The following is a 461,373-nucleotide window of genomic DNA, read 5'->3' as shown; positions in this document are numbered from 1 at the left end:
CACGAAATGGAGGCTGATACTGGCTCATGGCGTTTCTCGACTCTCGGCTCGATGATTAGGGCGCTCACTTTGCCGCGCCAAAGCGCGCATGACCACTGCATTTCCTTCAAGTCTGCATGAAGGAAATTCATGACGGTATCCACGACGAGACATTGCGCCTTGTCGACGACCGGACATGGCAGCGATCACCCTGAGTGTCGATCAACGGGTACTGCAGATCAATGCACCGTTTCCGGCGCCTCCGGCGCTTCTTCTTCGCTCCCCTCCCACAGACGCGTCCGCGTGATCGCATGATCGATCATCTGGCGCGCCACCTCGAAGCGGCTCTGACGCAATAGATCCAACGCCTCTTCCGAGAAACGAATGCTTACCAATGGATCGCCGTCACTGTCGGAGGGCCGCAGCACGACTTCACCATCGGCCAACTCGACGATTTCCAGAATCGCGGTATCGGACACGCTATATTCTCCCGTTTATCCCAATAAAAAACGACCAAGGCTATCGCCATGGTCGTTTCTTTTCATTGCCGACAGGATACCACCGCAGATGGGCGGCGTCACCACTCCTCGCTGGTCTCGCGCAGTTCTGCGAGCTGCGCCTTGAACGCCGCGATACAGGCGTCGAGCTCATCGGACAAGGCCATTCCCGAGGCGCTGGCAATCATGCTCGAATCACCCGTCTGGCGACGCGCGGCACCCTCGATGTCATGCAACGCCTCGAGACGCGCCAGCAGGCGCGCTAGCCAGCTGCCTTCACGCCGTGCCAGCTCACGCAGTTGCACGACGCCCGCTAGCGCCGGGCCTTGATCGGCCAGCAGCTCACGCCAGTCGTGCCGCGAGAGTTGCGCATGCTCGGTCAGCTCACGCAGCGCTGCATTGAGCGCCAGCTCCAGCGTTGCCAAGGCACCTTCTTCATGCGCCATGCGCCGGGCATCGGTATGCTCGTCGTCGGCCCAGCCGGTATCCAATAACAGCTGAGCATGGTAGAGCAACTGATTGGTACGACCTCTCGGCGTCATTTACGCTTATCCTCGATCCGCCACTTACCGTCTTCGAATTCGGCACGCCAACCGCTGGCCTTGCCGTCACGCTCACTCATCACGTACTGACTCTTGGTCTTGCGCGAGAAACGAATCTGCGCGTCATGCCCATCCGGGTCTTCACTCGGCGCATCCAGCAAGAAGCGATACTTGTCGGGCAATTCATCGCGGTGCGCCTTGAGTTCCTTGACCAAAGGCGGACGCGTTTCACGGTTCTTGGGAAATTGACTGGCCGCCAGGAACAGGCCGCTGGCACCATCGCGCAAGACGTAATGATCCTCGACTTTCTGGCAGGCCAGCTCAGGCATGGGGATCGGGTCCATCTTGGGGGGTGCGACTTCGCCGCTCTTGAGCAGCTTGCGGGTATTCTTGCAGTTCTCGTTGGTACAGCCGAAATACTTGCCGAAACGCCCGGACTTGAGCTGCATCTCGCTGCCGCACTTGTCGCACTCGATGGTCGGGCCATCATACCCCTTGATACGAAACTTGCCTTGCTCGACTTCATATCCGGTGCAATCGGGGCTATTGCCACAAATATGCAGCTTGCGCGTCTCGTCGATCAGGTAGCTGTCCATCGCCGTGCCGCATTCCGGGCAACGACGCTTGGCGCGCAAGGCTTCGGTTTCAGCTTCATCATCGGCATCCGACGCCACCGCTTCATCCCCGGGGATAAGGTCGATGGTCGTCTTGCACCGCTCCTTGGGGGGCAGATTGTAGCCCGAACACCCCAGGAAGACGCCGGTCGATGCCGTGCGAATCTGCATCTTGCGGCCACAAGTGGGACAGTCGATATCCGTCGGCACCGGTTGATTCGGCCGCATGCCTTCTTCGGCCTCGGCATGCTCGAGCTTGGCCTTGAACTCGGCATAGAAAGCGTCCAGCAGCTCACGCCATTCGCGGTTGCCGGTGGCGATCTCGTCGAGATGATCTTCCATGCGGGCAGTGAAGCCATAATCCATCAGGTCGCTGAACGATTCGGCCAGCCGGTCGGTGACGATATCACCCAGCTTCTCGGCATAGAAACGGCGACTCTCGAGCTTGACGTAACCGCGATCCTGAATCGTGGAAATGATCGAGGCATAGGTGGAAGGCCGGCCGATGCCGCGTTTTTCGAGCTCCTTGACCAGGCTCGCCTCGGTATAACGCGCCGTCGGCTTGGTAAAATGCTGCTGGGGGTCGAGGGCCTGCAGGGTCATCGATTGCCCTTTCTCGAGATCCGGCAGCGCCTGGTCTTCCTCTTTCTTGGCTGCCGGCTTCATCACCCGCGTGTAACCATCGAACTTGAGCACCCGACCTCGCGCCTTGAGCTCGAACCCTTCAGCCTCGACGGTAAGCGTCGTCGCCAGGTACTCCGCCGGCACCATCTGGCAGGCCACGAACTGGCGCCAGATCAACTCGTAAAGGCGCTGCGCATCGCGCTCCACCGCGAGATCGTCAGCATCTTGCGTCACCTCGGTAGGACGAATCGCCTCGTGTGCTTCCTGCGCGCCCTCCTTGCTGGCATAACGGTTGGGCGACTCAGGCAAGTACGCCTGACCGAAGCGTTCGTCGATATACGCCCGGGCCCCCTCCACCGCGTCTTGCGACAGATTGGTCGAGTCGGTACGCATATAGGTGATGTACCCCGCCTCGTAGAGACGCTGCGCCAGCGTCATGGTCTTCTTCACCGAGAACCCGAGGCGTCCACTGGCGGCCTGCTGCAGGGTCGAGGTGATGAACGGGGCATTCGGTTTGGAGCGTGTCGGCTTGGTTTCACGCTCGGTGATCGCCAGCGCCGCCTCACGCAGCGGCGCAATGCGCTCTAGCGTTTCCTGTTCAGAAGTGGGGCGAAACGCCTGGCCTTGATGACGCACCACCTCAAAGCGGACCGGCGCCTTATCGCCCTTTGCAGGCACCAGATCGGCATGGACATCCCAGAACTCCTCGGGGACGAAGGCGCGAATCTCTCGTTCGCGTTCGACGATCAAACGCACCGCCACCGATTGCACTCGGCCCGCCGACAGTCCCCGCGCGATCTTGCTCCACAGCAATGGCGACAGCATGAAGCCGACGACGCGGTCCAGGAAACGCCGTGCCTGCTGCGCCTCGACGCGAGAAAGGTCCAGCTCGCCGGGCGTCTTGAACGCCTCCTGAATGGCATTCTTGGTGATCTCGTTGAAAACCACGCGACGATAGCGAGACGCATCACCGCCGATGGTTTCCTGCAAGTGCCAGGCGATCGCTTCCCCTTCACGGTCCAGGTCGGTCGCGAGATAGACGGCGTCGGCCTTTTCTGCATGCTTCTTGAGTTCGGCGACGACCTTCTCCTTGCCCGGCAGAATCTGGTAATCGGCTTCCCAACCGTGCTCGGGGTCGATGCCCATGCGCCGCACGAGCTGACTCCACTGCTTGTGCTTTTTATAGACGGCTTTTTCGTCGGGCGACATCTTGCGTGTCGCCGCTGCCTGGCGGGCCCGTTCCTTGGGATCGGTGGCATTCTTGCCGCTGCCACTCGTCGGCAAGTCACGGATGTGCCCGACACTCGATTTCACCACGAAATCGTTGCCGAGATACTTGTTGATCGTCTTGGCCTTGGCCGGCGACTCCACGATGACCAGTGACTTGCCCATAATGCTCCGCTCGCATGGCCGACGCTCTTTAACAAGGCGTCGGCAGTGATGTCGTGACCGGGGACCGCCCGGCGAAAAATGCGCCTACCCTACCTTAGCGCCTCGTTACGCGCCAGTCCGTCGCCATGCAAGCCGCCGAGCCCGGCACATGACGACTGCGCATTGCTGACTCGGAGAACACTAGACGCGACGCCTGACCGACGGCAAGCAAAAACCGTCGCCCGACCGGCATGCCAACCCGGCAATGAGACTGGCAAGCACTCTCCGCGTCATCCAACCTATGTGCATGTCCATCATGGGAAAAGTGGTACGCTGCCGCAGGACATCGCGCCGGTCGAGATGATCAGGCACAATGTAGTAAAATAACGACATGGCTCGCGCGAGCCGCCATTACTGTCAATGAGGCCAAGGAGAATTCCATGCAGAATGCGTTTCACGGTCCGATTCGCCGCACCAAGATCGTCGCGACCCTGGGCCCGGCCAGCGATCGCGAAGGTGTCCTCGATGACATGATCGCCGCAGGCGTCGACGTGGTACGACTCAATTTCTCCCACGGCTCCGCCGACGATCACCGGCGGCGGCTGAAGGCGGTACGCGATGCAGCCGCTCGTGCCGGCCGCACCGTCGCCGCCCTGGGCGACCTGCAAGGTCCCAAGATCCGTATTGCGCGCTTCAAGGACGAGGCCGTCGTACTCGAGCAAGGCCAGCCTTTCATCATCGACGTTTCCCTGGAACGCGATGCCGGCGACACGACGCAGGTGGGCTGCGATTACAAGGACTTGGCCGATGACGTTGCCCCCGGCGATGTACTGCTGCTCGACGATGGGCGCCTGGAACTCCAGGTCGAACGTGTCGACGCCCCGGCGGTTCATACCACGGTCAAGGTCGGCGGCAAGCTGTCCAACAACAAGGGCATCAACAAGCAAGGCGGCGGCCTTTCCGCCTCGGCATTGACGGACAAGGACCGCGAGGATCTCAAGACCGCCATCGACATCGGCGTCGACTACCTCGCCGTGTCTTTTCCGCGCCACGGCGATGACATGCGCCTGGCCCGCGACTTGCTCGGTGAAGCGGGAAGCGAGATCGGCCTGGTCGCCAAGGTCGAGCGTGCCGAAGCGGTCGCCGATGACGACACCTTGAATGACATCATCCGTGCCAGTGAAGCCGTCATGGTGGCGCGCGGCGACCTCGGCGTGGAAATCGGCGACGCCCAGTTGATCGGCGTGCAGAAGCGCATCATCCAGCATGCCCGTAGCCTTAACAAAGTGGTGATCACCGCGACCCAGATGATGGAGTCGATGATCGAGTCGCCCCTGCCCACGCGCGCCGAGGTATTCGACGTTGCCAATGCCGTGCTCGACGGCACTGACGCCGTCATGCTCTCCGCCGAGACCGCTGCAGGCCATTATCCGGTGGAAACCATCAAGGCCATGGAACGCCTGTGCCTTGGCGCCGAGCGCGAACGTGCCGCCCAGCAGTCGCAGCATCGCATTCATGAAGGCTTTACCCGTGTCGACGAGACCGTAGCACTCTCGGCGATGTATGCCGCCAATCACCTGACCGGCGTATCCGCCATCGTGTGCATGACGGCCACCGGCTACACACCGCTGATCGCCTCGCGCATTCGTTCGGGCTTGCCGATCGTCGCCCTGGCGCACAGTGAAGTCGCCCAGCGTCGCATGGCCTTGTATCGCGGGGTCGTCTCACTGCCCTTCGACACGCAAGACCTGGCGCCTGTCGAGTTCAATCGCCACGCGGTCGACAATCTCATCGCGCTGGGCATCGTCAAACAGGGAGATCACGTCATTCTGACCCGTGGCGATCATATGAATGCGCATGGCGGCACCAATACCATGAAGATCATTCAAGTAGGCGATGACATTGACTGAGCAGCGCCCCCGCCGGCAAGCCACGCGCACCTTGCCGGCACGCAAGCGCATCGCGTTGATCGCTCACGACGGCAAGAAACCGGAACTGCTCGAATGGGCGACACGCTGGCGCGAGACGTTGGCGCGGCATGAACTGGTGGGTACGGGCACCACGGCAAGGCGCGTTTCCGACACTCTGGGACTCGCGGTGCAGGGCCTGATGAGCGGCCCGCTGGGCGGCGACCAGCAGATCGGTACGCTCATCACTGAAAGTCGTCTGGACCTGCTGGTGTTCTTCTGGGACCCCTTCGCTCCCATGCCGCACGACCCCGATGTCAAGGCATTGCTGCGCCTGGCGGCGCTGTGGAACATTCCCGTCGCCACCAACGTGGCCAGCGCAGACTTCATCATCACCTCGCCTGCCATATCACAAGCCGTGACGGTCCATGTGCCTGACGCCGGCGACTGGGTGTCCAATCGCACCTCCCCCTGACGCGCAGCGATGCGTGCCTCGGCATGACAGCATGCATCGATTTCACATGCCAGAGGGACGTTTTCGGGTTACGCTCAATGTTGCAGTGCAGCAACACGTGACCAGGAGCGTTCCTCATGTTTCCCATGCACGCCGCTTGGCTGGAAGCCGCCAGCCCCGTTTTAGACCCCTTCGGCCTGATTCGTGCCACGCAGGACTACTGGCAGGATACCTTCGAACGTAACGTGCTCTACTGGGATGTCATGCGCCGGCGTGGCAACCAGTATCTTGACCACATGGCACAAACCAAACCCAACGTGTTGGGGTTCGAGGCCGAAGTACTCATGGATGGCCGCGACCTGCCGCGCCCGGTCAATTATGAATTGATGCGTATCCTGCCCCCAGCCGACACCATGATCGACCCGCTCAAGCGCCCTTTCGTCATCGTCGATCCACGTGCCGGCCATGGGCCTGGCATCGGTGGCTTCAAGCCCGATAGCGAAATCGGTGTCGCCCTGCGCGCCGGGCATCCGTGTTATTTCATCGGCTTTCTGCCGTTTCCGGTCCCGGGGCAGCACGTCGAAGATGTCGTCGATGCCGAAATCGCCTTCATGCGCGCGGTCGGGGCGCGTCATGCCGAAGCCAATGAAAAGCCCGTGGTGATCGGCAACTGTCAGGCAGGCTGGCAATTGATGATGGCTGCGGCCCTAGAACCAGACGCCTTCGGGCCGATTCTCGTCGCTGGCGCCCCCTTGTCCTACTGGGCCGGCGAGCGCGGCCGCTACCCCATGCGCTACACGGGTGGGCTGCTGGGCGGCAGCTGGTTGACCGCGCTTGCCGGCGATCTGGGTGCAGGCCTGTTCGACGGGGCCTGGCTAGTGCAGAATTTCGAGCGCCTCAACCCAGCCAATACGCTGTGGAGCAAGCAATATCGGCTTTACGCCAATGTCGATGACGAAAGCGAGCGTTACCTGCAATTCGAGCGCTGGTGGGGCGGGCATATCGTGCTCAATGCCGAAGAAATACAGTACATCGTCGACAACCTCTTCATTGGCAATCGCCTGAGCACGGCCCAGTTGATCACCCGCGACGGGCGCCGCATCGACCTGCGCAACGTCCGCTCACCCATCGTGGTGTTCTGCTCGCAAGGCGACAACATCACGCCACCGCCCCAGGCGCTGGGCTGGGTATCCGATCTCTACGACGGCGTGGACGACATCGTCGCCAACGAGCAGACCATCGTCTACTGCGTACACGACTCGACCGGCCATCTGGGCATCTTCGTGTCGGGCAGCATCTCGCGCCGCGAGCATGCCGAATTCACCGCCAACATGGACTATATCGACGTGCTGCCGCCCGGTTTGTACGAAACCGCCATCACGCCACGCGATGCGACCGAGGATGCGACCGATGGTGATTATCTGCTCGAATTTCGCCCGCGCGGCGTCGATGACCTGCAGTCGCTGGTGCAACGTCGCGATGATGACGAGCGTCGCTTCGCCACCGTGGCACGTCTGTCTGAAAGTGGATTGGCGCTGTATCAACAATACACACAGCCGTGGCTACAAGCCGTCATGACGCCGGAAGCGGGGCGCTGGATGCGTCGATTGCATCCGATCCGCCTGGGCTACAAGCTGCTATCCGACCGCAACCCACTGATGTCCACCGTACCGGTGCTGGCCGAACGTATTCGCCGCCAGCGCCAACCGCTTGCACAGAACAACCCTCTGGCGCAGTGGGAGCGCAGCGTGGCTACCCGTATCGAGGAAAACCTCGAGGCTTATGGCGAATGGCGCGACCGCGCTAGCGAAGCACTGTTCATGACCGTCTACGGCCAACCCTGGCTACAGGCGCTTGCCGGCATCGGCCCGGACATGGCACGCGTGCGCCCGCACCCCGGACACGCGCCTGAACACCAACACTTCCTGCGTACGCGCCGCGCCGCCTTGCGAGAACGCATCGCCAGCGGCGGCGCGCGCGAAGCGGTGGTGCGAGCCTTGATCTACATCCTGGGCGGGGCGTCGGCCACCGATGAACGCAATTTTCAGCGCCTCAAGGCCACGCGTGAGGAACTCGGCAAGAGCCTGGACCTTCAGCAATTCAAGATGCTGGTCCGCGAGCAGTTCTTCATTCTCAAGCTCGACGTGCGCGAAGCACTCGAGGCGCTGCCCACACTCATCGCACGCGACGACGCCACACAGGTCGACACCTGCTTGGCGCACATCACCCACATCCTCGACGCCAGCGAACCGCAAAGCGATCGCGTGCAGAAACGCCTGGAGCGCGTGCGCGCTCTGTTCGAGAAAGCCAGGCCCGCCGCACTCGATCACGAGGCGCCGCGGGCGTGAGCGAGGCTTCCGGTCAGGTGATCTCGATCAGCACTTCGCCGGGCGTCACGCGGTCGCCCTTGGCGACGTGGACCGCTTCGACGGTCCCCGAGACCCGTGCCTGGACCTCGGTTTCCATCTTCATCGCCTCGGTGATCAAGACCGCCTGGCCTTCCTCGACACGATCACCCTTGGCGACCAGGACATCGACGATGTTGCCAGGCATGGAGGTCGTGACATGGCCAGGCTGCGAGGCCCGTGCCCGCCCCGGAGTCTCACCGCCGACGAAGGCGTCCTTGGCTTCGAAGACGACCTCCTCCGGCATGCCGTCGAGCGTCAGATAGACCTGACGCTTGCCGCCGCTGTTCCCGCCCACGCCGGTGATCTGCACTTCGTAGGACTCGCCGTGTACATCGATGACGAACTCCGTCGGCACGCCTTCGGTGACCGGTCGGTTGGCGTCTCCCGCGTCGGGCGCGGGTATCGGCTCCGACACCAGCGTGCCATCGCGCCGTCCCTGAAGATAGTCGTGCCCCAACTCGGGGAACATGGCGTAGGTCAGCACGTCTTCCTCACTGTCGGCCAGTTCACCGATATCCTTCGTCAGGCGCTGCATTTCGGGATTCAACCGATCGGCGGGACGGCCTTCTTCCACCGGGGAATTGCCAATGGCCTGACGCCGTACCTTAGCGTCCACCGCCGCCGGCGGATGACCATACCCCCCCTGGAGATAACGCTTCACCTCGTTGGTGATGGTCTTGTAGCGCTCGCCGGTCAGCACGTTCATCACCGCCTGGGTGCCGACGATCTGCGAGGTCGGCGTGACCAGGGGCGGATAGCCGAGATCGGCGCGCACGCGCGGGATCTCGTTGAACACGTCGCGGATCTTGGAGAGCGCGTTCTGTTCCTTGAGCTGATTGGCGAGGTTGGACATCATGCCGCCCGGGACCTGATTGATCTGTACCGAGACGTCCTCGCGGGTGAACTCGCTTTCGAAGGCGGCATACTTCTGGCGCACGCCCCGAAAGTAGTCGCCAATCTCCTTGAGCGCTTCGAGATCCAGGCCAGTATCGTAGTCGGTGCCCTGAAAGGCCGCGACCATGGCTTCCGTCGACGGATGGCTGGTACCGCCGGCAAATGCCGAGATACAGGTATCGATATGCCGGCACCCTGCTTCCACGGCCTTGAGATGACACATCGGCGCCAGCCCGGAGGTGGCGTGGGCATGCAGATGAACCGGCACGTCCACGGCCTCGACCAGCGCCGCCACCAGTTCGCCCGTGGCATACGGCGTCAACAGGCCCGCCATGTCCTTGATGGCGATCGAGTCGGCGCCCATGTCGATCAGGCGCTTGGCCTGGTCCACGTACATCGCCAGGGTGTGCACCGGACTCACGGTGTAGCAGATCGTGCCCTGGGCGTGCTTGCCACTGGCCTTGACCGCGCGCATGGCGGTTTCCAGGTTGCGCAGGTCGTTGAGCGCATCGAAGACGCGGAATACATCGACGCCGTTGTCCGCCGACTGCGCGACGAAGCGCTCGACGACATCATCGGCATAATGGCGGTATCCCAGCAAATTCTGCCCGCGCAGCAGCATCTGCAACGGCGTGTTGGGCATGGCCTCCTTGAAGGCCCGCAGGCGCTCCCACGGGTCTTCCTTGAGAAAGCGCACGCACGCATCGAAAGTCGCTCCACCCCAGACTTCCAGCGAGTGATAGCCGATCGCGTCCAGCTTGGCACAGGCGGGCAGCATGTCCTCGGTGCGCAGACGCGTGGCAATCAGCGATTGGTGGCCGTCGCGCAACACGACGTCGGTGATATTGACCTGGGAAGATGATACGGCATTCATGATGGGTATCTCCTTATAGACCGGCGTGGGCGGCGATGGCGGCGGCAATCGCCAGAGCGACTTCCTCGGGATTGCGCTTGACCGAGTAATTGAGCAACTCGGGATGATTGGGCACGAAACCGGTGTCGAAATGCCCGCTACGAAAATCGGGGTGGCGCAGGATTTCCTGATAATAAGGTGCGGTGGTCTTGACCCCCTGTAGACGCATGTCATTGAGGGCACGAATCCCTCGATCGAGGGTTTCCTCCCAGCTCATGCCCCACACGATCAGTTTCAGGCACATGGAGTCGAAGTACGGCGGAATCGTATAGCCGGTGTAGATCGCGGTATCGGTGCGCACCCCCGGTCCGCCGGGGGCGTAGTACCGCGTGATGCGCCCGAACGACGGCAAGAAATCGTTCTTGGGGTCCTCGGCGTTGATGCGGAACTGGATCGCGTAGCCGTGGTGGCGTATGTCTTCCTGGCGGTAGGCGAGCTTGAGCCCCGCGGCGATGCGCAGTTGCTCGCGCACGATATCCACCCCGGTGATCGCTTCGGAGATGGTGTGCTCGACCTGCACCCGAGTATTCATCTCCATGAAGTAGACCTCATTGCCCTTGACGAGGAACTCCACGGTGCCGGCATTCTCGTAACCCACCGCGCTGGCCGCGCGAACCGCCATTTCACCGACGTAGGCCCGCTGTTCGGGCGTCAGCTGAGGGCTCGGTGCGATCTCGATGAGCTTCTGGTTGCGACGCTGGATCGAACAGTCCCGCTCGAAGAGATGAATCACGTTGCCGACGCTATCGGCGAGGATCTGCACCTCGATGTGATGTGGCTCGACGACGCATTTCTCCATGAACACGTCGGCACTGCCAAATGCCTTGGTCGCCTCGGAGATCACCCGCTCCCAGCCCTGCTCGAGCTGCGCCGGGGTATCGCAACGGCGAATGCCACGGCCCCCGCCCCCTGAAGTCGCCTTGAGCATGACCGGATAGCCGATGGTCTCGGCCAGCGACAAGGCCTCGACACAGGTCTCGAGGTTGCCGTCCGACCCCGGCGTCACGGGGACGCCGGCGTCACGCATCGCCGCACGTGCGGCCGTCTTGTCGCCCATCCGCGCGATCACGCTGGCATCCGGCCCCACGAAGGCGAGACCGGCGTCTTCGCAGATACGTGCGAAATCGGCATTTTCCGAAAGGAAGCCGTAGCCGGGGTGGATCGCGTCACACCCCGTTTCGCGGGCCAGATCGACGATACGTCGCGGATCGAGGTAACCCGCCAACGGATCTTCGCCCACGAAATGCGCCTCATCGGCGCGCTTGACGTGCAGCGCGAAGCGATCGGGTTCGGTGTAGATCGCCACCGAGCGGATGCCCATCTCGGCGCAGGCGCGTACAATGCGTACAGCGATTTCGCCACGATTGGCGATGAGAAGTTTCTTGAACACCGTCTGCCCTCCGGTTTCAGGCGCCCAGCTAACCGTCGGTTAGCTGGGCGTCCGTTTGGGTCGTAGCGTGCTTGTTATCCGTCCTCTCACGCTACCCACCGAAGGACCAATAGAAAAATTGATATTTTTTTGCCACGCTATAAGCAATAGCTTATGACCACGCCGGGGACGTCATGTCACGACCCAATTTGCTCAACCGCCTGACCTTTCGCCAATTGCAGGTCTTCCAGGCCGTGCACCGGCAGCAGTCTTACTCGCGTGCAGCCGAACAACTCGGCCTGACGCAGCCCGCCGTCAGCGCTCAGATTCGCCAACTCGAGCAGGCACTCGAACAGCCTCTCTTCAAGTACGCAGGCAAAACGCTGCACGTCCTCCCCGCCGCCGATGCATTGGCCGCCTCGGTGCAGTCGATCTTCGGCCAGGTGTCGAGCCTGCAGATGGAGCTTTCCGAACTGGCAGGGACCATCCGCGGCGAGCTCAACCTCGCCGCGGTGAGCACCGCACAGTACGTGGTGCCTCACATCCTGGCACGCTTTCGCGCACGCTATCCGGAAGTTCAGGTACGCCTGCGCGTCTGCAACCGCGGGCAGGCTCTGGAGCGTCTCGCCGAACGCCGCGATGACCTGGTGATCATGGGCATGGTGCCCGAGGATGCCAATCTCGCCTTCATGCCGATTCTCGACAATGAAATGATTCCCGTGGTGTGGCCCGGGCATCCACTGCTGACGGCCGAATCCCCTACCCTCGAGGATTTCACGCGCTATTACGTCCTCATGCGTGAGCCCGGCTCGGGAACGCGCACCGCCTTCGAGGACTTCGTCGCCCGCGAGCGGGTGTCGCTACGTCATACCCTCGAGCTCGGCACCAACGAGGCCATCAAACAGGGCGTCATGGCGCACCTCGGGGTCGCCGTGCTGCCCCGCCTGGCGGTACAGCTCGAACTCGCGTCGGGCCTTCTGGCCTCACCGACGCTGCCCGGCTTTCCGCTGCGCAGGTCCTGGTGCACCGTGCACCCCAAGGATCGCTACCCCACGCCCGTGACCGAGCTCTTCCTGCGTTTCGTCAGGGAACTGCTGCCGGAGCTGAACGCCCATTTCAAGGCACCACTGGTCCCCGCACCCGGCCCCAGCTTCGCCTGTACGCCTTGAATCCGTTCTGTCGACTTGACTCCATCCGGCACGGCCCTCATCTAGACAGCAGTGTCATCATGTTTTGCTTTTCATAGGGAGTCAGTCATGCGAGTAGTCGCCACCGCGGGCCAGCCTCAAGCAGCGCCCCTGGACGCTTTCGAACTTCACGAACGCGAGATGCCCACCCCCGGTGAAGGGGACCTCCTCGTGCGCATCGACGCAGTATCCGTCAATCCGGTGGATACCAAGATTCGTCAGGGCGCTTTTCTGCCCAGCGATCAGCACAATGTACTCGGCTGGGACGCCGCGGGCCGGGTGGAGAGCGTCGGCGCCAACGTCGAGCACTTCGCCCCGGGAGATCGCGTGTACTATGCCGGCGAGGTCGAGCGTCCCGGCTGCAACGCCGAATACCAACTCGTCGATGCGCGCCTGGCCGCCAAGGCACCGAGCCAATTGAGCGCCGAGGAAGCGGCCGCCATGCCGCTGACGGCACTCACTGCCTGGGAGGCCCTGTTCGACAAGCTCAGGCTCTCGCAAGGTGACGCTACGCACCGCGACCAGACCCTGCTGATCATTAATGGCGCCGGCGGTGTCGGCTCGATCGCGATTCAACTGGCGCGGCAGCTCACCGGCATCAAGGTCATCGCCACGGCATCGCGCGACACCTCCGCCGAATGGTGCCGACGCTTGGGCGCGCACGAGGTCGTCGATCACCACGATCTCGTGGCGAACATGCAACAGGCCGGTCACGAGCAGGTCGACTACATCTTCAATTGCCACGATATTGGCGATCACTGGAATAACATGGTGACGCTCATCCGCCCGCTGGGGCATATCGTGGCCATCGCCGAGACGCAGAAACCCGTCGATCTCAATGCCCTGCAAGGCAAGGCAGTGACGTTCAGTTGGGAGTTCATGTTCGCACGGCCGTTGCATGGTGCCGATATCGCCCATCAAGGGCAGATCCTGGCGACATTGGCCGCGCATTTCGACGCCGGCCGCCTGCGCAGTACGCTCAGCGATATCGTCGGCCCGCTGACACCGGCCAACCTCGGCGAAGCGCACCGGCGCCTCGAAACCGGACACACCACCGGTAAACTCGTGCTCGGCGCCATGCCTGCCTCATGACCTCCAAACCGGCCCGCCATGTCCGGCGTTCGGCCCACGCCGAGCGTCGGGCCACGCGCCATGACCGGTCGAACTGTCCAGAATGACGCCTTGTGTGGTATCTTTGGCGCATGAATACACGCATCGCCGTGCCGTGCCAGGCAATCCGGAAAACGCCGTTCGGCCCCTTTCCGATGATGCCGTGGTCGCGCCGCCTTGGCGCCGTCGGCCGGCTTGCAGAGAGGCTCACGCTAATGAGTGATACCCCTTCCCAGCGCATCACCAGCGGCAAGAAATATCGCAACGATCAGGGCATCGCCGCCATCAAGGATGGCATGAAGACGCGCGCGCCTGCCGAAGGCGGCGTCGGCGGTCGCAAGCCTCAGTGGCTGCGCGTCCAGATGCCCGGCGGCGACCGCTTCGAGGCCGTCAAGCGCAACGTCAAGGAACACCGGCTCAGCACCGTCTGCGCCGAGTCCCACTGTCCGAACATGGGGGAATGCTGGAGCAACGGCACTGCCACCATCATGCTGATGGGCGCGGTCTGCACGCGTGCCTGCCGTTTCTGTGCCGTCGACACCGGCAACCCGCGCGGCTGGCTGGATCATGAAGAGCCGGCGAACACCGCGGAATCGGTGGAACTGATGGGCCTGCGCTACATCGTGCTGACCTCGGTGGACCGCGACGACCTGCCCGATGGCGGTGCCGGTCACTACGCCGCCTGCATCCGCGCGATCAAGGCACGCACGCCCCAGGTGGCGGTGGAAGCCTTGACGCCGGACTTCGATGGCGTGCCCAGTGCCATCGAGGATGTCGTCGATTCCGGCCTGGAGGTGTTCGCTCAGAACGTCGAGACCGTGGAACGCCTGACCAGCCGTGTTCGCGACCCGCGGGCCGGCTACCGCAAGACGCTCGATGTCCTGGCGCACGCCAAGCGCCATCGCCCCGAGGTGATTACCAAGACCAGCATCATGCTAGGGCTCGGTGAAACCGAGGAAGAGATCCTGCAGACCTTCGACGACCTGCGCGAGATCGGCGTCGATATCGTCACTCTGGGGCAATACCTGCAGCCGACTCGCAACCACCTGCCGGTGGAGCGCTGGGTGACGCCCGACGAATTCGAGCACTATCGCCAGCAGGGCTTGGCCAAAGGCTTCATGGAAGTGCCGTCGGGGCCGTTGGTGCGCTCAAGCTATCGCGCCGACCGGGTGTTCGAAAAGAACAACCTGGGCCTGGCCGACCCCGCCGAGGTGCCAGGGCAATCCCCCGACCCCAACCGCATTGCCGCCGTCAACGTCGGCTGAGCATCACGCTTTCCACGTATCGGTTCTCCAAGACAAACGGCCCGTGTGGACTCAGTCCACGGCGGGCCGTTTTCATTAAGGCGCGTCGTTCGAGGTGGAAGGACGCTGAATGGCGACGCGATCAGGCGTCGACGGTCGTGACCGGCACGAGCGTTCGTCCCAATGCTTGAGCTAACCGCTCGGCCAGCTCGACGGCGACCGTGTCGCTATCCGGGCAGTCGTCGATCAGATCGGCAAGCCGCGTCATGGCCATGCCGGCATAGCCACAGGGGTTGATACGCTGGAAGGGTGACAGGTCACCATCGACGTTGAGCGCAACACCATGAAAGCTGGCACCACGCCGAATGCGCAACCCCAGCGAGGCAATCTTGGCCTCGCCGACATAGACACCCGGCGCATCGGGGCGCGCATGTGCTTCCACGCCGTAATCGGCCAGCAATGCGATCACCGTGTTCTCGAGCGCTGACACCAGCTCACGCACGCCCAGTGCGGCACGACGCACGTCGATCAATGGATAAAGCACGACCTGCCCGGGTCCATGATACGTCACCTGCCCCCCACGATCGGTGGCGATGACTGGAATATCGCCGGGCATGAGCAGATGCTCGGGCTTGCCGGCCTGCCCCTGGGTAAACACCGGCTCGTGCTCGACCAGCCAGAATTGATCGGGGGTCGTGGCATCACGCTCGTCGGTAAGCCTGCGCATGGCCTGCCATACCGGTTCATAGGCACGACGCCCCAGGCGATGCAACGCCACTGGCGAGCGCTCGTCGCTCATCGCCACCTACAGCACCATATGCACACGGCCCGTCGCCTTCAGCGAATGGAACAGTGCATTGAGCTGATCTTGTCCGGTGGCGTGAATCACCACACGCACGGATTGAAAGCGACCATTGCGACTATCGACCATGCGCACGCTGCGACGGTCGAAGCCAGGCGCGTGTTGCTCGACGATATCGACCACCGTGACCTTGAAGTCCGGGGCCGCGTCGCCGACGATCTTGATAGGATACTGGCAGGGGAACTCGATCTTGGGCGCGTCCTGCGTCCCATCCTGCACGGTAGGCGAAACTTGTTTCATGCGGACGCCTCACGATAGGTTCGGAATGACATTTCCGAGTATTTTACTCAACCTTGACGTAGCGACCAAGGGCAAAGCCGCCGAACCGCTTCACCCTTGGCGAGTTCCATTCCTGATCAGTCGAAGAACCCATACACGAATTGCAGTACGCTATCCCAGAGGCGCTTGAAAAAGCCACCTTCGGGAACGGGTTCCAGGGCGACCAGGGGCCGCTCGTCGAGCACCTTTCCATTGAGCTTGATCTTCAACGTGCCAAGCTGCTCTCCTTGCTCGACCGGTGCGTTGATGGTTTTACGAATATCCAGCTGAGCATTGAGGTCATCGATACGACCACGCGGCACCGTGATGAAGACATCACTGGCCACCCCCAGGCGTAGCGTATCCTGCTCGCCCCCCCAGACACGTGGCTTGTTGAGTACTGCGCCGCTCTTATAGAGCTGTTGCGTCTCGAAGAAACGAAAGCCATAACTGAGCAGCTTCTGGGTTTCTTGTGCGCGCGCTTCGTCAGAGTCAGTCCCCATGACCACCGCAATCAAGCGTGTACCATCTTCTTTTGCTGACGCCACCAGGCAATAGCCGGCGGCATCGGTATGCCCGGTTTTCAAGCCATCGACGTTGGGGTCGCGCCATAACAACCGGTTACGGTTGGGTTGGCGGATATCGTTCCACGTAAAGTACTTCTGTGAGTACATTTCATAGTGGTCAGGGTAATCCTTGATGATGTGCTGGGCGATGACCGCCAGATCATGTGCCGACGAATAGTGGTCGTCATGTGGCAAGCCGGTAGGATTCATGAAATGCGTATGCTTGAGGTTCATGCGCGCGGCTTGCTGATTCATCAGGTCGGCGAATGCATCAGTACTGCCCGCGACATATTCCGCCAAGGCAACGCTGGCATCATTGCCCGACTGCACCACGACACCCTTGAGGAGATTGTTGATACTGACCTGGCTACCCGGCTTGAGGAACATCCGCGAGCCTCCGGTACGCCAGGCATGCTCACTGATCGTCACCTTGTCGTCGCCACTGATATTGCCGGCATCGATTTCACGCTCGACGATATAGGCGGTCATCATCTTGGTCAGACTGGCCGGCGGCAACTCCTTGTCGGCATTATGCTCGACCAGGATCTTCCCACTGTTGGCGTCCATCAACACCCAAGCGGTTGCCGATAATTCAGGCGGCGAAGGCACCATCGAGGACGGCACCGGCGAAGGTTGCGGTCGAGACTCGGCTTGCACCGTGGGAAGAAGGCCGCCAACACATAGCGTGACCAGCAAGACGACATAGAACAATAATGATCGGGCACACACTCTCATGACAACGTTTCTCGCTAAGCGGGGGTTACTCGGTGGCGGAAACGACAAACGACTGATCAAATCCCGCCGCTTGCAATTCCGCTTTGATGGAATCAAGTTGCGAAGCATCACGCACAGGACCCACCTGGACGCGATACAATGACGCCTTCCTGCGTATGCGTACCGGACGCGATACGCTTGCTTGCAAGCGCTTTTCCAGCGCCTTGGCCCGGGCCACGGAACTCAGTGCCGCGACCTGGACATACTGCATGCTCCCCTGGCGCTCGGTGACACGACCTTGTCGAGGCGCTTCGGCGGCCGGGGCCTTCTCTTCTGCCCTCTGCGCCGTGCCTGAAACCGGTGCCCCAGAGGACGCCCTGGCCATTCCCCCTTTGGCAGGCGAGGGCTCAGTGCGCTTATGCTGCTCGGCCCACTGCCTGGGGTCAATAGCTTCAACGCGCACTCTCCCCGTACCGGCATCGAGAAGCTTGAGGCGTGCCGCCGCGGCATAGGAGAGATCGATCAAGCGATCGCCATGAAACGGACCTCGATCGTTGATTCTGACGATGACGTCACGCCCATTGTCGAGGTTTGTGACGCGCGCGTACGTCGGCAAGGGCAGCGTTCGATGAGCCGCTGTCATCTTGTACATGTCGTAAGGCTCACCACTGGCGGTGTCATAGCCCTGGAACTTGGTGCCGTACCATGAGGCCTTGCCCTCCGCCTGGTAGTCGCTCGCCTCGCGCAACACGTGGTAAGTCTTGCCCCATACCTCATAGGTAGGACCATTGCCGCTCTCGGCAAGTGGTTCGACCTTGGGGACCGCGTCCGGCACCTGGGAAACATCCGGCGGTGTATCCGGATACGCATCGCGTTGCTGCGCATAGCGGCCACCACGATCGCTCGCACACCCCGCCATCAACAGCATCAAGACACACGCCAGTGCACCACCGACTCTCATCCGTCCACCTCGTCAAGCGCTGCCTGAATGCGCGACGCCAGCTCGGTGACGGCCATCGCATACAGATAGCTATGGTTGTAGCGCGTGATGACGTAGAAGTTGCGATGGCCGAGGGCATACCGGTAGCGACCGTCGGTACGCGCCAGCGCCAAGGGAATCACGCGTCCTTGCACTGCGCCCACCCGCGGCACGATGCCGACTTGAGCAAGCCGCGAGGCATCGGCATACGGTGGGCGAGTGGCGTTGAAGTCAATGCTGCCGGGGGGTGTCTCCGGTCCCTCGGCCGGCGTCACCACGGGCGCTCCACGCCGCCAGCCGTGTTCGGCGAAGTAATTGCCCACGCTGCCGATCGCATCCACGGGATCGTCCCAGAGATCGCGGCGACCATCGCCGTCGAAATCGACGGCGTAAGCCTGGTAGCTCGTGGGAATGAACTGGGGGTAGCCCATGGCACCTGCATAGGACCCCTCAGGCTTGCGTGCCGGAATCCCCTGCTCGAACGTGATTTCGAGAAAGGCCGCCAACTCACCACTGAAGAAATCGCCGCGCGAAGGATGGTAAAACGCCAGGGTGGCCAGGGAATCGAGCACGCGATGATCGCCCTTGTACTGGCCATAGAAGGTTTCGACCCCGATGATCGCGGCAATATAGGCCGGCGGCACCCCGAATTCTTGCTCGGCCCGGCTAAACGCCTCGCGGTGTGCCTCGATGAACGCCACCCCCTGCCGGATACGCTTGGGTTGCACGAAGATGTCGCGGTATTCATGCCAGCTCAAGCGATGCTCCGCCGCGCCCTGCATGGCATCCAGCACCTCCTGTCGAAAACGTGCCTGCTCGAGCGCCTGCCGGACATCGTCGCGCGCCAGACCTTGGCGGGTCACATCGTCGAGCCATTTCCCGATCTCGGCATGCGTGGCCGGATCGAAGTTCGGCGTGGCTTGTGCCACACCGGCGCCCCATCCCAGCAGTATCGACGCCAGCAGCAAGCCGAACCTTCGCTGGCCACCTGTCATGTTCCACTTCATCAGGTACTGGCTCCTTGATCCTGGTGTGTCATCGCTTTCCTTGCGTGCCTAGCGCGGCAACAACCGCCGATGGCTATGAACGGACATGAGGATACCGAAACCCAGTAGCAGGGTCACGGCGGACGTGCCTCCGAAACTGACCAGGGGCAGCGGCACTCCCACGATGGGCAGAATGCCGCTGATCATGCCGATGTTGACGAAGACATAAAGGAAAAACGTCAGCACGATGCTGCCACCGACCAGACGCCCGTAGGTGTCCTGCGCGGTGTTGGCGAGGAACAGCCCGCGCCCCACGATGAGAACGTAAAGGGTCAGGAAGACCAGCATGCCCAACAGGCCCCATTCTTCCCCCAACACAGCGCCAATGAAGTCGGTATGGCGCTCGGGAAGAAATTCCAGTTGCGATTGCGTTCCTAACCCCCATCCCTTGCCGAAGATGCCACCGCTTCCGATGGCGGTCTTGGCCTGGATGATGTTCCAGCCTGCCCCCAGCGGGTCGCTTTCGGGGTTGAGGAACGTCAGTACGCGCTGGCGTTGGTATTCATGCATGTTGAACCACAACACCGGCAACGCCGACGCCACCAACACGGCCAGCAATCCGATCACACGCCATGACAACCCGGCTAGGAAGATGACGAACAACGCGGAACACGCCACCAGCAGCGATGTCCCCAGGTCGGGCTGGCGCATGATCAACATCACCGGCACACCGATAATCAGACCGCACACCAGTAGATCGCGCGTAGTGGGTGGCAACACGCGTTTATGGAGATACACCGCCACCATCATCGGGACCGCCAGCTTCATCAACTCGGATGGCTGAAAACGGATGAGCCCCGGGATTTCCAGCCAGCGCTGCGCTCCCATGCCCATATCCCCCATGACTTCCACGGCCACGAGCATGACTACTCCCGCCAGATAGCCAAGAGGCGTCCAACGGCACAAAGTGCTGGGTGAAAACTGGGCAATGACAAACATCGAAGTCAGGGCGACACCAAAGCGCGCAACTTGTCCCATCACCACCGATGCACTCATGCCGCTTGCGCTGTAAAGCACGACCAATCCCGCTCCCATCAAGGACAGCAGCAGCAACAGCAACCAAGGGTCGAGATGAAGACGCGTCCATATAGAGCGTTTTCGCCCCATGTCATAGGACGATCTGGTAATGATGCGGCGCCATTCAAGTCCCTTCAACTTCGACGCCCTCCTCGATCAGTTTCTCGCCTTGATGCGTATTCTCTTCATCAGACAGCAGCCACTCGTCTGCCAGAGCACGCGCCAGCCCAGCGGCGTGCGAGCTTCCGCCCCCTGCGTTCTCGACGATCACGGCAATGGCGATCTGCGGATCATCGATCGGCGCAAACGCTATGAACAAGGCGTGATCACGTAGGCGTTCCCGGAGTTCATCGGCGTTGTATTCCTCGTTTTTGTCCAACGAGAAGACTTGTGCCGTACCCGATTTACCCGCCATTTTATATTTCAACCCTACCCCGATATGACGCGCGGTACCTTCTTCCCCACTGACCACTTTGCGCATGCCACTGAAGACGATATCCCACCAACGTTCCTTGTCGAGTTCGATGTCCGGCTTGGTGCCAGGGAACGGCGGCTCGACTTCCTTCTCGCCGACGCGCTTGGCCAGGTGAGGACGTACCCAGTGCCCGCGGTTGGCTAACGTCGCGACGGCCGTTGCAAGCTGCAAAGGGGTCACCATCCAGTAACCTTGCCCGATACCCGCCGACAGCGTCTCGCCGGGATACCAGACCTGGCCGTATTTCTTGCGCTTCCACTCGCGTGACGGCACCACGCCAGGTAAGGCGCCTTGCACGTCCAGGGAGGTCACTTCACCAAAGCCAAATTTATGCATGAATTCAGAGAATGCATCGATCCCCAAACGATGCGCCATGGTATAGAAATAGGTGTTATTGGAAACGGCCAGCGCTCGCTCCATATCAACCCGGCCATGCCCCCAAGGCAACCAGTTGCGGTAATGGCGCGTCCCATTGGGCAGCTTGTAATACCCGGGGTCATAGATGACTTCCTTGGGCGTTATCACGCCGTTCTGGAGTGCCGCCAAGGCTTCGAAGGGCTTGATGGTGGAACCGATCGGATACTGGCCGCGCACGGCACGATTGAACAAGGGCAAGTCGGGGTTCTGGCGTAGTGCGCGGTAATCTTCATATGAAATCCCCGTGACGAACTTGTTGGCATTGAAGCCCGGCGCAGACACCATTGCCAGAATATCGCCGGTCTGGGGCTGGATGGCGACGATGGAGCCGCGGTGATCCCCCAGCAACTTGTAAGCCAGTTTTTGCAAGCGCGTATCGATGGTCAGCGTCACATCCTTGCCTGGCTCTGGGGGGATACGTTCGAGCTCACGGAGTACGCGCCCATGAACGTTGGCCTCTACCTTGCGCAGGCCGGCCTGTCCGTGCAGCGCTTTTTCGTATTCTTTTTCGATGCCGGTCTTGCCGATGTAGTGCGTACCCGCATAATTGCCGCTATCCAGCGACGCGAGTTCTTGCTCGTTGATCCGCCCTACATACCCCAGCACATGCGACATGATCTTGGGGTTGGGGTAGTGACGCAGCCACTGCGCCTCGACCTCGATCCCCGGAAGCCGGTAGCGATTGACCGCCAAGCGTGCGATCTGGCGCTCGCTGAGGTCGCTCATCAGCAATGCCGGCTGATAAGGCCTCTGGCGCTGACGCGAGCGTTTGCGAAACGTTTCGACCTGCGCTTCGTCCAATCCCAGAATATTCACCAATCGCTCGAGTGTGGCGTCGATATCCTCGGCTCGCTCACGCACGATGGTCAGGTTGAAGGTCGGACGATTCTGGGCCAGGGGCTTTCCCTGGCGGTCATAGATGAGCCCCCGTGTCGGCGGTAACGGCTCGACACGCACGCGATTGTTCTCGGAACGCGTGGCGAAAACATCATGCTCGATGACCTGAAGATAAAACAGACGCGCGCCCAGACCACCGGCCATCAATAAGACGAGCAGGGCCGCCACGAGAGAACGGGTCCGGAACACACGGACTTCTCGGGCGGTATCCTTGATTGGGTCGCGTCGTTTACGCATGAGTCCCCGATAACAGGCAGGCAGGTGGCAAGTTGCCGCAGAGCAGGGATCGCCCCCCTGCGTTCATCGGTGGTAGGGATGGCCTGCCAACAAGGTCCAGGCACGATAAAACTGCTCGGCCAGCAGGATGCGCACCAGTGGATGCGGCAACGTCAACGCCGACAGCGACCATCGCTGCTCGGCCCGCGCCAGCAAGCGTGGATCGAGCCCGTCCGGCCCACCCACCAGACACGCTACATCGTGTCCCTCTTGGCGCCATTGCTCGGCGTTGGCGGCCAATCGTTCGGTACTCCAACTTCGACCCTCGACATCCAATGCAATGACACGCTCCCGATCGCGCAGCTTGGCCAGCATGGCATCGCCTTCACCCTGAATCGCGCGGTCCACATCGGCGTTCTTGCCCCGCTTGCCGGGCGTTATTTCGATGATGTCCACGCTGAAGTCACGCGGCAATCGCTTGAGATATTCATCGACGCCCTGCGTGACCCAGTCGGGCATGCGAGTCCCCACGGCAAGAACGCGTAACCTCATCCACGCACCTCGCCAAGCGCCCCCTCAGCGGATACCCCGTCGCTGGGCAGATCCGACCACAAGCGCTCGAGATCGTATAGCTGACGGGTTTCAGGCAACATGACGTGGACCACGAGATCGCCCAGATCGACCAGAACCCAATCACTGCCCTGGTGCCCTTCGATACCCAGGGGACGACACCCCGCTTCCTTGACTTTTTCCACCACGCTCTCGGCCAAGGCGCCGATGTGTCGATTCGATGTACCACTCGCGACGATCATGGTGTCGGTGACGCTGGTCAGCGAGGCCACGTCGAGTTCGGCAACATCACGTGCCTTGAGTTCCTCGAGCGTGTCGATTACCAGCGTTTTGAGTGCTTCAGTCTGCATAGCTCCTCGTTCATGTGTTACCCCCTCAGGGCAAGGGCCGCATTCTACCGCGCTGACGCCAAACCGCCAGGGGCAAGATTAAAAAGGCCTTGGGCGGCACTGCCATTCGCCAGGCTCATGTCATTGAAAGATATCGCGGTCATTGATAAAGACGACGTGCCAAGAGATAGCGCTCCACGGCTTCGGGCAGCAGGTAGCGTACGCTTGCGCCGCGCTGCAATCGCTCCCGAATCGCCGTGGCCGAAATCGCCATGCGCGTCGGCAGGCTCAAATGCAGCAAGCCTCCCGCAGGCGACTGCATGAGTGCATCGACACTCGCCACGTCACGCCCGGCGATCAGCGTTTCGAGCGCCATCGGAAGCGGCTGTCGATGATCGGGGCGATCGACGACGACGACATGCGCCAACTCGAACAACCGCTGAGGCTCGTGCCAGTCGGCCAAGTGCAGATAGGCGTCGTAGCCCAACGCCATGACCAGGCGCGCGTGCGGGCCCAGCTCTTCTCTCAGCGACGCCAGGGTCGCAGTGGAATAGGAGGGGCCCTCGCGGCGGATCTCACGGTCATCCACGTAAAGCCCCGGCGTATCGGCGATGCCCAGCGCCAGCATGATCGCGCGTTGTTCGGCATCGACGCCAGGCGTGGCGCGATGCGGCGGCATCCGTGCCGGGACCATGTGAACGCGATCGAGCACCAAGGCGTCGCGCAGCTCGATGGCGCTGCGCAGGTGGCCGATATGCACGGGATCGAACGTCCCGCCCAGCATTGCGACGCGCGGCGGTTGTTCAGCTGCGCACATGGCCATCGCCATATACGATGTACTTCTCGCTGGTGAGGCCTTCCAGACCGACGGGGCCGCGTGCGTGCAGCTTGTCGGTGGAGATGCCGATCTCCGCCCCCAGCCCATATTCGAAGCCGTCGGCAAAACGCGTCGACGCATTGACCATGACCGAACTGGAGTCGACCTCGGTCAGAAAGCGCCGCGCGTCGGTGAGGTTCTCGGTGACGATGGCATCGGTGTGGTGCGAACCATGAGTATTGATATGCGTGATCGCCTCTTCCAGGGTATCGACCACGCGGATGGCCACGATCGGCGCCAGATACTCGCTTTGCCAATCTTGCTCGGTAACGGCAATGGCGTCCGTCACCCAGGCCCGCGTCCGTTCGCACGCGCGCATTTCGACGCCCTTGCGGCGATAGATATCGGCCAGCTCGGGTAATACGCGGGGGGCCGCCTCGGCATGCACCAGCAATGTTTCCATGGCGTTGCAGGGCGAGTAGCGCTGAGTCTTGGCGTTGTCGGCAATGGCCACGGCCTTGGCCGGATCGGCGGCCTGGTCGACATACACATGGCAGATCCCATCGAGGTGCTTGATCACCGGCACGCGCGCGTCTCTCGAGATACGCTCGATCAACCCCTTCCCGCCGCGCGGCACGATGACGTCGACGAACTCAGGCATGGCAATCAGTGCGCCGACTGCCGCCCGGTCGGTCGTCGCCACGACTTGCACGCAGGCCTCGTCGAGTTCTGCCGCCCTGAGCCCCTGCCGGATACAGGCGGCTATGGCCCGATTGGAATGAATGGCCTCTGAACCGCCGCGCAAGATCGTGGCATTACCCGACTTCAAGCATAGACTGGCGGCGTCCACGGTCACGTTGGGACGCGATTCATAGACGATGCCGACCACCCCCAGCGCAACGCGCATCTTGCCCACTTGCAACCCGGAAGGCAGGTAGCGCATATCACGGATTTCCCCGATCGGATCCGACAAGGCAGCCACTTGCCTCAAGCCTTCGATCATCGCGTCGACACGTGCCGGCGTCAGCGCCAGGCGATCCAGCAGCGCCTCGTCGAGACCGTTGTCACGGCCCGCCTCGAGATCGCGGTCATTGGCGATTTGCAAGGCATCGCGCGACGCGTCCAGGGCGCTCGCCATGGCGAGTAACGCACGGTTTTTCTGCGCGGTCGTGGCGCGAGCCAACACACGTGAGGCACCACGCGCTCGTTCACCCATCGCCTGCATATAAGCATCGACATCGGCGATCTCGGACTCGGAAGTTTCAAGAGCCATGCGGATCATCTTCTCCTGGGTATCCGCCGGGAAGCACATGATAAGCAGTGCTTTCCGAAGCATTGCGACTAAGGTACAACGACTATACTGCCGTCACCGTTGGGAAAGGAATCACTATACGGCACCATGCAGAGCAAATACAAAACACCACTGAGCGGGCTTTTCCTGCTGGGTGCGGCCTTGGTCGCCATCATCGCCTGGCAGGAGAAAGACATCATCACCCAAGGCTTACTCATCGTTGCCACTCTCGTGTTGACGCTGCTTGCCTGGCACCCTTTTTCACGCCGTGCCTGGGCATTGACGGTACCGTTTTTCGCCCTGGTGTTGCTGGTACTGCTGTGGCGTGCCCCCATGACGCACGCCATCAGCATCTGGCTATGGCCGATCTTGCTGCTCGCCCCGCAACCCCGGTCCATGCGCTACACACTCCTGATGGCCGCCACCCTCGGCTGGTGGCTGATGCAAGGCCACCTGGGTGCAGCTCAAACCGCCCTGAGTGGCGCATTGCTGGCCGCCCTCATGGCATTGGGATTTGCCAAGGCCATCGAGCACGGCCGGCTACGCCACGAGCTGGAGCGTCGTCAGCGCCTCACCCCGGAGGATCCGCTCTGGTCGCTCGGACGTCTTCGCCAGGACCTGAGCGTCGAATGGGCGCGCGTTCAGCGCGAGAACATCCATGCTGAGCTGCTCATGGTGCGTCCGTATCAACGTGGTCACAAGGTACGAAGACGCCTCAGAGAGCGGCTGATCGCGCTTACCCACGCCTTCGAAGGATGTTACCGCGTGGACGCCAAGACCTTCGCGGTCCTGTTGATTTCAAGGGACGAGCAACGCGCTGCTGCACGCCGAGAGGCGATCGCGGCGGAGCTTCAGGCACACTGCCGCATCCGCATCGCCCCCGTCACGCCCAACCTCAACCCCATCACGCTGGGCAACGAGCTCTCGCTGCAAGCCAGCGGCCTGCATTTTCGTCACGAGGCAACCGACCATGCCTGAGCGCCTCGCGTCGTCACGCTTGCACGCCATTGCCTATACCTGCGGCGCGCTCGTGCTTGCCAGCCTCGCCACCTGGCACTACCTGATGGGCCATTACCCACGCATCCTGCCGATCAGCCTCTTGACCCTCATGGTGTCTATCGCCGCTTTGATGGCGGAAAATACTGATGCGCGTCGACTGCCCGCCTATCTAGTACTGATCAGCGGCTACCTGGCGATCGCCGTGGAAGCGCCTTATCTGGCAACGTCCGGCGCACTTTGGATGGGCGTCCCCCCGATACTCGCTACGCTGCTCTTGCCGTCTGGCGCCGCACTATTCCTCAATGTGTTGCTTGCGCCCATGTGGCTACTCCTGATCAACCCCGTGCTATCGACGCCCGCAGGCGGCATGCAATACTTCATGCTGGTCATTCTCTCGATGCTGCCCCTGGGTTGGTACATGCAGCAAACCCGCCTGCTCAAGACCACTGACCAGCTCGATACGCAAAGCGGTATACTCGCGCGCGACGCCCTCAGCGAACGACTGATCGCCGAGGTCGCCCGCGCCCGCGCGTTGAACCAATCGCTTAGCGTGCTGGTCATGCATATACCGCAACTCGACATGGCCAACGAGCAGTTCGGCCAAACGGCGCAAGACACGCTCTTGACGACTTTCTGTCAGGTGGTACAACGCAACTCCCGTCTTGGCGATGCCCTGGGCCGGCACAGCCATAGCGTCTTCTGGCTGTTGCTTGCCGACGCGGGAGAGGCCGGGGCGCTCATCGTCCGCGAACGCGTGACGCATGCCCTCGCGGAGACCCCACTCCCCGAGTTCGGCACCATCAAGGCCCAGGCCCGCATCTGCCGCCTGGCGGATGACGAGAGCGCCGAACGGTTCGAGCAACGACTGATAAGCCGCGGATTCAACTTGCTGGAACCGGAAACTTGAACGTGACTGAATGGCTCTACCAACTCGCACCTTCGCCGATGCTACTCATCTTGATCGTGCTACTCATAGCACTATGCGAGTCGCTCGCCTTGGTTGGCCTGCTGGTGCCCGGCGTCGTGCTGCTGACGGCCGCCGCGTCACTGGCCGGGCATCAGCATATGTCTCTGCCATTGTTATTGGCAGCTGCCTGCGTGGGCGCCATCCTCGGCGATGGTCTGAGCTTCTGGCTGGGACGCGGACAACGCGAGCGCGTGCCGCGCCTATGGCCGTTCTCGAGACATCCGGAATGGTTGGCGCGGGGCATTACCTTCTTCAAGCGTTATGGTGACTTTTCCATTGTCATCGGACGCTTCGTCGGTCCAGTACGCCCCATCGTGCCGCTGGTGGCCGGCATGCTGCACATGTCGGCATGGCGCTTCGCCATCGTCAATATTGCCTCCGCCCTGCTCTGGGCTCCCGCCTACCTGCTGCCCGGCTATCTGCTCGGTCGCTCCTGGGACAGACTGCTTGCCTTGCCGCCAAGCAGCGAACGGTGGCTGATGGCACTAGGACTACTGCTGATCATCCTGGGAGTGGGTTTTTCCTGGTTGCGTCATCAACTCGGCCGCGGCGGCTGGATGTACATGCGCCTGGCCCGACTGTCGCGTACGACGCCACGCCGCCGACGCCTATGGCTCGCGCTAAGCGGCGCCCATCCACGCCACGAAATACCGCTGGCCTCCCTCGCCCTTCTCGTGGTCAGCCTGGTCGCCCTATGCGGTTGGACGCTCTGGGTGCTCGAGCATCCTGCGCCTTCGTTGCCGATGGACCGACAACTTCAGGCATTACTGGCACCTCTGGCCGGCACCTGGCTAGAAGAACTCAGCGCGCTCATGGCCCTGAGCGGGGACGCTCTGGGGATCATCGCGCTAAGTCTGCCATGGCTGCTATGGCTCTTGGTTTCGCGGCATATCGCGGCCTTTCTACATATCAGCGCAGCGCTGGCCGGCATCGGGATCGCGAACACGCTCTTCAAGTATCTGGCCGCCCGCCCACGTCCCGAGACGCCCGACTACCTCGCGGGGTCATTTTCTTACCCCAGCGCCCACACCTCGACGAGCGTCGTGCTGATCGGCCTGGCGGCGGCGTTCGTCGCCGAAGCACTGCCTGCGAAGCGGCGGATGTGGGTCTACTGGGGGGCGACGCTGGTGTGCCTTCCGATGGCCTTGTCACGCCTCGTTCTGGGCGTGCATTGGGCGAGCGACCTGATCGGCGGCGCGCTGCTCGGCTTGGTCGTGTGCGCCATCACACGGCTCAGTTACCAACGCTTCGAGCATCGCCCTCTCGCCCCCTGCCCATGGGGACGACTGGCACTCGCCTCTCTGGCACTACTGACAACGCGTATCATGTGGCTGCCCCACATCTGACTGCTTGGCTGACGTGGGCCGCCTCAGCCCAACGCCAACCAGACGCCGACGCCCATCATCAGGCTACCCGCCACCCGATTCAGCAAGCGCACATTGCCATCGCGGCGCAGAAAGCGGCTCGCGGTGCGCCCGCCGCCGGCATAGATCAACAAGCAGGTCAGTTCCAGGGTGAGAATGACGCCCACCAGCACGACCAGTTGCGGTGCCATCGGCCGACCAGCATCCAGGAAGGGCGGCAGCAGTGCGATGAAGAACGCCCACCCCTTGGGATTGGCAACGGCCGTGACGAACCCCTGCAGGATCAATTGCAGCGGCGTCACGCTGGGCATGGCATCGCTGGCGTCGGGAATCGCCATGCGCCCCTTGGAGCGCCACATCATCACCCCGAGATAGATCAGGTAGGCGCCCCCGAGCCACTTGAAGGCCGCAAACATCTCGGGATAGCGCAGCATCAGCGTGGCCACGCCGATCACCGCCGAGACCGCCACCAACCCCACGCCCACCAACTCGCCGAGCATCATCCACAAGGCACGACGCACGCCTATCGTCATGCCCAGCGTCATGGAAAGCGTCATGCACATGCCCGGCGTCAACGAGACCATGAAAAATGTCGGTACGAAGACCGACAACACCGACAGGTTGATCATCTCGCCTCTCCCCAGCGCGGCATCAAGGTATGCGCGATGCCCAGTTGATTAAGGATGCGTGCCACGATGAAATCGATCATGTCGTCGAGTGTCTGCGGACGGTGGTAAAACCCCGGTGCGGCAGGAAGCACCACCGCGCCCATCCGGGTCAGCGCCAGCATGTGCTCGAGATGAATCGCTGCAAACGGCGTCTCGCGCGGCACGAGAATGAGCTGACGCCGTTCCTTGAGTGCCACGTCTGCGGCACGCTCGATCAGGTTGTTGCTCGCACCGGTGGCGACCGCCGACAGCGTCCCCGTCGAACACGGGCAGATCACCATGGCACTGGGCGCACCGGAGCCAGAGGCGACGGGCGCCATCCAGTCTTCGCGGCCGAAGCAGCGAATCTGACCCGGCGCAGCACCGCTTCGCTCCTGCAGCGCCTCGCTCAAACGCTCGGGGTTCGACGGCAAACTCACGTCGGTCTCGGTGGCGATGACCATGTGCGCGGCCTTGGAGATCAGCACCAGCACCTGATGCCGCGCCGCCACCAGACAGTCGATGAGGCGCAGCCCGTACTGCGCCCCGGACGCCCCCGTCAACGCCACGGTGACAGGCGCTTCGAACATTGCATCATCCGCCATGCCGGGCCTCCAGTGCCGCCAGCAACTTTTCATGAATACCGCCGAACGCCCCGTTCGACATCACCACGATCCGGTCTCCCGGACGCGCCTCGGCCACGATGGCCTCGACCAGGACCGACATATCATCGCTCACCGTCGCGGGCACTGGACAGGCCACCGCAAGCGCCTCCAGCGACCATTCGACCTCCGCTGGCCGATACCACCAGACGCGATCCGCCGCCGCCACGCTTGCCGGCAGGCGCTCGCGCATGCGGCCCAGACGCATGGTATTGGAACGCGGCTCGATCACCGCCAGCAGCCGCCCCGCGTCAGTCGCCGCTGCCAGCCCCTCGAGCGTGGCGGCGATGGCCGTGGGATGATGGGCGAAATCGTCGATGACCTGAATACCGCCGACCTCGCCCCGCACCTCCTGGCGTCGGCGCGGCGATTCGAAGCCTGCCAGCGCCGCCACCCCTGCCTCGAGGGGGACACCGCAGGCCGAGGCCGCGGCCAAAGCCGCCACCGCGTTGGCGACGTTGTGACGCCCGCTCAGCGACCAGTCGACGTGCACGACGCGCTCGCCATGCCGCACCGCGAAGCGGCGGCCGTCGGCACTTTCCAGCCGCCACTGCCAGTGCGCATCATCGGTATCGCCGAAGCGCACGACAGGACTCCAGCAGCCTTGCGTCAGCACCCGCTCGAGTGCCGGTTCGCCATCCGCCACGATCAACCGGCCATGGCCGGGCACGGTACGCACCAGATGATGAAACTGACGCTCGATGGCGGCCAGGTCGGGAAAAATGTCCGCGTGATCGAACTCGAGATTACCCAGCACCGCGATATCCGGGCGGTAGTGGACGAACTTGGAACGCTTGTCGAAGAAAGCCGTGTCGTACTCATCGGCCTCGACCACGAACGGGGCGCCGGCCTCTCCCAATCGCGAGGATACCCCCAGGTTGCGCGGCACCCCGCCGATCAAGAAACCCGGCACATGGCCGGCCGCTTCCAGGATCCACGTCAACAAACTGGCGGTCGTGGTCTTGCCGTGGGTGCCCGCCACCGCCACCACGTGTCGCCCAGGCAGAACATGCTCGGCCAGCCACTGCGGTCCTGAGACATAAGGCAGCTTGGCGTTGAGTACCGCCTCCACCTCGGGATTGCCGCGCGACAAGGCATTGCCGATGATCACGAGGTCGGGACGCGGTATCAAGTTGTCGGCGGCATAGCCCTCGCACAAGGCGATGCCCGCTTCTTCGAGCTGCGTGCTCATCGGCGGATAGACATTGGCATCCGAGCCGCTGACCTGATGTCCAAGTGCCTTGGCCAAGCGCGCCAAACTGCCCATGAACGTACCGCAAACTCCTAAAATATGGACGTGCATCTGAGCCTCCTGCCATGATGCCGCGAGACTAGCATGGCGCCGCGTGGCCCACCAGCCGAGCGCCGTGGCATAGGCATCGACCGTCGATGTCGGCTATCATTCGCTCATTCATGCGCCCAGACCCAGGAGCACCACAAGTCCCATGGCCCAGCACAATGCCTTTTACGCCCAGTCCGGTGGCGTCACCGCCGTCATCAACGCCAGCGCCTGCGGCGTCATCGAGACCTGTCGTCGCCATTCGGACAAGATCGGCAAGGTCTACGCCGGTCACAACGGCATCATCGGTGCCCTGACCGAGGATTTGATAGACGTTTCCCAGGAAAGTGACGAGACGATTGCCGCACTACGCCATACGCCTGGCGGCGCGTTCGGTTCCTGCCGCTACAAGCTCAAGGACATCGAGACGCACCGCACGCAATACGAGCGCCTCATCGAAGTGTTCAAGGCGCATGACATCCGTTACTTCTTCTACAACGGCGGCGGTGACAGCGCCGACACCTGCCTCAAGGTGTCGCAGCTCTCCGAGAAGCTGGGCTACCCGCTGACCGCGATTCACGTGCCCAAGACCGTCGACAACGACCTGCCGATCACCGACAACTCTCCCGGTTTCGGCAGCGTGGCCAAGTACATCGCCACCTCGACCCGCGAAGCGGCGCTGGACATCGCCTCCATGTGTGCCACCTCCACCAAGGTATTCGTGCTCGAAGTGATGGGCCGCCATGCGGGCTGGATCGCCGCCGCCGGGGCTCTGGCGGGCAATGGCGAGGGCGAACCTCCTCACTTGGTCATCTTCCCCGAGCTCCCCTTTCAGCGCGCCCAGGTCATGCAGCGCGTCGACGAGGCCGTCAAGCAATACGGCTATTGCGTCATCGTGGTCTCCGAGGGCGCCCATTACGAAGACGGCACCTTCCTCGCCGACGCCGGCAACACCGACGCCTTCGGCCACCGTCAGTTGGGGGGCGTGGCGCCGACGCTCGCGGGCATAATCAAACAGGACCTGGGCTACAAATACCATTGGGCAGTCGCTGACTATCTGCAGCGTGCGGCGCGCCACCTTGCTTCCAGAACCGATGTCGAGCAAGCCTATGCCGTGGGCCAGAAGGCCGTCGAGCTAGCCCTGGAAGGCAAGAACGCCATGATGCCCACCATCAAGCGCGTCAGCGAAACGCCTTACGAATGGCGTATCGAGGCGGCGCCGCTGGCCGAAGTCGCCAACAAGGAGAAGTTCATGCCCCGCGATTACATTCGTGAGGATGGCTTCGGCATCACCGAGGCAGGACGTCGCTATCTGTCACCGCTGATTCAGGGCGAGGATTTCCCACCGTTCGAAAACGGTTTGCCCATGGTGGCCAAGCTCGCCAAGGTCAAGGTGCCACGCAAGCTGCCCACCTTCGAGCTCTGAAACACGCTCACACACGACGACGCCCCGGCATGGTCCATGCCGGGGCGTCGTCGTTTTGCCTCACTCGGCATCCCCATGGCTACCTTCATCGGGCCTGCCGTGGACGCCTCACGATGACGTCACTTCCTCCCAGCGCGGCTTGCCATCGCTCAACGGCACACGCTCGCCAACAGGCCTTTCGTCAAGCCTGGCTTCCTGCGCTTGACCATCCACCCGATACCGAACCTTGAAGCCCACCGTTCGACTCCGCGTGTCGGTCACCGTCTCACAGCGCCGCTGCGTGGTCGTGTAGGTATCGCCATCCTGCAAACGCTCCTGCACTTTATTCCCGGCATAGACACCGCCGAGCGCACCGGCCACGGTGGCCAGCGTCTTGCCGCTTCCCCCACCGAACTGATTACCGACCACGCCACCCACCAGGCCACCGATGGCCGACCCGGCCAGTTGGTGCTCATCCTGCACGGGGCGCCGCCTGGTGACGGTCACGTCTCGACAGACCTCGCGCGGTACCTGCTGGTGTTCGACGATGGGCGCGACGTCGACGATATCCGCATACGCGGGCCCACTGTCAAACTCTTGATACGCGCCGACCGCAACGCCGCCGGCAATGCCCAATACGGCAATGGCACTGCCAATGATGATGGGGTTGTTCATTGCTTGCCTCCTTGTATTCACACGCTTCCGCGCACCTCGCCGACATCCTGTCAGTGGTCCGGTGCGGCGGCGATGGGTTGTCGTGTCCACTCGGCAAGCGATGCATGACGGAGACGAAGAGAATGTTACCCGAGGTTAACGCTTCACGGGCATCCCGAGCGATTATAGAACACCGTTTCCATATTGTCTGCGAATTTTCTCCCATGGCGTTGCCATGCGACAACGGCACATCATCCTGCATGGATCAGAGGGCGGAAGGCTCGGTACTCGCCCGAGGGCCGCAAACGGGACACGCCGGATCGCGACCGACATTGAAGCGTCGCCACTCTCCGCTCAGGCCATCGAAGGTGGCCAGGCCGCGATGCGACTCACCGACGTCGGCGAGAAGCTTGAGCGCCTCCAGCGCCTGAAAGGTACCGATGATCCCCACCAGAGGGGCGATCACGCCGTTTTCGGCACAACGCAGCGCATCGTCGTCGCCGTCCTCGCCGTACAGGCAGGCGTAACAGGGCGAGCTCGCATCACGCGCATCGAAGACCGCCAGCTGTCCCGAGAAGCGAATCGCTGCGCCGGAGACCAGCGGCGTTCGCGTAGCGACACAAGCACGATTGATGGCATAGCGGCTGGCGAAACCGTCCGTGCAGTCGAGCACGACATCCGCCGCCGCCACCGCACGCTGCAGCGCGTCCCCGACGAGCCGGGCGGCAATGGCTTCCACCTCGCAGGCCGCATTGAGCCGACGCGCCGAGGCGGCGGCCGACTCGGCCTTGCCCTGCCCCAAGGCGCACTCGTCGTGAGCGATTTGCCGCTGCAGATTGGACAGTTCCACCACATCGTCGTCAGCGATCGACAGACGCCCCACCCCGGCGGCGGCGAGGTACAACGCGGCAGGCGAGCCCAGCCCCCCCGCACCGACGATCAAGGCGTGCCCCGCCAACAGGCGTTGCTGCCCCGCCACATCGAACTGCTCGAGCATGATCTGGCGGCTATAACGCAGCAGCGCGGCATCGTCCATTTCTTTCATTGCCGTCCATTCCTTCCCGCGTGCGGGGCGCGTTTCGACATGCGTCCTCCGTCAGGTATCGAGCTGCTCGGCGTCAGGCACATGCAACGAGACATCCTCCTTGACCTCTTCCATGACCACGTAACTCTTGGACTCCTTGACCCCGGGCAGCGTCAGTACGACATCGCCAAGCAACTGGCGATAGGCCGACATCTCGGGAATGCGGCACTTGAGGATGTAATCGAACTGACCGGAAACCAGATGGCACTCTTGAATCTGCGGCAGCTTGGCCACCGCGCGACGAAACTCGTCGAATACCGCGGGCGACTGCGTTTCCAGGCTGATCTCCACGAACACCAGCAAGTTGGCCTTGAGCGCCTTGGGGTCGAGCAGCGCCTTGTAACCACGAATGATCCCGGCCTTTTCCAGACGCTTGACGCGCTCCAGACAAGGCGTCGTGGACAAGCCGACCTGGGAGGCCAGGTCGACATAAGAAATGCGCGCGTTGTCCTGCAGGCAACGCAAGATATTGAGGTCGATACGATCCAGCGAACGGCTCTTGGCTTTCATTATATTGTTGTTCCGAGACAATGAATGACACAAGCAAACGCGATCGAGCCTCAGGACAAATGACGCTCGATCAGCGCGCGTGGCTGCGATGCGAAACGTATTACTACCACACCCACCGCCCACGCCTCCAGACGGCCGACGGTGTTGTTTGAGACCGTCAATGTTGGTCTGCCCGTCCCGCCGGCGCACGCCCCAGCGTGATACGCTCACGTGCGCCGAGGTCAGTTTCACTGACGACCTCCTCGTATCCGGCCCGTACGAGCACGCCACGCACACGCGATGCCTGCTCCCAGCCATGTTCCAGCGCCAACCAGCCGCCCGCCACGAGGTAGCGACGCGCCGCCATCGCCAGGTAACGCAAATCGGCCATTCCGGCATCGCTTGCCACCAATGCAGAGCGCGGCTCGAAACGCACATCCCCCAACGCGAGATGCGGATCATCCTCGGCGACGTAAGGCGGGTTGGCGGCAATCGCATCGAACGTCATACCCTCCAGCGCGGCAAACCAATCACTGACGAGAAAGGTAGCGTTGGTGGCCCCCAGACGTCGGGCATTGTCTTCAGCCAGGGCGACGGCAGCCTGTTCCCTATCGACGCCGGTGACGTGCCATGCCGGTCGTTCGGTGGCCAGCGCCAGGGCGATGGCCCCCGTCCCCGTGCCCAGGTCGAGCGCTGTCCCCGCGCGATGCGGCATCTTCGCCAACAGTGTTTCGACCAGGCATTCGGTATCGGGCCGCGGGATCAAGGTGGATTCACCGACCCGCAGACATAACCCCCAGAACTCGCGCTCGCCGATCAGATAGGCCACGGGATGACCTGCCGCACGCGCCGCGACCAGTGCCTCGAAACGCGCACGGGCGATACCCTCGCACTCGCCATCGCCCCACGCGTATAGCCACGCGCGCGTCACCGAGGCCGCATGCATCATCAGCACCTCGGCATCCAGGCGCGGCGAGGCACTGCCCGCCGCCTGCAATCGCAAGGCCGCACGTGTCAGCAAGACATCGTAGGTCATCAGGGCGTCTGCAGGGCCGAGAGCTGCTCGGCCTGGTACTCATGAATCAGTGGGTCGATCACTTCGTCGAGTTCCCCCGTCATCACATCACCCAGCTTATAGAGGGTCAGGTTGATACGATGATCGGTGATGCGTCCCTGAGGGAAGTTGTAGGTCCGGATACGCTCGCTACGATCGCCCGAGCCGACCAGCGAGCGGCGCGTATCGGCCTGCTCCTGGCGCTGCGCGTCGACGGCGGACTGCTTGAGACGTGCCGCCAGAAACGCCATCGCCTTGGCGCGGTTCTTGTGCTGGCTGCGCTCCTCCTGGCATTCCACCACCACCCCGGTCGGCAAGTGCGTGATACGAATCGCGGAGTCCGTCGTATTGACGTGCTGACCGCCGGCGCCACTGGAGCGGAACGTGTCCACGCGCAAGTCGTTGCTATTGATCTCCACATCGCCGACGGCGGACGCCTCGGGCATGACCGCCACGGTACACGCCGAGGTATGGATACGCCCCTGGGATTCCGTGGCCGGCACCCGCTGCACCCGATGCGCACCGGACTCGAACTTGAGCCGCGCATAGACGTTATCGCCACGCACTCGGGCGATCACTTCCTTGTAACCGCCTTGCTCTCCATGACTGGCATTGATCACCTCGATGCGCCACCCCTGGTGCTCGGCGTAACGCGAATACATGCGGAACAAATCGCCGGCAAACAACGCCGCCTCGTCGCCACCCGTTCCGGCGCGGATCTCGAGAAACACGTTGCTGCCGTCATCGGGATCCTTGGGCACCAGGAGCTGCATCACATCCGCATCCAGCTCTTCGAGTCGCGCCTGCGCGCGAGACGATTCCTCTTCCGCCAGCTCACGCATCTCGGGGTCGCTATCCTCGCGCATCTGCTCGGCCGCCTCGATATCCTCCTCGGTACGCCGGTAGACGCGCCAGGCCTCGATCAACGGCTCGAGTTCGGCATATTCGCGCGAATAATCGCGAAAGCGTGCCTGATCGGCGATCACGTCGGGCTCGGCCAACAAGGCGGCGAGTTCTTCGAAGCGTTCCTGGAAACCATCGAGACGTGTGCGCAGAGTCGCTTTCATGCAGGATCCTGTGTCGACGCGGCCGGATCGATCAACAAGGTATCGGCCGCCTGGAGAATATCGTGCCGCGCCTCACCCGACGCTTCACGCAAGCGTAACGTGGGGCCGTGCAGCAATTTATTGGTCAGTTGATGCGACAGCCGTTGCAGAACTTTCTCGGGGTCCTCACCGCGGGCCAGCTGTGCCAGCGCCTGGCGCTCGGCGTCTGCACGCAACGCTTCGCCCTGCTCGCGATAGCGACGAATCAGGTCGCCGGCGCCACGTACACGACGTTCATGCAACCACTGCTGGATACCATGCTCGATGAGAGACTCGGCCTGAGCGGCGGCAACGGCTCGCTGCTTACGGTTTTCCTCGATCACTTCCTGCAAGTCGTCGACGCTATATAGAAAGACATCATCCAGCTCGCCGACCTGGGATTCGATATCGCGCGGCACGGCGATATCGACCATGAACATGGGGCGGTGACGACGTTTTTTCAGGGCGCTCTCGACCATGCCCTTGCCGAGGATCGGCAACGGACTCGCCGTGGACGAGATAACGATATCCGCATGCGGCAGCACCTGGGGAATCTCCCCTAGCGAGATCGGCTCGGCATCGACGTCATTGGCCAGGGTCTCGGCACGTTCACGGGTACGGTTAGCCACGGTCAGCCCGCGTATGCCCGCCTCACGCAGGTGCCGCGCGACCAGTTCGATGGTCTCCCCCGCACCGATCAGCAGTGCGCGGGCACGCCCGAAATCGTCGAAGATATGGCTGGCCAGGCTGACGGCGGCATAGGCGACCGAGACCGGGTTCTCGCCGATACCGGTTTCGCTGCGCACCTGCTTGGTCACGGAGAAAGTGTGCTGAAACAACCGTTCCAGCTCGCCCCCCAGCCCGGCGTTGTCGCGCGCCAGCTGGTAAGCCTCCTTGAGTTGGCCCAGGATCTGCGGTTCGCCGAGGACCATGGAATCGAGCCCCGCCGCCACGCGCATCAAGTGCCGCGCCGCCTCGCCGTCGAGGTAGTGGTAGGCGCTTTGCATCAGAGTCTCGGGCGGCAACCCGTGGAAGCGCCCTAACCAGTCGAGCACTGAACGCTCTCCCTGAGCGTCGGTCACACAGTAGAGTTCGGTACGATTACAGGTCGACAGCACCGCCGCCTCGTTGACGCCGGGCAGCGATTTGAGTTCGGCCAGCGCGCCCGCCAGCTCGGCCGGCGTAAAGGCGACCTGCTCGCGAACCTCGATGGTCGCTGTCTTATGGTTGATCCCCAGGGCGAGAAGCGTCATGAAATCACGGTCATCACATCGGTCTATCGGCAGCGTCCGGCCTTCGAGTTCGGGCGCGGTGCACAATGTGGGGGCAACGAGGCCAGAATACCAGTCCCGCGCAAGGCGCTGCAGGATCGATATCCTAGCACAGGACTGAGACATTTGGGCATGGGGCGGCAAGTTGCCGCGTCGCGCAAGGTTTACCGCACCCGACGCTTTGCCCGGCCTCATCGAGTCGGTATGCTGAGGCCTTCAAACGCAAACTCGAGGATGGCATGCGCACACGCTTGACCCTGGCCTCCGTCCTGGCGTTGCTGCTGACGGGCTGCCAAAACGCTCCGACATCGCCCGACGCCATCCTGCTCGATGATCCCATGAAAAACGCGCCAGCGGTGACCAGCGGTTTCGATGCCGACAGCCTTGCGTCGTTGCTGCTTGCCGAGTTCGCGGGCCAGCGGGGCGATTACCGCCGCGCTGCCGAAGGCTATCTCGATGTCAACCAACGCTATGCATCGCCCGCCCTGGCCGAGCGCGCAACCCTGGCGGCCCGTTACGCCGACGACAGCGCATTGCTTGAACGCACCGCGTTGCGCTGGCAACGGCTCGACAAAGAGGCCACTACGCCGCGGCATATCCTTGCCAGTCTCGCGGTGCAGCGCGGTGACTGGGAAACCGCCTTGGCACAACGCTTGAAAGTGGCCGATCAGGAATCCGAGGCAGAGCTTGCCGCGCTCGCCGAACAGGCGATCGCACAAGATGCTGATATCACTCCTCTCTTGAAACGCCTGCATGCGTTCGTCGAACGCCATCCCGAGGACCTCGATGCCCAACTGGCCACCGCCCAGCTCGAAGCAGCGAACGGTGATACCGCCGTGGCCGACGCCCGGCTCGCTCGCCTCGCCAAAGCACCTGAGGCACCCGCCGAGGTGTGGCTGACGCGCAGCACGATCGCACTGCACGATGGGGCGCTGGATGAAGCCCGGCGCTATACCCGCCAGGGGCTCGCGCGATTCCCCCATGATAGCCGCCTGCGCCTGACGCAGGCGCAGATTCATCTCGCCGCCGGTAACCTCGAGGCCGCCGACGAAGACGTCAAGCGCTTGCTCTCACGCTATGACGACACGGCACCGCTACGCCTGGCACTCGCCCAGATGTATCTCGACGCGGCGTATCCCGATGGCGCCCGGCGCATTCTGCTGCCCCTGCTCGACCGCGATGACACACCGACGGCCGCCTACCTGATGCTGGGCCGCATCGCCGAGCAGGCCGGCGACATCGATAACGCCCTGCTTTATTATCGCCAGGTCCCGAGTGGCGACGGCTTCATCGAAGCGCGCGCGCAGGCGGCCAAGATGCTGATTCGAGCACAACGGCCACAGGATGCCAGCGAGTTTCTGCGCATCGAGCGGCTTCGCCATCCCGACCAGCGCATTGCGTTGCTGCGCCTCGAAATCGACATCCTCGACGCTCAAGGCAAACAAGAGCGCGCCAACGAACTTCTCGACACGGCCATCGCCAAGACGCCCGCGTCCACCGCGCTGCGTTTCCAGCACGCCATGCGTGCCTACCAACAAGGCGACCTTGAGACCATGGAAGCCGACCTTAAGGCGATCATCGAGCGCGAGCCCAATAATGCCGAAGCGCTCAATGCCCTCGGGTATACGCTGAGCAACGACATGGGGCGTCACCGGGAAGCCCTCCCGCTGATCGAAAAGGCCTACCGCCTCGAACCTGACAGCCCTGCGATCCTCGACAGTCTGGGTTGGGTGTATTTTCATCTCGGTCGCGCGCAAGAAGCACTACCGTATTTGCGCGAGGCCTACCGCGGCCAACCCGGCCAGGAAATTGCCGCCCATCTCGCCGAAGTGCTCGCCGCCACCGGACGGCACGATCAGGCACGTGAGCTGATAGAGGACGCGCAACGCCGCTTTTCTCCGCACCCGCTCATCGACGCGCTGCTGCGTCGCCAGCCCGAGCTCGCGCCTGACGACACGGCATCGGACGCCGTTGATTCACCTCACGACACGGAAGCCGACTCATGATCCGCCAACTCTCATGGCGTCTTCGCCAAGCTCACGCCGCCCCCCATGCCTGGCACGTGCTGCTGCTCCTCGTGCTACTGTCGGGATGCGCCAGCCAGACGACCAGCCCCGATCAGTCGCGTGATCGCGGCGACTGGGACACGCAGACCGAACGCCTACGGGCACTTGAAGCCTGGAGCATCGCCGGCAAGGTTGGACTGCGCACCCATGAAGGCGCCAAAAGCGCCAATATCGACTGGCAGCAGCGTCCCGACACCTATCGCATCTTGATCAGCGGCCCCTTCGGCGCCGGACGGACTCTGCTGAGAGGAGGGCCCGGGAATGTGACATTGATCAGCAGCGAAGGACGCTTCGAGGCACAGACGCCAGAAGCCTTGATGGAACAGCAACTCGGCTGGTCATTGCCCATTTCCGCACTCGATTACTGGGTTCGCGGCTTGCCGGCCCCCGACACCCGCAAACGACTCGAACATGACGACCTGGGATTCCCCCAGCGTCTGCAACAACTCGGCTGGACGATCGAGTACCGTGACTGGACGCACACCGACGACCTGTGGCTCCCGCGCCGCCTGGTCATGACCTACGGCGACCTGCGCGCAACGCTCGTGGTCACTCAATGGAACCCCATGACCGACTCATGAATGCACGCCTAAGCCTGCCTGCCCCCGCCAAGCTCAACCGCATGCTGCATATCGTCGGCCGCCGCGCCGACGGTTATCACGAACTGCAGACGCTGTTCCAGTTTCTCGACCATGGCGACACGCTCGCCTTCGCGCCACGCGAAGACGGCATCATCCGCCTGCATCCGGCGATGAAAGGCATCGACCACGACGCCAACCTGATCGTGCGCGCCGCCCGCCTTCTGCAACACGAGAGCGGCACCACGCAGGGGGCCGACATCCACCTTGATAAACGCCTTCCCTTGGGTGGCGGCTTGGGCGGCGGAAGCTCGGATGCGGCGACCACCCTGCTCGCATTAGACCGGCTCTGGTCACTGTCGGCGGGCCTTCCCCGCCTGGCCGAGCTGGGCCTTTCGCTGGGCGCCGATGTGCCGGTCTTCATATACGGCCATAGTGCCTGGGCAGAAGGCATTGGCGAACGCCTGACACCCGTGACGCTCGCAACACCCTGGTTCGTGGTCATTCACCCGGGAGAAGAAATCTCAACGCCCGCCGTGTTCGGCCATCCCGAATTGACACGCAACACCCCGCCCATTAGTATGGCGCGCGCACTGCGAGGGGAAGCCGAACAGGGACGCCTCTGGCGCAACGACTGCGAAGCGGCGGTCAAACGCCTGTCGCTGAAGGTTGCGCATGCGCTTGACTGGCTATCGGCTTTCGGCCCAGCCATGCTGACGGGAACAGGTAGCTGTGTATTCTGTCCCTTGATGAGTGAGCAGCAAGCCGATAGAATATTGCGCCGTGTTGATAGCCATTGGCATGCATTCAAGGCACGCGGCTGCAACATTTCTCCCCTCCATGACGCTCTCGACATTCATGATGAAATGTCAGTGAAGAGCTAAACGGGGACGCCTGAACTCGGCATCGTGGTTCTATGTGGCAATACAGCGCAGGAAACAACGAGCCGACGTGTTGCTGGGGTATCGCCAAGTGGTAAGGCACCGGTTTCTGGTACCGACATTCCCAGGTTCGAATCCTGGTACCCCAGCCAATTTCTCAGAGCGCCCGACGAATCCCACTCCGAGATCCCCAAAGACTCCAAAGGTGGCTGCGCGTGTCTAAATTGATGGTGTTCGCGGGAAATGCCAATCCCGAACTCGCCCGCAAGGTGGCCGAAAGCCTCGACAACCGGCTGGGCCATGCAACCGTCGGTCAATTCAGCGATGGTGAAATCGCGGTCGAGATCAATGAAAACGTTCGCGGCAAGGATGTTTTCGTATTGCAGTCCACCTGCGCACCGACCAACGACAACCTGATGGAGTTGATTCTCATGGTGGATGCACTGCGTCGTGCCTCCGCCACACGAATCACCGCCGTCGTTCCGTACTTCGGTTATGCCCGCCAGGATCGCCGCGTGCGCTCTGCACGCGTGCCGATCTCGGCCAAGCTGGTCGCCGACATGATGGTCAAGGCCGGCGTCGACCGCGTCATGACCATGGATCTGCATGCCGATCAGATTCAGGGCTTTTTCGACGTTCCCGTCGATAACGTCTATGGCTCGCCAATCCTGCTCGATGATATCGAGCGCCAGAACTACGACGATCTCGTCGTGGTGTCTCCGGATGTCGGTGGCGTCGTGCGCGCCCGCGCCATTGCCAAGCAGCTCAATGCCGACCTGGCGATCATCGATAAGCGCCGCCCACAGGCCAACCAAGCCCAGGTCATGCATATCATCGGTGAAATCCAGGATCGCACTTGTGTCGTCGTCGACGACATGGTCGATACCGCCGGCACCCTGTGCAAGGCGGCGGAAGCGCTCAAGGACCATGGAGCGCGTCGCGTGGTCGCCTACGCCACGCACCCCATTCTGTCCGGGCCGGCCGTCGACAATATCGTCGGCTCGGTACTTGACGAGCTCGTCGTGGCCGATACCATTCCGCTTTCCGAGTCGGCATCACGCAGCGGCAGAATTCGCCAGCTGTCGGTGGCCGGCTTGATCGCGGAAGCGATTCGCCGCGTCAGTAACGAAGAATCCGTCAGTGCCATGTTCCACTGAGGCGATACGCCACCAGGAACATGCACGGATACGCGGGCCGCGAGGCCCTCACGGAATCGGCATCGCCTGGTCGCGGGCGATGCCGCTTTCCTTTCATAACCTATGAGGTGACAAGCAATGTCCCAATTCACTCTATCCGCCGAGGTTCGTCACGACCTGGGGAAAGGTGCGAGCCGCCGCCTGCGTCGTGAGAACAAGCAAGTTGCCGCCATCATCTACGGTGGCAGCAAGACGCCGCAGCCGATCACCCTCGAGAAGTCCGCTTTCTACAAGGCCATCGAAGATGAAGCCTTCTTTTCGTCGGTGATCACCATCGACCTCGAAGGCAAGCCGGAGCAGGTCATCATCCGTGACATTCAGCGCCACCCTTACAAGGCGCTGGTCACGCATGCCGACTTCATGCGCGTCGATGCCACGCACGAAATCACCATGAACGTCCCGCTTCACATCAACGGTGAAGAAGCCTGCAAGGGCGTCAAGGATGAAGACGGCGTGCTGCACGTACTGGCCAACGACGTCGAGATCAGCTGCTTGCCCGGCAAGCTGCCCGAGTACCTCGAAGTCGACGTCACCAACCTGGGGCTGGGCGAGACGTTGCATCTGTCCGACCTGCCGCTGCCGGATGGCGTTTCCCTCGTGGCCTTGAGCCATGGCGAGGAACACGACTTCGGCGTGGTCAGCGTGACCCGTGCCGACACCGGCACCGAGGGTGACGAGGAAGGCGACGAAGAAGCCACCGACGAAGACGGCGAGAAGTCCGAGTAATCGGTCTTCCCAGGTGCCCGCATGAGTGACGTCAAAGCGATTATCGGCCTGGGCAATCCAGGTGCGGACTATGATGCCACGCGACACAATGCGGGCGCCTGGGTCGTCGAGGCCCTGGCGCGGGACAGCCTGACGCCGCTGCGTGCCGAGCGCAAGTTCCTTGGCCAGTACGCCAAGGTTCGCTACGCCGGTCACGACGTTCACTTGCTGGTGCCCAGCACCTACATGAACCGCAGCGGCAAGGCTGTCGCCGCGCTTTGTCAGTTCTTCAAGCTCACGCCCGAGGAACTCCTCATCGCCCACGACGAACTGGATATCGCGCCCGGCACCGCACGCTACAAGCACGGCGGTGGCCACGGCGGCCACAACGGCCTGCGCGATACCGCCAGCGCACTGGGCAACGACAAGTCCTTCCACCGCTTGCGCATCGGCGTCGGCCACCCCGGCTCGGCCAAGCAAGTGGTCAATTACGTCCTGGGACGTCCCGGCAAGGCGGAACGTATCGCCATCGATGCCGCCATCGACGAATGCCTGCGAACCCTTCCCGACGTTCTTGACGGTAACTGGGCAGGCGCCATGAACCGCTTGCACAGCTTCAACGCCTGATCGCATCCGCCTTGCGCGACGACCGTGTCTCGCCCATGGCCCAATGCCCCTCTGCCGGGTAGAATGCAGGCCACGTTCATCACGCCTTTTCGCATACGATTCAGGAAGATCACATGGGTTTCAATTGCGGTATCGTCGGCCTTCCCAATGTCGGCAAATCCACGCTGTTCAATGCCTTGACCAAGTCGGGAATCGACGCCGAAAACTTCCCTTTCTGCACCATCGAGCCCAATGTCGGCATCGTCCCCATGCCCGACCCTCGTCTGGATAAACTTGCGGCGATCGTCAAGCCCGAAAAGGTGATCCCGACGACCATGGAATTCGTGGATATCGCCGGCCTGGTGGCCGGGGCCTCCAAAGGCGAAGGCCTGGGCAACCAGTTCCTGGCCAATATCCGCGAAACCCAGGCGATCGCGCACGTCGTGCGCTGCTTCGACAATGACAACGTCATCCACGTCGCCAATCAGGTCGATCCGCGTGCCGATATCGAGACCATCAATCTCGAACTCGCCCTCGCCGACCTGGATACCGTGGAACGCGCCATCCAGCGCCTGGCGCGCGTGGTCAAGGGCGGCGACAAGGATGCCATGGCCACCAAGGCCATTCTCGACCGCATCCAGCCGCATCTCGCCGAGGGCCAGCCACTGCGCAGCTTCGGCCTCGACGCGGACGAGACCCGCCAGCTCAAGAGCTTCGGCTTCTTGACCCTGAAGCCCACCATGTATATCGCCAACGTCAACGAAGACGGCTTCGAGAACAACCCCTATCTCGATGTCGTCAACGACATTGCGCGCGAGGAAGGTGCCGTAGTGGTACCGGTGTGCAACCAGATCGAGGCCGAAATCGCCGAACTCGACGAAGAAGAGCGCAGCGTCTTCCTCGAGGAGATGGGCATGGAAGAGCCCGGCCTGGACCGCGTCATTCGCGCCGGCTATGACCTGCTCGGGCTGCAGACCTACTTCACCGCCGGCGTGAAGGAAGTGCGCGCCTGGACCGTCAAGCAAGGCGCCACCGCCCCGGAGGCCGCCGGCGCGATCCATACCGACTTCCAGAAAGGCTTCATACGCGCCGAGGTCGTCGGTTATGACGACTTCGTGACGCTAGGCGGCGAGCAAGGCGCCAAGGATGCAGGAAAATGGCGCCTGGAAGGCAAGGAGTACATCGTCGTCGATGGAGACGTCGTGCACTTCCGATTCAATGTCTAGCAGCATCCGCGGTCGCCGGACGGCTTAGTGGCGACTAACAGTTGACACATCAGGGAGTTATACGTAGTATACGCCCGCACTGAACGGCTACGTAGCTCAGTTGGTTAGAGCACATCACTCATAATGATGGGGTCCCCTGTTCGAGTCAGGGCGTAGCCACCAGCATCTAAAAAGCCCGCTGACACATTCATGTCGGCGGGCTTTTTTCGTATTCGACCGCGGAGATCAGCTCAGCTCGACGCGGTTCACATAGGCCGTCAACGCCCGGATCAAGTGGTCGGCGTCGCGGCTGCCAGCGGTTTCGCGAATCGAGTGCATGCCCCATTGCGGCACCCCGACATCCAGCGTCGGCACCCCGAGCTCGGTGGCGGTGATCGGCCCAATGGTGCTGCCGCAGCCCATGTCGGCACGCGTCACGAAAGTCTGCACCGGCGTGCCCACCTCGCGGCAGATATCCCGAAACATGGCCGCCGTGGCGCTGTTGGTGGCATAGCGTTGATTGGCATTGACCTTGATCACCGGACCACCGTTGATGGTCGGTCCGTGGTGGGCATCATGCTTATCGGGGAAGTTGGGATGCAACGCGTGCGCATTGTCGCAAGAGATCATGCGCGAGCCCTGAATCAGACGCACCCAGCCGTCTTCGCCGCCCTCGCCCAGTAGCGCATGCACGCGACGCAACACGTCCCCCAGGAAGGGGCCTTGGGCACCGCACGCACTAGCGCTGCCGACTTCCTCATGGTCATTGGCGACGAATACCGCACCTTGCCGCCCATCACTGTTGAGCATCGCTTCGATCCCCATGAAACACGACAGCAGGTTATCGAGGCGCGCGCCGGCGATCAGCTCGCCCTCGATCCCCACACGCGATGGCCGCTGCATGTCGTAGAGAGCGAGCTCATGATCCATCAGCTGGACGTTTTCCAGGCCATGCTGCTCATACAGCCAACGCTTGAGCCATTTTTCCAGGTCGGCTTCTCCCCCGCCCTGCAGCATGACGGGCAGCATCTGCGTCTGGGCGTTCAGGGTACGTCCATTGTTGGCCTCTCGATCGAGATGAATCGCCAAGCTGGGAATGATCGCGACGGGGCGATCAACATGCAATAATACGCCTTGCAGTCGCCCATCCTCACGTCGTACATGGACGCGCCCGGCCAAGCCCAGATCCCGGTCGAACCAAGGCGCCAAGAGCGCCCCGCCATAGACTTCGACGCTTAATTGGAGCCAGTCGCTGCCCGATACTGCCGGATGAGGCTTGAGTCGCAGCCCAGGACTGTCGGTATGCGACCCGATCATGCGCAAACCGCCCAGTTCCTTTTCCGGCACCTGCATGGCGATCAACGACGAATCATTGCGCGTGACGTAAAAACGCTCACCGGGCGCCAATTGCCACGGCCGGGTTTCGTCGAGACGCCGGTATCCCGCCTGATCGAGTCGCCTGGCCATGTTGTCGACGGCATGCCAGGGCGTAGGGGAACGTTCGAGAAAATGTAACAAGCGATCAAGAGTGGGGGCGTGAGCCATGGCCTTCCTCGGAGAAGTATCTGTGACGGATGATACAGACTGCTACAATGCCAGTCCGGTCTGAGAAAACTCAACTCAATGAGCCGGCAATCTAGGGCCTGTTGACATTTCATGCACGGCCGCGCCGGAGCCATTTTTTGTGCGGGGCAAGGCGTGAGGAGCGTAGTTTGGTCATTCCAAATGAACGACGAATAACGCAGCACCGTGCAAAAACCGGCCCGGCCCTTCGGGTTGCGCGGCAAATGGCGCCATGCGGCGTTGCGGGATTGGAAAAGGGAGCCACCCTTCTCTGCATCCCGCGCCTTGCCTGGCGCCATTTGGCGCAGCTACGCGGTTCGCGCTGAAACGTCAACAGGCCCTAGGAACGAGAGTGTACATGAAACCGGGAGTGCTTGATTAATGAGCCTGTTTGCAGCCGCTCGGCGCGCGGCGATCTTGTCACTGTGGCTGGTGGTGTGTGCCCCGGCATTGGCCAATGCCCCGACACCCACCGATCTACAGCGGCAAGCGGCGACGGAAGTTGCTGAATCGCTGCGATATGGACATTACGCCGACATCAATCTGGACGATGAGTGGTCATCGAGAGCGTTTCAGCGCTATCTCGATGTACTCGACCCACAACGTGCCTACCTACTGCGCGATGACGTAAAGGACTTCCAAGATCTCAAGACTTCCTTCGATGAGGCCCTCGACGAGGGAGAACTGGAACGCGTCTATGCACTTTACGCCCGCTACCAGGAACGCCTGAAAGCACGCCTCAACTGGCTGATCGACCGCCTGGCAGACGGCATCGACTTCGATTACAAGGGCAACGAGCGACTGGCACTGAACCGTGAGGACGAAGCATGGGCAAGAAGCCAGGCAGCGCTTGACCAGCTTTGGCAGAAGCGCCTCAAGAATGCCGCTCTAATTCAATCGCTTAGCTCCACTGAGAAGGATGACACCCAGCATATCGCCAAGACGCTGCGCGAGCGTTACGAAAACCAGCTCTCGCGCATCGAACAAACCAACGCCGAGGACGTTCTGGTATTCTTCATGAATGCCGTCACCGGCACCATCGACCCGCATACCGAATACCTGTCGCCCAGGCAGAGTGAATCCTTCGATATCCAGATGAAGCTTTCGCTCGAGGGGATCGGCGCCCTGTTACAGACCGAAGGCGAATACGTCAAGGTAGCCAGCCTGGTCCCCGGTGGTCCCGCCGACAAGGGCAATGCCCTGGAACCCGCCGACCGCATCGTCGCGGTAGGCCAAGGCGAGAATGGCGAAATGGTCAATGTCGTGGGCATGCGCCTGGATGAGGTCGTCGACCTGATCCGCAGTCCCAAAGGCTCCACCGTTCGCCTCGAGGTCATCCCCGCCAAGGCTGTCGATGTGACGCGCACGCACACGGTCCGCATCACCCGCGACACCGTCAAACTCGAAGATCAAGCTGCCAGCAGCGAGGTCGTGACCGTGACCCGCGATGGCGAGAAGCATAAGGTCGGCGTCATCGATGTACCTACCTTTTATGTCGACTTCGATGCCTGGCAGGCCGGTGACAGCGATTACCGCAGCAGCACGCGTGACGTCGCCAAGGAGATCGAAAAGCTCAAGGCAGAGAACGTCGAGGGCATCGTCCTGGATCTGCGCAGCAATGGCGGCGGTGCCCTGCAGGAAGCCAACTCGCTGATTGGGTTGTTCATCGACAGAGGTCCTACCGTTCAGGTGCGCGACGCCCGTGGCCGCATCAATCTCTATGGCGACTCCGATCAAGGCACACGCTACGACGGACCGCTGACCGTACTGGTCAACCGTCTTTCGGCATCCGCCTCGGAAATCTTTGCCGGCGCGATCCAGGACTACGGCCGCGGCCTAGTGGTAGGCACCCAGACCTTCGGCAAAGGGACCGTTCAGACGCTCAGCGATCTCAGCCATGGTCAAATCAAGTTGACCCGTGCCAAGTTCTATCGCATCACCGGTGAAAGCACCCAATTGCGGGGCGTTACGCCTGATATCAAGTTCCCCAGCCTGATCGACAAGGACGATATCGGAGAAAGCGCACTCGATAATGCGCTTCCCTGGGACCGGGTACGCCCTGTGCAGTATCGCCAATACGGTGAGCCACAGCGTTATCTCGATACCTTGCGAAAACGGCATGAAAAACGTGCCAAGCAGAATCCCAACTTCGTCTACCTCAAGCGCGAGGCAGCCCTGGCCAAGCAGCTCAAGGAGCAGCAGACCAGCATCAGCCTGAATCGCGAGCAGCGCAAGCGGGAGATGGAAGCCCAGGAAGCCGAACAACTCTCGCTGGAGAACCAACGCCGCAAGGCACTAGGACTCGACCAGCTCGAGGACTGGGCCGATGCCCGAGAGAGCGATGGCCCTGGCCAGGACAAGGAAGAAGACGAACCTATCGATCGCGCGCAAATCCTCGAAGCCGCGAACATCCTGCTCGACTATGCGCAACTGAAGAAAACGCAGTAAATGTCGCGCCGCCGGCTCACGCCGGCGGCAAGACATGGCGAAATAGGCTGGCCTTTTTTATACTCATTATCTAAATTAAATATCTATAATTTAGATGCGAGATTGAAAGCCTCATGCCAGCCTTTTGCCCTTCCTACCGTCTTGCCTTATGGCTACCTCTCGGCATGCCCTCGATATCGAGCCACTGGCTCCTATGGGGCCTGGTTGCCTATGTTCTCACCATGGGCACGCCGGTATCGGCGTCGACGTGCCCATCACGGCCACCCCACAACCTGCAAACGACTTACCAAGCACTCAGCGCTAAGCTCGCACGTTGGGACCAGGCCTACTATCACCAGGGACGACGCCTGATCGACGATGGCAGCTACGATTCCGCCAAGCGTCAACTCGCTCGCTGGGCTCGCTGCTTTCCATCATTGGTCGCTAAGCGTGTCGTCTTGCATGAACCCAGCGGATCACGACACCACCCAATCCCGCAGACAGGGGTCACCAAGTTACCCGACCGCGCCGCCGTCGCACGTTGGATATCGCAGCAAGCAGGCCACCCATTGTGGATACAGCCCAAGGTCGACGGTGTCGCCGTCACGTTGGTGTACCGGCACTCACGACTGGTCGCGGCCATCAGCCGCGGCGATGGCATAACCGGTCAGGACTGGTATACCAACGCCAGACACATCGCGGCGATTCCGCGACGCCTCCCCGACAACGCGCCATCTCACGTCACGCTGCAAGGCGAGCTCTACGCGCGACTGGAAGATCACCAGCAGTCGCGAGACGGTACCCATGGCGCTCGCGCACGCATTGCCGGTCTCATGTCACGCAGCACCTTGACCCGCCACCAAGGCGACGCGATCGGTTTTTTCGCGTGGGCCTGGCCCGACGGTCCTGCCACCATGCCAGCGCGTCTTGCCACGCTGACCGACTGGGGATTCGACCATGTTGGCGACACCACCCACCCCGTCGACACCCTCGATGACGTCGCACGGTGGCGCAAATACTTGTACCACCACACACTTCCCTTCGCCACCGATGGGGTCGTGGTCAAGCGTGGCGACCGCCCCGGCGGGCACGAATGGGATGCCTCGCCGCCCGAGTGGGCGATGGCGTGGAAGTATCCTGCTCAGTTGGCGATCGCACACGTCGATGCTCTCGACTTCACGGTGGGCCGTACCGGACGCATCACGGTCGTCGCCGAGCTGGAACCGGTCGTCCTGGGGGACAAGCGCGTGACCCGCGTCAGCCTCGGATCCCTGGCGCACTGGCGACGCACGGACGTCCGCCCCGGCGATCAAGTCAGGCTGCGCCTGGCAGGGCTGACCATCCCGCAACTTCAGGACGTCGTCATACGCACACAGCCACGCCCACCGGTCGCGGCACCCGACCCGGAGCGTTACGATCGCCTGTCATGTCTACATTTGGCGCCGGGATGCCGCGATCAATTCCTGGCGCGACTCGAGTGGCTGGGTAGCGACGAGGGGCTGGACTTCGACGGCATTGGCCCTGCCACCTGGCGCCAGTTGGTCGATGCCGGGCTCATCGAGGGACTACTCGACTGGCGCCGGTTGAATACCCGGCATCTCGAGGCATTACCTGGTGTCGGGGCCCTGACCGCACAGCATTGGCAACGTCACTTCGCCGCGGCCACTGGCCGCTCTCCACGCCGCTGGCTTCGCGCGCTGGGGCTGCCCGCCATCCCGCAGGAGGCGCTCGAGGCCGTACTGACACAACATGACATCAGTGAACTCATGCGATGGACACACACCGCCTGGCAGGCGTACTCAGGTATCGGTGCAACGCGGGCGACACAGCTGGAAGACTTTTTCCACGATCCGGAAATGAGACGCCTGATGATATCACTGCAGAAGAACGCAACGGCGCAAGAGACAGGGATGATCGAGACGATCAACAATGCGCGTTAAAGAGGCATGCAACGTCGCTTGGCTCCCCGAACAGGACTCGAACCTGTGACCCAATGATTAACAGTCATTTGCTCTACCAACTGAGCTATCGGGGAATATCAGCGATGTCACTCGGCGGGAAGTTGGCTCCCCGAGCAGGACTCGAACCTGCGACCCAATGATTAACAGTCATTTGCTCTACCAACTGAGCTATCGGGGATCGCCGAGCGCGATCCGGTATTGGCTCCCCGAGCAGGACTCGAACCTGCGACCCAATGATTAACAGTCATTTGCTCTACCAACTGAGCTATCGGGGAACGATGCCGGAGCACGCGACGTAGTATACGGATTCGATCGCCAGCGTCAAGGCTGAAAGTCAATTCCTTCCCGGAAAAGACGCCGCAAGCCTCGAACAATCCCGTTGCGAAACAATGGCCTGTACATGCCTCATGCACGACGAAGACAACCGAGGAGTGCAATCCCAGGAGCGCAACCGAAAGGAATGCGGAACGACGCCTGACGCAAAATGACACCGGGGAGGAAAACCGCGAAAGGAAGGAAGTGGTGGCTACGCCCTGACTCGAACAGGGGACCCCATCATTATGAGTGATGTGCTCTAACCAACTGAGCTACGTAGCCACGTGTCGCACGGTGGATCGCTTGCGACGGGAGCGAATTATGCACATGGGCTTGCCGATTGGCAAGCCCATGGCGTACGCGAAACGTGCGTTTAGCTATCGATACCCAATTCTTTCTTCACGGCTTTCAAGCCGGGCTTGCCATCGGCGGTCGAGACACCCTTGAGCCACTCGTCGAGCACGGAAGGATTGTTCTGCAGCCAGGTACGCGCCGCATCACGCGGGTCTTGGCCACCATCCATGATCTCGCCCATGATCGTGTTTTCCATGGGCAGCGTGAAACGCAAGTTATTGAGCAGCTGACCGACATTCGGGCACGCCTCGGCATAGCCTCCTCGTGTATTGGTATACACGGTGGCACCCCCCAGGTTGGGACCGAAATAGTCATCGGCACCTTTCAAGTAGGCGATATCGTAATTGGTGTTCATCGGATGCGGCTCCCAGCCCAGGAACACCATCCACTCCTTGTCCTGTGTCCTGGCGTTGAGTTCGGCGAGCATGCCCGATTCAGAGGAATCGACCAGGCTCCAGTCGCCGAGACCGAAGGCATCATCATCGATCATCTGCTGGATGATCAGGTTGCCGTCGTTGCCTGCCTCGATGCCATACAAGTTGCTACCGAACTTGGCCGCATGGTCGTCCAGATCCTTGACCGAGGTGACGCCGGCATCATACACGTATTGCGGCACCGCCAACGTATACTTGGCTCCTTCCAGGTTGGCCCCCAGACGATCGACCTGCCCCTTCTCGATATATTCGTCGCTGATCGACGCCATCGACGGCATCCAGTTGCCCAGGAACACATCGAAGTCGCCGTTTTTCATTCCAGCGTAGGCGACAGGCACGGAGACGGTATCGGACGTCGTTTCGTAGTTGAGGGCCTCGAGCACCTCGCGGGTCAAGGCGGTAGTGGCGGTGATGTCGGTCCAACCGACTTCTGCAAAGCGAACCGGCTGGCAGCTTTCCGGCGCATTCGCCATGGCCATGGGTGAAAACAGCGTGGCGCCGCCCAAGAACGCGATCAATGACATCTTGTTAGGCATAGGACTCTCCCTTGCGTTGATGTTGGTGTAATCATTGAATGACAATTCAATAACGTTTTTTTATGCTAAATGAATTCGGTGATTCTTTTCCACTATGGATTTCATTTACCATAGGAAAGATAGCAGATTTTTTATTGATTGAACGTTCAAAAAAAACATTCCATAATACGCCTGACATGGGATAGCACGTGAAGGGCCGCCAAGTCGCCACGCACGTCAGCAGAGGAGAATGCTCGGTGCCCAAACTCGGTATGCAACCCATTCGTCGCCGCCAGCTCATTCAAGCGACACTCGAAGCCATCGACGATGTCGGCCTGGCAGATGCCACCATCGCACGAATCGCCAAGCGTGCCGGTGTCTCGGCGGGCATCATCAGTCACTATTTCGGCGGCAAGGACGGATTGCTCGAATCGACCATGCGCCAGATCCTCTGGGATCTCGGCAATGCCGTCGCCCAGCGCCGCGCTCGAGATGACGTCACGTCTCCACGCGAGCACTTGCATGCCATCATCGACGGTAACTTCGACCGCAGTCAGGTCGACAAGATCGTCATGAAGACCTGGCTGGCATTCTGGTCGGTCAGCATGCACCGCGCCAACCTGCAGCGCTTGCAACGCGTCAACGATCGGCGACTGTATTCGAACATCTGTCACCATTTTCGCCGCTGCCTGCCCAGGCCCGACGCACAGCAGGCGGCACGCGGCCTGGCCGCCATGATCGATGGACTCTGGCTACGCGGCGCGCTCGCACCACAGGGGATAGACGTCGACCGAGCGCGACAACTGGCCTATGACTATGTGGAAGAGCAACTCGCTCACGCCACCTCGCGAACGTCGCCCAATGCCTGATACCCGGCCCCGACACGTTACATTCACGACACATTCACATTGCGGGAGGACCTAATGGCCACTTTCGAGACTCAGCAGCTCTACATCGGCGGTGGACTCGTCGACGCCACATCCGGCGAGACCTTCGACACGATCAACCCGGTCGATGGCAGCCTGCTGGCCAGCGTTCAGCAGGCCGCGCAGGCCGATGTCGACCGCGCCGTCGCGTCGGCCCGCGAGGGACAACGCGTCTGGGCAGCCATGAGCGGCATGGAGCGCAGTCGTATCCTGCATCGCGCCGTCGCGCTGTTGCGCGAACGCAACGACGAGCTGGCCCACCTGGAAACGCTGGATACCGGCAAGCCGATCAGCGAAACCCAAGCCGTGGATATCGTCACCGGCACCGACTCGCTGGAATACTACGCCAACCTCGCGCCCTCCATCGAAGGCACCCAGGTACCGCTGCGCGAGGATTCGTTCTTCTATACGCGTCGTGAACCGCTGGGCGTCATCGGTGCCATCGGGGCCTGGAACTATCCCATCCAGATCGCCTGCTGGAAGTCCGCGCCGGCACTGGCGGCGGGCAACGCCGTGGTGTTCAAGCCCAGCGAGGTCACCCCGCTGACCACCATGAAGCTGGCAGAGATCCTCACCGAAGCCGGCCTGCCGGATGGCGTGTTCAATGTCGTGCAGGGCGACGGGCGCGTCGGCCAGATGCTCACCAACCATGCCGACATCGACAAGATCACCTTCACCGGTGAAGTCGGGACCGGCAAGAAGGTCATGGCCGCCGCCGCAGGGTCGACGCTCAAGGAAGTCACCATGGAGCTGGGCGGCAAGTCACCCCTGATCGTCTTCGAGGATGCCGACCTGGAGCGCGCCGCCGACGCCGCGATGATGGCCAACTTCTACTCCAGCGGCCAGGTCTGCACCAACGGCACGCGCGTCTTCGTGCAGCGTTCGGTGCAGGCGGACTTCGAGGCCAAGATCAAGGAGCGCGTCGAACGCATCAACGCCGGCGACCCCCTGGATCCGGCGGTCAACTTCGGTCCGCTGGTCAGCTTCGAGCATCAGGAAAAGGTGCAACGCTATATCGATCTGGGCACCCAGGAAGGCGCCCGTCTGCTGGTCGGCGGCGGTCGCTGGGACCACAGCGATGCGTCGGGTATCGACTGGTCCAAGGGCGCCTGGGCCGTGCCGACGGTGTTCACCGATTGCCGCGACGACATGCGCATCGTGCGCGAGGAAATCTTCGGCCCGGTGATGTCGGTCCTGGTCTTCGACGACGAGGAAGAAGTCATTGGTCGTGCCAACGATACCGGCTACGGCCTTGCCGCCGGTCTGTTCAGCGAAAGCCTGAACCGTGCGCACCGCGTCATTCATCGCCTGCAAGCCGGCATCTGCTGGATCAACACCTGGGGCGATTCGCCGGCGGAAATGCCGGTGGGCGGCTACAAGGAATCCGGCATCGGCCGTGAAAACGGTCTCTCGTCGCTCGATCAGTACACGCAGATCAAATCGGTACAGATCGAAATGGGGCCCTTCCCCGCCGTGTTCTGATGCAACGTCCGTGGCCGGTGCCAGCCGGCCACGGACGTATTCCTGTCTTTCGTTCGACCACGTGAAGGAGGGCCGCTCATGACACAGGCTCGTGAATTCGATTACATCATCATCGGGGCCGGTTCCGCCGGCAACGTACTCGCCACGCGACTCACCGAAGATCCCGACGTCCAGGTCCTGCTGCTCGAGGCCGGTGGCCCCGACTATCGCTTCGACTTCCGCACCCAGATGCCGGCGGCGCTGGCCTATCCTCTACAGGGCAAGCGGTACAACTGGGCCTTCGAGACCGACCCCGAACCCCACATGAACAACCGTCGCATGGAGTGTGGTCGCGGCAAGGGCCTCGGCGGCTCATCGCTGATCAACGGCATGTGCTACTTGCGCGGCAACGCGCTGGATTACGACAACTGGGCCAAGATACCGGGCCTGGAGGACTGGAACTACCTGCAGTGCCTGCCCTACTTCAAGCGCGCCGAGACCCGCGACATCGGCCCCAATGAGTACCACGGCGGTGACGGCCCGGTGTCGGTGGCCACACCCAAGGAAGGCAACAACGAGCTCTATGGCGCCTTCATCCGCGCGGGCATCGAGGCCGGCTACCCGGCCACCGAGGACGTCAACGGCTATCAGCAGGAAGGCTTCGGCCCCATGGACCGCACGACGACGCCGAACGGGCGTCGTGCCTCCACGGCGCGCGGCTATCTCGATATCGCCAAGCAACGCCCCAACCTGACCATCGAGACGCATGCCACGACCGATGTCATCGAATTCGAGGGCAAGCGCGCCGTCGGCGTGAGTTACGAGCGCAAGGGCCAGGCCCAGCGTGTTCGTGCACGCCGCGAGGTACTGCTGTGCGCAGGCGCCATCGCCTCGCCGCAGATCCTGCAGCGTTCCGGCGTGGGCAATCCCGAGCATCTCAAGGAATTCAACATTGCCGTGGTGCACGCGCTGCCGGGCGTCGGCGAAAACCTCCAGGACCACCTGGAGATGTACATTCAGTACGAGTGCAAGAAGCCCATTTCACTGTACCCGGCGCTCAAGTGGTACAACCAGCCGAAGATCGGTGCCGAGTGGCTGTTTTTCGGCAAGGGCGTCGGCGCCAGCAACCAGTTCGAGGCAGCCGGCTTCATTCGCACCAACGATCAGGAAGAATGGCCCAACCTGCAGTACCACTTCTTGCCGATCGCCATCAGCTACAACGGCAAGAGCGCGGTGCAGGCCCATGGCTTCCAGGCCCACGTCGGCTCCATGCGGTCCATGAGCCGTGGTCGCATTCGCCTGACCTCGCGCGATCCCAAGGCTGCGCCGAGCATCCTGTTCAACTACATGGCGCACGACAAGGATTGGCAGGAATTCCGCGACGCGATCCGCATCACGCGCGAGATCATCGAACAGCCGACGATGGACGAATATCGCGGCCGCGAAATCTCGCCGGGGCCGAAGGTGCAAAGCGACGCCGAGCTCGACGAGTTCGTGCGCCAGCACGCCGAGACCGCCTACCACCCCGCCGGTTCCTGCAAGATGGGCAGTGCCGATGACGACATGGCGGTGGTCGACGGCGCAGGGCGCGTGCATGGCCTCGAAGGGCTGCGCGTCATCGATGCCTCGATCATGCCCGTGATTGCCACCGGCAACCTCAACGCGCCGACGATCATGATCGCCGAGAAGATGGCCGACAAGGTGCGCGGGCGCGATCCGCTACCACCCGCCGAGGTCGATTACTACGTCGCTCATGACGCTCCGGCACGCCGCAAGGCCTGACGACGCTTGAACCGACATGGCGTCCATTCCCAATACCCGATGCATGCGCATCGGGTATTGTTGCATTATCCTTCCTTAATTCTTGCCCACCATCCCTTTAGAATGTGCACGATCGCCCAGCCGATTCGCCGGTGCCGTCATTCAAGCAGTGTTTCCTGGAGGGAACCTCTCGTTACAATACACATCTTAACCCGGTGACGCCTGCTCCCCGACACGACCACGCACCGGAATGCCTTCGACAAGGATTGATGCCACGTCATGCCCCACTCTCGCCGTCCATGGATCGCGCTACTCATCGCCGTCTCGATCGCCCTCGCCCTGTGGTGGATCCCTGACTGGCAAACCCAGGCCCCTTCAGACGCCGCACCGGCCAATGCACGTGAGGACAGAGGTACGGCCGTGGCCGCCATCGCGGCACGGCGCGGCGATCTCGCGATCACCGTCGGGGCGCTGGGCACCGTGCGTTCGCTATCGAACATTGCACTGTATCCGCGTGTCGAAGGTGAACTACTCACGGTGGATTTCGAGGAAGGTGAGCATGTCGAGAACGGACAGCTCCTGGCGACCATCGATCCGCGCGATTACCGGGCCCAGCTAGCGGCCGCCCAAGGACAGCTGGTCCAGGACCAAGCGCAACTGCAATCGGCCCGCGAGGATCTCGAGCGCTATGAGACCTTGGCGCAGAGTCAGTCGATCTCTCGTCAGGAACTCGAACAGCAACGCCAATTGGTACGTCAGTACGAAGGGGCCGTCGCCAGTGACCGGGCCGATATCAAAAGCGCCCGGATTCAACTGGACTACACCCGCATCACGGCGCCCAGCGACGGCCTCATCGGCATCCGCAACGTCGATCCCGGCAACTTGGTCAGCAGTAACGACGACCAACCCATCGCCACGCTCACTCGCCTCGATCCGATCTCGGTGATCTTCTCATTGTCCAGCCAATACGTGCCGACCTTGCGCCAGCAACTCGCGTCGGGAGACGCCCCCACCGTCACCGCTACCACGGTCGGTGGCGAACGTCTCGAAGGACGCCTCACCAGCATCGACAGCCAGATCGACCCCGCCACCGGCACCGTGCGGCTCCGGGCCCGCTTCGACAACGACAGGGGCCGTCTCTACCCTAACGCCTTCGTCGATGTGCGTCTGACGGTGAACACGCTGCATGACCGGGTCATCGTGCCCGCCCCTGCAATACAGACCGGTCAGGACGGCCTCTTTGTATACGTCGTCGGCGACGACGAGACGGTGACCCGACACCCCGTCGAGGTCACCGCCAGCGAAGATCACCGCAGTGCCGTGGCCAGCGGTGTCTCCGCAGGCCAGCGCGTGGTCGTCGATGGCATCGACAGCATACGCAACGGCGCCAAGGTACGTGTCGTCAGCAACGCCCTGCCAGGAGAAGCCGACGCGTCCTCGGCGGCCGACGACGAGGCCGACACCAACACGCCACGAGATGCTTCATGAATCCATCGCGGCTGTTCATTCTGCGGCCGGTCGCCACCTCGCTGGTGATGCTGGCCATCCTCATCACCGGCGTGTTTGCCTATCGGCTGCTCAGCATTTCGTCGCTTCCCGAGGTCGACTTTCCCACCATCCAGGTCACCACGCTGTACCCCGGCGCAGGACCGGACGTCATGCTTTCCCATGTCACCGCCCCCTTGGAAGACGAACTGGGGGAAATCGCCGGCCTCGAGGACATGAGCTCGACCAGCACCGGGGGCGCCTCGCTGATCACGCTACGTTTCGGCCTCGACAGCGATTTAGGGGTCGCCGAACAGGAAGTGCAGGCCGCGCTCAACCAGGCGGAGACTCTGCTGCCCGAGGATCTCCCCCGTCCACCGAGCTACAGCAAGATCAATCCCGCCGACACGCCGATTCTGACGCTGGCCGTGACCTCCAAGAGTTTGCCCTTGACCGAGGTCCATGACCTGGTCGACAACCGCCTGGCACAGAAACTTGCCCAGGTCAGTGGCGTCGGCGAAGTACGGCTTTCGGGTGGCAATCGTCCCGCGGTACGCATCGATGTCGACGCGCGCCAACTCGCCGCCCACGGGCTCGACCTGTCCAGTGTGCGCAGCGCCGTGGAAAGCGCCAACGTCAACCAGGCCAAGGGCACGATTTACGGGCCCTACCGCGCCTATAGCATCGACGCCAACGACCAATTGACCTCTGCCGAGGGATACCGGGACCTCATCCTCAAGTACGAGAATGGGGCGCCACTGCGGTTGAGTGACGTAGCCAGCATCGACGCCGGCGCGGAAAATGCCAAGCTGGGCGCCTGGGCCAACGGCGAACCCGCCATACTCATCGACGTGCTGCGCCAGCCCGGCGCCAACGTGGTCGGCGTGGTCGATGATATCGAGCAACGCTTGCCAACATTATCAGCGAGCCTGCCGAGCAGCGTCGACGTGAACATCTTGAGCGATCGTACTACCACGATTCGCGCCGCCATCGAGGATGTACAGTTCGAACTGATCCTCGCCATCGCGCTGGTGATCATGGTCACCTTCCTGTTTCTGCGCAACCTGCCGGCAACGCTGATTCCCAGCCTGGCCGTCCCCCTGTCGCTGGTCGGCACCTTCGGCGCCATGTACCTGGCCGGTTTCAGCCTCAACAATCTCACCTTGATGGCGCTGACCATCGCCACCGGTTTCGTCATCGACGACGCCATCGTGGTGCTCGAGAACATCACCCGCTATCTGGAGCGCGGCGAGACGCCCTTGCAGGCTGCCCTCAAGGGCTCGCGTCAAATCGGCTTCACCATCCTCTCGTTGACCATCTCGCTACTGGCGGTACTGATCCCGTTGCTTTTCATGGGCGGCGTGGTCGGCGTGCTGTTTCGTGAATTCGCCATCACGCTGGCGATTTCCATCATCATCTCGGCGTTCGTCTCCCTGACCCTGACGCCGATGCTCTGCGCGCGGTGGCTGCGGCGCCGTCCCGACGATGCGCAGAGCACCCCGCACGCCCTCGACGACGAAGCCCTCGTGCGCCGCCGTCCCGGCCTTTTCGGGCGCCTCACGCGCGGTTACGAACGTGTTCTGGACAGGGTGCTCGGCCATCAGACCCTGACGCTATGGCTGGCACTGGGCACCTTCGTACTGACGGCCGTGCTGTTCTGGATGGTCCCCAAACAGTTGTTCCCGGTTCAGGACACCGGAACCTTGCGCGGCATCACCACGGCCACTCAAGCGACCTCCTATCAGGCCATGTCGGCGCGTCAGAAGGCGCTGGCCGAGCGCTTGATGGATGATCCCGCCGTGGCCGATATCGCCTCGAGCATCGGCATCGATGGCACCAATACCACGCTCAACAGCGGACGCCTGCAGCTCGATCTGGTCGACCTGGATGCACGCGAGGCCGACCTGGACACCATCATCGCCCGGCTGCTCGATGAGGCCGCCGAGGTTCCCGGCATCCAGCTGGCACTGACCCCGGTGCAGAACCTGACGCTGGAAGACACCGTCAGCCGCTATCCGTATCAGTTCGCCTTGACCCAGGGAGATCGCGAGCAACTCGCCCAGGACGTCCATGCCATGACCCAACGTCTCGAGAAGGCGCCGGCCATCGCCCATGTGGCGACCGATCTCCAGAATTCAGGGCGCAAGCTCGCGGTCGAGATCGACCGTGAGCGTGCCAGTCGGCTCGGCATCTCGGTCGCCGACATCGACGACGCCCTCTACGATGCCTTCGGCCAGCGCCTGATCTCGACCATCTTCACGCAATCCAACCAGTACCGCGTCGTGCTGGGCGCCAAGCAGGCCAATGCCGAGGGGCCCGAAGCCCTGAAGCGGCTCTACGTGAGCGGCAACGACGACGCCATGGTGCCGCTGTCGAGTCTGGTGAGCGTCGAGGAAGTCCCCACGGCTCTGTCACGCCAGCGCCTCAACCAGTTCCCCTCGGCGCTGATGTCATTCGCACCGGCCGCGGATCATTCGCTGTCCGAGGCTTTCGCCGCCGTGGAAGCCGCCCGTGACGACGTGCTGGCCGCCGAGACACGGCTCGAATTCCGCGGCACCGCCCTGGCGTTCACCACGTCGACGCGCGACACGGTATGGCTGATCGCCGCCGCCGTGATCACCATGTACATCGTCCTCGGCGTGCTCTACGAGAGTTACATTCATCCACTGACCATTCTGTCCACTCTGCCATCGGCGACGATCGGTGCCTTGCTGGCCTTGATGCTCAGCAATAACGCCTTGGGCATGGTGGCCCTCATCGGCATCATTCTGCTGATCGGCATCGTCAAGAAGAATGCCATCATGATGATCGACTTCGCCCTCGAGGCGCAGCGGGAACGGGGGCTGTCGGCATATCGCGCGATCCACAGTGCCGCGCTACTGCGCTTCCGGCCGATCATGATGACCACCTTCGCCGCCCTGCTCGGGGCGCTGCCGTTGATGTTCGCCAGCGGTTACGGGGCCGAGCTGCGCCGCCCTCTGGGCATGACCATGGTCGGCGGTCTATTGCTGAGCCAATTGCTGACGCTCTTTACCACGCCGGTGATCTACCTGTTCTTCGACCGGCTTGCCGAACGCTGGCGTCGGCGTGGCAAGACCCCCGACGGTGAGGTGAACGCGTGAGCGTCGCGAGTCCCTTCATACGTCGCCCGGTCGGCACCGCATTGCTGGCGCTGGGCGTCGTGCTACTCGGGCTGCTGGCCTACCAGCGCCTGCCCGTGGCACCGCTGCCCAACGTGTCGTTTCCCACCATCGTGGTCAGCGCCAGTCTTTCCGGGGCCAATCCCGAAACCATGGCCACGACCGTGGCGACGCCGTTGGAACGCTCGCTGGGAAACATTTCAGGGGTCTCGCAGATGACCTCGAGCAGTTCGGATGGCTCGACGCGCATCACCGTGCAATTCGATCTCGACAAGGACATCAATGTCGCCGCACGCGAAGTGCAGGCCGCGATCAATAGCGCTCAACCGCTGTTGCCCAGCGCCATGACCCGTCGTCCCAGCTATCGCAAGCTCAACCCGGCGGCGGCGCCGATCATGATCCTGTCGATCACCTCCGACACGCTGCCCACCAGTGAGCTCTATCAACTGGCCGAAGAGCGCATCGCCCCGCCCATCCTGCAGGTTCCCGGCGTCGGTGACGTCAATGTCGGCGGCAGTTCGTCGCCGGCGGTGCGCGTGGCGCTCGATCCACGTCGGCTTGCACATGCGGGTGTATCGCTGACGGCGGTCGCCAATGCGATACGCAGTGCCACCACCAGCACACCGACCGGTTTCGTGGCCTCTCCCACCACACGCTGGGAAGTCGACACCGACTCGCAACTGATGCAAGCCGACGCGTTCAAGGATCTCATCGTGGCGCGCGGCGAAGACGGTGCGGTCATGCACTTGAGCGACGTCGCCGACATCGAAAACGGCGTGGAAGACCGTTATAACGTGGGATTTCAGAATGAGCAGCCGGCCGTACTGCTCATCATCAGCGCCAGCAGCGGTGCCAACGTCATCGACACCATCGCCGGGATCCGTGAGCGCATGGCGTCCATCGAGAGCCTGCTTCCCGATAGTGCCTCGCTCAGCGTGCAACTCGATCGCGCTCCCGGTATACGAGCGTCCTTGCAAGAGACCCAGCTCACACTGATGCTGGCCATCGCACTGGTGGTCCTGGTGGTGTTTCTGTTCCTGCGCAATGCACGTGCCACGCTGATCCCCAGTCTGGCGATTCCCGTGTCGCTGATCGGCACCTTCGCGATGATGCATGTCATGGGTTTCTCGCTCGACACGCTGTCGCTGATGGCCCTGATCGTATCGATCGGCTTTCTCGTCGACGACGCCATCGTGGTGGTCGAAAACATCGCCCGTCATATCGAACGCGGCATGCCGCCCCGACAGGCGGCCTTGCAAGGCGCACGCGAAGTAAGCTTCACGGTCACCTCGATGAGCGTCTCGCTGGTGGCGGTCTTCCTGCCGCTGCTGTTCATGGGCGGCTTCATCGGGCGCATGTTCTTCGAGTTCGCGATGACGTTGTCGCTGGCAGTGCTGGTCTCGCTGGTGGTGTCGTTGACACTGACGCCCATGCTCTGTGCGCGCTGGTTGCGCCCGGGACGCGATCGTCGTGCCCCGCGCTGGGAGACTGCGCTGATGGCGTTCGGTCAGGGCTGTCAGCGCCTGTATACGCGCAGCCTGGATGTTGCCCTGCGCCATCGGCGCTTGACGCTCCTCTCGCTGATCGGGGTGATCGTGCTCAACGGGTATCTCTACGTTGCCGTCGACAAGGGGTTCATACCTCAGCAGGACACCGGACGCTTGATCGGCTTCGTGCGCGGCGACCAGAGTCTGTCGTTCGACGCCATGTCGGCCAAGTTGCGTACCATTCGTGAGCGCCTGGCACGTGCCCCCGAGGTGCATAGCGTGCTGGGCTTCATGGGAGGCCGTGGCGGTGGCGCCTCGGCGACCTTGTTCATCACTCTCGAGGAGGGGCAATATGCGGCGGGCACGCAAGCCGTCGGCAATCGATTGGCGATGTCGATGAACGATCTGCCCGGCGTGAGCACCTCGATGATGGCCCTGCAGGACATTCGCATCGGCGGTCGCGAGAACAGGGGAGCGCAATACGAAATCACCCTCAAGAGCGACGATCTCGCCTTGCTCGATACCTGGTCGCAGCGCGTCAGCAACGCCATGCAGAACATCGACGGACTGACCGGCGTCAACAGTGATAGCCGGGGCGAGGGCCAGGCCGTGGAGCTGAGCGTCGATCGTGACACCGCCAGGCGTCTCGGTGTCGACATGCAGGAGGTAGATACACTGCTCGGCAACGCCTTCGCACAAAGCAGCGTCGCCAGCCTTTACGATGCCGACAACCAACGCTACGTGATCCTCGAGGTGGCCGAGGAATACCGCAATACACCAGAGGCCATTTCACGCTTGCACGTCATTAACGATGAAGGCGATGCGATCCCCGTGTCGGCATTCAGTCACCTGGAGGAAAGCACCGCCCCGGTGACCGTCAACCATCAGGGTCAGTTCGCTTCCAGCACGGTCTCGTTCAACCTCGAAGACGGCGTCACACTGGGCGAGGCCACCCAGCGCATCCGCCGCACGGTGAACGACCTGCGCCTGCCCACCGCCGTCCAGGTGGATTTCGAAGGCAGCGCAGGCACCTTCCAGAGCGGCATGCAAGCCATGCCGTGGCTGATTCTGGCCGCGCTCGTGACGGTCTATCTGGTACTCGGCATTCTCTACGAAAGCTACATCCACCCACTGACGATTCTGTCGACGCTGCCGTCGGCGGGAGTGGGTGCCCTGTTGGCGCTGATGCTGCTCGATACGCCGTTCACGCTCATCGCCCTGATCGGCATCATCCTGCTGATCGGCGTGGTCAAGAAAAATGCCATCATGCTGGTCGACTTCGCTGTCATTGCCGAGCGCGAACGCGGCCTGAGTGCGTTCGAGGCCATACGCGAAGCGGCCGTGGTACGCTTTCGCCCCATCATGATGACCACGCTGGCCGCCATTCTCGGCGCGATTCCGCTGTTGCTGGGCACCGATGAAAACGCCGCCCTGCGCGCACCGCTGGGCATTACCATCATCGGCGGCCTGATCCTCAGCCAACTCTTGACGCTCTACACCACGCCAGTGGTCTATCTCTACCTCGACCGGCTGCATCGCCGACTGCGTCCGGCCCGACTCGACAACACGTCGCCGCACTCGACATCAACCCCCTGAATGCCCTGCCCCGCGCCGCCCTATGCAGCGCGGGGCTCTCACCAATCGTGAATGATGACCTCCTGCCAGAAATGGCGGCTTCCACCATGAATGACTAGTCGTGACGACACGAGTACGCTAGGCTGAATTCAAACAAGCGTTAGAAATCATCCTGGGAGAGTCCACATGTTGGAACTGTTGCTCATCGTCGTGGCGCTGGCAGGCTTGGTCTGGATCATGCGCCGGGAAGCGGGCGCCCTGCCGGCACTGGGGCTTTTGTTGATTCTAGGTGCCATCGGCATCGTCTTCGGCGCAGTGGTGGTAGGTGCTCTACTATGGCTCGGCGCCTTGGCGGTAGCCGTCTGTGGCCTCCCCGCATTGCGACGGCGCTGGCTGACCCCGCGCCTCTTCGCGGCCTTCAAGAAATCCGCGCCCAAGGTCTCGGAGACCGAACGCACCGCACTGGAAGCCGGTAGCGTGGCCTGGGATGGCGAGTTGTTCTCCGGCCGGCCCCAGTGGCAGCGGCTGCTGGATTTCGGCACCACGCAACTGAGCGAGGAAGAGCAGGCTTTCGTCGACCATCAATGCTCCGTGGCCGCCGGTATGTGCAACGCCTGGGAGATCGCCCGCGAGCGCGCCGACCTGCCCCCCGAGCTGTGGGAATACCTCAAGCGCGAGGGATTCTTCGGCATGATCATTCCCAAGCGTTACGGCGGGCTGGAATTCTCCGCCAAGGCCCAGTCGGCCGTGCTGCAGAAGCTGGCCGTCAACGAAACGCTGATGGTCACGGTCGGTGTACCCAATTCGCTGGGGCCGGGCGAGCTGTTGCTCAAGTACGGGACCGAGGAACAGAAAGACCATTACCTGCCGCGCCTGGCCGATGGCCGCGAGATTCCCTGCTTCGGGCTGACCGGGCCACGGGCGGGAAGCGACGCCACCTCGCTGCCCGATGTCGGTCTCGTCTGTCGAGGCAAGCACAACGGCGAGGATGTCCTGGGGCTCAAGCTCACCTTCGAGAAACGCTGGATCACCCTGGCTCCCATCGCCACCGTGGTGGGTCTGGCGTTTCGCATGTTCGACCCCGACGGCCTGCTCGGCGATACCGAAGACCTTGGCATCACCTGCGCGCTGATTCCCCGCAATACACAAGGCATGGAGATCGGACGCCGCCACCACCCCATCGGTAGCCCGTTCATGAACGGCCCGATTCGCGGCCAGGACGTTTTCATCCCCCTCGAGTGGATCATCGGCGGCCCCGAGATGGCAGGCCAGGGCTGGCGCATGCTGGTCGAATGCCTGTCCGTCGGTCGCTGCATTACCCTGCCCTCAGGTGCGTCGGGCATCGGCCGCTACGCGCTGGGCTGGGCCGGTGGCTATACCCGTATTCGGCGTCAATTCAATCTGCCCGTCGCCGAGATGGAAGGGGTTCAGGAGCCACTCGCGCGTATCGCCGCGCATGCCTACATCGCCCAGGCGGCCGTCATGCAGACCGCCAACACCATCGACCACGGCGTCAAGCCGGCGGTCCCCTCGGCCATTCTCAAGAGCCAGTTGACCGAGTTCCAGCGCAGCATGCTGGCCGACGCCATGGACGTGCACGGTGGCCGCACCGTCACGCTGGGGCCACGCAACTACCTGGGCATCGCCTATGCCGCCAACCCGGTGTCGATCACTGTGGAAGGCGCCAATATCATGACCCGCAACCTGATGATTTTCGGCCAGGGCGCGATTCGCTGCCACCCGTATGTCCTCGATGAGCTGGCGGCCAAGGAGAACGACGACCTCAGGGCGTTCGACAAGGCGATCTTCCGGCACGCGGGCATGGTCTTCGGCAATGCCGCACGTGCCTTCACCCTGGGCCTGGGCATCGGCAAGGCGAGCGTTCCGTTCGACGAGATCGCCGCCCCCTACGCACAGGAAATCGCACGTCTGTCCGCGGCCTTCGGTCTGTGCGCCGACGCCGCCATGGCCAGTCTCGGCTCAGGCCTCAAGAAACGCGAAATGCTCTCGGCGCGCCTGGGCGACGTACTGTCCAACCTCTACCTGGCCTCGATGCTGATCAAGCAGTGGCACGAGTCGGACAATGTCGAGCATGAGGCTACGCTGTTGCATTACAGCTGCCGCACGCTGCTCCACCGCGCCGAGCAGGCGTTCATCGAACTGTTCGACAATCTGCCCAATCGAGCCTTGGCGATGACGCTCTCGGCCATCGCGATGCCGCGCGGACGGCGTTGGCACAAACCCCACGATCGCTTCACCCGCGATATCGCTCATGCCGTCTCCACCAACAGCGCCTTGCGTCGCAAGCTGATAGAGAACACATGGAATACACAGGATGCGGGGCAACAGGACAACCCTCTGGCCCGCTACAATGCCCTGCTCGCCGACAGTGAACATGCCGAGCCGCTCTATCGGCGTATCGCCAAGGCTTATGGCAAAGGTGAATTGCCCGCCGAGGCGCTGCATCCCGAGCAGCGCGTCGAGGCCGCCTTTGAATCCGGTTTGCTCGACGCTGAGGAAGCCGACTTCATGCGGCGTTTCGAGGGTGAGGTACTTGAAATGCTCAGCGTCGACGACTTCGCCTTCGACGCCTTCGCTCTGGATAAGAATGCGGTGGTCTGGCACGAGGCTACCTAGAGGCGCCCCATCTACCGATCGCCTTGCCGGGTCAGGCCTTCAACGCCCCGCTCGCATAGATCCGAGTGGGGCCGCTCTGTCTCGCTGCCCTGTGGTAGCACTCCGTGCGCAGGCACAACGTTCAGCACACCAGCAAGCGGCCGAAAACGCCTGCAACGAGCTTGCAAAAACCCCGGCCGAAACCGGGGTGTCGGACGATCACATAACAGGAAAAACGCAACTGGCGATTTTCCCCGGGATCACTGTTTCACGATCCACTCATGTTCCGGGTCGTTCTGAAACTTCCATTCGCGCTTGGGTCCGGCCATCACGTTGAGGTAATAGAGTTCATAACCGTGGGGAACCCCGGCCGGATGATAGCCCCGCGGTACCATCACGCAATTGCCGTTTTCTACGCTCATGGTCTCATCAAGAGAGCGATCATCTGTATAAACCCGCTGGAAAGCGAAGCCCTGGGACGGATTCAGGCGGTGGTAATAGGTTTCCTCCAGGCTCGATTCGTGTGGCAGGTTATCGACATCATGCTTATGTGGAGGGTAACTCGACCAATGGCCTGCCGGGGTATAGACCTCGACCACCAGGAGACTGTCGGCCGGCTCGGACTCCGGCAACACATCCTGAATATGCCGGGTATTGGTGCCGGTGCCTCGGGTGCTGCGCTTGATCTTATCCGGTGTAATCAGACGCGACCCATGGTTGCCATGACCGGGTGCGCTGCATACCGCAAGTTCCATGTCCGTGGTCGCTTCAATCTCGAAACCCACTCCATTGGGCAGATAAACGGCATAGGGCGGCACCTTCTCGAAGATATCCATGCGCTCACCGATATCTTCCCAGCGATGCTCACCGCTGCTGATGGTTGCCTTGCCCGAGAGCAACACCAAACAGTGCTCACGATCGCCAGTATGGCCTTCGATATGCTGCCCCTTGGCGAGCTTATGTACTCGGAAGCCGACGTGGTCCCAGCCTGCTGAGGCCGGGGTCACCTCGAGCACTTTGCCATGCTCGTCGGGCTGCTGCGGTCGAACCTGTAACGACGTCATACCCACCTCCTACACGTTGATAGTATTGACTCAGTGCCCAAGGGCATTCAGCGAATCTCATCCAAGGCGATGCACCGCCCTTCCTTGAGGGAGCACTCCGCGGCCTCGGCCAGCCGCAGTGCCTCGAGCCCGTCGTGTGCGCTGGTCAAAGGTGCGCGCTGCTGCTGCCAGGCGGTCACGAAATCGTCGATCTCGCGGGCGAAGGCCGCCGCATAGCGCTCAAGGAAGAACCATTGAGGCTTTTCCTCAACCTGTCCGCCCTCGCCGGTGAAGCGCAGCCGGGTTTCGGTTTCGTTCTGGGCCTGAAGCATGCCACCGCTGCCGAAGGCCTCGATACGCTGGTCATAGCCGTAGCAGGCACGCCGCGAGTTATTGATGTGGCACAGCCGGCCACTGGCGGTGGTCAAGGTCACCATGGCGGTATCCACATCCCCTGCCTCGCCAATGGCCGGATCGATCAGGCAACTGGCTGTCGCCTGCACAAACGAAATGGGCTCATCTAGCAGCCAACGTGCCATATCGAAGTCGTGAATCATCATGTCGCGGAATAGCCCACCAGACGCCGCCACGTACTCGGCGGGGGGAGGTAACGGGTCACGGCTGATGATGCTTAGCGTCTCGAGTACGCCAATACGTCCCCCAGCTAATGCCTGCTTGAGCGCCGAGAACTGCGGGTCATGGCGACGGTTGAAACCGAGCGCACAGGTCACCGGATTTGAGGACAGAACATCCAGCGCCTCGCGAGTACGCGCCAGGTCCAGGGCAATGGGCTTCTCACAGAGCACTGCCTTGCCCGACTGGGCCGCCTGCTCAAGATACTCCGCATGGGTCGGCGTACTGGAGGCGATCAGCACTGCATCGATGGTCTCGTCGGCGAAGATGGCCTCCGTACTCATGGCCTGACTGCTATAGGTCAACGCCAGCGCTTTGGCAGCCTCCGGGAGAAAATCCGCGATGGCAACCAGGGTCACGCCAGGATGAGCGGCGATGGCCTTGGCATGGATCTGGCCTATACGGCCGGCTCCGATCAGGGCGAGTTGCATAATGTCCTCCCGATTGTCGCTTGTTGTAAGGGAACTGACAGCATCACGTTAAAGGCTCACTTTTTACTCACGCATCCAGTGACGACGACGTTCCTCCGGCTTCAAGTCCTTGGTCCTGACGAATGCCCAACGAGATCGCCAGGGTTTGCGTCAGACAAAGAGAGGCCGTCAGCCCTCGGAAACTTTTGACCTCTGCCTCGTGGACGATAAGTGTCACATCCGCCAGGCGCGCTAGGGGGCTCAAGCTGGAATCCGTGATTACCACCAGTGGAATACCGCGTTCCTTCGCCTCGGCTGCGGCATCCTGCGACTCCTGAGCGTAAGGGGAATAGCTCACCAGCAGCAGAGCGTCGCCAGCGCCGATAGAACGTATCTGCTCACGGAACATGCCGCCCTGACCGTTAATCAGAAAGGCACGCTTTTCGATGTGATGCAGGGCGTAAGTGAGATAGCTGGCCACCACAAAGCTGCGTCGTGCCCCCATTACATGAACCGCCTCGGCCTTTTCGAGCAAGTCAAGGGCGTGTTCAAGATCCTTTGGGTTGATCCGCCCGGGTAACTCCTCAAGCACTTCACGATTGGCATCAGCGAACTCCCACAGCAGTTGGGTGCTATCCGGGGTCTCACCGGTGGCCGAGCGCACCGCACGGATGCGCTCGGCATAGTTCGGCAATTCGTTCATCAGTCGCTCCCGAAAGAGCTGCTGCATCTCCGAAAACCCCGTGAAACCAAAGCTGTTGGCAAAGCGAATCAATGTCGATGGCGTCACATTCGCCTGCTCAGCGAGCTTGGCCACTGTGGCAAAGGCTACTTCCTGAGGATGATCGAGCATGAAGCGCGCGGTCTGTTGAAGCCGGCGGCTCAGCTTGGGGTACTCCCGCCCAATGCGGGACTCGAGTTCCGGAAAGTCCTGAGGAGTCGTCATGGGTCATTCTTCCAGCGCGAGCCAGGCCCCTTTAAGAAACCCGGCATGATGAATCGATAGTGACGTAAGTCTAGCTGTTTTGGAACAAATATTCCAAATATACCAAAGTATAAAACACTTGGTTTGCAATAAATATAAAATGGAATCTATATTCCATTAGCATTCAGCACGGATTAACCGTGCCGTGAATTACAACGACAACAGAGGACCTTTCACCATGCCACGACTCACTAAACTCCTGCTGGCCTCAACGGTCGCCGCCACCATGATGACCAGCTTTGCTCAAGCCAACGACAGCCAAAATCGATTCGTCATGGTCACCCATGGCATCCCCTCAGACCCCTTCTGGACCGTGGTGAAGAACGGTGCGGAGGCGGCAGCCGAGGATGTCGGGGCAACCATCGAGTATCGTGCACCGTCCACCTTTGATATGGCCAAGATGCAGCAGCTAGCGCAGGCTGCCATTGCTTCCGACCCAGATGGCCTGATTATGTCCTTCACCGACGAAGATGCGCTGGGAAAAGTAGTGCAGGAAGCCACCAATAACGATATTCCAGTGATTACCATCAACTCAGGTGGCGATGTGGCTGCCAAATATGGGGCCATGCTGCACATCGGTCAAAGTGAATATGAAGCCGGCAAGCAAGCCGCAGACCACATGCAGGAGATGGGTGTCGAGAAAGGGCTATGCGTCAACCATGAGCAGGGCAATCAGGGCCTCGACCAGCGCTGTAACGGCTTTATCGCTGGCTTCGACGGCAAAGCCGACCAGTTGGCCACCAGTCATGACCCAGTGGAAATCCGTAATGCCATCATGGCCTACTTGAACCAGAACCCTGATATCGAAGGCATCCTCACCTTGGGAGCGCTAGCCGCCGACCCCATGCTGCAGGCCATGCGCGAGCAGGGCGCTACTGAGATGTTCACCCTCGGCACCTTCGACCTCTCCCCCGGCATCCTCAAGTCCATCGAAAGCGGCGGGCTCGACTTTGCCATCGACCAGCAACAGTACCTGCAGGGCTACCTACCGGTAATGTTCCTCGACCAGTACGTAAAAAATGGCCTACTACCCGCCAACGATGTGGCCACCGGCCCGAGCTTTATCACTCAGGAGAACGCCAGCCGGGTCATTGAGCTAAGTAAGCAAGGCATTCGCTAATCACCCGTCCACCGAAAGGGCCTGGATATCCGGGCCCTGGGAGCCGAACGTTATGAACTCAACTCCATCCCCAGAGGCTAATAATCCAGCGGGCGGGCAACAGGATGAGCGCCTGCGGAAACTTCCCTTCTGGAAGCGGGCCCTGAGCCGCCCCGAGTTTGGTGCCCTGGCCGGCACGATACTGGTTCTGGCTTTTTTCCTTGTCGTTGCCAGCGGAACAGGCATGTTCACTCCATCCGGGATCGTCGTTTTTCTCGAGGTGGCCGCTCAATTGGGTATCATCGCTACTGCCGCAGCACTGCTGATGATCGGCGGCGAGTTCGATTTGTCTATCGGCTCGATGATTGGCTTGGCGGGCGTCCTGATCGCTATCCCCGTTGTCCAGTATGGCTGGCCCATGTGGATGGCCATCCTACTCGCTTTCTCCTGTGCAGGCTTAGTGGGCTGGGCTAATGGCTATCTGGTGAATCGTACCGGTCTGCCCTCTTTCATCGTGACTCTCGCTTTCTTGTTCATTCTACGTGGCCTAGCAATCGGCATTAGCCGCCTGCTGACCGGACGCACCCAGATCGGCGGCGTCCAAGACCATATACCCGGCGATTGGCTCGCCTCTCTCTTCTCGGGCGAGGTGGGTACCGGTTTATTCAACTGGATGGCGTCCCATGGCTGGATCGGTACCAACTTCGCCGGTAACCCTGCAGTCACGGGCATTCCAGTTTCCATCGTCTGGTGGCTAGGCCTGACTGCTTTAGCGACCTGGATTCTGCTGTTCACGCCCTATGGTAATTGGATCTTCGCCAGTGGCGGTGATGCCAATGCCGCGCGCAATTCGGGCGTACCTGTTCGGCGAGTCAAGGTCTCGCTGTTCATGTTTACTGCCTTATCGGCCACGGTTTTTGCTTGCCTGCAGGTAATGGATACCGGCTCGGCAGATACCTTGCGTGGCATGCTCAAGGAGCTCGAAGCAATCATCGCCGTGGTCATCGGCGGCGCCCTTCTCACTGGCGGCTACGGTTCGGCAATCGGCGCAGCGCTGGGCGCCCTGATCTTCGGAATGGTGCAGATGGGGATCTTCTACACCGGCGTTAACACCGACTGGTTCAAGGTATTCCTCGGCGTGATGCTGCTGGTAGCCGTGCTGTTCAACAACTTTATGCGCAAGAAGGCGTTGGAGGCCAAGTGAGATGACAGAACATAAGCCGATGATCGAGATGTGCAACGTCAGCAAGCACTTCGGCAGCGTGATCGCCCTGAGCGATATCTCGTTGAAGGTCCATTCCGGTGAGGTGATGTGCCTGCTAGGCGATAACGGCGCCGGCAAGTCCACGCTGATCAAGACCCTGTCTGGGGTGCACAAGCCTACCCACGGCGAGATGCTTTTAGACGGCAAGCCCGTGCGTTTCAAGTCCCCCGCCTATGCGCTTGATGCGGGTATTGCCACCGTATTTCAGGACCTGGCAATGATTCCGCTGATGTCGATCACCCGCAACTTCTTCATGGGCCGAGAGCCCACCGTGGGCTGGGGTCCCATGAAACGCATTGACTGGAAATATGCCGACCGCATCGCCAAGCAAGAGATGGCCAAAATCGGCATCGACGTACGAGACCCAGGCCAGGCGGTGGGCACCCTATCCGGCGGCGAGCGTCAGTGCGTGGCCATCGCTCGAGCAGTGTACTTCGGTGCCAAAGTGTTGATTCTCGACGAGCCGACCTCGGCACTGGGTGTGAAGCAAGCCTCAGTGGTACTCCGCTACATCGCCAAGGCTCGCGCCGATGGTCTGGCAGTGATCTTCATTACCCATAACGTCCATCACGCCTATCCGGTCGCTAATGCTTTCACCCTGCTCAAGCGCGGCGGCAGCCTCGGTTCCTTCCGCAAGGAGGAGATCACCCGCGAGGAGGTCCTCAACATGATGGCGGGCGGCGCCGAACTCGAGAGCCTAGATGCCGAACTCGCCGAATTTCAGCGCAGCGACCAGCAGCAAAGCCAGGTTGCCTGAACGCAGCCGAAGTGCCTGACACGGAGAACGCCATGACATCCCTGCACATCGGACTGATCGGCACCGGCTACATGGGCAAGGCTCATGCCATTGCCCTGCACGCCGCACCCCGGGTGTTCGATCTGCCTGCGACACCGGTTTGCGAGCTGCTCGCCGAGGTCGACGAGACGTTTGCGGTCCGCAAGGCAAGTGAACTGGGCTTCGCTCGCGCCACCGGCAACTGGCATGAGCTAGTAGCCGACTCCAGGGTCGACGTGGTGGACATCTGCGCGCCGAACTTCCTGCACAAGGAAATGGCCCTCGCCGCCATCGCCGCGGGCAAGCATGTGTATCTGGAAAAACCCATGGCCCTGAATGACGCCGACGCTGCCGAGATGATCGCGGCGGCAGAGCGCGCCGGCGTCAAAACACTGGTCGGCTTCAACTACGTGCGCAATCCCGCCACCCAGCTGGCCCGAGAGATTATCACCAACGGCGAGATTGGAGAAGTCATCCACTTTCGTGGTCGCCACAACGAGGATTACCTGGCCGACCCGGCCAAGCCTCACGACTGGCATACCTTCCGTGAAACCGCAGGTGCTGGCGCCTTAGGCGATTTGGGTTCTCACATTCTGCACATGGCCGAATACCTCACCGGACGCGCCATCAAAAGGGTCTGCGGCCAACTCCAAACTGTGATCACGGAACGTTTCCTGGCGGATGGCAGTGGCACGCGACCTGTCGAGAACGACGATCATGCCCAGGCGCTGGTTCACTTCGATGGCGGCCTGATCGGCAGCATCGAGACCTCGCGCATCGCCTCGGGCCGCAAGATGGGGCTGGCCTACACCGTTACCGGCACCAAGGGCGCCATCACCTTCGATCAAGAGCGAATGAGCGAACTCAAGCTCTATCAGCAGGAAGGCCCGAGCGGACGGCGGGGCTTTCGCACCCTGCTGGCCGGCCCGGATCACCCCGACTACGCCGCCTTCTGTCCGGCTCCGGGACACGGGCTTGGCTACAACGACCAGAAGATCATCGAGATCCGCGATCTCATCGAGGGACTGGCCGGTTGCCGGCCACTAATACCCGACTTTCGGCAGGCCCGTCGGATCAACACACTGATCGAGGCCATCGAGCACTCTCATCGCGAGGGGGGCTGGGTCGAGCTGGGGACGGCCTGACATTCCCGCAAAGAAACGGCCTAGGGCCTAGAGCCACTTTGCATGACAAAAGCAAGCACGATGAATCCTGTTGGCTACACCTTTTGATCATTGATCGATACATGCGTCGTAACAGCTAGCGAGGCCAATCGCCCTTCAGATGCATCGACTCGACATCATCGGCGACGCGGAGAGACGATATGCAAGCAAAACCGACAAATACACGACCGCTGGATCTGATTTGCCTCGGCCGCGTCGCGGTAGACCTGTACTCGGAACAGGTCGGCAGCCGCCTGGAAGACGTGGCCAGCTTCTCCAAGTATCTGGGTGGCAGCTCCGGCAATATGGCCTATGGTACCGCACGCCTCGGCCTGAAATCCGCCATGCTTTCTCGGGTCGGTAACGAACAGATGGGCAATTTCGTGCGCGAGGAGCTCGCCCGTGCGGGCGTCGACGTGAGCGCTCTGCAAACCGATCCCAAGCGCCATACCGGCCTGGTGCTGCTGGCCCTCAAGGATCGCGAAAGCTTTCCGCTGCTGTTCTACCGCCGCGACTGCGCCGACATGGCCATCGATCATGCGGCCATCGATCCGGCCTTCATCGCCCGGGCCAAGGCGCTGGCCATCACCGGCACCCACTTGTCCACCGACACAACCGCCCGCGCCTGCCGCAAGGCACTGGATGCCGCCGCCGACCATGGCGTCAAACGGGTCCTGGACATCGACTACCGCCCGGTGCTGTGGGGCCTAACCTCACCCGGTGACGGCGAGACCCGCTTTATCGCTGACGAGAGCGTGACAGAGGACCTCAAGGCCTGGCTGCCCGACTTCGACCTGATCGTCGGTACCGAGGAAGAATTCCATATCGCCGGCGGCAGCACCGACACCCTCACCGCTCTGCGCGCGGTACGCGAGGTCAGTGACGCGACTCTAGTCTGCAAGCTCGGCGCCCTGGGCTGTGTAGTGATCGAAGGCGAGGTTCCACAGCGCCTTGAGGAGGGCATCCTCGTGGAAGGCGTCAAGGTCGAGGTACTCAATGTGCTTGGCGCCGGCGACGCCTTCATGAGCGGCCTGCTGCGCGGCTGGCTAAGGGGCGAGGACTGGCAGACCAATGCCACCTACGCCAATGCCTGCGGCGCACTGGTGGTTTCGCGCCACGGCTGTGCCCCGGCCATGCCCACTGAGGCCGAGCTATTTGACTATGTGGCCCGCCGAGGCACGGTCAAGCGACCCGACCAAGATGCCGGTCTCAACCATTTGCATCGCGCCACGACCCGGGTACCCAAGGAATGGCCCATAGTTTGCGGTTTAGCCTTCGACCACCGCCGCCAGCTAACCGACATGGCTCGCGAGGTCCGTGCCGATCCCGCCCGCATCCCGGCTCTGAAGCAACTACTGGTAAAAGCCGCCGAGGAAGGGGCCCGCCGTACCGGCCTCGCCACACCAGCGATTCTGGTCGACGACGTCTTCGGTCAGGACGCCCTGAACGATGCCACCGGCAAGGGCTGGTGGATCGGCCGCCCAGTGGAATTGCCAAGCTCCCGACCGCTGCGTTTTCAGCACGGCGATGACCTGGGAAGCCGCCTCAAACATTGGCCCCGGGAGCACATCATCAAGTGTTTGGTCTTCTACCACCCGGACGACCCGGTCGAGCTACGCCTGGATCAGGAAGCCCGCCTGCGCCAGCTCTATCAGGCGGCCTGCGCCAATGGGCTGGAGCTTCTGGTCGAGGTGATCCCACCAAACCAAGCCGACATCGACGACCAGACCCTGGCCCGAGCCGTCCAGCGGTTCTATCACCTCGGCATACGCCCCGACTGGTGGAAGCTGCCGACAATGTCGGATACCGCCTGGGAAGCGGTCAGCCAAGCCATCGAGGCCCAAGACCCGCACTGTCGCGGCGTCGTGCTGCTGGGTCTCGACGCTCCCATGGACGACATGAAGCGGGGCTTTACCGCGGCTGCCCGTCACCCCCAGTGCAAGGGCTTCACTGTCGGCCGCACCCTGTTTTCCGCCCCGAGCCGCGACTGGTTGGCCGGCAACCTCGATGATGGCCAACTAGTCGATCGGGTGGCCAGCAACTACGCAGAACTGATCCATGCCTGGCAGCAACTGCGCAACGTCCGGCCCATCACAGAGGATACCCTGTCATGAGCACCACTCGACTCACCATGGCCCAGGCACTGGTCAAGTTCTTGACCACCCAGTACATCGAACTCGACGGCGGCGAGGAAGTACCGCTATTCGCCGGCACCTTCGCGATCTTCGGTCACGGCAACGTGGCCGGTCTCGGCGAGGCGCTGTATCACGTTCAAGACCGACTGCCGACCTTTCGCGCCCACAACGAGCAGACCATGGCGCATGCGGCCATCGCCTACGCCAAGACCAAGGAGCGGCGGCAAATGATGGCGGTCACCAGCTCGATAGGTCCCGGTGCTGCCAACATGGTCACCGCCGCAGCTCTTGCGCATGCCAATCGGCTGCCGATTCTGTTGCTGCCCGGCGACACCTTCGCTACTCGTGACCCTGATCCGGTGCTGCAACAGCTCGAGCATTTCGGCGATCCGACCATGACGGTCAATGACTGCTTCCGGCCGGTGTCGCGATACTTCGATCGCATCACTCGGCCAGAGCAGCTGCTGACCAGCCTGCCCCAGGCCATCGCCACCCTGCTTGACCCGGAGCATTGCGGCCCGGCCACCCTGTCGCTGCCCCAGGACGTGCAGACCTTCAGCCATGACTTCCCGGAACGCTTCTTCGCCCGGCGCGTGCACCGCATCCGCCGCCCGGTGCCCGAGTCCGTCGAGCTCGACAAGGCTCTCACGGCCCTGCGCGGCGCCCGCCAGCCCCTGATCATCGCCGGGGGCGGCGTACACTACGGCGCTGCCTGCCAGGCGCTGGACCGCTTCGCACGCGCACACGGCATTCCCGTGGCCGAGACTCAGGCCGGCAAGGGTGCCCTGCCCGATGCCCACCCCCTGAGCGTGGGCGCCATCGGCGTCACCGGCAGCGCGGCAGCCAACCGCCTGGCCGAACAGGCCGATGTAATCCTCGCTGTAGGTACCCGCCTGCAAGATTTCACCACCGGCTCGCGGGCGCTGTTCGAGCGGGACCACCTGACCCAGGTGGCCTTGAACGTCGGCCGCTTCGACAGCGCCAAGCATCATGCCCTGCCGTTGATCTGCGATGCTCGTGAGGGGCTCGAGAGGCTGACCGCCGCCCTCGGAGACTGGCATGCCAATGAGGAATGGCGCGAACAGGCCGGCGGCCTGAAGCGTGAATGGAAGGAAGTAGTGAACCGCGTCACCGCCGACGGCGGCCTTACCCTGCCCACCGACGCCCAAGTCATCGGGGCCGTGAACCGTCAGGCAGGCGACGACGGCACCGTGGTCTGCGCAGCAGGCGGCCTGCCCGGCGAACTGCACAAGCTTTGGCAGGCAGCAGGCCCCGGCAGCTATCACGTCGAATATGGCTTCTCCTGCATGGGCTATGAGATCGCCGGAGGCATGGGCGTGAAGATGGCAAGACCAGAGCGGGAGGTCTTCGTGATGATCGGCGACGGCAGCTACCTGATGCACAACTCGGAGCTCGCCACCTCGGTGATGCTCGGCCACAAGCTGATCGTGGTGGTGCTCGACAACCGCGGCTTCGGTTGCATCAACCGGCTGCAGCACGCCACCGGCGGTGCCGGCTTCAACAACCTGCTCGAGGACTGCCGAACGGTCCCGGAGGGCGCTCCCAAGACCGACTTCGCCGCCCATGCCCGCGCCCTGGGCTGTCAGGCCGAGTCGGTCGGCGGCATCGCGGCCCTGGAGGCGGCGCTCGTCCGTGCCCGCCAGGCCTCGTCAACCTATGTGATCGCCCTGGACACGGATCCCCTGCCGAGCACCGCCGAGGGAGGCGCCTGGTGGGACGTCGCGGTACCGGAAGTCTCCGAGCGCGAGGAGGTCAAAACGGCCTATCGCGGCTATGTCGAGGCCAAGGCACGCCAGCATCACTGAGCCGCGACCAGTGAAACGACGCACCGTTACTAATACGCATAATGACCGGTCGCCTGATGCCATGCCGATGTGCCGGTGACCGCATCACTACCAAGGAGTACGCCCCATGATCACTCGCCTCGGCATCAATCCTCTTACCTGGACCAACGACGACTTGCCGAGTCTCGGCGGCGACACACCGCTTGAGACCTGCCTGACCGAAGGGCGTGAAGCGGGATTCTCAGGCTTCGAGCTTGGCCAGAAGTTTCCCCGCACCCCAGATGCACTCTCGAAAGTGCTGGGCGACCATGACCTGTCGCTGGTCTCCGGCTGGTACTCCAGCCGCCTGTTGGAGCGCAGCCCGGAGGAGGAAATCGAGGCGGTCAAGGATCACCTCAACCTGCTCAAGCAGTGCGGCGCCAAGGTCATGGTGTTCTGCGAGGTCAGCCACTGTATCCATGGCGATCAGTACCGCCCCGTGTCCCAGCGCCCGACCCTTGGCGAGGACGAATGGGCCCGGCTCACCGACGGCCTCAACGTGGTCGGCGACTACCTCAGGGAGCAGGGCGTGCACATGGCCTACCACCACCACCTCGGCACGGTAGTGGAAAGCCAGGCCGATATCGAACACATGATGGACGCCACCCGCGACTCTGTGGGCCTGCTGCTCGACTTTGGGCATCTGGTTGGTGCCGGCGGTGATCCGCTCACCATCGCTCAGCGCTATGCCTCGCGCATCAAGCACGTGCACTGCAAGGACATGCGTTTCCCTGTCCTGAACGAACTGCGCAACCGCGACAAGAGCTTCCTTGATGGGGTGCTCGATGGCCTCTTCACCGTCCCGGGAGACGGCAATATCGACTTCGCGCCCACCCTAATGGCGCTTCGCGAGAGCGGCTATGAGGGCTGGCTGGTGGTAGAGGCCGAGCAGGATCCCAAGGTGGCCGACCCGCTGACCTATGCGCGTCTGGGCTATCGCAACCTGCACGCTCTGGCCGAACAGGCCGGCTTCACGATCAGCAAATAGGCAGCCCGCAGCGCCGCCGTCCAACTCACGGAACGCGTGAGCGTTATGCGATAGCGCGATTCGGTCACGTCGCGCTTCACCGTCATCAATATTTAGCGACATAACCAATGGTCCAGGTATCCGATATGAACCAGATTCACCACTTTCTCAACGGCAGCATCGTCGAGGGCCGCAGCGAGCGCTACGCCCCGGTCTTCAACCCGGCCACCGGCGAGCAAAGCTCCCAGGTCGCACTGGCCACCGCGGACGAAACCCGGGAAGCAGTGCGGCTTGCCCATGATTCCTTCCCGGCCTGGTCGAAGGTCTCTCCGCTCAAGCGCGCACGCATCCTGTTCAAGTTCAAGACCTTGGTCGAGGCCCACATCGATGAGCTGGCAGCCATGATCTCCCGCGAGCACGGCAAGGTATTCTCCGATGCCAAGGGCGAAGTGACTCGGGGTCTCGAAGTGGTGGAATTTGCCTGCGGCATCCCGCACCTGCAAAAGGGCGAGCACTCGATGAACGTCGGCACCGGCGTCGACAGTTACTCGATGATGCAGCCGCTGGGCGTCTGTGCCGGCATCTCGCCGTTCAACTTCCCGGCCATGGTCCCGATGTGGATGTTCCCCATCGCACTCGCCTGCGGTAATACCTTCATCATGAAGCCGTCCGAGAAGGATCCGTCCGCGCCCCTGCGACTGGCCGAGTTGCTCAAGGAAGCCGGGCTGCCCGACGGCGCCTTCAACGTGGTCAACGGCGACAAGGAATCGGTGGACGTGCTGCTCACCGACGAGCGCGTCCAAGCGGTGAGCTTCGTCGGCTCCACCCCGATCGCCGAGTACATCTACGCCACCGCCTCCGCCCACGGCAAGCGGGTCCAGGCGCTGGGCGGCGCCAAGAACCACATGGTCATCATGCCCGATGCCGACCTGGACCAAGCGGTCGACGCACTGATGGGGGCGGCCTACGGCAGCGCCGGCGAGCGCTGCATGGCAATCTCGGTGGCGGTGCCAGTGGGTGAAGAAACTGCCGAGCGCCTGCGAGAAAAGCTCATCGCCCGTCTTGAGACGCTGCGCGTCGGCCCGGGTCTGGTCGACGGCCCCGACAACGACATGGGTCCGCTGGTCACCAAGGAGCACCTAGAGAAGGTAAAGGGCTACATTGCCACCGGCGTCGAGGAAGGAGCTGAGCTGGTGGTGGATGGCCGCGATACCACCATCGAAGGGGCCAGCGACGGCTACTTCGTCGGCGGCTCGCTGTTCGATCATGTCAAGCCGGGCATGCGCATCCACGCGGAAGAGATCTTCGGCCCGGTGCTGGCCATCACCCGCGCCACCAGCTTCGACGACGCCGTGGCCATGATCAACGATCACGAGTTCGGCAATGGCACCGCCATCTTCACCCGCGACGGCGATGCCGCCCGCCAGTTCTGCGAGCAGATCCAGGTCGGTATGGTCGGCGTCAATGTGCCGATCCCGGTGCCCATGGCCTTCCACAGCTTCGGTGGCTGGAAGCGTTCGCTGTTCGGTCCGCTGCACATGCACGGCCCGGACGGGGTTCGTTTCAATACCCGCATGAAGACCATCACCCAGCGCTGGCCAAGCGGCATCCGCGAGGAGACCAACCACTTTACCATGCCCACTCTCTAAGGATCCCCCATGCCGGACTCTGGTCCTGAGGGGGCGCTCAAACGAAGCCGCCCGCCATCTATGGCGGGCGGCTTCGTATCAGCCGAGCTGTTTTCCGATGAGGGAGTCAGGGCACCAGGACGGTCGAGCCGGTAGTCTGACGCGCCGCCAGCGCTTCCTGTGCCTTGGCGGCGTCACGCAGCGGATAGCGGTTGGCAACATCGATGGTGACCTGGCCGCTGGCGATCACCTCGAAGAGTTCCGCGGCCATGGCCTCGAAACGCTCACGCGTGTCGGCGTAACCGTTGAGGCTGGGGCGCGTCACGAACAAGGCGCCCTTCTGATTGAGGATGCCGATGTTGACGCCTTCGACCGGGCCGGACGCATTGCCGAAGCTCACCATCAGGCCGCGTTTCTGGAGACAGTCCAGCGAGGTTTCCCAGGTGTCCTTGCCCACCGAATCGTAGACCACCGGTACCATCTCGCCACCGGTCAGCTGGCGAACGCGCTCGACGACATTTTCCCGCGTATAGTCGATGGTGGCCCAGGCGCCGTTGCGCTTGGCCAACTCGGCCTTCTCGGGCGAACTGACGGTGCCGATCAGCTTGACGCCGAGCGCCTTGGCCCATTGGCAGGCAATCGAGCCGACCCCGCCCGCCGCCGCATGAAAGAGGATCGTCTCGCCTTCCTTGACCCGATACGTCTGGCGCAGCAGGTACTGCACCGTCAGCCCCTTGAGCATGGCGGCAGCGGCCGTCTCCTCATCGATGGCGTCGGGCAAGGCGACGACCTTTTCCGCCGGCAATACATGCTGCTCGGCATAGGCGCCGAGCGGGCCCTGGGCGTAGGCGACACGATCGCCCGGCGCGAACAGGGTGACCCCCTCGCCCACGGCGTCGATCTCGCCGGCTCCTTCGGTGCCCAATCCGGAGGGCAAGCCGGGCGCCGGGTAAAGCCCGGTGCGAAAATAGATATCGATGAAGTTCAATCCCACCGCGCGATTGCGAACACGCACCTCTCCCGGACCGGGTTCGGCAGGGGTAACGTCGATATATTCCAGGACCTCGGGTCCACCGGTACGTGCAAACTGAATACGCTTGGCCATGTAGTCTTCCTTATGGAGCTAACGAATATAGGCATTCATCCAAGCGCCGAACGCCCGCCGGGTCAAGTCATCACGTGCCGAGCATGTTTCTGCAACACTGTGCCACCGCTAACGACATGTGCCACCGCGCATGCGCAGGCCAGGCTCACACCCGGCCGTTGAAGCGTTCTAGCCCGGCGATGAAGCGTGCCTTATACGACGCGAATGTCTCGGGCTCACGCTTGAAGGTCTGCACGATACCCTCGGCGTTGAAGCGCAGCGGTGTCGTCAACGTCTCCGGCGTCACTGTCTCGTGACAGGCGGCCAGGCCCAAACGCACGCCGTCCGGCATATCGAGCCACTGAGTGATGCCGCAATCGCGAAAGAAGGCTTCGCTGGCCTCGTCGGGGGCATGCACCCGCAAGGGCGCGCGCGTGGCCATTTCCCTGACCAGACGTTTGACATGCTCCTCGTCGCCGCTTTCCGGCGTCGAAAGCAGCGTCACTTCCATGCCTTGGCCTTCGATATCCGAGACCAGCAGCATCATGGCAAGAATCGCCTGCTGATCGTCGGCGAGGACAAAAATGCGTGCTGCGTCCTGCTCGAACAAGACGCCCTGCGTCCCGGTAAAGGTCACCAGGGGCGCGAGCCCGGCCTCCTGGCCATACACATTGGCGCACAGTTGGGCTAGGCACGCCTCGCGATTTTCTGGATTCTTCACATGGATGATTTTCATCGGTCTCTCTGCCGGGTCGGGCGCCGTCTACCTCCAAAGGGTCAGACGACTGATCTCGAAACAAGGCGCGCAGATTACCATATCCCCGAACGCCGCCCCATGGCGATACGATCATGTTCCTGTCATAACGCTGTCGCAATCTAGTCGTCAGCCCGGCTGAGGTCGTGGCGCAGTCCCCGCCACTGAACCGACACCGGCACGACATGCCATAATACTCATTGGCCATCCGCGAGGTTAATTGACATGCCACTTTCTTCACGCGATGCCAGCTTGGCGCCGACAACGCCCCCCCAGTGCGGAGCACGAACCTCATCGCACAGCGGCATGAGCCTCACGCTGCCCCGCACCATCGCGCATCGTGGACTTTCAGCACATGCCCCCGAGAACACCTTGGCCGCGGTACGCGCCGCCCATGCGGCCGGGTGCCGTTGGGTGGAACTCGATGTCCAGCAACTTGGCGATGGCACGCCGGTGATCTGGCACGACGCCGGTGTACGCCGCTGCTCCAACGGACGCGGCAAGTTGCGGCATCTCGATCTTGCCCAAGCGCGCCAGCTGGATGTGGGAAGCTGGTTCAGCCCCGCGTTCCGCCACGAGCGCATGGCGACGCTCGACGAAATGCTGGCGCTGATCGTCGAATACGACATGGGGCTCAACCTCGAGCTCAAGATCAGCTACCGACATCGCCCCACCGCCCTGGTCGAGGCTGTCGTGCCGCGCCTGTTGGCCGCGCTTCCCCCCTCTCGGCTGCTGGTGTCCTCGTTCGACCGCGTGGCACTGCGCACCGCGCGCGACATCGAGAGCGATCCGCACCGGCTACACCTGGGCCTGCTCTCTGACAAGCTCACCAAAGACTGGCGCGCGGATGTCGACACCCTGAGGGCGTATAGCGTCCATCTCGACTGGCGCAAGCTGAAACCTGCCGCCGCCGACGCCGTACGCAGCGCCGGTCTACACTTGCTGTGCTATACCGCCAACGATCCGGCCATGTTTCTGCCTCGCTGGGAGTGGGGCGTCGAAGCAGTGATCAGCGACGATCCGCCGTTGTTTCACGGACACGTCGCCGGCGCTACTTCCTAGTCGTTGAAAAGCGCACAAAGCACCCGGCAAATACACGCTTTGCATGCTTCGCGCGCGCGTATCATGCCTCATGGAGGCTCTCGGGGTTATCCGTAGCGCGTCTTCGGATACGCCCAGGCCACATCGCTTTCATGCCGCTCGTGCACCGGATAACGCCCATGAACCCGTCGACTCTGATCGGCATCGCCGCCAGTGTGCTGCTGCTCGCTACCGTCGTGCTCTTCACCGCACAAACGCCCAGCAGCTTCTTCAATTTTCCCGGCCTCGCCATCGTCATCACCGGTACGCTGGCCGCCACGTTCATCAGTTATCCCATGCGTGAGGTCGTGCGTGTCTCGCGTCTCGTGGGCCTCGTCTTCCGTCGCGAAAATAGCCGTATCGACGACGACATCCAGACCCTGGTGTCCATGGCCCGGCACTGGTTTCGAGGCAACATCCGCGCCATCGAGGCCGAGCTCGAGGACACACGCAATCCGTTCCTGCGCACCGGGATATCGCTGGTCATCGCCAATACTCAGGACGACGAGATTCATGATGTGCTGCGTTGGCGCATCGCCCGCATGCGCGCGCGTGAATACGCCGAGTCGCAGATCTTCCGCACCATGGCCACTTACGCTCCAGCATTCGGCATGCTGGGGACCTTGATCGGGCTGATCAACATGCTCGAAGTACTCGACAGTGGTGACTTGGCAGTCATCGGGCCACGCCTCGCCATTGCCTTGATGTCGACCTTCTACGGCATCCTCCTCGCCAACCTGATTCTCAAACCGGTTGCGGTGAAATTGGAGCGCCGCACCGAGGAACGCCTGATCGAAATGCACATGGTCATGGAAGGCGTCATGCTGGTCGCCAAGCGTCGCTTGCCCTCGTTCATCGAAGATACGCTCAACTCCTTCATGGCCGAGCACCAGGATGAAATTCGCGACCCGGCACCGCGCGCGAATGCGTCCGAACAAGATGCGCGCAAGCAGGAGGAAACGGTGGCATGAGCCGTGTGACGCATCGCTATGCCATCGAGGCCGGCGACGCCTTGATCGCTCCTGCGCATCACGCGAGCGACGAGAATGGCGGCTGGCTGATGAGCTATCTTGACATGCTCACCCTGCTGATCACCTTGTTCGTGCTGTTGCTGGCGCTGACCGGTAACGACGACAGCAACGCCAACGATACGACGCTTGCCATGCCGGTACTGGGCGTACCCACCCTGCATGCGCCCGCCTGGACACCCAATTTTTATGTCCCGCCACGTGCCGACAAACGGTATGTGCCACCACGTGAGACGGCATTTTATACACCGCCGCCGATGGCACCACTCACGCCACGCATGATCATGGTCAACCCAGCCCCCGCCGAGGCCTTGATGGCGCGTGTCGAGTCGTCCCCCACCAGCGCCGTGCGACGGCTGACGGAGACGCTCAAGCCTCTTATCGATGGCGTGGTAGTGACGCAAAGCGCTCAGACGCTGAACTTCCGTATCGAGAACCGTCTGCTGTTTTCCAGCAGCAACGCCGGCCTTACCGACGCAGGCCGCGACGTATTACGGCAGTTGCTGGACTCGTTGCGGGAATTCGAAGGCGAGATCACCGTCGAAGGACACACGGATAGTCGTCCCATCGCCACCGATCGCTTCCCATCCAACTGGGAGCTGTCGACGGCACGCGCCGCTGCCGTACTGCGCTTTTTGGTTGAAGAAGGCATCGACCGCGACAAGCTACGTGCCGTGGGATACGCCGATACGCATCCACTGAAAAGCAACGCCACGGCCGAGGGACGCGCAGCGAACCGGCGGGTTGAATTGGTCCTGCACGAGCCCGATCCCCCGACGCAGGCCAAGAAGCGCTGACACCTCGGTGGGAAGGAAGCGGGCAGCCCGCCGTCGTGAAGCGCACGGCACGCGTTGATCGCGGCCGGCGTTTGACTTCCCCGGTACCGCCACGCAGAATCCCCGCCCGTCGAGACCCAGGTGCTCGGGAAACGGGTGAAAGTCCCGTACTGCCCCCGCAACGGTAATCGCGCCACAGCGGAAATCGTCGCTGCTTGCCGAGCTTGCGACCGCCACTGCTCTCCATCCATTCGAGTGGGAAGGCATTTCCGCCCGGTGTCGGATCTTCTCCGCCGCCAGCGCGTCAGTCCGGAGACCGGCCTGCGTCTCAGCACTGGCTGATGCGGAGGGCTTCGCCAGTGGCGACCGTTGCATTCGCGCCGTCCAGGCGACGCGGCGGCGTCACCTTCTGTCCTCCTCATCGCGTAACTCGTTTCTTACGCTGATGAGGCGTTATTCCATGTTGCATAAAAAGAACCTGCTGTGGCTCGCCCTGGTCGTGGCGGGCAGCGCACAGGCGCAAGGCGATCAACGACTATCCGATCTGCAGGTCACCGCCAACCGGCTTCCCCAGTCGCAGAGCGATGTCATGGCCAGCACCACCGTCATCGACCGCGCCGATATCGAGCGCAGCCAAGCCGGCTCGATCATCGACCTGCTGCAAGGCCGTGCGGGCATCGAAATCGCTCAGAATGGGCCACTAGGAACGCTCTCCAGCCTGTTCATGCGGGGGACCGAATCCGACCATAGCCTGGTGCTGGTCGATGGCGTGCGTATCAACTCGGCCACCAGCGGTGGCGCCAGCCTGGAGATGCTGCCACTCGAGGCCATCGAGCGTATCGAGATCGTGCGTGGGCCACGGGCCGCCGCCTACGGTGCCGACGCCATCGGCGGCGTCATCCAGGTCTTCACCCGGCGTGGCGCAGCCACCGGTACGCAAGGTGGGCTCAAGGCGAGCACGGGCAGCAACGATACGCACCACGAAAGTGCCTGGATCGCCACCGGCGATGACGACACCCGGTTGAACGCCTCGCTCTTTCACCGCGATGGCGACGGCTTCAATGCCACGCAGGCGGATGAAAGCGGCGAACGCGACGGCTTCGAGCGCGCAGGCGCGCAACTGGGGCTGTCGCATCGTGTCACCGACGACGTCGAGGTGAGCGTCAACGCCCTGCGCCAGAACTTCGAGGGCGAATACGATAATTGCGGGTTCCCCGCCTCTCAGGACTGTGTCACCAAAGGCTACCTGCAGTCCTTCGGCGGCCAGCTCGCTGTTCAGCTCCAGTCGGACTGGCAAATGCTGGTCACCGCCGGCCATTTCGACGAACAGCGTGAAGAACGCCGCGCGGGGGAACGTCAGAGCCTGATCGAGAGCCACCGTGACGAGGTCGGCCTGCAACATCGTTTCACCCGCGACAACGGCGTGGACGTGCTGGGCATCGATTATCGCCAAGACAGCGTCGACTTCAACAACCGCGCTGGCGCCAGCTATGCCCGCGACAGTCGCGAGAACGTCGGTATCTACGCCATGATGCGGCGTACTTACGGCGCCCATGAAATGAGCGTCGCATTGCGCTATGACGACGACTCCCTGTTCGGCGACGAGACCACCGGCAGCCTCGGCTACGCCTATCAGCTCACGCCGTACCAACGACTCGGCGCCAGCATCGCCACGGCCTACAAGGCGCCCAACCTGATCGATCTCTATGGCCCTTATGGCACCAACCCAAGCCTCGAGGCGGAAACCGCCGAGAATCTCGAAGCGTTCTGGGCCTACGAGCGTGGTGGCTGGCAAGGACGTGTCACCGTTTTCGATAACCGTATCGACGACCTGATCAGTTACGCCCCCGTTACGTATATCCCCTACAACGTCGACGAAGCGCGCATTCGCGGGGTGGAACTCAGCGGCGGCTGGCAGAGTGGCGGCCTGACGCTCCGCGCCAGCCTCACGCACCAGAACCCAGAAAACCGCCAGACCGGCGAACGCCTGCTTCGCCGTGCCCGGACCTTCGGCCGCCTGGATGCCGACTACGCCTTGGCCGACTGGTCGTTCGGCGCGACTCTGCGCGCGGCGGGTGATCGTCGCGATACCGATTTCGTCACTTATGGCAACACCACTGTCGCCGGCTACGGCGTGGTCGATCTGCGCACTGCCTGGCAGGTCACGTCGATGATCGAGCTCTCGGCCAAGGTCGAGAACGCCTTCGACAAGCAATACCAACGGGTCGACGGCTACAACACCCGGGATCGCTACGTGGAAGGCGGTGTGACGCTGCGCTTCTGACTGCGTCCTCCCCACGCGGTGCAGCGCATGCGCCCTGCCCCTTTCCGGGGTGGGGCGTTATGCTATCCGCCTCCTTTCCTCTTCCGGAGCACGCCCATGGCACTCAGCAAGACGCAAAGCAGCTTCTATCGCCGGCTATATGTGGCGCACCTCATCGACAACGGGACGACTAGCGTGCCCGCGCTGATCGAGGCTACCGGCATGCCGCGCCGTACTGCCCAGGACACCGTCAACGCCCTGGTCGAGCTGGACATCCACTGCGAATTCCAACAGCAGTCCGGCGCCCGACATCATATCGGACGTTACGTCATCCGCGACTGGGGGCCCATCGATCCGACCTGGGTCGCCACGCATGCCGAACGCTTGCGCGATGCCCTGGGCTATCCGCCCGGCTGACACCCCGCCAGCCGGGTTGAACCCATCTGCATGGCCTCTATACTGTTCATGTATACAGTCAAGGCATTGCATGATGACGACGCCCAGAGACCGCTCCCTCGCCCGCAAGGGCCGAGGCGCAACCTTCGACCCTCACAATCGTTTTTCACCCACGGTCAGCGACGCCGTCGACGATGGCTGGTGGCAGGAAGAAGCGCCCACACGACTAGCAACGCAAGTGCGTGACGAACCGGCCAAGAGTGCGCTGTCCTGGAACCACTCGCCGGATCTGTCCTTCGATCGCTCGTTGAACCCTTACCGCGGTTGCGAGCACGGCTGCATCTACTGTTACGCACGTCCCAGCCATGCCTACTGGGACATGTCACCGGGGCTCGACTTCGAAACCAAGCTGATCGCGCGCACCGGCATGGTCGAGCGACTGCGCGATGAACTCGACAAACCCGGCTATGTCTGCCGGCCGATCAACCTGTCGGGCAACACCGACTGCTATCAGCCGCTGGAAGCGGAACGCGGCACGACGCGAGCCCTGCTGGAATTGCTGCTGGATACCCGCCATCCCGTCACGCTGGTCACCAAGAGCGCCCTGATCCTGCGTGACAAGGCCTTGCTCGCCGAGATGGCCGAGCACCGCCTGGTGCGTGTGTTCGTCAGCCTGACCAGCCTCGATGATGACCTCAAGCGCACGCTGGAACCACGCACGGCGGCGCCGCGCACGCGCCTCAAGGTCATCCGCGAACTCAGCGAAGCCGGCATCCCCGTGGGCACCCTGATTTCACCGGTGATTCCGGGGCTGACCGATCATGAACTCGAGTCCCTGTTGGAAGCCGGCCACGATGCCGGCGCGCGCACCGCCGCCTGGATGCTGTTGCGCCTTCCGCATGAGGTCGCGCCGCTGTTCGAGACCTGGCTCAACGAGCACTACCCGCTACGCGCCGACAAGGTCATGAGCCTGATCCGCCAGTGCCGTGGCGGTGAGGACTACGATGCCCGCTTCGGCCATCGCATGCGCGGCGAAGGCGTGTTCGCGACACTTCTGGGGCAACGTTTCCGCACCACCTGTCGGCGCCTGGGCATCGGCAATCGTACCGAGATGGGCCTCGACACCAGCGCATTTCGCGCTCCGCACGCCCAGGGCGACCTGTTCGACTGAGGCGGCCGCCCGCATCGAATCACGCGGCTCAGGACGCCTCTTGAAAGACCATCGCCACCCCGGCGCCGTATAACAGCACCAGCGCCACGCTCTCGAAGCCGATGCGTGCCGGCCCATGTTTCTCGCGACGCACCAGACCCAGCAGCAATACCGCCGTCATCAGTACCGACAGTGCGATCCACAGCAATGTCTGCTCGGAAACGGCGTGATAGATAGACCCGTCGCGATAGGCGATGTCCGAGGCGGCGGCGAACAGCGTATCGAAGGCGTTGCCGCCGATGATCCCACCCACGGCCAGGGTCAGCGCTCCGCGACGCACGGCCGCCACGGCGGTCACCAGCTCGGGCAAGGAGGTCGCGACCGAGGTCAACAGTATGCCCACGGCGGTCTGGCTCATGCCCGTTTCCGCCGCCAGCGTCGTCGCCGCTTTCTCCATCACCCAGCCGGACACGCCCAGCAACAAGGCCAGCGCGGCAAATGCGCCCCACAGACGCATCAAGGAATAGCGCTGAGCCTCGTCATCCGGTGCATCCTCGCGGGTTTCACGCGTGCGTCGCGGCGTCCACATCGGCTGGCTACGCACTTCATCGATGATGCGCAGCCCATACACATAGCCCAGAAACAGAAGCGGCGTGACCGGGTGAATGCCCCACAATGTCCACTCCGGCGAGTAACGCGCCACCAGCAACATGCCCAGCAGGCACATCAACAATGTGCCCTGCGCCAGATTGCCGATGGATGCTGCCGCATGCTCGAGATTGACGCGTCGCAGCGCCGCATCGGCGAAAGTCAGGAACAACGTCTGTGCAGCAATCCCACCCACGGCATTGCTCATCGCCAGTTCGGGCTGGCCGTTCCAGGCTGCCGTCACCGACAGCACGATGCCGGATAACGACGTCGCCATGCCCATCAGCACCGCCCCGGCAATCGCTTCTCCCATGCCGGTACGGTCGGCCAGCGTGTCCACCACGCCGGTCAGGCGCGTCCCGACCACGCCGATGACCAGGGCACATCCGACGAATAGCACCACACTCAGCATCAAACTCATATTACTCGTCCTTGAGAGGGGGGTTACAAAATAGGCGAGCGACGTCAAGACAAGGCAAAAGCGGGCGAAAAAGCGGAGTTTACGCGGGGTAAATGAGTATTTTAAAGCCGATTTTAACGCCGAATTGTCGAGCGCAGTCCTTTTGTAAACACTCTCTGAGACATGTGCGCCCTACCCTAGAGAAGCGCTGCCCGGGTTGCGAGCCTGAGCGCCAACGCTGTGGGTGACATGCCACCATGACGGCAATAGCGCTTGAATGCGGGGCTCGGCGAAACGGTCATCAATCAAGTGAACCGTGCCCCGGTCCTCGTGTCCACGAATCACCCGACCGGCGGCCTGAATCACTTTCTGTACCCCAGGATAAACGTAAGCATAGTCGTAGCCGGCACCGAACATCGCCTGTAGATAGCGCCGACGCTGCTCGTTGACCGGATTGACCTGCGGCAGTCCCAGGGTGGCGATGAAGGCACCGATCAATCGCTCCCCCGGAAGATCGATGCCCTCGCCGAAGGCCCCGCCGAGTACCGCAAACCCGACCCCGCCCCCGTCCGGCGTGAAACGCGCCAGGAAATCCGTCCGTGCCGTTTCATCCATGCCTCGCGCCTGCTGCCATTGCGGCACCTCGGGGTGCGCCTCGCGCAAATGCGTGGCGACATCTTCCAGATAAGCGAAGCTGCTGAAGAAGGCCAGATAATTACCCGGCCGACGCGCATAGGTGGCGGCGATCAAGTCGGCGATAGGTGCCAACGATGCCTGGCGATCACGAAAGCGCGTGGAGATGTGCCGCGCGATATGCACGCGGAGCTGTTCCGTGGCGAAGGGCGATGCCACGTCCAGCCACACACTGTCCTCGGGCAAGCCCAGTAGATCGCGCTGATAACGCTCGGGCGTCAGGGTGGCCGAAAACAGCACACTGGCATGCGCCGCCTTAAAACGCGGGGTCAGCAAGGGCGCCGGCACGATGTTGCGCAGACTCAGGCACGCATGGCGCAGGCCGCGGTGGCCCGGGCGCATGGCGATGTCGCAGACGAAATGGCGATCGAAGAGTTCGGCGATGCGCACTGTCTTCAAGGCATCGAAATAGAAACGCTGCAAGGCCGGTGACAAGGTATAAGGCGGCTCGGCGGCGACCTGCCCGATCGTCCCCACCAGGCGCTGCAACGCAGCCAGCCACGCCTCGGGGACGCGCTCGAGCGCGGTATGCTCAGTGACACACTCGCGACCCAGCGCGTTCCATTCGCGATTGAGCTGCTTGAGCGCGGCAGTGACACCGGCCGGTTTCTCGCGGATCAGGGCACGCAGATCGCCTTGATCGAGACTGGCGCTGTACATGCTACGTGCGCGTTCGATGAGATTATGCGCCTCGTCGACCAGCACGCCCTGGCGCCAGTCGTTGGCCTGGGTCAATAGATGCAGCATGCCGCCGCTGGCGAAGTAATAGTGATAATCGCCCACCGTGACATCGCTCCAGCGCGCCATTTCCTGCCCCAGGTAATACGGGCAGACGTCATGCGCCAAGGCGACATCGCGCACGTGCGCGCGATCCCAGTCGCCACCGGCGATCAATGCACGCCGTGCGTCAGGCAGCTTATCGAAAAAGCCCGCCGCCAACGGGCAGGACTCGCCGTGGCAAGCAAGGTCGGGATGCTCGCAGGTCTTGTCGCGCGCGGTCAGCTCCAGCACACGCAGCGGGGTCGTTTCCACCACGGGTTTCAGGGCATCCAGCGCCAGCTGTCGCCCGGGGGTCTTGGCGGCGAGATAGCACAGGCCGTCGAGGCGTTGCGTGGGCATCGCCTTGAGCATCGGGAAGAGCGTGCCCAGGGTCTTGCCGGTGCCCGTGGGCGCCTGGGCGAGCAGCGCGCGCCCGGTACTCGCCGCCTTGTAGACGTTTTCCGCCAGTGTGCGCTGCTCACCCTGCCAGTTCGCATACGGAAAACGCAGCGTTTCGAGGGCGCTGTCGCGTGCCGTACGGTGCGCGGTTTCCTGCAACGCCCAGTCGAGAAACGCCGCGCACTGCGCCTCGAAGAAGCGACGCAGGGTGTCGCGGCCCACGCGCTCGACGAGCGGTGTCTCGACCTGGCGAGCGATATCGAAATACACCAGCGCCAGTTCGAGTTCGTCGAGGCCTCGCGTCTCGCACAGCAGCCAGCCGTAAAGGCGCAACTGGGCCCAATGCAGATGACGATGATTCTCCGGTTGACGCGTCAGGTCACCGCGATGGGTCTTGATCTCTTCCAGACGGCCACGTTGCGGATCGAAACCGTCGGCACGTCCACGCACTCGCAAGCCATGTCCGGCAGCGCTCCGATAGACACCGCTCAAGGCAATTTCGCACTCGTAATGAGCCGCGCGACGCGAGGTCACCCAGGCATGCCCCTCGATGCCCTCTTCCGCGCTGGGCGATGGCGTGAAACGCAAATCGAGATCGCCGCGTTTGGCGGTGAAATCGCACAGGCTGCGCACCGCTACCGTATAGGTCACCGTCTCGCTCATGATGCCCACGTCACATGGCAGACATCGAGGGGCATGCCGTGATGTGCGCAAAACGCCAGCCACCGGCGTTGATTGTCCTGCAGCCGATCGCCCGGCCCTTTGACCTCGATCATCCGGTAGCCGCCCTGCGCGGGACGAAACTGGATCAGATCCGGCATGCCCGCCCGATTGGCACGCACGTCACGCAGCAAACGCTCGAACCACAGTCGCAAATGCGCCGCCGGCAGGCACGCCAGCGCCATGTCCAGCAACGCCTCATCGAGTGCCTCCCACTGCACGAAGGGGGATTCGAGCCCGTGCTTGTCATGATAGGTGCGACGGATCACGGCGCGATAGCCATGCGCGCCCTCGGGCACCTCGAGACGCGCCAGACAGCGAGCGAAGAGTGTCTCGCGACGCGATGCGAACTCGGGGCGCAGCAGATCCGCCGGGGCACGCTGGAACGGATGAAAGAAGGCCCCGGGAAGCGGCGCGAACACGGCCTCCCAGCACAGCAAACCGAACAGTGCATTGATCAGCGTATTTTCGACGTAGTACACCGGCATCGACTCGCACGACAGTTGCGCCGCCACGGCGCGTTCCACCGACGCCGTACGGGGTAGCGTCATCGCCAGGCGCGCCGGGACAGGCTCCTCGGTCACGGACGGCGGCGCGAGTTCGAGACGACGATGCAGGCGCGGCAACAGGCGGTCCAGCTGCTGACGCTCGGCCTCGCTTTCCGGCGCCGCCAAGGCCTCGTTGGCCAGCGTCAGAGCCTCGGCGTGGCAGGCCTGGCGCTCCAGCATGCGCAGTCGACGCCCACGGGCACCGGGGTGAACGCTCTGCGCGTAGAGGCCTTCCGCCGCCGCCAGTTCGCCCTCACGCTCATGCGCCCGAGCCAGCAGGAACAGCAGCTTGCCGCGTCGGTTTTCCAGCCACGGATTGGCATTCGGCGGCGGCACGTCATCGAATATGTCGGCAATCGGCTCGCCCGCCTCCAGGCGTTCGCGACAAGCATGCAGATGAGCGTAGGCGTGAATGTCCTCGCGGCGCTGAAAGGCCCGCGACGCCGGGCTCAGCGGTACTCGCTCGAAGCGGCGGATGCCAAGATCGGCGAGCACGAACTCGCTCCAGTCCTGATGCAGATTGCCGAAGAACATCAACCGCAGCCGCTCGCACAACGCCATCCGCGTCATGCGCACCACCTTGAAGGGAATCTCGGGGCACCAAGTGGCCAGCGAATGCTCGCCAAGGTCGGCCTCGGCGAGCACCTCGATCATGTCCGCCTTGCGCGCGCCACGCGTGAGGCCGTGATCCCGCAACAGCCCGTGCAGATGGCGGCCGATCTCGACCTTGGTCAGCAAGGGCCACAGCGCCGCCAGCGATAGAGGCGGATCGGCGTCCACCCATTCGCATTCGATCAACGGCAGCATCGCCGCAGACGGCGTTCCGATTTCCGCATAGTCGAGCCGATCGTCACGAAACGTATCGCCTTTGCGCATGACCATACGCACCCACAGCGCCTGCGCGGACTGCGGCAAGGTGTCAAAGCGCGTGAGGAAGTCGCGTTCGTGGTCGTCGAGCAGATCCACGTAGCAGGCCTCGATCCAGCGCAAGGCGCTACGGAAGTTATGCAGATAATAAAGTGGATCGTCGAGGGACGCGGGGCGCGGCGGGAGCGGCGTAGCGTTCATGGGCACATGATAGCAACCGCGTCCTGGCGACCCAAGTACAACGCGCCTTGCCTGGCGATATGGCAGCACGCGACATTGCGCCGCCCCGCCACCGGGGCCAGCTTTGTTATAATCTCGACACGCATTCAATCGACGCAGAAAGAGTCCGCCGTGAAAGACGCTTCATCCTCGCGCGATGCGACGCCGCGCCGTGCCAACAAGCCAGGCTGCCTGGGCCTGATCGTCGGCGCCATTGCCTTCATCGTGGCGGTGTACGCCGTCATCATCTATTTCATCAGCCAGGGCGCGACCCCGGAAGACGAAGCCGGCGAGGAACGCGCCATCGCCCAGTGCTGGCAGTCGCTGGCAGCGCCGGAGATGAACGATCGCCAACGGCATACCACCGAGAAACGCTGCCAGGAGATGACCGAGCAGTTCGAACTCAAGTACGGTCAGGCGCCGTCGGTGACCCGGCCGCCGTCGTAGTTCCGGCGATTCGCCGACGTGCACGGTTCGAGGCGCCATTGCGCACCGACCAGCGCATGATCGGCACCAGCCGATGCACGCCCGTGCGCACGGCATGACGCTGCCAGCGCGGCATGTCGCGGTGGGCCATCTCGGCCGCCCAGAACGGTAACAAGTCGACACCGGCGCGCATCGTCAGCGCCACCAGCGGTCGCGCCAACGGATGCGGCGCCGGCGCCCCGATCAACAGCCTGAAGACCTCGGCGGTACGCGCATCGAAGCGCAACTGCGGACGCATCGCCTCGAGATAGGCATCGGTATCACCGCGCGTGCGTGGCACGTCACGCGCCCCCAGTGCCTCGGCGATCCGTGCCACTTCGGCATAGTAACGATCCTGGTCGGCAGCACTCAGGTCAGGGTTGCGGTAGCGCAGATGTGCGGCAAGAAAACGACTGACCTCGGCGGTGTGCACCCAGGTCAGCAGGCCCGGGTCATTGGCGGTATAGGGCCGACCATCAGGCGCGGTACCCGCCACGCTGTCATGAATCCGCCGCACCCGATCGATGAGGCGCTCGGCATCGGCGGTAGAGGCGAAGGTGGTGGCGGCAATGAACTGGCTGGTGCGGCGCAACCGGCCGAGCATATCGTCGCGAAAGTTGGAATGGTCCCACACACCGGCCAGTGCCAGAGGATGCAGCATCTGCAACATCAACGCGCTGATGCCGCCGCACAGCATCGAGGTGAAATCGCTGTGCACACGCCAGCAGACGCTCTGCGGGCCGAACAACCCGGGGTCGCCGGGCGGCTGCTCATAATCGATACCGCCCAGCGCCATGCCCGTCACCCCCATGATCTGACGCTCGATACGCCGCCTGAGTACTTCCACCGTCGCCTCCCGTGCCGCAGAGCTGGCACTTCCCTTGCTCCTGTCGAACATTCACAATGAACGTATCATCAGGGTACCGCGTTATCGTCTGCAGGAGCGCCGACACACGCGTCGATGGTACGCTTGGCCGGTCATGTAAGTGTCACCATCGACTGTCACCTTACCCGACGCCATTGCCCGGGAGAAATCGCGATGAAAATGCTCGCCATCTACAGTATCAAAGGCGGCGTGGGCAAAACCGCCTCGGCCGTCAATCTGGCCACCTTGGCGAGCCAGGCCGGTTATCGCGTATTGCTCTGGGATCTCGATCCGCAGGCGGCCACTACCTACTATCTACGCGTCAAACCCAAGATACGCGGTGGCGTGGACAAGCTCGTCAAGGGCAAAGCCTCGTTCGACAAGGTCATCCGCACCAGCGAGATGCCTGGTCTTGACCTGCTTCCGGCCTCGTTCGGCTCGCGTGAAATGGACCACCTGCTCGAGGATCGCAAGCTCAGTCGGCTACGCAAGATACTCAAACCGGTTCACGACGATTACGATCTGGTGATACTCGATTGCCCGCCAAGCATTTCCACACTCTCCGAACATGTCTTCTCGAGCGTCGATGCCCTGCTGGTGCCAATCGTGCCGACGACGCTCTCGCTGCGCACCCTGGAACAGCTGCGCGAGTACCTCGATGAAGCCGACCATACCTGCCCGGTCTGGCCCTTTTTCGCGCTCGCCGATCGCCGCAAGAAACTCCACCTCGAGGTCATGGCCACCCTCAAGCAGGATTGGCCCCTGATGTTGTCCACCACCATCCCCAACGCCAGCGCCATCGAGCGCATGGGACTCGAGCGCGCCCCGGTCACGCAGTTCGCGCGCTCCTCACCTGCGGCAAGGGCCTATCGTAGCCTGTGGCAGGAACTCGAACAGCGCCTGTAAGCCGCGTGCGTCATGACATTGTGCGGCGTACCCGTCGCGCGTTACGTTGCCTCTTTTGTCCAGGAATATCGCATGACCGACCGTCAATCCCGCCATCGCAACGCCATGCGCAACCTCAAGTCGCATGTCGACGAGAAGGTCGCCGCCGCCACCGAGCAACGCGGCCTGTTGCTCGTTTTCACCGGCAACGGCAAAGGCAAGACGACCGCCGCCTGGGGCACCGTTACCCGCGCGCTCGGCTACGGCTATCGGGCCGGCGTGGTGCAGTTCATCAAGGGGATGTGGGAATGCGGCGAGCGCGAACGCCTCGAGGATGATCCCAACCTGAGCGTGCATATCATGGCCACCGGCTTCACCTGGGAAACCCAGAACCGGGAGTCTGACACCCAGGCCTGTCAGGCCGTGTGGGCGGACGCCCAACGCCTGCTGAGCGACCCCGATGTCTACCTCGTAGTGCTCGACGAGATCACCTACATGCTCAAGTTCGGCTATCTCGACATCGCCACGCTGCGCGAAGCCCTCGCCAACCGGCCACGCGAGCAGACGGTGATCGTCACCGGCCGCAATGCCCATCGTGAACTGCTCGACATGGCCGATACCGTCACCGAGATGCAGGAAGTACGACATGCGTTCAATGCCGGCGTCCAGGCACGTCGCGGCATCGATTATTGAGTGTCTTGTTCAGGGGGTTGTGATGCCCGCTCGAGGGCCTGACAGACCTGTGCGATGCCCTCGACGAGTCGTGGACCGGGGCGGCTGATGAGATCCGGGGCGAGCGTGTAAAGATGGCCGTTGCGCACCGCCGGCAGCCAGTCGTGGCCTTGCCAGGTGTGCTGCCAGTCATCGCTGCGCGAGGCCGACAGGATCACCTCGGGACGCGCCTCGATCAACGCCTCGCGCCCGATCTCCGGCACCAGTACCGAGCGTTCGGCAAACAACGGCGTCCCCCCGCAATGGCGGATTGCCTGGGTGATGATATGCCCATCGCCCAACGTGGTCAGCGGGGTGCGTCCCAACTGATAGAAGACGCGCGGCGTCTCGCTCAGCGTTTGCCGCGAGGCAGCCAGGCGTGACTCGAACGCCTCGGCCGCCCGCGCGCCCGCCTTCGCATGACCGGTGAGACGGCCCAGATCACGCAAGTCATTCGCCACATCGTCGAGCCGGCGAGGCTCACTCTCGTAGACCGGCACGCCCAGCGCCGCAAGGCGCTCCACCACGCTGCGCGGCGTGCCGCTGCGCCAGGTCACGACGAGATCCGGCTCACGCGCCATGATGGCCTCCAGCGCGATGCCTCGATAACTGCCCACCCGCGGAATGTCCCGAGCGGCAGGCGGAAAATCGCTGCCCTGCAGCACGCCCACCAGACGTTCGCCGGCCTCCACCGCATAGAGCATCTCCACGATATGCGGCGCCAGCGCCACGACACGCTCGGCGGGACTATCCAGCGTGATCTTGTTGCCGGCATCGTCGGTCACCTCGATCGCCGCCAGCGCCAGATCGGACGATAACAACGTCACCAGCACCAGCAGATGTGTCAGAAACGCGTCAATACGGCGCAACCTCACGCCCTCCCATAGCCACTCTCGGGCGCGCAGGATAGCATGGTCACTTGAGTCATTCGTCTCGACGACGGCTCAGTGTTCTCAACACCCACAGGAGAGTTGCATGATGCGCAAGGATATTCGTCTTCCCGGCATGGCGACGGCGCTACTCGGCGCGTTGCTGGTGGTCACTCCCCAGGCGCAAGCCAAGCCCGGCCCCAACGCCTCGCATGCACTTCACGTGCAAGCACAGTCGAGCCTCAACGTGGCACCGAACATGGCACGGCTCAATGCACGCTTATGGGAGCGTACCCCGGCCGTGGCCCGTAGCAAGGCCGGCAATGACGCCCAGGCGCTTGCCGACGCACGCCAACGTCTCGAGTCACGCACCGGTACGCTGATCCGCGCCCTGGAAGAGGCCGGTGTAAAAAGCAGTGACATCAAAGCCGGCTCGCTCAGCGTACATCCCGAGATCATCGTGCGCTCCCAGGAGGACGATAACGCCGAAGATCAAGTGCGCACCCAGGTCACGCGTCCCGTCAGCGTGACGATCAATGACCTCGAACGCTTGCCCAGCATTCTCGATGCCCTGACCGCTGCCGGCGTGGATGCACTGGAGGGTGTCGAATATGGCCTGAAGGACCGCGACGCAGCCACCGACAAGGCGCTGTCGAAAGCCCTCGAGCGCGCCACACACAAGGCTCGGCTGATGGCCGACACGCTCCAGATCAAGCTCGGCGATGTGATCAATGTCGAGGAAACGCAGTCGCCCACCTACACGCCGCGTACCATGATGATGCGCGCCGAATCCGCCGATGCCAAAGCGGCACCGGAATACCGCGCCGGGGAAATCCCCATCGAGGCCGGCGTGAACGTCACCTGGGAAATCGAAGACTAGGCGCCTAACGACTCGACCACGTCGTTGCCGACATGCAGAAGTCCGGCCTTGGCCGGACTTCTGTATCCGTCATACGCACTTTGCCGGGGCCCATTCAACCGGCGAGCTGACGCCCGACGCGAGGGCTCAGCATTTCGCCGAGCACGGTGATCACCACCAGCACCGCGAGGAACCACGGCCACTGGCTGCCGATGTCGATGCTCATCACCCCCAACGCGTCGATAAAGATCAGCACGATCCCCAACGGGCTGACATAACGCACCATCAACAACCATAGCGCATGCTGACGCTTGGAAAGGCGCAACTCGTCGCGGAAGGTCCCGTCACGCAGCAGGAAGCCGGCCATCAAGCAGAGCCCCAGACCGCCCAGCGGCATCATCCAGCGTGAGGTCAGGTAATCGAGCCAGTTGAAGAAGTTCTTGCCGGCGAAGGTCCAGTCGGCGCCCAGGTTGAACGACAGCATGGCCAGCGTGCTCAGCAACCAGAGCACGATGCCACTGCTCCAGGCCGCGCGCTTGCGACTCATGCCCTTGCGCTCGGTCAACCAGGCCACGGTCGCCTCGATCATCGACACCGCCGAGGTCAACGCCGCCACGCTGAGCATCACGAAGAAGATCACCTGCAGCACACTGCCCAGCGGCATCTGCTGGAAAGCCAGGGGCAGGCTCATGAAGATCAGTCCCGGGCCACTGGCCGGATCCATACCGTTGGCGAAGATCGCCGGGAAGATCGCCAACCCGGCCATCAGCGCGATCAGCGTATCGCAGATCGCCACCGTGAAGGTCGTCCGCGCGATGGACTTGTTGTCGGGCAAATAAGCACCGTAGGCCATGATCGCGCCCGCCGACAGCGACAGCGTGAAGAAGGCATGCCCCATCGCCGCCAATAGTCCCTCGCTCGACAGCTTGCCCACTTCGAAGGAGAACAAGAACGTCACCGCCTCGCCGAAGCCCCCCGAGAACATGGCATAGACGATCATGACCAGCAGCAACAGCACCATGCCCGGCATCATCCAGCGCATGTTGCGCTCGATGCCCTCCTGCACGCCCTTGCCGACGATGAACATGGTCACCACCGTCACCAGCGTGCTCCACGCCCCCAGGGTCAGCGGGTTGGCGTTGTTGGCGCCGAAGATCGCCGCCATGTCTTCCACGCTGCCGCCTTGCAGGCCACCGCTGATCGCCTTCCACAGATAGGCCAGCGACCAGCCGGCGACGACCACGTAAAAGGACAGGATCATGAACCCGGCGAGCATCGACATCCAGCCGAAACCGGACCAGATCTTGCCGCGCCCGGATTCCTGCGCCACGCGCTTGACGGCATCGATGGGACTCCCGCGCCCGCGCCGCCCGAACGCAATCTCGGTCATCATCGCGGGAATGCCGATGCACAGGATACAAGCCAAGTAGACGAGCACGAAGGCGCCGCCGCCATACTCCCCGGTCATGTAAGGGAATTTCCAGATATTGCCCAGGCCCACTGCCGAGCCCGTCGCCGCCAGCACGAAGCCCCAGCGGCCGATCCAAAGATTTTTGGGTTGCTGTCTTGCCGTCATGGTTCACCTGAAGAGTTATTGTTGTGGTTCATGCAACGCGGCGCGAGCATTTGCCACCGGGCGATTCTACCGTTTTCCACCCAGACTTCGCGAACCGCGTCTGCCCGAACCGCGACGGCGGGGCAATCGCTGGAGCCCATTGCCGGCGTATGCGAAGCTGCCCCCCGGACCCGGCGCATCACGCGCATCCATAGCCCAGGAGGTCGCATGACACGCCAATTCGCCATTCTCGGTCTCGGCTATTTCGGCAGTACGGTCGCGCGCGAGCTCAAGCGCCATGACAATCAGCTACTTGGCGTCGACCGCAACGAGAGCCGTGTCGATGCCATGGCCGAGCACCTCGATCATGCCGTCATTGCCGATGTCACCGACGAAAAGACGCTCGCCGAACTCTCGCTGGAGAGCTATGACGCCGTGGTCATCGACGTCGACGGCAACCTCGAGGCCAGCGTGATCTGTACATTGCACGCCAAGGAACTAGGCGCCCGCGACATCTGGGCCAAGGCACACTCCGACGCCCACTACAAGCTGCTCAAACGCCTCGGCGCCGACCATATCGTCTACCCGGAGTACGATACCGGCCTGCGTGTCGCCGAAAGCCTCAATTATCATGCCATGGTCGATTTCATTCGTCTCGGCGAACGCGAGTTCATCGTCGAGATCGAGACCACCGAACGCCTCACCCAGCACTGCGCGACCGTGGCGCAGCTCGATATCGACGAACGCGCGCTTTCCCTGGTCGCCATCAAACGCGGCGACGAGGTGATTCGTGCCCCCGAGCGCGACACGGAGCTCGCGTGCGGCGACCACCTGATCCTGATGGGCGATCTCGCCGCCCTGCGTGAGCTGGGGAGTCAATTATAATGCCACACCATTTGCCCCCGCCCGTCGCCGTCCCGACACGAGGCCTTTAAACATGGGGGTCTGGCAACGTTTGTCACGCCCCTGGCGGCATACGCCGCATGGCCGCATGCTGCGGCTTTCGCCGCCGGAAATTCTGCTCTTGGGCTTCACCCTGCTCTGCCTGATCGGGGGTGGCCTGTTGCGACTGCCCATGGCCGCGACGGTACCGCTCGACTGGCAAGAAGCGCTATTCACCGCCACCTCGGCGGTGACGGTCACTGGCCTGACCGTCGTCGATACCAGTGGGTTTACGGGGTTCGGTCAGCTCGTACTGCTGATCTTGATCCAGGTCGGCGGACTGGGATTCATGACCTTCGGGGCACTGACGTTGCTGTTGCTGGGGGCACGTCTTCCTCTACAGCAGCAAACCCTGGTGCGTGAAACGCTGGGTAGCAGCTCATTGAGCGAACTTTCCCAGCTCGTGCGTCTGGTGGTGGCCTTTGCGATGGTGGTCGAGGCGCTGGGGACGGCCCTTCTCGCACTCCACTGGGTGCCGGAGCTGGGCTGGTCGCGCGGCCTGTGGGCCAGCCTGTTTCATGCTGTCTCCGCCTTCAATAATGCCGGTTTCTCGCTGTGGCCCGACAGCCTGACGCGCGACGTCGGCACGCCCCTGGTCACACTGGTGGTCAGTGCGCTGTTCATCGTCGGCGGGCTGGGGTTCATGGTGATCAGCGACATCCGCGAAAAGCGACGCTGGGGACGTTTCTCCATGCAGACCAAGATCGTGCTGAGCGCGACCCTGGCGATCAACCTGATGGCCATGGCGGCGATCGCGTCGCTCGAATGGCACAATCCCGCGACGCTGGGCGGACTGGACACCTTCAGCGACAAATTGCAAGCAGCCTGGTTTCAGGCCGTGACACCACGCACCGCCGGTTTCAACAGCGTCGATACCGCCGCCATGTCAGATGCCTCGACGCTGCTCACCATGTTGCTGATGTTCATCGGCGGCGGCACGAGCTCTACCGCCAGCGGTATCAAGCTCACCACCTTCATCGTACTGTTGTTGGTGGCGCGGGCCTTCCTCCGCGGGACCCAGCCTGCGGCCTATGGACGCGCCGTCGGCGAACAGACGGTCATGAAGGCCGTCGCCGTGGCACTGGCCGGGGTGGCGCTGGTGTTCGTGACGCTGCTAGTGCTGTGCATCACCGATGGGCGGCTCGCGTTTCTCGACCTGGCCTTCGAGAGCGTCTCCGCCTTCGGCACGGTGGGCTTGTCGCGCGGCATCACCGAGGAACTGTCGTTTCCCGGGCAATGGATGCTGATGCTTACCATGCTGCTCGGCCGCGTCGGACCGCTGTCGCTGGGGTACTTCCTGGCCACGCGGCGCACGCGGGGAATGCGCTACGCGGAGGGCCACATCCAGATCGGCTGAGATACCGGCTCGTGGTGCCACTGCCGTTGCCCGCACGCGGGCGACGGCAGGCGAACGGTTGCAATATTTCCATGATTGTTCAAATATAGAAGCGTCATTTTTCGATAGTCGCGACGGACGCCTCATGCTGCTTGCCCTGCCCATCTTCATCGCCACGCTCATTTTCGTCATCTGGCAGCCGCGTGGCCTGGGGATCGGCTGGAGCGCAAGCGCCGGTGCATTGATCGCGCTGCTCACCGGCGTCATCCACCCCGCGGACATTCCCGCCGTGTGGTCGATCGTCTGGAACGCCACTTTCACGTTCATCGCCATCATCATCACCAGCCTGCTGCTCGACGAGGCCGGCTTCTTCGAATGGGCGGCCTTGCACGTCGGCCGCTGGGGCAACGGCCGGGGGCGTCGCCTGTTCGTTTTGGTGGTACTGCTTGGCGCCGGGGTCGCGGCGTTCTTCGCCAACGACGGTGCAGCCTTGATCCTCACCCCGATCGTCTTCGAGATGCTCGTCGCGCTGGGCTTCAGCGCCGGGGCGACACTGGCGTTCGTGATGGCCGCCGGCTTCATCGCCGATACCGCCAGCCTGCCACTGGTGATCTCCAACCTGGTCAACATCGTCTCGGCGGACTATTTCGACATCGCCTTCGGTGAGTACGCGCGGGTGATGGTGATCGTGGATATCGTCTCGGTGCTGGCATCGCTGGGCATGCTGTACCTGTTCTTTCGACGCGCGGTGCCCTCGACCTATGCCCTCGGCGATCTGCGCAAGCCGCGTGAGGCGATTCGCGATCCGGCGGTCTTCAAGGCCGGCTGGTGGGTGCTGGGGCTCTTGCTGGTGGGCTTCTTCGTGGCCGAACCGCTGGGCGTGCCAGTCTGCGTGATCGCCGCTATCGGCTCGCTAGTCCTGTTCGTGATCGCCCAGCGCGGTCATCACATCCGCACTCGCAAGGTTTTGCGCGACGCCCCCTGGAACATCGTGGTGTTTTCGTTGGGCATGTACCTGGTGGTGTATGGCCTGCGCAACGCCGGGCTGACCGACATGATCGCCGGCGGTCTGGAATGGCTGGGCGGCCATGGCCCCTGGATCGCCACGCTGGGCACCGGCTTCATCGCCGCCGGCCTTTCCTCGGTGATGAACAACATGCCCACCGTGCTGGTGGTCGCCTTGTCCATCGACGCCAGCGACGTCACCGACCTGACCCAGCAGGCGATGGTCTATGCCAACGTCATCGGCAGCGACCTGGGGCCCAAGATCACGCCCATCGGCAGTCTCGCCACCCTGCTGTGGCTACACGTTCTGTCACGTAAAGGCATGACCATCGGTTGGGGCTACTATTTCCGCGTGGGCATCGTGCTCACCGTCCCCGTACTGACGGTCACCTTGCTGGCGCTGGCCGCCTGGCTACAGTTGCTCGCGGCATGAAGCGGCAGACCCGGGATCAGCAACGGCCGACGTCATCCGGCAATCGACACTGCTCGGGTTGATCGTCACAACAATGCGCGGTCAGGTAATCCATCAGACCGCGCATCTGCAAGAAATCGGCACGGTAGTGAACATGCCGGCCATGCGATTCGCCATGCACCAGACCGGCGTGCGCGAGCTCCTTGAGATGGAAGGAGAGCGTCGAGGGCGAGACCCCGAGAGCCTCGGCGATATCGCCGGCGAAGGCGCCATCGGGGCCGACCCCCACCAGGTGCCGAAAGATCGCCAGTCGCGTGCGCTGCGCCAGCGCCGACAAGGCCTTGAGAGCGTCATTCGTTTCCATATTTGCACAACGATAGAAGTTACGTTGACCCGACTATCCCACACAGGAGTCGTTCATGCACGACCTTCCCCATCTCGACACCGCCTCTTTCGCCGTCCCCGACGGCGATGCGCTGATGACGCCTCGACTCAGCACGCATCCGCCGCGCATTCTGCTGCTGCATGGCTCGCTGCGTGAACGCGCGTTCAGTCGCCTGGTCAGCGAGGAAGCCGCGCGTTTGCTCGCTGCCATGGGGGCCGAGACACGCTGCTTCGATCCGCGCGGCCTGCCCTTGCCGGACAGCGAGGACGCCTCGCACCCCAAGGTGCAGGAGCTCCGCGAGCTGGCGCAGTGGGCGGAAGGCATGGTGTGGTGCTCCCCGGAGCGTCACGGCGCGATGACCGGCATCATGAAGGCGCAGATCGACTGGATTCCGCTGGCGCTGGGCGGCGTCCGCCCGACCCAGGGCAAGACCCTGGCGGTCATGCAGGTCTGCGGCGGCTCGCAGTCCTTCAATACGGTCAATCAGCTACGCATTCTGGGTCGCTGGATGCGCATGCTGACCATCCCCAACCAGTCGTCGGTGCCCAAGGCGTTTCTGGAATTCGGCGACGATGACCGCATGAAGCCCTCGCCGCTCTACGACCGTATCGTCGACGTGATGGAAGAGCTGGTGAAGTTCACCGTGCTGACACGCGACCGCAGCGACCTGCTCACCGACCGCTACTCCGAACGCAAGGAGAGTGCCGAAGCGGTCTCTCGACGCGTCAATCAGCGTGGCATGTAGCCCGGCACATTCATCGAAATGACATGGCGTTAGGGCATATTCGTCTAGCCACATATTCCGAGAGGCTGACCCATGAGCAAAAAACGCGTTCTTTTTCTCTGCAACGCCAACTCGGCCCGCTCGTTGATGGCCGAAGCCCTGCTGCGTCACATGGCCGGACAGCGCTTCGAGGCCTACAGCGCCGGTGTCGAGCCCGATGCGCCGCAGCAAGCGGCACTGCAAGCGCTCGAAGAGTTGGGCATCGATACCACGGGGCTGGCCAGCAAATCGCTGGAGGCCTATGCCGGCGAGCATTTCGACAGCGTGATCATCCTCTGCGAAAAAGCCCAGCAGCGCTGCCGCGACTGGCAAGGCAACACCGACGAGCGGCTGTTCTGGGACATCCTGGACCCACGCCTCAATCCGCGTGACGGCGCCTATACCCAGACCCTCGAGGAAATTCGCGGCCGCTTGCGGCTATGGCTGAACGTCCAGCCTCGGGCGACCTGAACCAGTGGCCACGCCAGTGCTGACCCCGGCGGCCTTGCATCGCTGTCTCGCCGACGAGACGCGCCTGACGCTGACGCTGCTGCTCTGCGCCGAGTCCGAGCTGTGCGTCTGCGAAATGACCCAGGCCCTGGCCGCCCCGCAGCCAAAGATATCGCGCCATCTGGCCTACCTGCGTCGTGCCGGCCTGCTGCGCGGGCGTCGCCAGGGTGCCTGGATCTACTATCGCCTCGAACCGACACTGCCCACATGGGTCTCGATCATTCTCGAGGCCTCGCGCGACGCCGCGCCGGTGGAGGTCACCGCGGCCTGCCGACGACTCGGCGATGCCGGCGCCGCCAGCCAACGTCAGGCGGCATGCCACGCCGAGTCCACGACGGCCCCCTTTCCTTTCATACCAGGAGACAGCGCATGACAGTACGCATCGGCATCAATGGCTTCGGGCGCATCGGCCGCCTTGCCCTACGCGTCCTGTGGGCGTCGCGCGCGACGCAATCCCTGGAGATCGTTCGCATCAACGATCCCGGCGGCGACGCGGCGACCTTCGCCCATCTGCTGGAATTCGATTCGGTCCACGGCCATTGGTCTCCCGGCACGGGCATTCGCGCCGAGGCGGATTCGCTCGTCATCGACGACACCCCGATCATCTTCAGCCCCCATCGCGATCTCGCCGACAGCGACTGGTCCCAGTGCGATGTGGTGATCGAAGCCTCGGGCGCCATGACCAAGGCCGCCAAGCTGCAGCCCTACCTCGATCAAGGCGTGCCGCGCGTCGTGGTCTCGGCGCCGGTAAAGGACCCCGAGGTGCTCAACGTGGTGATGGGCGTCAACGATGGCGATTTCGTCCCCGAGCGACACCGCATCGTCACGGCGGCCAGTTGCACTACCAACTGCCTGGCACCGGTGATCAAGGTCATTCACGACACCTTCGGCATCCGCCATGGCTCGATGACCACGGTGCACGACATCACCAATACCCAGACGCTCCTCGACGCCCCGAGCGCTCTCCACACCCCCGACCTGCGACGGTCACGGGCCTGCGGCATGAGCCTGATTCCCACCACCACGGGCTCGGCCAAGGCGATCACGGCGATCTTTCCCGAGCTGGAGGGCAAGCTCAACGGACACGCCGTACGCGTGCCGCTGGCCAATGCCTCGCTTACCGACATGGTCCTCGAGCTGGAACAGGGCGTCACGGTCGACGCAGTCAACGGCGCGCTCGAAGCCGCGGCCGAAGGCGAGCTGGCCGGTATTCTTGGTTACGAGACACGCCCGCTGGTGTCGATCGACTACCGCACCGATCCGCGCAGCGCGATCATCGATGCCCTGTCGACGATGGTGATCAACGAGACCCAGGTAAAACTCTATGCGTGGTACGACAATGAGTGGGGCTATGCCAACCGTACCGCCGAACTGGCCTTGAAAGTCGGCAACGCCCGGGAATCATCATGACGACGACCCTGCATCGCCTGCGCGCCCTGCCCTTCGAAATACGCCAGTACCTGCTGGTCACGGGCAATTATTGGGCCTTTACGCTGACCGACGGCGCCTTGCGCATGCTGGTGGTGTTGCATTTCCACCAGCTCGGCTATTCGCCGCTGGAAATCGCCCTCCTGTTTCTGTTCTACGAGGCCTTCGGCGTGGTCACCAACGTCGTGGGTGGCTGGCTCGGCGCTCGCCTGGGGCTCAACCGCACCATGAACCTCGGTCTGGGGCTGCAGTTGATTGCCCTGGGCATGTTGATGGTACCGGCCTCGGTCTTGACGGTGCCCTGGGTCATGGCTGCCCAGGCGCTCTCGGGGGTCGCCAAGGACCTCAACAAGATGAGCGCCAAGAGTGCGGTCAAGGTGCTGGTCCCCAAGGACAGCCGCAATGCCCAAGGGGCACTGTATCGCTGGGTGGCCATCCTCACGGGGTCCAAGAATGCCCTCAAGGGCGCCGGCTTCTTCGCCGGCGGCGTGTTGCTGACACTGATCGGTTTCCAGGGCGCGATACTCGCCATGTGGCTGATGCTGGCCGTGGTGCTGGGGCTGTCGCTATGGCGTCTGCGTGCCGACCTGGGGCGCCGGAAGGCCAAGCCCAGGTTCCGCGAGGTCTTCTCCACGTCGCGCGCGGTCAACGTTCTCGCGGCGGCGCGCCTGTGCCTGTTCGCCTCACGCGACATCTGGTTCGTGGTGGCATTGCCGGTGTTTCTCTACGACCAGCATGGCTGGAACTTCTGGAGCGTCGGCATTCTGATGGCCGTCTGGGTGATCGGTTACGGTGGCGTTCAGACCCAGGCCCCGCGCATCACGCGACATCTGCACGGCGATACGCGCAGCATCACCGTCTTCCTGGCCGTGGTCCTCGCCCTGCTCCCGGCCCTGCTCGCCTTCACCCCGCTGGCGACCACCGTCATCTGGTTGATCGCGGGGCTACTGGCCTTCGGTATACTCTTCGCCATCAACTCGAGCTGGCACAGCTACCTGATCGTGCGTTTCGCCCGCGCCGAGGGCGTCTCCATGGACGTGGGGGTCTACTACATGGCCAATGCCATGGGGCGACTCATCGGTACGGTCCTCTCCGGTTGGGTCTATCAGGCCTACGGTTTGGCGCCTTGCCTGGCAGTATCCGCGGTACTGGTCGCCGCCAGCGCCGGCATGGCAATGGGGTTGCCGCGCCACACGCAATGATCGGCAGTCACGCGCTGACGCATGCAATAGACGGCGCATGGCGGTGATCGCGGCACCTTGCGATCATCTTTTCATAGATTCATTTATATTCGCTGATCCACAAAAACTATCAGCTCGGTAGCGTGCAAACGGTATCATTGGCGTATAATCTTCATCTAGCCTAAAAGGATCAAAAAGCCCGCATAAGCTTCCCAACGCACTGGAAGCGTGAGCAAGAGCAAGAGGAAGATCAGCAGTGAACGCTCCACTCAAGGAAACCACCACTTCAGACCAGGCGCTTGAACAGCACAAGAGCTACCGATTCGTCGCCGACCTCCTGGCCCGCGCCGACATCCAGATCAACGGCTCGCGCCCTTGGGACATGCAAGTACATTCGTCCGACGTCTTCGATCGTGCGCTCGCCGAGGGAAATCTCGGGCTCGGTGAAGCCTACATGGCCGGTCAATGGGACGCCGAACGCCTCGACGAGTTCTTCTTTCGCCTACTACGTTCCAAGATCGACAAGGCCGTGCAGCCTTCCAAACTGGTGTTTCATGCCTTGCGCGCCAAGTTCACCAACCTGCAAAGCGTGAAACGTGCCTGGAAAGTCGGCGAAGCGCATTACGACCTGGGCAACGACTTCTACGCCGCGATGCTCGATAAGCGCATGACCTACACCTGTGGCTACTGGCACGACGCCGAGACTCTGGATGCCGCGCAAGAGGCCAAGCTCGACCTGATTTGTCGCAAGCTGGATCTCAAGCCCGGCATGCGCATTCTCGACATCGGCTGCGGCTGGGGCAGCTTCATGGCCTACGCCGCCGAGCACTATGGCGTTAAGTGCGTGGGTCTCACCATCTCGCGCGAGCAGGCCGACTACGGGAAGTCCTTGATGAAAAAGGGACTTCCCGTGGAATTTCGGCTTCAGGACTATCGCGAGATCGACGAGCAGTTCGACGCCATCATCAGCATCGGCATGTTCGAGCACGTGGGCCGCAAGAATCACCGCGAGTACATGGAAGTCGCCCATCGTTGCCTCAAGGAAGGCGGCCTTTTCCTGCTGCATACCATCGGCAAGAACGTCCGCGAAAGCACGCCGGACCCATGGGTCGACAAGTACATCTTCCCCAACGGTGACCTGCCGTCCATCGGCCAGATCGGCGACGCGGCCGGTGGGTTGTTCGTCACCGAGGATCTTCACAACTTCGGTGCCGATTACGACAAGACGCTGATGGCTTGGAAGGAAAACTTCGAGCATCATTGGCCGCAGTTCAGGGCTCGCTACGGCGACGAATTCTACCGCATGTGGCGCTACTACCTGCTGTCCTGCGCGGCGGCCTTTCGAGCCCGCGACATTCAGCTGTGGCAGTGGGTGCTCGCCAAGCCGGGCGTCCTCGGCGGGTACCAGCGCATCACGTCGTAATCCCATTCAACTCACCGACAGGAAGGTGATCCACGCATCATCCTGCATAATGCTTGGGGGATCTTGGCCTATATGCTGCTTTCAGGCATGGTGACGGGAATGCAGGAACCGACGGTCACCAGTCTGCTTATCCAGTTCTGGGGCAGCGAACACCTGGGGCGTCTGCGCTCGATCTTCGTGGCAGGCATGGTATTCGCCTCGGGCCTGGCACCGGCGACCTTCGGCATTATGCTCGACCCGGGCATTTCCTTCACCGGCATTTTGATCATGATGATCGTCATGGTCTGCATTGGTTTCTTGCTGGCCTGGGGGCCTTTGACACGGCAAGTACGCGAACAACGCAGGGAGGTGCGGCCATGAACCACCCCGATCTCGACATGGCGACGGTTCGCCATCAACTGGAAAGCAAGCGCCAGCAATTGCTCGATGAAGGACGAGAAAGCGCGCAGAGTCGGGACGTCGTCGAACTCGATCAGACCGCCAATGGACGGCTGACGCGCATGGATGCCATGCAATCCCAGGCCATGGCCAAGGCGACCCAGCAACGCCGCGAGGCAAGCATTCGTTTCATCGATCTCGCCCTCAAACGCATCGACGATGATACGTACGGCGAATGCATCGAATGCGGTGAATGGATCTCAGCCAAGCGGCTAACCCTTGATTACGCCACGCTCAAGTGCATCGACTGCGCGCAATAGCGCTTTTCCTGCCTACCGGGCCTGACGACTTTCCTGCCTGCCTACTTCGTCGTCCCCCAAACGCATAAAGCGTCAGGCCATGCCGCATGGATACTACCAACGCCTGCCTCTACTATATCGTCTTAATCACAAAAAAAGGGCGCCGAAGCGCCCCTTGAGGTCATTCGCGTTATCTGGCCATCAGCCGTAACGACCGGTGATGTAGTCCTCCGCCTTCTTGGTATGCGGGTTGGAGAACATCTGCTTGGTGGCGTTGTACTCGATCATCTCGCCGAGATGGAAGAACGCCGTGTAATCCGCCACGCGTGCCGCCTGCTGCATGTTGTGGGTCACGGTAACGATGGTGAAGTCCTGCTTCAACTTGTCCATCAGGTCTTCGATGGTCGCCGTGGAGATGGGGTCGAGCGCCGAGGTCGGCTCGTCCATCAGGATCACATCCGGTTGCACGGCGATGGCCCGGGCGATGCACAAACGCTGCTGCTGACCGCCTGAGAGCGATGTTCCCGGCTCGTGCAGCTTGTCCTTGACTTCGTTCCACAGCCCCGCATCGCGCAACGCACGCTCCACCAGCTCGTCCTGGTCGGCCTTGCGGCTGACCATGTCATGCATGCGTGGTGCGTATGCCACGTTTTCATAAATCGACTTGGGAAACGGGTTCGGCTTCTGGAACACCATGCCCACGCGGCGGCGCAGAGCCACTTCATCCATGCCGCGGGCGTTGACATCGTGCCCGTCCATTTCCACCAACCCTTTGATGCTCACCGTGTTGATCAAATCGTTCATGCGGTTGAGGCAGCGCAGGAAGGTCGACTTGCCGCAGCCAGAGGGACCGATCAAGGCCGTGACGGTATTGGCAAAGATATCGATATTGATGTCGCTGAGCGCCTGATGATTGCCATACCAAAGACTGAGGTCGCGCACCCGCACGCTCAGATTTTCCTCGATGTTTTCGTTATGCGTCACCGGTTGCCCCTTGTCGGGCGTCGGGGCGTCACTTTGGGACTCGCGTCCAGCATCCGGCGACGTCGAGGACGTCTCATCGGCGGTCTGAAAGTTTTGCAGCGTCGTATCGTTCATGGCAATGAGTCCTGTCAGAAGTCGCTTACCAGCGGCGTTCGAATTTGTTGCGTAGCCAAACGGCGAGCGCATTGAGGAAGATCAGCACCGCCAGCAGCACCAGGATGCCGCCCGCTGTCTTCTCGGCAAACGCCGCCTCCGGCTGACTGGCCCAGGTAAAGATCTGCGCCGGCATGACGGTCGAGGCATCCGTCAGCGTCATCGAGGCCTCGGGAATGAACGCCACCATGCCCACGATGATCAGTGGCGCGGTTTCCCCCATCGCCTGAGCCAGACCGATGATCGACCCTGTCAGAATGCCCGGCAGCGATACCGGCAACACGTGATCTCGTACCACCTGCCAACGCGAGCATCCCACACCGAATGCCGCATGCCGGATACTATCCGGCACACTGCGAAGCGCTGCGCGCGTCGAAATGATGATCACCGGCAGCGTCATCAGCGCCAGGGTCAAGCCGCCCACCAGCGGCGATGAACGCGGCACTCCGAAGAAGCTGATATAAATTGCCAGCCCCAGCAAGCCGAACAGAATGGAAGGGACGGCCGCCAGGTTGTTGATATTGATTTCGATGATCTGGGTCAGCTTGTTGTCAGGGGCGAATTCCTCGAGATAGACGGCTGTCATGACCCCGATGGGAAAGCATACCGCCATGGTGACCAGCATGGTCATCATCGTGCCGATGGCCGCTGCGGCGATCCCCGCCAGCTCCGGCATCTTGGAGTCACCCGTGGTGAAGAACGTCGTATTGAACTTGAGCTCCGCACGTCCTTGCTTCACCAGCTTGTCGACCACGTTCCTTTGCGAACTGCTCAGTTCGTTCTTGTTACCCTTTAGGTATTGATCGACGGGACTATCGGCAATCACCCATTGGGTTTTCGTCGTCCCCATCAATGCCGGATTATCTTCCATCCGCAGCGGCAATATGCGGAAGAACCCGCGTGACACCAGTGGCCGAAATTCTTCGCTGACAGCGGCCAAGGGTATTTCCTTGGACTGCTCGTTGTAGGTGACATCGACCTGAATCTGCGCCTGCTGAAACGCGGGCCAACCACGTACTACCATGTCGGAAATGAAGACGACGAGAAATGCTGCCGACAGGATCAAGGCGCCCATGGTCAGCCATTTCATGCGCGCCGAACGCCGGTGGCGTTTCTTGAGCTGCGCGGAAATCTCTTCGAACGATTGGCTCATGCTCTCGACCTATCGGATTACAGGTTGTTGACGCGATACTTCTCACGGAAGCGACGAATCATGATCACTGAGACAATATTCAGCGTCAGCGTCACGATGAACAGCACCAGTCCCAGGGCAAAGGCGGAAAGCGTCTGGGCACTGCCGAATTCTTGATCACCGGTCAAAGCCGCCACGATGCTCACCGTGACGGTGGTCATGTCTTCCAGTGGATTGGCCGTCAGGTTAGGGCGCATGCCGGCCGCCATGACCACGATCATGGTTTCGCCCAGGGCACGAGAGACGGCCAGCAACGAAGCCGAGATGATGCCCGGTGCCGCCGCCGGCACCACCACGTTGCGTACCATTTCCCCTTTGGTGATTCCCAGTGCCAGGGCGCCTTCGCGCAGGCTACTGGGTACCGAGTTGATGACATCGTCGGAGAGCGAGGAAATGAACGGAATGATCATGATGCCCATCACCAGCCCCGGGGCCAACGCATTGGAATACGAGGCATCGAGTCCGAACAGCCCCGCGATATCCACCACCAACGGTGCCACGGTCAAGGCCGCGAAGACGCCATAGACAACGGTGGGAATCCCCGCCAGCACTTCCAGGACCGGTTTGGCGGCTTTACGCACCGTCAGCGGCGCAAACTCGACCATATAAATGGCCGCGCCCAAGCCGAAGGGAATCGCCACCAACATGGCGATCAGCGTGATCATGAAGGTACCGGCAAAGAGCGGGACCGATCCGAACTGGGCGGCACTCCCCCCTTCATCGCCACGGCCGGCGGCGGAGAGGAAACTTGCTCCCGGGTTCCACGTGGTACCGGTTACGAAATCCCAGAAGCTATGTAGTTGGAAAAAACTTATCGCCTCACCGACGATGGATATCAGTATGCCTAGCGTAGTGAGAATCGAGATCGTCGCCGCCGCCGCCAACAGCTTGCGAATGACGCTCTCGATGGCGCGCCGCGCGTGAAAGTCCGGACGGACCTGCTTCAAGCCCAGCACCAGTCCCAACGCCGCGATGATCAGGCCTGCTGCCAATAAATACAGCACGGGGATCTCCGCCCCCAGCAACAGCAGCGCGAACGCCCCGAGGGCGCTGACCAGAAGCGCCGGCCCTGCAGTGGTCAGTACCGCGAACCAGCCATATTGATCCGGCTGAGCGTGCATCAACGTACCCGACGCGCGTACACGCGAGGCCTTTGCCCGGCTCAGGACGAAAGCTACTCCACCGAGTCCTACGAGGACTGCACAAAACAGCAGGAAGACGATATTCGTCGACATATCAGTCTCTCAGAAAAACATTGTTCCCTTGAGTGCCATCACCCCAGGGCCCATCAAGCAAATGGACCGGCAGCCAGAGCTGCCGGTCATTTCAGCGAGCCAACGACTGGTTATTTCAGATCGCTGAGCTTCAGCTGCTCACGGTTTTCGATATCTTCACGCTGCTGTTCACGCATTTTTTCCGGAAGCGGAATCAGGCCCAATCCTTTGAGATAGCCCATCGGACCGATCATCTTCTCGCTCATGAAGAGATTGACGTAGGGATACATGGACGGAACGCTATCGGCATGCTGGTTCTTGACGTAGAAGAACAACGAACGTGCCACCGGATACTCACCGGAACCAATCGCCTCGGGAACCGGTTCGACGCCCTCGATGGTCGCGGCCGTCAGCGCATCCTGGTTTTCCTCGAGGAAGGAGTAACCGAAGATACCGAACGCCGTGGTATTTTCCTGAAGGCGCTGAACGATGAGGTTATCGTTTTCGCCGGCGTCGATGTAAGCGCCATCCTGACGGATATTGGTATAGCCTTCATCGCCGTAAATATCGAAATGCTCGGAACCGGCTTCCATCACCAGCTCTTCGAAGGCATCACGCGTACCGGAGGTAGTCGGCGGTCCATAGACCTCGATTTCGCGATCCGGCAGGGAGGGATCGATATCGCTCCACTTTTCGTAGGGATTGGCGACCAGCTTGCCGTCTTGCGGCACCTTGGCGGCCAACGCCAGGAAAAGCTGCTTGCGCGTGAAGTTGACCGCCTCATTGGACGCGTCTTCGGCGAGCACGATACCGTCATAACCGATCTTGGCTTCAGTGATGTCGGTCACACCGTTATCCTGGCAACGCTGGAACTCGGACACCTTGATGCGACGTGACGCATTGGTGATATCCGGTGTATCCAAGCCGACGCCTTCGCAGAACAGCTTGAGACCGCCACCCGAGCCCGTGGATTCGATGACAGGCGTCTGGTAGTCAGTGGTCACGCCGAATTCCTCGACGACGTAGCTGGCGAACGGGTAGACGGTGCTGGAACCGACGATGCGTAACTGCTCGCGCTCCTGAGCCTGAGCGACACCCACGACGCCCATTACGGCAGCGGCCAACGCGGTAGTCTTGAGGATACGGTTCATGCGGGTAACTCCTGTCGATGAGAGTGTTCAACCTTCGCGACACCTAAGATGCCCGACAAAAATGACAGCTTCATGACAGGAAATGACAAATATCAAACAACGAGGCCGGACCGCATACAGTGCGTCTCGGCAGCGGCTAACGCTCCGTCACCGCCGCCTCTTCTTGCGCCCCCAACGCCCGACCGGCCAGCAGCCGCACGCCGATATTGCCGAGCAACGAGGCGCCCAGCATCGTCAGCACCGTCGGCCAGGCACTGGCGATCTCGAAAGCCCCCACCAGCATGCCGGCGAACGCCCCGCTGGAAAATTGCAGGCAGCCCTGCAGGGCCGTCGCCGTCGCACTCATGGCCGGAAAGTGATCGAGCATCGACGACATCGCATTCGGTGCGATCAAGCCCTGCATACCCACGAAGATAACCATCAGCGGCGCCACGCTGTAGATCGAATCCAACCCCGAAAAGATCAGCCCTACCAGAGCCACGCCAGCACATAGCTGAATACCCAGCCCGACGACCAGGTTCTGCTGAGGCGTCCGCTTCTTCAACAGATGAATGTTGAGGCGGTTGGAGGACGCCATGACCAGGATATTGGCCCCGAACACGAACGGATAGATCGTCGCCGATAATCCGTAATGCTCCATGTACAGGTACGGCGAGCCGGTGATGAACGCGAACATGCCCGCAAAAGACATCGACACCGCACATATGTACCCCATCGCCTCGCGGTGACGAAGCACGCTGACATAGTTGCCCAGCACCTGGCGTGGCGACGGCGCGTCTGGGTCACGACCGTGAGTTTCGGGCAGCCGAGTGCCCAAAAAGAACAGCAAAAACGCCGCATACAGTGCCAGAAACAGAAAGATCGACTGCCAGTTGAAGATCCCCAATAGCACGCTGCCTACCGTGGGCGCCACCAGCGGCGCCAGCATCAGGATCATCGCCATGGTCGACATCACCTTGGCGGCCTCGCGGCCGCTGAAGCAATCGCGCACGATGGCCGCGGAATTGACCACGCAGGCCCCGCCCCCAAGCGCCTGGATGAATCGCAGCCCCCATAGCGTCTCCAGCGACGACACCTGCATGATGCCCAGACTGGCGAGCAAGAACACGACCAGGCCTGTCAACAGCACCGGACGGCGTCCCAAGCGATCGGACAGGGGCCCACACATCAGTTGCCCGATAGCGAACCCGAACAGGAATACGCTAAGCGACAGCTCGGTATGATGCACGCTGGCATTCACCGCGTCGGCAAGCGTGGGGATGGCAGGCAAGTAGGCATCGATGGCAAAAGGCGCCAGGGCGGTATTGGCCGCTACTAACAGCGCCAAACGTCGCGCATTGAGTTGAGTCACGAAATCTCCCGAAAAACATCGCCGTGCTGGCGCCCTGATGTGGCGGCACGCGCTCATGAAGAAGGCTAATGGCTAGTGTGCTCATCATAGCCGATTACGCCTTCGCTGAGGACCGAGCGACGACGCGGTGTCCGCAAACCGCAACAATCCCGGGTCATCATGTTAGCCGCTTCGCACGCAGACATCGCCAGTGCGACTCTCGTGACATCAGAAAAAATAGGGATTGACACCATGCGCGTTTCCTTGCCTCGCCGCCTACCGCCCTTGACGATCCGCGCCATCAGCATGCTGGTAATGGGCGCGTTCAGCCTGATGATGATTACCGTCGGCCTATTGGGGGGATATGCATTGCAGGTCAGTCAAGACGCCTTCGATACGCTCGATCGCCTCAATGCCGAACGCACCGCCGTGCTCGAGGACGTCTACGTCGACACCCTGCGCGCCCAACTGGCCATGAACCGTGCCGCATCGCTGATCGAGCGGCCATCATTCGATGCCCCAGGACCGGTCATCGAGCAGGCCGAGGCCTTGATGGGCCAAGCCAAGGAGGCCTTCGAACGCCTCGCGCCCACGGCCTCTTCTCCAGCGCTCGATACCCTGGGTCAACGCTTCCAATCGTTGCTCGACACCGGCATGTCCCTGCAATTGATACAGCTGAAAGAAGCCAACGCACGTCTCGCCGCCGGTGACGATGCGGCACGCGATCTCAGTGGCTATCGTTCCGGCCAGTCGCGCTTGAACGGCATGAATGCCGCTTTCATGAAAAGCGCCGATGCCTTCATGGCCGCCAGCCAGCAGCGCGGCGCGACCCTGGTGAATGATGTCGGCGTCATGGCCGACGGCCTGCGCATGTTGATCGGCGCGGCAATCCTGGCATCCTTGATCGCCATTGCGCTGGTCATGTGGGGCGTGACACGTCGCGTGGTAACGCCCCTCAACGGATTGCGCGAACACTTCGACCACATCGCCGAGGGGCGCCTGGATCATCCCGTCGTTGCGCGTGGACAACGCGACATCCGCCGCCTGTTCGAGGCGCTCGACGGCATGCGCCAGCGTCTCGCCGCCAACGTCGGTGCGGTGCGTACCAGCAGCCAGACGATCCATGACGATACCCAGCGCATCGCCGCAGACAGTCAGGCCCTGGCCTCGCGCACCGATCGGCAAGCCGCCGCCCTGGAAGAAACCGCCGCCAGCATGGCGCAGCTCACCGCCACCGTGGGACGCAATGCCGAGCATGCCGAACAAGCCGTGACCCTGGCCGCCACGGCCTCGCAGTCCGCCGAGCGGGGTCAGGAAGCCGTGGCGCAGGTTACCACCAGCATGGAAAGCATCCGTGCCGGCTCGCGCCAGGTCGAGGACATCGTCGCCATGATCGACTCGCTGGCATTCCAGACCAATCTGCTGGCGCTCAATGCCTCGGTCGAGGCGGCCCGCGCCGGTCAACATGGACGCGGCTTCTCGGTGGTGGCCAACGAAGTGCGGCGCCTCGCCAGCCAGAGCGCCGAGGCCGCCCGCGATATCCGTACCCTGACCGACAACGCCCGGCGCGATGTCGAGGTCGGCAGTCAACGCGTGCAGCAGACCGGTGCCACCATCGGTGAGCTCGTCGCCTCGGTGGAGCAGACGGCGCAACTCATGCGCGACATCGCCGATGCCAGCCAGGAACAGCATCAGGGCATCGCACAGATCGACCGCGCGATCGAGCAACTGGAACAACTCACGCAAGGCAATGCCGCCATGGCCACGCAAGCGACGCAAGCCGCGACTCAACTGGGCGCAGAAACCACACGACTGCATGCCTCGGTGAGCGAGTTCGTTCTCGACGCGGACGATGCCCCTGTGTCACACGTGCCGGCGATACGCGAAACGGACACGCCCCCTGGCAGACAGGACACGGCCGCTCCCGCCTTGGCCGCCGCCACCTGAGGACGCGTCACTGACAGGGACGCACCGGTCGGCGCTTACCGATACCGTCAGTGGTGCGTCCTGGAGCATGTCTGCTGCTCTTCGAGCAGATCGACCAGGGGCTGGAACTCATCGCGATTGTGATCGCTCATGCGCATGAGAATACGGTGGGCTTCGAGGATGCGCTGCTGCATGTCATGCGCGTCGGCGCTCACCGGCGGCAACTCGTCGAGACTCGCCGGCTCGGTGAGCGGTGCATCGAGCAGCGTGAAATAGCGCGAAAAGCCCATCACATCGAGCATCCGGCGCACGTCGGGATGCTCGGCGACGATGGTCGGTGGTTGCTCGAGCCGGCCCTGAACGGCCATGGCCACCTTGGCCAGAAACCCCAAGGCCGTGGAATCGACATTGGTGGCTTCTCGAAGGTCGATCATCACCGCCTCCAGGCCCGGGCTATCGGCCACTCGCTGTGCCTGCTGATCAAGCGTCGCACACAGCGTCAGACGCACGTCACCACTGAGCTTGAGCACGAACACGCCAGCGTCGAACGCTGCCTGAATACGCCCTTCATGCATGGTCGAATCCACTCAAAGTCATCATGGTGAGATCATCCGGCAATTCATCGCCCAGCACGAGCCCATCTTTCAACGCATCTACCGACGCGCACGAGGCAATCCTGCCTTGCAAGGCATCGAGACGCTGATCGAGCGTGTCACCTTGCAGGCATTCCAGGATGCCGTCGGAGCATAGCCACAAACGGAATCGTTCCGGCAATGAACAACCATAGGTGGGGAACTCGACATGGGGAAACAACCCCACGGGCGGCCCCTCGCCCGAGAGCACGCTGACATCACCGCCCACTTGCAAGAAAGGCATTGGCATCTGCGCGCCGAGCGAATAGTGGAGATAGTGTTGCTCATGGTCAAGTACCCCGGCAAACACCGTGGCATGCTTGCCGATGCCCGTCTCCAGCAGCTCGCGATTGAGCTCCGTCAGGCACCGCGCGGGGAAGGTCGCGGCTTCCTGCGACCACCATTGCGTCAGCCAACGATTACTGAGGTACTTGAGCAGCACGGTCACGAAAGCTGAAGACGCCCCATGCCCCGAGACGTCGACGAAATAAAAGAAACTGTAGCGTGCATCACAGCGCTGCACGTCAAGAAAATCGCCCGAAAGATAGAGCGACGGTGCCAAGTAATACTCGGCCCTCACGCCATTCAACGTCACCGGATTCGCGGGCAACAGCTTGCGCTGGATCTGCCAGCCAGCCTGTTGATCAAGCCGCAGCATGGCCAGGTGGGTTTCCAAGCTTTCATTGAGCTCGGCCAGACGCTGGCGATCGCGCGCATGCTCCTGGCTCAATCGGTGATGCTCGATGGAACGCTCGATCAGACGACGCAGGATATCGCCATGACCTTCCGGTTCGACCAGGTAATCGACCACCCCAGCGTCGACAGCCTGCAGCAGATCGCCATCGAGACGCGTTTCGCTGATCACGATAGTCGGCCAGCGCGCGGCCAACATCGCCCAGTCGCCCCGTTCGACCGCCCTCACATGGGCCACCACCAAGGCGACATCGTCGGGTAACGCGTCGGCGGACACCGCCGCGAAGACGGCAAAGTGCTCTCTGCCAATAAGACGCGCCAGCGCATCGCGCGATGCACCGGGCGTGTCGAGTAGACCGATCAGAGTACGTGAGTTGGCCATAGCGGGCCTCTGGATCACTCGGCGAAGGCGTCTTCGTCGTATTCGAAATCGTCGCCGAAATCACCGCTGGCAAAGGGGTCTCTCCCCGTCTCGCCATCGTTGACCATGTAACGCCGGCGTTGCAGATACGCGTCGCGAATGAAGCTGTAGCGGTCGCCACGAATCAGCTTCTCGCGCTCGAGAAGTCCCGCCCGCGTATCGACGAGATCGACGAACCTCAGGCCGTAGCGTACCGGATCTTCCTCGACATAGGTGACCGGGTCGGTGTACCAGTCCACGGGGAGTCCCGAGGCATGACGCAGCGTCCGGCCGCCGAGCACCGGCAGCACCACGTAGGGCCCTGACGCGACGCCCCAGGTAGCCAACGTCTGGCCGAAATCTTCTTCGCGTTCTTCGAGTCCCATGCGCGAGGCCGGATCGAGGACCCCACCGATGCCGAGAATGGAATTGATCACAAAACGCCCGGACGCCACGCCGGCATTGGCCCACTTCCACTGCAATACGCTATTGAATGCGGTACCGATCTCGCCGAGGTTGCTGAAGAAATTGCCCACCCCGGTCTCAACCGGTTCGGGGGCGACGTAGTCATACCCTTGGGCGATGGGTTTCAACGCATATCGGTCCAGCGTGTCATTGAACGCAAAGACCTTGCGGTTGTAACTCTCCCATGGATCGTCGGGATTGGCGTCGATCTGCCCTTGTGACGCGCAGCCGCTTACCGCCGCTACCATGCATCCCACGGCCAGCCACTTGGTCGTCTTCATCAAGCTTTCACCTTACGCAATAATATATTGCCCGCACTGTAGCCCGCTCCGAACGAACAGACCACCCCCACATCGCCCACGGCCAAGTCATCGCGATGCAGGTGGAAGGCGATGATCGAGCCGGCGGAACTGGTGTTGGCATAGCGGTCGAGTATCACCGGCGCCTCGGCAAGGCTCGGCTCGCGGCCCAGCACGCGCCGGGCGATCAAGTCATTCATGTGGCGATTGGCCTGATGCAGCCACAGCCGCTTGAGGTCGCTAGGCGCCACATTCTGCGCCTCGAGATGCCCACCGACCAACTCGGCCACCAGCGGGCATACTTCCTTGAAAACCCGACGCCCTTCCTGCACGAACAGTTTGTCGGCAACGAACGCCGGCTCGGCATCGACCCCGTGCTCGGTGACGCGGTCGAGAAAGCCGAAATTGTTGCGAATCGCGTTCGAGAAACGCGTCACCAAACGCGTGCTCATGACCTCGAAACGTGCCTCGGCACACGCCACGTCATTGGCCTCCAGCACCACCGCCGTGCACGCATCACCGAAGATGAAGTGACTATCACGGTCGCGGAAGTTGAGGTGCGCCGAGCAGATTTCCGGGCTCACTACCAAGACGCGCCTGGCGCTACCGGCACGGATCGCATTGTTGGCCAGATCGATGGCGAAGGTGGCGCTCGAACACGCCACGTTCATGTCGAAGGCATGTCCGCCGGCCCCCAGCGCCGCCTGTAACTCCACGGCAATGGCCGGATATGCACGCTGCAGGTTGGAGCAGGCCACGATCACCATATCCAGGGTCTCGGGCGAGATCTTGGCATTGGACAGTGCCTGGCGCGCTGCCGCCACGCCCATTTCGGCCTGAATACAGAGCGCATCATCACCGCGTGGTGCCAGTTGCGGTCGCATGCGGTCGGGATCGAGGATACCCGCCGCCTCGACCACATGACGGCTATGAATCCCCGACGCCTTGACGATGAACTCGCTGCTCGAGTGCTCGAGTGGCTGGCGATGTCCGTCACGAATCGCCTCGTAATGGCGCGCGTTCTCGCGATCCACCCAGGCGTTGAACGACGCCACCAACGTCGCATTGTCGATGACATTAGGAGGCGTATAGAGCCCCGTGCCGGTGATGACCGCATGCGTCATGAGCGTGCTCCCAAGTGCGCTTGGCATGTAATCGTTAGGGGCGGTGTCACTGCTGACGCCCCGTCAGCTCCGCCCAGCGACGCTCGAGGCGCTTGACCGACACCGGCGCAAGAGTGCCGAGCTGCTGGGCAAACAGCGACACGCGCAGTTCTTCGAGCCACCAGCCAAACTCGACGAAGCGCGGATCGCGACGCCCCTCGCGTCGATCGGCCTCGAGACGTGCGTATAGACGCTCCTCGAATTCATGCACCTGCTGCATCGCTGCCTGATCGCGGTTACGTTCGCGCGGCGCCTTTTCGAGGCGGATCAGCGCTGCTTGCATGTAGCGCGGATACTGCTCGAGCCAGGCGTCGGCATCACTGATGAAACCGGGATAGACCAGGCGCGCCATCTGAGCCTTCAAATCACTGTAGACCAAGGCCAGGGACAAATTGAGATTGCCCTTGAGGGCCTTGGTCACCTCGAGATGTCCCTGCAACGCTTTCTCGAGTGTCGCAACCCAGGACTCGGCATGTGCGAAGAGCTCGCCCCGCGCGACCTCGATGCGCGCCTCCAGGGTCTGGCGGTCGCGCGGCAGCGGATCCACGGCGATCACTTGCAGGAAAACCGCGTCGATCAGATCGTCGATGAGTTGCTGCTTGCTCCCCACCTTGGCGAACAGTAACGCACAGCGATCCACGCCCTTGAGCTCACGGGCGAGGTAGCGCACCTGCTCGGGGAGACGCAGCATCGCGGCACGCTTGACGCCATGGCGATGCGCGGCATGTGCCTTGTCGGGGTGATCGAATGACTCGATGGCCAGACTGTCGCCCTGGTCGACCAAGGCGGGATAGGCCTCGACGCGAATCCCCGCCTGCTGGGTGGAGCGCGATTCGGGGATCGCCTGTGCCGGCAGCTCGGCCAGCGCCTCGGCCGTCGGCCCACTCGCCGCCAGCGCCTTGGCGCCCTGGCTCGCCGCCTCGTCGAAGCGCCGTTTGAGGGCGCTCAAGTCGCGCCCTTCGCCGAGCACCTTGCCGTCATGATCGACCACACGCAGATTCATGACCAGATGCGCCTCGAGGGCCTCGGTATGCCAATCATCAGGACCCAAGCGCACACCAGTGCGTCGACGCAGGAACTCGCCCAGCGCCTCGGTCAACGGACGCTCATCGGGCACCAGCGTTGCCAGGGCAGCATCCACCCAGTCGGGAATCGGCACCACCTGGCGGCGAATCGCCTTGGGCAGCGTCTTGAGCAACGCGATGCACTTCTCGCGCAACAGCCCCGGCACCAGCCATTCGAGGCGTCCTTCGGGCAGTTGCGACAGCATCGCCGCCGGCACCGTCAAGGTCACGCCGTCGTCGGGTTGCCTGGGTGCGAAATGATAGCTTAGCGGGTAACGCACGCCGTTGTGTACCAGCACATCGGGATAGGCTTCCTGCGTGATTTCCTCGGCATCGCGCGCCATCAACGTGTCGCGATCGAGCTTGAGTACGTCAGGGGTCTCGCGCTCAGCCTGCTTGCGCCAGCGCTCGAAGCTGCGGGCGCCAGCGACATCCGCCGGCAAGCGCGCGTCGTAGAAGGCGAACAGCGTCTCCTCGTCGACCAGGATGTCGCGTTTGCGGGCGCGGTCTTCGAGTTCCTCGACGTCGTCGATCAAGGCGCGATTATGCTGAAAGAAATCGGCCTGGCTACGATACTCGCCTTCCACCAGCGCGCGCCGGATGAATATTTCGCGCGCCTCTACCGGTGCCACCTTGGCGTAGTCGACGCGCCGCCCGGTGACGATGGGCAGACCAAACAGCGTGACCTGCTCGAAGGCGACCACCTGGCCGCGCTTCATTTCCCAATGCGGCTCGCTATGGCTGCGCTTGATCAGATGCTCGGCCATGGGCTCTACCCAGGCCGGCTGTATGCGCGCCACGTCACGCGCATACAGTCGCGAGGTTTCCACCAGCTCGCCGGCCATGACCCACTTGGGCGTCTTCTTGGCCAGCCCCGAGCCGGGGTGAATCATGAACTTGCGGTTGCGCGCGCCGAGGTATTCGCGATTTTCCTGCAGCGTGCCCAGGTGCGAGAGCAGCCCTGACAGCAGCGCCTTGTGCAGGCGCTCGCCATCGACGCGCGGATGCGCCGTTGCGGGGGCGTCCTCCTTGGGCGGCAGCACCGCGCTGGAGGGCTCGAGCCCCATGTCACGGGTCAGTTGCTTGAGCTGGCGGAAGGTATCATGCCACTCGCGTAGTCGCAGATAGCTCAGAAAATTGTCACGGCACCAACGTCGTAGCTGGTTGCCGGACAAGGTCTCGCGCGCATGCTCGACGCCATGCCATAGATTCAGCCAGGCCATGAAATCGGACTCGGGATCCTGCCATTGGCGATGTTGCTGATCGGCCGCCTGGCGCTTGTCGGCGGGACGGTCGCGCGGGTCCTGGGCGGCCAGCGCGCTGACCACGATCAAGGTCTCGCGCAGGCTCCCTTGTTCGGCGCCGGCCAGCACCATGCGTGCCAGCCGTGGGTCGATGGGCAAGCGCGCCAGGCGTCGTCCCAGCTCGCTCAAGCGATGCTCGGCGTTGACCGCGCCCAGTTCGAACAACAGCCGATAGCCATCCTTGATGAAGCGCGGATCCGGGGCGTCGACGAATGGAAACGCGGCAATATCACCGAGCTTGAGCGCCAGCATCGAGAGGATCACCGAGGCCAGGTTGGTGCGCTGAATCTCGGGTTCGGTGTACGTCGGCCGCGCCAGGAAATCCTCTTCGCTGTAGAGGCGAATACACACGCCCTCGCTGATACGTCCGCAACGCCCCTTGCGCTGATCGGCGCTGGCCTGGCTGACCGGCTCGATGGGCAGACGCTGCACCTTGGCGCGATAGCTATAACGGCTCATCCGCACCAGACCGGGGTCGATGACATAACGGATGCCGGGCACGGTCAGCGAGGTTTCCGCCACGTTGGTGGCCAGTACGATGCGGCGCCCGGTATGCGACTGGAACACGCGATTCTGCTCGGCATTGGAGAGCCGTGCATAAAGCGGCAGGATCTCGGTGCCGCGTAGATCGGCACGCCGCAGGGTATCCGCCGTCTCGCGAATTTCCCGCTCGCCGGGCAGAAAGATCAAGACATCGCGCGGCCCGCTGAACCAGCGTCGCTCGCGCTCGATGGCCTCGATTTCTTCCACCGCATGCAGAATGCCTTCCTGCAGGGAGCGGTCTTCCTCGTCGTCGGCATCGCGCACCAGCGGCCGATAGAACACGTCCACCGGGTAGGTGCGCCCCGAGACCTCGACCACCGGCGCCGGTTTGCCCTCACGGCCGAAGTGTTGGCTGAAGCGCTCGACGTCGATGGTCGCCGAGGTAATGATGATCTTGAGATCCGGACGCCGCTCGGTGAGGCGCTTGAGATAACCGAGCAGGAAATCGATGTTGAGGCTGCGCTCGTGGGCCTCATCGATGATGATCGCCTCGTAGCGCGTCAAATCCGGATCGTGCTGCGTCTCGGCAAGCAGGATACCGTCGGTCATCAGCTTGACCAGGGTGCGCTCGTCGGTCTGATCGGTAAAGCGCACCTGGTAGCCGACCTGCGCCCCCAGCGGCACCTCCAGTTCTTCGGCCAGACGCGTGGCCACGGTACGCGCCGCCAGCCGCCGGGGCTGCGTATGGCCGATCAAGCCACGCCGCCCCAGCCCCAATTCGAGACACAGCTTGGGGAGCTGGGTCGTCTTGCCCGAGCCGGTTTCCCCCGCCACCACGACGATCTGATGTTCGTCGAGCGCCGCCAGCAGGTCCTCACGGCGTTCGACTACGGGCAAGTCATCGGGGTAACGCAGCGTCAGCGACTGCGCACGGCGCGCCGCCAGGGCCTCGCGGGAGCGCGCCAGACGCGTTTCGATATCGCGCAGCGAGCGGTCGATGGGTTTACCGCTGCGCGCCCGCCCATTCAGCTTGGCCAGGCGACGCCCCTGTTCATGGGCATCGCGCAGCAGGCAGTCGTCGAGTTGCGCGCGCAGACGCGCCAGTTGATCGCGGGAATCGCTCGTCGGTGTCGTGCTCAAGGGCGCCTCATGGAATCAGCAAAACGGCTCGCCTCTATGGGAGGGCGAGCCATCAATTGTAACGCCAAGGCCGACCTCGCGCCTATCTTGCCCCGTCACTCGGCGCCGATTCCTTGTCCTCCTGGCCGTCGCGAAGCTCACGCCGCAACACCTTCCCGACATTGGTCTTGGGCAACTCATCGCGAAACTCGATGAGCTTGGGCACCTTGTAGGCGGAGAGTTCCCGCTTGCACCAGCTACGTAACGTGTCGGCGTCCAATGCCTCGTTGCGGCTCACCACGAAGAGCTTGATCGCTTCGCCCGTGGCGTCATCGGGCACCCCGATGGCGGCGACTTCGACCACGTCCTCGTGCGTGGCGACCACATCCTCGACTTCGTTGGGATAGACGTTGAAACCGGAGACGATGATCATGTCCTTCTTGCGGTCGACGATGCGCACGTAATCGTCGTCCTGGATCACGGCGATATCACCGGTGCGAATCCAGCCCTCGGCGTTCATCGCCCTGGCGGTATCCTCGGGGCGATTCCAATATCCTTTCATCACCTGCGGGCCCTGAACGCACAACTCGCCCGGCTCGCCTCGCGCGACCTCTTCGCCTTCGGGGCCGATGACCATGATCGCGGTACCCGGCACCGGCTTGCCGATGGTGCCCGGTTGAATGCCGTCCGGCGGATTGACGCATACGATGGGTGAGGTCTCGGTCATGCCGTAGCCTTCCAGGATCGCGCAGCCGGTGACCGCTTCCCAACGCTTGGCGGTCGCCTTGGTCAGCGCCATGCCACCGGAAATGGTCAGCTTGAGGCGCGAGAAATCCAGCGCTCGGAAATCCTCGCGTTGACAGAGCGCGTTGAAGAGCGTGTTGAGTCCCACGAAACCGGTGTAATCGGTCTTGCGCAGCGTCTTGATGAAGCCGTCGATATCGCGGGGATTGGGAATCAGCACGGTGTGATTGCCGGTGACCATGGTGAACAGGCAATTCACCGTGAAGGTATAGATATGATAAACGGGCAGCGGCGCGATGATCGTCTCGCGCCCTTCCTCGATCAGTCCGGCGATCATCTGGCGCGTTTGCAGCATGTTGGCGATCAGGTTGCGATGCGTGAGCATGGTGCCCTTGGCCACGCCGGTGGTACCGCCGGTGTACTGCAATACGGCCACATCATCGGTCTGGCATGTCGCGGCGTCGCTCGACTGCTCTCGCCCGCGCCTCAGCGCATCGCGAAAGCGTATCGCCTCGGGCAATGTGTAGCGCGGCACCATCTTCTTGACGTGCTTGACCACCGCATTGATCAGCGTGCGCTTGGGAAAGTCATGCATGTCGCCGAGTTCGGTCACCAGCACGTGGCGAATCGCCGTGCGCGGCAGTATTCGCTCGAGCTTGTCGGCCATGTTGGCGAGAATCAGGATCGCCTTGACGTCGGCATCCTGAAATTGATGCGCCATCTCGCGTTCGGTGTACAGCGGGTTGGTATTGACCACCACCATCCCGGCACGCATGGCACCGAAAATGGCCACGGGAAATTGCAGCACATTGGGCAGTTGGATGGCGATGCGGTCTCCCGGCACCAAGTCGGTTTCCTTGCTTAGCCAGGCGGCGAAATCACGCGAGAGACGCTCGAGTTCCGCATAGCTCAGTGTCCGCCCCATGCAGGTGAACGCCGGCTTGTCGGCGAAGCGCCGACAGCTGTGGACGAACACCTCGTTGACCGAGGCGAACGCTTCCATTCCCTCGAGAGGCGGACCGGAAACGACCGGCGAGGTGGCGTGGCTCATTGTATATCTCCGCTGACCGTGTCGACTTCAGAGGGTGCTTACAAAAGGGCTGCACTCGACAATTCGGCGTTAAAATACTCATTTACCCCCATGTAAACTCCGTTTTTTCGCCCAATTTTGCCTTGCTTTGCCTTCGTTCGCCTGTTTTGTAACCCCTCAGGGCGCCGACATTTATTATTGAATCTCGCGCCTGGGCCATGCTTGAAAAACACAGGCTTTCCGCAAGATAGCGCGACACCGGCCACGACACCAGCCGGCCCGGCGCGCATGATGAAACATTGTTCGACAATCATCGGACAATCCCATCGACGTGCCGTTTCCGTTATAACAGGCCAGCAAGAATTAAAACAGTCGATTGAAACTAACGTTCAATACCGCCTACCGACACATGTACACAAAGAACGGAAGACAAAAAACCCCGGCAATCATGCCGGGGCCCTAGGTTTGCTGATGATGACCGCCATCTATACGTGCGGTTCGCGCCGCCTCCGGTGCCGTCGCCGACGTCTGACATGTCGGCGCCATCCCCACAGGATGGTCAGCGCCAACAGCAGCGCAGCAAACACCGCCCAGGTCGTGGGATGCCGGGCATAAGGCCCGACATTCGAGCGCAGGGCCTGCCAATCGTCACTCGCCTGATCCCATAATGCGCCGGCCTTGGCCAGCAGATCCTGCTCTTGGCGTGCGTCACGTTTCTTCTCGAAACCAGCATCGTCGTCCGGCAACGCCTTGGCACGCATGCTCCCATCATTGACATTGACGTCGGCGCCGGACACGCCGATACGCGCCTCGGGGTTGAGACGTAACGTGGGCAGGGCAAAGGACCAGGTATGGCCATCGAGCGTCACCGTCATGTCGAGATTCAGCGGTACCGACTGGTCGGGGTCGACTTTCGGCAGCGCGATCTGCCATGTCCGTTCGCCATCCGACGCCACGTCGAGCGTTTCGCCCAGCAGGCTCGCCGAGATTTGCGTATTGCCGACGTTCAAGCGCGGGTGCTGCGCCTTGAGCGTCACCTGAGAGGCGTCGTCATTCAGCGTCGTGGTCACGGGCGGGACGATATTGACGCCCTGCACGCGCTCACGCGTCCAGGCGTCGCTATCGGCATTGAGCACGATACGAGCGTTGCCTATCCTCTCGGGGGCCTGCAGCGTGCCCGTGAAGTGGCCGTCGTCCCCCGCCGCCAGGGACGTGGATGCCCGCGTGTCGCCCTCGAGCCCGCGCAGCTCTCCTCGCACCTGTATGCCATCGGGTAGCGCAGCGCCGGTGAGCATCTCACCCTCGCGGGATAGCCATGCGTCGAGCGGTATATCGAAGCCCAGATACAGGGTCGGCGGCAAGGTGTCACTGCGCAGTTGCAACGCTGACTCGATACTCACGCGGCTATCGCGCCCTATCGGCCCTTCGATGCGCCACTTGCCCACCTGCGGCTCAGGCACACGGATCACGTCATAACGCGGATTGCTCTGCCAGAGCATGTCATCGGGATGATCGTCTCGCGTGTAACGCTTGCCATCAGGGCCCACCAAGGAAATCTCGGGGGCATCCTCATCGTGGAACAGCAGCGCATTGAAGCCCTCGACCTCGTCGTCGACATCGAAACCGCCTTTCTCGATCGGCAGTTGATCCCGGGGCACGATGCGCTCGAGCACATCCAGAAACGCGCGCAGCAATGCTTCGGGGGTTTCGGCCACTGCCGCCAAGCCCCCCGTGATCCGGGATATCCGCTCGAGCAGTTCACGATCCACGTTCTGCGATAGCGCAATGGTATGTACCACCACGCCACGCGAGGCCAATGCGGGCGCCAGTGACGCAATCAAGGCCTCCCGCGAGGCTTGATCACGCATGCGTTTTGCCTCTCCGCTCCCTGGCAGGTCGACCATGCCATCGGTCAGCAAGATGATATGACGCTGACCACCGTCTGCTTGGCTTGCTTCACGTAGTGCTTGCTCGATATCCGTGAACTGTTGATAGTCGACCAGTTGCGGGGCTAGCGATCGGGCACGCCGACGCCATTGGGCATCGACGTTGCCATCGGGCAGTGGATTGCGTACCTGGGAACCAAACGTCCACACCGATCCCCGCGCCCGCGAGGGCAGCAAGGTCGCCGCCAGTTGCAGGGCCGAGGCCCGCAAATTGCCGGGATCGTTGGCTTTCATGCTCCCCGAGACATCGAAAATCATGCGCACATCCGGTGTCCGGGACGCGACGGAATCCTGTGCCCAGACGGGAGACGCGAGCCCCCCGCCAACACATAACAACCACAATGCGAACAGCGCTCGCATGACCCTTCCTTCTTTTGTAATGTCTTGCGTAATACGGGTATCAGAGGGTATCAGTTGAGCACCGGCTCGCGACGTCGAACGTCATCGTCCCGCGCACCGCCACGTGTTTGCGTCGCACGCCGTTGGCCTCGACCACCGCGTGGTGCGTCGTCGTCACTGCTGCCATTGCTATCGCGACGGCGGCGCCACATATAGATCAACGCGCCCAGCACGCCACCCATCGCCATGCCGACCAACAATAGCGGTGTGGCCACGGAAAGCTGGCCGCCATCGCCCTGCAAGGCGCCCACGGCGGTCACGACGACGGCAGGCGCCAGGCCTGAGTAGTGCTCGCCTTTTTCCACCAGAGGAGACGTGAACGGTGCCACGGACCACAGCATGCCCGCCACCACACCGGTGACGATCCAACGTGGCAAACGCGGTAAAAAACCCACCCCAAGGTAGCCGGTGGCCAGCACCAGCAGCGATAATACGAGGTAACTCAGCCACAACTGTGGCAAGGAATCAGAAATCAGCATCGCGTCCTCTCGCGTTCGATCTTTCCTCGACATGGTACACCGCTGCACATGAAAGCACAGCCGCACATCCCTGCGCTTCACGACGCGACCCAACTCTCGCCGGTAGCACGCTTCCAACGCAAGGACGATCCGCACTGGCACTGGCTGGAAAACCGCGACGATCCCGAGGTCGTCGCCTTTCTCGAACAGGCCAACCAGGAATGTTCGCAATGGTCCGCCCCCCTGGCGCCGCTGGTCGAGGCCCTGCATGCCGGCCACCTCGCGCGACGGGAGCTGGCCGTCAAAGGGCTGGGTACGCCGCTCGACCACTATACCTACTGGAGCGAGACCGCCCACGACGCCGACTACCCCGTCTGGTGGCGTCATCCCAACCACGACGCGTCACGGCGAGAATGCGTGCTCGATGTCCAGACGCGCGCCCAGCATCACGCCTTCATGGAAGTCGCCGACATGGCCATTGCCCCCGATGAGAGCTGGCTGGCATGGACCGAAGACACCAGCGGCGACGAGAATTTCGAACTGTTCCTGCGCGTTCTGCCCGACGGTGACCCACGATGCCTGCTCAGCGATATCGGCCCCGAGCTGTGTTGCGCCGAGGACAACCGAACGCTGATGTTTACGCGTTACGACGACACGCAGCGCCCGGACAGCGTCTGGCGCCTGGACATCGAAAGCGGTGACACCGCGTGCATCTTTCGCGAAGTGGACGCCGAATTCTGGGTCGGCATGAGCAAGACGCGGTCGCGTGAATGGCTGGTGCTGGAAACCGCCTCCAAGGACACCTCGGAGTGCCACCTGATCCCCGCGGCAACGCCCGAGACATCACCGCGCTGCGTACGCGAACGCGTCAAGGGCGTCGAATACGGTCTCGAGCATCGTCCCGGCCATTTCTACATCCTGCATAACCAGGACGCACCGCACTTCCGACTCGACGTGGCAGCCGAAGCCACGCCGCGTGACTGGGTACCGCTGCTCGAGCACCAGCAACACATCACGCTGGAAGGCGTCGATGCCTTCGCTTGGGGTCTGATCATCACCGAGCGCGATCACCGCGAAGCCCAGGTGCATCTCAGCGTGCTCGACCTCGACGCGCCGTCCCCGACCCGCCGCCGGTTGCCCCTGCCTGAAGCGCCCTGCAGTCTGGTACTCGGCGATACCCCCAAGTTCGATACCCGCCGCTTGCGGCTGCACGAGGAGTCGTTCACGCTACCGCCGCGCTGGATCGAGCACGATCTCGACACCGACGCCCGCACACTGCTCAAGGTCCAACCGGTCTACGGCGACATGCTGCCCGAGCGGCTGGTCTGCCGGCGCGTCTGGGCAGAAGCGCACGACGGCGAGCGAATTCCGGTCTCCGTGGTGGCACGAGACGATCTCTGGGAGCAGGGGCCCATGCCCACGCTGCTTTACGGCTATGGAGCTTACGGGGAAGTCCTCGACCCATGGTTCTCGGTGGCGCGACTCGAGCTGTTGTCACGCGGGGTGGCCTTCGCGGTCGCCCATGTACGTGGCGGCGGTGATCGGGGCGAGCCGTGGTACCTGGCCGGCAAGCTGGAGCACAAGGAAAACAGCTTCCGTGATTTCTTGGCCGCACGGCACGCGCTGGTCGAGCACGGCATCGCGGATGGCGAGCGCATCGCCGCCTACGGCGCCAGCGCCGGTGGCCTGCTGGTCAGCGCCAGCCTCAATCTCGACCCCTCGGCATTCTGCGCCGCCGTGCTCGACGTGCCCTTCGTCGACGTGCTGCGCACCATGGAAAATCCCGACCTGCCGTTGACGACCGCGGAATACAGCGAATGGGGCAACCCCAATGACCCCGAAGCGAAACGCCGCATACGCGACTACTCGCCCCTCGACAACCTCGTCGCGCAGCCTTATCCCACGCTGTTCCTGCAAGGCAGTTGGCATGACTCACGTGTGCCCTACTGGGAACCGGCCAAGCTGTATGCCCGTTTGACCGAGCTCGCCGCCCAGCTCCCCGCCGACCAGAGCCGCCCCATCCTCCTGCGCACCGATATGGCCGCCGGACATGGCGGCGCCTCGGGGCGCTTCAAGGCCTGGCACGATAACGCCCGTCAGGATGCCTTCATCCTCTGGGCACTGGGCCTCGCCGAGCCCCTGGCACGCTGACGCCAGAACGACGCCGGCCCCGCTGAGACGGGGCCGACACTCTCTCCACACGGGCTGTTGCGCACCAGCGTTCGTGCGGCCACGCGTGGCACCCTACTGACAGGGGATGATATCGATGATGTGATCCTCGAGATCATCGTCCGCCACCTCACGCTCGCTGACCGCGAAGTGCCGCACGCTCTTCTGCTTGCGGTGCATGCGTCGGGCATCGCCAGCAATCAATGGATGCCAGGCGGCAAGCTTGCGTCCTTCGGCCAGCCGGCGATAGGCACACGACGCCGGCAGCCAACTAAATGTTGCCAGATTGTCGCGGGTCAGCTTGGTGCATCCCGGTACGTGCTGGAAGCGGTTGTCGTAATCGCTGCAGCGGCACGTATCGATATCCAGCAGCTGGCAGGCCACGTTGAGCGTGGCGATATCGCCGCTTTCGTCGTCCTCGAGCTTGAGCAGGCAGCACAAACCGCACCCGTCGCAGAGGGCTTCCCACTCTTCATCGTCGAGCTCTTGCAGGGAAAAGCGTTCCCAGAAACGTTCACGCATGGGTCAGTACCGCGCCTCGGTGGGCGCCTTGTATAAATCCAGCATGTAAGTCTCACGCGCCGGCGGCATCTGCAGGTAAAAGCCTTGCGACGCGATGGCGGCCAGCACGTCGCTCGCCTTGGCCCGCGCCAGCGACCTGTCGTCACTGAGCATCATCACGGTCACCGATACCGGTTTGCCGAACCGCTCGAGCAGGGCTTCGGGAACATCCGTTAGCCCTCGCGTGCGATCCACGTATAAATACATCTCGTCGCGACGCGGGCTCTTGAAGATTTCACAGAGTCGCTTGGACATCGTCTTCACCTGTCAGTATTCGGCCAGTGCCTGGGTAAATGCCTCGGCAAGCAAGGTGCCACGCCACCCCTGAGGCAACGACAACGGCACGCCATCCAAGTCCGCCATCACCAGCGCTTCGAGATCGCGACGGTTGGCCAATACCTCGGGGGCGATATCCAGACGCTCGGCCTCGCGGCTGACGACACTCTTGAGTGCCTTGAGACGCGCCTTGAACGCCGAGGAATGCGGCGGTGGCAACGGCGCCGGCAGCGCCTCGTCATCGAGGTGCATGGCCGCTTGTACCATCGCCAGCAAGGTATCGCCGTCATGTTTGATCAGCTTAGGCCGGACACCCTCGACGGTCGCGAGCTGATGGCGATTGCGCGGCATCTCCACCGCAATCGCAAACAGTACCTTATCGCTCGCCAGCCAGCCACGCGGCAGGTCCCGGCGTCGCACCTCACCTTCACGCCACCGCGTCAGCGCCTGATAAAGCGCCAGTTGACGCGGTTCGAGCCGCCACAATTGACGATGCCGACGATACCACTGTTCATCGGCATCGCGGTTACGACGATTGGCCTCGCACAGACGCGCGCATTCCTCTTCGAGCCAGGCCAGGCGTCCCTGTTGTACCAGCGCGTCCCGCTGTGCCTGCCAGACAAGCGGCAGATAGACTACATCCAGCGCGGCGTACTGCAACTGCGCGTCCGACAATGGGCGCTGCAGCCAGTCCGAGCGCGTTTCCTCCTTGGGCAAGACGTCACCGGTCCAATGCTCGACCAGCCGCTGATAACCCAGTGACGCCTGGGGGCTCAGCAAGCTCTGCGCGACCTGCGTATCGGCGATCGGCGCGACGGCCACCCCCGCCCAACTCTCCAGTACTTCGAGATCCTCGCCACTGGCATGCAGCAACTTGAGCGGTCCGTCCGCCCCCAGGAGCGCCTGCAGAGCACTATCGACCGCCACGACTTGCGGGTCGATCAGAAAGACCTCATCACCGCCGGCGTAGAGCTGCACGAGCGCGGCAATGGGAAAGAACGTCGACTCACGGTGGAACTCGGTGTCCACCGCCAGCCAATCGGCGTCGGCCAGCGTCTCGCACGCCTCGGCCAGCGCGGCGGGCGTTTCCACCCAGCGCATCTCGAAACTCGGGGGCATCCCGTATCCTTGTCGATGATAAAGAGGGTCAGCTCGATTCTTGCGCGAACGGCAGTCGGCCATTGAAGGCGCGGCTCAGCGTCCCGCCATCCACGTATTCCAGCTCGCCCCCCATGGGTACACCGTACGCCAGACGCGACAACCGCACGCCCGTGCCGCGCAATTGCTCGGCGATGTAGTGCGCAGTCGCCTCGCCTTCCACAGTGGGGTTGGTGGCGAGAATCAATTCTTCGATGGCACCGTCCGCGAGTCGCTCATCGAGCTGATCGAGCCCGATGTCTTCGGGGCCAATACCATCCAAGGGCGACAAATGGCCGTGGAGCACGAAATAGTGGCCACGATAGCCGCCGGCCTGCTCGATCGCCAGCATGTCGGCCGGCGATTCGACCACGCACAGCAGCCCTTCTTCGCGCCGTGCATCCTCGCAGATGCTGCATAGCGGCGTTTCGGCGAGCGTCCGGCAACGCCGGCAATAGCCAACGTGCTCCAAGGCTTCGCCCAATGACGCGACCAGCCGACGGCCGCCATCGCGGTCGCGCTCCAGCAGATGCAGGGCCATGCGCTGCGCGGTCTTGGGGCCTACGCCCGGCAACACACGCAGCGTCTCCAGCAGTTGGTCGACGAGGGGAGAAAATGCCATCGTTTAGAACGGCATCTTGAAGCCCGCCGGCAGGTTCATTCCCGCGGTGACTTCTTCCATGCGCTCCTTGGATGTCGTCTCGACCTTGCGCACCGCGTCGTTGACAGCAGCGGCCAGCAAATCCTCGAGCAACTCCTTGTCTTCTTCCATCACCGAGGGGTCGATATTCACGTCGCTCACATCGTGACGCCCGTTCATGGTGACCTTGATCATGCCGGCCCCGGCCTCACCCGTGACTTCGGTCTCGGCGATTTCCTCCTGGACCTTTTGCATCTTTTCCTGCATTTCCTGGGCCTGTTTCATCATGTTGCCCATTCCGCCCTTCATCATGGTCGTATCCTCATCGAGTTCGAAAAGTCAGCGCCGACGACGACTTACGCATCGGAGGCGGCGCCGTCGGTCGGCGTCACGCTGCGTTCCAGCAAGTGGGCGCCGAAATCGTGTTCCAACATTTGAATGTGCGGGTCGCGGCGCAACGCTTCAACCGCCTGGGCATGACGCTCGCGTGCCAGACGCTCGTTTTGCGCGCGCGGTGTTTCCAGGCCCTCGGGCAAGTCCGCGACCGTGATGTTCAAGCGCCGCTCGATGCCCTGATCGGCCAAGGCCTTGGTGAGACGCTCGACGTGTACATCGGCCAGCATCGCCCCCTGCGAAGGATCCAGCCGCAACGCCAGCGTTGCGCCGTCGTCATGCTCGACGATGCAGTGCGCCGCCAGGTTACGCGTCAGCCCACCCAGCGCCAGCGCGTCGAAACTCGCCAGCCAGCGTCCATGGTCGAAAGCGCCCGTTTCGGACGTGGCAACGACGGGCGTCGGCGTCGCGGGCTCGGGCTCAGCCGTCTCTGCAACGACATCCATTGCCGGGGGCTCCGGCGCGGCCGCGGATGGCTCGGAGGCGGCCGGCGCCGGGGCCTCGTCGAGCGCCCAGGGAGGCGCATCGTCCACATCAGCAACGCCAGCGGCGTCTGCCTGGCGTTGCGCCTCGTCTTCGAGCGCGGCATCGACAGCATCATCAGGCGCATCAGCCACGGGAGGCGGTGTCTCTTCCACTCTCGAGGTCGCCTCGACGTCAGCCACCTCGGCCTCAGGCGATTCGGCTTCAGGTGACGCGTTCAGTACATCTTCACCGCCATCATCCGCTACGGGACTGATATCACCCGCCGCGGGCGCTTGGGTTTCGGGAGGCGCCGGCTGGCCAGGCGCAGGGTCAGCCGCTGCGGGCTGGCCAGGCGCAGACTCAGCCGCCGGGGAATTCGCCGCTGCCGTGGCCGGCGACTCGCCATCGGCAGCGCCGCGAATCGGCAACGGTGTCTGCGGCGGTTTGGGCACCCCCTGGGGACGGAACGCCAGCATGCGCAGCAGCGTCATCTCCAGCGCGGTACGCGGATCCGGCGCACTCTCCATGTCGCCCCGCCCCTGCAGGGCGATCTGGTAATAGAGTTGTACGTCCTCGGCGGTGAAGCGTGCCGCCAGCGGGAGTAACGTGTCGCGGTCACCGTGGCCGTTGTCCAGCGCATCGGGCACCATCTGCGCGATCGCCAGGCGGTGGAAGATGCCGGCCAGATCGTCGAGGATAGCGCCGAAATCCGGCCCTTGTTCGGCCAGGTTGGCGACCTCCTGCAGCACCCGCGCGGCATCGACCTCGGCCAGCGCTTCGGCCAGTGCCAGCAGGTGGCGATGATCGAGGGTGCCCAGCATGGCCGCGACGTCGGCATGACGCACCTCTCCCTGCCCGAAGGCGATGGCCTGATCGGTGAGGCTCAAGGCGTCGCGCATCGAGCCCTCGGCGGCCTTGCCCAGCAGCCACAACGCTTGCTCATCGAACGCCACCGACTCGGCCTCGAGAATATGCGAGAGGTGTCCCACCACGCGCTCGGGGGGCATGTTCTTGAGCGTGAACTGCAAGCAGCGCGACAGCACCGTGACCGGAAGCTTCTGCGGATCGGTGGTCGCCAGCAGGAATTTGACGTGGGGCGGCGGCTCTTCGAGCGTCTTGAGCAGTGCGTTGAAACTGTGCGTGGACAGCATGTGCACCTCGTCGATGAGGTACACCTTGTAGCGCCCCTGCGTCGGCGCGTACTGCACGTTATCGAGCAGTTCGCGCGTATCCTCGACCTTGGTGCGGGACGCGGCATCGACTTCGATCAGGTCGACGAAGCGGCCCTCGTCGATCTCGCGGCAGGTCTCGCATTCACCGCACGGTACCGAGGTCACGCCCTGTCGGCAGTTCAGGCACTTGGCGAGAATCCGCGCCAACGTCGTCTTGCCGACGCCGCGCGTGCCGGTAAACAGATAGGCATGGTGCAGACGCCCCTGATCGAGCGCGTTGACCAGCGCACGCGAGACATGCTCCTGGCCGACCAGTTCGTGAAACGTGCGGGGGCGCCATTTGCGGGCCAGAACCTGGTAACTCATACCGTCGGGATGTCCTTGCAGATCGGGCCGATTCCCACCTGGCAGCACTAAGCACTCGACACAGAGGGGAGTATCGTTAAAGCGTCCATTCTAGCGGGTAGCGGGAACTTCGACGAGAGGCGAGTCGACATCGGGGCCGAATAGAAATACGGGGGTCGAAATGGAGGCGGCCCCGCCAGCCACATCCCGGCACACGCAGCCACCACTACCGTTGCTCCCTTCCGGGCCTGGCGGGGTTCGCGGTTTAGCGTTGCGGGAGGACCGACAGGGCCACCACAGTGCATCCGGTCGACGAGCGCCATGAGGGTCGCCACCGAAACGTTCGAACATCAGGGAAACGCCATGCGCTTTCAATGACTTGCCTCGAACGCCGCAGCACTATAACAGCGTGCCCGCCGGTCGGCAAGACATCAAAGAATTCAACGCCTACCCAGCATTATAGTCTAGGCTGGAAGGGCATGGCCCTTTCCCGCGTTCAAGGAGAATCAGCATGGACAAGAACCCCGAGAAGGGACATATCGCGCTACTGGGCTGGAGTCTGAATGCCATCGAAGCCGCCGAGAACTTCGACCGCCGCTATGTCGTCGTGGCCCCCGACTGGGCCGAGGAATACTGCCAGGAGCACGCGATCCCCTATGTGCCCTGGAACTTCGAGCGCCTCAATGATCGCTCGATGGAAATCGCCGAGACGCTCCAGGAGATGGGCGTAGACGTCGCCATTCCGCTTTACGAAGAAACCGTCGAATGGGCCGGCGCGATCAACTCGGTGCTGCTCGACAATCCCCGTCTGTATGGCCAGGCGCTGCTATTGCGTGACAAGGCGCTGATGAAGCGCCGCGCGCAGTTGGGGGGCATCCGTGTGGGCATCTTCGAGGAAGCCCACGACAAGGAAGATGTCATCCGCTTCCTCAAGCGCGTCAACCAGACGCTGCTCAAGCTCGACGGCGACCCCAATGATCCGATTCATCTCAAGGCCTTCGACAAGGCGGGCTGCCTGGGGCACCGCGTGATCCGCACGCCGGACGAGGTCGATACCATCCCCGAAGAAGAATTCCCGGTGCTGATGGAATCGCACCTCGATGGCTGGGAATTCGCCGTCGAGGCATGGATCCACAACGGCAAGATTCGCTTTCTCAACATTTCCGAATACGTGACCCTGGGTTACTCGGTGTTCGTCCCGGCGACCCCGGAACTCGAAAGATACCGCGAGTCGATCACCCGCCAGATCGAGAAACTGATCAAGACCTTCGACATCGATTTCGGCTTCGTGCATCCCGAATACTTCGTCACCAGCGACGGCGAGATGTACTTCGGCGAAGTCGCCTACCGCCCCCCGGGGTTCAAAGTCTTCGAACTGCTCGAACGCGCCTATGGCTTCAATGCCTACCAGGGGCTGATCCTGTCCTTCGACCCGAAGACCACCGAGCAGGAGATCACCGACTTCTTTCCCCGCGAGGTGGTCGATGCCAAGGGCGTCGCCGGCTGTTTCGGGGTATACCCGCGTCGCCGCGTGGTCAGTCGCCTGCAGATGCCCGAGGAAACCGAGGATCACCCCTACTTCGAATCCCATGAGTTGACCGCACCGCTCGAGGAAACCGTCACCAAACGGACGGCCTTCGGGACCCACTGGGGACTTTTGTATTTCTTCGGCGACGATCCGCATACCATGCGCGACTTGCTCAAGCACCAGGAAGAGCTCGACTTCTATGTATAATCGCGCCTGTACTCTTGGGCAAAAGGAGCCCTTGTGACGAGTCACGACGAACAAACCCCGGATAACACCAAGTTGGACGCTGCGCTGACCAAGCTCGACGAAGCGATCGAGATCCTCGCCAACGCCCCCGACTTCGCCAAGCCCGGCAAGCTACGCCGGGTCTTCGACGGCGCCCGCAAGGTGATGCTGCAACCGGGTGGCTGCGCCGCCATTGAAGCGCGCGCCCACATGATCGAGGCCGCCGGCATCTTCGCGGGTTCCGACTGGGCCCAGCCGCAGATTCTGGTGCCATCGCTGACCGTGCATTCGCTAAAGAGCCCCGAGAGCGACACCGTGGTGCTCGAGGCGCTCAGCGAGTTGCGCTTGCTTGCCGTGGCTCAGGGCCGCTACGCGCATGCGCTGATCTCCACCGAGCAGGCGCATCACTATCTCACCCAGGTCCTGGCGCTCAATCTCGAGCTGCTGTTCAGTACGCCCAGCGAGGCCGAACGCGAAACCCAAGGACGCCTGGCGCAATTGACGCGTGGCCTGTTCGCGCATCTGGCCGAAACCATCGGCTACGAACACGTCATCGATCAGTTGATCGACGAAATCTGGCGCATCCTGCAGCAACGCCCCATCCAGGTCGATGCGATCAAGCGCATGATCGCCCAGATCGCTATCTGTCAGGCCAATCCCGACATCGATCTGGGCGCCAGCGGTCAGGGCGCCGACCGCCTGGTCAGCAGTCTGTTCGGTGCCACCCAGGCCTGCCGCGAGGATCCCGGTGTCGAGGTCTACCTCGAACGCCTGCAAGCAATGGACAGCGGCGCCCTGCAGTACGAGGCCACCGGGTTCGCCCGCGCCATGCACGATACCGGCCTGGTGTCGGCCTATCATGCGGTGTTGCTGCGCCATCTACTCGACCAAGGCGATCATCTGCTGGCCGAGGCGCTGGGGCTGTCGGCCACCGGGCGCGACTGTCTGCTCTGCTACCGCCAGCTGGTGCAGGCCCTCATCGAGGAAGGCGTCTTTCCCGAGACCCCCCAGGCGGTCTATGGACTGGCGTTGATGCTCGAGCGCGGCATCCTCTATCAGCCGCCGGTCGCCCCCGCGCTGTGGCGCCAGATCAGCCTGCCGGTCTCGGCCTGGTCGCAGGAACGCATCCGCATGGCCTATGGCGACGCCGTGGCGCCCCGGGCGCGACTCCTCGAGGGCGTGCTGTGCATGCTCGGCCTGCCACTGGGGGTCGGTCAGGGCAACAACCCGACCTGTCAATCGGCACGCGCGCTGTCGATGTGGGCCTATAACGATCCGGATTATCTGCTACAGATGGTTGCCTGGGCGGCCCGAGACGACGAGATCATCATGCATTTCGAGGGCATGCCGCTATCGTCGATGGCCAGTCTATCCGGCGTGGCTACCGCCCTGCCGCTGGATCTCGACCCGGTATCGCTGATCGTGGTGCCGCATCTCGACCGCATCTACGCCGAGATGGGCCGCCGCTGTGCCGGCCGCGAGGGCGACCCGCACCGCTGGGTCAATCCGGAGTTTCATGGCTGGTGGGCCGGCCGCGGCTTTCGTATCAATGTCGACGTGGGGACCGGCCAGCTCCGAGACCTCGACGCGTTCTTGCGTCACTTCTATGCCAGCTACCACCCCTACTACAACGGCAATCAGCCGCTGATTCACCCGCAACCCGCAGGCATCGCGGTAACCGACAGTGCGGCACGCTTCATCGGCTGGCACGCCATCACCCTGTTACGGGTCAACCTGGACCCCCAGGACGTGATGCGCGCCTACTTCTTCAATCCCAATAACGATAGCGGCCAGGACTGGGGCGACGACACCAAAGTCAGCACCGCCGGTTGCGGCGAACGCTTCGGTGAGGCGTCGCTGCCCTTCGAGCAATTCGCCTCACGCCTGTATATCTTCCATTACGACCCACTGGAACACGGTGAGCTGGCCAATATCCCTCAGGCCGAGCTCGACCGGGTGATCCGGCATGTGTACTGCAGCTGGGGGGCCGACCGGGTCCCGGCCGCGGAACTACAGGCCCTTTCCGCGCCATAATGAGGCCTGCAACAAGCTCGCCCCCACCGGCAAGCCGATGGGGGCGAGAGACACGCATCGCGGTCAGACACGACGCTGCTTACATCAGTCGGTAAGCTCCTGCGCAGCCTTCATGCGCCGCCGCAGGATCGGGCCGACGATGTATGGCAGCACCAGGCCGACGAAGGCCACGACCCACAGGCCGATCGCCAGGCCGCTGCTCCACAGCACCGTCCAGTCGCCATCGGACAGCGTCAAGGCATGGCGCAGATTCTTCTCCATCTCCGGCCCCAGCAGCAGGCCGAGGATGATCGGCACCATGGGAATTTCCAGCTTGCGCAGGAAGTACCCGAGCACGCCGAAGGCGACCATGAAGTACAGGTCGAACGCCGAGTTGCTGATCGAGTAGATGCCCACGAACGCCACCATGGTCACGATCGGCAGCAGGTACTTGGGCGGTACCGAGAGCAGCTTGACGAAGATCCCCACCAGCGGAATGTTGAGCAGCAGCAACAGGAAGTTGCCGATCAATAACGCTGCGATCACGCCCCACACGATGTCCGCATGCTGGGTGAACATCAGCGGCCCGGGCGTAATGTTCATCGAGATCAGCAGCGCCAGCAGCACGGCGGTCGTGCCGCTGCCCGGCACACCGAGTGTCAGCATGGGTACCAGCGCACCGCTCGAGGCCCCATTGTTGCCGGCCTCGGGACCGGCCACGCCGCGCGGATCACCTTCACCGAAGTAGCCTTTCTTGCCCACCACCTTCTTTTCGAGGGTGTAACCGATGAAGCTGCCCAGTGACGCGCCCGCGCCCGGCAGGACACCGGCGATGAAGCCGAGGATGCCACCGCGGATGCTGGACGGCATGATCTCGCGGACTTCCTTGAAGGACAGCGTGAGCTTGTTGACCTTCATCGGCCCCTTGCCGCCACCGGCGCGGTCCTCGATGAAGAACAGCAACTCGGAAATCGCGAACAGGCCGACGATGGCGATGATGAAGTCCACGCCTTCGTAGAGTTTCAAGATGCCAAAGGTATAGCGCTGCGTACCGGTAGAGTCGATGCCCACCGTGGCGATCATCAGGCCGATCGCGGCGGCAAGAATCGTCTTGACCGGGTTCTTGCCGGTGATACCGCCCAGGGTGGCGAAGGCCAGCACGAACAGCGCAAAGTATTCCGCCGCACCGAAGGTCAAGGCGAACTTGGCCAGCAGCGGCGCCAGCAGGATGAGCCCGATCGTGGCGATCAGGCTGCCCATGAACGAGGCGATCGCCGAGATCGCCAGTGCTTCGGCGGCCTTGCCCTTCTGGGCCATCGGATAACCGTCGAGACAGGTCATCATCGCCGGCTCGTCGCCGGGAATGTTGAGCAGTATCGACGAGATACGCCCCCCGTACATGGCCCCGGCATAGACCGAGGTCAGCATGATCAAGGCCGTTTCCGGCGGCAGGCCCAGCGTGAAGGCCAGCGGAATCAGAATCGCCACGCCATTGGCGGGGCCCAACCCCGGCAAGGCCCCGATCAAGGTACCCAGGAAGGCACCGATCAGGGCGAACATCAGGTTGTGCGGCGCCAGAGCGACGCCGAACCCGTCGATCAGAAAACCCAGGGTTTCCATCAGCTTCCCTCCAGGACGCTAAGCACGCCCAACGGCAGCGCCAGATTGAGGGCGTAAGTGAACAGCAGATAGACCACGACACCGGCAACCGCGCCAGTGACATACGCCCGCACCGGGGCAGCGCCCATGCGCCAGCATAGCGTTCCCACGGCCAGCAGCGTCGAGGGAATGAAGCCCAGCGGCTGCAGCAGCAACGTGTAGGCGACCAACACCAGAACGGCAATTACCAGCTCGAGGATGATACGGCCCTTGGGCCAGGCGTTGTCGGGGTCCGGCTTGAACATCAGATAGAGGCTGGACAGTGCCAGCACCACCGCGAGGACCTTGGGAAAGGTCTCGGGTCCGACAGCCTCGGACCCGCCGAATGGTACCGGAAACTGTGTGGCGCCCCAGCCGTACGCGACGGCCAGGACGAGCATCAGCACACCGAAGATACGGTCGTTGAGCTGGGTCATTACTTGATCAACCCGATTTCCTTGGAGAGCGACTGGATGTCTTGGATCTGCTGCTTCACATATTTTTCGAACTCGGCACCGCTGACATGGAACGGCATCAGGCCATTATTCTTCATGACCTTCTTCCATTCGTCGCTGGCATACAGTTTGTCGACCGCATCGATCCAGTACTGCTTGGCTTCACCGGAAATATCCGCCGGCATGTAAAAGCCGCGCCAGTTCGCCCCCACGGCATCGATGCCTTGTTCCTTGGCGGTGGGCAGATCGTTGAACTCGCCAGGCAGCCGCTTGTCGGACAGGACGGCCAACACGCGTAGATCGCCAGATTCCATGAAGCCCTGGGCCTCACTGATATCACCGGTGAAGGCATCGACATGCCCGCCGACCACCTGGGTCATGGCCTCGCCACCGTTGTTGTAGGACAGATACGGAATCCGCGGCAGGTTATCGACGTTCGCCGCCTGCGCCGCGATCAGCACCTTGAGATGATCCCAGCCGCCCTTGGCGCTACCACCAGCGAAGGTGACACTGCGCGGATCTTCTCTGAGGGCGGCCATCAGGTCGTTGAGGTTCTGATACGGCGCATCCTTGGAGACGGCGATAATGCCGTAATCGGCCCCCAGCGCACCGATCCAGTTGACCATGTCGGCGTCCAGGCCCTGGAACTGACCTTGCGCCAGACGCGTCGTGGTCGCGGTGGACGCCGCCACCAGCAACTGATCGTCGCCGGCACGCTTGCTGATCGTATGCGCATACGCGACACCGCCGCCGGCGCCGGCCATGTTGATGGTCTGCACGCTGCCCGGCACCAAGCCGAGATCTTCCATCACGTTACCTACGCTGCGGCAGGTGAAGTCCCAACCGCCGCCGGGATCCGAGGGAGCGATGCACTCGACCTTGCCTTCCGGCTGGAACGCCATGGCAGTGCTGGCACTGAGTGTCAGCGCAGCTGCCATGAGAATTTTGAGTGGCGTCTTGAAAGCCATTGTTGTTGTCTCCCTTGCACGAGATTGAAATGGGTTGCGAGAAAGCTGACACTTGCCTTACAGTTCTGTAAGGCAGAACAACGTTCCCTTGAGCGGAAAACTAGGCATGTCACGAACGAGCGTCAACGCAAATCACGTCGTTCGCGACTAAAGTTGAACACCATCACGCTGGTACACAACCGCCGGGAGTTCCCATGGCGCAAGATAGGGTGGAGGCTGTAGAGCGCGCGCTATCCATCATGGAAGCCTTCGACACGCAGCATGAAAGCTTGTCCTTGGCCGAGTTGGCCGAGGCGACCACACTTTACAAAAGTACGCTGTTACGCCTGCTCGGCTCGCTGGAGCGCTACGATTATGTACAACGCGATGCGCGGGGACGCTATCGCCTGGGCGCCACCCCGGCCCGCCTGGCACGACGCCATGCACCTTCGCGTCAGCTGGCGAGTCTGGTCATACCGGTGCTCGAGCGTTTATCCCACGACACGGGAGAGACCGCCGCGCTGCTGTCATGCGAGGAAAATCAGATGGAATGCCGCCTGAGCATCTTGCCGGACACCGACCTGCGCCATACGCTGCGTCCCGGATATCGCTGGCAGTGGCAGGCGGGCGACCCTCGCCTGGCCTTGCCGGGCGGCGCCATGACCTGTCAGCACATTCCCGGCACCACGTACTGGCTGAGCCTCTCGGGCCCCAAGGGGCGCTTGCCCGTCGCGGACGCGCGGCGCGCCCTGCAAGAAGCCGCGACAGCGCTGAGCCGACGTGCATTGCAGGACTATCCGACATGACGCCCGACACCGCTTCCCTGCTCCTGGTCGAAGACGACGCCCTACTGGCCGATACGCTGTACGACGCACTGAGTCTGGCTGGCTATCGCGTCGACGCCCTCGAGGACGGCGACGCTGCCTTCACGCGCCTCGCCACGCCCGGCCATGGCCACGCCTTGGTCTTGCTCGATCTCAACCTGCCGGGCCGGGGTGGTCTCGAGATTCTCGACGCCATGCGTCGTCACGACCAGGACACGCCGGTCTTGATCCTGACCGCACGTGGCGCCATCGAGGACCGCGTCAAAGGGCTCGATCTAGGTGCCGACGACTACCTGGCCAAGCCCTTCGCCCTGGACGAGCTGGAAGCCCGGGTTCGCGCCCTGTTGCGCCGGCGCCAGCACGACGACGGCACACAACTGCATGTCGGCACGCTGCATTTCGATACCCTCACGCAACGCTTTACTCTCGATGAGGCCAGCCTCGATCTGCCACCCCGTGAGCAACGCCTGTTGGCATATCTGATGCGGCATGCCGGGGAACCGATAGACAAGGCCCGCCTTCTCGAGCATGTCTTCAGCAACGAAACGCTCGGCGACAACGCCATCGAGGTCTATATCCATCGCCTGCGCCGACGGCTTGCCGGTTCGTCGCTGACATTGCGCACCGTGAGGGGGCTGGGCTACCTGTTGGAGAGTGAGGCGTGAGCCCGACGTTCAAGCCCCCCAGCCTCTATCGGCGCCTGCTGATCTGGCTACTGGTCCCCATGCTGGCCCTGGGCACCTTGATGTTGATTCAAGCCTACCTGGCCTCGCGCGATACTGCCGATCGAGCGTTCGACCGTTTGCTGGAGTCGGCCTCGCTGTCCATCGCCGAGCAGGTCAAACGCCAGCACGGCAAACTATGGATGGACTTGCCTCCCGCGGCTCTGAAGATGCTGGCCTCGAACGCCGAGGAGCGCGTTTTCTATGCCCTTTACGATTCTTATGGCAACTTCATCAGCGGCAACGCCGAACTACCCCGGATCGACACAGGGCAGGGCAACATGCGCTTCGCCAACATCGAGTGGCATGACATGGCGCTGCGCCTCGGCGTGCGGCGATCGAGGCTGGAGGGATGGCGCAATCGCCAGCCCTTCGAGGTTCGCGTGGCCCATACCCGTGAAGGACGCGAAGCCCTCACACAAACGTTATTCCAGGGCAGCATGCTGCGCTTGATCGCCATGGCGCTATTGGCGATCGGCGTGGTGCTGCTCGGGGTCCGCATGGCGCTGATGCCTCTGACCCGGCTACGCCGTGCGATTCGCGCACGCGATCCGCGTACCCTCGCACCACTGGAGCTGACGCTCCCGCGCGAGCTCGCCGAGTTACGTGAGACCCTCAACGACCTGTTGGCACGGATGCGCCGTGTACGCACCAACCAGGAACGCTTCATCGGCGACGCCTCACATCAGTTGCGCACCCCGCTGGCGGGGCTTTCGGCACGCGCCGAGCTCGCCCTGCGTCAAGACGACCCCCGCGCCTGGCACGATGCACTCGACGTCATGCGTGGCAGTGCCGACAAAACCGCACGCCTCGCCTCACAACTGCTCTCTCTGACGCGCCTCAACAATCCCGAGTCGAGCCCGGAGGCCGGCGACGTCGATCTTTGCGATATCGCGCGACAAGCCGTACGCGATGCCCTGTCCAGCAGCCACCGCGCCGGGATCGACCTGGGTGTGGAAACGCCTTCGCATGCGGTCATCCAGCATGCCGTCCACTGGCAGCTCGCCGAGGCCTTGACCAACTTGATCGATAACGCCAGACGCTATGGTGCCTCGCGCATCACGGTACGCGTCGGCGAGGCTCCGCGGCGCCTGGAAGTCGAGGATGACGGCCCGGGCATTCCCGAGGCGCAACGCCTGCTCGTTCTGCGCCCCTTCCACCGCGGCATGGAAAGCGGCCAAGGATCGGGGCTCGGACTGGCGATCGTCGACGGTATCGCTCGCGCCCATGCCGCCCGGCTCACCCTGGGGGCGGTACACCCACATGCCGCGTCACCGGGGTTGTGTGTGCGCTTGCAGTTCACTGAGGAGTCAATCCCATGACCGCACGCTGTCGCGCGCTCGCGCGCTGGACCCTCATGCTTGCCGGCATGATGCTATCTGCGCTGACGCTGGCCGACGCCCAGGTGCTGCGTTATCCCGCCACACAATCCCCCGCACGGCCGTTGGAGATTTACGGCGCGCTGGATAACCAACTGATAGCGCCGTTGTTGGCCGACTTTCATGCACGCCACCCGGACATCGAGCTGGTCTATCGCAATCTGACCACGCTGGCGCTTTATCGACGCTTCATGTCGGCGAACGCCACCTCGGCCGACGTCATCATGTCATCCGCCATGCCATGGCAGTATCAGATCGCCAACCGAGGGCTCGCGCAGCCCCTCGACAGCGCCGCCGCCCGCGCTTGGCCGGAAGCGTATCGCTGGCGTCACGAATTGTTCGGTTTCACCTTCGAGCCCGTGGTCATCGTCTATAGACGCGATGCCCTGGCAGGCGCCACGCCCCCCGATAGCCACGAAGCCTTGCTGCGTCTACTCACCCACCAACGCCAACGCCTGAAGGGCCGCGTGGTGACGTACGACCCCTGGCGCAGCGGCGCCGGCTATACCTACGCCACCCAAGACGCACGCATGTCGCCACGCTACTGGGAACTGGTCGCTGCCCTGGGCGGCGTGAACGCGGCGCTGGCCGACACCACCGGCGACATGCTCGACGGATTGGCCGACGGACGTTACGCCATCGGCTACAACTTGCTGGGTTCCTATGCTCGCGAGTTCGTGGCCGATCACCCGCAATTGGACATGGTCATTCCCAAGGATTACGCCCTGGTGACGCAGCGTCTCGTGCTGATTCCCAAGCGCGCGCCCCACCCCGATACCGCCGAGCGTTTCGTCGACTATCTGCTCAGTCGTCAAGGGCAGCAGGTGATACGCGACAAGACGCCTCTCGGGGCGATACATACTGCACTCGCAGGCGAAGGCACCGCCCTGGACTTGCGCAAGGCCCTCGGCGACGCCATTCACCCGATCGCCATCGATCCCAGTCTGCTGGCCACCCTCGACACCCTCAAGCGCCATTCGCTGCTCGAGCGCTGGCAACGCGAGTACACCCGCTTGAGCGATGGCCCACCCTGAACGCTGAGCTGTCTTCACGCTATACTGCGACGCCTTTGCCGACCGCCACACCGGAGCCGACATGCCACGCCTCGATCAACTACTGGTCGCCCAGGGATGGGCACGCTCACGCACCCGGGCGCAACGCTTGATTCGCCATGGCCGTGTCACGCTGGTGTCCTCGGAGCCTTCCCGCGTACTGACCAAGCCCAGCGAGACACTGCCTTCCACCAGCCGCTTCACGGTCACCGAGGATCCCGAGGCCCGTTACGTCTCGCGCGCCGGTCTCAAGCTGGAAGGCGTCCTAGAAACGCTAGCGATGCGCTTCGATGGCATGACGGTGCTCGATGTCGGCCAGTCCACCGGCGGCTTCACGGAGTGCGCGCTACGCTTCGGGGCCGCTCGCGTGCTCGGCATCGAGGTCGGACGCGACCAGCTCGCCCCGGTGCTGCGCGAGGAACCCCGCGTTATCTGTCTGGAAGGAATCAACGCCCGCGCCCTGCCCCGCGAGCGGCTCGCCGCACTCGCTCCCGAGGGGCTGCACGTCGCGGTCATGGATGTCTCGTTCATCTCACAGACGCTTATCCTGCCCGAACTCGCCGCCGTATTGGCGCCCGGAGGCCAGTTGATCTCGCTGGTCAAGCCGCAGTTCGAGGTCGGCCCCGGCAAGGTCGATGCCCACGGCATCGTTCGCGATTCGGCGCTCTTCGCGGACGTCGAGGCACGTATTCGCGATAGCTGCGCAGATGCCGGCTTCGCGATTCGTCACTGGCAGGAAAGCCCGCTGCGCGGCGGCGACGGCAATCGCGAATTCCTGCTGCATGCGGTCAACTCTGGCCCCTAGCGCCCGCCGTCTCCTCCACCTCCGTCGGCATCCGTCCCGTCGCCGCTGGGGCTGCGTCCGACATCGACGTCCTCGATGCCGTCGCGCCGTGTCGACCTCGTCGATGCGGCGCCATCGCCCAAGGTGGCCGTCTCCTGTGGCCGAGAGCTCACCCAGGCCTGCCGCCCCGAAGCATCGTGCAGCCAGACGTCCATCTGGTTGAAGGCGATGCGAATGCCATGCTGATCGAACAAGGCGTCGAGACGCCGGTTGATTTCGTCACTGGCATAGAGACGGTCCATCAAGTCATTGACGAAAATGCGCAATTCGAAGCTGAACGCCGTCGCCCCGTACTCGAGGCAGAACACCTGAGGTTCGGGGTCCTTGAGCACGCGCGGATTGTCCACGGCGGCCTGGCGCAGCAGACGATGCACCAGCTCGAGATCGGAGCCGTGGGAGACGCCGTAGGTCAGCACGACCCGGGTAATGTTGTCGGATAACGACCAGTTGATCAGTTGATCGGTGACGAAGGTCTTGTTGGGAATGATGATTTCCTTGCGGTCGAAGTCCGTCACCGTGGTGGCACGAATGCGGATGCGGCTGACCGTGCCATGCAGGTTGCCCAGCGTGATGGTGTCGCCGATGCGCACCGGCCGCTCGAAGAGGATGATCAGGCCGGAAATGAAATTGGCGAAGATTTCCTGCAGCCCGAAGCCCAATCCCACGCCGAGCGCAGCGACCAGCCATTGCAGCTTGTCCCATGACACCCCCAGTGTCCCCAGGGACACCACGACGCCCGTCCCCACGATGGTATAGGAAAGCAGCGACGATATGGCATAGGCACTGCCCTGCTTGAGGCTCAGCCGCGACAGCACCATGACTTCCAGCAGCCCCGGCAGGTTGCGCGCCATCATCAAGGTCAACGCCACCAGTGCCAAGGCCATGAGTACGTCGGCCACGGTGATCGGACTGGTGGTCATCGCCTCGCCCTGGCCACGCTCGATCTGCCACACGGTGACGTTGTCGAGGTAGGACAACACGCCGAGCAGGTCCGCCCAAACGACATACAGCACCAGCGTGAAACCCAAAAACAGGATCAGCTTGGAGAGCCGCAGCGACTGCTGATTGACCTGCTCCATGTCCAGCGGTGGCTCCTCGATCACCTCGAGGCCGCTTTCGGTATCTTCCTTGACCTGAGCGCGACGCCGCGCCACCGCGCGCCGGTACGCCAGACGCCGCGCGGCCACCGCCAGCCCGCGCACCACCGTGGCCTCGACGAGGATCCACAAGCCGAGAATGTAAATCGAGGTAATGAAGCGGCCGATCAGGCTCAACGCGGTATATTCGAACCCCATGACGATCAGCCCCGCCAGTACCAAGGGCACCGCCGACAACGCCAGTCCCAGCAGCAAGCGGAACAGCTTGAGGCCGAAAAAAGGCACATGGGCGAGGATCAGCCGCACCAGCACCACGCTCATCGCCACCAGGCCCAGCAGCAGAAGCAACAGCGACAGCGGCCGTTCCGCCAGCCTCGCTTCGTCGTAAGGCGCCAGGTTGCTGACCAGAATCACGGGGATCAAGGTCACGCCCAACCACAACAGCAAACGCCGCAGGCGTAGCACATAAGCCGGTGCCCAATGAAAATGGCGCGCGGCCACACCATCCGAGACCAACAGGCGACGCGACCAGGCCACGACGCCCCATGCCAGCGCCAGTTGCAGCAACGCATCGCCGAGCACGACGGCAAAGGCCTGCCCACCGAGCTTGAGCGCCCCACCGGCGGCCGCCATCGTCAGGGGCCCGTGCGCGGCGAGCAGTGCATTGAGCCCGATTGCCCGCGGCGTGTGCATCTGGGTATCGCGTTTCAGCCGCCCGATTTCCTCATGCAAGCGCAACAATGAGGCCTTGATGCGCCGCCGCCACAGCAACAGCGCCCCGGCCAGCAACAACAGGGGGAGCACGGCAAGCGCCTTGGCATCGGGGCGCTGCCACAAGGATACCAGCGCCGTACGCCAATCAGTGGCCGCCATGCGTTGCCACAAGGTGGCGGGAAATTGCTCCAGCCACGCCAGATCCAGCGGACGGCCGTTGGCGACCCAGAACAATTGCTCCTCGATGGTGGCACGCAGCTCCTTGCTGATTTTCAGCAATTGCTGCTGGTTGAGCTGAAGATTGATAGCAATCGTCAGCAGGTTGCCATATTCCTGATCGAGCTGATCGAGGAGCTCGCGGCGCGACTCGAACAACGTGACCAGGGCCTCACGCAGCCCCGGCGCGTCCTCGATATCGGCCTCGGCGAGGACATCGTCGGCCAGTTGCGTGGGGCGGCGCAGAGCATCGCGCTGCTGGGACAGGTCGAACTGCCGCAAGCGCAGGTCGGCGATGTCGTCCTGAAGGCCGCCGAGCGCGTCCACTTCGGGCAACGACTCGCGCTGCTCGCGCAGGATGCGCGATAGCAGCAGGCTGCCGCGAATCGCCTCGATCTGCTCGTTGAGCGTACGCTGAACCTGGCGCACGCGGTCGAGTTGAGTGCGCGTTTCGATGCCCTCACGCACCATGGCATTGGCACGATCGGTGATATCGAGAAGCTCACGGCTCAAATCGCGATTGACCTGTTGCACCTGAGACAGCACCGGATGCCCGGCGATGGCCTCGGCATCGTCGCGGCCGACCTTGGCAATGGCGTCTTCCGACTCGGCACGACGTTGTCGATCGAGCGCCGCCTGCAGCGCCGCCAGCTGCTGCTCCTTGAGCGCGATGCGCTTTTCCAGTACATCACGCTGCTGCATGGCCAGCTCACGCAAACGGGTATTGTGGGCGAGTTGGCTCTGGCTCCATTGCGCGCGCTGCTCGGCCAGCGCTGCCTCGATACGGTAGCGGTCACGCTTGGCCTGAGTGGTGACCGACTCGCCCTCGAGTGCAGCGAGTTGCGACGTGCGGGTCTCGGCGCGCGCCCGAGCGTCGCTGATCGCCGCCTGGGCACGCTCGGGCAAAGTCTGTGCACTGATCAACCGCGCGTTGACGTCGGCCAGACGGCCCTGCAACGCTTCAAGGGATTCCAGGGCGTCGCCGGTACGTGCCTGCAGGGCCGCCAGCGATAGATCGTCGACATCATCGGCGCTCGGGGGCGATGCGTCCTGTTCCAGGCGCTGCAACTCGTCGGCCAAGGCCCGCGACTCCTGCGGCGCTCGTGCCGCGCGCTGCTCGAGCTCGCGCTGCGTTTCGTCGAGCGCTCGAAGCGCCTTGAGTCCTTCCAGCGCAGCCCGGGTATCTTCCAGTACCGCGCGTTGATCGCCATCCGGCTGTTCGACGGCCTGCAGACGTTCAAGACGCGCCTCCAGCGCGTCGCGCGCGGGCAACGATGCCTGTGCAGCGGCGAGGCCGACCGCGCCCAGCAGGCAAATCATCACGAATACGATATACTGGGCTAGGCGCGTCTTGGCGCCCAGTTTCATGCATCGCCGGGAGAATCCTTGCCACGTCAAAAAACGCCACCTGCGTCGGCACGCCATGCTGCTTCCTCGTCACCTAGCGATGCGCTGATTGTCGGTGCACCACAAGGCCTTGGCAATGCGTGCAACGATATTTGCTGCGTCCTTGCGACGTGATAGGAACATCCAGGCCGCCTATTGGCATGGTCGGCACACGCCAGCACGATTTTACGCTCGTCTCGGCACGACCGACGATTCGGCCACAGCGTCTTACACTATCGACAAGGTACTAACTGACATGGAGTCACCACGCCCCTGCTTGCCGGTTCTCGTGTTGCTTATGCTCGCACTGCCCGCCCCCTCACAGGCTGCTACCAACCTGAGCGAGAGCGAACGCGAGGCGATTGAAGCTCGTGTCCAGACGCTGGAAGCAGAGCTGCATGAGCTGCGCGAAACATTGGCTGACGACACCCAGATCTCAGAGGCCGACGCCACGCCCAAAGAGCGCGCGGCGAAGAACGTGGAAGTGCGTGTCGAGAAGCGCCGCGAACTCGAGCGCGAGTCATCACGCAATCCATTGGCAGTAACCACCTATCGGCGCAATTACCTGTTGCCGTGGACCTACAACGCGAATCCGGATCAAACGCGTTTCCGTCAGATCAGCGGCTCGGCCAATGCCGATAGCGCCGAGGTCAAGTACCAGTTGAGTTTCAAGGTCAACCTGGTCGATGGCCTGTTCGACGATAATGGCGACCTTTACTTCGCCTATACGCAGCGCAGTTGGTGGCAAGCTTACAACTCCGAAGCCTCGGCTCCGTTTCGCGAGACCAATTACGAACCCGAGGCCTTCATCAGCTTCGACAACAGCATGAGTGCCTTCGGATGGACCAATACTCTCAATCGCGTCGGTTTCGCGCATCAATCCAATGGCCGTTCCGACCCCCTGTCGCGTAGCTGGAATCGCGTCTACGCCGACATGGTCTTTCAACGTGGCGACTGGGCAGTGAGCATCGCCCCTCACTGGCGGGTTCCCGAGGACGAAGAAGAAGATGACAATCCCGACCTCCAGGATTACATCGGCTATGGCGACATCACGCTGGTACGCGCCTTCAACGACCAGGAAGTCTCGCTGATGATGCGCGGTAACCCCGGCAAGAACCATTATGGGGCCCAACTGGACTACTCGTTTCCGCTGTTCGGCAAGGTCCGCGGTTACATCCAGTATTATCACGGCTACGGCGAAAGCCTGATCGATTACGATCATATCAACCGACGCCTGGGACTCGGTTTCAGCATCAACACCTTCCTGGCCGGCATTCCCGGCCTGGATTGAGGGCACGAGCCGTAATGCGTTGTTGATACAGCGGCTTGGCCTGCTATGCTGGAAACGCCATTAACCTGTCAGAGGAAGACATCATGACCATGCAGCCTACCGGCGGTGATCGCGAACGCGACGTATCCACCGATCAACTCAAGGACGATCTGCGCCACCTGTCGCAGACCGTTGAAGAACTCGTCAAGGCAACGGCGGACGACTCGCGAGGGCACATCACCGAAGCACGCGAGCGTGCTCAACAGCGTCTCAGCGAGACGCGTGCCAAGCTTGAAGCGCGCGGCGAAAAATTCTACGACAGCGCACGCGACCAGATGGATTGCTGTGATCGTTATGTGCGTGACAACCCCTGGACCAGCATCGGCATCGGCGCAGGTGTCGGGGTCGTGATTGGCCTGCTCATCGGGCGTCGCTGATGGCGGATCGCCAGGGACCGGCGGAGCGCGTCATCACATCGGCGCGCCGTCTGCTTTCCAATATGATCGCCATGGGCGAGACGCGTTTGCGTCTCGCCGTGCTCGAGCTGGAAACCGAACGCGATCGCATGCTCAGCCTGCTATTGCTGGCAGGTGCAGCGTTGATAACGTTCTCGTTCGCTATCGGCATGCTGCTTTTAATGCTGGTGGTGCTGTATTGGGAAGATCACCGCCTGCTCGCGATCGGCCTGTGCTCGGCCGTGCTGTTCATCATCGCCGCGTGCTTGGCATACGGTGCCAAGCGCATCGCCAAACGCCGGCGTTTGATGCAGTCCACCTTGAGTCACTTGGCACAAGACCGCCAAGCGCTGGGGAGTTCTCGTGAATCGTCGTGAACGCGCTGCCGAGCTTGAGTATCTCGAGACCCGCATCCTGCAGCAACGCCTTGATATGGGGCATGCACTGCACGACTGGCGGGACGCCACGGCACCCATCGATCACGGCTGGCAACGCGTGATGCAATGGCGTGCGCCGTTGCTGGGCAGCTTCGGCCTGCTCGCGGCTCAGGGGGCACGCCGCCCCCGGACCACACGCACCTGGCTGCGGCGTGGACTCTCGGCGTTCTTGTTGTTCAATCGAGCGCGCTCCATGTATCGCCTCGCACGTCGTTAGCCCCTCGCTATTGCCATGAAGCCCCCGCTCGGGGGCTTTTTCATGTTCGACTTGCCAGCCGGCTCGTCAACTCGGCCTCGATATCCTCGTCGTTTGGTGACAAGCGTACGCAGGGCACGCCCCACACCGCCAGCCGCTCACGCGTTTCACCGCCAAAGACGGCCAAATCGTCCGCATGGCAATAAACTACCGCCACCACGCCATGACGCTCCACCAGTGACGGCACCTCGCTCGGGTAGTAGACGCGGACCCCCTCCACGTGCGTGCCGTGATGCCAGGGATAGTCATCGACCACCGCCAACGCACTGTAGTGCGTCGAATGTGCGAAATGCGTCAGCAGACGATAATGCGCATAATCGAGCCCGCACAGGATCACCGGCAGACGCTGCTCCGCCTGGCGCGAGCGCCCAGGCCAACGCCATCGATGCAGCGCCTGGACGACTCTGTCCCCTAGGTGTCGTGACATCGTCCCCTCCTCCTCGCTCGCCCGAGTCGTCCCTCCGTGCTAGACCGCCTGCCCACAGGCCACGCCCGACGCCCAGGCCCACTGAAAGTTGAAGCCCCCCAACTGACCGGTGACATCCAGCACCTCGCCGATGAACCGCAGCGACGGCAGATCTTCCACGGCAAACGTCTTGGAGGAAATCGCCTGTGTTTCGACACCTCCCAGTGTCACCTCGGCGGTCCGCCACCCCTCGGTGCCGGCGGGTTTGAGCTGCCAGCGTTTCAGTTCGTCCTCCAGACGCGCCACCTCACGATTGGATAACGTCCCCAACGGCGTGTCCGCCACGCCGTGCCAGTCGCACCAGGCCTGTGCCAGGCGCTTGGGCAAGCGTTCCCCCAGCCACGTGGACACGTGCCGCTTGGGCGCCTCGTGGCGCATGGTGGCTAGGTTACCGGCGACATCGACCTCCGGTAGCAAATCGATCGTCAACGTCTTGCCCGGCTGCCAATGGCTGGAAGCCTGTAGCATGGCCGGCCCCGAGACCCCCCGGTGCGTGAACAGCATCGGCTCATGATAACGTCCCCCTTCGACCTCGACCGTCACCGGGCAACTCACCCCCGCCAGGGACGCAGCACGCTCGCGCCATTGCGAGGTGAGCGTAAACGGCACCAGCGCGGCGCGCGTCTCGGTGACGCCCAGGCCGAATTGACGGGCCACGTCATAACCGAAACCGGTCGCGCCCATGGTGGGGATCGACAAACCGCCCGTGGCAATGACCACCGTACCGGCATCGATCACGCCGCTGGAAGTGGCCAGACGCATGCCTTCGCCAAGGCGTTCGAGGGACTCGACGCTGGTCTTGAGGCGCACCTCCGCCCCGGCCCACTCGCATTCCGTGAGCAGCAGGGCGACCACCTGCTTGGCCGAATCGGCGCAGAACAGCTGGCCCGGCGCCTTCTCGACATACTCGATAGCATGACGTTCGACGAGGTCGACGAAGTGGCCTGGCGTATAGCGCTTGAGGGCGGAGATGCAGAAATGCGGGTTGGCAGAAAAGAAGTGCTCCGGTCCCGTCGCCAGGTTGGTGAAATTGCAACGACCGCCCCCTGACATCAATATCTTCTTGCCTGCTTTGCTGGCATGGTCGAGCACCAGCACACGCCGCCCCTCGTAACCGGCGGTCAGTGCACACATCAGCCCCGCCGCGCCGGCACCGATCACCACTACGTCATAGGTCTGTGCCATCGTCGCGCCCCATTTCAAGCAAAGGTGGGCATTCTAAGCGTTATGCGACACAGCGACGAGCATGTAACGCATGACCGTACCCGCGTTGAATACAAGCCGAGCCTGATTGACCCCAAACGTGGAAAAAGCGTGCATCATGAGCCTCTAGGCAATGCGCACTTTTATCCAGCGCCCGTGTCGGATACAACGTGCGACATTCAGAGACATTCCAGTGCGACGTCTCCTGCGCCGTAAACACGCCAAGCGTCATACGGACGCTGGCGCCTGCGGACATCATTACACCGAGACAATAACGAGACATTATGCCCGTACCTTCTCTTCTCGCCGTGGCCGCCCGCGGACGGCATCGTCTGGGAGTGGCGCTGCTTGGCCTCTCGATGGCTGGCCTCTCGATGGCTGGCCTCTCGGTGACGGGTAACGCCAACGCACAGAACACTGACTCACGCACCTCGGTCATCGCCGCGCCCGTTGCAACCGCGCAATGGCGCGACCCGCTGGAAGCGCTGGGGACGCTACGTGCCGACGAGAGTGTGACGCTTTCCGCCACGGTGACTGAAACCATCGCCGATATCAGCTTCACCGACAGCCAACGCGTCGCAGAAGGCGACCTGCTGATACGTCTCGACGATAGCGCGGAACAGGCCGAGCTGCGTGCCGCCCAGGCCTTGCGACAGGAGCGCAAAAACGCCGTTCGCCGCGCCCAGCAACTCCTGGAGCGCAACGTCGGCATCCGCGCCGACGTCGAAGATGCCAAGGCCCGGCTAGCGCAGGTCAACGCCCAGATCGATGCGATACAAGCGCGTCTCGCCGACCACCGGCTGCGCGCCCCGTTCGCCGGTACCGTGGGCCAGCGTGATGTCAGTGTCGGCGCCCTGGTCACGCCGGGTACCGAGCTGATCACGCTCGACAAGATCGACTCCATGAAGCTCGACTTTACCGTCCCGGCGACGTTTCTGGATGCCCTCAAGCCCGGCATGGCGCTACGCGCCACCACGCCCAGTTACCCAGACCAGGTCTTCCGTGGCGAGGTCACCAGCATCGGCACACGTATCGACCCCGTGTCGCGCAGCGTCAGCGTGCGCGCCCAGTTGCCCAATCCCGAGCGCTTGCTGCGCCCCGGCATGCTGATGGTCGTGACGCTGGAGCGACGCCTTCGTGAGACGCTGGTGGTCCCCGAGTCCGTTCTCGTTCCTAGTGGTGAACGCCAGTACGTGATGCGCATTGCGCGTGACGCAGACAACCAAATCCAGCGCCGTCAGGTGGAAATCGGCGCACGCCGCGCCGGAGAAGTCGAGATCCTCAGCGGGTTGAACGCAGGCGATTGGGTGGTGACCCATGGCACCACCAAGGTACGTGACGGCGAACACGTGGACATTCTGGCGCTCGACGATGGCAGTCGCGAGATCAGCGAGATTCTCAAGGACGCGCGTGATGGCGACGCACGTGACGGAGAAGGCAACTGATGCGCCTGTCCGATACCGCTATAACGCGTCCAGTACTGGCGACCGTGTTCGCTCTGCTCGTGATCGTCTTCGGCATCCTCGCGCTCGAGCGTCTGCCGGTGCAGGAATATCCCGCCATCGACCCGCCGGTGATCAGCGTCGAAACGAACTACCCGGGCGCGTCGGCCAATGTCGTGGAAACCCGCATTACCCAAGTGATCGAGGACCGCATCGCCGGCATCGAAGGCATCGAACTCATCGAGTCGACCAGCAGCGACGGCGAATCGGAAATCGACATCACCTTCAGTCTCGATCGCAACATCGAGGCGGCCGCCAACGACATTCGCGACCGCGTCTCCGGGGTGAGCGATAATCTCCCCGAGGAAGCCGAGCCTCCGGAGGTGGAAAAGGCCGATAGCAGCGACGATGTCATCATGTGGCTGAGCCTCACGGCGGAAGGTTACACGGTGCCCGAACTGACCGATTACGCCAATCGCTACCTGGTGGACCGTTTCTCCACCCAGACCGGGGTGTCACGCGTGCGTGTCGGCGGTGGCAAGGAATATGCCATGCGCGTGTGGCTGAAACGCGACGCTCTGGCCGCTCGCGGACTTACCGTCACCGACGTGGAAGACGCCCTGCGCACCGAGAACGTGGAGTTGCCCGCCGGTTTTCTGGAATCCGACTCACGGCAATTCACCTTGCGGCTGCCGCGAAACTTCGAAACCGCCAGCGACTTCCGGGACCTGGTCATCGATCAGGGCAGCAACGGCTATCTGACACGGCTCAGCGATGTGGCCCGTGTCGAGGTCGGCTCGGTGGAAGAACGTTCGCTGTTTCGCGGCAACGGCATCCCGATGGTGGGCCTGGGGATCATGAAACAGTCCACCGCCAACATTCTGGAGGTGTCCCAAGGCGTCAAGGCGGAAATGGAACGCCTGCAATCGACACTGCCCGACGGTATGCAGTTGCGACTCAACTTCGACTCCTCGGTGTTCGTCTCCGGCGCCTTGAAGGAAGTCGTGACCACGCTGTTCATCGCCATGGGGCTGGTCGTCGTGGTGATCTTCCTGTTCCTGGGTAACGTGCGCACGACCCTGGTGCCGGCGGTCACCGTTCCGATCTCGATCATCGGCACCTTCATCGCCCTGAACGCCTTCGGCTTCACGCTCAATCTGCTCACGCTGCTGGCGCTGGTGCTGGCGATCGGCCTGGTCGTCGACGATGCCATCGTGGTGCTCGAAAACGTCCATCGGCGCATGCAGTTCTACGGCGAGACGCCGTTGGTGGCCGCGTTTCGCGGTACACGCCAGATCGGTTTCGCCGTCATCGCCACCACTCTGGTGCTGATCGCGGTGTTCGTGCCGTTGAGCTTTCTACGCGGCGACATCGGCCGTCTATTTTCCGAATTCGCGCTGACCCTGGCCGCCGCCGTGGCGATCTCGTGCCTGCTGGCGCTCTCGCTGGCGCCAATGATGTGCTCCAAGGTGCTCGACCCGCGCATGCACGAAAGCCGCATCAGTCGTGCCGTGCATACCCTGCTCGACGCCACTCAACGTCTCTATCGCCATGTGCTCTTCATGCTGCTGCGCGTGCGCTGGCTATGCCTGATCGTGTTCGTCGCGCTGCTCGGCGCCACCGCCTGGCTGTTCACCGAGCTGCCCAACGAATATACCCCGAAGGAAGATCGCGGCAACTTCTTCATCCTCGTCAACGGCCCACAAGGCGCCACCTTCGACTACATGCAGGATTACATGGACGAAATCGAGGCCCGCCTGTTGCCCCTGGTCGACGAGGGCGAGATCCGCAACATCTCGGTGCGCGCGCCGCGCGGCTACGGCAACATCGAGAACTTCAACGACGGCATGGTGATCGTCAGTCTCGCCGACTGGGGCAAGCGGCGTTCGGCCTGGGCGATCATGGCCGATGTACGCCAACGCCTCGAAGATCTACCCGGCGTCCAGGCCTTCCCGGTGATGCGGCAAGGCTTCGGCGGGAGCATTCAAAAACCGGTGCAGTTCGTGATCGGCGGCGGTACCTACGACTCGCTGGTCACCTGGCGCGACCGCTTGCTCGAACGCATCAGTGAGGACGACTCGGGGCTGACCGACGTCGAGAGCGATTACAAGGAAACCCAACCGCAGCTGCGTATCGAGATCGACTACCAGCGGGCCGCCGCCTTGGGGGTGACCGTCACGACCATCGGCCGCACCCTGCAGACGCTATTCGGCGGACGCAGCGTCACCAGCTATGTGGATGACGGCGAAGAATACGACGTCATCCTGGAAGGAGAACGCGACACGCAGCGTAGCCCCAGTGCTCTGAACAACGTTCAGGTGCGCTCCGCGCGCAGCGGCGAACTGATTCCATTGGCCAGCCTGGTCACGCTCAGCAACTATGCCGACGCCAGCGAGCTCAACCGCTTCAATCGCGTCCGCGCGATCACGCTGGAAGCCAACCTCGCGGATGGCACCTCCATTGGCGAGGCACTGGATTATCTCAACACCCTTGCCGACGAGGAACTGCCCGCCGACGCCATGATCGATTACAAGGGCCCCTCCCGGGACTATCAGGAAGCCAGCGGCGCCACCGCGTTCCTGATGCTCATGGGCCTGTTGGTGGTCTTTCTGGTGCTCGCGGCGCAGTTCGAGAGCTTCGTGCATCCATTGGTCATCATGCTCACCGTGCCCCTGGCGATCAGCGGCGCCCTGCTCGGCCTGTGGCTGACCGGCCAATCGCTGAACATCTACAGTCAGGTCGGCATGGTGATGCTGGTGGGGCTGGCCGCCAAGAACGGCATCCTCATCGTCGAATTCGCCAACCAGCTACGCGATGAAGGCCGCGTCTTCCGCGATGCCCTGATCGACGCCTCGGTGACGCGTTTGCGTCCGATCCTGATGACCGCCTTCACCACCATGGCCGGTGCCGTGCCACTGATCTTCGCCAGCGGTCCCGGTGCCGAGACGCGTCTGGTCATCGGCACGGTCATTTTCAGCGGTGTGGCCGCCGCGACACTGTTCACGCTGCTGGTGGTGCCCGTGGCCTACGACATGCTCGCCCGGCGTACCGGCTCGCCCAGCGATGTCAGCCGGCGCCTGGCCCGCGAAATGGAAGAAACGGCGTGATGAAAAAGCGCCGCCGACGGCGTCGGCGACATGACCAGCAAGCAACGCAAAGAGGCGGCACTCGGGAGAGAAACCGAAACCCCGGCCATCCTGGCCGGGAGTTGGCACGGCGCCTCCTTCGCCGCATTTTCATCCTAGAGCCTGCTCGGTCATTTGCCTGTCAGAGATCACCGACACACCCTGTGCGCGAAACGCGGCACGCCATGGATGCCCCCCGTCAGGCGAATTCCTCGGTATCGATATCCGCCTGTTGCGCCTCGCTGTAGCGTCCGCCGCGCACTTGATCGGGCGTCATCATCGCATTCAGCTGGGCAAGCGACGCGTCGTCCAGTTGCAGCGCTTCCGCCGCCAGGTTCTCGCGCATGTGCGCGACATCGCGCGTGCCGGGAATGGGTACGATGTCGGCTCCCTGCGCCATCACCCACGCCAGCGCCAGTTGCCCCGGGGTCATCGAAAGTGTCTCTGCAAGGGCAATGAAATCCGTCAGCAAGCGCTGGTTATGCGGGTAATGTTCGGCACTGAAACGCGGCATGCCGCGCCGCATATCGCTTTCTTCCAGGTCCGTCGGATCCGTGACCGCGCCGGCCAGGAACCCGCGCCCCAACGGGCTGAACGCTACCAGCGTGGTGCCCAGCTCGCGACACGCCGCGAGCAGGGCGATCTCGGGATTACGCGTCCATAGCGAATATTCCGACTGCACCGCCGCTACCGGGCACTCGGCATGGGCACGACGCAGCGTCTCGGCGGAGACCTCGGACAGCCCCACGGCACGCAGCTTGCCCTCCTCGACCAGTCGTCCCAGCGCCCCGACGCTTTCCTCGATGGGGACCTGGCGATCCATGCGATGCAGGTAATAAAGATCCAGCCGGTCGGTCCGTAGACGCTGCAGGCTCGCCTCGCACTGACGGCGCAGTGTCTCGGGGCGGCCGTCGATCACCTTGCGGCCCAGCGCCGGGTCGATCGCCATGCCGCACTTGCTGGCCAGCAACAACTGATTGCGCCGTCCTTCGAGCGCCTTGCCCACCAGTGATTCATTGGCGGTCGCGCCGTAGAGAGTCGCGGTATCGAAATGCCGATAGCCCATCTCGAACGCCGCCTGCAACGCTCGCACACCCTCGGCTTCCGGCACCGGCGATCCGTAGCCATGGGACAGGTTCATGCAGCCTAACCCAATGGTCGGCGACGCGACCTCCTCGAGAAGAGACAACACAGTCGGCATGGGAGACTCCTTTTCTGCAAAAACACACAACCGATCGGTGACCGGGGCGACAGAGACACAGCTTAGCAAGAGAACGGCTTTCAAGACGGCGGTTTTAACGCAACCGATAAAGCAAGGTACAGATGGGATGCGACGGGCTTGCCAGCATTCTCAGCGAGCGCTCAAGAGTCAGCAACGCCCGCACAGTTGTCGCGATACAACGGAGCATTGACGCCCAACGCCAAGCGCTTGGTGGCACTGTTGTAATAGAAGGAACCGGACCCGCCATTGGCAAGCGTGTAGTCACCGCATATCCCATAGCCCTTGTCGACGCGAATCACGTGTGACATTTCGGCGGGCGCCTGACTTTGGCGGCGTTCAGCGATGGTCGCGGCGACGTGGGCATCTCGCTGTGCCTCGGAATACGCCTGGCCGCCGAAGATCAAGCCGCCCACGATCAGAATGGCGACAAAAGGGATCCATAGATTGTGCATTGCAGTGTCCGTTGAAGGGGATAGATGAAATGCTACTGCCTGATGTCATGACATGGATCTTCAACCACAGATCCGGTGTGACGGTGGACGACCGTGCCCCTGCCTGGAAATCCGGGCATCAGGTCGAGGGGGGGTGTTCATCCTCCTGTGGCTGCGAGCCGTACTCCACGCCATGCTTATGTAGATAGTCCCGTATCAACTGTCGCACGACTTGCGACGGCGTCAAATCCTGCAAAGCACATAACTCCTCGAAGGCGCGTTTCTTTTGTGGATCTATCAGCAACGTGAGGCGAGCCGTTTTCTTTTCCATGAGCATTTCCCTTTTGACATTAACATTTAATGTTAATGTCATTGCTTTCATGTCGCAACGCCTTGTCTCCAGCCTTGATCCATGGCGCGCCTACATTTGCACTTAATTATAACTACATGTTAATGTCATTAACATAGTTTTTATCCTCCATTCCAAATGCTCCGATCCACGCCTCATGACGAGGGGCATTGCAGCGAAGGCTACCGTATGTCACGCCAAAGGGTTTCCGTTGACTTGCCCAGCCTCTCTTCAGGGCTTCGCGCAGCATGGCGGGGTGGCTACGGCCTCACCGATTTGCGCAAAGATGTGATGGCTGGCCTTACCATCGGCACCGTGGCCGTGCCACTCTCGATGGCCTTGGCGATCGCGACGGGCGTTCCCCCTCAGCACGGTCTTTACACAGCCATTGTGGCCGGGGCCATCATCGCGTTGACCGGCGGCTCGCGTTTCAATGTGTCAGGCCCGACCGCCGCCTTCGTCGTTATCCTGTTTCCGATTGTCCAGCAATACGGTCTCGGCGGATTGCTCATCGCCTCGATGATGGCCGGCATCATTCTGGTAGCCCTGGGGATTACCCGAATGGGCCGCCTGATCGAGTTCGTGCCTTACCCTGTGGTGCTAGGCTTCACGGCGGGGATTGCCGTGGTCATCGCAGGACTGCAGATTCCCGATTTCCTGGGACTGAGCGTCGGGCAGCTCGGCGAGCATTTCGTGGAAAACATGGGGCGGATCGTCACCTCACTGCCCACGCTCGACCCTCTCGAGTTCGCCATTGGGGCATTTACTCTGACGGTCATGTTGCTATGGCCACGCTTGCATGTGCCCATTCCCGCGCCTCTTGTCGGGCTGGTCGTCGGTGCTATCGTGGCGTACGTGGCCAATCAGTGGTTCGGGAGCCCTGGCGCACCGGCCGTCGAGACGATTGCCTCGCGCTTTACCTGGGAGGCCAATGGCGAAACGGGGACGGGGATTCCCCCGATAGCGCCTTCCTTCACGGTACCCTGGTTGCTACCAGGGCCCAATGGCGCCCCCTTGGAGCTGAATTTCGAACTGATTCGTGCACTGCTGGGGCCCGCCTTCGCCATCGCCATGCTCGGCGCCATCGAATCACTGCTATGCGCAGTGGTATCGGATGGACTGACCAAGACCAAGCATGACCCCAACGCCGAGCTGATTGGTCAAGGGCTGGGCAACATCGTTGCGCCACTCTTTGGTGGCATCACGGCCACGGCGGCTATTGCTCGGACGGCGACCAACATCCGCAGCGGCGCACGCTCCCCTGTCGCGGCGGTGGTGCACTCCGTCGTGGTGCTGTTGGCCGTCATCGCGCTGGCTGAATTGCTGGGCCTCGTTCCCATGACCGCCCTGGCAGCGCTGCTGTTCATCATTGCCTGGAACATGAGCGAAGCGCGTCATTTTCTGCACACCCTGCGCTCGGCACCGCCTGGCGACGTCGCCATTCTCGTCACTTGCTTCGGCCTGACCGTGGTGTTTGACATGGTGTTGGCCGTCGCCGTTGGCATGGGGCTGGCCGCAGCGCTTTTTATCCGACGCATGGCCTTGCTGACCACCACCGATCGCCTCGAGACCGACCAGCACCCTGCCGTCACCGGGCTGCCTTCAGAAATAGCGGTGTACGAAATCAATGGTCCTTTGTTCTTCGGCGTGGCCGAGAAAGCCCTTACATCCCTGCATCGGGTGGATCGTCACGTCCAGACCGTAGTGATCGACATGCGCAAGGTGCCCAGCATGGATGGCACGGCCATCGTCGCCCTTCAGTCATTGATCGACGAAATGCATCGCGAAGGAGTGGCACTGATCCTGGTAGGCTTGCCGTCACGCATTATCGTCAAGCTGCGCCGTGCAGGTATTCGAAAAATCGCTGGAATGCTGATCTACTGTAGCGACTTGCCGTCGGCCACAACCGTCGCGCTACGTTGGTATCACCAGCGAAACGACATGCATCGCAACACCTACTGAGGCATGACAATGAGTCAGACGATTGCAGTACTGAAGGGTGATGGCATAGGCCCCGAAATCATGGAGGCCACACTCAGCGTCCTGGATGCACTGGACTGTGGCCTGCAATATGAGTTTGTGGATGCCGGGCTGACTGCGCAGGAAAAGCATGGACAGCCGATGCCCGCTGACACGATCGCCGCGATAAGAAAGCACCGCATCGCCCTGAAAGGCCCCTTGACGACGCCCATCGGTAGCGGGATAGCGTCCCTGAATGTGCAGTTGCGCCGTGAATTCGATCTTTATGCCAATGTTCGCCCTGCGATCAGCTTTCCCGGTACTCGCTCGCGCTATGACAACATTGATCTGATCACGGTGCGCGAGAATACCGAGGGGGCATACCTCTCCGAAGGGCAGAGCCTCAGCGAGGATGGGGAGACGGCAGTTTCCAGCATCCGCGTGACTCGCCAGGGATCGGCGCGCATCGTGCGCCATGCTTTCGAACTGGCACATCAACGCAATCGAAAGAAAGTCACGGCCGTTCACAAGGCCAACATCATCAAGACCAGCTCCGGACTGTTCCTCGATGTCGCCCGTGAGGTAGCGAAAGAATATCCGGACATCGAGTTCCAGGAAATGATCGTCGATAACGCCTGTATGCAACTGGTGATGAACCCCCATCAGTTCGACGTTATCGTCACGACCAACCTGTTTGGTGACATCCTCTCGGACCTCTGTGCCGGGCTGATCGGCGGGCTGGGGCTGGCACCGGGCGCGAACATTGGTACCGAAGCCGCTATTTTCGAGGCGGTGCATGGCTCGGCACCGGATATCGCCGGGCAAAAGCTCGCCAACCCCTGTGCCCTGCTATTGGCCGCCGCGGATATGCTCGATCACCTGGGCATGGTGGAAAAAGGCACCCGAATTCGTCGAACGATCCGGACGGTGCTAGAAACGGCGCGTGATCGAGTGACACCAGACATGGGCGGCACCGGGACCACCGACACCTTTGCCGAGGCGTTGGTCACCCACCTGCATGACCGATAAGCCGCATGACGCTGAGCGCAATACCTGAGAAGTCTGTTAGCCAAGGTATGTGCATTCAGAGTCTGCATGCACGGAATATTGAACCCCGTGCCTGCACAGTCCGTGAAGCACAGACTTGATCGCGTCGTCTTTCGAGTGCAGGCATGATGCCGCGCGACGGGCAGCCTGGGGCAAACCCATCGATCTAAAGAAGGCTCGACGGCATTCCGAGAGTACTGCTAGAACGGAAAGGGATAAAAAAAGGAACATGGACTGGGCGTCGGCCTATTGGCCAACCCGGTTCGACCAGGCACCGGCCAACAACAAAGGAGCAGTCGCATGGATGCTCTCATATCGCTCGTCCCCCCGATCGCCGCGGTCGTGCTCGCGCTGCTTACGCGGCGAGTCAATATTTCACTTTTCCTGAGCATTTTCCTGGGTGCCTGGATCATCGCTGGCAATCCTCTCGCAGCTGTCGCACAGACATTCGACTGGTTTGCGAAAGTGATGACGGATGAATGGAATGCCCGCTTTCTGGTGCTGGTCTCCTTGCTCGGCGCCGGTGCTGCCTTCATGCATAGCACCGGTGGTTCGCAGGCCTTGGCCAAGTGGCTGTCGCGCAAGGTCTCTTCCTCGAGAGGGTCCTTGCTCCTGACATGGATGCTCGGCGTCGTCATCTTCTTCAATGACTACGTCAATTCGGTCATCGTGGGGAATGCCTCACGCGACCTGACCGCCAAGCATAACGTCTCCAGGGAGAAGCTGGCCTGGACCATCGACGCCACGTCTGCGCCAATGGCAACCTTGGGCCCGGTCTCTGACTGGATCGGTTATCAGGTCTCGCTCATCGCCGGCGCGTTCGCCGTGCTCAGCTTGAGCGGCGAACAGCCCTATTGGGCCTTCCTGCAGTCGATACCCTGGAATTTTTATGCCCTGCTTTGCCTGGCATCGGTGCCCATGATCATCGTCATGGGCGACTTCGGTACCATGAAAAAAGCCGAGCACCGGGCGCAAGAAACCGGAGAGCTCGTTGCTCCCGGCGATAACCCGCTTTCCAGCGTCGAAGGAGACTTGGGAGAGGTTCCCGAAGGCAGGGGCCGTATCTGGAACTTCTTGGTCCCGCTCGTGGTTCTCATTGGCGTCGCATGCTGGGCCCTCTGGTACACGGGGGGTGGCAGTGAAGGCAAACCGCTCATGGAAGCGATTGCGGATACCAAGGTCAGTGTCTCACTCAGCTGGGCAGCCTTCGCGATGGTCGTCGCCGGAATCGTCATGGCGTTACTCCAGCGCCAGTCTTTGGAAGCCTGTGAAAACACCCTATTGGCTGGCTTCAAGACCATGCTGCCGGCACTGGTCATCATGGTCTTGGCCTGGTCGATCGGCACCGTCACCGGCGCGCTAGAGACCGGCGATCATGTCATAGAAGCCACGAAGGGCTGGCTATCGCCCACGCTACTGCCAATCATCATTTTCGCCATTGCCATGGTGATCTCGTTCTCCACCGGGAGCTCCTGGGGCGCCATGGCGATTCTGACGCCGATTGGCGTTCCGCTCGCTTACAACCTTGGCGACATGACGCTCGTGAGCATGGCGATCGGCGCTATCTTCTCCGGCTCGATCTTCGGCGATCACTGCTCCCCCATCTCGGACACGACCGTGATGGCCTCGATCTTTTCCGGCTCCGACCATGTTGCACACGTCAAAACCCAAATCCCCTATGCGCTCGTGCCGGCTTCCGTCAGCGCCCTGCTCTATCTGGGGACGATCATCATCGCGTCCCCCTATATCTTGCTGGCTATCGGGTTGGTCCTGCAGGCCGTGATCATCAAGCTCCTGGCCTCGAGACGCACCTGACGCGAAAACGCAGACGCAGGGGTTAACCAAAGTCGCATCCAGACGCTCTCTGATATGCCGATATGACAATGACATGACGCATTCACGCTGAGCACAGGAGGTCGTCTGGATGGCCACGACACAACACGGGGCACACCGCGGTAGTTCGCCAAGCCTGCAGGGCAAGGTCCTGCTGCTGGTACTCGTTCCACTGTTGCTGACGACGATAACGCTGATCGGGGTGGTCGCCTACGATCTCGTCCAGGCATCGCGCACTGCCCTGGCCGAGCAACGCGACATGTTGGTCGAATCGCGCAAGGCCGCCGTGCAGAACGTTATCGAGACTGCCAAGTCTGCCATTGCACCGATCGTCGCCGAGGCTGGCCCGGACGATGCCGACGCCAAGGCTCGCGCCAAGGAGATCCTCAGCAGCATGCGCTTCGATGGCAGCAACTACGTCTTCGTCTACGACTACCAGGGGACCACGCTGGTGCAGCCGCTAAAGCCGGATAGCATCGGCAAGAACGCCATCGAGACTCAGGACAAACATGGCAATCTGCTGATTCGCGACATGATCGAGCTCGCCAAGCAAGGTGGCGGTCATTATCAGTACGCCTGGCCGCATCCGGACAGCGGCGAAATCGAAACCAAGTATTCCTACGCCACCGGGATCGACAAGTGGAACTGGATGCTGGGCGCCGGCACTTATGTCACCGGTATCGACGAGGCCATGGCCACTGTCGAGGCTGCTCAAGCAACCAAACTGCGTAGAGTCCTGATCGCTACCGTACTGATCGGTGGCGCCATCTTCGCCATCGTGGCGCTCATCGCCTACTGGCTCACCCGACGCACCATTCAACCCATCCGTCGCACCGCCCATGCCATGCAGGACATCGCCCAAGGCAAGGGCGACCTGACCCGGCGACTCGAGATCGAAAGTCGCGACGAGGTCGGCGAACTGGCAACCCAATTCAATGCCTTCGTGGCACGCATGCAAGAGACCCTGCGCGAGGTGCGCGCCAGTACCGCACAGGTCTCTCACTCCTCGGAGGAGATTGCCCGCAGTAGCGAAGAATTGGCAACACGCACCGACCAGGCTGCCGCCAACCTGCAGGAAACCTCGGCCTCGATGGAAGAGATCACCTCCACCGTCACGCATAGCGCCGAATCGGCCCAGCAAGCCAATCAACTGGCCCAGTCCACGGCCGACGTGGCGCGTCGCGGCGAAGCCTCGATGAGCCAGGTCGAGCGCACCATGAACGACATCAACGCCTCGGCAGCCAAGATCGGCGAGATCATCACCATGATCGACTCGATCGCCTTCCAGACCAATATCCTGGCCCTCAATGCCTCGGTGGAAGCGGCCCGCGCCGGCGAGCACGGTCGCGGCTTCGCCGTGGTTGCAGAAGAAGTCCGCACGCTCGCCAGCCGCTCCAGCGAGGCCTCACGCGAGATACGTGAGTTGATCGACACCTCCGTGACGTACACCCGCTCGGGCACCGAACTGGTACGCAATGCGGGCGAGACCATGCAGGAGATCGTCACCAGCGTAGCCCGCGTCACCGATGTGATCGGTGAGATCAGCGCGGGCGCACGGGAGCAAAGCAGCGGCATCAGCCAAGTCAATGTCGCGGTGACGGAAATGGACACCATGACCCAGCAAAACGCCGCCATGGTCCAGCATAGCTCCGCCAGCGCCGATGCCATGCGCGCACATGCCCAGCGTCTGAGCCAGTTGATCAACGGCTTTGTGCTCGGCGAGGACGAAGGATCGGCGACCTCCCGTGCGTCTGCTTCGCAGCCAGCAGGAGACTCGACACCGGTACGCAGCGCCAAAACCAAGTCACCGGTACCCAGCGAGAGTGATGACTGGGAAGCGTTCTAGAGACAGAAAATGCTGTGGCGTCATCGTTCCACGTGGACTGTCAGGTCGTTGACACCGAACCGCTCCGCACTCTTGACCAGCAGCGTCAGGGTGCGGTTGAGGGGGACGGCGATATCATGCCGGGCGGCACGCGCGACGATCTCCCCGTTGAGGAAATCGATCTCCGTGGGCTTGCCGTTCACCAGGTCCTGGGCCGTCGACGAGTACTGCTCGGCCATCGATGAGGGAATGGCGCGAAGGGTCTCGAACACCCCGTCCGGCACGGCGACGCCCTCCGCCCGGGCGACGGCGATCGCCTCGCCGGCGATCTCTTCCATCAGTTGCGGCATGCCGTCCTGCCCTACCATCTTGCCGTAGGGCAGGCGGGTGATCGCCGAGAGCGGATTGATGGCGCAGTTCACCACCAGCTTGGCCCACAGCGACGCCATGGGGTCTTCGCCGATCTGGGTCTCGACGCCGGCCGCGTTGAGAACCCCCGCCACCTCGTGCGCCCGCTCTCCGGACAGCGCCAGCTCCCCGCGCCCTTCGTGGCGTACCACGCCGGCCCCGTTCATGCGACTGGCCACGTAGACCACCACCGGCATCACCCGCCGGCCGAGAAGGGTCTCCAGTGTTGCGGCATTGGAGACGCCGTTCTGCAGGCTGAGCACGATGCAGGACGGGCTTAGATGCGGCGCCATCTCCCGCCCGGCGCGCTCGGTGTCGCCGGACTTCACGCAGACCATCGCCAGCTCGGCCCCGGCGATCGCTGCCGGGTCACTGCTGGCCTCCACCGAGGCGACCCGGCGCTCGCCGTGCTTCTCCAGGATCAGGCCGTTGCGGGACACCGCCTCGACGAAGGCGGCACGTCCCACCAGCACGACCTGATGCCCGGCCAGCGCCAGCATGGCGCCGTAGTAACAGCCGACCGCACCGGCCCCCACGATGGCGATTTTCATGAACTTTCTCCTTTAGGCGTCATTCACACTTCGAACGGGCATCGGTGATCAAAGAGAAACCTCTATGTCGTTGACTGAACCTTGAAGAGACATCGGTATCGCTCCCCTCAAAGGCGAGGCATTAAATGCCCCTCAATTACACTGGCAAGCATACTCAAGAGACGACTGGATCATGTTCGGATATTCTTAAAATATCGCTTCTTTATAGTTCATGTGGAACACATAAAATAAAAATGATCTTTCTCTTCATTACCAAACGACAGAAAGTAAGCCCTGATCATCCGGCACTGACCTCATATGTCTCACCGGATACTCTCGATTCAACCGTCATTCCCGAAGTCGCCATGCAGGCATGACGTCGCCATCGACGGCCTGATAGACTCGATTGTATCACTGCGTGACAAACGTCATTGCGTGATGATTTGATCGACGCCCTCGTGCGTCGCACTATCGATCCGTGAAAAGCGTTGCCGGTCAAGGCGGGTGAGACACGACCATCTCCCGCTAATGTCCGCGCGCACACAACCACAACAAAACGCTTACGAGGCATTCTTCCTTGATTCGAATCGACAACGTCTCCAAGGCGTTCGGCGGTCTACAGGCGGTACGGGGCGTTTCCTTCGAGGTGGCGCAGGGCAGTATCACCGGCTTGATCGGGCCCAACGGGGCCGGCAAGAGTACGCTGTTCAATATCGTCGCCGGACTCTTCCCCCCGTCCAGCGGCCATGTGCTGCTCGACGACCAGGACATCACCGGCCTGCCGCCGCACAAGCTGTTTCACCGTGGCCTGGTACGCACCTTCCAGATCCCGCATGAGTTCTCGCGCATGACGGTGCGCGAGAATCTGATGGTGGTGCCGCCGGGTCAGAGCGGCGAGAACCTGTTCAAGACCTGGCTGCGCTGGGGCAAGGTCAGGCAGCAGGACGGCGAGGTGCTGGAGCGCGTCGACGACGTGCTCGCGTTTCTCGAGATCACCCACGTCGCCGACGAGCTGGCCGGCAACCTCTCGGGTGGGCAAAAGAAGCTGCTCGATCTGGGCCGCACGATGATGACCGACGCCAAGATGGTCCTGCTCGACGAGCCCGGCGCCGGCGTCAACCGTACCCTGCTCGGCAAGATCCGCGAGGCGATCCTGCGGCTCAACCGCGAACGCGGCTACACCTTCTGCGTCATCGAACACGACATGGATTTGATCTCGGCGCTGTGCGACCCGGTCCATGTGATGGCCAACGGCGAGCTGATCGCCTCCGGCTCGATGGAGACGCTGCGCCAGAACGAAGAGGTCCGCGAGGCCTATCTGGGCGGTGGCGCCAGCGGCCGGATGGGCGAAGAAACACCTCGCCAGCACTCAACGGATGAAGGAGCGTCCTCATGAGCAGCCTGCTCGAAGCCAAGGGCCTCTATGGCGGCTATGGCGGCGCCGACATCCTTCAAGGCACCCACCTGCGCGTAGAAAGCGACGAGATCGTGGTCATCGTCGGCCCCAACGGCGCCGGCAAGTCCACCGCCATGAAAGCGGTGTTCGGCCTGCTGCGCATCCGCGAGGGCGAGGTCCGCTACCGCGGCGAGGCGATCACCAACGCCAAGCCCGAACAGATGGTCCGCCACGGCATCGCCTATGTGCCCCAGGAGAAAAACGTCTTTCCGTCGTTGACGGTGCGCGAGAACCTCGAGATGGGCGCTTACCTGATGAAGGGCGACCTGTCCCAGCGTCTCGACAAGGTCTATACGTTGTTTCCCAAGCTCGCCGAGCGGCGGCGTCAGCAGGCCGGGCTGATGTCCGGCGGCGAACGCCAGATGGTCGCCATGGGCCGCGCGCTGATGATCGACCCGCAGCTATTGATGCTCGACGAACCCACCGCCGGCCTCTCGCCGCTGCTGATCGACGAGACCTTCGAGCGCATCAAGGAGATCAACGCCCAGGGCATCGGCGTGCTGATGGTCGAGCAGAACGCCAAGCAGGCACTGGCCATCGCCAGCCGGGGCTACGTGCTGGCCACCGGCAGTAACCGTCACGAAGACACCGGTCCCAACCTCCTGGCCGATCCGGAAGTCGCCGAAATGTTCCTGGGGGGCTGAACCATGACCGATATCCTGCAACTGCTGATCTACGGCCTGGTCCTGGGCAGCGTGCTGACCATGGGTGCCATCGGCGTGTCGATGATCTTCGGCATCCTGCGCTTCGCGCACTTCGCGCATGGCGACTTCATGACCCTCGGCGCCTACCTCGGCCTGTCCTTCATCTCGGCCTTCGGCCTGAGTTCGTGGTGGGCGCTGCCTGCGGCGATGGTCGGCATGGGGGTGATCGCGGTATTCATCGACCAGGTGCTCTATCGACGCATTCGTCGTACCCAGCCGGTAATCCTGCTGATCGCCTCGTTCGGCATGGCGCTGATCCTGCGTAGCCTGGTGCAATTGATCTGGGGCTCCGACAACCAGACCTACGCCTCGGGCATCCAGTTTCCCTGGCAGCTCGACTGGCTGGGCGGGATGCGGCTCAAGCCCGATCATCTATGGATCATGCTGATCTCGCTGGCCCTGGTCGCCGGCGTGCATCTGTTCCTGACGCGCACCCGGCTGGGCAAGGCGATGCGCGCGATGTCCGACAACATGGACCTGGCGCTGGTCTCGGGGATTCCCGCCGAGCGCGTGATCATGGTCACCTGGGTGATCGGCGGCGCCCTGGCGGCCGCCGCGGGCGTGTTCCTGGGCATCGACACGCGCCTGCATCCGGTGATGGGCTGGACCACCCTGCTGCCGGTGTTCGCCGCGGCGATTCTCGGCGGCATCGGCCGGCCCTACGGCGCCATCGCCGGCGGCATGATCATCGGCGTGTCGATGGAGATGTCGACGCTGCTGATCCCCGCCGCCTACAAGCCCGCCGTGGCCTTCGCGATCATGGTCGGCATGCTCATCCTGCGTCCGCAGGGCATCTTCAAGGGGACTGTGTGATGGAACTTTCCGGCCTCGCCTCGTACCTCGTCTCGTTTCTGACCTTCGCCGGCGTCTACGCCGTGCTCGCGCTGGGCCTCAACATGCAGTGGGGGTTCACCGGTCAGTTCAACATCGGGATTGCCGGCTTCTTCGCGGTCGGCGCCTATACCAGTGCGATTCTCACTACGCCGTCGAGTCCCGCCTACCTGGGCGGCTTCGGCATGCCGTTTCTGGTCGGCCTGGCCGGCGCGGTCATCGCCTCGACGCTGCTCGGACTGGTCGTCGGCCTGATCACCGCGCGGCTGCGTACCGACTACCTGGCCATCGCCTCGATCGGCATCGCCGAGATGGTCCGGCTGTTCGTCAAGAACGAAGGCTGGCTGACCAACGGCGTGCGCGGCATCGCCGGCATCGACCGGCCGTTCGCCGACACCGTGCTGGATAGCCCACTCACCTATCTGGTCATCGTGGCGCTGTTCGTCGCCGGGGTGTACTTCCTGGTCGAGCGCGCCCGTGCCTCACCCTGGGGCCGTGTGTTGCGCGCCATTCGCGAGAACGAACCGGCCACCGCCGCGGCCGGCAAGTCGATCGCCGGCTTCCGGCTGCAAGCCTTCGTGCTGGGCTCGGCGATCATGGGCCTGGGCGGCGGACTCTATGCCCACTTCTTCGGCTTCTTGAGTCCCGAGGCGTTCATGCCGCTCTACGGCACCTTCCTGGTCTGGGTGATGCTGATCGCCGGCGGCAGCGGCAACAATCGCGGGGCGATCCTCGGCGCCATCGTGGTGTGGGGCGTATGGTCGGGCACCGCGCTGCTCACCGGGCTGCTGCCCACCGAGTACGCTACCCAAGGTGCGGCGCTGCGGGTACTGCTGATCGGTGTGCTGCTACAGGTGATCCTGGTCACTCGGCCCGAGGGCATCCTGCCCGAAAAACCGCCCAAACTGCTCGCCAGGAAACGCTGAACACCTGCATCCTCGACCCTCTACGACTTTCACCCTGTAACGAAACGCCCGGCCTAGGGCCGGGCGTTTCGTAGGTATTGCTGAAAAGATTGCTTGTTCGCGCTTACATCGTGGGTTCGAAGATGCGGTTGGTGACCACTTTGCCGTCCTTGAAGGTCCACTCGCCGAAGGTGCCCGGCACGTCGCCGTTGGCGTCGAAGTTGACCGAACCGGCAGCGCCCTGGTAATCGATCTCCTTGCCCGCCTCGAGCAGCTTGACGGCTTTCTCGAATTCGCCCGGACCGACCTGCTCGCCCGGCGGATTGGCGACGGCACGCAGCTGGTCGCGAATCGCCACGCTGTAGGTGGTACCGGCCGCCTGGGCTGCCAGCGAGAGCAGATAGAAGGCGTCGTAGGCGGTATCCAGGTAGGGCTTGGGCGGCAGCGCGCCGTATTCGCTCTCGTAGGCGCTGCTGAAGTGCTGGGCCCCCGGCGAGTCGGCGCGAGCCTGCGGCACGGTGCCCACCGAGCCCTCGAGATACTGCGCGCCCAGGTTGTCGACCAGCTCAGGGGCCTTCATGCCGTCGGTGAACACGAAGTTCCTGAAGAAACCGCCTTCCAGCGCCTGACGCAGGATGGTCTGGCCGTTTTCCGGATAACCGATCAGCACCAGCGCCTCGGCGGCGTCGTTGGCGGCCTGCTGCAGCTCGCCGCGATAGGCCGCCTGACCCTGTTCGTAGGCCACCGACGCGGAGACCGTGCCACCGGCTTTCTCGTAGGCCTTGGTGAAGGCATCGGCGAGCCCTTTGCCGTAGTCGTTGTTGATATAGATGATGCTGACGTTGTCGTAGCCCTTCTCCTGGGTCACTTCGGAGAGCGCCACGCCCTGGAAGGCATCCGACGGCACGGTACGGAACAGGAAGTCGCCATCGTCCAGCGAGGTAATCACCGGCGAGGTCGAGGCGCTGCTGATCTGCGGTATCTGCTCGGGCTTGGAGACGCTCTGCGCCACCGGGATGGTCACCCCACTGGAGAGCGCGCCGAAGATCGCGTCGACGCCTTCGATGTTGACCAGCTTCTGGGCCGCGGCAACACCTGGCTGCGGCGAGGTCTGGGTATCGCCGCTGGCGATCTGAACGTCCTCGCCCATCACGCCGCCGGCAGCATTGATCTCCTTGGCGGCAAGTTGCGCGGCCTTGAGCGCGGGCTCGCCATAGCTTTGCAGGTCGCCGGTCAGCGGCACCAGCACACCAATCTTGAGCGGCTCGGCCATTGCAGAAAGACTGGTGGCCAAGGCCACCGCGGAAATGGCACCGATAAGCGGTTTCTTGACGGTCATTGCAGAAGACTCCTTGTGCAGACCTTGATTGTTGATCGATCGGTGGGTATGACCCTTCATTTTGCTATCAACCCGACATCCAGCATAAGCGGATCGCTGACATTAGACAAAGAAAGCGGCCTCGATGTGAGGCCGCTTCTGCTGGATCATGCGGCTGGCGGATGGCGATGTCCGACGCACTGCTCCACTTCAAATGTGACGTGCACCATCTGGGGCAGTCGCTGTCGTACCCTATCCCGGTAGTCATGCGGTGTTGCTGGCGCATCGGAGACTATCGCAATAATGCCGGCATAGAGGCCCGGCCCGATCGACCAGACATGAAGATCGCTGATCCGGTCACTCGTGCCGGTTTCAATGATATCTCGAATTTTCTCATCGAGCTCATGCACTTGGCGGTCCAGCAATACCTGGCCGGTATCGCGAAGCAGTCCCCAGGACCAGCGGGTGATCAGAATGGCCCCCACGATGCCCATGATCGGATCCATCCACTGCCACCCAAGGTACTTCGCTGCCAGCAAGGCGAAGATTGCCAGCAGGGATGTCAAGGCGTCCGCTAGCACGTGGAAATACGCGGCGCGTCGGTTGTGGTCATGCTCATGATGGTGATCCTGCCCGCCGTGACCGGACGCATGATCATGCCCGTGCGCCCCCAGAATCCAGGCGGAAATGCCATTCACCACCAGCCCGACGCCCGCCACCAGAATGGCTTTATCGAACACGATGGCGACCGGGTTGAAGAAGCGGTCGATGCTTTCAATGCCCATGAAAACCGCAAACCCCACCAATAATATCGCTCCGGTGAACCCGCCCAGCGCATTGATCTTGCCGGTACCGAAGCTAAAGCGATGATCGCCCGCATGGCGGCGAGCATACGCATAGGCGAATGCTGCGATGCCCAGGGCCGTGGCGTGAGAGCCCATGTGAAGACCATCGGCTAGCAAGGCCATCGAGCCATATACCATGCCGGCGAATATCTCGATGAACATGGTGACCAGCGTCAGCAGAACGACGATCAACGTACGGCGCTCTCCCGAGCGGACGCTGTCCTGATCGAAGACATGGTCGTGCCGCCAGGCGTTGATATCTTGCGTATGCATGGATTCTCCCCGCAGCCATCAGGCAATGACATGTTGCCAACAGGATAGCCAAGAACAGGGCATCCAGAATATCGCAAGGCGTGAACTGTAATGACCCCCTGGTTTCTGCACACCCTATCCCGTTAACGCCGGATGTGCTCGGGGTGTCCACTGCTGCTGGGCAAGATCACCGCCGAGTGCGCTACTTTTCGCGTACAGCGCCAGCATCACGCCGCGCTGACAGTATGCACTTCAAGATTAACCTTCAGCGCCTTACGGAGCGCACCGATGATCGCAGACAGATTGTCCATGCCGGGATTGCCCGACGGTGACAACATGCGATGCAGGCTCTTGCTGGGCTTGCCAATCTCGTTGGCCAGTGCCTCGAACCCCACGGTTGCATTGACCAGGTCGCGGAGCATCGCGCGCGCGCTATCGGGCTCGCCATTGAGAAACAGCGTGACGGCCTCATCCAACATGGCTTTCGCAAACGTCGGATCGCGTTCGACGCGCGCGGCAATCGTCGCCTTGAAATCACGGGTCAGTGCCATTTCACTTCCCTCCCTGCTTCGCCTGGCGCTTGCGCCGCTTGTATTCGTCGCGTAGCGCCTTGGCATTGTCGATATCGGCCTGCTGGCGTTTTTTCGTACCGCCGCCGAACAGAACGATCAGTTGCTCGCCATCACGAGCCAGATAGATGCGATATCCCGGCCCCCAATCGATGCGATATTCACCGATCCCCTCGAACCACTTGATGTTCGATGTGTTGCCCATCGACATACGGTACTCGGCGGTGGCCACCTTCGCCGCGGCCTGAGCATCGAGCCCTTCAAACCACTCTTGGTAAGGGCTGGCCCCGTCATCACGTAGAAATTCTTGGAGCTCGATCCTCATGGAAGAATGGTAACTTATAAGTTACCATTCAACAAACAGACAACCAGATGCAGAGCGAAGGCCTGGTGAACGATAGGCGAATGCTGCGATACCCAAGGCCGTGGCATGAGGGCCCATGTGAAGGCCATTGGCTAGCAAAGCCATCGAGCCATATAGCGAGACATCGCTGAGGAAATCTGCATCCAAAGATGAGAATATGAAGCATTATATTTAAACCGGATTGACGCCATGCTGCGTGACTCACCCAGCTACTACGGCAGCATCACTCGATGCCTGCACTGGCTCATCGCGATTCTGGTCATCCTTCAGCTGACCAGCTCGTTCTTCAATATCCTGTGGGAGGGAAACGTCTACAGTCAGGCTGTCGTGCAGTGGCACACGACCATCGGCGTCGGCATTCTCGCCTTGATGGCCATGCGCACGTTGTGGGCCATCTCGCAGCTCAGGCACCGGCCGGAGCACCGTGGCGCACTGCAAAAGGCGGCGATATGGGGGCACGCGCTGATGTATCTGGTGCTGTTGCTGATGCCGCTCTCGGGCATGGCATTCACCTGGGGGTCAGGCTACGGCGTCTATGTCTTCGGCACGGCGTATTGGACCGACGCCGATGTGTCCTGGGCCGCCACGTTCGGCCAGCTCCATGCGCCACTTTCCTGGTTCCTCTCCGCGTTGGTGACCGGGCATATCCTCATGGCCGGCTACCACCGGTTGATTCGGCGTGACGACACGCTACACCGGATGCTCGAGCGCTAAGCGTCCTCAATATCATACCGTCTCTATTCTCCCCTGATGGACCCTTTCCTGCCGCGGCTATATCAGCGGCCGGGCTTGGCCGCCTGGATAGGACAGCATGGGAGCCGACAGGACGAGGCTCTCATTTGACTTTGGTCTTTTGGTAAACTCAGGAAACTTCGCGTAATGTAAAGTTATCTATAAGCCAAAAACTAAACACAGGGGGCATCATGGACTTGAGCGAGAAGCTTTATGGCATCGCACGTCGTGGTGAAGAACAGGTCGAACACATCAAGAACGAGGAAGCGACCAAGACGGCTTTAGTACTCCCCTTCATCAACTCGCTTGGATACGATCCCTTTGATACCCGAGAGGTAGTGCCAGAATTCACGGCGGATGTAGGCACCAAGAAGGGGGAAAAGGTCGATTACGCCATTCGTGCAGATGGCAACATTTCGATTCTCATGGAATGCAAACCCTTGGGCACCAATCTCGCCAACGTCCAGTACAACCAACTCTATCGTTATTTTGCTTGCACGGATGCCAAATTCGCCATCTTGACGAACGGCTTTGAGTACCGCTTCTATTCTGACCTGGACTCCGAGAACAAGCTGGACACGCGCCCCTTTTTCACTTTTAACCTGGAAGACTTTAACGAACAGGATATCGACGAGCTTCAGAAATTCACCAAGCCCAATTTCGATGTTGATGCCATTCTCAGTACGGCCAACCGGCTCAAGTACACCAACCTTGCCAAACAGGCCATTGGTGAAGTCTTCCGAGACACACCGGAAGAATTCGTCAAGTTCGTAGTGGGCAAGATCTACGAGGGCCGCCAGACACGGCAAGTGGTCGAAGAATTCACGCCGATCATCAAGGAAGCAGGCAAGCTCTATATCAAAGAGCAAGTCGCCCAGCGACTACGTGGCGCTCTGGCCAGCAACGATATCGATGCGCCCCACCCTACCTCGACTTCCGAAGGTTCGTCGCAAGAGCCCGAGCCTGATGATGATGGAATCATCACTACCCAAGAAGAAATCGACGCCTATAACATCATTCGATCACTGCTCGCAGAACAAGTCGATGTCAGCCGTATAACCATGCGCGATGCGAAGTCCTACTGCGCAGTGCTCCTCGACGACAACAACCGCAAGCCCATCTGCCGCTTCCACTTCAACGCGAAGTCAGTCAAACGGGTAGGCTTCTTCACCGACAAACAAGAAAGCCGCATCGAGATAGATTCCGTCAGCGACCTCTTTCAGCACAAAGATCAACTGAAAACGACTGTGAGCGAATACCTCGAATAACAGGCCCATAGCCTGGGATGGCCCTCCCAAAAGGCAGACACAAAAAAGCCGCTGAAATCAGCGGCTTAATCAAAAATCTTGGCGGAGGGGGAGGGATTCGAACCCTCGAAGCCTTTCGACTTACGCGCTTTCCAGGCGCGCTCCTTCGACCACTCGGACACCCCTCCGCAAATTGTCGTTCCGCCGAATGGCCTTGGGCCTTGTCCGTCAGAACGGCGCACATACTATCGAGCTAAGTGCTGTTTTGCAAGCGATTTTCCTTTTCGGCGGGGAATCACTTGAGTACCGCGTAGCTGCCCTGGGCTTCCATGCAGAGGGTGTCGCCGCAGTAGACGCGCTGAACGAGCTTGATGCGTCCTCGCCCCTTCTCCGCCAGCGAGGCCTCCAGCCGGGCGATGCCGTCGGCTTCGAGAGGGAAACACTGCATGTGATAGTCCGTGGTGACGGGGGCGAGAAAACGCTGCTGGCCTTCGGCGATCACCACGTCTTGCGCCCTGCCCCGGGCACGCAGCCAAAGTGTCGTCCAGCACCAGCCGAGCAGCGTGGTTTCGGCGGCGAGCGCACCGCCGAAGCCGGTGCCCTTGTCATTGAGGTTGGCGTCCAGCGCAACTTGCCAGTGGAGCGTCGTCGCGTCCCAGGCGGGCGAGTGAATGCCGTAATGCGCGACCTGCGGGATCGCCTCGCGCAACCAGGCGAGAAAGCCCTCGAGGTCGTCTCCGTCGCTGGCCTCGGGCAACGGCAAGCGGGGGTGCATCACCCCCGGGCGGCGTGGCGTACCGTTCACGACCAGCGCTCGACGAAGTCACTCGGATCGCGTTCGGGCAGCGGCTTGTGGCGCCCGCCCATCTGGCCGAGATACAGAAAGCCGACCAGTTCGTCGTCTTCGGCGAGGCCGAGGCCTTCACGCACGGTGGGGTCGAAGGCGTAGTGGCCGGTGCGCCACATGGCGCCCAGGCCTTGCGCCTGCGCCGCGAGCAGGATGCCATGCGCCGCGCAACCGGCGGAAAGCAGCTGCTCGATACGCGGCACCTTGGGGTGATCGGGCGTGACCTTGGCGATCACCGCGATGATCATCGGCGCACGCTTGGGCTTCTTGCGCGCGGCCTCCAGGTGGCCGTCGTCGATGTGCGGATTGAGACGCTGTTCGGCCTTGGCATACAGCTCACCCAGCCGGTCGAGCCCTTCCCCGGAAAACTCGATGAACCGCCATGGCGTCAGGGCGTCGTGATCGGGCGCACGCAAGGCGGCACGATACAGTGCATCCAATTGATCGCGGTCGGGGGCGGGCGCGGCCAGTTTCCCCATCGAGCTGCGCTCGTGCAGTAAGGTCATGGCATCCATGAACATCTCCTTGGCCGTCTGAATAGGGTAATGATGTGCGGCCGACGCCGCCGGTGTTCAATGCATGGCGTCAGTTTGCACGCTCATTGACGCGCCAGCCGGAGTGGCGTGGGCGGCCGTTCGCCGGGCGTGCCCCGCCAGGGGCTGATATCCAGCCCGCCCCGCCTCACGTAGCGCGCCATGACCAACAGCCGCTCCGGCCTGGCCCGCGCCATGAGATCGACGAACAGGTGCTCGACGCAGTGCTCGTGAAAGTCCTGATGCTGCCGGTAGGAGATCAGGTACTTCAGCAAGGCCTCGCGCGCAAGCCGGGGGCCGCGGTACCGGATCAGCACGCTGCCCCAGTCGGGCTGGCCGGTCACCGGGCAGTTGGACTTGAGCAGGTGCGAATGCAGCGTTTCGTCGACGATCTCTTCGCCGACTTCGATCAGCTCAGGTGTGGGCGTGTAGTGCTCGATGCTCACGTCGAGATCGTCCAGGCACTCGCCGGGCAGCGCGCGCGGAGTCAGCGCCTCGTCTTCGACGCCGAACAGCTCTACCGTTACCGGCGCGCCCGCCGCCTGGGCCAGGTCACGCTCGAGCGTGCCGATCACCGCCTCGCGGCTGTCGAAGCGCGTCTGATTGAAGCCGTTGAGGTACAGCTTCCAGGACTTCGACTCGATCAGCGAGGGCGAGTCGGCGGGCAGCCGAAACCGGGCCACGGCGACGATCGGCTTGCCCTTCGCGTCGAGCCAGGAAAGCTCGAAGGCGTGCCACTCGTCCTCGCCCTCGAACGGCAGCGCGGCATCATCGAGCCCCAGCGGCGCGCGGTTGGCCTGCCGGGGAATGGGAAACAGCAGGCCGGCGTCGTAGTGTTCGGGATACGCGGACTCGCGGCCCAGCGGCGCATGCTCCAGGGTTTCGTCACGTTCGCTCATGTCAGCTCCGGATCCCCTTGCCACGGTCGAGCATCCACAGCCCCAGCGCGAAGAACACGACGATGAACACCGCGATGGCCACCAGCGCCCCGCCGACCGGGATGTCCGAGACGCCCAGAATGCCGTAGCGGAAGGCGTTGACCATGTACAGAATGGGATTGACCATCGACACGCCCTGCCAGAAGTTCGGCAGCATGTTGATCGAGTAGAACACCCCGCCCAGGTAGGTGAGCGGCGTCAGCACGAAGATCGGCACGATCGAGATGTCGTCGAACTTGTGCGCCACCAGGGCGTTGATGAACCCGCCGATGGAAAACAGCAATGCCGTCATGATCACCACCCCGATGGTCACCCAGGGATGGTGAATCGAGAGGTCGGTGAAGAACATCGAGACCACGGTGACGATCAAGCCCACGGCCAGGCCGCGCGATGCGCCGCCGACCACGAAACCGGCGAGAATCACCCAGTTGGGCATCGGCGAGACCATCATCTCCTCGACGCTGCGCTGGAACTTGTTGGAGAAGAAGCTCGAGGCCACGTTGGAGTAGCTGTTGGTGATCACCGCCATCATGATCAGACCGGGCACGATGTAATCGATGTAGGGAATATCGTCCATGGGCCCGATGCGCGAGCCGATCAGATTACCGAAGATGATGAAGTACATGGTCATGGTGATCGAAGGCGGCAGCAGCGTCTGCGGCCAGATGCGCATGTAGCGGCGCACCTCCTTGGTCACCAGGGTCCAAAGCGCGATCCAGGTCTGCCAGGCATTCATGAACGCACCTCCACCTTGTCGGTGGATCGGCCGCTTTCGGCATTGGCGTGCTCGACCATCGACACGAACATTTCCTCCAGACGGTTGGCGCGATTGCGCATCGAGACGATTTCGAAGCCCTGCGCGGAGAATTGCGCGAAGGCGTCGTTGAGGCGCTGGCCACGCGCGACCGACAGCGCCAGTTGCGTGGCGTCGACACGCTCCACGCTGAAGCCTTCCAGTTCCGGCGCGGTCTCGACCGGCCGGGCCAGATCGAGCAGGAAGGTCTCGGTGTTGAGCTGGGCCAGCAGATCACGCACGCTGGTGTTCTGGACGATATCGCCATGGTTGATGATGGCGATGTTGCGGCACAGGCTCTCGGCCTCTTCCAGATAGTGCGTGGTGAGGATGATGGTGGTGCCTTCACGATTGATCCGCTGCATGAACTCCCACATGCTGCGGCGCAACTCGATATCCACCCCGGCGGTCGGCTCGTCGAGAATCAACAGGCGCGGGCGGTGGATCAAGGCACGCGCGATCATCAGGCGGCGCTTCATTCCGCCGGAGAGCATGCGCGCACTCCCCTTGCGCTTGTCCCACAGACCGAGATCGCGCAGCAGCTGCTCGGCGCGCGGCTTGGCCTCGCGCATCGGCATGCCGTAATAGCCCGCCTGGGTCAGAACGATGTCCTCGACCTTCTCGAACTGGTTGAAGTTGAATTCCTGCGGCACCACGCCGAGGTGATACTTGGCCTTGGCGAAGTCGCGGTCGATATCGATACCGAACACGCTCACGCTGCCGGCCGTCTTCTGCACCAGGGACGAGACGATGCCCAGTGTCGTCGACTTGCCCGCCCCGTTGGGACCGAGAAGCGCAAAAAAGTCGCCTTCGGCGACGTCGAGATCGATGCCCTTGAGGGCATTGAAGCCATTACCGTAGACCTTGGTCAGCCCGCGGATGGACAGTGCTGGTTCTGCCATCTGGCGCACCCAATTCTTGATATTCGAAGAAAGCGTTACGAAGAAAATATTTTGCAGAGAAAGCAAATAGTGCGGGCATATCGTGAAAAATCAACGTCCCGCGATACCGGCCGTCCCGCCAGGCGCGCTCGACGCGTGACGTTCGATCGCTCGGAGGCCCCACGGCACGGGCAGTCCTCCTCATGCATGGGCCGCAAGACACGCATCGACATGAAAAGCGAAACGACAAGAGTGGCGTCCCATAGGGGGTTCGAACCCCTGTTACTGCCGTGAAAGGGCAGTGTCCTGGACCACTAGACGAATGGGACGCATTTTGGAGCGGGAAAGGAGATTCGAACTCCCGACCCTCGCCTTGGCAAGGCGATGCTCTACCGCTGAGCTATTCCCGCATTTCCAGCCACACGAGGTGAGTTGGCGTCCCATAGGGGGTTCGAACCCCTGTTACTGCCGTGAAAGGGCAGTGTCCTAGGCCACTAGACGAATGGGACGTGTCGTCACTCGCCTCGTCGAGGTGCGGCGTATATTACTGGGCACCCCCGCGGGTGTCAACCCTCTGTCTGAACACCCTTTTCTTGTCGCTGCCATGCCCCCATATTGTGGATCAAGTGGCGCCCACTGCCAGTAAACGCCGTGACATCCCCGATGCGTTGCAAGGGCTCGCGGCCTCGGCATGGCGCATCACCGTATCCGCAACGCAGGAGGCGACAATGAGCGAGAAAGTCCAGAAAAGCGAACACGAGTGGCAACAGCAGCTGACGCCCGAGCAATACCGCGTGACGCGCGAAAAAGGCACCGAGCGCCCATTCACCGGCGATCACCAGGTCTCCGACGAACAAGGCATCTACCACTGCATCTGCTGCGGCGCGCCGCTATTCGAGAACGAGCACAAGTTCGATGCCGGCTGTGGCTGGCCCAGCTTCGACCGTCCACTCGCGGATGCCGCCGTCGAAGAACATTTGGACACGACGCATGGCATGCGCCGCATCGAGGTGACCTGCCGGCGCTGTGATGCCCACTTGGGACATGTGTTCCCCGATGGCCCACAAGAAACGACCGGGCAGCGTTATTGCATCAACTCGGTATCGCTCGATTTTCACCCTGGCGAATGACCCACCCTAAGCGTCTTTCTTCCGAAGAAGGATTCGTCACGGCCGCCGCTCTTCTAAGAGGCTAGGCTCTGCTACCATAGGCGGCCGTTTTTTCGAGCTGGAGTAAAGAAGATGCTGGGTTGGTATCCCGGACACATGCACAAGGCCCGCCGTCAGATAACGGAGGCACTACCGGAGATCGACGTGGTGCTCGAGGTCCTCGACGCCCGCCTGCCCTACTCCAGCGCCAACCCCATGCTGGCCGAATTGACCGAGCACAAGCCGGTGCTCAAGGTCCTCTCGCGGGCGGATCTGGCCGACCCCGAGCAGACCGAGCGCTGGGTGCAACACTTCAATGCTCAGCACGACATCCGCGCGTTGGCAGTGACGACCACTCAGTCGCGCGAGTTGAAGCGCATCCCTGCGCTGTGCCACGAACTGGCCGGTCATGTGCGCGCCGACCGTGACGTGCGCGTGATGGTGATGGGCATCCCCAATGTCGGCAAATCGACCTTGATCAACGGCCTGGCCGGCAAGAAACTCGCCAAGACCGGCAACGAACCGGCGGTCACCAAGCGTCAGCAGAAGATTCGCCTGGATGGCCGCGTCGCGTTGATCGACACCCCGGGCGTGCTGTGGCCGAAGATCGAGGACCAGGCCAGCGCCTACCGCCTGGCGGCCAGCGGTGCGATCCGCGATACCGCCATGGACTACAGCGATGTCGCCATCGTCGCCGCCGCCGAACTGGCCAAGCGTTATCCCGACGCTCTCAAGGCGCGTTACAAGCTAAAAACGTTGCCTGCTTACACCCCCAATCCGGATGCCGACAGCGTCGAAGCCGACGGGCCACCGCATCGCGACCTGCTGGCGCTCGCCGGCTTCGATGGCCAGGCCATCGTCGAGGCCATCGCCAGCAAGCGTGGCGGTCTGCGCGCCGGCGGCATCGTCGACATGCATCGCGGCGCCGAGGTGCTGCTCCACGAGCTGCGCGATGGCAAGCTCGGACGTCTCACGCTGGAAACGCCGGACGACATCCCCTCCCCCGAAGACGACGACTCCGACACCCCCTCCTCTGCCACTTGAGGTTGCTCTCGTCTGCCGACGTCGCGCTCAGGCGTTTTCCAAGGCTATATTAGGCGCGGGCCATTTGCGTGGCCCGCGCGCCACGGTATGCTGGGAAGCGGCGCGGCAGCCCGCCCCGACGGTACGGAAACACCGCCTCCACCCCACCGGCTGCGCAGCAAACGGAAGCCCCATGGATACCGACACGCCCATTCGGAAATCGCACAAGCTCGACAACGTCTGTTACGACATTCGTGGCCCGGTACTCGACCACGCCAAGCGGCTCGAAGACGAAGGCCAACGCATCCTCAAGCTCAACATCGGCAACCCTGCGCCCTTCGGGTTCGAAGCCCCGGAAGAGATTCTGCAGGATGTGATGCGCAACCTGCCGACGGCACAGGGCTACTGCGACTCCAAGGGGCTCTATTCGGCGCGCAAGGCGATCATGCAGGAATGCCAGCGCAAGAACATTCCCGACGTCAGTGTCGAAGATGTCTTCGTCGGCAACGGCGTCTCCGAGCTGATCGCCATGGCCATGCAGGCACTGCTCAACGACGGCGACGAGGTGTTGATTCCCGCGCCCGACTACCCGCTGTGGACGGCATCCGCCAATCTCTCCGGCGGGCGACCGGTGCATTATCTGTGCGATGAGCAGGCCGACTGGGCGCCGGACTTGAACGATGTACGCGACAAGATCACCGCGCACACCAAGGCCATCGTCATCATCAACCCCAACAATCCCACCGGCGCCGTCTACCCTCCGGAAGTGGTCAAGGAATTGCTGGCGATCGCGCGGCGCCATGGGCTGGTGGTGTTTTCCGACGAGATCTACGACAAGATCCTCTACGATGATGCCGAGCACGTCTCCACCGGCGCGCTGGCCGACGACGACCAGTTGGTAGTAACGCTCAACGGCCTCTCCAAGAGCTATCGCTGCGCCGGCTTCCGCAGCGGCTGGATGATTCTCTCGGGGAATCGCGGCAAGCAACGCGCCGGCGATTTCATTCAGGGGCTCAACATGCTGGCCTCGATGCGCCTGTGTGCCAATGTGCCCGCCCAGCACGCTATCCAGACAGCGCTGGGCGGCTATCAGTCGATCAACGACCTGGTGTTGCCCGGCGGGCGTCTACTCGCCCAACGCAACATCACCTATGACAAGCTCAACGCCATTCCCGGCGTCAGTTGCGTCAAGCCCAAGGGGGCGCTGTACGCCTTTCCGCGTCTCGACCCCGAGGTCTTCAACATTCAGGACGATCAGAAGCTGGTGCTCGATCTGCTCCTGCAAGAGAAGATCCTGCTGGTCCAGGGTACGGCCTTCAACTGGCCCTCGCCGGACCACGTGCGCATCGTCACCCTGCCCTGGGCCGACCAGCTCGACGATGCCCTCGACCGCTTCGCCAACTTCCTGTCGCGCTACCGCCAATGACCCCACCCTCGCCCGGGCATGCCTGGCTCGGGCGAATCATCACACTTTCAACGATTATCGACATTTGTCTTGAAACCCAGGGCAAGACGCCGTATCTAATGGCCAACGAGACTCGACATCCCCTTGTTGACTCACTGACTGAGAGACCCGATCGATGATGCGAATCCTGCTGTTTCTAGCGACCAACCTGGCCGTGGTGATCGTGGCCAGCATTACCCTGCGAATACTCGGGGTGGAGCCCTACCTGAACGCCAACGGGCTCAACATGAACAGCCTGCTGATCTTCTGCTTCGTGTTCGGCATGGCAGGGTCGTTGATCTCGCTGTTCATCTCCAAATGGATGGCGAAGAAGAGTACCAGGGCCAAGGTGATCGAGCAGCCCAGCAACTCGACTGAGCAGTGGTTGCTCGACACCGTCGGCGAGCTGGCGCGCGACGCGGGCATCAAGATGCCCGAAGTGGCGATCTTCCCCGCGCAGCAATCCAACGCCTTCGCCACGGGCTGGAACAAGAACGATGCCTTGGTCGCGGTATCCGCCGGCCTGCTCGAACGCATGCGGCCCGAGGAAACCCGCGCGGTGCTGGCCCACGAAATCGGCCACGTCGCCAATGGCGACATGGTCACCCTGGCGCTCATCCAGGGCGTGCTCAACACCTTCGTGATGTTCTTCGCGCGCGTCGTCGCACAACTGGTGGATAGCTTCCTGCGTCGCGATGACGACGGTGGCGGCCTGGGCTTCTTCGGTTACTTTGCGGTGGTCATCGTCGCCGAGATCGTGTTCGGATTGATCGCCTCGATGATCGTTGCCTGGTTCTCGCGCTTCCGCGAATACCGTGCCGACGCCGCCGGCGCCAAGCTCGCCGGCAGCGGCGCGATGATCAACGCCCTGGCGCGCCTCAAGGCCGAGACGCAAATGCCCGACCAGATGCCGGATACGCTGACGGCTTTTGCCATCACCTCCGGCCAGACCCGCAAGCTCATGGAGCGGTTTTTCTCCAGCCACCCGCCGCTGGACGACCGCATCCGTGCCCTCAAGGAAAGCGCCTACCGCGAATGATCGCGGCATGGAGCCGCACCACGCACAACACCCACCGGCCCTGAATGTCATCAAAGGTCGGTGGGTGTTGTCGTCTCGGCACGCCGCATGACGTCAGGCGACATGCTCCTTGCCACGTGCCGCTTGCTACTTGCTACTTGCTACTTGCTACTTGCTACTTGCTGGACAGCTTGACCTTGAAGCCGAAACCTTCGAGGGCATCGCGCAGACCGCCCTTGTTCTGCTTGAGCTCGACGCGCAGGGTGGAAAACTCGCGGCGCAGCGGGTACTCGGCACGGTAGGCGTCGAAGCCCGTTGCCATGCCCATGCGCCGCCGGTAGCGGTCGAATGCCAGCATGTCGCGACGTACGTCGTAACAGGCCCGCGTGCATAACGAAAGCGCTTCCAGCGGCGGCGCCCAGGGCGTCAGCACGATCTTGCGCAGCCAAGGGTCGGGCTTGAGCTGCCCCAACTTCTTGCGTGCCGGCAGCCCGAATTGACGCATCGCCGCCTGATAGACCAGCTCGGTGCCGCGCATCTTGCCGTCGATGCTATGCCCGGCGATATGCGGCGTGGCGATGTCCACGAGATCGTAGAGCGCGGCGTCGATGCCGGGCTCGTTTTCCCACACGTCGAGCACTACCCGCAGGTCGCTGGCGCGTTGCAGCCGCACGCGCAGGGCCTGGTTATCAACGCAGGCGCCACGTCCGGCGTTGATCAGCACCGTGCCCGGGGCCAGGGCCTCGATGCGCGATGCGTCGAGCAAGTGCCGCGTCGCATGCTCGCCTTCCGTTACCAGCGGGGTATGCAGACAAACGATCTCGGCCCGCTCGAGCAGCGCATCGAGCGACAGGAAGTCCTCGCGCCCTTCCGCCTCGGCGCGCGGCGGATCGCACAGCAGGCACTCGACGTCGAGGTCGTCGAGACGCTCCGCCAGGCGGCTGCCCACGTTGCCGACCCCAACGATGCCGATGGTCTTGCCGGCCAGGTGAAAGCCATCCTCCTCCGCCAGCAGCAAGAGGCTGGAAAGCACGTAGTCGACCACCGAGTCGGCATTGCATCCCGGCGCATTGGCGAACCCGATGCCCGCCTCGTGCAGGTAGTCGAGATCCACATGGTCGGTACCGATGGTACAGGTGCCTACGAAACGCACTCGGGAGCCGTCGAGCAGCGCCGCATCCACGCGGGTGATCGAGCGCACCACCAACAGATCTTGATCGCGTACCGCCGCCGCATCGATATCGCGACCGGGCAAGCGGGTAATCTCGCCTAGCTCCCCGAAGAATTCGTCCGCCAGGGGGATGTTTTCATCGACCAGGATGCGCATGACCTTCTCTTTTCTCCCTTGTTCACGTCCGGCGGCCGGTTACAATACGCACGGAGCGCACTCGCTCATCCACGGCTACACCGCAGACGCCGCTCGCCAAGAATTCGATAGTAGGCCCGCGAAAGACACGTCACAAGCCCACTGCCAACCACAACGGCGCCACCAGGAGTTCTCGTGATCGTCCGCTGGGAAAGTGAACACGACTACGTTCTCGTGCATGTCCACCAGGATATGTTCGGTGACTGGATATTCAGCCGCGCTTGGGGCCAGATCGGCACCCAATTCGGCGGCCTCAAGCATCGACTGGCCGACAGTTACGCGCAGGCCATGACATGGCTCGAAGATGTCGCGCACATTCAGTCCTCGCGTGGCTTCACCAAAGTCTTCGAGGCCAGCGACGACTCGAGCCCGGAGGCCCAGGAAGCCATGCGCCAGTTGTCGCTGCTCGACGGCCTCTGAGCGACCGTCGGCAGCCCACGGCCTTCTTGCGCCGGGCACCGCTCAGCGGTGGCGAATCAAGAAGCAATGATGCAGGTCCGGGCGCCGCGCGAAGTCCGGATCGAATGTCTGTGCCGAGATATCCTTCACCGCGAAACGCTCGCCGAGGCGAGTGTCGAGCGTGAAGCGCCGCTGATTGTTGGAAAACACCAAGGTGCCACCCGGCGCCAGGCGCGCCATCGCCAGTTCGATGAGCCGCGCGTGATCGCGCTGCACATCGAGTACGTCATCCATCTTCTTGGAATTGGAGAACGTCGGCGGGTCCATGAAAATCAGGTCGAACTCGCTGCCCGCCGTTTGCAGCCACCGCAGACAGTCGTCACGGATCACCCGGTGCCGGCTGGGATCGAGGCGGTTGAGCGCGAAGTTATCCCGTGCCCAGGCCAGGTAGGTGTTGGAAAGATCGACGCTGACACTGTCGCTCGCCCCTCCCAGGGCCGCCTGCACCGTCGCCGTGCCCGTGTAGCAGAACAAGTTGAGAAAACGTGCGCCGTCAGCCATGTCGCGCAGCATCCGCCGCACGGGACGATGATCCAGAAACAAGCCGGTATCCAGGTAGTCGCGCAGATTCACCCACAACCGTGCCGGCCCTTCACTGACCTCGAAACGTTCGCCGCTGGCCCCTTGCTTGGTGTATTGCGCCTTGCCCGATTGTCGGGCGCGCTGCTTGTAGTGCACGTTTTCCGCCCGCACGCCCAGCACCTGAGGGATGACCTCCAGGGCATCGAACAAGCGACGTTGCGCCTGGCGGGGGTCTACCGAGCGCGGCGGCGCGTATTCCTGCACGTGAACGTGCTCGCCGTAGACATCCACCGCCAGGGCGTATTCCGGCATGTCTGCGTCATACAGCCGATAGCAGCGCTCGCCGGACTTTTTGAGCCACTTCTTCAGTCGCTTGCGGTTCTTCTCCAGCCGGTTGGCGAACATCTGAGCGCCTTCATTGCGCGGCGCGCTCGGCGTTTGCTGCGCGCCCTGTCCGTCTGCCGCGGCGCGCTTGTCCGCATCCTCGCCAGAGGCCTCGCGCGAGGTACGCTCCGCCACCACCGGGATCAGCAGCAACTTGCAATCCAGCGGTCCGTTCTTGAACGCATACTGCTTGGTGGCCCGCAGACCGGTGCGGTGCCCCAGATCGGGGTTGCCGGTAAACAGCGCCAGTTGCCAGCCATCGAACTCGGCGCGCAGACGCTCACCGAGAGCGGTGTAAATAGGCACCACCTCGGGCAACTCGCCCAGGCGTTCACCGTACGGCGGATTGGTGATGACCAACCCCGGTCCATCGATGCCTGGTGGCCGCGTGAGTTGCGAGACCTCCGCGCCCTGCAACTCGATCAAGGCAGGAATCCCCGCACGCATGGCGTTGGCCTTGGCCGCAGCGATCGCCGGTGGGCTCTGATCGCGCCCGTACAGCTTTGACTTCACGCGGCGGCGCCCCACGCTGGCACGGGCATCCGCCTCGCGCTTGAGCTCCTGCCACACGTCGGGGTCGTGCCCTGCCCATGCCTCGAAGGCAAAATAGTGGCGGTCCAATTGGGGCGCACTATCCGCCGCCATCAGCGCCGCCTCGATGAGCAGCGTTCCCGCCCCGCACATGGGGTCGACCAGGGGCTCTCCCCGCCGTGCCCGTGCCGGCCAGTCGGCGCGCATCAGCAAGGCGGCGGCCAGATTTTCCTTGAGCGGTGCGTGGCCTGCATCGCGACGATAGCCACGCTGATGCAGGCTGCCGCCGACCAGGTCGAGTCCCAGCAGCAAGCGCCCGCGATGCAGGTGCGCGTAAATGCGCGCGTCGGGTGTCTTGAGGTCGATCACCGGACGCTCGCGACCGGACGCTCGCATCGCATCGACGATGCCATCCTTGACGCTCTGGGCGCCGAAGCGCGTATGGCGGATATGCTCGGATTGACCATGGAAGTCCACGGCCAGGCTGCTTCCGGCACGCAGGTGCGTACGCCAATCGACCCGGCGAGCGGCCTCGACCAACGACTCGGGACGCTCGACATCCTGCTCGCGCAGGAGACACAGCACCACGCGATTCGCCAGCCGCGACCACAGGCAGATGCGATAGGCCATCGCCACATCGGCCTGCACGTGAACACCCGCCACGGTCGTCCCGGTCACCTCCGCGCCAAAGCCCGCGAGTTCGTCGGCCAGCAAGCCCTCGAGGCCCTTGGGGCAGGTGACATAGAGCGTCAAGGATGGGGATTGCACATCGGTCATAAAGTCGTCATCCCGGTGCCACGCACCGGTCATATTCCTGTGGTTTACATGGAACGATAGGCTTATGCCAAATCGCTGGTCGACAAATCCGTCTCAAAGCACTAAACATTAAGAGCAGTAGCTACTGAAAACGCATGCGTTTCGTGTCCGGACGTTCCGGTTCATGGCGATGATGGAGTCCCCATTGTCGGCATGTACTGTCAGATCTCAACAATCGGTTCTTGATAAGAGGCCATCCGATGAAACGACAGAAACGTGATCGCTTTCAGCGTGCATATGTTCACGGATACAAAGCTGGCATGACGGGGCGCTCTCGCGATGATTGCCCCAGCCAAGACATCAACCTCCGTGAGTACTGGATGAGCGGTTGGCGTGAAGGTCGTGGGGACCAGTGGGCCGGCATGACGGGGATTTCCGGCATCCATCGAAACCCCATGGTACAGTGATGGTAGAATCCGCCGTGGAACCTGAATCGATACCCCATTGACAGGTCCATGCCAAGGCCCGCGTCGCGGGCCTTTTTACGTCAGGGCACGCGCACATTCGCCCACCAAGGCCGGCCCCCGATATATGAACCCGGTATAAAGCTGCACGAGATCGGCTCCCGCATCATGCTTGGCCTTCGCCGCCTCGCCGCTATCGATTCCCCCAACGCCGATGATCGGCAATGTCGGCAGATGCCGGCGCAACTCGCGAACCACTCTGTTGGAAGACTCGAACACCGGCCGCCCGGAAAGGCCGCCCTGCTCATCGGCATGCTCGAGCCCGACCACCGCCTCGCGCGATACCGTGGTATTGGTGGCGATGACGGCATCGACGCCGTTGGCCGCCAGCGCCTTTGCAACTAGCGCGACCTCATCGGCATCCATGTCGGGGGCGATCTTCACCGCCAAGGGCACACGCCGCCCATCGGCGGCCTCGAGGCGTTGCGTCTCTTCGGCCAGTGCGCCGAGTAGCGACGCCAGGTGCTCGCCGAATTGCAGGTTGCGAAGCCCCGGCGTATTCGGTGACGACAGATTCACCGTGATGTAATGCGCGTGCGCATGCACCTTGCGCAGACACGTCAAGTAGTCGTCCACGGCACGCTCGACCGGTGTCGTCAGATTCTTGCCGATGTTGATACCGATCACGCCGCGGTAACGACTCTTGCGCACGTTGGCGATGAGCGCGTCGACACCGGCGTTGTTGAACCCCATGCGATTGATGATCGCCCGCTGCGCCGGCAACCTGAACAGGCGCGGCCTGGGGTTGCCCGGCTGCGGCTCAGGCGTCACCGTGCCGACTTCGACGAAGCCGAACCCCAACGCCCCGAGCGCATCGAGATGCTCGGCGTTCTTGTCGAGTCCCGCCGCCAACCCCACGCGATTGGGGAAGATCAGCCCCATCAACGTGGTCGGCGCCTCGACCTGCGCCCCCACCCACCTGCTCAGCCCCAGGCGATGACCAATATCGAGCGACGTCAATGCGACGCCGTGGGCGGTTTCGGGGTCGAGTCGGAACAGCAGCGAACGGGCCAGGGCGTACATGAATCCTCGGACAACGTAATGAGCGGCAAGAGATGAAACAGGCGCGCAGTATAGCGTAACCACGCCCAAAAGCGCAGAGCCCCGCATTCGCGCATGGCGAAGCGGGGCTCGCATCGGAGTCTGTCGGACGCCGATACCAGATCACGCCTTATGGCTGAGTATCGAGCTGCTGCACACGTAGCGTGTAGTTGTTGACGCCGCTCATCGCCGAGCCAAACTTCTGCCCCTTCACCCAGACGCTATAGCGCCCCGGTTGTAGTATGGTCTCGATATCGAAATCGCCCTCGAAGCCTTCGCCTGCGTCGCTGGCCACGACCTCGCCGCTCTCGTCGAGAATCCGCGCTTCCAGGCGGTAGGTGCCCTCGTTGCCGGGGAAGGTAGAACTGGTCACCGACACGGTGCCTGCTTCCACCACATCGAAGCTCAGCACCTTGCCCCGCTGGCGGATTGCCACATCGGTCACGATCTCATCGAAGGCATCCGGCAAGGCAGCCTCCTCTGTGCCGGCGGCCTGGGCATCCGTCGCTGCAGTCGCCTGCGACGGAGACGACTCGGCGTCCTCGGGACGTGGGGCGGCGATCGCCGCCACTTCATCGTCGCCATTGACGAACGCCGTCGTATGGCCATCCTTGCCAGGACCACCGAACATGATACCGCCGCCATTGTCGACGCCGCTTTCTTCGCTGGTCAGGCGGTTGCCCTGGGCATCCAACCCGACGACCGATACGGTAAAGCTATTGCCCCCCGATCTGCTGCCGAACTTGCGTGCGGACACCCGCAATACGTAATCGCCGGGCTCCAGCCGCTGTTCGAGATGCAGCCCACCGGTCTGGCCGAGCCCACTTCCCGAGGCGATTTCGTTGCCTTGCGCGTCGAGCAGGGTCGCTTCGATACGGTAGTCTTCGGACTCCCCCGGTAGCGTCGAGCTACGGAATTGGTAGCGCCCCGCCTGTTCGACCGTAAAGGGGTGCTTCTGCGTGCCTCCGAAGAAAAAACTTTGGCTATGCGCATCGGAACTGGACTGAAAGAAGCTGGTCAGATCGATCTTGGAAGATGCCTGCTGCGCCTGCTGTAACGCGGCGCTATCGGCCAGGGCCAGCGGTGCCGTTCCGGCCAGTCCAAGCGCCACGACCACTGGAGTAAGTACACGATAATTCATGGGGCTTCTCTACTTGGCTTCAAACCTGAGTCGGAGCACAGCATATCAGAGACCTCCGTGCCAATGCTCCATTCATGAAATCGACGGGTCAGGAAAAAGAACCACCTCGAGTGCGAGACTCGAGGTGGTACGAATGGACTGATTTACCCCTCGCCGTTGCTCTCGGCAAGATCGACCAGCTCGCGAATGGCCACGGCGAACAGCGGGAAGCCGCCCTGAGAGCCCGAACGCACTTCGTCGAGCAGGCCACTCCAGCGTTCAACCAAACTTGCGTGGCGCTCCAGCCACTGCTCGACACGGGGCTCCACGCCAGCTGGCGCACCGTCCATCTTGAGCACGCTGACGGTGAGTGCCAATTGCTGGCGATCGAGGTCATCACGGAAGGTTTCGCGCGCCTGTGCCTGCCAGCTATCGCGCACCTGCAAGGCATTAATCTGGCCGTTCATCCACGGCAGCTCCAGACGATGACCGATGTCGTAATAGACCTCGGCGACACGCTGAATCTTCTCGTCGGTGGCGCGCGCCGCCTCGATGATGCCGAGCCCGGCATACAGGCTGTTGGCCGCCGCGACGACGCTCGCCAGGGAGGCTGGTACGCCGGCTTTTTCTAGCTCGTCGCGACGCGCATCCCACACTTCGTGATCTTCGCCGCGCAGGCGCTTGCCGACACTCTCCTGCAACTGGGTGATACGCGGCGCGAAATACTCCACCGCTTCCTGAATGCTCTGGTTGGTGCGATGACGCAGGAACCAGCGCGTGGCCCGGCGCAGCAACCGCATCAGATCCAGCATCATGCCGTACTGGACACGACTGTCGACCTGATAATCGAGCGCCTCGATCTGCTCCCACAGCCCCTCGAGATTGAAGCAATCGCGTGCGATCAGATAAGCCCGCGCGACATCCGCTCGCGAGGCACCCGTGGAATCACGCAGACGCCGCACGAAGGTGACGCCCATATGATCGACCAGGTCGTTGGCGATCTGCGTCGCCGTGATCTCGCGCTTCAAACGGTGCTGATACATTTCGTCCGGGAAGCGTTCGACCAGGGTCTGCGGGAAAGCCCGCGCCATATGCCGCTGGACATGCGGATTATCCGGCAAGTCCGAGGCGATCATGTCGGTCTTCAGCGCACTCTTGGCATAAGAAATCAACACCGAGAGTTCGGGTAGCGTCAGGCCTTTTTCCGCATTGGCGCGTTCGACCAGCGCCTCGTCGGAAGGCAGGAACTCCAGCTCGCGGTCCAGTCCACCGGCGGCTTCCAGTTCATTGATGAAGCGCCGATAGGGACCCATGCCCTGCTGACTGAGAATCTCCGACAAGGAAAGCGCCTGGGTCTGACGGTAATTGTCGCTCAGTACCAGTTCACTCACTTCCTCGGTCATGCTCGCCAGCAACTCATTGCGCTGCTTGTCGGTCATGTCGCCGGCTTTGACGATGTCGTCGAGCAGGATCTTGATGTTGACTTCATGGTCGGAGCAATTGACCCCACCTGCATTGTCGATGAAGTCGGTCGTGACGCGTACCCCTTGCTTTGCAGCTTCCATCCGCCCGAGCTGGGTAAAGCCAAGGTTGCCACCTTCACCGATCACCCGGCAGCGCAGTTCATGACCATCGACACGCAAGGCATCGTTGGCTTTGTCACCCACATCGGCATGAGTCTCCTCGGCGGCCTTGACGTAGGTACCGATGCCGCCATTCCAGAGCAGGTCGCAACGCGAGGTCAAAATCGCGCGAATCAACTCGCTGGGGGACAACTTGCCGGCCTTGATATCAAAGGCCTTTTTCATCTGCGGCGTGATGTTGATGGACTTGGCATCGCGTGAAAACACCCCGCCACCCTCGGAGATCAAGGCGGTGTCGTAATCTTCCCAACTCGAACGCGCCAGCTCGAACATCCGCTGACGCTCCTTGAACGACGCCGCGGGATCCGGATCGGGGTCGACGAAGATGTGGCGATGGTTGAAGGCGGCCACCAGGCGAATCTTGTCCGACAGCAACATGCCGTTGCCGAACACGTCGCCCGCCATGTCGCCGATCCCCACCACGCTGAAGGGCGTTTCCTGCGTATTGAGCCCCATTTCGCGGAAGTGGCGCTTGACCGATTCCCACGCCCCCTTGGCAGTGATACCCATCTTCTTGTGGTCGTAGCCATGCTCGCCGCCGGAGGCGAAGGCATCGCCCAGCCAGTGGCCGTATTCCAACGAGATGGCATTGGCGATATCCGAGAAGGTGGCGGTCCCCTTGTCGGCGGCCACGACCAAGTAGGGGTCATCCTCATCGTGGCGCACGACACGCTCGGGCGGCACGGTTTCGCCACCTTCCAGGTTATCGGTCACGTCCAGCAGGGCCCGGATGAAGGTCTGATAGCAGGCAATGCCTTCCTTCTGCACCGTATCGCGGTCGGCGCCTTCAGGCATGCGCTTGCAGATGAACCCGCCTTTGGCACCGACCGGGACGATGACGGCATTCTTGACCTGCTGTGCCTTGGCCAAGCCCAGGATCTCGGTGCGGAAGTCCTCGTGACGATCGGACCAGCGCAGCCCGCCGCGTGCGACCTTGCCGCTGCGCAGATGAACCCCCTCGACACGCGGCGAGTAGACGAATATCTCGAACATCGGCCGCGGCTTGGGCATATCCGGCACCTGCGTCGGTTCGAGCTTGAGGGCAATGTACTCCTTGGCCTCGCCGTCTTCACGCCGCTGGTAATAGTTGGTGCGCAGCGTGGCCTGAATCAATGCCATATAGCGACGCAGCAGCAGATCGTCATTGAGGCTGGCCACCTGATCGAGCATGCCTTCGATGCGTGCCACGCACTCCTCAATCTCGCTGTCGCCGGCGGTATCGTCGGGATCGAAGCGCAGCTCGAACAGCGTCACCAGCTCACGGGTGATCTCCGGGTGACTGGCGAGCGTGTTGGCGATGTAATCCTGCGACAGCCCGAAGCGCAACTGCTTGAGATAGCGCGCGTAGGCACGCAATACCGCCACTTCGCGCCACGCGAGATTGGCGCCGATGACCAGGCGGTTGAAGGCATCGCTTTCGGCATCGCCGATCCAGATGCGCGTGAACGCTTCGATGAAGACATCACGCATTTCCTGCAGATTGACGACCCCATCGCCGCGGTGTTCGAGCGTGAAGTCGTGAATCCAGTACTCGTTGGAAGGACACTCGACATTGTAGGGACGCTCGCTGATCACGCGCAGCCCCAGATTCTCGAGCACCGGCAGCACATCGGAGAGCGGGATCGGATGATCGGCATGGAACAGCTTGAGGTTGACCCCGTCGATGTTCTCTTCGACCAGCCGGTACAGGCTCAAGCTGATCGGTGCGTTGGCGTTCAACTCACCGAGATGATGAATATCGTAGACGGCAGTGCGTGCGGAGAAGTCTTCGCGATAGCTGCTGGGAAACGCCTCGCGATAATCTTGCATCAGGCGGTTGGCCTGTTCCTCGCCATAGCCCTCGACCATGGCCGCTTGCAGATCGTCCCGCCAGCTGCGCGAGAGCGCCGCGATCTTTTTCTCCAGGCGTCGTATGTCGTATTCGGCCGGACGCTCGCCGTTGAAACGCAGAATGAACTGGATCCGCGCCAGCACCGACTCGGACAGATACGTATTGAAATCGCCAAAGGTGGCATCGAGCTCTTCGCAGAGCAGGTTCTGAATGCGTACGCGCAATTCGGTGGAGAAGACATCGCGTGGTACGAACGCCAGGCACGAATAGAATTTGCCGAAGCGGTCCTCGCGAATGAACAGCCGCACCTTGCGTCGTTCACGAATATTGAGAATACCGAAGGCGGTCTTCGCCAGCTCATCGGTATCGATCTGAAACAGGTCGTCGCGCGGATAGACCTCGAGGATCTGCGTCAACTGCTTGCCATTGTGGCCCTTGGGGTTGACGCCCGCCGCCTTGATGACGGCATCGATCTTCTTGCGCAGCACCGGCACATTGCGCGGCGATTCGTTGTAGACCGTCGAGGTATAAAGCCCCAGAAAGCGCCGCTCGCCAATCACGCGACCGTCTTCGTCGTAACGGTCGATGGAGATGTAATCCGGATAGGCGGGACGATGCACCCGGGCGTGATAGGCACTCTTGGCGAAGGACAACAGCTCCGGCACCAGCACGTACTGATCGTCCTCGACACCCTCGTCGGTACTGATGCGCTCGCGATAGCGCGGCTGGTCGAGGGTGAACACGCCCAGCTCGCTCTTGGGGATCTGACGCAGGCGATCCTGACCATCTTCCTGCACCACCTCGTATTCGTCGTACCCCAGGAAGGTGAAGTGATCGTCGAGCAGCCATTCGAGAAAGGCGATGGCCTCTTTATGATCAGCGGCCTTGACCTGCTTGGGGCGCTGCGCCTTGAGCTCCTCGATCGCCTGGCTCACCCGCTCGCGCATGGGATCGAAATCCGTCACCGCCGCGCGCACGTCGCGCAGTACTTCTTCGAGGCTGGCGTGCAGGTCGTCCAGGGTCGCCGTGTCGGAATGACGGTCGACCTCGACCAGAATGATCGACTCACGCGCTGTCGGCGCATCCTTGGCATCGGTGGAGGTGACGCGCTTGAGGTGGTGCTTGGCGTCACGCTCCACCGCCAGCACGGCGTTGTGAATCGCGTGCACCGTCAGCCCGCGACGGTTGAGCTCGATACGCACCGAATCGACGAGAAACGGCATGTCCTCGTGCAACACGGCGACAACGGTATGCGGCGACTGCCAGCCATGTTCCTCGAAGTCAGCGTTGAAGACACGCACCTTGGCTTCGCGAGGGTCATGCGTCTGCATGAAGTGCCATGCCGACAACGTGGCACCGTAGATATCATCCAGGCCGCGCTCGGCGGCTTCCTCGAACGGCGCCGAGGCATACAGATCCTCGGCGAAAGCGGCGATCTGCTCCACTTTTTCCTGGGGCAGACGCTTGGCCAGTTGTTCCTTGAGCTGGGCGAGAAAGTCTTCCTTGCCCTCGATCGCGACGTGTTGCATCAAGCACCTCGGCTACGACTGGCCGCTGGTCACGGCCAGTGAATGATCCTTCGGCGGCGCGCACCACTCCCGCGCGCACCGCCACGGTAATACGAGCTTACGCCTGTCGCGCCCCCGACCCCACCCGTGTGACGCTCTCTCATGGCGTATGCCGGTTGTGCATGGGGTCTCACGCGTGCGTTGCCGGCACCCGGCGCTCCAGCAACACACCGCATTCGCAGTGATCGGTGTACGGAAACTGATCGAACAGTGCGCAACGGGTCACGACATGCGTGGCTCTCAATTGCTCGAGATTCGCCTCGAGCGTATCCGGGTTACAGGAAATATAGACGATGCGCTCATAGGCCTTGAGCTGCTCGCAGCTGTGCGCATCGAGTCCGGCCCGCGGCGGATCCACCAACGCCGTGGTAAAGGTGTGTTCGTCGAGCGCCAGCGCCGCCACGCGACGTCCGCTCTTCTCGCCGGCCAGGGCGGCGCTGAATTCCTCGGCGGACATGCGTGCCACCACGGCATTCGCCACGCCATTGGCGTCGAGATTGACGTTGGCCGACGCCACCGAGGTCCGCGAGATCTCGGTGGCCACCACACGCCGGAAGTTTTCGGCCAGGGCCACCGTGAAATTGCCGTTGCCGCAATAGAACTCCACCAGATCGCCATCGCGGCTCTCGCGGGTCACGTCCCTCGCCCAGCTTAGCATCGACTGACAAATCGCGGCATTGGGTTGGGTAAAACTGTTTTCCACCTGCTGATAGACGAACTCACGCCCTTCGACCTGCAGGCGCTCCCAGACATGGTCGCGATCGAGCACCAGGCGCTGCTTGCGTGCCCGGCCGATGATCGACACGTTCAGCGTCGCTTGCAACGCCCGCGCTTCCTGCTCCCACGCCGCGTCGAGCTGGCGATGATAGATCAAGGTCACCAAGGCGCCCCCGCTCAGCGTGGTCAAGAATTCGACCTGGAACAGCTTGCGCCGCAGGGTATCGCTTGCCAGCAGGGCCTCGCGCAGCGCCGGCATGAGCGCGTTGATACGCTCGCTGGCCACAGGATAGTCGTCGAGACGAATCACCTGCTTGCGTTTGGGGTCGTTGGGGTCGACCTCGAACATGGCATAGAACAGATCATCGCCTTCATGCCACAGCCGAAACTCGCAGCGTTGCCGATAATGGCTCGGCGGCGAGGGAAAGACTTCCAGCGGCGGTGGTGTAAAGCGTGCGAATTGCCCCCTGACACGCTCGCACTTGGCATCGAGCTGGGCCTCGTAACGCTCGGGGTCGACAACAGGTACGGCCACGAAAACTCCTTTCAGTGGAAACTCGCGGTATCACCCACGGCGACACCGTTTCATGAATATCAAGGTTAAACGCTGTCGGAACAATCGTCGGGCAGGGACAAGGCGTGCGGTGCACTAAAGCCGTATCCTGACAGGACGCGTACCAGGCCCGACTGTTGCGGCGCACTGGCCCAGCTCGCATCGCTGGCGGATGCACACGCCTCCGGAGCGACGAGCTGCGCCACGCGCCGCGCGATGGCATCACCGGAGTCGATCCACGTGATCGCGCGTGGGGCATTTCGCTCGAGTGCCTCTCGCAGCAACGGGAAATGGGTGCAGCCCAGCACCACGGTATCGAGGCGCGGCGCGTCCCATAAGGGTGCCAGACTCGCGGCGATGACCACATCGTCCCACGGCGCCCCGGACAGCACACGTTCGGCCTGCGCGACCAAGGGATCGGCGGCCAACCTAATCACCGTGCACTGGGGGGCAAATTCACCGATCAAGCGCTGTGTATAAGGGCGCGACACCGTCGCCGAGGTCGCCAGCAACCCGAACACGCCGCTGCGCGAGACCCGGGCGGCCGGCTTGATCGCCGGCACGGTGCCGATCACCGGGACCGTCAGGCACTCGCGCAGGGCGTGCAACGCCAAGGTGCTGGCCGTGTTGCAGGCCACTACCAGCGCGCGTGCACCGCTGGCCATCACGGCCGCGCGGCACACCGTCACGATGCGCGCGACCAACCAGGCATCGGGCTTGGTTCCATACGGTAGCGCAGCGTTATCGCACACATACGCCAAGGCCGCACCGGGCAGATGCATGCGCAAAGCGCCCACGACCGAGAGCCCGCCAACGCCCGAGTCGAAGATCAGAATCGGCGCCGTCATGCCCCCTCCCCGACGAAATGCGCCAGCAACGTATCCACCAGCGCGCGCAGTCGCGCGGGGATGAATTCGCGCTCTGCATACAGTAGATGCACACTGATCGGCGCCACGCTGAAATCATCCAGCACCCGGACCAGCCGTCCGGCCTCGACCTCCGGTTCTCCCAGAAACGCCGGCTTGTAGACCAGCCCCATGCCACGGATCGCCGCCTCGGTGAGAGCACGCCCATTGTTGCAGGCCATGACCGGACGGATACGTACCCGATACGGCGCCCCGTCGACCAGGAAGTGCCAATGCTGACCTTCGCGCGCCAGACTGTAATGAAGACAGCGATGTCCACGTAATTCGGCGGGATGTGTCGGGGTCCCGTGGCGCGCCAGATACGCCGGCGAGGCATACACGTGACGCGGCATGTCCATCAGCGGGCGCGCGATCAAGCTGGAGTCTTCCAGCTCACCGATGCGCACCACCAGATCGAAGTCCTCGGCCAGCGGATCGACACGCCGATCCTCGAGCACGACATCGAGCATCACTGCCGGGTGGCGACGCTCGAACGCCTGCAAGGCCGGCATCAGCGCACGCACGCCGAAATCCAGCGGCGCGGAAAGACGCAGCTTGCCGCGCACCTCGCCACGCTGCTCGCCGAGCCCGGTTTCCAGTTCCTGCAACTCGTCGAGTAAACGGCTGGCGCCATTGAGATAGCGCTCGCCCTCGGCGGTCAACTGCAAGCGCCGCGTAGTGCGTGTCAACAAGCGCACGCCCAGGCTGGTCTCGAGCTTGGCGACCTGCTTGCTGACCATGGCATTGGAGAGTTCCAGCTTGCGTGCGCCACCGGCGAAACTGCCGGCCTCGACCACGGCACGAAAGATATGCATCGCCTGTAGGCGGTCCATACGACGTCCTCGAAAATGCGTGCCCCCATTCTACCTTACCCACTCCCGCGATGAGATGGACCGACTTGCTTCAATGCTCAATACTGTTTATTTTTACAGTCATCGTCATTTCGTTTTCGAGGTTTTGCCATGACCATGACGCCCATTGCCCTGGCCGCGCCCGCCTCGGCACCAGCACCAAGCGACGCCCTGCAACGCGGCGCCAGCGGCTTCCCGTCGCCGGCCGATGACTACCGCGAAGCGCCGCTCAATCTACACCACCACCTGGTACGCCGCCCGGCCTCGACGTTCTTCATGCGCCTGGAAGGCGATGATCACCGCCACGCCGGTCTGCACCACGGCGATCTGCTGGTGATCGATCGCGCCATCTCACCGCGCCCCGGCCATTGGCTGGTCGCGGCCATCGACGGCGAACTGAGCGTGCTGCGCCTCGAACGCCGTCAGTCACGGCTTTACCTCGCGCCGTCACGCCACGGCCTGGCGACGCTCCCCTTCGAAGCCAGTGATGATCGCTTATGGGGCGTCATCTGCTACGCCATCCATGCCTTGCCCGCCACGGACGAAGAATCGGCCATGCCGCCATGTTCGCGCTGATCGACTGCAACAACTTCTATGCCGCGTGCGAGCGTCTGTTCGAGCCGCGTCTGGAAGGCGTTCCCCTGGGCGTGCTATCGAACAACGATGGCTGCGTCATCGCGCGCTCCGAGGAATTCAAGGCGCTCGACATCCCCATGGGCATCCCCACCCACAAGATCGCCCCGCACCTGCGGCGATGCATCGTACTGAAATCTTCCAACTACACGCTCTACGGCGATCTCTCGGCACGCGTGCAGCAGGTGCTGGCGCAGCAGGTCCCCACGCTGGAGCCCTACTCCATCGACGAATGCTTTCTGGATCTACGCGGCATGCACGAGGACTGGCAGGCCCTCGGCGCGACACTGGTGGACAGCGTGCAACGCCAGGTCGGCCTGCCGGTATCCATCGGCATCGCGCCGACGCGCACCCTGGCCAAGCTCGCCAATCGCCAGGCCAAGACACAGCCGGCACGCCCCCAGGTATGCGTGTGGCCAAGCGCCGACGCGCCCGAGCTGGCCGCCCACCTGGCCCGGTTGTCGCCTCGCGAGGTCTGGGGCGTGGGAGAACGTCTCAACGCACGCCTGGCCGGCATGGGCATCGTGACCGCCGCCGCCCTGCGCGAGACGCCGGACAGCGTATTGCGGCGGCGCTTCAGCGTGGTGCTGGCACGCACCGCCGCCGAACTCAACGGCCGGGCCTGTCTGTCGATGGGCGATCTGGAAACACCGCGCCGCAGCATCCTCTGTTCGCGCTCGTTCGGCCAGCCACTGCGTGACCGTGCCTCACTGGCCGGCGCCTTGCGCCATCATTGCCAGCGCGCCGGCGAAAAGCTGCGACGCGATGCCATGCAAGCCTCAGCCATCGGCGTCTACATGCGTACCAACCCGCATCATGCCGGCAGTTTCCACCAGGCCTGCGAATGGGCGGCGCTGCCCTTTCCCAGCGCCGATACCCAGCAACTCAACCGCGCGGCACAACGCCTGCTCGCACGACTCTGGCAGCCTGCGGCCTATCAAAAACTGGGCGTGATGCTCACTGAATTGACGCCTCGTCGTCAGAGCCAGACCACGCTCTTCGACGGCGCCGAGCCAGCGCGACAGGAAGCGCTGATGCATGCCTGGGATAGCATTCGTGCCCGCTACGGCCGCCAGGCGCTGACCCTGGGTCCGCAGCCCGTCGACGCTCCCTGGCAGATGAACAGCGCCTACCGTTCGGCCTGCTATACCACGCGCTGGGACGAGCTGCCTCGGGCACGCGCCAGATAGCGCCCATGTCACTCACGCGCCACAGCGGCTCAACTCAACGGCGAGGGCGCCTCGCGGAACTCGGCATAAAGCACCGGGTAGGCTTCCTGCAGACGCGCCAGCTCGGCTTCCGCGCCTTCGGGCAAGGCTTTTGCCAACTGATCCAGGTCGTCCTCGTCGAAATGTTCGCGAATCAACGGGAACAGTTCCTCGCGCTCGCCGCGCAAATAGGCACGATGCGATTCGAGGTAGGCCTTGAGGTCCTCGCTGAACTGGTCCATGGGCACCACCGCGTCCATCAGAATCATGTCGAGATTCTGGGACAGTCGAGCCAGGCGTGCATTGAGTGCCCGATAGTCCTCGGACAACCGTTGGCACAGCCCGCTGGCCTCCGGCGCTCGTGCGTTCAACTGCTCGGTACACATCTGCTCGAGGGGCGCGGTGAAGCCGCTCATGTAATCGAGGATATAATCCACGACCTCGCGCATCATCTGGAAGTCGGGGCGCTCGCCTTCCGCCAGGGTCTTCTGCTTGAGCTGCAGCACGTGCAGCAAACGCGCCATGTTGGCATGGTCCTGGCGCAGTTGAGTCAGCATGGGCATGTACAGGCCTCCTTTGCAGTCGGCGCGTGGCGGCGCGGGGTATCCGGCCACCTATCGACCAGTTTAGGCGAGAGTCCTCGTCGACTCCCACACTCTCGATGGCAACCCCCTACCGGGGCTCGAATGTTTTACCCTAGCGGGTATGACAGGATTACGCCTGTTCGTCGAAAGTCTAGCGACGATTTCGGCGACTCGACGCAGAGGGTCTTTACAAAACAGGCGAACGAAGGCAAGACAAGGCAAAATTGGCCGAAAACGCGGAGTTTACATGGGGTAAATGAGCATTTTGACCGGGCTCGCGTACGAGGCCGATTTTAACGCCGGATTGTCAAGTGCAGCTCTTTTGTAAACGCCCTCTCACCCACGGTGGCATACACATGGACCTGTTCGCATCATCTCAATCCGATAACACACCGCTGGCCTACCGAATGCGACCTCGCCGCCTCGACGACTACGTCGGGCAGGAAGCCCTGGTCGGCCCCGGCAAGCCTTTGCGCCGCATGGCAGAAAGCGGCGCGGTACGTTCGATGATTCTATGGGGGCCGCCGGGCGTGGGCAAGACGACCCTGGCCGACCTCCTTGCCGATGCCTCGGGCGCCATGCTCGAACGCCTATCGGCGGTGATGGCCGGCGTCAAGGATATCCGCGCCGCCGTCGAGCGGGCGCGCGAGGGACAAGTGCGCGGTCAGCCGACACTGCTGTTCCTCGACGAAATTCATCGTCTCAACAAGAGCCAACAGGACGCCCTGTTGCCGCATGTGGAATCCGGCTTGCTGACGCTGATCGGCGCCACCACCGAGAACCCGTCCTTCGAGGTCAACTCGGCACTGCTTTCCCGGGCGCGCGTCTACGTGTTGCGCAAGCTGGAGACCGAAGACTTGCTGCGCGTATTGCGCCAGGCCCTGACGGACACGGAGCGCGGCTTGGGCGAGCGACGCATCGCGGTCGACGACGACGTGCTCGAAACACTCGCACGGGCCGCCTCGGGCGACGCCCGCCGCGCGCTGGGCCTGCTGGAAACCGCCTGCGACTTTGCCGAACCCGGTGACGACGGCGAGCGTCTGACCCATCAGGCCCTGCATGAAGTCCTGGGCCACCAGGCCAGTGCCTTCGACAAGCAGGGCGACCATTATTACGACCTGCTCTCGGCGATCCACAAGTCGGTGCGCTCGTCACGCCCCGATGCCGCGCTCTTGTACATCGCCCAGTTCACGCAAGGCGGCGGCGATCCGCTCGACGTGGTCCGCCGCCTCGCCGCCATCGCCTCCGAGGACGTCGGCAACGCCGAGCCCCGCGCCCTGCCGCTGGTGATGGCGGCCTGGGACGCCTATCTGCGCCTGGGCGATTACGAAGGCCAGCGCGCCATCGCGCATGCCGCGCTGCATCTCGCCATCGCCCCCAAGAGCAATGCCATCGACCAGGCCTGGAATGCCGCCAAGCAGTTCGTCGCCGCGCACCCCGACTTCGAGGTGCCCACCTATCTGCGCAACGCCCCGACCAAGCTGATGGCGTCCCTCGGCCACGGCGAAGGCTACCGCTACGCGCACAACGAACCCAACGGTTACCCCGCCGGCCGGGCACACGACTGCTGGCCCGCGGAGCTGCCCGCGGCCACCTTCTTCGCGCCCACGGAATACGGCCAGGAAAAGCGCTTCAAGCAGATGCAGGCCTGGCGCGCCGAGCTCGACGCCCAGGCCGATGAGTCGTCATGAAAAGGCCCGCCGCCCTCAACGGCGGCGGCACAGCTCGGCAGGATGACGCAACTGGGTCAGCAAGTAGCGCTTGAGATCATCCGCCGCACCGATGTCATCCAGCGCCGTCGCCATGCAGGCCAGCCAGGCATCGCGCTCCTCGGGGCCGATATCCAGGTGGCGATGCGCCGCGGGGATGGCAATCGGCCCGAAACGCTCGCGATAACGACTCGGACCGCCCATCCAGCCGATCAGAAACGTCGTCAACTTGTCGCGGGACTCGTCGAGATCGGCGGGGTGCAGGGCACGAATCCCCTGCGCCTCGGGCAGGCGCTCCATGGCATCATAGAAGCGATCCACCAGCTCGCGCACCGCCGCCTCCCCGCCCACGGCGCGCAGCGTGCTGTCACCGACGCCGAAGACGCGCGACTGACGGGATTCGTCATGAGGTTTCATCGGCCGGCTCCGTCACATGAATGCCGAACAGGCTGGCCTCGCCGGGCGCACGGCCGAGTGCTTCGGGCGTAGTGACCTGGCCGTCGCGCACCATGACGTGCCCGCCCTGTCCCTGGACGCCGCCGATCACGCTGCCCACCAGATAGGTGGGGAAGATCGCCGGGTCGTTTTCGTAGTTGGGGTTGTGAATCAGGCCGATCATCTGGAAGCGCCCGCGGGTGTTGCGCAGCGACTCCAGTGAGTCCTGGATGAGCCGGCGATGGGAGAGCTTCGAGAACAGGCCATCGAGCAGGATCACGCTCTCGCGGCTGGCCCGCGCACGGCGCTTGTGATGGCCGGGCAGCTCGCGCAACTCGCGCTCGATGGCAAACTCGGAGAGCTTGACCAGCCACATCAGCGACACTGCTTCGCGCTGCCCTTCCGACATGTCCTCGTTGAGCGAGAACAGTCGCCCGTGCGGACGAATGGCGTCGTGCTTGAGGCGAATCGACACCTCGTGGAAAAGGCCACGATAGATGCGCCGACGAATCTGACGCACCAGGTCATCGTCACGGCGTCGGCTATCGCCTTCGCTCATGCCGCCATCGCGCTCGGCGCGGCGCTTGAGCGCGGCCTGATGCTCGTCGATGTCGGCCAGCAACGTGGTGATCAGTTCACGCAGCGACTCGCCGTCGATCAGCGCGGCCTTGACCTCGAAGTAGGCACCACCCTCGCCATGGCTACGCGCCACGCGCTTGAGAATGTCCAGGTTGCCGGCGGCATCCGAGATGATCGAGCTCAGGCGCTCGACCAGCGTGCCTTCGATCTGCTCGCGCGAGGCATGCAGACGCGCCACACGCTGACGGTGATCCTCGAGCTGCGTATCGAGCTGCCCATGCAGCCCGGCCAGGTCGTCGAGGGCGTCGGCCGTCACGCCTCTCAGGGCCGCCAGACGAGCACGTTCGGTCTCGCTGAAGGCGCGACTTTCGGCAGCGGCTTCCAGCGCCTGGGCGAGGCGCCGCTCGAGACCGCGCACCGTCTTGTCCTGACGTTCGCGATTGCGCGCGCGCTCGCCCAGGTTGAGCTCCGCCAGGGCGTCGAGCAGGGTTTGCTGACAGGCCTCCAGGTCGGGAAGCGACAACGTCGCCGACATGCCCGCCTGGGCATGCCATGTCGCCAACGCGGCCTCGCGCGTCTCGTGACGAGAGTCGTCGAGCGGCCAGTGACTTGCGGCGGCGAGATCGTCCAGGGCCGCCAGCCGCCGCGCCCATCCCTCGGGTAGTTCGCGCATCACGCCCAGCCAGGCGATGGCCAGCTGATCGACCCATTCCATGGCCCGGCGCTGCTCGGCCAGCCGCGTTTCCACCTCATCACGTTCGCGGCGCTGCGCCTTGAGCCCCTCGCGGGCCTCGAGATACGCCCGTTTGGCCGCAGCGATGTCGCGCTCGAGTTTCTGGCTGCCGCCGCTGGCGTCGCGCACGTCGAGATAGGCACGCAGGCGCGAGAAATCGAAGCGCGCACGCCGGCTTGCCGTTTCCAGCGCGGCCTCGAGTTCTTCCTGCACCGCCTCGGCGGTGGCCATGAAGGCATCGCCGCCATCGGCCTCGAACTCGGCCAGGGCGCGCAACCGATCGCGTTCGCCATCGTCGAAGAGGCTGCGCCGCTCGGCATCGATCTCGTGCAGCCGGCGCGACACGGCCTCGTGATCGCGCGCTGCCTCGGCCAGCTGCTCGCGGATCTCGCCGAGTTGCGTCTCCAGCGTTTCCAGCCGCGCCTTCAAGGCGTCGAGACGCGCGATGCCACCCGCATCGGCGAAGCGCTCCGCGGCCAGCCAGGTCGCCCCGTGGGTCTCCAGCTCTTCCGCTGCTTGCTGCATCGCCGGACGGCAATCCGCGAGGTCGCGCTCGGCCTCCTCGAGTGCCGCCTCGGCCTGAGCCACGGCGGCCTGGCCGCCTGCCTGCAGATATCGCTGATAATCGTCGATGCAATTCAGTGCCGCCTCGGTCAAGCGCGGCGTCAGCTCCGCCTGTCGGGCATCGAGCTGCTGATGGCGCTCGTCGAGCGTGGCCAGGGCCGTCTCGGCGTCCGCCTGTTGCGCCTCGCGGGCCTTGAGCGCCAGCGCGAAGACATCGCCATGCGGGTCGAGACGTTCGCATTCCGCCGCCAGGGCGGCCCGACGCTCGTGGTCGGCACTCAGGCGACGCTCGGTATCGCGACGCAGCTCCTCGAGATAGCGTGGATCGAGCGCAGCCTTGACGGCCAGGGTTTCGCTGCCCTGCACCGCCCCCAGCGGTGGCCGACCGGCCTCGAGCAGAGCCGTCAGGCGTGCGCTCTCGAACACCGGCAACGCCAGCCCGGCGTCGATCAAGCAGCGCGCGGCACGCTCCGCTTCGTCGTCGCCCGCCACCACCGGCGAAAACAGCAGGCCGGCGGCCTGGCTCAGCCAGCCGCGACGCCGTTCGCGTTCGACCTCGGCATCGTTGAGCACCGCATGCAGGGGCTGCCAGGCGATCCCCGCGGCATCCAGGCACTGCTGGGCCTCGGCTTCCACCGCCCGCCGCTCGAGCGGGTCGCCCGCCAGGCTGTCGAGATAACGTCGGCGCTCCTCGATGGCGTCATCCAGGGCATCGGCCTCGCTGAGCAGACGCGGGTAGCGCCGCTGGGCGTCACGCAGCCAGCGCTCGGGGTCGGCCTCGACACGCGAAGCGAAGTCACGCTGCGCCTGAGACAACTCACGCAGACGCTGCTGCTCCTGCTCCAGGCGGTGTCCTTCGTCATCCAGCGCGCGGGCACGCTCATACAGGGTTTGCCGCAGATGCACCGGCTCGTCGTCGCCATGATAGTCGGCGTAACGCTGCGCTGCGTCATGCAGGGGGGCGAGACGCGCCTGCTCTCGGCGGGCATCCTCGGCGCGTTGCTCGGCTCCGTGACAGCGCGTTTCGAGTTCGGCCAGCGCCGTCTTGCGGCGCGTCCAGAAGCCGGTGACGTCCTCCTCGGGCCAGCCGTCGACGAAGGCACGCCACGGTGCTTGCCCCTGCTCGAGCAAGCCCTGCTCGCCGGCCAGGCGTTGCTGTTCGTCGCGCAGCGCCTCGGCCTGATGGCGCAGTGTCTCGCAACGCGACGCCAACGGCTCACGCTGGGCCTCGGCCTCGGCATGCGCCTCTTCGAGCACCTCATCGCGCGCCTGCTTTTCGGCCAGGCGCTCGCCAGGCGACACTCCCGGGGCCTGTTGCTGAAACTCGGCATGCCAGGCGGCGACCTGCTTGAGCTCGCCGATGCGTCCCAGGTGGGCGTTCAAGGCTTGGCGTGCCGACTCGGCCTCGACCTTCGCCGCCTCGGCGGTGGCTTCGGGTGCCTCCAGTTCGGCTTCGTCGAAGAGCCCCTCGCTCAGCGCCTGGGTATAGAAGCTCTGGTTGTCGACGAACTCGCGTTGCTGACCTTCCAAGCGTTCGCGTTGCTGCTCGAGCGTCTCGAGATGCCGCTCGGCGGCCTGAATGTCGGCGCCCAGCTCATCGCGGTAGGTCTGGTCGGCGATCACCTCCTCGCGGAAGCGGTTGCCGTCGCGCGCTTCGAAGACATCGGCGCCGGCATCCAGCGCCGCCAGGGCACGATGGCGCGCGGCATCGTCGTCGAAGTTCAGGGTCTCGGCCAGCCATTCACGCGCCGCGGTGAAGTCGACGTGACCGATTTCGCGACCGGCCGGCCAGGCGGCCTCGGGCAGATGCACCAGGCGCCGGTGGGCGTCGACCCGCGCGCCGCGCTCGGACAGCGCCTGACGAATGCTGCGCTCGCGGCCTCCCGAGAGACGCGCCAGCAGCCATAGCGAGACGCGCGGCCGTCGTGTATCGCCACTGGCCCAGGCGAAACCACAGGGTATCGCGGCATCCAGCGTTTCGTCCTCGGCCTCGGCGGGTGTCACGGGAATCCCCGGCAAGCCCAGCAGGGCCTGTCCGCCGAGCAGGCACTCGAGGCCCTGGAAGCCGGCATCGAGGCGCTCGAGCTCGTCGCGTGCCGCCAGCAGGGCTGCGCCGTCGTCGCTCAGCGTTGCCAGCCGCGCGACCTTGTCCTCGGCACGCCGCTGATCGTGCTCCGCCTCCTCGAGACGGTGACGCAACTCGGTGATGTTGGTGCCGGAGTTGAGGATCACCTCCTCGATCAGTTCCTCGCTTTCGTCGGTCTCGCCGCGCGTCGCGCCGGAGAGGATCTCCGGGGCCAGCACCTCGAAGAAGAAGGCCTGGTCCGCCTTCTCGCCGCCGCGCGGCTTGATGGCATTGAAGATCTGGCTCTTGTCGGCACCGCCCTCCTTCTGGAAAGCCGCCAGCTGCGCCAGTTCCCGGCGCGAGACATGCGCGCCGACCGCGTCGAGCCATTCTTCACGGTTGTGGGTCAGACGCACGCCGCGATTCGCCATGTCGGCCTTGACGTCGCTGTTGGCACTCAACGCCAGCTTGCCGTCGACGGTGTAGTGATGAACGGGAATGTCTTCCAGGCGCCCGGCATAGTGATAAAAAGCGAGGCCGCTGCCGTCGCTGTAGCCGTAGAAGCCGAACACGAAGGTCTCGCCGGCGACTTCCTCGCCGGCAGCGGCGAGCATGTCGTCCTGGCGCTCGCTGCCGCTGCGGGTGCGGAATTCGACGCGCAAATGGCTCCAGCTACGTCCCTCGCCGGCCACCGTGGACGGCGAGCACTTGCGGCGCGTGCGCGAGATCAGGCTCCTGTCGCGGGACAGCAGGCCGATCAGGGCTTCGGCCAGGGTGGTCTTGCCGAACCCGTTCTCCATGCTGATGGCGCTGGACTGGCCGCGCAGATCGAGCAGCAGGTGACGCATCTTGGCGTCCCATGGCGAGGCGATATCGCCATGCTTGTTGAGCAGGTTGGCGACTTCGATGCGATTGATCACGCTCATGCCGTTTCCTCCGCGAGGCGTCCCTCGGCCAGCGCCTGGAGATGGCCCAATTGATGAATGCCGATTTGCTCGCACTCCAGGGCGCCAAGCAGGGTCTGCTGCCAGATATCGCCCGGCGAGGCGTCCTCGCCCGAGGCGCCGGACGCCTCGAGCAGGCCGGCACGTATCTGCAGGTCGATGAAGGCCCGCACGCGGCGGTTGAGGTCCTCGCCGCGCTCCTCGAGCAGCACGCGGCTGGTTTCCGGTGCCGCCTCGCCCAGCGCACGCAACGTTTCGAGTTGATCGCGCAGCAGGTCGAGCAGCTCGTGACTGGCGAAGGTCGCCTCCTGGTAACGGCTGACGTCGGAAAGCGCGCGGTTGTACCGGGTGTACAGCAGGGTATTCATGAGCAGCCACAGTTGCAGATACCACTGCGCCAGCTCGCTGCGGCTTTCCTGGCGCAACTTGAGGGCCTCGAACACCGGCTGACGGGTATACAGCGGGGGCTGCTCGAGCTCCGGATCCGGCAACAGCGCGTAATACCGCGACCCCGGCGGGATGCCCGGAAAGTCGCCCGCCTCGAACGTCTTGAGCCTCAGTCCCTGGCCGGCCAGAAAGTCACGCAGCGCCTCGCGCTCGAGATCGCTGGCATCGTCGATCAGCGCGCAGACATCGCGCTCGGAGAGCTGGCCCTCGCGCGCGGCGCGGCGCTTGCGGCCACCGCCCGGGACGCGTTCGGCGCTGCGGTAGCGCAGCAGGTAGGCGACGACCTCGCCCATTTCACTCATGTTCATCGTGATGCATCCTCGTTGACCGGGGACGTGCCCGCCGCCGGCGTGGCGACGCGCAAGGAAGGCGTGACGGCGGCCTGAACCACGCGGCCGTCGTCCAGTGTGACGTCGAAACCGCGGGCCTCGATCCCCACCCGCAGGTGGCTGTCGAGCAGCTCGGTGTCGACGAAGGTATTGAGCAACTGCGCCAGGCAGTCGTCTCCCTCGAACCGGTGCCAGCCCTCGGCCAGGGCCTCGGGCAGCGAGAGCGGCGCCTTTTGGATCCGGGCCCGTAGCGCCGGCCCGCGCGCCTCCAGAAAACGTGCCAGCAGAGGGTCCTCGGGGGCCGCATCCTGGGCTTCATCGAAGACCAGCGCGGCATGGCTGGTCTCCGCGCGCCGAGTCTCGAGCAATGGGGTCAGCGGTGCCAGGCGCGGCATGGCGACGTCGACGTGAAACGGCATCAGGCGTGTCACCAGTGCCTCGCTCATGCGTGGCGCGGGGGGCGCGGCCAGCAGGCCGCGCGCCACATCGGCGAAGTCGACCACGCCCATCGACTGAATGCGCCCCTCGGCGATATCGGCCAGCAACTCCGATAGCCGTCGCGAGAGGTTCTCGATCGCCGTGAGCACGCGCCCGATGGCACTCGACAGCATGCGAAGATCCCACTCCTCGCCGTGACGTGCCGCCTCGCGCTCGCGCCAGTCGGCGAAGCGCTCCATCAAGCGTGGCGTGGAAAGCTGCGCGCGTGCGTCAAGCAGCGTCTCCTGAATGCTCGACAAGGCATTGTGATAGTGGCGCTCGTTGTCGAGCAACGCCGCCAGCTTGCCCTCGCGGGTGGGGTTTTCGCGCACCCGGCGCAGTTCCTGGGTCAAGGCGCGGATCGCCAGCAGGATCTGGTTGGTGATGTCGGGAATGCGGGCGAAATCGCCCCGCGCCAGGGCGGCCAGCACCTTGGCGGCGTCGTATTCGGAATACAGGAGGTCCTCGACCTGGCTGGCCAGCGTCACCGCCTGGCGGCCACTGGCGGTCAGGCGTACCTGGCCGGTCTGGCTCTGCTTCTCGATCAGGGCGGTCCGCTTGGTGCTGCGCATCGCGCGGCGCGCCTCGACCGTCTCCCCGGCATCCGGTTCCGGCGGCGCGGAGGCATCGCGCACCTCCGGTGTCGGGGGCGCATCGCGAAAGTGCACTTCACTGGGCGTGGCGAGCAGGTTGACGACGAAGCCGAGGTCATCATGCGCCAGTTCGGGATAGAACTCGCGCAGGTGCGCCAGGCAGCGCGTCTGCGACACGAAGGCGCTGTTGGTCGCGAAGTCCACGTCGAGCAGGTAGTCCAGCAGCAAGCAGCCAAGGTCCAGCCAGTAGCCGTCGTGCAGGCCACGCCGGCTTTCCTGGCTGACGTGCACGAACGGCGAGCCGGGCTCATGGCCACTGTCATGTAGGTCGAGCAGCCGCGTGGTGGCGACGAGAAGCTTGCTCCAGGCGGTCATGGGTCGTTTCCGTGGGCAAAAGACGCATTATGCCAACAGCGAGCGCCATGGGTCATGTCCGTGGCGGCATGTCGTGTCGATCACGCACGGCATCGGCGGTCTGCGCGCCATCCCGACGGCCACAGGGTGTAAGATGTCGCCTCAATCGTGACAAGGAGCACCGCATGGCCGGCATCGACGACACCCTGCAACGCGTCTTCGGCTATGCCGACTTTCGCCCCGGCCAGCGCCAGGTGGTCGAGGCCGTGACCCAAGGGCGCTCGGCGGCGGCGATATTTCCCACCGGCTCCGGCAAGTCGCTCTGCTACCAGTTGCCGGCGCTGCATCTGCCGCACCTGACCCTGGTGGTGTCGCCGCTGCTGGCGCTGATGCAGGATCAGCTCGAGTTCCTGCGCCGTCACGGCATCGCCGCGGCGAGCCTCGATTCGCGCCAGAGCCGGGAGGAAGCCTCGGCGGTGATGGACGGCGTCAGGCGCGGCGACATCCGCATCCTGATGATCTCGGTGGAACGCCTCAAGAACGAGCGCTTCCGCGCCTTCCTGCAGCGGGTGCCGGTGTCGCTGCTGGTGGTCGACGAGGCGCACTGCTTGTCCGAGTGGGGCCACAATTTTCGTCCCGACTATCTCAAGCTGCCCGCCTATCAGCGTGAGTTCGCCATTCCGCAGGCGCTGTTGCTCACCGCCACGGCCACGCCGCGCGTCATCGACGACATGCGCGACAGCTTCGCCATCGACGCCCGGGATGTCGCCGCCACGGGCTTCTATCGTCCCAATCTCGACCTGCAGGTGCAGCCCACCGCCACCGAGCGCCGTCCCCGCGCCCTGGTCGAGTGGCTGGGGCCGCGCCTGGCCGCCTCGCCGCCCCAGCCCAGCATCGTCTACGTCACCCTGCAGAAAACCGCCGAACAGATGGCGGCGTATCTGAGCAAGGCGGGGCTCGAGGCCCGCGCCTATCACGCCGGCCTCGACGGCGAGACCCGCGATGCCCTGCAGCAGGCGTTCATGAACGGCGAGCTCAATTGCATCGTCGCCACCATCGCCTTCGGCATGGGCATCGACAAGGCCGATATCCGCAACGTCGTGCATTTCGATCTGCCCAAGTCGATCGAAAACTACAGCCAGGAGATCGGTCGCGCCGGACGCGACGGGCAACCCTCGAGCTGCCTGATGCTCGGCGGCCGCGACGCCCTGGGTGCGCTGGAAAACTTCGTCTACGGCGATACGCCCGAGCGCGACGGCATCGAGCGCGTCCTGCGGGACATCCATGACGCCGCGCCCCAGGGTCAGTGGGAGGTACGCCTGAACGCCCTCTCCCAGCACAGCAACATACGGCCGCTGCCGCTCAAGACACTGCTGGTGAGACTCGAGCTCGAGGGCGTCATCGCCCCGCGCTACGCCTATTTCGCCGAATATCGCTTCAAGTACCTGATCGAGCCGGAGGCACTGATCGAGCGCTTCAACGGCGAACGTCGCGCGTTCGTCGCCGCCCTGATCGAGGCCTCGCCCAGAGCCAAGACATGGTGCGCGCTGGACCATGAGGCGCTCGAGGCCCTGGGCGCCGAGCGCGGTCTCGATACCACACGGCGTCGCGTCATCAGCGCCCTGGAGTATTTCAACGATCAGGGCTTCATTCAGCTCGAAAGCAAGCAGATGACCGAGGTGTACGGAGTGCTGCAGGCCGAGTTCGATATCGCGGCGCTCGCGACGCATCTGACCGCGTATTTCCAGCGCAAGGAAGCCGCCGAGATCGAACGGCTGCAGGCCATGCTGACCCTGTTCGAATCGACGACCTGCCTCAGCCGCCGCCTGGCCGATTATTTCGGCGATCACCAGGCGCCCGAGCATTGCGGTCATTGTTCGGTATGCCGTGGCCACGTCGCCCGGTTGCCCGCGGACATCGCACGCGCGCCGCTCGATCCCCGACAGCTCGCCGCCTGGTGCGCGCCGCTTCAAGAACGCCTGGCCACGCTCCCCGACGCGCCACCGCCCAGCCCGGACCTGTTCACACGCTTTCTGGCGGGGCTCACCACCCCGTTGCTGACGCGCCTCAAGGCGCGACGGCTGGAAGGCTTCGCGGCCCTGGAAGACTGGCCGTACACGGATATCCACGCCGCCGTGAAGGCCACCTCGGTGCGCGAGACGTAAAATCGTCCCCCTGACGGTAGGCCTGCCCTGCGTTGGCTTCTACACTATCGAGGACATTCTCGTGTCGACGCCGACACTCTTATCAGGAGGCGAAAAACACCATGAGCGAACTTGCCGAACTGACATGCGAAGCCTGCCATGCCGACGCCCCCACCGTCAGCGATGCGGAAATGCACAGCCTCGGCGCCGAGATTCCCGAGTGGCGGATCGTGGAACGCGATGGCATCATGCAATTGGAACGCGAATTCACGTTCAGCAACTTCAAGCAGGCCCTGGCGTTCACCAATCAGGTGGGCGATCTCGCCGAGGCACAAGGCCATCACCCGGCGCTGACCACCGAATGGGGCAAGGTCACCGTCACCTGGTGGTCGCACAAGATCAAGGGCTTGCACAAAAACGATTTCATCATGGCCGCCAGAACCGACGAGGTAGCGCAGTCCAATGTTCGAGCAGATTGAACGCGTACCCGGGGATGCCATCCTCGGACTTATCGAAGCCTTCAAAAAGGATCCCAACCCCCAGAAGGTCGACCTGGGGGTCGGCGTTTACCGTGACGCTCACGGCAATACGCCCGTCATGCGGGCCGTCAAGGAGGCCGAGTCGCGGCTGCTCAAGAACGAGACGACCAAGAGCTACATCGGCTCGCACGGCGATCCGCGCTATGGCCAGGCGGTGCTCGAGCTGGTGCTCGGCGCACAATCCCCAGTGCTGGCCGCCAACCGCGCCAGCGCGACCCAGTCGCCCGGCGGCACCGGCGCCTTGCGGCTGGCGGCGGACTTCATCAAGTCGCAGCTGCCCGGCAAGGGCATCTGGGTCTCCGATCCAACCTGGCCCAACCACCTGGGCATCTTTCATGCAGCGGGCGTCGAGCTGAAGAAGTATCCGTACGTGGATGCCGACAACCGTCTCGATTTCGACGGCATGCTGGGAGCGTTGCAGCAAATTCCCGAGGGGGATGTCGTGCTGTTGCATGCCTGCTGCCACAACCCGTCAGGCTTCGACTTGTCACGTGAGCAGTGGCAGCGCGTGCTCGAGGTCGTGCGCGAGCGCCGCCTGCTGCCGTTGGTCGACTTCGCCTACCAAGGCTTCGGCGATGGCCTCGATGCCGACGCCTACGGACCGCGCCTGCTGGCCGAAAACCTCGACGAAGTCATGATCACCAGCTCCTGCTCCAAGAACTTCGGGGTCTATCGCGAGCGCACCGGCTGCATGATCATGATCGCCCGCGACAGCGAGCAGATGGAAAACGTCCGCTCGCAGATGGCCATCGTCGCCCGCGAGAATTACTCCAACCCGCCGGCCCATGGCGGCGCGGTCGTCGCCGAGATTCTTCACGACGAGGCACTGGCCACGGTGTGGCGTGAGGAACTCACCGAGATGCGTGATCGCATCAACGGCTTGCGCCGTGACTTCGTCGAGGCGCTCAAGCCCTATGGGCTGGACGAACGCTTCGCGTTCATCGCCGAGCAACGCGGCATGTTCTCCTACACCGGACTGAGCCCGGCACAGGTCGACCGCCTGCGCGACGAATTCGGTATCTACATGGTGCGCTCCGGTCGCGCCAACGTCGCGGGCCTGGCGCAGGAAAACCTGCCCTACGTCGCCAAGGCCATCGCCACCGTCGTCGGCTGACGACGCCGCCGGTGCCCGGCACGCAAACGCCCGATGCGACTCTCCGCATCGGGCGTTTTCGTTTCTCGCCTCGCCGCTCGGCTTGGCACACGGGTCAGATCCGGGCCTGTCGTCGGCGGACGAGCGGACGCATGACAGCCCCCGCTTTCAATCCGTCACTTCGGGCAGCGTCTCCGAGCCGATCTCATCCCGGAACGTCTCACGCGTGACCTCGCCCGTACCGTCGTCGAGCCGCTGGAAGAGCTCGAGCTGACCGGCCTGACGCGCTTCTTCTTCGCCAAGCACACCATTCCCATCGACATCCATCTGCCCGAACGTCACCGCATTACGACGCTGATCGAGCGGTGTTTGCATGCCGCCCTGGCCGAAACTGGCCTTGTCTTCGCCACTGGGTGCGGCGTCCGTCGCCTGGGCCAGCAGCGGTCCACTCAGCAACACCATCAGCATACCGATTCCTCCCAAACGCCAGCCAGCGCGAATCGTCATCGCTGCCTCCTTAACGGCCTTCATCGAACTCCAGAGTACCCGGTACTAACGAACCGGGTCCGATACAAGCCGTTGGACAAGCGATGCACGCGGGGATTCCCTAGCTCATGGCATCACGCGGCGTAGCGGGCGACGTCCAGTCCGAGGGGGTCGATGGCGGGCCGACGCCCGGCCATCAGGTCGGCGAGCAGATGGGCACTGCCGCAGCTCATCGTCCAGCCAAGAGTGCCATGACCGGTATTGAGCCAGAGATTGTCGTAACGCGTGGCGCCGATGATCGGCGTCGAATCCGGGGTCATCGGGCGCAGCCCGGTCCAGAACTCGGCCTTGGCCGCGTCACCGCCTTCGGGAAAGACATCGCGCACCACCATGCTGATGGTCGCACGCCGCTTTTCCAGCAGGCTCAGATCGTAGGAGGCCAACTCGGCGGTACCACCGACACGTATCCTATCGTCGAAACGCGAGATCGCGACCTTGAAGGTCTCGTCCATGACCGTGGATTGCGGCGCGCCCCCATCGTCGGTCACCGGCAGCGTCAGGCTATACCCCTTGACCGGATAAATCGGCAAGCGGATAGCCAGGTCCTTGACCAGCAGCGGCGAGAAACTGCCCAGGCACACCACGTAGGCATCCGCTCGAAGCGAGCCCGCCGAGGTGATCACGCGCTCCACGCGCCCGGCCTGGCGTTCGATACGCTGGATATCGACATTGAAGCGGAATTCAACGCCCAGATGCTCGCGGCAATGCTCGGCCAGGCGTTGCGTGAACAAATGGCAATCGCCGGTCTGGTCGTCGGGCAAATGCAGCCCGCCCACGAACTTGCCCGGCACGCGCGCCAGTGCCGGCTCGGCCGTCACCAGCTCCTCGGCACCCAGCAGCCGATGACGCACACCGCACTCGCTCAGCACCCGCATGTCCTTGCCGGCCGCCTCGACCTGCGACTCATGCCGGAAAAGCTGCAGCAGGCCGCGCTGGCGATCCTCGTAGCGAATCCCCGTATCGCGGCGCAGTGCATCAATGCATTGGCGACTGTGCTCGGCGACACGCACCATGCGCTCCTTGTTGACGGCGTAGCGCTCGGGCGTGCAGTTGTTGAACATCGCCATCATGAAGCGTGCCATGGCGGGGTCGCGCTTGGGCTGGATCTTCAGCGGCGCATGCTCCTGGAACATCCACTTGAGTGCCTTGCGCGGAATCCCCGGCGCCGCCCAGGGGGATGAAAAACCGAACGACACCTGACCGGCATTGCCGTAGCTGGTTTCCATGGCGGGGCCGGCTTGGCGGTCGACCACCGTGACCTCATGGCCCTGGGTCGCCAGATAATAGGCGCTGGTGACCCCGACGACGCCGCTACCGAGAATGAGTACGTGCATGGCCTTCCCCTGCTGGGCGCTGATTGAATAGTTAATGAGGCGCCAGTATAGGATGGAAAGGCTAGAAAATTATGTGGTAATAGAGTTTCCGACCAGATAATAAAATCTATTTTTCTTGATTATCTGGTTTTAAAAACTTCAAGAACAGCGTTTTCAAGCATTATCACCGACCGTCATGCGCTGCGTCAGGGAGCGCCGAAAAATACCCCAGGCGAGACCACCTGCCAGCACGTTGCCCAACGCCGCCCCCCAGGCGACGCCATAGACGCCCGACAGCCAGGCACCCAGCGCCAGGCATGGCAAGTAGCACACGAACAAGCGGGTGAAGGACAGCAGCATGGCGCGTACCGGCCAACCCAACGCATTCGAGGCGGAGACCACCAGCATGCAAAGGCCCAGCAAGCTGTAGCTGGGCAGCAGCCAACGTATCAAGGTCGCGAATTCATCGCGTATTTCCGGATTGCCCGACAGCGCGACCGCCACCCAGGGCGCCGCCACTGCCATGACACACCCCAGTCCCAACTGCCAGACCACTGCCGTTCGCGCCGCCAATCTCATCAAGGCGTCGATGCGCAGCCAATCGCCGGCGCCGTAACAACGCCCCAGCCAGGGCGGCAATGACATGGTCAGCGCCAGCACCACCATCAGCGAGAGCGTTTCCAGACGGCTGGCCAGCCCCCAGGCCGCCACGGCGGTCTCGCCCAATTGCGCCACGATGGAGGTTGCCAGCATCGCCGACAACGGCGGCATCAGCTGGCTGATCATCGCGGGGCCTGCGATCGCCATGAACGGCACGGCCGAAGCACGCACTTCATCACGCAATCCCTGGCGCGCCAACCAATCGTGGGCACGCAAGCGCACCACGAGCTGCCAGATACCGATGGTGAACGCCAATGCCGTCGCCCAGGCCGCACCGGGCAGCCCCCAGCCCGACCAGTCGCCGACACCGAAGATCAACAGGGGATCGAGCCCCAGATTGAGCAGGCTCGTCAGCACCATGAGCTTGCCGGGCAAGCGCGTGTCGCCATGCGCCCGGAACAGGCTATAGCCGAAATACAGTACCGCCCCCAGCCAGTTGGCCACCAGTTGCGGTCCCCAGTAACCGCGAATCAACGCCCGTGTCGGGGCATCGGCCCCCAGCAGCGTAAAGATCGGGGTCTGCGCGGCCCACATGACCAGCATCAGGATTGCCATCAAGGCACTGCCAGCGATCAACACCAGGCTTCCCAAGCGCCTGGCCCGCGCTGTGTCGCCCGCCCCCAGGGTTCGCGATATCAAGGCCGCGATGGCAATACCCAGCCCTACCTGCACGCCGATGGCCAGAAACGACAACGGGAAGGTAAAGGATTGCGCCGCCAGCGGCTGAGTGCCCAGACGGGCAATGAAGGCACTATCGACGAGTTGAAAGCCCAGCAGCGAGAGCACGCCGATGGCCATGGGCCAGGTTTGCTGCCAAAGCTGGCGACGTAGCGAGGACATGGATTCCGTCACGGAAACCTCTTTGGCGAGTCAACGGTCAAGACATCAAACAGGAAGCCCCCGGTATCGGTCGATACCGGGGGCACCAAGCGTAGCAGAAAGTGCCTTTCCTGATGATGACGATTCAGGCATCCCAGGCGGGAGCGAAATCTGGATTGGCGATACGCTCGCCGCGATCCAGCGCGTCGATGCGGGCCATCTCGTCGGCACTCAGCGTGATCCGCATCGCCTCGAGATTGGACTGCTGGTGCTCTGGCTTCGTGGACGATGGAATCACCACGATATCGCGCGCCGCCACCCAGGCGAGCGCGATTTGTGCTGGACTCGCGGCATGCGCTTCGGCGATCTCCTTGAGCACGGGTTCGTCCATCACCTTGCCCACCGCCAGCGGCATATAGCCGGTGACTTGCAGGCCTTTCTCCTGACAATGCGCCACCACCTTGTGGTTGGCCAGGTAAGGATGCACCTCGATCTGGTTGGTGATCAGATGCTCGCCGCCGGGGACCGATAGCGCTTGATCGAGCTGCGCCACCGTGAAGTTGGAGACACCGATCTCACGCGTGAGCCCCTTCTCGCGCGCCTCGCTCAGCGCACCGATGTAGTCGGCCATGGGCACGTCATCATCGGGCGAGGGCCAGTGAACCAGGGCCAGATCGACGTACTCGACGCCGAGTTGGCGGCAACTCTCTTCGAGACTCTCGCGCAGTGCCTGCGGCTGCAAATGATCCCACCACACCTTGGTGGTCAGAAATATCTCGTCGCGAGGGACATCGCTTTGCTTGAGCGCCTCGCCCACGGCGCGCTCATTAGCGTAGAACTGGGCGGTATCGATATGCCGATAACCGAGTGACAGTGCTGACGTGACCGAGTCGATAACGTCCTGATCCTTGAGACGAAAGGTACCCAGACCGATGCGAGGCAACGTTCGTTGGTTAAGCATGGTGACTCCTTGTCGAATGGTAAAAGACAGTACGCGAAACGCTTGATGACAAAATGAAACGTGGCGTCGGGCGGTCTGTCTCATCACTACAGCACGTGGGGACCGTTAAATTGACTTTCAACACCCGCCTCCTGCTAGATCGTCGTTGAGGTTGACGATCAGCCCTCTTCATGGTCAATCTAAAAGTAACCATTGGTTACATACCCAGGGAAGCTTCTCCGCATGCCGCATTCACTTAACGCACGCATGATCGTCGCCGCCATTGTACCTTTCATGATCATGCTGACCGGCTGTCTCGCCCTCTATCAGGCCTCCCAAGTCGAGCAGCGCACGGCACGCAGCGTCGCACAAACGCTGGGGGTGATCGCCGACGCCAATCATCTGATGCGGCTTTTCATGGATGCCGAGACCGCCCAACGTGGTTACGCGATTACCCAGAATGGCGACTATCTGGCGCCCTATCAGCGCGCCTTGAGCATGTTCCCACGCACTTTGAGCACGTTGCGTGACAGTGCCCGGGGTAAAGCGCAGCAGCAGCGCCTGGAGCGTGCCAATCGGCTGTTCCGCCAATGGGTGAAAAACGTGGCCAACGTCAGGATCGTCGAGGCCCAAGGCAAGGGCTCCGTTCTGCACGGCGCGGCGGCGCTCTCCAGCAAACGCCTGGTGGACGAGTTCCGCACCGTCATGGGCGAGTTCATCGATACTGAGCAGGCGGCCCTGCATGCGCGGCAGGCCGATAGTCAGGACGCTGCCAAACGCGCGCAGCGCATCATGATTGGGAGCAGCGTGCTGGCACTGGTGAGCGCCCTGGTCACCTGGTGGCCGCTGTTTCGTCGCACCCGCCGCGCCATCTCGGAAATCACCCAGCGCTCGCAGCGCATGGTCGCGGGAGATCTCAGTCAACGCGTGGCGTTGCGGGGACGCGATGAGTTCGCCTGGATGGCGCATGCCTTCAACGCCATGGCTGCGCGCCTGGAAACCCTGGTCGCCACCGAAAAACGCACCAATCGCGAGCTCGCCGAACGCGTCAATGTACTGGTACGAGAACGCACCCGCGATATGCGGGCACGCCATGCGCTGATCGAAGCGCTACACGCCTGCCGCAGTACGCAGGAAGCGCAATCGGTACTCCACGACCAGTTACCCACGGTGTTTGCCAATACACTTGGCGGCACGTTGTGGTGCCTGGGCACAGCGCCCTCCGATGCGCCCCACCGCATTTGCCAGTGGGGCCAGGCCCAGGACGATGGCCACCAAGGCGAATGCCTGACGCTGCGTGACGGCTGGATGCGGGATGTCACGCTTCCCGTGGCGAATGCTGCACACGTCTGCCCACATCTCCGCGACGCCTCCCCCGGGCGCCATCTTTGCATTGCCTTGAAAGGCACGGAAGAGCCGCTAGGTGTCCTGCACCTTCACCTCGCCAGGTCCCCTGACCAGGCGGATAACGACGCTTCTCAAGCACAATCCGCACAGGGCGTGGCCGAAGACATCGCGCTATCGCTAAGCAATGTGCGCCTGCGTGAGCAACTCGAGGAGGCCAGCATCCGTGACGCCTTGACCGGCCTCTATAATCGGCGCTTCCTGGACGAGACCTTGACGCGCGAACTGGCGCGGGCCGAACGTCAGCCTGGGCCTTTATCGGTTCTCATGCTGGATATCGACCATTTCAAGCCGATCAACGATGAACACGGCCACGCCTTTGGCGATAAAGCACTGATCGAGGTCGCCGAACTGCTGGGCGACAATGTCAGACGCGGCGATATCATTTGTCGTTACGGCGGCGAGGAATTCGTGATCATCATGCCGGGTGCAGGACTGGCCGCCGCGCAACAGCGCGGCGAGCATCTTCGGCAACAGGTCGCCACGCTGGATATCGCCGCAGGCAACGGCAAACCGATTCACGTGACCGTCTCTTTGGGGCTCGCCTGTTATCCCCAGCATGGCGAGCACACCGACAGCCTGCTGCATCACGCCGACATGGCACTTTATGAAGCGAAGCAACGCGGGCGCAACCGCTTGATCGTCGCCGGCGACTGAGCCCCGAACGAATCGCCCCGCACGAGGCGGGGCGATTCAGTCTCAACCGTGGATGGCGTTCACTGCCGAAGGCCTTCTACCACGAGATACATGTCAACGGTGGAAGCCGTCGGCCCTAACTTGCTGGTGTCGATACCGTAATTGGACAGCGTCAGAGTCGTCTCACCTTCGAAACCTTGGCGATAGCCGCCCCACGGATCATCACCGCCGCCAATATGTTCGACGTCGATGGTGATCGGTTGTGTTTGGCCATGCAGCGTCAGATTCCCCTTGAGTATACCTTCGCCCTCGCCGGTGGATTCGAAGCCGGTCGACTCGAACGTTGCGGTGGGATACTCAGAGGCGTTGAGGAAATCATCGCTCAGGATATGCTTGTCACGTTCGGCATGCGCCGTATCGAGACTGGTGACGTCGACCTTGACGTTGGCGCTGGCCTCTTCCGGCGCCTCGGGATCATAGCTAAAGGTCCCGGTGAAATCATCGAAGGTACCCAGCACATAGGAATACCCCAGGTGGCTGATCTTGAACTGGATGAAGGCATGTTGCCCCTGGCTGTCGATCTGGTACTCGGCAGCATTGGCCTGCGTCATCGGTAACAGCATGGCCGCGCCGAGCGTGACACCGGTTACGGTCTTGCTTAGCGTTTTCGGAAACATCGTCACCTCCTGAGGTGAAGGACTGAAGTGTCAACGTGGCGAAGAATCGCCACGCGTATCGAACTCATTGGCGCCGGGAAACACTCGGCCACCACATGCGCCGCAGCGTGTCACGACGATCGAGAAGATGATGCTTGAGCGCCGCCAGCGTATGGCCCACGGCCAGGACGATCAGCGCCCAGGCCGCGTACCAGTGAACGTCGCCGGCCAGCGTCGCCTGATGCGGCAGGCCAACGATCAGTGCCGGCACTTCGAAGACACCGAAGACACTGATCCCCTGCCCCTCGGCGGTCGAGATCAAATAGCCGCTCACCATCACCGTCAACAGCAGTACATAGAGCAGCACATGGCCGGCATGGGCCGCCCGGCGCTCCCATCGCGCCCCTTGAGCCAGCGGTGTGGATTGACTCAACCGCCATGCCACTCGCAACAGCGTCAGTCCCAGCAGCAGCATGCCAAAGGATTTATGCCACCACGGGGCAAGCTGATACCAGTAGTCATAGTAGCCGAGACCGGTCATCCACCAGCCCAGCGCAAAGAGTCCCACCACGATCAAGGCACTCAGCCAGTGCATCACGATACTGGCAATGCCCCACCCATGGAGCGTGTTCCGCCACATTGGCTGCACTCCGCATGCTTTGGTCTCAGCATAACGGCTAAAGCGCGAAGCGCCAGGACGTCACGGGTAAAGGCATTATTAACCACAAAGAAATAATGGCCCGCGCAAGCGGGCCATTACAAAGAGATGCGACCAAGAAGATGCCAACCGTCTTATTCCGTCAGGGCGTTTAACAGCAACTTGGCGGTCGGGGCGCTGGAGGCCGGGTTTTGGCCGGTGATCAGCAAGCCGTCACGCAGCTGGTACGCTTCGAAGTCCGTTGCCGAGCGCTCGTAATGCCCACCCTTGTCCTTGAGGGCGTTCTCGACCAGCAGCGGCACGACGTTGGTCAGGCCCACGGCCTCTTCCTCGCTGTTCGAGAAACCGGTGACACGATGCCCCTTGACCACCGATTGCCCATCGACGCCCTGAGCATGCACCAGAACGGCCGGCGCATGACAGACCGCCGCCACGGGCTTGCGCGCGGCCAGGAAATCATGAATCAATTGCTGTGAATGACGATCATCGGTCAGGTCCCAGAGCGGCCCATGGCCACCGGGATAGAAGATCGCATCGAAGTCGTCGGCACGCATGGTGTCGAGCGAATGCGTGTTGGCCAGTTGCGCCTTGGCCTCGTCATCGCCATCGAAACGGCGTGTCTCATCGGTCAGCGCATCGGGCTGGGTGGATGTCGGATCGATGGGGGGCTGCCCGCCCTTCGGCGAGGCCAGGGTCACGTCGGCCCCGGCATCCTTGAACACGTAATACGGCGCCACGAACTCTTCGAGCCAGAAACCGGTGGGATTGCCGGTGTCACCCATTCGATCGTGCGACGTGAGTACCATCAAAATCTTCATGCGAGCCTCCTTGGCTAAACGACATAAGTGTCGATACCTCCTAGATGGCATCGCAGGACGCGACTTCAAGGCATCAGGCTCACTCGATGGCGACATCCACTTCGTAACCGCCGAACTTGCGCAGATTGATCACCCCGGTATCGAGGATCAGGTACTGCCCCTTGAGTCCCATCAAGCGGCCGCTGACGTCGGGGTCTTTATCGAAATTGTGCGACACTACCTTGCGCGGGGCTTCCCATACCGGATAGCTCAGCGACAAGGGGTCCAGCGATACCTCACGGATGGCGGTCTCACCGACACGCTGACGCAGCGCCGCCAGTTCAGGCGCAAGCGACGCCAACAGACGATCCCGCTCGGCGACCAGGTCGAGCGGCGCCACATCACCTTTGAGCATCGCGCGCCAGTTGGTGCGATCTCCCACCACTTGCTTGAACAGGGTTTCGACCAGTCCCGACTGCAAGCGATCGTCGACCTCTAAAATCGGCAACGCCTGAATCGCCCCTTGATCGAGCCAGCGCGTGGGCAGTTGCGTCTTGCGGGTAATGCCGACCTTGAGCCCCGAGGAGTTGGCCAGATAGACCACATGCGGCTGGAAACAATGCTGCTCGCCCCACCTCGGCTCGCGACAGGTACCCAGATGGTAGTGACAGGTCTCGGGCTTGACGATGCAGGTGTCGCACTGCGCCAGCGACTTGAAACAGGGGTAGCAGTAGCCTTGGGCGAAACTCTTGCGGGTGCGACGTCCACAATGCAGGCAATGGATGTTGCCGGTATGCGTCAACCGCAGTGCCGCGCCCAAGTGGGCGTTGAGCGCGAGACGCTGCTCGCCGGTGCGCAGCGTGTAATGCGCCGGCGCCTCGCCTTCGCCGGGGGCGATGCCCATCTTGCGCAGCGTACCACGGGCCGCCGTGACGTCCGCCACGCTGAACAGGTCGCTCATCAGTTCATCCACTTGATGGCATTCGACTCGCCAGCCTCATCGGTCGTACCACAGCCTCCGCGTTCGAAATAGCCCACTCGCTCGTTCTCGGGCACGCCATGGGCAATTTCGTACTTCATCACCGCTTCGAGACACAGCTCGGTCTGCGCTTGGCTCAGACGCTGCCCATCCGGCCATTTACGCAGCGCGATCGCCTGCTTGAAGCTGTCGTACATGGCGGGTGTCATCTGCGCCACCATCTTGTCGAAGGTCATATCGCTCACTAACGTTCTCCTCTCGCGGCACGTCCACCGGCCCACCAGCCCGCCGCCAGGCCGATCAAAAGTCCCCCCAGATGCGCTTCGTTGGCAACATTGCCGAACCCGAACAAGCCCGCCATGTCGGTCATGGTAAACACCATCCAGGCAAGCATGAACACCACCAGCATCTGAGGTACGAAGAATCCACTCCCCGGGGCCCGACGCGCCATCAGCCAGACGTATCCCAGCAACGCATAATCGACCCCGGACATGCCACCGAACAACACGGTTCCCGTGGCATATTGGGCCAAGTTGGAGACCAATGCGGCCACCACGATGAGCGCAGCAAGGCGCACGGGGCCCTGCAAGGCTTCGACCTGGCGCCCAAAATACCATAGCCACAGCATATTGAAGACCAAGTGCATCCAGCCAAAATGCATCAACGCGGGCGACACAAAGCGCCATATCTGGCCACTGGCTAGAGAATCACCCAAGGTGCCGACCGTCAGGCGTCCGGACACGGCCTCGACCGGCACGAAAGTAAGTGCAGTGACCACGCGGTCACCGAACAGTGTCATCAAGCCGAAGACCGCCACGCAGAGTGCCACACAGGCTGCCGCCAACGGCGCCTGAGTGAAAGCACTGCCCACCATTCCCGATGAACGGCGTCGCGTCGATGCGCCAGGACGCGACGCCAATTCACCACGCTGCCATTGCTCGATCAGGCGTGCCGCGTCGTCACGTTGACGCGGATCGGCCAGCCATATCACCTGGGTCGCCTCGTCTTCGTCGGTCACCTGGTGGCCGATACGATGCGCCCACAACGCCCGACGCAGCGCGACGATATCCTGTTGACGAGGCAGTTCCAGCAATCTGTACATGGGGACCTTTTCGATGACCAGACGAACGCACAAAAGAAAAAGTCCGGCGGAGGGGGCCGCCGGACAAGAGCAAGGGATCATTCAAGGGAACACCTACTCTGACGACGCCCCACCACGCTGAGTTCCCCGCGCGACGAAATTTTTTTCAATTTTTTCTTCTCCTCACATCAGCGCGATGTCATCGGGCCTGAGTGACGTCGATTGATCCCGCGACACATCAACCCATACGAAGCGGTTGGCATCCAGTTGTCGCTCACCTTCCCAGCGATAGGCAACCAGACGCCCGTATTTTACGGCGCTGTAATCGAGACAGGCGATATTCGGTGCCGGCAGCGCCGGCACCCCCTCGCACCAATAGTGGCCTATGAACAGCGGCGGCTCCTGCGGACCATAATAGGGCAACCGCTGGCGCTCTTCCGCGCTCAGTGGCTGATTCTCGAGGTCATCAGGAAGGTTGTCGGGCTGAAAGACCACATCGCCATAGGTCAACGGGTTGCGTGCCCAGAAATGAGCGCGGAAGGTGGTGCGTGTGAAACCGTCGCCGGAATAGATGCGCAGGCCCGCCGGCAATGGCAGCGACGGCCCCCGCGTCAGCCGATCCACGACACGAAAGGCAAATGTTCCCGGGCATGCCGAATCGTACAGAAACTCTTCGCTCATGCGACCGTCGGGGCACTGCGCCAGGAAGGCGGCGATGAGTTCCCGGTCCCAGCACGCATGCACGACCCGCAACCCATCGCGTTCGAGGCACAGCGGCATCGTCATGAACCAATCGAGGTGGGATTGCCACTCCTGGGGATGGTCGCGAAACTGCGCCAACGTCTCATTGATGATGCGGTTGTGACGCGGTGAATGCTCACGCAGCCAATCTCCCGCCCATTCCGATGGCGCCCGGTGACAATACGCCAACGCATTGTACTCATGGTTGCCCATCACGATATGCGCTTCGCCGGCCTCGACCATGCCGCGCACGATGTTCAGTGCCAACCGAATGCGCGGGCCGCGATCGATCAGATCACCCAAGAAGATCACCCGACGACGTGGATGACGGTACACGCCATCCCGATGACGATACCCGAGCTTTTCCAGCAATACCGCCAACGAGGCGCCGCACCCGTGCACATCACCGATCAAGTCGTAACCATCGAGGTCCTGTCGAGCCAACGTCATGTCACTCCCCCATCCGGCTGCTCCAGCCGAGCTTGGTGCGACAGGTCTCGAAATAGTTGTGCCCACGCGGATGAATGAGCGTCAAACGTTCCCGCTTGCGGCGCACGACCAGGCGATCACCGGGTTTGGACACCACCTGCGTCTGGCCGTCACAACTGACATGCGGATAGGCCTGGTTGGTTTCGCCGATATGTACCGTGATCTCGCTCGCGGCGTCGACGACGATCGGCCGGCTCGACAGCGTATGCGGAAACATCGGCACCAGCGTGATGGCCTCGAGACGCGGGTGCACGATCGGCCCGCCCCCGGACAAGGCATAGGCCGTGGAGCCGGTAGGGGAGGCAATGATCAATCCATCGCTACGCTGGCTATACACGAACTGACCGTCGATGAACAGCTCGAACTCGATCATTCTTGCCGCTTTGCCGGGATGGATGACCACATCATTGAGCCCCGAAGCCGTGCCGACCTGCTCCCCGGCGCGGAACACTTCCGCCTCCAGCAGGAAACGACGCTCACTCTCGAAGTGCCCATCGAGCACTTCGCCAATCCGCTCTTCGACCTCGTCCGGCGAAATATCGGTGAGAAACCCCAGCCGCCCTCGGTTGACCCCCACCACCGGCGTACCCGTGGCGCACAACGTCCTCGCGGCACCCAACAGACTGCCATCGCCGCCGACCACGATCGCCAAGTCACAGCGCTCACCCAACTGGCGACAGCTCGCCTCGGGATAACCGTGATTGAGCAAGACCGTGGCGGTGCGTTCCTCGACGATCACATGGAGTTGGCGAGCGCCGAGAAAGCGGAGCAACCGCTTGAGCGTCTCTACCGCATTGGGACTGCCCAACCGTCCGATCAGGCCAATGGTCTTGAATGGCTGCATGAAAGCATCTCGTTGCCGGCGTCGCGGCCCGTCATTATGCGGACTGGCGAGCAGCGGAGCAAACCGCAGCAAGCCGGTACACCGGCAATGTCAGCGCCCTGCGTTCATTGCTTCGGGTCGTTGTACTGATTCGACTCGGGTGTCTGCACGGGATGCAACTCCCACCAATAGAGATACAAGGCCACGGGCGACGCGAAAATCGTATTCAAGATCATGAAGGTCACCAACGCTGCCTGGCCCTGCCCGTCGACCTTGCCGTAATAAAGCATCATGAAGACGACGCCCGCGATGCCCACAATGACGTTGATCACCAGAATAGCCGCGAAGAATTTGAATATCGCTTTAAGTTTACGCGGCATTGGTTTCTTACTCATGGTATCGCTCCTTGCTGGATTTCACCTGTCGAGTGGTCCCCGCATTCCAGCTGCTGGGCAATCAGGCGCCCGAGAATTTCCATGCCGGTCTGCAAACGCTCATCCCAGGGATGGCCATAGTTCAAACGCAGACAATGGTGAAAACGCTCGTGCGAAGAAAAGATACTACCCGGCGCGATACTGATACCTTCGGCCAGCGCCATCTGGTGTAGCCGCGAAGTGTCCACACACTTCGGCAACTCGACCCATAAAAAATATCCTCCCGCGGGATATGTCGTCCGGGTACCTTCAGGGAAATGCGCCGTGATCGCTTGCAGCATACAGTTACGCTGCCATTCAAACCTGTGCCTCAGCGTTCGCAAATGCCGATCAAACCCGCTGCGTGACAGGTAAGCCGCTAGCGCTACCTGAGCCGGCGCTGATGCCGATAAAGAAAGTGAAAGTTTGTCACGCATGATGTGTTGGGTATAGCGCCCCCCTGCCACCCAGCCAACACGCCAGCCAGGTGCCAGGCTTTTGGAAAATGAGCTGCAGTGCATGATCAAACCTTCCTGGTCGAAGGCTTTGGCAGGCAGCGGCCGGCGGCTATCGAAATAAAGCTCACCATAGACATCATCCTCGATCATCGGCAAAGCATAGCGTTGCAGTAGCGCGACAAGATTACGTTTCTTGTCTTCTGGCATCAGGCTACCCAACGGGTTCTGGAAGTTGGTCATCAACCAGCATGCCGCCGGCTTATACCGCTGTATCGCCCGCTCCATCGCCTCTAGGTCAACACCATCGCGTGGATGTGTCGACACCTCGATTGCCCGTAGGTGATTCCGCTCCAGCGCTTGGAGAGCCGCATAAAAGGTAGGGGACTCTACAATGACCGCATCCCCCGGCTGGGTGACGACACCCAGACAGATATTGAGCGCTTCCAGTGCGCCATTGGTCACTACGAGATCATCCGCATACACTTGCATACCATCCGCGTGATAGCGCAGTGAAATAGCATGACGCAGCTGAGCACTACCCGGGCTCAAATCATCCACCGTATGCCAGACACTCAGCTTGGGTAGCGTGGATGCCATGACCTGAGAAAGCCTCGGGATAGGATAGAGCTCAGGACTCGGCAGTGCAGACCCCAAAGGCACCAGATCGCGGCGCATAGTAGCGCCTAGCACCTGGAGAACACGGTCGCTGACATCGACATTGAATACACGCTCGTCAGGCGCGCTGGTCATCTCGATTTCCGGTGGACGGGTGCCTTCCGGCCCAACGACATAGAACCCTGAGCGGTCACGCGCCCGGATAAGTCCTTTGGCTTCCAGCAGATAATACGCCTTGAAAACAGTCGTGGGACTGACGTTACGGCTGATGCTGGCAGCACGAATCGAAGGCAGACGATCCCCGGCATGCAACGCACCGGAGAGAATTGAAGACTCAAGTGCTTCGGCCAGATGTTGATAACGCTTCATGTCCACCTCCGACAACACTCACTACCTGTTTAAACGCAAAGGCAACGGGTTCGCATTGTCTTGCAACTGGAGATATTGTCAGGGGAATACCATGGAGAGTACAGATTCAGATAAGCATGAAAAAAGCATATCAGTTGACGCCAGGCCCCTCACTTGACATGACCATGACATGATGCAAACACCTCTCGATGCCGCCATGCCCACGCTGGAAGCCGAAGGGGCATCGTTTGACCACCCCTGGGTGCGTGATCTCGCCTGGCTATTGCATGCACCGGATATCATCGACAGCGATTACCCGGGCCGGCCGACACTCGAGGAGCTCGGGCTTGAAGACGCTTCGTGCAGAAAGGCTTGGCTGCATGCACTCGACGCCGAACCGCAACGGCTCATATCGTATATCGGCGCGACGCCACCGCGACGCCTGGGGCATTATCATGAGCGCCTCTGGCACGCCCTGCTCGACCTGGCACCGGCGACACGTCTGCTCGCTACCAACGTCGCGATCCAGGAAGCTGGCCGCACCCTCGGTGAGCTAGATGTGATCTATGCCGATCGACAGGGGCAGCCCGTCCATCTTGAAGTGGCCATCAAGTATTATCTGGGCCTTAGCGAAGGCCCCGGCGACGAACGCCACCCGGCACGCTGGATCGGCCCCGGCTGCGCCGACTCGCTGGCACGCAAGCATGCCCATACTGGCCATCATCAGTTGCCCCTGGCCCATCATCCGCGCTCGATGGCATGCTTGAACGCGCTGGCTATTGACCCAAGATCACTTCGACAGCGGGCAGCCATGCTCGGGATGCTCTTTTACCCTTGGCCCATCACGATAGCGGCACCGCATCCGGCACGTACCACCGCCACACATGGCAATTGGCTGCCATGGCAAAACTGGCCGATACTGCGTGACAACTTGCCGACGGGGACCCTGGGCGCCCCCCTTCACAAGCCACATTGGCTCGCGCTTCCCGGGGGCGAGTCCTATCGCTCGCTAGAGAGCGTCGACGCCGAACTCGAGACACACTTCACGGGTAGCGGCGCGCCACAGCAATATCATCTGCAAGCGCCCGACGGCACCCAGCGGCGTTTTTTCATCGTCCCCGATGACTGGCCGCGAAGCCTGCCACTGCCACCCATTACGTCCACTATATGAGGAGGAGAGCCATGCTACGGATCGGAGAACTGGCCGAGCGTAGCGGCGTCAGCGTCGATACGTTGCGCTACTACGAAAAGGAAGGATTACTCCCGGATGCCCAACGCGGCGAAAACGGCTATCGCTACTACGCTGCGGACAACCTCGAGCGCCTGCATTTCATCCTGCGCGCCAAGCGCCTGGGCTTTACCCTGGCCGACATTCGTGAGCTGCTCTCGCTGCAGGTCGATGCCGATGCGCACACCTGCGAAGAGGTCAAGCGCGTCGCCGAGGACAAGCTCGCCGCCATCGATGCGCGCCTGGCGGAATTGCAGCACATGCGTCAGGCGCTGGCCCACCTGACCGATGCCTGCTGCGGCGGCCCGCACGCAGCCACACAATGCACGATCCTAACCGCCTTCGCCAACGGCAAGGCCGCCCCCGAGCCGCACCAGCACCGTCATGACGCCTGAAAAAGGCCTCTACGCGGCCGTCGACCCACTCGGCGCATCAGCCACCTGCATGGGGGCGAAGCTCTCGGCTTGCGCCATACGCCAGATACGGCCATAGAACGGGCGCTGACCGGGGTTGCGCAACAACTCGCCAGGCTCCAGGAACGGATGCAGGTGGGAAAAGAGCTTCACCTCGTTTTCCGAGACCCGGTGCACGAGATAATCCGGGGTAATCTGCCACGGACGCGTCAGCCCCGCTGCCGCCGTCATTTCCGCCAGGGCATGCAGGGTATTGTGATGAAAATGATACACCTGCTCGGCCTTGTCGCCGACGACCAGCGACTTCTGGCGCAGCGGGTCCTGGGTAGCCACACCGGTCGGGCAGCGATTGGTATGACAACTTTGCGATTGGATGCAGCCCAGCGCGAACATGTAACCGCGCGCGGCATTGACCCAATCGGCCCCCATGGCCATGACGCGAGCGATATCGAACGCGCTGATGATCTTGCCGCTCGCCCCGAGACGAACCCGGTCACGCAGCCCCGCGCCGACCAGTGTGTTGTGCACGAACAAGAGACCTTCTCGCAACGGCGTGCCCAAGTGATCGGAAAACTCTACCGGGGCCGCGCCAGTGCCTCCTTCGCTGCCATCGACGACGATGAAATCCGGGATCACCTCGGTATCGAGCATCGCCTTGACGATGGCCATGAACTGCCAGGGTTGGCCGAGGCACAATTTGAAGCCGACCGGCTTGCCGCCGGAAAGCTCACGCAAGCGCGTGATGAAATCGAGCATCTCGAGCGGCGTCGAGAATGCTGGATGGCTGGCCGGCGAGAGACAATCCTCCCCCTCCGGGATTTCCCGCGTCTGGGCGATTTCCGGCGTGATCTTTTCCGCCGGCAGCAATCCTCCGTGGCCTGGCTTGGCTCCTTGGCTGAGCTTGATCTCGATCATCTTGATCTGCGCATCGCTGGCTTGCTCGGCGAAGCGGTCGGGATCGAACTCGCCTTGCGGTGTGCGACAACCAAAGTAGCCGCTGCCCAGTTCCCAGATCAGGTCACCGCCATGCTCGCGGTGATACGGGCTGATGCCCCCCTCACCGGTATCATGTGCGAAGCGACCAAGCCGTGCGCCCTTGTTGAGCGCACGAATCGCATTGGCACTCAGTGCCCCGAAACTCATCGCCGAGATATTGAACAACGAGATCTCATAGGGCTGTGTACACTGCTCGTTGCCGATGGTCAGACGAAAATCGTCCGGCTCGGCCACTGGCGCCGTTTCCATCGAGTGGCCGATATATTCATAGGCATTGGCGTAGACGTCCCGCAACGTTCCGAAGGGTTTGGCATCGTTGCGCTGTCGCGCGCGCTGGTAAACCAGGCCACGCTGGACATGAGAGAACGGCAGTTGGTCCGTATCGGCCTCGAAAAGATACTGACGCAACTCTGGACGTAGTGCTTTGAAGACATAGCGCAGGTTACCAATGACAGGATAATTACGGCGTACCGCATACCCACGCTGCACAAGATCGACAATGCCCAATAGCACCAGCGCACCGCTCATCAGCGGCACCGGCCATGCAGCGTGCCATTGCATGGCCACGGGTATGGTCGCCAGGGTGATCACACAGCACGCCGTGAAGACCCCATAACGCGATAACAGAGAATACTTCATGAAGATGTCCTTGAGGAAAGGCGTCATCACCATGAAAACACGAAATGGCGTTCGGGTTTAGCGCCACCGATTCTGGAAAGCCCCGCGTGGCCACCTTCACGCGACACCCAGCGGCATCCGGTGACGCCGACGCCACCAGGTATTGATCAGCAACGAGCCCAGCAATATCCCCCCGCCCAGCACCAAGCGCGGCACATCTGCATCACGGTTCCAGATCAACAAGTTGACCAGCAACCCAGCGGGTACCAGGGCATTATTCATGACCGCCAGCGTCCCCGCATCGACCCGGCACGCCCCCTTGTTCCAGAGAAAGTAACCCAGCCCCGATGCGACGATCCCGAGCCAGATCAGGATGCCCCACTGCAGCGGGGTCGTCGGCAATGCCGTCACATCACCGAACAACCAGAATGCAGGTAGCGCCACACATGACGCGCCCAGATAGAACCAGCCGAAAACATGGCGATGCGCTACCTCAGACGGCAAGCGAGGTGCCAGATGACGATACGCCACCTGCCCCACGGCGAAGCACAAGTTCGAGCTCTGCACGACCAGAAAGCCGACCCAATAGGCCTCGCTGATGTCGGCATAACGAATGACCGCCGCCCCGAGCACGGCCAGCGCAGCAGTGAGCAGGTAGAATGGCGTGAAGCGCCTATTGAGCACATCGTCGATCAACGTGATATAGAGTGGCGTGAATATCGTGAACAGCAAGACCTCCGGTACGCTCAACAACAGAAACGACTGGTAGAAACCGATGTACATCGCTCCCAACTGCACGGCGCCGATCGCCATCAGCCCCAGCACATGCCCGAGTGGCAGACGCCGAGGACGCAGCCAGACGAGAAATACCAGCGATGCCAGTACAATACGGGTGAGCACGGCGAAATAGCTATCGACCTGGCCGGAGAGATAGACGCCAATCAGGCTGAAGGAAAATGCCCAGAGCGTCGTCACGCCAATCAAATACCCCATTTATCGTCAACCTCAGGAATGAATAAAAGTTGACTACCATTATACGCCTGACACGTCTATTGCCTAGTATCCAGCGCCTGAGCTTCACGTCTTGCTCGGGGCATGCGTCTGAGATGTCCTGGTCCGGGAAAGGCGTGGGAACCGTGACACCCGAGGCACACAGCGGTGGGGTGCGCTTCATCGAACAAGGCCATTTCCTGCCTCGAGGCCAGTCGCGGGACGTGGCGTTTCGCAACGTCTATCGCTGGGACCTGCACCCTGAGCGTATCGCGCTCTACCACGAGCGCCGAGGCACCGAGGCGGCGGTCTGGCTATTCGACCTCATCGCCGACTCGGCAAGTACATTGTCCAGCCATGCCCCGCATCTGTGCGGTGCCGACACCTACCGGGCGAGGTTAACGCTCGAGCCCCGTGGATTTCGGCTCGATTGGCATATCGTGGGTCCCCGCAAGGATGAACGACTCCTTTACCATTACCAGTCATCAACCGATTGACGCAGCGTCGCGGTGCTTCTTTACTGCCAGCACTGGCCGGCGCCGTTATAACGCGCTAGAATCGCTTAAAGAAACACTGTTTCAAAACAGTTTCCAACGTTTACGGAGGATGCCATGAAAGCTCTACTTCCCGTCGTTCTCATCGGTGTCTTGGGCATCGCCGGCTGTGCCAATACAGCGCCTTACTCGGGCGATGTCTATCGCAGCGGTCAGGCCGAAACCGCGCAATCGGTCACTTACGGCACCATCACCTCGGTGCGCCAAGTGCAGATTCAGGCCGGCAATCAGAATGAGAATATTCTCGGGGGTCTGGGCGGCGCCGTACTCGGCGGTCTGCTCGGCAACCAGATTGGGGGCGGATCCGGACGTGCCATTGCCACGGCAGCCGGCGCCATCGGCGGTAGCGTGGCTGGCAGCAAGGTCGAAGATGCCGCCAATCGCACAACCGCTTGGGAAATAGAAGTTCGGCGCGATAGCGGCGACTCCGTCGTGGTCGTCCAAAAGGCCGATCGCAACTGGCAGGTCGGCCAGCGCGTTCGTATGATCGGCAGTGGCGCCAACCTGAGCGTCGCACCTTACTGAGTCGATTGACGCCGCCCGTGCCTCGAGGTCGGGGCATGGGCAACAACGCCAATATGACGTTTCACTATCCGAGGCTTCTTACATACGCTATTGTATGTGGCGTGATATGCCCTGGATACGGAATCGTCTCATGAAATCAGGACGCGCGCTAAGCTATCTCGCTTCGACTCTCGCCATGACGGTATTCGCCAGCCCCGCCTTGGCTGAAGGCTTGTTGACGGTCAAAAGCGAAAACGATCTTTTCGCTAGTGGTGGCGATGGTCACTACACCAATGGACTGGAAATCAACTGGTCGTTTACTCCGCAAGAGCACCACTGGACACGTCGGCTGGCCGACGTATTCCCCGGCTGGTCAGGGAAAGGCCTCGATGGTGCGGCCTATCGCATCGGTCAACAAATCTATACCCCTGAAAACATCAAGCGCTCGACCCTCATCGAGGATGACCGTCCCTACGCCGGGCTACTCTATGCTGGGGTATCGCTTTTCGACGAACACCAGCTGCAGCAATGGCGTCAAGCGGATGAGCTGCATATCGATGTGGGTATCGTCGGCCCCGCCTCGGGGGGCAAGGCCGTACAGAAAAACTTTCATCATCTCATCGGTAGCAACGAGCCCCACGGCTGGGACCACCAACTGCATAACGAGCCTATCGTCAACCTCACGTACAAGCGCAGCTGGTGGCGACAAGACTCGCTCGGCAACCTCGAGATAGAGTACGGACCCAACGCCGGCTTTGCCCTCGGCAATCTATACACATATGCGTCGAGCGGTTTGGGGCTACGTATCGGCAGCGACCTTCAACACAGCGCTGGACTACCTGCGATCGCCCCCGCGCAGAGCGGGCGTAACTACTTCGTCCCCGGGCAGGACTTCGGCTGGTATGCGTTCGCGGGACTCGAGGGCCGCTTCATGGCCCACAACTTGCTGCTGGACGGCAACACCTTCGAAGACAGCCATTCAGTGGATCGCCGACAATGGGTCGGCGATGCGCTCGCTGGCATCGCGTTGACATGGAGCCGTTGGCAGCTCACCTACACCAGCGTCTGGCGCACCCATGAGTTCGATGCTCAGAAGGAGCATGATCAATTCGGTTCATTGACGCTTTCGTTGTGGCTATGACGTTCCCCACGAGCGACAGTGCCCCGCATCGGCGGGGCACTGGACGAGCGCAACACGGTCTGACGTCAGTGTAACTTGACGCGGCGCATCAACCAGCACCCCACCCGCTTGGCGATCCAGAAAATCAGCGCTAGAAGGATCAGCGTCAGTAACATCGAAACCGGATTGACGATAAAGGTGGCGCCCAACACGGCCAAGGCGATACTCCACACCCAGCGATCGTCACCGCCTAGCTGCAATATCGCCGGAATGCGGCGAATGACCGCTTGCCGAAGAGATCCATCCCAGGCACGAAGCGCCAGGAAAAGAATCACGGCGAAAGCGATCAGCCAGATCAGCGTTACGGTCATGTTGGCCTCCTGATAGGCAACGTCGGTAGTCTTTCAATTGCAACAATTGTCGGCAGGGTACCGTCCCCCCCCTCTACCGCGCAACCAGCGCGACATCCTGCCGCGGATACTGTCAACTTGACTGCTCGGCGCCGAATTGGTTCCCGGCATCGCTTGAAGTTTCGTCATGCACTGCTCGGACGATATGAAAACCCCTAGAGGCCCCCTGACACACTTGAGCGAGCGCGTTACCATGGAGATGACATACACCCAGAAAGGTCTTCAACATGCAGATTGCCCAGAATTCCGTGGTTTCCTTCCACTACACCCTCACCAACAACGAGGGTGAAGTGCTGGACAGCTCGGAAGGCCGCGAACCTCTGACTTACCTGCACGGCGCGGGCAACATCATTCCAGGGCTGGAAAAGGAACTGGAAGGCCGTCAGAGCGGCGAGAACCTCAAAGTCACCGTCGAGCCGGAAGAAGGCTACGGTGAAACACAGCCCGGCCTGATGCAAGACGTACCGCGCGATGCTTTCCAGGGCGTCGAGGAAATTCAGCCGGGCATGCAGTTCCAGGCACAGACTCAGGGCGGCCCGCTCATGGTCACGGTTACCCAGGTCGAAGGTGACACCGTCACTGTCGATGGCAACCACCCGCTGGCCGGTCAGACGCTGAATTTCGATGTCGAGATCGCCGAAGTGCGTGAAGCTTCCGCGGAAGAAGCCGAACATGGCCATGTGCACGGAGAAGGCGAGCAGGAACAGGAGCACTAAGACGCTCCCTCGCCAAGCGTGACGAGAGAACGGGCGACCTGCGGGTCGCCCGTTTCATATCAGCGCCCTACCCCGACTCGCCGCTGGATGAACCACTTCCTCTCTCGAGGTCCCTCATCGCGTTCTCTTCAGCCATGACCAAGGCACGATAGCCGCCTACGATGCGCATCGCCGCCGTGAGCATGCAGGCCAACGCAAAGAGCGGTGCCAACCAGGCAAAATGCGCCGGCCAAAGGCAGAAAACGACGAAAGCGACAATCGTTTCGGTGCCCTCCGTCAGACCGTCCAGATAATAGAACGCTTTATACTCGAAATGCGGACGTTCCAGTCCATGGCGCGTTGCAGCAATCGCAAAGGCCAGAAACGATGCGCCGGTTCCCATGAAAGCGAAGAGCAGTAACGCTGCCGGCAAGGCATTCTGCGCCGGATCGGCGAGCGCGAACCCCAGCACCACCGCAGCATAGAAGATGAAATCCAGCACGATATCGAGAAACCCACCGGCGTCACTCTGACAGTGCAGGCGGCGCGCCAAGGCGCCATCCAGTCCATCGCAAACGCGGTTGAGGACAATCGCCACCAGCGCCAGGCCATAAGCCTGGTAAGCCAGCAACGGCAGCACCAGCAAACCGGTTGCGAAACCGCCCACCGTCAGTTGGGTCGGGGTCACACCACGCCGTGCCAAGCCGGCGGCACAACGCGTGAGTGGCGAGGCGACCCACGCGTTCGTCCATTTATCCAACATGCAGGCTCCCGCCTTTTTCGCGTAGACTTTACGTATGACCTATCGCATCAGCATGACATGTTAACCCGATAATCAGGAGTCTCCCGATGCGCTTTCCAATGATCGCATGTGCACTATTCGCCACGCTCGTGCTGTTACCCATTTCTCAGGCGCATGCCGAGAAGCGCGAGGCTATCTTCGCGGGGGGCTGCTTCTGGTGCATGGAACCGCCTTACGACAAGCTCGAGGGGGTGCTGTCGACGACGTCAGGCTACATCGGCGGCAGTCGCGACAACCCTACCTACGAGCAAGTCAGCAGCGGCGACACCGGCCATGCCGAGGCAGTCAAGGTCATTTACGAGGACACCGTCGTCAACTATGGCACCCTGCTCGACGTGTTCTGGCACAACATCGACCCCTTCGCTGCAGGACGCCAGTTCTGCGATGTCGGCAGCCAGTACCGTAGCGCCATCTTCCCCGTCAATCAGCGCCAGCGGCGTCTCGCCGAGGCCTCCAAGGAGGCCGTGGAAGCGCGCTTCGAGCGCGACGTCAAGACACGGATCGAGCCGAAGGCGCCTTTCTGGGCAGCCGAGGAATACCATCAGAACTTCTACAAGAAAAACCCCGTGCGCTACCGCTTCTACCGTGCCGGTTGCGGCCGCGACGAGCGGCTCAAGGCGGTATGGGGCGATGATGCCGGCAACCCTTGAGCGAGCCGGATGCCCCTCAGGCCGCAGCCGACGTATCGAGCATTCGGCGCTCACGCCGCCATAACCAGGCCGCTACGTTGAACGTTCCCAGCAGCACCAGCAGCGAGGCGGCAATCACGCCGCCCCACTGCCAGCGCGCCCAAAACGGCTCCAGATAGAAGCCGCCCAGGCTGGCCCCCAGATAGTAGAACACCAGATACAGCGACGACGCACTGCCACGGGCACGCTGCGCGTGCCGCCCCACCCAACTCGAAGCCATCGAGTGGGCCAGGAAGAAGCCCACGGCATTGATCGTCAACCCAGCAATGATCATGAACAAACTGGGCATCAATGTGAGTAACGAGCCACTCATCAGAACACCGATGCCCAGCATCATGCAGGCCGGCTGCGACAAACGCCGCGCGATACGCCCGGACAGCGCCGACCCCAGCGTACCTCCGAGATAGGTCAGAAAAATCAGGCCTAGCCATTGCGAGGTAAGCGAAAACGGTGCCTCACTGAGACGAAACGTCACATAGCTATATTGGTTGATGAAGATGAAGAAGTTGAATCCGCCGATCAGGTAGGCGGCGATCAACCGCGGATCGCACAAATGTCCCCGCATGTCCCGCGCAGCCTGTCCGACGCGCAACGCTGAAGGCCGGAACTGTTGGGCCGTCGGCAACGCATACCAGAATACCCAGGTACAGGCCAGGCTAAGGGCCGCAATCGCCACGAAGCTGCTATGCCATCCCCACTGTTCGGCGACCGTGCCACCGATGACGCGTCCTCCGATCCCGCCCAGTGTATTGCCGCTAATGTAGAGCCCGACGGCCAGCAATAACGCCGGCTTGTTGAACTCATCGCCCATCCAGGCGATCGCCACGGCGGGCAACCCACCCAACAAGAACCCCTGCAACGCACGCAACGCCAAAAGACTCGCGAAGTTGGGCGCAAATGCCATGACCAAGGTGCAGACGCTGGCGAGCAATAGCGTGACACGCATGATGGCAGCTCGGCCGATGGCGTCGGAAAGCGGTCCGTAGAGCAGTAGCGAAAGTGCCAGCGTCAACATGCTGACCGACATTGCGCTGCTCGCCGCCAACGTCGAGATGTCGAAGCTATCGCGAATGGCCGGCAACAGCGGCTGGGCGACGTACAAATTGATGAAAACGGTGAAGGACCCCAGGCACAGTGCCAAGGTCGCGCGCCACCAAGCGCGAGTACGCGGTTCGATCAAAACTCGCTCCATGAGACTGTTTTCATGCTAATCGACATGCCATCACAAAATCGTCGCGCGGCGCACCTGCCGGCCCGGCATGATGAAACGCGCAGCTGTTTCACCCTTCGCGGGGGGATCGGTTGATGCGCGCCGCCAATCGGGTCCTTTCCATGGGCCGACGGGACTGCCAGTAATGACGGTTCCAGTAGACATTGTCGAGGCGTGACAGCTTGACGCCCTGCGACGTCGAGGCATGCAGGAAATAGCCATCGCCGACATAGACGCCGACGTGGTTGTAAGGGCCCGGAGACCGAAAGAACACCAGATCGCCTGCCGCCAGTTCGCTGCGCGGGACCCGTCGCCCCTCTTGCATTTGTTGCTCGGTGGTACGCGGCAGCGACACCTGGAACGCCTCGCTGTAGACATGTTGCATCAACGCCGAGCAATCGATGCCGCGCTGCGTCGTCCCGCCAAGACGATAAGGTGTCCCCACCCAGCGCCGATGCTCGGACAGCAACGCCTTGCGAATGCGAACCGGCGATACCAGCGCCCGTTGAACGTCGCTGGCCTGGAAGACAGCCAACGGAGAAAAGTGCTCCCCTTTACCGGCCTTGGCGGCCGCGGCAAGAGAAGACGGTTGGGGCGCAGCATGTCGTGGGGTTTGCGTGGCACAACCAGCCACTAAAGTGGCCAGCACCCATCCCAATGCCATGATTCTAAGCATCCAAGCGACCTCATCACACGTATTCAACCTCGCGGATGCCTCGAGCCGCTTACGTGAACGCAAGACAAGGCCCGCCCTCATCGGCACTACCTGGCGAGGGGGTCGCTGTGGTGGTGGCGCATATTGCAGGTGCCACCGCCAGAACAACCCGATCTCGGCTGATCAATACGCCGTATCCCCGACGCAGTACAGCCGTAACGGCACGATAATAGAGAATCTCCCCTCTTTTGACGAGCGCTCCGGGCAAGCGGATGCGTCATCCCCCATCATTGCCCTCACTATTCAATGTAATGTCCGCACATCGCCTGGCAGGGTATCGATGTGTAGCGGGGCCCAGTGGCGCGGTGGGGCACCGGGGAAATCGAGGCTCGCCCAACTGCCGGCCATGGGCGGTGCCGCCGTCAACCAAGCGGTCAGTGCTTCGCTGAACCCCTGCAGGAATGCTTCACGCTCGTCGGTCTCTCCCATGAAAAAGGAAAACCCCGCGAAGAGCCCGCGCGCGTAATCGTACCAGCTCGCGTAATGCGTCTGAGCCAAATGAGCGGCACGCTCCACCAAGTGGTCGAATGCCTGCGCCGACAGCCATTCCATCTGCCGCCCGGCGATCGCCAGATCGACGGCTTGGGCGACATCCCAGGCGGCCATATCGTAGTCGTTGCATCCCGAGATGTTGTTCGCGACACGCCGCAGGCGCAGCAGATGATTGCGCTCATCCTCGCTGCACTCACCGGACTCGATGATGGCGATTTCTTCCCTTAAACGTGCGGCATTGAGCGTATACGGCGCATAGTTGATCTGATATTCCTGACGATCGCCCGCCTCGAGCAGAAAATCCACAAATTCCGCGAGCGCCTCTGCAGACAGCAACCCATAATGACTGTCGAGCCATTCGCGAAGCTCGTCACGCTCATGTGCAGCCTCGGGACGCGGCGCTCCCCAGACCGGCGCATTGAGCGGTCCCACCAATGCCAAGGCCGTGAAGCGCGGCAACGACAAACGCTCACCGGGTTCACGCCAGCTGCCATGGTGCCAATCGAGCCAATGCAGCGGGCTCCCGGGATCATCTCGGTGCCAACGAATGTCCGCCACCAACGAGGGCTCGTCCCCCTCGGGGAGCGCCGCTTCCCACGCCGCCCATGCCTCGAGCAGGGCCCCGGGACCGGTATAGAAGCGACTCAGCACACCGCGCAACGCTTCAGCCAGCGACTCGAGTTCGTCTCGGTCGTAATCGCCGCTATCGGCGCACATCATCAGGTAGAAAGCATACTTCTCCGCCATGAAAATCGTGGCTGCATGGCGCGTGCAGTGCTTGAGGCCATTGCGGACCTGCACGGCATCCGGTAGCGCACGGCCGAAGGGCGTTTTCACCTCGGGCAATGCACCGTGCGCGGCATCAGCAGCCAGTTGATTGAGATGATGTGCCTGTGCAGGCAGCCACAAGCTGGCCAGGCTTGCCGTGCCCGTGGCGGGATCGAGTCCCAGCGTGTCACGCAGATAGCGACGCGCGTCGGCGCGCTGTTGGGTTTCGGGAGCACGGTCGATCCCTTGGCGATATAACAGATCGGGCTCACGCACCGCCGACAATGCCAGGACCCAGTGCCACGCTGGCGCGCGCCAGTCGCGTATCGCCTGCCGCGAGGCCTCGCGTTGCGCGTCGTCCAGCAGCACATCGAGCGTGACCTGCCAGGGACTCGAGCGTGAACGTAACAAGACATCCCAGTCACGCGCGAAATCCGCACGTCGATCGGCCCCTTCGAAAAGACTACGCCCACGCTGGTACGCCTTGGCGACGGCCGTCCAGTCGCGATACCGGCGCATCAGCAGATCGCCCGCGTGTGCGGCAAAGGCCTCGGCCTCATGTGCCTCGAGCCACCCCGCATTCCAGCCCGCGTAGGCCAGATCCACCAGCCGCAGCCAATCCCACGCCGCCCATTCCAGGGGCTCTCCGCTGTCGAGGAAGGCCAGCATGACCTGACCATAGTCAGTCGCTTCGCCCAACGACTCCCACCACTGATGTCGAGCTCTCTCGTCTTGTCCCATCAAACGCGTGGCATCCAGATCCCATGTATAACGGTGGCCTTGGCCCCCCAGCCACAGCAGCATGCGAATCAGTTCATCGCGTCCCTCCACGCGCCAGATCTCGGTCAACCAGGACTTCACTCCCGGCCAGTCCAAGTGCGCATCGCACGACGCGCTCAAGACCGGGGCGAAGACCGCGCGCAGACGCCATGCATTCGTGTTCTGCGTCGCCGGCCAAGGCAGTCGGCGCGGTCGGTCGGATAACCACGTGGCCAATACCTCCCAAGTGATGCCGGCCGCCTCGCGTTCGAGTTGCGACAATGCCTGGCAGGCCTCGAGAAAGCCCTCATCATCCTGGGTCCAGTCGATTTGTCCTCGCGCGTGACGCAACGCCGTCAACCATGCATCCAACGAGGCATGATGCCGTTGGATATCGGCGGCAACCCACTCCGCCCAGGCCTGGGCACTGGATGCGTCCAGCCAGCCAGCGGCGCCCGACAATGCCAGCAGTTCGAGTGCTTGCAGCTGGCGCAAGGCTTCTCCCTGCCCTGGCATGCACGCTTCGGCCAGGCGCCAGCCGAGTTCTCCCCGTTCGCGCACGTCCAACAACGCCAGGCGTGCCTGCGCCGTCTCGGGCGACACACTCAACGGTTCAGGATCAAACGCCCAACCGCACAGCACCAATTGCTGTGCCCACCAGGCGTTAAGAGGATCGATCAAGACGCACCTCACTCATGGACTCGGCATTCACACGACGGCGCCATAGTGTACCGGAAAGAGGCGGGTGTCGCCGACATGCAAGGCACGATAACCTGCCCGAGCACATGCGAAAAATCGCTGGACGCCACCCTGGCCGAAGTGTTTTAAATAATGCACACAGCGTCAAACAATACACGATGAATCACGCGTCACGCGGAGGCTTCCATGAGTCAACTCACACCCGATATCCTGATCGACCAAGCCTATATAGGTGGCGAATGGCGTGACAGTACGCGCCGTTTCGCAGTCACCGATCCTGCCACGGGCGAATGCCTGGCCCAGGTCCCCGACCTGGGCGCCGACGAGGCACGTGATGCCATCGCCGCCGCCGAGGCGGCGTGGCCGCAATGGCGTCGACGCCCCGCCAAGGAGCGCGCAGCCTTGCTGCGCGCATGGTTCGAGCGCGTCATGGCGCATAGTGAAGCCTTGGCACGACTGATGACGTTGGAACAGGGTAAGCCACTCGCCGAATCGCGAGGCGAGGTCGCCTACGGAGCGAGCTTCATCGAGTACTACGCCGAGGAGGCCAAGCGCATCGCCGGCGAGACCTTGCCCGGTCACGGCGCCGACAAGCGTATCCTCGTCATGCGCGAGCCGATCGGCGTGGTTGCCGCCATTACGCCCTGGAACTTCCCGCTGGCGATGATCACCCGTAAATGCGCCCCGGCCTTGGCAGCCGGCTGTCCGGTGGTGATCAAGCCGGCGGAAGCCACACCGTTGACCGCCCTGGCCCTGGCCAAGCTCGCCGAGGACGCCGGCCTGCCCGCCGGTGTCATCAACGTGCTTACCGCCGAAAAACCCGCCGAGATCGGACACGTACTGACCACCGACCCGAGAGTACGCAAGGTCTCGTTCACCGGCTCGACACCGGTCGGCAAGCGCTTGCTGGCGCAGTGCGCGGAGACCGTCAAGAAAGCCTCTCTGGAGCTGGGCGGCAATGCACCCTTCGTGGTCTTCGACGACGCCGACCTGGATGCCGCCGTGGAAGGGGCCATCGCCTCCAAATTCCGTAATTCCGGGCAGACGTGCGTGTGCACCAACCGCTTTTTGGTGCAAGACGGCATCTACGATGCCTTCATCGCCAAGTTCGCCGAACGCATCGCGACACTCAAGGTCGGGAAAGGTCTCGATGACGACGTGACCCAAGGCCCCTTGATCAATGCCGCGGCCATCGACAAGGTCCAGGCACATATTGCCGACGCCCGGTCCAAGGGCGCACGCTTGGTGTGTGGTGGCGAACCCCACGCGTTGGGCGGTACCTTCTTCCAACCGACCCTGCTCGCCGACGTCACCGACGACATGCATGTGGCTCGCGAAGAGACATTCGGCCCCGTAGCGCCGGTCTTTCGCTTCACCGACGAGGCCCAGGCCATCGCGATGGCCAATGCGACCGAATTCGGCCTTGCCGCCTACGTCTATGCGCGCGACTATCGACGCATATGGCAGGTAATGGAGGGCCTCGAATACGGTATGGTCGCCATCAACGAAGGGCTTTTATCCACCGAGCTGGCGCCCTTCGGCGGCATCAAGGAGTCCGGGCTGGGGCGTGAAGGGTCCCATCACGGTCTCGAGGAATACACCGAGCTAAAATACGTCTGCATGGGCGGACTTTAACCAGGAGGCAAGCATGAACAACGCACAGCTCAATGAACTCAAGACACGCTACGTCGCCAGCGGGGCCGCGAGCCCGGCGACACAGTTTGCCGAGCGCGCCGAGAACGCTCTGATCTGGGACGCCGACGGCAATCGCATCATCGACTTCGCCGGCGGTATCGGCGTGCTCAACATCGGCCACCGTCATCCCAAGGTGGTGCAGGCGGTCAAGGATCAGCTCGACAAGGTGATGCACACCTGTCAGACGGTGATGCCCTATGAAGGCTACGTGAAGGTCGCCGAGAAACTCAGCCAGCTCACCCCGGTACGTGGCCACGGCAAGGTCATGCTCGCCAACTCCGGGGCCGAGGCGCTAGAGAATGCCGTCAAGGTGGCCCGCGCCGCTACCGGCCGCGACAATGTCATCTGCTTCACCGGCGGTTATCATGGTCGGACCTTCATGACCATGGCCATGAATGGCAAGGTCGCGCCCTACGCCACTGACTTCGGCAGCATGCCGGGCAACGTCTTCCGTGCCCCCTATCCGGTGCCCTATCACGGCGTCAGCGAGGAAGACGCACTCAACGGCCTGAAGATGACGCTCAAGACCGATGCCAACCCTCGCGACACCGCCGCCGTGGTGCTCGAACCGGTACTCGGTGAAGGCGGCTTCTACGCAGCCTCGCCCAGCTTTCTCAAGGCGGTCCGCGAGATCTGCGATGAGCACGGCATGCTGATGATCGTCGACGAAGTGCAGTCCGGCTTCGGGCGCACCGGCAAGTTGTTCGCCATCGAGCATAGTGGCGTCGAGCCGGACATCATCACCATGGCCAAGAGCATGGCCGACGGCATGCCGATCTCCGCCGTGGTCGGCACCGACAAGGTCATGGATGCCTCAGGCGGCAATTCGCTGGGCGGCACCTACACCGGTAGCCCGGTGTCCTGTGCCGCTACCCTGGCAGTACTGGAAGTCTTCGAGGAGGAGAAGATCCTCGAGAAGAGTCAGGCGCTGGGCGACAAGTTGGGTGAGCGCTTCGCCAAATGGCAGCAAGACCTCGCCTGCGTCGACAATGTCCGCCACCTGGGCGCCATGGCCGCCTTCGACGTCGTGTCCGACAAGACCAAGCACACGCCGGATGCCGAGCTCACCGGGGCGCTGTGCAAGAAGGCACGCGAGAAAGGACTGATCCTGTTGTCCTGCGGCCTCTACGGCAACACCATCCGCTTCTTGATGCCGGTCACCATCGAGGACGAGGTGCTCGAAGAAGGCCTGGACATCGTCGAAGCCTGCCTCAAGGAACTGACTCAGGCATAACGAGCCACCCTGGAGTCCATCGTCGAAGGGGCGTCATGCGGCGCCCCTTCGTCGTTTACACGGCGCGCTTTCCCCCAGGGGAATGGGACGATGTCACCCGCGGCAGTAGCCACCGCTGCATGGCATTGCGCACGCGCAGCACGAACTGCTCCTGGAACATCACGCAAAACACCACGGTGAGCAGGAGAAACAACGGATACAACGCCAACGAGCTCTCACCCGCCGCTTCAAGACAGGCCCGAAAATCACTCGTGCACAACGCAGGCTCTCCCGCCAGCACGCGCTCGATGCGTGTAAAGATCACGAACAGCGGAACATGTAGCGCGAACATCGGCAGCGATGCTCCGCCCAGCCGACTCGCCAAGCGACGGACACGACGACTCTCCGGCGTGCGCCATTGGGTAGCCAGTAGAATCAATGCCAACTGTGCGGGCAGCAACAAGCCATTATGCAGGAGGTAATACCAGGCATGCCCCTGACCCAGCAGCCAGACCGCTGCCACCACACAGCACGCCACGAACGCTGCCAGTGCCAGGCGCTGCCCAACGCTTAGCCGACCACCTGCCGCGCGATAGCGGGTATACCACACGCACAACAAGATTCCCGCCACGAATTCCGGCAAGCGAATCAACGGATTGCGGTGCAGGATGCCGGTTTCGGGCATGCCGAAATCGGTCATGGCGATGACCAGCAATGGAGGAACCAGGTACAGCAAATTGGTCAATGCCAGGGCCCGGGCCACGCGACGGATACGAAAAAGACGCGGCGCCATCCACGGGAAGATCAGATAAAAGGCCATCAGCGCCGAAATCGACCACGACGGCGGATTGAAGGTCAGGTAATACGGGTTCCAGGCATGCAACAGACTGACGTTGAGCACTAGATTGAGCGCGAGCTCTGCGTTGCCCATGAAATGCTCCAGGGCGCCCGGTGTCGTCTGCCCCAGGTCGTTGTTGACATCGTAAATGACGAAACGAGGCGACATCCCAGCATCTTGAGGCGTAATGGCGAGGTAACCTACCCACATGGAGACGCCAATCGCCAGCAGCAGAGCGCCGATATGAATCGGGTACAGGTTCGAAAACCGCTTGACCCAGAAGCTGCGTGCCGGCTCACGCAGCTTGCGCTGATCGTCGAGATAGACATGCGTCAACAAGAATCCCGACAGCACGAAAAACGTACTGGTCGAAAAGAAACCGATATCCGTCACGTAGTGCGACCACCCTCTAATCGACGGATAGGTATGCAGGGTGTGGAAGATGACGATATACAGGCCGAGCGTGAAGCGCAGCCACTCCAGGCCGATGAAGCGTTCCTTCTGACTTGCCTTTGATGTCTTGTCCATAAGCGCGCGTCTCGCCGCGGTGCCGACGGCACGATATCCATAAAAAGCCCCGGCCTATCGATGAGCCGGGGCAATGCATCATTCGTCGTTCACATTCCACGGGCCTTCCCGTGCGTCTCGCTGCCCCACGAACGGTAGCGAGTGTGGCGCGCTACGATTTGCGAACCTTGGCCACGATCCACAACAGCACTACCGCACCGATCACGGCCATGATCAGCGAGCCGATGATGTTGGTGTGCGACAACCCCAGCAGCCCAAAGAGGAAACCGCCGATCACCGCACCCACGATGCCTACACCGATGTTACCCAGCACACCGAAGCCGCCACCACGCATGATCTTGCCTGCAATCCAGCCGGCCAGCCCCCCGATGATCAACCACAAAATGATACTCATGCTTGCATCTCCTTCTTTCCTTGAATGCGATGTGCTGTCCTTCACGGACAGCGTCTTCAGCATAGCAGCCAGTCCGGTGGCGACGATGCTCTTCGAACATGACCCCGCTTAACCTGGCACTCGCCAGGAAACGGGCGTTGGAACACCGATTTCGCGCCAGTCCGGATGTGCATCGGGCGACGTCCAGACGTGGTAATGCAACATCGACAACAACACGGGATCGTCGAGAAAGTTCAGTTGCGTCATGGTCTTCACCTTGTTGGGATTCTCGGCGACGACCGCCCTGACCCGTTCTTCACGACGCCGCTTCAAAAGCGATGAGACACCATGTCGACTCGTCGCCAACGCACACCCGAGCGCATTGGCCACCGGATCGACGACTACCTGAACGAAGTTAGGCGCCATCGCTTGCTGGGCACGCATGCGCTTCAGATGACGCGCCATGCGCCGCAGCACGCGCGGAGGATGTGTCTCTTCGGGAATACGAAACAAGCGCGCATGCTGACACCAACGTCCCAGCGACACGCGGCTGGAAAATACCGACACGGGAATCGACAGCATCAAGGCACCGACAATCGGGGCCAGCCACCACAGGAAGGTCGGTTCCATGTAATACACGCCCACGGCCCATACCGCACCGATGAGCGTCTGAACGCCATGGTGACGCACGGCATCGACCCAGGGCGTATCGCTGTTATCACGCGATGGCGACCGCCACTGTATGGCGCGTCCCAAAAGCGCCGTCAACACGAAACGTGTATGGAAAAGCATCCGCACCGGCGCCATCAGCATGGAGAAAAGCGATTCCAGCACCATGCTCGCGAATAACCGCAGACTCCCGCCGAATTCCTTGGACCCTTGCGCGATGATCAGTATCACGCTGAGCACCTTGGGCAGAAACAGCAAGGTGGCCGTCGCCGAGAACAGCCCCACCGCCATGGTCGGGTTCCATTGCGGCCATACGGGGAACATCATCCCCGGTTCGGGAAAGTACTGCGGCGTACTCAGCGTGTGCACGGCCAATAAGGCGGTCGACAACATCAGAAACAGGCACCACAACGGCGCCGATATGTAGGACATCACCCCGGTCAGAAAGACCGCCCGATGGACGGGATGGATGCCCTTGGCCAGAAACAGCCGAAAGTTCATCAGGTTGCCGTGACACCAGCGACGATCTCGGTTGAGCTCGTCGAGCAGATTGGGCGGCATTTCCTCGTAACTGCCATCCAGGTTGTAAGCGATCCATACCCCCCATTCCGCCCGACGCATCAACGCCGCTTCGACGAAATCGTGGGACAGAATCTCCCCGGAAAGCGAGCCTTTCCCCGGCAGTGGCGCCAGCATGCAGTGGCGCATGAAGGGCGCCAGACGAATAATCGCGTTATGCCCCCAATAATGGGACTCGCCCAACTGCCAGAAGTGCAACCCGGCCGTAAACAGCGGCCCATAGACACGCGTGGCGAACTGCTGCATGCGCGCATAGAGATTCAGGCGGCCTGAGGCGCGTGGCGCCGATTGAATGATGCCTGCGGTGGGATGAGCTTCCATCAAGCGCACCAGCCGCGTCAGGCAAGCACCGCTCATGACGCTGTCGGCATCCAGGACGACCATATAACGATAATTGGCCCCCCAGCGGCGGCAAAAATCATCGATATTGCCGCTTTTACGCTTCACTCGACGCTGTCGGCGCCGATAGAAGACACGCTCGAAGGCACCCAGTTCACGGCACAGCGACAGCCAGGCGTGGGTCTCGGCGATGGCCAGGTCGGGGTCGAAGGTATCACTCAGGATGAACAGGTCGAAGTGACGCTCCTGCCCGCTATCCCGCAGCGACTCGAGCGTGGCGCGCACGCCCGCGAAGACACGCGCGACATCTTCGTTGCAGATAGGCACGACCAGCGCCGTACGCGCCGTCTCGTCGATGGGGGCATCCGCTTCCACGTCACGTGCATCGATCGCGTAGCGATCGCGTCCACGCAGAAGCTGGAAAAACCCCATGAGCGCCGTCCAGAAGCCCGCCGAGACCCAGCAAAAAAGCAGCACGAAGAGCGCCAGGATGGCCACTTCGAGGGCTTGCTTGCCTTGATAAGGTAAAACCGAGCGCATGTAGTTCGCCGCCACCAGGCTTTGCCCGACCACCAGGATCAATAGAACCTTGCGACGCAGCATGCCCACCTTCTGCCAACGCGGCGTCGGCGAGGCCTCGGCCTTCTGACGCCGCCGAAAGCCCCGATCTATCCATCGGCGCGCACGCTGGGCGTAACGCACGAACGGATTGGTCGCCCAGGGTTCCGGTGCCAGGGGGGTGCGCTTCATCGGCGGCATCGTGCAAAGCTGCGTGATGCCGTGTACGTCGGTCGTCATCACACTCGGTGGCGCCAAGGGGCGGGCACTGTACGCCAGCGTCAGGCGCGCGCTTACCGAGGCCGCAGCCGGATCCTCCTTTGCCACCTCGCGCGCCCCGAGGGAGGCGTGCAGGGCCTCCATGCCCTGCTCGTCGAGATGGCTGCCGAGTAATTCGCGGCGTGCACGGCGGGTGTCGGTTTCCTGAGCCAGGCGTTCGAGATAGTCACTGGTCGCCGGGGTCATTGCATCAGCCATTGGCGGGAAGCCGATAATGCCAGGTTTCGGACAGTCGCTTGTCGCCGTCCTTGAGGAAAACGTTTATATCCGTCGCTTGACTGGCGTTGCCACGCTTGACGCGCAGGAAAATACGCCATCCCCCCACGGCCTTGTTGGGCACCGCACGACTTGCGACCAGCTCGCCTTTATCACCGACAGTCGCATCGACCTGCACGTTGGCACCATCTTCCAGTGCTTCCAGCCCCGGCCCCTTGACATCGATCACAAACGCCAGCGAACCATCGGGTTCGCGCACCAGGTTATCCTTGCGGACCTCACCCCGCGAGCGACGGGTCTGATCGACCCATGACAGGTTGGGGGAGTAGAACTTGGCCTCGTGTGTCGTCCAGTACATGCGATAATCGAATTGGAGACTCTCACCGGCCTTCGGCGTGCCCGCCGGTTTCCACATCGCCACGATATTGTCGTTGGTTTCATCGGGCGTCGGGATTTGGATCAACTCGACCGTTCCCTTGCCCCAGTCGCCCTGGGGTTCAATCCAGACGCTGGGTCGACGATCATAGCGATCCACCAGGTCCTCGTAATCGTGGAAATCATGACTGCGTTGCAGCAACCCGAAGCCTTTGAGAGAGGCGACACTCTGTTCCTCGATCATCAGGTTCTTGGGATTGGCGAGCGGACGCCATGTCCATTCTCCCTTGTTCGCATCGGTGGCATCACCTCCGTCATGCACCAGCAGGCCATTGGAATCATGAATCGCCGGTCGATAGTTGAGCGTGTCCGTCGGCTGTGCGGGTCCATACAGATACATGCTGGTCAACGGTGCCACGCCCAGCTTCTCCACGGCATTGCGCATGAAAAGACGCGATGTCACATCGACGACGGTGTCTTCCCCAGGGCGCAGGACATAACGGTAGGCGCCCGTCAAACTCGGCGAATCGAGCAGTGCAAAAATGGTCAGATACTGACTGTCAGGCTTCGGCTTGACGATCCAGAATTCACGAAAGGTGGGGAATTCCTCGCCACTTGGGAGTGCGGTGTCGATCGCCAACCCACGCCCCGACGTACCATAGACTTGATGACGTCCGAGCGCGCGAAAGTAGCTCGCGCCTTGGAACGCCATGACCTCATCCATCTTGTTCTCACTATTGATGGCATTGAGCACCTTGAAGCCCGAAAAGCCCAAGCCTTTCAAGTCTTCCTTGGGAATGTCGAGACTGCCGTAATCGAAGTCATCGGGGTTGAAGGAAAGATCCTGGACCTCGCCGTTGACCACGGTATGCAATGTCACGGCGCTATCGAAATGCATCCCCTCGTGGAAAAAAGCCAGATTGAAAGGCAGGTTCTCGCCCTGCCATAGCATGCTCTCATCCTTGGTCTGAATCTGGGCATAATCGGCATATTCAAGCGTACGCAGCGATTCCGGCAGATTCGATTCCGGTGCCTGGTAGCCTTGACCGGCGAGCTTTTCCGCCTTCTTCGCTACATCTTCGAATCCGAAAGCGAAACAAGCCTGCGCCGCCACGATCAACCATATGCCCAGTATGCCTACCAAGGGCCAGCGGAAGCGGCACACCACACTTGTCGTCGAGAAATGTCGATTCGGTACACTCACATTACTACTCCCTTGCGGCTTTTCAGGGGCAAGCTACCCCTTTACGTCACATTCTTCAGCTGGACACGCTAGTGTATGCAGTACACCCAACGAAGATGAAAGTTTCAGAGGAGACGCAGATTGCGGAGACGAGAAGCACTCCATGCTCCATTGGTACAAGAGCTTAGCATCACGAAGGGCATGAAGGGAGCCCACCGGTAGCATTGTCGTCACATTCCACGCGCCTATACACCGATGAAGAGTACCTGATGTCGATCTCGTCAATGCCACCTTCCTCTCATACGCCTGCTCCCGATATCCGGCGATGGATGGGGGTCTTCATAGGTCTTGTGCTGGCCACTTACCCGATCGTGGCCGCCGATCGCCTCTATCTCGACGATATCTGGCGCAGCATGCACGGCGACCTTGGCTGGACCTCGAACGCGCGGCCTCTTGCCGATGCCGTCATGATCGCCCTCAATCTGGGCCCGCGCGTGGTCGACCTGGCGCCACTTCCTTTATGGCTGGGATTGGCCGCCGTGGCGACGACACTCATTGCGTTGCGTCACGCTTTTGCAGAATTTAACGATGACCACGCGTGGCTTGCGATGGCGCTGCTGGTGCTACAGCCCTTCTTCCTGCAGAACCTTTCCTACCAGTTCGATGCCTTGCCCATGGCGCTCTCCGTCAGTTGCGCCGGGTTGGCACTCGCCGCCGGCATGGGCCCGATGCCGATCAAGAGCATGACGCTGGCGTCAGTCAGCCTATTCGCCAGTTTATGTTTCTACCAGGCGGCGGTGAGCGTTTATTTCGTGCTGCTTGCCTTCCATGCCCTGCTCAGCCTGGCGACCCACGGCAACGTGCAGGGGCGACGTCACATCGGCTTGTTGATGGTCGGCGCCATCACGCTCCTGGGTTACAAAGGGATCTCGGGGTGGTGGCTCGCCGGTGGCTATAGCCTCTCGCACAGCCAGATGGCCGCACCGTCTACATTGCCCGTGCACATTTTCGAGAACACGCTGATCTTCTGGCGCTATGCGGCCAGGACACTCGCTGGAGCGCCATGGTGGGGGCTATCGATCATCGTTCTGATCGCACTGGCCGGCATCCTTCTAGGCACCCTGGCCCCACCACGCGCCACGCGCTCCCTTGCACGACCATGGCGGCTGTTGCTCATGCTCGTCATCGTGTTGCTGCTGCCCCTTGGCGCACTCGGCATCGTGGCAGCGCTCGAAGATCCTCTCTGGCGTCCACGCACCTTCATCGGGTTCGGCGCCTTGTGTGCCGGTGCGCTCTTTTGCGCAGTCACCACATGCTCACAGCACGGATGGCATCGGCTCGGCGCCGCCCTCCTGATTGTCACGTTAGGCGGGGCCACGGTCATCACCTACGCCTATGGCAATGCCCAAAGCAGCCAGAAAGCGTTCGAGGAAAGCGTGTCACGCCAGTTGGTGGACGACCTGCGACGGCTGGAAGCACACGGTCCTCTTATCGTGTTCGGCACACTGCCGCTCAGTAACGGTGCCGACAATACTGCGCGGGCGTTTCCCATCATCGAGGAGTTACTCAGGAGTTACCTCGATAATGGCTTCTGGTGGGGCTATCAGAACCTCTATCGACTGGGCTTGCCGCCACGCTACGCGTTCAATGGCGATCACGACATTCGCGAGCGATTCGCCACTCACTGCAACACCCTACAGCCTCTTCTGGAACGTGGCTGGTACACGCTGTACCACTGGCGAGACGCGATATTCGTCTCCTTGAACCACGCCTGTCAGAGGCAGAAAGATGATTCATGAATCGAGTCACGCAGACATTCGTCAATCAATGTCAGACAAATGGAGTATGGTAGTTTACCATTCGCTGGCTAAAATTCGTCCCACGATAGTGTTATCGACGCGGTCGTGTCCTTGAAGACCGACGACATGCCCCGGGCGCATGGCGCCGGCTTTCAATCGCCACGACCATGATTCATGAGCGCCCAAGGATGCCTATTCCATGCATGCCCTGACGTTGATCTCGTTTCTTTTCTTCACGGGGCTCGTCGCGTTGATCACCTGGTTGATCACGCGCCGAGACGATTTGCAGAGTACTCGCGGTTACTTCCTGGCCGGCCGGAGCTTGACCTTTCCATTAATCGCCGGCTCACTGCTGATGACCAACCTGTCCACCGAGCAAATGGTGGGGCTCAATGGCGCAGCCTTTACCGATGGGCTAAGTGTCATGGCCTGGGAGGTCGTCGCCGTCATCGCGCTAGTACTCTTGGCCTTGTTCTTCCTCCCGAGATTCCTGCGCAGCGGTATCGCCACCGTGCCACAACTGCTGGAAATCCGCTTCGACCGTGGTACGCAGCTGATCTGCAATATCATCTTCCTGATCGCCTACGCGGTCATCCTGTTGCCCATCGTGCTCTATTCAGGCGCCATCGGCTTGCAGGGCATGCTCGACCTGCAAGGACTGACCGGCATCGAGTCGAGCGGTTTGCTGCTGTGGGCAACCGTGTGGGTCGTGGGTCTGATCGGTGCCGTCTATGCACTCTTCGGGGGACTACGCACGGTCGCGGTGTCCGATACGCTCAATGGCGTGGGGCTACTCATCGGCGGCTTCTTGATCGTGTTCTTCGCTCTCAATGCCGTCAGCGATGGCAAAGGCATCATGGCCGGTTGGAATATCCTCAATAACCAGCATCCCGAGATGTTCAACTCTATGGGACGCGAAGACCAAGCCGTTCCGTTCGCCACGCTGTTTACCGGGGTTTTCCTGATCAACCTCTTCTACTGGACGACCAACCAGCAAATCATTCAGCGCACATTCGCTGCCAAAAGCCTCGCCGAAGGCCAGAAAGGCGTTCTGCTGACGGGGTTCTTCAAGCTTCTTGGCCCCCTTTACCTCGTACTGCCGGGTATCATCGCATACCACATGTATGCCGATCAGGGCATCCAGGCCGATAAGGCCTACGGGCATCTGGTGTTCGATGTCCTGCCACCTTATCTGACCGGCTTCTTCGCCGCGGTAATGGTCGGCGCCATCCTGTCGTCGTTCAACTCGGCGCTCAACAGCACGACGACGCTGTTCAGCCTGGGCATCTACAAGGGCGTGATCAAGAAAGATGCCACCGAAGAGCAAGTGGTCAAGTCAGGCAAGATCTTCGGTTGGATCATGGCCATTGCCGCCATGATCATCGCCCCATTGCTGGCGGGTCAGGAAAGCTTGTTCAGCTACTTGCAAACGATGAACGCGATTTACTTCATCCCCATCCTGGCGGTAGTGCTGGTCGGCTTGCTCACCAAGCGCGTGCCCGCGATGGCCGCCAAGGTCGGCTTGGTCGCAGGTTGCCTGTTGATCGCGGCCGGGTATTTCATCCCGCCCTTCAACAAGATTCTCGATATCACCAACCAGTATCACTTCGTGGCGGGCGTCTTCGTGTTGCTGATCGCCATCATGCTGATCATCGGCCAAGTCTGCCCACGCGAAACCAAGTGGGTCCACCAGGACGCCGAGGCCGTCGATCTGACGCCCTGGAAAGGCGCCTGGCCCGTGGGCCTGCTGCTGGTGCTGTGCGTCATCGCCATCTATGCCGCGTTCGCCGGCTAAACGGCTCTCCCGCCATACAATGCAAAAGGCTCGCGCCGGTCACGGTGCGAGCCTTTTGTTGTCATGGCCAGGGCGGCAAACGCGGCTTTTAAAAGCCAAAGCCCGACCCGAAAACGCCCACTCGGCCGTTCAGAACCGATCGGGCGTTTCCAATCAGCGGAGACAACCGCTGCGCATCTAGTCCGAGAACGGATTGCGGAGCACGATGGTCTCGTTGCGGTCAGGGCCTGTCGAAATGATATCGATCGGCACGCCGGTCTGCTCTTCGAGAAAGCTGATATAGGCCCGTGCGTTCTTGGGCAGATCAGCGATGCGCTTGATCCCTAGCGTCGACTCGCTCCAGCCGGGCAGGTCCTGATACAGCGGCTCGATGACCTCATAGCCTTCGGAGTCGACGGGGTTGTCGATGGTATCGCCATCCTTGCTACGGTACCCCACGCACACCTGAATGTTCTCCAGGCCATCGAGCACGTCCAGCTTGGTCAGGCACAATCCCGAAACCGAGTTGATCTGCACCGCATGGCGAAGTGCCACGGCATCGAACCAGCCACAGCGCCGCGCACGGCCCGTCGTGGCACCGAATTCATGCCCCTTTTCGGCCAGGTGACGACCGAACTCATCGAAAATCTCGGTGGGGAACGGTCCCGAGCCGACACGCGTGGTGTAGGCCTTGGTAATCCCCAATACATAGTCGAGGTAGAGCGGTCCCACACCCGAGCCCGTGGCTGTCCCCCCTGCCGTGGTATTGGAGCTGGTCACGTAGGGATAGGTGCCGTGATCGATATCCAGTAACGATCCTTGGGCGCCTTCGAACAGGATATTGTCGCCCGCCTTGCGCATATCGTGTACTAACGACACCGTATCGCACACCATCGGGCGCAGTTCTTCGGCCATTTCCATCGCTTGGTCGAGGACCTGCTGAAAGTCCACCGGCGACTCGTTGTGGTACTGCGTCAAGACGAAATTATGATAGTCGAGCACCTCGCCGAGCTTGGAGGCGAAACGCTCGCGATGCAGGATATCGCCAAGGCGTAACCCGCGACGCGCGACCTTGTCTTCGTAGGCCGGCCCGATACCCCGACCGGTCGTACCGATCTTGGCGATGCCGCGGGCCTTTTCGCGCGCCTGATCGAGGCGCACATGATAGGGCAAGATCAAGGGACAAGCCGGTGAAAGACGGAGCCGTTCACGTACCGGAACGCCCTTGGCCTCCAACTCGCGGATTTCTTCCATCAGCGCTTCCGGGGAAAGCACCACCCCGTTGCCGATCACGCATGTTTTATCGGCACGCAAAACCCCTGAGGGGATCAAGTGCAGGACGGTTTTTTCACCATCGATCACGAGTGTATGGCCGGCGTTGTGTCCTCCTTGAAAACGTACCACCGTGGCGGCGGATTCCGTCAGCAGGTCGACAACCTTACCCTTGCCCTCGTCACCCCATTGGGTGCCCAATACGACTACGTTCTTGCCCATTGCTGTCATCTCTCGATCAAAGGATCCGCCGATTTACGCGAGCTGTTCGACCCGCCATTCGTCATTGGTCTTCACTAGCTGTCGGTCGCAACGCTGTTCGCGGGGCCCTACACGCTGACCGGGCAGCGCCTGAATGACCCGTTCACCGGACGCACGCAGGCGTGCAATCGTCTGAGTAAGCGTGGCATCATCGTCGGCCGGCGCCCAAATGGCATCGCCCCGCGGGCCACTCTCGACGAGCGAGGCCAACAGCTTGAGATCCATGGAGAATCCCGTCGCCGGCCTCGCTCGACCGAAGGCGCGACCGGTATCGTCGTAACGCCCTCCCTTGGCCAGGGCCTGACCATAACCGGGAACATAAGCCGCGAACACCATGCCCGTGTGATACTGATATCCACGCAATTCGGCCAAGTCGATATAGACCTCGGCGCTGAGATGGTTGGACGTCACGGCACGGCACAACGCCTGCAACTCATCCAGCGCCGCCGCGACCGCAGGCGGAGCCCCCGCAAAGGCTTCACGGGCCTGGTCGAGCACATCTTGCCCACCGTAAAGGCGCGGCAGGGTTTGCAGCATCTCGGCGAGTGCAGGATCGTGCACATCCCGCGCCACCAAGGCATCGACATCGTTGAACGCCTTGCGCTCGATCGCCTCGAACAGCGCATGCTCGCTGTCGTCACTCAATGCCGCCGCATGCACCAAGGCACGATAGATGCCGATATGGCTGAGCGCCAGATGCATTTCGCCGGCCCCTGACACTTCCAGCCCCGTCAGCGCCAATCGCAATACTTCGATATCCGCGTCCAATCCGGCATGGCCAAAGAGTTCCACGCCGACCTGGATCGGACTGCGCCCGCCCTGATGCTTGTCGGCCTTGGCGCGCAAAACGGTGGTGCAGTAACACAGCCGTGCCGGCCCGCTGCGTTTCAACGAATGCGCATCCATACGCGCCACCTGGGGCGTCACATCCGCGCTGGCGCCCATCATCCGCCCGGAAAGCTGATCGGTGAGCTTGAACGTCTGCAGATCGAGATCGGTGCCCGTGCCGGTCAACAGCGAGTCGAGAAACTCGACCGCCGGGGGAATCACCAGGTCATACCCCCAGCGATCGTACAGATCGAGCAATGCACGGCGCAGATGCTCCATGCGCGTCGCCTGAGGCGGAAGCACTTCATCCATTCCGTCGGGAAGCAGCCAGCGGTCAGCGATGGTCATTTTTCGGTCCTGCCAGAAATGAGTGGCGTAGTGGCATCGTCGGTTGAGGACGAGACGGCGCTGTCACGTTATACCGGAAACGCATCGGCCCATCACGAATCGCTGCTGCAAAGGCATCGATACTCGCGTATGGGCCACAAAAAAACCGGGCGGCGCCCGGTGTCAAGAGTCTATCACGTTTGGCCTCCGGATGTACCCCGGCGGGATTGCCCCCGGAGGCCAGTTTCGACCTACTCGGCGCTGCCCGTAGCGGCGGCGCCCGCTTCGCCAACGTTGTCATCACGCCCATCCGCTGACCGGAAATAGCGGAAGAACTCGCTATCCGGGCTCAGCACCAGCATGTCGTCGCCCTTGTCGAAGCTGTTGCGATAGGCTTCAAGCGAACGATAGAAGTTGAAGAAACTTTCATTCTGCTGATAGGCATTCGCGTATATCTGCGCAGCTTTGGCATCCCCTTGGCCACGCAGGGTTTCCGCTTTTTCACGTGCTTCCGCCAGCTTGACCTGACGCTCACGATCCGCCCGTGCGCGAATCCGCTCGGCTTGTTCCTTGCCTTGCGCACGATACTGACGTGCTTCGGCGTAGCGTTCGGTCCGCATGCGCTCGAAAACCGCCTGCCGTACTTCTTTGGGCAATTCAACACGCTTCAAGCGAATATCCAATATCGCAACACCCACTTCTTCACGAAGCTCTTCATTGAGACGCTGCTGAGGTTTGTGCAGCATTTCGTTGCGGTCTTCGCTAATGATGTTGCTCACTTCGCGGCTGCCGAACGCATTACGCAGGCTTTCCTCGACACGCGGCTCGATAATGCTTTCAGCCCGCGCCATGTTGCCTCGCGTCGCCTCATAGAAAAGGCTCGGATTGACGACCTGCCATTTGACATAGGAATCGACAATCAAGGCATTGCGGCGCGCCGTCAGGAAACGACTTTCCTTGCTTTCCAGTGTCTGCACCCGCGCATCGAAAAACCGCACGGTATTGAGCACCGGCCACTTGAAGTGCAAGCCCGGCTGGATATCGGTTTCGACAACCTCGCCGAAACGCAGCTTGATGGCACGCTGCGTTTCGGTCACCACGTACAGGCTAGCGCTCGCAAGCCAGGCACCTACGGCCAATACTGCAACGATTCCTAAGGCTCGATTGTTAACCATGATCAACGGCCCTCCCGCATAATTCCGTCCGATTGACGTCCGCTGCTGCTGCTATCGCTACCGGACAGAGGCTCGTTTTGAACCTGCTGGGATACCGAGTCCAATGCCTGCATCTGTTGCTGCTTATCGGCGTTAGTGCCACTCGTCGAGCTCGACTGGCGAAGCTGATCCAGCGGGAGATAAATCATGGAATTGTTTTGCGACCCCATGTCTACCAATGCCTTGCGATTCTTGCCCAGCACCTCGCTTATCGTATCCAGATAGAGGCGTTGACGCGTGACATCAGGTGCCTGCTGATACTCTTCCAGCACGGCAAGGAAGCGGCTGGTTTCACCCTGGGCCTTGGCGACGACGGCCTTGCGATAGCCGGTGGCTTCCTCGATGATGCGCTGGGCCTCACCTTCGGTACGTGGTTGCAGGGCATTATCGTAAGCGAGCGCTTCGTTGATCAATCGCTGGCGATCTTCGCGTGAACGAATCACGTCATCCACGGCATCCTGCACAGCTTCCGGCGCTTGCGTACTCTCGAGATTGACCGCCTGCAGGTCCAGCCCCAATCCATAAGCGTTCAATGTTGCCTGCAAACGCTTGGCGACCTCCGGACCCAGCTCTTCACGGCCACTGAGCAAGGAGTCGGGTACTGGTGGCGTCATGGTGATGATCGGCAACTCGCCGGGGTCCGTCACATCCGCCGGGATATCCGGCACATCTCCCCCCTTATCAATCTCCTTGACCTCGTCGACTTCGTTGGTACTTGTCAAGACGTTCTGCATGCCGCTTGCACCCACCACATGCCGTAACGTGGCATCCAGCGCATTACGCAAGCTTTGTTCGGGATCCCGCACATTGAGTACGTAATTACGCGGATTCGACACTTGATACTGTACCGACAAGCGCACCGTCACGATGTTGGTATCACTGGTCAACATGGAGGATGTCTGACTGAAAGAACGTACTTCCGTCACATTGACCATCGTTACCTGATCGACGAACGTCGGATTCCAGTGCAAGCCGGGCTCGACCGTATCGTGGTATTTGCCAAGACGTAGCACCACGCCACGCTCGGACTGATCCACCACGTAAAACCCTGAGCCAGCCCAAATGAGCAGCGCGATGATCACCAGTACACCCGGCAGTATGAAGGGATTCCCCTTGCCGCCAGATGAGCCGCCGTTGTCATCGCCGCCACGCTTACCGTGCTTACCCATCATGCGCTTCAGCTTGTCCTGAAACTTCTTCAGCGCCTCGTCGAGGTCCGGCGGGCCTTGGTTATTGCCTCCATTGCCCCCGCCGCTGCCGCGGCGACCACCGCCGCCGCTCCACGGGTCCTGCTGATTTCCACCACCAGGCTCGTTCCAAGCCATACGTCTTCTCCACTGCATTGATTGCGATGCATCTCGCCAGGGACGCCCATGACGGGGACTGTCAGTGGCGCTCCCATTCCGGGCGATCGAGGGCTCCCGGCGGCAAATAATGTGCTGCCTTATCACCGAGACGGGCCATCAGCTGAAAGAAATCGCGTCTAGGCAGACGGATATCCAGCAGGATGCGGCCCTGCTCGTCAAATTGTTCTTGCTGCACGGCATTCAACGCATGCAGCGACGCCCTCAATCTTCCCTGATCGGGCTCCAGCGTCAAACTGGCCTCTAGCAAGTCCTCGGCCAGTAGCTCACCGAGTGCTTGGTGAAGCAATTCGAAACCGCGTGCATCACGCGCCGAGAGCCACACGATCTGTGGGCGCCCGTGCTCGTCACGCTCAAGACGGGGCGCGCTATCCAAGATGTCGATCTTGTTCATGACCAGCAGCTGGGGCACGTCGTCAGCACCGATTTCCTCGAGCACTGCACCGACCTGCGCCACGTTGAAATCGCGATCCGGATCCGCCGCATCGATGACATGCACCAACAACGAAGCCTCGGTGGCTTCCTGCAGGGTGGCGCGAAACGCCTCCACCAGCTTGTGTGGCAGATGGCGGATGAATCCCACGGTATCCGCCATGACCACCGGCCCGACATCCTCCACGTCGATACGCCGCAGCGTGGGATCGAGCGTGGCGAACAATTGATCGGCGGCGTACACCTCTGCGTGAGTCAGGGTATTGAACAGCGTCGACTTGCCGGCATTGGTATAACCTACCAAAGACACGCTGGGAATCTCGGCACGTGAGCGTGCACGGCGGTTCTGATCGCGTTGTGTACGAACCTTTTCCAGCCGCTTGTGAATCGCCTTGATACGCCCACCCAACAAGCGTCGGTCGGTTTCGAGCTGGGTTTCCCCCGGGCCGCGCAAACCGATCCCGCCCTTTTGGCGTTCCAGGTGGGTCCAGCCTCGCACCAGGCGCGTTGACATGTATTCCAACTGCGCCAACTCGACCTGAAGCTTACCCTCATGCGTGCGCGCGCGCTGGGCGAAGATATCCAGGATAAGCCCCGTGCGATCCAGCACGCGACTCTTCAGGGCGCGCTCTAGATTACGCTCCTGTGAAGGCGACAAGGCATGATTGAAAATGACGATATCGGCACCGTGGAGCTCGCGCACCTCGCGAATTTCCTCCAACTTGCCGCTACCGATGAATGTCTTGGGATCGGGACGACGCCGACTCCCCTCGATGAGGGTCGCCGGCGTCACACCCGAGGAACGCACCAGTTCCAGGAATTCTCCCGGATCTTCGCGCTCCTGTTCGTCGTGGAAATCCACATGGACGAGAACCGCCGTCTCACCGGCGTCGGGACGTTCGAAAAACAATCAGCGCCTCTCGATCAAACGTCTTCTTCCGCCGGGGCATTCGGGTCCTGGACGGGAAGACGAACGTTGCGGGATGGCACGACCGTGGAAATGGCGTGCTTGTATACCATCTGGCTCACGGTGTTGCGCAGCAGGATGACGAATTGATCGAAAGACTCGATCTGCCCCTGCAATTTAATACCGTTCACCAGAAAGATGGAAACCGGAATGCGCTCCTTGCGCAGAATGTTCAAGTACGGATCTTGAAGGGACTGTCCTTTGGACATTTTGCTCTCCCTAACTTCTCGCTGTGGTTTATGGTCGTTTTCGAAGGGTCACAGCCGCTTCTCGCGATGGCACTGCTTTTCGCGGCGCCGCTCGCCAAGCGTTGTCGTGACCGGTCATCTTACGCTAAGTGCCGCTTCCGCGCACGATTTTCAATACCTGCTCACGCATATCGCTCGCGTCGCTATCGACCCACCGCGCACCTTGCCAATTGCGCAGCCATGTCAACTGACGCTTGGCGAGCTGCCGCGTCGCAGCCAGTCCCCGCTCGCGCATCGTGTCTTCGTCGATCTCGCCATTGAGATGTTCCCACATTTGGCGATAGCCGACACAGCGAATGGCGGGGAGTCCGGGATGCAAGTCACCGCGCGCGCGAAGGGCGGCGACCTCCTCGCGAAAGCCTCCCGCCAACATGCTATCGAAGCGCTGCGCGATACGCGCATGCAGCACTCGGCGCTCAGGAGGTGCCAGCGCTATGGACACGAGACGCCAGGGAAAGGTTTCACGCGGCTGTTCCGCCCACAGCTCACCCAGCGCCCGCCCCGTCAGGCGATAGACCTCCAGCGCCCGCATCAGGCGCTGTCGGTTATGCGGATGGATGGACCTCGCGGCGACCGGATCGACCTGCGCGAGCTCTGCATGCAACGCCTCGAGTCCCTCGCGTCGGGCGCGCAGGGCCAGCTCGTCACGCAACGCTGGATCTGCGGCAGGCAACTCCGCCACGCCATCGATCAAACGCTTGATATACATCATGGTGCCACCCACGAGGATGGGAATACGCCCCTGCGACGAGATGTCGCGCATCGCCGCCAGAGCATCCTCGCGGAACTCGGCAGCGGAATAGGTTTCGGCGGGATCGCGAATATCGATCAGACGGTGCGGCGCCCGTGCCAGCTCCTCCGCCGATGGCTTGGCGGTGCCGATGTCCATGTCGCGATAGATCATCGCCGAGTCGACGCTGATCAACTCGCCCCCCAGGCATTCGCGCAGGGCAATCGCCAAATCGGTCTTGCCGGCCGCCGTTGGCCCCATCAAGAGAATGGCCAGTGGCCGCGTATCGTTCATCGAAAATCCTGAAAACGGTCGATGACCAGCGTTACTGGCCACGAAGAAACAGCTTGTCCAGCTCGTGCATCGACATCTCGGTCCAGGTCGGACGCCCGTGATTGCACTGCCCACTACGTTCGGTGCGCTCCATGTCACGCAGCAACGCATTCATCTCGGGCACCGTCAGCCGGCGGTTGGCCCGCACGCTACCATGACACGACATACTGGCAAGCAATTCATTGATATGCGCTTCGACTCTGTCCGAACGACCGAAACGTTCGAGATCGCTCAGCATGTCATGAATCAGCGCTTCGACATCGGCGTTATCAAGCAGCACCGGCACGCGACGCACCAGCAATGTCTCCGGCCCGGCAACATCCAGCTCCACGCCCAGGCGCTCGAAGGTTTCGCGCTCGCGTTCGGCGGTTTCCACCTCGCGGCCACTGACCGCCAGCGATATCGGCACCAGCAACGGCTGTGTCTGCAACCGCCCCAGGGCCTGCCCATCGCCATGCACTTGCTGCTTCATGCGCTCGTAGGTGATGCGCTCGTGGGCGGCGTGCATATCGACCACGACCAGGCCACGCGCGGTCTGAGACAGGATGTAGACACCGTGCAACTGCGCCACCGCATATCCCAGTGGCGGTGCCTGGGTCGCATCGGCCTCGGGCATCGCCGCAACCTGGGCGTCGGGTTCCTTGACCGGAGACGTCTCGGGTTCGGTACGCGGCGGCTGCGGTGTCAATAACTGTTCTTCATGTTCAGGATGCAAGGCTTGATAACCGGCCATGAACTCACGCACGCGATGCGCGGCGGGGCGTTCCTGTTCGGCGCCCAGCGCCATGCCCTGCTGCTGCCAGCGCGGGGGCGCCTGCTCCTCGGTGGCAGAGGCTTGCGGTGTCGGCACGTCGTCGCCTGTGCGCTCGGCCGCCACGCCCGTGGGAGCGTCATTGGGGCGTGCATCCGCCAGTGCACGGTGCAGGCTCGAGAACAGGAAGTCATGTACCAGGCGCCCATCGCGGAAACGCACCTCGTGCTTGGTAGGGTGCACGTTGACATCGACCACGTGCGGATCGAGCTCGAGGTAAAGCACGAAAACCGGGTGACGTCCGTGAAACAGCACATCGCGATAGGCTTGACGCACGGCATGGGCGACCAGGCGGTCACGCACGACGCGACCATTGACGAAGAAATACTGCTGGTCTGCCTGTGCGCGGGAATGCGTCGGCAGCCCGACCCAGCCCCACAGGCGCAAACCGGTCGCCTCGATATCCACGTGCAGGGCATTCTCGAGGAAATTACGGCCCAGCAGCGCCCCGGCGCGCCGTTCCATTGCCGCCGGCTCGTCGCCGGCCCGCAACTGATGCACGACCTTCTGGTTATGACGCAACACCCAAGCGATGTCATGACGCGATAGCGCCAGCCGCCGGAACGCCTCTTCGACATGGCCGAATTCGGTCTTTTCGGTACGCAGGAACTTGCGCCGTGCGGGCGTATTGAAGAACAGATCGCGAACCACGACCGAGCTGCCGCGAGGGTGCGGCGCAGGGCTCACACGCGGCTCCATCTGGCGTCCTTCCGCGACCACCCGCCAGCCCTCGCTTGGCTCATCCTGCGTATTGGAAATGAGCTCGAGCCGCGAGACCGAGCTGATCGAGGCCAGCGCCTCGCCGCGAAAACCGAGGCTGTCCACGCCTTCGAGATCGTCCAGCGAAGCGATCTTGCTGGTGGCATGCCGTGACAACGCCAACGGCAGGTCCTCCTCGGCGATGCCGCGCCCATCGTCTCGCACACGAATCAAACGGGCGCCACCGGCTTCGAGATCGATCTCGATGCGCCGGCTGCCCGCATCGATGGCATTCTCAGCCAGTTCCTTCAATACCGAAGCCGGCCGTTCGACGACTTCGCCAGCGGCGATCTGGTTGGCGAGCCGGGGGTCGAGAATATGTATACGTCTAGAGTCAGTCATGGCCATTATTGTGCCTCGCCAACGGCAGCGACGTCATGCTCATACGTCACGACTGGGGAATCTTCAGCACCTGTCCCACACGCAGGATATCGCCATTGAGATCGTTGGCCTGCTTGAGGGCCAGCATCGTCACGTCGTAGCGCGAGGCGACTTCCGACAACGTATCGCCCTGTCGTACGCGATATTCGTTCGGGGCCGCACCTCGTGCTTGATCTTGTCGCCACGCCAGCAAACTGCTGGGCGGCGGCTGTTGGCGAAAGTGCGCGATAATGCCATCGCCGATGGCATCCGCTATTTTCGCCTGAAACATCGGTGACTGGAGCCGTCTTTCCTCTGCGGGGTTGGAAATAAAGCCCGTCTCCACCAGCAACGATGGTATGTCCGGCGACTTGAGCACCACGAAGCCTGCCTGCTCCACCTGAGACTTATGCAACTCATTGACCTGTGCCAACTGATCGAGCACTTGACCGCCTGTGCTCAAGGAATCGTTCATCGTCGCGGTCATGGTCAAATCGAGCAGGACACCACGCAGCACTTCATCCTTGCCGGAGAGGTCGAGACGCCCATTGACGCCGCCGATCAGGTCGGCGCGGTTCTCCGTCTTGGCCAACCAACGGGCCGTCTCCGACGTCGCCCCGTTCTGGGATAGCGCATAGACGGAACTCCCGCTGGGACCACGACTCTTGACCGCATCGGCATGTATCGACACGAAGAAGTCGGCCTTTTGCTTGCGCGCCAACTCGGTCCGCCGGCGCAGTCCGACATAATAATCGCCGTCTCGAGTGAGAAATGCTTTGAATCCCGGGGTGTCGTTGAGCTTTGCGTTCAGCTTGCGCGCGATGGCCAGCACTACATCCTTCTCATAAGTGCCATTCTGCCCGATGGCACCGGGATCCTCCCCACCATGCCCTGCATCGACGGCGATGATAATGTCCCGTTTGGGGTGTGGCTTGGCTTTGCTGTTCCGACGGGCAAGGACCCGGGCAGGGTCCTTGCCTTCGGCCTTCGCCTTGGCCACTGCTCTCTCGGCACTCATCTCCTGCTCACGAATCATCGCCGCGATGGGGTCGATCGGCTTCTTAAGTGCACTCTCTCCCGGGTAATCCAGGTCGATCACCAGACGATGGCCATACTGACCCGCAGGCGGCAGCATGAAATGGTGAGGGATGACCTTGCGATTGAGATCCAGCACCACACGCAAGTCATCTCCGTTATGAATCCCTGTCCGCAGATCGCTCACGGCACTATCGCCCAGCTCAATCTCATCGGGATCGAAGGCCCGTTGTGTATCCTTCAAGTCGACGACCAGACGACGCGGGTCGTTGAGCATGAAGATGGAGCTTTCCACTTTGCCGGACAGGTCAAAGACCACGCGAACATGGTCAGGCGCCGCCCAGAGCCGGATGTTTTCGATATCGGCAGCCTGGGCAGGTGCTGCATGGCTCATGGCGAGTACTGCCAGCATGACAAGGCGCGTGAATACCCACATGGCACTCGCGTGGTACCGCATCTGACCGGGCTGATCGTTGAACGACTTCAAGCGTCGGCTTCCTTGTCCTGACGAATGGAGGATAATGCCGCCATCACTGCCTCAGCGTGCGGACTGAGCCCTTCGAGCGTCACTTGACGGCCTTCTCCCGCCAATGCCAGATGTATCACCAGGTCCGGCGAGGGCAGCCATCCTTTCCCCCGCGAAGGCCATTCGATCAGACTCAGGCCGCCGCCACCGAGCATATCGCGTGCGCCCATGAACTCGAGTTCTTCGGGATCCCCTAGCCGATACAAGTCGAAGTGGTACACCTCCACGCCCTGCAGCGCATAAGGCTCCACCAAGGTATAGGTAGGGCTTTTGACTGCACCAACGTGGCCGTAGGCACGCAAAATGCCACGCGTGAGCGTGGTCTTGCCGGCCCCCAGCTCCCCTTCCAGGTGAACACACCCGCGGCCGCCCAGAGCGTGACCCAGGGCTTCCCCAAAGGCGACGTGCGCGGTTTCATGTGGCAGAAAGCATTGCATCTATCGTGACTCTCGCGTTATCGCATGGCCTCAAAGGGGCGCGGATTGGCAATTGCGCGCACATAGGATGCCAGATCCGTGGCGACCAGACCACGCTCTCCCCCGTCTCGCGCCGCTGCATCACCGGCCAGAGCATGCATCAAGACACCATGCCGCGCCGCGTCGCCCGGCGTTTGGCCCTGTGCCAGCAATGCGCCGACAATCCCGGAGAGCACATCCCCCATGCCACCGCTCGCCATGCCCGGATTGCCATACGGGCACACGGCGACGCCGTCGGCGTCGGCAATCAAGGTGCCTGCGCCCTTGAGCACCACACTGCCGCCATAGCGCTCATGCAACGCCAGTGCTGCCGCACGCCGATCGGTCTGAACCTCGGCACTGGACACCCCCAGCAAACGCGCCGCTTCGCCGGGGTGCGGCGTCAACACCCAGTCGTCGCGGCGACGGGGGGCTTCTTCGGCTAGCCAGTTCAGTGCATCGGCGTCGAGGACGCTGGGCCCTCCCGCCTCGAGCGCCGCCTGCCAAAGCGCATGTCCCCAGGCTTGACGCCCGAGCCCCGGGCCCACCACCAGAGCAGAGGCTTGGCCGAGCAGTTCGCGTATCTCCTTGGCATCTTCCACCCCGCGCGCCATGACTTCCGGGCTACGCACCAAGCTGGCTGCGACATGCGCGGCAGCGGTCGCCAAGCTGACCTTGCCTGCCCCGCTTCGCAACGCGGCGTCGCTGGCCATCAAGGCGGCGCCCCCGAAACCGGCGCCACCGCCGATCACCAACACATGCCCGAAGTCACCTTTATGGCTACCACGTGGTCGCGGCGGCAGTGCCCGTTGCAGCATCTCGGCCGTCTGCAACTCACCCAATGGCACGAGATCGTCATGCGCTTGAGGTGTCACGCCCAAGGTTTCGACATGCAGCTCGCCGACATGATCCGCGCTGGCACCGGTATGCAACCCAAACTTGTCGGCAATGAACGTGACCGTCAGGCTCGCCCGCACCGCGACGCCAGCTACGCTGCCGGTTTGTGCCGAAAGGCCTGAGGGAACATCCACTGCCAGCACCGGACGCGGCGCCGCGTTGAGCATCTCGATGGCACTACGCAGTGGTTCGCGGACCTCCCCCGTGGCGCCGGTACCCAGCAGTGCATCCACCGTCACATCGCCATTGATTACCGTCTCGGGTCGCCATTCGATGACATCCAGCCCCGCCTGCCAGGCCATTTCATGAGCCCGCGCTGCGTCGCCGCTCAGCGTCGCGGGGTCGCGCAAAGCGACGAGCTGCACATCGAGGCCATCAGCCGCCGCCAACGCCGCCATCACATAACCATCGCCGGCGTTATTGCCGCCACCGCACAAGATGCTCAGGCGGTGCGCTTCCGGCCAGCGCGAGCGCAAGGCGGTATATGCTGCCTGGGCGGCACGCTGCATCAACTCGAAGCCCGCCATGCCCGCATCGGTCAGCCGCCGATCCAGCGCCTGAACCTGACCGGCACCATACAAGGGATGCGGCACTCTGCATGTCGTCGTCATGAATCGCCTCCTGTCTCGTGCTCGCCAGCGACAAGCATTTATTCCCCGCCACGATTGCGCTAGGGTGGCGCCCACGCTTCACGGGGGTCTTGTCATGTCCTCATCTTCGCCCATCGATCATGCCGCGCTGGCCGACCGCATCCATACCTGGGGGCGCGAACTCGGCTTCCAGCAGGTGGGCATCACCGATACCGATCTCGCCGCTCATGAACGCTATCTCGAACGCTGGCTGGCGGCCGGTTACCACGGCGAAATGCACTTCATGGCCAAGCACGGTCACAAGCGCACGCGTCCCGAGGAACTCATCCCCGGGACCTTGCGCGTCATCAGTGTGCGCATGGACTACCTTCCCCCCGAGGTGGAGACCACCAAGGTACTCGGACAACCCGAGCGCGCCTATGTTTCCCGCTATGCACTGGGGCGCGACTACCACAAGCTGATCCGCAAGCGCCTCGCCACCCTGGCCAAGCGCATCGAGGACGAAGTCGGTGCCTACGGCTACCGCGCCTTCGTCGACTCGGCCCCGGTCATGGAACGTGCCCTGGCGCAGAAAGCCGGCCTCGGCTGGTTCGGCAAGAATGCCATGCTGCTCAACCCCCAGGCCGGTTCGCTGTTCTTTCTGGGTGAGCTTTACACCGACCTGCCGCTCCCGGTGGATGCGCCCTTCGAGAGCGAACACTGCGGCAAGTGCTCGCGCTGTCAGACGGCGTGTCCGACAGGCGCCATCGTCGACGACAAGGTCATCGACTCGCGGCGCTGCATCTCGTATCTGACCATCGAACTCGCCGGCTCGATCCCCGAAGAATATCGCAAGGCGATGGGTAACCGGGTATACGGCTGCGACGATTGCCAACTGGTATGCCCCTTCACGCGCTTCACGCGTGCGTCGCAGGAAGAAGACTTCGCGCCGCGCCACGACCTCGACCGCGCCTCGCTCATCCGTCTCTTCGCCTGGAGCGAAGAAGAGTTCTTGATGCGCACCGAAGGCAGCGCCATTCGGCGCATCGGGTATGAGCGCTGGTTGCGCAACCTGGCCATCGGCCTGGGCAACGCGCCTTGGAGCGAACGCGTCGAAGGCGCCTTGCGCGCACGTCTGGCCTACCCGTCCGACCTGGTCCGCGAACACGTGCGCTGGGGGCTCGAGCAGCAACGCCACAAGCGCGAGCAGTTAATCGTCAGCCACGTCGACGCCTAGACGCGCAGAAATGTCTTGCGATAATGCGCCAGCTCGGCCAGCGACTCGCGAATGTCGTCCAGCGCTTGGTGCGTATTGCGCTTCTCGAAGCCTGCCAGGGCTTGCGGATTCCAGCGCTTGGCCAGTTCCTTGAGCGTCGAGATATCGAGATTGCGGTAGTGGAAAAACTCGGCCAGTTCGGGCATTTCCCGCCACATGAAACGGCGATCCTGATGCACGCTATTGCCGCACATCGGCGAGCTGTTGGGCGTCACATACGTCTTGAGAAACGCCAGCGTCTGGCGCTCGGCCTCGGCGGTATCGATGCGGCTCTCGCGAACCCGTTGCGTCAGCCCCGAGTCGCCATGGGTGCGGGTATTCCACTCATCCATCGCCTCGAGCAGGGCATCCGGCTGATGCACCGCCAGCACCGGCCCTTCGGCGATCAGGTTCAGATCGTTATCGGTGATCAAGGTCGCCACCTCGATGATGCGTTCGCGGGCGGGGTCGAGCCCGGTCATTTCCAGGTCGATCCAGATCAACAGGTCACTACGCGGGGCTTGCGGTGTGTCGCTTGCCATGGGGGTCTCCGTCGGGGCGCCACCTAAGGACAAGGTGGCGCAATGAACGCTACAATGGTCGCCATTGTACCCTGCCCTGAGAGCGCATGAGCAAACGTAAACTCAGCCGCCAGCAACGCTGGCGGGTCGAAAAGATTCAAGCCCAGCGCGCCGAGCGTGCCGAACGCCGCACCCAGCGCGACGACACGGCACTCGACGCCGGCGATTACGGTCCCGAACGCCCGGGCCGTGTGACCGCACATTTCGGACGCACGCTGGAAGTGGAGGCCGAAGACGAACATGGCGTCCTGCAGCGCCACCGCTGTCATCTGCGCGCCAACCTCGAAGGGCTGGTCACCGGCGACGAGGTGGTATGGCGCACGGCGAGCGACGGCAGTGGCGTGGTCGTGGCGCGTCAGCCGCGCCGTAGCGTGCTGGAACGTCCCGACGCACGCGGCCAGCTCAAGCCCGTGGCCGCCAACATCGCGCAGATTCTGATCGTCTTCGCCGTGGAGCCAGCCCCCCACCCCAACCTCATCGACCGCTACCTCGTCGCCGCCGTAGCCACCGGTATTCCCCCGGTGCTGGTACTCAACAAGACCGATCTGCTGCCCGACGAGGGCGGTGAGCTGCGTACTCTGCTGGCACGCTACCGCGAGCTGGGATATCGCGTGGTCAGCGCTTCTACGCAGAGCGCGAACGGTCTAGAGGCCCTGCATGCCTGTCTTACCGAGCATACCTCCGTGTTCGTGGGCCAGAGCGGCGTCGGCAAGTCGTCATTGATCGACCGTCTGCTGCCCGACATGCAATTGCGGGTCGGGGCGCTGTCGGCGGACTCGCGCAAGGGCACGCATACCACCACCACCGCCACGCTCTATCATCTACCGGCAGGCGGTGAACTGATCGACTCACCGGGCATCCGCGAATTCGGCCTCGGCCATCTCGACGAGCGCGATGTGGAACGCGGCTTCATCGAATTTCAGCCCTACCTGGGCCGCTGCCGGTTCCGCGATTGTCGCCACCGCCAGGAACCCGGATGTGCCTTGCGTGAGGCCGTGGAACGCGGCGCCATTCTTGCCTCTCGGTTCAATAGCTACCGACATATCGTCGATAGCCTGGCACCCCGCTCGTCATGAAAAACGCCTCGCCCCCAGCAGGGCGAGGCGTCATGCGAACGACAGCCGGGCGCATCGGCACGCAGTGCTTCACCTTAGCCGAACGTGTCGAGTCCACGCCGGATATCGCGCTTGAGGTCGTCCAGCGCTTCCAGCCCCACGGCGATACGTACCAAGCCCTCGCTGATCCCCGCGGCCGTCTTTTGCGCGTCGCTCAAGCGTGCATGCGTCGTCGTCGCCGGATGCGTGACGGTGGTCTTCACATCCCCCAGATTACCGGTGATCGACATCAGCTGCGAATGGTCGATAAGCGCCCAGGCGCCGTCGCGACCGCCCTTCACCTCCACGCCCAGCACGGCGCCGAAGCCCCGTTGCTGTTGCTTCGCCAATGCATGCTGCGGATGGCTTTCCAGGCCGCTGTAATGCACACGGGCAATTTCCGGCTGCGCCTCCAGCCATTGCGCCAACGCCAGAGTGTTCTCGCAATGCGCCTTCATGCGCAGTCCCAGCGTCTCCAGCCCCTTGAGGAAGATCCACGCATTGAAGGGACTCATGCAAGGACCACAGGTACGCACGACGCCCACCAACTCCTTGAGCATCTCCTCAGGCCCTACTACAGCACCGCCGATGGCACGCCCCTGACCGTCCAAGTACTTGGTCGCCGAATGGATCACCAGATCGGCCCCCAGATCCAGCGGGCGTTGCAGCACCGGCGTCAAAAAGCAATTGTCGATAGCCAGCCAGGCGTCATGCCGATGCGCGATCTCGGCCAACGCGGCGATGTCCACCACCTCGGACAAGGGGTTGGAAGGCGTCTCGGCAAACAACAAGCGCGTCTTCGACGTGATCGCGGCCTGCCAGGCATCCAGATCGCCCAATTCCACGTAGTGCGTCACGATACCCAGCTTGCCGAGATACTTGTCGAACAGGCTGACCGTGGAACCGAATAACGAACGCGAGGCGACGATTTCGTCGCCGGCCTGCAGGAACGCCAGCGCCGTGGCGAGAATCGCCGCCATGCCGGAGCTGGTGGCCACGCACTGCTCGCCTCCCTCGAGCGCCGCCAGGCGTTGCTCGAAGGTGCGCACGGTGGGATTGGTGAAACGCGAATAGATGTTACCCGGTTCTTCGCCGGAAAACTTGCGTGCCGCTTCGGCGGCACTGCCATAGACGAAGCTCGACGTGGGGAAGATCGGCTCGCCATGCTCCTGCTCGTGCGTGCGATCGTGGCCGGCACGGATCGCTAGCGTGTCGAGCGCGAAGGCGTTGTCATGATCGTCATGCATACCTCACCTCCTCAGTCTTCTTCTTCGACATCGTTGTGCAGGTCGACCACAGCGTGCACTGAGTTCTCCTGGCGCTTGGCCATATCGCTACGCGCGGCCTCGAGGTCGGCCAGATAGGCGGCATCGATATCGCCGGTCACGTACTCGCCATCGAAGACCGAGCAGTCGAATTCTTCGAGCGACGGATTGACGTCGCGACATGCCGCCTTGAGGTCCTCGAGTTGCTGATAGACGATGCGGTCGGCACCGATCAGTTCCCCGACCTCCTCTTCACTGCGCCCATGGGCGATCAATTCCGACGCCACGGGCATATCGATGCCATAGACGTTGGGATAGCGCACCGGCGGCGCGGCAGAGGCGAAATAGACCTTGCGCGCGCCTGCCTCACGTGCCATCTGAATGATCTGTTTACAGGTGGTGCCGCGCACGATGGAATCGTCGACCAACAGCACGTTCTTGCCGGCGAACTCGATGTCGATGGCATTGAGTTTCTGACGGACCGATTTCTTGCGCTGCGTCTGCCCGGGCATGATGAAGGTCCGCCCGATATAGCGATTCTTCATGAAGCCTTCGCGGTACGTCACCCCCAGATGCTGAGCCAGCTCCAGCGCCGAGGTCCGCGAGGTATCGGGGATCGGGATCACCACGTCGATGTCATGCTCCGGCCAGTCGCGTTGAATGCGATCGCCCAGCTTGCGCCCCATCTCCATGCGTGTGCCGTAGACATAGGCGCCATCGAGGATCGAGTCGGGGCGTGCCAGATAGACATGCTCGAAGATGCACGGCCTCAACTGGGGACGATCCGCACACTGCTGGGTATGCACCCGATTGCCCTCGGTCTCGATGAAGATGGCCTCGCCCGGGGCCAGGTCGCGGCACAGCTCGAAGCCGCCGACGTCCAGCGCCACCGACTCGGAAGCGATCATCACCTCTTGGCCTTCTTCGCTGTCACGGGTGCCGTAGACCACCGGACGAATGCCATGAGGGTCGCGAAACGCCACCATGCCGAAGCCATTGATGAATGCCACGGCTGCATAACCGCCCTGGCAGCGACGATGAACCCGGCGCACTGCATCGAAAATATCGTCAGGCGTCAGGTGATGCCCCTGCTTGCCGAGCTCGTGCGCGAACACATTGAGCAGAACCTCGGAATCGGAGCTGGTATTGATGTGGCGCAGGTCGGAGAAAAACAGCTCACGCTTGAGCTGTTCGGAATTGGTCAGGTTACCGTTGTGCGCCAGCGAGATCCCGTAGGGTGAATTGACGTAGAACGGCTGCGACTCCGCCTCGCTCGACGAGCCCGCCGTGGGATAACGAATATGCCCGATGCCCATCTTGCCGCGCAGGCGCGTCATGTGACGTGTATGGAACACATCGCGCACCAGGCCGTTGCTCTTGCGCAGCAGAAAGCGTCCCTCATGCCATGTCATCATTCCGGCGGCGTCCTGGCCACGGTGTTGGAGCACTGTCAGCGCGTCATACAGCGACTGATTGACCGCCTGATTGGCCATGAGGCCCACGATACCGCACATTGCGCCTTTACCTCGCTTGCCTTGGGAGTGGCGAGCGACCACCGAACCGCGTCGCTCGCGTCAAAAATCTGTGCTTCATGCACGCCGTCTCACGGCGCCTTCGTATCCGGCGATGTGCCGCCCTCGCTCTCGGGGAAGCGCGACTCGAGCACGCCTTTGGCCGCGTCGCGGCCCGTATCGCGCAACGCGCGCTCGGCCCCGGTGGTGTCGATCTCCCACGTCTCCAGCCGTTGCACCGACCAGTCCCGCAACTGCTCGAACGCCGGGCGCAGTTGCGCGTTCTGCCAGGCGGCCAACCCCGATAGCGGTGTCAGGGTCAGGATGACCGTGGCCAGCACCAGAATCAGCGCACCACGTGCGGCACCGAACGCCGCCCCTGCCACGCGGTTGAAAAAGCCCATGCCGACCCATTCGATGGCGGCATTGATCATGCGAATCAAGAACCCGCAAAGCATGACGATCACGACAATGACCAGCACGAACCCTAATACCAGGCGTATGTCGGGATGATCGATATAGGGGACCAGCATTTCGGCGAGCGTCGGAGCGAACATGCTCGCCCCCATTAACGCCGCTACCCAGGCCGCCAGCCCCAGCGCCTCACGCACCAGTCCGCGCATGAAGCCGGCCAGAATGGAAACGGTCAATACCGCCAGAAACGCCCAGTCGAGCCAGGTCAGCGTCATCACTCCTCCTGGGTGCGAATCAAGAGCCCCTGGATATTGATCTCTTCCTTGAGCTTGGTGCGCACGCGCTCGCCCGCCTCGGATGACGCGAACGGACCGACGTAAACCGTCGTCAGGTCATTATCCCGGGGGCGCTTATAGGCCTCGAACCCTTGCGACTTGAGCTCTTCGACGAGTCGAGTGGCATTGCCCGGTTTTCCGAAACTCCCCACCTGAACCACCCAGCCGTCTCGAGGTTCATTGCCAGCAGGTGTCGCAGATGCCTCACTCTCGGCTTCTCCTTGCGGTGGCGATGCAGAAGACTGCGCGGCAATGGCGGCAATGGGATCGTCGCGCGTGGGAGCCGCCTGGTCGGATGATTCGTCCCTGGCGGACGGCGTCGGCTGCGAAGTAGGCGCGGCGTCGGACTGACCGAGCTGGTGCTCGGTCGCCGGCTCGACGACCTGGCCGTCGCTGGCGAGGTTGGCGGGTGGCTCGGGGGCGTCGACGTCACGCTGATCCACGGGGATCGGCTGCTCGATGGTCAGGACCGGCTCGGGGCGCTCCCCACGCGGGGCCGGCTCATCGAAGAGCATGGGAAGGAAAATCACCGCCAGCGCGGCGAGGATGACCGCACCACTAATACGCTCACGTATTCCATATTTCATGACATACTCCTTGGACTCGCCATCACCCCGAGTTTACCCAGAGTGGTCGACGCCTCAGCGACGGTCCAGAATGAGCCGCAGACCAGTACCTCGTCGCCACTGTCCATATTGGCATGCAGCCAGCGCACCCCGACATCCGGCGACGCTGCACACTGCATCACCTGCGCGTCGCGCGCGCTCAGCAACGCGGCCAACTGCTCGGCATCGCGTGCGCGATCACCGCTCAACGACACCGGCACCCAGGCGTCGATCTGCGACGCCAGCGCTTCGATCACGCCTTTGGCATCCTTGTCGGCCAGCATGCCCAGCAGACAAAAACGCCGCCCGCGCAGCGGCCGCCGTGACAAATAGGTGGCCATATAGGCCGCCGCATGGGGGTTGTGGCCAACGTCCAGGCACCAAGCGCCCTGCCATTGCAGTCGCCCGGCCAATATCGCGCGCTCGAAAGCACGCCGACAAGCCGTCTCTTCCAGGGCGACGCCGACGAGCGTCAGCGCCTGCAATGCCGTCGCGGCGTTGTCCAGCGGTAAGTGGGGATCGGGGAGTGCATGCAAGTAAAGCGGCTCGCCGGTAGCGGTTTCGCCCTGCCACTGCCAGCCATCAGCAGCGTCCTGCCAGCCAAACCGCTCACCCAGCGCAAAGACCGGCGCCTCCAAACTATCGGCATGCTGGCGTACACTCGCCGGCAAGACGGCACTCCCCAGCACCGCCGGACGCTTGGAACGCATGATGCCGGCTTTTTCCTGGCCGATGGTGTCAAGGTGGGTCCCCAGAAAGGCCGCGTGGTCTTGAGCGACGGTCGTCACCACGGCCACGTCCGGATCGACGACATTGACCGCATCCAAGCGTCCCCCCAGCCCCACTTCGAGCAACGCAATATCGGGTTGCTGACGCTTAATCAACCACAGGGCAGCCAACGTACCGACCTCGAAATACGTCAGGCTGATCTCTTCATCCGCAAGGCGTGCCGCTTCGACGGCCTCGAAAGCCTCGACCAAAGCGGCATCGTCGACCTCTTGGCCATCGAAGCACAGACGTTCGTTATAACGTTGTAGATGTGGTGATGTATAAGCGGCGCTGTGCCAACCATGCTCGCGTACCAGGGCATCGAGCATGGCCACGGTCGAGCCCTTGCCATTGGTACCGGCCACAGTAATGACGCGCCCCGCCAGCGACTTGGCGTTGAGCCCCAGGCGCACGGCGACCGCCGTAACGCGCTCGAGGCCAAGATCGATGGCGACGGGATGCTGGCGCTCGAGACGCACCAGCCAATCTTCAAGAGGCGTCGTATCAACCATTCAGTGATCGGCCTGGGAAAACTCGTCGACGGTCGACTGGGCCGGCGCTTCTTCGGCCTCGTTTTCCTGGATGGAACGTGACTGATGCGTCAACTTGCGCATCACGCCTCCCAGGCGCTCGCGCATGTCATGGCGATGCACGATCATGTCCACGGTGCCATGTTCGAGCAGGAACTCACTGCGCTGAAAGCCTTCCGGCAGTTGTTCGCGCACGGTCTGCTCGATAACGCGGGGCCCGGCGAACCCGATCAAGGCGTTGGGCTCGGCGACATTGAGATCGCCCAGCATGGCCAGCGACGCCGACACCCCGCCGAACACAGGGTCGGTCAGTACCGAGATATAAGGCACACCGGCCTGCTTGAGTTTTTCCAGGGCGGCGGACGTCTTGGCCATCTGCATCAGCGAGAACAGCGCTTCCTGCATGCGGGCGCCGCCGGAGGCCGCGAAGCAGACCAGCGGCACCCCCTCTTCCAGCGCCTGAGTCGCGGCACGCACGAACTTCTCGCCCACCACGGCCCCCATGGAGCCCCCCATGAAGCTGAATTCGAACGCCACCGCGACCACCGGCAAGCCATCGAGCTTGCCGCGCATGGCGATCAAGGCATCGTTTTCGTCGGTGGCCTTCTGGGCCGCCGCCAAGCGATCCTTGTACTTCTTGGAGTCGCGGAACTTGAGCCGATCGCTGGGTTGCAGGTCGGCGGCGATCTCCTCGCGGCCCTCCGTATCCAGGAACCAGTTGAGTCGTTTGCGTGCCGTCAGGCGCAGATGATGATCGCACTTGGGGCACACGCTCTGATGGCGCTCCAACTCGGGAAGATAGAGCACCGCCTCGCAATTCGGGCACTTACGCCACAGGCCATCCGGCACGCTTTTCCGGCGATCGGTTCGCTGGATACGGCTCATCGACGGCACAATTTTGTCTAGCCAGCTCATGGTTCTGAGACGCTTCCGTGTTGCTTGTCAGACGCATCGAGCCACGTCCGTGGCCCGATGCAGCGAATAAAGAGAGCTTGCGTGACCCGCCTAGCGGTCCAGCGCGTCGCGCATGTCGCCAAGGACGGCTTTCAGCGCCGCCGGTATGGCCTCGGGGTGGTCGGCGTTTTCAGCGATACGTGACACCAATGCACTGCCGACGATGACGCCATCAGCCACTCGACCGACTGCCGCCGCCGTCTCACCGTCACGAATGCCGAAACCGACGCATAAGGGCAGATCGGTCATCTCGCGAATTGGCGCCAACTGCCGCTCGACGGCTTCGACATCCAGCGAGGCGGCGCCGGTCACCCCCTTGAGCGATACATAGTACAAATAACCTTCGCCGTGCGCACATATTGTAGCGGCCCGCGTGGGCGAGGTGGTAGGGGCCAGCAGGAAGATCGATCGCAGACCGTGCTCGGCGAACAACGGTGCAATCTCAGCGCCTTCCTCCGGCGGCATATCGACCATCAGCACGCCATCGACACCCGCCTCGCGCGCACGCTGCGCGAAGGTGTCATAGCCCATCCGTTCAATGGGATTGAGGTACCCCATCAACACCACCGGCGTCGTCTGGTCGGTGTCACGAAACGTCGCGACCATGTCGAGCACGTCGGCCATACGGGTACCCTGCTTGAGCGCACGTTCGCACGCCTTCTGGATGACCGGCCCATCGGCCATGGGGTCGGAAAACGGCACGCCCAGTTCCAGCACGTCGGCGCCTGCGTCAACACAGGCATGCATGAACCCCACGGTATGCTGCGGTGCGGGGTCGCCAGCGGTGATATACGGAATCAAGGCACGGCGCGACTGGGCCTTGAGCGCCGCGAAACGTTGATCGATGCGATTCATAGTCATGCTCAGAATTCCAGACCGTCGAGCTTGGCCACCGTGTGAATGTCCTTGTCGCCACGCCCCGAGAGGTTGATGACGATGTGCTGATCGGGGCGCATCGCGGCCGCCATGACTTTGGCATGGGCCAGCGCATGAGCCGATTCCAGAGCGGGCATGATCCCTTCGATACGGGTCAGCTCGCGAAACGCCTCGAGCACTGCCTCGTCGTTGGCGGCCACGTAGCTGACACGTCCGACGTCCTTCCACAGCGCATGTTCGGGGCCGACGCCAGGATAATCGAGGCCGGCGGAGATCGAATGCGTATCCGACACCTGACCGCTCGCGTCGGACATCAGGTAGGTCCGGTTGCCATGCAACACGCCGCTGGGCGCATTGGCAGTCAGCGGCGCGGCATGGCGTCCGGTTTCGACACCGTCGCCACCGGCCTCGACGCCGACCATGGCCACGTCCTCGTCCTCGATGAAAGGATAGAACAGGCCGATCGCATTGGAACCACCGCCGACACAGGCCACCAAAGCGTCCGGCAACCGACCGATCTGCGCCAGGCTCTGCTCGCGTGCCTCGCGACCGATCACCGCAGTGAAATCACGCACCATGGCGGGATAAGGATGCGGCCCGGCCACGGTACCGATGATATAGAACGTATCATCGACATTGGTCACCCAGTCACGCAGCGCCTCGTTCATGGCATCCTTGAGGGTCCGCGACCCGGACTCGACCGGATGCACCTCGGCCCCCAGCAGACGCATGCGATAGACATTGAGCTTCTGACGCTCGACATCTTCGGCCCCCATGTAGATCTCGCACTTGAGCCCTAGCCGCGCGGCCACGGTGGCGGTGGCCACGCCGTGCTGCCCGGCTCCCGTCTCGGCGATGACACGCGGCTTGCCGCTTTTCTTGGCGAGCAGCGCCTGGCCGATGGTGTTATTTATCTTGTGGGCGCCGGTATGGTTGAGATCTTCGCGCTTGAGCCAGATCTGCGCGCCACCGATCTTCTGGGACCATCGTTCAGCGTGGTACAGCGGAGACGGGCGGCCCACATAATGGGCCAGGTCACGGTCGAATTCGGCCTGGAAGTCGGCGTCGTCACGAAGGCTCATGTAGGCCTTCTCCAGCTCTTCCAGAGCGAAGCTCAGAGTCTCCGAGACGAACCGTCCACCGTAAGGACCGAAATGGCCTTGGGCGTCCGGCAGTCGGGTCAGGTCGCTGAACTTAGTCACGAATGACACCTCTATGGGGCTTGGGTATGGGACACTTGGGACAGAAATGCCCGTATGCTCGCGGGATCCTTGATGCCTTTGGCCGACTCGACGCCTCCGGAGACGTCGACGGCGTAGGGCCGCACCCGCTGGATGGCTGCGGCGACATTGGCTGCCGTCAAGCCTCCCGCGAGAATAACAGATTTTGCCAGGTTTGCGGGGATTCGCGACCAGTCGAATGTCTCCCCGGTTCCCCCTGGCACGCCGGGGCGATAGGCATCCAGCAACAGGCCACGCGCCGCAGCGTAGCGTGACGCTTCGGCTTGCAGATCGAGGCCGTCGCGCATGCGCAATGCCTTTATCCAGGGAAGGTCGAGACGTTCACAGGCCTCGGCAGACTCGTTGCCATGCAACTGCACCAAATCAAGATGCCGCGCGCAACGTCGAATGTCGTCTTCCGGCTGGTCGACGAACAACCCGACCCGCGTCACGAAGGGTGGCACGCACGCCGATAGGCGCGCCAAACGCGCCTCGTCGATGGCGCGCGCACTCCCCGGCCACATCACGAAGCCCAGCGCATCGACGCCCGCCGCCACGGCGGCGTGGATATCCTCTTCCCGGGTAAGGCCGCAGATCTTGACGCGCGTGCGCTGCATCGGAGCCATCATGATGACACCTCCCGGCGCGGCGGATAGACACGGCGCTGGCGACGTGCACGCGCCCACTCACTATCCGGCAGCGCACGCTCGCCGCTCCACTCGCCGAGAAACGCCAGCAAATTCGGCCCGAGCGGCTCCTGTGGCAGCTCGAAGCGTTCATCGTAATACACATCGACGAAGTGCAGGCCACAGCCCGGCGCCGTGACATTGCCTTGCGTCCGATCGCGCAATGCCAGAAGCGCGCCAGGATAACTCGCCGGATGATCGCCGCGCCCAACGGCCACCAGCGCGCCGGCGATATTACGAATCATGTGATGCAAGAACGCATTGGCTTGAATGTCGATGACGATCATTGGCCCGTAGCGCCGCACCTCGATGAAATGCACGTGGCGATGGGTGCTTTTCGACTGGCAGCCCGCAGCGCGGAAACTCGAGAAATCGTGCTCGCCAATCAACGCCTGGGCGGCAGCATGCATGCGCGCTGCGTCCAGCGGCTCACGGCACCAGGTCGCATTGGCGCGTTCCAGCACCGGTCGCGATGGCTGATTGAGAATCACGTAACGATAGCGCCGCGCCAAGGCCGAGAGCCGCGCATGAAAGTCGTCGGCAACCGGCACCACCCAACGCACCGCCACATCGCGCGGCAATTGGGCATTGGCGCCGAACAGCCAGGCTTTTTGCGTGCGCCGCACCGGTGCATCGAAGTGCACCACCTGGCGTGTGGCATGCACGCCGGTATCGGTGCGTCCGCTGCACAGCACTTGCACTGGTGCATTGGCAATCTTCGAAAGCGCCGTTTCCAGCGCGGCCTGCACCGAAGGCGCCTGCGTCAGGCGCTGCCAACCACAGTACGCACTGCCATCGTACTCGACACCGAGTGCAATGCGCCCTTCCAGCGGCTGACGATCATCCTGAAATTCGAAGAAGGCCATCGATATCCGTCACATTCAATCCTGGGTATGGGGTGCGAACGTCCGTGTTCAGCATTCAAGCACCGACGTATTCACGCATCAGCGCCCTGGCTTGGCGCGCAATGTCATCGTCCTCGGCGCGCACAGCGACTTGCAGCAACGCCTTGGCCCGTGAGGTATCACCTTCGGCGGCAAGCAGGTTCCGCGCTGTCTCCAATGCGTCGGCTGGCGCTGCGGCGGCGCCACCATTATCCAGATGCGAGGGTGCGAACGCCACTTCCTCGACTTCCCAGCGAGCGGCCTCCTGTGCTGATGCCGTTGACGCAGCATACGGCTCGGCCTCCGTCGTGGGTTCCACCTCGGGTAGTTGATAGTCCAGCCGTGTGGGCACGGCAGACACCTCGGGCGGATCGAACTCGAGCGGCGCCGCCTCCTCATCGGGGCGTGCGGCCGGAGTCACCGCATCGGCCTGCGCGTCCGGCTCGTCATGCGTTGCCGCAGATTCGGGAGCGTTGGCCGTCATCGAAGCGTCATCGAATAGCGAATCCACCCCGGGAGAAGACGCGGTCGACTCACGCGTCACGTCGGTGGCGTTCGCGGCGACGACGTGCCGATAATGGGCCACCAAGGCGTCGGCCTCGCGAGTCGTTTCATCATCGACCGACGGCGCAAAGCATCCGGCTTCCTGCTCCATCGCTTCGAGCTCGCCCAGCTCGCCGAGTACCGACAGCAGCTTGAGACGTAACTCGGCGCTTTCCTGAGTCGCGAGGCGCGCTTGCAGCCAGTCCCGGGCCTGCGTATAGCGTCCGTAAGCGATATAAATATCGGCCTCGTCGATGGTGGCCGTCTCGGGCACATCATCGTCGCTGAGGATCGGGCGCGCCTTGGCGGTGGGCTGCGCCGTCCCCAAACGCGCCGCCATATCCTGATAGGTCGCTTCGCGGCCGGCGCGCCATCGCCGCCATCCCCAAAGCACCAGCAAGATGGCAAGCGCGACCCCCAACCCTGCCTGCAATGGCACCAACCAGGATGACGAGGCGCCGTCGCGCGATGCCACAGTCGTCGGCGCGCTCGGAGATGCCTCGTGACTGGGCGACGCTGCCCGCTCGCCGGCCAATGCCGATGGCGTCTCGGGCCCCGTCTGTGCCAACAAGGCCGCGACACCTGTCACCTCCACCGGCGGTCGCGCCGAGAGTGCTTCGAGCCGCTCGGCCAACGCATTACGTTCCTGCTCGACATACGCCAGGCGTACTCGCAGGGCTTGCAGTGCCGCTGCCAGCTCGGCCGCACGCCGCGCCTCATCCTGTTCCGTGCGCGGCATCGACGTAGTGGCGTCCGCGGTATCGGCCACTTCGCGCGCCGTCCCGACAACGCCCTGAGGCGCCTCAGGCTGAGCTCGCGAGGTCGCGCGAGGAGATGACGACGCATCAGCTTGCTGCATCGACGTGTCCGGCGTGGCCTGCGGTTCAGCGGGCGCACTCGCCAAGGCGTAGCCCGGTGGATCGAACAGCAATGTCACCGGTTGCTGGATACGCCCCTGGGGCCACGCGACCTCCAGCAATACCTCAAGATAGGCACGCTCCACCGATGCTTGGCTGCTGATCATGATGCGCGGCGGCGTGCTGTCGCGCGTCAGCGTGACATTCAGTGGCATCTGGAGTGCCGTTTCGTTGATGCCCGCCGCCTCGAAGGCGTCCTCATCCGCCAGATGCACCGTGAGCCCGCGCGGGTCGATATCACCGACTCCGGACAAAGGCAGTTCGGCGCGCAGAGGTTGATTGAGAGAGGAGGTGACCTGCGGCGCTCCCACGCTCACCCCGAATGCCACGGGGCTCATCACGGCCAGGCACAATGTCAGGGTAATCTTGCGTAGCATGGTGTCCCCAAGAACGACGTCAGCGATGGTGGGAGTTTTACCATATCTTTTAACCAGCCACCTCATGCTGCTCCCATACTAGACGAGCCCGCCTAGGCGGGCTCGTAACGCGAATGACAGTGGTCGCCGCCGCCTCACAGTGTCAGCGTGTGGCGATGACCCAAACAGCGTGAATGATGCCGGGAATATACCCCAGCAGCGTCAGCAGAATGTTGAGCCAGAAATGCAGACCGAAACCGACCTGCAGGAAAACCCCCAGAGGCGGCAGCAAGATAGCCAGAATTATGCGGATAATGTCCATGCATCCTCTCCTTGTAAATGCGTCCTTTCAGAGTCTTTCAATGTCGCGTGGAACGCTGCCAATGGCGGCATTCGCCGCCTGCATGATACGCGAGGCCACGGCAGCTCGATAGCGTGCCCTATTGCTTGCCGCGCGGATCATAGGTTTCGACGCCCGAGGCATGCGTATGGGCGTCTGGGTCGATCTTCTGGCGGACCTTGTCGGCACCCGAGGCCAGTGTATCGTGATGGCGCTCCCAGTCCTCCCAGTCATGTGGCGTGCCGCTTCGCGGACGATGGCTTGCCGCGCTTCTGGCTCGAGACCAAGCCTGTTCTTCGAGGGTCGTCGGTTTATCCTCTTCCTTATCGAGGCCGATTCCCTGCTTGGCCAAGTAATCGCGTGCATTCATGTTGCCTCCCGAAGAGCCGAACCTTCCCGATCACGTCTCGTCCAATGGCTTGCGCTACTTGTTCGAGGCGTCACTCTGCTTACTTACGCCAACACTATAGCGTATCCCTCCTAGATGAAGGCATGAGTCCGACTTTCAAGCCCCTTCTCGTTTACCCAACGGCCACACGTTGCGCTGTTGCAGAGAAAATGAGCTATCCTCGACTAGAAGGCCCGGCATTAATCCTCGGCGCCAGTGCGGCCGAAGAACTGACGCTTCAATGCCACGTGACGCGTGGTGCCACGCCAAGGTCATGACGTCGGCGAACGTCATGGCCGTCGACGCCCAGGAGGCCCGCCATGTCGCGTTCATCCCCAGCCGTCGTCGGCGATATCATGATTGGTGATGGTTACCGCGTCACCGCCAGCACCTCGATCTCGGCACTCGTGGATGGTCTGGCACGCCACCGGTTGCCCGGTGCCCCCGTCGTCGATGCCCACGACCACCTGATCGGCTTCATCTCGGAGCAGGACGTGCTCGGCCAGTTGCTCGATAGCGCGTATCACTGCGGCCAACCTGCATTGGTGGGCGAATTGATGCGCGAAGCGGTGCTGACCGTGACGCCAGACAAGAGCATCGTCGACTTGGCCGAGTCCATGCGTGGCGAACGGCCCAAGGTATACCCCGTGGTCGATGACGGCCACGTTCTCGGCCTGGTGACTCGCCGCGAGGTGCTCGCCGCCCTGTTGACCATGCGCAACCGCTGCTGAGGTCGACAACTGCGCATAAAAAACCGCCGTGCAAGGGCACGGCGGTCAATCGAGAACAGTAAGCTCAAAACGCATTTCCTAGCGACTGCCTGGAATCACGTTTCTTGCATTAACTCAGACCGCTCTGCACACAAAAGTTCCCTCGCTTCTCGTCTTTTTATCGATCACTGCCATGATCAGGCTTGCCAAGGCCCGACGCGCTTGATTAACATCCCTGCGTCGAGCGGGCATAGCTCAGTTGGTAGAGCATCAGCTTCCCAAGCTGAGGGTCGCGAGTTCGAGCCTCGTTGCCCGCTCCATCTTTCCTTGCGATTTCATCACGCCAGAAGAGGCGCTGCGCTGCGGCGCGCTCGCATGCTAGACTCGATTCGCACATTCGCTTCTTGCGCCACCCAACCATGCTTCTTTATTTGCTGGTCTTCACCGTCTGCCTGACGATTCTGGTCGGCACGGTGACAATGCTGATGCTCAGCCGCACGCCTCGCTATCGAACCGAGCCCGAGCATCTGCTCACGTTGTTCGACAAGACACTCGACAAACGCGTCAGCGTGGCCGAATGGCATACGCTGGTCGACTATCCGATTCGCCACGATGATTATCTCGAGAACATTCGCCGCCGCGCGCAGCATGTCATGGAGGAGCATGGCAGGCCCTGGCAAGTCGTGCAGGGCGGCTGCCTGCTATCACGTACCGGGCGCGATGAACTCGAGGCGCTACGCGACCACTTACGAGCACGCCAGGCATGGCGGGAAGCCTAAACAAGAAGCCTGAGAATTGCATCTCACGCATGGTGGGCGCGTATGGTAAGCTCACTGCGGAGTTCAGGAGGGTCGCCATGAGCACAAGCATTCGTCTGACGCCGCTCGACAACACCGTCAAGCATCACGACCATGCCTTCCACCAGATCGTCATCGGCCTGGCTGGCCATGCGGAATTCGAAATCGAAGGCCTGGGCGGCTCCATCGCCCCCCTGTCCGGCTGCATCGTCCCGATCAATCATGTGCATTATTACGAGGGAATCGGTGACAATCGCCAGTTGATCCTCGACCTCCCCGATGACTCCCCCTCGTTGACAGGTAGTCATCGCGAACTGGCCAGCCTCTTCGACGCACCACGCTACTTCACGCTCGACGATCCCCTGCGCAACTATCTCAACTTCGTGGTGCAAGAGATGTCGCAGCCACGCCACGCCGATGGCGAATTGCTCGCCACGACGTTCTTGAGCTGCTTGCATGCGCGCCTGTCCACCGCGACGACACTCGAGAGCGGGCGTGCACTGAATCTCGACATCATCGATCGCTACATCGACACCCATATCGCCGAACGCGTGACGGTCAAGGACCTGGCAAGCCTGGCCTGTCTGAGCGAAGCGCATTTCGGTGAACGCTTTCGACGTCATACGGGACTGACGCCATACCAATACCTGCTGCGCCGCCGCCTCGATCGCGCAAGCACGTTGCTGCGCACGGCCGGCGTGCCACTCACAGAGATCGCGGCACGCACGGGATTCGCCAATCAAAGCGCCTTATCGCATGCCTTCCGACGCCATCATGGTCAGTCTCCCTCGCAATGGCGCCGAGCTGCCACCAGTTCCGTGATGACGACATCCTCTATCATAGACTAAGGTCTAAATTTCAAGTCCACCTCTTCGTCTGCCGTGTTTTTTGACACAAATGCCCGGGAAATTGGCAAGACCGGGCACGCTGACCCACTCTAAAGTCGACGCTATTCCATATAACAAGGACGCCGTTACTGGCGCCGACTCCGCACGCTCACCTTCATTCTCGCGTCGCCGATCATCACGGGGTCATGACATGCAAAATGCCAATACCATGCTGGAAACTGCCACCTGGAACGACGACCTCAAGACGTTGTTCGCCCGTGTCAGCGATTACTACAGCGTCGAGGAAGACGCCTATGTCGCCGAATTGGCCGCGCTCTTGCGCACCGACGAGGAAGACTTCAAGCGCATCGCCATCCAAACCGCCGAACTGGTGCGCGAGGTCCGAGAGATGGATACGGCGGTCGACTCCATCGACGAGTTGCTGCAGGAATACAGCCTCGATACCCATGAGGGCTTGATGCTGATGTGCGTGGCCGAAGCGATGCTACGCATTCCCGATAAGGCCACCGCAGATGCGCTGATCGAGGACAAGCTGGGGCCCGCCGACTGGAAGGCACACGTCGGCCAAAGCGAATCGTGGTTCGTCAATGCGTCCACCTGGGGGCTGTTGATGACCGGCCGCGTTCTGCAGCTCGACCAGCCGCGCGAAGGCAAGCCCGCCACCTTCATCAACAAGATGGTCAATCGCATGGGCGAGCCGGTGATTCGGCGCGCCATGTACCAGGCGATGAAGATCATGGGCAAGCAGTTCGTCTTGGGGCGAACCATCGATGAAGCGCTGAAGCGCTCGCAGCCGCTGTTCGATAAAGGCTATACCTACTCGTACGACATGCTCGGCGAAGCGGCACGCACACGCCCCGATGCCGAGCGTTATTTCAACGATTATGCCCAAGCCATCGAGCGAGTCGGGGCCGCCAGTCGCAAGCTGGGTGACAAGACGCCGGCACCTTCGGTATCGATAAAGCTTTCCGCGCTGCATCCGCGTTATGAATTCGGACGCCGCTCCCAGATTCTCGAAGAACTCACCGACAGCGTGCGCCGACTCGCCTCGCTGGCGCGCGACAACGACGTCGCCATTACCATCGACGCCGAGGAAGCCGACCGCCTGGAATTGTCGCTGGAAGTCTTCCGCACCGTTTTCGAAAGCGATGTCTGCCGAGGCTGGGGACATTTCGGGCTGGTGGTGCAGGCCTATTCCAAGCGTGCCTTGCCGGTGCTGCACTACATCAACCGCCTCGCCGATCAGTGTGGTGACGAGATTCCACTGCGCCTGGTCAAGGGGGCTTACTGGGATACCGAAATCAAGGAAGCTCAACAGCAAGGGCTCGACGGCTATCCGGTCTTTACCCGCAAGGCATGCACCGATGTTGCCTACCTCGCGTGCGTGCATTTCTTGCTCTCCGAAAACACCCGGGGACGCATCTTTCCGCAATTTGCGACACATAACGCCCACACCATCAGCACCATTCTGGAACTCGCCAACGAGGTAGACCGTCATTTCGAGTTCCAACGCCTGCATGGCATGGGCGAAGCACTCTACGATGCCGCGCTCAAGCGGGCGCCACGGGGCACTTATTGCCGCGTTTACGCGCCGGTGGGCGCGCACAAGGATCTACTGCCGTATCTTGTGCGACGCTTGCTGGAAAATGGCGCTAATTCGTCTTTCGTGCACCAACTGGTCGATCCTCGTGTACCCGTGGAAAGTCTCTGCGAGCACCCGGTGGAAACCTTGTCGCAATACGACACCTATGCCAATCCGCGGATTCCGCTACCACGCAATATCTATGGTGAAAAACGCAAGAACTCCAAGGGCGTCAACTTGAACATCAACAGCCAATACCAACCACTGATCGACGCCATGGCGGCGTTCATGGATAGCGAACATCACGTCAAGCCACTGCTGGCCTTCGACGTGGAAGACGATGCCGCACAGCGTCACGACGTACTCAGCCCTTACGATACCCGCCAGCGCGTGGGCAGCGTGCAGTGGACCACGAGCGAGCAGGCCCAGCGTGCCGTGGATGCCGCCTGGGCGGCCTTCCCGCGCTGGAGCGATACGCCGGTCGAAGAACGTGCGCAGATTCTCGAGCGCTTCGCCGACCTGATGGAAGAGCACCTTGCCGAGCTGATGACGCTATGCTCCCGTGAAGGCGGCAAGCTGCTCACCGATGGCGTCGACGAAATCCGCGAAGCGGTGGATTTCTGCCGCTACTATGCGATGCGCGCCCGCGAGATGTTTGACGCGCCGATTCCCCTCCCCGGCCCGACCGGCGAGTCCAACGAGCTGATCCTGTCCGGCAAGGGTGTCTTCGCCGCCATCAGCCCGTGGAATTTCCCGGTGGCGATTTTCTGTGGCCAGATGGTCGCCGCCGCCGTCGCGGGCAACTCGGTACTCGCCAAGCCCGCGGAACAAACCTCGCTGATCGCGCACCGCGTCGTGGAACTTCTCCAGCAAGCGGGCATGCCGCGCGACGTGGTGCAATTACTGCCCGGCGATGGCCCCACGGTGGGCAGCGTCTTGACCGGTGACGCGCGCATCACCGGCGTCGTCTTCACCGGCGGCACCGACACTGCGCAGATCATCAACCGCGCCCTCGCCGACCGCGAAGGTGCCGCGCTGCCGACCTTGATCGCCGAAACCGGTGGCATGAACGCGATGATCGTCGATTCCACAGCGCTCCCCGAGCAAGTCGTCGCCGACGTGGTGACCTCGGCATTCCAGAGTGCCGGCCAGCGCTGTAGCGCCCTGCGTGTGCTCTACATCCAGGAAGATGTCGCCGACCACGTTATCGAGCTACTCAAGGGCGCCATGGCAGAACTGCACATTGGCGATCCCCGCGATTTGGGTACCGACGTAGGCCCGGTCATCGACGAGGATGCGCATCGTCAACTCAACGATTACATCGCGCGCCTCAAGGAAGAAGGTCGCCTGCTGGCCGAGGCGACCCCCGATGCCGAGGCCACGCAACATGGCCACTTCGTGGCACCGACCGCGTTCGAGATCGACGGCATCGATACACTCGAGAGCGAGCAGTTCGGACCGGTATTACACATAGCACGGTATCGTAGCGCGGAGATCGACCGCGTCATCGAGACCATCAACGCCAAGGGCTATGGTCTGACGTTCGGCATCCACAGCCGTAACGAATCCTTCGCCGCTGAAATAGCGAAGAAAATTCGAGTAGGCAATGTGTATGTCAACCGTAATATCATCGGCGCTGTCGTGGGTGTTCAGCCTTTCGGTGGTCAGGGCCTGTCGGGCACTGGTCCCAAAGCGGGCGGACCGCATTATCTGCAACGGTTCGCCACGGAGAAGACCCGCACCATCAATACTGCCGCCTTGGGTGGCAACGCGTCTCTACTCGCGCTGGGAGACGAGTGATCACCACTCGTCATCAAACAACAAACGGAGGGAACCCCCTTATGGCCCACATAACACCAACATTCACGTCGCCTCCGCGCTCTACCTGTTCACGATACTCGCCATCGGTATTGTGGCCCGCATGCGTACCGACGATCTGCCGGGGTCACATCCGGCCTCATAACTAAGATAAGAACAGGAGACGTTTTCATGGCTATTGGTGTTTGGATCAGCCTTATCGCTTACTTTGCGCTCATGATCGGCATAGGTCTTTATGCCATGCGCAAATCCACCTCCACGTCTGAAGATTACATGCTGGGTGGTCGAACCCTCAGCCCCAAAGTGGCGGCGCTATCGGCCGGCGCTTCGGACATGAGCGGCTGGTTGCTGCTGGGCTTGCCCGGGGCAATGTTCGTATCCGGCCTGGGCTCGGCCTGGATCGGTATCGGCCTGTTCGTGGGGGCCTTCTTCAACTGGCTTCTGGTCGCACCGCGCCTTCGTGAGCAGACGGTTCACTACGGCAATGCGATCACGATCCCCGCCTTCCTGGCCAATCGGTTCCCGACACGCGCGATGTCGTTGAGGACGGTGTCCGCCATCGTCATCGTCATCTTCTTCTCGGTCTACACCGCATCAGGTCTGGTGGCAGGCGGCAAGCTGTTCGAAAGCGCGTTTTCGGGCGTGATCAACATTGGCGGCCTGAGCGATTACGCCGCAGGTGTCATCATCACCTTGGGCGTCGTGCTCGTCTATACCGTCGTCGGCGGCTTTTTGGCCGTGAGCATGACGGACTTCGTGCAAGGCTGCATCATGATGCTGGCACTGATCATCATGCCGGCGGTCGTGATCTTCGGCGAAGGTGGCGGCGGCTTTAACCAGGCTTCGCAGACCCTGAATGAAGTCGATCCCACGCTACTCTCGTGGACGTCGGGACTGACGTTCATCGGCTGGCTGTCCGCAGTGGCCTGGGGGCTGGGGTATTTCGGCCAACCGCACATCATCGTGCGTTTCATGGCCATTCGATCGCTGAAGGATGTGCCGATTGCCCGTAATATCGGCATGAGCTGGATGTTCATTTCTCTGGTAGGGGCGATCTCTCTGGGGATATTCGGTCGGGCCTATGCCATCCGCAATGGCCTGGATGTGCAGGATCCGGAAACGATCTTCATCATCCTGGCAGGCTTGCTGTTCCATCCGCTGATCACCGGTTTCCTCTATGCCCCGCTGCTTGCTGCGATCATGAGCACCGTTTCCAGCCAGCTTCTGGTGGCGTCTTCATCGCTGACCGAGGACTTCTATCGCCTGTTCCTGCGCAAGGAGGCATCCGAAAAGGAAAGCGTCGGTATCGGCCGGCTGAGCGTCGTCCTGGTGGGCCTGGTAGCCGCCGTCATCGCGTCGGACCCGAACTCCCAGGTACTGGGGCTGGTCAGTAACGCCTGGGCTGGTTTCGGGGCGGCGTTCGGCCCGCTCATCATCCTGTCGCTGATGTGGTCACGCACCAACGGTGCCGGCGCCATCGCGGGCATGGTGGTCGGTGCCGTCACCGTCATGATCTGGATCGCACTGGGCTGGAACGCACAGTTCATGGGCGGCCCCGGTGTCTATGAAATCATTCCCGGCTTTATCGCCGCCTTCATCGCCATTCTGGTGGTGAGCAGCATGACCAGCGATGCCGGAGAATATAAACAGATTTCACGCTGAATAAAGCGCATGGCGCGCGCTGAATGATCGTTCAAGGGCTCCCACGGGAGCCCTTTTTCAATGCGGTTCGCGAAAAGCCCAGAAGCGTGACGCCACATACGTCAGTACCGGCACCGTCAAGGTCGCGATCGCCACGGCGACAAAGCCGCCCAGTGGAGTCACGGCCAGCAGCGCGGCCAACACTCCATTGTTGAGCGCGAACCCCGACGCCGCTACCAGAAAGAAACGCCTTGCCCGGCCGCGCCGGCGAAAGGTAACGCGCCGATGGCCAATCAGTGACACCTGAAAAGCCACCAAAAACGCCATGACGTTCGCCGCGAATTCGGACATGACGGGCCAGAAGCCGAGCAATACACCCGCCACCAGCAAATGCGCCCCCGTCGCGATGCCCCCAACGAGTCCGAAGCGCACAGCGGTACCCGCCTCCCCCATGCGTCGGCTCATGGCGTACTGTCACCTCGTTGGCCTGATGGTCGTGGTGTATCACTATCTTCTGCGACCAGGTACAGCGGCCGCTGCTTGGTCTCGATGAACAGCCGGCCCACATACTCGCCGAGGATGCCGATCGACAGCAGTTGCATGCCCCCGAAGAACAAGATCGCCGTCATCAGCGATGCATAGCCAGGCACATCGCTGCCGAACAGCACCACGCGGCCGACCAGAAACACGATGTACAGGAAGGCAATCAGCGCGATTACCGCCCCACAGTAGGACCAGATACGCAGCGGCCAGGTGGAAAAGCTCACCACTCCGTCGAGGGCGAAGTTCCATAGTTTCCAGTAGTCGAACTTGCTGCGCCCCGTCTCGCGAGTGGGACGAGCATAGCGTACACCGGTGGTGCGATAGCCAGGCCAGGAGAACAGCCCCTTCATGAACCGACTGCGTTCCGGCAAACGATTGAGCGCCTCGACCACCCGACGATCCATGAGCCGAAAGTCCCCGGCATTGTGTGGAATCGGCGTGTCCGACAGACGATTGAAGAAGCGATAAAACAAACCGGCAGTGGCACGCTTGGTATGCGTATCCGCTTCCCGCGTGCCACGCACGCCATAGACCATGTCGAAGCCTTCCTCCCGCCATAGATGCACGAATTCGAGAATCACGTGCGGTGGATCTTGCAGGTCGACGTCCATGGGCACGACGGCATCACCGCGGGCGTGTGCCAGTCCCGCCGTCAAGGCCGCTTCCTTGCCGAAATTGCGTGTCAGCGACAGGTAGCGCACGCGATGATCCAAGCGGCTGGAATCCCGCAGGATGTCCAGCGTCGCATCACGCGAACCATCATCGACGAACAGCACCTCCCAGCGCGCAATATGCCCATCGAGCGCGCCACGCACCGCTTGAAGAAACGGCGCAATGGCAGCTTCCTCGTTCATGACCGGTACCACGATGGACAACAACCAACCAGCATCAGGGCGCGCTCCCTGAGCCCCTTCACTCGCCAACGATGATAGCGCCATCTTTTCCTCCACTCATCAGCTCACCAAGATCCACTCTAGACGCAACGTCGCCCTCCCCGGCCAGCAGGCCACAGACACCAGACAGTGCTCGACAATGCACCGCCCTCATGCCGCCGACACCTCCGCCATGGGATCACAGCAAGTTAAGAGGTTTTTCGAGTGTTTGGCGAGCGCGAGCATGCCGACCGCCTGATACCACGCTCTAGCGAATCTGAACTTCATGGTGAATGACACTCGCCGGACGTAAAGAAACAGTGTTTGTAAATTCTTCTGGACTTAAAAAACACTGTTTCCTATACTGCAGGCGTTGATACGGAAACGCTGTTCGACACAGCGCCAGAACTCAAGGAGTCACACCATGACCAAGACCAAACTCTTCTCTGCCCTGGTAATTGCCGGCACTTGCACGTTCGGCGCCCAAGCCGCTCTTGCCTACAACGCTGGCGACTTCTTCGTGCGTGGCGATATTGCCAAAAGTGACACCGATGATAGCCATGTCGAAGACGAGAATGGCTTCATGGGTAGCGTCGGCTATCTCTTCCACGACAAGCTGGGAGTCGCACTGAGCTCCAGTGAAAAGTTCGAGCACGACTTCTCGACCAATGGGAGTGAGGGCACCTTCGAGCAGCGCCCGATCAATCTGACGCTGCAATATTATCCGCTGGGGGGTACCGGTTCGCGCGTGCAGCCCTATGCCGGTGCCGGCGTCAATTACACCAAGTTCTCCGGCGAAGACCTCGGCAATGGCATGAGCACCAGCATGGATGATTCCTGGGGCGCCGTCGGCGAACTGGGTGTCGACCTGTTCGTGACTGACAACCTGGCTTTCAACGGCTTCGCCAGCTACACCGATGTGGACGCCGACATCGATATCAACGGTGCGTCAGCCGGCACGGTAAGTCTCGACCCGGTCACCGTGGGTGGCGGTCTCAGCTATCGCTTCTAAGCAACGCATATCAGTACGTTGATCAAACGCCGGGCCTTCGCCCGGCGTTTTCGCATCCGCTCACCTCACGCCTCCGTCACGATCCGATCCACCTCGGCCACGGCTTCGGTGACCACGCGACGCACGCTGGGCGAGGCATCCTTCAGCCAGGTTTCCACGGCAGGCGCGACCTCGCAGGATGCCGGCAACGGTGACTCGGCTTGAGCCATCGTTTCGAGCCGCGCCACGAAGACATAGCGCAGCCACTGCGGCATCGCCATGGTGTCGACGCAAAAAGGCTGCTGGCTGGTAAAGGCCGCTGCAGGCGGCTCTTCCACTCGCCACATATCGACACTGCGCAACGCCGCTACCAGGTTTTCCAATGCCTCCATCAAGGCGTCATGAGCCGTCATCTCGTTTCCTGAACAGTGTTGAGTTGACCTGCCATTATCGCGTTCACGGCAGGTGTTTGACCAGCTTGCCAGCGGCTTTCCCCAGCCCGGCGTTTACCCACAGTTCATTGGGACGGGATTGTGGATAAACGTGGGACAACCCGCGCTTGGCCATGGATGACGCCGCTTGGCGGCAAGCGTTTATTTTTTAACCACCCGGGGGCTGGTCAGCGCCAGTCTTGAACGCTACAGTGCCGGGCTCTATCCCGGAGGCAGCATGCAGTCGATCACCACCCTCAGCGAATTTTTCCAACGCACCGGTGCGGACGTCCGCCTTTTCGACATGGGGCGACGCGTTGCACCCTTCGAATTCTCGCGGCTCACCGAGTTCGAAGCCGGTAGCGCGCCCTGGCCGCTGCCCTGGAACGGCCAGGCTCGCATGGCATGCGCATTCCGCCTCGGTAGCGATATCGCCAGCGAGCCCTTGATCTGGTTTTTAGCCTTGCCTCTGGATGAACAAGGCATGCTGGTACCCGGGCCCCGCGATGCCTTCCTCGAGCGCCTTATCGAAACCCTCGGGCGTACGGTGGACAGCGTAGGCCGCGATGAGGCACCGCATATCGATAACTTGATGCGCGATAATCCCTTGGCCTTTACCCCCGAGCTCACACAGCAGGCCATGTTGCATGCCCAGGCGGCCCGCGACTTTGCGCAATCGACCAGCAAGCATCATGCGCTGGCCGACGCTTACCTGCTCGATGCCGACGCCAGCGTCAACTGGCAGATGCTCGGCCTGCAAGGCATTGCCGACCTCATCGTCCGTCTCGACAGCACGCAAGAAGCCCGGCTTGCCGAACGCATTCCCGCGCTCCCCGTCGAGGTCCTCAAGCCTCTCTGTTACTGTATGGAACATTGCGATCTCGCCTCGGCATGTGTACCACCGCTTCGCGAACGCGCAGAACAGGCGGCACGCTCAGGAGATCTCGACACCTTGTGCGCGGTGATTCGCGCGCTGGGAGGCAGTCGCGATTCACGCGTGGGCGCCTGGTACGATACGCTACTCGATGATCCGGCAGCCTGCGGGCCCGATGTGCTCGCCGCCATGGCCGCGCGTGGTTGGACGCATCTCGAGGACGCGCAGCGCTTGCCGACATTTCTCAATCGGCTCGCGGAAAACCCGCAAGCGAACTTCACCGCACTGGTACGCGACCTTGCGCTTGTGCCACGCTTGCGCCTACCGGTACTCATGACGCTGCGTCAGGCGAATGCCGATTCCCCTATTGGCCAGCGCTTGGCCGAACTGGATCGTTGACGCATGAAAGCACTGCCCTATCAAGCCAAGGCCGTCATCGGCCGACGCGAAATGGTCACCCTGACGGAGCTGGACCTGACACTGTGCGCTAAAATCGACACAGGCGCGCGTACATCGGCGCTGCATGCCGAGGACGTTGAGACGTTCGAGCGACATGGGCACCTGTGGGTACGTTTCATCACCCGGAGTGGCGGCCCCGAGGCACCGCCTCATACGCTGGAACTACCGCTATATGACCGTCGCAAGGTCAGGAGTTCCAACGGCATCGAACAATGGCGTTATGTGATCCGCACGCCCATGCAACTCGGTGGGCTCGACTATCCAATCGAGCTGACCCTGACCGATCGACGTAGCATGCGCCATCCTATGCTGCTTGGGCGGCGGGCGTTGCGCCGCCTTCTAGTCGCGCCCGGCGCGGCCTTTCTGCACGGCGAGCCCTGAGCCCGTCGGCATCGCCACCGAGTGGAGACGACCATGCATATCGGCATTCTTTCACGCAATCGCAAACTGTACTCGACGCAGCGCCTGATCGAGGCCGCCGAAGCGCGCGGGCATACCGCTCGAGTGGTCGACACACTTCGTTGCTACATGAACATCGCCTCACACCGACCGTCGATCCACTACAAAGGCGAGGAAATCGAGCCATTCGACGCCATCGTGCCGCGCATCGGCGCTTCCGTGACTTTCTACGGCTGTGCCGTACTGCGACAGTTCGAGATGATGAGTACCTACGTGCTCAACGATTCGGTATCGATCACGCGCTCCCGCGACAAGCTCCGTTCGCTGCAACTGCTCTCGCGCAAGGGGCTGGGGCTGCCGGTCACTGGCTTTGCCCACTCGCCGGATGACATTCCGGATCTCATCACCATGGTCAAAGGCGCGCCGCTGGTCATCAAGCTGCTCGAAGGGACTCAGGGTATCGGCGTGGTACTGGCGGAGACCAATCAGGCGGCCGAATCCGTCATTCAGGCCTTCATGGGCATGAAGGCCAACATCATGGTCCAGGAGTACATCAAGGAGGCCAAGGGGGCCGATGTCCGCTGCCTGGTGATCGGCGACAAAGTGGTCGCCGCCATGAAACGCCAGGCACTCGAGGGCGAGTTCCGCTCCAATCTCCATCGTGGCGGTACCGCCAGCGTCATTCGCATTACGCCGGAAGAGCGTTCCACGGCGATCCGAGCCGCCAAGGCAATGGGCCTGCGCGTCGCCGGGGTGGATCTACTACGCTCCAACCACGGCCCCGTGATCATGGAGGTCAATTCTTCGCCGGGCCTGCAAGGCATCGAAACCGCTACGGGCAAGGATATCGCCGGACAGATCATCGACTACATGGCGAAAAACGCCGTTGCACCACGCAAGGCACCCCCCAAGCCAAAGGGCTAAGCGGCGCCGTCGCCAAGGGCGGTACCACACGGGGAAATTTTCTTGCCGCCGGGGTAGCAAAACGCTGTTTCCACCCGCACAATTTGCGTCACCGGAGGAGGTGACCGCCCATGTTTCTCGATAATCGCCAAGTGGCGATGGACAGCGTACTTGAAGCGCTGGCCGACAGTCTCGATTATTTCCAGGACAATTTCGAGCGCCTGAGACCTGCCCTGCGTGATCGGCTGAAACCGCTCTACGAAGAACGCGGCAAGGCCCTGCGCGAGCTGCAGGACCTGTCCAAGGAACATCTCGACATCTTGCCACGCGATGCCGATGTCGAGCGCGATGACTACCTCTGGCTATGGAGTCGTATCAAGAGCTTCGTGGGCAATGATAGCCAAGTGTTGCTCGGCGAGCTGCTCGAGCAAGAGCGCGTGCTGATGCAGGCGCTGGGCACGGCGTTTACCCATCCTCTCCCGGACGCGCTGGAACCGGCGCTAGAGCGTTGCTGGAAGAATTGCCGCGCATTGATTCGCGAACTCAATGCACAGCACAAACGCTGACGCGCGGTTCACTCCTCCTTGAGCTTCCTGAAAATCGGCAACGTGACCTGAGGACCGAGGAAGTAAGGGTCACGTCCCCACAGGTAGAGATCACCGACAGCGGCTGCGCGTGCCAACCACTCGCGCAGCCACAGCTGCCACTCGCCTGCGATCTGCCCTTCCGGCACGGCACAACCTTGTGCCTTCAACCCGATGGCATCGGCGATAAACAACGCACGTGGCAAGTGCCAGGCTTGGGATATCAATAAGACGCGCTCGACTCCAAACACGCGCCGGGCGCGCACCACGCTGTCGAACGTGCTGAAACCGGCATAATCGAGGGTCATATCGTCGGTACTGACGTTGCGGTCGCGCAGCGCGCGCCACATCGAAACGGGTTCGTTGTAGTAGCGCGTACTGTTGTCGCCGGACAGCAACAAATGCTGAACACGCCCCAACCGCAACAATTGCGCCGCCGTTTCCATGCGTGCGGTGAAATAAGGATTGTGGCCACCACCTCGCAACCCTTCCGCGGTGCCGAAGACCAACCCGACCGGCTCGGAAGCACAGACCAGCGGGTCATGCTGAATACGACCGGCCGTCTTGGCAAACACCCAAACATTGAGTGCCACCACCACGGTCAACATCAAAAGAACACCCACCAGGCCCCACTTGAGCAGCCGCCATCCCCACCGAACAAGACCTCGGCAACCGTTATCTCGCGGCATGCTGGTCTCCAAAGAATAAAGGGCGGCCACACGCCACCATGAGACAAGAGAGCGATGAACGCTCAAGTCCCAGACATTGATCTAAAATGCTGAGAACTTAGAACATGCCCAGTTCCAGCTTCGCCTCCTCGGTCATCATCTCACGGCTCCAGGGCGGGTCGAAAACGATCTCGACATGCACCTTGGCCACTTGAGCGGCGCCCTGTATCTTGCGTCGAGCGTCTTCCGCGATCACCTCACCCATCCCGCAACCGGGCGCCGTCAATGTCATGCGAATGGTGACCATGGTTTCACCGCTCAGCAGATGCTCTATCCGGCATCCGTAGACCAGGCCCAGATCGACGATATTGACCGGAATTTCCGGGTCGAAACAGGTCCGCAGCTGCGCCCATATGAAGGCCTCGAGTTCGGCGTCGCTAGCCCCCTCGGGCAGGGTTGCACGCGACAGGGCCTCGAGTCCCAAGGCATCAAGGTCGTGCCCTTCGATCAGGAACATGCGCCCCTCGAAGCCGACACTGACCGTCCCTCCCTTGGCCTGCATCACCGAGACGACACTGTCCTCGGTCAAGGTCACGCTCTTGCCAAAGGGAATCGAGATCGCCTCGACATCGCGCTGCAAGGGCATTTCCTGCCCCTTGTAGAGGCTTTGCAGTTGATCCATGCCGTCTCCGTTAGCGCACCATGGCGATGACTTTCTGTAAGGCCTCGACGAACGCATCGACCTCTTCCGGCGTGTTATATGCCGCTAGAGAGGCACGACAGGTAGCGTCGAGTCCCATGCTGGACAACATGGGTTGGGCACAATGATGCCCGGTACGAATCGCCACGCCAAGCTGGTCGATCAGCAGGCCGATATCCTGAGCGTGCGCACCATCGACGACGAACGACAATACACTGACCTTGTCCGGCGCCGTGCCGATCATGCGTAAACCATCGACCTCCTGCAGCTTGTCGGTGGCGCGTTCGAGCAAGTGGTGTTCCCACGCCGCCATTCGCTCGATACCGACCTCCGCTATCCAGTCGAGTGCCGCCCCCAGTGCGATGACTTCTGCGATAGCCGGTGTGCCGGCCTCGAACTTGTGCGGAATCTCGCTGTAGACCGTGCCCTTCTCGAAGGACACGCGGCTGATCATTTCGCCACCCCCCTGCCAAGGCGGCATCGCCTCGAGCAAGGCCTCACGACCATAGAGCACGCCCACGCCGGTGGGGCCGTACGCCTTGTGTCCCGAGAACGCATAGAAGTCGACGTCCAGCGCCTGGACATCGACGCGTTGATGCGGCACCGCCTGGGCACCGTCGACCAGGATCAGCGCACCATGCGCGTGCGCCGCGCGCGCCATTTCTGCCACCGGATTGACGGTGCCCAGCGCATTCGAGACATGATTGACGCACACCAAGCGCGTACGCTCGCTCAGCATATCTCGATACGCCGCCTGGTCGAGCACACCTCGCTCATCCACCGGAATCACCTTGAGCGTGACGCCCAACACCTCGGCCAGCATCTGCCAAGGCACGATATTCGAATGATGTTCCATCAACGAGACGATGATCTCGTCTCCCGGGCGCAGGTTGGCGCGTCCCCAGCTGTTGGCGACCAGGTTGATCGCTTCGGTGGTCCCGCGCGTGAAAACGATCTCGCGCTGCGACGCCGCCCCCAGCCAGGCCCGCACTTTCTCGCGCGTGCCCTCATAAGCCGCCGTGGCCTCGTCGGCCAGGGTATGCAGCCCGCGATGGATGTTGGCGTTATAACGCCGATAGTAATCATCCAGCGTGTCGATGACCGCCGTCGGCGTCTGGCTGGTCGCCGCGTTATCCAGATAGATCAACGGCTTACCGTGGACTTCCCGATCGAGTATCGGGAAGTCGCTACGCACACGCGCCACATCCAGCATCGTCTCGGCAAAGGCATTCATGGGCTCAGGCCTCCTCAAGCGCGTCGGAAACCTCGACCAGATCCGCGAGATTGAAGCGCTCGGGAAGTTTTCCCGCCACGGCACGCTCGACACGCTCGGCAATGACCGGCAAACGCACCTGGTCCATCACTTCGCCAGCGAACGCCAACGTCAAGAGACCGCGCGCCATCTGCTCATCGATGCCGCGCGTACGCAACGAGAAGACGGCCTCCTCGTCGAGCTGGCCGGTCGTCGCGCCGTGCGAGCACTTGACGTCGTCGGCGTAGATTTCCAGCTCCGGCTTGGTATCGATCTCGGCGCGGTCGGACAACAGCAGGTTGGCGTTGTTCTGATACGCCTCGATCTGCTGGCTATCGCGCTTGACGACCACCTTGCCGTTGAACACGCCTCGGGCACGATCGTTGAGAATGCCCTTGTAGTTCTCGTTGGAGAAGGTGTTCGGCGCGTTGTGGTTGACCAGGGTGTGATTGTCGACGTGCTGACGGCCCTGGACGAAGAACAAGCCATTGTAATGGGTCTCCGCGCCTTGCGCGTTGAGATCCGTGACCAGGTCGGTGCGCACCAGCGCGCCACCCAGGTTCAAGTTGAACGACGTAAAACGCGAATCGCGGCCCTGCTCGACATGGATGCTCGCCACGTGCAGGTCCTCGCTCGAGGCTTCCTGAAGCTTGTAGTGATCGACGATGGCGCCGCGTTCGAGCATGACTTCGCTGACCACGTTGGTGAAGTTGGCCGCACCCACTTCACCAGCGTAATGCTCGACCACCGTGGACTGGCTGCGCGCGCCGGCCATCACCAACACGCGCGGATGACTCATCCGTGCCGATTCATTGGCACGCGAGGCGAAAACCACATAGATCGGCTTTTCGACCACGGCGCCCTGACCGATACGCACGACTGCGCCTTCCTCGGAAAGCGCCACGTTGAGCGCGGTGAACGGCGAGAAGTCGACCCCTGCCAGACGCCCGATGGCGCCACCGATCGCCTCGTGATTGGTCCGCATTGCCGTGGTCAACGGCTCGATAGAAACGCCGTCGGGCAGATCGGTCAGGTCGGACAAGGCCGCCGAGAAGACACCATCGACGAATACCAGGCGATGCGCGTCCAGCGGCATGCCGAGTGCCGCGAAACGTGCCTCATCGAGTTCGGCATCATCGGCCAGCGTGAATTCGCCTTCGGCGATGCGACGAACGTCGGTATATTTCCAGGCCTCGTCACGCTTGGTGGGAAATCCCAAGGCTTCGAAGCGTGCCGCGCCGGCCTGGCGGCGTGCCGCTACCCAGGTCGGCTCGTCATCGACTCGCTCGCCGAGCCGCTGTAGAAAAGCGTGTGCTGCACTCATGCCGCAGACTCCTCCAGCACCCATTCATAGCCACGAGCTTCGAGCTCGTTGGCGAGGTTCTTATCGCCGGACTTGACGATACGGCCGTCCACCAGGACATGGACGCGATCCGGCACGATATGTTCGAGCAGACGCTCATAGTGCGTCACCATGAGAATCGCGCGATCGGCATTGCGCAGCGAGTTGATGCCCTCGGCGACCACTTTCATGGCGTCGATGTCGAGCCCCGAGTCGATCTCGTCGAGCATCGCCAGCTTGGGCTGCAACACCAGCATCTGCAGAATCTCGTTGCGTTTCTTCTCGCCGCCCGAGAACCCCTCATTGACCGCACGCTGCAAGAAGCTGCCGTCCATCTTCATGAAGCTCAACTGCTCGCGGACCAGCTTCATGAATTCCGGCGCCGGAATTTCCTCTTCTCCACGCGCGACGCGCTGGGCATTGAGCGCCGCCTTGAGCAGGTAGATGTTCTTGACGCCCGGAATTTCCACGGGGTACTGGAAGCCCAGCAGAATGCCGGCCAGCGCGCGCTCTTCGATTTCCATTTCCAGCAGGTTCTTGCCTTCGAACAGCACTTCACCGCTGGTCACTTCGTAACCGTCCTTACCCGCAATCACCGCCGAGAGCGTCGACTTGCCCGCCCCATTGGGGCCCATCAAGGCGTGAACCTCGCCGGGATTGACGGTCAAGTTCAGCCCTTTGAGGATTTCCGAGCCTTCCACCGTGACATGCAGATCTTTGACTTCGAGCATCTTGATACCTTGCTTGCGTTCGAGTCGCCCGGCGACTTCGATACATGGATTGAGACCTTGACTGTGCGCCTGACGGCATATCGGGCGCGTTACCCGACGGCCCCTTCCAGCGTCACATTGAGAAGCGCCTCGGCTTCCACCGCGAATTCCATCGGCAGCTCCTGGAAGACGTCCTTGCAGAAGCCGTTGACGATCATGTTGACGGCGTCTTCTTCGGAAATGCCGCGTGACTGGCAGTAGAACAGCTGATCCTCGCCGATCTTCGAGGTGGTCGCCTCGTGCTCCACGGTCGCCGAGCTATTGCCGATTTCCTGATACGGGAAGGTATGCGCGCCACAGCGGTCACCGATCAACAGCGAATCGCACTGCGTGAAGTTGCGCGCGTTCTTGGCTCGCGGACCGACCTTGACCAGGCCACGATACGCCTGATCGCTGCGCCCGGCGGCGATCCCCTTGGAGATGATGGTAGAGCGCGTTCCTTCGCCGATATGAATCATCTTGGTGCCGGTATCGGCCTGCTGGCGACCGTTGGTCACCGCCACGGAATAAAACTCGCCGACACTGTCCTTGCCGCGCAGCATGCAGGACGGATACTTCCAGGTGATCGCCGAACCGGTCTCGACCTGCGTCCAGCTGATCTTGGAGCGATCGCCTCGGCAATCGCCGCGCTTGGTGACGAAGTTGTAAATACCGCCCTTGCCGTCCTCGTCACCGGGGTACCAGTTCTGGACCGTCGAGTACTTGATGTTGGCATCTTCCAGAGCTACTAGCTCGACCACCGCCGCATGCAGTTGGTTCTCGTCGCGCTGCGGCGCGGTGCAACCTTCCAGATAGGACACCTGGGCGCGCTTGTCGCAGACGATCAATGTGCGCTCGAACTGGCCGGTATTCGCCGCATTGATGCGGAAATAGGTGGACAGCTCCATGGGGCACTCGACACCTTCGGGCACATAGACGAAGGAACCGTCGGTGAACACCGCCGAGTTGAGCGCGGCGAAGTAGTTATCACCCTGAGGCACGACGCTACCCAGGTACTGGCGCACCAACTCCGGATACTCGCGAATCGCTTCGGAAATCGAGCAGAAGATGACACCCGCTTCCGCCAGCTTCTCCTTGAAGGTGGTCGTCACGGAGACGGAGTCGAACACCGCATCCACCGCGACCCCGGCCAGCGCCGCGCGCTCGTGCAGCGGAATCCCCAACTTCTCATAGGTTTCCAGGAGCTTGGGATCGACCTCGTCGAGGCTCTGCGGCTTGTCTTCCTGCTTTTTGGGCGCGCTGTAATAGGAGATCGCTTGATAATCGATAGGCGGATAGTCGAGATGCGCCCAAGAAGGCGTAGTCATCGTCAACCATTGACGATAAGCCTCCAGGCGCCATTCCAGCATCCACTCGGGCTCGCCTTTCTTGTTCGAGATGAAGGCGATGGTGTTTTCATCCAGCCCCGGCGGTACGGTATCGCTTTCGATGTCAGTCACGAACCCTTGGGTATATTCGCGCTGAACAAGCTCTTCCATTTCCTGACTTGCCATGGTGTCTCTCCTCCCGAGCGGTATGCTCTCGGCGCGTGGCCATCGCCACGGCCCCGATATCGTCTAATCAAATCTCGGCGCGACTCGCCAAGGTCACGCTCTGTATGGGCAATTGAACGGGCAGTTTCAGCGGTGCTTCCTGGGCGAGATGCGCCAGGGTCACGCTGTCGAGCAAGGTGCGAATAGCCAGCGAGACACGCTGCCAGTTATCGGCGACGCCGCAAGTGTTGACCAGATCGCAGTCGCCATCGGCGTGGCTGCACTCGGTCATCGCTACCGGCCCTTCGATGGCGCCGATGATATCGGAGGCGGTAATGGACGCCGCCGGTCGCGCCAACCGATAACCGCCCAACGAGCCGCGCCGCGATTCCAGAAGCCCGGCTCTCACCAGCATCTTCAACGTCTTGCTGACGGTGGGGTGTGGCAACTGCACCGCATCGGCCAGCTCGGTGGCGGCGTGTGCCTGCTCCGGGTAACGCGCGATCTGCGCCATTACCACGGCGGCATAGTCGGTTAGCTTGGAAAGCTTCAACATGCCCTCACTCCACGGATGCTCTATTGAGGACCATTTTAGTCCTCTATGGATTCGATGTGAAGAGAGCCGACGAGTTCACGGCTTCGAACGCTATGTTAGCGTCAAGATAGCGACCATTCGCATCAATAATGACAATTATTACTATTTGAGAAGACTATCGCCTCTTGCCTTGGGCACGATTCACCCGCACATTCGAAGCAGAACTTCAGTCGGATACCGTAATGCGACGTCACCTGACCCAGGAATTGCACAATTTCATCGAACGCGGCCGAGACCGCCAACTGCGTCTCGCCGTTACCGGTCTTTCCCGGGCCGGCAAGACCGCCTTCCTGACCTCGCTGGTGCATCAGTTGCGCCATGCGGGCCTGGAAGCACGCCTCGATCTGTTGCGCGCCGCCCGCGAGGGTCGCCTGCTTGGCGCCCAGCGGGTCGCTCAGCCCGACCTCGGCGTGCCGCGGTTTCCCTATGACGCCGCGATGGCCTCCCTCGACGGCACACCGCCGCACTGGCCGGCGCCCACGCGCGGCATCAGTGAGTTGCGCCTGACCATCAAGCACCGTACACGGCGCGCCCGGGGCCTGTTGGGCGATACGGCGACGCTCACCCTCGACTTGATCGACTACCCCGGTGAATGGTTGCTCGACCTCCCGCTGCTCGAGCACGATTTCCTCAGTTGGAGCGAGGCACAGCAGACCGCCATGGGCAGTGAGCGCCAACGCCTCGCCGCGATCTGGTTGAGCGCCGCCGAGGCCCTGGCCCCGGACGACGAAGCCGACGAAGGCCAACTCGCCGAGATCGCCAACCATTATGCTGATGCCTTGCGCGCCTCGCGCGAGGCCGGCTTCGCCGACCTGCAGCCGGGCCGCTTCCTGCTTCCAGGCGATCTGGAAGAGGCACCGGTGCTGCAATTTTTTCCGCTTCCCGGCGTGAGCGAAGCCAACCGCGCCGAACTCGATGCCTTGCCCGAGGCGAGCGTCTACAAGACGCTCGCGAGACGCTTCGACCATTATCGCCGCCACGTGGTCAAACCGTTCTACCGTGACCATTTCCGGCGCTTCGACCGCCAGATCGTGCTGGTCGATGTGCTGGGCGCGCTCAACGCCGGTCCGGAGCGCTTCGAGGATCTCTCCCGGGCACTGAGTACCCTGATGCGGAGTTTCGATTACGGCAAACGCAGCCTGATGAGCCGCTTGTTCTCGCCGCGCATCGATCGTCTGGCCATTGCCGCGACCAAAGCCGACCACGTCACGCCCGAACAGCATCCCAACGTCGTCGCCCTGCTCGAATCCCTGCTCGCCGAGCCGCTCAAGGATCTGCGCTATGCCGACGTGCCGGTGAAGGCGCTGTCCTTGGCGGCGGTGCGTGCCACCGAGCCACGCGAAGTCGATAATGCTGGCCAACGTCGCGCCGCCCTGCGTGGCACCACCCTGGAAGGCGAGGACGTCCTATTGTTTCCCGGCGATGTGCCACCCCGCTTACCTGAGCACGACTTCTGGGCCCGTCAGGGATTCGCCTTCACGGCGTTTCGGCCTCCGCACCGCGACACGCCCGAACTGCCGCATTTACGCATGGATGCAGCGCTCGACTGGCTGATGGGAGATAAATTGAAATGAGCGAGCCGCGCCCCGGACAACGTTTTCGTGTCGACCCCGAGTCCCCGCCCCGCTTTACGGCCACTCCCGAACCGGGGGAACGCTTCACTACGGACAGCGTTACTCATCCGCTTGCCGCACAGGACACCGCATCGGAGATACCACTCGATGCCAGCCTGGGCAAACCCCGCAAGCGCCGCTGGGGACTCATGACCCTACTCAGCGGCTGCCTTGCGCTCGGCGGCCTGGAAGTAGCACGCCATCTCTATACCGCCAGCCTGGGCGGCGACTGGTTAGCCGGCGCATGGAGCGCGCTGGGCCTGTTGGCATTGGGCTTGGGTGGCGTGGCGCTGTCACGTGAAATCTGGCGCCTGCGGCGTCTGAAGCGGCACACTCGATTACGCGAGCAACTCGACACCCCGGAAGAGACCACGCCCCAGGACATGCAGGCGCTCGCCGAACGCTTGCGACGCCAGATGCAACTCGGCGACGACGATCCCCACTGGCGCGCTTTTCAAGCCGCACATCAGCCGCACCACGACGCTCAGGAAACACGCACCCTGCTGGCGCATCACCTCCTGGCCCCGCGCGACCGCCAGGCACGCCGGTTGATCGCGCGCATGTCCAGTGAAACCGCCGTCATGGTTGCCGTCAGCCCGCTGACGTTCTTCGACATGGCCTTGATGGCATGGCGCAACATCGCCTTGATCGACCGCCTCGCCGCGCTCTACGGCCTGGAGCTGGGGTACGCCAGTCGCCTGCGCCTGTTCCGCGCGGTGCTTTACAACATGGCCTTCGCTGGCGCCAGTGAGATCGCCACGGATGCCGGGATGGATCTGCTCTCCATGAACGTGGCCGGCAAGCTTTCCGCCCGCGCCGGGCAAGGGCTTGGCGCAGGCCTGCTCAGCGCGCGACTCGGCTTGCGCACGCTGCGCATGACACGCCCGCTACCTTTCGACGAGGGCGAAGCCCCACGCCTTGCCGACCTGCGCCGCGAACTCTGGCAACGCCTGCGCCGGCTGGAAACATCGAGTAACGCTGCCTCATCCACAATAAATTGATCCAGATCACACTTCAGCGCGTTCTGGAGAACTAGGCTGAGGGAAAGGCGCTCGCGTTCGTCAAGGCATAGGCATCGCGGGCATCATCCTCACGACAATCCAGGAGGTCGCGATGTTCAAGACTCTCATCGTCCCCATCGATGGCTCTGAAGCGGCCAGCACGGCACTCGATATCGCCTGCAAGCTGGCCAGCGCCGACGGTGCACGCCTACATATCCTGCATATTCCCGAATCGCTGGCCCATGACACCCTCCTCGTCTGGGGCGTCGGCGCGGTGCCCATGGAGGCCAGCGCCGAGCAACTCGAGCGTGCCGGCCGACAACTGCTCGATGCCGCGACTCAGGCCGCCGGCGAACGCGGCATTACCGATGTCGAAGGCTCGCTGCATCAGGGCGACCCAGCACGGGTGATCATTGAACAAGCCAAGACGTTGGACGCCGACGCCATCGTGATGGGCAGCCGTGGCTTGAGCGATATCGCGGGCCTCGTCGTCGGCAGCGTCTCGCACAAAGTGTCGCATACGGCCCCATGCCACGTGATCAGCGTGCATTGATTCGCCTACTATCCGGCCACCCTCATGTATCGGTGGCCGGTTTGGGTGTTCGCTCGAGGACATGCCCTCTCTGCTCGAGCCAGCCCTTCACGTACAAGCGATGAATGAGCACCATGCCCAGCACGACCAGCGGTTCGGCAACCAACACGCCTATCAAGCCGGCCACCCACCCGAGCCATACCTGCATCACCAGCAACAGCCCTGGGGGAATACTGACCGCCTCGCGCTGGATGAGTGGCGTGATCAGATAACTTTCCAGTGCCTGGACGCCGACATAAAGCACGGCCACATGCAGCATCGCCGTGGCATCGATCGAGAACGCCACCAGCAAGGCAGGAATCGCCGACACCACCGGTCCCAAATAAGGGATAAGCGATAAGAATGCCGCGAGAAGGCCGAGTGACAATGCCATGGGAATGCCCAACATCCAGAGACCAATGCCGACCAGCACTCCGACGACGGACATCGACGCGAGCCTGCCCAATAGCCACCAGGCAAGCTTACGCTTGATGACATCCATTAGATCGGCGGCCCCCTCCCGCCGAGAAGGCGTGATGAGCCGCAATACGCCAGCTTTGTAAATCCCCGGATCGAACGCAATGAATAGCCCAATGAACACCACCACTACCACATTGAGCAAGGCTCCCAGTGTGGTCGAAAAAACGGTGGAAACGCGTGCGGACCAGTTGCCCAGCACATTCTCGGACGACGAATTATCGCTTACTCGCTCGATAAACTGCGATCCCAGCGGCCACTGGCCTATCGTTTGTTTCAAGTCGGCCAGCGAGTTGGGCAGTGTCTTGGCAAGCTGTTCGAATTGCTGGCTTATACTGAAGGCAAAGTTCACGCTGAAAGCGGCAAGCAAGCCAGAAACGACGCACAATACGACCACTAATGCCCAACGCCGAGAGAGGAAGCTGTGACGGCATAACCAGCCTGCCGGCAGCGAAAAGGCCAGTGCCAGCAACAGCCCGACGAAGACCATCAGTAGAATTCTGAAACCGAACCAGAGTGCGGCCAACATGGCCACGGAGGCCGCGGCGATGCCGGCCGCGGTCCAGACTTTACGCGCATATTCGCTCATATAGTGGTGCGTCGGCTCTCCCACGAATGACACTCCTTGTCATGAGAACATGAATGAAACTCGACTTACTTGGCAGTGGCCTGCAACGCGAAAAACTCCTGCAAATGCTGTGCGACGCCGAACGGATGGTGGTGACCGATCCGGCGGGCATCGGGCGCGCGTCTCGGCAAGTCAGGATGGGCGTTCTCCATGATGAAGCCATGGCCGGCCAACGCCAGCATCTCGGCATCATTGAGATTGTCGCCGAACGCCAGGCAGCGCGTAACGGGGAGCTCGAGATGCATCAACAAGCGCTCCAAGGTGGCGCCTTTGTTGACCCCTTCTGCCATGATCTCCAATGAATGCGCCATCGAATAGGTCATGTGCAGTCGCCGACCCAGCGTCTCGGTGATGCTTTGTTCCAACGACGCCAAGGCGACGGGATCGCCGATGCACAATACCTTGCCCACGCCGCGACCGTCATGCGCCTCGAGATCGGCCACCCGATAGTGGAATCCGGTGTGGGCGTGCAAGGCCTTCAGCTCGGGTGCCGACGCATCGATCAACCACTCGTCCCCGGTATACAGGTTGAGCCGGATATCAGTATCACGCGGTAGTGCTATCAACGCCCGCACTAATTCGGCCGGCACCCACTGTTCGGCGATCAGGCTGTCGTCGGGCCCGTAGAGGTGCGCCCCATTGGTACTCATGATGTACGCGGGCACGCCCAGGCGCCGGCGGAACGCCGTGATGTCGTGAAAGTGACGTCCCGACGCCAACGCCAGATGATGGCCCTCGGCGGCGAGTGCCTGAAAGGTCTCGATGGTCAATTCATCGAGATCGTGCTCGGCATTGAGCAGGGTGTTGTCCAGATCGGTGACGATCAGATGAGGCTGCATGCGGGGTTTCCCGGTTGGTGCTCGGTATCTCAAGACTACCGCATATCAGCCTGGAGTTGGGACTCGAGTTAGCACCACGTGCTGTTGATCAAGGTGCACCCCACAGCTGGACAGCCCCATATGCAGCACGAGCGATATCGACGATTCCAACTCCAATGTGGCCGATCATTCCGTGCTTTTTCCTTGAGTCGCCCAACTGTTCAGCATTTTCTGCGTGCTAAGCATGGCGGATAAATGCTGAACAGTTAAATGCCTAGAGAGCGCTATTCTCGTCACCTTCATCGGGCTTGGCCGAGCCTTGGTGCTCCAGCGGCGTGGCCCGGTCGAGTCGCGGATGGTTGTCGAGGAACTCGCGGTGCGGGTCGTCGAGGGCGTCCAGCGCCTGGAGGGTGTACGTCAGCGCATGGATCGCCGCCAGCACGTCCTGAGTATTGCCGGTCTCGGAGATGGTGTGCATGTTGCGGATCGGGAAGCCGATCGAGGTGGCGGCGCAATCCACCGCGGCCAACACGCCGGCCATGCCGTCGGTACCGGTATCGGCGCCGACCATGTCGCGCTGCATGGGAATGTCGTGCTGCTTGGCGGTGCTCTCGATGATCCGATTGAGCTGCTCGCTGGCGATCGCGCCCACCGCCATGGTGAAGCCCTTGCCCATTTCCAGCGGCTGCATGCGCCGGTCGCCGATGCCGGGTGCCGCCATATAGTCGTGATTGACGTCGACGCCGATCAGCACGTCCGGCTCGAGTTCCCCGGCCAGTACCCGGCTACCGAAGCGGCCGATCTCCTCGTAGCTGGCGATGGCGAACAGTACGCGTACCTGCCGGGTGCCGCCCGCCTCGGCGATCAGCCGCGCGACCTCGCTGGTGACGAAGCACCCCAGGCCGTTGTCCAGGTAGGCGCCGTAGAAGGTGTCGGGGCTGAAGCCAGAGCGGATGGGACGATCCATGATGATCGAATCGCCGGGGCGCACCCCCAGGTTCAGTACCTGCTGCTTCTTGTTCTCGCCGTGGATCTGCAGGTCCAGGTAGATCTGCTCCTTCTTGATGCCCCGGTCACCCGAACGCACCGCCGGGTCGGCGAAATGAATGGCGCCCAGCGCCTCCACCGTACCGCCCTGGATCATCCGGTAGCTGCCGGGATTGTCGGGGTCTTCGCTGAACAGCTTGACCTCGTGGCCGACCAGTACCGTGGGCAGGAAGGAATCGGTATTGATCCAGATCTTGCCGTCGTCGCCGATCGAGCGCACCTGCATGCGAATCTTGTCGGCGTGACCAATCAGCATCACCTTGAACATGTCGTCACGGCCGGGGTGGGTATCCAGCACCACGCCGGCATGGCCCTTGAACTGGCGCAGCTGCCAATCGCCGGGAGCGAACGACTCGAAATGTGGCTTGAGCACGCCATAGGTCATCGCGCCCTCCAGCCCTACCGGGCTCGGCGCGTCGAGGATCTCGCGCATCAGCTTGAACTGCTGCTCCGGCATTGGCCGGTTCCAGGGTTGTTTCTTCTCGCTCATTGCGCTCACTCTTTGTGCATTCAGTAACTATAAAAGACGAGTTTGACAGATTTCAGGCCACTAACCGAAGCCAAATACCACGATGCTCTGCGCGACGCTGCGACGTCATGGGCGTGGGCACCTACGCATCCGGTAGGCGCCAGGCATCTTGTGCGTCAGTCCGTTCGCGAGAGCAGTGCGTCACGCAATTCCTGCGAAAGTGGTGGCTCGTCCAGCCAGATCCCGAAATAGGCCCGCGCCAGTCTGGCATCGTCCGATACGAAGCGGGTATTGCCGTTCAGAGTCAGAGACAATCGGGGCACCTCAGGGGCCCAGTCGAGTCGATAGCGATCGCCCTCCGTGACATCGACCATGGCATTCTGGATCGCCTCGATCCTGGGGCGAAGCGCCGCGCGCGCCTGCGCCTTGTACTGTTTGTCTAGCGCGGCCCAGGTCGCCTTGCGAATATCCGCAACATCCACAGCACGCCGATACTCGAGAAGCAGACTCATCGGCACCTCGGCATCAATGATGGCCTCCCGACTAGCGTCAGCCGGTGCGTAAAGCGCCGCGTCATAGATATCCCAGAACATGTAACTGGCGGTGCCCGTTCCCTGCAAAACGAGCTCGTCATCGCCCAATGTGCTTGCGTCCGAAAACGACTCGGCCAACGCCGACTCAACGCTCAAGCCGATAATCACCGCCAGGCACAGTCCTTGAGCACAGCCGGTTAGCACCGCACGCGTCGTCATCACGAACCTCCGTCTGGATTGGACTTGGTGAAGAACAACGTAACCTCCCCTACCCGGATACCGAATTTCGTCACGGTCGCCCGGTTAATCACCACGTTTTCGCTCTGCCGGACCATCCAGTCGTCGAAGGTGACATCGATGGTCGTGTCGTCATAAGGCAGTCGAAGTTCGTAGTTCCAGTTCAACGCCTGTCCCACTTCCCGGCCTTTGGCCGTGCCGATGATGTCGCTGGCACGGCCTATGTAACGGCCCTCCCCCATGGGTGTGATGCGCCAGGTGCGCTGATCGGTCTCGCCATCGGCGTAAACGAAGTCTTCATCGAGAATGAATTCCTCGCCCTCCCAGTAACCATCGATCTCGACGCGGAACTGACGCTTGATTTCTCCGCCCCGGCTCTGGAACACCCCATATCCCCAGGTTTTCCCATCGAAATAGTCAGTCAACGCGAATGCCGGCCGGGTCCCCCGGAACTGCTCAAGGGACATGCTGCTGCATCCCGCCAAGAGCAAAATAAAGGTAACGATCATCGCCACCATGAAGCGTCGAGTCATGAGATGGTTCCTCACAGTTGCGGTGCGCTATCGACCCACTGACGCCTAATCAGCCAGCAGTCATCGGCACGATGGTCATACAAACGGTCAGAGACAGCAAAGCCTCGTTGGTCAACTCACCGACATTATGCTCCTCATTGACAGCGTATTCTCTAAGTCGCTGCGATGTCAGTAAAAGCGGCTAGAGAGAACGAAAAAGGGCGAGAGGAACAACCAAGAGAAAAGAAGAACGCAAGCAAGGCTAACCGACACAAGCGTCTTTCGGACTTGATTACCGATGGTGAGAGCCGCATTCACTATTCATCAGCAAAGAGCTGTCTCGAAGGCAGTCACACAGACACGACAGCACGGAGGAGAGCCCCATGAAGACGTTAGTGATCGGCGCCAACGGCCAGATCGGTCGTCAATTCTGCGAACTCGCGCATGAGGCCGATGTGCCGATTCGCGCGATGATTCGCGATACATCCCAGCAAGCCTGGTTTCAGGAACGCGGCATCGAGACGGTGCTCGCCGATCTGGAAGGCAATTTCCGCCATGCTTTCTATGGCTGCGATCAGGTGGTTTTCGCGGCGGGCTCGGGGCCGCATACCGGCCCCGACAAGACGCTGATGATCGACCTGAATGGCGCGTTGAGTGCAGTCGATCTGGCTGCGTCGCTGGGGATCGGGCGTTTCATCATGGTCAGCGCGATGCGCGCCGACCAGGTGCTCGAGGCACCGGCCAAGCTGCGTCCCTACATGGCCGCCAAGCATGCCGCCGATGCTCATTTGCGTGCCTCCCGCATGCCTTACGTGATTCTCAAGCCCGGTCGGCTGACCGACGAGGCCGCGACACAACGCGTCACGACCAATATCGCCAACGCCGCCGACAATCGCATTTCACGCGCCAACGTGGCGCATGCGTTGCTCGAAGTAGTGAATAACCGTGCACTACGTCAGCACGAGTTTCCCCTGCTCGATGGCGATACGGCGATGGGTGAAGCGCTGCGTTGATCCAAGCTCGGCACATGCTGGCGAGATCCCCGCCTGGCGTCGGTTGGCGGGGAATACACGAACCCGTATAGTATCGACCTACTCCCCCCAACCGAATGTGTCTCGATGCTGCAGAACAACTCCGCGCTTGCACAGCTCAAGCAACAGATTCGTGAAACCACCCCGCGTGTTCAAGGGGTGATCAAGGCCACCGATCGCGGTTTCGGCTTTCTCGAAGCCGAAGACGGTACTTCCTATTTCGTCCCACCGCCCGCCATGAAGCAGGTACTGCATGGCGACCGCGTCGATGCACTGGTCAAGCAGGAGGGAGACAAGACCTCCGTCGAGCCCGACACGCTACTCGAAGCAGGTCTCGATCGCTTCGTGGCGCGGCTGGTCAAGCGCGACGGACGCCTTAGCGTCGTTCCCGATCATCCGTTGATCAACAACCAGCTGCGTGCACGCCTCAAGAATTCGCTCGACGAGAATACACTCGGCGACGGCGACTGGGTCGTGGCACGTTTAGTGCGCCACCCTCTCAAACCCGACGACCGAGGCTTCTTCGCCCAGGTCGACGAGCTCGTGGTCAAGGCCGACAACCCTGCCGTGCCATGGCGCGTCACGTTGGCCCGCCACGCGCTGGAACAGGCGTCACCGCAATTCGGCGAGCAGTGGCCGCTGCACGATGAAGGCCTCGAGCGCGAGGACTGGACCGCAACGCCCTTTTTCACCATCGACGGTGAAAAGACCCGCGACATGGACGACGCTCTGCACATCGAGACACGTGAAGACGTTTGGCGCCTCAGTGTGGCGATCGCCGACCCCACCGCATACGTCCGTGAGGGTGACCCGGTGGACCTGGAAGCGCAAACACGCGCCTTCACGGTGTATTTGCCAGGCCAGAACGTCACCATGCTGCCGGAAACGCTGGCCAACGAGTTGTGCTCGCTGAAAGAAGGAGAGGATCGCCCTACGCTGGTCTGCAGCTTGGATATCCACAGCGACGGCACACTCGGCGACTACCGTTTCTTCGCCGCCCATGTCCGCTCACATGCGCGGTTAGTCTATGACCAGGTCTCCGACTGGCTGGAAGGCCAGGGTGACTGGACCCCCGCCGATGACTCCCTCGCCACGCAGCTCAAGGCGCTGGCCGCGATGACCGAGGCCCGTAATGCCTGGCGCGAGGAACACACGCTGGTCTTCAAGGATCGTCCCGATTATGCCTTCGACGTCGATGATGCGGGCAACGTGCTGGCGGTGCGTATCGAGGAGCGTCGCGTCGCGCAGCGCATGATCGAGGAATCGATGATTGCCGCCAACGCCTGCTGCGCCGATCTACTCGCTTCACGCGTGGGCCATGGCATTTTCAACGTGCACCAGGCATTCGAGCCCGAGAAGGCCGATCAGGCGATCGAGTTCCTGGCGACCCAGGATATCAGCGTGGAACGCGAACAGTTGCTGGAACTCTCGCGTTATCGCGAGCTACGCCGCGCTCTGGAAGCACGTGAAGACGCCTGGCTGGACGCCCGCCTGCGCCGTTTCCAAGGCTATACCAACATGTCCGCCCACCCCGGTCCGCACTTCGGATTGGGACTGTCGGCCTACGCCACCTGGACATCGCCCATCCGCAAGTACGGCGACATGGTCAATCACCGCTTGATCAAGCGTGTACTCAAGGGCGAAGACGCCCCCGCCGAGGCCAGCCAGGCATTGACCGAGCAGCTCACCGAGCGTCGTCGTCTGAATCGCATGGCGGAGCGTGACGTCAAGGACTGGCTCTACGTGCGCTATCTCGGGCCTTCCGCCGAAAACGGCGAGGTCTTCGATGCCGAGATCATCGCCATCAATCGTGGCGGCATGCGGGTTCGACTCTCTGCCAATGGCGCCACGGCGTTCGTCCCAGCACCGTTCATGCACAGCGAACGCGACAAAGTCGTCATCGACGACAAGGAAGGCCATATCCAGATCGAGGGTCAGCCCCGCTACAAGCTCGGCGATAACGTCCAGGTCGCACTGGCCGAAGCCGTCGAAACGACACGCTCGCTAGTCGCACGTCCCGCCACCTGAAGACGCTCGCCATGCCTTGCGTCACGAGAAGTGGACGCCAGGCATGGCATGTGCCAGCGTAACTTCATGACAGCACGGTGACATTCCCACGACAAAGCCGCCAAGACCCGAGCGGTCACTCCGTAACCAACCGGGAAGGTTTCAAGGAGTCACGCTTTGCATATCGCCGATATCACGATGTTCTACGCCCCTGCCAGCGGCGGGGTGCGTACCTACCTTGAGGCCAAACGCAACCGTTTGGCGACACTCCCTGGCGTGACATCCAGCCTGGTGATCCCCGGCGCCCGTCATGCGATCAGTGAGTCCATTCATGAAGTCCCCGCGCCACCACTCCCCTTCAGCCAGGGGTATCGCTTTCCTCTGAAGCGAGAGGGCTGGCGGCGTGAATTGATCCAGATGGCGCCGGACCTCATCGAAGCCGGCGACCCTTACGTGACTGCCTGGGCCGCGCTAGACGCCGGACGGACCCTGGATGTGCCCGTGGTGGGGTTTTACCATTCCGATCTTCCTCGCCTGATCGGCAATCGCCTCGGTAACTGGACGCGCACAGCCATCGAACACTATGTCGAGAATCTCTATCGGCATTGCGATCGTGTCCTGGCGCCTAGTCGCATCATTGCCGATAAATTGCATGGCCTCGGTCTCGGCAATGTCGCCCTGCAACCGCTGGGAGTCGACTTGAAGACGTTCTCGCCCCAACGTCGCCGAGCGACCTGTCGCCAACGCCTGGGGCTCGATGACGATACCCGCCTGCTGATCTTCGTGGGCCGCGGTTCGCGCGAGAAGAACCTGACGGTCCTGTTGGAAACGGCAAGACGTCTCGGCAAAGGGTACCACTTGTTGTTAATCGGGCCACAAATGCCGCAGCGCGTTCCCGACAACGTCAGCGTCATCGGGCACTACACGGCCACCACCGAGGTCGCCGAATGGTTGGCCAGCAGCGATATGCTGCTGCATGCCGGCACCCAAGAGACGTTCGGCCTGGTCGCCCTGGAAGCCATGGCAAGTGGCATTCCAGTCGTCGCGGCGCGCGCCGGTGCCCTGGCCGAGAATGTTCCGCTAGGCTGTGGGCTGCTCTGTGAGCCCCATTCAGCGGACGACATGGCACGTGCCGTGCGCGAACTCAGCGCCAATGCGCCCGAGGAACAAGGGCGTCATGCACGTTTGCATGTCGAACGCCATCACGACTGGGATATCGTGGTCTCCAGCCTGATGCATCATTATCGTGAATTGACCGGACAGCGCGTCAACACGGAGAGTCTTCAGCATGGCTGATCGCCGCCACCTTTCCCTCGTTCTCCACGATGTCGCGCCGGAAACCTGGCCCGACTACGTCGACTTCGTGGCCCAGGTCGACGCCCTGGCGCGTCGATACGGTCCGATCCCTATTACCTGGCTGGTCGTGCCCGACTTTCATCATCGCAGCGACTGTCGCCGCGATGGCGCTTTCCTCGAGAACTTGCAACACCGTCAAGCCAAGGGCGATGAACTGGCATTGCACGGTTATTATCATTGCGACGATGCGCCCGCGCCGCGCACGCCTCGCGACTGGTTCATGCGGCGCTTTTACACCTGGGAAGGCGAATTCTACACCCTCGACGAAAACGAGGCGGCACGGCGTCTGGATAAGGGGATGGAACTCTTTCTATCACAGGGCTGGCCACCCACCGGCTTCGTGGCGCCGGCCTGGCTGATGAGCGAAGGCACTCGGCGTGCTCTGTGCAAACGCGACTTTCTCTACACCAGCGATCCGCAACATCTTTACACCTTGCCCGACTTCACGTGTATCGAGGCACCCGGGCTGGTATGGAGTGCCCGTAGTGCCTGGCGTCGCGGCCTCTCACGCTTGGCCAGCGAAACGCAGCGCTGGCGTCATCGCCAGGCGCCGTTGCTGCGTCTGGGTCTGCACCCCGTGGACATGCGTCATGCCCACGTCAAAGCCTACTGGCTCACCGTGCTGGAGCGTCTGATCCAAGAAGGACGACGTCCCATCACCAAGTACGACTGGATAATGAAGCAACGTCGGAGGGAGCAGCGCGCCGCATGAAGCGTCTGGTGATATTGCTGGTTATCGGATTGGTGGCGGCCATCAGCATCCCACTCTTGTTCGGAGGGCGCGCGCTTTTCGGTGAGCTCGCCGCATTTCCCTTGCAGCAGCTGGCTTTGATGCTGCTGCTGATCGTCATCTGCTGGAACATCAATGCGCTGCGGCTTCGCTTGCTGCTGGCCGGGCGGGCCGGACGCCTCGGCCAAGCACGCGGAGTGGGCATCGTGATGTCCACGGAGTTCGCCATCTGTGCCACCCCCGGCGGCACCGGCGGTTTGTTCACGCTGCTTGGCTTGCTGGCCAGGCGCGGCGTACGTCCCGCGCAAACCACCGCCATCTTTGCCATCGATCAGTTGACCGATCTGCTCTTTTTCCTTTCCGCACTGCTTGGCGTCGCGCTCTATGTCGTCATCGAGGCCATCGATCTCAAGCTCGGCTGGATGGTGGGGCTGCCGTCTTTATTGCTGGTCTGTGCTTTCTTGCTACTGTGGCTGATCATACGCCATTACACCCGCGTACTGCAGATAACCGGCGGTTGGCTCGAGCGTCTGAAGGTACGGCGTAAGGCACGTTTCGGTCTCGCCCGGCGATTGCTGCATTTCCGCAATGCGCTCATTGAGACGCTACGCCTGCCTCGCCTGACGCTGCTGGCGGTCTTCGCCCTATGTTGCGCGCACTGGATGCTGCGCTATAGCGTGCTTTACTTGGCCGTGAAAGGACTCGGCGCACATGTCGACTGGGCCTGGACCTTCCTGGTACAAATGATCTCCATGGCGGCGGGCCAGCTTAGTTTTCTTCCCGGCGGCGCAGGCGGGGCCGAGCTGACCTCCACGACACTACTGACACCGTTGATTGGCACGCAAAGTGCTGCTGCAGCCGTTCTCATCTGGCGCTTCGTTACCTACTACTTCTACCTCATCGCCGGCGCGCCGGTCTTCCTGGCGATGGCGGGGCGAGCCTTCGCCAGGCTGCTGTACCACCGTCGATAATCACTCTCCCGGTTTAACGTCTCACACAGGCCACTTTCTCACGGCGCCTCAAACGACACAGGGCATCCCATGGGGATGCCCTGCGTCATGCTCGTTACGCGACGGCGTCTTCACCGTCGAGCCTGAAGGCGGCTTACCAGCCAGTCGCTTCCTTCAGCGCATCGCCGATTTCGGCGAGCGAACGCACGGTCTTGACGCCCGCCGATTCGAGCGCCGCGAACTTCTCGTCCGCCGTGCCCTTGCCGCCGGCGATGATGGCACCGGCATGGCCCATGCGCTTACCGGGAGGGGCCGTGACACCGGCGATATAGGACACCACCGGCTTGGAGACGTGCTCCTTGATGTAGGCCGCGGCCTCTTCTTCCGCCGTGCCGCCGATCTCGCCGATCATCACGATGGCTTCGGTCTGCGGGTCCTTCTCGAACATCTCGAGCATGTCGATGAAGGTGGAGCCCGGAATCGGGTCGCCACCGATGCCCACGCAGGTGGACTGGCCGAAGCCGTGATCGGTGGTCTGCTTGACCGCTTCATAGGTCAGGGTGCCCGAACGCGAGACGATGCCGACCTTGCCGGGCTTGTGAATGTGCCCCGGCATGATGCCGATCTTGGTCTCACCCGGCGTGATCACGCCCGGGCAGTTAGGCCCGATCAGGCGCACCCCCAGCTCGTCGCACTTGACCTTGACGTCGAGCATGTCGAGGGTGGGGATCCCCTCGGTGATGCACACGATCAGCTTGATACCGGCGTTGGCAGCTTCGAGGATGGAATCCTTGCAGAACGGCGCGGGCACATAGATCACGGAGGCTTCGGCACCGGTCGTGTCGACGGCTTCCTGGACGGTGTTGAACACCGGCAGGCCGAGGTGCGTCTGCCCGCCCTTGCCCGGCGTCACCCCACCCACCATCTGGGTGCCGTAGGCAATCGCCTGTTCGGAGTGGAAGGTCCCCTGGCCACCGGTGAAACCTTGGCAGATGACCTTGGTGCTTTTGTCGATCAGGATACTCATTACTTGCCCTCCGCTGCTTTGACGACCTGCTGGGCCGCGTCGGTCAAGCTGGTAGCAGCGATGATGTTCAGTCCGCTGGAAGCCAGTTTCTCGGCACCCAGCTCGGCGTTGTTACCTTCGAGACGCACCACGACCGGCACGTTGACACCGACCTGCTCGACGGCACCGATAATGCCCTCGGCGATCATGTCGCAACGCACGATGCCGCCGAAGATGTTGACCAGCACGGCCTTCACGGAATCGTCGGAGAGGATGATCTTGAAGGCTTCACCGACGCGCTCTTCGGTGGCACCGCCGCCAACGTCCAGGAAGTTGGCCGGCTGGCCGCCGTTGAGCTTGATGATGTCCATGGTGCCCATGGCAAGCCCGGCGCCATTGACCATGCAGCCAATGTTACCTTCCAGAGCGACGTAGTTGAGTTCCCACGCCTGGGCATGCGCCTCGCGCTCATCTTCCTGAGACGGGTCACGCATGGCTTGCAGGTCGGGGTGACGATACAGCGCATTGCCATCGAGACCGATCTTGGCATCCAGGCAGTGCAGGTCGCCGCTGTCGTTGATCACCAGCGGATTGATCTCGAGCAGCGCCAGATCCTTTTCCTCGAACAGCTTGGCCAAGCCCAGGAAGATCTTGGTGAACTGCTTGATCTGCGCGCCTTCGAGGCCCAGGGCGAAAGCCAGTTCACGCGCCTGGTACGGCTGAGCGCCGACCAGCGGATCGACTTCGGCCTTGAGAATCTTTTCAGGCGTTTCCTCGGCAACCTTCTCGATTTCCACGCCACCTTCGGTCGACGCCATGAAAACGATACGACGTGTGCCGCGATCGACGACAGCGCCCAGATACAACTCGTTGGCGATATCGGTGCAGTTTTCGACCAGAATCTTGGCGACCGGTTGGCCCTTCTCATCGGTCTGGAAGGTCACCAGGTTCTCGCCCAGCCATTTCTCGGCAAACGCCTTGGCATCCTCGGCACTCTCGACCAGCTTGACGCCGCCCGCCTTGCCGCGGCCACCCGCGTGAACCTGGGCCTTGACGACCCACTTGTCACCACCGATCTTCTTGCACGCCTCGGCAGCTTCTTCGGGGGTATCCACGGCGAAACCCTTGGACACCGGTAGACCATAATCGGCAAACAGCTGTTTGCTCTGATACTCGTGAAGGTTCATCGTGTCATGCCATTGGTTGCATGTGACTCGAATGGTGGCGATGGCTTTTGACCGCTACCGCCACCCCTGTTCGCTCCCGCAGAGGCGGGAACGACGCGTCTCTACGCAGTGGGACGCTAAACGAAACGCTTATTTGCGCTTCTTGCGGTTGGCCATGTGAATGGCGTGACCATCCACCGCCAAGGCCGCTTCGTGCACGGCTTCCGAGGTGCTCGGATGCGCATAGCAGGTCAACGCCAGATCTTCGGCACTGGAGCCGAATTCCATGGCGATGACGCCCTGCGCGATGAGCTCCCCGGCATGCTGACTGATGATATGCAGCCCCAGGAGACGGTCGGTCTCGGCATCGGCAATGACCTTGGCCATGCCTTCCGACGCGTTGTTGGCCAGCGCACGCCCATTGGCGGAGAACGGAAAGGAACCGGTCTTGACCTCGATCCCGGCCTCTTTCGCCTCTTGCTCGCTCATACCGACCCACGCGACTTCGGGCGATGTATAGATCACGCTGGGGATAGCGTCGTAATTCATCTCGGCTTTATGACCGGCGATGATATCGGCCACCATCACGCCTTCTTCGGAGGCCTTGTGTGCCAGCATCGGCCCGCGCACCACGTCGCCGATGGCGTAAACGCCCGGCACGTTGGTACGGCATTCATCATCGACGAACACGCAGCCGCGCTCATCGAGCTTGATACCGACATCGTCGCTGAGGATACCCTCGGTGTAGGGACGACGTCCCACACACACGATCAGTTTGTCGAAGGTCTGCTCCTGCTCGCCGTTGGCGTCGGAGTACTGGACAACGACCTCCTTATCCTTGATCTCGGAGCCCGTCACGCGAGCCCCCATCTTGATGTCCATGCCCTGCTTCTTGAACAGTTTCTGGCCTTCCTTGGCAATGTCCTTGTCGACCATCGGCAGGAACGTATCCATTGCTTCGAGGACGGTGACCTCACTGCCCAGGCGGTTCCAGACACTCCCCAGCTCGAGGCCGATGACACCGGCACCGATCACGCCGAGGCGCTTGGGCACCTCGTCGAACTCGAGCGCACCGCTGGAATCGACGATCAAGCCTTCGGTCAGAGGCGTCGGCGGAATCTCCACCGGCACGGAACCCGATGCAATCACGATGTTCTCGGCATCGTAGGTGGCCGTCTCGCCATCCTGGCCGGTGACTTCGACCTGTTTGTCGGAGACGACCTTGCCGCTGCCTTCCAGCGCCGTGACACCATTGGCCTTGAACAGCGCGCTGATACCGCCCACGTTCTTGGCGATGACGCCTTCTTTGAACTCCTGCATCTTGGCAATGTTGGGAGTCGGCTCGCCCACATCGATGCCGATGTCCGCGTAATGATCGCGGGCTTCGGCGAACTTGTGAGAGGTTTCCAGCAAGGCCTTCGAAGGAATACAGCCCACGTTCAAGCAGGTACCGCCATGCACGGTCTTGCCTTCCTTGTTGACCCACTTCTCGACGCACGCGGTCTTCAGGCCTAGTTGAGCAGCGCGAATGGCGGCCACGTACCCGCCGGGCCCGGCACCAATAACGATCACATCGAATTTATCGGCCATGAAATCATCCTGTTCGAATTCAGTTAATTAGTCGCAACGCAGTATCCGGCGACAGCCATCACACGTCGAGCAAGAAACGGGCAGGATCCTCGAGCAGTTCCTTGATCGTGACCAGGAACTGCACCGCGTCCTTGCCGTCAATCATGCGATGATCATAGGAAATGGCCAGGTACATCATAGGACGAATCTCGACCTTGCCGTCGATGGCCATCGGACGCTCCTGGATCTTGTGCATGCCCAGGATCGCTGTCTGCGGCGGATTGATGATGGGTGTCGATAGCAGCGACCCGAAGATACCGCCGTTGGTGATGGTGAAGGTGCCGCCCTGCATGTCTTCGATGCCGAGCTTGCCATCACGACCACGCTGGCCGAAGTCGACGATACTCTTCTCGACATCGGCAAGTTTCATGCTGTCGGTATCACGCAACACCGGCACCACGAGACCACGTGGCGTAGAGACGGCAACACCGATGTCCTGATAGCCGTGATACACGATATCGCTACCGTCGATCGACGCGTTCACATCCGGGAAGCGCTTGAGCGCCTCGGTGCACGCCTTGACGAAGAAGCCCATGAATCCAAGCTTGGTATCGTGTGCCTTCTGGAAAGTTTCCTTGTACTGACTGCGCAGGTTCATCACCGCGCTCATGTCCACCTCGTTGTAGGTGGTGAGCATGGCGGCGGTCTGCTGCGCCTGGACCAAACGCTTGGCAATGGTCTGACGCAAGCGGCTCATCGGCACGCGTTGCTCGGGACGTTCGCCCTCGACGGCCGGTGCCGGCGCAGCGGCGGCCTTGACGTCGTCACCACCGGAAGGTTTGGCGCTCTTCTTGGCGGAACCGTCCTTGACGGCCTTCTGAACGTCTTCCTTGAGAATACGGCCACCCTTGCCGGTGCCTTCGATCTTGTTGACGTCCAGATCGTGCTCGGCCACCAGCTTGCGTGCTGCCGGCGCGAGGATCTTGTCGCCGACCTTTTCGTCGCTGCTGCCATCGGTGTCTTTCGACGCGTTCGCCGTGTCGTCAGAGGCGCTGGACTCACTGCCACCCGCTTCGCCGCCGGCGCCTTCAGCGAACGATGCGAGTACTGCTTCGGACTCGACCTGCTCGCCTTCCTGTACCTTGATCTCGCTAAGGGCACCATCGGCCGGGGCGACGACTTCGAGTACGACCTTGTCGGTTTCGATATCCGCAAGAATCTCGTCACGTTTCACCGCTTCACCGACCTGCTTGTGCCAGGTGGCTACCGTGCCTTCCTGAACGGACTCCGGGAAGCTTGGCGCCTTGACGTCATGCTGCTTGCCGGACGCCGCGGGCTTGGCGCCACCGGACTCAGCAGGTGCCGCGTCCTGCTTCGCGGCGGCCTCGTCTTTCTTGTCGTCTTGGGCAGGCTTTTCGCCACCGGCCTCACTTGCGGCACCCAGCATTCCGAGCACTTGCTCGGAGTCGCACGTCTCGCCTTCCTCGACCTTGATTTCAGTCACGGTGCCGGCGTCCGGCGCTACGACCTCGAGAACGACCTTGTCCGTCTCGATCTCGACAATCAGCTCATCACGCTCGACGCTATCACCGACCTTCTTGTGCCAAGTGGCGATGGTGCCCTCGGCGACGGACTCAGGGAAATTCGGCGCTTTTATCTCGGTAGCCATGTCGTTTCCTTAGTGTTTTCTCTCGATCCCGATGGGGGACACCTCAGCCAGTAATGGCGTCTTCCACCAGTTGACGCTGCTGTTCAACATGGACGGACATGTAGCCGGATGCCGGCGCGGCGGATGCCGGGCGCCCCGCGAACTTGAGGTCACGCCCCAAGCCTTCCTTCACCATGTCGGCCACCAGACGCATGTGATGCTGGCTCTGATACCAGGCGCCCTGATTGAGCGGCTCTTCCTGGCACCACACGACCTGCTCGAGGTTCGGATAGGTCTTGAAGACCTCATACAATTCTTCCTTGGGGAAAGGATAGAGCTGTTCCAAACGCACGATCGCGACATCGTCGTTGCCATTTTCGGCACGATAGTTCGCCAGATCGTAATAGACCTTGCCAGAGCACAGCACCACGCGTTTGACGTTTTCGGCATCGCGCTTGCCTTGATCAGGCAAGACCATCGCGAAGCGACCATTGGCCAGATCTTCCAGCGTCGAGGTTGCCTCTTTATGGCGCAGCAGGCTCTTCGGCGACATGATCACCAGCGGCTTGCGCAGCGGGCGAATCACCTGGCGACGCAACAGGTGGAAAATCTGCGCCGGCGTGGTCGGCATGCAGACCTGCATGTTGTGTTCCGCACAGAGTTGCAGGAAACGCTCGAGGCGCGCCGAGGAATGCTCGGGGCCCTGTCCTTCATAGCCGTGCGGCAACAGCATGGTAAGGCCGCAGAGCCGCCCCCATTTCGTCTCGCCGGAGGAAATGAACTGGTCGATCACCACCTGCGCCCCGTTGGTGAAGTCACCGAACTGGGCCTCCCAGATGATCAGAGCCTTGGGCGCAGTCGTGGAGTACCCGTACTCGAACGCCAACGCCGCTTCCTCGGACAGAAGGGAATCGCGAATGGTGAACTTCGGCTGGTCTTCCTTGATGTACTCCAGTGGCACATAGGTCGAACCATCCTTCTGGTTATGCACGACGGCATGGCGGTGCGAGAAAGTACCGCGGCCTGAATCTTGCCCTGTCAGGCGAATCGGATGCCCTTCATCCAGCAAGGTGGCATACGCCAGCGTCTCGCCAAAGCCCCAGTTGATCGCCAAGTCACCGGCGGCCATCTTGCGGCGGTCTTCATAGATCTTGGCCACCTGACGCTGCACTTCGACGTCTTCGGGCACTTCGCACATCTTGGCGGCAAGCGTCTGCATGCGCGTCATGTCGATCGACGTATCGGCGTCGCCGGTCCACTCGTGACCTAGGTAAGGTGTCCAGTCGACGAACAGCTCGGTATTGGGCTGCTTGACCAGCGCATTGGCCACATGATTGCCCGCCACCAGATCCTCGCGATACTTCTCGACCATCGCGGCCGCATCATCATCGCTGAGCACCCCTTCTTGTACCAAGCGTGCGACATAGAGCTCGCGAGAGCTCTTGTGCGATTTGATCTTCTGATACATCAACGGCTGGGTGCCGGAGGGCTCGTCGGCTTCGTTGTGACCGCGCTTGCGGTAGCAGACGAGATCGATCACCACGTCCTTGTTGAACTGGTAACGATAATCGACGGCCACCTGGGTGGCATGCACCACGGCTTCGGGATCATCGCCGTTCACATGGAAGATCGGCGCCTGGACCATCTTGGCGATATCGGTGCAGTACTCGGTGGAGCGGGCGTCATCGGGCCGTGATGTGGTGAAACCGACCTGGTTGTTGATGACGATATGCACGGTGCCGCCGGTCTTGTACGCGCGTGTCTGGGACATCTGGAATGTCTCCATGACCACGCCCTGGCCGGCAAAGGCGGCATCACCATGCACCACCACCGGTAGTACCTTGGTGCCCTCACTGTCTTCGCGACGATCCTGGCGAGCGCGCACGGACCCTTCCACTACCGGTGAGACGATCTCGAGGTGCGAGGGGTTGAACGCCAAGGCCAGGTGCACTTCGCCACCTTCGGTCATGACGTTGGAACTGAAGCCTTGGTGGTACTTCACATCCCCCGAGCCTTGCTGGATCACCTTCTTGCCATCGAACTCGTCGATCAGTTCCGAGGGGCTCTTGCCCAGCAAGTTGACCAGCAGATTGAGACGGCCCCGGTGCGCCATGCCGATGACGACTTCCTTGGTGCCATAATTGCCGGTGCGCTGGATGATTTCGTCGACCATCGGAATGAAGGTCTCGCCGCCTTCCAAACCAAAGCGTTTGGTGCCCGGATACTTGGACGCGAGGTAGTTTTCCAGCCCTTCGGCAGCCGTCAAGCGTTCGAGGATGTGCTTGCGCACATCGACGCTGTAGTCGGGCTTGGAACGCACCGATTCGAAACGTTGCTGCAGCCAGCGCTTCTCGTCAGTGTTGACGATATGCATGAATTCGCAGCCAATGCTACGACAATACGTCTTCTGCAGAACGTCGACGATTTCCTTGAGCGGCGCCTGATCCTTGCCCAGGAACAACGAGCCGGTCTGAAAAGGCGTCTCCATGTCAGCATCGGTCAGCTGATGGAAGGAAAGATCCAGGTCAGGGATCGGGGTCGGGCTGCGCAGTCCCAGCGGGTCGATATCGGCACGCTGATGGCCTCGGAAGCGGTACGCATTGATCAGTTGGAGAACCTTGACCTGTTTCTTGTTCTCGCTACTGTCGGCGGCACCGGCGGCAGGTTTGCCACGACGGTTCTGGGCCAACTGGTAGAACTGATCGCGAATCGGGCTGAGAGGAACGTCGTGAGAGGGGGCGCCTTCCGGACGAGGTAACTGATCGAAATAGTTACGCCATTCGTCGGGAACCTCAGTGGGATCGACGAGGTATTGCTCGTAGAGCGCTTCCACGTAGTGGGCGTTGCCGCCGCTGACATGGGAAGTGCGCCACATCAACTCCATTATGCCTTCTTGCATTTCTTGGTCACCCTATGCACTGATGGGTGTTCTCGGCGCCGGCACGTCCGGACGTGCCGGCGTCACTTGGGACCTGCGGGGCAGGTTGGCGTCACATGCGACGTAGGGCCCACTTATCGTCAAAAGCCGGTGCACCAGGCACCGGCTAAAACGGCCGTGGGACCCATTTCCTGCGACGCCATGTCGCAGGAGACGACTTGTTGCCAATGATAACAAGCCACGCGACGCGATTTAAGTGGCATTCGACAGTAACATCTCACGAATCTTGCCAATCGCACGCGTCGGATTGAGCCCCTTCGGACACACCGCCACGCAGTTCATGATGCCACGGCACCGGAACAGACTGAACGGATCCTCGAGCCGCGCCAGTCGTTCACGCGTCGCCGTATCACGGGAGTCGGCGAGAAAGCGATAAGCCTGCAGCAAGCCGGCCGGCCCCACGAATTTATCTGGATTCCACCAGAAGGAGGGGCAGGCCGTGGAACAGCACGCACACAGGATGCACTCGTAGAGACCATCGAGCTTGTCGCGATCTTCCGGCGACTGCAAACGTTCGGTGGCCGGCGGATTGGTGTCGTTCTGAAGGTAAGGCTGGATGCTCTCGTACTGCTTGTAGAACACGCCCATATCGACGACCAAGTCGCGAATGACCGGCAAACCAGGCAGCGGACGCAGGACCAGCTTATTGTCCTTGACCACCTCGGACAGCGGCGTGATGCAAGCCAACCCGTTCTTGCCATTCATGTTCATGCCATCGGAACCGCAAACCCCTTCGCGGCAGCTACGCCGATACGCCATGGAACTATCCTGCTGCTTGATCATTTCAAGCGCATTGAGAACCATGATGTCGCGGCCCTGCGTGTCCAGCTCGAACTCCTGCATGTAGGGCGCGGAGTCGGTTTCCGGGTTGTAGCGGTAAATGGATATCTGAAGCGTAGACATCTTGGACAACCCCTTAGTAGGTGCGGATTTTCGGCTCGAAGGTCTCGACGGTCTTCGGCGCAAAGTTCACGTCACGCTGCCCAAGCCGCTTCTCGACCGGGAAATACATGGAGTGCTTGAGCCAGTTGGCGTCGTCGCGATCCGGGTAATCGTAGCGCGAATGCGCGCCACGGCTTTCCTTGCGCTCGAGCGCAGAGATCGCAGTGGCTTCCGCCACCTCGAGCAGGTTATCGAGTTCCAACGCCTCGACGCGCGCGGTGTTGAAGGCATTGGACTTATCGGCCAGGTGCGCATTACCGATGCGCTCACGCAGGGAAGCCAGTTTCTTGACGCCCTCTTGCATGTTGTCTTCCTGACGGAAGACCCCGAAGTCGTTCTGCATCACATCCTGCAGCTCGGCACGCAGGTCGGGGATCGCCTCGCCACCGCTCGACTCATCCCAGCGGTTAATGCGCGCCATGGCGCTGTCAATGTCGCTCTGAGCCGCTTCGAGGTAATCGACACCTTCATTGAGCGCTTCTTCGATGAACATGCCGGCAGCACGCCCGAACACCACCAGGTCGAGCAACGAATTGCCGCCCAGGCGATTGGCACCGTGCACGGACACGCACGCCGCTTCGCCACAAGCAAACAGCCCGTTGACGACCTGATCGTTGCCATCGGCATCCTGCATGATCGCTTGACCGTGCACGTTGGTCGGCATGCCGCCCATCATGTAGTGGCACGTCGGCACGACGGGAATCGGATCCTGTGCGGGGTCGACATGGGCAAAGGTCTTGGACAATTCGACGATGCCCGGCAGACGCTTGCCGAGGACCTCTTCGCCCAGGTGATCGAGCTTGAGCATGACGTGATCACCGTTTTCGCCGCAACCCCGCCCTTCGAGGATTTCCATGACCATGGCACGGGCCACCACATCGCGACCGGCCAAGTCCTTGGCATTCGGCGCATAACGCTCCATGAAGCGCTCGCCGTCCTTGTTGATCAGATAACCGCCCTCGCCACGGCAACCCTCTGTAACCAGCACACCGGCACCGTAAATGCCGGTGGGGTGGAACTGCCACATTTCCATGTCCTGCATGGGGAAGCCGGCACGCAGCGCCATGCCGATACCGTCACCGGTATTGATCAAGGCGTTGGTGGTGGACGAATAGATACGCCCTGCACCGCCGGTTGCCAAGACCGTCGCCTTGGACTTGATGTGCACGACTTCGCCGGTCTCGATGCACATGGCAATGCAGCCCACCACATCGCCATTGGCATTCTTGACCAGGTCTACCGCATACCATTCGTTCAGGAACACGGTGTTATTCTTCAGATTGTTTTGATACAGGGTGTGCAGCAAGGCATGACCTGTACGGTCGGCGGCAGCGCATGTCCGTGCCGCCTGGCCGCCCTTGCCGAAGTCCTTGGACTGACCACCGAAAGGACGCTGATAGATGCGACCGTTGTCGAAACGCGAGAACGGCAGCCCCATGTGCTCCAGCTCGAAGACCGCCTTGGGGCCCTCGGAACACATGTATTCGGCAGCTTCCTGGTCGGTAATGTAGTCGCCGCCCTTGACGGTGTCGTACATGTGCCAGCGCCAATCGTCATTGGGATCGGCAGATGCGATGGCGCAGGTGATACCGCCCTGAGCAGAAACGGTGTGCGAGCGCGTCGGAAAGACCTTGGACAATACCGCTGTCTTCTTGCCGGACTTGGCCAGCTCGAGTGCGGCACGCAGGCCGGAGCCACCGCCACCGATGATGATTGCGTCGAATGTCAGGCTACGCATATTAGACATGGATCAGGCTCCCCATAGGACTTGAACGCCCCACACCAGAAAAACGAAGATGGCCAGCATGACGACCGCTTGGAATGCAAAGCGGACACCCGTCTGCTTGAGATAGTCGGTCGACACCGTCCACAACCCAACCCATGCGTGCGCCGCGATGGAAATGAAGGCCAGCAGGGAGAAGATGCGCATCCAGGTCTGTGAGAAGAGCCCGCTCCACGTGGCGTAATCGAGCCCCGGATGGAACAGGAGATACAAGACCATGAACACGGCATAGACCGCCAGAATGATGGCCGAGACGCGCTGAATCAGCCAGTCGGATAGGCCACTACGACCGAGGTTCGTGATGTTGGTTACCATACCCAGACTCCTGCCAGAACCACCAAGATGGCACTGATCACGACCGTGATCTGCGCCTTGCGATATCCACCCTCGAGATCCACGCCAATACCTGCATCCATCAGCAGGTGCTTGATGCCGGCCACAAAGTGGAAACCCAATGCCGAGAGCAGTCCCCAGGCGATCAATTTGGCAAGTACGTTGTTGGAAAGAGCGTCACGCACTGCTTCGAATCCCTCGGGAGACGACAGTGACGCATCGAGAGCCCAGAAACCGAAGATCAACCCCACGAAGAGGATGACACCGGTGATGCGGTGGGCAATGGAGGTCAGTGCGGGTAGTGGAAATTTTATCGTCGTCAGGTCTAGGTTTACGGGTCTTTTGCTATTCACGGCTCATCACACTCTCTTGGCCCGCCAGCGGCTGGGGCTGTACCCGGTGCGGGCGGTGGTTTGAGGGGGAGGTCTTGGTCGAGGGCTTAAAAGGACCAAGCCATGCTCCTGCCAGTCGCGCGGGTTAAGATTATAAGGACCGGGGGATGTCCTGACAAATGAGATAGCCCTTGCAGCCATCCTCATGGACGCGTCAAATGGGGACAGTACTGCTGGAGCAGGCACCTTGCTCGCCCCCTTGTTCTATCGCCACTTATCGCCACACAGGGACACGCCATGCGGCGACACGACGTCCACAGGGCGCCCCCGGCACTGTCGGAAAAGTCGACGAGCGCAGACGGCTCTCGGACAATGCCTAGGCCCAATTGACAATCCACCGCGTGGTTCTATAGTAGGCGAATTATTTTCGCTGGCATGGCAAGCAAGACAAAGACTTAGGTAAAAAAAGAGGAGGCCATAATGGCTGACAGGAAAGCGCAGTTGACGGTAGAAGGGTTGGACAAGACGATCGAGTTCCCTGTCTACTCCGGCACCGTCGGGCCCGATGTGATCGACGTCCGCAGCCTGACCAGCGAAGGTCTGTTCACATACGACCCGGGCTTCGTCGCCACCGCCTCCTGCGAATCAGGCATCACCTACATCGATGGCGCTGCGGGCGTGTTGCTTCACCGCGGTTATCCCATTGACCAACTCGCCGAGCACTCCAATTACGTCGAACTCTGTTACCTGCTGTTGTTCGGCGAGCTCCCCAGCAAGGCGCAATACGACGACTTCGCGGCCACCGTGAGAAATCACACCATGGTCCACGAACAGCTCGTCAACTTCTTCAAGGGCTTTCGCCGCGATGCTCACCCGATGGCCATCCTGTGCGGTGTGGTCGGCGGCCTGGCGGCCTTCTACCATGACAATCTGGACATCACCAAGGAAGAAGAGCGCCGTGTCAGCGCGATTCGTCTGATCGCCAAGATGCCAACGCTGGCCGCGATGTGCCACAAGTACAATATCGGCCAGCCCTTCAACTATCCGCGCAATGATCTCGATTACGCGGAGAACTTCCTCTACATGATGTTCGGCAACCCCTGTGAAAGCTACGAGGTGAACCCGGTTTTCGCCAAAGCCATGGACCGGATCTTCATGCTGCATGCCGATCATGAGCAGAACGCCTCCACCTCCACGGTGCGCCTGGCCGGCTCCACGGGCGCCAACCCCTTCGCCTGCATCAGCGCCGGCATCGCCGCACTCTGGGGACCGGCGCACGGCGGCGCCAACGAAGCCGTGCTGAATATGCTCGACGAGATCGGTGATGAATCCGAGGAGAACATCCAGCGCTTCATCGACCGTGCCAAGGATAAGGATGATCCATTCAAGCTGATGGGCTTTGGCCACCGCGTCTATCGCAATTTCGACCCGCGCGCCAAGGTCATGAAGGAAACCTGTGACGAGGTGCTGGGCGAACTCGGCATGGCCGACGATCCAAAGCTCAAGATCGCCAAGCGACTCGAGCAAATCGCCCTGGAAGACGACTACTTCATCGAGCGCAAGCTCTACCCGAACGTCGACTTCTACTCCGGCATCATCCTCAAGGCGATCGGCATCCCGACCAACATGTTCACCGTCATCTTCGCCATGGCTCGCACGATTGGCTGGACCTCCCACTGGAACGAGATGATCAGCGGCAGTTACCGCATCAGTCGCCCGCGTCAGCTTTATATCGGCCACCCCCAGCGTGACTACCCCAACGAGTAATCTGTGCGTCAAGACAGCGAGCGTAGCTGAACGACTCGAATGGATCGTACACCGCGGACCGCCTTGAAGGCGGTCCGTTGCGTTTGAGAGCGTCGCGTTGACATTTCCCCGCCCCTCATCGTTCTGCCTGGCGCAGTGCCTCCGACACCGCCAAGCGTTTTCCACACTTTCTGTGGATAAACCTGTTCAAAACCTCTAGGCAGTCCGCCAGAAACACCATGACAAGGCGGTTACGCTCAAATCGGTTAATTTTTAACCTTTCATAAGTGATTGAAAAACATAAAATTTTTCTATAACGCGCAGTATGACAGGCCTCATGAGGCGTTATGCACAATGCGAAACGGCAGGCAACACCGCAGTGGACAAAGTCACAGAGGTGTCAAGAGGAAAAACGTATAAAAACGTCTAAAGGCGAACAACAAGCAGAGACAAAAAAGACGCTTTCGCGTCTCGGTGTCGACAGCATTGACGGGGGAAAGTGGCGTCCCATAGGGGGTTCGAACCCCTGTTACCGCCGTGAAAGGGCGGTGTCCTGGACCACTAGACGAATGGGACGCATTGTCTTGATGCGTGGTGGAGCCTAGCGGGTTCGAACCGCTGACCTCAACACTGCCAGTGTTGCGCTCTCCCAACTGAGCTAAGGCCCCGTGCCTCAAGACGGTGCGCATAGTACCGACCGGCCCCTCCCACGTCAACACTTTTCAGGAAGAAGGAAGAAGGAATGCCGTACCTGGCGCTTTCTTCCCGCTTCAAGCTGCGTAGCAGCGTTCTACCTTCTTCCAGGCGCGCAGCGCCGCTCTTCCAGCTCCGAGCGAAGCCCTGGAGCTTACAGCTGCCGATATTCCTTCTCGAAGCGCTTGGCCTGCTTCTTGGAGACGCCGCCGAGCACCTCGATGGCATGACGCAACCGTGCGCGCGTCATGTCCGACCCCAGAATGGCCATGGCATCCAACACCGAGGTCGATGTCGCGCTCCCCGTCACCGCGATGAAAACCGGCGCCAGAAAGGCCTTCATCTTCATGTCGAAGGCCTCGGCCAGCGCCTTGACTTCCTCGAGCAGCGCATCCTTTTCCCAGCGCGAGACGCCTTCGAGACGCCAGGTCAGGAATTGCAGCAACTTGAGCAGCGTTTCATGCTCCAGTTTGATGCCGTCGAAGCTGGACGCCTCGAGCGGCGGGACGCCGGAAAAGAAATGCCCGGCCAACGGCATGACATCGGACAGCGTCGAGATGCGCGGACGCACCTGCGGCAGGATCTGGCTGACATAGTCCTCGTTAAAAGCCCACTCACGCAACGCCTGCAGCAGGGACGCATCATCCAGATCCTCGCGAATATAGACGCCGTTGAGCCAGGTAAGTTTCTCCAGATCGAACACGGGCCCACCCAGCGACACACGCTGGATATCGAAGTTCGCCATCATCTCGTCGAGGGTGAACTTCTCGCGGTCGTCGGGCATCGACCAGCCCATGCGGCCCAGGTAGTTGGTCACCGCCTGCGGCAAAAAGCCCATGCGGCGATAATAGTTGATCGACGTCGGGTTCTTGCGCTTGGAAAGTTTCGACTTGTCCGGATTGCGCAACAAAGGCATATGACACAGTGTCGGCATCGGCCAGTCGAAATATTCATACAGGAGCTTGTGCTTGGGCGCAGAGTTGATCCACTCCTCTCCGCGCATGACATGCGTGATGCCCATCAAGTGGTCGTCGACGACGTTGGCCAAGTGATACGTCGGCATGCCGTCGGACTTGAGCAGGATCTGGGCGTCGACCTGCGCCCAATCGACTTCAATCTCGCCACGCAGCATGTCGCTGACCACGCAACTGCCCTCCCCAGGTACTTTCATGCGCACCACATAAGGCCACTGCTCACGCTCACGACGCGCCACTTCTTCATCGGCAAGCGCTAGATCGGCGGGTTTGAGTGCTAAGTGCAGACCTGCCGCCTTGCGCGCTTCGCGCAGTTCGTCGAGCTCCTCGCTGGTCCGGTAACACTTGAACGCATGCCCCGCGTCGAGCAACTGCTGCGCGTATTGCGCGTAGATAGCGCCCCGCTCACTTTGGCGATAAGGCCCATGCGGGCCGCCCACGTCAGGACCTTCATCCCATTCCAGGCCCAGCCAGCGCAGCGAGTCGAGAATCATCTGCTCCGACTCGGCCGTCGAGCGCACCCGATCCGTATCCTCGATGCGCAGGATAAACTGACCACCGTGCTGACGCGCGAAGCATAGGTTGAACAGTGCGATATAGGCCGTGCCGACATGGGGATCGCCGGTGGGCGACGGTGCGATACGCGTACGTACGGTCATGGAATTCCCGATCATTGGTGATTGACGATGGCACCATTATACGCATGCGCCTATCCGGCATCAGCACCACCGGGCCAAACGCCCGACGAGATCGAAGCTCGATGTAACGCAAGGCATCACAACGCCAGGTGCTCGCGAAACCAGTCGGTGATGAAATCCAAATAGGCCCGCGTCTTGTCGGGAAGGTACTTACGCGAGCGGAACAGCACCAACATACTGCCATGTTCGTTCCAATACGGTTGCAAGAGCGGTGTCAGTTGCCCCTCCTCCACCGCCGCGCGTGCCGCGAACGTCGGCAGATAAGCCAAGCCGAATCCCGCCTTCGCGGCCTCGACCACACCCAGCAGGTTATTGATCACCAGACGCGAATTGGGCTCGATATCCAACGGTTGGCCATTGAGCGAAAAGCGCCAGTGGGCGCCGAGATCGTAATTGCCGTAGAACACCGTGTCGAAATCGGCGATATCTTTAGGATGCAACGGCCGACCCACGCGCGCCAAATAATCCGGCGCGGCATACAAGCCATAGACCACTTTGCAAAGCGGACGCGATACCAGGCTCGATGGCGGCATCGGCCCCATGCGAATGGCCAGGTCCACGGATTCGTCGATGGGCTCGAAACGCTGATCCTCGAGCAGGATTTCCACCGACATCTCGGGATAGCGGCGCATGAAGGCGGTGGTCGGCGCCGCCAAATACATGAACCCGAAGCTCACTTGGGCACTGACCTTGAGTTGTCCTCGCGGTTGCGACGTCACCGACTGTACCTGGGCCTCGGCCGTCTGCAGCTCTTCGATGACCCGCAGCCCATGCTCGTAATAGATCTGTCCAGCTTCCGTGAGACGCAGCGAGCGCGTCGAGCGATTGAGGAGACTGACACTCAACTCATCCTCGAGCGCCGCCACGCGCTTGGACGCCAGCGACTTGGAAATACTCAGACGCCGCGCCGCTGCAGTAAAACTGCCCGCACGCACGACCTCGACGAAGACACGCAATGCATCCAGTGTCGTCACGGTAAAGATACTCCGACATACCAGTTTCCAAAACAGAAACACTAGTTTTCGATTGTACCCTCTTATTACGCAAAGACCGACTGCCTATACTGATCGCGCTCGGGCAAGCGATCTATCGCTCCCGGCATGCGTGGCCTTTTCTCAGCGGAATTGCCACGCGCACGCTACCGGCGCACGATGGCTTCTGGCCCAAGGGCGCTGGGTGGCGCCTTCAGTGAAAAAGCTTTTTCTTTGCGCCATGTGCCTGCTCTTCGGAGCGGCTGGCGCCTTTTCGCCTATTCTTACCCCCTCCCCCTTGCGGAGCGAGCGATCAACGTGATGTCGCTCTGGCCACGTGCGTGCTTTTTTATCGCGGACGAGGCAGCCGCTTAGAGGTAAACCCTAAAAGATTGCCACACGCACGCTACCGGCGCACGATGGTTTCTGGCCCAAGGATGCGGCGTGGTGCCTTCAGTAAAAAGTCTTTTCCTTACGCCATGTGCCTTCTACACGGAGCAGTTAGCGCCTGTTCGCCTATTGTCACCTTCCCTCGGAGCGGACAGTCAACCTGATGGGGACATGCGTGTTTTTTATCGCTGACCAGACAGCCGATTAGAGGAAAACCCTAAAATATCGACAATGCCTCAACCCGAAACATACTTTGGCATTGGCTGGATATGCTAACGCGTTCACCTTATGGCGAGATCTTTACATGGACGCATTGGGACCCCGGATCAAGCAGCTAAGGATAGATGCCGGCTTGAGCAAGGCTGCCTTGGCTAGACGTGTCGGCGTATCGGACGTCACGATTTCCTATTGGGAATCCGGCACGATCAAGCAAGTCGGACACGAGCGGCTCATCGCACTGACCGAGGCACTGAATTGTCCCCTCGAACGATTACTCGAGGACGCCACCAGCGTCGCTTCTCAACGCAGCGCTGAAGAAGTGACCGGCGACGTACGCCTTTTGACATTACATGCCACGCCTCCAGTACCCTGGAAAGCTCACACGCTCGCGACGCCTCTAGCGGCCTCGGGCTCCGCCATCGACGCCCTCGTTCGCGAGTGCTTCTTGGTGACACCAGCCGCAGGCGAGACGTTCGCTTATCTCGAGAAGGGCGATATCGCCGCCATTCTTCCCACCTCGCACTTTCAATGGGAAGGACTTTACCTACTCGAGTGGCGCCATGCGCTGACTATCCAGCATTTGAGCCAGTTGGCACCGGGGACGTTGCGAATCGGTGACGATACGCACCACACCATCGTCGACTCGAATAAGCCGCTTCCCTTTCACATCACAGGACGCCTTCAGGCGCGTTGGCAACAATGTCATGGGGAGGTCCCGTTCTAAACACCTCCGATCGTCCGGGGGAATCCCCAACGACACACCATGGTCCATACTGACGAATACCCTCATCGTTAGGAGGCCTCATGGTAAAAGCCATATTGCTGGTAACACTCTGCGTGCTGACATGGCCAGTACTGGCCGATGCCCCAGACCAGAGCGACTCGCTCAGCGACAGTCGACAACGCAATAAATTGCAACGCGATATCAGCAGCGACCGCGCCACCATCATCGAACGTCGCCACTCCCTGGACCACAGCGAACGTCGCCGTGAGCGCTTCGATGAGCGCCTGCAGCAAGAGCGTCAACTCGAACGTTCTCAGCGCCGTCTGGAAGACTCGCAACGCGAACTCAGAGACCAGCGTCGCCAGTCTCCCTGAGACAAAAAAAGCCCGACCAATACTGGCCGGGCTTTTATACAAATCTGCCTTTCCTTGCAGTCATCACGAACGTCCTGTCCGTGCCTCCATGCCTACCTAGGCGTCCTTTCTACCTAGCTTCCTTGCCCTCCGCCCTTCCGTGGCGGACGACATCACCATGGCAGAAGACCTCCCGCAGTAAAAATAATCTGCATCAAACAACGCCGATTTCATGTTCCAGAATGTAACGCGAATCGCCTCAGGGTCCTCTACTCGCACGGGCGCCGGCGAACTCGTCTCAGCGATATTGCCGAGCCATCCGTATGACGTACAATACGCGACCATTACCCGCGTATCATTGTCCGTCAATTTCATGCACAGGAGGCCATAAGTGGTTGAAAAATCAGCGCAAGACTCGCTAGCGCGGGCCCGCCGATTTTCCGTGGCCCCGATGATGGATTGGACGACCCGCGACTACCGCGCCTTCGCTCGCACGCTGACGCGTGAAGCGCTGCTCTATACCGAGATGGTGACGACCGGGGCGATTCTGCACGGCTCGCCACGCGAACGCTTTCTGGGACATAGCGATGTCGAGCATCCGTTGGCGTTGCAACTCGGCGGCAGCGATCCTGCTGCACTGGCGGAATGCGCCGCCATCGCCGAGGAATGGGGCTACGACGAGGTCAACCTGAATGTCGGCTGCCCCAGCGACCGGGTGCAGAACAACCTGATCGGCGCCTGCCTGATGGAACATCCGGATAAGGTGGCCGCGGCAGTCAGCGCCATGCAGGCAGCGGTCTCGATCCCGGTCACGGTCAAGTGCCGCATCGGCATCGACGAGCAGGACGAGGACGCCGATCTGGCGCGCTTCATCGAACGCGTCGCCGATGCCGGCTGCAGGGTATTCATCGTGCATGCCCGCAAGGCCTGGCTGGAAGGGCTTTCGCCCAAGGAAAATCGCGACGTACCGCCGCTCAATTATTCACGTGTGCATCGTCTCAAGGGACAGCATCCCGATCTTCATATCGGCATCAACGGCGGCATCAAGACACTGGACGCATGCCAGGCACATCTCGATGTCGTCGATAGCGTGATGATCGGGCGTGAGGCATATCAGAACCCCTGGCTACTGGCCGGCGTGGATGCCGCCATCTACGACAGTGCCTCGCCCACGAGCAGCCGCCATGCAGCCGCACGCGCTTTCCGTCCCTACATCGCCGAGCGTTTGGCGGCGGGTGCCAAGCTGAACCACATCACCCGACACCTGCTCGGCCTGTTTCAGGGCTGCCCCGGCGGACGTCAGTTTCGGCGGCATCTGTCGGAGAATGCCCACCGCGACGGCGCCGGACTCGAAGTGTTCGACGAGGCACTGGCCAAGGTACGTGAGCCACAGCCCATCAACGCCGTTGCCTGAGCCAACGCTATAGCTCCTGGCGCGTCTCGAAATCGGAATGAAAGGTTTCGACGGCGTTCTCGGCTTCTTCGATTTCATCGAAGCGCGCCACATGAAACAACGCTTCGCCCTCGTTGGCCAAGGGCAAGTTGCTCATGCCGATAATGATACCGTCGGCGTTGGCGAGCACCTCCTGCTCGGCGTTACCGAACGGATCGGCAACGCGCCCCAGCACATCGCCCCGTGCCACCCGCGTGCCCAGCCGGGCACGGGGCCGTAGAATGCCATCGATGGGCGAGCGCGCCCAGCTCGAACCATTGGCGACTTCCGCCACGGCAGGCGCATGCCGACGCCGGTCGGCAGGCAGCATGCCCAGCAAACGCATGACCCGCTGCACGCCTCTCACACCCGGCGCGATCGCCCACTCGTCGAAACGCAACGCCTCGCCAGCTTCATAGGTGAGAACCGGCACATCGCGTGACTGCGCATATTCCCGTAGGCTCCCTTCGCGCAGCTCGGCATTGAGAATCACCGGGACCCCAAACGCCTCGGCCATGGCCTGTGTCTCGGGTCGCGCCTGGAGTTGTGCCCGCACCTGCGGAAGGTTGGTGCGATGAATGGCGCCGGTATGTAGATCGACGATGTGCGTCGCCAGCTCGACGATCTGCTCGCGAAACAGCGACGCGACGCGCGAGCCCAGCGAGCCGACCTCGCTGCCCGGAAAACAGCGATTCAAGTCACGCCGGTCAGGCAGATAACGTGTCTGCTGCACGAAACCGAAGACATTGACGATCGGGACCGCAATCAGCGTACCCCGCAAGCGCGATAGCGATGCCAGCCGCAACGTGCGGCGCACGATCTCGACGCCATTGATCTCGTCACCGTGGATGGCGCCGCACACCAGCAGCACCGGCCCCGGTCGACGGCCATGCACGACCTCGACAGGAATATGCAAGGGTGCATGGGTGTACAGCTTGGCCACCGGGACATCGATTTGTGCCCGGCTGCCGGGCGGAATACGCGTACCGGCAAGTTCGAAGGGAGCGCGAGCCATTAGTGATCCTATATCGAAGATGGCGGATTCGTTATACCGCCATGGCGCCTCATGAAACCCCATTCATGCAAGCGATTATTTATTTAGCCGTCCATGAAAGATGCCAGTGCGGACTTTCACGTTCAGGCATGACGTGATAAATGACACTTTCTCTTCTGCTGAGAAACTCGGGGGCCTTCGCATGACTGCTCGTAAAATATACCCGAGGGGGTATAGCACAAGGTTGGGCCTCCTTCGTAACGTTATCTCAAGCTAAGACTCAAAAGGCCAACATTTAACCAAAGCTGGTCGATACAACGATGGTTCGGGAGCAAACCGTGCAGGCAACGTCTCATCCTCATTCCTATTACGCGGCGTCCGCCAATGACAAGCGCGTACGTCCGGCCCTTCAGGGGCACGTAAAGGCGGACATCTGCATCGTCGGCGCTGGCTTTACCGGCATGTCTACAGCCCTTCACATGGCCGAGAAGGGCTACACCGTCGTCATCCTGGAAAGCAACCGTATCGGTTTCGGCGCGTCCGGACGTAACGGCGGCCAGATAGTCAACAGTTACAGTCGCGATATCGACTTTATCGAGCACCATTACGGTCAAGAGGTGGGTGCCGAAATGGGTCGGATGGCCTTCGAGGGAGGGCGTATCCTGCGTCGTTTCGTCAAAGAATATGATATCCAATGTGACTTGAAGGAAGGCGGTATTTTCGCCGCTTGCAACGGCAAGCAGTTCGATGAGCTGGTCGCGAAAAAGAGACTCTGGGAAAGCCACGGCCATGAACAATTGGAGCTGCTCGACGAACATGCCATCCAGCAATACGTAGGGAGCAAACGCTATGCAGGCGGCCTGATCGATCATAGCGGTGGGCATTTTCACCCACTGAACCTGGTACTCGGTGAAGCCGCCGCTCTGGAATCCCTGGGCGGAACCATCTACGAAAACTCGACGGCACTGCGGGTTGATGAAGGCGACAAACCGGTCGTCCATACCGAGGAAGGCAGCGTTGAAGCAGACTACGTCCTGATTGCCGGCAACGCCTACCTCAATGGACTACTGCCAACACTGGAATCCAAGGCCATCCCGTGCGGTACCCAGATCATCGCCACCGCTCCCCTACCGAACGATGTGCAGCGACGTTTGCTTCCCAAAGACAACTGCGTCGAGGACGGCAATTACCTTCTTGACTATTTCCGCCTGTCCGGCGATGGGCGAATGATCTATGGCGGCGGCGTCACCTACGGCGCCCGCGAGCCGGAAAAAGTCGAAGCGCTAATAATGCCGAAGATGCTCAAGACGTTCCCAGAGCTGAAAGACGTGAAAGTGGACTTTGCCTGGACCGGTAATTTCCTGTTGACGCTGACCCGGTTGCCCCAGTTCGGGCGCATAGGGACGAACATCTACTACGCGCAAGGGTATAGCGGCCATGGCATCACCTGCACCCACTTGGCGGGCAAAGTGATCAGTGACGCGATTCAGGGGCAGGCGGAACGCTTCGATATTTTCGCTCAATTACCTCAGCGCTCGTTCCCCGGAGGACGCGGGATGCGAATTCCGCTGACCACCCTGGGTGCCTGGTACTACAACCTGCGCGATAAGCTCGGAGTGTGATTCTTTAAGACCGGTCACTAACGCAATGGACAACGAAAGCATTTCTCAATATTCGCATGAATAATTCTACAAAATAACCGGATGAAATCTATGTGCAGTGCCGACTCCAACACACCCGCTTCGTGGTACCGAGCCTCCATCGCCGTGGAATTAGCCCCCACTCAGCCGCTGGAAGGCGATACCCGGGCTGATGTTTGCGTGATCGGCGGTGGGGTCACCGGCTGCTCGACGGCCCTGCACTTGGCCGAGCTTGGCTATTCGGTGGTATTGCTCGAAGCCGGCGACATTGGTCATGGGGCCTCCGGACGCAGCGGTGGACAGATCCTGCCGGGGCTGGGGACCGACATCACCACCATCCAGCAGGCCCTCGGGTTGTCCCGTGCCCGCGAGATATGGGAAATGAGTCGCGAGGCGGTGCGCCTGACCGCCTCGTTGATCGAGCGTCATGCCATTCCCTGCGAACTGGCCTGGGGCTACCTGCACGCGGCGGTCAAGCCCCGTCACGTCAAGGAGCTCGCAGCCTTCCACGAGCAGATGGCGCGTGATTACGGCTACGAGGCGCTCGAGTGGTTGCAAGGCGCCCCCCTGCGCGAGCATGTCGTCACCGATGCCTACCCGGCGGCCCTATACGACCGCGAAGGCGGCCATCTTCATCCACTCAACTATACGCTGGGCCTGGCCCGCGCGGCACAGCGTGCCGGAGTACGCGTGCATGCCCATAGCGCCGCGCGCACGATCCAGCGCGGCCATCCTGCCACGGTCACCACCGAGCGAGGACACGTAACGGCGGACTTCGTGGTGCTGGCCACCAATGCCTATCACGGCGACCTGGTCCCGGAACTCTCCGGCCGCACCATGCGGGCCGCTAACTATATGATCGCCACCGCACCGTTAAGCGAGGCACAGGCAGCAGAGGTACTGCCGCAGAACGATGCCCTGGCCGACGCCAACTTTGTCCTCGACTATTATCGCCTCAGCGCCGACCGACGCCTGATTTACGGTGGCGAGGTCAGCTACGATGGCCGCGAGCCACCGCGACTCCAGGCACGCATGGATGCCAAGATCGCCCGGCTATTCCCTGTTCTCAACGGCTTGCCCATCGAGTACCGCTGGGGGGGCGATGTCGCGATTACTCTCAACCGGGCTCCCGATTTCGGCCGTCTAGACGATAATTTCTACTATGCCCAAGGCTATTCCGGCCACGGTATGGCCATGGCAGGACTGGCCGGCAAGCTGATGGCCGAGACCATCGCCGGCCAAAGTGAACGCTTCGATGTCTTCGCCGCCATACCGCACCGTCAGTTCCCGGGCGGTCGTGCTCTACGCAAGCCGCTGCTGGTGCTGGCGACTCATTTCTACAAACTTCGCGACCGGCTCTGAGGCCATCAACAAGAAAAGGGGTATCCCCATGAGCGAGAACATGACGGCGGAGATTGCCGACCACTCGAGCGCTCACCCGACCACGGGTGAACGCGACGGGGCGAATCGCAAGGCGTCTTCGATCGAGATGCAGGGACTGCACAAGCGCTTCGGGCGCGATACCGTGGCACTCGACGGGGTCGACCTGAACATCCGGGCCGGCGAATTCTTTACCCTGCTGGGGCCATCCGGCTGCGGCAAGACCACCCTGCTGCGCATCCTCGCCGGCCTTGAAGAACCGGAGGCCGGGTCGCTGGTAGTGGGTGGCAAGAACATCACCGAAGTGCCCCCTCATCAACGCAGCGTCAATACCGTCTTCCAGTCCTATGCGCTCTTCCCACATCTGTCGGTCCGCGAAAACCTGGCCTTCGGTCTCAAGATGCGCGGCATGAAAACCGCCGAACGCCAGGCCAAGGTCGACGAAATCGCTGAATTCATCAAGCTCGGTGACCTTGTCGATCGCCATGTCGACCAGCTCTCGGGGGGACAGCGCCAGCGCATCGCATTGGCGCGGGCACTGATCTGCGAGCCCGATGTGCTGCTGCTCGACGAGCCACTCTCGGCACTGGACGCCGGGCTGCGCAGCCAACTTCAGGTGGAACTACTGCGGGTACAGAAGCGACTCGGCATGACCTTCGTGTTCGTGACCCACGATCAGCAGGAAGCGATGGTCATGTCCGATCGCATCGCCGTGCTCAATGGCGGCACCATTCAGCAGGTAGGGACCCCCGACGAGGTCTACGAGCACCCCGTCAACGCCTTCGTGGCCCACTTCATGGGCCATGACAACCTGTTTGCCATCAGCGCCGCCGAGGACGATTGGGTGGACACCGAGCTGGGCCGGCTGCGGCTCGATCCCGCCGAGCAACGCGACGCTCAGGACGGCTGGCTGTTGATCCGTCCGGAGACTCTGGAGCTCGACGGCGAGATCCCCGAGGGCTACAACCGGCTGCAGGGTACGGTCGCGGAACGGCTCTATCGCGGCAGCCGCATCGAATACCGCCTGACCGTCAACGGCCGATCACTGATGGCGGTGGCCAGCAATCTCGGCCAACGCATGCACAACATCGGCGACCGAGTGACGATCAGCGTCTGCCCGGAAGATCTGGTTCGCGTCGCGGCCTAAGGAGAAGCGATATGCTGCAATCATCCCCCATGGCATGGCGACGCCGGGCGGTAGTCAGCGAAACCCGGCACCTGCTGTTCAGCGTGGCACCCGGCGCGGTATGGATCTTCATCTTCCTGGTGTTGCCCAGCGCGTACCTGATGGGCGTGGCCTTCATGACCAACGGCCCCTATGGCCTGCCGCAGATGCCTTTGTCACTGGCCTCCTTCGAGCGCCTGGCCGGCTTCGGCTTTCTAGGCTGGAGCCCGGGCAACCTCTACACCCTGCTACGTTCGCTTTGGCAGACCCTGGTGTCGACGGCACTGGTGGTGATCATTGCCTACCCCGTGGCCTACTACATCACGACCTGCCGCGAGAAGTGGCGGCCGATCCTGCTGCTGCTGGTCGTCGTGCCATCATGGACCAATCAGGTCATTCGCGCCTTCGGCTGGATGAACTTGTTGGCACCCGGCACACCGCTTTCCGATCTCGCCGATGCACTGGGCCTGATCGGTCCCCATATGGGCCTGTATCCCTCCAACTTCGCGGTCACCCTGGGGCTCGTCTATAACTTCCTGCCGTTCATGGTGCTGCCGCTCTACGCTGCCTTCGAAAAACTCGACACCGCCCAGGTAGAAGCCGCTCAGGATCTGTATGCCAACCCGATTCGAGCCTTCTGGCACGCCGTCTTCCCGCAGACGCTGCCCGGGCTTCTGGCCGGCACGGTGCTGGTGGCGATCCCGGCCTTCGGCATGTACGTGATTCCCGAGCTGCTTGGCGGCGGCAAGGGCATGATGCTCGGCAACCTGGTCGCCAACCAGTTCGCCGAGAGTTCCAATTGGCCGCTGGGCGCCGCCGGGGCGATCTTGATGTTGATCGCGACCTTCATCGGCCTGTTCGCCATGCGGCGCATCGGCAAGCGCCTGGGCGGCGGTGAAGAGGTGGTGATATGAGAAAACGAACGCTTACGCGCGGCCTCGCCGGCATCTGGTGGGTGACATTGTTCTTCCTCTACGTGCCGCTCTTCGTGATCGTGCTGTTTTCCTTCAATTCGGCCAACAGCACGGCCATTTTCGAACGCTTTTCGCTGGCCTGGTATCGCCGTCTGTTCGACAACGAGCAAATCATCAATGCCTTCGGCAACAGCCTGGTGCTAGCGGTCAGTTCCTCGATCGTGGCACTGGTCATCGGTTGCTTGATCGGCTACGGGATGTATCGCCATCGCCACCGCAAGCTGGGCTGGCTGATCGTGCTGATCTACCTGCCGATCGTGCTGCCGGATATCGTCTTCGGCATCTCCGAGATGGCCTTTTTCGTACAGATCCACGCCTGGACCGGTCTGCTGCAACCCGGACTTGGCACCATGATCATCGCGCATGTGACGTTCCAGATTCCCTTCGTGGCGCTGATCGTCTACTCGCGCTTCGTGGGCCTCGACCCGACGCTGTTCGAAGCCGCCAAGGACCTCTATGCGTCGCCGCTCAAGCGCGTGGTGCACTTCATGGTGCCGACCATCAAGCCGGCGTTGATTTCCGCCTTTTTCCTGTCGTTTACACTGTCGATCGACGACTTCGTGATCAGTTTCTTCACCGCCGGACCGGAGAGCGCCACCTTGCCGATCTACATCTGGAGCGCCATCAAGAAAGGGGTGACGCCCGAGATCAACGCGATCGCCACCCTGATGATCGGTGCAGTGGCCCTGGCCGCGGTACTCAGCATGCTGTTCAACCGGCAGGGCCGCCGTTAGGCGCGTCCTGTCAAAACGATGTAGCACCAACGAAATGTAGCACCCAAGGAGAGCGAAACGATGAGAACAATGACCACAAGGATCGCCGCTGCACTCGGGAGCCTATTGCTCGCCGGCGGCGTTCAGGCCCAGGAAGACAACAAGCTGTACCTGTTCAACTGGACCCAGTACATGGACCCGGCCATCATCACGGCCTTCGAGGAGAAATACGATGCCGAGGTGGTGCAAAACTACTACAACTCGCTCCCCGAGATGTTCGCCAAACTCAATGCTGGCGGGGTCTCACAATACGATATCATCGTGCCGTCCAACTACTACGTGCCACGGCTGATCGAGACCGGCATGGTACAGAAGCTCGACAAGTCCAAGATTCCCAACTTGGACAATGTCATGGAGCAGTTCAAGAACCCCAGCTATGACCCCCAGAGCGCCTATTCGGCCCCCTACCAATGGGGCGTGACCGGCCTGGTGTACAACACCGAGACATTCCCCGACGCGCCCAAGAGCTGGTCGCTGATGTTCGATCCCGAGGTCAACCCGAGCTTCCCCTTCGCACTGATGGGCGATGGGCAGGTGAGCATGGGCGGCGCCTGCGCCTATCTGGGCCACGGCTATGACTGCACCGACACCCAGGCCTGGAAGGAAGCCGCCAGGCTGCTCATCGAGACCAAGAATCGCAACAATTTCAGTGGCTTCGTCGACGGCACCCCGAGCCTGCAGCAACTCTCGCGCGGCGTGACGCACGTCGCCATGAGCTACAACGGTGACTACCTGTTCTACCGCCAGGAAAACCCGGAAGCTTTCAAGAACATCGAGTTCATGATTCCCGACGAAGGCACCGAGATGTGGGTCGATACCATGCTGATCCCTTCCAAGGCGCCCAATCCTGACCTGGCACACAAGTTCATCAACTTCATCCTCGATGCCAAGATCGGCGCGCAGCTCTCCAATTACAACTACTACGCCAGCCCCAATGCGGCGGCTCAGCCCTATCTCGACGAGATACTGACCCAACCCCCGATTCAGCCATCGGAAGAAGACATGAAGCGGCTGCATTTCACGCCCAGTCTCGAGGGCGAGCAACTGCAGATCTTCCAACAGTTGTGGTCAGAAGTTCAGGCACGCTGAGACAACGGGCCCCGACCACGCGGTCGGGGTCTCATTTGCAGAGCAAGGAAACCCCATGAGTAACCGCCAGGAACACCCCCATTTCAACGACTGGTTCCAGACTCACGGCATTACCGAGGTCGAGTGCCTGGTCACCGATCTCACCGGCATTCTCAAGGGCAAGATCATGCCCGCAGGCAAGTATCTAGGTGGCGGTCGTCCACGACTGCCGGACTCGATCTTCATCCAGACCGTCACCGGCGGCTATCCCGACGACGATGACATCCACTTCTGGAACCCGGCCGAGCGGGACATGGAGCTGGTCCCCGATCCCAATGCCATCTTCCTGGTGCCCTGGGCCGATGATGCCACGGCGCAGATCATCCACGATTGCCACTATCTGACCGGAGAACCGGTGGAGCTCTCTCCACGTCACGTGCTCAAACGCGTGCTCTCTTTCTACGAAGCGCGCGGCTGGAAGCCGGTCGTCGCTCCGGAAGTCGAGTTCTTTCTGGTCAAGACCAATACCGACTCCGACTACCCCCTGGAGCCGCCTATCGGCCGCAATGGCCGCCAGGAAAGCAGTCGCCAATCGTTCTCCATCGATGCGGTCAACGAGTTCGACCCCCTTTTCGAGGAGATGTACGACTACTGCGACGCCATGGACCTCGATCTGGACACCCTGATCCACGAGGAAGGTGCCGGGCAGATGGAAGTCAATTTCCAGCACGGCGATCCGCTCAAGCTGGCTGATCAAGTGGTGATGTTCAAGCGCGCCCTGCGTGAAACGGCACTGCGCCACGGCATGTATGCCACCTTCATGGCCAAACCGATGGCCAACGAGCCAGGCAGTTCGATGCACCTCCACCAGAGCCTGCTGGACGCCGAATCCGGTGATAATCTATTCACTGGCGAAAACGGCAAGTCCAGCCGACTGTTCCAGCAATTCATCGGCGGACTGCAACACTACCTGCCGTCGGCCATGCCGCTACTGGCACCCAACGTCAACTCCTACCGCCGGCTGATGCGTACCGAGACCAGTGGCTCGGCACCGACCAACGTCGAGTGGGGTACCGACAACCGCACCGTGGGCCTGCGAGTGCCGGTCTCGACGCCCGAGGCGACTCGGGTCGAGAATCGCCTGGCCGGGGCCGATGCCAATCCCTACCTGGTCATGGCCGCCTCGCTGGCCTGTGGCTATCTCGGCATGCTCGGCCAGCTCGAGCCACGTCCGCCGATGATCGGATCGGCCTGGTCCGGCGGCCACAAGCTGCCTGACGATATTCGCCCGGCGCTGGATATGCTGAGCGCGTGTCAACCACTGGCCGAGATACTCGGCGAGCGTTTCACCAACAGTTACCTGGCGGTCAAGCGCGCTGAGCACCGCGAGTATTTCCAGGTGATCAGCTCCTGGGAGCGCGAACACCTTCTGCTCAGGGTCTAGGCTATTTTGTCGTGACACCGACCGACCACCTCGCCAACGCAGCCAGCCTGGCCTGGCACCATCATCTGGCCCGCCTGTTCCAAGGCGTCGCCGGCAGCGGCTTTCCACTTCTGCTGGAGCAGACGCTGCGCGAGCTGGTCGGTTTCGACACCATCCTGATCAATACCTACAAAGGACAACGGCGACCGCTGCTGATTCACGACAATTACCCGCCAGCGCAGCGCCAACAAGGCATCGAACGCTATTTGAACCAGGCCTTTCTGCTGGATCCTTTCTTCAAGGCCGTCCATGACGGGCTGGAGAGTGGCGCACACCGGCTACGCGAGCTGGCCCCGGACCGTTTCGAGAACAGCGACTACTATCATCACTACTATCGCGCCCTGGGACTCAGCGACGAGATCGGCTTGTTCGCCCGGGTCGACACGGACGTCGTCATGGTAGTGTCACTGGGGTTTCGCGACGATGCCCCACGGATCACCCGCCGGGACATGCTGGCGTTACGCCATATATCGCCAGTGCTGGAAGTGCTGCTCAGGGATTACTGGAAGCGGCAGGAACATCGCTTTCACCAGTGCCTGGCCGAGCGGGAGCCAGTGGCAGAAGCCTTCGACAGCTTCGGGCGGGAACGCCTGACGGCACGCGAACGGGACATCGTGCGCCTGCTGCTGGCCGGGCACTCCACCAAATCGGCGGCCCGCGAACTGGGCATCAGCGATGGTACCGTCAAGGTCCATCGTAAGCATCTCTATCAGCGCCTCGAGGTTTCCAGCCAGTCGCAGCTCTTCCGGCTTTTCCTCGATCACGTGGCGCTGGTCTCGCGACGCCAGGTGGAGCCGTAAACGCCGGCGGCGCCCGACGTCAACCACATCGTCATGCCCCCTTGCCTGACCTACCTCTCTTCCTCGATGGCCACGACGGTCATGTCGGGAGGCGCCAGCAACGCAGCGCCCCCTGGCATCGTGGTACATCACTGGCCTCGTGGCGACGTTCAAGTCGAAGGCGTCAGCGTCATCCAGACGGTCTTGAGATCGGAGTATTCCTCCAGCGAATGGTGGGACTTGTCGCGCCCGTTGCCGGACTGCTTGACCCCGCCGAAAGGTACCGTCTGATCCATATCGGCCCAGTTGTTGACGAAGACCTGGCCCGAGCGCAGCCGACGGGTGACGCGCATGATGCGATCGATGTCCTGACTCCACAGGCCCGCCGCCAGGCCGTAGTCGCTGTCGTTGGCCAGCCGCACGGCCTCCTCCTCGGTGTCGAAGCCGAACACCGTCAGTACCGGGCCGAAGATTTCTTCCCGACCGATGGCCATGGCGTCGGTAATGCCATCGAACACCGTCGGTTCGATGAACAAGCCCTGGCCATTGGCGCCTTGGACTTCCAGCGCCTGGCCGCCGGCACGTAGCGTCGCGCCTTCTTCGACACCCTGGCGGATGTAGTCGAGCACACGCTGGTACTGAGTCTGATCGACCATCGCCCCCATGAAGCTCGCCGGGTCCAGCGGATCACCGGGCTGCATGCACTCGGCGGCGGCCAGCACCTTCTCGACGAAAACCTCGCGAATCGAATTCTCGACCAACAGGCGCGAGCCGGCGATGCACACCTCGCCCTGGTTGTGGAAGATCGCCCCCGCGGCATGCTCGGCCACACGATCCAGGTCCTTGCAGTCGGCGAAGACGAGATTCGGACTCTTACCGCCACACTCCAGAAAGACCTTTTTGAGATTCGACTGACCGGCGTACTGCATCAACTGCTTGCCGACCCCGGTGGAGCCGGTAAAGGCCAGGCAATCGACGCCCATGGACAATGCCAAGGCCTTGCCCACGGTATGACCGAAGCCGGGCAATACCTGAAAAACGCCGCGCGGCAAGCCGGCTTCGCGCGTCAGCTGGGCGAGGCGCAACGCCGAAAGCGGTGATTTTTCCGACGGCTTGAGGATGACACTGTTGCCAGCCGCCAGCGCCGGGCCGATCTTCCAGGCCGTCATCATCAGCGGAAAGTTCCAGGGCACGATGGAGGACACCACGCCCAGCGGCTCGCGCATTACCAGCCCCAGGCTGTCCTCGCCGGTGGGGGCGATTTCGCCATAGAGCTTGTCGATGGATTCGGCATGGTGACGAATGCAGCCGATGGCACCGGCCATGTCGCCCATGGCACTCGATACCGGCTTGCCCATGTCCAGGCTGTCGAGCAGCGCCAGCTCATGCTGATGTACTTCCATCAGGTCGGCCAGACGCAGCAGCACGGCCTTGCGCTCCCCCGGTGACGAACGCGACCACGCGCCGCTCTCGAAGGCACGCCGCGCCACCGCGACGGCTGTCTCGGCGTCATCGGCATCGCAACTGGCCACTTCGGCGAGCGTCTCGCCGGTGGCGGGATTGAGCGTCGTGAAGGTATTGCCGCTGACGGCATCGACGAAGGTGTCATCGATATAGGCACGCGCCTCGAGGCCGTCTGCACGCAAGTGCTGAGCCAGTGCCTGCCAATCAGCGTGGGTTTCGGGAGTTGAGGCGTGGGAGTGAGTCATGTCGTTCTCCTCGGGTCAGGCTGCGCGATTGGCGCGTTCAAGGATGGCATCGCAGAGCACTTGCGTGCCTGCGGCACAGTCTTCCGGCGTGGCGTATTCGGCCTCGTTGTGGCTGATGCCGTCACGGCAAGGCACGAAGATCATGGCCGTCGGCGCCACCCGGGACACATAGACGGCGTCGTGGCCGGCACCGCTCATCATGCGACGGTATGTCAGCCCCTGCTCTTGGGGGCCGCGTTCCACCGCCGCGACGCACTCGGGGGCGAACTCGACCACCGGCGAGGCCCAGATCCGCTCCTGGGTCATCGTGACGCCGCAGGCCTCGCCCACTTCGCCGAGCAGCCCTTCGAAATACGCTTGCAAGGCGTCGAGTTCGCTCTCTATCACATGGCGCAGGTCGATGGTGAGCTTGACGTCACCCGGCACCACATTGCGAGACGCGGACACGATCTCCAGGCAGCCGCAGGTCACCTTGGTGTCACCGCTTTCGTCGGCCAGCGCATGGGCCTGCAGCCGGTCGATCAAGCGTGCCGCCGCGGCCAGAGCATCGCGGCGATAGCACATGGGGGTGGGGCCGGCATGGGCCGACTGCCCCGCGATCGTCACGTCGAACCAGCGCATGCCCTGGACACCGGTCACCACGCCGATGGTCTTGCCTTCTTCCTCGAGCACCGGGCCCTGTTCGATGTGCAGCTCGAAGAAGCTGTCCAGACGCGGCTCGCCGACCGGCGATTCGCCGGCATAACCGCAGGCCTCGAGCGCCTCGCCGAACGTCACGCCGTCGCGGTCCTCACGGGCCAGGGTCGACGCAACGCTGAACGCACCGGCATAGGTACCGGAAGCGACCATGGCCGGCGCGAAACGGCTGCCTTCCTCGTTGGTCCACACCACCAGTACCAGCGGCCGCTCGGTAACGATGCCGCGGTCCGCGAGTGTGCGCAGCACTTCGAGCCCGGCCAGAACGCCGAGGATGCCGTCGAAGCGACCGCCCTTTGGCTGGGTATCGAGATGACTTCCCATGGCCACCGGCGCGAGATCGTCGCGCTTGCCGGCGCGGCGGATGAAGAGGTTGCCGACGCGATCGACCTGCCAGGTACAACCGAGCGCCTCGCACCAGTCGAGCAGCAGGTGGCGTCCGGCGGCATCTTCCGGGGTCAAGGCCAGGCGACAACTGCCGCCGTTTTCGGTCGGGCCGATCTCGGCCATCGCCATCAGACTGTCCCACAGCCGTCGGCCATCAATGGAAACCGCCATGAAGTCTCCCCTTTGTGCTTGTCAGGTAGTTGGGTCATGGAACACATTAGGCGGCTCCCGGGGCGTTGCGATATACCCCTATCAGGATATATTCCCGCCCACCCCTTCCTCGCTAGTCTCGTTGCGAACGCAACGACGTATCACGACGACTCATCGCGGCACTGACCGCTTGCAACGTGCGAGGCGAGATCATGAACACCGAGACCCGTACTCAGGATGCCCAAGCGCTGTGGCAGAAAGACAAGGATCACTTCATCCACCCCTTCACCGACTTCAGCACCTTTCATGAGGAAGGCTGCGACCTGATCACCGACAGCGACGGCATCTACGTCCAGGATGCCAAGGGCAATCGCTTCATCGACGGCATCGCCGGGCTGTGGTGCGTCAACGTCGGGCACGGCCGCGCCGAGATCGGCCAAGCCATGGCCGAGCAGGCCACGCGCATGGCCTACTTCTCGACCTTCAACAACCTGTCCAATGCCCCGGCCGCCGAGCTTTCCGCCAGGCTGGCCGAACTCGCCCCCGCGCACCTCAACCACGTCTTCTACAGCTGCGGCGGCTCGACGGCCAACGACGCCACCATCCGCCTGGTGCATTACTACTTCAACCGCCTCGGCCAACCGGCCAAGAAGCGCATCATTTCACGCAACAACGCCTACCACGGCACCACCTATCTCGCCTCTACCCTGACCGGCATCGCCAGCAACAACTGGGACTTCGATACCCTCGATCACCTGGTCACCCATCTCAGCGAGGCCAACTGCTACCGACGTCCCGAGGGGATGACCGAAGCCGACTACTGCGACCACCTGGTTCGGGAGTTCGAGGACACCGTCGCCGAGATCGGCGCCGACAACATCGCCGCCTTCATCGCCGAGCCGATCATGGGCGCCGGCGGCGTGCTGGTGGCACCGAGGGACTATCACAAGCGCATGCAGGCGGTGTGTCGCGCCAACGACATCCTGTACATCGCCGACGAGGTGGTGACCGGTTTCGGTCGCCTGGGGCACTTCTTCGCCTCCGAGGCGGTGTACGAGACCCAGCCCGATATCATCAACTGCGCCAAGGGACTGTCTTCCGGCTATGCACCGCTGGGCGCGACGCTGATCTCCGACGCACTCTACGACGTGCTGTCCACGCCGCAGGGACCGGGCGGCGTGCTGAGCACCGGCTTTACCTATTCCGGGCATCCGGTCAGTTGCGCGGCGGCACTCAAGAACATCGAGATCATCGAGCGCGAGGGGATCTGCGAAAACGTCCGCGCGGTGGGCCCCTACCTCGAGGAACGCCTGGCATCGTTGTCGCATCACGCCACGGTGGGCGATGTGCGCGGCGGCCATTTCATGATGTGTCTCGAGAACGTCGCCGACAAGCAGACCAAGGCGCTCTTCCCGGTGGAGGCACGGGTGGGCGACAGAGTCGCCTTCGAGGCTCAGCAGCTTGGTCTGATCATTCGCCCGGTGGGCCATCTCAACATCGTCTCGCCACCGCTGATCTGGACGCGGGACACCGTCGACCGCGTGGTGGAGATCCTCGATGCGGCGCTGACGAAGACCACCGCAACACTCCGCGCTGATGGCTACCTGTGACCGATGAAGGGCCGCTATCACGGCCCTTCAAACCTCCCCCTCATGCGTTGAACCAACAATCACAAAAGAGGATCACATGGAGACTTACGGACTCTGGAGCCTGTTTCCCACCCTGATCGTGCTGATCATGGCCATCGTCACCCGCCGCACCATCGAGTCGCTGATGACCGGCGCCCTGGTCGGCATGTTGATGATCGATCCGACAAGTGTGGTGACCCAGGCTTCCGACACGCTGCTCACGGTGCTCGGCAACGGCACCGTGACCTGGATCATCCTGGTCTGCGGGCTGTTCGGCAGCCTGATCGCGCTACTGGTGCGTACCGGTGGCGTGCTGACCTTCGGCGACGTCATGACGCGTCGCATCCACGGCCGGCGCCAGGGACTGCTGACCACCTGGCTCCTCGGTCTGGCCATCTTCGTCGACGACTATCTCAATGCCCTGGCGATCAGCGCTTCGATGAAGAAGATCACCGACCGCTTCAAGGTCTCGCGGGAGATGCTCGCCTACATCGTCGACTCCACCGCCGCGCCGATCTGCATCCTGGTCCCCTTCTCCACCTGGGCGGTGTTCTTCGCCGGGCTGCTCGAGGACAACGACGTGGCCGGCAACGGCATGGGGTTGTACATCGAATCGATCCCCTACATGTTCTATGCCTGGATCGCCGCCGCGGTGGTCCCGCTGGTCGCGATGGGCTGGATTCCCGCCATCGGGCCCATGAAAACGGCCGAACGGCGTGCCAGCGGCGGCCAGGTAATGCCCGACGGCGCCGAGGAAAACGCCCTGGAGACCGAGGACAAAGGCCAGCGCCGCCCGCATCTGCTCAACTTCCTGCTGCCCATTGCCAGCCTGATCTTCTTCACCTGGTATTTCGATATCGACATACTGCGCGGCGTGATCGTGGCCCTGGCCGTGACCCTGATACTGATCTTCAGCCAGCGCCTGATGAGCTTTCACGCCACCTTCGATACCGCACTCGATGGCTTCAAGTCGATGCTCATGCCGTTGGGCACGCTGGTCGCCGGCTTCACGCTCAAGGAAGTCAACGACGGACTGGGACTCACCGAATACGTGATCCAGACGCTGCAACCGCTGATGACGGCTCAGTTGTTGCCGGCAGTGAGCTTCGTCACCATGGCGTTCCTGGCCTTCGCCACCGGCTCGTTCTGGGGGCTGTTCGCCGTGGCCATGCCGATCGTGCTGCCGCTGGCGAGCAGCGTCAACGCCGAGATGCCGCTGGTGATCGGCGCATTGATCTCGGCCAGCGCCTTCGGCAGCCACGCCTGTTTCTACGGCGATTCGACCGTGCTGTCGGCCCAGGGTAGCGGCTGCACGCCCATGGCTCATGCCCTGACCCAGCTTCCCTATGCACTTCTTGCCGCTTTCCTGGCCACGCTGGTATTTCTGGCCGCAGGTTATCTTTGAGGTTCGTCATGAACGACACAGACATCGCGACGGCGCGTCGCACCGCCACCCCGGCCGAGTTCGGTTTTTCCATGCCTGCCGAGTTCGCCCCGCACGACGCCTGCTGGATGCTCTGGCCGCAGCGTCCCGACAACTGGCGCTATGGCGCCAAGCCGGCCCAGGCGGCGTTCGTCGCCGTGGCCCGGGCCATCGCCGAGAGCGAGACGGTATTCGTCGGCGTCAACGACGACCAGTACGAGAACGCCCGCAACCAGTTGCCGAGCCACATCCGAGTGATCGAGCTTTCCAGCAACGATGCCTGGATGCGTGATGTCGGGCCGACCTTCCTGACCCATCCGGATGGTCGCCTGGCCATGGTGGACTGGGAATTCAACGCCTGGGGCGGACTCAACGGTGGGCTCTACTTTCCCTGGGACAAGGACCGCCGCATCCGCCAGAAGATCGCCGAAGTCCTCGGTATCGAACGCTTCATCACCCCGCTGGTGGTCGAAGGGGGCGCCATCCACGTCGATGGCGAGGGGACCCTGATCACCACCGAGGAGTGCCTGCTCAACCCCAATCGCAACCCCGATCTCGACAAGTCCGAGATCGAATGGCTGTTGCGCGCCTACCTGGGTGTCGAAAAGATCATCTGGCTGCCGCGGGGCTGTTTCCAGGACGAGACCGACGGCCACGTCGACAACCTGTGCTGTTTCGTCGCCCCCGGCGAAGTGGCGCTGACCTGGACCGATGACGATGGCGATCCGCAACATGCCATCTCCCGCGAGGCCCTGGGGATTCTCGAGGCGGCCACCGATGCCAGGGGACGGCGGCTTACCGTGCACAAGCTACCGATGCCCGGTCCGCTGACCATCGCCGAGACCGAAGCCAGCGGCGTCGACCGGCTGAGCAGTTCGCGCCCCCGGCAACCGGGCGACCGCATGGCCGCCTCCTACGTCAATTTCTACATCGGCAACTCGGTGGTGGTGATGCCCCGGCTCGACCCGGCACATGACGACGAGGCACACGCCATTCTCGAGAACCTGTTTCCAGACCGCCGGGTGGTCGCCGTCGATGCCCGCGAGATCCTGCTCGGCGGCGGCAACATCCACTGCATCACCCAGCAGCAGCCGCGTGTCTGAGCGTTGCATGGGCCTTCGGGATCATCGGGCTATCGCGACATGGCCCGCTCGATCCCGGATGGTCGCGTCAAGCGCTGCATGGGCAAGCCGGGCGTTCAGACAACGTGTGGGCACGTTCAACGACGTCGACCCTGCTGCAGGAACTCGGCCATCCAGTGGGCGATTTGCAACGAGTCCGTCTGCGCCGACGCCTCGTCGAGCGCGACCAGCGCCGGATCGGTCGCCGTCGACGGAATCGGGGCGTCACGACGTGACTGAAGCAGCCGCGTTTCGAACGCCACGTCGAACTCTGGATGCGCCTGCAGAGTCAGGATGCGATCGTCGTACTGGAGGGCCGCAAACGGACAGAACGACGAAGAGGCAATGACGTCAGCCTGCTCCGGTTTGCTCAGCACCTGATCCTGATGCACGGCATTCAGCGTGAATCGGCCATCCAGGGCGCTCAGCTCCGCGACGCTTTTCTCCAGTCGGTAGGTATGCAGCCCCACGCCCCAGCCTTGCGGATACCGATCGACGTCGGCGCCGAAGGCTTCCGCCACGATCTGGTGGCCGAAGCAAATGCCCACGATCGGGCCGCCGGTGTCATAGATGTCGAGAATCAGGTCTTTCAACCGTGCCATCCATGGCGACTTGTCGCAGACGCTGAACTTCGAGCCGGTGATGATCCAGGCATCACAGACATCGGCTGACTCGGGAAAGGCGTCGTCGCGCACATCGTAGGTCGTGAAGGTAAAGCCATAGCCGGCCTGTTCGAACAGACGAACGAACATGTCGGCGTAGGAACCATACTGGTCGATCAGATTGTCCGGCGTCGTGCCGGTGGCCAGTATGCCGATCTTCAGTGTCATGACGGATTCCTCGCTCACGGCCGCGCCGTGAATTTTTCAGGCCTGGCCGGGATCAGAGCAATCCCAGATAGGCCTCATATTCAACATCGGAGATGCGCTCGTTCAGCCGGCGGCGCTCCTGGCGCTTGGCGTGCGCGTAGACACGCACGAATTCTTCGCCCAGGTATTCCCTCAGCGTCTCGCTCTGCTCGAAGCGAGCGATCGCATCCTGCCACTCGCAAGGCAGTGGATAGCGGGGGCTTTCTTCGGCGTAGGCATCACCTTCCACCGGCGCCTCCGGCTCGAGTGCGTTTTCCATGCCATGCAGCGCACCGGCGAGAAGGGATGCCAATACCAGATATGGGTTGGCATCGGCCCCCGCCACCCGGTGTTCGATACGGCGCGCCAGGTGGGGGCTCTCCGGCACGCGCAAGGCCACCGTCCGGTTCTCGTAGCCCCAGCTGGCATGCGTCGGGGCATGCGCGCCCGGCATGAAGCGACGATAGGAATTCAGATGCGGCGCGAACACCAGCATGCTCTCCGGCATCAGCTGCATCATCCCGGCGATGGCGTGGCGCAGCAGATCACTGCCCTGCTCGGTGCCGTCATCGAACACATTGTGACCGTCGCGGTCGAGCAGGCTGAAATGCGTGTGAAAGCCGTTGCCGCTTTCTTCAACATAAGGCTTGGCCATGAAGGTCGCCGAATAGCCATGGTCACGGGAAACACCGCGTATGAGGCGTTTGAAAAGGATCGCCTGATCGCCCGCATTCAGCGGATCGGCCACATGGTCGAGATTGACCTCGAACTGCCCCGGGCCCATCTCGGCAATAATGGTATCCGCACCGATCCCCTGTGCCTGGCAAGCCGCACGGATATCGGTAAACAACGCCTCGAAGCCATCCATTTCCTCCACGGAATACCCTTCCGCATTGGCGAGACGACGTCCTTTGCCATCCACCAGTGACGGTGGCACCGGCCGCTGCGTCCTTTCCGATTCGGCATCCATCAGATAGAACTCGAGCTCGGTGGCCATCACCGGCGTCAGCCCTTTTTCGGCAAAGCGATCCACCATGCGCTTGAGAACCTGGCGTGGATCGGCCTCGAAGGGCGTGCCATCGGGATTGAACATCATCGCCAGCATCTGATCACGAGGCGCCGTCGACCAGGGCACCGAGATCGGCTCATTCGTGATGGGCATGCACACGCCATCACTATCACCGGTTTCGAACACCAGGCCATTGTCGAGCACATCGGCGCCCCAGAAATCAAAGCCCATCACCGAACGTGGCAGCTTGAGGCCTTCCTTGAGGACCTTGCCCAAACCGCTGGCGGGCAGGCGCTTGCCGCGTAAATTCCCGTTCAAGTCCGTGATGAAGAGATCCAGCTCGCGGTTCTTATCCTGTTTGTTATCCGTCGTCATACGCATGACTCTTGAATGCTTTTCGAAAACCAGAACCTCAAGGTATCCCATCCAGAGAGTGGTGTATCTATCACTCCGGGGGTATCCGAGCACTGAGAAGAGGGACGAGTACGCACCGCATTGGCACCCGAAGCAAGACGGACTGGTACCGGCCCAGCATCTGGCTTAGCCTTGGGGAATCCCTGATAGCGCCCTTTCGGCCGCATACAAGAAGCAAGGACAAGCGATGAGAGATCGCGTCAATCAGATACAGACCAATGAGAGTTGGCAGAAAAACCTGGCCGTGCTCATCGAGCATCAGCGATTGCGCAGTTTCCCGGTGATGTTGGAGACTTTCCTGTCGACCCTGTGTTGCTTCGACACGATTCTGCTACTGACCTACAAGAAATCGCTGCGGCCGATTCTCGTCCATCCTTCCGATCCGGCGGAGCAGAGCGATACCTTGCGTCAGTACATCAATCATGCCTATGTACTCGACCCGCTTTTCCACGCCATCAAGGACACTGCCTCCCCCGGCATCGTGCGACTGGCCGACATCATGCCGGATTCCTTCAAAAGCACCGAGTACTATCAGACCTGCTACCAGAACTTCGGCCTGGTGGATGAAATCAACCTGTTGATTGGCCTCGATGACGAAGTGACCTGCGCCATCACGCTCGGACGAAAAGCCTCGCTGGAAAGCATTTCGCGCACCGAGCTCAATACCCTACAAGAATTTCATCCAATCATCAGCGCACTCATGCGCCAGTTCTGGCAGACCCAGTCCGATGAGTTCCTGCAATATGGCCGCTCCGATGGCCCCATGAAGCGTGCTCTGCGTACCTTTGCCAGTGGCGTGCTGACGCAGCGTGAGCGGGAAATCACCGAGCTCATACTGCGCGGCTTTTCGTCCCAGGCGATTGCCGACCACCTGAAAATCAGCGTCGGCACGGTCAAGGTGCATCGCAAGAACATCCATGCGCGGCTGAATACCTCTACCCAGGCAGAAATCTTCACGCAGTTCATCAACCACTTGAGCCACCTGGAAGAGCCTCACTGAGCGGGTCGCTGGGCGACGACGCCAAGAGGCTTCAGACACGCATGCGACGATGACGATACAACCAGACGACGTCGCGCGCGAAGGAATAGATCAGCAACGCCAGCGCCACGCCGACACAAAGCGCCGCCCAGAAAGACGGCACCCAGGGCAGCAGTGCCACCAGCAGACTGACGACCTGCCATACGCAGACCGCCTTGCGGCGCAGACTCGAGGGCAACTCTCGCCGCAACCATGGCCATGCATGCCCCGCCGCCACGAAGGTGTAACGCAGGGCGCCCACCACCAGCACCCATCCGCCGAGCTTGTCGAGCACGATGAGCGCGCAGCACAGCACCATAATGAAAAATGCGTCCAGCTCCATATCGAAACGCGCACCGAAGTCGCTAGCGGAATGCGTGTGACGCGCCACCCAACCATCGATGCCGTCCAGGCACAGCGCCAATAATGCGACCCATGTCATCTCGAAAACGTGCCGCTCCATGAATGCCGGGAACGCCATGCTGCCGGCCAGCAGTGCGATCAACACGGCACGCAGCAGGGTGACGCGATTAGCCCATCCCAGCCAGCGCCGCGCCGCCGGCCATGCCCAAAGGATGATCAATGCCATGCCCAGGTAGACACCCCCCACCGACCAGCCAAGCCCTCGCGGTGCCGCCAGGTGCCACTGCAGGGTTTCAACCAGCAATCCGGTCAGACACAAACCCAGCAGCAGTTCGAGTACCGCCGGCAACCCATGTACCCACGTTGCTCTGCGAGGGGTGACATCGCGTGGTGTGTCACGCATGACCTTATTCTCCCAAACGTCTGCATTTAACTATGGCAGAGGATCAATGAACGGTGCGCTTTTCACTGCGCTGATAGCACGCGATATTTGTAATAAAATGATACACAAACAATTATATGTACAATACCTGTACATGAACGATGTCATGGACGATACTCAAGATACGCAAGGAGGTGTGCCATGCACGCAGCGAACTCACAGGCTTTTTGGATACAGGCACCGGGGCGAGGCGAGATAAGAACGCAAGCCTTGCCCCGTCGCCATGCGCATGAACTGTTGATCAGGACGCGCTACAGCGCCATCAGCCGCGGCACCGAAAGCCTGGTATTCCAAGGCAAGATTCCGGACAGCGAATACACCCGTATGCGCGCCCCTTTTCAGGAAGGAGACTTTCCCGGGCCGGTCAAATATGGCTATGCCAATGTCGGCGTGGTCGAGGAGGGACCGGACGATTGGTGCGGCCGCGAGGTCTTCTGCCTCTACCCGCATCAGACACGCTACACCGTCCCCATCGAGGCCGTGGTCCCGCTCCCCGACAACCTCCCCGCCGCACGCGCGGTCCTCGCAGCCAACATGGAAACCGCCGTCAACGCTTTGTGGGACGCCGCACCACGCGTCGGCGATCGGATCAGCGTCGTCGGTGCCGGCGTCGTCGGCAGTCTGGTCGCCTGGTTATGCCAACAAACGGCCGGCGTGCGCGTGCAGTTGCTCGACCTCGATACCCGAAAAGCCGAACTCGCCGCCGCACTAGGCTTGCCCTTTCGGCACCCGCACGATGCCGAGGACGAACAGGACATCGTGATCAATGCCAGCGGCAACCCTCACGGTTTGCGAAACGCCTTGGCACTGGCCGGCTACGAAGCGGAGATCATCGAACTGAGCTGGTTCGGACGCGACGAGGTCACATTGCCTCTCGGCGAGGCCTTTCACTCGCGGCGGCTGACGCTGCGTGCCAGCCAGGTCGGCGGTGTCTCGCCGGCAAGACGCGCGCGACGCAGCCATGCGCAGCGTCTACAACTGGCCCTGACGCTACTGCGCGACGCGCGGCTCGACGCCTTGATCGACGGCGAAAGCGACTTCCTTGATCTACCCACCGTCCTGGCACGACTGAGCGACACGGATCGCCCGGCACTCTGTCATCGCATACGCTATTCGTGACGCTGCCGTCACCCGGCGGCGCCCATGCCACACGCATAACATGTCACACGCAAAAGGAGTCACACGGATGTTCAGTCTGACGGTTAGAGACCATTTCATGATCGCGCATAGCTTCAATGGCGAGATCTTCGGCCCTGCACAGCGCTTGCACGGCGCTACCTATGTGGTCGATGTCGCCTTCAAGCGCCCTGAACTCGATCACGACGACCTCATCGTCGATATCGGCCTGGCCAGCCAGACACTGTCCCGCGTTCTGAGCGAACTCAATTTCAACAACCTCGACGACGTGCCCGAATTCCAGGGGCGTAACACCACCACCGAGTTCATGGCCAAGGTGGTTTTCGAGCGGCTCGCCCACGCGATCCGCCAAGGCGAGCTCGGCGAGACGGGGCATGGCCTGACGGCGCTCGACGTCACGCTGCATGAGTCGCATATCGCCTGGGCGAAGTACGAAGGTGCGCTATGAGTCATCCGGTCACCCTGATCGTCGCCGGTGATCCCGCGCAATTGACCGGTGGCTATGTCTACGATGCGCGCGTCGTCTCGGCCCTCCGCGAACACGGTTGGCCCGTGGAGGTCATCGGTCTCGAGGGACGTTTTCCCGAACCCGACATGACGGCGAGACAGGCACTTGAAAACGCCTTGGCGGCGCAGCCCGCGGGTGCTCATGTCATCCTCGACGGACTCGCGATGGGCGGCTTGCCCGACGTGCTGGAAGCCCATGCCCAGCGATTGACGCTCACTGCCCTGGTTCACCATCCGCTCGCCGATGAAACCGGCCTCGGCGATGCCGAACGCCAGCGCTTCACGATCAGCGAAACCCGGGCGCTGTCGGCGGTACGCGACGTCATCGTCACCAGCCCCTTCACCGCTCGGCGTTTGGCGGATTTCCAGGTAACTGCGGAGCGCTTGCAGGTGGTCGAACCCGGCGTGATGCGCGCCTCACCGGCACGTGGCAACGCTGAGGTGCCACGCCTGCTGTGCGTGGCCACGGTCACGCCGCGCAAGGGGCATGATGTGCTCGTCGAGGCGCTGGCCACGCTGACCGATCTGCCCTGGACATGCGACTGCATCGGCGGCCTGGAGCGTGCACCGGCGCATGTATCGCACGTCCAGTCACGTATCGCCGCCCACGGGCTCGAAGCACGTATCCACTTGCTCGGCGAGCGACCCGCCGATGCCTTGGACGAGGCCTACCACGACAGCGACATCTTCGTACTGCCCTCGCATTACGAAGGCTATGGCATGGTCGTCAGCGAGGCCCTGGCGCATGCCCTGCCCGTGGTCACTACCAACGGCGGCGCGCTCGCCCATACCCTGCCCGATGATGCCGGCCTCAAGGTGCCCCCCGGCGATGCCGCTGCACTCGCCGCTGCCCTGCGCGAGATGCTCGATGACTCGCATGAACGTCGCAGATGGCGCGACGGCGCCGAGCGCGCACGCGCCTCGCTGCGCGACTGGTCGCAGGTCGGCGCGGCCTTCGCCGCCGCCTTGCAGCGAGGTGCCGCATGAACGCCGCCGGTTCGTTCAGCGACGCCTGGCTGACGCGACGCGAGCAGGCCGACCACGACGCCCGCGCCACGGCGCCCTTGCAAGCCGCCATTGACTGGCTTGCCCCGGGCGGAGATCGTGCCCCCTGGCAACTACTCGATCTCGGCTGCGGTAGCGGCGCCAATGTCCGTTATCTCGCACCACGCTTGCCCGGTCTCCAGCACTGGCACCTGGTCGATCATGACGATGCTTTGCTCAGCCATGCCGTAGGACGCTGTCAGCCCTTGCGCGATCCCACGAGCATGCCCATCCAGGTGACCACGTATCAACACGACCTGCATGCGCTCGAGAGCTCATGGTTGGCCGATATCGATCTCGTCACTGCCTCGGCACTGTGCGACCTGGTCAGCGCCGCCTGGGTCGAGACCCTGGCCGACGCCTGCACGGCTCACCGCGCCGCGGCACTGATCACGCTCAGCGTGGACGGCAACATTCGTTTCCAGGCCGATGATGTAGTGGTCAATGATGCCGAAGATGTCTGGCTCTTCGAGATCCTTGCCGCGCATCAGCGCCGCGACAAGGGCTTCGGCCCCGCGTTGGGCACCACGGCCCCCCAGGCATTGATCGATGCCTTCACCGTCAGGGGATTTCACCTCAGCGATGCTGAAAGCCCCTGGCGCCTGACGCCGGCTCAGCGTCCCCTGGCGCTGAGCCTTATCGATGGCTGGGCCGGCGCCGCGCGCGAACAAGCGCCGCAAGCACGCCGGCGCATCGACCGTTGGTGGCACCGTCGTCGCAAAGCGCTGGACCAGGGCCACGTCGATCTGTACGTCGGGCACCGCGACGTGTTCGCCGCACCGGAGCCGGACCATGACCCGCGCTAACGTCATGCTGCTGCGCCTGGGCGTCAGCCTGGTACTGATCGGGGGGCTTGCCTGGCACCTCGACGCACGGGCGTTGCGGGACGCTATCGTCGCCCCCGCACCGGGCTGGCTGTTGCTGGCATTGGCCCTCAGCGTGCCTCAAGTGGTGCTCTCCGCCTGGCGCTGGCGGCTGACCGCCCAGCGCATGGGCCTAGTCCTACCGTTGCGGCGCGCCGTGGCGGAATACTACGCGGCTACCTTTCTCAATCAGGTACTGCCGGGTGGGGTGATGGGCGACGCCTCGCGCGCCTGGCGCCATGCCCGGTCGAGCAGCGACCGGCCACGGGCATGGCGCGCCGTCATCATCGAACGCCTCTCCGGCCAACTGATGCTGGCAATGATTGCCATCGCGGCGTTACTGGCCTCGCCGGCCCTGCGCGACAGCGTATTCGATGGCCTGGTCCATCTGGTCAATGCACCCACTGCACTGACGGCGGGCATCCTCCTGCTGGGCGGACTCGGGATCTGGTGTCATCGCCGCCCGCCGGCCTGGCTGCGTAACACGCTGGACGATCTCGGCGCCGCCCTGGTGGCCTCTCGCATGTGGTTCTGGCAATGCCTGAGTTCCCTGGGGGTGGTGGCTAGTTACATCACCGTCTATGCCATCGCCGCCCGAGCCATCGAGGCGGATATCGCCCTGGACACCCTGTTACCCCTGATCCCACCGGTCCTGATGGTCATGGCGATTCCGCTGTCCGTCGCCGGGTGGGGACTGCGCGAAAGCGCCGCGGCGCTGGTGTGGATGGGCGCCGGACTCGATCCCGCCCAAGGCGTGGCGATCTCGCTGGTGTATGGCGCGATCGTGTTGACCTCGAGCCTGCCGGGCGCTTGGCTAGCGTGTCGCCGGCGTCCACCGCACCGAGGCCGCGATACCCCACCCCCAGGCGCCCCGCTGACGAGCGAAAGCTGAGGAGGCCGCTATGCATGATGATGCATTACACCGCGTGACCGGAACGCAGCGTCAGATCGAACAGCGTGTCATCGCCCATCGCAAAGGTGCGACATGGCGGCCGCAGCGCGGCGTCGAGCGTCTCGATCTCGGCCAGGCTTATCGCCGGGCGCCCCGAACCGATCAACAGCGGCGCCACCACCACATGCAAGCGATCGAGCTGGCCATCCGCCAGAAAGCGCGACACGGTCTGTCCGCCGCCCTCGACAAGTACGCGACGCAGGCCCCGCGCCGCCAGGGTCTCGAGCAGTGCCGACGGTGTCAGGTCGACCGCCCCGGCGGGCGTCAGCGATTCGACATGGGCGCCCAGAGCAGCGCGTGGCAAGGGATGTCGGGTGATATGCAATGTCGGGGCGTCGCCGCGCTGGAGTACGCCGCTGGTGGCGGGCACGCGGCCGTTGGGATCCAGGATCACGCGTACCGGGTTGTCTCCCGGCGCATGACGCACGGTGAGTTGCGGATCGTCGGCACAGGCCGTGCCGGCCCCTACCACCACGGCATCGACCAGCGCACGCAGGCGATGCAAATGCACGCGGCTCGCCTCGCCGGTGACATAGTGCGAGGCGCCGCTGATCGTGGCGATACGTCCATCGAGGCTTTGCCCCAGTTGCGCCATGACGAAACGCCCGGGCGTGGCGCTGATCGGCAGCAGGTGGTCGAGCAGCGCCGCCGCTTCCGGCGTGACCGTTCCCTTGGCCCGCCAGGCGCCGCCTCGCCAGACTTGCAACTGGCCGGCCAGCAGCGTCAACGCCGCGTGGGCGCTCCAATCCTGGTAACGGGCCTGGCGAATACCTTGCCAGGCCAGCGCCGCCTCGAGTGTCGCAGAGCTCATACGGTCTCCCGTGCCGGGGGCCAAAGAAAGTGTCATGACGCGTTATCGAAGCATTACGACGCGCAAAAACCAAGGAGAGGCTCATGAGACAGGTAGAACGTGCGATCTTCGACTTGCGCCGCAGCCTGCCGATCGTGCTGCGCACCCCACAAGACGATGTCCTTGTCCAGCCCCTGGAAGGCATCGACGACAGCGCTCTGGCGGCGCTCGCCGATATGGCCGGCCAGCCCCCCAGCCTGGTCATTACCGCGCATCGCCTCGCCCGGCTCGGCACGCTTGCCCCCGCTGACGCCGACGCAGTACGTCTCCCTCTGGACAGCCATCACCGGGCTCGCGATGTCGTCGCCTGGGCAATGGCCGCCATGGCCGAGGCCCCCAACGCCCATGCGCCCGAACCCGCGTCCTCTGCGGAGACGGCCGCATTGGGCTTGATGCGACGCGGTCTGCTGGTGCCCGCCGCGCTCAGCGCACGGGTCGATGCCAACCGGCGCGAGGCGCTGGCTGCGCTCATCGACGACGGGACCCTGCTCGCCGTGACGCTCGACGATGTACAGCGCTACGGCGAAGGCGACACGACCTCGCTCAAACGTATCAGCGAAGCCGACGTTCCCCTCGCCGATGCCGAACATGCCCGCTTCGTGCTGTTTCGTGAAAGCGATGGCCTGCGCGAGCACTTGGCAGTACTCGTCGGCGACGCCGCCGACTGGGCGGATGCCGTGCCGGTGCGCCTGCATTCGGCCTGCCTGACGGGCGATCTGTTCGCTAGCCTGCGCTGCGATTGCGGCGAACAATTGCGCACCAGCGTGGCGGCCATTAGTGAACGTGGCGGCGGCATATTGTTGTATCTCGCCCAGGAAGGACGCGGCATCGGGCTGGCCAACAAGCTGCGCGCCTATGGGCTACAGGATGCCGGGCTGGATACCGTCGATGCCGATCAGGTACTGGGGTTCGGCGAGGACGAGCGGCAGTATCGAGCAGCGTTGCAGATGCTGTCCGAGCTCGACGTCACACGCATCGCGCTGTTGACCAACAATCCCGAGAAGATCGCCGCCATGAGCCTCGGCGGCATCGACGTGGTGGGACGCGAAGCCTGCTACGGTCAGCTCAACGAGCACAATCGACGCTACCTGAGCGCCAAGGCCGAACGCGCCGGACACTGGCTGGAGGACCTGCTCGACAGCCCCGATGCCAGCGACAGGCGTGCCCCGCGCCGCGATACATCGGGCTCGCTCGAATGAGGTGACGCACCGCTCACTGCGGCAAACGTTCGCGCAGTTGGGCCAGATCGAAGCAATGGGCTTCCTCGATCACGCGCGCCAGACGCGCGGCGAAATGCGCGACCAGCCGTTCTCCCAGGGCCGGCGTGGCCAGGGTGGCGTTGCCCACCACGCCGCTGGGATGCAGATCCTGCGCCATCCAGGCGAAGCCGGCATCGCTCTCGGGAAGCAGCGTGCGTCCGGCACGCTCCTGGTGAGCCCCTAACGAGACGGCCTCGCCGAGTTCGGCCTGGCGTACCTTGTGCGGCGCCAGATGCATCATCATGGCGGTTTCCAGCGCGCCGCCATGCAGCCCATGGCGCAATTCCTCGGCAGGCAACGCGTCGTCGGGCGGTGCGAAGCGAAAGTAATTCGCCTTGACCACCAGCAGGCCATGGCGCTCGCGTAACTTGAGTGCCGCCAGGTCGACCACCGCCTTGTTGCCGCCATGGCTATTGAACAGCACCAGGCGACGGATCCCCGCACGCGCCACGCTGGCGCCGATATCCACCAACTGCGCGATGGCGGTCTCCGGCGTCAGGCTCAAGGTACCGGCAAAGTCGCCATGCTCGAGGCTCGATCCCACCGTTACCGTGGGCAGTATCAGCAAATCCCGCGACACCGCGACACGTTCACGCATCGCCGCGACCAGGCCCTCGGCGATATCCACGTCGGTGGAAAGCGGCAGGTGCGCGCCATGCTGTTCGATGGCCCCCAGCGGCAACAACGCCACGCTCTCAGAGTTTACGCGCCGGGCCAGCTCGGGGCTGCTCAGCGATGCCCAGTCGCTGCCACCGATCGCGGTATTGTCAGGCGCTGCAGCGCTCATGATCTCTCCTCCTGTTCCAATGCCGCCACCCAGTCGGCGAAGCCGCTGTCACGCACCACGCGTCGATGCAGCGCACTGTCCATGACCCGCGTGTCGCCGCCGGCCAGCGTCAACTGGCGCTTGGCACGAGTGATGCCGGTATACACCAGTTCGCGGGTCAAGATTGGGGTGGCGTGCTCGGGCAACACGAACAGCACATGGGCGAACTCGGAGCCCTGCGATTTATGCACCGTCATCGCGAACACCGTCTCGCAGGCCTCGAGTCGCGATGGCAACACCGCCCGCACGCCATCAGAAGTCGCGAAGAACACCCGCAGACGCTGCTGCGCCTCGGGGGCGGGCAAGACGATACCGATGTCACCGTTATACACCCCCAGTTGCGGGTCATTGCGCGTCACCATCACCGGGCGCCCGGCGTACCAACCCTGATGATCGTCGATGCAGCCTTCCCGCCACAGGCGTGTGGCGATACCTGCGTTGAGCCCTTCGACGCCCCAGGGACCCCGCTTGAGCGCGCACAGCACCTGAAAGTCCCCTAGCCGTTCCAGCACCTCCGTCGCCGTAGCGCCTGCCGCGATACGCCGGTAGAGCGCGCGATAGCCGGCCACCGCGGCACGCTCGATGGCCGCCTGGTCACGCGACGCCGCCAGCCAGTCGATATCCGCATACCCCGCATCCCATGCACGCCGAAACGCCGCGACATCGCCGGCATTGGTCGCCGCCGCCAGAGCGCCGATGCCGCTATGCGCATCGAAGCGGTAGCTCTTGCGCAGCATGACCACGTGGTCGGCCAGCGGCGAGCATACCGCATCGGGTGTCATCGAGATCCCTGCGAGCCGCTCGAGCACCTCACAGGCAGGCGGCGAATAGCCCTGGTGCAGGGCATTGGCGCAGAGATCGCCAAGCACCGAGCCGGCTTCCACCGACGCGAGCTGATCCTTGTCGCCGAGCAGAATCAGGCGCGCCTCGGCCGGCATGGCCTCGAGCAGCGCGGCCATCAGCTCCAGATCCACCATCGAGGCTTCGTCCACCACCAGCAGGTCGAGGCTCAGCGGATGCCCGGCGTGATGGCGAAAACGGCGCGTATCCGGCCGCGCACCCAGCAGACGATGCAGCGTCAACGCCTCGCGTGGCAAGGCCGCCTGGACGTCATCGCCGACGTCGAGATCCTTCACCGCCCCGGCGATCGACGCGGACAAGCGCGCCGCCGCCTTGCCGGTGGGCGCGGCCAGCTGGATACGCAGCCCCTGGGCCGACGACGACAGCGCCTGCGTCTGAAGCAATGCCAACAACCGTGTCACGGTCGTGGTCTTGCCGGTGCCGGGGCCGCCGGAGATGATCGTCAGCCGATTGCGTAGCGCCAGCGTGCACGCCACCTTCTGCCAATCCGGCGTGTCGTCGTGCGTAGCGTTCGTGGCAAACAGCCGCGCCAGAGGCTCGGCCAGCGACGCCTCGACCGGCAAGGGGCGCCCCAGACGCTCGCCGAGATGCGCCGCCACCGACCGCTCGGCAGACCAGTAGCGGCGTAGATACAACCGTTCACCCGCCAGCACCAGCGGTGTGGTGCCCGGCCCGGGCGGCGCCACCAGCGGCGACTCGGCCAGCCGCGCGGCCCAGGCGGCACTATCCAGCCCTTGCAGGAAGTCCTCGGGAAGCGGCACCTCGGCCTGTGGTGCGCTTTCTTCCAGGGGGGGCAGCGAGAGGACGTCGCGTGGCGCCGCCAAGGCACGCGACAGCGCCAGGCAGACATGGCCTCGTCCCAGTTGATGGCTGGCGAGCGCCGCCGCCAGCAGGACCTCGGCCGGCGCCTGGGCGTCGTGCTCGGCGAGAAAGCGCACGAAGTGAGCATCCAAGGCGCGCAGCCAGCCCAGCGCCTCCCACCACGCCAGACTCTCTAACACCCGTTCGCGCGAAGACGGCGTCGCCTCCAGGGTCAAGGAATATTGCGCGTCGCTCATGCATTCTCTCCCGGGGCAGTCTCAGGCGCGGCGACGCCGTATTCGCGACGCAGCGCCTCCACGGGCGCCGCGTCGCCGGCCAGCCAGGCATCCAGGGCCTCGATCAAGCGCCGCTCGGGACGCCGCTGAAAGACACCATGGCCAGGCGTGCCATCGACGCCGCGCAGAAACATGTAACAGGCCCCGCCCATGTGAGTATCGTAATCGTAATCCTCGAGACGCGCCGTCAGCAGACGGTGCAATGCCAGCACGTACAACACGTACTGCAGATCGTAGCGATGCGCGACCATGGCCTCGGCAAGCACCTCGGGGCGATAGTCGGTGAGGGCATCGCCCAGATGATTGGACTTCCAGTCGAGAACATACCAGCGACCATCCTCGGCCTCGAACACCAGGTCGATGAAGCCCTTGAGCATGCCGTTGAGCTTGCGCGGCGCCAGCCGGGGGCGCGGCGTCGGCAAGGGCTCCAAGGCGCAGACCAGCGCATCCAGCGGCGTACTCCAGGCCGCCTCGGCAGGCAACCAGAACTCCAGCTCGGCGCGCCAGGCGGTCAGTGCATCGAGGCGGATCATCGCGCCCTGGTGACCGGCGAACGGCATCGGCAACGCCTGGCATAACCACTCGCGCAACACTGGCGCCCACTCGGCGTCGAAGCCACCGAGATGCAGGCGCGTGCTGACCAGATGCTGCACTTCATCACCATAAGTCGGTTCGCTCAGGCGATCGAAGTCCACCGCTTCCAGCAAGCCATGCAGGAAGGTCCCCGGACGCGGGCCGCGCGGAAAATCGCGCAGCGTGCGTGCGGCGGGACGCGGCACCGGATCGCGCTCGCGGCTGACCTCGACATCCAGCGTCGCCGGGGCATCCCAGGGTAGCGCCTGTGCGCCCGTGCCGGCCTCGAGACGCGCGTCGACGATCAACGCCGAATACGACGCGATCCACCAGTCGTCGTCGATGCCCCCCGTAAAACGTCTTGCCGGGGCCATCTCCGGGGCAGTGTCGCCAAGCCGCAGGCGATGCGTGGGCGGCGTCGGGCACCCCTCGACGTGCAGCGCCGCCGCCAAGCGTTCGTGCAGCGAATGCCCGTCATCATCGGCCTGGCAGCCCAGCAGTCGACCCAACGCCGTGTCGTGCAGGCAGTGCGACGCGCCACGTCCATGACCGAGTTGTGCGACGCCCAGGCGACAGGCATGTGCGGCCCGCGTGAGGGCGACATAGAGCAGACGTACATCTTCGTCCAGCCGCGCCTGCTCGGCGGCCGCCAGTTGCGTGTCATCGGCACCGTGCACCCAGATCCGTCCCTGTTGCGGATCGCGCCATTCGAGCAGGCCGGTACTGCGATCCGGCGCCGCCGGTCGATAGTCGCAGACGAACGGCAACAACACGATGGGATACTCGAGGCCCTTGGCCTTGTGGATGGTGATGACCTTGACCAGATCCTCATCGCTTTCCAGGCGTTGGCTGACGGCCTCGGCATCGAGCTCTGCCGCCCCTTCGATCAGCGCGCGATGCCACCAGCGCAATAGCGCATGCTCGCCGTCGAGCCGCGCCGACACCGTCTGCGCCAGCTCGCCCAGATGCAACAGGTCGGTCAGCGCACGCTCGCCATCGTCGCGTTGCCCCAGGCGCTCGGCGACTCGGAAGTCACGCATCACCGCGCGCAGCATGGGCAGCACGCCGCGCCGCTGCCACTGGCGATGGTAATCGGCGAACCGCTCGACTTCGCGCTCCCATGCCAGCTCATCGGCGAGTAGCGCTTCCAACGTCGCCGGCGTATCGCACAACAGGCGCGTCGCCAGCGCCGCCTTGAGGCGTGCGTCCTGGCGCGGTTGCGCCACCGCCTCGAACAACTGCAACAGCTCGAAGGCCAACGGGGTATCGAAGACGCTGGTCCGCTCACTGAGATAGACGCTGCGGATGCCGCCCTCGGCCAGCGCACGACGCACCGCCAGCGCTTCGGTGCCCTTGCGTACCAGGATCGCGATGTCCGCGGGGCGTACCGGACGCCGCGCGCCACTGTCATCCACGAAACAGCCACCGCCCTCGAGCAGGCGCTGCGTCTCGGCACGCGCGGCGCTTGCCATGCACGTCTGGTACTCCGCCTTGGTATGGCGTTCCGCATCCGGCCACCAGGCGCCGAGCGCCGCCATGTCGTGGCCATCGGCATCCACCAGACGCGTCGACTTGCCTTGGGCCTCGACCTCGACGAAGGGGATCTCGTCGCTGCCGAAGGGTTCGGGATGGCGCGCGAACAGCGTATTGACCGCCTTGACCATGGCCTGGCTGGAGCGAAAATTGCGCGCCAGCGTGAAGCGACTCGGCGTTTCGCGCCGCGCCGCCAGATAAGTGTCGATGTCAGCGCCGCGAAAGGCGTAGATCGCTTGCTTGGGATCGCCGATCATCAGCAAGGTGGTCGTGACCTCCACCTCGGACGCACGGTAGATGCGCGAGAAGATACGATATTGCAGCGGGTCGGTGTCCTGAAACTCGTCGATCAGCGCTACCGGCAATGCCCGGCGAATGCGCCCCGCGAGACGCAAGGCCGCTTCGGGGGCCGCGTCGGGGTCGAGCGCGGCGTCCAGGTCGCAGAGCAGGTCGCCGAATTCCCATGCCCCCTGGCGACGCTTCTCGGCGGCGAACATCGCCGCCACTGTATCGCGGGCGTGGGCCAGTACGCGCGGCGCCAACTGATCGAAGGGCGTGGCGGCCTCGGCCAGCTCGTCGAGCAGCGCGAAAAACGCATGCGTGGGCGTGTCGTGGCCCTTCTTGGTGGCCCCCTCGAGCTTGGCCTGACTCAACCAGAAACGGCCCTGGCTGTCGGTCGTATCGTCATCGCCATTCGCCTCGAGTGTCGTCAACCACTGCTCGAATGCCGCCAGCCGCGTGTCGAGTTCGTCCGGCTTGTAACTGCGCTTATTGAGAGCGCCGCGCTCGAAGGCCCCCTGCAAACAGGTCGCGATGGCGTCACGATCCCACATCTGGCGCAGCCGGGCTTCCAGTTCACTGCGGGCGGCCAGCGAGCGCTCGGCACTCTCTAACAGCGCATTCAACGACGCGGGCGCCTGAATATACTCGCCGTCCCACCACAGCGGCTGAGCCCGACCGTCCTTGAGTAGCGGCGCCAAGGCACGGCTCAACGCCTCAGGTCCCTCCCAGCGACGACGGATTTCGCGCTGCCAGTGCGCAGCGAGTGGATAGAAATGGCAGCGCCAGTAATCCTCCACGACGCGCGTCAACAAGGCCGAGCCATCCTGCAGCAACTCGGCGCCGAAACGTGCGCCGGCATCGAAGGCGTGGCGCGTCAGCATGCGCTGGCAGAAACCATGAATGGTAAAGATCGCGGCCTCGTCCATCAGTCGCGCGGCCTGATCCAGGCGCTTGGCGGCACCGGCCAAGGCATCGTCACCGGCCTCGACCAAGGGCTCCAGCAGCGCCGCGAGGACCTTGTCGTCACGCGTCTCTGGCGGCGCCAGCAACCAGTCGCGGGCATCCTTGAGACGCGCACGAATGCGCCCGCGCAACTCGGCGGTAGCGGCTTCGGTAAAGGTCACCACGAGAATTTCCGGCGGCAACAGCGGGCGCGGAAAATCGTGTTCTTCGCGCCCGGGCAACGGACCGAGCACCAGACGCACATAGAGTGCCGCCAGGGTGAAGGTCTTGCCGGTGCCCGCACTGGCCTCGATCAGGTGATGACCGGTCAGTGGCAGAGTCTCGAGCACCAAGGGCTCGACGGCCGGTGCGGTGGCATGACCAGGCAACGTCATGAACGACCTCCGTGTACCCGTTGGGTGATCCGCGCCAGCATGTCCATGAGCGGCGCATACTGGGTGAGCGAGGCGGCGATGCCGCCCGCTGCCTCGAAGGTGGCGAAATCGGGCCACAGCTGGCCCAGGGCGCCGTCACTGGCACGCAACGCCGACGGCCCGGCGAAGGCATCGGTTTCATAACGCGCGATGAGCGCCTCACGCAGGCCAGCATCGGGCATATCACCTGCCGCCAACGGCGCCCAATCGGCACGCGGCACACGTTTCCAGACCTCCTTGGCGATCTCATCGATGGCCGGCCATGGCGCCCGATAGGCACGCGCCCAGGCCGCCAGCAGGCCGTCGAGCTCGCCTGCGGCGCTGGCCTTGTCCAGTCCCGGGAGGAGCAGACAGCGATCCTCGAAGATCGCCGTCCAGGCACACGCTGCCTCCAACGTGGCATTGGCCAGCAGCCAGCGCAGATAACCGGCATACAACCGATGCAACTTGCCGACGTGGCGATAAGGGCCTTCGCCCTCGACCTTGAGATGCCCGTAGTGCCCCGGCTCCAGCGTCACCAGCCGCCAGGGCGCCGTGGCCTCTGCGGGCGCGGCGAAAAGTCCGTCGAGACGCGCTTCGAGCGTCAGTGCCTTGTCATGACCATCGCCATGACGCACCAGCGGCGGCGGCGACGCAACGCATTCGGCCACCTCGCGGCGCCAGCTTTCCACCTGTCGCGACAGGCGCGCCAGCCGCGGTTCGATCAAGGCCTCGCCGAAACCGGCCGTCGGCAAGCGCCCGGCCATGCGCAACCGCTCGGCGACGGCGGTGAGCGGCACGCCCTCGCGCGCACCGTCGAGCAGCTCGCGCTTGAGATCGTGATCTTCCAGGCCGTCCGGAACGAACGGCTCGTTGTCCTCATCGGGCACATGGGCCTCGGCAAAATGCACGCCCAGGCGCCCGAGATAAACTGTCCAGGGGCGACGCAGCACGCGTTGTAGATCAGCCAACCCAAGCGGTTCACTGGGCAACTCGACCGCCGTGGCGGCATTGAGAGGTGCGGCGTCATCGCGCTCGGATGGCATATACAGCGCCTCCCAGCTCGACTCATAGGTGAAGCGCGGGTCGTCGCGTTCGAAGTAGCGTCGCGAGAACGGCTGCAACGGGTGCGTCTCGATCAGGCGTTGCGCCAGGCGCGTGGCACGGTCGGCGGCATCAATCGCCGGCGCGTCCCAACCTTGTTCGAGGGTATCGAGCAACTCGCCGATCAGCACCGACGGGGGACGCGGGGTATTGTCGCGCACGTCGCGCCCTACCCAGGAAAGCGTCAGGCGTTCGCGCGCCGAGAGCATGGCCTCGAGCATCAAGTAACGATCGTCGTCACGCCGAGAACGATCGCCGGGACGCGGCCGCGTCGCCATCAGGTCGAAGTCCTGGGGCTGGCGCACGCGGGGGTAATCGCCGTCGTTCATGCCCAGCAGATAGACATGACGAAAGGGAATCGCGCGCATCGGCATCAAGGTGGCGAAATTCACCTTGCCGGCCAGGAAGCGCTGCGCCAGGCCGCCCTCGTCCAGTTCGGCACGCAGTGCATCACGCACCACGCCGAGCCCCACTGGCGCGTCGAAACCGGCCTGTCGACATTGCTGCGACCAGCGCCCCAGGGCCGCATCGAGGCGCGCCACGACATCATGCTCCTGCGCCGTGGTAGGACGCAGGCAGGCGGCGAACAGGGCCTGCAGACGTCCCAGCCATGCCTCGGGGGACAACCGTTCGCTCAAGGCCACGCACTGCGTTTCCAGGGTGTCGAGCAGCGCCGCCATGCGCCCCGCCAGATCAGCCTCCAGGCCGCCCACCTCGGCATACGGCACGATGCCCTGGAAATCCCAGCTCGGCGAGCGCCCCAGTGAGTCATCACTTTCGCCCCGAGAGGCGGCCGATGGCGGTTCACCCACGGCGTAACCGAGCAGCATGCGCGACAGTCCGAAGCGCCAGCTGTTCTCGCCCAGCGCCGGAAACCCGAGTGACCGACGGTGCTCGGCACTCAGCCCCCAGCGCACGCCGCTGCCGGCCAGCCATTGGCGCAACCGTTCGAGCTCGGCCTCATCGATGGCGAAGCGCGCACGAAAGGCGGGCACTTCAAGGGCATCGAGCACCTCGCTGACCGTCAGACGGCGCTCCGGCAAGTCGAGCAACAGCAAGGCCAGCACCATGAGCGGGTCCGCCTCGCTGGCTACCTGGTCGGCGATGGTGAAGGGGATGTGCCGGGGATGCGACGCTGGCAACTGGCCGAAGACCGCCTCGATGCAGGGCGCGTAGCGGTCGATCTCCGGCACCATGACCACGATGTCGCGAGGTCGCAACGGTTCGCCCGCCGCCTCGGCGTCTTCGAAAGCCGCCAACAAGCGGTCGTGCAGGATCTCCACCTCGCGCAGCGGTGAGTGAGCGCTGACCAGGGCCAAGGAGTCGTCGTCCGCGGCGATGGTTCTCGGCTCCCCTTCCTGTCGGGCCCGCTCGCCAGGATGCGCCAGCTCGAGCACGTCCTGCTGCAACTGCTGCAGCAGCGTCGGCGACTGCGCAGGGGCCATGTCACGAAAGACGTCGGTTTCCAGGTCGAAGCCGCGCGCGCTCTCGAATTCGTAAAGACCCACGATGAAATCGCGGCCTTGGGTACCCCACCCCGCCAGCAACGGGTTGGCATGCAGATGCAGGGCTTCCTCGTCGAGCTCGGCCAGCCACGGCGCCTCGGGGTGACGCGCTTCCTGCTCGTGGCGTGCTCGGGCCGATAAGCGGCCGGCGCGCTTGATGGCATCGCGGTCGGAGACGATATCGCCCCAGTAATGACGACAAGGGTTGGCGATCATCAGGAACACGTCGACCACGCCGGAAAGCGCATGCAGTGCCTCCAGCGTCTGCGCGGGCAGCGCCGAGATCCCGAACACGAAGATGCGCGGCGGCACGTCGCGAGGCCGCTCGCGCAGCCTCCGGGCGGCCTCCAGAAAGCGCCGATGCAGACGCGCGCGGTGGTGCTCGCGCGCCTGCACTGGGGCGTCCTCGATCAGCGCGCGCCACAGCGCCGGCTGCCAGCGTTGGTCGTCGGGCAGATCCACGGGCGCGTGTTCGCCGCGTTCCCAGGCCTCGATCCATTCGGGGCGGTAGATCAGGTATTGATCGAAGAGGTCGGCGAGGCGCACCGCCAGATGCCAGCGACGCCGTTCGCGTGCCTCCTCCGCGGCGCCGGGCAGGGGGCTCGCCTCGAGCGCCTCGCCCTGGAGATAGTCACGCAACGGCGCATAGCACGTCGGGTCGTCGGGAGACGTCTCGGGATCGAGGCAACGTTCCAGCAACGCCATCAACCGCCAGGCCAGGGGCGTCTTGTCGAACGGGGACTGCTCGGGGATGTCGTCCCCCAGCACCGCGCGATAGGCGCGCCACACGAAACTGGAAGGTAGCGGAAAGTCCACCGAGGCGGCGATGCCGTCGGCCTCGGCCAGGGTCAGACGCAGCCACTGCGCCATGCCGTTGGATTGCACGAGAAAGGTTTCCGGCACCAGCGGCGGTTGACGATGGCGCCGAATCACATCCAGCGCGAGCGTTCCCAGGTCCTCGAGGTGATTGGCGTGTATGACGCTGAACATGCTGGCTCCCGGCGGTCGAGGTGGCGTCCTTGCGCATCTTACATCATCGCGAGGGCCGCCCCGAGCCCGGGGCGGCCGAAAGTCAGCCGACGTTCCTCGCGGACAGCGCCTCGAGTACTGCAGCCCGGTACACAGTTAACTTTAATGCACATGATTAGTTGACATATTGGCATAGCCTCGTACCCTCTTGGTCAACTTTTAAAATCTCACAAGTTAACCAAGAGCGAGAACATCATGTCTGCTGCGTCCCGCGCCCCTGCCTGGACCGATTCGTCGTCAGCCTCTCGACCGGCGATACGCCACGACTGGTCGCTGGAGGAGATCGAAGCGCTGTTCGCGCTGCCCTTCAACGACCTGCTGTTTCGTGCTCAGCAGGTGCATCGGGCGCATTTCGATCCCAACGCCGTGCAAGTCTCGACCCTGCTGTCGATCAAGACCGGCGCCTGCCCCGAGGATTGCAAGTATTGCCCGCAATCCGGGCACTACAACACCGGTCTCGGCAAGGAAAAGTTGCTCGAGATCGAGAAGGTGGTGGAGCAGGCCAAGGCCGCCAAGGAAGCCGGCGCCAGCCGCTTCTGCATGGGCGCCGCCTGGCGCAGCCCCCGGGAACGTGACCTGGACGTCGTGCTGGAGATGGTCGGACGGGTCAAGGCGCTGGGGCTGGAGACCTGCATGACCCTGGGCATGGTCGACACGCATCAAGCGAGCCGGCTAGCCAAAGCAGGTCTGGACTACTACAACCACAATCTGGACACCTCGCCGGAGTACTATGGCGAGATCATTACCACCCGCACCTACGCCGACCGCCTGGATACCCTGGCCAACGTGCGCGAGGCTGGCATGAAGGTCTGTTCCGGCGGCATCCTGGGCATGGGCGAGGCGCCCCGCGACCGCGCCGCCCTGCTCCAGCAGCTGGTACGCCTGGACCCGCACCCCGAGTCGGTGCCGATCAACATGCTGGTCAAGGTGCCGGGCACCCCGATGGAAAACGTCGAGGACATGGACCCGCTGGAGTTCATCCGCGCCATCGCCGTGGCCCGCATCCTGATGCCCAAAAGCCACGTGCGCCTGTCCGCCGGCCGCGAGCAGATGGACGAATCCACCCAGGCCCTGGCCTTCCTGGCCGGCGCCAACTCGATCTTCTACGGCGACACCCTGCTGACCACCGGCAACCCCCAGGTGGAGCGCGACCGGGCGCTGTTCGACAAGCTCGGCCTGCACCCCGAACCCATCGCCCCGGAGACGCGCCGCGACGACGAACAGACTGAAACCGCGCTGGCCCATGCCATTCAGCGCCAGCGCGACGACGCCCTTTTCTACGACGCCGCCCGGGGCTGAGTCATGGCATCGCGTATGGGCCTCTGGTCGACGCGGCTGGCCGAGGCCGCGGAGCAGCGCCGTGCCGACGGCGGCTGGCGGCAACGCCCCACCCTGAGCGATGTCGCGCCCTTCACCGACTTCGCCGGCAACGATTATCTGGGCCTGGCCGACGACCCGCGCCTGGCAGAAGCCCAGGCCGAGGCCGCGAGACGCCTGGGAGCCGGCGCCAAGGCATCGCACCTGGTCTCCGGCCATTTGGAGATACACGAGCGCCTCGAGCGACGCTTGGCCGAGCTGACCGGGCGCCCCCGCGCCCTGCTGTTCTCCACCGGCTACATGGCCAATCTCGGCGTCCTGCAGGCGTTGTGCGACCGCCATACGCGCGTGTTCCAGGATCGTCTGAACCACGCCTCGCTGATCGATGGTGCAAGGCTCGCCGGCGCGCCCTCGCGGCGCTTCCATCACCGCGACCTCGACGACCTCGAACGCCTGCTGGCCCGCACGCCGGGCGAGTCCCCGACGCTGGTGGTCAGCGACGGCGTGTTCAGCATGGACGGCGACGTGGCCGAGGTGGGAGAGCTCGCCGCGACCGCCCGTCGCCACGGGGCCTGGCTGATGATCGACGACGCCCACGGCCTCGGCGTGCTCGGCGAGGTCGGCGACGGCTGCGTGGGGCGCGCCCATGATCGTCGTGAGGTGCCAGTGCTGGTCGGCACGCTCGGCAAGGCACTGGGCAGTGCCGGGGCCTTCGTGGCCGGCGACGAGGCGCTGATTGATCACCTGATCCAATTCGCCCGCCCCTACGTCTACACCACCGCCCAGCCCCCCGGCGTGGCGGCGGCCACCCTGGCCGCCCTGGATGTGCTCGCGCGCGAACCCGAGCGCCGCGCCCGGCTGCATGAACGCATCGTCGCTTTCCGTCGCGAAGCCGCAAGACTCGGCCTGCCGCTGGCCGACTCTCGGACGCCCATTCAACCCCTCGTGCTGGGTGACAACGCCCGCGTCATGCGCTGGGCCCAGCGCCTGGCCCGCGCGGGATTACGTGTCGGCGCCATCCGCGCGCCCACGGTCCCCCAGGGTGAGGCGCGGCTGCGCATCACCCTCTCCGCCGCCCACGACGACGACGCCCTGGACGCTCTGCTCGAAGGGCTCGCGGCCTGCCAGCGGGAGGAGGACAGATGAGCGATTCGGCGACGAACACGCTGGTGCTGCTCTCCGGCTGGGGCTGCGATGCCCGAATCTGGTGCCCTCTCGCGCCCTTTTGGCCCTCTGAGCTAGAAGTCGAGACGCCGGACTGGCCCGGCTACGCCGACCGCTCACCACTGGCCTATCCCGCCTCACTGGAGGCGCTGGCCGACGCCATGGCCGAGGATCTGCCAGGTGACGCCGTCTGGGTCGGCTGGTCGCTGGGCGGCCTGCTGGCCGGCGCCCTGCTCGACTATCTTCCCGCGCCTCGCGCCCTGGTGCTGCTCGGCATGGGAGCACGCTTCCCGCATCCCGAGGGCGTCAGCCCGACCGCTCTGACCCGCTTTCGCCAGGCTTTCCGACGCGATCCAGTGGCGACCCACGCCCACTTCATGCACTGGCAGCTCGGCGGCGAGCCGTCGCCCCGGGCCGCCCATCGACGGCTGCGCACCCTGCTCGGCGACGAGATCAACGCCGATGCCGCCACCCTGACCGCGGGGCTCACGCATCTCGCGGAGATCGACAATACCCGGCGCCTGGCTACGCCGCCCTGCCCGGTGCATCGGCTGGCCGGCGAGGACGACCCGCTGCTGGCCCCGGCGGTCCGCGAACGGGCCGACTACCGCCTGCCCGGGGCCGGCCACTGCCCGCCGATCAGCCAACCGATGCGACTCACCCGTGCACTGGCCGCCATCGCCGTGGCGCCGGCACGGTCACTCGCCGAGACCTCCCTGGAGACGATGCCATGACCGCGCTGCCATGCCACGGCCTCGAGGCGGGCACCGATGCCCGGGCGCGCGACTGGCGCGACCGGGTCGCGCGTGCCTTTTCCCGTGCCGCGCCGCATTACGCCCGTCGCGCCACCGCCCAGCACGCCATGGGCAAGCGACTGCTCGAGCGACTGCCCGATCACGCTGGCGATGTGCTGGATCTGGGCTGCGGCCCCGGCGACCTGACCGCTGCGCTGGCAACGCATTACGGCGCCGCCTGCACGGTCAGCGGCCTGGACCTGGCGCCGGGCATGCTCGCCGAAGCGCGTCGCCGGTATCCCGGCGCGATCCGCTGGCTATGCGGCGACGCCGCCGATCTGCCGCTACCCAGTACGAGCCTCGATCTCGTGGTCTCCAACCTGGCCATCCAGTGGTGCCCGGACCTGGACACGGTGCTCGCCGAGATCCGCCGCGTGTCGAGACCCGGCGGCCGCGTGCTGATCAACACCCTGGCGCCGGGCACGCTGGACGAGGTCGGCCGGGCCTGGTCGCGCCCGGCCGCACTGCTCGACTTTCGCGACGCGGCCCGCCACCGCCATGCCGCCCACGCAGCCGGCTTCCGCCGGGTCGAGATCACGGCGCGCCTCGAGCGCTTCCATTATCCCGACCTCGCCGCGGTGATGGCTTCCATCAAGGGGGTGGGCGCCCAGGTAGCCCGCGGCGGGAAGCGGCTCTCGCGCGCCGACGTGGCCCGCGCCGCCCGGCGCTTCGAGACGCTGCGCACCGACGCCGGCCTGCCCGTCTCCTACCATCTTCTGACGCTCGAACTGGAACGCTGACATGACCGCCTATTTCGTGACCGGCACCGACACCGACGCCGGCAAGACCCTCGTGGCCGGCGGCCTGCTGGCGCTGGCCCGCCGCCACGGCCTGACCACGCTGGGGCTCAAGCCCGTGGCCTCCGGCTGCGAGCCCACCGTCGGGGCGCTGCGCAATATCGACGCCCTGACGCTTCAGGCTCAAAGCATGCCGACCACGGCCTACGCTACGATCAATCCCTATGCCTATGCGCCGGCCATCGCACCGCATCTGGCCGCCCGTCGGGCCGGCAGGATACCCACCCTCGACGCCCTGGTCGCGCACGTCGCCGGCCCGTTGGCCGAGACACGCGACCTGACGCTGATCGAGGGTGCCGGCGGCTGGCGGGTACCGCTCAACGACGACGAGGACCTCGCCGGCCTGGCGGTGTGCCTCGAACTGCCGGTGATCCTGGTCGTCGGTCTCCAGCTCGGCTGCCTGAACCATGCCCGGCTCAGCACCGAGGCGATCCGCGCCGACGGCCTGCACGTGGCCGGCTGGGTGGGCAACCTGATCGATCCCGCCTTCTCTTCCGACGACGCCTGCTATCGCGACAACCTGGCGACCCTCGAGCGCACGCTGGAGGCGCCCTGCCTGGGCATCGTGCCGCGCCTGGCCGCCGAGACCCCGGACGCCCGCGCCGTCGCGGCCGCCGACTATCTGACGCTGCCCACATACGAGGAATCCCGATGACATCTCCCGTCTGGCACCCTTACGCCCATCTCAAGACCCAAGCCCCCGCCCCCCAGGTGGTCGGCGGCGACGGCCCGCGTTTCACCCTGGACACCGGCGAGTCGTTGCTCGACGCCACCTGCTCCTGGTGGTGCATGATCCACGGCTATCGCCATCCGCGGCTAGTACGCGCCATCCAGCAACAGGCCGACGAGCTGTGCCACGTGATGCTCGGCGGCCTGACCCATGCGCCGGCCGACCGTCTCGCCCGCGAGCTGGTGCGCGTCACGCCCACCGGCCTGAACCATGTGTTCTTCTCCGACAGCGGCTCGGTGGGCATGGAAGTGGCCATGAAGATGGCTGTGCAGTACCACCATCTGTGCGGCAAGCCGACCAAGCATCGCATGCTGACGCTGATGAAGGCCTATCACGGCGACACCGCCGGCTGCATGGCGGTGTGCGATCCCGAGGAAGGCATGCACTCGCTGTTCGCCGGTTTCCTGCCGCAGCACCACTTCGCCCCCGCCCCCACCGCCGGCTTCGACGCCACCCGCGACGAGGTGCAGCCCGACCTCGACGCCCTGCGCGGCGTGCTGGAGGCGCATCACGAGGAGATCGGCGCCCTGCTGATGGAGCCGCTGCTGCAGGCGGCGGGCGGGCTCAACATGACCTCGCCCCACTACCTGCGTGGCGCACGCAAGCTGTGCGACGCGTTCGACGTGCTGCTGATCTTCGACGAGGTGGCCACCGGCTTCGGCCGCACCGGCCGGATGTTCGCCGCCGACCACGCCGACGTGACGCCGGACATCATGGTGCTCTCCAAGGGCCTCACCGGCGGCTACCTGGGCCACGCCGCGACGCTCGCCACCGACCGGGTGCACGACGCCTTCATCGGCGATAGCGAGCTGCATGCCTTCATGCACGGCCCCACCTTCATGGGCAACCCGCTGGCCTGTCGCGTCGCGCTGGAGAGCCTGGCGGTATTCGAGGAGGACGATTACCTCGGCCGCATTAAGACGCTCAACACCGTCCTGCGCGAGGAACTTGTGGACGACGCGGCGCTGCGTGCCCATCCGGCCGTGGCCGACGTACGCGTGCTGGGCGCCACCGCGGTGATCGAGGTTCATGATGCCGAGGCACTCAAAGGCGTGGCCGACTTCGCTCGATCCCGGGGCGTATGGCTGCGCCCCTTCGGCCGCTGGCTGTACACCATGCCGGCCTACATCACCTCAAGGCATGACTTGCGCCGTATCACCGAGGTCATGAAGCACTGGTTCGTCGACCGTCAGACGTCATGACGCGCGGGGCGAGGCTCACATGCGGAGAAGGTGCGTAGCCGGTGGGATCGTGATAACGCATGCACGACCCGCTTAGAGTACCGTGCCTCAGCCCCATGGGATGGAATTACGTCTCCGGCGCCCGGCGATGTTAACCTGTAGGACTCATGTGCCATCTCATTCACCGGCACCGCGAATTCCGCGAGGAGCCATCCGTGCAGCCATTGCCGCCTCCCCACCCGACCAATGCCCAGGGACGCCAACGGCGGGTCGGCGTGGAAATCGAATTCGCCGGTCTCATGCCCGATACCGCCGCACGGCTGGTCGCCGACTGTTTCGGTGGCGATATCGTGCGCCAGAGCCCTCACCGCATGAGTGTCGAAGGCACGCCCTGGGGCACGTTCATCATCGAGCTGGACAGCAAGTACGTGCATCCCGACGACGCGGTCATGAAAGCCAACGGCATGGCAACCGGCAAGGCCGCGTCAGCAGGACGTGAATGGCGTGCAGAGTTTCATCACCGCTCCCGCGAATGGCTGGGTGAGATGGTCGCCGGCCTGGTGCCGACCGAAATCGTCTCGCCGCCGATCCCCTGGTCGGAACTCGGCGAATTCGACTGCCTCTTCGAGGCCTTGCGCCGTCATGGCGCCGAGGGCACCGATGCCAGCGTCTTCTATGGTTTCGGGCTGCATCTCAACCCCGAAATCCCCGCGCCCGACACAGCGAGCGTTCTCGCGCACCTGCAGGCCTACATCATCCTCGCCGCCTGGCTGCGCGATCAGATTCGGGTCGACATCACGCGCGAGATATTGCCGCATACCAACCCCTTCCCCAAGGCCTATGCCTGGAAGGTGCTCGATCCCGATTACGCGCCGACCCAGGCGCAATTGATCAGCGACTACCTGCGCGACAATCCAACCCGCAACCGTGAACTCGACATGTGCCCCTTGTTCGCCCATCTGACGCCCCAGGCCGCTCATCCCTTGCTCCAGGAAAGCCTGGTCAAGCCGCGTCCCACCTTTCATTATCGTCTGCCCAACGCCCAGCTCGATACGCTCGAATGGGGCAGTGTCATGGAATGGAACCGCTGGGTAACGGTGGAACGTCTAGCCGCCGATCCACACAGCCTGCGCCAACAGATGCAGGCTTATCGCGCCCACCATGCGCAATCCACGATGGGACAATGGCTGGACAAACTGAAACATTGGGTCGATAAATGAGTTCACGACCGCTGATCGGCATCACCACGTCGGACCACAAGAGCTTTCTGGCATGGGCATGCGACCGGCTTGCCGTATGGCGTGCCGGTGGCCAACCAGTGCGGCTCTCGCCTTCGCGCGAGATTCCCAACGGGCTGTCGGGCTTGATGATCGGCGGTGGCGACGACATCGGTGCGCAACTCTACGGCAGCGAAATGCAGCTCGACGTGCGCGTCGATCCGGCGCGGGATCGCCTGGAGCTTGCCCTGCTCGAACGCTTTCTGCCCCAAGAGCTACCGGTGCTGGGCATCTGCCGAGGCGCGCAGATCATCAACGTGCACTGTGGCGGCACCCTGATCGGCGATATCTACACCACCTACGATCATGTGCGCCGCCAGCGCACCGTGCTCCCCCGCAAGCATGTCGATATCGCCACCGGCAGCCGCTTGCATGCGCTGCTCGGCGTCTCGCGCTGTCGCGTCAACAGCCTGCATCACCAAGCGGTGGACCGACTCGGCGATGCCCTGGAGGTCGTGGCGCGCGATCGCGACGGCCTGATTCAGGCCATCGAGGCGCCCGAATGTCCTTATCTGATCGGCGTGCAATGGCATCCCGAATTCCTGGTGTTCAATCGCCCTCAGCAACGCCTGATCCGGGGCCTCATCGACGCCGCGCGCAAGCATTGAGCGCTTTACGGCGCTGACCTCCCACACGACGACGCCCCGCACATGAGGCGGGGCGTCGGGGTCTGCGTCCGGCTTGCAGTGCGTACCTCTCAATGACTCATGAGGCCATGATCGCCAGCCGTCGACCACTCTGCGCGCGCATCAGATAGAGCCCGATGACGATGCCCAACCCACCCAGTGCAGCGACGTAGATCGCCGGAAACATGGGATGCACGACCATCATCACCGACACCACGATGGGCGTAAAACCACCGAAGATGGCGTAAGCGACGTTGTACGAGAACGACAGCCCCGTGAAGCGCACCATCGCGGGGAACGACTTGACGGCAATCGTCGGTACCACGCCGACGATACCCACCGCAAAGCCACACAGGATGTAAAGCGGCGTCAGCCACTCGGGATGCGTGCCCACGGTGGTCATCATCGCCCAGTAGGTGATCGCCAGCAGCACGCCCCAAAAGGCGATGGTCGGGCCGCTACCGATGCGGTCCGCGCACCAGCCCGAGGCCAGACTCCCCACCACGACACCAAGAATGGCATACACATTGGCCAGTGAGGCATCCAACCCATAACGGCTTTGCAGTAGGCTCGGCGTCATCAGGATCACCACCACGACGGCGGCGGTCAGGATCCAGGTCACGCCCATCGACAGCAGCACGCTCGGCAAGTGGTTACACAAGACGCTCTTGACCGGCAGTTCCTCGGCCAGCGCCTTCTTCTCCTGCATCTCGGCGAATACCGGGGTCTCGTGCAACCAGCGACGCAGGTACACGGCTATCAGCCCGAACACCCCACCGATCAGAAACGGAATCCGCCAGGCATAGGCGGCCAGTTCCGCATCGCTGTAGGTGGACTTGATGAACGCCGACATCAACGAGCCGATGAGAATGCCCGATACCAGGCCGGCGGACAGCGTGCCACAGGCGAAACCCACGTGACGGCGCTTGACGTGCTCGGTGACGAAGACCCAGGCCCCGGGGACTTCACCGCCCACCGCAGCCCCTTGCAGGATGCGCAATGCCACCAGCAGCAAGGGTGCCGCGTATCCCAGGGTATCGTAGGTCGGCATCATCCCTATCAATAGCGTCGGCACCGCCATCAGGAAGATCGACAAGGTGAACATCTTCTTGCGCCCCAGCAGGTCGCCGAAGTGCGCCATGATGATGCCGCCCAACGGGCGTGCCAGATAGCCGGCGGCGAAGATCCCGAAGGTCTGGATCTGGCGCAGCCATTCGGGCATCTCGGGGGGAAAGAACAACTGCCCCACCACCGTCGCGAAATACACGAAGATGATGAAATCGTAAAACTCCAGTGCACCGCCCAGGGCGGATAACGACAGCACTTTGACGTCGCGGCGATTCAGCGGGCGCGACGAGGCCGCATCGGTCTCTTGCGAAGTAGCCATGATGAATGAAATCTTCCGTCGAATGATCGTTGATCGTGTTATGTCAGCGTCCAGCGTCGCGGTACCCAAACAAGGCGGGAGGTACCGACCGACGAGCGTATAGGAGGCTAACAGATTCGCGGAAAGACTGCATCGGCGGCGTTGTCAAGCAACAACGTCGCTGAGAGAAAAGGTTCATAAAAGGGGCCGGCGCAGGGCCGGCCCCGAACAATCGATGCCGATCAGCTTTCGAGTTGGGCGTCCAGCGTGATCTCGGCATTGAGCACACGCGAGATCGGGCAACCTTCCTTGGCTTTCTGGGCGGCGTCGTCGAAGCTCGACTGATCGATGCCCGGCACCTTGGCACGGGTGACGAGATGTACCCTGGTGATCTTGAAACCGCTGTCGTCCTGATCCAGCGTCACGGTCGCCTCGGTACGCACGTCGTCGGGATCGTGCCCGGCTTCTCCCAAGATCATCGACAACGCCATCGAATAGCAGCTGGCATGGGATGCCGCGATCAATTCCTCGGGATTGGTCCCCGGCTCGCCTTCGAAGCGGGTGTTGAAGCCATAGGGATTGTCCTTGAGCGCACCGCTCTGAGTGGAGACCGTCCCCTTGCCGCGCTTGAGACTGCCTTGCCAATGGGCGGAACCGGTTTTCTCGATACTCATTCGTGCCTCCTTTCGTGAGTGGGCGTCATGCCCCTACACCATAGTCCATATGGGTGATGTCGTGGACTTCAAGGGGCCAGTGATCAATCTCTCGCTCGCACGCGACGACACGCCGCCCACTGCTCGGCCAGCGCGGCGCTGCCGATTTCGCGCAAGGCCGCGACGTTGATCTCGGGGATCGACTCGGGGTCCGGGTATGCCGCCACGGCCGCCTCGACGCTGGACTCGCGCAGCAGATGCCACATCGGCCACGGCGACCGATTGGTGTAATTGGCAGGATCGTCGTCCGCGACGCCTTCAAAAACATAGTCAGGATGAAAGCTCGCCAACTGGTAAATCCCCGCGTACCCCTCCGCCTCGAGCAACGCGTCGGCGACGCCTAGCAGATCCAGGTAGTCGTCGAAGTCGGCCAGCCCCTCCGGCAGGATCATCAGCGTGGTCTCGATGGCCGGCTCGGCATCCAGACGCTGACATTCCTCGATCAAGGCATGCAGAAGACGCTCGGGGCTGGCATCGCCCGCCACGACATAACGCAGGCTGTCACGGCGCACCTCGCGGCCGGCAAAGGGACAAACATCGTGCGCCACGACGAAGTTCGCGATCCAGGCGCGGGTCATGGCGATAATATCGGCATCCAGGGGACGCTCGGACATGGGGTCGGTCCTGAAACGGAAAAGAGAACTGCCAGTATAACGGACTTGTCGTGTTCTCCGTGTCAGCGCATCCTGAAGGCATCCTCATTCACCCATACCCTTCCCCACGTCAGGGAGACAGACATATGGTCAAGCCCCTTGCCCCCGACACGCCTGGCGTCACCCTCTCTGCCACCGCGCGCGAGCCCGCCGTCGCCCTGCCCGCCATCGGCCAGGGGACTTGGCACATGGGCGAGAACCGCGCCCCGCGCCGCGACGAAGTCCATGCCCTGCAATACGGCCTCGACCTGGGGATGACACTGATCGACACCGCCGAGATGTACGCCGACGGTGGCGCCGAGGAAATCGTCGGCGAGGCCCTGCACGGTCGTCGCGACGAGGCTTTCGTGGTCTCCAAGGTCTATCCGTGGAACGCCGGCCGCCAGGACGCCATCGCCGCCTGCGAGCGCAGTCTGCAACGCCTGAATACCGGCTATCTGGATCTGTATCTGCTGCATTGGCCCGGCCGCGTGCCACTCGAGGAAACACTGGAAGCCTTCGAACACCTGCAGACCCAGGGCAAGATCCGTCGCTACGGCGTCTCCAACTTCGACGTCGACGAGATGCGCGCCCTGCAGGCCGTACCCGGCGGCGACCGCTGCGCCGTCAATCAGGTGCTCTACCATCTCGGCTCGCGCGGCATCGAACACAGTCTGCTGCCCTGGCAGCGCGATCAGGGCCTGCCGACCATGGCCTACTGTCCCCTGGCCCAGGGCGGGCGAGAGCTCGAACACCCCGAGGTCCGCGCCATCGCCGACGCGTTCGGCGTCAGCCCCGCCCAGGTGCTGCTGGCCTGGGCGACCCGCCCCGCGCCCGACGGGCAACGCGATGTCATCGCCATCCCCAAGGCCGTGCAACCCGCGCACGTCGAAGCCAATGCCGCCGCCATGCGGCTCGCGCTGGACGACGCCAGTCTCGCCCGGCTGGACGCCGCCTTCCCCGCGCCGTCGCGCAAACCGCCTCTGGATATCGTCTAATCTCAGCGACACTGGCTGGCACTGACGACCTAACCTCTTCGCGAGGCCAGCCGATCCGCCAGCCGGGTCGGTTCGGGCAGCTTGGTCCTGCCCAGGCAGGCAATCGCCCATTCCAGCGCCGTGGCCTGATCCAGCCGATGCCCCGGCGAGACGATCACCGGCTTGACGTTCTCGCGTGAACGCAGCATCGCGCCGATGACCACGCGCCCTTCGGCGTCGACCTCGACGTCGGCGGGATCCTCGGCACGTCGCCGGTCGGTGAGCGGCGTCCATTCACCGCGCGTGGTCGGCACTTCGCCATGACGACCGCAAAGCACCTTCTTGGCCACGCCGAGCGTCGGCAGGTCGAGCCATAGGCCCAGGTGCGAGGCCACGCCGAGACGCCGTGGATGCGCGATGCCCTGGCCGTCGACCATCACCAGGTCGGGATGTGCTTCCAGCCGCGCGAAGGCGCCCAACGCGGCGGGAATCTCGCGGAACGACAGCAAGCCGGGAATGTAGGGCATTCGTGTGGGTTCGCGGTGGACTACCGACTCGCGTACCGCAAGCGACGGCCAGTCGAGCACCACCGCCGCCGCCCGCGTCGTCTCGCCGCCATCCTCGAAGCCGATATCCACGCCCGCGATACAGCTCACCGCCGCCGGCTTTCCGTGCCGGATCACGCGCGGTGCCAGGCGACGCTGCAACGCCACGGCCTCTTCGGGGGCCAGCGTCCAGGCATGCAAACCTTCATGAGGTGTCATCCCGTCTCCTTATCGTTCCGTCTTCCTTGTCGTTCCGTCTTCTTGTTACTGACCCCATTGGGCCGCCCTCCCGCAACCGGTAAACTGGCCCTCCGGTACAGGAGATCTGCGTGAAACTCATCCACACAGCGGACTGGCATCTCGGCCAGACCTTCCACGGGCAAGAGCGTCACGCCGAGCAACGCGCGTTCCTCGACTGGCTGTTGGCGACTCTCGACACGCGACGCCCGGACGCTTTGCTCATCGCAGGCGATATCTTCGATGTCGTCAATCCATCGTTGCGCGCCCAGGAGATGCTCTACGACTTCATCGTCGAGGCACATCAACGTTTGCCGCAACTGACCATCGTCATGATCGCCGGCAACCACGACAGCGGCAATCGTATCGAATTGCCCGCACCGTTGATGCAGCGCCTCAATACCCACGCCCTGGGCCGAGTGAGTTGGCTCGACGATGGACGACTCGACGCCTCGCGCCTGCTGGTACCGCTGACGGATGCCGACGGCGACACCCGTGCCTGGTGCCTGGCGCTGCCCTTCCTGCGGCCCGCCGAGGTCACCGGCAGCACAGCGACGAACGGCGACGAGACTGACGACACCTCGCACAATACCTATGTCGCGGGCATCACGCGCGTTCACCAACAGCTCATCGACGCCGCGCGCAAACGTCGCGCCCCCGGTCAGGCGCTCGTCGCCATGAGTCACGCTCACTTGCATGGTGCCGCAGTCTCCGAGGCCAGCGAGCGACCCATCGTCATCGGCGGCGAGGAGTCGATTCCGGCCACGTTGTTCCCGTCCGACATCGCCTACGTGGCACTGGGCCACCTGCATCGCGCCCAGCAGGTCGGCGAGGAACGCATCCGCTACAGCGGCAGCCCCCTGCCGCTGGACTTCAGCGAAGTGGCCTATCCCCATCAGGTCGTCGACGTCACGCTCGACGGCGACGCCTTGCGCGATATCGAGAGCCTGCCGGTCCCGCGTCCGGTGGCCATGCATCGCCTCGGCCCGGCACCGCTGGATGACGTGCTCGCCGAGCTGGACGCCCTGGAAGATACGCCCGACCTGCCACGCGAACGCTGGCCCTGGCTCGAGGTACGCGTCGAACTCGAGGCGCCGATGCCCGACCTGCGCGCTCGGGTAGACGCAGCGCTCGAGGGCAAGCAACTACGCCTGCTGCGTCTGGAACGTCGCCTGCCAAGAGTCGCCGCCGAGGACACGCCCGCACGCATCGACCTGGCGGCGCTCGGCCCACGCAAGCTGTTCGAGCGCACCTGGCAAGCGCGCTGGGGCGAGCCACCTGCCGATGACGTGCTCGCCGACTTCGACCGGCTCCGTCAGGACGTGCTCGACGACGAGGGAACAGCGACATGAAGATCCTCGCCCTGCGCCTGACCAACCTGGCCTCGATCCCCGGCCCACTGGAACTCGACTTCACCGCCGCGCCGCTCGCGGAGGCTGGCCTGTTCGCCATCACCGGGCCCACCGGCGCCGGCAAGAGCACCTTGCTCGACGCCTTGTGCCTGGCGCTCTACGGCAGTACCCCCCGGCTGCGCCAGGCGCCGGGCCAGAACGCCCCGCTGCCCGACGTCGGCGACGCCACTCTCAATACCGCCGACCCGCGTACGCTATTGCGCCGAGGTACCGCCAGCGGCCATGCCGAGGTCGATTTCCTGGGCCGCGACGGCCGCCGCTATCGCGCCCGCTGGGCCGTGCGCCGCGCCCGCGAGAAGGCCGATGGCAAATTGCAGAAGATCGAGCAGTCGCTGCGTGATCTGGACAGCGACCGCCTGTTGACCACCCAGAAACGCGAATTCGACCGCCTGCTACCCGAGCGCCTGGGCCTCAGCTTCGAGCAATTCACCCGCGCCGTGCTGCTGGCCCAGAGTGAGTTCGCCGCCTTCCTCAAGGCCGACGACAACGAGCGCAGCGACCTGCTCGAGCGCCTCACCGGTACCGCCGAGTACTCCGAGATCTCGGTCGCCGCCTATCGCCGCGCCAACCAGGCAAAGCATGCCGTCGATGCGCTGAACGCCAAGCTCGCCGACGACCTGCCCGCCGAGGCCGAGGCGCGCGCCGCGCTCGAAAAGACCGCCGAGACTGCTCAAGCCGAGCTCGACACCGTGCAACGCCATGCCAAGCGCCTGGAGACACAGGCGCAATGGCACGCCACGGATGCCAAGCTTCGCGATGCTCACGCCCAAGGACAACGCGCGCACCACGATGCCGAGACGCATTGGCAAACGTTGGCCCCGGCCCGCGCCGACCATGACTGGCACCGTGTGATTACGCCGCAACGCCATCGCCTGACACGTCAGGCCGCGCTGCCCGGCGAGATCGAACGGCTCGAAGCGACGCATGCCGACACGCGTGAGGCCCTGGCACAGGCCGAGACCACACAGCAGCAGGCCAAACAGGCGCACGCCACGGCTGAACAAGCCCTTCAGGACGCCGACACGGTACGCCGCACGGCCGAGCCTCAACTGCACCGCGCCCGCGAGCAGGCACAGCAACTGGCGACGCACGAGCATCAGTTGGCCGAGCTCGACAACACCCACGCCGCGCATCACCGCGAGGCGCAAGCGCTGACCACGCGCTACCAGGAAGCTCAGGCGACGCAGCAGCGCCAGCGCCGTCAGCGCGATGACTGGCAGGCTACCCTGCGCCAGTCAATGGGCGAGCATGCCTGCGTGGAGGACGCCCGCCAGGCCGTTCAGCGCGCGCATGATCATGCCGCCCAGCGTCACTTGGCCCTCGGCGAGCTGCAAAGCCGCTGGCAGACCGCCTGTCGTGCCGACCACAGCCGGCGCACGCTCAATGAGCGCCTGGCGCAGGATGAAAAGCGCCTCGAGGCGTTGATCACCCAAGGCCAGACCGCGCGCCGGCACCTCGATGAGCGTGAGCGCCACTATCGCAGCGTGCTGGAATTCGTCGAACGCGGTCGTGCGGTGCGCAGCGAGAGTGTCACACATCTGCGCGCCGCCCTCGAGGAAGGCCAGCCCTGCCCGGTGTGCGGCGGTCTCGAGCATCCTTGGCGCCACCAGCCGCCGCAGACACCTGAAGCCGCCCAGCTTGCCGCGCAGCAAGCGGACGAAGACCGCCAGTTGGCGGATGCCCAGCGACAACGCGACCACGCCCAGCAACAGCGCGACGAACTGCTGGGCCAATACCGCGCACTCGAGGCTTCGCTCACGCAACAACGCCAGGACGGTGCGGATGCCGACAAGCGCCACCAGGAGGCGCACCAGGCGCTCGACGAACATCCGTTATACGCCGAGCTGTCTAGCATCGATCACGACCGACGCGACGCCTGGCTGACCGAGCAACGCCAGACAAGCGACGCCCAGCGCGCGCAACACGCAGAGACGCTTCAGGCCCTTGCTCGCGCCGAGGCCGAGCTGGCACCGCTCGACGAGGCACTGCGCCAGAGCGAGCTGACACTGACGCAACTCGATACCCAGCGCACCCGCCTCGACAAGGAACTCACAGAACTCGCGGCGCGCCTGCCACCGTTGCGCCGCGAGCGCGACGACATCGCCGCCCGGCTCAAGGCCCTGCTCGGCGAGCATGCCTCGCCGGATGCCTGGCAGCAGCAGCTCGATACGCGGCAGGCTTCCGCGCGCCAGGCGCGGGATACGGCACTTGCCAAATGCCATGACAGTGAGCGGGAAACCCAGCGGCTTGCCCAACAATCGCACTATGAAGCCGAGCAACTCGCCCAGCTCAAGCAGGAAGCCGACACTCTCACCCGTGAGCTGGATGCCTGGCGTCAAGCTCACCCTGAGCTGGACGACGCCACCCTGCAGCGGCTACTCGCCGAAACCGACGACGCCACCGAACGTCGGGAACGGGAACTGACTCAGGCCGAGCAGGCCCGCCAGCAGACCAGCGCCACCCTCGCCGAGCGCCGCCAGGCCCTCATCGCGCATCGCCACAACCAGGCTTTGACCGAGCACGACGCCAGCGCAGCCGCTCTATTGAGCGAGGCAGTCGACGCCCGGATCGATCAGCGCCGAGAGGCGCTCGACACCGAGCGTGACGCTCTGGCACCCCGACACGATGCCGCCCAGACACGTCGCGACGACGCCCTGCACACCCTGCGCGATGACAACCGCAAGCGTCAGCGCCAACGCGAGGGGCAAGCCGAGCTCGACGCCGCGCGCGCCGAGTACCACCGCTGGGGCCGCATCAGCGAGCTGATCGGCTCCGCCGACGGCAAGGTCTTTCGGCGCATCGCGCAGGCCTACAACCTGGAGCAACTGCTGGAACACGCCAACGCGCATCTGACGGGGTTGAGTCGCCGTTACAAGCTGATTCGCGGCGGCAGCGAGCTGGGGCTTCTGGTGGAGGACCGCGACATGGGCGACGAGCGTCGCTCGGTGCATTCGCTGTCCGGCGGCGAAACCTTCCTCGTGTCGCTGGCGCTGGCGCTGGGGCTCGCCTCCATGGCCTCCGGCGAACTCGTCATCGAATCGCTGTTCATCGACGAAGGCTTCGGCAGCCTCGATCCGCAATCCCTGGCACTGGCCATGGACGCCCTCGACGGCCTGCAAGCCCTGGGTCGCCGTGTCGGCGTGATATCCCATGTGCAGGAAATGCACGAACGCATCCCGGTGCAGATTCAGGTCGAACCGCTGGGCAATGGCACGAGTCGCGCGAGGTTGGTGAGTACCTAGGTGTACTTTAAAGCCTCTAGCCGTTCGCGAAGCTCCGGGATATGCGTCTGAATGATGCTCCAGACAGTATCGGCATCAATCCCGAGATAGGCATGAATGAGGCGGTTCCGCGTGGCGATGATCAGACGCCATGGAATCTCCGGATGAGCGGCATGTATATCATCTGGAATGCGGGTAGCCGCCTCCCCGATCAATTCCAGATTGCGGAGGGTGGCATCATATGTCAGGTCGTGCTTAATGAAACCTTCTTGATCCAATCCATCAGTGTAAACAAGCACTTTTTCTGCGAAGCCGATCATGTCATCGATGTAGAAGCGCCACTCTCGTGGTGGTCTATTTTCAGACATGCATGGCCTCGCGCTCGATGAAAGGTCGAAGCTCGGAACGCAACGCCTTATCGGTCACCAAGTCCACCGGACGCCCCAAGAGATCTTCCAAATAGAATTGCACCCCGAAGTAGCGATCTGCCGTTGCCGGGCCCTCAAAGCTCACCAGGATATCGACGTCACTGCGCTCTTCCGCCTCATCGCGTACCATAGAGCCGAAGAGAGCAAGGTCCCGAACACCAAATTGATGGACCATGGCAGGTAGATGCTGCTTCAGTAACGACAGCGTTTGCAATTTGTTCATCTCTTACCTCCATGTCGGGCAGCAACGGCCTCTCACTGAACCCTTTGTCTCATGTGCGCTTAGCATAGCACCCGGAACTCCCGCATCAACGACCCTGCCGCCAACGAAGGCGGTATCCGCGTTACCGAGCTGATCGACACCCTATCCGCTACTCGCCCACACTGGTGATGACGCAATGCGTGGCGATATAAAAAATCTGGAAAACCTGACACGAGGTGCCCATGAAATTCGCCATCGGCTTGCCCCTTCAAGGCACTCGACAATAGCGACCTACCGACAGTACCTATCAAGCGAGAGACGGCACGCCTCTCGGATTTCGCCACTACTCGCCTTCTGTCGACGCATCACAAGGCAGCGTGGTGCTTCTCCACGGCTCCACTGCCGACTGCCTCAGCATGCACTCACTGGCCCAGGCCTTTGCTTCGGCAGGCTACACGACATATGCGTTGGATATACGGAGACATGGAGCCTCCGGCACCAACGACGACATGGCGGTCGAGCAAATGCCCGGTACCGACCACATCAGCCTTATACTCGACCCCGACGCTATCGATGCCACCGTCGCCCCCACACAAAAGCGCTGAACGGGCAGAGAGCGACTGAAAGATAAGAAGGGACATTCATGCTGCATTCAATGGCTTGATGCGGGCGACCTCTTCCTTGACCGATTGCGCTGCCGTCCATAAATCGATGGCTCGCTGCGCATTCAGCCAAAACTCCGGAGAGTTACCAAACAAACGGCCAAGCCTAAGCGCCATTTCAGGGCTGACAGCACGCCGTTCACGTAACAGCTCATTGACGGATTGGCGAGACACGCCCAAAGATTCGGCCAATCCCGCAACGGTCAGGCCATAGTCCGGGAGAAAGTCCTCCCTCAGCATTTCGCCAGGATGCGTCGGCTTGCGTTGCATTCCGTTGGTGTTAGAAATAGCCATAGTTGTAATCTCACTCAGTGGTAATCGCATACCTCGACATCGTATGCGTCACCATCTTCAAAATAGAAGCAGATACGCCATTGAGCATTGATTGAAATCGCATACTGACCCTGTCTACCCCCAGAAAGTGAATGAAGACGGTTGCCAGGCGGCACTTTCAAATCGTCTAGTTGCTCCGCCAGATTTACGTATTCCAGCTTGCGAGACGCTCTTGAGGCTACATCCGAGGGGAACTTATTTGATCTCCCCTTGGAGTAAAGCTCTTGGGTACGTTTATCTGCGAAGGTTTTGATCATGCATTGAAATGTATTCTGTCACGTGACACTTGTCAACAAGCATCACGTTTCGTGTACATATCTCCGACACTAAAACGCCGCGCCCGAAGGCACGGCGTCTTGGCGTCGTTCGAAGCGCTTCGAACGGGGCTCAGCCGGCGAGTTTGGCGGCCATTTCAGCGGTGTGCTGGCCTTGGAAGCGGGCGATGGTCAGCTCATTCTCGCTGGGTTGGCGACTGCCGTCACCAGCGGCGATGGTTGTCGCGCCGTAGGGCGTGCCACCGGAGACCTCGCCGAGTTCAGCCAAGGCCGCGCAGGAGTACGGCACACCGACGATCGCCATGCCGTGGTGAAGCAAGGTGGTGTGAATCGAGGTCAGTGTGGTTTCCTGCCCGCCGTGCTGACTGGCGGTAGAAGTGAAAGCGCCGCCCAGCTTGCCGATCAGCTTGCCTTGCGCCCAGAGACCGCCTGTCTTGTCCCAGAAGTTGCGCATCTGCGAGGCCATGTTGCCGAAGCGCGTGGGCGTGCCGACGAGAATCGCATCGTACTCGGCCAACACGCTGGGGTCGTCCAGCACAGCGGCGGTGTTATCTTCCTTGTAGCCCGACTTGGCGGCCACCTCGTCGGGCACCAGCTCGGCCACGCGATACAAGTCCACTTGGGTGCCGGCGACGCCCCGGGCGCCTTCGGCGACGGCGTTGGCCAATGTTTCGACATGCCCATAACTGGAGTAGTACAGAACCAGAACCTTACTCACGTGAGTGCTCTCCCACTGGGTGAATGAACCCCTTTAAGATGGGGCAAAGCGCGGGTGGCGTCAAAGCTCGAGCGTGCTAGGCTGGCGCAACACATTGTCTGGGGAGGCCGCCGTGTCCGACACCATTGCCTTGCTCGAACGCCTGGTTGGCTTCGATACCGTCTCGCGCCACTCCAACCTGGAACTGATCGCTTTCATCGAACGTTATCTCGCCGAGCACGACGTGCCCTGTACCCGCATCGACAACGATGACGGCAGCAAGGCCAACCTGCTGGCCCGCATCGGCCCCGAGGTCGCGGGGGGCGTGGTGCTGTCCGGGCATACCGACGTGGTACCGGTGGACGGCCAGCCTTGGAGCAGCGATCCCTTCACCCTCACCGACCAAGGCGACGGTCGCCTCTACGGGCGCGGCAGTTGCGACATGAAGGGATTCATCGCCAGTGCCTTGGCGCAGGTGCCCCAGTGGCAAGCGCTCGACTTGCAGCGGCCGATCTACCTGGCGTTTTCCTACGATGAGGAAGTGGGCTGCCTGGGCGCGCCGCGCTTGATCGAGCGCCTGATGGCCGACGCGCCTACGCCGGCAGCGGTCATCGTCGGCGAGCCCACGCTGATGGCACCGGTGGTGGCCCAGAAAGGCATTACCAACCTGCGTACCACGGTGACCGGCCGCGAGGCGCATTCCAGCCAGGTGCGTCAAGGCGTGTCCGCCGTGCACGTAGCCGCCCGCCTGGTGACCCGCATCGAGGACATCATGGCGGAACTGGTCAGCGAGGGGCGTGTCGACCCGCTCTTCAACGTCCCCCACTCCAGCCTCCACGTGGGCAAGATCCAGGGCGGTACGGCGATCAACATCATGGCCCGCGAGTGCCATTTCGACTGGGAGATCCGCCATCTGCCGACGGACGGCTTCGAGGCCTTGTTCGAGCGCTTTCAGCACTACGCCGAGTCATTGGTACACGACTTGCGCCCACGCGCGCCTCAGCTCGACATTCATACCCAGCACCTGACCGAAACCGTGCCCGCCCTGGCCGATCGCGACAACCAGGCGGCGCTAGAGCTCTGCCATGCCCTTCTGAGCGCTGCCGACAATGAAGCCGTGGCGTACGCCACCGAAGCCGGTCAGTTCCAGCAAGCCGGCCTGCCCACCGTCATCTGCGGCCCTGGCAGCATCGCCCAGGCACATCAACCCGACGAATACCTGGACATCGCTCAGCTCGAGGCCGCCGATACCTTCATGACCATGCTCGGGCAACGTCTCGCCGCTCCCCGCTAGGGTCGGCAGTCATCACGCCCTGCGCTCTTGGCTCCACGTTGCCAGGTGCGCAGTGCATGCCCACCGACCATCGGCGTCTTGTCGAAATGTTCGACATATGCCAGCGTGAGCGAAATGATTCGGAACGATGTCACGTGAAGAGCAAGCAAACCTCATCCCCAAAACGTCCCAGCGTCGCCGAGGCGCTGGCGAAAGAGATCTTCTCCGGCGTCTATCAGCCAGGCGATTTCGTCCCCCGAGAAATCGATCTGTGCGAGCGCTTCGTCCTCAACCGTTCTGCGGTTCGCAGCGACCTCCGTCAGCTCGTCGATGCCGGAATCATCGAGCGTATCTCCGGGCATGGCTCGAAGGTCCGCGAATACCCCGAGTGGAACATTCTCGATGCCCAGGTCACCGAGTGGATGACACGCTACGCCGCCCCCAACCCCGGCGTGCAACGCGAGATCCTGGCCTTTCGCCTGGACGTGGAACCCTATGTCGCCATGACCGCCGCCAAACGCGCCACGGCACATGATTTGGTCGCCATCGAGGAAGCCTACAACGGTATGGGCAGTGATCTCGACGACCCCGCTTCCAACCGTGACGGCCGCTTGCACAGCAGCTATGACATCGCCTTCCATGTGGCGATCTTCAAGGCCACGCACAACATCGTCTGGTCACAGCTCTCGCATATTCTGCGCCCCTCGATATTGCTGCTGATCGAGACCTCGAACGTGAGTGCCAGCGACCCGGCGGAGAGTCTGGAGCGCCACCGATTGCTGATGGAAAGCATCCGTGCACGCCGGCCACGCGATGCCTTTCGTGCCTCGCAGGCGGTACTCGCCGGCACCGCCAGCGCCTTGGGGCTGGAAATCCCCGACACGCCCCTTGGACATAGCACCGAGCTGCTGTCCGAAACCTGACACGCATCAAGTCCCATGCTCTCAACTCTAGCTCCTGCAACACGAAACGGGCATCGCATGGCGACGCCCGTTTCGGTAGCTAAGTACTTAGCAGTGAGTGCTCAGCGGGGAGTACTGGGTGATGGATACTCAGTGATTATCGCGAGGCGGGCTCTTACGCGCGACGTCGCGGTACTTGGTGGCCGGGCCCAGCGTCATGCCGCGATCAAGCTGCTCGACCATGCCGCGCTGGATCTCCTGCCAGGGCGTCTGGTCCACCGGATAGATATAACCGCCCCGCGACTCCAGCGCCTGGCGACGCCGTGACAACTCGGCGTCATCGACCAGCAGATTGGCTTCGCCGCGCTTGAGATCGATACGAATTCGATCCCCCGTTTCCAGTAGCGCCAAGCCGCCACCCACTGCCGCTTCAGGGGCCGCGTTGAGGATCGAGGGCGACCCCGAGGTCCCCGACTGACGACCGTCGCCGATGCACGGCAGCGACTCGATGCCTTGACGAATCAGCGCCTCCGGCGGCTGCATATTGACGACTTCAGCACTCCCCGGATGGCCAATCGGTCCGGCCCCGCGCATGATCAGGATAGTGTTCTCGTCGATCCCGAGTGACGGATCGTCGATGCGCGCATGATAATCCTCGGAGCCGTCGAATACCGCCACCTTGCCTTCGAAGGCATCCGGATCATCGGCCTGGCTCAGGAAACGCTGCCGGAAATCGCTGGCGATCACGCTGGTCTTCATCAACGCCGAGTCGAACAGATTGCCCTTGAGATTGATGAAGCCAGCCTCTTCCACCAGCGGATTGTCGTAGCGGCGAATGATATCGTCATCCAGGGTTTCACGCCCGGCCGTATTCTCCGCCAGCGTCTTGCCGTTGACCGTCGGCACGTCACCATGCAGACGCCCGGCCTTGATCAACTCGCTGAGCACTGCGGGCACACCACCGGCTCGGTGGAACTCTTCGGAAAGATAGATCCCCGCCGGCATCACATTGGCCAGCAGCGGAATTTCGTGCCCGAGGCGCTGCCAGTCGTCGTTGGTCAGCTCGATCCCCGCATGACGGGCGATGGCGTTGATGTGCACCGGCGCGTTGGAAGAACCGCCCAGCGCCGAACACACCACGATGGCATTTTCGCAGGCCTCGCGGGTAATGATATCCAGCGGACGCAAGTCTTCCCAGACCATGTCGACGATGCGCGTCCCGGTCTGATAGGCGACCATCGAGCGCTCCTTGTAGGGCGCCGGGATCATCGCCGAGCCGGGCAGGCTCATGCCCAACGCCTCGGCCATGGAGTTCATCGTCGAGGCGGTGCCCATGGTATTGCAGTGGCCGACGGAAGGCGCCGAATCGGTGGCGCGGGACAGGAATTCCTCGTAGCCGATATCCCCCGCCGCCAAACGCTTACGCAGCTCCCAGATGATCGTACCCGAGCCTACGCGCTCCTGGGTGCCGCGCCAGCCATTGAGCATCGGCCCACCGGAGAGCACGATCGCGGGGATGTTGGCGGTCGCGGCGGCCATCAGGCACGCCGGCGTGGTCTTGTCGCAGCCGGTGGTCAGCACCACGCCATCGAGTGGATAACCATGCAGGACCTCCACCAGCCCCAGATACGCCAGATTGCGATCCAGCGCCGCCGTCGGCCGGCGCACATTTTCATGGATGGGGTGCAGCGGAAACTCGAACGGCACGCCCCCGGCGGCACGAATGCCATCCTTGACGCGCTTCACCAGATCGATGTGGTGACGGTTGCAAGGCGTCAAGTCGGACCCCGACTGGGCGATACCGATGATCGGCTTGCCACTCTTGAGCTCTTCCAGCGTCAGGCCGTAGTTCATGTAGCGCTCGATGCACAGCGCCGTGGTCCCCGGATGCTCGGGGTTGTCGAACCACCAGCGCGAGCGCAGTTGGTCGGGGGTGATCTTGTGATCGTTCATGATCTGATGCCTTTGCTCAATGACACTCGTTTTCGAAAAAAGGCCATGCCTTGCTGTCAGCGTAATCTATACGCAACGGCCTGTATGTTGAACAAAAGGATTATATGTTCAACATACAGACGCGTCACGTTAAGACTCATTGCCACCCAGTACCCCCTGAGACAATCCACCAAGCCCCAGAAAAGGCTGGTGCCTCCGTCCTCAGTCTCGGGGCCCACTCGCTCCCCATCACCTTGCTCGCCACCACTTGATTCAAAGCGTTTCCGTATACCCCAGGCATGACGGCGCTGGCAGGAGCATTTGAGTCCACCATCACATGGTTTCCGTATCAATTATTTATGAATTTATGACCAACGTATAATGGCAACTGCTTTATTAATCTACAAACATCAACTTAGTTAAAGCTAAAAACTAAAGAACCCCACCCCTCCTTAATGGATACGCAGGTAGTCGTCAGACATGACGCCATGGCGTCTTCAGAAAACTCGAGGCCCATGTGCCTCTCCCATGACAACGAGGTCCATCATGTCGGCAAGCTCACAGACTTCAACCGTTCCTGGCGAGCACGTAGCGTCTACCGCTTCTCCAGCGACACCAGCCGAAAAGATCGGCCTTCTCGAGAAGGTCGGCTATGGCTGTGGCGACTTAGCAAGCAATTTCATATGGCAGGCGATGAGTATTTTCATCGTGTATTACTACACGGATGTCATCGGTGTCGCCGCTGGCATCATCGGCTCGATCATGCTGTTTTCGCGCGTATTTGACGGCTTCTCGGATATCGCCATGGGATATGTCATCGACAAGACACGTTCCCGGCATGGCAAGGCGAGACCCTGGCTGTTATGGCTGGCAGTGCCCTTCGCTTTGTCAGCGGTCATGCTCTTTGCCGTACCCGATGCTTCTCCCTTTTGGCAAGTGGTCTACATTGCCGTGACTTACAACGTGGTATGCCTCGTATATACAGGACTCAACGTCCCCTACGGGACGATGAACTCGCTAATTACCCAGGATCAATATCAACGGTCATTGCTGAACGTCTACCGGATGAGCCTGGCCCTAATAGGGGTCTTGTTGGTAAGCAATCTGACATTACCGGTTGCAACATTGTTCGGCGGCGGGCAATTCGGATGGGTCGTAACTTTCATGATTTTTGGCTCGGTCGGTACTGCGCTTTTCATCTTCACCTTCAAGACGACACGAGAACGCGTCAAGCCTGCCAGTCAAAGCCAGCGAGATTCAACCGTTTCACTCAAGGAAAGTCTACTGACGCTGTGCAAGAATCGATACTGGGCGCTGGCCACCTCTTTCATCCTCATGACCTATATCTTCAACGCGCTCAACTCTGGTGCCGTGGTCTATTACGCAGAATATATCCTGGACGACACCTGGATGGTGGGGATCGTCACCACGGCCTACATCGCCTTCATCCTCGTGGGGATGGCTTGCGTGGCTCCGATCACCAGGCGTTTCGGTAAACGCAATGCCATCATCGTCGGCGAATTGATCACCATTTGCGGATATTTCGTGATGCTGATCGATCTAAGCAATGTAACGCTACTCATCGCCGGTACCATTATTCGAGGCATTGGCAAGGCGCCGATCAATGGCAGCATGTTTGCCATCCTCGGCGACACCATCGAGTACGGCGAATGGAAAACCGGCATCCGCAACGAAGGCATGGTGTATAGCGGCGGCAGCATGGGTATCAAGATTGGCAGCGGCCTGGGTACGGCGCTCATTGGTTGGGTACTGGCATTCGGTGGTTATGTCGGCGGGGGTGGTGAACAGAGCGCCGCGGCCTTGCTATCGATCCAGACGCTGTTCATTTATCTGCCACTCGCGCTTTGCGTGCTTCTTATCGTACTCATGCTTTTTTACGATCTCGATAAACGCTATCCGAGCATCATCGAGGATCTCAAGGCAAGAGCTTGAATTCACACCGCTTGGCAACAAGGAAGCCGATAATATGGCGATCATTACCAATCCCGTCTTGCCTGGATATCATCCGGATCCCTCGATGCTACGCGTAGGCGACGACTATTATATCGCGGTGTCCACGTTCGAGTGGTTTCCCGGCGTGCAAATCCACCATTCCAGAGATCTGGTGCATTGGCGGTTGCTCACGTATCCACTGACGCGAACGACTCAGCTCGACATGGTTGGCAACATCGACTCGGGCGGTGTCTGGGCACCCTGCTTGAGCCATGCCGCTGGAATCTTCTACCTGATCTATACCGATGTCAAAAGCCGAAAAGGCGCTTTCAAAGATACCCATAACTATCTCGTCACCGCCGAGAATATCGAAGGGCCCTGGTCCGACCCCGTCTATCTGAACAGTAGTGGCTTCGACCCTTCCCTGTTTCATGATGATGATGGATCGAGCTGGCTTCTGAACATGATATGGGATTTCCGCAAGGGGGAAAACGCTTTCGCTGGCATCGCACTCCAGCGTTACAACAGGGTCAGTCAATCTCTGACGGGGCCCGTGCACAACATCTTCAAAGGGACTCGACTCGGCGTAACGGAAGCCCCTCACCTTTACAAGTGCAACGGATATTATTATCTGATCACAGCCGAAGGGGGTACCGGATACACTCACGCCGTCACGGTTGCGCGATCTGCTTCTCTGCCGGGGCCCTACGAAGTCGATCCTGACAACCCAGTCCTGACTTCCGATCCAGGCCAGCCGGGGGAATTGCAGAAGGCAGGGCATGCCAGCCTCGTCGAGACACAAAACGGAGAGTGGTATATGGCCCATCTATGCGCTCGCCCGGCCGTGGAGAACAAATGCATTCTCGGACGCGAAACCGCCATCCAAAAATGTCATTGGACCCAGGACGGATGGCTACGTGTCATGGATGGCCCTCACCCCAGCATCAACGTAGAAGCACCGAAGCTACCGCCCCACCCCATGCGGATGGAAAACGATCGGGATGAATTCTCTTCTGCCGAGCTGAAGGGCTACTGGAATTCACTACGGCGAGCCTTCGGCGAGGACTGGATATCGCTCTCCGAGCGTCCCGGTTTCTTGCGTCTCAAAGGGGGCGAATCGATGCAGTCGATGCATCGCCAAAGCCTGCTGGCAAGGCGACTGACGGACTTCCATGTCGAGATCGAAACCCAGCTCGAGTATTCGCCAGAAGATTTTCAACAGATGGCAGGGCTGATCATCTATTACGATACGACCGATTATGCCTACTTGTGTGTCACGCATCATGAGGCACGGGGAAGATGTCTCGGCATCATCGAATCCCGCCATGGCCAATACGATGAGCTACTGACGGAGAGAATCGCCCTCCCGGAAGGCCCAATTTGCTTGATGGCAACGATCCACAACGAACGGCTGCAGTTCCACGTTGCGTCAATCGATGAGGCGTGGCGCACCATTGGCGACGTGATAGATATCCGCCATCTTTCCGATGATGCTGCCGATTACATACGTTTCACCGGCACTTTCGTGGGACTTTGTGCACAGGATCTAGGTGGCCGGCGCCGAGCCGCGGACTTCTCCTACTTCGACTATCGCCCTCTGCCATAAGCGCGACATACTCCAATAGGCGTAGAGCCTCAGCGTCTCACGCCGCGCAATGCCCCATACGCAAAGAGGGCGACCGATCGGCCGCCCTCTTGCTCTGTCCGTGCCACTCGGCTCAGTGTGAGTGGCGGGGAACTTCCGCGCCGCGACATCCCACCAAGAAGTCGAAGTCGCAGCCCTGATCGGCCTGCAGCACGTGCTCGATGTAGAGCTGGCGGTATCCGCCGGTACTGGCGATGCGCGTCGACTCGGCGGTAGGATCGGCCTCGGCCAGGCGTGCGGCGAGCTCGGCATCGTCGACCTCCAGATGCAACGTGCCGGCATAGGCATCGAGAGCGATCAAATCCCCATTGCGAACCGCCGCGAGCGGGCCACCCGCGGCGGCTTCCGGCGCCACATGGAGTACCACGGTGCCATACGCCGTGCCACTCATGCGCGCATCGGAGATCCGCACCATGTCGGTGACGCCCTGCTCGAGCAGCTTGGCGGGCAGCCCCATGTTGCCGACCTCGGCCATGCCGTGGTAACCGCGGGGGCCGCAGTTCTTCATCACCAGAATGTCGTCGGCGGTGACATCGAGATCGGGGTCGTTGATGCGCGCCTTATAGTCGTCGAAATTCTCGAAAACCACGGCACGGCCACGGTGCGTCATCAACTCGGGCGTCGCGGCGGAAGGCTTGAGGACGGCGCCATTGGGCGCAAGATTGCCATGCATCACGCACATGCCGCCGTCCTCGCGCAACGGCGTGTCGAGAGGACGAATCACCGCCTCATTGTAAAGTGGCGCGTCCTGAACGTTCTCCCATAGCGTCTTGCCGTTGATGGTCAACGCCTCCTTGTGCGGTAGCCGGTCGGCCTCGCCCAGACGTCGCAATACGGCCGGCAAGCCCCCCGCATAGTAGAACTCTTCCATCAGATAACGGCCGGAAGGCTGCAAATCGACGATGGTCGGCGTGCCACGCCCGATACGCGTCCAGTCATCCAGCGTCAGGTCGACCCCGATACGCCCGGCAATGGCTTGCAAATGGATCACCGCATTGGTCGATCCGCCGATGGCCGCGTTGGTGCGAATGGCATTCTCGAAGGCCTGCTTGGTGAGCACCTTGGAGAGTTTGAGATCTTCATGAACCATCTCCACGATGCGGTTGCCGGACAGGTGAGCCAGCACATAGCGGCGCGAATCGACAGCGGGAATCGCGGCATTGTGCGGCAACGAGGTGCCCAGTGATTCGGCCATGCAGGCCATGGTCGAGGCGGTGCCCATGGTGTTGCAGGTACCGGCGGAGCGTGACATGCCTGCCTCGGCAGCCATGAAGTCATGCAGCGAAATCTTACCGGCCTTCACTTCCTCGGAGAGCTTCCACACCACGGTACCCGAGCCGATATCCTTGCCTTCGTGCTTGCCATTGAGCATCGGGCCGCCGGTGACCACCAGCGTGGGAATATCGCAACTCGCGGCGCCCATCAGCAACGCCGGCGTGGTCTTGTCACAGCCCACCAGCAGAATCACGGCATCGAGCGGGTTGCCGCGAATGGCTTCCTCGACATCCATGCTCGCCAGGTTGCGGGTGAACATCGCGGTGGGGCGCAGATTGGATTCGCCGTTGGAGAACACCGGAAACTCGACCGGGTACCCGCCCGCTTCGAGCACCCCTTTCTTGACGTGTTCGGCAAGCTTGCGGAAATGCGCATTGCAGGGCGTGAGCTCCGACCAGGTATTGCAGATGCCGATGATCGGTTTGCCCTGGAACTCATGATCGGGAATGCCCTGATTCTTCATCCAGCTGCGGTACATGAAACCGTTCTTGTCTGCGGTACCAAACCACTCGGCGCTGCGCAGTCGGCGGGGGGACTGACTCATCAGGGGCTCCTTCTCATGACATTCGCATTAGCGTTGCCGACACAATAAACGTCTTTCCTGATAACCGAATAATGTCAAAAATCACCTCGATTGATATACATGGCAATATCAACAAAGGCGAAACGCGCTTGCCCTCCATTCTCAGGAGTGCCGCCACGGCGTCTATTTCTTATCGGTATTTAACGTCAACCAACTGAAAAAACGATGATTTCTTGCCCTCAGGGGGCATGGCCACGCTCGTCTGTCCCCCTGTCGTGGCGCCCCACTGCAGCTTGGGCAGTTGCCACGGGTATACGAATGTCTATGTTGAACATGTGAGCTCTATGTTCAACATTTATCACCAACGTGATGAAGCCAAGGGCGCTCCCATGAATGAATTTCACCCGTTTCTCCCCCAGGACGCCGGCAACGATCGCTTGATCGGCCGTGTGTGGGATCCCGATGTGCAAGGTCCGCGCCTGGTCACCGTGCGCGACGGCATGCTTCACGACATAAGTGGCCTCGCCCCCACGTTCAGTGCCCTGCTGGAATTCGACGACGTGTCAGCGCGGATCGCCCAGGCGCCGGATGCCCCACTCCTCGCGGTCAGCGACTGCCTGGAAGCATCGCTTGAAGCCGAGGGCGACCCTGCTACCTGGCACCTCCTGGCGCCCTGCGACTTGCAGGCGATCAAGGCGTGTGGCGTAACATTCGCATCATCGATGCTGGAGCGGGTGATCGAGGAGCAGGCGCGCGGTGATAGCCAGAAGGCCGCGACATTGCGTGAGACCGTCACCTCGCTGATCGGCGACGACCTGTCCCAATTGACCCCGGGCTCCGACGAGGCCCAGGCCCTCAAGACGAAGCTGGTGGAACTCGATGCCTGGTCACAATACCTCGAGGTCGGGATCGGCCCCGACGCCGAGGTGTTCACCAAATCGCAACCCATGTCGGCGGTAGGGCTGGGGCATCGAGTCGGCATTCACCCCGCCTCGAAGTGGAACAACCCGGAGCCCGAGGTCGTGCTGGCAGTGGACTCGCGTGGGCAGGTACGCGGCGCCACGCTGGGTAACGACGTCAACCTGCGCGATGTCGAGGGGCGGAGTGCCCTGTTGCTGGGCAAGGCCAAGGACAACAACGCGTCCTGTGCCATCGGTCCCTTCGTGCGTCTTTTCGATGAGGACTTCGACATCGATAGCGTTCGCGCCCTGGAGGTGACCCTCGACGTTCGCGGTGAGGACGGCTTTCATCTGGACGCGGTGAGCTCGATGAATCAGATCAGCCGCGACCCGCTGGATCTCGTCGCCCAGACGTTAGGCAGCCATCACCAGTATCCGGATGGCTTCATGCTGTTCCTGGGCACTCTGTTCGCGCCGACTCAGGACCGTGATACCCAGGGCAGCGGCTTCACTCATCACCTCGAGGACGTGGTGACCATCGCCACCCCAACGCTCGGGGCACTCGTCAATCGTGTCGACACCAGCGACCGCATTCGGCCCTGGCAGTTCGGCAGCGGTGCCCTGCTCAACTATCTAATGCGCATTAGTCGAGACATCGACCCCGCGCGAGACGACTAGCAGGATGTGTCGCCCCGGGCGTACCGACAATGCGCTTCCAACATGGGCAGCGAGTTCGCCAAGCGAACGTCCATGACTCGGCATCAGGCCGATGCCAACGCTTTATTCATAACAACAAGCTTCAATGGAGATCGAAATGCTCACTCTAAAACAAGCACTCATCGCTACCGGCTCCCTCCTGTTGGTGGGAATGACCAGCGCACAGGCAGCGCAATATGACTGGAAGTTCCAGGCATCGGAAACGGCGGGCGAGCCCAGTTTCAAGATCAAACAAAAATGGGCCGACAAAATCGAAACCATGACCGATGGCAAGGTCAATATCGAAGTCATGCCCATTAACTCTGTCGTGGGCCCCACCGAAACACTGCAGGCGGTCTCCTCGGGCATCCTGCAAGGTCACATGACGGATCCCAGCTACTTCTCTGGACAGAACCCCGCGTTCGGGATGATGGGCAACCTGGTCGGGGCCTGGAGCAACCCCTATGACTTTCTCGAGTACATGAAGCACGGGGGTGGCGAGAAAATCTACAATCAGTTGGCCGAGCGTTACGGCACTCACCTGATTTCCTCAGCGACCTTTCCCCTCGAGTCCATTCCCTCGACGGTGAAGATCGACGAAATCAAGGATTTCGAGGGCCTCAAGATTCGTGCTCCCCAAGGCATGGTTTACAACATCTTCGAGAGGATCGGCGCGACGCCCGTCAATCTGCCCGGCTCTGAAGTCTATACCGCGATGGAAAAAGGCGTGATTGACGCCGCCGACTCGACGGTACTTTCCAACAACGATGCACAGGGGATTCATGAATTCGCATCGTATCCGTTGTATCCCGGCTTCCACTCCATGCCCATGATCGCCGTTTCAATCAACAAGAAGATCTGGGATGGCCTGTCGGACGATCTCAAGACCACCCTTGAAACGGCCTTTGATGCCATGGCCTATGACCTGATCGCCCAGCTCAAGGAAGCCGATCTCAAGACGCTCAAAAAGCTCAAGAAAGATCCTGACGTGCACCCGGTCGACCTTTCCGCCGAGGAACGCAAGAAGTTCCGTCAGGCCGCCGAGAAAGAATGGAAAGTGTGGGCCGACAAGAACGAAATCACAAAAGAGTACTATGATTCAGTGACTCAATTCCTCAAGTCGCGTGGTCTCTTGTAATCTGCCGCGGCCAAAATGGGCAACGCCATCCTTCATGGACGCCTGGTGAGATCATCAGGCGTCCTGATGACTGGCGTTCGCTCTTTTTGCGGATCGGCGGCGGTGGCGCGCCACCGTTGAATTCCGAACGTACCATCGCCATTACTGAGTTGTTCACCCTGCCAGGAGGCAAGCATGATATTGGAAGGCAAGCAGATCATCGGACAAGATACCGTCGCCGGCCCCGGCGCCAGCTTCCAGGCGGTCGATCCCGCCAATGGCGAGACGCTCCCTCCCGAGTTTTCCAGCGCCGATAGCCAGCAGGTGGAGCGTGCCTGTCAGCTTGCTTGGGACGCCTTCGATGCATATCGCGAAACCTCGCTGGAAGAGCGTGCCAAGTTTCTGGAAACCATCGCCGAGGAAATCGAGCACCTGGGCGGCGGGCTCATCGAGCGCGCCATGAGTGAAAGCGGGCTACCGGTCGCGCGTCTCGAAGGCGAGCGAGGTCGTACCTGCAATCAGTTGCGTCTGTTCGCCAACGTCGTGCGCGCTGGAGAATGGCTCGATGTGCGCGTCGATCCGGCCCTGCCCGAGCGCACGCCGATGCCGCGCCCCGATCTGCGCCAGCGCCACATCGCCCTGGGCCCGGTCACCGTCTTCGGTGCCAGCAACTTCCCGCTGGCCTTCTCCGTGGCCGGCGGTGACACAGCGTCCGCACTGGCGGCAGGCTGCCCGGTCATCGTCAAGGCCCACGCGGCGCATCCGGGTACTTCCGAGCTGGTAGCAGGCGCCATACAGACCGCCGCCAAGAAGTGCGGCATGCCCGAGGGCGTGTTCTCCATGCTCTTCGATGCCGGTTACGAGGTAGGCACCGCACTGGTCAAGCATCCCCACATCAAGGCAGTCGGTTTCACCGGTTCACGCAAGGGCGGTCTGGCGCTGCAACAAGCCGCACAATCGCGCCCCGAGCCCATCCCCGTCTATGCCGAGATGAGCAGTATCAACCCCGTCTTCCTGATGCCCAAGGCACTCGAAGCGCGCGGTACCGACCTCGCCCAGTCTTTCGTGGGCTCCGTGTCCATGGGCGCAGGCCAATTCTGTACCAATCCGGGTCTGGTCCTCGGCCTCAAGAGCTCGGCGCTGGATAGCTTCATCGAGGAAGCTGGCAAGGCGCTCAAGGACACGCCCGCAAGCACCATGCTGACACCGGGCATTCATTCAGCCTACGAGCAAAGCGTCGCCAAGCTGGCCGCCAACCCCAAGGTCAACGAAGTGGGCCGTGGCCTCACCGGCGAAGGTGAGAACCAGTGCCAAGCCGGTCTCTTCACCACACAAGGGGCGGACCTCCTGGCCGATGAATCGCTACAGGACGAAGTCTTCGGCGCCACGTCACTGGTCGTGATCTGCAACGATCTGGACGAAATGAAACGCGTGGCCGAAGCACTGGAAGGCCAATTGACCGCCACCCTGCAGATGGATGAAGGCGATACGCAGGACGCGGCACAGTTGCTGCCGATTCTCGAGCGCAAGGCGGGACGCATCATGGCCAACGGCTGGCCAACCGGTGTCGAGGTCTGCCATGCCATGGTGCACGGCGGTCCCTTCCCGGCCACGTCCGATTCACGCTCCACCTCCGTGGGCAGCGCCGCTATCTTCCGGTTCCTGCGTCCGGTGTGCTATCAGAATCTTTCCGATTCGCTGCTTCCCGAAGCCCTCAAGGAAGCGAACGGCCTGAATCTGAAGCGCCTCGTCGACGGCAAGCGCGAAGGATAACGCTCACACGCCAGGCCCGCCCCCTTCGAGGACGGGCCTTATCCAACGCAAACGCCCCATGGCAGTCACCTTGCCATGGGGCGTTTTTCATGGCCGCCCGTCACATAACGAGCGGCATACGCGAGCCGTTGGTGGCTACATCACGCCTGCGAGCGACGACGCTTGGAGCCGTCGTCATCGTCACGATTGCGACGCGGCGCGCGCTCCTGACCACCACGATCCTCGGCGATCTCCAGCGGACGGCCGGCGACACGCGCCTGACCGATGCGCGAGAGCACGGCGGCCGGCAGCGTATTCGGCAACTCGACCACGGAGAAAGCGTTGCGAATGTCGATGCGGCCGATCTTGCCACCATCGATACCGCCTTCATTGGCCAGCGCGCCGACCAGCTGGCCGGGCTTGACGCCATCCTTGTGCCCCACCGATACACGGTAACGCGTCATGCCGGCACTCGGCCCACGATCACGACGATTGGGTTTGTCGTCGCGACCGCCGCCCTGGCGCGGAGAACGGCGCTCGCCGGGCTTCGGCAAGCGGCCGATGGGGGCCTCGCCGGAACGCGCCATGCTGGCCATGGCACAGGCCAGATCGACGGCATCATAGCCGTCATCGACCAAGCCCTCGATCAGCTCACGCTGATAGTCGCTGCCACGCGCCAGCGTCTCCAGCACACGCTTGCGGAACAACTCGTCGCGATGCGCACGGATGACAGACTCATCGGGCAACTCGACTTCCTTCATCGGCTGGCCAGTGACACGCTCCATGTCACGCACGCGACGCTGCTCGCGCCCCCCGGCGAAGGTGATCGCCACACCCTTGCGCCCAGCGCGCCCTGTCCGCCCGATGCGGTGGGTGTACGCTTCACCATCCTGCGGCAGATCGTAATTGAAGACATGCGTGATACGCGGCACATCGAGGCCACGCGCAGCGACGTCGGTGGCGATCAGGACATCGACCTTGCCACGCTTGAGGCGGTCGACGGTTCGCTCACGCAGACTCTGGTCGAGATCGCCGGACAGCGCCGCCGCATTTACGCCACGCTGCAATAGCTGCTCGACCAGGGTGGTGCAGGCGGCACGCGTTCTCACGAAGACGATGGCCGCATCCACCGGCTCGACCTCGAGCAAGCGCGATAACGCTTCCAGCTTGGCTCCGCCTTCGATACGTACCAGCCGCTGTTCGATGCCTTCGGCGGTCTTGGTCTTGGTCTCGATCATGATCCTCAGCGGATCGACCAGATAATGATCGACGATACGCGAGATTTCATTCGGCAAGGTCGCGGAGAAGAACACCCGCTGCGCATCTTGCGGCGTATCGGCGACCACCCGCTTGACGTCATCGATGAAGCCCATGCGCAACATTTCGTCGGCTTCATCGAGTACCAGCGCGTTGAGACCGTCGAGCTTGAGGCTGCCACGGTCGAGGTGGTCAATCACGCGTCCCGGTGTGCCGACGACGACCTGAGCGCCACGGCGCAACCCGCTGAGCTGCTCACGATATTCCTGGCCACCGCACAGGCTGAGCACCTCGAGACCCTTGAGATCACGACCGTACTGAACGAAAGACGCGGCAACCTGCTGCGCCAACTCACGTGTCGGCGCAAGCACCAGCACCTGTGGCTCGCGACGCTTGAGGTCAAGACGCGACAATAGCGGCAAGGCAAAGGCAGCGGTCTTGCCGGTACCGGTCTGGGCCTGGCCCAGCACATCGCGCCCTTCGAGTAGCGCGGGAATGGTTTTAGACTGAATCAGTGAGGGTGTCTCATACCCCAGAGAGTCGAGCGTAGAAAGAAGAACAGACGGCAGCGAAAGCTCGGCGAAAGTCGTCGAGTCAGCGGGAGTTGTGGTCATGTCACACCTTGGATGGCCGGCGCGAACCGGCGGAAAAATTCAAGGCGCCTTCATTGCCCATCGGCCGCTCGGCCTGGGGCATCGAAACAAAAGGCGCCGGTCGCAGCACCTGCGTCCTGCCGCATGTGCGGCAGCTGTGGCGACCTTACGCGTCGTGGCGCGCCATCGATGCGGCAAGCGCTCTCACGGCCGGCTCGAAGCGAGCGGGCAATGCGCCTTGCGCAGAAACGTCCTAAGAGCCGAACCACATGATGAGTGGAGGCACATCGCACAGGGACGAATACAGGATGGAGGGGTCAACACATGCGAGGAAATGGCATACTACCATCGACTAATGCCCTGGCTCAATCTTATTCGTACATCCCGTCCATTCGCTTATCGAGGGAGTTTCCCATGCCGACGCTGTGGATCGACGCCGACGCCTGTCCGCGTCAAGCCCGCGAGATCATCGTGCGTGCAGCCGAGCGCACCCAGACGCTGACACGTTTCGTCGCCAATCATCGTCTGCCCCTGCCGCCCTCGGCCTGGGTCAGCGCGCTGGCCGTCCCCGGTGGCTTCGATGCCGCCGACGACGCCATCGTCGACCGAGTGGCAGCGGGCGATCTGGTCGTCACCGCCGACCTGCCTCTGGCGGAGGCCGTGTTGGCACGCGAGGCCGAGGTCATCACCAATCGTGGCGAAGCGCTGACCCGCGACAGCATTCGTGCCCAGGTACAGATGCGTGACTTCATGGAAACTCTGCGCGCCAGCGGTGAACACACCGGCGGCCCCAAGCCCTACGGCGATGTCGAGCGCCGCGAGTTCGCCAATGCGCTCGATCGGTGGCTGGCCAGGAATCGCTAATTTTGCGGCAGCACCCCCGTGCAGATGCGGCTATCCAAGATTCGCATGGAAACTCTGCGCGCCAGCGGTGAACACACCGGCGGCCCCAAGCCCTACGGCGATGTCGAGCGCCGCGAGTTCGCCATGCGCTCGATCGGTGGCTGGCCAGGAATCGCTAATTTTGCGGCAGCGCCCCCGTGCAGATGCGGCTATCCAAGATTCGCATGGAAACTCTGCGCGCCAGCGGTGAACACACCGGCGGCCCCAAGCCCTACGGCGATGTCGAGCGCCGCGCCTTCGCCAACGCCCTGGATCGCTGGCTGACACGTGCTCGGGCACGCGGCGACTGACAACGCCGCGGGATGAACAGTCGGCGCCTCAGGCGCCGCGGATCCCCCGACCGGGCAAGCGCTCACGATCATGGGGGCGCGTGAGATCCAGCAGCGGCCCCTGAGGGACGATACGCGTCGGGTTGATGGTGTCGTGGCTGTAATAATAGTGGCGCTTGATGTGATCGAAACTCACCGTCTCGGCAATGCCCGGCCACTGATACAGTTCACGCAGGTAATTCGACAGGTTGGGATAGTCCTCGATACGCCGCAGGTTGCACTTGAAGTGCCCATGATAGACGGCATCGAAGCGTACCAGTGTGGTGAATAACCGAATGTCCGCCTCGGTGAGCCACTCCCCGGCGAGATAGCGGCCTGCATCGAGACGCGTCTCGAGCCGGTCGAGGGCTGCGAACAGCGCCGCAACGTGCTTGTCGTAGACCGCCTGTTCGGTCGCGAAGCCAGCCTTGTAGACGCCGTTGTTGATATGGTCGTAGACATCAGCATTGACGGCATCGATGGTGTCGCGCAAGTCCTCGGGGTAAAAATCCAGGCGGTTGCCGGTCAGGTCATCGAAGGCGCTCCCCAGCATGCGCACCAGCTCGGCGGACTCATTATTGACGATGCGTCCAGTCTGGCGATCCCAAAGCGCCGGCACCGTGACCCGCCCCGTATACTGAGGATCGGTCAGCGTATACAGCTGGTGATGGTAATCGACGCCATTGAGCGGATCGCCACTCGAGCCTTCCTCGATGGCATAGGACCACCCCTGCTCCAGCATCAGCGGGCTGGTATGCGACACACCGATCATGTCCTCCAGCCCCTTGAGCTTGCGCATGATCAAGGTGCGATGCGCCCACGGACAGGCCAACGAGACGTAGAGATGAAAACGCCCCGGCGCGGCGACCAGCCCCGGCTGCCCTTGCGGTCCCGGCATGCCGTCCGCCGTGACCCAATCACGCAACTGCGCCGACTCGCGCACGAACTCGCCGCCGTGCTTCTTGGTGTCATACCACTGGTCGTGCCAACGACCTTCGATCAACAGTCCCATTTCTTTGCTCCTACAGCGATCCTGACGCGCATTGCACGGATGGCCGGCGCTTGGCCGCCCTCGATGGCGCTCAGCATAAAATGATTGATTCGACGCTCAAGCGCATTAAAGCGACCTAATCGTTCGTTTCTATCGAATGTTCATCGCAGCAACCGCTCACGGCTTCGTGCAGGGCCGCTGCCAGCGCCCGCGTGGCCGGTCCGGCACGATCTCGGTCACGAAATATCAACTGCATCGATACTTCACGACGCCCCCCGAGCGCCAGAGGCAAAGGGACAAGCCTTCCCATGCGCAATGCTTCTCGGATGCGAGTGATCGGCATCCAGGCAAACCCCAATCCACGGCACAACATGTCGAACGACGTCACCAGATGGCTCACCGTCCAGCGCTGCTCGGCCTTGAGCCACCCGGCGTCCATCGACTGACGTAGCGCCGAATCCCGCACCACCAGTTGACGGTGCTGCTCCAGATCACGCAGATCGAGTTCACGCCCCAAATGCTGCAAAGGGTGGCCTGGATGCGACACGGCCAGAAACTCCACATTGACCAAAGGCTCCCCCAAAAAGCCCTGTGCGGCGATACCGGACACCACCAGATCAGCGCGTCCGTCGTAAAGCATCTCGACACCGCCATTGAGTACGGTTTCATGCAGTTGCACGCGCACGTGGGGGTAGAGCCGCGACACACTGTCCAGCGCCTGCGCCAAGGCATCCGGCGGAAATATCTGATCGACGGCAATCACCACCTCGGCCTCGAGCCCCTCGCCGAGGCGTCCGGCAACATCTTCCAAGGCCTCGGCGCTTTCCAGTAGTTGCCGAGCACGACGCAGCAGCATATCCCCCGCCTCGGTCAAACGTACCTGTCGCCCCACCGGCTCCAGGACCCGAACCCCCAATTGCTCTTCGAGCTTGTGCACCGCGTGGTTGAGCGTCGAAGGGCTCTTGTGCACGGCCTCCGCGGCACGCGCGAACCCGCCATGATCGACCACCGCAGCGAGCATGCGCCATTGCGCTAACGTGACGCTGACCATTCGACTCTCCCGAATGCTTAAAGCAAAAATATGCGATTAATTTTCGAAAATTACGAACTAAAATACCAGCCATAGGCATCAGGAGGTTCACCATGACGCACGCAACGCAAACAGACCGTCGAATCAAGCACATTCGCTCCAGCCATCCAAGTCAGGACGGGGATGGCGTCAAGATCAAGCGACTGCACGACTTCGAAGGCGGGCTCGACCCATTTCTCATGCTCGACGAACTGGGGTCCGAACAGCCCGACGACTATATCGGGGGCTTTCCGCCACACCCCCACCGAGGTATGCAGACGCTGACGTACGTCATTCACGGCGGGCTGACGCACGAGGACCATCTTGGCCACAGCAGCACCATTCATGCCGGCGATGCGCAATGGATGCATACCGGACGCGGCATGATCCACTCTGAAATGCCACTGACCGACAGCCAAGGGCTTCACGCCTTTCAGCTGTGGATCAACTTGCCGGCTCGCGACAAGCTGAGTCCCGCCACCTATCGCGACATACGCGCGCAGGACATGCCGCATCTCGAGGGGCAAGCAGGCCATTTGATAGCGCTCGGAGGCCGCTGGCAAAACGCCTCGGCCAGTGTCGATGGCCCTCTGGATGCCTTGGCCGGCAACGCCGGGGTCGCCGATCTGCGGCTCGACTCAGGCACTTTGTCGCTGACCCAGCTCGATGACGAGACCATGCTGGTATATGCCTATCTGGGCACGGTGAAGATGGGTGAGCAAGTGGTAAACGCCGGTCACCTCGCAGTACTGGAGGCCGGTGATGCGCTCACGCTGGAAGCCGATGGAGAGGCCGGTGCCCTACTCTTGCGTGGCACGCCGCATCGCGAACCCATCGCTCATTATGGGCCTTTTGTGATGAACACACGTAGCGAGCTGGACGCCGCCATGCAGGCCTATCGTGATGGCAGCTTGACCGACTAAATTTATACCAATACTGTACAACGAGTGGCAGCGGTAAGGGACTACCAACATAGCCACTTACTTTAGGCTATAAGCAAGCCGACGACACCGGCTTGCCCTTGCTGTATGCATGAACAGGATAGGCATTTCATATTACTTGAGTTATCGTTTCGATGCCTTTTATCTATTTAACGTTCACGTATACGGCTTCTATCAATCATGTCGCGGATTCTTCATTCGCTCCCCCGCACACATAAATTACTCTTGTTACCGGTTGCCACTATGGTGACTGTGCTGGGCGCGCATCAAATCGTCACCGTCATCGACGACAAGGGTGGTGAATCAGCCACTCACCAGATCACTCAAGAGGCCGACGATGTTCATTCGTCGTCTCCTTCGCTCGCGGACAATGCCCTCGATTCCTCGAAGACCGTCACCACGCGCAATCTCCCTCTGAGCGACCTCAAGGCTCAGGAAATCGTCGATCTCGACATCGTCGCCAAGGCACATGCGGCCGAGGACACCATGCCCGGGACATCGGCTTCCGAGGCACGCGGCGCGCATCCTCATCTGGCTGCGAAAGCGCTTCACACTGCCATCCAGCTCCCGAACACGTTACCCGAGGACGAGCTCGATGACGAAGCGCTTGGCGGTACGTCCTACGAAGACTTCTCCATCGACCCGGCAGAGCTCCACGATCCGGATGGCTCTCCCGAGCTCGAACGAGAAATCGCTGCCGAGCAAGAATTCGTTCCGGAGTGGCAGACCTATACCGTGCAACCTGGTGACACGTTCGCCGTCACGGCAGAACGTACACTGGGACTCGGCTATAGCACCGTGATGCAAATCCTGGGCAGCATGCCTGACAAGAAAGTCTTGACACGCTGGCGCGTGGGTCGCTCGTTCGATTACAAGCTAGACGAGGATGGCGACTTACTGGCATTGCGTGTCATGAAAAATGTCCGCAAGGGATACCTGATCAAGCGTCACTCGCCTCAAGACGATTTCGACGTATCCAGCATCACCAAGGCCACCCAGACCACCCAACGTCTATTCGCCGGCACGGTCAGTGGCAGCTTCACGTTATCGGCCCAATCCACGGGCCTATCCAATGCCGACGTCGCTCAACTGACCAACCTGCTGTCGAAGAAACTGGATTTTCGCCGCAACACGCGTAACGGCGATCATTTTCAGGTACTCGTCGAATCCGACATGCTGAAAGGCGAAAGCGTCGACTCGCGCATTCTCGCCGCGCAATACAAGGGCGAGCGCATGGACCTGACCGTGGTCCGCAACAGCGCCGACGATCGCTTCTACACACCCGACGGAAAAGGCCTGGACCCGGCGTTCAACCGCTATCCGTTCGAGGGTCACTATCGCATCAGCTCCCCCTTCAACCTGCGTCGTCACCATCCGATCACCGGACGCATCAGTCCTCATCGCGGCACGGACTTCGCCATGCGTACCGGCACCCCCGTCGAAGCACCGGCCGCCGGGCGCGTCATCAAGTCCGCCTTTCAGGCGGGCGGCGCCGGCAAATATCTGGTCATCCGCCACGATAATGGCTACAAGACACGCTACATGCACCTCTCCAAGCAACTCGTGTCGGAAGGTGAGCGTGTCGAGATGGGCGAAAAAATCGCACTGACCGGCAATACCGGCGGTAGCACGGGCCCGCACCTGCATTACGAGGTGATGGTCAATAACCGCTCCGTAGATGCCATGCGCGTCAAGTTGCCCGAAAACCAGAGCCTGAAAGGCAAGCAGCTGGCGGCGTTCAAGAAAGAGTCAAAGCCATTGCTCGCCAAGCTGGAAAGCGACAGCGATATTCCGGCCATCGCCAGCGTACAGCTTGACGAGGCGCCCGGTGACGAAGGCTGAGTCGCCGGCCTACTTACTGTACTTAACTGGTTCGGCAAACCGCCCCACCCAACGCTGGGGCGGTTTGCGTTTCAGCTTTCGCTATCGTCGTCGCGCCCTGAAAAATGCCCGCCACCCAACAGCAGATCGCTCCCCATGGCGATGGCACCGCGGCACCCTGCCAGCGGCCATTCCGTCGCATGTTCACCTTCGCGCTTGGTATCGACGAGTGGATAATTGAAGCCAAGATCGTCGGCCGCTTCGCGAAACAGGTCCGGCCGGACGCAGCGGGCCAGGCACGCCTTCAGTACCGACTCCTCGACATTCAGATGCTGCCAACGCCGCATCTGATCGGCATACCACGCCAGGTGCGAGCGCCAAGGGAAGTTCGCGGCATGGCGATGGAACACACTCACGCCATGCGGTGCCGGCGTATCTCCCGCCGCCATGCTTTCCTCCACCACGTTGGGGGGCACATCCAGATACCCCTTTTCGCACATCACGCGTGCCGCCTCGACACGCTGCGCCGGCCTATCCAGCCAGGCGCATGCCTCGAGTAGCGCTCGTAGCAACGCACGGTGCGCTGCCGGATGGGCATCGGCCCATGCCTCGCGTACCGCGAAGACTTTTTCTTGGCCGTGCTGCCAGATGGCATGACTGCCGATCAGCACACGACCGCTTTCGCGACGTGCCGCGAGCGTGTTCCAGGGTTCGCCGACACAGTAGCCATCCAGCCACCCGGCCTCGAGTTGCTCCGCCACCAAGGGCGGGGGCACCACGCGCAATTCGAGATCGCGATCGGGATCGACCCCCCCTTCCGCCAGCCAGTAGCGCAGCTGATAGTGGTGTGAAGAAAAGGGATAGACGCTAGCGAAACGCAATGCCGTCTGACCGGCGGTCCGCCGTTGGCGCACCACTGCCGCCAATGCACGGGCGGAAATCGGTGCCTGCATCATCGCCTCGGGCTCGGCCGCCTGCATGCTGGCATACAGCGCATTGGACACGGTGATGGCATTCCCCCCGAGATTCAGCGTCAGCGCCGAAAGCATCGGTGTAGGGCGTCCATCGAGCCCCAATGTCGAGGCCAGCGGCATCAAGGGCAGCATCTGTGCACCCTCGAGAAGCCCGAGCTGCATAGCATCGCGCAGGCCGGCCCACGACGATTCGACATGCAACGTCACATCCAGACCATGCGCTGCAAACAAGCCACGTTCTCGCGCCACCACCAGTGGCGCCGCATCGTTGAGCGGCAACATGCCCAGGGTCAGCGTATCGCGCTCGGGAGAAGGCCATTCTCCTCGAGGTATCCGGCGATCGTTCATCATTCTCTCCTACGAGCCGACATCGTCGCTGGCCAAGACAGCCTGGGCGACCTCGTGAATGGTCAGCCGACGATTCATGGCGTGCTTACGTAGCCACTGATAAGCGGCGTCTTCACTGAACGCGTGCGTTTCCATCAATTGGCTCTTGGCGCGTTCAATGGTGCGCCGCTGCGAGAGCGTGGTCTGAGTCTTGGTCAGTTCTCCCTTGAGAGCGCGATGCGCTTCAAAGCTGGCAATCGCCACGTTGACCATCGAACGCACCAGCGCCGGCTGTACGTCCTCGACCACATACGCACTGACGCCTACGCTCGTCGCTTCTCGCGTCAAATTCGGCGTTTCTTCCTCGGCCAGCATGATCATCGGCTTGGGAAAGCGGCGGCCCAGTTGGCCCATGTGCTCCAAGGTATCGCGACTGGGCAGCGCCGCATCGATGATCACCGCATCCGGCGTGACGCGCGTCATGATGGCGTAGAGATCGTCATGCTCGTCGGCACGCGTCACCACGTCGAAGCCCGCTTCGTGCAGCGCTTGTTCCAGTGCACGGGAGCGCTCCGGCCGCGCATCCACGATCAGCACCTTCACGGTCATGCGCATTTCTCTCCTGGGTGCTTGTCTCCCTGCAATGCAGGTTGCATGCCAAGTAATGCCCTGCGGCAGCCCATGCCACACCGTCTTTGCACATCAGCGGTGCGCCATCGATGCATGACAACGGTGCGATAACGCCTCAAGGCGCACCAAACGCATGCCGATGCACCGCTCTGGAATGATCAACCAAGGCATTCATCATTGCCGTGCTCCATTGGCACGCCTCTTGCCTTTTATATGGCAGCAGGACGTGGACCAGGCTCGCCAAGTGAGTACGAGTGCGTCGAACCCCAGGACCCGGCCCTTCAAACCGAAGGTCGCCGACGTCGCGTTCGATCTCCGCTACTCCAACGTTAGAGGATGAGCCATGGAAATCCGCAACAAAGCCAACAAGATACGGCTTTTCAGCCTCAAGACACCGCAGATGCGTGCCTTCCACATGTCGTGGTTCGCATTTCACGTCTGCTTCTTCGGTTGGTTCGGTATCGCCCCTTTGATGGCAGTGGTACGCGACGATCTCGGTCTGACCAAGACCCAGATCGGCAACACCATCATCGCCTCTGTCGCCATCACGGTGCTGGTCCGCTTGGTCATCGGCCTACTCTGCGACAAGATCGGGCCACGCAAGGCCTACACCTGGCTGCTATGCCTCGGCTCGCTGCCCGTGATGCTGATCGGCTTCGCCGACAGCTTCGAGACCTTCCTGCTGGCACGCCTGGCGATCGGAGCCATCGGCGCCTCGTTCGTCATCACGCAGTACCATACCTCGGTGATGTTCGGCCCCAACGTCGTCGGCACCGCCAACGCCACCACGGCGGGCTGGGGCAACCTGGGCGGCGGCACCACGCAAATCCTCATGCCCCTGGTGTTCTCCGGCATTGTGATGCTGGGCGTCAATGAAGCGCTCGGCTGGCGTCTGGCCATGGTCGTTCCCGGCATCGTGCTGTTCTTGACCGGCATTGCCTATTACGTCTTTACCCAGGACGCCCCCGACGGCAACTACGATACGCTTCGGGCGCGCGGCGAGCTTCCCTACCCGGAGAAGGAACATGGCATGGCACACAGCTTCGGCGCCGCCATGCGGGACGTGCGTGTATGGGCGCTGTTCATCGTCTATGCCGCCTGCTTCGGCGTCGAATTGACCATCAACAACATCGCGGCCATCTATTTCTTCGACACCTTCGAACTCGATCTGGCCACCGCCGGACTCATCGCCGGGCTATTTGGATTAATGAACTTGTTCGCCCGCACTCTCGGCGGTATCTTCTCTGATCTTTTCGCCCGCCATGGGGGGCTCAAGGGGCGCGTGCGCTGGCTGTTCATCGCCATGCTCTGCGAAGGGGTCGCCCTGATGGGCTTCGCCCAGATGCAGACGCTGGCGCTCGCCATCGGCATCATGCTGGTCTTCAGCCTGTTCACCCAGATGGCCGAGGGCGCCACCTTCGGGGTCGTCCCCTTTATCAACAAGAAAGCGCTCGGCGCCGTGGCCGGCATCGTCGGCGCGGGCGGTAACGCAGGGGCCGTGGCGGCGGGCTTCCTGTTCCGCAGCGAGTCGCTGAGTTATCAGCAAGGGCTGTTTTATCTTGGCCTGGCCGTGCTGCTTGCCTCGTTTTGTGCCTTGCTGGTGCGCTTCTCGCCGCAGGTTCTCGCCGAAGAAGACGCCGCCTACCGTGATGCCGCAGCAGATAACGCAACGCCCAGTGACGCCATCGCCGCTCGTTGACCCTCATCCTCTCGTGGATGCACGCAAAAGCCACCGCCCAAGAGCGGTGGTAGGTGCCATGGTGACGCTCACCACACCACATCAAGGGGTTGCGGCATCCGCCATGATTAGCGCATTGTGAATGGTCAGGATCGACCACCTACAGGAGTTCACTATGACCATCGCGCAAGGCGACAAGCTACCCAGCATCACCCTCAAGACCAACGGTGCCAATGGCCCGGAAGACCTCGATACCGGCGAGTTCTTCGCCGGCAAGCGCGTGGTACTGTTCGCGGTACCCGGTGCCTTCACGCCGGGGTGCTCCAACACTCACATGCCGGGCTTCGTGATCAATGCCGACGACATTCTCGCCAAGGGGGTGGACGCCATCGCCTGCCTGGCCGTCAACGATGCCTTCGTGCTCGGCGCCTGGCAGCAGGATCAAAACGCCCAGGCGATCACCATGCTCGCCGATGGTCACGCCGACTTCACTCGCGCCATCGGTATGGAGAAGGATGCCAGCGGCGCCGGCATGGGCACCCGCAGCCAGCGTTATGCCATGATCGTCGACGACGGCGTGGTGAGCTACCTGGGCGTCGATGAAAAGGGCGTCGAGAAGAGCAGCGCCGAAACCATTCTCGCCAATCTGTAAGATTATGCATCGGCGTCCTGCCGATGCTCGCTACTGCTTCCCTCCTCGGCCGGTGCATCCGGGCACTGGCCGACCGATCAACGCCGCTCGTCTTTCGGTGAGCTCATCACGATGTGCGTCGTGATCGCGCTGACGTGGGGCTGCGTCCCCAGCATTTCGGTGTGAAAGCGTTTGTAGCTTGCCAAGTCCTGACTTTCGACTCGCAAGAGATACTCGAACGTGCCGGCGATGTTGTGACATTCGACCACGTCGGAGGCGACATGCATCGCTCGCTCGAAGGTTTCCTGAGCGACCTTGGTGTGCGATGACAGTCCCACGGTGACATACGCCACGAACCCGCGTCCCATGCGCTGGGGATCGGTCACCGCGCGATAGCCGCGAATCACCCCCGTGCGCTCGAGCTCCTGGACACGACGCAGGCATGCCGAAGGCGATAATGCGACGCGCTCGGCCAGTTGCACGTTGCTGACACGACCATCCTGCGTGAGCTCTTGCAATATTCTGCGGTCTACAGCATCCATTTCATTCCTTCATTGCATGAAACGCGCATAAAAGACGATATAAAACCCAATATTGCGTAACGATTCTCTTAAAATTTCACACCACATGCAAAGAGAGAATCGTTCATGAATTTCTCCACACTCGCTGCCCTGCTGGGCTTCGCGCTGGTCACCACCGCGACCCCGGGACCGAACAACCTCATGCTAATGGCTTCCGGTGCCAACTTCGGGTTTCGCAGAACCGTGCCGCACATGATAGGCATCGTCGGCGGCTTGACCGTATTGACCCTGATGGCCGGTGTAGGTCTGATGGCGCTGTTCGACGCCTTTCCACTCCTGCGTAACGTCCTGGAAGTCATCTCCATCGGTTATCTGCTCTGGCTGGCTTGGAAGATCGCCACGGCCGCGCCGCTGAAAGACACGGCGACCGGCGGTCAACCGATGACCTTCTGGCAAGCCGCGGCTTTCCAGTGGGTGAATCCCAAGGCGTGGGCTATGGGGCTGTCGGCGATCACGCTTTATGCGCCCGACCGCTCGCTACTATCCATCGCACTGGTGGCATCAGCCTTCGCCCTGGTCTGCTTCCCGGCGATTTCCATCTGGGCCTGGCTGGGCACGGTGGTTCGCCATTGGCTCTCAAGCGCCCGGCGTCATCGCGCGTTCAATATCGCCATGGCCGTATTGCTCGTGGCCTCGCTCTATCCGGTGTTGGGTATCGGTGGGTAAGAAGCATCATCGTGCCGATAAATTTCGCGCTAGACTGGTCGGGTCATTCGTCATGACACCCGCCACACGACAAGACAAGGAGATGACACGCGATGACGCTATTCGATCTCACCGGCAAGACGGCCCTGATCACCGGTTCATCCGGCGGCCTCGGGTATGCCATGGCCAAGGGTCTGGCGGAAGCCGGCGCGCGCGTGATCGTGCACGGACGCAACACCGAGAAGCTCGAGCAGGCCCGAAAGGCCCTCGCCGAGACGCGGCACGACGTGCTCGTCACCTCGTTCGATGTCACCGACGAGGCCGCCATCGAGGGGGCGCTCGCCGACCTCGACGCCCAGGGCGTCGACATCGACATCCTGGTCAACAATGCCGGTATCCAGCTGCGCAAACCGCTCGTCGAGACATCCCACGAGGAATGGCAGAAAGTGCTCGACACCAACCTGAGCAGTACCTTCCTGATGGGACGCCACGTGGCCAGGCGGATGATCGCTCGCGGTCAAGGCGGCAAGGTCGTCAATATCGGCTCGCTGATGAGCTCGGTAGCCCGTCCCACGGTCGGTGCCTATACCGCCGCCAAGGGAGGCGTGCGCCTGATCACGCAGTCGATGGCCGCGGAATGGGCCGAGCACGGCATTCAAGCCAACGCCATCGGCCCCGGCTACATGATCACCGAAATGACCCAGCCCCTCGTCGACAAGCCCGAGTTCAACGACTGGATCATCAATCGGACACCCGCGCGTCGCTGGGGCACCCCGGACGATCTGGTCGGCACCGTGGTCTATCTGGCTGCTCCCGCCTCGAATTTCGTCAACGGCCAGATCATCTATGTCGATGGCGGCCTGCTCTCGGTGATTTAGGCTACCGTGCCCTTGCGTGGTGCAACGGGACGGGCATTTTGCCCGTCCTGGGGCACGGCGCCTCCGTTTCGGCACGTCCCTGCACGCCTCTCCTACTCGCTAAACCATATAATTAACTGTATTTAAAGGGAATTAACAAACATGGCATGCGCTTCGCTATCTATAAGACACGAAGGACGTCACCCATGATACAAGGCGATACCTTCCCCCTTTTTAGCGTCGCTGAACGACAGCGATGAACCGAGTGAGCTGGCGTGCTCCCCTAGTCCCCTTCTTGGGGACTTTTTTTTGCATCTCATACGTTGGGGGGATCGCTCGGCATCGGCCACACTATTGCCTGAGCCGTTGGTCGCCGACATCATCGAGGCCATTGACTGACTCCCCCATTCCTGACGACATTGCCGGTCTTCATCGACCCTCACCAGAAGGAGCCCATCATGTCAGCATCCCAAGAGAGCCGAGGCACCTGCCTGTGCGGCGCCGTCAGCATCCGTGTCATGCTCGAGCGTCATGACGTGAGCGTTTGCCACTGCCGCATGTGCCAGACTTGGAGTGGCGGACCGATGTTCGCCGTCGAAAGCGAGATGCCCATGACCCTCGAGGGCGAGGAAAACGTCGGCGTCTACGCTTCCTCGGACTGGGCCGAGCGCGGCTTCTGTCGCCAGTGCGGCACGCACCTTTTCTACCGTCTCGCCAATGGGCAGCACTACGCCTTTCCCGTCGGTTTGCTGGATGCCGGCGAACCCTGGGCCATCGCACAGCAGATTTTCATCGACGAAAAACCAAGCTTCTACGATTTCGCCAACGACACGCCGTGCCTGACCGGCGACGAGGTCTTCGCGCAATTCGCGGGCAGTGCCGGCAGCTAGGCACTGCTGCCAGCCAAGGAAGCGATGGCCCCGTTTGAAGCGGGGCCATCGAGCGTCAGGAAGGAAAGGAGAACTGCGCGCCCTCTCGGACGCCGGCCGACGGCCAGCGCTGGGTCACGGTCTTGCGCTTGGTGTAAAAACGCACGGCATCGGGCCCGTAGGCGGCCAGGTCGCCGAACAGCGAGCGCTTCCAGCCGCCGAAGCTGTGGTAGGACACCGGCACCGGCAGCGGCACGTTGATGCCGACCATGCCCACCTGGATACGATCGCTGAAGTAGCGCGCCGCCTCGCCGTCACGGGTGTAGATGCAGGTGCCGTTGCCATATTCGTGGTCGTCGATCAGCCGCATGGCCTCCTCCATGGTGCCGACACGCACCACCAGCAGCACCGGCCCGAAGATCTCCTCGAGATAGCAGGTCATGTCGGGCGTGACGCGGTCGATCAGCGTCCCGCCGACATAAAAGCCGTGCTCGTGCCCCGGTACCTGGATACGACGACCATCGACCACGATATCGGCGCCCTGCTGCTCGGCGCTGTCGATGTGGCCGCAGACCTTTTCCTGATGGGCCTTGGTGATCACCGGGCCGAAGTCGTTGTCGGCGTCATGGAAGGGGCCGACCTTCAGGGTCTTCATCTGCGTCTGCATCTTGGCGATCAACGCGTCGGCGGTCTCGTCGCCCACCGCCACCGCCACCGACAGCGCCATGCAGCGTTCCCCCGAGGAGCCGAAGGCAGCCCCGTTCAGGGAATTGACCACGTTGTCCATGTCGGCGTCGGGCATCACGATGGCGTGGTTCTTGGCGCCGCCGAGGGCCTGGCAGCGCTTGCCGTTGGCACTGGCGCGCTGGAGGATGGTGTCGGCGATCGGCGTGGAACCGACGAAGCTCACGGCCTTCACGCGGTCGTCGTCGAGCAGGGTATCGACCGCCTCCTTGTCGCCGTTGACCACGTTCAGCACGCCGGCGGGCAGGCCCGCTTCAAGGGCCAGTTCGGCGATGTAGAGCGCCGAGGTCGGGTCGCGCTCGGAGGGCTTGAGCACGAAGGTGTTGCCGCAGGCGATGGCCATGGGATACATCCACAGCGGCACCATGGCCGGGAAGTTGAACGGCGTGATGCCGGCCACCACGCCCAGCGGCTGGAACTCGCTCCAGGCGTCGATGCCGGGCCCGGTGTTCTTGCTGTACTCGCCCTTGAGCAGCTCCGGCACGCCGCAGGCATATTCCACGTTCTCGATGCCGCGCTGCAGTTCGCCCTTGGCATCGTGCACGATCTTGCCGTGCTCCTGGCCGATCAGCCGGGCGATCTCGTCGGCGTTCTGCTCCAGCAGCTGCTTGAAGTTGAACATCACCCGCGCCCGCTTGACGGGCGGCGTGTCGCGCCAGGCCGGGAAGGCGGCCTGGGCGGCGGCGATGGCGTCCTCGACGGTGGCCTTGCTGGCCAGGCTCACCTGGCCGCCGACCTCACCGGTGGAGGGATTGAAGATGTCCTGGGTGCGTCCTTCTCCGGCGACGCGTGAGCCGTTGATCAGATGGCCGAGTGTGGTCATATGCTGCCTCTCTGAGGGAGTGTTATATGGCTTGAGTTCTTCAGCCCATTCATGTGGTCGACACTGGCGGAGTACTCGGGGCTGCTCCGTCGACGGGGCCGCGAGGAGGCCCGTCACCCCTTCCCTGGGCACTACATCCGCCATCCATGACGGATTATCCCCGGCGCGCATCTCGACAGGCGTCGCCTGATTTATTCCAGTTCGCCGATGGCGTCGCCCAGCCCATTGACGAGGCGATCGATCTCCTCGCGCTCGACGATGAACGGCAGGCCGAGCTGGAGGGTGTCGCCGCCATAGCGCACGTAGAAGCCCTTTTCCCAGCACTTCATGGCGATCTCGAAAGGACGCCGCCCCGGCTCGCCGGGATACGGTTCGATCTGCAGAGCGCCGGCGAGGCCGTAGTTGCGGATGTCGCTGATGTAGCGCGTCCCCTTGAGAGAATGCAGCGCATTTTCGAAGATCGGCGCCATCTCTCTGACTCGCTCGATGAGGCGGTCGTTCTCGAGCACATCCAGCGCGGCCAGGGCGGCGGCACAAGCCACCGGGTGCCCCGAATAGGTATAGCCGTGGGGCAGCTCGAGCATGTAGTCGGGGCCGCCCTGTTCCATGAAGGTCCGATAGATCTCGCCCTGCACGATCACCGCGCCCATGGGTACCGCCCCATTGGTCAACTGCTTGGCGACATTGAGCAGATCCGGCACCACGCCGAACTCTTCGGCCCCGGTCATCGATCCCATGCGCCCGAAGCCGGTGATGACCTCGTCGAAGATGAGCAGGATGTTGTGCTGGTCGCAGATCTCGCGCAGGCGCTTGAGATAGCCTTTGGGCGGCGGAATCACCCCGGCGGAGCCGGCCAGCGGCTCGACGATCACCGCCGCGATGTTGGAGGCATCATGCAGCGCGATCAGCTCCAGCAACTCATCGGCGCGCTCGGCCCCCCGCTCAGGCATGCCCTGGGTGAAGGCGTTCTCCGGGAGTAGCGTGTGCGGCAGGTGATCGGCATCCACGCCCTGGCCAAACATGGTGCGATTGGCGCCGATGCCGCCCAGGCTGAAACCGCCGAAGTTGACGCCGTGATACCCCTTGGCACGCCCGATCAGCTTGGTCTTGCTTGGCTTGCCCTTCTTGCGCCAGTAAGCACGCGCTATCTTCAGCGAGGTATCGGCACTCTCCGAGCCTGAGCCGGTGAAGAACACATGATCGAGGCCCTGAGGCGTCAATTCCCGCAGGCGATGCGCCAACTCGAAGGCCTTGGGGTGGCCGTACTGGAAGGCCGGCGAGTAGTCCAGCTCGCCGAGTTGGCGACTGACCGCCTCGGTGATTTCGGGGCGGCAATGCCCCGCACCGCAGGTCCACAGCCCCGAGAGCGCATCGAAGACTTGGCGACCCTGGGCATCGGTAAGATAGCTGCCCTTGGCGCCCACGATGAGGCGTGGATCGCGCTTGAATTGCCGATTGCCGGTATACGGCATCCAGTAGGCGTCCAGCTGCTCCGGGCTCAAACCCGCCATGGGGGGAAACTCGCGATCCGACATGTCTTCTCCTGCCGATAGGCGGTGATGAATGGTGCTACCGAAAATCTAGGCGGGGCGGCGGATAAGTTAAATCCAGAAATACTGAATCTCATTCAAGTCACTGGTTAACTTTACGGGCCGGCAGGGCTATCCTCGCAGGTGTCCGCCGTCGAGATGAGGAATCCCGCCATGCCTTCCCGCAGCGAGACCCTGATGGGGCAGCCGAGCGATGCCGATCTGCGCCTGCTGAGGATCTACCGCAAGGTCGTAGAGTGCGGCGGGTTCTCCGCCGCCGAAGTGGAACTCAACATCAGCCGTGCGGCGATCAGCATGGCGATGAACGACCTGGAGACACGGCTCGGCCTGCGGCTATGCCAGCGAGGACGCGGCGGCTTCGCCCTCACCGACGAGGGCGCGGAGGTCTACGCTGCCACCCTCCAGCTGCAGACGGCCGTGGCGGGATTCCGGACACGCATCAATGGCCTGCATGCCCGTCTCAAGGGCGAGCTCAGCATCGGCATCACCGATAACCTGGTGACCATGCCCGAGATGTATATCACCGATGCCCTCAGCGCGCTCAAGGCGCGGGGGCCCGAGGTGCGCATCAATATCCGCATGATGCCGCCCAGCGACATCGAACTGGGCGTGCTGGACGGTCGCTTGCATACCGGCGTGATCCCGGCACTCAAGACATTGCCGGGGCTTGCGTATCTGCCGCTCTACGAGGAAGCGTCGCGACTCTACTGCGCCGCCGATCATCCGCTCTTCGACGTCGAGGACGTGGACGAGGAACAACTCGCTGCGCATGACGCCGTGGTGCCCGCCTACGCCCAGACGCCGGAGGTCAAGGCGTGCCATGCTCCGCTCAAGGCCGCCGCCTCGGCGACCGACCGCGAAGGCATCGCCTTCTTGATCCTGTCCGGCCGCTATATCGGCTACTTGCCGACCCACTATGCCGAACGCTGGGTGCGCGACGGCCGCATGCGTGCCTTGAACCCCGAACGCTGGCATTACCTGACCCGCTACAGCGCCATCACTCGCAAGGGCGCGCCGCCCAATCTGGTCGTGGAAAGCTACCTCGAGGAACTGGGTCGCCTGACCCGGGCCTCTGCCATCACGCCTGGCGACTGACCAGCACGATCCCCAGCAGAATCGCCGCCCCGCCGAGCAGGAAGTTCCAGCTCAAGGGCTCGTCCAGCAAGGCGGCGCCGAAGAGCACTCCGAAGATCGGTGACAGGAACGAAAACACACCCAGTTGCGAGGCCCAGTAACGGCGCAGCAGGGCGAACCACAACAGCAGGGCACCGAACGAGATGACCAGCGTCTGAAAGGTCATGCTGGCCACGGCCATGCCGCTGGGCGTGGCCTGCTGCCAATCGCCCAGCCACAGGGTGATGGGCAACAACAGCGCGCCCGCCGTCAGGAGTTGGTACGTCAGCGTCTGCACGGGGGGCGCCTCGGAAAGCGAGGAGCGACGCACCACCAGGGTGGTGGCGGCCCATGACAGCCCCGCCAGCAAGCCCAGGGCGTCGCCCAGGAGAATGTCGCCGGCCGGCGCCCCGGGGGCGGCCGAGGGCGCCATGGCGACCAGCATGCCCTGAATGCGCGCGACGATCAGCACCATTACCCCCGCCAGCAGCGAGCGCAACGCGATCTGGCTCAAGGGCGTGATATCGTCGGCCACGGCCTTGATGGCCACCTGCTGCAGTCCCAGCACCAGACAAAACCCGGTCATCGCGATGCCGGCAGGCATATCCAGGCCGCGTCGCAATCGCGGCGACGCCACATCCGGCCTTGCCGCGACAGTCTCCAAGGAAGATTCCTTCATGCTTCCACCCTTTGTTGAATCGAGACTCAGTGGAGCATTTGCCGCGCTGCAATCCAAACGATTAATCTGCAGCCTCAGGCTCAGGAAAACTCAACTCATGACGCTCGAACGACTTCCCCTCAATGCCCTGCGCGCCTTCGTCGAGGCCGCGCGCGAGGGCAGTTTCAAAACCGCGGCGGCACGCTTGAACGTCACGCCGGGGGCGATCAGTCGTCAGGTCAAGCAGCTCGAGGCGCGGCTGGGCATCGCGCTGTTCGAGCGTCACCCGCACGGCGTCAGCGTCACACAGGCAGGCCGGCAGTTGGCGCACGATGTCGATGCCGGGCTCGAGCGCATCGCCGCCGGCGTACAAGCCGTTCATGAGCGCGCCCATGCGGCCACCACGCTGACTCTCAGCGCCCCGCCCTCCTTCACTCAATTCTGGCTGCTCCCGCGTCTGGCGGCATTCGAAGCACTGGAAAGTCACGTCGAGATCTCCCTGGACGCGGACCAGGACCTGAGCGCCCCGATATGGCACGGTGATGGCGCACGGCTCGCCCTGCGCTACGGACGCGGCCCCTGGGCCGGCGTCGACAGCCACCGCCTGTTCGACGACAAGCTGTTCCCGGTCTGCGCGCCGGCGTTGCTGGAGCGCTCTCCCGTCGCAACGCCGGCCGACCTGCTTGCCCACCCCTTGCTCGACGTGGTCTGGGAATCCCGCCAGAACGTCGCGTTCCCCGGCTGGCGCGACTGGTTCGACGCCGCCGGGCTACCCGACCGGACACTGCCGATTCAGCAGCGCTTCTCTCTCTACGGCCTGGCCCTGGACCAAGCGATCGCCGGGCGCGGCGTGATGCTCGCCAACCCCGCCGTCGTCGCCGACCGCCACGCCAGCGGCGTCCTGGTGCGCCCCTTCGGGGATCGTCACGTGATCGACTCGCCCTTTACCTACGACCTGATCCTGCCGAGCACCGGTCACGCGCCCCCCGCGATACGGGGTTTCATCGACTGGCTGCTCGGCGAAGCGGCCAGGTTTCGAGACGGCGGCATTGGCTGACACGCCAGTTCCAGCGTCATGCCTGCGTAACGACGCGGTCTGCATGGCGGGTCGTGTCGGCCATCGTGACCACGCTGCCCACGACGATCAGGCACGGCGAGGGAAGTGGCGTGGCGGCGAGCCTTTCGGGCATGTCGCCGAGCGTGCCGATCAAGGTTTGCTGCTCGGGCAGCGAGGCATTGGCGGCGAGCATGATCGGCCAGTCATCGGGCAGGCCGGCGTCGCGCAATCCGCGACAGATCGCGTCGACCCTGGAAAGCCCCATGTAGAACACCAGCGTCTCGTCACGCCGCGCCAGGTCGTGCCAGTCCGGCTCGCCACTGGCGCGGCAATGCTGGGCGGTGACCAGGCGTAGCTGCTGTGCGTGGGCGCGGTCGGTGAGCGGCATGCCGAGGGTGGCGGCGGCGGCGGAGGCCGCCGTGATGCCGGGGACGACCTCCGTGGGCAGGCCGGCCTCGCCGAGAATCGCGAGTTCCTCGCCCATGCGACCGAAAATCCCGGGGTCGCCGCCCTTCAGACGCACGACCGACTTCCCTTCCCGCGCCAGCCGAGCCAGCAAGGCGCCGATCTCGGCCTGTGGCACGCTGTGATGCCCGCGGGCCTTGCCGACGTAATAGCGTTCGCGCGACGGGGGAATCATGGCCAGGATATCGTCGCCGACCAGACGGTCATAGACGATGACATCAGCCTGCGTGAGCAGTCGCCAGGCACGCAGGGTCAGCAGATCGGCGTGACCGGCACCGGCACCTACCAGATACACATGGCCTGGCCGCACCACCGGCGCCACATGCGTGGCGGGTGTCTCCCGGCACATCGTGGCCATGCCATTTTCCGGCCGGTGGGTCATGCGTCCCAGCCAGGCGCCCCAGGAAGCGACGCGGCCCTCAGGCCGTTTCCAGCGTGTCAGCAGCGCGAGCATGGGTCACCTCCTCGTCGAGCAATGACTTGAGTTCGGGAGTGCAGGAGCCGCACTGCGTCCCGCAGGCCAGACGCGCGCCGAGCGCATCGACATTCGTATCGCCACGCCGGATGGCCTCGCGAATCGTCTTGGCGCCGACCTGGTGACAACTGCACACCACCGGGCCCGTATCGGCCTGCCCCGAGGCGCTGCCCGCCAGGACGCGGCGACGCTGTTCGTCGGTCAGCGCGGCGTCGCCGAACCGCGCATCGAGCCAGGCCAGCCCCGGCAGTTCACTGGGCGGCCCGACCATCAGCCACCACACCAGACGCCCATTGCGAAGCCCCGCGGCCCGCAGACGGCCGCTGGTCGCGTCCTCGCACCACAGCGTCGCCTCGACGCTGAACCGCGCGGCGCACCAGGCCAGCCAGTCGCGTGACGTGGTGCTGGCGATCTGCCAGCGCTGGGCGTGATTCAGCGGCATTCGCGCCCAGTAGGCATCGTCGCTCTGAAGGGGGGCTCGAGCGCACATCGGCGCCAGCAGGAGCGTCGCCTCCTCGGCCACGTCGAGCGGCTCGCAAGCCACCGCGCCGTGCTTGGTCTCCGGCTGCCCCGAGAGCGGATCGGTCAGCGGCGCGAACAGCGTGCCGACACGCCCGGCCCCAGTGAACTGGGCGTTCCAGTGGATGGGAATGAAGACATCGCCACGCCGCTGCGACGTGGCGACACGCACCCGTACCCGGGCTTCGCCCCAACGGTTGAAGACCCGCGCCAGTCCCCCGTCGACGAGGGCGTGCGCCCGGGCATCCTGCGGGTGGATATCGACATAGGGTTCGGCGCGATGGTTGAGTAGGCGCGGGGCACGACCGGTCCGCGTCATGGTGTGCCACTGATCGCGCACGCGTCCGCTGTTGAGGCGTAGCGGGTAGCGAGCCTCCACCGCCTGTTCGGGCAGCGCCGGGCGCACCGGCACCAGTCGCGCCAGACCGTCCGGGGTGGCGAAGCGCCCCGTCTCGAACAACCGGGCGGTGCCCTGCGGCGCCTCGGCGGTCACCGGCCACTGCAGCGGCACCAGCGCGTCATAGGCGTGACGGTCCAGGTCACTCAGGGCGGAAATATCGAACACACGCGGCACTCCATCGGCCCGGTTGGCGTGTCCGGAAAGTCGCGCGTGCTCGACGAAGATATCGCGAGGATGGCGATACTCGAACGCTTCTTCATACCCCAGATGCTTGGCGACTTGGGTGATGATCCACCAGTCGTGGCGCGCCTCACCGGGCGGCGGCAACATGCCGCGCTGGCGCGAAATTCGCCGCTCGGAGTTGGTCACGGTGCCATCCTTCTCCGCCCAGGAACTGGCCGGCAGCACGATGTCGGCATAGGCCAGGGTGTCGGTATCCGCCATGCATTCGGAGACGATCACCAGTGGGCATTTCGCCAGGGCGCGCTTGGCTTGATCGGCATCCGGCAGGCTGACCACGGGATTGGTGGCCATGATCCACAGCGCCTGGATCTCGCCACGCTCGATGGCCTCGAATAGCTCGACGGCCTTGAGGCCCGGGCCCTCCGGCAAGTGAGGAGCATGCCAAAATTCCGTTACCAGCGCCTGAGCCCCCGGCGTGTGGTAGTCCATGTGTGCCGCCAGTTGATTCGCTAGGCCTCCCACCTCGCGCCCACCCATGGCATTGGGTTGGCCGGTGATCGAAAACGGCCCGGCACCCGGCAGGCCCAGCTTGCCGCCCGCCAGATGGCAATTGATGATGGCGTTGCACTTGTCGGTGCCACTGGTGGACTGATTGACGCCCTGGGAATACAGCGTCACCACGTGCAATTGTGAAGCGAACCAGTAATAGAAGGTTTCCAAGGCCTCGATGTCCAATTCGCAATCGTCGGCGATACCCGCCAGCGTCGTCGCTTCGTCACGGGCCGCCGCCAAGGCATCGTCTAGCCCTTGGGTATGGCGTTCCAGATAGACCGCATCCAGCTTGTCCTTGTCGGCCATGAAGGCCAGCAGTCCATTGAAGATCCGCGCGTCGCTGCCCGGCTTGAGCGGCAGATAGAGATCTGCGATCTCGCAGGTGTCGGTCACCCGGGGATCGATCACCACCACACGCATCAACGGGTTGCGCTGCTTGGCGGTGCGCAGACGCTGGAAGAGCACCGGATGATTCCAGGCCAGGTTGCTGCCCACCAGCACCACCAGCTCGGCCTCTTCCAAATCCTCGTAATTGCACGGCACGGCATCGGCACCGAAGGCGCGCTTGTAGCCCGCCACTGCGGACGCCATGCAGAGCCGCGAGTTGGTATCCAGGTGCGGCGAACCCAGAAAGCCCTTGAACAGCTTGTTGGCGGCGTAATAGTCCTCGGTGAGCAACTGGCCGGAGAGATAGCCGGCAATCGCCTGACCGCCATGTTCATCGCGCACCGCCGCCAGGCGTGTCGCCACCTGGTCGAGCGCATCGCCCCAGCTCACCTCGCGCCCGTCCACGCGTGGTGCGAGCAAGCGTCCGTGATCACCCAGCGTTTCATGCAACGCCGAGCCCTTCACGCACAGCCGTCCATAGTTGGCGGGGTGGTCCCGATCGCCTTCGACGCCGGTCATGACGCCGTCTTCGATGGTTGCCTTGACGCCGCAACCAACGCCGCAATAGGGGCAGGTCGTGTGATGCTGCATGCTGTCTCGCCCTCCGCCTGCAAACGCAAGAGGCCCGACCCCGCCGCAGCAGGATCAGGCCTCTTTGCCTGGTAGGGCGACCGTGCAGGCCGCCCGCCAATGATGAATTGCGTCTCGCCGCCGTTGGCGTTTTCGGCGCGCCGTGGCCGAAAAGATGACGTATACATTGTTTGCAAATCCAGCGCCATCTTGGGCCTAATGCCGTTTAAACAACCACTTGGACTGGCACCTGGCTGGCGGTCCCGTGCCTACTCACACCCCGAGGCACCAGCCTGGTGCAATCCGCGCGCCATTCGCACAACCAGCGCACACGTCTCGCCATCCGCTGCCACCGACGCGGGCTACCAAAACCGCCCAAACGACTGAAAAGAAAGCCTTAGCGGACGATTGGCATGCCTCTGGCATAACTCAGGGCAAGGCGGGTCAACGTCGACCCCTTGGGCTTGAGACGCACATACGTCTCGCGCCGGCCGGAGCCGACACACGGTTCATGACAACACGATTACCTTCAGGCAAAGGCGCCTGGCATCCGATTTCCCCATCGGGTGTCAGGCGCTTTTGCGTTTCTGCAGTACATTTTCAGGGAGGCACAGGGGCATGAGCGCAAACGACGAACATCTGGTGATCGTCGGCAACGGCATGGCCGGGCATCGCTTGCTTGAGCGCGTGCTGGCGCATCCCCATCGTCCGCGTCACATCACCATCCTCGGCGACGAACCGGAGACGGCCTATAACCGCATCCTGCTCTCGCCCTGGCTGGCCGGCGAGATGGACCGCTCGGCACTGACGCTGCGCGAGCGCGATTGGTACACGGCGCAAGGCGTGACCCTGATCGCCGGCGAGCGCGCCACCGCCATCGATCGGCGATGCCGGACGTTGACCACCGACCAGGGACGCCGACTCGCCTACGACCGGCTGGTGCTCGCCACCGGATCGCGTGCCGCACGCCCCTCGGTGACGGGCAGCGACCTCGACGGCATCCACGCCTTTCGTGATCTCGAGGACGGCGAGCGGCTGGCCAGCCTGGCCGACGCAGGCGGCCGCGCCGTGGTCATCGGCGGCGGCTTGCTCGGCCTGGAAGCCGCCGAAGGCATGCGCAAGCGCGGCATGACGGTCAGCGTCGTGCACCGCGCGACGCACCTGATGAACCGCCAGCTCGACGCCACTGCCGCCGGCATGCTCGCCGCCGAGCTGCGCGCCCGCGGCCTTGAGATCCACACCGGCGCCGACCTCGCGGCCTATGCCCCGAATGCCGACGGCCAGCGCGCCACCGGTGTCGTCCTGAGCGACGGGACCACGCTCGCGGCCGACTGCGTCGTCGCGGCGATCGGCATCGTGCCCAACACCTCACTCGCCGAACGCGCCGGCCTGACGACCGCGCGCGGCATTCAGGTCGATGCCTTCATGACCACTTCCGATCCGCACATTTCAGCGCTCGGCGAATGCTGTGAGTTCGAGGGCACCACCTACGGCTTGATCGAGCCCATCTGGCGCCAGGTCGAAGTACTCGCCGCACGGTTGTGCGGCGACACACCCGAGCCCTACCGCGAACGCCCCTGCGCCACCAAGCTCAAGGTCAGCGGGATCTCGCTGTACGCCTTCGGCCCCATCACGCCCGCGCCCGAGCACGACGTGCTCACTTATCACGACCCGCAGCACGGCGACTACCGCCGCCTACTGCTTCGCGATGGCCGCCTGGAAGGCGCTGTCCTCTACGGCGATACCGCCGCCGGCCCGTGGTACTTCCAATGCGCCCTGGCCGGCCATGACCTGAGCGCCGGCCGCCAAGCGCTGCTATTCGGCGAGCACGACGCGCAACCGTTACTCGATACGCCCGACACTCTATCGGAGGAAGCCGCATGAGCATGCCCACACCCCCCAACGCACCGCGCTTGATCGTGATCGGCAACGGCATGGTCGGCCATCACCTGATCGAGCAGCTCGTCGAGCTCGGCGCCCATCGCCAATACGCCATCATCGTGTTCGGCGAGGAGCGCCATCCGGCCTACGACCGCGTACACCTCTCTGAATACTTCAGCGGCCGTGATGCCCAGTCACTGGCGCTCTCGAGTACCGACTACTACGCCGAGCACGGCATCGAACTGCGCATTCACGACAGCGTGACCGCCATCGATCGCGACACCAACGAGGTCGTCACCGAATCTGGCCGTCATCCCTATGATCGCCTGGTTCTGGCGACCGGCTCCTACCCGTTCGTGCCGCCGATTCCCGGCAACGACCGCGAGAAATGCCTGGTCTATCGCACCCTGGATGACCTCGATGCCATTCGCGAGGCCGCCGAAGACGCCACCACCGGCGTGGTCGTCGGCGGTGGCCTGCTGGGCCTGGAGGCCGCCAATGCCCTGCGCGGCCTGAACCTGGATACCGCCGTGGTCGAGTTCGCGCCCCGTCTGATGCCCATGCAGGTGGACGCCGAAGGCGGCAAGTTGCTGCGCGAGAAGATCGAAGCCCTGGGCGTGCAGGTGCTCACCGATCGCGCCACGCAGCGTATCGAGGCCGGCGAGACGAGCTTTCACCGCATGGTCTTCCAGGACGACAAGATGCTGGAAACCGATCTCATCGTGTTCTCCGCCGGCATCCGGCCTCGCGATCAACTGGCGCGAGACTGCGCCCTGGAAATCGGCGAACGTGGTGGCGTGGTCATCGATGACCGCTGCCTGACCAGCGACCCCGCGATCCTCGCCGTCGGCGAGGTCGCATTGTGGAATCAAAGCATCTTCGGGCTGGTCGCGCCGGGCTATCAGATGGCGAAAGTCGCCGCCGCCACGCTGACCGAGGGCGATGCGACCTTCACCGGCGCCGACATGAGCACCAAGCTCAAGCTGCTGGGCGTGGATGTCGGTGCCATCGGCGACGCCCATGGTGATCGCACGCCGGGCGCGCGCACCTTCCGCTACCTGGACGAGATCAAGCAGGAATACCGCAAGCTGGTGGTGTCCAGCGACGCCAAGAAACTACTCGGCGCCATGCTGGTCGGCGACAACGCGACCTACGACACCCTGATGCAGTACTACGCCAACGGCCTCGAGCTCCCCGAGGACCCGGCCTCGCTGATCCTGCCCTCCAGTGATGGCGCCCCCACCCTGGGGCCGGACGCGCTGCCCGAAACGGCGACGATCTGCTCATGCCACAACGTCACCAAGGGCGATATCTGCGCCACGCTCGACGACGGCGCCCTGGATCTGGCCAGCGTCAAAGGCGAGACCAAGGCCAGCACCGGCTGCGGCGGCTGCGCGGCGCTGCTCAAGAGTGTTGTCGATCATGAACTGGAAGCGCGCGGTGTCGAGGTCGATCAATCGCTGTGCGAGCACTTCGCTCACACCCGCCAAGAGCTCTATTCCATTGTCCGCGTGGAGGGCATCAAGACCTTCAGCGAACTGATCGAAAAGCACGGCACGACCACCGGTCACGGCCTCGGCTCTTCATCAGCCCCGAAGCTTGGCTCTTCATCAGCCCCGAAGCTCGGCTGCGATATCTGCAAGCCCGCGGTGGCCTCGATCCTGGCGGCCTGCTTCAACGAGCCAATCACCGATGCCGCCCACGTGCCGCTGCAGGACACCAACGACACCTTCATGGCCAACATGCAGAAGAACGGTACCTACTCCGTGGTGCCCCGCATCCCCGGCGGCGAGATCACACCCGAGAAGCTGATCGTGCTGGGCGAAGTCGGCAAGAAGTACGGGCTCTACACCAAGATCACCGGCGGACAGCGCGTCGACCTGTTCGGCGCCCAGTTGCATCAGCTCCCCGACATCTGGGGCGAACTGATCGAGGCCGGCTTCGAGACCGGCCACGCCTACGGCAAGGCCACGCGCACGGTGAAATCCTGCGTGGGTAGCACCTGGTGCCGCTATGGCGTGCAGGACAGCGTGGGCATGGCGATCCGCCTCGAGGAACGCTACAAGGGGCTGCGCTCGCCGCACAAGCTCAAGTTCGCCGTCTCCGGCTGTACCCGCGAGTGCGCCGAGGCGCAAAGCAAGGATGTCGGCGTGATCGCCACCGAACACGGCTGGAACCTCTACGTGTGCGGCAACGGCGGCATGCGTCCGCGTCATGCCGAGCTGTTCGCCACCGATCTCGACGACGCGCAGTTGATCCGCACCATCGACCGCTTCCTGATGTTCTACATCCGCACCGCCGACCGCCTGCAGCGCACCTCGGTGTGGCGCGAGAACCTCGACGGGGGACTCGCCTATCTCAAGGACGTGGTACTCGACGACAGTCTCGGCCTCGGCGACGCGCTGGAGGCCCAGATGCAACACGTCATCGACACCTATGAGTGCGAATGGGCCAACACCCTCTCCAGTCCGGAGAAGCTCACGCGCTTTCGCACCTTCGTCAATGACAGCCGCCCCGATCCGGACATCATCGTGACCGAGGAGCGCGGCCAGCTCCGGCCGGCCTAAGCTATTGGACACTAATGAGGAAAACACCATGAACACTGCAACAGCCCTCAAGAGCGAAGTGACCTGGCAGACGCTGTGCGCAAAGGCCGATCTGGTGGCGCATTCCGGTGTGGCCGCCTGGCTGGACGGCACCGACACGCAAGTCGCGCTTCTGTACCTGCCCGGCCGGACGCCCGAGATCTACGCCGTGGCCAACCACGATCCGTTCTCCAACGCCAACGTCCTCGCCCGCGGCATCGTCGGCGATATCAAGGGCGAGCCGGTCATCGCCTCGCCACTCTACAAGCAGCACTTCCGCTTGCGCGACGGCGTCTGCGTCGAGGACGAAAGCGTTCATCTGCGTACCTGGGAGGTCAAGATCGAAGGCAACGACGTCATGATCAGCACATGACGTCTGCCATCATCTATTCGCCTATGTCACCATACAGACAGCGCCCCGCGACGAAGGTGCGCTGGGGACGCAGGGCGCGATCGAGCAAGGTGATATCGGCATCGAACCCCAGCGCCAGGCGTCCCTTGTGAGCATGCAGGCCCAGCACGCGGGCAACGTTAGTGGTCAGCAGTTCCAGCGCCGATTCGAGTGGCAATACCTCGTCCTGCACGAGGCGTTGCCAATCCCCGATCAGCGCCGTATTGCGCGCCACCTGCATCCCCACGTAGGCGCCATCGGCATCGAATTCCGGCAGACTGCCATTGCAGTCGGAACTCAGGGTGATGCGCGCCGACGGAACGCCACGCGCCAGGAGTCGCGACACTGCGTCGAAGGCGGAAAGCCCGTCGCCGGCATCTTCGAATGCAGTGACATCCACACTGGCATCGAACGCCAGCGCATACTCCGCCGCCTCCTCGAGCAATTCAGGGCGACGGTTCACATGGGTCGGGATGATCTGGTCGGGCGGAATCTCGGTCTCTTCCAGCAAACGCCGCAGAGGCGCCAGGCCGCGTTTGCCGTCGCCGAGATGGAAATGACAGATGCCCCGCTTGCCGGCCAGCATGGCACCGACCCGCGCCTCGCTCACCAGCCGTTCGAGCTCGTCCTGGCGCGGCTGGCTGGAGCGGTGATCCGAGATGGCGATTTCGCCTACCCCGATGACCTCGGGGATCCAGGCCAGATCGCGCTGGATATCGCCGGTGAGGGTCGGCGCCGGCACGCGATATGCCCCCGTGTACATGTAGGCGGCTAGCCCCTCGGCCGCCAGCCCCCGCACCGCGGCCAGCAAATCGGCCGGCGAGCGGCTGATGCTGTCGGTCCCCAGCACGCCCACCAGCGTGCCGATGCCCATCGAGACGATGTCATGGACACCGATCGGCGGGCAGCGTGTGCCGCAACCGCCCTCGCCGCCGCCACCGGTGACATGCACGTGCTGATCGATGAAGGCAGGCACGGCGATCAGATCGCGCGCCTCCACTTCGCGGACGGGCCAGCCACGGGGAACGTCGAGATCCTGTCCCAGTGCCACGATTTTTCCACCGGCCATGAGGATATCCGTCGCCTCGCGGCGTTCGGGCGTAAACGCCTCGCCGACACGCAATAGCGTCATCGTATCGGCAGGGCGTGCCTTGTCAGCACTCATGGATGGGCTCCTGCGCCGCCGTTTGAGGACGCCGGCGGCTCGAAACGCTGCCCACGCAAACGCTCGGTGACGGCATCGACATCATCCACCAGCAACACCAGTAGATCGCCTTCGGCAGCCTCGTCGAGCGCCCGGTCAACTGCATCGGCCTCTTGCATGACGGTCTCGATCCGACACGCATTCGGCACCGACGCCGCCCCCTCACGCAGCAACTCGATGGTTTCACCCTCAGGGCGCCCCCGCGGTGCAGTCTCGCACAAGAAAACGACGTCATGCATATGCGCAAGCATCGCCCCCAGCGCGACCAGATCCTCGTCACGCCGATTGCCCGGGGCACTGGCCACGCCGATACGCCGTTGCGCCGGGATACGGCTGACCAGCTCGCTCAAGGCCTCGAGTGCCGGCACGTTGTGGCCATAATCGATCAGTACCTTCACGCCCCCGGCATCGATCAGGTTGGTACGACCGGGGTTCTGCCCCGGCGTCGGATGGAAGGTCTGCAAACCCAGTTGGATATCGGCGATACTCAGCCCCAGCGCATGCGCGGCAGCACTTGCCGCCAAGGCGTTGGCGATATTGAAGCGCGCGAACCCATCGAAGGTGATGGGCGCGTTGGCCACGGGAAGCACCTCGGCCACCACCTGGCCCTGCAGCATCACGATATGACCGTGATGCACCGTGAACGCGACGCCATGGTCGCTTACATGCTCGCGTATGACCGGCGAATCAGGGTCCAGCGCAAAGTAGATGATGTCGCCACGCGCCCATTCGCCACTCGCCAGCACGCGCGGGTCGTCGGCATTGAGCACCGCCGTGCCGGACTCGCCGACCGCATCGATCACCACGCTCTTGCAACGCGCCAGTTCGTCCAGGGTATGGATGTCGCTCTCGCCCAGGTGATCGCTGGCGATATTCAACAACACGCCGACCTGGCATTCATCGAACCCCAGCCCCCGACGCATGATGCCGCCACGCGCGACCTCGAGCACGGCATACTCGACGGTGGGCTCGCGCAGCACCGTCGTGGCGGCCTGCGGGCCGCTGTAGTCGCCGCGCATGATGACGTGATTATCGACCTCGATGGCCCCGGTGCACGCCGTACCAACGCTGCGCCCCGCCTGGCGCAATAAATGCGAGATCAGACGTACCGTGGTCGTCTTGCCGTTGGTGCCGGTGACCGCCACGATGGGAATACGGCCGTTATCCTCGCTCTCCGGAAACAGCATATCGACCACGTGCTGGCCAACATCGCGGCCGGCGCCATGGGTCGGGGAAAGATGCATGCGAAAGCCCGGTCCGGCATTGACCTCGACCACGGCCGCCGATTGCTCTTCCAACGGACGCGTCAACGTCTCGGCAAGCAGGTCGATGCCGATGATATCGAGGTCCACCAGGCGGGCGATGCGCTCCGCGGTGTAGAGCACATCGGGATGCACGTCCTCGGTGACATCCGTCGCCGTGCCGCCGGTACTCAGATTTGCAGTGGGCTTGAGGTAGACGATCTCCTCGCGTGAGATGACGCTGTCCAGGGTCAGGTTCTGCTGCGCCAGCAGCCGAAGCGTCTGGGCGTCGACATCGATCTGCGTGAGCAGATTTTCATGGCCGATGCCACGCCGCGGATCGCGGTTCTCGTTGTCGATCAATGTCTGCAGCGTGCTCTTGCCGTCGCCGATCACATGGGCCGGACGCCGCCGAGCCGCCGCTACGAGCTTGCCGTCGATCACCAGCAGACGGTGATCTTCGCCCCGCACATACTGCTCGATGATGACGCCATCATGGTGACCTGACGCGACGGCGAAGGCGTTTTCCAGGGCCTGGTCATCCTCGATGTCCGTACTGACACCGCGACCGTGGTTGCCGATCAAGGGTTTGACGACGACTGGATAGCCGATCTCGTGCGCCGTGGCGAGCGCCTCATCGCGTGAATGACAAACGTATCCGCGCGGCACCGGGATGCCCGCCTCACCGAGCACTCGCTTGGTCCAATCCTTGTCATGCGCGATGCCATGGCCGATCAGATTGGTGCGACAGGTCACCGTGGCCTGAAAGCGTTGCTGACGATGACCATGCCCGAGTTGTACGTAGCTGGTATCTTCATCGAGGCGCGCATAGGGAATCCCTCGACGCTGCGCGGCCGCCACGATCGAGGCCGTCGATGGCCCCAGCATGTGGGCGTCACGCACATCCTTGAGGCGGGCGACGATCGGGGCGATATCCACCGCATCGCCCGCGAACAGCCGGGTGACGATCTCCACCGCCTCGACGCCCGCCGCCAGCCCGCAAGCCTCGTCGCGATAGCGATAGACGACGTTGTAGATCCCGGTTTCGTAGGAATCGACCGTCTTGCCATATCCGACCGAGAAGCCGATCAGGTTCTGCAGCTCGATCGCCACATGCTCGACGACATGGCCGGCCCAGGTACCCCGTGCCAGCCGTTCCAGAAAGCCCCCGGGACGCCCCACCGAACAACGATGTTCCTGCAATGTCGGCATGAGTTCGGTGAGATGCTCGACAATGCCGGGTACGGTATCGCTCGGCCTCTCCTCGAGCGCCTCGATATCCAAACGCATGAAAATAGCCGGATAGCGGCTGTAATAGTTCGGTCCTCGCAACGCGCGATGCTCGAGAATCTTCATCCTTGGCGCCTCCTTGTCAATACCGCTTCCAGTTCATCGGCGACCAGGTAACGTCGCGCATCGAGGTCGTAGCCATGGCCGCTGACCATGGCATGCAGGATCATGTTCTCGACGGCGACCGGCGCGCCCATTTCCAGTTCCGCGATATTGGAACTCGCCAGATCGCGGCTATCGATGATGATGACGTGCCCCGGCCCAATGGTTTCGAGGATACGATTGGGATAGATGATGACGGCAGCGTCCTCGCCGAGGCCGATGCCGAGTTGCTCGGGATTGCTGGCACCGACTTCCATCAGGCGCGTGAATCGTCCCCGTTCGAGAAAATGGCTGTCGATGACCATCCCGCGCACGAAGCCGAGCCCGAAGGTCATGTTCACCGCGCCCTTGCGCAAGGCATCCGACGCCGCACCGTTGTAGATCATGGTACTGGGCATCGCCGCCGCCCCGGCACTGGTCCCCGCGACCACGGCGCCGGCTCGCAAGCGCTCGCGCACCGCGCGCAGCGTGGCGGAGCCTCCCAGCACCGTGGTCAGGCGCAACTGGTCACCGCCGGTGAAAAAAATCACCCCACTGCGCTGGATCAAGCTCACGATCTCGGCCTCGCTGGCCTGGTAGCGATCCTGGATGTCCAGTGAATGCACCTGGCTGGCGCCCAGGCGCCTGAAGGCGGCTTCGTAGCTGGGCAAAAGCTGTTCTGGAATGCTGCTCGCCGTGGCGATGATGGCGACTTCATGGCTATCCTCGGGCGCGAGCTCGAAGACCCGCTTGAGAATGGCCAGTTCCGAGGTCTTGTCCTCGGCACCGCCAATGGCCACGATATGGCCACATAGGGTAGGGGGTCTTGACGTCATGTTCCTCCCGCCGCCTGGCGACGCTGTTAAGGAAATACTGAACCATTACCTTACCAATGGGTAATGTCCTATCGCGTGACAACCGAACCCGATTCTTCACTTATAACAGCCCCGCCCCCTTCCTGCCAGACAAGTGACGCGCTTTTGTAACGGTGATCACGAACACGTGACGCAATGTTTTTTTGAGTATCTCTTCTTTTTTTCTGCACACCGCCGATAACCCGCTATTCTTCAGTCATCGGCATCCTCGGCTGCCGATTCTCAGACCGTGCGTGCCATATAGACACAATGCTTACGCATCTCGTCGTCAGGGAAAGAAGGTGCGGTTTTATCGCCAGGAGGCGGCTATGAACGATCGAAATATTTTCGTTGTCGGGTTAGATGAGCTGAACAGAAAGCGACTCAACCACCTGCGTGGTGCCGAGCACTACCAGTTCCATGGTGTAATCGACCCCTCGGAGGTCTACGACACCGAGATTTTTCCCATCGAGGACATGCTGTCCCGGGCCGAAGCGCAACTGAACGAATTCCATGGCCCGATCGACGCCATCGTCGGCTACATGGATTTTCCCGTGTCGACCATGCTACCCCTGCTCTGCGAGCGCTTCGGTACGCGCTCCACCAGCCTGGAAAGCCTGCTCAAATGCGAGCACAAGTATTGGAGTCGACGTGTTCAACGTGAAGTCATCGGGGATTACATCCCGCGTTTTACCGCCTTCGATCCCTTCAATCCTGAGGCACTGCATGCAATTGGTGAAGAAGGTCTTTACTTCCCCTTCTTCGTCAAACCGATCAAATCATCGGGTTCACGACTGGGATTTCGCATTGAAAGTCCTGAAGATTTCGAACAGGCCATCTCACGGCTATGCGAAGACATCGGCACGATTTCCGAGCCTTTCAACTTCGTCCTCGATCACGCCAAGCTACCCGATGAAGTGCGCGCCATCGATGGCGGTCATTGCATGGCAGAAGAGATCATAGGTGGCTGGCAGTGCACGGTAGAAGGCTACATCTTTCAAGGCGACGTCGTGCCCTACGGCATCGTCGATTCGATTCGTTATCCGCAAGTTCTAAGCTTTTTTTACTACCGATATCCCTCGCGACTACCTGATCATATTCAGGAAAAAATGCGAGAGCTGACGCGCCAAGTGATGAGCCATATCGGCTACGACAACGCCGCCTTCAACATCGAATATTTCTGGGACGAAGTGCAAGATCGCATCTGGTTATTGGAAATCAATACACGTATCGCGCAATCGCATTGCGATCTATTCGAAAAGGTCGACGGGATCAGTCACCAGCAGATAACGGTGGACCTGGCACTGGGCCAACTGCCCGACATGCCCTATCGGCAAGGAGCGTTCAAGGTAGCGGCGAAATTCTTCTACCGAGTCTTCTTCGTCGACGCCACCATCAGCCGCGTGCCGACGGAAGAGGAAATAGAGGCCTTGGAGAAAGCGTTTCCCGGTGCCGTGATCGCGTTACAGGCCGAGATCGGCACGCGGCTGTCTTCTCTCCCCGAGCAGGATAGCTACAGTTTCGCCCTGGCCTATGTGTGGATGGGCGCGGACGATGACATTGCGCTGGAAGAAAACTACGCGCGGCTCGCCGAGCAGCTACATTTCGAGTTCGACGACATCGTAGGCTAGGCCGCCCAGCGACCGATAGCATCGACACGCTTGGCCACCGGGCCGGCTCATGACATTTCAGGGAGCACCCTCTCTATGCACATCGTCAGCCATTTTCCCCGCCAGATTCACGAGGAGGAAGACTGGATCACGCTCGCCGATGGCTGCCGGCTGGCCGTGCGCATCTGGCGCCCGATAGATGCCGAACGCGACCCCGTACCGGCAATACTCGAGTATCTGCCGTATCGCAAACGCGACCTGACGGCGATGCGCGATGCTCAGTCACACGCTTACTGGGCCGGCCACGGGTATGCCGGGGTACGCGTCGATATTCGCGGCAGTGGTGAATCGGATGGCGTACTGCGAGATGAATATCTCCAGCAAGAACTCGACGATGGCGTCGAGATTCTAAAGTGGTTGGGGCAACAAACATGGTGCACCGGACATGTCGGCATGATCGGCATTTCCTGGGGCGGCTTCAACGGCCTGCAGATCGCGGCGTTGCAGCCCCCCGAACTCAAGGCCGTCATTACTCTGTGCTCGACCGATGACCGCTACGCCGACGATGTCCACCACATGGGCGGCTGTCTGCTCGGCGACAACCTGTCCTGGGCCTCGACCATGTTCGATGCCAATGCCTGCCCCCCCGACCCATTGCTGGTCGGCGATCGCTGGCGCGACATGTGGCAGGAACGCCTCGAGGGCAGCGGCCTGTGGCTGGCCAAATGGCTCCAGCATCAACGCCGTGACGCCTATTGGAAGCACGGTTCGGTGTGCGAGGACTTCTCGCGCATTCGCTGCCCCGTCTACGCCGTCAGCGGCTGGGCCGATGGCTACTGCAACGCCGTGTTTCGCCTGCTCGCGGGGCTCGAGGTACCCCGCAAGGGGCTGGTCGGCCCCTGGTCGCACAAGTATCCCCATCTGGGCGTGCCGGGTCCCGCCATCGGCTTTCTGCAGGAATCGCTGCGCTGGTGGGATCACTGGCTGAAGGGCAAGGCGACCGGGATCATGGATGAGCCGATGCTGCGCGTCTGGATGCAGGAATCGGTACCCCCTTCGGCGCGTTACGAAACACGTCCCGGGCGCTGGGTATCGGAACCCACTTGGCCATCGCCGCGCATCGACATGCAGCCCTTTCGCCTGACCAGCGGTCACGATCTGCTACCGGCGACGGCGACCTCCACACGCTCAGCAGACCACGACGAGATACCACTCACGATACGTTCACCGCTGTCGGTGGGACTGTTCGCCGGCAAGTGGTGCTCCTACAACGCACCACCGGATCTGCCCCACGACCAACGCGACGAAGACGGCGGCGCGCTGGTCTTCCAGACGGCGCGACTCGATCGGGACATCGAGATCTGCGGGCAGCCCGTGGTCGAACTCGAAATCGAGGCCGACCAACCGGTGGCAATGGTCGCCATACGCCTCAGTGACATCGCCGCGGACGACAAGGCCACGCGCATTTCCTATGGCCTGCTCAATTTGACCCACCGTGACAGCGACGAGCATCCGCAGCCACTCGAGCCGGGCACACGCTATCGGGTGCGCGTGCTACTCAAGCATATCGCCCAGCAGTTCCCCGCAGGCAACGCCATTCGCTTATCGATCTCGAGCAGCTACTGGCCGCTGGCCTGGCCTTCGCCGGCCCCGGTCAAGCTGACGATTCACCCCGGCGACAGCCGGTTATTATTACCGTATCGCGACCCTCAGCCCCAAGAGGAAGCCGCACTGCCCGAATTTGCGCTACCCGAGGCCGCCCCACCGCTCGCCAAGACACTGATACAACCCAGCCAGGAAACGTGGCGGGTGATACGCGATCTCGCCAATGACCAGACCACGCTCGAAGTCATCAATGACGAGGGCACCTACCGCCTGGATGACATCGATCTTGAACTCTCGGTACGCATCACCGAGCGCTACACCTATGCCTACGGCAACTACGACAGCCTCAGTGGATGGACACAATGGGAGCGGTGTTTCCGGCGTGGCGACTGGGCGGTGCGCAGCGTGACGCGTACCTTGATGACCTCCACTGCGGACAGCTTTCGACTGCGTGCCACACTGGATGCCTACGAGGACGATAGCCGTGTCTTCGCCAAGAGCTGGGATGAGGAGATCCCACGCGACCTCGTCTAGAGGCGTATGGCGTCGACAGCGACCAGGGATTGCATTTTCGTGTCGCTCGGCCATGCTTAGTGCATGTAACACACGCAAGGAGAATGCCCGACACTCCACCTCGACCGGACTGTTTCGCAGGCGACGCTGCCAGAATGAGTCGAGTGCCACATGCGCGCAACACCATTCTGTCAGGGTCGGAGAAGCCGTTAACCAAGGAGTGCTTCCCCCGATGGTGAGACTCGACAAGAAAGCGACCCGGCTCTATGTGCTGGATACCAATGTCCTGATCCATGATCCCGCCGCCCTTTACCATTTCGAGGAACATGATGTCGTCATCCCCATGACGGTGCTCGAGGAACTCGACAAGCACAAGAATGGGGTTCGTGAAATCGCTCAGACCGCGCGGCAAGTCAGCCGTACCTTGTCCGACCTGACGTCTCGTTTCACTCCCGAGCAGATTCAAGACGGTATTCCCCTGCCCGTCAGCCATGGCCCCAGCGGCCGTCTGCGCTTTCTCTGCTACACCGATCTCAAGAGACTCGACCCGCTGGTCGACTCCCCCGATAACCGACTATTGGCCGAGACCTGCCGACTGCGCAATGAACGTCCCGACGCGTCGGTGATTCTGATCACCAAGGACATCAACCTGCGCGTCAAGGCGGCGGCGCTGAATGTGCCGGTGGAGGATTACCTCAACGACCGTGCCTTTGACGACATCGACGCCATGATCGAGGGCACCAAGGTCTATGCCGAGGCCGGCCAGGAGGGACGCGGGCTGTGGGATCGGCTGAACGTCGAGGTCGATGTCGAGCGCACGCAAGACGGTACCTTCTACCATCTCGCCGGTGAGCTGCCCAAGGATTGGCACGTCGGCATGCTGGTCTCCGACAGCGACAATGGCGCCGATTTCGAGGCAGTGGTGCGTTCGCTCGCGCCACGCCGCGCCACCTTGCAACTGCTGACCAACTACCGCCATCACAACGGCGTATGGGGCGTCCACGCCCACGACAGCCGCCAGAACTTCACCCTCAATCTACTGATGGACCCCGAGATCGATCTGGTCACCATCGCCGGCAACGCCGGCACCGGCAAGACCTACATGACGCTGGCGGCGGCCTTCCAGCAAACCCTGGACAGCAAACGCTTCGAGCGCATCGTTTTCACCCGCGCCCCGATCCCCATGGGCGAGGACATCGGCTTTCTCCCCGGCACCGAGGAAGAAAAAATGTCGCCCTGGATGGGGGCCTTCCACGACAACATGGACAACCTGCTACGTGACGAACAACACGGCAGCTCAAGCTGGAGCGACGGCGCCACCCGCCAATTGATCGGCTCCCGCGTGCAAATCCGCTCACCGAGCTTCATGCGCGGGCGTACCCTGAGCGACACCTTCCTGATCATCGACGAAGCACAGAATTTCACGCCCAAGCAGCTCAAGGCACTGATCACTCGGGCGGGGCGCAATACCAAGCTGGTACTGCTGGGCAACGTCGGGCAGATCGACACACCCTATCTCACCGCCAATACCTGTGGCATGGCCTACGCCGTGGAACGCTTCCGCGACTGGCCGCATGCCGGCCACGTGACGCTGAAAAGCGTCGAGCGCTCACGCCTGGCACTGGCTGCCGAGGAACTGCTCTGACACCGCGTCTCGAGACCTGTTGTTCCTGCACTGTCCCCCCTGAAACACACATGCCCCGGCCTGAACGGCCGGGGCACCATGTCATGGGGAGTGGCGAAGCGAGGGCACCGCCAACCCGATGGCGGAGTTATTCTTCGGTGGAGGACGGCTTGCGATTATTGACGACATCCTCGATGAGTTTCTCGTTCTCGCTGCGCGGCATCTCATCGAGCATTTTCTTGGCGGTCTGGTAATCGCCGATCTCGGTATTGCACGAGCTGCAGAACACGATATCGTCGGGTTGTTGCGCCTGGGAGACCGTCACCTTGTGGCTGCCGCAATTCGGGCATCCCTTGGGCAAACGAAACTCGATGGAAAAGTCTTCGTTCATCGCCATTCCTCCATGAGACTGCGGAAAGGGATCGAGACCCACGCCGCTTGTGCAGACGCTGCCACGATTCCGGTACTGCCCCTAGTGTTTGGGGCCGTGGCCGAGAATTCAAGCATTCGCCGCACGCCGAAAGACCACGCCCAGATTATTCGCCGGCAACGCCTCGACGCGTTGCAATACGAGTTCGTGTTGCCGGGCCTCGGCGTCGACATCGTCCAACTCACGTATACCCCAGGCTGGATCGCGCTGGCGCAGGTCGGCATCGAAGGCCGCGTTACTCGCGGCGGTGTGTTCGCCGTCACGCATGAAGGGGCCGTACACCACCAGCACGCCGCCCACAGGCAGACGCCGACCGGCCTCGCGCAAGAGCGCCCGGGTCGCGGCCCAGGGCGAGATGTGCAGCATGTTGATGCACAGCATGGCGGACGGCTCACCGGCTTCGTCGGGCCAGGGCTGAGTGACGTCCAGTGCGAGCGGCGACGCGATATTCGTCAACGCCGCGTGACGCCGCCAGGCATCGATGGAACGACGAGCCTGCGCGCTGGGATCGCTGGGTTGCCAAATCAGCGCCGGAAGATGTTGAGCGAAATACACGGCATGCTCGCCGCTGCCGCTGGCGATTTCGAGGACGCGCCCCGTGGCGGGCAATACCTCGCGCAACAAGGCCAGGATCGGCTCGCGATTGCGCTTCGCGGCAGGTGTGGAAAGGCGCACGCCCTCACCGGGATCGGATGTTTCCATCGTCTGCATCAGGCCTCCTGCGCTCCCAGGCGTGCGTTCAGCCAGTGGCCGATGTCACCAATCTGTTCGGGACACAGCGCATGCTGCATGGGATAGGTACGGTAATGCACGGCATAGCCCAGCGCCTCGGCCCGTTCGGCGCCCTCGTGGCCCAATTTTTCGGGCACCACCGGATCGAAGCTGCCGTGATGCACCTCGATGGGTAACGCGCGATTGGCATCGCTGGGCTGGATCGACTCGGCCGTGGCGAAGTAGGTCGACAGCGCCAGCAGGCCCGCCAGTGGCTGAGGATAGGTCAATGCCGCATGGTAGGCCACCGCGCCGCCCTGCGAAAAGCCGGCCACGACGATGCGGCGGCTGTCGATCCCCTTGGCGATTTCAGCATCGATCAGGGCATGCACGCTGTCGGCCGAGGCCTTGAGTTGGGCCTCGTCGATGCGCCGGCCAAGATTCATGTCGAGGATGTCGTACCACGCCGGCATCTCCATGCCACCGTTCACCGTCACCGCCAGGCGTGGCGCATGAGGCAGAATGAAGCGCACCGCCAGCGAGTCATTCAGCGGCAAGGCCGGCACCAGCGGCTCGAAATCATGTCCGTCGGCGCCCAGCCCATGCAGGAGAATGACCGTGGCATCGGCCGCGCGTGCCTGGCGGGGTTCGATGATCAGAGGCGAAGAATCGGCCATCGGCTGGACTCCTTGAGACGATTTACACGGATGAGAAGGCACAGGATGTGCCAAACGCGTGGCACTGTCCACGCCTCCCGAAGGTCTGTCAGAACGGCCAGATCATCGGAACCAGCACCAACGTCACCGCGCCCACCAATACACTCATCCCGCCGCCCACGCGCAGATAATCGCTGAAGCGATATCCGCCGGGCCCATAGACCATCAAGTTGGTCTGATAGCCGATGGGCGTCAGAAAACTCGCCGAAGCGGCAAACATCACCGCAATCACGAAGGGCATGATATCCACGCCCAACTGCTGCGCCGCCCCCGTGACGATGGGAAAGCTGATCACCGCCGCGGCATTGTTGGTGACGATCTCGGTCAGCAGCGCCACCACCAGATAAGCACCAATCAGCAACAAATACGGATTGCCGTCGGCCAACGTCAACGCCCCCTCGGCCAGGGCCGCGGCGGCGCCGGAGCTTTCCATCGCCGCCCCCACCCCGAAGGAGGCCGCGATGGTCAATAACACCTGCGTATCCAGCCCCCGCCGCGCGGCACTGACCGTGCAGCAGCCCGTCACCAGCGCCAGGGCGGCACCGAGCATCGCCGCCTTGAGCAAGCTCAAGACACCGAACGCCGCCAGGGCGACGACGCCCAGCATGATCGACCAGGCGACCCAGGCGCGTTCGTGATGCGGGCGCGCCTGGCCGTTGAGTTCACTGATCAGCAGGAAATCCCGCGACTGGCGATGGCGCTCGATGAAGGCGGGGCGCACTTCCATGAGCAGCACGTCCGCCGCCTGTAGCTGGATCTGCCCCAGATTGCCGGACACCCGCTCGCCATGGCGACAAACGGCCAGCACCGAGGCGCCGTAGAAGGTACGAAAATGTCCCTCGCGCAGACGCCGCCCCAAGAATTGGCATTGTTCCGAAACGACCGCTTCGACCAGACGCCGCTCGGCGAAGGATTTCTTGAGGCTCGACTGTCCCTGTCCGGTGGGCCGCAGACCGCGAATCTGTTGCAGCTCCACCGCCGCTTCCGTCGTCCCGGCGAAGACCAGGCGATCGTTGGCCTTGAGACGCTCGCCACGCCCCACCACCGAGACCACGTTGCCGTCGCGTTCGATCTCGACCAGGAACAAGCCATCGAGATGGCGAAGCCCGGCCTCCTCGACGCTCTTGTCGACGATGGGACCTTGCGGATCGACCTGCATCTCGATGGTGTATTCACGCGGATTCTCGAAGACGTCCGACGCCGTGCGACGCTTGGGCAGCAACCAGCGGCCTACCAGCATCAGGTAGGCCAGCCCGGCCAGCGCCACGGGGATACCGACCCAAGCGATGTCGAACAAATGCAAGGCCCGCTCGGGGTAGCGCTCGCGCAGTAGACCATCCACCACTAGATTGGTGCTGGTGCCCATCAACGAGCAGGTACCGCCCAGGATGGAGGCGAAACTCAGCGGCATCAGCAAACGATGTGCCGGCAAGCGCAACCGCCGGCTCCAGCTCAGCACCGCCGGCAAGAACGTCGCGACCACCGGCGTGTTGTTGAGGAAAGCACTGGTCGCCGTGACAGGAAGCAGCAAACGCACCTGAGCTCCTAGCTCACGACGTGGACGACCCAATACATAGCGGATGAGCAGATCGACGCCGCCCGTCTCGCGTATGCTGGCCACGAGGATGTACATGAAGGCGACGGTAAATAACCCGGTATTGGAAAAGCCGGCGATGGCTTCGTCGGCATCTATGATCCCGGCGCCGAACAGCACGATCACCGCCCCCATGAGAATGACATCGGGACCGAGACGACTCGTCGCCATCAATAAAAAAGACGCCGCCACGATGGCCAACGTCAACCAAGCATCGAACGCCATACCGCTAATGTCCTGACAAGAGATACGATGCCCGCATTGTGACGAATCGCGAATATTCCAGGAAGTTATTTGTAGGAATGGCCTTATATATTTTTTGATCTATACAGACAAGGGACTATCATGGCTCGCTGGTGGCTGACACTATTACTCGTCAACCTTGCACTGATCGCCACGGCGATCCCCCGCCTCGGCATCGACGCCATGCCGTGGCTGGCCCTGGAGGGCGTGGTACTGATTGCCATGCTGAGCCTGTGGCCACGCCACCACGGTCGACGCTGGCTGGGCTACCTAGGCGGTGCGCTCATCACCATCGCCTTGCTCGGTGCATTAGGTGACACGGTCACCCAAGAAATTCGCGGCCGTCTCTTCAACCCCTATCTCGATCCTGCGCAACTGCCTATTTTCCTGGCGCTTTTGCGCGATAACCTGGGGCTGACGCTTAGCCTGGTACTGGTGACGGCAACCCTCATCATCCTGCTCGCTTTCGGCGCCGGCGTTGCGCACCTGCTTGCCACCCTGCCGCGCCCACGCCATGCCGCAGCACGTACGGGACTCACAGGCATGCTCCTCCTGAGCGCGGGCCTCACATTGCTCGGCCTCACACAGCACATACCATGGTTGGGCACGCCCGGCGTCAGTCTGCTCGCCGGCCAAACCTCGCGCGCCTATGCGACGCATGCCGCGGTGAGCGACTTCGAGGCACGCCTGACACAGCGCGAGAGCCCTCTGGACGCCGCCCAGGGTCAGCCCCTGCCTGGGCTGGCGGGCCGCGATGTCATCCTGGCGTTCGTGGAATCCTACGGCATGGCCGCGCTCGAACGTGCTCCCTTCGCCGGGCCGGTGAACGCCCGCCTCGACGCCATGGCCGAGGCTTTTGCACAAGCCGGGCTCAGTGTGGCCAGCGGCCGGCTCATGTCGCCCACGCTCGGCGGTCAGTCGCGCCTGGCGCATGCTAGCGTGCTCAGTGGCTTATGGATCGACTCCACACTGCGCTACGACCTCTTCCTCGACAGTCCACGCGCCACCTTGATCGACGACTTCGAACAAACCGGACACACCAGCGTGGCCATGATGCCGGCGATCTATCGGGATTGGCCCGCAGGGCAGCGACTCGGCTACGACGAGATTCACGACGATTCAAGGCTCGACTATCGCGGGCCCCGCCTGGGCTGGGTGACGATTCCCGATCAGTTCGTCTGGCATCGCCTCCGCCAGGTGCGAAACACACACCATGAACCAGTATTCGCCGAATTGGCGCTGATCAGCAGCCATGCGCCCTGGGTACCGGTGATCGAACCGCTGCCTTGGGACGAACTCGAAGACGGCAAGGCGTTCGCGCGTTGGGAGGGCGACGGGCGCAACTTTTACGAACTCTGGGGGGACAACGCCGGCATGCGTCAACGCTACGGCCCGGCACTGGCGTACTCGTTGGCGGTTGCCGGCGAGTACGCCACGCGTTTCGTGGAGGAAGACACCCTGCTGATTCTCATGGGTGACCATCAGGCGGCGCCGGGCATGCTGGGCTTCACACCCAATAAAGAAGTACCGATCCACGTCATCAGTGGCGATCCGGCGCTGATCGCCCCCTTTCTGGCGCATGGCTTCAAGCGCGGGATGCAGCCGCCTCGCGACACGCCCGCGCGCGCAATGGACGAGCTGCGCGGGCTATTGCACCGGTTGTATGGCGTCGAGGCCCACTGAAGCCCTGCCGCCCTCCCCTCATACCATCAGGCACGCGCCCGGTCGCGACGATCCTTGATCAAGCTTGCCACGCTGGTCACCACCAGCGCCCCGACGATCACGCTCATCGACAGCCAGATGGGGATCTCGGGAATCGACTCGATGGGATGGCCGCCGTTGATGAATGGCAGCGTATTCGCATGCAGCGCATCGAGTACCAGCTTGACGCCGATGAACCCCAGAATGACCGACAGCCCTAGCCCCAGATAGACCAAACGTGACAGCAAGCCGCCCAGCAGGAAGTAAAGCTGCAGCAATCCCAGCAGTGCAAAAGCGTTCGCCGTGAAGACAATGTAGGGCTCACGTGTCAGCCCATAAATCGCGGGAATGGAATCCAGCGCGAACAGAAGATCCGTGAAGCCCAACGCCACGACCACCATGAATAGCGGCGTCACCAACCGCTTGCCGTCGACTTTCGCGATCAGGCGCTGGCCATGATATTGCTCGGTCGCGGGCAACCAGCGCTGCGCCAGACGCACGGCCAGGTTGGGGCGATACTCTTCCTCCTCTTCATTGTTGTCCTCGAAGCCCTCCTTACCGAGCTTGTAGGCCGTCCACAACAGAAAGGCACCGAAGATATAGAACACCCAACTGAACTGATGAATCGCCGCCGCGCCCACGGCAATGAAGATGCCGCGCATGATCAACGCAATGACGATACCGATCAGCAGCGCCTTCTGCTGGTGAACCCGGGGCACCGCGAACTTGGCCATGATGATCACGAACACGAACAGGTTATCCACCGAGAGGCTTTTCTCGA

The 461,373-nt window shown here is 62.4% G+C and carries 391 protein-coding genes, 13 tRNA genes, 1 other RNA gene and 1 riboswitch (1 of these 406 only partly in view); of the genes, 186 read left to right on the top strand and 219 right to left on the bottom strand.

From position 1 onward, the window contains the following. The 4 genes from C8E00_RS02035 to topA form a co-directional block, all read right to left on the bottom strand. On the bottom strand, positions 1-28 hold the 5' end (the start) of the coding sequence (locus C8E00_RS02035; RefSeq protein WP_133693893.1) for a cobalamin-independent methionine synthase II family protein. It extends 1,085 nt beyond the left edge of the window; the window shows 28 of its 1,113 coding nt (coding positions 1-28); the start codon lies at positions 26-28; its stop codon lies off the left edge, out of view. A 190-nt stretch (positions 29-218) separates the two neighbouring features. Next, positions 219-458, bottom strand: coding sequence for a hypothetical protein (locus C8E00_RS02030; RefSeq protein ID WP_133693890.1), 240 nt, complete (start codon positions 456-458; stop codon positions 219-221). Positions 459-556: 98 nt separating this feature from the next. After that, positions 557-1,018, bottom strand: a complete 462-nt coding sequence (locus C8E00_RS02025; RefSeq protein WP_133693888.1) for a DUF6586 family protein — start codon at positions 1,016-1,018, stop codon at positions 557-559. Beyond that, a complete protein-coding gene (gene topA / locus C8E00_RS02020; protein WP_133693885.1) occupies positions 1,015-3,648 on the bottom strand; it encodes a type I DNA topoisomerase in 2,634 nt (877 codons plus the stop codon). The genes C8E00_RS02025 and topA overlap by 4 nt, the downstream gene beginning before the upstream one ends. Before the next feature lie 419 nt (positions 3,649-4,067). Between topA and pyk the strand changes: the two genes are divergently transcribed. From pyk to C8E00_RS02005, 3 genes are all read left to right on the top strand, one after another. Continuing rightward, a complete protein-coding gene (gene pyk, locus C8E00_RS02015) occupies positions 4,068-5,537 on the top strand; it encodes a pyruvate kinase (protein WP_133693883.1) in 1,470 nt (489 codons plus the stop codon). Then, positions 5,530-6,009, top strand: a complete 480-nt coding sequence (locus C8E00_RS02010; RefSeq protein ID WP_133693881.1) for a methylglyoxal synthase — start codon at positions 5,530-5,532, stop codon at positions 6,007-6,009. The genes pyk and C8E00_RS02010 overlap by 8 nt, the downstream gene beginning before the upstream one ends. A 116-nt stretch (positions 6,010-6,125) precedes the next feature. Next, positions 6,126-8,336: a DUF3141 domain-containing protein gene (locus tag C8E00_RS02005; protein ID WP_133693879.1), complete on the top strand. Its 2,211-nt coding sequence runs from the start codon at positions 6,126-6,128 to the stop codon at positions 8,334-8,336. Positions 8,337-8,349: 13 nt separating this feature from the next. Here the strand turns inward: C8E00_RS02005 and oadA are convergent, their stop codons facing one another. Then, positions 8,350-10,164 carry a sodium-extruding oxaloacetate decarboxylase subunit alpha gene (oadA, locus tag C8E00_RS02000; RefSeq protein WP_133693877.1) on the bottom strand — a complete coding sequence of 605 codons (1,815 nt, stop codon included), beginning with the start codon at positions 10,162-10,164 and terminating at the stop codon, positions 8,350-8,352. 13 nt (positions 10,165-10,177) lie between these two features. Continuing rightward, on the bottom strand, positions 10,178-11,593 hold the full coding sequence (locus tag C8E00_RS01995; protein ID WP_133693875.1) for an acetyl-CoA carboxylase biotin carboxylase subunit: 1,416 nt from the start codon (positions 11,591-11,593) through the stop codon (positions 10,178-10,180). 173 nt (positions 11,594-11,766) lie between these two features. Here C8E00_RS01995 and C8E00_RS01990 point away from each other — a divergent pair, with 173 nt between their 5' ends. The 3 genes from C8E00_RS01990 to lipA all read left to right on the top strand — a co-directional run bounded on the left by C8E00_RS01990 (position 11,767) and on the right by lipA (position 15,134). Continuing rightward, positions 11,767-12,741 (top strand): LysR family transcriptional regulator, encoded by a 975-nt coding sequence (locus C8E00_RS01990; protein WP_133693873.1) that lies wholly within the window; start codon positions 11,767-11,769, stop codon positions 12,739-12,741. A gap of 87 nt (positions 12,742-12,828) precedes the next feature. Further along, a complete protein-coding gene (locus C8E00_RS01985) occupies positions 12,829-13,851 on the top strand; it encodes a zinc-binding alcohol dehydrogenase family protein (protein ID WP_133693871.1) in 1,023 nt (340 codons plus the stop codon). A 233-nt stretch (positions 13,852-14,084) separates the two neighbouring features. Beyond that, the gene (lipA, locus tag C8E00_RS01980) at positions 14,085-15,134 is read left to right on the top strand and encodes a lipoyl synthase (protein ID WP_133693868.1); all 1,050 of its coding nucleotides are present in this window, start codon (positions 14,085-14,087) and stop codon (positions 15,132-15,134) included. A gap of 121 nt (positions 15,135-15,255) precedes the next feature. Here lipA and lipB read toward each other — a convergent pair whose 3' ends face one another. The 11 genes from lipB to C8E00_RS01925 form a co-directional block, all read right to left on the bottom strand. Further along, positions 15,256-15,912, bottom strand: coding sequence for a lipoyl(octanoyl) transferase LipB (gene lipB / locus C8E00_RS01975; RefSeq protein ID WP_133693865.1), 657 nt, complete (start codon positions 15,910-15,912; stop codon positions 15,256-15,258). A gap of 6 nt (positions 15,913-15,918) precedes the next feature. Then, positions 15,919-16,215, bottom strand: a complete 297-nt coding sequence (locus C8E00_RS01970) for an HP0495 family protein (RefSeq protein WP_133693862.1) — start codon at positions 16,213-16,215, stop codon at positions 15,919-15,921. 116 nt (positions 16,216-16,331) lie between these two features. Next, positions 16,332-17,534 (bottom strand): D-alanyl-D-alanine carboxypeptidase family protein, encoded by a 1,203-nt coding sequence (locus C8E00_RS01965; RefSeq protein ID WP_166638213.1) that lies wholly within the window; start codon positions 17,532-17,534, stop codon positions 16,332-16,334. A gap of 25 nt (positions 17,535-17,559) precedes the next feature. Next, positions 17,560-18,474, bottom strand: coding sequence for a septal ring lytic transglycosylase RlpA family protein (locus tag C8E00_RS01960; protein WP_133693860.1), 915 nt, complete (start codon positions 18,472-18,474; stop codon positions 17,560-17,562). Continuing rightward, the gene (gene mltB, locus C8E00_RS01955; RefSeq protein ID WP_133693858.1) at positions 18,471-19,499 is read right to left on the bottom strand and encodes a lytic murein transglycosylase B; all 1,029 of its coding nucleotides are present in this window, start codon (positions 19,497-19,499) and stop codon (positions 18,471-18,473) included. The genes C8E00_RS01960 and mltB overlap by 4 nt, the downstream gene beginning before the upstream one ends. Before the next feature lie 48 nt (positions 19,500-19,547). Continuing rightward, a complete protein-coding gene (rodA, locus tag C8E00_RS01950; protein WP_133693856.1) occupies positions 19,548-20,645 on the bottom strand; it encodes a rod shape-determining protein RodA in 1,098 nt (365 codons plus the stop codon). Positions 20,646-20,679: 34 nt separating this feature from the next. Next, positions 20,680-22,581, bottom strand: coding sequence for a penicillin-binding protein 2 (mrdA, locus tag C8E00_RS01945; protein ID WP_133693854.1), 1,902 nt, complete (start codon positions 22,579-22,581; stop codon positions 20,680-20,682). A 63-nt stretch (positions 22,582-22,644) separates the two neighbouring features. Continuing rightward, positions 22,645-23,112, bottom strand: a complete 468-nt coding sequence (rlmH, locus tag C8E00_RS01940; protein ID WP_133693851.1) for a 23S rRNA (pseudouridine(1915)-N(3))-methyltransferase RlmH — start codon at positions 23,110-23,112, stop codon at positions 22,645-22,647. Next, positions 23,109-23,480 (bottom strand): ribosome silencing factor, encoded by a 372-nt coding sequence (gene rsfS / locus C8E00_RS01935; protein WP_133693849.1) that lies wholly within the window; start codon positions 23,478-23,480, stop codon positions 23,109-23,111. The genes rlmH and rsfS overlap by 4 nt, the downstream gene beginning before the upstream one ends. A 139-nt stretch (positions 23,481-23,619) precedes the next feature. Then, positions 23,620-24,276 carry a nicotinate-nucleotide adenylyltransferase gene (gene nadD, locus C8E00_RS01930; RefSeq protein WP_133693847.1) on the bottom strand — a complete coding sequence of 219 codons (657 nt, stop codon included), beginning with the start codon at positions 24,274-24,276 and terminating at the stop codon, positions 23,620-23,622. Continuing rightward, on the bottom strand, positions 24,263-25,549 hold the full coding sequence (locus C8E00_RS01925) for a glutamate-5-semialdehyde dehydrogenase (RefSeq protein WP_133693844.1): 1,287 nt from the start codon (positions 25,547-25,549) through the stop codon (positions 24,263-24,265). The genes nadD and C8E00_RS01925 overlap by 14 nt, the downstream gene beginning before the upstream one ends. A 126-nt stretch (positions 25,550-25,675) precedes the next feature. Here C8E00_RS01925 and C8E00_RS01920 point away from each other — a divergent pair, with 126 nt between their 5' ends. From C8E00_RS01920 to C8E00_RS01910, 3 genes are read left to right on the top strand one after another with little or no spacing between them, the layout of a single operon-like run. Beyond that, on the top strand, positions 25,676-26,545 hold the full coding sequence (locus C8E00_RS01920; protein WP_133693842.1) for a hypothetical protein: 870 nt from the start codon (positions 25,676-25,678) through the stop codon (positions 26,543-26,545). Continuing rightward, a complete protein-coding gene (locus C8E00_RS01915) occupies positions 26,538-27,473 on the top strand; it encodes a GGDEF domain-containing protein (RefSeq protein ID WP_133693840.1) in 936 nt (311 codons plus the stop codon). The genes C8E00_RS01920 and C8E00_RS01915 overlap by 8 nt, the downstream gene beginning before the upstream one ends. Positions 27,474-27,475: 2 nt before the next feature. Next, complete coding sequence (locus C8E00_RS01910) at positions 27,476-28,879, top strand: bifunctional DedA family/phosphatase PAP2 family protein (RefSeq protein ID WP_341765842.1); 1,404 nt, start codon at positions 27,476-27,478, stop codon at positions 28,877-28,879. Positions 28,880-28,902: 23 nt separating this feature from the next. On the opposite strand, the gene C8E00_RS01905 is transcribed toward C8E00_RS01910, so the two are convergent. Genes C8E00_RS01905 through mpl form a run of 3 tightly spaced genes read right to left on the bottom strand, consistent with a single transcriptional unit; the run spans position 28,903 to position 31,509 of the window. Next, a complete protein-coding gene (locus C8E00_RS01905; RefSeq protein WP_208291856.1) occupies positions 28,903-29,526 on the bottom strand; it encodes a LysE family translocator in 624 nt (207 codons plus the stop codon). Further along, the gene (locus tag C8E00_RS01900; protein WP_133693835.1) at positions 29,523-30,149 is read right to left on the bottom strand and encodes a flavin prenyltransferase UbiX; all 627 of its coding nucleotides are present in this window, start codon (positions 30,147-30,149) and stop codon (positions 29,523-29,525) included. Before C8E00_RS01900 ends, C8E00_RS01905 begins: the two co-directional genes overlap by 4 nt. Continuing rightward, positions 30,139-31,509 (bottom strand): UDP-N-acetylmuramate:L-alanyl-gamma-D-glutamyl-meso-diaminopimelate ligase, encoded by a 1,371-nt coding sequence (mpl, locus tag C8E00_RS01895; protein ID WP_133693833.1) that lies wholly within the window; start codon positions 31,507-31,509, stop codon positions 30,139-30,141. The genes C8E00_RS01900 and mpl overlap by 11 nt, the downstream gene beginning before the upstream one ends. Positions 31,510-31,651: 142 nt before the next feature. On the opposite strand from mpl, the gene C8E00_RS01890 reads away from it, so the two are divergent. After that, positions 31,652-32,911 (top strand): 6-phosphofructokinase, encoded by a 1,260-nt coding sequence (locus tag C8E00_RS01890; protein ID WP_133693830.1) that lies wholly within the window; start codon positions 31,652-31,654, stop codon positions 32,909-32,911. A 108-nt stretch (positions 32,912-33,019) separates the two neighbouring features. On the opposite strand, the gene C8E00_RS01885 is transcribed toward C8E00_RS01890, so the two are convergent. The 6 genes from C8E00_RS01885 to hemA form a co-directional block, all read right to left on the bottom strand. Then, positions 33,020-33,565: a glycine zipper 2TM domain-containing protein gene (locus C8E00_RS01885; RefSeq protein ID WP_133693828.1), complete on the bottom strand. Its 546-nt coding sequence runs from the start codon at positions 33,563-33,565 to the stop codon at positions 33,020-33,022. Between the two features lie 244 nt (positions 33,566-33,809). Continuing rightward, positions 33,810-34,589, bottom strand: a complete 780-nt coding sequence (locus C8E00_RS01880; RefSeq protein WP_133693826.1) for a HesA/MoeB/ThiF family protein — start codon at positions 34,587-34,589, stop codon at positions 33,810-33,812. Positions 34,590-34,640: 51 nt separating this feature from the next. Then, a complete protein-coding gene (locus tag C8E00_RS01875; protein ID WP_133693824.1) occupies positions 34,641-35,138 on the bottom strand; it encodes an Lrp/AsnC ligand binding domain-containing protein in 498 nt (165 codons plus the stop codon). A gap of 157 nt (positions 35,139-35,295) precedes the next feature. Then, positions 35,296-36,153 carry a peptide chain release factor N(5)-glutamine methyltransferase gene (prmC, locus tag C8E00_RS01870; RefSeq protein ID WP_133693822.1) on the bottom strand — a complete coding sequence of 286 codons (858 nt, stop codon included), beginning with the start codon at positions 36,151-36,153 and terminating at the stop codon, positions 35,296-35,298. Continuing rightward, entirely contained in the window at positions 36,153-37,238 is a 1,086-nt protein-coding gene (prfA, locus tag C8E00_RS01865; protein WP_133693819.1) for a peptide chain release factor 1, read from the bottom strand. Before prfA ends, prmC begins: the two co-directional genes overlap by 1 nt. Further along, positions 37,235-38,509: a glutamyl-tRNA reductase gene (gene hemA / locus C8E00_RS01860; RefSeq protein ID WP_133693817.1), complete on the bottom strand. Its 1,275-nt coding sequence runs from the start codon at positions 38,507-38,509 to the stop codon at positions 37,235-37,237. The genes prfA and hemA overlap by 4 nt, the downstream gene beginning before the upstream one ends. A gap of 257 nt (positions 38,510-38,766) precedes the next feature. On the opposite strand from hemA, the gene C8E00_RS01855 reads away from it, so the two are divergent. The 9 genes from C8E00_RS01855 (at position 38,767) to C8E00_RS01815 (ending at position 45,947) form a co-directional block, all read left to right on the top strand. Then, positions 38,767-40,533 (top strand): tetratricopeptide repeat protein, encoded by a 1,767-nt coding sequence (locus tag C8E00_RS01855; RefSeq protein ID WP_133693815.1) that lies wholly within the window; start codon positions 38,767-38,769, stop codon positions 40,531-40,533. After that, the gene (gene lolB, locus C8E00_RS01850; RefSeq protein WP_133693813.1) at positions 40,530-41,174 is read left to right on the top strand and encodes a lipoprotein insertase outer membrane protein LolB; all 645 of its coding nucleotides are present in this window, start codon (positions 40,530-40,532) and stop codon (positions 41,172-41,174) included. The genes C8E00_RS01855 and lolB overlap by 4 nt, the downstream gene beginning before the upstream one ends. Continuing rightward, positions 41,171-42,055 carry a 4-(cytidine 5'-diphospho)-2-C-methyl-D-erythritol kinase gene (gene ispE / locus C8E00_RS01845; protein ID WP_133693810.1) on the top strand — a complete coding sequence of 295 codons (885 nt, stop codon included), beginning with the start codon at positions 41,171-41,173 and terminating at the stop codon, positions 42,053-42,055. The genes lolB and ispE overlap by 4 nt, the downstream gene beginning before the upstream one ends. Before the next feature lie 74 nt (positions 42,056-42,129). Further along, positions 42,130-42,204, top strand: a tRNA-Gln gene (locus tag C8E00_RS01840). Between the two features lie 63 nt (positions 42,205-42,267). Next, positions 42,268-43,209 carry a ribose-phosphate pyrophosphokinase gene (locus tag C8E00_RS01835; protein WP_208291855.1) on the top strand — a complete coding sequence of 314 codons (942 nt, stop codon included), beginning with the start codon at positions 42,268-42,270 and terminating at the stop codon, positions 43,207-43,209. A gap of 117 nt (positions 43,210-43,326) precedes the next feature. Beyond that, entirely contained in the window at positions 43,327-43,974 is a 648-nt protein-coding gene (locus tag C8E00_RS01830) for a 50S ribosomal protein L25/general stress protein Ctc (RefSeq protein ID WP_133693808.1), read from the top strand. A gap of 21 nt (positions 43,975-43,995) precedes the next feature. Beyond that, entirely contained in the window at positions 43,996-44,580 is a 585-nt protein-coding gene (gene pth, locus C8E00_RS01825) for an aminoacyl-tRNA hydrolase (protein WP_133693806.1), read from the top strand. A gap of 113 nt (positions 44,581-44,693) precedes the next feature. Next, positions 44,694-45,785, top strand: coding sequence for a redox-regulated ATPase YchF (gene ychF / locus C8E00_RS01820; protein WP_133693803.1), 1,092 nt, complete (start codon positions 44,694-44,696; stop codon positions 45,783-45,785). Between the two features lie 85 nt (positions 45,786-45,870). Beyond that, positions 45,871-45,947 (top strand) — tRNA-Met (locus C8E00_RS01815). A gap of 63 nt (positions 45,948-46,010) precedes the next feature. On the opposite strand, the gene C8E00_RS01810 is transcribed toward C8E00_RS01815, so the two are convergent. After that, a complete protein-coding gene (locus C8E00_RS01810) occupies positions 46,011-47,309 on the bottom strand; it encodes a M18 family aminopeptidase (protein WP_133693801.1) in 1,299 nt (432 codons plus the stop codon). A gap of 399 nt (positions 47,310-47,708) precedes the next feature. Here C8E00_RS01810 and C8E00_RS01805 point away from each other — a divergent pair, with 399 nt between their 5' ends. Together C8E00_RS01805 and ligB are read left to right on the top strand one after the other, a co-directional pair. Beyond that, positions 47,709-49,775: a carboxy terminal-processing peptidase gene (locus C8E00_RS01805; protein WP_133693799.1), complete on the top strand. Its 2,067-nt coding sequence runs from the start codon at positions 47,709-47,711 to the stop codon at positions 49,773-49,775. A gap of 113 nt (positions 49,776-49,888) precedes the next feature. After that, positions 49,889-51,694: an NAD-dependent DNA ligase LigB gene (gene ligB / locus C8E00_RS01800; protein ID WP_243833081.1), complete on the top strand. Its 1,806-nt coding sequence runs from the start codon at positions 49,889-49,891 to the stop codon at positions 51,692-51,694. A gap of 19 nt (positions 51,695-51,713) precedes the next feature. Here the strand turns inward: ligB and C8E00_RS01795 are convergent. From C8E00_RS01795 to C8E00_RS01775, 5 genes are all read right to left on the bottom strand, one after another. Next, a tRNA-Asn gene (locus C8E00_RS01795) sits at positions 51,714-51,789 on the bottom strand. Positions 51,790-51,817: 28 nt separating this feature from the next. Next, positions 51,818-51,893: transfer RNA gene (locus tag C8E00_RS01790), tRNA-Asn, on the bottom strand. Between the two features lie 21 nt (positions 51,894-51,914). Next, positions 51,915-51,990: transfer RNA gene (locus C8E00_RS01785), tRNA-Asn, on the bottom strand. Between the two features lie 245 nt (positions 51,991-52,235). Beyond that, positions 52,236-52,312, bottom strand: a tRNA-Met gene (locus C8E00_RS01780). Positions 52,313-52,403: 91 nt separating this feature from the next. Next, positions 52,404-53,297 (bottom strand): choline ABC transporter substrate-binding protein, encoded by an 894-nt coding sequence (locus tag C8E00_RS01775; RefSeq protein ID WP_424948534.1) that lies wholly within the window; start codon positions 53,295-53,297, stop codon positions 52,404-52,406. A gap of 293 nt (positions 53,298-53,590) precedes the next feature. Between C8E00_RS01775 and betI the strand changes: the two genes are divergently transcribed. The 7 genes from betI to C8E00_RS01740 all read left to right on the top strand — a co-directional run bounded on the left by betI (position 53,591) and on the right by C8E00_RS01740 (position 67,805). Further along, a complete protein-coding gene (betI, locus tag C8E00_RS01770; protein ID WP_208291854.1) occupies positions 53,591-54,202 on the top strand; it encodes a transcriptional regulator BetI in 612 nt (203 codons plus the stop codon). 54 nt (positions 54,203-54,256) lie between these two features. After that, on the top strand, positions 54,257-55,741 hold the full coding sequence (gene betB / locus C8E00_RS01765; RefSeq protein WP_133693794.1) for a betaine-aldehyde dehydrogenase: 1,485 nt from the start codon (positions 54,257-54,259) through the stop codon (positions 55,739-55,741). Positions 55,742-55,819: 78 nt separating this feature from the next. Then, positions 55,820-57,502 (top strand): choline dehydrogenase, encoded by a 1,683-nt coding sequence (gene betA / locus C8E00_RS01760; RefSeq protein ID WP_133693792.1) that lies wholly within the window; start codon positions 55,820-55,822, stop codon positions 57,500-57,502. 258 nt (positions 57,503-57,760) lie between these two features. Then, positions 57,761-58,969, top strand: coding sequence for an efflux RND transporter periplasmic adaptor subunit (locus C8E00_RS01755; protein ID WP_133693789.1), 1,209 nt, complete (start codon positions 57,761-57,763; stop codon positions 58,967-58,969). Next, the gene (locus C8E00_RS01750; protein ID WP_133693787.1) at positions 58,966-62,088 is read left to right on the top strand and encodes an efflux RND transporter permease subunit; all 3,123 of its coding nucleotides are present in this window, start codon (positions 58,966-58,968) and stop codon (positions 62,086-62,088) included. The genes C8E00_RS01755 and C8E00_RS01750 overlap by 4 nt, the downstream gene beginning before the upstream one ends. Then, a complete protein-coding gene (locus C8E00_RS01745; RefSeq protein ID WP_133693784.1) occupies positions 62,085-65,189 on the top strand; it encodes an efflux RND transporter permease subunit in 3,105 nt (1,034 codons plus the stop codon). The genes C8E00_RS01750 and C8E00_RS01745 overlap by 4 nt, the downstream gene beginning before the upstream one ends. A 165-nt stretch (positions 65,190-65,354) precedes the next feature. Beyond that, positions 65,355-67,805 carry an acyl-CoA dehydrogenase gene (locus C8E00_RS01740; protein WP_133693782.1) on the top strand — a complete coding sequence of 817 codons (2,451 nt, stop codon included), beginning with the start codon at positions 65,355-65,357 and terminating at the stop codon, positions 67,803-67,805. Between the two features lie 239 nt (positions 67,806-68,044). Here C8E00_RS01740 and iolB read toward each other — a convergent pair whose 3' ends face one another. From iolB to C8E00_RS01725, 3 genes are all read right to left on the bottom strand, one after another. After that, positions 68,045-68,848 carry a 5-deoxy-glucuronate isomerase gene (gene iolB / locus C8E00_RS01735; protein ID WP_133693779.1) on the bottom strand — a complete coding sequence of 268 codons (804 nt, stop codon included), beginning with the start codon at positions 68,846-68,848 and terminating at the stop codon, positions 68,045-68,047. A 47-nt stretch (positions 68,849-68,895) separates the two neighbouring features. Further along, on the bottom strand, positions 68,896-69,891 hold the full coding sequence (gene iolG / locus C8E00_RS01730) for an inositol 2-dehydrogenase (RefSeq protein ID WP_133693776.1): 996 nt from the start codon (positions 69,889-69,891) through the stop codon (positions 68,896-68,898). Between the two features lie 67 nt (positions 69,892-69,958). After that, on the bottom strand, positions 69,959-70,816 hold the full coding sequence (locus C8E00_RS01725) for a MurR/RpiR family transcriptional regulator (RefSeq protein WP_133693774.1): 858 nt from the start codon (positions 70,814-70,816) through the stop codon (positions 69,959-69,961). Positions 70,817-71,033: 217 nt separating this feature from the next. On the opposite strand from C8E00_RS01725, the gene C8E00_RS01720 reads away from it, so the two are divergent. The 8 genes from C8E00_RS01720 to C8E00_RS01685 all read left to right on the top strand — a co-directional run bounded on the left by C8E00_RS01720 (position 71,034) and on the right by C8E00_RS01685 (position 81,751). After that, on the top strand, positions 71,034-71,975 hold the full coding sequence (locus C8E00_RS01720; protein ID WP_133693771.1) for a sugar ABC transporter substrate-binding protein: 942 nt from the start codon (positions 71,034-71,036) through the stop codon (positions 71,973-71,975). Between the two features lie 52 nt (positions 71,976-72,027). Further along, positions 72,028-73,158 (top strand): ABC transporter permease, encoded by a 1,131-nt coding sequence (locus C8E00_RS01715; RefSeq protein WP_133693769.1) that lies wholly within the window; start codon positions 72,028-72,030, stop codon positions 73,156-73,158. 1 nt (position 73,159) lies between these two features. Next, complete coding sequence (locus tag C8E00_RS01710) at positions 73,160-73,975, top strand: ATP-binding cassette domain-containing protein (RefSeq protein WP_133693767.1); 816 nt, start codon at positions 73,160-73,162, stop codon at positions 73,973-73,975. Positions 73,976-74,007: 32 nt separating this feature from the next. Continuing rightward, the gene (locus tag C8E00_RS01705) at positions 74,008-75,138 is read left to right on the top strand and encodes a Gfo/Idh/MocA family protein (RefSeq protein ID WP_133693765.1); all 1,131 of its coding nucleotides are present in this window, start codon (positions 74,008-74,010) and stop codon (positions 75,136-75,138) included. A gap of 179 nt (positions 75,139-75,317) precedes the next feature. After that, on the top strand, positions 75,318-77,270 hold the full coding sequence (locus tag C8E00_RS01700; protein ID WP_133693763.1) for a bifunctional 5-dehydro-2-deoxygluconokinase/5-dehydro-2-deoxyphosphogluconate aldolase: 1,953 nt from the start codon (positions 75,318-75,320) through the stop codon (positions 77,268-77,270). Next, positions 77,267-79,117 (top strand): 3D-(3,5/4)-trihydroxycyclohexane-1,2-dione acylhydrolase (decyclizing), encoded by a 1,851-nt coding sequence (gene iolD, locus C8E00_RS01695; RefSeq protein ID WP_133693761.1) that lies wholly within the window; start codon positions 77,267-77,269, stop codon positions 79,115-79,117. Before C8E00_RS01700 ends, iolD begins: the two co-directional genes overlap by 4 nt. Positions 79,118-79,223: 106 nt before the next feature. Then, positions 79,224-80,123: a myo-inosose-2 dehydratase gene (iolE, locus tag C8E00_RS01690; protein ID WP_133693759.1), complete on the top strand. Its 900-nt coding sequence runs from the start codon at positions 79,224-79,226 to the stop codon at positions 80,121-80,123. Positions 80,124-80,248: 125 nt separating this feature from the next. Further along, positions 80,249-81,751, top strand: a complete 1,503-nt coding sequence (locus C8E00_RS01685) for a CoA-acylating methylmalonate-semialdehyde dehydrogenase (protein ID WP_133693757.1) — start codon at positions 80,249-80,251, stop codon at positions 81,749-81,751. 106 nt (positions 81,752-81,857) lie between these two features. Here the strand turns inward: C8E00_RS01685 and C8E00_RS01680 are convergent, their stop codons facing one another. Both C8E00_RS01680 and C8E00_RS01675 read right to left on the bottom strand, forming a co-directional pair. Then, on the bottom strand, positions 81,858-82,835 hold the full coding sequence (locus C8E00_RS01680; protein ID WP_133693755.1) for an NADPH:quinone reductase: 978 nt from the start codon (positions 82,833-82,835) through the stop codon (positions 81,858-81,860). A 145-nt stretch (positions 82,836-82,980) separates the two neighbouring features. Next, complete coding sequence (locus C8E00_RS01675) at positions 82,981-83,550, bottom strand: hypothetical protein (protein ID WP_133693752.1); 570 nt, start codon at positions 83,548-83,550, stop codon at positions 82,981-82,983. A 324-nt stretch (positions 83,551-83,874) separates the two neighbouring features. Between C8E00_RS01675 and C8E00_RS01670 the strand changes: the two genes are divergently transcribed. The 6 genes from C8E00_RS01670 (at position 83,875) to C8E00_RS01640 (ending at position 90,282) form a co-directional block, all read left to right on the top strand. Next, positions 83,875-84,630, top strand: a complete 756-nt coding sequence (locus tag C8E00_RS01670) for a glycerophosphodiester phosphodiesterase family protein (protein WP_133694503.1) — start codon at positions 83,875-83,877, stop codon at positions 84,628-84,630. A gap of 158 nt (positions 84,631-84,788) precedes the next feature. Beyond that, entirely contained in the window at positions 84,789-85,619 is an 831-nt protein-coding gene (locus tag C8E00_RS01665) for a motility protein A (RefSeq protein WP_133693750.1), read from the top strand. After that, a complete protein-coding gene (locus C8E00_RS01655; protein WP_243833080.1) occupies positions 85,616-86,473 on the top strand; it encodes an OmpA/MotB family protein in 858 nt (285 codons plus the stop codon). Before C8E00_RS01665 ends, C8E00_RS01655 begins: the two co-directional genes overlap by 4 nt. A gap of 101 nt (positions 86,474-86,574) precedes the next feature. Then, positions 86,575-86,791: riboswitch (cobalamin riboswitch) on the top strand. A gap of 121 nt (positions 86,792-86,912) precedes the next feature. Continuing rightward, a complete protein-coding gene (locus C8E00_RS01650) occupies positions 86,913-88,736 on the top strand; it encodes a TonB-dependent receptor domain-containing protein (protein WP_166638212.1) in 1,824 nt (607 codons plus the stop codon). Positions 88,737-88,832: 96 nt separating this feature from the next. Beyond that, a complete protein-coding gene (locus C8E00_RS01645) occupies positions 88,833-89,132 on the top strand; it encodes a winged helix-turn-helix domain-containing protein (protein ID WP_133693745.1) in 300 nt (99 codons plus the stop codon). A 73-nt stretch (positions 89,133-89,205) separates the two neighbouring features. Beyond that, positions 89,206-90,282 carry a PA0069 family radical SAM protein gene (locus C8E00_RS01640; protein ID WP_133693743.1) on the top strand — a complete coding sequence of 359 codons (1,077 nt, stop codon included), beginning with the start codon at positions 89,206-89,208 and terminating at the stop codon, positions 90,280-90,282. A 28-nt stretch (positions 90,283-90,310) separates the two neighbouring features. On the opposite strand, the gene C8E00_RS01635 is transcribed toward C8E00_RS01640, so the two are convergent. From C8E00_RS01635 to C8E00_RS01625, 3 genes are all read right to left on the bottom strand, one after another. After that, complete coding sequence (locus C8E00_RS01635; protein ID WP_133693741.1) at positions 90,311-91,330, bottom strand: sodium:calcium antiporter; 1,020 nt, start codon at positions 91,328-91,330, stop codon at positions 90,311-90,313. A gap of 171 nt (positions 91,331-91,501) precedes the next feature. Further along, positions 91,502-93,823 carry an ATP-dependent DNA helicase gene (locus tag C8E00_RS01630; RefSeq protein WP_133693738.1) on the bottom strand — a complete coding sequence of 774 codons (2,322 nt, stop codon included), beginning with the start codon at positions 93,821-93,823 and terminating at the stop codon, positions 91,502-91,504. Next, positions 93,820-95,496 carry a VRR-NUC domain-containing protein gene (locus C8E00_RS01625; RefSeq protein ID WP_133693735.1) on the bottom strand — a complete coding sequence of 559 codons (1,677 nt, stop codon included), beginning with the start codon at positions 95,494-95,496 and terminating at the stop codon, positions 93,820-93,822. The genes C8E00_RS01630 and C8E00_RS01625 overlap by 4 nt, the downstream gene beginning before the upstream one ends. A gap of 150 nt (positions 95,497-95,646) precedes the next feature. Between C8E00_RS01625 and C8E00_RS01620 the strand changes: the two genes are divergently transcribed. Next, on the top strand, positions 95,647-95,961 hold the full coding sequence (locus C8E00_RS01620) for a hypothetical protein (RefSeq protein ID WP_133693733.1): 315 nt from the start codon (positions 95,647-95,649) through the stop codon (positions 95,959-95,961). Here C8E00_RS01620 and C8E00_RS01615 read toward each other — a convergent pair. Next, positions 95,918-96,826: an oxygenase MpaB family protein gene (locus tag C8E00_RS01615; protein WP_133693731.1), complete on the bottom strand. Its 909-nt coding sequence runs from the start codon at positions 96,824-96,826 to the stop codon at positions 95,918-95,920. The genes C8E00_RS01620 and C8E00_RS01615 overlap by 44 nt on opposite strands. A 192-nt stretch (positions 96,827-97,018) precedes the next feature. Between C8E00_RS01615 and C8E00_RS01610 the strand changes: the two genes are divergently transcribed. Together C8E00_RS01610 and cobO are read left to right on the top strand one after the other, a co-directional pair. Further along, positions 97,019-97,750, top strand: coding sequence for a ParA family protein (locus C8E00_RS01610; protein ID WP_133693729.1), 732 nt, complete (start codon positions 97,019-97,021; stop codon positions 97,748-97,750). Positions 97,751-97,822: 72 nt separating this feature from the next. Beyond that, positions 97,823-98,422 carry a cob(I)yrinic acid a,c-diamide adenosyltransferase gene (cobO, locus tag C8E00_RS01605; protein WP_133693727.1) on the top strand — a complete coding sequence of 200 codons (600 nt, stop codon included), beginning with the start codon at positions 97,823-97,825 and terminating at the stop codon, positions 98,420-98,422. On the opposite strand, the gene C8E00_RS01600 is transcribed toward cobO, so the two are convergent. Then, positions 98,416-99,309, bottom strand: coding sequence for a cobalamin-binding protein (locus C8E00_RS01600; protein ID WP_133693725.1), 894 nt, complete (start codon positions 99,307-99,309; stop codon positions 98,416-98,418). The genes cobO and C8E00_RS01600 overlap by 7 nt on opposite strands. 106 nt (positions 99,310-99,415) lie before the next feature. Here C8E00_RS01600 and C8E00_RS01595 point away from each other — a divergent pair, with 106 nt between their 5' ends. After that, on the top strand, positions 99,416-100,189 hold the full coding sequence (locus C8E00_RS01595; RefSeq protein ID WP_133693723.1) for an SIMPL domain-containing protein: 774 nt from the start codon (positions 99,416-99,418) through the stop codon (positions 100,187-100,189). Positions 100,190-100,283: 94 nt separating this feature from the next. On the opposite strand, the gene C8E00_RS01590 is transcribed toward C8E00_RS01595, so the two are convergent. Beyond that, a complete protein-coding gene (locus C8E00_RS01590) occupies positions 100,284-101,744 on the bottom strand; it encodes a sodium-dependent transporter (protein ID WP_133693721.1) in 1,461 nt (486 codons plus the stop codon). A 207-nt stretch (positions 101,745-101,951) separates the two neighbouring features. Here C8E00_RS01590 and C8E00_RS01585 point away from each other — a divergent pair, with 207 nt between their 5' ends. The 3 genes from C8E00_RS01585 (at position 101,952) to C8E00_RS01575 (ending at position 105,439) form a co-directional block, all read left to right on the top strand. Next, the gene (locus C8E00_RS01585) at positions 101,952-102,608 is read left to right on the top strand and encodes a potassium channel family protein (RefSeq protein WP_166638211.1); all 657 of its coding nucleotides are present in this window, start codon (positions 101,952-101,954) and stop codon (positions 102,606-102,608) included. A 52-nt stretch (positions 102,609-102,660) separates the two neighbouring features. Beyond that, positions 102,661-104,022 (top strand): TrkH family potassium uptake protein, encoded by a 1,362-nt coding sequence (locus C8E00_RS01580; RefSeq protein ID WP_133693716.1) that lies wholly within the window; start codon positions 102,661-102,663, stop codon positions 104,020-104,022. Between the two features lie 124 nt (positions 104,023-104,146). Continuing rightward, positions 104,147-105,439 carry an arsenic transporter gene (locus tag C8E00_RS01575; protein WP_133693714.1) on the top strand — a complete coding sequence of 431 codons (1,293 nt, stop codon included), beginning with the start codon at positions 104,147-104,149 and terminating at the stop codon, positions 105,437-105,439. Positions 105,440-105,455: 16 nt separating this feature from the next. On the opposite strand, the gene C8E00_RS01570 is transcribed toward C8E00_RS01575, so the two are convergent. Next, a complete protein-coding gene (locus tag C8E00_RS01570) occupies positions 105,456-105,782 on the bottom strand; it encodes an ArsR/SmtB family transcription factor (RefSeq protein ID WP_133693712.1) in 327 nt (108 codons plus the stop codon). A gap of 55 nt (positions 105,783-105,837) precedes the next feature. Here C8E00_RS01570 and arsH point away from each other — a divergent pair, with 55 nt between their 5' ends. The 8 genes from arsH to C8E00_RS01530 all read left to right on the top strand — a co-directional run bounded on the left by arsH (position 105,838) and on the right by C8E00_RS01530 (position 111,806). Continuing rightward, on the top strand, positions 105,838-106,548 hold the full coding sequence (gene arsH, locus C8E00_RS01565; protein ID WP_133693710.1) for an arsenical resistance protein ArsH: 711 nt from the start codon (positions 105,838-105,840) through the stop codon (positions 106,546-106,548). A gap of 72 nt (positions 106,549-106,620) precedes the next feature. Further along, positions 106,621-107,037 carry an arsenate reductase ArsC gene (locus C8E00_RS01560; RefSeq protein ID WP_133693707.1) on the top strand — a complete coding sequence of 139 codons (417 nt, stop codon included), beginning with the start codon at positions 106,621-106,623 and terminating at the stop codon, positions 107,035-107,037. Between the two features lie 4 nt (positions 107,038-107,041). After that, positions 107,042-107,449, top strand: coding sequence for a metalloregulator ArsR/SmtB family transcription factor (locus C8E00_RS01555; protein ID WP_243833079.1), 408 nt, complete (start codon positions 107,042-107,044; stop codon positions 107,447-107,449). Further along, on the top strand, positions 107,446-108,486 hold the full coding sequence (locus C8E00_RS01550) for an ArsJ-associated glyceraldehyde-3-phosphate dehydrogenase (protein WP_133693704.1): 1,041 nt from the start codon (positions 107,446-107,448) through the stop codon (positions 108,484-108,486). The genes C8E00_RS01555 and C8E00_RS01550 overlap by 4 nt, the downstream gene beginning before the upstream one ends. Continuing rightward, on the top strand, positions 108,483-109,706 hold the full coding sequence (gene arsJ / locus C8E00_RS01545) for an organoarsenical effux MFS transporter ArsJ (RefSeq protein WP_133693701.1): 1,224 nt from the start codon (positions 108,483-108,485) through the stop codon (positions 109,704-109,706). Before C8E00_RS01550 ends, arsJ begins: the two co-directional genes overlap by 4 nt. Before the next feature lie 235 nt (positions 109,707-109,941). Then, positions 109,942-111,108 (top strand): cyclopropane fatty acyl phospholipid synthase, encoded by a 1,167-nt coding sequence (gene cfa, locus C8E00_RS01540; protein ID WP_133693698.1) that lies wholly within the window; start codon positions 109,942-109,944, stop codon positions 111,106-111,108. 99 nt (positions 111,109-111,207) lie between these two features. Next, positions 111,208-111,468 carry a hypothetical protein gene (locus C8E00_RS01535; protein WP_133693696.1) on the top strand — a complete coding sequence of 87 codons (261 nt, stop codon included), beginning with the start codon at positions 111,208-111,210 and terminating at the stop codon, positions 111,466-111,468. Further along, on the top strand, positions 111,465-111,806 hold the full coding sequence (locus tag C8E00_RS01530; protein ID WP_133693693.1) for a TraR/DksA family transcriptional regulator: 342 nt from the start codon (positions 111,465-111,467) through the stop codon (positions 111,804-111,806). Before C8E00_RS01535 ends, C8E00_RS01530 begins: the two co-directional genes overlap by 4 nt. Positions 111,807-111,986: 180 nt before the next feature. Here C8E00_RS01530 and pstB read toward each other — a convergent pair whose 3' ends face one another. The 5 genes from pstB to C8E00_RS01505 all read right to left on the bottom strand — a co-directional run bounded on the left by pstB (position 111,987) and on the right by C8E00_RS01505 (position 117,830). Then, positions 111,987-112,769, bottom strand: a complete 783-nt coding sequence (pstB, locus tag C8E00_RS01525) for a phosphate ABC transporter ATP-binding protein PstB (RefSeq protein ID WP_133694495.1) — start codon at positions 112,767-112,769, stop codon at positions 111,987-111,989. A gap of 139 nt (positions 112,770-112,908) precedes the next feature. Continuing rightward, complete coding sequence (gene pstA / locus C8E00_RS01520) at positions 112,909-114,075, bottom strand: phosphate ABC transporter permease PstA (protein WP_133693691.1); 1,167 nt, start codon at positions 114,073-114,075, stop codon at positions 112,909-112,911. Between the two features lie 17 nt (positions 114,076-114,092). Next, the gene (pstC, locus tag C8E00_RS01515; RefSeq protein ID WP_133693689.1) at positions 114,093-115,349 is read right to left on the bottom strand and encodes a phosphate ABC transporter permease subunit PstC; all 1,257 of its coding nucleotides are present in this window, start codon (positions 115,347-115,349) and stop codon (positions 114,093-114,095) included. Between the two features lie 110 nt (positions 115,350-115,459). Continuing rightward, on the bottom strand, positions 115,460-116,479 hold the full coding sequence (locus tag C8E00_RS01510) for a PstS family phosphate ABC transporter substrate-binding protein (protein ID WP_133693687.1): 1,020 nt from the start codon (positions 116,477-116,479) through the stop codon (positions 115,460-115,462). A gap of 136 nt (positions 116,480-116,615) precedes the next feature. Next, positions 116,616-117,830 (bottom strand): multidrug effflux MFS transporter, encoded by a 1,215-nt coding sequence (locus tag C8E00_RS01505; protein WP_133693685.1) that lies wholly within the window; start codon positions 117,828-117,830, stop codon positions 116,616-116,618. Positions 117,831-118,061: 231 nt separating this feature from the next. On the opposite strand from C8E00_RS01505, the gene C8E00_RS01500 reads away from it, so the two are divergent. After that, positions 118,062-119,756, top strand: coding sequence for a methyl-accepting chemotaxis protein (locus tag C8E00_RS01500; RefSeq protein WP_166638210.1), 1,695 nt, complete (start codon positions 118,062-118,064; stop codon positions 119,754-119,756). A gap of 47 nt (positions 119,757-119,803) precedes the next feature. Here C8E00_RS01500 and C8E00_RS01495 read toward each other — a convergent pair whose 3' ends face one another. The 8 genes from C8E00_RS01495 to C8E00_RS01460 all read right to left on the bottom strand — a co-directional run bounded on the left by C8E00_RS01495 (position 119,804) and on the right by C8E00_RS01460 (position 131,955). Then, positions 119,804-120,310, bottom strand: a complete 507-nt coding sequence (locus C8E00_RS01495; protein ID WP_133693681.1) for an STAS domain-containing protein — start codon at positions 120,308-120,310, stop codon at positions 119,804-119,806. Next, positions 120,303-121,442 carry a PP2C family protein-serine/threonine phosphatase gene (locus C8E00_RS01490; protein ID WP_133693679.1) on the bottom strand — a complete coding sequence of 380 codons (1,140 nt, stop codon included), beginning with the start codon at positions 121,440-121,442 and terminating at the stop codon, positions 120,303-120,305. Before C8E00_RS01490 ends, C8E00_RS01495 begins: the two co-directional genes overlap by 8 nt. Positions 121,443-121,456: 14 nt before the next feature. Continuing rightward, a complete protein-coding gene (locus tag C8E00_RS01485) occupies positions 121,457-122,206 on the bottom strand; it encodes an MlaA family lipoprotein (protein WP_133693677.1) in 750 nt (249 codons plus the stop codon). After that, entirely contained in the window at positions 122,206-123,348 is a 1,143-nt protein-coding gene (locus C8E00_RS01480; protein WP_133693675.1) for a beta-ketoacyl-ACP synthase III, read from the bottom strand. The genes C8E00_RS01485 and C8E00_RS01480 overlap by 1 nt, the downstream gene beginning before the upstream one ends. A 46-nt stretch (positions 123,349-123,394) precedes the next feature. After that, entirely contained in the window at positions 123,395-127,378 is a 3,984-nt protein-coding gene (hrpA, locus tag C8E00_RS01475; protein WP_133693673.1) for an ATP-dependent RNA helicase HrpA, read from the bottom strand. Between the two features lie 82 nt (positions 127,379-127,460). Then, positions 127,461-129,152, bottom strand: coding sequence for an AMP-binding protein (locus C8E00_RS01470; RefSeq protein ID WP_133693671.1), 1,692 nt, complete (start codon positions 129,150-129,152; stop codon positions 127,461-127,463). Between the two features lie 464 nt (positions 129,153-129,616). Continuing rightward, the gene (locus tag C8E00_RS01465) at positions 129,617-131,437 is read right to left on the bottom strand and encodes a VWA domain-containing protein (protein ID WP_133693669.1); all 1,821 of its coding nucleotides are present in this window, start codon (positions 131,435-131,437) and stop codon (positions 129,617-129,619) included. Between the two features lie 50 nt (positions 131,438-131,487). Next, entirely contained in the window at positions 131,488-131,955 is a 468-nt protein-coding gene (locus C8E00_RS01460; RefSeq protein ID WP_133693667.1) for a hypothetical protein, read from the bottom strand. A gap of 48 nt (positions 131,956-132,003) precedes the next feature. Between C8E00_RS01460 and C8E00_RS01455 the strand changes: the two genes are divergently transcribed. Continuing rightward, complete coding sequence (locus tag C8E00_RS01455) at positions 132,004-134,085, top strand: S9 family peptidase (RefSeq protein ID WP_133693665.1); 2,082 nt, start codon at positions 132,004-132,006, stop codon at positions 134,083-134,085. Between the two features lie 93 nt (positions 134,086-134,178). Here C8E00_RS01455 and C8E00_RS01450 read toward each other — a convergent pair whose 3' ends face one another. From C8E00_RS01450 to ffs, 7 genes are all read right to left on the bottom strand, one after another. Continuing rightward, positions 134,179-134,625 carry a YcgN family cysteine cluster protein gene (locus C8E00_RS01450; RefSeq protein WP_133693663.1) on the bottom strand — a complete coding sequence of 149 codons (447 nt, stop codon included), beginning with the start codon at positions 134,623-134,625 and terminating at the stop codon, positions 134,179-134,181. Between the two features lie 3 nt (positions 134,626-134,628). Then, positions 134,629-134,919 carry a YcgL domain-containing protein gene (locus C8E00_RS01445; RefSeq protein ID WP_133693661.1) on the bottom strand — a complete coding sequence of 97 codons (291 nt, stop codon included), beginning with the start codon at positions 134,917-134,919 and terminating at the stop codon, positions 134,629-134,631. Between the two features lie 12 nt (positions 134,920-134,931). Continuing rightward, positions 134,932-136,059 carry a ribonuclease D gene (gene rnd, locus C8E00_RS01440; protein ID WP_133693660.1) on the bottom strand — a complete coding sequence of 376 codons (1,128 nt, stop codon included), beginning with the start codon at positions 136,057-136,059 and terminating at the stop codon, positions 134,932-134,934. 28 nt (positions 136,060-136,087) lie between these two features. Beyond that, on the bottom strand, positions 136,088-136,699 hold the full coding sequence (gene recR / locus C8E00_RS01435) for a recombination mediator RecR (protein WP_133693658.1): 612 nt from the start codon (positions 136,697-136,699) through the stop codon (positions 136,088-136,090). A gap of 3 nt (positions 136,700-136,702) precedes the next feature. Then, positions 136,703-137,029 (bottom strand): YbaB/EbfC family nucleoid-associated protein, encoded by a 327-nt coding sequence (locus C8E00_RS01430; RefSeq protein WP_133693656.1) that lies wholly within the window; start codon positions 137,027-137,029, stop codon positions 136,703-136,705. Positions 137,030-137,073: 44 nt separating this feature from the next. Continuing rightward, the gene (gene dnaX, locus C8E00_RS01425) at positions 137,074-139,113 is read right to left on the bottom strand and encodes a DNA polymerase III subunit gamma/tau (protein ID WP_133693654.1); all 2,040 of its coding nucleotides are present in this window, start codon (positions 139,111-139,113) and stop codon (positions 137,074-137,076) included. A 170-nt stretch (positions 139,114-139,283) separates the two neighbouring features. Next, an RNA gene (ffs, locus tag C8E00_RS01420) (signal recognition particle sRNA small type) lies at positions 139,284-139,380 on the bottom strand. Between the two features lie 223 nt (positions 139,381-139,603). Here ffs and C8E00_RS01415 point away from each other — a divergent pair. Both C8E00_RS01415 and C8E00_RS01410 read left to right on the top strand, forming a co-directional pair. After that, on the top strand, positions 139,604-140,827 hold the full coding sequence (locus C8E00_RS01415) for an ATP-grasp domain-containing protein (RefSeq protein ID WP_133693652.1): 1,224 nt from the start codon (positions 139,604-139,606) through the stop codon (positions 140,825-140,827). A gap of 33 nt (positions 140,828-140,860) precedes the next feature. Next, positions 140,861-142,879, top strand: coding sequence for a hypothetical protein (locus C8E00_RS01410; protein ID WP_133693650.1), 2,019 nt, complete (start codon positions 140,861-140,863; stop codon positions 142,877-142,879). 84 nt (positions 142,880-142,963) lie between these two features. On the opposite strand, the gene C8E00_RS01405 is transcribed toward C8E00_RS01410, so the two are convergent. From C8E00_RS01405 to C8E00_RS01395, 3 genes are read right to left on the bottom strand one after another with little or no spacing between them, the layout of a single operon-like run. Beyond that, positions 142,964-144,478, bottom strand: a complete 1,515-nt coding sequence (locus C8E00_RS01405; RefSeq protein WP_133693648.1) for a tripartite tricarboxylate transporter permease — start codon at positions 144,476-144,478, stop codon at positions 142,964-142,966. Next, positions 144,478-144,933 carry a tripartite tricarboxylate transporter TctB family protein gene (locus C8E00_RS01400; protein ID WP_133693646.1) on the bottom strand — a complete coding sequence of 152 codons (456 nt, stop codon included), beginning with the start codon at positions 144,931-144,933 and terminating at the stop codon, positions 144,478-144,480. The genes C8E00_RS01405 and C8E00_RS01400 overlap by 1 nt, the downstream gene beginning before the upstream one ends. Next, positions 144,933-145,919, bottom strand: coding sequence for a Bug family tripartite tricarboxylate transporter substrate binding protein (locus C8E00_RS01395; protein WP_133693644.1), 987 nt, complete (start codon positions 145,917-145,919; stop codon positions 144,933-144,935). The genes C8E00_RS01400 and C8E00_RS01395 overlap by 1 nt, the downstream gene beginning before the upstream one ends. Before the next feature lie 194 nt (positions 145,920-146,113). Here C8E00_RS01395 and C8E00_RS01390 point away from each other — a divergent pair, with 194 nt between their 5' ends. The 5 genes from C8E00_RS01390 to C8E00_RS01370 all read left to right on the top strand — a co-directional run bounded on the left by C8E00_RS01390 (position 146,114) and on the right by C8E00_RS01370 (position 150,680). Then, positions 146,114-146,704 carry a helix-turn-helix domain-containing protein gene (locus C8E00_RS01390; protein ID WP_133693642.1) on the top strand — a complete coding sequence of 197 codons (591 nt, stop codon included), beginning with the start codon at positions 146,114-146,116 and terminating at the stop codon, positions 146,702-146,704. Continuing rightward, positions 146,701-147,387 (top strand): response regulator transcription factor, encoded by a 687-nt coding sequence (locus C8E00_RS01385; protein WP_133693640.1) that lies wholly within the window; start codon positions 146,701-146,703, stop codon positions 147,385-147,387. Before C8E00_RS01390 ends, C8E00_RS01385 begins: the two co-directional genes overlap by 4 nt. Beyond that, positions 147,384-148,766, top strand: a complete 1,383-nt coding sequence (locus tag C8E00_RS01380; protein WP_243833078.1) for a sensor histidine kinase — start codon at positions 147,384-147,386, stop codon at positions 148,764-148,766. The genes C8E00_RS01385 and C8E00_RS01380 overlap by 4 nt, the downstream gene beginning before the upstream one ends. Continuing rightward, entirely contained in the window at positions 148,763-149,857 is a 1,095-nt protein-coding gene (locus C8E00_RS01375) for an ABC transporter substrate-binding protein (RefSeq protein WP_133693638.1), read from the top strand. Before C8E00_RS01380 ends, C8E00_RS01375 begins: the two co-directional genes overlap by 4 nt. A gap of 61 nt (positions 149,858-149,918) precedes the next feature. Next, entirely contained in the window at positions 149,919-150,680 is a 762-nt protein-coding gene (locus C8E00_RS01370; protein ID WP_133693635.1) for a TlyA family RNA methyltransferase, read from the top strand. On the opposite strand, the gene mscK is transcribed toward C8E00_RS01370, so the two are convergent. Beyond that, a complete protein-coding gene (gene mscK / locus C8E00_RS01365) occupies positions 150,677-154,114 on the bottom strand; it encodes a mechanosensitive channel MscK (protein ID WP_243833077.1) in 3,438 nt (1,145 codons plus the stop codon). The genes C8E00_RS01370 and mscK overlap by 4 nt on opposite strands. A gap of 316 nt (positions 154,115-154,430) precedes the next feature. Here mscK and C8E00_RS01360 point away from each other — a divergent pair, with 316 nt between their 5' ends. From C8E00_RS01360 to C8E00_RS01345, 4 genes are all read left to right on the top strand, one after another. Further along, the gene (locus C8E00_RS01360; protein WP_243833076.1) at positions 154,431-155,423 is read left to right on the top strand and encodes a phospholipase A; all 993 of its coding nucleotides are present in this window, start codon (positions 154,431-154,433) and stop codon (positions 155,421-155,423) included. Positions 155,424-155,506: 83 nt separating this feature from the next. Beyond that, positions 155,507-155,839 carry an ElaB/YgaM/YqjD family protein gene (locus C8E00_RS01355; protein WP_133693627.1) on the top strand — a complete coding sequence of 111 codons (333 nt, stop codon included), beginning with the start codon at positions 155,507-155,509 and terminating at the stop codon, positions 155,837-155,839. After that, on the top strand, positions 155,839-156,234 hold the full coding sequence (locus C8E00_RS01350; protein ID WP_133693624.1) for a phage holin family protein: 396 nt from the start codon (positions 155,839-155,841) through the stop codon (positions 156,232-156,234). The genes C8E00_RS01355 and C8E00_RS01350 overlap by 1 nt, the downstream gene beginning before the upstream one ends. Beyond that, a complete protein-coding gene (locus tag C8E00_RS01345) occupies positions 156,221-156,511 on the top strand; it encodes a YqjK-like family protein (RefSeq protein ID WP_133693621.1) in 291 nt (96 codons plus the stop codon). The genes C8E00_RS01350 and C8E00_RS01345 overlap by 14 nt, the downstream gene beginning before the upstream one ends. Before the next feature lie 40 nt (positions 156,512-156,551). On the opposite strand, the gene C8E00_RS01340 is transcribed toward C8E00_RS01345, so the two are convergent. Both C8E00_RS01340 and C8E00_RS01335 read right to left on the bottom strand, forming a co-directional pair. Continuing rightward, positions 156,552-156,977 (bottom strand): nucleoside-diphosphate sugar epimerase/dehydratase, encoded by a 426-nt coding sequence (locus C8E00_RS01340; RefSeq protein ID WP_133693618.1) that lies wholly within the window; start codon positions 156,975-156,977, stop codon positions 156,552-156,554. A 39-nt stretch (positions 156,978-157,016) separates the two neighbouring features. Beyond that, positions 157,017-158,201 carry a BaiN/RdsA family NAD(P)/FAD-dependent oxidoreductase gene (locus tag C8E00_RS01335; protein WP_133693615.1) on the bottom strand — a complete coding sequence of 395 codons (1,185 nt, stop codon included), beginning with the start codon at positions 158,199-158,201 and terminating at the stop codon, positions 157,017-157,019. Between the two features lie 302 nt (positions 158,202-158,503). Between C8E00_RS01335 and C8E00_RS01330 the strand changes: the two genes are divergently transcribed. Together C8E00_RS01330 and C8E00_RS01325 are read left to right on the top strand one after the other, a co-directional pair. Continuing rightward, positions 158,504-159,664, top strand: a complete 1,161-nt coding sequence (locus C8E00_RS01330; RefSeq protein ID WP_133693613.1) for an efflux RND transporter periplasmic adaptor subunit — start codon at positions 158,504-158,506, stop codon at positions 159,662-159,664. Further along, positions 159,664-162,768 carry an efflux RND transporter permease subunit gene (locus C8E00_RS01325; protein WP_133693611.1) on the top strand — a complete coding sequence of 1,035 codons (3,105 nt, stop codon included), beginning with the start codon at positions 159,664-159,666 and terminating at the stop codon, positions 162,766-162,768. Before C8E00_RS01330 ends, C8E00_RS01325 begins: the two co-directional genes overlap by 1 nt. A 217-nt stretch (positions 162,769-162,985) precedes the next feature. Here the strand turns inward: C8E00_RS01325 and C8E00_RS01320 are convergent, their stop codons facing one another. From C8E00_RS01320 to C8E00_RS01310, 3 genes are all read right to left on the bottom strand, one after another. Further along, a complete protein-coding gene (locus C8E00_RS01320) occupies positions 162,986-163,987 on the bottom strand; it encodes an aldo/keto reductase (protein WP_133693609.1) in 1,002 nt (333 codons plus the stop codon). 161 nt (positions 163,988-164,148) lie between these two features. Continuing rightward, positions 164,149-164,460, bottom strand: coding sequence for a hypothetical protein (locus C8E00_RS01315; RefSeq protein WP_133693607.1), 312 nt, complete (start codon positions 164,458-164,460; stop codon positions 164,149-164,151). A 118-nt stretch (positions 164,461-164,578) separates the two neighbouring features. Beyond that, positions 164,579-164,821, bottom strand: a complete 243-nt coding sequence (locus C8E00_RS01310; RefSeq protein WP_243833075.1) for a CopG family transcriptional regulator — start codon at positions 164,819-164,821, stop codon at positions 164,579-164,581. 105 nt (positions 164,822-164,926) lie between these two features. Between C8E00_RS01310 and dauA the strand changes: the two genes are divergently transcribed. From dauA to C8E00_RS01290, 4 genes are all read left to right on the top strand, one after another. Next, a complete protein-coding gene (dauA, locus tag C8E00_RS01305; protein WP_341765840.1) occupies positions 164,927-166,750 on the top strand; it encodes a C4-dicarboxylic acid transporter DauA in 1,824 nt (607 codons plus the stop codon). Between the two features lie 9 nt (positions 166,751-166,759). Beyond that, positions 166,760-167,776: an isocitrate dehydrogenase gene (locus tag C8E00_RS01300; RefSeq protein ID WP_133693603.1), complete on the top strand. Its 1,017-nt coding sequence runs from the start codon at positions 166,760-166,762 to the stop codon at positions 167,774-167,776. Between the two features lie 318 nt (positions 167,777-168,094). Further along, positions 168,095-169,609: a Na+/H+ antiporter NhaC family protein gene (locus C8E00_RS01295; protein WP_133693601.1), complete on the top strand. Its 1,515-nt coding sequence runs from the start codon at positions 168,095-168,097 to the stop codon at positions 169,607-169,609. A gap of 109 nt (positions 169,610-169,718) precedes the next feature. Then, positions 169,719-171,473, top strand: a complete 1,755-nt coding sequence (locus C8E00_RS01290; protein ID WP_133693599.1) for a methyl-accepting chemotaxis protein — start codon at positions 169,719-169,721, stop codon at positions 171,471-171,473. A gap of 20 nt (positions 171,474-171,493) precedes the next feature. On the opposite strand, the gene C8E00_RS01285 is transcribed toward C8E00_RS01290, so the two are convergent. Continuing rightward, a complete protein-coding gene (locus tag C8E00_RS01285) occupies positions 171,494-172,411 on the bottom strand; it encodes a ketopantoate reductase family protein (protein ID WP_133693597.1) in 918 nt (305 codons plus the stop codon). A 556-nt stretch (positions 172,412-172,967) separates the two neighbouring features. On the opposite strand from C8E00_RS01285, the gene C8E00_RS01280 reads away from it, so the two are divergent. The 4 genes from C8E00_RS01280 to C8E00_RS01265 are packed head-to-tail and all read left to right on the top strand — an operon-like array spanning position 172,968 to position 176,307. Continuing rightward, positions 172,968-173,786, top strand: a complete 819-nt coding sequence (locus C8E00_RS01280; RefSeq protein WP_133693595.1) for an ABC transporter ATP-binding protein — start codon at positions 172,968-172,970, stop codon at positions 173,784-173,786. Then, positions 173,783-174,490: an ABC transporter ATP-binding protein gene (locus C8E00_RS01275; RefSeq protein WP_133693593.1), complete on the top strand. Its 708-nt coding sequence runs from the start codon at positions 173,783-173,785 to the stop codon at positions 174,488-174,490. The genes C8E00_RS01280 and C8E00_RS01275 overlap by 4 nt, the downstream gene beginning before the upstream one ends. A 3-nt stretch (positions 174,491-174,493) precedes the next feature. Then, positions 174,494-175,363: a branched-chain amino acid ABC transporter permease gene (locus C8E00_RS01270; protein WP_133693591.1), complete on the top strand. Its 870-nt coding sequence runs from the start codon at positions 174,494-174,496 to the stop codon at positions 175,361-175,363. Then, positions 175,363-176,307 carry a branched-chain amino acid ABC transporter permease gene (locus tag C8E00_RS01265; protein ID WP_133693589.1) on the top strand — a complete coding sequence of 315 codons (945 nt, stop codon included), beginning with the start codon at positions 175,363-175,365 and terminating at the stop codon, positions 176,305-176,307. The genes C8E00_RS01270 and C8E00_RS01265 overlap by 1 nt, the downstream gene beginning before the upstream one ends. A 103-nt stretch (positions 176,308-176,410) precedes the next feature. Here the strand turns inward: C8E00_RS01265 and C8E00_RS01260 are convergent, their stop codons facing one another. The 4 genes from C8E00_RS01260 to C8E00_RS01245 all read right to left on the bottom strand — a co-directional run bounded on the left by C8E00_RS01260 (position 176,411) and on the right by C8E00_RS01245 (position 179,595). Then, positions 176,411-177,625 carry an ABC transporter substrate-binding protein gene (locus C8E00_RS01260; RefSeq protein WP_133693587.1) on the bottom strand — a complete coding sequence of 405 codons (1,215 nt, stop codon included), beginning with the start codon at positions 177,623-177,625 and terminating at the stop codon, positions 176,411-176,413. 146 nt (positions 177,626-177,771) lie between these two features. Next, positions 177,772-178,722, bottom strand: a complete 951-nt coding sequence (gene dmeF / locus C8E00_RS01255; RefSeq protein ID WP_133693585.1) for a CDF family Co(II)/Ni(II) efflux transporter DmeF — start codon at positions 178,720-178,722, stop codon at positions 177,772-177,774. Between the two features lie 206 nt (positions 178,723-178,928). Further along, the gene (locus tag C8E00_RS01250; protein WP_133693583.1) at positions 178,929-179,252 is read right to left on the bottom strand and encodes a helix-turn-helix domain-containing transcriptional regulator; all 324 of its coding nucleotides are present in this window, start codon (positions 179,250-179,252) and stop codon (positions 178,929-178,931) included. A 1-nt stretch (position 179,253) separates the two neighbouring features. Further along, complete coding sequence (locus C8E00_RS01245; RefSeq protein WP_133693581.1) at positions 179,254-179,595, bottom strand: type II toxin-antitoxin system RelE/ParE family toxin; 342 nt, start codon at positions 179,593-179,595, stop codon at positions 179,254-179,256. A 228-nt stretch (positions 179,596-179,823) separates the two neighbouring features. On the opposite strand from C8E00_RS01245, the gene C8E00_RS01240 reads away from it, so the two are divergent. Beyond that, the gene (locus C8E00_RS01240; protein ID WP_133693579.1) at positions 179,824-180,348 is read left to right on the top strand and encodes a cytochrome b; all 525 of its coding nucleotides are present in this window, start codon (positions 179,824-179,826) and stop codon (positions 180,346-180,348) included. A 209-nt stretch (positions 180,349-180,557) separates the two neighbouring features. Beyond that, the gene (locus C8E00_RS01235; RefSeq protein WP_133693577.1) at positions 180,558-181,634 is read left to right on the top strand and encodes a type I restriction endonuclease; all 1,077 of its coding nucleotides are present in this window, start codon (positions 180,558-180,560) and stop codon (positions 181,632-181,634) included. A 79-nt stretch (positions 181,635-181,713) separates the two neighbouring features. On the opposite strand, the gene C8E00_RS01230 is transcribed toward C8E00_RS01235, so the two are convergent. From C8E00_RS01230 to C8E00_RS01190, 9 genes are all read right to left on the bottom strand, one after another. Next, positions 181,714-181,801: transfer RNA gene (locus C8E00_RS01230), tRNA-Ser, on the bottom strand. Between the two features lie 107 nt (positions 181,802-181,908). Then, a complete protein-coding gene (locus tag C8E00_RS01225) occupies positions 181,909-182,388 on the bottom strand; it encodes a YiiD C-terminal domain-containing protein (RefSeq protein WP_133694488.1) in 480 nt (159 codons plus the stop codon). Positions 182,389-182,414: 26 nt separating this feature from the next. Then, positions 182,415-182,975, bottom strand: a complete 561-nt coding sequence (locus C8E00_RS01220; protein ID WP_133693575.1) for a nitroreductase family protein — start codon at positions 182,973-182,975, stop codon at positions 182,415-182,417. A gap of 83 nt (positions 182,976-183,058) precedes the next feature. Further along, a complete protein-coding gene (queF, locus tag C8E00_RS01215; protein WP_133693572.1) occupies positions 183,059-183,892 on the bottom strand; it encodes an NADPH-dependent 7-cyano-7-deazaguanine reductase QueF in 834 nt (277 codons plus the stop codon). Between the two features lies 1 nt (position 183,893). After that, a complete protein-coding gene (locus C8E00_RS01210; protein ID WP_133693570.1) occupies positions 183,894-184,667 on the bottom strand; it encodes an ABC transporter permease in 774 nt (257 codons plus the stop codon). Next, positions 184,664-185,626, bottom strand: a complete 963-nt coding sequence (locus C8E00_RS01205) for an ABC transporter ATP-binding protein (protein WP_133693568.1) — start codon at positions 185,624-185,626, stop codon at positions 184,664-184,666. The genes C8E00_RS01210 and C8E00_RS01205 overlap by 4 nt, the downstream gene beginning before the upstream one ends. A gap of 232 nt (positions 185,627-185,858) precedes the next feature. Then, positions 185,859-185,934, bottom strand: a tRNA-Glu gene (locus tag C8E00_RS01200). 6 nt (positions 185,935-185,940) lie between these two features. After that, a tRNA-Gly gene (locus C8E00_RS01195) sits at positions 185,941-186,015 on the bottom strand. Between the two features lie 23 nt (positions 186,016-186,038). Beyond that, positions 186,039-186,114, bottom strand: a tRNA-Glu gene (locus C8E00_RS01190). A gap of 219 nt (positions 186,115-186,333) precedes the next feature. Here C8E00_RS01190 and msrB point away from each other — a divergent pair. The 4 genes from msrB to htpX all read left to right on the top strand — a co-directional run bounded on the left by msrB (position 186,334) and on the right by htpX (position 190,259). After that, entirely contained in the window at positions 186,334-186,735 is a 402-nt protein-coding gene (gene msrB / locus C8E00_RS01185; protein ID WP_133693566.1) for a peptide-methionine (R)-S-oxide reductase MsrB, read from the top strand. Between the two features lie 111 nt (positions 186,736-186,846). After that, on the top strand, positions 186,847-187,797 hold the full coding sequence (gene ylqF / locus C8E00_RS01180; protein ID WP_133693564.1) for a ribosome biogenesis GTPase YlqF: 951 nt from the start codon (positions 186,847-186,849) through the stop codon (positions 187,795-187,797). A 172-nt stretch (positions 187,798-187,969) separates the two neighbouring features. Continuing rightward, positions 187,970-189,202 (top strand): pyridoxal phosphate-dependent aminotransferase, encoded by a 1,233-nt coding sequence (locus C8E00_RS01175; protein WP_133693563.1) that lies wholly within the window; start codon positions 187,970-187,972, stop codon positions 189,200-189,202. A 154-nt stretch (positions 189,203-189,356) separates the two neighbouring features. Then, positions 189,357-190,259, top strand: coding sequence for a protease HtpX (gene htpX / locus C8E00_RS01170; protein WP_133693561.1), 903 nt, complete (start codon positions 189,357-189,359; stop codon positions 190,257-190,259). Positions 190,260-190,413: 154 nt separating this feature from the next. Here htpX and pdxB read toward each other — a convergent pair whose 3' ends face one another. Then, the gene (pdxB, locus tag C8E00_RS01165; protein ID WP_133693559.1) at positions 190,414-191,565 is read right to left on the bottom strand and encodes a 4-phosphoerythronate dehydrogenase PdxB; all 1,152 of its coding nucleotides are present in this window, start codon (positions 191,563-191,565) and stop codon (positions 190,414-190,416) included. Positions 191,566-191,739: 174 nt separating this feature from the next. Here pdxB and C8E00_RS01160 point away from each other — a divergent pair, with 174 nt between their 5' ends. Beyond that, positions 191,740-192,024, top strand: coding sequence for a hypothetical protein (locus C8E00_RS01160; RefSeq protein ID WP_133693557.1), 285 nt, complete (start codon positions 191,740-191,742; stop codon positions 192,022-192,024). Between the two features lie 42 nt (positions 192,025-192,066). Here C8E00_RS01160 and rlmKL read toward each other — a convergent pair whose 3' ends face one another. Continuing rightward, complete coding sequence (rlmKL, locus tag C8E00_RS01155; RefSeq protein ID WP_133693555.1) at positions 192,067-194,277, bottom strand: bifunctional 23S rRNA (guanine(2069)-N(7))-methyltransferase RlmK/23S rRNA (guanine(2445)-N(2))-methyltransferase RlmL; 2,211 nt, start codon at positions 194,275-194,277, stop codon at positions 192,067-192,069. A 239-nt stretch (positions 194,278-194,516) separates the two neighbouring features. Between rlmKL and rmf the strand changes: the two genes are divergently transcribed. Continuing rightward, on the top strand, positions 194,517-194,723 hold the full coding sequence (rmf, locus tag C8E00_RS01150) for a ribosome modulation factor (protein ID WP_133693553.1): 207 nt from the start codon (positions 194,517-194,519) through the stop codon (positions 194,721-194,723). Between the two features lie 75 nt (positions 194,724-194,798). On the opposite strand, the gene C8E00_RS01145 is transcribed toward rmf, so the two are convergent. The 6 genes from C8E00_RS01145 to C8E00_RS01120 form a co-directional block, all read right to left on the bottom strand. Next, the gene (locus tag C8E00_RS01145) at positions 194,799-195,803 is read right to left on the bottom strand and encodes a quinone-dependent dihydroorotate dehydrogenase (RefSeq protein ID WP_133693551.1); all 1,005 of its coding nucleotides are present in this window, start codon (positions 195,801-195,803) and stop codon (positions 194,799-194,801) included. 148 nt (positions 195,804-195,951) lie between these two features. Then, complete coding sequence (locus tag C8E00_RS01140) at positions 195,952-196,962, bottom strand: hypothetical protein (RefSeq protein ID WP_243833074.1); 1,011 nt, start codon at positions 196,960-196,962, stop codon at positions 195,952-195,954. A 143-nt stretch (positions 196,963-197,105) separates the two neighbouring features. Next, complete coding sequence (locus C8E00_RS01135) at positions 197,106-201,944, bottom strand: NAD-glutamate dehydrogenase (protein WP_133693549.1); 4,839 nt, start codon at positions 201,942-201,944, stop codon at positions 197,106-197,108. 169 nt (positions 201,945-202,113) lie between these two features. After that, positions 202,114-203,235 (bottom strand): tRNA (uridine(54)-C5)-methyltransferase TrmA, encoded by a 1,122-nt coding sequence (trmA, locus tag C8E00_RS01130; RefSeq protein ID WP_133693547.1) that lies wholly within the window; start codon positions 203,233-203,235, stop codon positions 202,114-202,116. A gap of 65 nt (positions 203,236-203,300) precedes the next feature. Next, on the bottom strand, positions 203,301-204,101 hold the full coding sequence (gene murI / locus C8E00_RS01125; protein ID WP_133693545.1) for a glutamate racemase: 801 nt from the start codon (positions 204,099-204,101) through the stop codon (positions 203,301-203,303). After that, positions 204,098-204,991: a LysR family transcriptional regulator gene (locus tag C8E00_RS01120; RefSeq protein ID WP_133693543.1), complete on the bottom strand. Its 894-nt coding sequence runs from the start codon at positions 204,989-204,991 to the stop codon at positions 204,098-204,100. The genes murI and C8E00_RS01120 overlap by 4 nt, the downstream gene beginning before the upstream one ends. Positions 204,992-205,120: 129 nt before the next feature. Between C8E00_RS01120 and C8E00_RS01115 the strand changes: the two genes are divergently transcribed. Beyond that, positions 205,121-205,585, top strand: a complete 465-nt coding sequence (locus tag C8E00_RS01115) for a LexA family protein (RefSeq protein WP_133693542.1) — start codon at positions 205,121-205,123, stop codon at positions 205,583-205,585. After that, positions 205,573-206,832 carry a Y-family DNA polymerase gene (locus C8E00_RS01110; protein ID WP_166638209.1) on the top strand — a complete coding sequence of 420 codons (1,260 nt, stop codon included), beginning with the start codon at positions 205,573-205,575 and terminating at the stop codon, positions 206,830-206,832. The genes C8E00_RS01115 and C8E00_RS01110 overlap by 13 nt, the downstream gene beginning before the upstream one ends. A 29-nt stretch (positions 206,833-206,861) precedes the next feature. On the opposite strand, the gene C8E00_RS01105 is transcribed toward C8E00_RS01110, so the two are convergent. Continuing rightward, positions 206,862-207,407 carry a hemerythrin domain-containing protein gene (locus tag C8E00_RS01105; protein ID WP_133694483.1) on the bottom strand — a complete coding sequence of 182 codons (546 nt, stop codon included), beginning with the start codon at positions 207,405-207,407 and terminating at the stop codon, positions 206,862-206,864. 383 nt (positions 207,408-207,790) lie between these two features. On the opposite strand from C8E00_RS01105, the gene C8E00_RS01100 reads away from it, so the two are divergent. Continuing rightward, complete coding sequence (locus tag C8E00_RS01100) at positions 207,791-209,125, top strand: replication-associated recombination protein A (RefSeq protein WP_133693538.1); 1,335 nt, start codon at positions 207,791-207,793, stop codon at positions 209,123-209,125. A 15-nt stretch (positions 209,126-209,140) separates the two neighbouring features. Here the strand turns inward: C8E00_RS01100 and C8E00_RS01095 are convergent, their stop codons facing one another. From C8E00_RS01095 to C8E00_RS01080, 4 genes are read right to left on the bottom strand one after another with little or no spacing between them, the layout of a single operon-like run. Beyond that, positions 209,141-209,560, bottom strand: coding sequence for a group II truncated hemoglobin (locus C8E00_RS01095; protein WP_133693536.1), 420 nt, complete (start codon positions 209,558-209,560; stop codon positions 209,141-209,143). Beyond that, positions 209,547-214,445 carry a coiled-coil domain-containing protein gene (locus tag C8E00_RS01090; RefSeq protein WP_133693534.1) on the bottom strand — a complete coding sequence of 1,633 codons (4,899 nt, stop codon included), beginning with the start codon at positions 214,443-214,445 and terminating at the stop codon, positions 209,547-209,549. The genes C8E00_RS01095 and C8E00_RS01090 overlap by 14 nt, the downstream gene beginning before the upstream one ends. Further along, positions 214,442-215,218, bottom strand: a complete 777-nt coding sequence (locus tag C8E00_RS01085; protein WP_133693532.1) for a hypothetical protein — start codon at positions 215,216-215,218, stop codon at positions 214,442-214,444. Before C8E00_RS01085 ends, C8E00_RS01090 begins: the two co-directional genes overlap by 4 nt. Then, positions 215,215-216,684: a hypothetical protein gene (locus C8E00_RS01080; protein WP_133693530.1), complete on the bottom strand. Its 1,470-nt coding sequence runs from the start codon at positions 216,682-216,684 to the stop codon at positions 215,215-215,217. Before C8E00_RS01080 ends, C8E00_RS01085 begins: the two co-directional genes overlap by 4 nt. Positions 216,685-216,848: 164 nt before the next feature. On the opposite strand from C8E00_RS01080, the gene C8E00_RS01075 reads away from it, so the two are divergent. The 3 genes from C8E00_RS01075 (at position 216,849) to C8E00_RS01065 (ending at position 220,460) form a co-directional block, all read left to right on the top strand. Further along, complete coding sequence (locus C8E00_RS01075) at positions 216,849-218,828, top strand: RecQ family ATP-dependent DNA helicase (protein WP_133693528.1); 1,980 nt, start codon at positions 216,849-216,851, stop codon at positions 218,826-218,828. Positions 218,829-218,929: 101 nt separating this feature from the next. After that, entirely contained in the window at positions 218,930-219,286 is a 357-nt protein-coding gene (locus C8E00_RS01070) for a 4a-hydroxytetrahydrobiopterin dehydratase (protein ID WP_133693525.1), read from the top strand. Then, positions 219,270-220,460, top strand: a complete 1,191-nt coding sequence (locus tag C8E00_RS01065) for an amino acid aminotransferase (RefSeq protein ID WP_133693523.1) — start codon at positions 219,270-219,272, stop codon at positions 220,458-220,460. Before C8E00_RS01070 ends, C8E00_RS01065 begins: the two co-directional genes overlap by 17 nt. A 147-nt stretch (positions 220,461-220,607) precedes the next feature. Here C8E00_RS01065 and C8E00_RS01060 read toward each other — a convergent pair whose 3' ends face one another. The 4 genes from C8E00_RS01060 to dkgB all read right to left on the bottom strand — a co-directional run bounded on the left by C8E00_RS01060 (position 220,608) and on the right by dkgB (position 224,738). After that, a complete protein-coding gene (locus tag C8E00_RS01060) occupies positions 220,608-220,946 on the bottom strand; it encodes a hypothetical protein (protein ID WP_133693520.1) in 339 nt (112 codons plus the stop codon). A 113-nt stretch (positions 220,947-221,059) separates the two neighbouring features. Continuing rightward, complete coding sequence (locus C8E00_RS01055; protein ID WP_133693518.1) at positions 221,060-222,319, bottom strand: D-amino acid dehydrogenase; 1,260 nt, start codon at positions 222,317-222,319, stop codon at positions 221,060-221,062. A 153-nt stretch (positions 222,320-222,472) separates the two neighbouring features. Continuing rightward, positions 222,473-223,798, bottom strand: coding sequence for an MATE family efflux transporter (locus C8E00_RS01050; protein ID WP_133694481.1), 1,326 nt, complete (start codon positions 223,796-223,798; stop codon positions 222,473-222,475). 124 nt (positions 223,799-223,922) lie between these two features. Further along, positions 223,923-224,738, bottom strand: coding sequence for a 2,5-didehydrogluconate reductase DkgB (gene dkgB / locus C8E00_RS01045; RefSeq protein WP_133693516.1), 816 nt, complete (start codon positions 224,736-224,738; stop codon positions 223,923-223,925). A gap of 222 nt (positions 224,739-224,960) precedes the next feature. Between dkgB and C8E00_RS01040 the strand changes: the two genes are divergently transcribed. Further along, on the top strand, positions 224,961-226,778 hold the full coding sequence (locus C8E00_RS01040) for a sensor domain-containing diguanylate cyclase (protein WP_133693514.1): 1,818 nt from the start codon (positions 224,961-224,963) through the stop codon (positions 226,776-226,778). A 59-nt stretch (positions 226,779-226,837) separates the two neighbouring features. On the opposite strand, the gene C8E00_RS01035 is transcribed toward C8E00_RS01040, so the two are convergent. The 10 genes from C8E00_RS01035 to C8E00_RS00990 all read right to left on the bottom strand — a co-directional run bounded on the left by C8E00_RS01035 (position 226,838) and on the right by C8E00_RS00990 (position 234,836). Further along, entirely contained in the window at positions 226,838-227,434 is a 597-nt protein-coding gene (locus C8E00_RS01035; RefSeq protein ID WP_133693512.1) for a YceI family protein, read from the bottom strand. Between the two features lie 64 nt (positions 227,435-227,498). After that, positions 227,499-228,053, bottom strand: a complete 555-nt coding sequence (locus C8E00_RS01030; protein WP_133693510.1) for a cytochrome b — start codon at positions 228,051-228,053, stop codon at positions 227,499-227,501. Between the two features lie 152 nt (positions 228,054-228,205). Beyond that, positions 228,206-228,889 carry a type 1 glutamine amidotransferase domain-containing protein gene (locus C8E00_RS01025; RefSeq protein WP_133693507.1) on the bottom strand — a complete coding sequence of 228 codons (684 nt, stop codon included), beginning with the start codon at positions 228,887-228,889 and terminating at the stop codon, positions 228,206-228,208. 79 nt (positions 228,890-228,968) lie between these two features. Continuing rightward, on the bottom strand, positions 228,969-229,829 hold the full coding sequence (locus tag C8E00_RS01020) for a DUF2797 domain-containing protein (RefSeq protein WP_133693505.1): 861 nt from the start codon (positions 229,827-229,829) through the stop codon (positions 228,969-228,971). After that, the gene (locus C8E00_RS01015) at positions 229,829-230,092 is read right to left on the bottom strand and encodes a YeaC family protein (protein WP_133693502.1); all 264 of its coding nucleotides are present in this window, start codon (positions 230,090-230,092) and stop codon (positions 229,829-229,831) included. Before C8E00_RS01015 ends, C8E00_RS01020 begins: the two co-directional genes overlap by 1 nt. After that, a complete protein-coding gene (locus C8E00_RS01010; RefSeq protein WP_133693500.1) occupies positions 230,092-230,949 on the bottom strand; it encodes a rhomboid family intramembrane serine protease in 858 nt (285 codons plus the stop codon). Before C8E00_RS01010 ends, C8E00_RS01015 begins: the two co-directional genes overlap by 1 nt. A gap of 162 nt (positions 230,950-231,111) precedes the next feature. Then, complete coding sequence (locus C8E00_RS01005) at positions 231,112-232,119, bottom strand: metallophosphoesterase (RefSeq protein ID WP_133693498.1); 1,008 nt, start codon at positions 232,117-232,119, stop codon at positions 231,112-231,114. 1 nt (position 232,120) lies between these two features. Then, a complete protein-coding gene (locus tag C8E00_RS01000) occupies positions 232,121-233,002 on the bottom strand; it encodes an NAD(+) kinase (RefSeq protein WP_133693496.1) in 882 nt (293 codons plus the stop codon). A 104-nt stretch (positions 233,003-233,106) separates the two neighbouring features. Next, positions 233,107-233,376 (bottom strand): hypothetical protein, encoded by a 270-nt coding sequence (locus C8E00_RS00995; RefSeq protein ID WP_133693494.1) that lies wholly within the window; start codon positions 233,374-233,376, stop codon positions 233,107-233,109. After that, positions 233,373-234,836 carry an aminotransferase-like domain-containing protein gene (locus C8E00_RS00990; protein ID WP_133693492.1) on the bottom strand — a complete coding sequence of 488 codons (1,464 nt, stop codon included), beginning with the start codon at positions 234,834-234,836 and terminating at the stop codon, positions 233,373-233,375. The genes C8E00_RS00995 and C8E00_RS00990 overlap by 4 nt, the downstream gene beginning before the upstream one ends. 169 nt (positions 234,837-235,005) lie before the next feature. On the opposite strand from C8E00_RS00990, the gene C8E00_RS00985 reads away from it, so the two are divergent. After that, positions 235,006-235,986 carry a DUF1853 family protein gene (locus tag C8E00_RS00985; RefSeq protein WP_243833073.1) on the top strand — a complete coding sequence of 327 codons (981 nt, stop codon included), beginning with the start codon at positions 235,006-235,008 and terminating at the stop codon, positions 235,984-235,986. Positions 235,987-235,997: 11 nt separating this feature from the next. Beyond that, positions 235,998-236,438 (top strand): Zn(2+)-responsive transcriptional regulator, encoded by a 441-nt coding sequence (gene zntR, locus C8E00_RS00980; protein WP_133693490.1) that lies wholly within the window; start codon positions 235,998-236,000, stop codon positions 236,436-236,438. Between the two features lie 9 nt (positions 236,439-236,447). Here zntR and C8E00_RS00975 read toward each other — a convergent pair whose 3' ends face one another. Continuing rightward, a complete protein-coding gene (locus tag C8E00_RS00975; protein ID WP_133693489.1) occupies positions 236,448-238,091 on the bottom strand; it encodes an FMN-binding glutamate synthase family protein in 1,644 nt (547 codons plus the stop codon). A gap of 96 nt (positions 238,092-238,187) precedes the next feature. After that, positions 238,188-239,063 (bottom strand): carboxylate/amino acid/amine transporter, encoded by an 876-nt coding sequence (locus tag C8E00_RS00970; protein ID WP_133693487.1) that lies wholly within the window; start codon positions 239,061-239,063, stop codon positions 238,188-238,190. 134 nt (positions 239,064-239,197) lie between these two features. Between C8E00_RS00970 and C8E00_RS00965 the strand changes: the two genes are divergently transcribed. The 3 genes from C8E00_RS00965 to C8E00_RS00955 all read left to right on the top strand — a co-directional run bounded on the left by C8E00_RS00965 (position 239,198) and on the right by C8E00_RS00955 (position 241,259). After that, on the top strand, positions 239,198-239,557 hold the full coding sequence (locus C8E00_RS00965; RefSeq protein ID WP_208291853.1) for a DUF6314 family protein: 360 nt from the start codon (positions 239,198-239,200) through the stop codon (positions 239,555-239,557). A gap of 114 nt (positions 239,558-239,671) precedes the next feature. Further along, a complete protein-coding gene (locus tag C8E00_RS00960) occupies positions 239,672-240,139 on the top strand; it encodes an outer membrane lipoprotein (RefSeq protein WP_133693483.1) in 468 nt (155 codons plus the stop codon). A gap of 130 nt (positions 240,140-240,269) precedes the next feature. Beyond that, positions 240,270-241,259, top strand: coding sequence for a lipid A deacylase LpxR family protein (locus tag C8E00_RS00955; protein WP_243833072.1), 990 nt, complete (start codon positions 240,270-240,272; stop codon positions 241,257-241,259). A 65-nt stretch (positions 241,260-241,324) separates the two neighbouring features. On the opposite strand, the gene C8E00_RS00950 is transcribed toward C8E00_RS00955, so the two are convergent. Then, positions 241,325-241,609 carry a hypothetical protein gene (locus C8E00_RS00950; RefSeq protein WP_133693479.1) on the bottom strand — a complete coding sequence of 95 codons (285 nt, stop codon included), beginning with the start codon at positions 241,607-241,609 and terminating at the stop codon, positions 241,325-241,327. A gap of 266 nt (positions 241,610-241,875) precedes the next feature. Here C8E00_RS00950 and C8E00_RS00945 point away from each other — a divergent pair, with 266 nt between their 5' ends. Further along, a complete protein-coding gene (locus C8E00_RS00945) occupies positions 241,876-242,364 on the top strand; it encodes an FKBP-type peptidyl-prolyl cis-trans isomerase (protein ID WP_133693477.1) in 489 nt (162 codons plus the stop codon). Between the two features lie 67 nt (positions 242,365-242,431). On the opposite strand, the gene C8E00_RS00940 is transcribed toward C8E00_RS00945, so the two are convergent. Beyond that, the gene (locus C8E00_RS00940) at positions 242,432-243,106 is read right to left on the bottom strand and encodes a CDP-alcohol phosphatidyltransferase family protein (protein ID WP_133693476.1); all 675 of its coding nucleotides are present in this window, start codon (positions 243,104-243,106) and stop codon (positions 242,432-242,434) included. A gap of 86 nt (positions 243,107-243,192) precedes the next feature. Here C8E00_RS00940 and msrA point away from each other — a divergent pair, with 86 nt between their 5' ends. Then, complete coding sequence (msrA, locus tag C8E00_RS00935; protein ID WP_133693473.1) at positions 243,193-243,795, top strand: peptide-methionine (S)-S-oxide reductase MsrA; 603 nt, start codon at positions 243,193-243,195, stop codon at positions 243,793-243,795. A 16-nt stretch (positions 243,796-243,811) separates the two neighbouring features. On the opposite strand, the gene C8E00_RS00930 is transcribed toward msrA, so the two are convergent. The 3 genes from C8E00_RS00930 to C8E00_RS00920 form a co-directional block, all read right to left on the bottom strand. After that, on the bottom strand, positions 243,812-245,014 hold the full coding sequence (locus C8E00_RS00930; RefSeq protein ID WP_133694476.1) for an MFS transporter: 1,203 nt from the start codon (positions 245,012-245,014) through the stop codon (positions 243,812-243,814). Positions 245,015-245,114: 100 nt separating this feature from the next. Further along, the gene (locus C8E00_RS00925; RefSeq protein WP_243833071.1) at positions 245,115-245,708 is read right to left on the bottom strand and encodes a C40 family peptidase; all 594 of its coding nucleotides are present in this window, start codon (positions 245,706-245,708) and stop codon (positions 245,115-245,117) included. Between the two features lie 294 nt (positions 245,709-246,002). Further along, the gene (locus tag C8E00_RS00920; RefSeq protein ID WP_133693469.1) at positions 246,003-248,459 is read right to left on the bottom strand and encodes a DUF1266 domain-containing protein; all 2,457 of its coding nucleotides are present in this window, start codon (positions 248,457-248,459) and stop codon (positions 246,003-246,005) included. Between the two features lie 204 nt (positions 248,460-248,663). Between C8E00_RS00920 and C8E00_RS00915 the strand changes: the two genes are divergently transcribed. Continuing rightward, positions 248,664-250,112, top strand: a complete 1,449-nt coding sequence (locus tag C8E00_RS00915; RefSeq protein ID WP_133693468.1) for an NAD-dependent succinate-semialdehyde dehydrogenase — start codon at positions 248,664-248,666, stop codon at positions 250,110-250,112. A gap of 13 nt (positions 250,113-250,125) precedes the next feature. Next, the gene (gene gabT / locus C8E00_RS00910; RefSeq protein WP_133693466.1) at positions 250,126-251,406 is read left to right on the top strand and encodes a 4-aminobutyrate--2-oxoglutarate transaminase; all 1,281 of its coding nucleotides are present in this window, start codon (positions 250,126-250,128) and stop codon (positions 251,404-251,406) included. A gap of 55 nt (positions 251,407-251,461) precedes the next feature. On the opposite strand, the gene C8E00_RS00905 is transcribed toward gabT, so the two are convergent. The 4 genes from C8E00_RS00905 to C8E00_RS00890 form a co-directional block, all read right to left on the bottom strand. Further along, positions 251,462-252,751, bottom strand: a complete 1,290-nt coding sequence (locus C8E00_RS00905) for an acyltransferase family protein (RefSeq protein WP_133693464.1) — start codon at positions 252,749-252,751, stop codon at positions 251,462-251,464. Positions 252,752-252,902: 151 nt separating this feature from the next. Then, positions 252,903-253,145 carry a GlsB/YeaQ/YmgE family stress response membrane protein gene (locus tag C8E00_RS00900; protein ID WP_133693462.1) on the bottom strand — a complete coding sequence of 81 codons (243 nt, stop codon included), beginning with the start codon at positions 253,143-253,145 and terminating at the stop codon, positions 252,903-252,905. A gap of 108 nt (positions 253,146-253,253) precedes the next feature. Then, positions 253,254-255,746 carry a glucans biosynthesis glucosyltransferase MdoH gene (mdoH, locus tag C8E00_RS00895; protein WP_133693460.1) on the bottom strand — a complete coding sequence of 831 codons (2,493 nt, stop codon included), beginning with the start codon at positions 255,744-255,746 and terminating at the stop codon, positions 253,254-253,256. Continuing rightward, positions 255,739-257,343, bottom strand: coding sequence for a glucan biosynthesis protein G (locus C8E00_RS00890; protein WP_243833070.1), 1,605 nt, complete (start codon positions 257,341-257,343; stop codon positions 255,739-255,741). Before C8E00_RS00890 ends, mdoH begins: the two co-directional genes overlap by 8 nt. A 248-nt stretch (positions 257,344-257,591) precedes the next feature. Between C8E00_RS00890 and C8E00_RS00885 the strand changes: the two genes are divergently transcribed. After that, on the top strand, positions 257,592-259,121 hold the full coding sequence (locus C8E00_RS00885) for a glucosyltransferase domain-containing protein (RefSeq protein WP_133693458.1): 1,530 nt from the start codon (positions 257,592-257,594) through the stop codon (positions 259,119-259,121). Positions 259,122-259,320: 199 nt separating this feature from the next. After that, a complete protein-coding gene (locus tag C8E00_RS00880; protein ID WP_133693456.1) occupies positions 259,321-260,916 on the top strand; it encodes a solute:sodium symporter family transporter in 1,596 nt (531 codons plus the stop codon). A gap of 177 nt (positions 260,917-261,093) precedes the next feature. Here C8E00_RS00880 and C8E00_RS00875 read toward each other — a convergent pair whose 3' ends face one another. The 11 genes from C8E00_RS00875 to C8E00_RS00825 form a co-directional block, all read right to left on the bottom strand. Then, positions 261,094-262,389 (bottom strand): adenylosuccinate synthase, encoded by a 1,296-nt coding sequence (locus C8E00_RS00875; protein ID WP_133693454.1) that lies wholly within the window; start codon positions 262,387-262,389, stop codon positions 261,094-261,096. Positions 262,390-262,422: 33 nt separating this feature from the next. Beyond that, complete coding sequence (locus C8E00_RS00870; RefSeq protein ID WP_133693452.1) at positions 262,423-263,604, bottom strand: ATP phosphoribosyltransferase regulatory subunit; 1,182 nt, start codon at positions 263,602-263,604, stop codon at positions 262,423-262,425. Between the two features lie 230 nt (positions 263,605-263,834). After that, the gene (gene hflC / locus C8E00_RS00865) at positions 263,835-264,758 is read right to left on the bottom strand and encodes a protease modulator HflC (protein ID WP_133693451.1); all 924 of its coding nucleotides are present in this window, start codon (positions 264,756-264,758) and stop codon (positions 263,835-263,837) included. Positions 264,759-264,760: 2 nt separating this feature from the next. Beyond that, complete coding sequence (gene hflK, locus C8E00_RS00860) at positions 264,761-266,122, bottom strand: FtsH protease activity modulator HflK (protein WP_133693449.1); 1,362 nt, start codon at positions 266,120-266,122, stop codon at positions 264,761-264,763. A gap of 61 nt (positions 266,123-266,183) precedes the next feature. Beyond that, on the bottom strand, positions 266,184-267,503 hold the full coding sequence (hflX, locus tag C8E00_RS00855) for a ribosome rescue GTPase HflX (RefSeq protein ID WP_133693447.1): 1,320 nt from the start codon (positions 267,501-267,503) through the stop codon (positions 266,184-266,186). Positions 267,504-267,517: 14 nt separating this feature from the next. Continuing rightward, the gene (gene hfq, locus C8E00_RS00850) at positions 267,518-267,769 is read right to left on the bottom strand and encodes an RNA chaperone Hfq (RefSeq protein WP_133693445.1); all 252 of its coding nucleotides are present in this window, start codon (positions 267,767-267,769) and stop codon (positions 267,518-267,520) included. 124 nt (positions 267,770-267,893) lie between these two features. After that, on the bottom strand, positions 267,894-268,832 hold the full coding sequence (gene miaA, locus C8E00_RS00845; protein ID WP_133693443.1) for a tRNA (adenosine(37)-N6)-dimethylallyltransferase MiaA: 939 nt from the start codon (positions 268,830-268,832) through the stop codon (positions 267,894-267,896). A gap of 31 nt (positions 268,833-268,863) precedes the next feature. Further along, on the bottom strand, positions 268,864-270,783 hold the full coding sequence (mutL, locus tag C8E00_RS00840) for a DNA mismatch repair endonuclease MutL (RefSeq protein WP_133693441.1): 1,920 nt from the start codon (positions 270,781-270,783) through the stop codon (positions 268,864-268,866). A gap of 46 nt (positions 270,784-270,829) precedes the next feature. Continuing rightward, positions 270,830-272,248 (bottom strand): N-acetylmuramoyl-L-alanine amidase, encoded by a 1,419-nt coding sequence (locus tag C8E00_RS00835; RefSeq protein ID WP_243833096.1) that lies wholly within the window; start codon positions 272,246-272,248, stop codon positions 270,830-270,832. A 71-nt stretch (positions 272,249-272,319) separates the two neighbouring features. Then, positions 272,320-272,799, bottom strand: a complete 480-nt coding sequence (gene tsaE, locus C8E00_RS00830; protein WP_133693439.1) for a tRNA (adenosine(37)-N6)-threonylcarbamoyltransferase complex ATPase subunit type 1 TsaE — start codon at positions 272,797-272,799, stop codon at positions 272,320-272,322. Between the two features lie 17 nt (positions 272,800-272,816). Continuing rightward, entirely contained in the window at positions 272,817-274,325 is a 1,509-nt protein-coding gene (locus tag C8E00_RS00825; protein ID WP_133693437.1) for an NAD(P)H-hydrate dehydratase, read from the bottom strand. A gap of 94 nt (positions 274,326-274,419) precedes the next feature. Here C8E00_RS00825 and queG point away from each other — a divergent pair, with 94 nt between their 5' ends. Continuing rightward, a complete protein-coding gene (queG, locus tag C8E00_RS00820; RefSeq protein WP_133693435.1) occupies positions 274,420-275,520 on the top strand; it encodes a tRNA epoxyqueuosine(34) reductase QueG in 1,101 nt (366 codons plus the stop codon). Here the strand turns inward: queG and orn are convergent. Continuing rightward, entirely contained in the window at positions 275,517-276,080 is a 564-nt protein-coding gene (gene orn, locus C8E00_RS00815; protein WP_133693433.1) for an oligoribonuclease, read from the bottom strand. The genes queG and orn overlap by 4 nt on opposite strands. A gap of 86 nt (positions 276,081-276,166) precedes the next feature. On the opposite strand from orn, the gene rsgA reads away from it, so the two are divergent. After that, positions 276,167-277,195, top strand: coding sequence for a small ribosomal subunit biogenesis GTPase RsgA (gene rsgA, locus C8E00_RS00810; RefSeq protein WP_133693431.1), 1,029 nt, complete (start codon positions 276,167-276,169; stop codon positions 277,193-277,195). Between the two features lie 74 nt (positions 277,196-277,269). Here rsgA and C8E00_RS00805 read toward each other — a convergent pair whose 3' ends face one another. The 13 genes from C8E00_RS00805 to C8E00_RS00745 all read right to left on the bottom strand — a co-directional run bounded on the left by C8E00_RS00805 (position 277,270) and on the right by C8E00_RS00745 (position 289,787). Further along, complete coding sequence (locus C8E00_RS00805; protein ID WP_133693429.1) at positions 277,270-278,460, bottom strand: O-succinylhomoserine sulfhydrylase; 1,191 nt, start codon at positions 278,458-278,460, stop codon at positions 277,270-277,272. 11 nt (positions 278,461-278,471) lie between these two features. Further along, positions 278,472-279,992, bottom strand: coding sequence for an amidophosphoribosyltransferase (gene purF, locus C8E00_RS00800; protein WP_133693427.1), 1,521 nt, complete (start codon positions 279,990-279,992; stop codon positions 278,472-278,474). Positions 279,993-280,081: 89 nt separating this feature from the next. Then, positions 280,082-280,678 (bottom strand): CvpA family protein, encoded by a 597-nt coding sequence (locus C8E00_RS00795; protein WP_133693425.1) that lies wholly within the window; start codon positions 280,676-280,678, stop codon positions 280,082-280,084. Further along, on the bottom strand, positions 280,678-281,325 hold the full coding sequence (locus C8E00_RS00790) for an SPOR domain-containing protein (protein WP_133693423.1): 648 nt from the start codon (positions 281,323-281,325) through the stop codon (positions 280,678-280,680). The genes C8E00_RS00795 and C8E00_RS00790 overlap by 1 nt, the downstream gene beginning before the upstream one ends. Further along, positions 281,322-282,623, bottom strand: coding sequence for a bifunctional tetrahydrofolate synthase/dihydrofolate synthase (gene folC, locus C8E00_RS00785; RefSeq protein ID WP_133693421.1), 1,302 nt, complete (start codon positions 282,621-282,623; stop codon positions 281,322-281,324). The genes C8E00_RS00790 and folC overlap by 4 nt, the downstream gene beginning before the upstream one ends. After that, positions 282,624-283,556: an acetyl-CoA carboxylase, carboxyltransferase subunit beta gene (accD, locus tag C8E00_RS00780; RefSeq protein WP_133693419.1), complete on the bottom strand. Its 933-nt coding sequence runs from the start codon at positions 283,554-283,556 to the stop codon at positions 282,624-282,626. It lies immediately after the preceding gene. Between the two features lie 90 nt (positions 283,557-283,646). Beyond that, positions 283,647-284,450, bottom strand: a complete 804-nt coding sequence (trpA, locus tag C8E00_RS00775) for a tryptophan synthase subunit alpha (RefSeq protein ID WP_133694469.1) — start codon at positions 284,448-284,450, stop codon at positions 283,647-283,649. A gap of 8 nt (positions 284,451-284,458) precedes the next feature. Beyond that, a complete protein-coding gene (gene trpB / locus C8E00_RS00770) occupies positions 284,459-285,673 on the bottom strand; it encodes a tryptophan synthase subunit beta (protein ID WP_208291852.1) in 1,215 nt (404 codons plus the stop codon). Between the two features lie 11 nt (positions 285,674-285,684). After that, positions 285,685-286,320, bottom strand: coding sequence for a phosphoribosylanthranilate isomerase (locus C8E00_RS00765; RefSeq protein WP_133693415.1), 636 nt, complete (start codon positions 286,318-286,320; stop codon positions 285,685-285,687). Further along, positions 286,317-287,243, bottom strand: coding sequence for a tRNA pseudouridine(38-40) synthase TruA (truA, locus tag C8E00_RS00760; RefSeq protein ID WP_133693413.1), 927 nt, complete (start codon positions 287,241-287,243; stop codon positions 286,317-286,319). The genes C8E00_RS00765 and truA overlap by 4 nt, the downstream gene beginning before the upstream one ends. A gap of 55 nt (positions 287,244-287,298) precedes the next feature. Beyond that, positions 287,299-289,098: a type IV pilus assembly protein FimV gene (locus tag C8E00_RS00755; RefSeq protein WP_133693411.1), complete on the bottom strand. Its 1,800-nt coding sequence runs from the start codon at positions 289,096-289,098 to the stop codon at positions 287,299-287,301. A 142-nt stretch (positions 289,099-289,240) separates the two neighbouring features. Then, complete coding sequence (locus C8E00_RS00750; protein ID WP_011506558.1) at positions 289,241-289,399, bottom strand: YqaE/Pmp3 family membrane protein; 159 nt, start codon at positions 289,397-289,399, stop codon at positions 289,241-289,243. A 118-nt stretch (positions 289,400-289,517) separates the two neighbouring features. Beyond that, positions 289,518-289,787 (bottom strand): hypothetical protein, encoded by a 270-nt coding sequence (locus C8E00_RS00745; protein WP_133693409.1) that lies wholly within the window; start codon positions 289,785-289,787, stop codon positions 289,518-289,520. 338 nt (positions 289,788-290,125) lie between these two features. On the opposite strand from C8E00_RS00745, the gene C8E00_RS00740 reads away from it, so the two are divergent. From C8E00_RS00740 to putP, 6 genes are all read left to right on the top strand, one after another. Beyond that, a complete protein-coding gene (locus C8E00_RS00740) occupies positions 290,126-290,536 on the top strand; it encodes a CBS domain-containing protein (protein ID WP_133693407.1) in 411 nt (136 codons plus the stop codon). A 223-nt stretch (positions 290,537-290,759) separates the two neighbouring features. Continuing rightward, positions 290,760-290,835: transfer RNA gene (locus C8E00_RS00735), tRNA-Gly, on the top strand. Between the two features lie 99 nt (positions 290,836-290,934). After that, entirely contained in the window at positions 290,935-291,294 is a 360-nt protein-coding gene (locus tag C8E00_RS00730; protein WP_133693405.1) for a hypothetical protein, read from the top strand. Positions 291,295-291,371: 77 nt separating this feature from the next. Next, positions 291,372-292,160, top strand: a complete 789-nt coding sequence (locus C8E00_RS00725; protein ID WP_133693404.1) for an AraC family transcriptional regulator — start codon at positions 291,372-291,374, stop codon at positions 292,158-292,160. A 190-nt stretch (positions 292,161-292,350) separates the two neighbouring features. Beyond that, positions 292,351-295,542, top strand: coding sequence for a bifunctional proline dehydrogenase/L-glutamate gamma-semialdehyde dehydrogenase PutA (gene putA / locus C8E00_RS00720; RefSeq protein ID WP_133693402.1), 3,192 nt, complete (start codon positions 292,351-292,353; stop codon positions 295,540-295,542). Positions 295,543-295,731: 189 nt separating this feature from the next. Continuing rightward, positions 295,732-297,222 (top strand): sodium/proline symporter PutP, encoded by a 1,491-nt coding sequence (gene putP / locus C8E00_RS00715; protein WP_133693400.1) that lies wholly within the window; start codon positions 295,732-295,734, stop codon positions 297,220-297,222. 57 nt (positions 297,223-297,279) lie between these two features. Here the strand turns inward: putP and C8E00_RS00710 are convergent, their stop codons facing one another. Then, entirely contained in the window at positions 297,280-297,666 is a 387-nt protein-coding gene (locus tag C8E00_RS00710) for a GtrA family protein (protein ID WP_133693398.1), read from the bottom strand. Beyond that, positions 297,663-298,682 (bottom strand): glycosyltransferase family 2 protein, encoded by a 1,020-nt coding sequence (locus tag C8E00_RS00705; RefSeq protein WP_133693396.1) that lies wholly within the window; start codon positions 298,680-298,682, stop codon positions 297,663-297,665. Before C8E00_RS00705 ends, C8E00_RS00710 begins: the two co-directional genes overlap by 4 nt. A 358-nt stretch (positions 298,683-299,040) precedes the next feature. Between C8E00_RS00705 and C8E00_RS00700 the strand changes: the two genes are divergently transcribed. Next, entirely contained in the window at positions 299,041-299,628 is a 588-nt protein-coding gene (locus C8E00_RS00700) for an OmpW/AlkL family protein (RefSeq protein ID WP_133693394.1), read from the top strand. A gap of 65 nt (positions 299,629-299,693) precedes the next feature. Here the strand turns inward: C8E00_RS00700 and C8E00_RS00695 are convergent, their stop codons facing one another. After that, positions 299,694-300,020, bottom strand: coding sequence for a YqcC family protein (locus tag C8E00_RS00695; protein WP_133693392.1), 327 nt, complete (start codon positions 300,018-300,020; stop codon positions 299,694-299,696). 256 nt (positions 300,021-300,276) lie between these two features. Here C8E00_RS00695 and C8E00_RS00690 point away from each other — a divergent pair, with 256 nt between their 5' ends. From C8E00_RS00690 to C8E00_RS00675, 4 genes are all read left to right on the top strand, one after another. Beyond that, positions 300,277-301,311, top strand: coding sequence for a DUF3549 family protein (locus C8E00_RS00690; protein ID WP_133694466.1), 1,035 nt, complete (start codon positions 300,277-300,279; stop codon positions 301,309-301,311). A 3-nt stretch (positions 301,312-301,314) separates the two neighbouring features. Beyond that, entirely contained in the window at positions 301,315-301,752 is a 438-nt protein-coding gene (locus tag C8E00_RS00685) for an ATP-dependent zinc protease family protein (RefSeq protein ID WP_133693390.1), read from the top strand. Between the two features lie 33 nt (positions 301,753-301,785). After that, a complete protein-coding gene (rimK, locus tag C8E00_RS00680; protein WP_133693388.1) occupies positions 301,786-302,694 on the top strand; it encodes a 30S ribosomal protein S6--L-glutamate ligase in 909 nt (302 codons plus the stop codon). Between the two features lie 110 nt (positions 302,695-302,804). Continuing rightward, positions 302,805-303,239 (top strand): hypothetical protein, encoded by a 435-nt coding sequence (locus C8E00_RS00675; protein ID WP_133693386.1) that lies wholly within the window; start codon positions 302,805-302,807, stop codon positions 303,237-303,239. Positions 303,240-303,247: 8 nt separating this feature from the next. On the opposite strand, the gene C8E00_RS00670 is transcribed toward C8E00_RS00675, so the two are convergent. The 7 genes from C8E00_RS00670 to C8E00_RS00640 form a co-directional block, all read right to left on the bottom strand. Further along, entirely contained in the window at positions 303,248-303,946 is a 699-nt protein-coding gene (locus C8E00_RS00670; protein ID WP_133693384.1) for a SanA/YdcF family protein, read from the bottom strand. Positions 303,947-304,043: 97 nt separating this feature from the next. Continuing rightward, complete coding sequence (gene sufT / locus C8E00_RS00665) at positions 304,044-304,607, bottom strand: putative Fe-S cluster assembly protein SufT (RefSeq protein ID WP_133693382.1); 564 nt, start codon at positions 304,605-304,607, stop codon at positions 304,044-304,046. 10 nt (positions 304,608-304,617) lie between these two features. Next, positions 304,618-305,859 (bottom strand): cysteine desulfurase, encoded by a 1,242-nt coding sequence (locus C8E00_RS00660; protein ID WP_133693380.1) that lies wholly within the window; start codon positions 305,857-305,859, stop codon positions 304,618-304,620. A 4-nt stretch (positions 305,860-305,863) separates the two neighbouring features. Next, on the bottom strand, positions 305,864-307,201 hold the full coding sequence (gene sufD, locus C8E00_RS00655) for a Fe-S cluster assembly protein SufD (RefSeq protein ID WP_133693377.1): 1,338 nt from the start codon (positions 307,199-307,201) through the stop codon (positions 305,864-305,866). After that, complete coding sequence (gene sufC / locus C8E00_RS00650; RefSeq protein WP_133693375.1) at positions 307,198-307,950, bottom strand: Fe-S cluster assembly ATPase SufC; 753 nt, start codon at positions 307,948-307,950, stop codon at positions 307,198-307,200. Before sufC ends, sufD begins: the two co-directional genes overlap by 4 nt. A gap of 89 nt (positions 307,951-308,039) precedes the next feature. Further along, the gene (sufB, locus tag C8E00_RS00645; protein ID WP_040244044.1) at positions 308,040-309,482 is read right to left on the bottom strand and encodes a Fe-S cluster assembly protein SufB; all 1,443 of its coding nucleotides are present in this window, start codon (positions 309,480-309,482) and stop codon (positions 308,040-308,042) included. A gap of 67 nt (positions 309,483-309,549) precedes the next feature. Further along, positions 309,550-310,017 (bottom strand): SUF system Fe-S cluster assembly regulator, encoded by a 468-nt coding sequence (locus tag C8E00_RS00640; RefSeq protein ID WP_040244045.1) that lies wholly within the window; start codon positions 310,015-310,017, stop codon positions 309,550-309,552. Positions 310,018-310,238: 221 nt separating this feature from the next. Between C8E00_RS00640 and C8E00_RS00635 the strand changes: the two genes are divergently transcribed. The 3 genes from C8E00_RS00635 to C8E00_RS00625 all read left to right on the top strand — a co-directional run bounded on the left by C8E00_RS00635 (position 310,239) and on the right by C8E00_RS00625 (position 313,223). Then, positions 310,239-311,630, top strand: a complete 1,392-nt coding sequence (locus C8E00_RS00635; RefSeq protein ID WP_133693373.1) for a YcjX family GTP-binding protein — start codon at positions 310,239-310,241, stop codon at positions 311,628-311,630. Beyond that, positions 311,627-312,670 (top strand): YcjF family protein, encoded by a 1,044-nt coding sequence (locus C8E00_RS00630; RefSeq protein ID WP_133693371.1) that lies wholly within the window; start codon positions 311,627-311,629, stop codon positions 312,668-312,670. The genes C8E00_RS00635 and C8E00_RS00630 overlap by 4 nt, the downstream gene beginning before the upstream one ends. A gap of 112 nt (positions 312,671-312,782) precedes the next feature. Beyond that, positions 312,783-313,223, top strand: coding sequence for a universal stress protein (locus C8E00_RS00625; protein ID WP_133693369.1), 441 nt, complete (start codon positions 312,783-312,785; stop codon positions 313,221-313,223). Positions 313,224-313,245: 22 nt separating this feature from the next. Here the strand turns inward: C8E00_RS00625 and C8E00_RS00620 are convergent, their stop codons facing one another. From C8E00_RS00620 to C8E00_RS00600, 5 genes are all read right to left on the bottom strand, one after another. Beyond that, on the bottom strand, positions 313,246-314,331 hold the full coding sequence (locus C8E00_RS00620) for an AI-2E family transporter (RefSeq protein ID WP_133693367.1): 1,086 nt from the start codon (positions 314,329-314,331) through the stop codon (positions 313,246-313,248). A 41-nt stretch (positions 314,332-314,372) separates the two neighbouring features. Further along, positions 314,373-315,185 carry a Cof-type HAD-IIB family hydrolase gene (locus C8E00_RS00615; RefSeq protein WP_133693365.1) on the bottom strand — a complete coding sequence of 271 codons (813 nt, stop codon included), beginning with the start codon at positions 315,183-315,185 and terminating at the stop codon, positions 314,373-314,375. A 253-nt stretch (positions 315,186-315,438) separates the two neighbouring features. Beyond that, the gene (locus C8E00_RS00610) at positions 315,439-316,701 is read right to left on the bottom strand and encodes a M20/M25/M40 family metallo-hydrolase (RefSeq protein ID WP_133693363.1); all 1,263 of its coding nucleotides are present in this window, start codon (positions 316,699-316,701) and stop codon (positions 315,439-315,441) included. A 155-nt stretch (positions 316,702-316,856) separates the two neighbouring features. Next, positions 316,857-317,432: a chalcone isomerase family protein gene (locus C8E00_RS00605; RefSeq protein ID WP_133693361.1), complete on the bottom strand. Its 576-nt coding sequence runs from the start codon at positions 317,430-317,432 to the stop codon at positions 316,857-316,859. Continuing rightward, a complete protein-coding gene (locus C8E00_RS00600) occupies positions 317,432-317,983 on the bottom strand; it encodes a DUF3833 domain-containing protein (protein ID WP_133693359.1) in 552 nt (183 codons plus the stop codon). Before C8E00_RS00600 ends, C8E00_RS00605 begins: the two co-directional genes overlap by 1 nt. A 362-nt stretch (positions 317,984-318,345) precedes the next feature. On the opposite strand from C8E00_RS00600, the gene C8E00_RS00595 reads away from it, so the two are divergent. The 5 genes from C8E00_RS00595 to gpgF all read left to right on the top strand — a co-directional run bounded on the left by C8E00_RS00595 (position 318,346) and on the right by gpgF (position 324,057). Further along, on the top strand, positions 318,346-318,975 hold the full coding sequence (locus tag C8E00_RS00595) for an SDR family oxidoreductase (RefSeq protein WP_133693357.1): 630 nt from the start codon (positions 318,346-318,348) through the stop codon (positions 318,973-318,975). A 105-nt stretch (positions 318,976-319,080) separates the two neighbouring features. After that, a complete protein-coding gene (locus C8E00_RS00590; RefSeq protein ID WP_133693355.1) occupies positions 319,081-321,021 on the top strand; it encodes an exoribonuclease II in 1,941 nt (646 codons plus the stop codon). A gap of 156 nt (positions 321,022-321,177) precedes the next feature. Next, the gene (gene gpgS / locus C8E00_RS00585; protein ID WP_133693353.1) at positions 321,178-322,296 is read left to right on the top strand and encodes an N-acetylglucosaminyl phosphatidylglycerol synthase; all 1,119 of its coding nucleotides are present in this window, start codon (positions 321,178-321,180) and stop codon (positions 322,294-322,296) included. Next, positions 322,289-323,068, top strand: coding sequence for an N-acetylglucosaminyl phosphatidylglycerol deacetylase (gene gpgD, locus C8E00_RS00580; protein WP_133693351.1), 780 nt, complete (start codon positions 322,289-322,291; stop codon positions 323,066-323,068). The genes gpgS and gpgD overlap by 8 nt, the downstream gene beginning before the upstream one ends. After that, positions 323,065-324,057 (top strand): glucosaminyl phosphatidylglycerol flippase, encoded by a 993-nt coding sequence (gene gpgF, locus C8E00_RS00575; protein ID WP_133693348.1) that lies wholly within the window; start codon positions 323,065-323,067, stop codon positions 324,055-324,057. Before gpgD ends, gpgF begins: the two co-directional genes overlap by 4 nt. A 133-nt stretch (positions 324,058-324,190) precedes the next feature. Here the strand turns inward: gpgF and sucD are convergent, their stop codons facing one another. The 9 genes from sucD to sdhC all read right to left on the bottom strand — a co-directional run bounded on the left by sucD (position 324,191) and on the right by sdhC (position 335,774). After that, positions 324,191-325,063, bottom strand: coding sequence for a succinate--CoA ligase subunit alpha (sucD, locus tag C8E00_RS00570; protein WP_133693346.1), 873 nt, complete (start codon positions 325,061-325,063; stop codon positions 324,191-324,193). Continuing rightward, entirely contained in the window at positions 325,063-326,229 is a 1,167-nt protein-coding gene (gene sucC, locus C8E00_RS00565) for an ADP-forming succinate--CoA ligase subunit beta (RefSeq protein WP_133693344.1), read from the bottom strand. Before sucC ends, sucD begins: the two co-directional genes overlap by 1 nt. Before the next feature lie 129 nt (positions 326,230-326,358). After that, complete coding sequence (lpdA, locus tag C8E00_RS00560) at positions 326,359-327,798, bottom strand: dihydrolipoyl dehydrogenase (protein WP_133693342.1); 1,440 nt, start codon at positions 327,796-327,798, stop codon at positions 326,359-326,361. A gap of 58 nt (positions 327,799-327,856) precedes the next feature. Next, positions 327,857-329,446 (bottom strand): 2-oxoglutarate dehydrogenase complex dihydrolipoyllysine-residue succinyltransferase, encoded by a 1,590-nt coding sequence (gene odhB, locus C8E00_RS00555; protein WP_133693340.1) that lies wholly within the window; start codon positions 329,444-329,446, stop codon positions 327,857-327,859. Positions 329,447-329,489: 43 nt separating this feature from the next. Then, on the bottom strand, positions 329,490-332,324 hold the full coding sequence (locus tag C8E00_RS00550; protein WP_133693338.1) for a 2-oxoglutarate dehydrogenase E1 component: 2,835 nt from the start codon (positions 332,322-332,324) through the stop codon (positions 329,490-329,492). A gap of 231 nt (positions 332,325-332,555) precedes the next feature. After that, positions 332,556-333,266: a succinate dehydrogenase iron-sulfur subunit gene (locus tag C8E00_RS00545; RefSeq protein ID WP_133693336.1), complete on the bottom strand. Its 711-nt coding sequence runs from the start codon at positions 333,264-333,266 to the stop codon at positions 332,556-332,558. Between the two features lie 13 nt (positions 333,267-333,279). Beyond that, the gene (gene sdhA / locus C8E00_RS00540) at positions 333,280-335,052 is read right to left on the bottom strand and encodes a succinate dehydrogenase flavoprotein subunit (protein ID WP_133693334.1); all 1,773 of its coding nucleotides are present in this window, start codon (positions 335,050-335,052) and stop codon (positions 333,280-333,282) included. Positions 335,053-335,055: 3 nt separating this feature from the next. Further along, positions 335,056-335,403, bottom strand: a complete 348-nt coding sequence (gene sdhD, locus C8E00_RS00535; protein WP_133693332.1) for a succinate dehydrogenase, hydrophobic membrane anchor protein — start codon at positions 335,401-335,403, stop codon at positions 335,056-335,058. Beyond that, positions 335,397-335,774: a succinate dehydrogenase, cytochrome b556 subunit gene (gene sdhC / locus C8E00_RS00530; RefSeq protein ID WP_133693330.1), complete on the bottom strand. Its 378-nt coding sequence runs from the start codon at positions 335,772-335,774 to the stop codon at positions 335,397-335,399. Before sdhC ends, sdhD begins: the two co-directional genes overlap by 7 nt. Before the next feature lie 459 nt (positions 335,775-336,233). Between sdhC and gltA the strand changes: the two genes are divergently transcribed. Beyond that, complete coding sequence (gene gltA, locus C8E00_RS00525) at positions 336,234-337,520, top strand: citrate synthase (protein WP_133693327.1); 1,287 nt, start codon at positions 336,234-336,236, stop codon at positions 337,518-337,520. Positions 337,521-337,999: 479 nt separating this feature from the next. On the opposite strand, the gene C8E00_RS00520 is transcribed toward gltA, so the two are convergent. From C8E00_RS00520 to C8E00_RS00505, 4 genes are all read right to left on the bottom strand, one after another. Further along, a tRNA-Glu gene (locus C8E00_RS00520) sits at positions 338,000-338,075 on the bottom strand. 16 nt (positions 338,076-338,091) lie between these two features. Then, positions 338,092-338,167, bottom strand: a tRNA-Ala gene (locus tag C8E00_RS00515). A gap of 179 nt (positions 338,168-338,346) precedes the next feature. Then, complete coding sequence (gene gltX / locus C8E00_RS00510) at positions 338,347-339,825, bottom strand: glutamate--tRNA ligase (protein WP_133693325.1); 1,479 nt, start codon at positions 339,823-339,825, stop codon at positions 338,347-338,349. Between the two features lie 116 nt (positions 339,826-339,941). Then, complete coding sequence (locus C8E00_RS00505; RefSeq protein WP_133693323.1) at positions 339,942-340,838, bottom strand: LysR family transcriptional regulator; 897 nt, start codon at positions 340,836-340,838, stop codon at positions 339,942-339,944. A gap of 691 nt (positions 340,839-341,529) precedes the next feature. Between C8E00_RS00505 and C8E00_RS00500 the strand changes: the two genes are divergently transcribed. The 3 genes from C8E00_RS00500 to dusA all read left to right on the top strand — a co-directional run bounded on the left by C8E00_RS00500 (position 341,530) and on the right by dusA (position 343,935). Then, positions 341,530-342,168 carry a helix-turn-helix domain-containing protein gene (locus C8E00_RS00500; protein WP_133693321.1) on the top strand — a complete coding sequence of 213 codons (639 nt, stop codon included), beginning with the start codon at positions 341,530-341,532 and terminating at the stop codon, positions 342,166-342,168. Positions 342,169-342,248: 80 nt separating this feature from the next. Then, a complete protein-coding gene (locus C8E00_RS00495) occupies positions 342,249-342,542 on the top strand; it encodes a hypothetical protein (RefSeq protein ID WP_133693319.1) in 294 nt (97 codons plus the stop codon). A gap of 370 nt (positions 342,543-342,912) precedes the next feature. After that, positions 342,913-343,935: a tRNA dihydrouridine(20/20a) synthase DusA gene (gene dusA / locus C8E00_RS00490; RefSeq protein WP_279586097.1), complete on the top strand. Its 1,023-nt coding sequence runs from the start codon at positions 342,913-342,915 to the stop codon at positions 343,933-343,935. A gap of 7 nt (positions 343,936-343,942) precedes the next feature. On the opposite strand, the gene C8E00_RS00485 is transcribed toward dusA, so the two are convergent. Further along, complete coding sequence (locus C8E00_RS00485; RefSeq protein WP_133693316.1) at positions 343,943-344,968, bottom strand: succinylglutamate desuccinylase/aspartoacylase family protein; 1,026 nt, start codon at positions 344,966-344,968, stop codon at positions 343,943-343,945. Positions 344,969-345,285: 317 nt separating this feature from the next. Here C8E00_RS00485 and C8E00_RS00480 point away from each other — a divergent pair, with 317 nt between their 5' ends. The 8 genes from C8E00_RS00480 (at position 345,286) to C8E00_RS00445 (ending at position 354,230) form a co-directional block, all read left to right on the top strand. Then, a complete protein-coding gene (locus C8E00_RS00480; RefSeq protein ID WP_133693314.1) occupies positions 345,286-346,569 on the top strand; it encodes an NAD(P)/FAD-dependent oxidoreductase in 1,284 nt (427 codons plus the stop codon). Between the two features lie 90 nt (positions 346,570-346,659). Next, positions 346,660-347,949: an NAD(P)/FAD-dependent oxidoreductase gene (locus tag C8E00_RS00475; protein WP_133693312.1), complete on the top strand. Its 1,290-nt coding sequence runs from the start codon at positions 346,660-346,662 to the stop codon at positions 347,947-347,949. Positions 347,950-347,977: 28 nt separating this feature from the next. Continuing rightward, positions 347,978-349,114, top strand: a complete 1,137-nt coding sequence (locus C8E00_RS00470) for an ABC transporter ATP-binding protein (RefSeq protein WP_133693310.1) — start codon at positions 347,978-347,980, stop codon at positions 349,112-349,114. Positions 349,115-349,125: 11 nt separating this feature from the next. Further along, complete coding sequence (locus C8E00_RS00465; RefSeq protein WP_133693309.1) at positions 349,126-350,046, top strand: ABC transporter permease; 921 nt, start codon at positions 349,126-349,128, stop codon at positions 350,044-350,046. After that, positions 350,043-350,840, top strand: a complete 798-nt coding sequence (locus tag C8E00_RS00460; RefSeq protein ID WP_133693307.1) for an ABC transporter permease — start codon at positions 350,043-350,045, stop codon at positions 350,838-350,840. The genes C8E00_RS00465 and C8E00_RS00460 overlap by 4 nt, the downstream gene beginning before the upstream one ends. A 60-nt stretch (positions 350,841-350,900) precedes the next feature. Further along, a complete protein-coding gene (locus C8E00_RS00455) occupies positions 350,901-351,968 on the top strand; it encodes an ABC transporter substrate-binding protein (protein WP_133693305.1) in 1,068 nt (355 codons plus the stop codon). Positions 351,969-352,023: 55 nt separating this feature from the next. After that, positions 352,024-353,391: a glutamine synthetase family protein gene (locus C8E00_RS00450; RefSeq protein WP_133693303.1), complete on the top strand. Its 1,368-nt coding sequence runs from the start codon at positions 352,024-352,026 to the stop codon at positions 353,389-353,391. Between the two features lie 11 nt (positions 353,392-353,402). Beyond that, positions 353,403-354,230 carry a helix-turn-helix domain-containing protein gene (locus C8E00_RS00445; protein WP_133693301.1) on the top strand — a complete coding sequence of 276 codons (828 nt, stop codon included), beginning with the start codon at positions 353,403-353,405 and terminating at the stop codon, positions 354,228-354,230. Positions 354,231-354,379: 149 nt separating this feature from the next. Here C8E00_RS00445 and C8E00_RS00440 read toward each other — a convergent pair whose 3' ends face one another. Further along, the gene (locus C8E00_RS00440; RefSeq protein WP_133693299.1) at positions 354,380-355,918 is read right to left on the bottom strand and encodes an aldehyde dehydrogenase; all 1,539 of its coding nucleotides are present in this window, start codon (positions 355,916-355,918) and stop codon (positions 354,380-354,382) included. A gap of 15 nt (positions 355,919-355,933) precedes the next feature. Beyond that, the gene (locus C8E00_RS00435) at positions 355,934-357,172 is read right to left on the bottom strand and encodes a Zn-dependent hydrolase (RefSeq protein WP_133693297.1); all 1,239 of its coding nucleotides are present in this window, start codon (positions 357,170-357,172) and stop codon (positions 355,934-355,936) included. A 191-nt stretch (positions 357,173-357,363) separates the two neighbouring features. Between C8E00_RS00435 and C8E00_RS00430 the strand changes: the two genes are divergently transcribed. The 3 genes from C8E00_RS00430 to aguA all read left to right on the top strand — a co-directional run bounded on the left by C8E00_RS00430 (position 357,364) and on the right by aguA (position 361,305). Beyond that, positions 357,364-358,761, top strand: coding sequence for an aminotransferase (locus C8E00_RS00430; protein ID WP_133693295.1), 1,398 nt, complete (start codon positions 357,364-357,366; stop codon positions 358,759-358,761). Between the two features lie 76 nt (positions 358,762-358,837). After that, positions 358,838-360,184 (top strand): Na+/H+ antiporter NhaC family protein, encoded by a 1,347-nt coding sequence (locus C8E00_RS00425; RefSeq protein ID WP_133693294.1) that lies wholly within the window; start codon positions 358,838-358,840, stop codon positions 360,182-360,184. An 8-nt stretch (positions 360,185-360,192) separates the two neighbouring features. Then, on the top strand, positions 360,193-361,305 hold the full coding sequence (gene aguA, locus C8E00_RS00420; protein ID WP_133693292.1) for an agmatine deiminase: 1,113 nt from the start codon (positions 360,193-360,195) through the stop codon (positions 361,303-361,305). A 116-nt stretch (positions 361,306-361,421) separates the two neighbouring features. On the opposite strand, the gene C8E00_RS00415 is transcribed toward aguA, so the two are convergent. Then, on the bottom strand, positions 361,422-362,153 hold the full coding sequence (locus C8E00_RS00415; RefSeq protein ID WP_133693290.1) for a glutamine amidotransferase-related protein: 732 nt from the start codon (positions 362,151-362,153) through the stop codon (positions 361,422-361,424). Between the two features lie 52 nt (positions 362,154-362,205). After that, positions 362,206-363,561: a glutamine synthetase family protein gene (locus tag C8E00_RS00410; protein ID WP_133693288.1), complete on the bottom strand. Its 1,356-nt coding sequence runs from the start codon at positions 363,559-363,561 to the stop codon at positions 362,206-362,208. Between the two features lie 220 nt (positions 363,562-363,781). On the opposite strand from C8E00_RS00410, the gene C8E00_RS00405 reads away from it, so the two are divergent. Next, entirely contained in the window at positions 363,782-364,594 is an 813-nt protein-coding gene (locus C8E00_RS00405) for a helix-turn-helix domain-containing protein (protein ID WP_133693286.1), read from the top strand. A 31-nt stretch (positions 364,595-364,625) separates the two neighbouring features. Here the strand turns inward: C8E00_RS00405 and C8E00_RS00400 are convergent, their stop codons facing one another. After that, entirely contained in the window at positions 364,626-365,378 is a 753-nt protein-coding gene (locus C8E00_RS00400; RefSeq protein WP_133693284.1) for a CDP-alcohol phosphatidyltransferase family protein, read from the bottom strand. Between the two features lie 180 nt (positions 365,379-365,558). Between C8E00_RS00400 and C8E00_RS00395 the strand changes: the two genes are divergently transcribed. The 5 genes from C8E00_RS00395 (at position 365,559) to C8E00_RS00375 (ending at position 369,860) form a co-directional block, all read left to right on the top strand. Then, positions 365,559-366,536, top strand: a complete 978-nt coding sequence (locus C8E00_RS00395) for a zinc-dependent alcohol dehydrogenase (protein WP_133693282.1) — start codon at positions 365,559-365,561, stop codon at positions 366,534-366,536. Between the two features lie 67 nt (positions 366,537-366,603). Beyond that, the gene (locus tag C8E00_RS00390) at positions 366,604-367,002 is read left to right on the top strand and encodes a 6-pyruvoyl trahydropterin synthase family protein (RefSeq protein ID WP_133693280.1); all 399 of its coding nucleotides are present in this window, start codon (positions 366,604-366,606) and stop codon (positions 367,000-367,002) included. Beyond that, entirely contained in the window at positions 366,999-368,048 is a 1,050-nt protein-coding gene (locus C8E00_RS00385; protein ID WP_133693278.1) for a glycosyltransferase family 4 protein, read from the top strand. Before C8E00_RS00390 ends, C8E00_RS00385 begins: the two co-directional genes overlap by 4 nt. After that, positions 368,045-368,911: a class I SAM-dependent methyltransferase gene (locus C8E00_RS00380; protein ID WP_166638207.1), complete on the top strand. Its 867-nt coding sequence runs from the start codon at positions 368,045-368,047 to the stop codon at positions 368,909-368,911. Before C8E00_RS00385 ends, C8E00_RS00380 begins: the two co-directional genes overlap by 4 nt. Next, positions 368,898-369,860, top strand: coding sequence for a lysylphosphatidylglycerol synthase transmembrane domain-containing protein (locus C8E00_RS00375; RefSeq protein ID WP_133693275.1), 963 nt, complete (start codon positions 368,898-368,900; stop codon positions 369,858-369,860). The genes C8E00_RS00380 and C8E00_RS00375 overlap by 14 nt, the downstream gene beginning before the upstream one ends. Positions 369,861-369,885: 25 nt before the next feature. Here C8E00_RS00375 and C8E00_RS00370 read toward each other — a convergent pair whose 3' ends face one another. Beyond that, positions 369,886-370,731, bottom strand: coding sequence for a RibD family protein (locus C8E00_RS00370; RefSeq protein WP_133693273.1), 846 nt, complete (start codon positions 370,729-370,731; stop codon positions 369,886-369,888). An 83-nt stretch (positions 370,732-370,814) separates the two neighbouring features. On the opposite strand from C8E00_RS00370, the gene C8E00_RS00365 reads away from it, so the two are divergent. Next, the gene (locus C8E00_RS00365; RefSeq protein WP_133693271.1) at positions 370,815-371,969 is read left to right on the top strand and encodes a GTP cyclohydrolase II; all 1,155 of its coding nucleotides are present in this window, start codon (positions 370,815-370,817) and stop codon (positions 371,967-371,969) included. 13 nt (positions 371,970-371,982) lie between these two features. Here C8E00_RS00365 and C8E00_RS00360 read toward each other — a convergent pair whose 3' ends face one another. Genes C8E00_RS00360 through recC form a run of 4 tightly spaced genes read right to left on the bottom strand, consistent with a single transcriptional unit; the run spans position 371,983 to position 382,155 of the window. Further along, entirely contained in the window at positions 371,983-372,816 is an 834-nt protein-coding gene (locus C8E00_RS00360) for a creatininase family protein (RefSeq protein WP_133693269.1), read from the bottom strand. Next, positions 372,813-374,774 carry an exodeoxyribonuclease V subunit alpha gene (gene recD, locus C8E00_RS00355; RefSeq protein WP_133693268.1) on the bottom strand — a complete coding sequence of 654 codons (1,962 nt, stop codon included), beginning with the start codon at positions 374,772-374,774 and terminating at the stop codon, positions 372,813-372,815. The genes C8E00_RS00360 and recD overlap by 4 nt, the downstream gene beginning before the upstream one ends. Then, positions 374,771-378,538 (bottom strand): exodeoxyribonuclease V subunit beta, encoded by a 3,768-nt coding sequence (gene recB / locus C8E00_RS00350; RefSeq protein WP_133693267.1) that lies wholly within the window; start codon positions 378,536-378,538, stop codon positions 374,771-374,773. Before recB ends, recD begins: the two co-directional genes overlap by 4 nt. Beyond that, positions 378,535-382,155 (bottom strand): exodeoxyribonuclease V subunit gamma, encoded by a 3,621-nt coding sequence (gene recC / locus C8E00_RS00345; RefSeq protein ID WP_133693266.1) that lies wholly within the window; start codon positions 382,153-382,155, stop codon positions 378,535-378,537. The genes recB and recC overlap by 4 nt, the downstream gene beginning before the upstream one ends. A 234-nt stretch (positions 382,156-382,389) precedes the next feature. Between recC and bioB the strand changes: the two genes are divergently transcribed. The 8 genes from bioB (at position 382,390) to C8E00_RS00305 (ending at position 390,062) form a co-directional block, all read left to right on the top strand. Beyond that, positions 382,390-383,493 carry a biotin synthase BioB gene (bioB, locus tag C8E00_RS00340; protein ID WP_208291851.1) on the top strand — a complete coding sequence of 368 codons (1,104 nt, stop codon included), beginning with the start codon at positions 382,390-382,392 and terminating at the stop codon, positions 383,491-383,493. Between the two features lie 3 nt (positions 383,494-383,496). After that, positions 383,497-384,657: an 8-amino-7-oxononanoate synthase gene (gene bioF / locus C8E00_RS00335; RefSeq protein WP_133693265.1), complete on the top strand. Its 1,161-nt coding sequence runs from the start codon at positions 383,497-383,499 to the stop codon at positions 384,655-384,657. Next, the gene (locus tag C8E00_RS00330; protein ID WP_133693264.1) at positions 384,654-385,409 is read left to right on the top strand and encodes an alpha/beta fold hydrolase; all 756 of its coding nucleotides are present in this window, start codon (positions 384,654-384,656) and stop codon (positions 385,407-385,409) included. Before bioF ends, C8E00_RS00330 begins: the two co-directional genes overlap by 4 nt. Continuing rightward, entirely contained in the window at positions 385,406-386,209 is an 804-nt protein-coding gene (locus C8E00_RS00325) for a methyltransferase domain-containing protein (protein ID WP_133693263.1), read from the top strand. Before C8E00_RS00330 ends, C8E00_RS00325 begins: the two co-directional genes overlap by 4 nt. Before the next feature lies 1 nt (position 386,210). Then, a complete protein-coding gene (gene bioD, locus C8E00_RS00320; RefSeq protein WP_133693261.1) occupies positions 386,211-386,921 on the top strand; it encodes a dethiobiotin synthase in 711 nt (236 codons plus the stop codon). Continuing rightward, positions 386,918-388,198 (top strand): adenosylmethionine--8-amino-7-oxononanoate transaminase, encoded by a 1,281-nt coding sequence (bioA, locus tag C8E00_RS00315; protein WP_133693259.1) that lies wholly within the window; start codon positions 386,918-386,920, stop codon positions 388,196-388,198. The genes bioD and bioA overlap by 4 nt, the downstream gene beginning before the upstream one ends. A gap of 194 nt (positions 388,199-388,392) precedes the next feature. Then, complete coding sequence (locus C8E00_RS00310) at positions 388,393-389,397, top strand: amidoligase family protein (RefSeq protein WP_243833068.1); 1,005 nt, start codon at positions 388,393-388,395, stop codon at positions 389,395-389,397. Beyond that, positions 389,394-390,062 (top strand): gamma-glutamyl-gamma-aminobutyrate hydrolase family protein, encoded by a 669-nt coding sequence (locus tag C8E00_RS00305; RefSeq protein WP_133693255.1) that lies wholly within the window; start codon positions 389,394-389,396, stop codon positions 390,060-390,062. The genes C8E00_RS00310 and C8E00_RS00305 overlap by 4 nt, the downstream gene beginning before the upstream one ends. Before the next feature lie 97 nt (positions 390,063-390,159). On the opposite strand, the gene C8E00_RS00300 is transcribed toward C8E00_RS00305, so the two are convergent. From C8E00_RS00300 to C8E00_RS00290, 3 genes are all read right to left on the bottom strand, one after another. Beyond that, complete coding sequence (locus tag C8E00_RS00300) at positions 390,160-391,467, bottom strand: MFS transporter (RefSeq protein ID WP_133693252.1); 1,308 nt, start codon at positions 391,465-391,467, stop codon at positions 390,160-390,162. Between the two features lie 221 nt (positions 391,468-391,688). After that, positions 391,689-392,120: an OsmC family protein gene (locus C8E00_RS00295; RefSeq protein WP_133693250.1), complete on the bottom strand. Its 432-nt coding sequence runs from the start codon at positions 392,118-392,120 to the stop codon at positions 391,689-391,691. An 83-nt stretch (positions 392,121-392,203) separates the two neighbouring features. After that, positions 392,204-392,773, bottom strand: a complete 570-nt coding sequence (locus tag C8E00_RS00290; RefSeq protein WP_133693247.1) for a DUF1415 domain-containing protein — start codon at positions 392,771-392,773, stop codon at positions 392,204-392,206. A 125-nt stretch (positions 392,774-392,898) separates the two neighbouring features. Here C8E00_RS00290 and C8E00_RS00285 point away from each other — a divergent pair, with 125 nt between their 5' ends. Then, positions 392,899-393,789, top strand: a complete 891-nt coding sequence (locus tag C8E00_RS00285) for an aldo/keto reductase (protein WP_279586096.1) — start codon at positions 392,899-392,901, stop codon at positions 393,787-393,789. Between the two features lie 29 nt (positions 393,790-393,818). On the opposite strand, the gene nfi is transcribed toward C8E00_RS00285, so the two are convergent. Next, on the bottom strand, positions 393,819-394,532 hold the full coding sequence (gene nfi / locus C8E00_RS00280) for a deoxyribonuclease V (protein ID WP_133693245.1): 714 nt from the start codon (positions 394,530-394,532) through the stop codon (positions 393,819-393,821). A gap of 110 nt (positions 394,533-394,642) precedes the next feature. On the opposite strand from nfi, the gene C8E00_RS00275 reads away from it, so the two are divergent. After that, on the top strand, positions 394,643-395,902 hold the full coding sequence (locus C8E00_RS00275; protein ID WP_133693244.1) for an exonuclease SbcCD subunit D C-terminal domain-containing protein: 1,260 nt from the start codon (positions 394,643-394,645) through the stop codon (positions 395,900-395,902). Beyond that, entirely contained in the window at positions 395,899-399,204 is a 3,306-nt protein-coding gene (locus C8E00_RS00270) for an AAA family ATPase (protein ID WP_133693241.1), read from the top strand. The genes C8E00_RS00275 and C8E00_RS00270 overlap by 4 nt, the downstream gene beginning before the upstream one ends. Here the strand turns inward: C8E00_RS00270 and C8E00_RS00265 are convergent. Beyond that, on the bottom strand, positions 399,201-399,551 hold the full coding sequence (locus C8E00_RS00265; RefSeq protein ID WP_133693239.1) for a HepT-like ribonuclease domain-containing protein: 351 nt from the start codon (positions 399,549-399,551) through the stop codon (positions 399,201-399,203). The two genes, C8E00_RS00270 and C8E00_RS00265, sit on opposite strands and share 4 nt — an antisense overlap. Then, positions 399,544-399,834, bottom strand: coding sequence for a nucleotidyltransferase family protein (locus C8E00_RS00260; protein ID WP_075370016.1), 291 nt, complete (start codon positions 399,832-399,834; stop codon positions 399,544-399,546). The genes C8E00_RS00265 and C8E00_RS00260 overlap by 8 nt, the downstream gene beginning before the upstream one ends. A gap of 356 nt (positions 399,835-400,190) precedes the next feature. On the opposite strand from C8E00_RS00260, the gene C8E00_RS16845 reads away from it, so the two are divergent. Further along, on the top strand, positions 400,191-400,418 hold the full coding sequence (locus C8E00_RS16845; protein ID WP_208291850.1) for a hypothetical protein: 228 nt from the start codon (positions 400,191-400,193) through the stop codon (positions 400,416-400,418). 36 nt (positions 400,419-400,454) lie between these two features. Here the strand turns inward: C8E00_RS16845 and C8E00_RS00250 are convergent, their stop codons facing one another. From C8E00_RS00250 to wrbA, 3 genes are all read right to left on the bottom strand, one after another. Beyond that, a complete protein-coding gene (locus tag C8E00_RS00250; protein ID WP_133693237.1) occupies positions 400,455-400,769 on the bottom strand; it encodes a HigA family addiction module antitoxin in 315 nt (104 codons plus the stop codon). Positions 400,770-400,783: 14 nt separating this feature from the next. Further along, the gene (locus C8E00_RS00245) at positions 400,784-401,065 is read right to left on the bottom strand and encodes a type II toxin-antitoxin system RelE/ParE family toxin (protein ID WP_133693235.1); all 282 of its coding nucleotides are present in this window, start codon (positions 401,063-401,065) and stop codon (positions 400,784-400,786) included. A 130-nt stretch (positions 401,066-401,195) separates the two neighbouring features. Then, the gene (gene wrbA, locus C8E00_RS00240; protein WP_133693233.1) at positions 401,196-401,801 is read right to left on the bottom strand and encodes an NAD(P)H:quinone oxidoreductase; all 606 of its coding nucleotides are present in this window, start codon (positions 401,799-401,801) and stop codon (positions 401,196-401,198) included. 112 nt (positions 401,802-401,913) lie between these two features. Between wrbA and argE the strand changes: the two genes are divergently transcribed. Then, complete coding sequence (gene argE / locus C8E00_RS00235; RefSeq protein WP_133693231.1) at positions 401,914-403,074, top strand: acetylornithine deacetylase; 1,161 nt, start codon at positions 401,914-401,916, stop codon at positions 403,072-403,074. An 86-nt stretch (positions 403,075-403,160) separates the two neighbouring features. Further along, positions 403,161-403,976 (top strand): FadR/GntR family transcriptional regulator, encoded by an 816-nt coding sequence (locus C8E00_RS00230; protein ID WP_133694453.1) that lies wholly within the window; start codon positions 403,161-403,163, stop codon positions 403,974-403,976. Positions 403,977-404,105: 129 nt separating this feature from the next. Here the strand turns inward: C8E00_RS00230 and C8E00_RS00225 are convergent, their stop codons facing one another. Next, positions 404,106-405,908, bottom strand: coding sequence for an IlvD/Edd family dehydratase (locus C8E00_RS00225; protein ID WP_208291849.1), 1,803 nt, complete (start codon positions 405,906-405,908; stop codon positions 404,106-404,108). A gap of 525 nt (positions 405,909-406,433) precedes the next feature. Here C8E00_RS00225 and C8E00_RS00220 point away from each other — a divergent pair. Both C8E00_RS00220 and C8E00_RS00215 read left to right on the top strand, forming a co-directional pair. Next, a complete protein-coding gene (locus C8E00_RS00220; protein ID WP_133693227.1) occupies positions 406,434-407,840 on the top strand; it encodes an MFS transporter in 1,407 nt (468 codons plus the stop codon). A 34-nt stretch (positions 407,841-407,874) separates the two neighbouring features. Continuing rightward, positions 407,875-409,446 carry a glycoside hydrolase family 43 protein gene (locus tag C8E00_RS00215; protein WP_133693226.1) on the top strand — a complete coding sequence of 524 codons (1,572 nt, stop codon included), beginning with the start codon at positions 407,875-407,877 and terminating at the stop codon, positions 409,444-409,446. 112 nt (positions 409,447-409,558) lie between these two features. Here the strand turns inward: C8E00_RS00215 and C8E00_RS00210 are convergent, their stop codons facing one another. Further along, positions 409,559-411,304, bottom strand: a complete 1,746-nt coding sequence (locus tag C8E00_RS00210) for an IlvD/Edd family dehydratase (protein ID WP_133693224.1) — start codon at positions 411,302-411,304, stop codon at positions 409,559-409,561. A gap of 368 nt (positions 411,305-411,672) precedes the next feature. On the opposite strand from C8E00_RS00210, the gene C8E00_RS00205 reads away from it, so the two are divergent. The 3 genes from C8E00_RS00205 to C8E00_RS00195 all read left to right on the top strand — a co-directional run bounded on the left by C8E00_RS00205 (position 411,673) and on the right by C8E00_RS00195 (position 415,768). After that, positions 411,673-412,860, top strand: coding sequence for a fumarylacetoacetate hydrolase family protein (locus C8E00_RS00205; protein ID WP_133693222.1), 1,188 nt, complete (start codon positions 411,673-411,675; stop codon positions 412,858-412,860). 136 nt (positions 412,861-412,996) lie between these two features. Then, positions 412,997-414,016: a TRAP transporter substrate-binding protein gene (locus C8E00_RS00200; RefSeq protein ID WP_133693220.1), complete on the top strand. Its 1,020-nt coding sequence runs from the start codon at positions 412,997-412,999 to the stop codon at positions 414,014-414,016. A 174-nt stretch (positions 414,017-414,190) separates the two neighbouring features. Next, positions 414,191-415,768, top strand: coding sequence for an aldehyde dehydrogenase (NADP(+)) (locus C8E00_RS00195; RefSeq protein ID WP_133693218.1), 1,578 nt, complete (start codon positions 414,191-414,193; stop codon positions 415,766-415,768). Positions 415,769-415,908: 140 nt separating this feature from the next. Here the strand turns inward: C8E00_RS00195 and C8E00_RS00190 are convergent, their stop codons facing one another. Further along, complete coding sequence (locus C8E00_RS00190; protein WP_133693216.1) at positions 415,909-417,618, bottom strand: DEAD/DEAH box helicase; 1,710 nt, start codon at positions 417,616-417,618, stop codon at positions 415,909-415,911. A 393-nt stretch (positions 417,619-418,011) separates the two neighbouring features. On the opposite strand from C8E00_RS00190, the gene C8E00_RS00185 reads away from it, so the two are divergent. Both C8E00_RS00185 and C8E00_RS00175 read left to right on the top strand, forming a co-directional pair. Next, positions 418,012-418,461: a YaiI/YqxD family protein gene (locus C8E00_RS00185; protein ID WP_133693214.1), complete on the top strand. Its 450-nt coding sequence runs from the start codon at positions 418,012-418,014 to the stop codon at positions 418,459-418,461. 203 nt (positions 418,462-418,664) lie between these two features. Then, a complete protein-coding gene (locus tag C8E00_RS00175) occupies positions 418,665-418,790 on the top strand; it encodes a DUF188 domain-containing protein (protein ID WP_243833067.1) in 126 nt (41 codons plus the stop codon). A gap of 28 nt (positions 418,791-418,818) precedes the next feature. Here the strand turns inward: C8E00_RS00175 and C8E00_RS00170 are convergent, their stop codons facing one another. Together C8E00_RS00170 and C8E00_RS00165 are read right to left on the bottom strand one after the other, a co-directional pair. Beyond that, positions 418,819-419,820 carry a glutathione S-transferase family protein gene (locus C8E00_RS00170; protein ID WP_133693212.1) on the bottom strand — a complete coding sequence of 334 codons (1,002 nt, stop codon included), beginning with the start codon at positions 419,818-419,820 and terminating at the stop codon, positions 418,819-418,821. Positions 419,821-419,935: 115 nt separating this feature from the next. Further along, complete coding sequence (locus C8E00_RS00165) at positions 419,936-420,850, bottom strand: LysR family transcriptional regulator (protein ID WP_133693210.1); 915 nt, start codon at positions 420,848-420,850, stop codon at positions 419,936-419,938. Positions 420,851-420,942: 92 nt separating this feature from the next. Between C8E00_RS00165 and C8E00_RS00160 the strand changes: the two genes are divergently transcribed. Next, the gene (locus C8E00_RS00160; protein WP_133693208.1) at positions 420,943-421,791 is read left to right on the top strand and encodes a pirin family protein; all 849 of its coding nucleotides are present in this window, start codon (positions 420,943-420,945) and stop codon (positions 421,789-421,791) included. A 198-nt stretch (positions 421,792-421,989) separates the two neighbouring features. Continuing rightward, entirely contained in the window at positions 421,990-423,651 is a 1,662-nt protein-coding gene (locus C8E00_RS00155) for a peptidoglycan DD-metalloendopeptidase family protein (RefSeq protein WP_133693205.1), read from the top strand. A gap of 71 nt (positions 423,652-423,722) precedes the next feature. Here the strand turns inward: C8E00_RS00155 and C8E00_RS00150 are convergent, their stop codons facing one another. After that, positions 423,723-424,952, bottom strand: a complete 1,230-nt coding sequence (locus tag C8E00_RS00150; RefSeq protein WP_133693203.1) for a CmpA/NrtA family ABC transporter substrate-binding protein — start codon at positions 424,950-424,952, stop codon at positions 423,723-423,725. Between the two features lie 9 nt (positions 424,953-424,961). Continuing rightward, positions 424,962-425,540, bottom strand: coding sequence for an ANTAR domain-containing response regulator (locus C8E00_RS00145; RefSeq protein ID WP_243833066.1), 579 nt, complete (start codon positions 425,538-425,540; stop codon positions 424,962-424,964). Positions 425,541-425,904: 364 nt separating this feature from the next. Between C8E00_RS00145 and C8E00_RS00140 the strand changes: the two genes are divergently transcribed. Both C8E00_RS00140 and C8E00_RS00135 read left to right on the top strand, forming a co-directional pair. Continuing rightward, complete coding sequence (locus C8E00_RS00140; protein ID WP_133693199.1) at positions 425,905-427,260, top strand: NarK family nitrate/nitrite MFS transporter; 1,356 nt, start codon at positions 425,905-425,907, stop codon at positions 427,258-427,260. A gap of 154 nt (positions 427,261-427,414) precedes the next feature. Beyond that, a complete protein-coding gene (locus tag C8E00_RS00135; RefSeq protein ID WP_133693197.1) occupies positions 427,415-427,891 on the top strand; it encodes a peroxiredoxin in 477 nt (158 codons plus the stop codon). A 77-nt stretch (positions 427,892-427,968) separates the two neighbouring features. On the opposite strand, the gene C8E00_RS16770 is transcribed toward C8E00_RS00135, so the two are convergent. Continuing rightward, the gene (locus C8E00_RS16770; RefSeq protein ID WP_133693195.1) at positions 427,969-428,412 is read right to left on the bottom strand and encodes an Lrp/AsnC family transcriptional regulator; all 444 of its coding nucleotides are present in this window, start codon (positions 428,410-428,412) and stop codon (positions 427,969-427,971) included. A gap of 105 nt (positions 428,413-428,517) precedes the next feature. Between C8E00_RS16770 and C8E00_RS00125 the strand changes: the two genes are divergently transcribed. The 3 genes from C8E00_RS00125 to C8E00_RS00115 all read left to right on the top strand — a co-directional run bounded on the left by C8E00_RS00125 (position 428,518) and on the right by C8E00_RS00115 (position 430,843). After that, positions 428,518-429,117 (top strand): LysE family translocator, encoded by a 600-nt coding sequence (locus C8E00_RS00125; protein WP_133693193.1) that lies wholly within the window; start codon positions 428,518-428,520, stop codon positions 429,115-429,117. A 92-nt stretch (positions 429,118-429,209) separates the two neighbouring features. Next, entirely contained in the window at positions 429,210-429,974 is a 765-nt protein-coding gene (locus tag C8E00_RS00120) for an SDR family oxidoreductase (protein WP_133693191.1), read from the top strand. 437 nt (positions 429,975-430,411) lie between these two features. Further along, the gene (locus C8E00_RS00115; RefSeq protein ID WP_133693189.1) at positions 430,412-430,843 is read left to right on the top strand and encodes a GFA family protein; all 432 of its coding nucleotides are present in this window, start codon (positions 430,412-430,414) and stop codon (positions 430,841-430,843) included. A gap of 55 nt (positions 430,844-430,898) precedes the next feature. On the opposite strand, the gene C8E00_RS00110 is transcribed toward C8E00_RS00115, so the two are convergent. Further along, the gene (locus C8E00_RS00110; RefSeq protein ID WP_133693187.1) at positions 430,899-432,389 is read right to left on the bottom strand and encodes a CoA-acylating methylmalonate-semialdehyde dehydrogenase; all 1,491 of its coding nucleotides are present in this window, start codon (positions 432,387-432,389) and stop codon (positions 430,899-430,901) included. Between the two features lie 191 nt (positions 432,390-432,580). Next, on the bottom strand, positions 432,581-433,924 hold the full coding sequence (aptA, locus tag C8E00_RS00105; RefSeq protein WP_133693185.1) for an omega-aminotransferase AptA: 1,344 nt from the start codon (positions 433,922-433,924) through the stop codon (positions 432,581-432,583). A gap of 168 nt (positions 433,925-434,092) precedes the next feature. Between aptA and C8E00_RS00100 the strand changes: the two genes are divergently transcribed. After that, on the top strand, positions 434,093-435,034 hold the full coding sequence (locus C8E00_RS00100) for a LysR family transcriptional regulator (protein ID WP_133693183.1): 942 nt from the start codon (positions 434,093-434,095) through the stop codon (positions 435,032-435,034). Here the strand turns inward: C8E00_RS00100 and C8E00_RS00095 are convergent. Further along, positions 435,018-435,731, bottom strand: a complete 714-nt coding sequence (locus tag C8E00_RS00095) for a DMT family transporter (protein ID WP_133693181.1) — start codon at positions 435,729-435,731, stop codon at positions 435,018-435,020. The two genes, C8E00_RS00100 and C8E00_RS00095, sit on opposite strands and share 17 nt — an antisense overlap. Before the next feature lie 97 nt (positions 435,732-435,828). Between C8E00_RS00095 and C8E00_RS00090 the strand changes: the two genes are divergently transcribed. Then, positions 435,829-436,767, top strand: a complete 939-nt coding sequence (locus tag C8E00_RS00090; protein WP_133693179.1) for a LysR substrate-binding domain-containing protein — start codon at positions 435,829-435,831, stop codon at positions 436,765-436,767. 16 nt (positions 436,768-436,783) lie between these two features. On the opposite strand, the gene cobA is transcribed toward C8E00_RS00090, so the two are convergent. Both cobA and C8E00_RS00080 read right to left on the bottom strand, forming a co-directional pair. Then, positions 436,784-437,590, bottom strand: coding sequence for a uroporphyrinogen-III C-methyltransferase (gene cobA, locus C8E00_RS00085; RefSeq protein ID WP_133694451.1), 807 nt, complete (start codon positions 437,588-437,590; stop codon positions 436,784-436,786). A gap of 61 nt (positions 437,591-437,651) precedes the next feature. Then, complete coding sequence (locus C8E00_RS00080) at positions 437,652-440,339, bottom strand: nitrate reductase (RefSeq protein WP_133693178.1); 2,688 nt, start codon at positions 440,337-440,339, stop codon at positions 437,652-437,654. A 597-nt stretch (positions 440,340-440,936) separates the two neighbouring features. Here C8E00_RS00080 and C8E00_RS00075 point away from each other — a divergent pair. Genes C8E00_RS00075 through nirD form a run of 3 tightly spaced genes read left to right on the top strand, consistent with a single transcriptional unit; the run spans position 440,937 to position 445,157 of the window. Beyond that, complete coding sequence (locus C8E00_RS00075) at positions 440,937-442,202, top strand: NAD(P)/FAD-dependent oxidoreductase (RefSeq protein WP_133693177.1); 1,266 nt, start codon at positions 440,937-440,939, stop codon at positions 442,200-442,202. A 2-nt stretch (positions 442,203-442,204) separates the two neighbouring features. Further along, positions 442,205-444,766 carry a nitrite reductase large subunit NirB gene (gene nirB, locus C8E00_RS00070; protein WP_133694448.1) on the top strand — a complete coding sequence of 854 codons (2,562 nt, stop codon included), beginning with the start codon at positions 442,205-442,207 and terminating at the stop codon, positions 444,764-444,766. A 28-nt stretch (positions 444,767-444,794) separates the two neighbouring features. Beyond that, positions 444,795-445,157, top strand: a complete 363-nt coding sequence (gene nirD / locus C8E00_RS00065) for a nitrite reductase small subunit NirD (RefSeq protein WP_133693176.1) — start codon at positions 444,795-444,797, stop codon at positions 445,155-445,157. 13 nt (positions 445,158-445,170) lie between these two features. On the opposite strand, the gene iadA is transcribed toward nirD, so the two are convergent. The 3 genes from iadA to C8E00_RS00050 are packed head-to-tail and all read right to left on the bottom strand — an operon-like array spanning position 445,171 to position 449,827. Then, on the bottom strand, positions 445,171-446,340 hold the full coding sequence (gene iadA, locus C8E00_RS00060; protein ID WP_133693173.1) for a beta-aspartyl-peptidase: 1,170 nt from the start codon (positions 446,338-446,340) through the stop codon (positions 445,171-445,173). Next, positions 446,337-448,976: a cyanophycin synthetase gene (cphA, locus tag C8E00_RS00055; protein WP_133693171.1), complete on the bottom strand. Its 2,640-nt coding sequence runs from the start codon at positions 448,974-448,976 to the stop codon at positions 446,337-446,339. The genes iadA and cphA overlap by 4 nt, the downstream gene beginning before the upstream one ends. Next, the gene (locus C8E00_RS00050; RefSeq protein ID WP_133693169.1) at positions 448,973-449,827 is read right to left on the bottom strand and encodes a cyanophycinase; all 855 of its coding nucleotides are present in this window, start codon (positions 449,825-449,827) and stop codon (positions 448,973-448,975) included. The genes cphA and C8E00_RS00050 overlap by 4 nt, the downstream gene beginning before the upstream one ends. 347 nt (positions 449,828-450,174) lie before the next feature. Between C8E00_RS00050 and C8E00_RS00045 the strand changes: the two genes are divergently transcribed. The 3 genes from C8E00_RS00045 (at position 450,175) to C8E00_RS00035 (ending at position 455,218) form a co-directional block, all read left to right on the top strand. Next, complete coding sequence (locus tag C8E00_RS00045; protein WP_133693167.1) at positions 450,175-451,476, top strand: ATP-grasp domain-containing protein; 1,302 nt, start codon at positions 450,175-450,177, stop codon at positions 451,474-451,476. A 75-nt stretch (positions 451,477-451,551) separates the two neighbouring features. Further along, positions 451,552-453,594 (top strand): CocE/NonD family hydrolase, encoded by a 2,043-nt coding sequence (locus C8E00_RS00040; protein ID WP_133693165.1) that lies wholly within the window; start codon positions 451,552-451,554, stop codon positions 453,592-453,594. Positions 453,595-453,805: 211 nt separating this feature from the next. Beyond that, the gene (locus C8E00_RS00035; protein WP_133693163.1) at positions 453,806-455,218 is read left to right on the top strand and encodes a PhoH family protein; all 1,413 of its coding nucleotides are present in this window, start codon (positions 453,806-453,808) and stop codon (positions 455,216-455,218) included. Positions 455,219-455,345: 127 nt separating this feature from the next. On the opposite strand, the gene C8E00_RS00030 is transcribed toward C8E00_RS00035, so the two are convergent. The 4 genes from C8E00_RS00030 to C8E00_RS00015 form a co-directional block, all read right to left on the bottom strand. Beyond that, positions 455,346-455,588 carry a hypothetical protein gene (locus C8E00_RS00030; protein ID WP_133693161.1) on the bottom strand — a complete coding sequence of 81 codons (243 nt, stop codon included), beginning with the start codon at positions 455,586-455,588 and terminating at the stop codon, positions 455,346-455,348. A gap of 108 nt (positions 455,589-455,696) precedes the next feature. Beyond that, positions 455,697-456,338 carry a DUF938 domain-containing protein gene (locus C8E00_RS00025; protein WP_133693159.1) on the bottom strand — a complete coding sequence of 214 codons (642 nt, stop codon included), beginning with the start codon at positions 456,336-456,338 and terminating at the stop codon, positions 455,697-455,699. Continuing rightward, positions 456,338-457,015, bottom strand: a complete 678-nt coding sequence (locus C8E00_RS00020; protein WP_133693157.1) for an alpha/beta hydrolase — start codon at positions 457,013-457,015, stop codon at positions 456,338-456,340. Before C8E00_RS00020 ends, C8E00_RS00025 begins: the two co-directional genes overlap by 1 nt. An 88-nt stretch (positions 457,016-457,103) precedes the next feature. Further along, complete coding sequence (locus C8E00_RS00015) at positions 457,104-458,873, bottom strand: SLC13 family permease (protein WP_133693155.1); 1,770 nt, start codon at positions 458,871-458,873, stop codon at positions 457,104-457,106. Positions 458,874-458,993: 120 nt separating this feature from the next. On the opposite strand from C8E00_RS00015, the gene C8E00_RS00010 reads away from it, so the two are divergent. After that, on the top strand, positions 458,994-460,574 hold the full coding sequence (locus C8E00_RS00010; protein WP_133693153.1) for an alkaline phosphatase family protein: 1,581 nt from the start codon (positions 458,994-458,996) through the stop codon (positions 460,572-460,574). A gap of 26 nt (positions 460,575-460,600) precedes the next feature. Here the strand turns inward: C8E00_RS00010 and C8E00_RS00005 are convergent. After that, a partial coding sequence (locus C8E00_RS00005) for a TerC/Alx family metal homeostasis membrane protein (protein WP_133693151.1) occupies positions 460,601-461,373 on the bottom strand: 773 nt, incomplete at its 5' end.

Source organism: Chromohalobacter marismortui (assembly GCF_004364315.1).
Classification (GTDB): domain Bacteria; phylum Pseudomonadota; class Gammaproteobacteria; order Pseudomonadales; family Halomonadaceae; genus Chromohalobacter; species Chromohalobacter marismortui.
This window is presented reverse-complemented; position numbering and strand designations above follow the sequence as displayed.

Excerpts from the sequence above, each read along its gene's own strand:
- sdhD (WP_133693332.1), bottom strand. The coding sequence starts at position 335,403 with ATGGTAACCAACATCACGAACCTCGGTCGTAGTGGCCTATCCGACTGG.
- pth (WP_133693806.1), top strand. The coding sequence starts at position 43,996 with ATGAGTGACGTCAAAGCGATTATCGGCCTGGGCAATCCAGGTGCGGAC.
- C8E00_RS00940 (WP_133693476.1), bottom strand. The coding sequence starts at position 243,106 with ATGTTGGATAAATGGACGAACGCGTGGGTCGCCTCGCCACTCACGCGT.
- C8E00_RS00915 (WP_133693468.1), top strand. The coding sequence starts at position 248,664 with ATGAGTCAACTCACACCCGATATCCTGATCGACCAAGCCTATATAGGT.
- zntR (WP_133693490.1), top strand. The coding sequence starts at position 235,998 with ATGCTACGGATCGGAGAACTGGCCGAGCGTAGCGGCGTCAGCGTCGAT.
- trpA (WP_133694469.1), bottom strand. The coding sequence starts at position 284,450 with ATGAATCGCATCGATCAACGTTTCGCGGCGCTCAAGGCCCAGTCGCGC.
- orn (WP_133693433.1), bottom strand. The coding sequence starts at position 276,080 with ATGGCAAGCGACACACCGCAAGCCCCGCGTAGTGACCTGTTGATCTGG.
- C8E00_RS00625 (WP_133693369.1), top strand. The coding sequence starts at position 312,783 with ATGTTCAAGACTCTCATCGTCCCCATCGATGGCTCTGAAGCGGCCAGC.
- C8E00_RS00685 (WP_133693390.1), top strand. The coding sequence starts at position 301,315 with ATGAAAGCACTGCCCTATCAAGCCAAGGCCGTCATCGGCCGACGCGAA.
- C8E00_RS01275 (WP_133693593.1), top strand. The coding sequence starts at position 173,783 with ATGAGCAGCCTGCTCGAAGCCAAGGGCCTCTATGGCGGCTATGGCGGC.
- C8E00_RS00215 (WP_133693226.1), top strand. The coding sequence starts at position 407,875 with ATGGCGATCATTACCAATCCCGTCTTGCCTGGATATCATCCGGATCCC.
- miaA (WP_133693443.1), bottom strand. The coding sequence starts at position 268,832 with ATGAACGATACGCGGCCACTGGCCATTCTCTTGATGGGGCCAACGGCG.
- C8E00_RS01680 (WP_133693755.1), bottom strand. The coding sequence starts at position 82,835 with ATGGCCAAGCGTATTCAGTTTGCACGTACCGGTGGACCCGAGGTCCTG.
- C8E00_RS00790 (WP_133693423.1), bottom strand. The coding sequence starts at position 281,325 with ATGAAATATGGAATACGTGAGCGTATTAGTGGTGCGGTCATCCTCGCC.
- C8E00_RS00365 (WP_133693271.1), top strand. The coding sequence starts at position 370,815 with ATGAGACAGGTAGAACGTGCGATCTTCGACTTGCGCCGCAGCCTGCCG.
- C8E00_RS00100 (WP_133693183.1), top strand. The coding sequence starts at position 434,093 with ATGCCTTCCCGCAGCGAGACCCTGATGGGGCAGCCGAGCGATGCCGAT.
- bioF (WP_133693265.1), top strand. The coding sequence starts at position 383,497 with ATGGCATCGCGTATGGGCCTCTGGTCGACGCGGCTGGCCGAGGCCGCG.
- C8E00_RS01110 (WP_166638209.1), top strand. The coding sequence starts at position 205,573 with ATGTTCGCGCTGATCGACTGCAACAACTTCTATGCCGCGTGCGAGCGT.
- C8E00_RS00195 (WP_133693218.1), top strand. The coding sequence starts at position 414,191 with ATGATATTGGAAGGCAAGCAGATCATCGGACAAGATACCGTCGCCGGC.
- C8E00_RS00870 (WP_133693452.1), bottom strand. The coding sequence starts at position 263,604 with ATGACCATCGCTGACCGCTGGCTGCTTCCCGACGGAATGGATGAAGTG.
- C8E00_RS01575 (WP_133693714.1), top strand. The coding sequence starts at position 104,147 with ATGCTGCTTGCCCTGCCCATCTTCATCGCCACGCTCATTTTCGTCATC.
- C8E00_RS00295 (WP_133693250.1), bottom strand. The coding sequence starts at position 392,120 with ATGAGTATCGAGAAAACCGGTTCCGCCCATTGGCAAGGCAGTCTCAAG.
- C8E00_RS00160 (WP_133693208.1), top strand. The coding sequence starts at position 420,943 with ATGACGCACGCAACGCAAACAGACCGTCGAATCAAGCACATTCGCTCC.
- C8E00_RS00455 (WP_133693305.1), top strand. The coding sequence starts at position 350,901 with ATGAGAACAATGACCACAAGGATCGCCGCTGCACTCGGGAGCCTATTG.
- recB (WP_133693267.1), bottom strand. The coding sequence starts at position 378,538 with ATGACGTTGCCTGGTCATGCCACCGCACCGGCCGTCGAGCCCTTGGTG.
- C8E00_RS01140 (WP_243833074.1), bottom strand. The coding sequence starts at position 196,962 with ATGAATTATCGTGTACTTACTCCAGTGGTCGTGGCGCTTGGACTGGCC.
- C8E00_RS01775 (WP_424948534.1), bottom strand. The coding sequence starts at position 53,297 with ATGGCCATGGCGAATGCGCCGGAAAGCTGCCAGCCGGTTCGCTTTGCA.
- dkgB (WP_133693516.1), bottom strand. The coding sequence starts at position 224,738 with ATGCTTAACCAACGAACGTTGCCTCGCATCGGTCTGGGTACCTTTCGT.
- C8E00_RS00210 (WP_133693224.1), bottom strand. The coding sequence starts at position 411,304 with ATGAGTCAGTCCCCCCGCCGACTGCGCAGCGCCGAGTGGTTTGGTACC.
- rlmH (WP_133693851.1), bottom strand. The coding sequence starts at position 23,112 with ATGAGGTTACGCGTTCTTGCCGTGGGGACTCGCATGCCCGACTGGGTC.
- gpgD (WP_133693351.1), top strand. The coding sequence starts at position 322,289 with ATGGCTGATCGCCGCCACCTTTCCCTCGTTCTCCACGATGTCGCGCCG.
- C8E00_RS01385 (WP_133693640.1), top strand. The coding sequence starts at position 146,701 with ATGACGCCCGACACCGCTTCCCTGCTCCTGGTCGAAGACGACGCCCTA.
- C8E00_RS01635 (WP_133693741.1), bottom strand. The coding sequence starts at position 91,330 with ATGAGTTTGATGCTGAGTGTGGTGCTATTCGTCGGATGTGCCCTGGTC.
- C8E00_RS00125 (WP_133693193.1), top strand. The coding sequence starts at position 428,518 with ATGAATTTCTCCACACTCGCTGCCCTGCTGGGCTTCGCGCTGGTCACC.
- C8E00_RS00390 (WP_133693280.1), top strand. The coding sequence starts at position 366,604 with ATGTTCAGTCTGACGGTTAGAGACCATTTCATGATCGCGCATAGCTTC.
- C8E00_RS01335 (WP_133693615.1), bottom strand. The coding sequence starts at position 158,201 with ATGGCACAGACCTATGACGTAGTGGTGATCGGTGCCGGCGCGGCGGGG.
- C8E00_RS00615 (WP_133693365.1), bottom strand. The coding sequence starts at position 315,185 with ATGCAGCCTCATCTGATCGTCACCGATCTGGACAACACCCTGCTCAAT.
- C8E00_RS01685 (WP_133693757.1), top strand. The coding sequence starts at position 80,249 with ATGAACCAGATTCACCACTTTCTCAACGGCAGCATCGTCGAGGGCCGC.
- C8E00_RS01585 (WP_166638211.1), top strand. The coding sequence starts at position 101,952 with ATGACACGCCAATTCGCCATTCTCGGTCTCGGCTATTTCGGCAGTACG.
- C8E00_RS00015 (WP_133693155.1), bottom strand. The coding sequence starts at position 458,873 with ATGGCGTTCGATGCTTGGTTGACGTTGGCCATCGTGGCGGCGTCTTTT.
- C8E00_RS00025 (WP_133693159.1), bottom strand. The coding sequence starts at position 456,338 with ATGCAGACGATGGAAACATCCGATCCCGGTGAGGGCGTGCGCCTTTCC.
- C8E00_RS01225 (WP_133694488.1), bottom strand. The coding sequence starts at position 182,388 with ATGCACCCCCGCTTGCCGTTGCCCGAGGCCAGCGACGGAGACGACCTC.
- C8E00_RS01050 (WP_133694481.1), bottom strand. The coding sequence starts at position 223,798 with ATGTCCTCGCTACGTCGCCAGCTTTGGCAGCAAACCTGGCCCATGGCC.
- mltB (WP_133693858.1), bottom strand. The coding sequence starts at position 19,499 with ATGAAGTGGAACATGACAGGTGGCCAGCGAAGGTTCGGCTTGCTGCTG.
- C8E00_RS01460 (WP_133693667.1), bottom strand. The coding sequence starts at position 131,955 with ATGCTGATTTCTGATTCCTTGCCACAGTTGTGGCTGAGTTACCTCGTA.
- C8E00_RS01370 (WP_133693635.1), top strand. The coding sequence starts at position 149,919 with ATGCCACGCCTCGATCAACTACTGGTCGCCCAGGGATGGGCACGCTCA.
- C8E00_RS01610 (WP_133693729.1), top strand. The coding sequence starts at position 97,019 with ATGAAAATGCTCGCCATCTACAGTATCAAAGGCGGCGTGGGCAAAACC.
- C8E00_RS01650 (WP_166638212.1), top strand. The coding sequence starts at position 86,913 with ATGTTGCATAAAAAGAACCTGCTGTGGCTCGCCCTGGTCGTGGCGGGC.
- putA (WP_133693402.1), top strand. The coding sequence starts at position 292,351 with ATGCAAAATGCCAATACCATGCTGGAAACTGCCACCTGGAACGACGAC.
- C8E00_RS00640 (WP_040244045.1), bottom strand. The coding sequence starts at position 310,017 with ATGTTGAAGCTTTCCAAGCTAACCGACTATGCCGCCGTGGTAATGGCG.
- murI (WP_133693545.1), bottom strand. The coding sequence starts at position 204,101 with ATGACGGCGCCGATTCTGATCTTCGACTCGGGCGTTGGCGGGCTCTCG.
- C8E00_RS00795 (WP_133693425.1), bottom strand. The coding sequence starts at position 280,678 with ATGACGCTGACCTGGCTCGACTGGGCGTTTCTGGCGGTATTGACCGTT.
- C8E00_RS01010 (WP_133693500.1), bottom strand. The coding sequence starts at position 230,949 with ATGTACAGATTGCTGGAACTGCCTCGTCAACAGGATATCGTCGCGCTG.
- C8E00_RS00590 (WP_133693355.1), top strand. The coding sequence starts at position 319,081 with ATGCTGCAGAACAACTCCGCGCTTGCACAGCTCAAGCAACAGATTCGT.
- nirD (WP_133693176.1), top strand. The coding sequence starts at position 444,795 with ATGAACACTGCAACAGCCCTCAAGAGCGAAGTGACCTGGCAGACGCTG.
- putP (WP_133693400.1), top strand. The coding sequence starts at position 295,732 with ATGGCTATTGGTGTTTGGATCAGCCTTATCGCTTACTTTGCGCTCATG.
- rsgA (WP_133693431.1), top strand. The coding sequence starts at position 276,167 with ATGAGCAAACGTAAACTCAGCCGCCAGCAACGCTGGCGGGTCGAAAAG.
- C8E00_RS00120 (WP_133693191.1), top strand. The coding sequence starts at position 429,210 with ATGACGCTATTCGATCTCACCGGCAAGACGGCCCTGATCACCGGTTCA.
- rsfS (WP_133693849.1), bottom strand. The coding sequence starts at position 23,480 with ATGCAGACTGAAGCACTCAAAACGCTGGTAATCGACACGCTCGAGGAA.
- C8E00_RS00635 (WP_133693373.1), top strand. The coding sequence starts at position 310,239 with ATGCGACGTCACCTGACCCAGGAATTGCACAATTTCATCGAACGCGGC.
- hfq (WP_133693445.1), bottom strand. The coding sequence starts at position 267,769 with ATGTCCAAAGGACAGTCCCTTCAAGATCCGTACTTGAACATTCTGCGC.
- C8E00_RS01395 (WP_133693644.1), bottom strand. The coding sequence starts at position 145,919 with ATGGCTTTCAAGACGCCACTCAAAATTCTCATGGCAGCTGCGCTGACA.
- C8E00_RS16770 (WP_133693195.1), bottom strand. The coding sequence starts at position 428,412 with ATGGATGCTGTAGACCGCAGAATATTGCAAGAGCTCACGCAGGATGGT.
- C8E00_RS00095 (WP_133693181.1), bottom strand. The coding sequence starts at position 435,731 with ATGAAGGAATCTTCCTTGGAGACTGTCGCGGCAAGGCCGGATGTGGCG.
- C8E00_RS01270 (WP_133693591.1), top strand. The coding sequence starts at position 174,494 with ATGACCGATATCCTGCAACTGCTGATCTACGGCCTGGTCCTGGGCAGC.
- C8E00_RS01060 (WP_133693520.1), bottom strand. The coding sequence starts at position 220,946 with ATGACGATTCGCGCTGGCTGGCGTTTGGGAGGAATCGGTATGCTGATG.
- oadA (WP_133693877.1), bottom strand. The coding sequence starts at position 10,164 with ATGAATGCCGTATCATCTTCCCAGGTCAATATCACCGACGTCGTGTTG.
- C8E00_RS00945 (WP_133693477.1), top strand. The coding sequence starts at position 241,876 with ATGCAGATTGCCCAGAATTCCGTGGTTTCCTTCCACTACACCCTCACC.
- C8E00_RS01490 (WP_133693679.1), bottom strand. The coding sequence starts at position 121,442 with ATGGCCAACTCACGTACTCTGATCGGTCTACTCGACACGCCCGGTGCA.
- C8E00_RS00380 (WP_166638207.1), top strand. The coding sequence starts at position 368,045 with ATGAACGCCGCCGGTTCGTTCAGCGACGCCTGGCTGACGCGACGCGAG.
- nirB (WP_133694448.1), top strand. The coding sequence starts at position 442,205 with ATGCCCACACCCCCCAACGCACCGCGCTTGATCGTGATCGGCAACGGC.
- C8E00_RS01030 (WP_133693510.1), bottom strand. The coding sequence starts at position 228,053 with ATGTGGCGGAACACGCTCCATGGGTGGGGCATTGCCAGTATCGTGATG.
- bioA (WP_133693259.1), top strand. The coding sequence starts at position 386,918 with ATGACATCTCCCGTCTGGCACCCTTACGCCCATCTCAAGACCCAAGCC.
- accD (WP_133693419.1), bottom strand. The coding sequence starts at position 283,556 with ATGAGCTGGCTAGACAAAATTGTGCCGTCGATGAGCCGTATCCAGCGA.
- C8E00_RS01495 (WP_133693681.1), bottom strand. The coding sequence starts at position 120,310 with ATGCATGAAGGGCGTATTCAGGCAGCGTTCGACGCTGGCGTGTTCGTG.
- C8E00_RS01810 (WP_133693801.1), bottom strand. The coding sequence starts at position 47,309 with ATGGCTCACGCCCCCACTCTTGATCGCTTGTTACATTTTCTCGAACGT.
- C8E00_RS00765 (WP_133693415.1), bottom strand. The coding sequence starts at position 286,320 with ATGATGGCTCCGATGCAGCGCACGCGCGTCAAGATCTGCGGCCTTACC.
- sucD (WP_133693346.1), bottom strand. The coding sequence starts at position 325,063 with ATGAGTATCCTGATCGACAAAAGCACCAAGGTCATCTGCCAAGGTTTC.
- C8E00_RS01035 (WP_133693512.1), bottom strand. The coding sequence starts at position 227,434 with ATGTTTCCGAAAACGCTAAGCAAGACCGTAACCGGTGTCACGCTCGGC.
- C8E00_RS01465 (WP_133693669.1), bottom strand. The coding sequence starts at position 131,437 with ATGCGAGCGCTGTTCGCATTGTGGTTGTTATGTGTTGGCGGGGGGCTC.
- sdhA (WP_133693334.1), bottom strand. The coding sequence starts at position 335,052 with ATGTCTAATATGCGTAGCCTGACATTCGACGCAATCATCATCGGTGGC.
- C8E00_RS00835 (WP_243833096.1), bottom strand. The coding sequence starts at position 272,248 with ATGCTGGCAGTACTCGCCATGAGCCATGCAGCACCTGCCCAGGCTGCC.
- C8E00_RS00200 (WP_133693220.1), top strand. The coding sequence starts at position 412,997 with ATGCTCACTCTAAAACAAGCACTCATCGCTACCGGCTCCCTCCTGTTG.
- C8E00_RS00190 (WP_133693216.1), bottom strand. The coding sequence starts at position 417,618 with ATGACCACAACTCCCGCTGACTCGACGACTTTCGCCGAGCTTTCGCTG.
- ylqF (WP_133693564.1), top strand. The coding sequence starts at position 186,847 with ATGCTGGGTTGGTATCCCGGACACATGCACAAGGCCCGCCGTCAGATA.
- C8E00_RS00440 (WP_133693299.1), bottom strand. The coding sequence starts at position 355,918 with ATGACTCACTCCCACGCCTCAACTCCCGAAACCCACGCTGATTGGCAG.
- gltA (WP_133693327.1), top strand. The coding sequence starts at position 336,234 with ATGGCTGACAGGAAAGCGCAGTTGACGGTAGAAGGGTTGGACAAGACG.
- C8E00_RS00885 (WP_133693458.1), top strand. The coding sequence starts at position 257,592 with ATGTCGATCTCGTCAATGCCACCTTCCTCTCATACGCCTGCTCCCGAT.
- cobO (WP_133693727.1), top strand. The coding sequence starts at position 97,823 with ATGACCGACCGTCAATCCCGCCATCGCAACGCCATGCGCAACCTCAAG.
- C8E00_RS01025 (WP_133693507.1), bottom strand. The coding sequence starts at position 228,889 with ATGAAGATTTTGATGGTACTCACGTCGCACGATCGAATGGGTGACACC.
- C8E00_RS00265 (WP_133693239.1), bottom strand. The coding sequence starts at position 399,551 with ATGTCTGAAAATAGACCACCACGAGAGTGGCGCTTCTACATCGATGAC.
- C8E00_RS00990 (WP_133693492.1), bottom strand. The coding sequence starts at position 234,836 with ATGAAGCGTTATCAACATCTGGCCGAAGCACTTGAGTCTTCAATTCTC.
- hflK (WP_133693449.1), bottom strand. The coding sequence starts at position 266,122 with ATGGCTTGGAACGAGCCTGGTGGTGGAAATCAGCAGGACCCGTGGAGC.
- C8E00_RS01830 (WP_133693808.1), top strand. The coding sequence starts at position 43,327 with ATGTCCCAATTCACTCTATCCGCCGAGGTTCGTCACGACCTGGGGAAA.
- C8E00_RS00545 (WP_133693336.1), bottom strand. The coding sequence starts at position 333,266 with ATGTCTACGCTTCAGATATCCATTTACCGCTACAACCCGGAAACCGAC.
- C8E00_RS01120 (WP_133693543.1), bottom strand. The coding sequence starts at position 204,991 with ATGGACCGCCTACAGGCGATGCATATCTTTCGTGCCGTGGTCGAGGCC.
- C8E00_RS00660 (WP_133693380.1), bottom strand. The coding sequence starts at position 305,859 with ATGAATGCCTTTGCCGAGACGATGCTGGATGTGGCGCGTGTGCGTAGC.
- C8E00_RS01595 (WP_133693723.1), top strand. The coding sequence starts at position 99,416 with ATGATGCGCAAGGATATTCGTCTTCCCGGCATGGCGACGGCGCTACTC.
- C8E00_RS00805 (WP_133693429.1), bottom strand. The coding sequence starts at position 278,460 with ATGCATGACGATCATGACAACGCCTTCGCGCTCGACACGCTAGCGATC.
- C8E00_RS01115 (WP_133693542.1), top strand. The coding sequence starts at position 205,121 with ATGACCATGACGCCCATTGCCCTGGCCGCGCCCGCCTCGGCACCAGCA.
- C8E00_RS00995 (WP_133693494.1), bottom strand. The coding sequence starts at position 233,376 with ATGAGTAAGAAACCAATGCCGCGTAAACTTAAAGCGATATTCAAATTC.
- C8E00_RS01220 (WP_133693575.1), bottom strand. The coding sequence starts at position 182,975 with ATGGATGCCATGACCTTACTGCACGAGCGCAGCTCGATGGGGAAACTG.
- C8E00_RS01315 (WP_133693607.1), bottom strand. The coding sequence starts at position 164,460 with ATGCACAATCTATGGATCCCTTTTGTCGCCATTCTGATCGTGGGCGGC.
- C8E00_RS00905 (WP_133693464.1), bottom strand. The coding sequence starts at position 252,751 with ATGGACAAGACATCAAAGGCAAGTCAGAAGGAACGCTTCATCGGCCTG.
- C8E00_RS00695 (WP_133693392.1), bottom strand. The coding sequence starts at position 300,020 with ATGACGGCTCATGACGCCTTGATGGAGGCATTGGAAAACCTGGTAGCG.
- C8E00_RS01000 (WP_133693496.1), bottom strand. The coding sequence starts at position 233,002 with ATGCAGCCATTCAAGACCATTGGCCTGATCGGACGGTTGGGCAGTCCC.
- C8E00_RS00960 (WP_133693483.1), top strand. The coding sequence starts at position 239,672 with ATGAAAGCTCTACTTCCCGTCGTTCTCATCGGTGTCTTGGGCATCGCC.
- C8E00_RS01320 (WP_133693609.1), bottom strand. The coding sequence starts at position 163,987 with ATGCCGACTGTGTTGTCTCTTCTCGAGGAGGTCGCGTCGCCGACCATT.
- lipA (WP_133693868.1), top strand. The coding sequence starts at position 14,085 with ATGAGTGATACCCCTTCCCAGCGCATCACCAGCGGCAAGAAATATCGC.
- rimK (WP_133693388.1), top strand. The coding sequence starts at position 301,786 with ATGCATATCGGCATTCTTTCACGCAATCGCAAACTGTACTCGACGCAG.
- C8E00_RS00225 (WP_208291849.1), bottom strand. The coding sequence starts at position 405,908 with ATGAACGATCACAAGATCACCCCCGACCAACTGCGCTCGCGCTGGTGG.
- C8E00_RS00875 (WP_133693454.1), bottom strand. The coding sequence starts at position 262,389 with ATGGGCAAGAACGTAGTCGTATTGGGCACCCAATGGGGTGACGAGGGC.
- C8E00_RS01375 (WP_133693638.1), top strand. The coding sequence starts at position 148,763 with ATGACCGCACGCTGTCGCGCGCTCGCGCGCTGGACCCTCATGCTTGCC.
- C8E00_RS00230 (WP_133694453.1), top strand. The coding sequence starts at position 403,161 with ATGTTCGACATATGCCAGCGTGAGCGAAATGATTCGGAACGATGTCAC.
- C8E00_RS00110 (WP_133693187.1), bottom strand. The coding sequence starts at position 432,389 with ATGACCACACTCGGCCATCTGATCAACGGCTCACGCGTCGCCGGAGAA.
- prmC (WP_133693822.1), bottom strand. The coding sequence starts at position 36,153 with ATGACCTACGATGTCTTGCTGACACGTGCGGCCTTGCGATTGCAGGCG.
- gabT (WP_133693466.1), top strand. The coding sequence starts at position 250,126 with ATGAACAACGCACAGCTCAATGAACTCAAGACACGCTACGTCGCCAGC.
- C8E00_RS00605 (WP_133693361.1), bottom strand. The coding sequence starts at position 317,432 with ATGACGACGCGTGCGGTGCTAACCGGCTGTGCTCAAGGACTGTGCCTG.
- C8E00_RS00165 (WP_133693210.1), bottom strand. The coding sequence starts at position 420,850 with ATGGTCAGCGTCACGTTAGCGCAATGGCGCATGCTCGCTGCGGTGGTC.
- C8E00_RS01970 (WP_133693862.1), bottom strand. The coding sequence starts at position 16,215 with ATGAAACAAGTTTCGCCTACCGTGCAGGATGGGACGCAGGACGCGCCC.
- C8E00_RS01905 (WP_208291856.1), bottom strand. The coding sequence starts at position 29,526 with ATGATCAACCTGTCGGTGTTGTCGGTCTTCGTACCGACATTTTTCATG.
- C8E00_RS00740 (WP_133693407.1), top strand. The coding sequence starts at position 290,126 with ATGTCGCGTTCATCCCCAGCCGTCGTCGGCGATATCATGATTGGTGAT.
- C8E00_RS00975 (WP_133693489.1), bottom strand. The coding sequence starts at position 238,091 with ATGAAGTATTCTCTGTTATCGCGTTATGGGGTCTTCACGGCGTGCTGT.
- C8E00_RS01085 (WP_133693532.1), bottom strand. The coding sequence starts at position 215,218 with ATGAACATGAGTGAAATGGGCGAGGTCGTCGCCTACCTGCTGCGCTAC.
- C8E00_RS00755 (WP_133693411.1), bottom strand. The coding sequence starts at position 289,098 with ATGCTACGCAAGATTACCCTGACATTGTGCCTGGCCGTGATGAGCCCC.
- C8E00_RS00610 (WP_133693363.1), bottom strand. The coding sequence starts at position 316,701 with ATGAGCGAGAAGAAACAACCCTGGAACCGGCCAATGCCGGAGCAGCAG.
- C8E00_RS01640 (WP_133693743.1), top strand. The coding sequence starts at position 89,206 with ATGACGACGCCCAGAGACCGCTCCCTCGCCCGCAAGGGCCGAGGCGCA.
- pstA (WP_133693691.1), bottom strand. The coding sequence starts at position 114,075 with ATGAGCCAATCGTTCGAAGAGATTTCCGCGCAGCTCAAGAAACGCCAC.
- C8E00_RS01455 (WP_133693665.1), top strand. The coding sequence starts at position 132,004 with ATGAAAGCACAGCCGCACATCCCTGCGCTTCACGACGCGACCCAACTC.
- C8E00_RS00400 (WP_133693284.1), bottom strand. The coding sequence starts at position 365,378 with ATGCGTGACACACCACGCGATGTCACCCCTCGCAGAGCAACGTGGGTA.
- C8E00_RS00675 (WP_133693386.1), top strand. The coding sequence starts at position 302,805 with ATGTTTCTCGATAATCGCCAAGTGGCGATGGACAGCGTACTTGAAGCG.
- C8E00_RS00030 (WP_133693161.1), bottom strand. The coding sequence starts at position 455,588 with ATGAACGAAGACTTTTCCATCGAGTTTCGTTTGCCCAAGGGATGCCCG.
- hemA (WP_133693817.1), bottom strand. The coding sequence starts at position 38,509 with ATGACGCTTCTCGCCCTGGGGATCAACCATAAGACAGCGACCATCGAG.
- C8E00_RS01670 (WP_133694503.1), top strand. The coding sequence starts at position 83,875 with ATGAGCCTCACGCTGCCCCGCACCATCGCGCATCGTGGACTTTCAGCA.
- C8E00_RS00300 (WP_133693252.1), bottom strand. The coding sequence starts at position 391,467 with ATGGCTACTTCGCAAGAGACCGATGCGGCCTCGTCGCGCCCGCTGAAT.
- C8E00_RS00305 (WP_133693255.1), top strand. The coding sequence starts at position 389,394 with ATGAGTTCACGACCGCTGATCGGCATCACCACGTCGGACCACAAGAGC.
- cobA (WP_133694451.1), bottom strand. The coding sequence starts at position 437,590 with ATGGCCACGATGTGCCGGGAGACACCCGCCACGCATGTGGCGCCGGTG.
- C8E00_RS01590 (WP_133693721.1), bottom strand. The coding sequence starts at position 101,744 with ATGACGGCAAGACAGCAACCCAAAAATCTTTGGATCGGCCGCTGGGGC.
- C8E00_RS01390 (WP_133693642.1), top strand. The coding sequence starts at position 146,114 with ATGGCGCAAGATAGGGTGGAGGCTGTAGAGCGCGCGCTATCCATCATG.
- betB (WP_133693794.1), top strand. The coding sequence starts at position 54,257 with ATGGCCACTTTCGAGACTCAGCAGCTCTACATCGGCGGTGGACTCGTC.
- dauA (WP_341765840.1), top strand. The coding sequence starts at position 164,927 with ATGCTCCGATCCACGCCTCATGACGAGGGGCATTGCAGCGAAGGCTAC.
- cphA (WP_133693171.1), bottom strand. The coding sequence starts at position 448,976 with ATGAAGATTCTCGAGCATCGCGCGTTGCGAGGACCGAACTATTACAGC.
- C8E00_RS01360 (WP_243833076.1), top strand. The coding sequence starts at position 154,431 with ATGCTCGCACTGCCCGCCCCCTCACAGGCTGCTACCAACCTGAGCGAG.
- C8E00_RS00155 (WP_133693205.1), top strand. The coding sequence starts at position 421,990 with ATGTCGCGGATTCTTCATTCGCTCCCCCGCACACATAAATTACTCTTG.
- C8E00_RS01020 (WP_133693505.1), bottom strand. The coding sequence starts at position 229,829 with ATGAGCGACCTGTTCAGCGTGGCGGACGTCACGGCGGCCCGTGGTACG.
- nadD (WP_133693847.1), bottom strand. The coding sequence starts at position 24,276 with ATGTGCGCAGCTGAACAACCGCCGCGCGTCGCAATGCTGGGCGGGACG.
- recR (WP_133693658.1), bottom strand. The coding sequence starts at position 136,699 with ATGGCATTTTCTCCCCTCGTCGACCAACTGCTGGAGACGCTGCGTGTG.
- C8E00_RS00450 (WP_133693303.1), top strand. The coding sequence starts at position 352,024 with ATGAGTAACCGCCAGGAACACCCCCATTTCAACGACTGGTTCCAGACT.
- C8E00_RS01915 (WP_133693840.1), top strand. The coding sequence starts at position 26,538 with ATGCCTGAGCGCCTCGCGTCGTCACGCTTGCACGCCATTGCCTATACC.
- C8E00_RS00040 (WP_133693165.1), top strand. The coding sequence starts at position 451,552 with ATGCACATCGTCAGCCATTTTCCCCGCCAGATTCACGAGGAGGAAGAC.
- pyk (WP_133693883.1), top strand. The coding sequence starts at position 4,068 with ATGCAGAATGCGTTTCACGGTCCGATTCGCCGCACCAAGATCGTCGCG.
- msrB (WP_133693566.1), top strand. The coding sequence starts at position 186,334 with ATGAGCGAGAAAGTCCAGAAAAGCGAACACGAGTGGCAACAGCAGCTG.
- C8E00_RS00475 (WP_133693312.1), top strand. The coding sequence starts at position 346,660 with ATGTGCAGTGCCGACTCCAACACACCCGCTTCGTGGTACCGAGCCTCC.
- C8E00_RS01100 (WP_133693538.1), top strand. The coding sequence starts at position 207,791 with ATGGACCTGTTCGCATCATCTCAATCCGATAACACACCGCTGGCCTAC.
- C8E00_RS00115 (WP_133693189.1), top strand. The coding sequence starts at position 430,412 with ATGTCAGCATCCCAAGAGAGCCGAGGCACCTGCCTGTGCGGCGCCGTC.
- C8E00_RS01560 (WP_133693707.1), top strand. The coding sequence starts at position 106,621 with ATGAGCAAAAAACGCGTTCTTTTTCTCTGCAACGCCAACTCGGCCCGC.
- C8E00_RS01715 (WP_133693769.1), top strand. The coding sequence starts at position 72,028 with ATGAACTCAACTCCATCCCCAGAGGCTAATAATCCAGCGGGCGGGCAA.
- C8E00_RS00270 (WP_133693241.1), top strand. The coding sequence starts at position 395,899 with ATGAAGATCCTCGCCCTGCGCCTGACCAACCTGGCCTCGATCCCCGGC.
- C8E00_RS00900 (WP_133693462.1), bottom strand. The coding sequence starts at position 253,145 with ATGAGTATCATTTTGTGGTTGATCATCGGGGGGCTGGCCGGCTGGATT.
- C8E00_RS00370 (WP_133693273.1), bottom strand. The coding sequence starts at position 370,731 with ATGAGCTCTGCGACACTCGAGGCGGCGCTGGCCTGGCAAGGTATTCGC.
- C8E00_RS01285 (WP_133693597.1), bottom strand. The coding sequence starts at position 172,411 with ATGAAAATCGCCATCGTGGGGGCCGGTGCGGTCGGCTGTTACTACGGC.
- C8E00_RS01250 (WP_133693583.1), bottom strand. The coding sequence starts at position 179,252 with ATGGCACTGACCCGTGATTTCAAGGCGACGATTGCCGCGCGCGTCGAA.
- C8E00_RS01260 (WP_133693587.1), bottom strand. The coding sequence starts at position 177,625 with ATGACCGTCAAGAAACCGCTTATCGGTGCCATTTCCGCGGTGGCCTTG.
- recD (WP_133693268.1), bottom strand. The coding sequence starts at position 374,774 with ATGAGCGACGCGCAATATTCCTTGACCCTGGAGGCGACGCCGTCTTCG.
- C8E00_RS00010 (WP_133693153.1), top strand. The coding sequence starts at position 458,994 with ATGGCTCGCTGGTGGCTGACACTATTACTCGTCAACCTTGCACTGATC.
- C8E00_RS00435 (WP_133693297.1), bottom strand. The coding sequence starts at position 357,172 with ATGGCGGTTTCCATTGATGGCCGACGGCTGTGGGACAGTCTGATGGCG.
- hflC (WP_133693451.1), bottom strand. The coding sequence starts at position 264,758 with ATGGTTAACAATCGAGCCTTAGGAATCGTTGCAGTATTGGCCGTAGGT.
- C8E00_RS01350 (WP_133693624.1), top strand. The coding sequence starts at position 155,839 with ATGGCGGATCGCCAGGGACCGGCGGAGCGCGTCATCACATCGGCGCGC.
- C8E00_RS00825 (WP_133693437.1), bottom strand. The coding sequence starts at position 274,325 with ATGACGACGACATGCAGAGTGCCGCATCCCTTGTATGGTGCCGGTCAG.
- C8E00_RS01265 (WP_133693589.1), top strand. The coding sequence starts at position 175,363 with ATGGAACTTTCCGGCCTCGCCTCGTACCTCGTCTCGTTTCTGACCTTC.
- C8E00_RS01855 (WP_133693815.1), top strand. The coding sequence starts at position 38,767 with ATGCGCACACGCTTGACCCTGGCCTCCGTCCTGGCGTTGCTGCTGACG.
- recC (WP_133693266.1), bottom strand. The coding sequence starts at position 382,155 with ATGTTCAGCGTCATACACGCCAATCACCTCGAGGACCTGGGAACGCTC.
- C8E00_RS01880 (WP_133693826.1), bottom strand. The coding sequence starts at position 34,589 with ATGAAAGAAATGGACGATGCCGCGCTGCTGCGTTATAGCCGCCAGATC.
- C8E00_RS01535 (WP_133693696.1), top strand. The coding sequence starts at position 111,208 with ATGCAGGAACCGACGGTCACCAGTCTGCTTATCCAGTTCTGGGGCAGC.
- iolD (WP_133693761.1), top strand. The coding sequence starts at position 77,267 with ATGAGCACCACTCGACTCACCATGGCCCAGGCACTGGTCAAGTTCTTG.
- lolB (WP_133693813.1), top strand. The coding sequence starts at position 40,530 with ATGATCCGCCAACTCTCATGGCGTCTTCGCCAAGCTCACGCCGCCCCC.
- pdxB (WP_133693559.1), bottom strand. The coding sequence starts at position 191,565 with ATGCGCATCCTGGTCGATGAAAACATCCCCCTGGCGGACGAATTCTTC.
- C8E00_RS00020 (WP_133693157.1), bottom strand. The coding sequence starts at position 457,015 with ATGGCCGATTCTTCGCCTCTGATCATCGAACCCCGCCAGGCACGCGCG.
- betA (WP_133693792.1), top strand. The coding sequence starts at position 55,820 with ATGACACAGGCTCGTGAATTCGATTACATCATCATCGGGGCCGGTTCC.
- C8E00_RS00425 (WP_133693294.1), top strand. The coding sequence starts at position 358,838 with ATGGAGACTTACGGACTCTGGAGCCTGTTTCCCACCCTGATCGTGCTG.
- C8E00_RS01210 (WP_133693570.1), bottom strand. The coding sequence starts at position 184,667 with ATGAATGCCTGGCAGACCTGGATCGCGCTTTGGACCCTGGTGACCAAG.
- C8E00_RS00700 (WP_133693394.1), top strand. The coding sequence starts at position 299,041 with ATGACCAAGACCAAACTCTTCTCTGCCCTGGTAATTGCCGGCACTTGC.
- C8E00_RS01725 (WP_133693774.1), bottom strand. The coding sequence starts at position 70,816 with ATGACGACTCCTCAGGACTTTCCGGAACTCGAGTCCCGCATTGGGCGG.
- sufD (WP_133693377.1), bottom strand. The coding sequence starts at position 307,201 with ATGAGTGCAGCACACGCTTTTCTACAGCGGCTCGGCGAGCGAGTCGAT.
- nfi (WP_133693245.1), bottom strand. The coding sequence starts at position 394,532 with ATGACACCTCATGAAGGTTTGCATGCCTGGACGCTGGCCCCCGAAGAG.
- C8E00_RS01235 (WP_133693577.1), top strand. The coding sequence starts at position 180,558 with ATGGACTTGAGCGAGAAGCTTTATGGCATCGCACGTCGTGGTGAAGAA.
- C8E00_RS01145 (WP_133693551.1), bottom strand. The coding sequence starts at position 195,803 with ATGTACGCCCTGGCCCGTTCGCTGCTGTTCCGACTCGACCCCGAAACC.
- C8E00_RS01700 (WP_133693763.1), top strand. The coding sequence starts at position 75,318 with ATGCAAGCAAAACCGACAAATACACGACCGCTGGATCTGATTTGCCTC.
- C8E00_RS01240 (WP_133693579.1), top strand. The coding sequence starts at position 179,824 with ATGCTGCGTGACTCACCCAGCTACTACGGCAGCATCACTCGATGCCTG.
- C8E00_RS02025 (WP_133693888.1), bottom strand. The coding sequence starts at position 1,018 with ATGACGCCGAGAGGTCGTACCAATCAGTTGCTCTACCATGCTCAGCTG.
- C8E00_RS00745 (WP_133693409.1), bottom strand. The coding sequence starts at position 289,787 with ATGAATGCACGCGATTACTTGGCCAAGCAGGGAATCGGCCTCGATAAG.
- C8E00_RS00415 (WP_133693290.1), bottom strand. The coding sequence starts at position 362,153 with ATGACACTGAAGATCGGCATACTGGCCACCGGCACGACGCCGGACAAT.
- queG (WP_133693435.1), top strand. The coding sequence starts at position 274,420 with ATGTCCTCATCTTCGCCCATCGATCATGCCGCGCTGGCCGACCGCATC.
- C8E00_RS01480 (WP_133693675.1), bottom strand. The coding sequence starts at position 123,348 with ATGACGCATGCGGTCATCACCGGCACGGGGCTCTATACGCCTCCTAAT.
- C8E00_RS00290 (WP_133693247.1), bottom strand. The coding sequence starts at position 392,773 with ATGTCCGAGCGTCCCCTGGATGCCGATATTATCGCCATGACCCGCGCC.
- C8E00_RS00260 (WP_075370016.1), bottom strand. The coding sequence starts at position 399,834 with ATGAACAAATTGCAAACGCTGTCGTTACTGAAGCAGCATCTACCTGCC.
- aptA (WP_133693185.1), bottom strand. The coding sequence starts at position 433,924 with ATGTCGGATCGCGAGTTTCCCCCCATGGCGGGTTTGAGCCCGGAGCAG.
- C8E00_RS01750 (WP_133693787.1), top strand. The coding sequence starts at position 58,966 with ATGAATCCATCGCGGCTGTTCATTCTGCGGCCGGTCGCCACCTCGCTG.
- C8E00_RS01755 (WP_133693789.1), top strand. The coding sequence starts at position 57,761 with ATGCCCCACTCTCGCCGTCCATGGATCGCGCTACTCATCGCCGTCTCG.
- C8E00_RS00950 (WP_133693479.1), bottom strand. The coding sequence starts at position 241,609 with ATGACCGTAACGCTGATCTGGCTGATCGCTTTCGCCGTGATTCTTTTC.
- C8E00_RS00485 (WP_133693316.1), bottom strand. The coding sequence starts at position 344,968 with ATGGCTCGCGCTCCCTTCGAACTTGCCGGTACGCGTATTCCGCCCGGC.
- prfA (WP_133693819.1), bottom strand. The coding sequence starts at position 37,238 with ATGAAAGCGACTCTGCGCACACGTCTCGATGGTTTCCAGGAACGCTTC.
- arsJ (WP_133693701.1), top strand. The coding sequence starts at position 108,483 with ATGACGACGACCCTGCATCGCCTGCGCGCCCTGCCCTTCGAAATACGC.
- C8E00_RS00410 (WP_133693288.1), bottom strand. The coding sequence starts at position 363,561 with ATGCGTATGACGACGGATAACAAACAGGATAAGAACCGCGAGCTGGAT.
- C8E00_RS00220 (WP_133693227.1), top strand. The coding sequence starts at position 406,434 with ATGTCGGCAAGCTCACAGACTTCAACCGTTCCTGGCGAGCACGTAGCG.
- C8E00_RS01625 (WP_133693735.1), bottom strand. The coding sequence starts at position 95,496 with ATGAACGCTACGCCGCTCCCGCCGCGCCCCGCGTCCCTCGACGATCCA.
- C8E00_RS00185 (WP_133693214.1), top strand. The coding sequence starts at position 418,012 with ATGCCGACGCTGTGGATCGACGCCGACGCCTGTCCGCGTCAAGCCCGC.
- C8E00_RS00385 (WP_133693278.1), top strand. The coding sequence starts at position 366,999 with ATGAGTCATCCGGTCACCCTGATCGTCGCCGGTGATCCCGCGCAATTG.
- ligB (WP_243833081.1), top strand. The coding sequence starts at position 49,889 with ATGCCAGCCTTTTGCCCTTCCTACCGTCTTGCCTTATGGCTACCTCTC.
- iolB (WP_133693779.1), bottom strand. The coding sequence starts at position 68,848 with ATGACGTCGTTACAGGTTCGACCGCAGCAGCCCGACGAGCATGGCAAA.
- C8E00_RS00145 (WP_243833066.1), bottom strand. The coding sequence starts at position 425,540 with ATGACCGTGAAGGTGCTGATCGTGGATGCGCGGCCGGAGCGCTCCCGT.
- tsaE (WP_133693439.1), bottom strand. The coding sequence starts at position 272,799 with ATGCAATGCTTTCTGCCACATGAAACCGCGCACGTCGCCTTTGGGGAA.
- C8E00_RS01740 (WP_133693782.1), top strand. The coding sequence starts at position 65,355 with ATGTTGGAACTGTTGCTCATCGTCGTGGCGCTGGCAGGCTTGGTCTGG.
- iolE (WP_133693759.1), top strand. The coding sequence starts at position 79,224 with ATGATCACTCGCCTCGGCATCAATCCTCTTACCTGGACCAACGACGAC.
- C8E00_RS00880 (WP_133693456.1), top strand. The coding sequence starts at position 259,321 with ATGCATGCCCTGACGTTGATCTCGTTTCTTTTCTTCACGGGGCTCGTC.
- C8E00_RS01040 (WP_133693514.1), top strand. The coding sequence starts at position 224,961 with ATGCCGCATTCACTTAACGCACGCATGATCGTCGCCGCCATTGTACCT.
- C8E00_RS01095 (WP_133693536.1), bottom strand. The coding sequence starts at position 209,560 with ATGAAACCTCATGACGAATCCCGTCAGTCGCGCGTCTTCGGCGTCGGT.
- C8E00_RS01655 (WP_243833080.1), top strand. The coding sequence starts at position 85,616 with ATGAGCCGTGTGACGCATCGCTATGCCATCGAGGCCGGCGACGCCTTG.
- C8E00_RS01105 (WP_133694483.1), bottom strand. The coding sequence starts at position 207,407 with ATGCTGACTCAACTGCGCCAGGACCATGCCAACATGGCGCGTTTGCTG.
- C8E00_RS01875 (WP_133693824.1), bottom strand. The coding sequence starts at position 35,138 with ATGAAAGCCAAGAGCCGTTCGCTGGATCGTATCGACCTCAATATCTTG.
- C8E00_RS01330 (WP_133693613.1), top strand. The coding sequence starts at position 158,504 with ATGCCCGTACCTTCTCTTCTCGCCGTGGCCGCCCGCGGACGGCATCGT.
- C8E00_RS00395 (WP_133693282.1), top strand. The coding sequence starts at position 365,559 with ATGCACGCAGCGAACTCACAGGCTTTTTGGATACAGGCACCGGGGCGA.
- C8E00_RS01675 (WP_133693752.1), bottom strand. The coding sequence starts at position 83,550 with ATGAAAATCATCCATGTGAAGAATCCAGAAAATCGCGAGGCGTGCCTA.
- C8E00_RS00495 (WP_133693319.1), top strand. The coding sequence starts at position 342,249 with ATGGTAAAAGCCATATTGCTGGTAACACTCTGCGTGCTGACATGGCCA.
- C8E00_RS01355 (WP_133693627.1), top strand. The coding sequence starts at position 155,507 with ATGACCATGCAGCCTACCGGCGGTGATCGCGAACGCGACGTATCCACC.
- C8E00_RS01885 (WP_133693828.1), bottom strand. The coding sequence starts at position 33,565 with ATGAACAACCCCATCATCATTGGCAGTGCCATTGCCGTATTGGGCATT.
- C8E00_RS01900 (WP_133693835.1), bottom strand. The coding sequence starts at position 30,149 with ATGGCGGATGATGCAATGTTCGAAGCGCCTGTCACCGTGGCGTTGACG.
- arsH (WP_133693710.1), top strand. The coding sequence starts at position 105,838 with ATGCACGACCTTCCCCATCTCGACACCGCCTCTTTCGCCGTCCCCGAC.
- sufB (WP_040244044.1), bottom strand. The coding sequence starts at position 309,482 with ATGGCAAGTCAGGAAATGGAAGAGCTTGTTCAGCGCGAATATACCCAA.
- C8E00_RS01985 (WP_133693871.1), top strand. The coding sequence starts at position 12,829 with ATGCGAGTAGTCGCCACCGCGGGCCAGCCTCAAGCAGCGCCCCTGGAC.
- truA (WP_133693413.1), bottom strand. The coding sequence starts at position 287,243 with ATGGCCTTCTTCGAATTTCAGGATGATCGTCAGCCGCTGGAAGGGCGC.
- C8E00_RS01720 (WP_133693771.1), top strand. The coding sequence starts at position 71,034 with ATGCCACGACTCACTAAACTCCTGCTGGCCTCAACGGTCGCCGCCACC.
- C8E00_RS00465 (WP_133693309.1), top strand. The coding sequence starts at position 349,126 with ATGCTGCAATCATCCCCCATGGCATGGCGACGCCGGGCGGTAGTCAGC.
- rodA (WP_133693856.1), bottom strand. The coding sequence starts at position 20,645 with ATGGGGCGAAAACGCTCTATATGGACGCGTCTTCATCTCGACCCTTGG.
- C8E00_RS01135 (WP_133693549.1), bottom strand. The coding sequence starts at position 201,944 with ATGCAACACGTCGCGATCGAGGGCAAGGAAGACTTTCTCGCCCAGCTC.
- iadA (WP_133693173.1), bottom strand. The coding sequence starts at position 446,340 with ATGAGTGCTGACAAGGCACGCCCTGCCGATACGATGACGCTATTGCGT.
- C8E00_RS01075 (WP_133693528.1), top strand. The coding sequence starts at position 216,849 with ATGGCCGGCATCGACGACACCCTGCAACGCGTCTTCGGCTATGCCGAC.
- C8E00_RS01070 (WP_133693525.1), top strand. The coding sequence starts at position 218,930 with ATGAGCGAACTTGCCGAACTGACATGCGAAGCCTGCCATGCCGACGCC.
- gltX (WP_133693325.1), bottom strand. The coding sequence starts at position 339,825 with ATGACCGTACGTACGCGTATCGCACCGTCGCCCACCGGCGATCCCCAT.
- C8E00_RS01340 (WP_133693618.1), bottom strand. The coding sequence starts at position 156,977 with ATGTCACGACACCTAGGGGACAGAGTCGTCCAGGCGCTGCATCGATGG.
- C8E00_RS00150 (WP_133693203.1), bottom strand. The coding sequence starts at position 424,952 with ATGAACGATCGCCGGATACCTCGAGGAGAATGGCCTTCTCCCGAGCGC.
- C8E00_RS00705 (WP_133693396.1), bottom strand. The coding sequence starts at position 298,682 with ATGGCGCTATCATCGTTGGCGAGTGAAGGGGCTCAGGGAGCGCGCCCT.
- ispE (WP_133693810.1), top strand. The coding sequence starts at position 41,171 with ATGAATGCACGCCTAAGCCTGCCTGCCCCCGCCAAGCTCAACCGCATG.
- C8E00_RS01500 (WP_166638210.1), top strand. The coding sequence starts at position 118,062 with ATGCGCGTTTCCTTGCCTCGCCGCCTACCGCCCTTGACGATCCGCGCC.
- C8E00_RS01325 (WP_133693611.1), top strand. The coding sequence starts at position 159,664 with ATGCGCCTGTCCGATACCGCTATAACGCGTCCAGTACTGGCGACCGTG.
- C8E00_RS01965 (WP_166638213.1), bottom strand. The coding sequence starts at position 17,534 with ATGAGAGTGTGTGCCCGATCATTATTGTTCTATGTCGTCTTGCTGGTC.
- C8E00_RS01580 (WP_133693716.1), top strand. The coding sequence starts at position 102,661 with ATGGGGGTCTGGCAACGTTTGTCACGCCCCTGGCGGCATACGCCGCAT.
- C8E00_RS00500 (WP_133693321.1), top strand. The coding sequence starts at position 341,530 with ATGGACGCATTGGGACCCCGGATCAAGCAGCTAAGGATAGATGCCGGC.
- gpgF (WP_133693348.1), top strand. The coding sequence starts at position 323,065 with ATGAAGCGTCTGGTGATATTGCTGGTTATCGGATTGGTGGCGGCCATC.
- C8E00_RS00470 (WP_133693310.1), top strand. The coding sequence starts at position 347,978 with ATGAGCGAGAACATGACGGCGGAGATTGCCGACCACTCGAGCGCTCAC.
- C8E00_RS01710 (WP_133693767.1), top strand. The coding sequence starts at position 73,160 with ATGACAGAACATAAGCCGATGATCGAGATGTGCAACGTCAGCAAGCAC.
- C8E00_RS00725 (WP_133693404.1), top strand. The coding sequence starts at position 291,372 with ATGAGCACAAGCATTCGTCTGACGCCGCTCGACAACACCGTCAAGCAT.
- C8E00_RS01295 (WP_133693601.1), top strand. The coding sequence starts at position 168,095 with ATGGATGCTCTCATATCGCTCGTCCCCCCGATCGCCGCGGTCGTGCTC.
- C8E00_RS01550 (WP_133693704.1), top strand. The coding sequence starts at position 107,446 with ATGACAGTACGCATCGGCATCAATGGCTTCGGGCGCATCGGCCGCCTT.
- lipB (WP_133693865.1), bottom strand. The coding sequence starts at position 15,912 with ATGAGCGACGAGCGCTCGCCAGTGGCGTTGCATCGCCTGGGGCGTCGT.
- C8E00_RS00690 (WP_133694466.1), top strand. The coding sequence starts at position 300,277 with ATGCAGTCGATCACCACCCTCAGCGAATTTTTCCAACGCACCGGTGCG.
- odhB (WP_133693340.1), bottom strand. The coding sequence starts at position 329,446 with ATGGCTACCGAGATAAAAGCGCCGAATTTCCCTGAGTCCGTCGCCGAG.
- C8E00_RS01090 (WP_133693534.1), bottom strand. The coding sequence starts at position 214,445 with ATGAGCGTGATCAATCGCATCGAAGTCGCCAACCTGCTCAACAAGCAT.
- dnaX (WP_133693654.1), bottom strand. The coding sequence starts at position 139,113 with ATGAGTTACCAGGTTCTGGCCCGCAAATGGCGCCCCCGCACGTTTCAC.
- htpX (WP_133693561.1), top strand. The coding sequence starts at position 189,357 with ATGATGCGAATCCTGCTGTTTCTAGCGACCAACCTGGCCGTGGTGATC.
- C8E00_RS01415 (WP_133693652.1), top strand. The coding sequence starts at position 139,604 with ATGGACAAGAACCCCGAGAAGGGACATATCGCGCTACTGGGCTGGAGT.
- C8E00_RS00245 (WP_133693235.1), bottom strand. The coding sequence starts at position 401,065 with ATGATCAAAACCTTCGCAGATAAACGTACCCAAGAGCTTTACTCCAAG.
- purF (WP_133693427.1), bottom strand. The coding sequence starts at position 279,992 with ATGTGCGGTATCGTGGGCCTCATGGCCAATCAGGCGGTCAATCAGTCG.
- C8E00_RS00045 (WP_133693167.1), top strand. The coding sequence starts at position 450,175 with ATGAACGATCGAAATATTTTCGTTGTCGGGTTAGATGAGCTGAACAGA.
- C8E00_RS01245 (WP_133693581.1), bottom strand. The coding sequence starts at position 179,595 with ATGAGGATCGAGCTCCAAGAATTTCTACGTGATGACGGGGCCAGCCCT.
- C8E00_RS01310 (WP_243833075.1), bottom strand. The coding sequence starts at position 164,821 with ATGAAAGCAATGACATTAACATTAAATGTTAATGTCAAAAGGGAAATG.
- C8E00_RS01665 (WP_133693750.1), top strand. The coding sequence starts at position 84,789 with ATGAACCCGTCGACTCTGATCGGCATCGCCGCCAGTGTGCTGCTGCTC.
- C8E00_RS00925 (WP_243833071.1), bottom strand. The coding sequence starts at position 245,708 with ATGGCATTGGGATGGGTGCTGGCCACTTTAGTGGCTGGTTGTGCCACG.
- mrdA (WP_133693854.1), bottom strand. The coding sequence starts at position 22,581 with ATGCGTAAACGACGCGACCCAATCAAGGATACCGCCCGAGAAGTCCGT.
- dmeF (WP_133693585.1), bottom strand. The coding sequence starts at position 178,722 with ATGCATACGCAAGATATCAACGCCTGGCGGCACGACCATGTCTTCGAT.
- mutL (WP_133693441.1), bottom strand. The coding sequence starts at position 270,783 with ATGACTGACTCTAGACGTATACATATTCTCGACCCCCGGCTCGCCAAC.
- C8E00_RS00170 (WP_133693212.1), bottom strand. The coding sequence starts at position 419,820 with ATGGGACTGTTGATCGAAGGTCGTTGGCACGACCAGTGGTATGACACC.
- C8E00_RS00285 (WP_279586096.1), top strand. The coding sequence starts at position 392,899 with ATGGTCAAGCCCCTTGCCCCCGACACGCCTGGCGTCACCCTCTCTGCC.
- C8E00_RS01570 (WP_133693712.1), bottom strand. The coding sequence starts at position 105,782 with ATGGAAACGAATGACGCTCTCAAGGCCTTGTCGGCGCTGGCGCAGCGC.
- C8E00_RS01530 (WP_133693693.1), top strand. The coding sequence starts at position 111,465 with ATGAACCACCCCGATCTCGACATGGCGACGGTTCGCCATCAACTGGAA.
- C8E00_RS00330 (WP_133693264.1), top strand. The coding sequence starts at position 384,654 with ATGAGCGATTCGGCGACGAACACGCTGGTGCTGCTCTCCGGCTGGGGC.
- C8E00_RS00080 (WP_133693178.1), bottom strand. The coding sequence starts at position 440,339 with ATGCAGCATCACACGACCTGCCCCTATTGCGGCGTTGGTTGCGGCGTC.
- C8E00_RS01705 (WP_133693765.1), top strand. The coding sequence starts at position 74,008 with ATGACATCCCTGCACATCGGACTGATCGGCACCGGCTACATGGGCAAG.
- C8E00_RS01205 (WP_133693568.1), bottom strand. The coding sequence starts at position 185,626 with ATGGCAGAACCAGCACTGTCCATCCGCGGGCTGACCAAGGTCTACGGT.
- C8E00_RS00985 (WP_243833073.1), top strand. The coding sequence starts at position 235,006 with ATGATGCAAACACCTCTCGATGCCGCCATGCCCACGCTGGAAGCCGAA.
- C8E00_RS00325 (WP_133693263.1), top strand. The coding sequence starts at position 385,406 with ATGACCGCGCTGCCATGCCACGGCCTCGAGGCGGGCACCGATGCCCGG.
- C8E00_RS00630 (WP_133693371.1), top strand. The coding sequence starts at position 311,627 with ATGAGCGAGCCGCGCCCCGGACAACGTTTTCGTGTCGACCCCGAGTCC.
- C8E00_RS00050 (WP_133693169.1), bottom strand. The coding sequence starts at position 449,827 with ATGACGTCAAGACCCCCTACCCTATGTGGCCATATCGTGGCCATTGGC.
- C8E00_RS01805 (WP_133693799.1), top strand. The coding sequence starts at position 47,709 with ATGAGCCTGTTTGCAGCCGCTCGGCGCGCGGCGATCTTGTCACTGTGG.
- C8E00_RS01960 (WP_133693860.1), bottom strand. The coding sequence starts at position 18,474 with ATGAGAGTCGGTGGTGCACTGGCGTGTGTCTTGATGCTGTTGATGGCG.
- rmf (WP_133693553.1), top strand. The coding sequence starts at position 194,517 with ATGAAACGACAGAAACGTGATCGCTTTCAGCGTGCATATGTTCACGGA.
- C8E00_RS01005 (WP_133693498.1), bottom strand. The coding sequence starts at position 232,119 with ATGACGTTGGCTCGACAGGACCTCGATGGTTACGACTTGATCGGTGAT.
- aguA (WP_133693292.1), top strand. The coding sequence starts at position 360,193 with ATGAACGACACAGACATCGCGACGGCGCGTCGCACCGCCACCCCGGCC.
- C8E00_RS00595 (WP_133693357.1), top strand. The coding sequence starts at position 318,346 with ATGAAGACGTTAGTGATCGGCGCCAACGGCCAGATCGGTCGTCAATTC.
- C8E00_RS00670 (WP_133693384.1), bottom strand. The coding sequence starts at position 303,946 with ATGCCGCGAGATAACGGTTGCCGAGGTCTTGTTCGGTGGGGATGGCGG.
- folC (WP_133693421.1), bottom strand. The coding sequence starts at position 282,623 with ATGGTTGATACGACGCCTCTTGAAGATTGGCTGGTGCGTCTCGAGCGC.
- C8E00_RS01990 (WP_133693873.1), top strand. The coding sequence starts at position 11,767 with ATGTCACGACCCAATTTGCTCAACCGCCTGACCTTTCGCCAATTGCAG.
- C8E00_RS01175 (WP_133693563.1), top strand. The coding sequence starts at position 187,970 with ATGGATACCGACACGCCCATTCGGAAATCGCACAAGCTCGACAACGTC.
- C8E00_RS01405 (WP_133693648.1), bottom strand. The coding sequence starts at position 144,478 with ATGGAAACCCTGGGTTTTCTGATCGACGGGTTCGGCGTCGCTCTGGCG.
- C8E00_RS00205 (WP_133693222.1), top strand. The coding sequence starts at position 411,673 with ATGAATGAATTTCACCCGTTTCTCCCCCAGGACGCCGGCAACGATCGC.
- C8E00_RS01290 (WP_133693599.1), top strand. The coding sequence starts at position 169,719 with ATGGCCACGACACAACACGGGGCACACCGCGGTAGTTCGCCAAGCCTG.
- C8E00_RS00405 (WP_133693286.1), top strand. The coding sequence starts at position 363,782 with ATGAGAGATCGCGTCAATCAGATACAGACCAATGAGAGTTGGCAGAAA.
- C8E00_RS00175 (WP_243833067.1), top strand. The coding sequence starts at position 418,665 with ATGGAAACTCTGCGCGCCAGCGGTGAACACACCGGCGGCCCCAAGCCC.
- msrA (WP_133693473.1), top strand. The coding sequence starts at position 243,193 with ATGCGCTTTCCAATGATCGCATGTGCACTATTCGCCACGCTCGTGCTG.
- sucC (WP_133693344.1), bottom strand. The coding sequence starts at position 326,229 with ATGAACCTTCACGAGTATCAGAGCAAACAGCTGTTTGCCGATTATGGT.
- C8E00_RS01925 (WP_133693844.1), bottom strand. The coding sequence starts at position 25,549 with ATGGCTCTTGAAACTTCCGAGTCCGAGATCGCCGATGTCGATGCTTAT.
- C8E00_RS00360 (WP_133693269.1), bottom strand. The coding sequence starts at position 372,816 with ATGAGCGCTGCAGCGCCTGACAATACCGCGATCGGTGGCAGCGACTGG.
- sufC (WP_133693375.1), bottom strand. The coding sequence starts at position 307,950 with ATGCTCGAAGTCAAAGATCTGCATGTCACGGTGGAAGGCTCGGAAATC.
- C8E00_RS00375 (WP_133693275.1), top strand. The coding sequence starts at position 368,898 with ATGACCCGCGCTAACGTCATGCTGCTGCGCCTGGGCGTCAGCCTGGTA.
- C8E00_RS00090 (WP_133693179.1), top strand. The coding sequence starts at position 435,829 with ATGACGCTCGAACGACTTCCCCTCAATGCCCTGCGCGCCTTCGTCGAG.
- topA (WP_133693885.1), bottom strand. The coding sequence starts at position 3,648 with ATGGGCAAGTCACTGGTCATCGTGGAGTCGCCGGCCAAGGCCAAGACG.
- C8E00_RS00550 (WP_133693338.1), bottom strand. The coding sequence starts at position 332,324 with ATGCAAGAAGGCATAATGGAGTTGATGTGGCGCACTTCCCATGTCAGC.
- sufT (WP_133693382.1), bottom strand. The coding sequence starts at position 304,607 with ATGGATCAACTGCAAAGCCTCTACAAGGGGCAGGAAATGCCCTTGCAG.
- mdoH (WP_133693460.1), bottom strand. The coding sequence starts at position 255,746 with ATGGCTGATGCAATGACCCCGGCGACCAGTGACTATCTCGAACGCCTG.
- queF (WP_133693572.1), bottom strand. The coding sequence starts at position 183,892 with ATGAGCGAACGTGACGAAACCCTGGAGCATGCGCCGCTGGGCCGCGAG.
- C8E00_RS01450 (WP_133693663.1), bottom strand. The coding sequence starts at position 134,625 with ATGCGTGAACGTTTCTGGGAACGCTTTTCCCTGCAAGAGCTCGACGAT.
- C8E00_RS00135 (WP_133693197.1), top strand. The coding sequence starts at position 427,415 with ATGACCATCGCGCAAGGCGACAAGCTACCCAGCATCACCCTCAAGACC.
- ychF (WP_133693803.1), top strand. The coding sequence starts at position 44,694 with ATGGGTTTCAATTGCGGTATCGTCGGCCTTCCCAATGTCGGCAAATCC.
- C8E00_RS00075 (WP_133693177.1), top strand. The coding sequence starts at position 440,937 with ATGAGCGCAAACGACGAACATCTGGTGATCGTCGGCAACGGCATGGCC.
- C8E00_RS00430 (WP_133693295.1), top strand. The coding sequence starts at position 357,364 with ATGAACACCGAGACCCGTACTCAGGATGCCCAAGCGCTGTGGCAGAAA.
- C8E00_RS01065 (WP_133693523.1), top strand. The coding sequence starts at position 219,270 with ATGTTCGAGCAGATTGAACGCGTACCCGGGGATGCCATCCTCGGACTT.
- mscK (WP_243833077.1), bottom strand. The coding sequence starts at position 154,114 with ATGAAACTGGGCGCCAAGACGCGCCTAGCCCAGTATATCGTATTCGTG.
- C8E00_RS00730 (WP_133693405.1), top strand. The coding sequence starts at position 290,935 with ATGCTTCTTTATTTGCTGGTCTTCACCGTCTGCCTGACGATTCTGGTC.
- rnd (WP_133693660.1), bottom strand. The coding sequence starts at position 136,059 with ATGCCCCCGAGTTTCGAGATGCGCTGGGTGGAAACGCCCGCCGCGCTG.
- C8E00_RS00250 (WP_133693237.1), bottom strand. The coding sequence starts at position 400,769 with ATGGCTATTTCTAACACCAACGGAATGCAACGCAAGCCGACGCATCCT.
- C8E00_RS00710 (WP_133693398.1), bottom strand. The coding sequence starts at position 297,666 with ATGAGCCGACGCATGGGGGAGGCGGGTACCGCTGTGCGCTTCGGACTC.
- C8E00_RS00140 (WP_133693199.1), top strand. The coding sequence starts at position 425,905 with ATGGAAATCCGCAACAAAGCCAACAAGATACGGCTTTTCAGCCTCAAG.
- C8E00_RS01400 (WP_133693646.1), bottom strand. The coding sequence starts at position 144,933 with ATGACCCAGCTCAACGACCGTATCTTCGGTGTGCTGATGCTCGTCCTG.
- C8E00_RS00035 (WP_133693163.1), top strand. The coding sequence starts at position 453,806 with ATGGTGAGACTCGACAAGAAAGCGACCCGGCTCTATGTGCTGGATACC.
- C8E00_RS01470 (WP_133693671.1), bottom strand. The coding sequence starts at position 129,152 with ATGAGCCACGCCACCTCGCCGGTCGTTTCCGGTCCGCCTCTCGAGGGA.
- C8E00_RS00970 (WP_133693487.1), bottom strand. The coding sequence starts at position 239,063 with ATGGGGTATTTGATTGGCGTGACGACGCTCTGGGCATTTTCCTTCAGC.
- C8E00_RS01055 (WP_133693518.1), bottom strand. The coding sequence starts at position 222,319 with ATGCACGTACTCATTCTCGGTAGCGGCGTCGTCGGGGTCACCAGCGCC.
- C8E00_RS01645 (WP_133693745.1), top strand. The coding sequence starts at position 88,833 with ATGGCACTCAGCAAGACGCAAAGCAGCTTCTATCGCCGGCTATATGTG.
- C8E00_RS00600 (WP_133693359.1), bottom strand. The coding sequence starts at position 317,983 with ATGACTCGACGCTTCATGGTGGCGATGATCGTTACCTTTATTTTGCTC.
- C8E00_RS01080 (WP_133693530.1), bottom strand. The coding sequence starts at position 216,684 with ATGACCGCCTGGAGCAAGCTTCTCGTCGCCACCACGCGGCTGCTCGAC.
- bioD (WP_133693261.1), top strand. The coding sequence starts at position 386,211 with ATGACCGCCTATTTCGTGACCGGCACCGACACCGACGCCGGCAAGACC.
- C8E00_RS00955 (WP_243833072.1), top strand. The coding sequence starts at position 240,270 with ATGAAATCAGGACGCGCGCTAAGCTATCTCGCTTCGACTCTCGCCATG.
- mpl (WP_133693833.1), bottom strand. The coding sequence starts at position 31,509 with ATGCACGTCCATATTTTAGGAGTTTGCGGTACGTTCATGGGCAGTTTG.
- C8E00_RS00460 (WP_133693307.1), top strand. The coding sequence starts at position 350,043 with ATGAGAAAACGAACGCTTACGCGCGGCCTCGCCGGCATCTGGTGGGTG.
- C8E00_RS01630 (WP_133693738.1), bottom strand. The coding sequence starts at position 93,823 with ATGAGCGAGACGGTGACCTATACGGTAGCGGTGCGCAGCCTGTGCGAT.
- bioB (WP_208291851.1), top strand. The coding sequence starts at position 382,390 with ATGTCTGCTGCGTCCCGCGCCCCTGCCTGGACCGATTCGTCGTCAGCC.
- C8E00_RS01430 (WP_133693656.1), bottom strand. The coding sequence starts at position 137,029 with ATGATGAAGGGCGGAATGGGCAACATGATGAAACAGGCCCAGGAAATG.
- C8E00_RS00750 (WP_011506558.1), bottom strand. The coding sequence starts at position 289,399 with ATGGACATTATCCGCATAATTCTGGCTATCTTGCTGCCGCCTCTGGGG.
- C8E00_RS01920 (WP_133693842.1), top strand. The coding sequence starts at position 25,676 with ATGCAGAGCAAATACAAAACACCACTGAGCGGGCTTTTCCTGCTGGGT.
- C8E00_RS02005 (WP_133693879.1), top strand. The coding sequence starts at position 6,126 with ATGTTTCCCATGCACGCCGCTTGGCTGGAAGCCGCCAGCCCCGTTTTA.
- rlmKL (WP_133693555.1), bottom strand. The coding sequence starts at position 194,277 with ATGACCGATGTGCAATCCCCATCCTTGACGCTCTATGTCACCTGCCCC.
- lpdA (WP_133693342.1), bottom strand. The coding sequence starts at position 327,798 with ATGGCCGATAAATTCGATGTGATCGTTATTGGTGCCGGGCCCGGCGGG.
- C8E00_RS01510 (WP_133693687.1), bottom strand. The coding sequence starts at position 116,479 with ATGAACCGTATCCTCAAGACTACCGCGTTGGCCGCTGCCGTAATGGGC.
- C8E00_RS01300 (WP_133693603.1), top strand. The coding sequence starts at position 166,760 with ATGAGTCAGACGATTGCAGTACTGAAGGGTGATGGCATAGGCCCCGAA.
- C8E00_RS01485 (WP_133693677.1), bottom strand. The coding sequence starts at position 122,206 with ATGAAGACGACCAAGTGGCTGGCCGTGGGATGCATGGTAGCGGCGGTA.
- iolG (WP_133693776.1), bottom strand. The coding sequence starts at position 69,891 with ATGCAACTCGCCCTGATCGGAGCCGGCCGTATAGGCCAGATCCATGCC.
- pstC (WP_133693689.1), bottom strand. The coding sequence starts at position 115,349 with ATGTCGACGAATATCGTCTTCCTGCTGTTTTGTGCAGTCCTCGTAGGA.
- C8E00_RS01445 (WP_133693661.1), bottom strand. The coding sequence starts at position 134,919 with ATGTCCAAGCGACTCTGTGAAATCTTCAAGAGCCCGCGTCGCGACGAG.
- C8E00_RS01890 (WP_133693830.1), top strand. The coding sequence starts at position 31,652 with ATGGCCCAGCACAATGCCTTTTACGCCCAGTCCGGTGGCGTCACCGCC.